Below are 447,271 nucleotides of genomic sequence, written 5' to 3' on the forward strand. Positions count from 1 at the left end.
AAGTATACGTTTTCATTTTAGACTTGGCTTCTAGTTCCCGGAATGAATTTTGCTTCGATTTTACGGATTATTGGGGGAATCTGATCAATCTGCTCCTGGCAGCCTATTTCTTGCCGTCTCCTAGTACAAGCCGCTCGCGTATTAAGCTAAAGGGGTCATTAACTCATGAGAGAAAGGGACTATTCATGGAATTTACAGCCTATCAGCCGGAGAATGTACGATGAGGATGAAGAAACATTGGTTTTATAAGACCTTGCTATCTTACCTGCCAATCTTTTTTATGCTGTCATCCGTTCTATTCCTCGTATTTTTCTTCGCATTAAGTGAATATATCAAAACCTCCACTATCAAATCGATCGAAATTATCGGTGAGCAGCTCGATCAATCCGTTGAGAACATCCTTCAACCGATCGACAAGGTCATCATCCGGGATATTTTGGTGGACGAGACCATTCGGCAATTTTTCGATGAGCAGGGAAAGGCGCCCTACACGATTTACCGGATGAACCAAAAGCTGAACAATCTGCTTCTCAATTTTTCAATTATTGATTCCTTGTATATTTACCGTTATTCGGATGGACAAGTTGTAACTGAAAGCGCTTTCTCCAATATTGACGATTTTGAAGACCGGGATTTCCTGCTTCAGCATATGGCAGGAAATTCATTAACCTCCTGGAGCGGTAAACGCGTCTATAAGGACAGCAAGCGTCCGGCATCGACGGAGGTAGTTACGCTGATAAGGAAAGCACCGTTCCAGACAGGCAGAGACGGTGTGATTGTCGTGAATATACGGGTGGATGTCCTTCGGGAGATGGTAGCGGATATGTCCAAGCTGGACATCAGTTTTGTACGTATGCTGGATGCGGATGGGGGATTGATCTTTACGACTTTGGAAGAAGGTGCGGATTCCGGTGAAGTCATCTCCCGCGTCCAATCCGACTATACGAATTGGGAAATTTCAACCGGCGTCCAGTCGAAATACCGGTTTGGCTTGCTTTCGTCGTTTCCTTACGTCTGGATTGGGATCGGATTTGTGTCGATCCTGCTGGGACTGGCCTCGATTGTTTACGTCACACGCCGAAATTATAAACCGATCGAGTCGATCTTCAATCGAATCAGCAGCATGGTGGGAGAGCGCGGCGGCGGTCAGGACGAAATTCGCATGATCGATATGGCTGTCGACAAGCTACTGGAGCAGTCGCGAATTTTTCAATCGCAATTTGAATATGATGCTCACCGTCTGCGCCATCATTTATTCATGGAGCTTCTGGAAGAGGGATTTTCGAAGCCCGTTGACGAGTGGAAGAAGGAAATGCAGCGGCTGAGCCTTCCCAGCCAATTTGATCATTTCGTGTTTGCCGTTATGGAAATTGACCGCTTTGCAGATTTTATGCGAGAGTATACAGACCGGGAGCAGGATCTTCTGAAGTATGTCATTTACAGTGCCGTTCAGGAGATGGCAGCTGAAAGCGGAGGATCGCTTTGGGCTGAATGGATCCATGCATCCCAGCTTGGAATTCTCTACTTCGCAAAAGAAGCGGAGGTCGGGACGGAAAGCGGCGATGGACCGATGATCGATTTAGGGGAGAGGGCAGCCCGCTGGTCCGAGCAAAATCTGAAGTTTACCGTTACGTTTGGTATAGGGGGGGACGCTGACAAAGCAAACGAGCTCCCACAATTGTATGCGCATACGCTGGATGCTTTGAACCACAAACCTTTCTTCGGGAACGGGGCAGTGATTCAATACCGGAACTTGCCGGATAGACCCGCAGGGGATCTGTATCGCTATATGGAATTGATCCGGGCGTTTGTTCACCATTACCGAATGGGCGGCGAAAACTGGCAGCAGCTGTTTTCCTCGTTCATGGATGAGCTTCAAAGCGGTCTCTCTACCCGTGAAGATATCTTGAGGGTGCTTAACTATCTGCTGTATCACCTCAATCAAAAGATGTCGGAGCATGGCGGACGAACCGGCATTTGGGAGGAGAAATGGATGCCGGAGCTGGCTGACAAACTAAGCCGCTTCGACACTCTGGAGGATTTTAGGATGGTGTCAACATCTATTCTGACCGGCATGCAATCCTATCTGCAGCAAATACGCGAGAAAAAAAGCTATAGTCAGTCGATTCGCCAGGTAAGAAAATGGATTGACGTTAATTACGCTAATCCGGAGCTGTCGCTTCTTCAGCTCAGTGAAGAGTTCAATCTGAGCACGCGCATTCTCAGCAAGCTGTTTAAAGAAGAATTCGGGGAAAAATTTATCGATTATTTGGTCCATGTCCGGATGGAAGCGGCCAAGCGCCTGCTGATGGAAACAACGGACTCCGTGCAGGTTATCGCGCTGAAGGTTGGTTATGTGCACTCTTTTTCATTTATCAGGGTTTTTAAGAAAGTGGTTGGAGTGACGCCGGGAGATTTCAGAAAGTGAGATAAACCCGTCATTGATTTATGTATTCTTGGCAGGAGCCTTCATCAAATGATTTTCACTACGCATTTGAAGGAGGTTTTTTGCGCTGCAAACCGTAAATGTCCGCGACCGAATGCCTCTATTCGCTCCCAGGGCCATGCACATATTTCGCAGCATGCACATAAAAGTCCGCTTACAGGAAGAATCAGCAGCCGAAATGCCTGATAATGGCTGGATTTTCCGGGTTTTATGATTAGGGACGAAGAACAATGTGCATACCGAGGAATCATGTTTATTGTCGAAACGGATGAATCCTGATTGAATAGGAGACAGCGGAAGACATCCGCATCCGGCCTGTTCGATCCACAGCGCTTGGATCATCAACATCCATGAATGCGGTTGCATTGGGGCTGATAGACCAGGTGGTGGAGCGTTCATAACAGATTCTAAGGGAAAGGAGGGACATCCATGGTTGAGTTGGAGAAGGGAATCGAAGCAATAGCCTCTCCCGCAGCAATTAGAGGGGAGAACAAGATCAGGGCAGTAATCAGGGACATCAAACGAACCAAGGTCCTGCTGTTGTTTTTATTGCCGGCGGTTGTCTGGTATGTAATCTTTTATTATATTCCGATGTACGGCGTGACGATTGCTTTTAAGGACTTCTCCGTCATGAAGGGCATTATCGGTAGTCCATGGATTGGATTTACTCATTTCGAGAGGATGTTCGATTCACCGGATTTCAGCCGGGTGCTGCGCAATACGTTGATCATCAGTTTTCTTAAGTTAATCTTCGTATACACATCCGGACTTGTGCTTGCTTTGCTGCTTAACGAGGTTTTCCATGGAAGGTTCAAAAAAATTATCCAGAGCATCACCTATTTGCCCCACTTTCTGTCGTGGGTCATCATCGGCAGCATCATGGTGGAGCTGCTCTCCCCTTCCGGGCTTGTCAATGAAATTATTGTCCTGCTTGGAGGGAAGCCTATTTTCTTCCTGGCAAGCGGAAAATGGTTCGTGCCGACCCTCATTGCTTCCGATGTCTGGCAAAGTGTGGGCTGGGGATCCATTATCTATCTGGCCGCGATTGCCGGCGTCGATCAGCAGATCTATGAAGCCGCTACCATCGACGGAGCCGGCCGGTTCAAGCGAATGTGGCATGTGACGCTGCCGTCGATTGCGAATGTGATTGTCATCATGATGATTTTTAATGTAGGAAATATCATGAATGCCGGCTTTGACCAAATCTTCAATTTGTATAACCCTGCTGTGTATGCAGTGGGAGATATTCTGGATACGTATGTATACCGGGTGGGGCTTGTGCAAATGAATTACAGCTTCTCGGCAGCGGTGGGCTTATTTAAAAATGTGATTGCATTGGGGCTTGTCCTGCTTGTCAATCGCTTGGCCCGAAAATATGGCGAAGCTGGACTATGGTAGGGGGTGTCAGCCATGTCAGGCAGGATTAAATTCACCTGGTTTGATGCTCTGAATTATACGGGCATGGTGCTGCTCTCGTTGTCGGTCCTTTATCCCATCTGGTACCTGTTTGTTCTCTCGGTCAGCACCAGAGAAGGGATGGCGGCGCTGGACAGCTCGATTGTTCTTTGGCCGCAGGGCTTTACTTGGGCAGCTTATGAAGGGTTTATCAACCAATCCTATATTTACACGGGCTATGCCTATACAATCGGCCGCACGGTGGTAGGGACGGCTGCAGCGGTTATATTGATGTGTCTGGCCGCTTATGCGCTCTCCAAAAAAATTCCATTCAAAAAGTCGTTCACCTTTCTCTTTATTTTCACGATGTTTTTTAGCGGCGGTCTCATCCCGACCTACATTCTGATTAAAAATTTGGGACTGCTCAATAATCCGCTGGTTTATATCCTGGCGCCGCCGTTTCTATTCAACACCTTCTACATGCTGATCCTGCGGAACTTCTTTATGACAATCCCGGAGAGCCTGGAGGAATCGGCGAAGATAGACGGGGCCGGCGATGTGCGTATTTTCTTTCAGATTATGGCTCCGCTGGCGGCTCCCGCGATTGCGACCATCAGCCTGTGGGTGTCGGTGAATCACTGGAACTCCTGGTTTGATTCGTTGATTTACGTTCAGTCGTCCGAGATGCAGGTCATACAGGTGCATATCCGAAAGCTGGTCATTGAGCAGAGCGCGAGTATGATGAGCAGCACGATGGATTATTTTGACAAATCTTTGATGCCGACGCCGGAAAGCATGAAAGCGGCCGGCATTCTGATCACCATGCTCCCCATATTATGCATCTATCCGTTTATTCAAAAGTATTTCGTGAAAGGTGTCGTAATGGGCGCAGTGAAAGGCTGATTGCTTGCAGCATGATGAACCAGATAAAAATATATCCATGGAGGGATCACCGAATGGGCAGGACAATGAAGCGTGCGTGGGCGTTAGCTCTGATTCTGTGCATGACAACCGCTTTGTTAGCGGGCTGCACCGGCAGCAGCGCGAAGAAAACAGAACCGTCGACGGTTGCCGGAGAAGCGGGAGGCGATACGACCGGATTGGACCCCTTGTCTGCGGAAGCGGCAGAGGTCATCTTCGAGAAAGTATTGGCAGAGACCGAAACGCCGGCCCAATTTGCCGAAACGCCAACTTATGAGTATACGTTCCAATTGGGGGACAGTCCGGAGGATAATGCGTTCGGCAAGCGGTACTTTGAGAAGAAATTCAACGTCAAGCTGAATTTCCTGAAGCTGGATGGCGGAAATCGCAAGGAGCAGCTGAACCTGGCGCTCGCAACGGGCTCCATTCCGGATTTGACGGTGGTGTCGCTGGGAGATGTTCCGGAGTACACGAAACAGGGGATTCTGGCGAAGCTTCCCGCAGATATGATTAAAACCAATATGCCGCATTATTACGGTCTTCTTGAGAAGAATGACCCTACGCTGCTGACCATTGCCCAGGTGGACGGTCAGAACATGGGGCTTCCGCGCCTTTATCCGAACGGCGGCGTTCCGCGTCCTGGCGCCATCCGCGCGGACTGGCTGCAAAAGGTGGGCGTCAATAAACTTCCCGAAACGCTTGACGAGCTGGAGCAGATCTTCATTAAATTCCGCAATGAAGACCCGGACGGCAACGGTAAGAAGGACACCTACGCGCTATCGAACGGCAGCGATTATCCAGGCGAGGTCTGGTTTCAGACCATCTTTGGCGCCTATGGCGGAAGTCCTTTTCAATGGCGTGATGTAGACGGCAAGCTGCAGTTTGGCCTCACCACCCAGGAAACCAAAGAAGCCTTGATTCGACTGAACAAGTGGTATGAAATGGAGCTCATTGACCCTGAGTTTATTACGGAGAAGGGGAAAAACACAGAGGTAGAGGATGTAGCCGGAAAGTTTGCGTCAGGCAAAATCGGTTATATGGACAACTTGAGCTTCGATGATTATCAGTATGACAATGACGGTCATGTCAATTTCAAATGGGTCGTCGCTAATCCGGAGTGGCAGGCCTGGTTCGAAGAGCGCAAGGACAATCCGGAAGAGTTCTACTCTCTGGCCGCGCAAAAGGATTTTAATGCTGAAATGCCGCAGCCGTATTACATTAATCTTCCTCCGGTGGCTGGACCGGATGGACATAAAGGCTATTATCGGGTTGGCTTGCAGGAGTCGGTTCTTGTATTCAGCCAGAAATTGGAGGAAGAGCAGGAGAAATATGACAAACTGCTGCAGATTCTGGATTACATTAATACAGACAAACCGACGAATGACATGCTGGAGTGGGGTCCGGATGGCGTTATGATGATCATGAACGACGCCGGCGAACGGATCTTTAATCCGCAGTGGGGAGAGCATGAATTGTTCGATCCCCAGATCACCAAGCTCGGAGCCGTATGGACAACCAACCCGATGAGATGGACAAATCCGGAATGGCTGGGCACCGTTGGGGGACCCCGTGAAACGCAGCGGTTCAAGCTTGGCGGCGATGTCTTGCGTGACTATCCATACTTCGAGAACGCGTTGAAGGTGACGCTCCCTTCCCAGGCGCAGAATATGGAAATTCTCGATACGCGCGTCAAAGAATACGTGATCAAGGCCGTCACGGGAGAGATAGACGTTGAAGCCACCTTCGACCAGATGGTGAAGGATTGGTATAAAACGGGCGGCGAGCAGCTAACCAAAGAAGCGAATGATTGGTACTCAACCCAGTCATAAATAAAGGAGCAAAGCCTGTTTGCAAGCGCTGACCGGTCAAGCTTTGACCGGTTGGCCTACTCATAAAATTGAATTGGATGGAGGCTCACTATGGAAGCAGCTGCAGAGACGATCCGCAAATCAACCAAAGCCATCATAGATTGCGATGTTCATCCGTATCCCAGGAGCATGGATGAGATCCGTTCTTATATGCCGGAGCCATGGAGAAGCCGGTACAAAGGAAGCGGCCGCGGCTTTTTCGACAATCCCGTGCATGGCATGCGCTTGGACGCTGTGCCGCCGGGCGGGGGAGGCATAGGAACCGACCCGGATTTTGTAAGGCAGCAGCTCTTCGAGCCGTTCGGCCATGAGCATGCCATTCTTATGCCGCGGGCGTTCTGCAATATGATCCCTGATCCGGATTTCGCTACGGCTATCGCGTCCGCTTATAACGAATGGTTGGCGGATACCTGGCTGGGGAAGCACAACGCAGACGGCATCTTCAAGGGCTCGATAACGATTGCCCACCAGGATCCGCAAGCCGCGGCGCGAGAGATTGAACGCTGGGCCGGCCACCCGCATTTTGTGCAGGTGATGACGGACTCCGGAGCGCGCGCTCCCTTCGGACAGCGCCAGTATTACCCGATCTATGAGGCTTGCGACAAGCACGGACTGCCTTTCGCGATTCATCCGGGCACGGACGGAATGGGCATTAATGTCCAGCCGTCGCCGGGCTATCCGACCCATTATATTGAATGGCATACCTGCCTCTCGCTTGCCTTCCAGGCGCATCTTGTAAGCTATCTGACAGAAGGTGTATTCGAGCGGTTTCCGGGATTCCGGGTTGTGCTGGTCGAAGGCGGGGTTTCATGGCTGCCGGCCTTGATGTGGCGTCTGGATCAGGAGTATAAAGCGCTGCGGTATGAGGTGCCCTGGCTGACAAAGAAGCCTAGTGAATATTTGCGCGATCATGTGCGCATTTCTTCGCAGCCGCTCGAGCGGCCGGATAACGACCAGCATCTGCTGCAAATGCTGGAGATGCTGGATGCGGAACACATCCTCATGTTTTCAAGCGACTATCCGCATTGGGACTTCGATTCGCCGAAGCAGGCATTCCCGAAGCTGCCGGATGCCTTGCGGAGCCGAATCTTCTACGAGAATGCGAAAGAGTTTTATAAACTGTAAACGGGCAAGGAGGCAGGATGCACTGTGGGAAGACATGTCATTGGGAATGTAGGCGATTTGCCGCAGGGCGCCAGAGTGGTCATGACCCTGGAAAATCGCAGTATCGGCATCTTTAATGTCGGCGGCAACTACTACGCGCTGAAGAACACCTGTCCGCATCAGGCAGCGCCGTTATGCGCGGGCCCGATTAAAGGAACAACTCTGCCGTCGGCCCCCGGCGAATACAAGTATGCCCGGGAAGGGGAAATTATCCGTTGTCCCTGGCATGGCTGGGAATTTGACCTGACGACAGGCAAATCGCTGTTCGATCCGCACAAATGCCTGGTGAAAACATACGAAGTCGCGGTGGAAGAGGAACAGGAGCTGCCTTCGGTAGAAACGTACCAGGTGCAGGTCGAAGCCAATAAGGTTGTTGTATATATTTGAGTCAACGGACATGGATAGTACGGGAATAATAATTTCTTAGCGGGGTGCTGAACTTGAAAATTACGGGTTTGGAAGCAATCATACTGCAGACGGAAGTCAAGAAGCCTGTTTTCGATGCGATGAATACGTTTGACGCTGGCGGATATGTGGTGACGAAGCTATTTACGGACGAAGGCATTACCGGCTATGCGACGACGCATGTCGGAAGGGTCAGGTCCATTTGCGATATCGTCAAGGTCATCCTGGAGAAGGAGATGCTGCCGCTCATGGTCGGCGAGGACCCTTTCTTCGCCCGGAAAATCCGGCAAAAGCTGTGGGCCTCTGCGGATTATCACGGTGTAGAAGGAATCGCGCAATTTGCGATCGCGGCCTTGGACACTTGCGTGTGGGATATTGTCGGAAAAGCGCTTGGCAAACCCTCCTGTCATGTTGTAGGAGCCAGCCGGGATCGGATTCCTGCCTACGCGATGGCAGGATGGTACTACGATACGGAGAAAGAGTACGTTCAAAAATGCGTGGATGCTGCGGAAGAGGGATTTCGCGCGGTCAAGCTGAAGGTCGGCAAGACCTCTCTGGAGGATGATCTCCACCGGATCCGCATCGTGCAGAAGGAATTGGGTTCTGATATCCGGATCATGATCGATGCCAATCAGGCGTTCGATGAAATGGAAGCTCTGCGCCGCGGGAAGGCTTACGAGGAATTGGGGGTTTATTGGTACGAGGAGCCGATGATTCCGCAGTATAAGGAGAGTCAGGCTCGTCTGGCGGCCAAGCTTACGATTCCGCTTGCCATCGGGGAAAACTATTACACGCGCTACCAGTTTTACGACGCGGTCAGAACGGGCGCAGGCAGCATCTATCAGCCCGACAACCGGAGAGCGGGCGGGCTCACGGAATGGCTGGAAATCGGAGCGATTACCGAGGCGGCCGGCTTGAAAATTGCCAGTCACGGAGGAGGGCCTGCGAATGTCAATGCCCTCTGCGCCATTCCGAATGCGATTTATCTCGAAAGCGGAAGCTTGAAGCAGCAGGATCATGGGATGCTGGTAACCAAGATGAAGATGGTGAACGGCGAAATCCTGCTGCCCGAAGTGCCTGGAATGGGGACGGAGGTATCGGAAGACTTCATTAAGAAGCATCGAGTATCGTAATCGTAATCTAAGCATGCATGCAAGATGCCATTTGACCGCTTCTCCAGCGTCATTGGCGTCTTGTGTTTTGTTAACGATCATACCCGGGGAGGCTGCGATGAGCATATTGGTCTATGGAAATTTAATTGGAAGGCAGTGGCGGGAGTCGAGTGATACATTCCCTGTCATTCATAAGTATTCTAACGAGATTCTGGCGGCAGTGTCCAAATCGTCCAGGGAGGATGTAGCGGAGGCCGTAAGCTGCGCCGCCGCCGCGTTTCGCGGGCATAAGCTGCCGGTCATGAAGCGTTACGGGATTTTAAGGAAAGCGGCGGAGTTGTTTGAAGCGCGAAAAGAGGAATTGGCGTTCACGATAGTGCGGGAATGCGGCAAAGCATTACGGGACGCCCGCGCGGAAGTGGAAAGGGGCATCCAGACGTTTATCGCTTCGGCGGAAGAGGCGAAGCGCATTGCAGGCAAGGAAGTCCCAATCCAGGGGCAGCCGGGACAAGAAGGGAAGATAGCATTCACGATTCGGGTTCCGGTAGGCGTTATTTGTGCCATTACGCCCTTCAACTTCCCGTTTAACCTGGTCGCGCATAAAGTAGCTCCGGCGCTGGCTGCCGGCAATACCATCGTGTTGAAGCCGTCCGAGCACGCCCCCATCAGTGCAATCAAAATGGCGGAAACCCTATTGGAGGCCGGTCTGCCTCCGGGGTTTTTGAATATCGTTAACGGTTCGGGCGAAGAGACAGGCCAGTACTTGCTTGAAGACGAGCGGATTGCCATGTATACCTTTACCGGCAGCCCGGGGGTAGGCAAGCATATCAAAAGCTCAACGGGAATTCGAAAGGTTTCCCTGGAGCTGGGCAACAACTCGCCCAATATCGTTCACAAAGACGCGCCTGATATCGAGAAAGCGATCCGTCTCTGTGTTACGAGAGGATTTGCGAACAATGGTCAGGCTTGCATATCTGTTCAGAGAATTTATGTTCACCGCGACATCTATCATGATTTTATTGAGGGGGCTGTGAGCATTGCGCGCCAGTTGAAAGTGGGCAACCCGGAGCTGGAGGATACGCTTGTCGGCCCGATGATTTCGGAGAAAGCCGCGATGCGTACGGAGGAATGGATTCAAGAGGCGGTGCAGCAGGGAGCCCGAGTGGCCTTTGGCGGAGTCCGTGAGGGAGCGCTATTGCATCCGACGATTCTTACGGAGGTTACCCCCGCTATGAAAGTGGTATGTCAGGAAGTGTTTGCTCCAGTCATATGCATCGTTCCTTATGATGAGGTGGAAGAGGCCATGGAAGCTGCAAATCATTCCAACTATGGCCTTCAAGCGGGTTTCTTCACATCCAGCCTGCAATTGGCCCTGAAAGCGGCTCAAAGGCTGGAGTTTGGCGGTGTCATCATCAACGATGCTTCCTCCTACCGGGCGGATATTATGCCTTATGGCGGGGTCAAGGACAGCGGGATCGGCAAAGAAGGCCCCTATTATGCGGTTCAGGAAATGACGGAAGAGAGAATCGTCGTTATCGATATGGGTTAGGTACCAAGGAGGCGGACATGAAGAACTATTGGGATTTTTATTTGACGGAAAGAATCGTATTCGGAAACGGTTCGATTATGAGGCTGGATGCGGTTTTGAAAAGGCTGAAGGCCCAAAATCTTTTGCTTATAACAGACCGGGGGATCACAAAGAGTGGCCTGACAACGAAGGTCACCGGCCTCCTGCAGGATTGGGGATATCAACTGATCGTTTATGATCAGGCGGTACCCGAGCCTCCGGTCGAGAAGGCGGTCGAATGCTACGAGTTTGCCAAAGCTCAGATGAAGATCGACGCGATTATCGGATTGGGCGGAGGGAGCAGTATTGATCTTGCCAAAATCGTTGCCTTGCTGCTGGCGCAAGGGGGGCATCCGAGGGATTATTTTGGGGAAAATGCAATCGATCATCCCATTGCTCCCCTGATCGCAATTCCCACAACCGCGGGGACCGGCTCGGAGGTAACCTCCGTTGCCGTTGTAACCGATACGGAGAATAACATCAAGGTGGGGATTTCGAACAATTATTTACGTCCATCCGTAGCTTTACTGGACCCTGAATTGACGCTTGAGCTGCCTCCATACGTGAGCGCATGCTCAGGAATCGACGCTCTGTCGCATGCGATAGAAGCCTATATGGCAAAGGACTTCAAGTATATTCAAGCAGAGGGCGAAATTTTATTTCAGGGCTCCAATCCCATCAGCGACACATTCGCTTTACAGGCGATCGAGCTGCTGTATCACAATCTGGTGACGGCTGTGCAGCAAGGAACAAATTTGGAAGCCAGATCAAACATGCTGTTAGGCAGTCTGTTTGCCGGGATCGCGTTCTCGAATGCGGGAACCGCTCTTGCTCATGCGCTGGCTTATCCAATAGGCGGAGCTGCCAAGTCGCCGCACGGGGAGATAACGGGATTGCTTCTTCCCTATGTAATGATGTTCAACGCCGAGGTGCAGGACAAGAAAATGTCGCTGATAGCTGAAGCCTTTCATTTGAACTGCAGCCGGCTTGAGTCCAGGCAGCAATCCTTGCTGGTTGTTGACAAGGTGCTCGAGCTATTGAAATCGATTGGTCTTCCCACGAAGCTTTCGTCAATCGGGGTGAAGAATGAGAGCCTGCCCGGCATTGCGGAGAAAGCGCTGCAGATCGACAGGTTGATTCGGAATAATCCGCGTGTGCCAACGAAAGAAGGATTGATTGCGCTGCTGGAGGATGCTTATTAAATGGAAATCCGAAAGAAGATTGTGATTACGAGGAAACTGCCGGACCCAATCATTCAGGAACTCGACGAGAGAAATTACCGCATTCATATGTGGCCGTCCGAGGACGACCCGATGCCCTACGACAAGATTGTGAAAGAAGCCGCTGAAGCGGATGCGCTCCTTACTAATGTTTCCGATCAAATTGACAAGCAGGTTCTGAACGCCGGCACAAAGCTTAAAATTGTCAGTACGATGGCGGTTGGATATAACAATATCGATATTCAGGAAGCTTCAAAACGAGGGATATATGTGGGACATACGCCGGATGTATTGACAGAAGCCGTTGCAGATCTGACATTTGCGCTTCTCCTGGCAGTCTCCAGAAGAATCGTGGAAGGGATGGCCTTTATTAAGGCGGATCGCTGGAATAGCTGGGGGCCGATGCTGCTGACAGGACAGGATGTCTGGGGTTCGACTTTGGGGATTATCGGTATGGGGCGTATCGGTGAGGCCGTTTCCCGAAGGGCAGCCGGTTTCGGCATGAATATCCTGTATTGCAATCGAAACCGGAAACCTCAAGCGGAGCAGCAGCTTGGCGTCGCTTATGCCGAGTTGGACGACCTGCTCACCAAATCGGATTTTGTTGTCATGCTGGCGCCTTCTACTCCGGCGACCCGCAGAATGTTGGGCGAAAGGGAATTCCATTTGATGAAGCCCAATGCCATTTTCATCAATACGAGCAGGGGGGAGAACGTTGACGAAGCGGCATTGTTTCATGCTTTGAAGAATAAACGGATATGGGGAGCGGGGCTGGATGTATTTGAACAGGAGCCCATTACATCCCGGCATCTTTTATTTGGTTTGGAGAACGTAACGCTGCTGCCTCATATCGGAAGCGCCACCATCGCAACCCGATTGAAAATGGCCGGCATTGCCGTACAAAACATTAAGGCAGTCCTGTCTGGCGGCAAGCCGGCACACTGCGTAAATGAATTTTAACGTATCAGTCTTGCAGCTAGCACCATGACAGGATGGCGGGGATTTTGGGTAAAGCTTCAACAACGGTGAAAGATCATGACGGCAAGCCGTCAAGCCGGCTATTCTTTCTCTGCGATAATTGCCTGTAAAATATAGGTTATTGCTTAAGTCTCCCATAGATTTTGGGAGATTTTTTTTTGACCTTATAGCGAGAGAAAGGTACGGTCTATACAATTGATTGGCGGTGCGATATGGTTTGTATAGAGGTGGTTGGTTTGAATATGTAATCGAATGATTTCATGTTCAGCATCCGCCGTATGAGGATCCAAGTCAACAAGCAGAAGCAGTCACACAACGATCCAGGATTGGAGTGGGAGCATGAACATATGGAACAGGATGACTTCATTGTCGATATACCCCAAGCTGGTGCTAACCTTTCTGGTCATACTCAGCCCGATGTATCTGATCAGCTGGCGGATGAATGACGCCGGTTCGGGCACAGTGGAGAAGGAAATTACCCAGTCGCTGCTGTCGCGGACTTCCTTGTACGTGAACATGCTGGAATTCGACCTGAGCCGGGTGATCTCGCTGCTGCAGGAGTATGTCAATGACGAGGATCTGCTCAAGCTATCCTCCTCCGCGGAGGTTATGTCCGAGATCGAGAAGATGCAGGCGCAGCTGGGCCTGAAGAAACGACTGGATATCCTCAAGCGCTCCAGCAAGTTTGTTGAAAATGCAAGCGCTTTTATTCCGTCGATGAACCGGACGGTATCGGCTAACGATAATATTTTCACCTCGTTTAATGAGGATCAATTTCAATCACTCGCGAAGTCGACCAATCGTTTTGAGTCTCCATTCCTCGTGTGGCAGGACCGGATATTCATCAGCTTGCCTTATCCGGACCCGGCTGTCTCCAGCGATCAGAAGCCGGTGTTCCTGCTGACAGTGGAGATTTCCCGGAAGGAGCTGGCCGATGTCCTCAAGGAGTTCACCAATGAAGGGGGCGGCGCTATTCTGGCCGGGGAGGGGATGTCCTGGACGGTCAGCGGAACACGCAATGAAGCCGATGCCGGCATGCTGGAGGAGGCGGGGATGAGTCATGCGTCAAGCGCCGCCCATGAAGCGGAGATCCGCGAGGTCACGCTGAACGATGACCCGTATATGGTGGTTTCGAAGTCCTCCACAAGACTTGGCATGACGCTGTTCATGTATATTCCAAGCAAAAGCGTGACCGCATCGCTTGATTCCTACCGGTCCTGGTTCTCTGCCCTGTCTATTGCCTCGATATTTATTGTGCTGCTGTTCTCCTACAGCATCTATCTGATTATCCACCAGCCGCTCAAGAAACTGGTGAGGTCCTTCAGGCGGATTGAGCAGGGTCATTTCAATCTGGAAATGAATTATCCGCTCAAGGATGAATTCGGTTATTTATACGGGCAATTCAACGGGATGGTCAAGCGTCTGGATGTGCTGGTGCATGAGGTGTACGAGCAGCAGTACCGGGCGCGTACAGCCGAGCTGCGCCATCTGCAATCGCAGATCAATCCGCATTTTCTATATAACAGCTATTTCATTCTGTACCGGATGGCCATGCTCAAGGACCATGACAACGTCATTTATTTTACCAAGCATCTCGGGGAGTATTTTGAATTCATTACACGCGACGGGGCGGACGAGGTTCCACTGGAGAACGAAATCAAGCATGCTCGCACCTATGCCGAAATTCAGTCGGTCCGCTTCGGGAGCCGAATTCAAGTGGAATTCGATGAACTGCCGGAAGAAGCGGGAGCCGCTGCGGTCCCCCGTCTTATCCTGCAGCCTCTGATTGAGAACTGCTACAATCACGGGCTGGAGCATAAGCGCAAAGGCGGATGGATTCGTGTCCGCATCATCTGCTTGCCGGATAAGATCGTCATCATCGTCGAGGATAATGGGGGGACAATCGACGAGGAGAAGCTGCGCGAGCTTCAGAGCAAGCTTCATCAGGACGATCAGGCACATGAGCATACGGGACTTCTGAACGTGCATCGCCGCATCCAGATCAGATACGGCGGCCTCGGAGGATTGACCCTCGAGACAGGTGAAGAGAAAGGCCTGAAAGTAACCATGACTCTGCCGAGGGAAGGGGAAATGCCGGGATGATCAGACTGTTGATCGTGGACGATGAGCCATACACTGTTGACGGCTTATATGAAATGCTGGAAAATACCGCAGATCTGGAGCTTGAGCTTTATCGCGCCTATGCGCCGGAAGAAGCGGTGGAGTGGCTGACACGGACGAAGATGGATATTGTTTTGAGCGATATCCGCATGCCGGGTATGACAGGTCTGGAGCTGCAGAAGTGGGTGGTCAGCCAGTGGCCCCGCTGCAAAATTATTTTCCTTACCGGTATCCGCGAGCTGCAAACCGCCCAGGAGGCGATTCGGACAGGATCGGTCGATTATATTTTGAAAACCGAAGGCGACGAAGCGATTCTCCGCAGCATCCGCAAGGCGATGGAGGATTTGAGGGAAGAGACGCGGAGCGACCAGTTCATGCTGCAGGCCAAGGAACAGATGCACAAAGCGCTCCCCCTGCTGCACAGGGAATGGTTCACCTCCCTGCTGGATCCTCATTTTAGCGGGAGCATGGTTCAGGCGAGAATGCAGGAGCTGGATATCCCGCTGTCTCTTGACCTGGAACTGATCCCTGTAATCGGGCGCATTGACCGCTCAGAGGAGAACGCCAATTCTCCGGATCAAATGCTGATTTTGTACGCTATTCAAAATATTGCGGCGGAGTTTTTTGAAACAGCCGTTTTTTTCTCCGTAAATCTGGATGCCAATCATCTCGTGCTGCTGATTCAGCCCTCCGGCCATGAAACGGATGAGGTCAAGGCATGCCATTCGGCGGCTCTCTGGAGGAAAACAGGCTCCTTCGTTCAGGGAACGCTGGAATCGGTCCAAGAGACCTGTCTTCGCCTGCTGGAACAGCCGGTGTCCTTCATCAGCCCTGCGTACCCTGTAACATGGACGGGACTGTCCCGGGCGTACGCCAATATGAGGCATAAGCTGGTTCTTGGAATTGGAACGGGAGTTGGCATGCTCATGAGCGTAGATCCGCTGGATGAGGGCGGCGGCAGCGATCCGCTTCCTCCGGTCAGAATGATGATGGATAAGCTGGAGCGGCTGATGAACGAGGGGCTGGAAGAACCGTTTATCGAATACCTGAAGGAAGTGCTGGGCCGGCCAACCAAATTCGCTGATTATGTGCAGGTCTATTATTCGGTAGCAGCCCTGCTGCTGGCCCAGCTGGAATGGTTGAATCCCGGAACCGACGGAAGCGATATCGACCTTGAAGGCTTATTCAATCTATCGACACACTCTACCAGCGAGCAGACCGCCCAAACCTTCCTCACGCTGTCCTCGTTGATTCTCGCCCGGCGCAGGGAGCTTCAGGATGAACGGACTTCACAGGTGATCAATAAGCTGCATCAGCATATCTGCCATCATCTGGATGGCGATCTGTCGCTGACGAAGCTTGCGGAGATCGTGTATTTGAATCCGACCTATCTGTCTGTTTTGTATAAACAATCGACAGGAAATAATCTCTCGGAGTATATTGCCCGGATCCGTCTGGAGAAAGCCAAGGAGCTCCTGGAGACGACGCCGCTGAAGATTCATGAAATTGCGGAGAAGGTCGGTTTCGAAACCGCAGGTTATTTTACGCGTTTTTTCAAGAAACGGCTGAATCTGACACCTCAGGAGTTCCGCGCCAAGACATGAACCAAACAGAAGATAACAAATCAGAACAGAGTGACATTTACGCATTTATGGCCTGCCCTTAAACTGGAAATATAGCAACCACACTAAATAGGGAGGTTCGAAAAAATGAGCAAGCCCACAAGATGGACGGCAATTCTGACGCTCGTATGTATTATGCTTTTTGTAACCGCTTGCAGCTCCGGCAACAATAAGGAAAGCTCCAATACAGCAGATGGAGGCAACCAGGCGACCGCAACAAATACGGAAACGAATAATACGGATGGAACCGGCAATGCCAGTGCCAGCGAGCCGGAACCATACCTTGGGAAGTTTGATCCCCCTATCGAGATTTCTACAGTTCGGATCGTCAACGACACCTATAAATATCCCGCAGGCGATTCCATAGAGAGCAATGTATGGACGAAAACGATTGAAGATAAGCTTGGCATCAAGGTTAAAAATCAATGGGTAGTCAGCGGTGACCAGGCGGGAGGACAGGGCGAGCAGAAAATGAATGTGTCCATCGCCTCGGGAGATCTCCCTGATTTTATCCCGGTAAGCTCCAAGCAGCTGCAGCAGCTGCAGGATGCGGGCGAATTGATGGATTTGACTGAAATCTATGAAAAATATGGTTCCCCTTTTCTCAAAGAAGTACTGAACCAGGACGGTCCTAACGCCCTGGCATCGGCTACATTTGACGGTAAACTGATGGCGATTCCAAGTACAGGCTCCTCGATGGACGGGGCGGCTATGGTATGGATCCGCAGCGATTGGCTGAAGGAGCTTAATCTGCCCGAGCCCAAAACGATGCAGGATATTCTGACCATCTCGGAAGCGTTCACCACGCAGGATCCGGATAAGAATGGGAAGGACGACACTTACGGCATTGCTCTAAACAAAGATTTGTACGGAGGCTTTGCCGATATCACCGGTTTTATGAACGCCTATCATGCTTACCCAAAAAGCTGGATTAAGGATGCGGAAGGCAGCATCGTATACGGCAGCATTCAGCTGGAGATGAAGACGGCGCTCGCCGCTTTGCAGGATCTATACAAAAAAGGCCAGATCGACAAGGAATTCGGGGTCAAAGACGGCGGGAAAGAAGCGGAGCTGACGGCATCCGGCAAGCTGGGAATCGAATTCGGAGGCATGTCGAATCCACTGTGGCCGCTCGTTGACACCAAGAAGAATGACCCCACTGCAGAGTGGCAGTCATACGCTGTTCCATCCGCCGACGACAAGCCTGTGACCCCTCAGGTCGGCTTCGCGGTCGGCAAATATTATGCAGTTAAAAAAGATGCGAAAAATCCTGAAGCGCTGTTGAAAATGATGAACCTGTTTGTGGAGACCGGATGGGGAGAAACGACGACACCGGAGAATTATGCCGCACATTTCACAAGCGATGGCTTCGAATATCATAAATTCCCGCCATTTGTTGCCTGGCCTGCACGTAAAAACCTGGATATTCATCTTCATGTATCGGCAGCGCTTGACAGCAAAGACACATCTGCTCTTAATCCGGAGGAAACGGACAATTACGGTAAAATCGTTGCTTTCCTGAATGGCTCCAACGAGGATCCGCTTGGTTGGGCATACGACAAGGTTTTCGGCAAAACAGGCTCTTTCGTCATCATTAATGACTATGTCAATTCCGACAGATTGAAAATGACTGAATTCTACGGGGCGCCTACACCGGCAATGGTACAGAAGGAATCCAACCTGCAAAAACGCGAGCTGGAGGTGTTTACCAAGATTATAATGGGAGATCCCATCGATAGTTTTGATAAATTTGTTGAAGATTGGAAAAAGCTTGGCGGTGACGAGATTACGGCCGAGGTGAATGAGTGGGCTAAAAACAAGTAATTGTTAGCCGGAATGAGGGGGAGAATACCGTCTTTCCCTCGTTCACGGCATCCGCCGAATCACTTTTGGTTTCTATTAAATAACGTTGAGGAGGTGCCGTATGTCGCTGAAAAAATGGAGCGGACAGCTCCCGCTGCATCTCATGATCCTGCCGGGACTTATCCTCATTCTCATTTATCATTATGGTCCCATGTTCGGATTCATTATTGCCTTCGAGAATTTCGTGCCGGCCAAGGGGATTTTTGGCTCCAAATGGTCTGGACTCGATAATTTCCGTTATGTCCTGGAAATGCCGGAGACGAAGCTGATCCTTCTGAACACCGTCTACATTGCCCTAATGAAGATCGTGGCAGGCCTTGTCGTACCGATTATTACTGCGCTTATGCTCAATGAGGTCAAGAAGGAGTTTGTCAAACGCGGTGTACAGACGCTGATCTATTTGCCTCATTTCCTTTCCTGGATTATTCTTGGCGGGATTCTGATTGATATCCTGTCCCCGTCCAATGGGATCGTCAATCAATTCCTTGGCTTGTTCGGCATAGAGCCGATCTATTTTCTGGGCGATAATTCATGGTTCCGTTATGTGCTGGTGGCATCCGATGCCTGGAAGGAATTCGGGTTTAACACGATCGTGTATTTGGCCGCCTTGACGAGTATTAATCCGGCTCTCTATGAGGCGGCGATTGTCGATGGAGCCAACCGCTGGAAGCAAACGCTCAATGTTACGCTTCCGGGCATGGCGCCGATCATTATCCTTCTGCTCACGCTAAGTTTGGGAAATGTGCTGAATGCCGGATTCGATCAGGTGTTCAATTTATATAGTCCTCAGGTGTACGAGACAGGGGACATTATCGATACCTTTGTTTACCGGATAGGCTTGATTGACGCCCAATATGGTGTGGCAACGGCGGTCGGCCTGTTCAAATCCATGGTGTCCATGGTCTTTATCTCACTCTCTTATTATATTGCGTACCGCTTTGCCAACTATCGCATCTTCTAGTTAAGGAAAGGAGCAGAAGCCATGGTAGAACATTATTCATTCAGCCGACGGATATTTATCGGCTTCAACTATCTGTTTCTCTGCCTGCTTTCTGTCATATGCCTGCTGCCGCTGATTCATGTGCTGGCTGTATCCTTCAGCTCCAGCGGTGCGGCACAGGCGGGGTTCGTCAAGTTCTGGCCGGTGGAATTCACACTCAGCTCTTACGAGTTCGTCTTGAAGAAACCGGCTTTTTTCAATTCTATCCTAGTGACCCTTCAGCGTGTCGGTATCGGTGTCGTCGTCAATATGGTGCTTACCATCATGGTTGCCTATCCGCTTGCCAAGGATAACAGGAAATTTCCGCTGCGCACGTTCTACGCCTGGGTGTTTGTAGTGACCATCCTGTTCAGCGGGGGCCTGATTCCGCTGTATATGACGATCAAGTACACCGGCATCATGGATACGATCTGGGCGCTGGTGCTGCCCTCGGCGGTGCCAGTCTTTAACGTCATCCTGCTGCTCAATTTCTTCCGCGGACTGCCGAAGGAGCTGGAGGAGGCGGCGTTTATTGACGGGGCGGGACACTGGACGACGTTATGGCGGATATTCGTGCCCTTATCCCTGCCGGCTCTGGCCACCATTACGCTGTTTGCCACGGTCAATCATTGGAATTCCTGGTTCGACGGGCTGATCTTCATGAATTCTCCCGACCATTATCCGCTCCAGAGCTATCTGCAGACCGTTGTAATCAATCGCGACCTGTCTTTGGTATCATCCGCCGACATGGCTTCACTTGCTGAAGTGAACGACCGGACAGCCAAGGCCGCCCAGATTTTCCTGGGTGCGCTGCCGATTCTCATTGTCTATCCGTTCCTGCAGCGTTTCTTTATGAAAGGCATTGTATTGGGAAGCGTAAAGGAATAAGGACGACATGCCGAGTTCGAGAGAAGTTCCACTGAACAATCCAACGATCACAACTGAGCGTTGATCTGCCGCAAATCGATCTTGCAAACAAGCAATAAAGCCAAAGAGGCAGGCTCGTTAACTGGAGCCGGCCTCTTTGACTGCTAATCTCTGACATCTGAAGCTATTCGTGAATTTGAACAAGCAGCTGGCCGAGTGTCTGCATGGCTTCCGCTTCCTGCTCGCCGTCAATCTCCAGGGTGACATCCTCCCCTGCGGCAATGCCCAGTGTCAGCATGCTGAGCGAGCTTTTGCCATTCACCTTCTTGCCTTTGTTGATGACCGTGATTTTGCAGGGAAAACCGCTTGCGGTCTGCACGAATGTCTTGGCCGGTCTTACATGGAAGCCGGTCGGATTCACGATGGTAAAGGTTTGAGTTTGCATCCTATTGTTTTCCTCCTTGCGTATTCGCCTGAACGAAATCCTTCACTTCCCGCTGGCTGCCCATGGAGAGCGCCTGCTCGGCCAGCTGGCTCCAGGTGCCGAACGGGAGTCCGGCAACAAGTTCCCTTGTCGCAAGTATCGAGCCGGCGCTCATGCTGAATTCATGCAGCCCGAGTCCGAGCAGCAGCGGGACGGCCGCCGCGTCGCCGGCCATTTCTCCGCACATCCCGACCCATTTTCCTTCGCGCTTCGCGGCGCGGATAATCATCGCCACCAGCCGGAGAATGGAAGGGTGATGGGGCTGGTACAGATAGGAGACCGTCTCGTTCATCCGGTCGGCCGCCATCGTATATTGAATCAGATCATTGGTGCCGATGCTGAAGAAATCAACCTCCTTGGCGAACAGATCTGCCGCAATCGCCGCAGCCGGCACCTCGATCATCATACCCACTTCCAATTGCAAGTTTACCGGAATGCCTTCCGCAAGCAGTTTTTCCCGCTCCTCGCGAAGCAGGCGTTTCGCTTCCAGCAGCTCCTCCGTCACGGATATCATCGGAAACATAATCTTGAGATTTCCGTATGAGCTTGCACGCAGCAGAGCGCGAAGCTGTGTACGGAACAGGCTTTCATTCGCCAGACAGAAGCGCAGCGCCCGAAGGCCAAGAAATGGGTTGCTTTCCATGGGCAGATTCAGGTAAGGAAGCTCCTTGTCCCCGCCGATGTCCAGCGTGCGGATAACAACGGGCTTGCCCTGCATTTTTTCAAGCACATATTTATAGCTGTTGAACTGCTCTTCTTCCGTAGGCAGAGAGCTGCGCCCCATATAAAGAAACTCGGTGCGAAACAATCCGATGGCCTCCGCTCCGTTGTCAATGGCTTTCTGCACATCCTGTATACTGCCGATATTGGCGGCAAGCTCGATATGATGCCCGTCGGAGGACACAGTCGGCTGATTCTTCAGTTTGCTCAGCTCAGCCGCTCTGGACTCGTACTCGGAACGTTTATCCTGATACCGCGTGAGCTCCTCCTCGCTTGGACCGATAATGGCTTCGCCCGCCAGGGCATCGATAATCATCTGCGTTCCGGTGGAGACCGCCATAATCTGCGCTCCCGCTCCGACAATAGCCGGAATATCGAGCGAGCGTGCCATGATGGCGGAGTGGGAAGTGCGGCTGCCGGCCTCCGTAATAAATCCTCTCACCATATCCGGATTAAGCTGGGCGGTATCCGAAGGGGTCAAGTCCCGGGCGATGAGGATGCAAGGCTCAGTAATGTCGGAGAGAGTCCGGGTGGAGCTGCCCCGCAGGATGTTGATGACCCGTCCGGTTACATCTTCAATATCGACTGCCCGGGCCTGCAGGAGCTCATCCTCCATCGCTTTGAGCGCCTGAATGAATGTCTGGGCGGTTTCATAAAGCGCATAAGGGGCGCTTGCGAGATCCGTCCGGATCTTGTCGATGGCGACATCGATCAAATCAGGATCCTCCAGCAGGAGCAGATGGCCCTCGAATATTTCGGCTTTCCCGCCTCCAAGCCGCTGCTCCGTCGATTCGCGAATCGCTTCAAGCTCTGTGCGCGCCTGCTGCAGGGCATGTTGGAAACGCTCTGTTTCCAGCTCTGCATCGGCAACTGTTTCAGGCTGCGGGATATGCGCATCCGATTGAAGTCTGAACGCAGGAGCAATGGCATAGCCGGGTGAAGCCGGGATGCCTGTTATTAATAAGCTCGGCATGTTGGCATACCCTCCTTTTTTAAGCTGGATCCTCTTGAAATATAAGAAAGATAAAATATCTCCATACTTGCTCATTGAGGAAGAAACTAACTTTACCGCTAAAAGACGGCTTCAGCCGTTTCTTCTATACTTATCGAATGGATAAGTTTCACTATTATCCATTAGAGAAGAAACTTACCTGCCCGTCAAAAGACGGCGGCGCCGCTTCTTCATTAATTCAACGCCTCATAGTGTCGCGCGATTTCCTGATGAACAAAGTGGGTCTCAGGAATTCCGGTATAAATAGTGATAGTCGGATGCAGGCCATACCGGGCAAGGGACTCCTGAAGCTGTACAGCCTCAGGATCTTCCTTATAATTGAACCTTAGGGCGGCAGCCGCAGCCCGCGCCAGATGGGCAACCTCCAGACCGAGCGCGTGGGCGGCCAGTGCCGGACGTATAAGCCGGTCATCCGGCGACAGCTTGCGGACCGGGGAACGTCCCACACGTACAACCTCATCCATCAGATATGGATTGATGAACCGCGCCATTATGCTGCTGATATAATCCATATGCTCCTGCTCGTCGAAGCCGTATTTTCGGATCAGCATGGCGCCAGTCTCCTGCAATGTATTCCGGACTTCGGACTGAACGGCCTCATCCTTCATCGCTTGCTGAATTGTGGCGTAACCACGCAGGTAACCGTGATAAGCGGCGCAGCAGTGGCCCGTGTTGACAGTAAACAGCTTGCGTTCGATATACGGCTCTAAATGCGAAACAAGATGCATGCCTTCGATAACAGGGAAGCCTTCCAGGAGGGAAGAGCCGTCAACGACCCATTCATGAAAAGGCTCAACCGTAACCATCAGCGGGTCGTCATGATGCTGAAGCGGGACGATCCGGTCGACAGCCGCATCGGGAAACCGGATAAAGCGGTCCGCAAGCTGCTGATATTCGGCTGACAGATGGCTGTACACATGGGCTTTGAGCTGCGTGCTCCCGCCTATGGCATTCTCGCAGGCAATGATATGCAGCGGGGCAGGAATGCTGCTCTGCAGGCGGAGCTCGATGCCTGAGGCTATCCCCGCGGCAATAGCTTTCAGAACCGGCAGCCCTACCGCCGTCGTCACCAAATCCGCCTCGGCTACGGCCCGCGTCACCTGATCGATGTCGTTTCCGTTAATGGCGGCAGCCTGCCGTACGATTGCAGCGTCCGAAGCGGCATTGGCAAGGATGACCTCATACTGCTTCCGCGCATTAAGCAGATTGACAAGGTTTTCGTTGACGTCGACGAAGCTTACGGCGAAGCCGGAACGGGACAGCAGCAGCCCGATAAAGCCTCTGCCGATATTGCCCGCGCCGAACTGGACCGCCTTCATGCTTCCATACCCTGCTCGAAGATGCGGAGCAGCTCATCCTTGTCAGCGGTATGGAGAATGGTCTCAAGCGTGTCGTCATCAGATACAAGCTCGGCCACATGAGTCAGAATCTCGAGATGATCGTCGCCGGCGGCGGCAATTCCGATAATCAGGTAAGCGGGTTCCCCTTCACCGAAATCAATGCCGTCCGGAACAATGGCAATGGACATGCCGGTGGAGCGGATCAGACTTCTGGCATCATTGGTGCCATGGGGGATAGCAAGTCCCCCTCCAAGATAGGTGGACAGACTGTCCTCCCGTTCAATCATTTTGCCGATATATTCGGATGGTACGTGGCCTGCATCAACCAGCATCTGGCCCACAACACGGATCGCCTCATATTTGTCCTTCACCTGAACATTTAATTTTACTTTGTCTCTCGATAAAATGCTCACAGGTCAATCACTCCATTCCATTTTGTTTTGCAGAAAAGCCTCGAGCTCATGGGAGAAAAATTGCTGTATGGACGCCTTGTCTCCCTGCTCCAGCAGATGAATCAGCTCGCTGGACAGGAGCATGCTGCTGATTTCACTCAGCACCTCCAGGCTGTCGGAGGACAGCTTCAAGGGCGCAAGCATGAGCAGAATCTGATGGACAGGCTTCTGATCATCAAGCAGCAGCGGCTGATCCAGCGTGAACAGGCAGAGCACAGGACGCGGAACAAATTCGCTTCTTGTATGGAATAAGGCCAGCTTCGTGTCGGGAATGATCTGGCTGCCATACGATTCCCTCTCCAGCAGCTGGTTTACAATCGGTTCAATACGGTCGATGGCATTTCTGCGCCGCAACCTGGCGCACAGACGGGATAAAATGCCCTTCAGATGAAATTCATCCGGAGGAATATCCTCGCGATAGCACTCGAATTGATCCAGAATGTACAGGATGATCGCCGAATACCGGCTCATCCGCCGCAGCCTCTCCAGTGCATCGCTGCTAAGAGAGCTCTCCTGTCTGACGGAGGGAAGACGGTTTAAGGTAATGGTCTGAATGTAGGTTCGCAGCTTAACCGCTTCCTCAGCCGTCAGCAGAGGGCTGATCTTGATATAACGGTCCGGTTCAACCGGCAGATCGACGGTTGAAATAATCAGATCATACTGATCCTCCGGATATCGCGAAGCCTCGAACCAGGAAGCGCGACCGATCAGATCAATCTGGGGAAGCTCTTTATTTATTCTCACTTCCAGCAGCTTGGATGAACCGATTCCGCTGGTGCATACGAGAAGGGCGCGGACATGCCGCGGAAACTGCTTCAATCTCTCCAGAGAAGCGCCGAAATGCATAACCAGAAAGCCGATTTCCTCATCGGGAACGGACGGTTCGGCAACGGTGTCTTTGACTGCCTGCCTGACAATGAGGAACAGCTTCTCGTAATCCTTCTTGATCTGGGCTACCAGCGGATTTCGGATTGCGATCCCTTCACGCAGACGCTGCAGGGCCGGTCCGGCATGACGGATCAGCCCGTCAAGCAGCGTGCGGTCCTGCATTAACTCTACTCCGAGCCTGTCTTCGACAATCCGGATCATCCGGACAATGGTGTCAGCCAGCTGCAAATTATCGGCCAGCAAAGGATTAATCACCTGCTGCTTATTCCAGTCAGCGAGCTGCTGCCCGATATAGGAGGCTTCTTCCGGGAGTGTGATGCCCATCATATCCACGAACATGCGAAGCCTGGCCTGCTCTCCGCTGTCCGCGCCTTCCATGCCCTGAGCTCCCGAAGCCTCAGCGGGGGAAATCGTTCTCCCCTTGCGGATCCGGGTCAAGCTGACCGACAGGGAGATAAGAAGCATCGTATAATCGGCTTCGGACAAGGTTGTCGGCCATTGATCCTCCAGCTGCCACAGGGCCTTCTCGACTTTGAAGAAACTATCCTCTCTTCCGATCATATTCAGCAGCTCGCCAGACAGCGGATCGGCAGGCTGCTCGTCGAACCGGCCGAATAATTCAGAATCGTCCAGCTGCTCCCTGGCGAGCCTTGCGATCGTTCCCCGGAGCGCAGCCTCCGGCCCGATGATTTGCACCCCGTATCCGCGCCGTCTGACCAGAGCGAGTCCCTGCTTGACGACCCAATCCTCGATTTCATCCAGATCGGCGGTGACGGTCGGAACGGCTACATGCAGATCATGGGCAAGCAGGAACAGCTTGACGGGTTCCGGGCTTTCCAGCAGCCAGCAAAGAATGAGCACCTTTCTTTCTCTTGCGGTGAAATGATCGGGATTCATCCTGGAGAGCTGCTGCTTGAAGGCTTCAAGTTTGTCCTGCTCCGCTTCAAGCTGGATGCCTGATCCGGATTTCTTAAGAAGAGAGATGCCGGCGTCCCTCAGGGCCTCCTCCACCTGAGCCAGCTCTCTGTGAATCGTCCGCGAGCTGACCTTGATGGCTTCGGCAATTTCGCCCGACGTCAGCTCGCCCTGCTTGTTAAGCAGCAATTCAATAATTTGTCGCTGTCTCTTGGATAGGTTCATCGGCATCAATCCTCGATCTATTAGGATACGCTCAGCCTGTTTACAAGCTCGTCATATTCAGGACTTTTCAAGAAATTGTCGATGGAAATATGCTCTGCTTCGGGAGACTTCTGTCTGGCGCGGTCCGTCAGCGACCTGTGGGTGATGACGATGTCCGCATCGGCCGGGATTTCACTGATGGCGGTATTGGTCACCGTTACCGGAATCTCTGCGGCCTTGATTTTCTTGCGCAGTATAGAGGCCCCCATCGCGCTTGAACCCATGCCGGCATCGCAGGCGAACACGATTTTGGAAACATCCGCTTTTGCTTTGACAGCAGCCCCTGGAACCGAAGCGGCATTTGCGACTGCGGCTGCAGCGGTCCCTTTGGCTTCACTTTTCATTTGCTGCATTTTCTGCTGCGCAAGCTCCAGATCGCCTTCTTCTTCCGCTTTGCGGCTTGTTTTGAGCAGCAGCGAGGCAACCAGAAAAGAGACAACCGCAGCGGTCAGTATACCGCTGAGTGCGGCGAGCAATCCACCCTTGGGCGCCATCGCAATGTAGGCGAATATACTGCCCGGGGATGGAGTGGCGACAAGCCCGGCATTGAAGATCGTGAAGGTGAAGCTGCCTGTAACCCCGCCTGCGATTACTGCAAGGATAAGCCGCGGGTTCATCAGAATATAAGGAAAATAAATTTCATGAATGCCGCCGAAGAAATGAATGATGGCCGCTCCCGGCGCAGACTGCTTCGTAAGGCCTTTTCCCACGAACCAGTAAGCAAGCAGAATGCCAAGACCGGGTCCCGGATTCGACTCCAGCATGAAAATGATCGATTTGCCCGTATTGGAAGCCTGCTCGAGCCCGATCGGCCCCAGCACGCCATGATTGATGGCATTGTTCAGAAACAGGATTTTGCCCGGCTCAATGAGAATATTGGCCAAGGGCAGCAGGCCTGCATTGATCAGGGCCTCCACGCCGGAAGCCAGCAATTGGCTCGCTTTCTCTACGACCGGACCAATGCCGGTGTAAGCTCCAAGAGCAAGCGCGCCTCCGATAATACCGGCGGAGAAGTTGTTGACCAGCATTTCGAAGCCCGAGCGGATTTTGCCCTCCACGGATCTGTCGAAGGCCCTGAGGATCCATGCGGACAAGGGACCGACAATCATCGCTCCGATGAACATCGGAATATCCGAGCCAATGATAACCCCCATCGTGGCGATGGCTCCAATAACGCCTCCGCGCGTGCCGTGGAGCATTTGACCGCCTGTATAACCGATAAGCAGGGGCAGCAGGTAGGTGATCATAGGATCAACAAGCTTGCCGAGATATTCGTTGGGTATCCAGCCCGTCGGGATAAATAAAGCCGTAATCAAGCCCCAGGCGATAAAAGCGCCGATATTCGGCATAACCATCCCGCTGAGAAAACGCCCGAAACGCTGCACGGAAACTTTGACCCCGCCTGTGGATGCTTGCCGGCCAGTAAGTTGTTCAGACATCCTGTTAACCTCCCATAAAAAATTCCCCTCTTGTATAGTCTTTGATTAAAGGGGTTGAAATAATCGTAGAATAGAACGCTTCCAAGATCAATCAAAGGAAAAGGAGGTTTCGTCATGAATGCTGTTGACATCATTTGAACTTTGCGTCGATAGAAATTGGGGACCCGATCAACGCGCAAAAAAAACCGCCCCCGCTGCAAAAGGGCGGGGGCGGCGTATACTTATTCCAGATTGGCATGATTGCCAAACATTGAGGATGAGTCGAGCTTCCGATGATCCATCAAACGCAGGATCAGAGCGTCGAACAGCAGGAGAATGCTCTGCTCAAACAACGAGCCCATGGGCTGTACGGTAACTACGCCCTCACCCGTCCGTTCCTTCGGGGAAGCGGGGATCGGAATCACGATATCCGCCAGCTTCCCGATGGAGGAAGCGGGGGAGATTGTCGCAAGGACGACCGTCGCCCCGATGCCTCCCGCCTTGCCGGCCATGGAGAGAAGGCTGCTCGTTTCGCCCGAGCCAGAGCCGATAATCAGCATGTCTTCTTTGGCGATGCCGGGCGTTATGGTTTCGCCAACTACATGAGCGTCAAGCCCGGCCTGCATCAGGCGCATGGCCAGCGCCTTCATCATCAGTCCGGACCGGCCGGCGCCGGCGACGAATATTTTCCTCGACGCGAGGATGCCTTCTGCCAGCTGTTCCACCGCATCCTCGGGAACGGCCCGGAGGCTGCGGGAGAGCTCTCCGATTATTTTGTCCGTGTACGAATTAATCCCCATTGGACTAACCTTGCTTGATTAATTGCCGCATTTGGGAAGCAGCCGTCTGGATATTGTCATGACCTGTAATACCGCCGCCTACTATGATCAAATCAGGCTTGGCCGCAATAACTTCCGGAAGCGTGGATAGTTTGATTCCTCCGGCTATGGCTGTTTTTGCGTTTTTGACGACGCGTTTGATCGCGGTCAGTTCCTCGAAGGAGTTTTTGCCCTCCGCCTGGGTATCGTAGCCGGAATGGACACAGATATAATCCACGCCGAGCGCGTCAAGCTCCTTTGCCCGCTCTTCGATATTTTTGACACTGATCATATCCACCAGTATCTTCCTGTTTGTTTTGGCCGCTTCCTCTACGGCGCCCCGGATCGTGGAATCCTCAGCTACGCCTAGCACGGTCACGATGTCCGCTCCCGCTTCGACGGCTTTCATGACCTCGTAACCGCCGGCATCCATAATTTTGAGATCGGCCAATACTTTCAGGTTGGGAAAAGCTTCCTTGATCGCTTTGACTGCATGCAAACCTTCATTAATAACGACAGGGGTTCCGATTTCTACAATGTCTATATAAGCTTCGACTTCTTTCACCAATGCTTTGGCTTCCGGGATATTAACCAGATCAAGCGCTAATTGCAATTCCAATTTGATCACTCCTATTCGATTTGTGTTGATATGTTCAGATCCAAGGCTTATTCTATAGCTATCGTTTCTATTTAAGAAGTACGCACTTGCAAGTGGTGTAGTCACCACCAGTATACTATTGGCGTTCCTGCAGGGTTTGAGAGGGTAAGAAGAAATGGGAAATGCAGACAGAAAGGGGCAGCCGGTGTGGCAAACGAGCTGAAGGAACGGATTAATCTCACAGAAATCAATTGCGAGAAGGAGCTGACGCTTGCAGTTATCGGCGGCAAATGGAAGCTGATTATTTTGTGGCATCTGGGTCTGGAAGGCACCAAGCGCTTCAGTGAGCTGAAACGGCTTATTCCCTCCATCACCCAGAAGATGCTGACCAACCAGCTGCGCGAGCTGGAGGACGATCAATTGGTGCACCGCAAGGTGTATGCCGAAGTTCCGCCGCGGGTCGAATATACATTGACCGATTATGGCGAGAGCCTGATGCCGATCCTGCGCATGATGTACAATTGGGGAAAAGATTACGGTGAAAAAGTAGTGTGGAAATAATCGGTACGACCAAGTTTGAGGTTCTTCGACTATCCGGACGTAAAGCGCTCTGTACAAAGCAGGGCGCTTTTTTTTCATAATCCTGTTTAAAGCATGAACGCATATGATTAAGTTGAAAATGGTACGGTTAACAATTATGATGAATAGTGATGACATCAAGATGACGATTTCACATAGCTTTGTAATGTGTGGAGCTGTACTCTGCCTTCAAAGGGGAATATGATGTGGGAATACTTCTTATGTTTGAAAACGCAGATGGGGAAAACGTACTCGAAACCTTTTTGGAAGAAATACTTCCCTATATGATTGTGGTAAAAAACGGGAAGATTATCACAATAAATTCCGATGCTTCACGTTTATTTGGCTATGACAGGAACAAGCTTATTGGCATGGAGCTCCTTGAACTGATTCATCCCCGCGACAGACGGACCTATCTGATCGAAGAGGAAGAGGTCAAGGGTAATAAGAATAAGAATAAGAATATTGTATGGCAGGCAAGGGGAATCAGACAGGACCATTCGATTTTTCCTCTGGAAATTCATGGGATGATGAAGCTGTTCCACGGGATTCATTTGTTTCTGATAACCGAAGTGGCGGATTTGACAGAGCGCCAGCAGATCGAGAAGGCCGACAAGCAGATTGAAGAACGGTTTCGGACTGTGTTCAATTATGCGGCCGCAGGCATCGCTCTGATTGATATTAATGGGCGCTTTCTGGAAGCGAATTATTCATTCTGCGATATATTGGGATATACGGAGTCCGAGCTTGCCGAGCTGCGGTTCCATGGCATCCTGCATCCGGATCATCTGGATGATCATCTTGACAACACGACACGGCTGCTGATTGCCGAAATCCCGTGGTATGAAATGGAGAGCCGGTTTATTCATAAATCGGGGCATGTGGTATGGGGCCTGTTGAATACGACAGTTGTCAGAGACGACCACAACAAGCCGCTTTATTATATTGTGCAATTTCAGGACATTACGACCAAGAAGGAAGCGGAGGAGCTCATACGCAAATCCGATAAGCTCATGGCTGTGGGTCAGCTGGCTGCGGGAGTTGCGCATGAGGTGCGCAATCCGCTTACCGTGCTGAAGGGCTTTACGCAGATGCTGCGGACTACGGATAAAAAAAACGAAAGCTACTATCAGCTGATGCTCTCGGAGGTGGATCGGATCGAATCCATTATCGGCGAGTTCCTGATGCTGGCCAAGCCGCAGGAAGTTGAATTCAAGATGAATGATATTGGCGTGATTTTGTCCAATATTATTATATTGATGGAAACAAACGCGGTTATAAGCAATGTTCAGATTATCTCCAATCTGGGTAATGAGCAAATGTATCTGGAATGCGACGAAAATCAGATCAAGCAGGCGCTTGCGAATATATTGCAAAATGCGATCGAGGCCATGCCCCAGGGCGGCCAGATCATCGTAACGGTCGAGCAGCTCGATGCGGATCATCTGATCATCGGCATCAGCGATCAGGGCTGCGGCATTTCCGAGGATCGGATTGCCCGGCTGGGGGAGCCTTTCTACTCCAGCAAAGAGAAGGGTACAGGTCTTGGCCTTATGATCAGCTATCAGATCATCGAGAAGCATAACGGACGCGTACGGGTGAACAGCAAGCTGAACGAAGGGACCACCTTCGAAATTATACTGCCGCTGCATCAGGATGCGGAGCCTCCGGCGCTTCCCGATCAGACTGGCCTGTGAAGTTCATGCCTTGGTATGACTGGACTATATGCAGCATGGCACAAACAAAGTAAAAACCCTGACCATCTTGGTCAGGGTTTTGCTTTGTTTGCTGTGGGTTTGCTATTTGGAAACCTGTGTAAGCCCTCATTCCCTCTACGGGGTGATTGTCTCAGGCTCCGGATAATCCACGCCTTTGGTATCGACGGTTACCTTTTTCATTTTAGGAGGAGTGACCGCGAGCTCGCTTCCATCGGTTGGGACGCTTACGATGGCGTCAACGGTCTCCAGACCTTTGGTCACTTTGCCGAAAGCGGCATAGGCGCCGTCCAGACCGGTGTTGGCATCCACCATAATGAAAAATTGCGAGCCTGCGGAATCCATATCCTGAGCCCGCGCCATGGAGATGACGCCGCGCTCATGAAGCAAACCGTTTTGTACGCCGTTCTGGCTGAATTCGCCCTTGATGGCGTAGCCGGGTCCGCCCGAGCCTCTGCCGTCCGGATCGCCGCCCTGGATCATGAACCCGGGAACGACGCGGTGGAAGGTCAGGCCGTCATAGAAACCCTTTTTGACGAGAGAGACAAAGTTGTTGACCGTATTCGGCGCAGCCTTGGGATAAAGCTCGATCTCAATCGTTTTGCCGTCTTCCATTTCAATCGTGACTATGGGATCATCCTCAGAAGCAAATGAGTCAGCTGCGCCTCCGCTGTTCGTATTGCCCGCAGCGTCACCCGTTTCCGCAGGAGGCGTATTGGTGTTTCCTGACGTGTTTCCTGACGTGTTTCCTGATGTGTTCCCCGAGGTATTGCCCGCCGCGTTTCCGCCGGTGTTGTCAGGCTTGGTTCCGCAGGCGGCTAACAACAGCGCCAGCGACATCAGCGAAATCACCAGGAGAGCTCTCAAAGATAGTTTCTTCCAGTGTGCCTGGGGGCCGGATTGATCATGGTGGAGCTCCGGCGTAAAGCCTGTCCGATTCATTGCATGTTCCCTCTTTTCACTTATTTTCTGTTTTTATTCCTTTCAAGCATCTGTGCTTTATTCGACAGGCGTATGTTGGAATCCTTTCCATTCCGGGCTCAAAATATGTGCATTTTATGGATTTTCCGCATGGCTGGTTTGTACACGGCTTTACATAGGCAGGACATAGCGGCAGCCCCTGAAGCATTAGCCTCAGGGGCTGCTATTCTAACGCATATGGCCTGATGCTCAGGAGCGCTTCGTTTTTCCTCGTTTGAAGAACGGCAGCGAGATGGAGAAGCGCTTGCAGTTTGCTTTCATTTTGCCGTGCTTATCGAAATGCAGCGAAGCGTTAATTTCACCTCCCAGCACGATGATGATGCTCGACAGATACAGCCAGGTAAGCAAGACTATAATTCCGCCGATACTTCCATAGGTCTTCGTATAATTGCCGAAATTATTGACATAAAAGGAGAAGCATAAGGAGGTTATGATCCAGCCGAAGGTGGCAAACAACGCGCCCGGCACCACTTCGCGAAAATGCAGCCGCAGGTTGGGAGCAAACAGGTACAGGGAGGCGAAGACGACAGACATCACCACGATGGGGATGACGTACTGGGCGAATCCCCATACGGTATCGATGCTGCCTGGAAGCTGCGTCCATTTGTACAGCATATCCCCGATCACTCTGCCGAAGATGAGCATGACCATGCTGAACAGGATGACAAGCGCCAAGACAATCGTAAAAACGAGCGAATGCGCTTTAACCTTCCAGAACGGGCGCGTTTCCTCCACATCGTAAGCTTTATTCAAGGCTTTCATGACGGCGCTTATGCCGTTGGATGCCGACCATAACGTAATAATCAACCCCACTGAAAGCAGAGACCCGTTGCTGGAAGCCTGAATCTCGGTGAAGGCGTCGCTGATGGTGTTCGTCGAGAGCTCGGGCATGATCAGCTGGATTTGCTCGATTACATCCTGCATGGTCAGATTGGCGAAGCTGAGAACGGCAATGATGAAGATCAGAAAAGGGAAGAACGAGAGAATCAGGTAGTATGTCAGCTGAGCTCCCAGCGCGGGAACCTCGTCATCCTGAAAGCGGCAGTACAGGTTCTGGGCAAAATCGATAAAGGATCTGCGTTTATACACGGTGCCGTCTGTTCGGGAATTGATCGCATTGTCGGGGTATTGGAGAACAACATTTGACTTGGTCTTGGTTGTATCCGGCCCCACAAGTTTAGCCATTCCAGTCCGCCTCCTTCTGTTGTTACATCTGTATTTACCCGTGGCTTTCCCCTGTTAACCCGTCCCACTTCTTATATTTATTCATGCACAAGGCCCGTCATCACGCATCGGTCAATCTTTTTTGACCTTATCGAATGGATAAGTTCTGCGCCTGTACATTTCTGTAAAGTTTGAGGGAACAAACTAACGCTATCGCCAAAGGACGGCGCCGCCGTTTCTTTTTGACGAATTTATACTTTCTTTAGACCTGGTTTACGAGCGGTTTAGGGTTGAGCGGTATTCTGTTTACAGGGAGCTTCGCTAAGAAGCACCAGGGAGCTTCGCTAAGAAGCACCAGGGAGCTTCACCGAAGAGGCTTTCAAGAACAGGAGGAAATAAAGATGAATAAGAAAAAGAAATGGTTGTCCTTTGGAATTCCGTTAACGGCAGGTGCGGTTCTGCTGGTCGCCAGCGGCTTCACCGCAAGCGCAGGCTCGGCAGGCTATGATGCTTACAAGGAAGCGCTGAAGACCAATACCAATGTGAAGAGCGTTACAGCCGATGTGTCGGTTACGGTCAGCGACAATGGCGCCGAGAAGCTGAATGCCAAGGCGAAGCTCAAGCTGGATAAAGACCAGGGCGGAGCCAGCGGCTCGCTGACATTGGGCGGAGAGGGCACGGAGCCCATCGCGGTGAATATGTATCATCAGAATGAGCAGATGATTGTCAAGAACGGCAAGGATGACATGTATTACGTCATCGATCCGCAGGGAGCGCCGGAACATGCGCAGCGCAAATTTGGAAACCATGAACCGGACGGGGACGGTTTTCCCAAGGAACTGGAAAATGTCATTGATACGCTGGTCGGCAATGTGAAGCAGCAGGTGGAGCTGGATGAGCAGGCGGATGGCGTCAAGCACATCTCCCTGGATTTAACGGGAAGCCAAATTCCTGCGGCCGTCAATGCCATTGGTTCCTTGTTGATCAAACATGCGGGCAGCGGCGCTCAAGGCGAACATAATAATGCGGCGGGACCTGCGGATTCCATTCACCAGCAGCTGCTTGGCGGAGAATGGCAGCCGCAGCTTCCGGAACTGGCGCAGGATGTCCGGATTGAAGCGGTCAGCCTGGATGCACTTATCGGCAAGGATAACCGCATCCAGCATCAAACTGTACAAATCAAGGCAGCAGGCAAAGATGAAGCAGGTGCCGATCACACCGTAACGGTAACGCTGGATGCCGGACTCTCGGCTTATAACAGCACGTCGCCCGAAGTAATCGATATGGATAACAAGCAAGTGGTAACGGTTGATCCGGCTGAAGAATGGGGCGGACAGCAATAATCATCAGGAAACAGCATCGGGCCGGACACAGCAATACCAGATGAACGTTGTCCGGCCGATTTTTCGCCAATTTTTCATAAAGGAGTGTGAATAATATGCGAACAGGCGCTTCTCCGGCTATTCTGGAGATCGATGGAGTAACGAAAATATATAAAAACGGCCGCGGCATACGCGATATCAGCTTCAAGCTGAATAAAGGCGACATTTTCGGCTTGTTCGGCCCCAACGGGGCGGGTAAAACGACCTTGCTGAAGATTTTGACGGGTCTTTGCGCTGCGGATTCGGGAAGCGTGACGCTGTTTGGCAGCAGAATTACAGACCGGTTCGAGCTGGCGATGACGGGCACGGGCTGCGTGATCGAGACGGCGGACGCTTACGAATATATGAGCGGTCACGCCAATCTGAAGCAGGCGGCAAGGTTCTATAAAGATCTGCCGGCAAAGCGGATTGATGAGGTGCTGGAAATGGTCGGTCTTACTCTCTACAAGGGAGAGAAGGTCAGCGGCTACTCGCTTGGCATGAAGCAGCGGCTGTCGCTTGCGGGAGCGCTGCTCTCCTCGCCGGGACTGGTCATTCTGGATGAACCGACGAATGGACTTGACGTAGAGGGCATTATAGACGTTCGCCGCATTATCAGACATCTGTCGGAAACGGAAGGGACCGCTTTTCTGATCTCCAGCCATATGATGAACGAGATGGAGATGACCGTAAACCGCATCGGCATTATGAATGGCGGCAGGCTTATTCACAAGGGCGAGGCGGATGAGCTGCAGCAGCAGGGCGTCACCATGGAAGAATACTATCTGGCTGCGGTCGTAAAGAGCAGGGAAGGGGTATCTCATGCATAGTCTGACTGCAGGTATAATCAATGAGCTGGAAAAATGGTGGCTGCAGCGCAAAACGAAGTGGTTTCTGCTGTTTCTCGTCCTGATCCCGGTCCTGGCCGCATGGCTGGTCGCCCGTGTTCAAGGGAATGCAGGCATTTCGGCCATTGTGGGCAATGATTTTCCGCTGATCATGCTGGGGATATTGACCACTGTACTGCTGCCGCTCTATTTGTTCATGTGCGCAGCCGATTCCTTCACGGCCGAGACCGCCATGCGGACGTTGAAAATCACACTGGTCCGGCCGATTACCCGGACAAAAGTATTCACAGCCAAGCTGCTGTCGCTGGCGCTTATTGTCGCGGCTGTGCTTGCCGGCGGCTGGGCGGCCTCCGCATTGTCCGGACTGTTTCTTCCGGATGGCGGCAGCACATGGGGAATAGCCAGGGGACTGGGCGCTTATTTCGCCGCTTTCTTCCCGATGGCGGTAATAGCCATATTCGCGGCACTCGTCGCTCAGTGGTTCAAAAGCAGCACAACGGCCATTGTCGTTTGTATCGCAGTTTATGCGGCATTGAAGGTGCTCCCGTTGTTCCTGCCTGAAGCTGCTGTTTGGTCCCCCTTCGCCTACACCGACTGGCATGAGCTGTGGCTGCAGCCAAGTGTACCGGTGCTGAGGCTCATGAATATATTCGTCTTTATCTCGGCGTACAGTATAATAGGATATACCGCCGGATTGTTCAGATTTACCGGCAAATCATTATAACAGGGGCGCTTGGCATGTCTATCCGCAAGAAATTACTGCTGTCTTATATCGCAATGGTCGTTGTGCCGATTATTGTCTTTGCCTTGACGGCTGTCATCCTGGTAACCCTGTTCTTGAATGATGCGCTGGGGATCAAACCGCTCAGCAGAATCATCGGGGATTTTGAGAATGTCAAGGAATTCCGCGAAGCGATGGACCAGAAAACGGAATGGACTTCGGGGCTTGCCTTCTTCGCCCGGCATGAGCCGGATCGTCTCGAAGACACCGCTTTTCTGGAGAAAACGGAGAAGGAGCTGGACCCTCTTGATATCCGGCTGATTATCGCGGCAGGGGATAAAGTCCGGTATAGTTCACCGGCAATTGAAGACAGCAGCGCTGCCGCCCTGCCCAGGCTTGGGGAGTTTGATTCAAGCGGCGCTGGCGGTTATCATAGCGATACATTCAAATTAGACGGCATTGACTATACGGTTTTAAAATACGCTTTTACGCTTGACGACGGAAGTCCCGGTGTCATGTATATTTTGGAGGAAGACCGGCTTGCCGATCTTGCCCGGTTATTTTTTGTAATCGTGCTGCTATTCGTGATCCTGATCGTCGGCTTGACCAACGGGCTGCTGACTTATCTGGTATCCCGCGGAATTCTGAGGCCGCTTAATGCGCTGAAGCATGCGGCGGAGCAGATCAAGGAAGGCAATCTGGATAATGAGCTGAAGGTAATCAGAAAAGACGAAATCGGCCAATTAAGCGCCACCTTCGAAGAGATGAGAAAACGGCTGAGAGCGTCGATTCATACGCAGCTGCAGGCTGAGGAGAACCGCAAGGAGCTGCTCTCCAACATCTCACATGATCTTAAAACACCGATCACGGCCATTTCCGCCTGCGCCGAGGGGATGCGGGACGGCATAGCCGATACGCCGCAGAAGCAGGCCAAATATATTGAAATGATTCATTCCAAGGCGGCGCATCTGGATCGTCTGATCGATGAGCTGTTCCTGTACTCCAAGCTGGATCTGAGACGGCTGCCGTTTCATTTTGAACAGACCGATATTAATGCTTACCTTCATGCCTTTGCGGATGAGCTTCATATGCATCCGCAGTACAGCGGGATCCGGATTATGTATGACCATACACAGGGCAAGCCGGTAATGGCTGTGGTGGACCGCGAGAAGCTGGGCAGAGTAATTGCCAATATTGCCGATAACAGCTTGAAGCATATGGACAAAAAGGAGAAAGAAATCCGTATTGAGCTGTTTGAGAACAAGCAGCTGCAGGAAATTACGGTAGCGATAAAGGATAACGGACGAGGCATCGAAGCCGCTGGTCTGCCCCATATTTTTGACCGCTTCTACCGTACGGATCTCTCCAGGAACAACGATACCGGGGGCAGCGGGCTGGGCCTTGCAATTGTGAAGCAGATCGTGGAGGAGCATGGGGGCCGGGTATGGGCGGAAAGCGTCCCGGGAGAGAGCACGACCATTTTGTTCACATTGACAACCCCGAAGGGGTATAAGGGAGAGCATGATGAAAAGGATCTTGATCATAGAGGATGATTCTGTAATCGCCGAAGTGCAAAAGGATTATTTGGTGGCGAGCGGCTTCACCGTGGACATTGCGGCAACCGGCGATGCAGGCCTGGAGCAGGCGATGAAGGAAAGTTTCGACATGATTATTCTGGATTTGATGCTCCCGGGTGTGAATGGGTTCGATATTTGCAAGGCCATTCGCCAGACGACCCATATTCCGATTCTGATGGTATCCGCCAAGCGTGAGGAAGTAGATAAAATCAGAGGCTTCGGTCTGGGGGCGGACGATTATATTGTGAAGCCGTTCAGCGTTGGCGAGCTGGTCGCGCGGGTGAAGGCGCATCTGTCCCGCTTTGAGCGGCTGACAGGCAGCACCGGAACAGGGAGCAGCCCCAAGGATCAGATCCGGATCCGCGGTTTGTTCATCGACAAGCTTCCGCGGAAGGTATTTGTGGAGGACCGCGAAGCCCTGCTGACGACCAAAGAATATGATTTGCTGCTTTATTTGGCTACAAACCCGAACCGGGTGTTCACCAAGGAGGAGCTGTTCGAACGGATCTGGGGACTCGACTCGATGGGGGATCTGCCTACCGTCACTGTCCATATCAGCAAGCTGAGAGAGAAAATCGAGCTGAACCCGTCCAAGCCCCAATATATCGAAACCGTATGGGGGGTAGGGTACCGCTTTAATTTGTAAGGCTATCGTACTCTTCTGTGTCTTGCGATAGCGCTCTTAAGCGCCTTAGTCGGTCCCCACCGTGTCATGGTTAACGGCAATAATACCGTATTTCTGCGGCGAACCGGCGGTAGCGCCGAACCACATCTCGCCATTGCCAACCATGACGCCCTGATCATTGACGAACAGGCTGTCGGTCTTTTGATTGGCCAATGCTTTCTTCACAGGTGCAGTCAGAATTGCGTCATATTTATTGATGAAATCCTCTTTGTTTTTGATGATTGTATTTGCTTTGGCCGTATTCAACCGCATGGGAAAAAGCACATAGTCCGCAACCTGATCTTTATCTCCTCCGGCAACCGCCGATTTGATCTGATCGAATATGGCCTCGAATGCTTCCGGATCATCGATCCCTGCAGCAGCGTAAGGATTATTGGCAGCGGCATTGGAACCGGCTTCCGGCTGATTGGCAGCGGGCGGTTCTGCTGTTGGCTGAGTCTGGTAATGGTCATTCTCCGGGGCAGCTGCGGAATCCGGAAGCCCGCTGCCGCTCATGGGGGAGTTGGCGCCGGAGCCGATATTGTAATTGGAACCGCAACCCGCCATCAGGAAGAGGCAGAGGGCGAGGGTGCCGGAAATGGCGGAGGAATACAGCCATGTGCGGAAGATTTGACGGGAATATGCTGTTCTGGTCATGGATATTCATCCTTTCCTGTAAGCTATAGTTTCTATCTTAACGCAAAATATGTCTGTAAGCATGAAGGGGGAGGACGGCATTGCTTGGATTTTCTTTGACAAGCCAGCTGCTTATGGCTACCATTAGTAATCATTTGACGCCTTTTGAAGGGGCGGTGAAGGAGCCGGATGCCATGCAGGCTATAACGTCTATTATGGTCCGTTCAACCGAAATTGATGTGAATGGACATGTGAATAATGCCAAATATCTGGAATATCTTGAATGGGGCAGAGAAGAATGGTATGAGCAGTCTGGGCTTCATTACGATGTTTTTCTGCAAATGGGCATTCAGACTGTAACGGTAAATATCAATATCAACTACCGGAAGGAATGCAGACAAGGCGACCAGCTGCGGATTATAACAGTGCCCGAAAGAGCCGGCCGAACCAGCTATGTGTTGAGCCAGCAAATCCTGAACGGGCAGGATGAGCTGTGCGCCGATGCGCTTATCACCTGCGTCGCCATGAATGCGGAGACCAGAAAAAGCCGGGAGCTTCCGGAAGAGCTTCGCCGTTTATTTCCGGATTGAGGCCTCCTGCCTGCCAAGAAGCTTCATAAGCGTGGAAGACCAGGCAGGCGTAAAGCCTGAGAGAGAGCATGATTGAAATCAAAGCCCGGAACAATAATCATACGAATGGAACCTGCAGGCGCGTGTGGCCGTGGAGGTTTTTTTATTTTGCCGGACAGGGCTGGCAGCTGATATAAAACACTTTCAAAAAAGCGCTTTCTATACTATAATGCTAGTAAACAAACCAAAACGAACATTATAGGAGGAAATAAGTAATGAAAACGGAAATGGATATTCGCCATGCCTCACACCCGGACGATGTTAAAAGGTATGATACGGAAGCGCTGAGGAAGCATTTCCTCATTGAGAACTTATTTGAAGCCGGACATATTCATATGACTTATACCCATTATGACCGTTTGGTTATCGGGGGCGCAGTTCCCACGGAGCAGCCGCTTGCTCTCGAGGCCCCGCAAACGCTCAAGACCGAGTATTTCTTTGAGCGCCGCGAAGCGGGCTTTGTTAATCTCGGCGGACCCGCTGTCATCACCGTCGACGGGGAGAAGCATTCCCTGGCCCGGCTAGACGCTCTTTATGTAGGAAAAGGGACGAAAGAAGTCCTGCTTGCAAGCGAGAATGCCGCTGAACCGGCCAAGCTGTATTTCTGCTCCGCCAATGCCCACCATCAGCTGCCGGCAAGCAAAATGGCCATCGACAAGGCCAATCCCAATCATCTGGGTTCACTGGAAACATCGAATGAGCGTACGATCTATCAATTTATTCATGAAGGCGGCCTGCAGAGCTGCCAGCTGATGCTGGGCATTACGATTCTCAAGCCGGGCAGCATCTGGAACACCATGCCTGCGCATCTGCATGACCGGAGAATGGAAGCCTATCTGTATTTTGACCTGAACGCGGATGCCCGTGTGTTCCACATGATGGGGCAGGCGGAAGAGACGCGTCACATTGTGGTTGCCAACGAGCAGGGGGTTATTTCTCCGCCCTGGTCGATTCATTCGGGCGCAGGCACATCGAACTATTCCTTCATCTGGGCGATGGCCGGGGAGAATTACACCTTTAAGGATATGGACATTGTGCAGATGAATACATTGAAGTAGGAGCCACTCGGAAGGAGCGTCAAATTCATGCTGGCCGCAACCAGACAACGAAAAATCATAGACGAGCTGCAGCAAAGCGGAGCGGTAAAAGTGGCCGAGCTCAGCGCATCGCTGCATGTCACGGAGAAGACGATCCGCGATGATCTGGAGAAGCTTGAAGCCAAAGGGCTGCTCAAGAGAACGCATGGAGGCGCCGTTCCGCTTGAGCCCAGCGAAGAGAACATCTATCCGCTGGTATATCCGAACAACAAGCTGGAGAAGGCCAAGGAATCCATTGCGGCTGCAGCGCTGAAGCAGATCGAGCCAGGCGACATCATCGCTCTGGATGGCGGCAGCACGACGCTGGCGATGGCCAGGCGGCTTGAGAACAAGCCGCTCACGGTCGTTACGAACGATGTCATGATTATCCGCGAGCTCGCGCTGCGCGACCAGATCAGGCTTGTCGTTCCAGGGGGATACCGGCAGCATAACCTGCTGCTGCATCCGGAATCGCTGGAGTGGGTGAGCAGGATGAATATTCATAAATTTTTCCTGTCCACGACTGGCATTCATGAGGAATACGGCTTCAGTGTGTTTACGCCGGAGCTATCACCGATCAAGCGGATGTTCATCGAGGCTTCCAGGCGGGTGATCTGCGTTGCCGACCACAGCAAATTCGACAAGGGGGCGCTGTTCACCTTTGCCGCCCTGACGGAAGTGGAACGGATTATTACGGATGATGGGCTGGATAGCTCCATAAAGGGCAAATATCAGGCTCTGCAGGTAAATATTGAGCAGGCAGACAGGAGTGGGAATGAGTGAGTACATTATTTGACTTGACCGGCAAATCCGCTATCGTCACCGGTGCATCCCGGGGAATTGGCAAAGCCATTGCACTGGCGCTGGCGGAAGCCGGGGCCGATGTGGCGCTTGTAACCAATCAGACCAATCCGGCCGATATTGTACAGGAAATTGCGGCATTGAACCGGAAATCCGTTGTCATCAAGGCGGATCTGTCCGACGAAAGCAGGCTGCCTGACGTTATAAACCAAACGATGGACGCCTTCGGCAAAATCGATATTCTGGTCAACAACTCCGGCATTATCCGGCGCACGCCGGCTGCCGATCATGCGGCTGCCGATTGGCATGATGTCATCAATGTGAATCTGAACGCGGTTTTCTTCCTCAGCCAGCTGGCCGGAAGGGAAATGATCCGGCAGGGTTCGGGAAAAATTATTAACATCGCCTCCATGCTCTCGTTCCAGGGAGGAATCAATGTACCGGGCTATACAGCCAGCAAGCACGCCGTCGCGGGTGTAACGAAGGCCTTAGCCAATGAATGGGCCTCCAAAGGGGTGCAGGTAAATGCCATTGCCCCTGGTTATATCGCCACGGACAACACGGAGCAGCTGCGCAAGGACCCTGACCGCAGCAGACAGATTCTGGAGCGTATCCCTGCGGGTCGATGGGGCCGCGCCGAGGATCTGAAGGGGCCGGTTGTGCTGCTTGCTTCTGCCGCATCGGACTATATGAACGGCCATGTGATGTGCGTGGACGGCGGCTGGATGAACCGCTGAGCCTCCGGCATACAGCTTAAGAGGCAGGAGAGCTGCGAGTCTCTCTCCCGCCGGTCAGACAAAAGGGTGTCCTCCGAAATGCCGGAGGACACCCTTTTGTCTTTGAGACAGCAGTTAAATTTCCGAAGACATTCATTCGAACCGGAATCGCCCAATAAGCGAAACGGCATGCAGGAGGGGCGGCTAATGCCCTTTTTTCCGCACCTGCTTGTCATGGTCCTCCGCCCACTCCTTCGCCTGCGCGGTGGCGATGGAAATCGCCCGGCCCTCTTCATAACCGTCCTTCAGCAGGGCATTGGCGATCTCGATCGCTTTCTCCCGCACGGGAGCCATGAAGTTTTTCAGGGAATCGGGGTAATCCTCTTTGGTCCAAGGCATAAGGGTTCCTCCTACCGGTTTAGGCTTGTCTCTTTATTTAGCCCTTTTTGCTCGGCGATAAACAGGCAAGTCCGGCAAAAATCGATTATCGGGCAGCTTTAATGTAAAATGATTATGGACATGTACAAATTAAAAAAGAAGGTGACGAGAATGGAATTCAGAACGGAAAAGGATTCGATGGGCGAGATTCAGGTTCCCGCGGACCGTTTATGGGGTGCGCAAACAGAGCGCAGCCTGAATAATTTCAAGATCGGTACGGAGAAAATGCCCGTTGAGCTGATAAGCGCTTTTGCCTATTTGAAGAAGGGAGCCGCACTCGTAAACAAGGAGCTTGGCAAGCTGGATGCAGCGAAGGCCTTGGCCATATCGGATGCCGCCGACGAAATTATTGCCGGCAAATGGACTGGGGAATTTCCTCTGGCGGTCTGGCAGACCGGCAGCGGCACACAGTCGAACATGAACGTCAATGAGGTGATAGCGCGCCGGGCCGGACAGCTCCTGGCACAGCAGGATGCCGCTGGCGATGTGAAGATTCATCCTAATGACGATGTGAACCGTTCTCAGAGCTCCAACGACACTTTTCCGACGGCCATGCATCTTGCGGCGCTGATTACGGTGGAAGATACCGTGCTGCCCGCCATCGCCCAGCTCAAGGCAACCCTCCAAGCCAAAAGCGAGGCATTCGCCGACGTGATCAAAATCGGGCGTACCCATCTGCAGGACGCGACGCCGCTGACGCTTGGCCAGGAAATAAGCGGTTGGGTGCGGATGCTGGAGAAGGGGGAGCGCAATGTCAGAACCAGCAGCGAGGAGCTTCGCGAGCTGGCGATTGGCGGAACTGCGGTTGGCACCGGCTTGAATGCGGACCCGCGGTTCGGGGAGCTTGCCGCTCTGGAACTCAGCCGTCTCACCGGCAAGAAATTCAAGAGCGCTCCGAATAAATTCCATGCCCTGACCAGCCATGACGAGCTGGTATTTGTGCATGGCGCATTCAAGGCGCTGGCCGGGGATCTGATGAAGATCGCCAATGACGTGCGCTGGCTCGCAAGCGGTCCCCGCTGCGGAATCGGCGAAATCAGCATTCCCGAGAATGAGCCGGGCAGCTCGATCATGCCGGGTAAAGTCAACCCTACCCAGGCCGAAGCCTTGACCATGGTGGTATGCCAGGTCATGGGCAATGACGCGGCGATCGGCTTTGCCGCCAGCCAGGGCAATTTCGAGCTCAATGTGTTCAAGCCTGTTATTATCCACAACTTCCTGCAGTCCGCAAGGCTGCTCGCAGACGCGATCCGTTCCTTCGATGAGCACTGCGCTGTGGGAATCGAGGCCAACCGCGACGCCATCGCAAACAATCTGAACAAATCGCTTATGTTGGTCACAGCCCTTAACCCGCATATCGGTTATGAGAATGCGGCGACCATCGCCAAGTCTGCGCACAAAGAAGGGCTTACCCTGCGGGAAGCCGCTGTCCGCAGCGGTCTGATCACCGCAGAGAAGTTTGACGAGGTCGTCCGCGCTGAAGATATGATTTGATCATGGACCGGTTGATTAATGAAGGTAGAGCGCTTCTTTGAGGCTCTGCCTTTTTTGTTTTTGCAGCTAGACAGGCAGCTTTCTCTAATAGAACAATTGCAGGCAGCGGCATCTGCAGGTTTCTTACATTCCTGCAAGCTTCGCGGCTTGATTGTAAGAAGAATCAATTCGCCGGATTTGCGCATCGTAGTATCATAGGTGCATGGCGAATAAAGCCGCTCCGATGCAAGGAGGTGAGCTACCATCCATTTCGCGCTGGACAATTATTTACTGCCTGTTCGATATGCGCTGATCAGCTTCCCTGTACTGGCATTCTTCTTTACACTGCCTTTTCTGATTGTGCAGTACAGGAGATACGGCTATATTAATAAAATCCGTCTGGTTGTCCTATATTTGCTGCTTTTGTACATGCTGACCGCGTTGTACCTGGTTATTTTGCCGCTTCCGGCCAACCGGCATATCTGCTCCGGAGCAGCAGGTCCGGCAGCGTCGTTCGTTCCTTTTCAGTTCATCCGGGACATGCTGAGGGAGACGCAGGCTGTAGCCGGCATGCCGCTGACCTATTTGAGGCTGGTTACGGAGCGGGCTTTTTTGGAGTCGGCTTTGAATATTGCGCTGCTTGTTCCATTTGGACTTTTTCTGCGTTATTATTTTCGCCGTTACGCTGCTGCTGCGCTGATTATTTCTTTTATGATGTCGCTTTTTTTCGAGATCACCCAGGTTACGGGCTTGTATGGCATCTATGATTGTCCTTACCGTCTGTTTGATGTGGATGACTTGATGCTGAATACGGCCGGCGGGATGCTCGGCTACAGCATTGCCCCGTTATTGACAAGATTTCTCCCGAATGTGTCCCGATTGGACGAAAATATCGATTTGGCGGCCAAGCAGGTGGGCTATATCCATCGATGGGTGGCGCTCCAGCTGGACGGGATTGTCTTGCTCCCGTTTCTGCTTGCATCTCTGCACAGCGGGAAGCCTGCGGTCACGATTTTGCTTCTGCTTGCTTATTATACAATGATGCCTTTCCTTACAGGAGGACGGACAATTGGCAAATGGATGGTCCGGATTCGGCTTCAAGGCAGAGGAGGCAGGCCGAGGCTGAGTGAATTGCTTGTCCGCTACGGTCTGCTGTACGCGCTGCTTGGCGGTATGAATGCGGTTATCATCAGCGGTGCCATAACGGACCGGGGATGGCTTCCGACGCTTCTGTATATAGGGGCAGCCGGTGTAGTTGATATTGCGCTGGCGATCCATGTCCTGCTGAAAATGTTCAGGGGCGACAAACAGCTTTTTTACGAGAAATGGAGCGGCACCCGCCATGTTATCATGACAAATGGCGACAGCGTTTCCCGCGAAAAGGAATCCTGACAGCCGGTTATTTTGGACAATTTGGCTTTGCGTTCATGATCATTTTCAAGTATCATGAATAGAAAAGACAAGCTACGCTAAAGGAGCCACATATGTATATGAATGCTAAAACAAATCATTGCAAAATCGTCGACTGTACCATTCGCGACGGCGGACTCGTTAATAACTGGGATTTCAGTGTCGAATTCGTTCAGCATCTGTATAACAGCTTGAATGAAGCGGGCGTTGATTATATGGAAGTTGGCTACAAAAACTCGCCCAAGCTGCTGAAAGGCGCGGAATCTGCGGGACCTTGGCGTTTTCTGGACGACGAATTCCTGCACAAGGTTATTCCTCAGAAGCTGAACACGAAGCTGTCGGCGCTTGTCGATATCGGCCGCGTGGACGAGAACGATATTTTGCCGCGCGAGCAAAGCATGCTTGATCTGATCCGCGTTGCCTGCTACATCCAGGATGTAGAAAAGGCGCTTGAACTGGTGAATGTGTTCCATGAACGCGGCTATGAGACAACGATTAACATTATGGCTCTCTCCAATGTTATGGAGAACCAGCTGCTCGAAGCTTTCGAGCTGATTGAAGCTAGCGTAGTAGACGTGGTTTACGTGGTTGATTCCTACGGCAGCCTGGATCCGAATGATTTCAGTTACCTGATTGAGAAATTCCAAAAGCATCTTCCAAGCAAACGCCTTGGCGTGCATACGCATAACAATATGCAGCTGGCCTTCGCGAACACGCTGATCTCCGCCGAGAAGGGCGTCGAGCTGCTTGACGCATCCGTCTACGGAATGGGCCGCGCGGCGGGCAACTGCCCGACAGAGCTGTTGGTTGCTCACTTGAAAAACGTTAAATACAATGTGCGTCCGGTACTGGATATGATCGAGAAATATATGATCCCGCTTCGCGAGAAGGAAGAGTGGGGTTATATTATTCCTTATATGATTACCGGCATGCTGGATGAGCATCCGCGCTCGGCAATGGCCCTGCGGGATTCGGCCGACAAAGACAACGCCGTGGATTTCTACGACAAGCTGACGACGCCGGAAGTTCTGCACAGCAAATAAGCAGATTCCCGACGTCCCGGAAGCATCAAGACCAGCGAGGGCTGTCCTGTCCGAATAGAGCGTATGTGGCAGCTCTGTTCGACGGGGCAGCCTTTTGCTGTAATGGGCGGTCTATAAATTGATGGACAGGGGGAGTAAAATGTCATTCGCCAAAATATCCACCCGCAAGATCTATGAGCAGATCGCCGATCAATTAAAGCAGTTTATTCTGGAGGGCGGATGGAAGAGCGGAGAGAAGCTCCCTTCCACGAAGGAGCTGTCGGAGCAATTCCAGGTGGGGCGCTCGACAATGCGGGAAGCGCTTAGCGCCCTCAGGGCGATGGGGCTCATTGATATCCGGCAGGGTGAGGGCTGTTATGTACGGACAGTGGAATCGGCCGATATCAAAATGCCAAGCTTTGATTCGCTGCTGCTGAGCAGGGAAGCGATCTTTGAGCTGATGGAGGCCCGTATTGCCCTGGAAGCGGCCAATGCGTCAATTGCCGCTAACCGCCGGACGGATGAGGATCTCGCCGCATTCCGGCAGCTGCTGCAATCGATGCAGGAGCATCTGGGGGACGAAGCCTTTGGGGAAGCCGCCGATATCGAATTTCACCGGCTGCTGGCCAAAGCAACGCATAATTCGATTATGATGCGGCTGCTGGATACGATATCCTCGCAGATGGAAGCGGCCATCCGCGAAGCGCGGCGGATTCAGATCTATGGCAGCAGACAGGTCTCCGTCCAGCTCTGGGAGGAGCATGAGGCCATCTACAAGGCCATGGAGGATCGCGATCCGGCAGGAGCGGAGAAAGGGATGCGCACGCATCTTACCCATGTCGAGCGAGTGCTCCGTGCCTATTTGGGAGAAGATACGGCAGAGGGTCAGGAATGAAGGCAATTGGGAAGCTCAAAGAGATTAACGGGCTTAATAATTTGCTCTTTATTTTTATCCACATGTCTGATAAGCTGATATTAGAAAATAAAACGCATACAACGAGAGGGGACTCGTCTACAGATGAAAGTATCCTTATTCATAACCTGTCTTGCCGATACGCTATACCCGGAAGTGGGGGAAAGCGTTGTTCGTGTGCTCAGCGATTACGGCTGCGAGGTTGATTTTCCCGAAGCCCAGCTGTGCTGCGGCCAGCCAGCCTTCAACAGCGGATATCAGGACGAAGCGCGCGAGGTCGCACGAGGATTGATCCGGGCATTCGAGCACAGCGACTACGTGGTTTCTCCGTCGGGCTCCTGCACCGGAATGGTGCATCATTATTATCCGTACCTGTTCGAGAACGAACCGGAGTGGAAGGAGAAGGCGGCTGCTCTCGTGGAGAAGACCTATGAATTCTCGCAGTTCCTTGTCAGCGTGCTGGGCGTAACCGATGTCGGCGCTTCGTTCCCGCATACGGTCACTTACCACCCGTCCTGTCATGCCATGCGATTGCTCGGCGTAAGCGAGGAACCGCTTCAGCTTATCGGCGCCGTTAAGGACATCGCCTTTACCGAGCTTCCGCGCAAGCAGGATTGCTGCGGGTTCGGCGGTACCTTCGCGGTCAAGATGGCCGACATGTCGGAGGCGATGGTGTGCGATAAAGCCGCCTGCGTATCCCAGACCGGCGCAGAGGTGCTGGTGGGTACGGATATGGGCTGCCTGATGAACATCGGAGGCCGGCTGAACAAGGAAGGCAAGCCTGTGCGGGTCATGCATCTGGCGCAGCTGCTGGACGAAGGGAGACGCGCATAATGAGTCGAACAACGGATCAATTGACTGAGGATCGGGAGAAGCCGCAATCACCTACCACCCCCGGCAAGGGGCATCATGAGCATGTGCTGTCGCCAATCGGCTCCGAGCTGAAGAAGCGGACACGCGCAGCGCTCAAGGATGATTTTTTGCGAAAGGCCGTGGCCTTCACAACCGATAAGCTCCGCAACGGACGGCTGGGCGCCGCTGATGTATTAGGAGATTGGGAAGCATGGAGGGAACGCGGACGCGCTATCCGCGAGCATACGATTTCGCACCTGGATTATTATCTGGGACAGTTCTCCGACAATGTCGTGAAGAACGGCGGCAACGTGTATTTCTGCAAGACAGGCGATGAGGCTGTCAGCACCTTCATGGATATTGCCAAGAGCCGTAATGCCAAGCTCGTTGCCAAAGGGAAATCGATGGTGTCGGAAGAAATGCATTTGAATCACGCTCTTGAGGATGAAGGTATCGAAGCGATTGAGACGGATCTTGGCGAATATATATTGCAGTTGGCGAAGGAAACGCCTTCCCATCTGATTATTCCCGCCATTCATAAGAACAAACAGCAGATCGCCAATCTGTTCGAGGCGGATTCCGGACGTCCCTTCGAGCCGGAAACGAAGATTTTGGCCCAATATGCCAAGAAGAAGCTGCGCAATTACTTCCTTGAGGCGGATATTGGCCTTACAGGCTGCAACTTCGGTGTAGCGGAGACAGGCTCGATCTCGCTCGTTTCCAATGAAGGGAACGGACGGATGGTTACGACGATCCCGAAAGTGCATGTCGTGGTGATGGGAATGGAGCGTCTGGTGCCGAACTTCGAGGATCTTGAGGTGGTGCTCAATCTGCTGGCGCGCAGTGCGACCGGGCAGAAGCTGACCGCATATACGTCGATTCTGACGGGCAAGAAAGGACCGCAGGACCTGGACGGCCCTGAGGAGCTGCATGTTATTATTCTGGACAATGGCCGCTCGGGCCAGCTGGGCGATCCCATCTTCCAGGATGTGCTGAACTGCATCCGCTGCGCAGCCTGCCTGAATGTATGCCCGGTCTACCGCAACGTCGGCGGACATACGTACGGGTCCGTTTACAGCGGCCCGATCGGCGCCGTGCTGACGCCGCTCCTGCAGCAGGATATGAAGGAAGCGGGTACTCTCGCCTATGCATCTAGCCTTTGCGGCGCTTGTTACGAAGCATGCCCGGTGAAGATTCCACTGCATGACATGCTGGTGCATCTCCGTCACCGCAAGGTGAAGATGAAGCTGACCGGTCTGCCGGAGCGTGTGGCCTTCAAAGCATACGAAACGATGTTCGGCAATGTCACGCTTTTCAAGCTGGCGACCAAAGCCGGCTATTATCTGCAGAAGCCGCTTGTCCGCAATGGCTTCATCAAGAGCGGGCCGCCGCCGTTGTCTGGCTGGACCCAGTCACGCTTCATGCCGATGCTGCCGAAGCAGAAGTTCCGCGACAAATGGGCCGCGCTGCAGGCTGAGCTTGCCGCCAAAGCCAAGGCTGACTCGCAAAGCGGCAAGGCGCCGGTGAAGGCGGATGCTGCAGGAGCCCAAGCAAGAGCTGAAGCGATTCAGCAGAAAAACCGCAAAGGAGGCGGTAGCCATGGCGCCAACTAATGGTATAATGCATGGTAAAGAAGAGTTTATGAAGCGGATCGCCAATAATCTCGGGCGCAAGAGCCCGATGAGTACGCCGCCTGCGAAGCCGATCCGCGGCGTGCCCGATCACTATCGGGCAGTCGAGCTGACGGCGGAAGAACGCCTGGATGCATTTATCGCCAACTGGACGGCGCTAAGCGGCAAGGTTCTGCTCGTAGACGAAACTGATGCGCCGCATACCATCGGCCAGTATTTGCTGCAGGTTTGCCAGGATCATGATATTACCCGCACCGTGCGCTGGAATCATGACGGCCTGAATGCCCTTGAACTGGATGAGACGCTGCGCGGAGGGGGCATTGAATCCCTGATCTGGCGCGAAGGCGGCGAAGCTGATGTGAAGCCGCGCGACCTGCCGACCGGGCCCGACGGCAACTGGGCAAGGCGCAGCGGGCTGCTGCAGGCAGCCGAGCAAAGCCGCCTCGGGATTGTCTGGCCGGACAGCGTGATCGCTAATACCGGCACGCTAGCCTTGTTCAGCGAAGGCGGCAAAGGCCGTTCGGTCAGCCTGCTGACAGAGGTTCTGTTCGCGGTCTTCCGGGCAGACCAGATCGTGACCCGCATGGGAGACACGTTCCAGCTCTTCCGTGCGCTTCATCCGGATGCGGCGGCGATGCCTTCTTCCCTGAATCTGATCACGGGACCAAGCCGGAGCGCCGATATCGAGAACGATTTGACCATTGGCATACACGGGCCGGGCAGCGTGTACGCGATTATCATTCAATAAAGAGGAGCGATTATTTATGTCCAATCATGAACAATTGAAGCGCATTACCGATCGTATTCAGTCGCGTCAGGAGCCGCAGAAGCTTTCCCCCGCATCGGTGTGGGACCCGGCGCTGAGCGCTGAGATCGAGAGCCTGAATTTCACCACCCCCACAGCCCATGCGGCCGTGGACAAGGCGATGATTGCGCTGAAGGCGGGCCTTCATTTGTGCAATGACAGTTTGGACGAGTCGCATTCCTATTCGCAGGAAATAGAAGATGACAGTACGGGCAGCTACTGGCATGGCATCATGCACCGGATGGAAGGCGATTATTCGAATGCCAACTACTGGTTTCACCGCGCCGGGGCACATTTGTCGCAGGCGAATATACAGGTCAGGGTAAGCGATTATTTGCGGACCGACGTTGATCTGGAGAAGCTGCCGCAAGGGGCTGTGCGTGAGGCATTGAAGGCAATCAGGGACGCGCAGGTCTGGCGGGCACAGGTGCTGACCGATGCCATCGCAGCCCAGGAGCGCGGCAGGGAGCAGGAAGAGACCCGAACGGTGCTGGAAATGATCCAGCGGATTGAGCTCTCGGAGCTGCTTGCTTTCACTGTGACAGCTGCAACCAAATAATAACCTCTCCTTAACCAGACGCAAAAGCCTTGGCTCACCCCCGCATAAAGGGTTGGAGCCAAGGCTTTTCTTAAACGATGTGTAAGAAGAAAGTATAAAATGTGCCTTGTCTTTTATTTTTGAGAAAGAAACTAACTTTGCCTCCATAGGACGGCGAAGTTAGCTTCTTCTTAAATATGAAATAAATCCGCTCTAGTTTGCTGCTTTTTCTGAGGGAAGAAAGCTTCTGCCCCCGCAGAGGGACTTGCGGCAGCCGTTTCTTCATTCCTGCAGGATTATTCCGTACGAACGCTGTGCGCTTTGGCTGCGTCTCCGGATACGGCCGGTGCGGATTCGCGGCGGCGTCTATTGAACGGCCACCAGTTGGCTTCGCCGACGAGATTGGCCAGAGCCGGCACCACAAGCCCCATGAAGACGGTGGAATAAAGCACCAGACCGATCACGATGCCTGCCCCGATCTGCAGCAGCGTATTCACGCCGGAGAGCATCAGCGCGGCGAAGGTGCCGCCCATAATGACCGCTGCGGAAATAATGACGCCCCCGGTCGTGGACATGGCCCAGGACACCGCGTAAGGTATTCCGCCGGGGCGGTATTCTTCCTTGAAGCGCGCCATCAGGAAGATGCTGTAATCGACTCCGAGCGCAACGATGATGAGGAAGATAAAGAACGAAGCGCTCCAGGACAAGCCCGTCTGCCCGAGCAGCCGGACAAAGATGAATTCAACGATGCCCATCGTGACGAAATAGTTGAAGCCCAGCGAGAGCAGCACATAAAGCGGCGCAAGGAACGAGCGGAGCTGAATCATCAGCAGGATGAAAATGCCGAGCAGGACAAGCGTTCCTGTACGCGTGAAATCATTTTGCGAAATGCCCTTCAGCTCCTCGATCTGCGCAGAGGTGCCGCTTACCCGTATTTGCGGTTCGGCGATGGCGCTTTTAGCCAGACTCTGCCGCAAGGTATCACGCAGACTATCCACGGTAACAAGCGCTTCCTCCGAGTAAGGATTAACCGAGAGGATCACGTCCACCTTCGTCGTCCTGCCGTCTTCGGACATGTAATATTCGAGCGCCTGCTGCAGCTCGGGACTGTCCAGCGCTTCCTTGGGCAAATTCCAGCCGGGAATCTGGCTGCCGCCGATCATCGTCTGGGCATCCTTGACCTGCGTCAATCCCGTTGAGATGTCGGAAAGTCCCTTGGCGCCGTCATTCAGACCGCTGGTTAGCTCGCTTAAGCCGCCCTTCAGCCTGGCGGCACCATCGGCCGCCTGCGATTGTCCCTCTGCCAGCTGCCCAAGTCCGCCGGAGACGCCTGCGACACCGGGGTTCAATTGGCTGAAGCCCTGCTGGATGGCTGAGGCTCCCTTGGTCAAATCCTTCAAGCCTCCGCTCAATCCCTGCTGCTTGCCGAGCAGCGCCTTCACATTGGCATCCTCTGCAAGCTCGGGATGCGCTTTAAGCAGCTTTTGAAGATCCCCGCTCATGGAATCGGCAAGCTTGGCGCTCTGCGATAACCCTCCAGCCACCTGATCGGAGCCCTTGGCTGTATCCCTCAAGCCGCCATAGATTTGGTCCAACCCTTCCTTGGCTTTGGTTGTCTGGGCCGCCATCGTGCGAAGTCCGCTCGCCAGCTTGCCGATATCGCCCTGACCGTTTGTAATGGAGCCGCTTGCGCTCGTTAAGCCATCCGCAATCTTATCGACCCCGTTCTTCATCTCATCCAGCGCTTCTGTAGCCTGGGTCAGCTGATTGGGTACGGTTAAGTCGGCGAGCTGCTCGCCGAGCGGCCGGATGGCGCTGCGCACCTCTTGAACACCCTCCAGCTGAGATAGGCTTGCGCTCGCGGTTTCAATCGCAGCCAGCGCTTCCGGCGTCCGCATGGAACCGGAAGAGGTAAGCGCGATCGACACCGGGAATACCTCTCCGGAGCCGAATGCGTGCTCAACCTGGCGAAAGCCCTGCACCGAGCTGTGGCTGGGGTCGATCTCGGTGATATCGTCGAAGGAGCGTTTGCCCTCGAACAACAGCGTAACCGGCGCAAGCACAATAACCGTGACGAGCAGTACGGCTACCGGCCTCCGCGCGGCAAGGGAAGCCATTGCGGTCCACAGCCTGGATTCGCCATGCCCCTGACCGCTCTTTACTTTCGATGGCCAGAACGTGGCGCTGCTGAAGATCATCAGCAGTGCGGGGGTCAAAGTGAGGCCCGCGATCAGGGTTACGGCTACCCCGATGGATACGCCCACTGCGGACTGATACAGTCCGAACTGTGCGAAGCCGATCAGGAAGAAGGCGACGAATACCGTGCTGGCGGAGAAAGCCACCGTTCTGCCAACGCTCTTCATGGTGCGCACCAGCGCTTCGACTTTTTCCCCGTCGCGGCTGAGCTCCTCGCGGAACCGCTGGATGAGAAGGATGCAATAATCCGTTCCGGCTCCAAAAAGCACAGCAATAAGGAAGGATTCCGTGAAAGAGGAGACAGGCATTCCGTAATCGGTTGCCAGTGCCACCAGGCCGCGTGTGATCACAAGCGACATGCCGATGGTCAGCAGCGGAATAAATGGGGTCACGGGCGAGCGGAAGACGATGAACAGGATAATGAGCACCAGTCCTACGGTAAGAAGCTCTGTCTTCTTCAAGCCTTCCTCCGAGCTTTTCTGAAAGTCCTTGGCGATAGGAGCGCTGCCTGTCAGAGAAACCTGGCTTCCGGCAGGCGCGCCCTGCACTTTCCCGTTCAGCTTGTCTACGGCTTCCTGGGTGATTGTATCGTTCTCGACCCGGTCGAAGCCGACGATAAACATCTCTGTGGTTCCGTCTTTGCTGCGGAATTTAGTGGCGAGCTCAGGGGTATCGTAAGCCGACTGAACCGACTTGAACCCTTCCTTCCCGCTTAATTCGCGAAGCTCGGCGGCTTTCTTCTCGAGCCAGGCCTGGTCGTCCTTGGTCAGGCCCGTTTCCCGTGAATAAACGACAATGGCGCTGGACTTCGTCGTAGATTCCGGATCAATCTGTTCCAGCATTTGTTTGGCCACTACCGATTCGGAGTCCGCCGGTATGAATTTCTGTTCGGTCTTGCGCACGATCGACTGCAGGTCTGGCAGTCCGAGCATGGCGACCACCGTTATGACCAGCCAAGCGATCAATACGATCCACTTCGCACGGGCCAGACCGCGGACAAAGCGTTCTGTCATGTTAGTTCCTCCCCATCTGTCTCACATTCATTCTTATTCACAAATTCACGATCCATATGAATAGTTATAGCCGATATTAAAAATAAAATCAATAATATTGTACTTACGGTCATAATTTTATTATGTGAAATTTCTTTGATAATAATAGGGTTTGTCTTTGTTTTTAATAATAGATATCAGGAAAAAAGATGAATAAATGAACCGAAGGTCATAAATGTTTACGCTATCAAGGCAAGTATGGTAAACTAAGGCTAGCATGTTGTTATCCAGAACACGAAGCGAGGAGAACCAGCTGACATGAATCGGGAACTAAAAAAGGAACAAACGCGAATACGGATACAGGATGCTGCATATTCGCTGTTTTCCGAGCAGGGCTACGAACATACGACCATAGAGCAGGTTGCCAGGCTCGCAGGTGTCGCCAAGGGTACGTTCTTCAATTATTTTGCCTCCAAGGAGGATCTTATACATGAGCTGCAGGGTGTATTCGTCATGACGGAAATCGCGAAGCTGAAAGCGAAGCCAGGTCCGCTTATACCGCGCCTGAGAATGCTGATCTTTCAGATGGTCCAGCAATTCCCCCTTAATAAATCGTTGACGAGGGCGATGTTTCAAGCGGATTTGGCGGGAGGAGCCGCGCTAGTCAAGCACAACTGCATGGTGGAGGAAATGCTTGAGGTCATTGTTCCTACGATTGTTCTCGGTCAGGAAAGCGGGGAGCTGCGCCAGGATATGCCTGCCGCAATGATGGGGCGGCTTGCGCTGCAGACGTATTTTGGAACACTGGTCATGTGGTCCATGTCCGACGACGATGAGCCGATTGACGAGCAGATGGCGCTCACCTTCGATTTGTTTTTCAAAGGAATTGCAGGATAATTTCCTCCGACAGCAAAAGCCCCGCCGGTTTAGGATTCATGCCGGCGGGGCCTTTGCTGCCAATATAGGCTTGCATCTTATTTTCTTCCGGGTGCTTATTATTCAAAGGATGAGGGAATGACGGTAAGAGGCACCTTTTCAAACAACGGACTGACCGATTCGCTCCGGTGAATACGGCCAATGGCTTCGCCAAACAGAGGCGCGACGGAGACAATTTTGATTTTGCTGGAGCAAGTCAGATTCGGATTCTCAACCGAGTCCGTTCCGATAACAAATTCGATCGGGCTTTCTTCCAGCTTGTGGACAGCCGCCTCGGTGAAGGCAAGATGGGAAAGACAGGCGACGATGCGGGTGGCTCCCTTGATTTTCAGCCATTTGGCGAGCTCAATTAAAGTGCCTCCCGACAAGGAGAAGTCGTCCACGATCAAAGCGGTCTTGCCTTGAACATCCCCGATAATCTCCATCATTTCGGCTGCTTCATTATGATCATGTCTCGTCTTGTCGCCGATTGCGATCGAAGTGCCAAGATTATTGGCAAATTTCCTGGCCTGCTTGGCAAAGCCGGCATCGGGAGAGACAACGACCATATCCTGCAGCTTCATCTGCTTCACAGCTTCGCACAGAACCGGCAGGGCAAACAGATGATCCACCGGCTTTTTGAAAAAGCCCTGAATCTGGTGGCTGTGCAGATCCATGGCCACCACCCGGTCGGCCCCCGCAAGCTCTATGGATTCCGCACATACTCTTGCTCTTATCGATACCCTCGGCTCATCCTTCTTGTCGCCCTTGGCATAGCTGAAATAGGGCATGATCACCGTCACAGAATTGGCGCTGGCGCGTTTGAACGCATCGATCCAGAACAAAATTTCCACAAATTCGTCATTGGGCTTTACGCCGATGGATTGCACCAGATATACATCCTTATCCCTGACGGTTTCACCAATTCGGACAAACGTGTTGCCATCGGAGAAGGTCAGCGCTTCGGAATGGCCAAGCTCCACCCCAATATAGCGGCACATTTTTTGGGCAAAGGCTTGTCCTGAGCTGCCGGCAAATATTTTTATTTCATTGTGATTCATAAGATTCCTCCGGGGTTTTAGGATATGAATGAAAAGGCTGTTGATGATGTAAGGGAAACAATCAGTTCAGGCGGCGGCGGCGCTGTCAAAAACCGGGAAGAACGCCGTCACCGCGAATGGCCGCCGCATGATGCTTCGTATTGGGATGAAGATATCCGACGGCCTCGAAGGCCCGCCCTCCCAGTGTGACGCCGCTTAAATCCACACGAATATCCTCACTCTGCTCAAATTCGCGCAGTAGAGAGGTTTGGGTTATGCCATCGAGATCAATATACCACAGCCGGAATCCGGCTTCCGTGACAATAACAAGCTGTGCGGAGGTAAATACGAGTCTGGTTGATGCGCCATTGCGCGCAATAGTAAGTTCCGCCAGCATATAAGTCTCCAAGATGCTGCCTCCTTAAACCCTTATGATTCATTTAGATGGCCTTTACCTTTTCTTTCAGAAGAAAGAGCAGGCCACATACTTGGCCTTTACCTTTTCTTTCAGAAGAAAGAGCAGGCCACATACTTGGCCTTTACCTTTTCTTTCAGAAGAAAAGTCAGGCCATCAACCTGGCCTTTACCTTTTCTTCTTATACTACAGGATAAATGTCGAAAAAAATACGTTTGTTTCGATATTTATACGCTCATTCCATAAATCATGGACTTAAAATTTTCACACTCCTGCGATCTTTGCAACAATTCCCAATCTGGAAACGTCGATTAGTTCAAAGCCATCCATAAATATACAGAGGTTGGTTTTCGAGGAAGTTTATCCAGTTGACAAGGGGGAAGTTGGGATGCCGAAGAAAACAGAGAATGCAGCTTTATCGGCAATGAGATTGCTGGGAGTAATTGGTCTCTTCATTGGCGTACTGGTGCTCGGTGCCGCCTGTTCGTCCAATGAGAACGACAGCAGCCGGAATGACAGTACGAACACGGCTGCATCAGCGGATCATTCGCAGGAGGGGAAGGAGGCTGCAGCCGGAGATGCGACAACGGACAGCATGTCCGAGCCGGCGGCGGGCGACCGCGCCGTGAGTTCTTCCGAGGAGCATTCAGACAGCAGCAGGCCGTTTGAAGAACCGGATCGGCGTCAGACACCGGAGCCCCAGGCGGGCATGCTGACCGCGGGCGAATGGAATGATCTTGACCGTTGGAGCGAGTGGGAGGAGCTTCTGGACACCTCTGAAGGCGCGGATAACCGCAGATACTGGTCTTTTTTTCAATTTGAACGATTGCAGGTAAAGGTAACCGGCGATGGCCGTCCGGTCCCGGATGCGGAAGTCGCCGTGATAGGTCAAAACGGGCAATCCGTCTGGGAAGCCCGGACCGATGCGAACGGCACAACGTCCGTATTTGCCGATTTATTCGAGCAGCAGGGAAACCGGGCCAATTATCTGGTTGAAGTGAAGGCAGGGGGCCAAACGAAGCGTTTTGAAAATGTGGATATTCCCCGGAGCCGGAACAGCGCCCTTGAGATCAAGCTGGATCAGGGTGTGCCGGTCTCGAATGCGCTTGATCTGATGCTCGTTGTGGATACAACCGGTTCAATGGGCGATGAGCTGAATTATTTGAAAACCGAGTTGAAGGATGTCGTTCAGCAGGTCGAGGACGATAACGGGCAGCAGCTCGGGATAAGGGTCAGCACGAACTTTTACCGTGATGAAGGCGATGATTATGTCGTGAAGCCCTACCCGTTCACCGAGGATGTCGAGAAAGCCGTAAAGCAAATTTCGGAGCAGCGGGCAAATGGCGGCGGGGATTTTCCGGAAGCGGTGGACCAGGCGCTGGACAGCGCCATTTATGACCATGAGTGGAGCGAAGAGGCGCGGGCAAGGCTGCTGTTTCTAGTACTGGATGCGCCTCCTCATCACGACAGTTCCATTGTGAAGCGAATGCAGAAATTGGCCCAGGAGGCGGCAAGCCAAGGCATCCGGATCATACCCATTGCCTCAAGCGGCGTTGACGTGAACACGGAATATTTGATGCGTTTCATGGCTGTATCCACAGGAGGGACGTATATTTTTCTTACAGACCACAGCGGAATCGGGGGCGATCATCTGGAGCCGGCAGTGGGGGAGTATGAAGTCAAGGCGCTGAATAATCTGTTGGTGGACGTGATTAACCGATATTGTGAGACTGGTCAAAACATCGGCAGCGAATGAAATAAGCATCCTCGATTGTAGTCGTTTGTCTCATGAAATGAGCAGCTGGAGGCGCATCGCCGATACAACGGACTGTGTAAACCTGTTCCTCTGTACTCACCTGGAGAATGACGTCAGGATCAAGCTTGCTGTATGCGTTATGATCAAGCTGCCCCTCCCAGACCGATAAGGGCAGGCCGCTGTGCCAGTCCCCGATTGAGCCGTAATAGCGGATCCGCCCATTATCCAGCCAGATCACCTGGTCTGCCCACGCCTCCCATTCATTAAGCTCATGCGTGGAGACGATAATCGTCTGGTTGCGGGCATGCGAGGCCATAAAGCGGATGAACCGCAGCCTTTCCAGAGAATCAAGCGCATTCAGCGGCTCATCCAGAAAAATATAGGCAGGTGATCCAATCCACGCTTGTGCAAGTGCAATCCGCTGCCGGATGCCTTGTGCAAGCGTTTTGATTTTTCGGGTCTTATAAGGCGCAATATGAAAAGCATTCATCAAATATTCCAGATGACGCTCGTCCGCGCCTCCCTTGAGCTCTGCCAGATAATGCAGCAGCCTGGCAGCTTTCATCTCCTCGTAAAGCTCAATCCCGGTAGGCACAAATCCGATCATGGACCTTATAACGGGCAAATCTCGTTCAGCGGTCAACCCGTCGTAGCGAATTTCACCGGCTGCAGGGAACTGGGCGGTAGCCAGCAGCTTCAGCAATGAGGATTTCCCTGCGCCGTTGCGGCCGACCAGCAGCGTAATGCCAGGCTTAACGGCCAATCTGGGAATCCGCAGCTGGAAATCCGTACCGGCCGCGCGCCAGATGACTTGCTGGAGCTCCAGCATCCTGATTCCTCCTTTGATAAAGTAGAGTTCTCTGGGCAAATGAGCAGCTTCCGGCCGTCAATTCGGGAGCAGCCTCGTGCCGAAGCTGCGGCGATATGCAAGCACCAGCAGCAGCAGACCGGCAGCAAGCACAATCGCATGAAGGGCAACAAAGTGGTGGCTGAGCGTCTGATCGATTATGGGCATTGCACGCTGCTGGGCGCCATTCCATCCTGCCCAGAGGATAAACGAGCATGCGAATGCGGCCTTGAATCCTTTCCACATCAGCACATAAGCGGCTGCACCGCTGAGCAGCAGAAGAAGCGACAGCCATTGCAGCATGAAGGGCAGCATTGGAAAAGATGCTACATGAATATTCATGTAGATGGATCCGGCAATTCCAAAAATCAGATTGAGGCCGATGACAATCATCGTTCTTACCACAAGCAGCAGTGCCGGCGGATAAGGCGTGATGCTCTCGATCATCCGCATTTCCTTATTCCAGGAGCGGAAGCTGTAGGCAAGAGAAGCCAGCAGAAGTGCGGGAAGAGCCAGTGTAAACATGCTTCCGGCCTTTTCCAGAGAGACATCATCATGAGTGGGCAGAAGCCACAGGAGCATTACGAATACGACGAAGCTTGAACCCCAGTAAACGCGGGAGTAGGAAGACAGCTGGGAACGCAGCAGCCGCAGCAGAGACGGTCGTTTGACAATGGGTTTCCCGCTGTGCGAGAAACGGGCATTCTCATAAGACTCCCGCAATTCATCGAAGGCGGGCTGCAGAGTCCGGATGAGCACGGCTGTATCATGGGACGAAATCGTGTTCGTCATGATTTGGGAAAGCGGCATCCGCATTTCTTCTTCCATCTGCTTTAATTCATCATCTTTTGGTGCGTTCATACCGTTGGCCTCCTTCATCGCTTTCTTCCCTGCCGGTCCGCCCTTGACCCAGCCGGGCCTTTAATTTCCGTAATCCGCTGTACAAATGAGTCTTGACTGAACCGAGCGGCAGACTGACAATATCGGCGATATCCTGCAGCTTCAAGTCTTGATAGAAACGCAGGGTGATAATCTCACGCTGCACCTCCGGGAGCGCCTGAAGCGAATGAAGCACTTCCTTTCTGGTCTCCTGGCGCTCCGCCAGTTCCACCACGGAAGGACTTGAATCACGCTGCTCAGGAGGATCGGCAAAGGGAAATTGATCGGTTTTGAATTGGGAGCTTTTCCAGTAATCGCGGCACATATTGAGAGCTACCCGGTAGAGCCAGGCCTGGACATTGTCCGGCGGGTTTTTAAGCTGAAGCTGCTTGATCAGCTTGAGAAAGGTTTCCTGTGCAAAGTCTTCCGCACGTTCCGCATCACGAAGCTGACGCTGCAAAAAACCGGATAACGGAGCATGATACCGATGCACAAGCGCTTCGAAGCTTGCCTGATTGCCAGTCAACATGCCCTGAAGCAATTCCTCATCCGTCATGACTCATTCACCTGCCTTTCTCTTCATTCCAGATACGAAGCCAGTCATTCCACGTGATAAGGGGATACCGGAAAGGATTCCTGTTTATATCACTGTTGTAATAAGGCAGGTTGAGGAAAAGGTCCCTCACCTGCAGTCCCTGATGCAGAAACCGCAGCAGCACGCGCTTCACGAGATCAGCCTCGCCGTTTGAGAAGGCATCGTTAATCATGGCAGCCATCAGCCGGGACGGGGGAGAATCACCCATGATCTGGATACTGAAGGTCGGATCCGTCCCGGAATAGGCTTCCTTCTGATCAAGGGATAGAATAGCCGAGCGGATCTCCTGCACAATCGAGTAGCTGCTCTCTGGATCGGGATAATCGTCCCAATTGTTTACATTCATATAGACCTCGGTATTATCGCCGAACAGGAGAGTGCTCATGATTTTCTCCAACCCGGAAGTTGTCAAGCTGCTGTATCGATTGGCTTGAATAAGGAACATATTGCCTTGAACAATACCGCTCGCATTAGCAAAGAAAGGAAACAGGCCGCCCATTGGAAAATATAAAACCTGCTTCAGATTGTCGAGCGGCATCCCTGACCAACTGGAATAATAGCTGCGCTTCTGATTCAACTGGCTCAGGAACAAGCGGCTGTCCTTTATGCTTCCCGGTGTTGTGATGACCTTTACAGGCTCACCCGGCATTCGCACCTCTGTGAAGTCGCCGCCAAATATAAATGGAGCTTCGGCGGATTTTTGGACGAAATGCCGGACGTCCGGATTGTCATCCGGCGCTTGTGCTATCGATGCATAAATGGGTCCGGCAAATCCATGAAGCTTGACGTCAAAATTCGTGCGCCAGCCAGTTATAACGTCCACACGGTCCGATATAAAGCTGCCATTTATCATTTTGAGCGTATCTCCGCCAGGAATCGGGAACCATCCCAGATGGGCGGGCAGCAGCACATTGCGGCCTTGCACAAAAGCAAACCGCGTTTCAGTGCCCCCGTCCGCCCTCCATTCATTCAGGATGCCTCCGTAAGCGATCTCGATGACATGATCATCCCTGCCGCGCTCCAGCAGATTTTTGCCGAATGAGATAAAATCGCCATCACGCCTCCATGGAGCCGGATTGCCATCCACCTTGAGGGATAGAACCTGAAGCAGCGGATCGAGCAGGAAGGAAATCTGTCCCTGATAATGAACAGCCACCTGCCTGGACTGACCCGACGCAGGAATAAGCTTGCCATCCCTGGTCGGAAGTGCAATTCGCGCCTTCATTTCAAGTGAATTATCAGAGTGACGGACTATATCCAAGGCCATGCTGCTGATTTGAAACTGGTAAGGGATATGCTGATTAATGTCGGCATCAGGCTTCGCGGCAGCAAGCATGATGCGCTGCTGGTCATACCGCTTGGACCAAAGCTGGCTATACGGAACATAAGCGGCAGCAGACAGGAGCAGACAAGCCATCATGATGATGAAGGGAGTTTTGGCCTTGTATACCGGCCTTTCCCGGGCAAAGAGCGCACCGGCAGCCGTCAGCATGAACAGGCTGAATGCCGCCCCAAAAATTCCAATCATCATGTATTCCCGGCTTATCAGCTCAAATGTCCAGATTTCATTGTTTGCATAACTGGAGATGCCCATGAGCTGGTTGAGACTGAAGACTTTCACAGGATACCAATGAAGGCCTTCCACCAGCAGGCTTGGTACGAACAGCGCACCGAACACCCACCCGCAGAACCCGATCGGCAGCGAGAAACGCAGAGGCATCAGTGCCCCCAGAAGAAGACCAAGCGCAGTCCCTGCTGCAAATGACATCTCGTAAAAAAGCGAATACCAGATTATCTCACGGAGAGCCGATGCCGAGGCGAGGTCATAATGCCAGGCTGCGGCCGCATAACTGGCTTGAATCAGCAGGGTGAATAAGCTCATATAAACAAAACCTGCTGTCCACTTGCTGGTAATAATGACGCGATTGGTGACCGGCAATCCAAGACTCCACTCAAAGGAGGCATGGAGCGTATCCCGCCGAATAAGCAGCACGCCAAGCAGGATCGGAACGAGTGTGACGAACATCATGATGGTGCCATGTGCTTCTGCGGCCTTGAGATTAAGATTTAAAAGCTGATTCTGCCGCGAATTAAAGCATTGGAGCAGCATCCATACACCTGCTGCTGGAGGAAGCAGCAGCGGCCAGCGCCGCTTGTACAACAGCTGCAGTTCCAGCCGGATTTGCAGAATCAGCGTCCTCATTGCCCATCCTCCGACGGCAAGCTTGATATCAGAGCCGTATAACCTTCCTCAACGGTTGGAGCAGCAGCAGAAGCGTACGGTGAAGGGGGCGTATCGCCAATCGCCCGGCAGTATATGCCGTCCTCTGTTTTCCGGGCGGTCATCAGCCATTCCAACGACATCGACCGCCATTCGTGCTCGGATGCTTCCCACTCCCACAGTTTGCCCTCGGCGAAACGGACGAGTCCGGCCAGCGGTCCTTCGTAATGCAGCTGGCCTTTACCCAGCACGATTACACTGCGGCAGCCCGCCGCCACATCATTGAGCACATGCGTGGAAAGCAGGACTGTGCTTCTGTGAGCGAGCTCTGCGAGTACATTACGCAGCCGGATACGCTCCTCAGGATCAAGGCCTGCTGTCGGCTCATCTACAATAACTGCCTGCGGGCTTCCGACGAGCGCCTGGGCAATGCCGAGGCGCTTCACCATTCCGCTGGAGTAGGTCCGGGCGGCACGGTCAGCCTGCTCTTCCAAATGCACGGCATGCAGCAGCCGGTCCACTTCAGCATCCTGCTCATGCCTGGTTCCGGTATTTTTCAGCCGGGCCACATGTCTCAGCAATTCCCGTGCGGTCAGCTGCGGGTACATTTGAAAGGTTTGCGGAACATAGCCGATAAGGCGTCTGGCGGATACACCGCTGCGGACTGACACTCCCCGGATGGTGGCGTCTCCGGTTGACGGGACGAGAAGGCCGGCCAGCAGGCGCATAAGCGTCGATTTTCCGGCCCCGTTAGGGCCGAGAAGTCCATACAGGCCTTTGGTAAACTCCATGGATAACGGTTCAAGCGCCCAGCTTTTTTTATATTTTTTCCCTAAATGGTCGGCCGTTAGCATCGAAGCTCCTCCTCCTGCCCAATCGACGAATGCATGGCGTAAAAAGTTTTGGGATTGTCAGCGGCGAAAGGTGCTGGACAAGATGAACCTTTATAGTACAAACTATTATGGAATGGTCTATCCTAAAAAGCAGGCATTTGCTCCATTATAACAGGACAAGTCAAGTTTAAGCCGGGGGAAGCCAAGCACGCCCACCTAAGAAGCTGCATATCCGTCTAACCCGGCAGGGATTGAAAAGGGGGGATAATTGTGTATTGATTTTCTATGGATCCGATACATATTGCAATATAAGAGAGCCGGCACTTTTTCCATGCTTTGCTTATATTTCAGCGCTTCCTGGCTTTTTTTATGAAAGGGGTCACCATGTCGATAAACCGGGCGGAAAAAATAACTTTAGGTACAGCTCTTGCTGCCGTTATCAGCTTTATTCTTATACAACTTGTTCATGGTGAGCTGTATTACCAGATTCCCGACCATCTGAATTTGCTTGTCCATTCCATCATGGAGTTTATCAACTTCGCGATCAGCTTCACGATCCTGGTATTAGGATGGCTGTTTTTCGTAAAATCATTATCGCGCCAGAGGTTGTTTACCGGAGCCCTGTTCAGTATCGTAGGCCTGTTCGATATGCTGCACGCTCTCACAATGGAAGGGATGCCTTTCTTTCATTATGTGGGAGATACGACATTGTCCCACATTTATGCGGCTTCGGCGCAGTTAATCGGATCGGTCGGCCTGTTTGTTATTTTCCGGCGCAATGATGCCCCTATACCGGCCCTGATCAGGCGTCCGGTCGTTTTGTTCGCGCTTGGCTTCGGCTTGCTCCTGGCCGTTCTTTTTTATTCTTTCACCAAGTGGACGGATATCGGCATGTTTTCCGGTACGTCGCTGGTTGTTGTGCAGGTCATTGTCGGGACGGTTGTTTTCGTCGCTTACAGCGCCAGTATCGGGATGATTCTCTACCGCAACCGCAACGAGCGGCCGCAAGCGCTTCTTACGATCATCCAGTCGCTTGTTTTCTTCCTGTTTGCCAACCTGCAGTTTTTCCTCAGCAAAAACCTGCATGACACCGATATGCTGGTGGGCCATATTTATAAGTTTGCCGGCTACTATTATCTTCTCAAGGGCATCTATTATGTAACCATTGAGGAGCCGTTCAAGGAACAGGAGCGTTCAGAGGCGCGTATCAATTATTTGGCTTATCATGACGAGCTGACAGGCTTGTCGAACCGGAGACTGCTGACGGAACGGTTAAATATCGAGATTGAGCGTGCGCAGCTCAGCAAGAATCAATTGGCGATACTGCTGCTGGACATTGACCGCTTCAAAACCATTAACGATGCGCTGGGCCATTCCTTTGGCGATCAGATGCTGCAGGCCGTGTCTGAGCGGCTGCGCGCGGCTGCGGCAATGCCGGAGCATGTGTTTCGGATGGGAGGAGATGAATTCGTCATCCTGCTGCCGGACCTGACTGAGAGTTGGGCGGCGGAGCAGCAGGCGCAAACGCTGATGGCGCTATTCAACCAGCCTTTCCTGCTGGATAAGGCTGAATATCATGTAACCATCAGTGTGGGCATTTCTTTTTATCCCCAGGATGGAAAAAGTGTGGATGTGCTGATGAAAAATGCCGACACGGCCATGTACAACGCCAAAATTCACCGCAATGAATTCTCCAGCTACATACCGGATATGAATATGAAGGCTCATGACCGGCTGCGCCTGGAAAGCGATCTGCGCCGGGCGCTGGAGCAGGAGCAGTTCACCCTTGCCTATCAGCCGCTTGTCAATTTGGCAACGAATAAGGTCGTCGGAGTGGAGGCTTTGGTCAGATGGCTTCATCCGCAGCGCGGTCTGCTGCCGCCAGGGGAATTCATTCCGCTGACGGAAGAGAACGGCCTTATTCTGCAGCTGGGCGAGTGGGTGCTGCGCTCCGCGTGTTTGCAAAATAAAGCTTGGCAGGACGCGGGAATGCCGCCAATGATGATGTCGGTCAATCTGTCCATGCGCCAATTCCGTCAGCATCAGCTGGCAGAGCGGATCAAATCGATTTTGGAGCAGACGGGTATGGCCTCCCAATATCTGGAGCTGGAGATTACGGAGAGCATGACCAGCGACGTGGAATTCGCTACCGAGACGCTCACCAGCCTGAAGAAGCTAGGCGTGCAGATCAGCATTGACGACTTTGGAACGGGATACAGCTCTTTGGTTTATCTGAAACGGTTTCCGATAGACAAGCTGAAAATCGACCGTTCGTTCGTTAGCGATCTGACCAATGGCGGCAGCGACGCTGCAATTGTAACGACGATTACGTCCATGGCCAAGAACCTGAAGCTGAGAGTGACTGCTGAAGGGGTGGAGAACGACGAGCAGATCCGTCTCCTGCGGGAACGCCAATGCGAGGAAGCGCAGGGCTATTACTTCACCAAGCCTATTCCCGCAAGCCTGTTCGAGAACTGGTATCGTCACCGCAGTCAGACGGCTTGACTCTGAAAATCAATCACGAATTTGAAATCCTATTTCCAAACGAACAGGGCTGCCTGGTTGACCGGTGATTTCTAAGGTCATTCCAGGACAGCCCTGTTTGGTTTGTGATATCCGCTAATCTGCTGTGAACCGGAGGATGCGCGCCTGCACTTAATCCCGTACGGAAACCAAACATAGGAACCTGCCATGAGGTGGACGTTCATTGGCTGCTCATTCTGCTGATGGTTCCGGCTGGCTTAGGACTCAAATTGGTGCCGCTGTTTGCTTTATTGATTCTATCTTTGGGCCGGTACGAAGAGAGGATATTTGAGAATTCGGTCCAGTTCGTATGCCGCGATAAAGATTCCGGTACAGGAACAATGGCTTTGGATCTAGCCGTTGAGACCGAGAATATGACTGCGAAAGAAAAGAGCAGGCATACCGATGTATAGACGCCGACGCGCTTCATCCAGTGGATCGCAGAGGTTCCATCATCCCGGTGAATCCGTCTTCTGCGGGCATTTTGCCGCCATATCAGCAGGGCGGCAGCAGCTGCAAGCGCTGCGATCAGGATCATCAGCTCATTTTGAAACTGAACGGGCAGCGGATATAAAATCATTGACGCATGGATGATGGCGCCCACCGTCAAGGTCTGGATCGGAACAACAAGCCGCGCCTGCGCCGCGCTGCGCCGTTTGGTCCGGTTGGCCGGGAGTTCCGGCTCATCCGCCTTCAGACGAATGATCTCCATCAGCTTGGGTCTGGAGTATATCGCACATGCCGTGAGCGGCATGGCTACCATCGGAACAAACAGCAGCGCTTTATCCCATACAAACCACCAGCTGTAGGTGGAGAAGAACAGGAATAAGGCGATCTGCCCGGAGGCGAGCAACGCCAGCAGGGCCAGCAGCCCCAGACTCAGCTTCGCGCTGCGCTGCATGTCGGCAATGGTATGGCGAAAAGCAATGCTGCCGGTTCCATAACCCGCCAGCAGAGCAACGAGCAGATATACGATGGCGAGTATCGCATTGATACCCAATATAGATTCAGACATCATGAATTCCCCCGTTCTATTCTCTGCTTTAATCTTACAGGGGATAGAAACAATTGTTATCGTCCCATGGACCAGACTGTTGCTGGACTTTAGTCGAGCATGCCAGTCAGACCGCGAGCTTACTCTTGAGAAGGTAGATAATAGATCTTAAACGATGAGGTTTAGCGCCGCCATGTATTCGCGTTACTGTTAGCTGAGCTGGCCGTCGAAACAACGGTTGAGCATAGTTAATGGTCCGGTCAGCATACTCTTGATTGTCTAGCTTGTCAATGTTTGGGTCTAGGCCCTCTGGTCCAGTCCGAGTTCGGCAATCATGTTGTGATTTTATGGATGATAAACCATATTAAAACCCCAAGCTTGTGTGAAGACGCTTGGGGTTGCTGTTTTATACCGTCATCACACTGGAAACTGACAGGCTTTCTACAGATCGCCCCAGTTGAGATTGGACGACTTGCTGTAATTCGTTACTTTCTGCTCGAAGAAGTCGGTTTTCATTCCGTTCATGTTGCTGAAGCTTTCCACCCATCGCATCGGATGCTCGACAACCTCAGGGTAGAGAACTTCGAGTCCAAGCTTGCGCAGACGTTCATTCGACAGGAAACGGATATATTGATCGATGATCTCGTTGGTGATACCGGCAATCTGATTATTAGTGATATACTGTCCCCACTCGATCTCATGCTCAACGGCAGTCTTCATCATCTGCCGCAGCTCTTCGATCAGCACAGGTGTGAACAACTCCGGATTTTCTCTGCGGACTTCGCGGAAAATCCCTTGAAATAATGCAAGATGGGTCAGCTCGTCACGCTGAATATATTTGATCTCGGATACGGTTCCGAGCATTTTTCCTTGTCGACCCAGGGCATAGAAGAAGCTGAAGCCGCTGTAGAAATAGATGCCCTCGAGTATATAGTTGGCCATAATGGTCTTGATCAGGTTCTGGGAGGACGGGTTGGAAATGAAATTCTCATACAGATCGGTAATGAACCGGTTGCGTTTGAGCAGATGCTTGTCCTCGCGCCACAGATTGTAGATCTGGTCGCGCGCTTCAGCCGAACAGACGCTGTCCAGAATATAGGAATAGGATTGACTGTGGACAGCTTCCTGGAAGGTATGGACGGTCAGGCACAGATTCACCTCAGGCGCCGTTACATACTCATTGACGTTAGGCAGGTTGGCTGTTTGCAGGGAGTCCAGGAAGATCAGGAAGCTGATAATTTTATCATAGCTGTTCCGCTCGGAAAGCGTTAAATTCTTATAGTCCTTGGCATCCTGGGCAAGGGGAATCTCCTCGGGAATCCAGAAGTTGTTCATCATGGTGCGGTACATCTTGGTCGCCCAGTCGTATTTCACATTATTCAATTCAATCAGGTTTGTGGTGTTGCCGCCGATCATGCGGCGCTTGCCCCAGTCACGGTCGCCATCTTCGTTAAACAGCTTCTTTTTCTGCAAATCCATTGGCTTGCTGCCTCCTTTATTACTAAGAAACCTTGCCCGGCAAAATCATTACTCAAGTCACCATTATTTGCCGGTTTTGGACAACTCAAGGGTTGTGGGCAGGAAAGCTGCAGCGCTTTACGCGCTGCAGCTTTCGCAATCCTCTACTTCAAGGCTTTTGTTGCGGCAATAGTAGACCGTTTTGAGACCATTCTCCCAAGCGGCCATGTATAGATCAAGGAATTCCTTCGCCGTGTATTCCGGCGTGATGTACAGATTGAACGATTGAGCCTGATCGATATGGCGCTGTCTGCGGCCCGCAGCCTTGATGCTCCAGTGCTGATCGATATGGTGCGCTTCCTTGTAGAACCAGAACGTCTCCTCATTGAGGTTAGGTGCTGTTTGCGGGATGACCGCGTTCTTCTTCTCCTCGACGAAGAATTTGCTGAATATCGGGTCAATACCAGCGGTTGAGCCGGCAATGAGCGATGTGGAGGCGGTTGGCGCAATGGCGAACATCCAGGCGTTGCGGACACCATGCTCGGCTATCTCTGCCCTTAGTTTCTGCCAGTCCGGGCTATCGTAACCGCGGCGGTCGAAAAATTCTCCCGTTTGCCATTCGCTGCCTTCAAATACTTTATATGCGCCTTTCTCCTTGGCGATCTCCATGGATGCCTTGATGGCGCAATAATTAATCCACTCATAGAGCTCATCGGCTTTCTCCAGATGCTCTTCGGATTCCCACGCGATTCCATTGAGCGCCAGCCACTGATGATAGCCGCTTGTCCCAAGTCCGACAGCGCGGTACTTCTGATTGGTAATTTCCGCCTGTGGGATCGGGTAGTGGTTAATGTCGATAACGTTGTCCATCATCCGCATCTGGCAGGTGACGACCTCTTCGATTTCTTCACGCGACCGGGTGCGGCCGAGATTCAGAGAGGAGAGGTTGCACACGACGTAATCTCCGCTCTTGACTCTGGTCGTGATCATGCCGTCTTCATGCGTCGATGATTCATATTCAGTAGGACTCATGTTCTGGCAAATTTCCGTACACAGGTTGGAACAGTAGATTACGCCTTTATGCTTGTTCGGATTGGCGCGGTTAACCGCATCGCGGAAAAAGACGAACGGCGTGCCGGTCTCAAACGAACTGGTCAAAATACGTTTCATGATGTCAATGGCAGGCACTTCATCACGGGAAAGATTCGGATTGCCCACACATTCCTCATAACGGCTCTCCCACTCTTCGCCCCATGAATCCTCAAGCGACCAGCCCATCATGGAACGGACCTCATGCGGATCGAACAGATAGAAATTCTCGCGGTCCTTCACCTTGCGCATAAACAGATCGGGAATGCATACGCCGGGGAAAATATCGTGCGCCTTCATCCGGTCGTCTCCGTTGTTTGTCTTGAGGTTGAGGAAGTCCAGAATGTCCTTGTGCCAGATATCCAGATAGACAGCTACTGCGCCGGAACGGACGCCCAGCTGGTCCACCGCAATTGCGGTATTGTTATAGTTCTTGATCCATGGCACAACTCCGCCGGCAACGCCCTTGAATCCCCGGATATTGGAGCCGCGGCTGCGCACCTTGCCGATGTAGATCCCCATGCCGCCGCCGAATTTGGATACCTGCGCGAAGCTGGAATCGACATTGTAAATTCCCCACAGATTGTCCGGCACCGTGTCGATGAAGCAGCTTGACAGCTGATGGAACGGTTTGCGGGCATTGGCAAGCGTCGGAGTGGCAACCGTCATTTGCAGACGGCTGAGCACATCGTAAAACTTGCGGGCCCAGGCGAGCTTGTCATCTTCTTTCATGGCCAGATGCATCGCGACTCCCATGAAGAGCTCCTGGGGAAGCTCAAGCACATCGCCGCTGAAGCTCTTGATCAGATAACGGTCGGCAAGCGTCTTGAGCCCGATATAATTGAACAAATAATCGCGCTCCGGCACGATGTAATTGCCCAATTCGCGGATTTCTTCGCGGGTGTAATGCTCAAGTATGTATTTGCCGTATAATCCTTTATCCGTCAGATAGGTAATCAGGGAGTAGAAATCCCCGTAGCCGAAGTAGCCATACTTGCGGTTGATTGCGGATTCTTTATAAAGATCGTACATCAGCAGCTTGGCTGCAACGTATTGCCAGTTCGGCTGTTCGATGCTTGTCTTCTCGACTGCCACCTGTGTAAGCGTACGTTGAATTTCCTTGGTGGTAATATTGTTGCGGAAATAGGGGAGCAGAGCGGTTTCGAGTTCCAGCGGATCACAGTCACTGTATCCGACGCATGAGAAATCGATGACCTTTTTAAGCTTGGAGAAAATCAGTTCTTCTTTCTGGCCGTTCCTTTTAATAATATCCACGAGCGCAAGTCACTCCTTGTCGAAGGGCTTTGGTTACAACCCCTATATACACAATATGTTGATAATATTAAACAAAATTACACCAATATATTGTGGTTTGTCAAGGAATATGATTCGACAATAAGGGTTCCGAAACCTCTCCGAAACCGGCCTGAAAATGGATGAAAACGTACGGCTGCGCGTTTTTTTGGGCTACAAATTGAAAGATTTGGAAATGCAAAATAGTTGGAGATTCTAAGCGGGCCAACATTTATCACCAAATGTTCAGATTTACAGATTGGTGTTCGGCGGAATCGTTTAGTAAACTGGAACTTAGAATATTTTGCTGCCCAGCGAGAGGACGTGAGGTTGCCGGCCATGACAGAAACAAGACGCTCGATTACCACAATATGCAAATCCTTCTTCACCCTCCTTACTGTTTTTATGATGATAGCGGTTATGCTCCTTGGCATACCGGGGAAAGCAGAAGCCCATGCGGAGCTCGAACGAGCTTCGCCGGAAGCCAATACCCGGCTGGATGGAACCCCTGAGGATGTGGAGCTTACCTTTAATGAATCGATTGAGTCCCAGGTAGGGTCGCTTGAGGTTCTGGATTCCAGGTCCAATTCCGTAACCTCCAATGAACCTGTAACCAGCCAGGACCGTAAATCACTCAAGCTTCAGCTGCCGAAGCTTGGCGAGGGTGTGTATACGGTTGCTTATCAAGTCATTTCCGCGGACGGGCATCCGATCAGCGGTTCCTATGTATTCATGATCGGTAACCCCCCGGAAGGCGTGGACGCTTCGGCTTTTGATCCGCATCAGGCTCTCGGGCACGAGGGACACAGCGCGTCCACGCAGCTGTCCACCGGGCAATTCATTCTTTACGCCGTCCGGATCGCTTATTATGCCGCCCTGCTATTTGCTGTCGGCATGGTATTTTGGTCAGTCCTGGTACGCAAGCGCAGCACTCTGATCGAGGAGAACATGAAGAAATGGGAGCAGCTGGCGATGCGTGCTTTGCTCGTCTCCGCTCTGCTTTATGTGTTTATTCACTCGCGAGAGATTCTTAAGGACTACCCGTCCAGTGAATACAGCCGCTTGTTCCTGTCCACTTCTATCGGGCATCTATGGATTGGATTGCTGGTGCTTGCTGTGATTGGATTTGCCGTATTGCGGTTCAGCCGTCCCCTCAAGGTCATTTGGGCGGCGGCCATTCTCGGTGTGGAGAGCTGGAGCGGGCATGCTGTGGTTTTCAAGCCGAAGCTGCTGACTGTGCTCCTTGACTTCATCCATCTGGCTGCAGGCGCTGTGTGGGCGGGGGGGCTTGTGCTGGTGCTTGCGCTCTGGTTCAGCGACCGCAAGGAGGCGGGGCGTTTCGCGCTGACCTTCTCCCGGGCCGCGCTTCTTTCCATTACTTTGCTCGTGCTCTCCGGCGTAGGAATGACACTGCTTTTCCTGCCATCATTAAAATATTTGTTTTATACGTCGTGGGGTACTCTGCTGCTTATCAAGACAGGGGTTGTGCTGCTTGTTCTCGTTACGGGGGGCATTCTTCATCTGCGAACGCGCAGAGGCAAGCTGCCCACCACCTCGCTGCTGCGGGTCGATGCCGGTCTGATGGCCGTCATTATCGCAGTCGCCGCACTATTTACGTATGTCAGTCCGCTTCCTGCAAATGAGCCGGTCTATTATCACAAGATGGGCGAGGATATGCATCTGACGCTGCAGATCAATCCCAACAAGCCCGGCGTTAACCAGTTAATCGCAAGAGTCTGGCTGCCGGATAAGGTGGGGGAGCCCAAGTCGGTGCTGCTGCGCCTGCGGTCAGCCGACCATGAAGAGCTGGGGCCGATCGATGTGCCTATACAGTCCTTTGTGGACAAGGAGCTGACTACCTTCGACGGCTATATCAAAACATCCTATAAGGCCGAAGGGCCCTTCATTCCTTTTGCGGGCCGCTGGATCGCCGAGGTCCGGGTCATGGACAAGGAAGATAATGAAATCGTCAGAACGTATGAGTTCCGCAATTATTAAAGCCGATCGGGCCGGAGCTGCAATGGGGGAAAAGGCGGAGGGGAGCGGAAAATGACCAAGGAGGATATAAAGGAATCGGGTATTGCGGAAAACAGCCAAACGGATACCGATGCCGGGAAGGCAAGCGGTCAACATGAAGCGGGCTTGCCTTACAAACGGATTAAATGGCTGATTCTCTGGATGCCAACCCTGACGATCGCGATGTGGGAATATTTCCGGCACACTCTCCTTCTTCCCTATCTGTCCATGGATTTGGGCAACTTACTGGCGCCGGTCATAGTTTTGACCGTTACGGCGACGCTCGGGCGCAAGCTGTTCCAGATGCTGGAGCAGACGAGCGATTCGCTGCAGAAGGAGAAAATGGCCAAAGCCGCATTCATGGAGCGTGAACAGCTGGCACGAGAGCTTCATGACGGCATTTCCCAGTCGCTTTTCCTGCTGTCGGTCAAGCTCGATAAGCTGGAGCACGCGCAGGATAATGAGCGCATCCAGGAAACCAAGGAGCAAATCAGGCAGACGGTGAGGCATGTCTATGAGGATGTTCGCCAGTCTATAGCAGGCTTGCGGAGCCAGCCGTCTATAACGGATGTCCAGTGGATGGAGTCCGTGTCCGCGATGGCGGAGGAGCTTCGGCTTGGAGGACTTGCCGTGAAGCTTGACTGGCAGGTGACCGAAAGTGCTTTGAGCAGCAAGGAAAAGGTAGAGCTGCTCGCAATCGTGCGCGAAGCGATGCTCAATGTCCGGAAGCATGCAGCTGCGACGCTGTTGATCGTACAGGCCAAGCCGACAGATGCGGCAGGGAAGACGGGCGGCTTTCACTGCACGGTGGAGGATAACGGTATTGGTGCCTCCGAGAGCCAGCTCTACGCCAAAGGAAGATACGGCATCCGCATGATGCAGGACCGCGCAGCGGCTATGGGCTGGACCTTCAGAGTCAGCAGCAGCTTTGCATCGGCGGATGTACAGCAGAACGGAACCCTGATCACTGTGGAGAAGGAATAGAGACGGTGAAGGAAGGAGGATACCGGATGCCGGAATCGAAAAAAATACGTGTGCTGCTTGCAGATGACCATCCGCATGGCCGGGAAGGAATCCGCGATATTGTGAGCGCTGACGATTCGTTCGAAATTATCGGGGAAGCAGTGAATGGCGAACAGGCCGTTTTGCTTGCCGCAGAGCTCGGGCCCGATCTTGTTCTGATGGATATCAATATGCCGGTCATGAACGGCATGGAGGCGACGCAGTCCATCAAAACAATCGATCCGCGGATCAAGATTGTGATGGTTACCGTCTCGGACGACATAGCCGATTTGTTCGAAGCGATCAAACGGGGCGCACAGGGCTATCTGCTCAAAAATCTCTCTCCCTCCGCTTGGATGGAATATTTGCGGGCGATCGTTATTGATGAAGTTCCTCTCTCCAAAGAGCTGGCATACAGACTGCTGCAGGAATTCAGCGGCGCTTCCACAACGGGCGGCCAAGAGCGGCCAAGATTGCCCGAAGACGCCAAAGGCATTGCAGGAGTCATGAAATCGAGAGCGGGAGCGGCAACAAACAACTCAGTACGAGGACGTCAGGCTGAAGAGCAGCAGCAGGTCATCGGGAAGCCGGACGGCAAAACGCCGCTGACTGTACGGGAGAGAGAAGTGCTCGAACGGGTTGCTTCCGGCAGCTCGAACCGCCAAATTGCCGAGGACTGCGGGATTTCTGAGAATACGGTGAAAAATCACCTCAAAAATATTTTGCAGAAGCTTCATCTTGATAATCGTGTACAGCTCACGCGCTATGCTATGGAGAAAGGGCTGCTGCCGCGCAGCGGCGATGTCATGGATTAATCACATTTGTATAGCCCTATCGAGTCATGCGTCTCCCCCGCCGTAACGATATAATAGGCAGGTATCAGGGGCCAATTGCCGCTGAAATACGAAACCGATGAACTTGCTGAAGACGGATTAGGGGGATTACGAGAAGATGAGTAAGAAGAAAAAATGGTCAACAGTTATTATGACAATGCTATCGCTGTTTTTGTTTGCCGGTATCGCCAGCGCCCATGTATCGGTACAGCCTGCTGAAACAACGCAGGGTACCTATGAAGTATTTACAGTTCGCGTTCCGAGCGAAGAGGAGAATGTGACGACCAAATCGGTTCAGGTCAAGGTGCCTGAGGGCGCGGCGGTAAGCCGTGTCCAACCCAAGCCGGGCTGGAAGGTCGAGCTTGAGAAAACGGCGGAGAATGCTATTACTTCTATTACATGGACGGCAGAGGGCGAAGGTCTGGCACAGACCGAGTTCGATGAATTCCGCATCCAGGGAAGAGTGGCCGACGATGCCAAGGAACTGGTATGGAAAGCTTACCAGACCTACAGCGATAACACCGTAGTGGAATGGGTCGGCGCTGATGGCTCCGATCACCCTGCTTCTGTCACGACGGTATTGGCAGGTACGGCTGAAGGGGATGCTCACGGCGCGGCCGCGGCTGTGTCCAGTGATAATGCAGCGGTTCCGTCTGATTCCGACAGCAGCACAGATGCGGTAACCTTGTGGCTGGCGATAGCCGCGCTTGCAGTTTCGGTCATTGCGTTGATTTTCGTCCTGGCCAGACGCAGAAAAGCTTAGGCTCAGAGCCCGAAGTTGAATTTCATTGGGGGACCAGGGGAGCGCGGCCTTGCGAAGAGGCCGCGCTTTGCTTATAATTAGTTGATCAGGTAAATGGATAGCTTTCTAAACGAAGCCATAAACATGATGCGATGATGGAGAAAAGTAAGCCGCGGTTCGCGCACAGGGAGAAGACGCCATGATTGAGAGCGTCTTTGCAGATCAAACGCCGCCCAAGTTCACTCCAGAGCAGACTGCTTGAACCGCGCACCTTTTGGTGTTGCAGTAGGGAAGTCCGGGCCCGGCCCGTTAAAGCCGGTATGAGGGATTGCCGTGCGTGATTAGATGAAGGGCAATCCGAATTAGGGTGGTAACACGGTTCTTTCGTCCCTTACGGGGAGAGAGGGCCTTTTTTTGTTTTTCTTAAAACGGATATATCGATCGACTATTGACTATTGTTGAAGGGAATGAGAGTAATGAAGGAAAGATTGGAAGCCTTGCGTACGGAGGCGCTGCAGGAACTGGGGCATGTCGCGAATCCACAGCAGTTGAACGACCTGCGGGTTAAATATTTGGGGAAAAAGGGTGCGTTAACCGAGATTTTACGGGGAATGGGCGGCCTGAGCGCTGAAGAGCGTCCCGTTATCGGACAGGTGGGCAATGATGTCCGCGCTGCGATCGAAGCTGTAATTGAGGAGAAGCAGGCTGTGTTCCAGCAGGCAGAAACCGAAAATCGCCTTCGCGCGGAGACGATTGATGTTACGCTTCCCGGCAAACGTCTTCCCGCCGGCGCGGTGCATCCCTTGAATAAGGTCGCGCAGGAAATTGAAGACGTCTTTATCGGGATGGGCTATACGATCGCGGAAGGCCCTGAGGTGGAGACGGACTTCTATAATTTTGAAGCCTTGAATCTGCCCAAGGATCACCCGGCAAGGGATATGCAGGATTCGTTCTACGTTACGGATGAAATTCTGATGCGTACCCATACTTCGCCGGTGCAGATCCGGACGATGAAGGCGATGAACGGCAAAACGCCCGTTAAAGTGATATGTCCGGGCAAGGTGTACCGCCGCGACGACGATGACGCGACGCATTCGTTCCAATTTATTCAGATTGAAGGGCTCGTGATCGGACCTAACATCCGCATGAGTGACTTGAAGGGGACACTGCTTCAGTTCGCACAGCAGATGTTCGGCATGCAGACGCAGATCCGTCTGCGTCCCAGCTTCTTCCCGTTCACGGAGCCAAGCGCCGAGGTCGATGTGACCTGCGCCCAATGCGGCGGCCGCGGCTGCCGGATGTGCAAGCACACCGGTTGGCTGGAAATACTCGGCTGTGGAATGGTTCATCCGCGCGTTCTGGAAATGGGCGGCTACGATCCGGATGAAGTGAGCGGCTTTGCATTCGGAATGGGCGTCGAGCGTATTGCATTGCTGAAATATGAAATCGATGATATTCGTCATTTCTACACGAACGATCTGCGCTTCTTAAGCCAGTTTGTGCGAATGTAACGGGGGGGTCAAACAGATGAACGTATCTTATAAATGGTTAAATGAATATATCGATCTGTCGGGCTTTGACGTGGAACAGCTGGCAGAGCTCATGACGCGCGGGGGCATCGAAATCGATGTTGTCGAGAAACGCAACAAAGGGATCACCGGCGTGGTGGTCGGTCATGTGCTGACCCGCGAGAAGCACCCGGATGCGGATAAGCTGAGCGTGTGTACGGTGGATGTCGGTCAAGGGGAACCGCTGCAGATTGTATGCGGCGCGAAGAATGTTGCAGCCGGGCAGCTTGTTCCCGTGGCTGTAGTTGGAGCGAAGCTTCCAGGCGACTTTGCCATCAAACGGGCCAAGCTGCGCGGCGTGGAATCGCAGGGCATGATCTGTTCGGCGAAGGAGCTTGGCCTGAATGAGAAGCTGCTCCCCAAGGATCAGCAGGAAGGGATCATGGTGCTGCCGGAAGGAACGGCAGTCGGAAAATCCATACTGGATGTGCTTGCCATTGAAGATGAAGTGCTGGAGCTTGACCTGACGCCTAACCGTTCTGATTGTCTGAGCATGCTGGGCGTGGCTTATGAGGTCGGAGCGCTGACAGGGAGACCGGTTCAGCTGCCGGACACGAAGGTCAGCGATGCGGCGGAGGAAGCTTCCTCCCATATCACGGTGAACATTGAGGCGGAGGAGCACTGTACGCATTATGCCGCCCGGTACATCAAGGGCGTGAAGATCGGTCCGTCGCCGCAGTGGATGCAAAATCGTCTGATAGCGGCCGGAGTCCGGCCAATCAATAATGTGGTCGATATAACCAATTTCGTGCTGCTGGAGTATGGACAGCCGCTGCATGCTTTCGATGCCGACAAGGTGGAAAGCGGCAGCATTGTCGTACGCCTTGCCCGCGAAGGGGAAACCATTGTCACGCTCGATGATCAGGAGCGCAAACTGGAGCCGCATATGCTGCTCATCACAGACGGGGAGCGGCCTCTTGCCCTTGCCGGCGTCATGGGAGGCGCATCCTCGGAGGTAACCGCCAGCACAGTCAATATTTTGCTCGAATCTGCCCGCTTCAACGGCGCAACCATCCGCAAAACCTCGCGTCAGGTAGGGCTTCGCTCGGAATCCAGCATCCGTTTCGAGAAGGGCGTGGATCCTGCACGTGTTATTCCCGCGCTCGACCGCGCTGCTTCACTCATGGCGAAATATGCGCAAGGACTTGTGCTTGAAGGGATTGTCGAAGAGCTAGCCGATTCGCCGGAGGAAGTGGTTGTCACGATGACGCTGGATAAGATCAACCGTTATCTGGGCACAGAACTTTCGAAGCTGGAGACCGAGATTATTTTCGGTCGCCTGCAGTTTCCGTTTGAGTTCGGGCCCAATGGCGTGTTCACGGTAAATGTGCCGTCCAGACGGGGAGATATTACCCGCGACGTGGATATTATTGAAGAAGTCGCGCGTCTGCACGGCTATGATGAAATCCCGACTACCGCGATCGAAGGCCCATCCACTCCCGGCGCGCTGACCAAGCCGCAGGCCATCCGCCGTGAGCTGCGCAGGCGACTGACCGATGCCGGATTGAATGAGGTTATGACCTATTCCTTCACGCATCCGGACCGGACGCGGCTGTTCCCTTCCCTCTCGGACAAGGGCGCTCAGCCGGTCAGATTGTCCTTGCCCATGAGTGAAGACCGGAGCGTGCTGCGGACCGCCCTGCTACCGCAAATGCTGGAGGTGGCGGCCTATAACCGCAACCGCAAGAACGACAATCTGGCGATCTTCGAAATCGGCAGCGTCTTCCATACCGATGAAGAGCTGCTGACACGCCTCCCGCATGAGAAGCACCGCTTGGCCGTTCTTCTTACCGGCAGCCGGAATGAGGCAGGCTGGAATCAGAAGCCGGCAGCCGTGGATTTCTACGATGTGAAGGGTGTAATGGAAACCGTCACTCATATACTTGGCATTGGCGGACTGATCCATTATGAGTCTGCACAGCCTGAGCATATGCACCCCGGTCGCACGGCAGCAGTCGTGCTGACAACCGAGCGTGGACCCGAGACGATCGGGTACATCGGCCAGCTTCATCCAACGCTGCAGCATGAACATGATCTGGCAGATGTTTATGTGCTGGAGGTTGAGCTTGGTCCGCTGTACGATGCGGCAGCATTCAAAATTGCATACAAGGTTCTCCCGCGCTTCCCTTCGATCGAGCGGGATATCGCCGTAGTGATCGACAGCGCGCTGCCGGCAGGCAGACTGCTTGAAGCTGCGCGCGATACCGCGGGCGAGCTGCTGGAGTCCGTGAATGTGTTCGATGTGTACACGGGCGAGAGGCTTGGAGCAGATAAGAAGAGCGTTGCCATCTCGCTGATTTACCGCCACGGCGAGCGAACGCTCACGGATGAAGAAGTAACGGATCTCCATCAGCGCGTTGTCACAAAATTAGAAGATTCTTTTGGGGCAGAATTGCGTAAATAGGCAGGAGATAAGCGAAGCCGCATCGAATTAGTTCATTGCGAACCGATATCGATGCGGCTTCGTCTGTTATTCGTTTGTTAAGCTTTGGTTAAGAAGAACGGCCAGCGGATGGATCGTGTCCGGGCAAACAGCGGGTTTTGGACGAAAGGCATCGTGTGCAGCTTGTAAGGCAATAGATCGAATTGGTTTAGCTTACGCTTTCGAAGATCAGATGCTTCGAGAACTTTTTAGGAGGACATGCCCTCATGGACGCTGCCGAACGCGCACGTGTAACAGTTGACATATATGGAAATCAATTTAAATTTACCGGTCATACCAACCCTGAATATATCAAGCGGATAGCCGCTCTGGTTGATGAGAATATGCATAAATTGGCGAAAGGGTATCCAAGGCTGGATTTGCCCAAAATTGCCGTTCTTGTTGCTGTGCATATGGCGGAAGACGTTTTCCGGCTCAGCCGAGAGAACGAGCGCATGCAGGAAATCGAGGCGCGGCGGGACGCGGCGGTTGCCGAGCTTGAGGAAAACAAGCTGCTGCTTGATTCCGTAAGGGAGAAAGCGGCTGCAGAGCTCGCTGAAGCCGAGGCCGAGCTTGCCATGGCCCAGGAAATCGCCCACGAGGAATTGGAGCGGATAAGCTCTGTTCTGCAGGGACGGCTGGAGCATGCCGCTCAGCAGGCCGATAAGGAGCTTGCCGCACAGCGCGACGCCCACCTGGAAGAGTTGAAGACGGAGAGGGAGATCGCCCGTCTGGAAGCGGAGCAGCTGCTCGCCTCGCATGACAGTGAGCTGACGAACATGCGGGAATCCGCACAGACGGAGCTTGAACGCCTGCAAGAGAATCATGCAATGGAAGCGGATCAACAGCGCGAGGCTGCGAATCTCGAGCTTAATCATGTGAAGGAGTCGCTCAGCTCGGAGCTTGCGCTGGAGCGGGAGGCGCATGCGCAAGCGGCAGCTTTGGCGGCTGCAGAACTGGAACAGGAGCGGACAGAGCTTGCACGTCAGCTGGAGAAAGCGCAGTCCGATGCCCGGGATGAGCTTGCGCTTGTCCATGCCATTCATGGCGAGGAGCTTGAGCGTGAGCGCGAAGCCGCGCGCAAGGAAGCACAACGAGCGGCTGCTGAATGGGGCGTGACGCTGGCGCGGCTGCACGCCGATCAGGCAGCGGCAGCGGAAGCGGCGCAAGCGGAGCTTGAGCTTGCCCGTGCTGTACATGACGAGCAGCTGGCGCAGCTGCGGGAGGAGCAGATAGCGGCAGGTGAAACAGCGCAGCTGGAATTTGCGCGGCTGCGCTCCGAGCTGCAGGCAGAGCTCGCGGAAGCCAAGGCAGCGGCTGAAGCCGAACTGGAGCGGGTGAGGCTTGCCTCGCGCGAACGCATTGAACGTTTGCGGGCGGATGCCGACCGCGCAGCAGCTGCGGCAGCCCTGGCTGCTGAGGAGCAGCTAAGGCAGGTCCGTGAAGCGGCCGCTGCCGAATTGGAGCAGGAGCGCGCGGCTTCAGCAGCGGCATTAAGCGAGGAACGCGAAATTGGGCAAGCCATGCTGGAAGAGGCGGAGCGGACAGCCGCCGCAGCGGCAGCGGCGGCCGCGGCTGGTCAGGCAAAGCTTGCGGAGGCGGAGCAGGCGTTTGCGGCTATGAAAGCGGAGCTGGAGGAGCAGTTGGCCGAGGCGAAGGAATCGTCCCGGTTGGAAGTTGAGCGTGAGCGGGCAGCCGCGGAGAAGGAGCTGCGGGAAGAACGCGAGCTCGCGCAGGCGATGATTGCGGAAGCGGAGCAAGCTGCTGCGGCTATGAAAGCGGAGCTGGAAAAGCAGCTTGAGCAAGTGCGGGAAGCGGCTCGTCTGGAGCTTGAGCGTGAGCGGTCAGCTGCCGTGGAAACCATTCGAGAAGAGCGCGAGTTCGCGCAGGCGATGGTGATGGAAGCAGAGCAGACAGCGTCTGCGGTGAAACAAGAGCTTGCGGAAGCGGAGCAGTCTGCTGCGGCGGCAAAAGCAGAGCTGGAGGAGCAGCTGGCGCAAGTGCGGGAAGGGGCTCGTCTGGAGCTTGAGTGTGAACGGTCAGCTGCCGAGGAAACCATTCGAGAAGAGCGCGGGTTGGCGCAAGCGATGGTTGCGGAAGCGGAGCAGGCAGAGTCTGCGGCGAGGCAAGAGCTTGCGGAAGCGGAGCGGGCTGCGGCGGCAGTGAGGGCGGAGCTCGAGAAGCAGTTGGCACAAGTGCGGGAAGCGGCTCGTCTGGAGCTTGAGCATGAGCGGTCAGCTGCCGAGGAATCCATTCGGGAAGAGCGCGAGTTGGCGCAAGCGATGGTGGAGGAAGCAGAGCAGGCAGCGTCTGCGGTGAAGCAGGAGCTTGCGGAAGCGGCTCAGGCCGCGGCGATGGTGAAGGCGGCGCTGGAGAAGCAGTTGGCCGAAGCTGCAGAATCGTCGCGCTTGGAGCTTGAGCGTGAGCGGTCAGCTGCCGAGGAAACCAATCGGGAAGAGCGCGAGTTGGCGCAAGCGATGATTGAGGAAGCGGAGCAGGCAGTGTCTGCGGTGAAGCAGGAGCTTACGGAAGCAGAGCAGGCTTCAGCGGCAGTGAAGGCGGAGCTGGAAAAACAGCTGGCACAAGTGCGGGAAGCTGCTCGTCTGGAGCTTGAGCGTGAGCATGCAGCTGCCGAGGAAACCAATCGGGAAGAGCGCGAATTGGCGCAAGCGATGATTGAGGAAGCGGAGCAGGCTGCGGCAGCAGTGAAGGCGGAGCTGGAGAAGCAGTTGGCCGAGGCGAGAGGATCGTCGCGACTGGAGCTTGAGCGTGAGCGTGCGGCGGCCGAGTCCGCGCTGCGGGATGAACGCGAGTTGGCGCAGGCGATGCTGGAGGAAGCAGAGCAGGCAGCTGCGGCAGCAAGAGCAGAGATGGAGGAGCAGCTGGTTCGATTCCGGGAAGCAGCCCAATTCAAGCTAGAACAAGAGCGGGCAGAGTCAGAGAAGACACTACGAGCGGCAAACGAGTCGGCGATGGCGAAGCTGGAAGAAGCGGAGCGAGCCGCTGCGGCCGCTCGTGCAGATCTCCTTGAGGAGCGTGAAACCTCTCAGGCAATGCTGGAGCAAGCAATTCGCGAAGGTGAAGAGCAAGCTGAGATGATCAGAGAGGAGCTTGTGTCCGAGCGTGAGAGGCTTGAACACAGGCTTACAGAGGAACTGGACCGTCTGGCGCTGGAGTGGCAGCAGGAACGTGAGCAGCTTACCGGCAAACTGGCGCAGGTACGTCGTGACAATAATGAAGCGCAAGCTGCATTATCCGAGCAGCATCAGGAAGTGGAACGCCTTGCAATGGAGGCTGCTGAACGCGAGGAATCGCAGCGTACGACTGTAGATATTCTCGAGCGGGATCTGCTGGAGCGCGAGATCGGCTATGAGGAGCTGCAGCGTCAATTCGCCGAACTGCAGCAGCAGGATATCCGCCGCTCCCAAGCCCTGCAGCAGCAGGAGATGCAGCTCGCGGAGCTGCGTGACCAGCTGACCATTGCGCAGCATACAGCAGATGAAGCGGATAACCGGCTAGCCCAGCTGACAGAGCAGCAGGAGCTTCTGAAGGAAGAGCTTGAGAAACATAGCGCTCAGGAACAGGATCTTCGCCAGAAACTGCAGACGGCAGAGGAACGTGCTGCCGATATGATGAATGAAGCCAGAATGCAGATGGCAGAGGCCGAGCGCATCGCCGAAGAAACAGCAGCGGAGGCAAAGGAAAGAGAACGCACCGCTGTCTCTGAGCTTGAGCGTGCGAAGCAGGAAGCTGCCGCGCATGCCGAAGCGGAAGCCGGTTTGTACGAGCAGCTGCTGCAAAGTGAAGAGGAGACCAGCGAAGCCAGACTCCGGATGCAGCAGCTGCTGGAAAGAATCACAGAGCTGGAGGCGCTGGCGTCGGAGACAAGCTTGTCCGGTATCGATTTGCAAGCCGAGCATGAGCGTCTGCAGATTGAACATGGGAAACTGAAGACAGAGTACTCCAAGCTGCAGACGGAATACAATGAATGGATTGAACTGATCGAGGAAAGTTAAAGCCAAAAATGCCGAAGGGACGATTACGTCCTTCCGGCATTTTTTCGGCTGAAACGGGTCTAACTATCGACAAAAAAAGCTCCACGCTCTATTGTGTCAACAAGAGCATGGAGCGATTTTTCAGTTCCAGGTTAATTCCGTTCATCTATTCGACTTTGATTTTGGCAACCATTTGGGTGTGGCCATTACCGCATGGAATGTTGCAGTGGAGCTCATACTCTCCTGCATCCGCAATCGTTACATCCTGCGATTTGCCATTGGTCAGCTTAACATTCAGAGCTGGAATTTCTATGCCGTGAACCCCGTCTGCATCCAGGGTGACGGTAGTGGCTTCACCTTTTTTGATGGTGTAGACCTCTTTGTCAAATTCCCAGTTGCTTGCCTTGATCACGACTTCATTCGCGGCGGCTGCGCTTGTCTCTGTTGCGGCGCCGTTCTCAGGTGCGTTGTTATTGGCACTGTTGTTCGAACCGCAAGCGGCCATGATCAGCACAAGAACGGTAACTGCGGACACCAGCAATAATTTTTTCATTTAAGTAAACTCCCTCCATTTATTCTATAGGCCAACCATGCATATTCCATTATAACTGGAATAGTTGGAAATTGCAGTGTCAAACATATGAATGGCTGATGAACAAATGATGAACATTTCAAATAAAATCACTGTAACCGTTAGTTATCGCAGTTAGCAGTAATCCATTTCTATCCGGACAGCAAAACCGGGTATAACGACGATCCGTCATACCCGGTCTTGTTGCCAGGAATTCCATAAACTTTAAGCGTGCTGTTTATCGCGGTCCCGTCCTGCATCATACGGTGTGGCCACCGGAATGAACAAGTCGATGATCCCGATTACAAGAGCGGCCAGAATGGCACCCAGCCAGGTGACATTCACCCCGCCTACGATAAACTGGGCAATCCAGATGACAACGACACTGGCGATAAAGCCGACAATGCCGCGGCCGAATGGGGTAACCCGTTTGCCGAAGATGCCTTCGATAATCCAGCCAAGAGCTGCGATGACGAGCGCCAGCAATAACGCGCTCCAAAATCCGCCGACACTGAACTGAGGCACGATGTAGCCAACAATCATCAGCACGATGGCTGAAACGACGAAACGAACGACATGACCCAGAAAATGCATGTGCAAACCTCCTCCGTGTTTTTAGCAACACTCCCGCACTCATCGATAATGAGTAATTTTCGGAAGTATAGTTTAACTTCATGGGATGCATCATTATTGTCTCCCGCTTTGCTGCTGTCATTCATGGCAGCATCCGTCATGGCATACGTTGTACGCATCGGCTATAATAAGAATCGAGGGGAGTTGTGCTCGTTTTGGACAATAAAATCTTACACACACTAGAATTTTCAAAAATAGTAAATAAATTATCGCAGCACGCGTCGACCTCGCTCGGTAAAGCGGTGGCCGATGCCATTCGTCCGAGCTCCGATCTGGAAGCGGTCAAACTGACGCTTCAGGCTACGGATGAGGCGTATAAAGCGGACCGTCTGAAGGGCAATGCTCCCTTCGGCGGAATCGTAAACATTCGTCCGGCCTTGCTGCGCTCCATTATAGGTGGAACGCTGAATCCTGCCGAGCTGCTGGAAATCGCAGAGACGATACGCGGCTCGCGGCGGGTAAAGCGTCATGTCCTTCAGCTACATGATGATGATCCGGTTCCCATGCTGGCCGATATGGCGCAGCAGCTGACCGAGCATAAGGTATTGGAAGATGCCATTCTCAATTGCATCGACGAACAGGCGGAGGTCATGGACAGCGCAAGTAATGAGCTTGCCGGCATCCGCAGAGAACTGCGGGGCGGGGAGGCGCGGGTCCGTGAAAAACTGGAGCAAATGGTCCGTTCTTCATCCGTGCAGAAGATGCTGCAGGACGCTATCGTAACTATTCGAAACGATCGGTACGTCATTCCCGTAAAACAAGAGTACCGTTCCCATTTTGGCGGTATCGTTCATGACCAGTCAGGATCGGGAGCGACATTGTTTATTGAACCGGAAGCGATCGTTGCCATGAACAACAAGCTTCGTGAGCTGCGGTTGTCCGAGACCCGCGAAATTGAGAAAATACTGCAAAAGCTGACCGCGCAAACAGCGGAATACGCAGAAGAGCTGCAGCTGGATCTGGAAGTGCTTGGCGAGCTTGATTTTGCTTTTGCCAAGGGAAGACTCGCCCACCAGATGGGGGCGACGCTGCCCCGCATGAACGACCGCGGTTATTTGAAGCTGCGCCGTGGCAGGCATCCGCTTATCGCCCGTGAGAATGTCGTCCCTACCGACGTGGAGCTCGGCAATTCGTATTCGACGATCATCGTCACAGGACCGAATACGGGAGGCAAGACCGTGTCGCTCAAGACAGTTGGGCTGCTCAGCCTGATGGCCATGTCCGGCATGTTCGTGCCCGCAGAAGACAACAGCCAGCTATGTGTATTTGACGCGATTTACGCCGATATCGGCGACGAGCAAAGCATTGAGCAAAATCTTAGCACGTTCTCCAGTCACCTGACCAACATCATTCGCATACTCGGCAATATGACGCCCAAGAGTCTGGTGCTGCTGGATGAGCTGGGTGCGGGAACCGATCCTGCAGAAGGCTCCGCTCTGGCGATTGCCATACTGGAGCATATGCACAAGCTGGGCTGCCGCATTATTGCGACCACGCACTACAGCGAGCTTAAGGCATATGCCTATAACCGCAAAGGTATCATCAATGCGAGCATGGAGTTTGATGTGCAGACGCTCAGCCCTACTTATCGTCTGTTGATCGGTGTGCCGGGACGAAGCAATGCGTTTGCTATCGCAGAGCGGTTGGGCCTTCAGCGGTCGATCATCGATGTGGCGCGCGGCGAGGTCAGTGAAGAGGATATGAGGGTCGAGAATATGATTGCCTCGCTTGAGGAGAACCGGCTGGCGGCCGAAGCCGAACGGAACTTGGCAGAGAGATTGCGCAAGGATCTGGAAGCTCAGCAGGTGAAGCATGAAGCGGAGCGCAGCAAATTTGACGAGCAGCGCGACAAGCTGCTTGCCAAAGCTCAAGAGGAAGCTCATGAGGCGATTGCCAAGGCAAGAAAGGAAGCCGAGCAAATTATCTCCGATTTGCGCAAGCTTGCCATGGAGGAAGGAGCGTCAGTCAAGGAGCATAAGCTGATTGACGCGCGCCGCAAGCTGGATGAAGCTGCTCCGGAGCTGAAAAAATCAAAATCCAACAAGCCAAAGAACGCTGAAAAGCCGCAGCGGATCGAACCCGGCGACGAGGTCATGGTTTACAGCCTGGGTCAGCGCGGCCATGTCATTGAGATCAACGGCAGCGATGCCCTGGTGCAGCTTGGCATTCTGAAGATGAAGGTGGCTACCGGCGATTTGGAGCTGGTGAAACGGGCTGAAACCGCCAAGACCCAGCAGCCTAAGCTTGCTGCAAGTCTCAAGCGGACCCGCGACGAGAATGTGCGTATGGAGCTTGACTTGCGCGGGGCAAATCTTGAAGAAGCGATTGTGGAGGTTGACCGTTTCCTGGATGAATCCTTCCTTGCCGGGCTTGGCCAGGTTTACATTATTCATGGCAAGGGAACGGGCGTTCTGCGAACGGGTATCAGTGAGTTTTTGCGCCGTCACAAGCATGTCAAGACTTATAGACTGGGCAATTACGGAGAGGGTGGAGTCGGCGTCACCGTCGCGGAAATGCGTTAATTCAGCTTCATGCCAACAAACAGTATGCGTTTCCTATTTTTTGGATAAAAGGGAGGCTCTTAATGGAAAACGAAATCGACACGCTGCTCAGCAATCCTTATGCGGCGTCACTTGCTTGCGTTTCAGTCGCCATTTTGGCACTGGTCGTTTTCCTTTATTTCTTTGAGTACGTAACCCGGTACAAATGCTGGCATGAAATTAAACAGGGGAACATGGCCGTCGCCATGGCAACGGGAGGCAAAATTTTCGGAATCTGCAATATATTCCGGTTCTCGATTCAAGCCAACGATACGGTGTATCTAAGTTTATTGTGGGGGACATTCGGCTTCCTGCTGCTTATCGTCGCTTATTTTCTGTTTGAATTCCTGACCCCCGTATTCCGGATCGATGACGAGATCAAGAAGGACAACCGGGCTGTCGGCTTTATTGCCATGATTATCTCGGTGTCCATCTCCTATATAATCGGCGCTACGCTTGCCTGATTGCCGATTGCGATCAGTACCAGACCAACAAACTTCGGAGAGGGCCTTAACGCTAATGAAATATTTATGGGGAACTTTATTTGCGCTTGCGTTGCTGTTTGTCGTGCTTGGCGTATTTTATTTAACGAAATAAAAGGGTGGAGGAGAAATGGATGGCGGAAGTTGAAAATACGGTTTGTCCGTGGTGCCAAACGGAAATCGTCTGGGATGAAGAAATAGGGCCGGAGCGGCATTGCCCGCATTGCGAGAATGAGCTGTCCGGATACCGGACGCTGCAGATCGGCCTGGACGGGATTGACGAAGACGAAGATGAAGAGGAGATTGGAGAAGAAGAAGACTGGGAGGAGCGCAATGATCGTGCGGAGGCGAGCGGAATAAGCCTGGCGCCTGATTTGTCGGAGCTTCGCCAATACAACAGGGACCAGCTGGTGCTCAAAGAAGCAATGGACCGGCTGCTCGACGATCAGCTTGAAGCACCGGAGTGTCCGTCCTGCCGGGAATTCATGCTTGAGGCAGGGACCCAAACCATAACGGAAGCGCAGTTCAAGCCGCGGACCCCGGCAACCATGACGGAGCCGCTTCTGACGCCGCCGTTCCAGATTGTGTTGTACGTTTGCCCTTCCTGCTTTCACACCGAGCAGCGTCTTGGGGTTCAGGAGCAGGAACGACTGATCCAGCTATTATCAAATGAGGTAGGGAACGGAAAATAATGGGAAGTTATTCAATCCGGCATGCATTGCAGCTTTTGAGGGTACCTTACGTCAGGTAAACGCTCAAAAAGCAAACATGCGGGAGGGATAGGTTTGGAGCACAGCAAGCATGCCGTCCGCTCAAGGGGGTCCGCTCCATCCGCCCCAGGCAAACTGCGGACAGAATCCTTCGCAGGAGACGGACGCTCCGGCAGTGGACCGGCTTTGGACAAGCAGGCTGTTCTGCTTCTTGCGGTACAGGGGCTTATTGCGATTGCCACAGCCTTGTCGGGTACTTTCCTGCCTATTTACCTGTGGAAGGCAAGCCAATCGTTAGCGCTGATCGGGTGGTTTCATTTCACCTTGTATACAGTTAGCGGACTTACGTTCTGGATTGCCGGCAAATGGGTCAAGGAGCATAACAAGATGAACAGCCTCCGGCTGGGGATTGTATTGTCGGGGGTATTTTATTTTGTTATCCTTCTGCTTGGTACCCGGGCGGTTACATATGCAATCCCGCTCGGTGTGCTTGGAGGACTTGGGCAAGGATTTTTCTGGCTGGCCTACAATGTGGTTTATTTTGAAATCACGGAGCCGGCCAACCGGGACCGCTTCAACGGCTGGACAGGGCTGATTGCCTCCGGTGCAGGTATTGTCGTTCCCTGGATATCGGGATTTATTATTACGGCTTCTACGGGTAACCAGGGCTACAGTATAATCTATACCGCATCGGCCATCATATTTGGCATTGCCACGATCCTCAGTTTTTGGCTCAAAAAGAGAGAGGCTGCCGGCCGCTATGAATGGCTGTATGGCTTCAGGCAGCTCAAAACTCCCGGTGACCCTTGGCGCCGCGTTGCGCTTGCGATTGTGGCGCAGGGCATACGCGACGGGGTATTTATGTTTCTTGTCGGGCTGCTGGTCTTTATGGCGACAAGAAATGAACAGAAGCTTGGCAGCTTCTCGCTGATCACTTCGCTGCTTGCTTTGATCAGCTTCTGGCTGATCGGCAGGCTGCTCAGGCCGCACTTGAGGAGCCGGGCGATGCTGTTTGGGGCTGCAGCGGTGACGGCGGCCATACTGCCGCTGTTTTGGCCGCAGCGCTATGAAACGCTGCTGATATTCGGGATCGGAACGGCGCTTTTTATGCCGCTTTTTATTATTCCCATGACATCGGTGGTCTTCGATTTGATCGGGCGCAATGAGGAAAGCGTCAAACGGCGGGAAGAATTCGTTGTCCTGCGGGAAACCTCCCTGACAATTGGACGCCTAGTTGGGATTGCCGCTTATTTGCTCGTACTGCCCCAGGCAAATTCCGCACCGCAGGCTATTCCTTGGCTTATGCTGATCATTGGCGCATTTCCGTTAGCATGCTGGTTCCTGGTACGGGGCTATGTGAACAAAAGTCCTGCCGGAAGGAAGGAACCGGTCTGATCCAAGCGGCTGGACAAATATTCGGGTGGTCCTTGCGTTGGATCAGACGATGCTTTATTGGAGAAATAAACAGAGCAAAAAGAGAAGCCCTGAAATAGCGGGGCTTCTCCTTTTATTTGTGTAAGATATATTTGTAGACTATACTTGCTTATCTTCCTCTTTATGATCGGCAACGAGATCCTTGGCTGATGATTTGAACTCATGAAGCGTGCGTCCTACTGCACGTCCGAGCTCCGGCAGCTTGGTAGGGCCGAAAACAATCAAAACGACAACGAGAATCATCATAAGTCCGGGCAGTCCGATATTTTGCAGCATATGATCACTCCTCTATTTTTAATCTTGATTGTAGCGCTTGGGATAGACGGCAACAGCTTCAATTTCAATAAGCCAATCAGCATTGACCAGGGCGGCGACTCCAAGTGTGGAGCGGGCAGGTTTAACGGGATTTTCCGGTGTGTTGAAAAATTGCGCATAGGCTTCGAACCAGCCGTCAAAATCAAATTTGCCTTCTTTCAGAGCATCCTGGGCGATGTATACGCGGAGATAAGCGACATCGGCAAGTGTCAGATCCTGCTCCTTCAACTGCTTTTCAATTTCCTTCAGAATGCCGATTCCCTGGGTCTTGGTATCGCCGTATCGTTCATATACGGTTTTCCCATCCTTGTTGAGCACAGGCGGTACAGTACCGCTTGTCGAAAAAGTGGCTGAACCTGCAGGGATGGCGACCGAGCTGGAGATGGAAGAAGTGGGGCTTCCGTAGTATTCCACTTCATTAATAGGCTCCTTCAAATATCTGTTCGGGGTCTCGGGATCCCCCTGTGCGGCAAATGCGCTCACACAAAGAAAGCTGGATATGACGGCTGTGCCCATCAATAATTTGACTTTTTTCGGCAGGCTCAATAATATTCCTCCTTATGGTCTATTAGTCTTTCAGCACGCGCTGATGGATGTCCGTTACAACCGAACGGGCGGATTCAATCGCCCCGGCCTGCCAAGCCGTGATGTAGCTGATATGCTCCCCGGCAAGGTAGATTCGTCCGTCCGGCTTGCAAAGAGTAGGATAGTAGGTCTTCCGGTCGTCTCCGGAATAAGATACCCAGCCTCCGAGATTGTATTTTATTTTTTTCCAGTCGATCGAGAAGGAGGTCTGGAACTCATCATAGAATTGCGGATGAATTTTGGCCCCCTGCATCATGGCATGCTTTTCGCGTTCCTGATAGGACATTTTGCCCAGCTTGTCGGCGTTGGAACCAAAGACATAGTAACCGAGCAGAATGCCTTTCTTGGAAAAATATTTCGTAGGCGGGTAGTACATTTGGGTGATATCCATATTGGTCATGGTATTGCCGCCGTAGATTTGCTCATCCTCTTCCCAGAAGCGGCGTTTGAACTGAAGCCCCATTTTCCCTGCGGAGGCATATCCGACGCTGGAAATCGCTTTGGCCATATTAGGCGAGAAGTCTGCCGGGATGCCCTTGAGGACAGATAAGGGGATTGTGCAGATGCAGAAATCGCCTGTTACTTCTCTGTCGACATTCTTCTGCAGATCCGTATAGACAATCCGCACTCCCGAGGAGGACTGACGGATTTCTTTAACCTCCGCCTTGTATTTGATCTGGTGTCCTACCCTTTTCTCAAAGGCTTTGGAGATCATATCCATGCCTCCGACAGGGTGGAACATCATCATTTGCATATCATAGCTGTATTCGCTGCTGAAGAAATTGCCGAAGCCGGAATTAATGATCGCTTTCATGTCAAAAGGGTCTCTCAGCACCCCGGCGTCCAGTCTGCTTCCCGGTTCGTCCTTATAGCCGCCGCGTTCAGAGCCCCGGTAAAATAAATCCTCTTCAAGATTCCCTTCCGCCTTGAGATAGTTGACCAGTTTAATTTTCTCGTCTGCCGTAATCGGGAGATCGAGCGCTTTCTGATTAACGGCTTTCGCCATCATCTCGGAAACATAACCTCTCATATCGGCTTTGGCAGCCCGTTTGCGGATCTTCTGGCCGGAAAGCGCGCCCACATTCTCGTTATAATAATAAGCGCTGTCATTCACGTTGTTGAAGGGCTCCATCTCCACACCAAACTCACGGCAGTAGTCCATGGTCACATGAAACTGCGGAATGCGCATTGGACCTGCGTTCAGGTACATGCCGTCATCGAACCGGGCGATCTGCTTGGAAGCGCCCACCTCAGCTTCTGTCGTGCCCTTCCTGACCGACCAGTTCCGTCCGCCCGCCCGTTCCCTGGCTTCAAGAATGGTAACGTCGTAGCCGGCTTTACCGAGCTCGTAGGCAGCTGTCATACCGCCGATACCAGCTCCGAGAATAATGACTTTCTTGCCATTGCGGTTGGTTGCCGTTAAATCGCCACTTCGGGGAGGCGTGAAATCTGCTGCTTTTACGGTTTCAGGCGAAAGCAGGCCGAGTGTTCCCATAACACTGAATACGGCCGCCGATCCTCCGACTTTTCCAACGGTCGTTAAGAACTGCCTGCGGGTAATTTCATTCGGTTTCTCTTTAGTCTCCACGGCGCGACATCTCCTTCTCAAAGTAGATTCAACCTTGCAAGGAAAATGTATCACACCGCTTGCCGTGGCGAATCAAAAAATGTTAGATTATCTAACATAAATTATTTTTATGCGCAGCCTGAATTTAATAAATATTTATAATAGGCTTGCAAAGATTTAAAGCGCTTGCTATAATCCGTCCCAACCCCCTTGATTAACGTCATGTTTCTTAACATTCAAGGTTATTTTACTTACTGAATTGATGTTGAAGCATTCAAACACCAAAGGAGGCTAAGCGTTATGGAAGAGAAAGTGATGTATATAGGGATGGTGTGTGAGCTTACAGGATTATCTGAAAGGCAGATTCGTTACTACGAGGAAAGAAAGCTGGTTTTTCCCGTTAGGACCAAAGGAGGAGTTCGAAAATATTCATTCGAGGACGTGGATAATATCCGTGAGATCAACCGGAATATAAAGGACGGTTTTCGGACGTTTGAGCTGAAAGGCATGCTGAACAAACGTCTGCACGGAAGAGGCCAGGCATAATTCAAATACGAAAGGGGAAACCGTGATGATTGAAGAAAAGAAGATGACCTTAATTGAACATCTTGCAGAGCTTCGAAAACGGATTATCGGGGTAATTGTCGTTCTATTTCTGACCATGATCGGGGGCTTGATCCTTTCGCCAAAAGTACTTCTCTATCTGAAAGGCATTCCGCCGGCTTCCGGAATTACATGGAATGTTTTCTCGCCTTGGGACGCGCTGCGTATCTATATGCAGGTTGCCTTTGTGATTTCGGCAGCCGTCACTCTCCCCTATATCCTGTACCAGCTCTGGAGCTTTATGAAAGTCGGGCTAAAGAAGGAGGAACAGGAGGCTACGCTGCGCTACATTCCCTACTCGGTCCTATGTTTCCTGATTGGAATTGGATTCGCGTATTTTGTCGTATTTCCGATGAGCTTCAGTTTCACTTCCCGGATATCCGACCAGCTGGATCTTACCCAGACGTACGGCATCGCCCAATACTTCGGTTTCATGCTCAGCATCGTAATACCCATGTCCCTGGCTTTTGAACTGCCGGTTGTTATTATGTTTTTGACAAAAATCGGTGTGCTTACGCCCAAGGTATTGAACAGCATGCGCCGTTATGCCTACCTGGGACTTGTCATTTTGGCCAGTCTGATCTCACCGCCTGAACTCATTTCACATTTGATGGTCTTTATCCCTCTGGTTGTTCTTTATGAAATCAGCGTCTGGCTGTCCCGTGTCGTCTATCGCAAGAAGACAAAAGTGCCCGCTATCGATGCAGCTGTAATGAACGGGTGATCCGGTGCGGATAACTCTGCTTCCTATCTATCCGGCAAATTGAGAGGATAGGCATGACGACCCGTATAACCTGTATATAATGAAGCAAAAAATAAGGGGCTGCCGCGGCGGTCCCTTTTTCATGCGTCCTTGCTTTACTCTGTATTGACGAAACGATATATATTCATTAGCTGCAGGGCGTTAGATCCATTATAATTGAGGGTGGAACAACAAGCGTACGCTGATCCGGCGAGCAGCAGGATTGGAAGCTAATGAAATGACGGAAGAGGATTGGGATCATGGCTAAAGTGAAGGACGGCATCATCGGTTTATGCGTTGGAGACGCTTTGGGCGTTCCTGTCGAATTTCGGTCGAGACAAGCATTGGAGCAGTCGCCGCTGATGGATATGACAGGCTTCGGCTCGCATAATCAGCCTGCCGGAACCTGGTCGGATGACAGCTCTCTTACCTTCTGCCTGATGGACAGCTTGGCGGAATGCGGAGAAATTGATTTGGTTGATCTGGCAGGCAAGTTCGGCGAATGGTGCTGGAGAGCCAAATGGACGCCGCATGACGAAGTATTTGATATCGGCATTGCCACCCGGGAGGCAATCATCAGACTGGAAGATGCGGCGCTGCCTCCGCAGCTTGCAGGCGGATCAGATGAATTCAGCAATGGCAACGGTTCTTTAATGAGGATTCTTCCGCTTGCCTATTACCTGGAGGGTCATTCCTTTGAAGAGCGCATACATGCCGTAACGCGGATATCTTCTCTTACCCATAGACATCCGATTTCGATTATTGCTTGTGTAATCTATGTGGAAACTGCTATTTCCCTGATAGAAGGGAAGCATTTAGAGGACAGTCTGGATCAGGCTAAGGAAGCTGTTGCCCGGCATTATGCCCTCAGTCCGGAGCTTTCGGCCTTCGATCGCGTTATGCAGGGGGATTTGAAGCGGCTGGGCAGGAATGAGATTCAGTCCTCCGGTTATGTGGTTCATACGCTGGAAGCCAGTCTGTGGTGTCTGATGAATTCCGGAAGCTATGAGGAAGCGGTATTGAAAGCAATCAATCTGGGCGAGGATACAGATACGACCGGAGCTGTTACAGGTGGATTGGCCGGTCTGATGTACGGACTTGACGGTATCCGCAAGAGCTGGATCATACATCTGGCAAGGCTTGAAGAGATTATGGGCTTATGCGATCGGTTCGAAGAGGCCATAGAGCAAAGAAAGTGAAATCAGGGAGGATATAATGGGGCGTATTGTAAACAGCATAACGGAGCTTATCGGAGATACACCCGCGGTTTGTCTGCAGCGATTGACGCAGCCGGAAGACGCGGAGGTGATTGTAAAGCTGGAGAGATTCAACCCCAGCGGCAGCGTGAAGGACCGCGCGGCGTCTTCCTTGATTCTGGATGCCGAGCGAAGAGGCAAGATTCAGCCGGGGGATACGATTATTGAACCAACAAGCGGGAATACCGGAATAGGTCTGGCGATGAATGCCGCAGCCAAAGGCTACAAGCTGATTCTGGTTATGCCCGACAATATGTCGCAGGAGAGAATCTCGCTGCTTAAGGCCTATGGTGCAAAAGTAGTTCTGACGCCGGCGGCGGAGCGGATGCCCGGCGCGATCCGCAAAGCAATGGAGCTGCAGGCTGAACGGCCAGGCAGCTATATTCCCAATCAATTCGAGAACCCTGCGAACCCCGATATTCACCGGGTAACAACGGCGCCGGAAATTATCGAACAAACGGAAGGCCGACTTGACGCTTTTATCGCCACTTCAGGAACAGGAGGCACAATAACCGGTACAGGCGAAGCCTTGAAGGCGGCCATTCCCGGTCTGCATATAGCTGTCGTCGAGCCATTGGGATCGCCAGTCCTGTCCGGCGGCCAGCCTGGGCCGCATAAGCTTGTGGGCACCAGTCCCGGCTTCGTCCCGGCTATACTCAACACCTCCGTATATGATGAAATTATCCGCGTGTCCGATGATGATGCCATCCGCACCATGCGCGATCTGGCCAGACTGGAAGGACTGCTTCTGGGCCCGTCCTCCGGGGCGGCTGTCTGGGCAGCCATGCAGGTTGCCTCCCGGATTGGAAAAGGCGGGCGTGTGCTCTGCATGGCCCCGGACAGCGGCGAGCGTTATTTAAGTATGGAGCTATATTGAAAGAAGAAGATGAGGACGCATGGCGGTTTAATTTTTCCAGCTGCTCAAGGCTTCCCTGACAATAAGCCGTCTTTCATTGATGTAGTTCTTGAATACCTCCGGCTCTTCCTGAAAAGTGTGGAAGGGCCACTTTCTCGTGAAATCGTCTCTGATCGCTGGCGTCAGCTCCCCGTGCAGCTTCATCAGGACGGGCTCCAGCCGCTGTATGGTAAATTTATCAGCCAACAGCTGGTTCAGAATACGGCGATAAGCCTGCCGGCAGGAACGGTAGGATAATATTTTGCGCGTCAGGATGTTGTACCCTTTTACCCGAACCAGATCGCTGCCGCATAATTTGCCATAGCAGTTTCTTCCCCAAGTGCCCTCATAATCCCAGGGGATAATCCGGTATTTGCCGCTTGTTGTATGCTCATAAAGGGCATAGTTCTGATCAAATCCGTCATAATTTCCGGTTAGCACGGCGCCGGCAAGCCACTTCAAGTAAAGTCCGATGTCGAGCCGCTTGACGAGATAGGAGCGGAGAGCGTCGCCGGCGGGGCGGTTAATCCGTCTAACGAAGCGGGTCAGGCGGACAGGTGTCTCCTTCGTCCCCTTCATCACGCGGTAACCGGAAAAAAGTGTAGATTTATGCTGATTCGTATCCGGGTCGATGAGACTGAAGTTGGCATTGTCATTAACCGCGTAGATGAGCGCCCTGGAGCCGATTTTCCGTTTTCTGAAGAAGGTCTGGTCCACGGCTTCGATATCCAGATAAACGCCGTGGGGCTGATCATTCCATTCCAGCCAGAAATGACGGGTTGAGGGTGCCGGTACCTGGATGGAGTTGAAAAAATAAAAGGAAAGGGCATTGCGCATCATCGACGGGTCGTCGAATTCAGCATTCCAATGCATGGTCTTATTATTACCATACCGCAGCTCGTAAGATTTTTTGGGATAATTGCGAGTATGGCCCCCGCGGAAGCGAAGCTGCGCCTCATAGGATTCTCCGTCCATTTCAAGTTTAACGGGAGCGAATTCATTGCTCCATACATCAGCCTGGAGCCTTGACAAATCGTCCTCATTGATCGTTATTTTGCGGGTCGGCAGTCCTTCCCCGGACATTGGACCATCTCCTTAACCAAAAGATAAAGCCTATCAGTAAAGACGATAGGCTTTTTTTATGATTCTTTACATTATGCAGGCATCAGCCTAATGGTCACTGCTGGTATGCCATGTTTGGCAAAGCTGAGTGGTTGAAGGTTATTCCTTAAGAGCGTTTTCCTCCGCCCCGGCTCTTGCTGCCGCGAGAACCTTGTGTACCCTGAGCGCCTTTGGAGCCCTGAGCACCTCTGGAGCCTTGAGCGCCTCTGGAGCCCTGAGCACCTCTGGAGCCTTGAGCGCCTCTGGAGCCTTGAGCGCCTCTGGAGCCTTGAGCGCCTCTGGAGCCCTGAGCACCTCTGGAGCCTTGAGCACCTCTGGAGCCTTGAGCACCTCTGGAGCCTTGAGCACCTCTGGAGCCCTGAGCGCCTCTGGAGCCCTGAGCGCCTCTGGAGCCCTGAGCACCTCTGGAGCCTTGATCGCCTTTGGAGCCCTGTGTGCCGCCAAGTCCACTGGAACGGTTCTCGCCTTGCGTGCCTTGAACATCGCCGGATCTGTGCTTGTTACCTTTTGTTACAGAATCCTCGCCGTCTGCGCACGGCATACCATTGGTATCTTCTTCCGTACTCTGCGCATCTTGCTTCTTTGGACTGCATTTCGCTCCTTTCCATGACTTCTTTGATGTTTTTTTGCTGCTTTTATAACCTTTGCCATTTGTACCGCTCATGAATAATTTCCTCCTTATATCATATTTATACAGGCTATGAAAATAATCTATCTGTCGCGCTAGGTTACAATCCAACTTGAATAAAATAGATATGAATCTACTTTATTGTGCTGGGTTGCAATCCAACTTGAATAAAAATAGATATGAATCTAGTACCGGATCATTGCGAGATACATATAGATATATTACAAATTGCTCAACATGATGGATTTCATGGAGGCAAGTATTGGAGGGATGAAAGACGAAACGAGTCGGTTGTACCGGATTGTCAGCAGCTGAAGTTTTTGAAGGTTGAACCCTGGAATTAGTCGCGAAGGAAAGAAAAGTGCTCTGGTGTCCATTATCCGCAATCTTTCGACTATGCGGCCTCGGATCTGATGATCGTCATTATTGCAGCTATTAGAAGAAAGAACTTGTCATCGATCAGCTTCCACCAGCTTCTCTTCTAATAGTTAGAAAGTATCAAACCGCTTATAATCTATTCATTCATGGAGGGATTCTTCAATGGAACATATTCAAAAAGCAAGCCATAACAAAAAAACAGTTAGCTTAAGCAGCAATGCCAGTCCTGGCAGCAAAGGACATAAAAGCTATACAAGTAATGCATCCGATGCGTCCCCTTCAATGGGCGGCGGCAGCCACTATGACAACTATCTGAACAGCCTGATCGGCAAGCAAATAAAAATTAACCGCGGCGGTCCTGAGTCTCTTGTCGGCAGATTGGTTGGGGTACAAAGCGATTATGTTGCCTTGTATGCTAAAGAAGGTACGGTTTATATCAATTCAAGTCACGTAAAAAGCATTACCGAGCTTGAAGGCAGCAAAAGCCAAGGAAGCTGGACGCCCAACTATATTGTCGCATCGGATTTTGTTGGCGTTTTACACAAAATGGTTAAATCCTTTGCTCAAGTAAACTGGGGCGGTCCTGAGAAAGTGGAAGGCTTCATAGCCGAAGTGGGAAATCAGTCGATGCTCCTTGTTGTCAACGGACAAGATTTGATGCGTATCCCGCTCTACCATATCAAAACCGTTAAATCTTCCGGCAAATATGCCAGCAGCGGAAGCAAGGGCAACAAATCGGGAAGCGGCAGCGGCAGCAAATCCGGAGAAACTCAAGGAAGCGGAAGCGGCAGCAAATCCGGTGGAACTCAAGGAAGCGGAAGCGGCAGCAGCAAATCCGGAGGAACTCAAGGAAGCGGAAGCGGAAGCGGCAGCGGAAAATCCGGAGGAACTCAGGGAAGCAGAACTGGGGGCAGCCAAGGCAATAAATCCGGAAGCAAAAGAAACAGTACGGGAGGAAGCGGGAAGGGCAAATCCCGCAGCAATCAAGGAAGCAGAAACAGCAGCAGCAAAAAATCAGGAAGAAAAGGATAATTACTGCACGAGCAGCATCAATCGCGCCAATTGTGACTGTGAGCCTTTCACAAGGATGGGAATCAGGGCTGAATTCATGCCGGTGCCGGCATATCAAGCCGGCGCTGGCAGCAGCTTTGCCAGCTGCTATTAAAATCTATCATTAACCGATTTATATCAAATGCGCCTCAATAATATCTGGATGCAAATCTCAGGATGAAAGGAGGTTGTTCTCATTGAAAAGTCGTCATCCTTTATTAGACCAGTATGTTGAGCTTGACGTTTCCGGCGCTTCTCTACCTATAAAAGGAAAACTGATCGATTTGGGCCAAGACATACTAGTCGTGCACAATGGGAGACAATTTTTGTATATACCATTTGTTCATCTGCAGCAGATGCGGTTAATCGTTAATGAGTATCAGGATATCGAAGTGCCGGAGCCGCATTTTGAGCAGCAAAATGATCTGATTTCATATCGAAAAGTATTGATGAACGCAAAAGGCATGTTTTCCGAACTGTATATTACCGGCCATCAGTCGATCCATGGCTATTTAACGAGTGTGATGAACGATTTCTTTGTTTTTTACTCGCCGGTCTATCATTCGGTCATGGTTTCCCTGAAGCATCTGAAATATTTGATACCATATAACCCCAATGTCACGCCGTATACCTTGACGCCGGAGCAGTTTCCGCTCAAGCCTTCTCCCATTACGCTTGCCCGTACGTTTGATCAGCAAATGAATAAACTGCTTGGTGAATTCGTCATCCTGGATCTCGGCGAGAACCCAAATAAAATCGGAGTCCTCAAAAGTATTGATCAGAGCATGATCGAACTGTCGAACGCGGATGGCAAATCCATTTATCTGCATTTTGACCATGTAAAAACAATCCATCTTCCTTAATCCGGAAAGATTGAATTCTTCCTGAAAAGGAGGAATTCGGATACATATAAATTTCAGGCGGAGGACATAATACGGAAGGTTCAATGAATTGGAAAAAAGGAGGGAGTTTTCACATGATGCAGCCTATCTCATCCAAGGAAATGGAATATATCGTCGATTCCATATCCAATGAGGATCTACTGATGAAGCAATGCGCTGCTGTAGCCGTTGCAGCGCAGACCCAGGGAATTAAACAGGTATGTTCGCAAATGATATCGATGCACCACCAGAACACGCAGACATTAATGAATTCACTTCAGCAGCATCAGCAGCTGGCACCAACCCAGCCGCAAAATTAGAGGAACGGGAGGAATCCGATATGTATCAGCAGCAAAATATGCAAAATGGACAAGTTCAAATGCTCATGCCGGAAGAGGATATGGCTTATACCGTCCTGGCCGATCTGAAACGTGTGGTTCGGGAGTACGCGACAGCGGCAACAGAATCAAGCTGTCCGGAAATCCGCGGGATGTTCACCCATTTGCTGAATAATACGCTTCATATGCAGGGAGAATTGTTCAACGCGATGAAGCAGGCCAATATGTACAGCGTCTCATCGCCTGCGCTCCGTCAGGATCTGACCAAGCAGCTCCAGCAAAATCAGCAAACCCTGGTCAAGACGGAACAGCATCTGCAAAAGCTTCAGCAAAGTCAGTCAAGCCAACAAATGCAGCAGCCTTCCGGGCAGCATCAGACTTATCAGCAGCAGCAGCAAATGCCGCAGCAAAACGGCCAGTATTATATGTAGCTTAAACAGCCCTTTGGGCCGTTTTTTTCGGAAGAGCCCCCTGATGGGGCTCTTTCCTGTTTGCAAGCCTTACATCTTTGCGCTTTGCAGGAAGCTTGGATTCGTTGTAATATATTCATTATAACTAATGACGCGAAGGCAGGACTGTCCACCATTGTAGTCGTTTGGAGGGCGGTACTGCCTGCGGTTGATTAATATTGCTTTGGGAGGGTATGACGATGAATGAGCGCAAGATGAAAATATTAGAGCTGCTAAAAGAAGATGCGCGCCGCAGTGCGGATCTGATCGCGACCATGCTGGATGAACCGGTGGCGGAAGTAAAGCAGGAGATCGCAGAAATGGAAGAAGACCATATCATCGTCAAATACGCCACTGTCGTCAACTGGAGCAAAGTGGAGGACGAGAAGGTAACGGCTTTGATTGAGGTGCAGATTACACCGGAACGCGGCCGGGGCTTCGAGGGCATCGCGGAGCGGATTTATCTATATCCCGAAGTGAAATCGGTCTATTTGATGTCAGGCGCTTATGACCTGCTGGTAGAGGTTCAAGGCAAGACGCTGAAAGACGTCGCATCCTTCGTTTCCAACAAGCTGTCACCCATTGACGCGGTTCTGTCCACCAAAACATTTTTTATTTTGAAGAAGTATAAACAGGATGGCATTATATTCGAAGAGCATGAAGACGATCACCGTCTTCTTATCTCACCGTAAAGGGTGACCGATCATGATAAAAGACGAAGAACTTCAGCAGAGCACCCTGACAAGCCGGACTTCCATGGCTGATTATCTCTCGCCGCAGGCACGGGTTATGAAGCCATCGGGAATCCGCCGATTTTTTGATTTGGCAAGCGGCCGCAAGGACATTATTACGCTTGGCGTGGGCGAGCCTGATTTTGTTACGCCATGGCATGTCCGTGAGGCCTGTGTGTACTCGCTGGAAATGGGCAAAACCCAGTATACCTCCAATGCCGGTACGCCGGAGCTGCGCGAGGAAATCGGTCATTATCTGAACCGTCAATTCGATGTTTCCTATGAACCCGGCAATGAAATACTGGTGACGGTAGGCGGAAGCGAAGCGATCGATCTGGCACTGCGTGCGCTTATTGCCCCAGGGGATGAGATTCTTGTTCCTGAGCCTTGTTATATTTCCTATTCGCCGATCACCTCCCTGAGCGGAGGCGTACCGGTCGGAATTGAAACCTATGCCAAGGATCAGTTCAAACTGACGGCCGAGTCGCTGCAGGCTGTCATCACACCACGGTCCAAAGTACTTATTTTATGCTATCCCAGCAATCCGACGGGCGGTATCATGACCCGTGAAGACTGGCTGCCGATTGCAAAAGTGGTCGAGGAAAATGACCTGATCGTCATTTCGGATGAAATTTACGCGGAGCTTACGTACGGCACCAAGCATGTCAGCTTTGCCTCGCTTCCGGGCATGAAGGACCGGACTATTCTGGTCAGCGGCTTCTCCAAGGCGTTCGCCATGACCGGCTGGCGGATTGGATATGCCTGCGGGCACCGCGATCTTATAGCGGCTATGTTGAAAATTCATCAGTATACCGTCATGTGCGCACCTGTAATGGCTCAGGTCGCAGCTCTGGAAGCTCTCAAAAACGGACTGGAGGAAAAAGACCGCATGGTGGAGGCTTATAACCAGCGCCGCCGTCTCGTGGTTCACGGGTTCCGCGAAATCGGCCTGGAATGCCATGAACCCCAAGGAGCGTTCTACGCCTTTCCTTCTATCCAGGCGACCGGACTCAGCTCCGAAGAGTTCGCCACCGCCCTACTGCTTGAGCAAAGTGTTGCCGCCGTGCCCGGAGATGTGTTCGGTCTTGGTGGAGAAGGCCATCTGCGCTGCTCCTATGCTACATCTGTCAGCCAACTGACTGAGGCGATTGAGCGGATAGGCAATTTTGTCCGCAAATATACGGCAGGATAAGTCCGTTTTGGCCGCAAAAAATGATATTCATAATTGTAATTGTTTGTTATAATTTAGTAAAACTGCAAGAAACCTAGGAACAACGAAGAAGAATAAATGAACCAATAACATCTTCCGTTGCTATATCCTTAAAGTATTGTGGGATAAATTCCACGAAACAACAGCATTAGATCGACGACAAGGAGGGATGGCAATGGCTTTTGCGGATTATGGCCTATCGTTCAATAATGAGCCGGGCACCGTGTCAGCTAGACAGTTGTCTTCCTCGATACAATCACTAGAAGCTGAGATTTATGCGCTCCGAACGAAGATGGAGCAATCCTATACGGAAGAAACGACATTTAATTCCGATATCGTGATTGATCTCAGCCGGAAGCTGGATTTGAAGATTAATGAGTATATGCATGTCATGAGAAAAAAGTCGAAATCATCATAATGCGGATTCTCTTACCCGGGAAGCCCCTACGAGGGCTTCTTTTATTTTTTTTATAGTCTTATTTATGCTATATTTGACGTAGATATTCGATGTGGAGGGATTATGTTGCTGCGTTTGCCGACAAGGTTTCGAGCTTTATTTGCAGGTTTTGCGTTACTGGTATTGTGTATGACTCTTTCGGGCTGCGGATCCAATGCCGATCTGACTGTATTTATTATGCCCAAGGAATATTTGCCGGATGGTGTGGCTGCCAAGGTCGAGGAGCAGCTCAAAGCCAAATTTGGCGAAGAGAAGACGATTGAAGTAAACGCTTCTCCAATGTACAACGACCAGAAGCTGATTGTGGAGATTGCTGCCGGAGGAAACGGAATTCTGATCCTCCCCAAGGATACCTTGATGAGCATGATTACTCAGGGCCCGGCGATTCAGCTGGACAAGTGGTTCGACGCTTCCGCCTATCCGGAAGGTGTGCTTGAGAGCGACCTCGGCGATTCGAAGAATCCGAAGCTCGTCAAGGGCTTGTTCGCGATTCCCGTCGAAAAGACGATATTCAAGGATGCGGGCTATAACGAACCCAATATGCTGATGATTATTCCGGCAAATGCGCCGGATCAGGATTTATCCATTGAAGTCATGAAGGAGCTCGTCAAGCCATGAGATTATATACCCGAACGGGAGACGATGGGCAAACGTCGGTAAAGGGCGGACGTGTCCGCAAGGATGATGAACGTGTTGAAGCTTACGGTACGATTGATGAGCTGAACTCATTCGTTGGCCAGGCGGCGGCTGTAGCAGCGGCAGCAGGCGGGCTGGATGAGCTGGTGGTGCAGCTGGCCCAGATCCAGCAGGAATTATTCGATTGCGGTTCTGATCTTGCTTTTGCTGATCCTAAGAGCCGTCAGATGAAAATGGATGCGGAGCCGGCGGTTAGACTTGAGGGGTGGATAGACGCTCATGTGGAGGCGGCTCCGGAAGTGACCCGCTTTATTCTGCCGGGAGGAAGTGAAGTGTCGGCCCTGCTGCATGTATGCCGGACTGTATGCCGCAGAGCGGAGCGCCGCGTCGTTACATTGTCGGCGGAGCTTCCCGTCAATCCCGAGGCACAGAAATATATCAACCGGCTCTCTGATTATTTCTTCGCAGCTGCCCGTTTTGCCAATGCCAGACTGGGTGTTCCCGATACGGAGTATGTGCGCAGCGCCGAAGTATTCCGCAAAAAGAAATGAGCGGCTTCTATTATGACCCGCTGGTGCTTGAGATATCCGCCGAAGATGAGGGCAGAATGGTACGGACGGTGCTTGAGAAGCGGCTGGGCGTCTCCCGCAAGCTGATGTCGCGGCTGAAGCTGACGGAGCAGGGACTGACCCTGAACGGGAAACGCGTGTTTACAAATGAACGGGTCAAGCAGGGCGATTGTCTGGCCGTGCGTATGGAACAGGAGCAATCCGATGATATATTGCCTGAGCCGATGCCCCTCGATATTGTATACGAAGACCGCGAGCTGCTGATTGTGAACAAGCTTCCTGGAATCATCGTTCATCCCACGCACGGACATTATACGGGTACGCTCGCCAACGGGGTTGTCCATCACTGGCTGGAGAGGGGAGAAACGGTCCGTTTCAGACCGATCCATCGGCTGGATGAGGAGACCTCAGGGCTTGTCGCAATCGCCAAAAATCCCTATATCCATCAGCAGTTGTCGGAGCAGATGCAGGCTGGCGAGATCGACAAGCGCTACCGCGCGTTTGTCTATAACTCTCCGGATCCGGCATCCGGAACGGTGGATGCCCCGATTGACCGCAATCCCGAAGAACCGCATCTGCGCGTGGTTATTCCAGGCGGGTATGCTTCGATCACCCATTACGAGACCGAAGCTGTTTATCGGAGCGGCGGCGCAGCGAAGATCAAGCTGAAGCTTGAGACTGGACGTACGCATCAAATTCGGGTACATATGAAGCATATCGGCTGTCCTCTTATCGGCGACAAGCTCTATGGTTATGCATCGGCCGGTAGAAGCAGCGGCGGTTCAGCCGAGCTGGAAGCAGCTGTGGAGCGTCAGGCGCTTCATGCCGCAACGCTCGGCTTTACCCATCCCATGACGCATAAATATATGGAATTTGAAGCAGCTCTTCCGCAGGATTTGCAGCAGCTGGAGAAGCTGCTTCTTGCCGGTCAGCGGGTATAGTGAAGATTTTGGCTTTATTTTGGCTGTAACGAAAGGAAGCTTCCATGAAGAAATTGACATTCTATGGTTATCCCAAATGCGGTACCTGCCGCAATGCCGTTAAATCGCTCGAAGACAAAGGCTATGAGCTGGACTCGCATAATCTGTTCGAACAGGCGCCATCCGCTGAAGTATTAACAGAGCTGATCGGGCTGAGCGGACTTGAGGTGAAGAAATTTTTTAATACCTCGGGAGAGGCTTATAAAGAATTGAATCTAAAAGATAAGCTCCCCACTTTATCAGATCAGGAAAAAATAGAGCTGCTGGCTTCCAATGGCAGATTAATCAAAAGGCCAGTCGTAACAGACGGCTTAAAGGTAACGGTAGGTTTCAAGGACGACGACTATGATCGTGTCTGGGGTAGTTGACAACGTTGGAGGGAACTGGCTGGTGACGAAGAAATGGCAGGCCGAGCGGCTGTCCATGCTGGGTTCTTCCATATTCGCAGAGGTGGGACAATGGAAGAGCAAGGCGCGCGAGCAGGGGCTTGATGTAATCGATTTAAGTATTGGCAGTCCGGACCTGCCTCCTTCGCAGCGGGTTCGGCAGGTATTAAGCGAGGCTGTGCTCAGAGACGGGGCCTATCAATATCCGGGATCGAGAGGAAGCGCAGCTTTTCTGGAGCAGGCGGCAGATTGGCTGGCATTCCGCTTCGGCATTTCGGTTGATCCCGAAACCGAGATGCTCTCTCTTATGGGCTCGCAGGACGGTCTTGGCCATCTGGCGCTCGCTCTGTGCAATCCCGGCGACATCGCGTTGGTGCCGGACCCGGGCTACCCCGTTTACGCTGCAGGGCTCGCCCTGGCTGGAGTAACACCATACCATATGCCGCTGCTTGCAGAGAACGGCTATCTTCCGGATCTGGCTTCAATACCGGCTGAGGTGCTGGCCAAAACCAAATTCATGCTGCTGAACTATCCCGGCAATCCGGTATCGGCTGTAGCCGATTCGTCCTTTTTTGCCGCGGCGGTCGCGTTCGCCAAGCGGCATCAGATTCTGATCGTTCATGATCTGGCCTATTCCGAAATGGCCTTCGACGGCTACAAGCCGCCCAGCATACTGCAGGTGGAGGGTGCCCGCGAGGTTGCGGTCGAATTTCATTCCTTATCCAAAAGCTTCAACATGGCAGGCTGCCGGATCGGTTTTCTGGCAGGAAACAGAGAAGCAGTGGGCGCTCTGGGAGCGCTTAAGGCGAATATCGACTATGGCGTGTTTCTGCCGGTGCAGGAGGCTGGAATTGCCGCTTTGCAGCAGGATATGGAGGGAGCAATCCCGTCGGTAGGCGCTGTCTATGAAGAGCGGCGGGATGCGTTTCTGGATGCTTTGCGCGAAGAAGGCTGGGAGGTAGCGAAGCCTAAAGCGACAATGTTCGTCTGGGCCCAGCTGCCTACGATGTGCTGGAATCTGGCTGATCCGTGGGACTCCCGGAGCATTTCCCGGGAAATGCTAAGCCGCTGCGGCGTGGCTGTTATTCCCGGCGACGCGTTTGGCGCGCAAGGGGAAGGATTTATTCGCATTGCGCTTGTGGAGAGCAGGCAGCGTCTTGTTGAAGCGGCGCGCCGAATAGGTCATTTTATTCGGGGAGAGTAAACGGGGCGGACGAAGGGAGCGGGTGGATGAATATGAGTGTTTACGATCAAATGGCAATGTTTGAGGACCTGGAGAGCCAGGAAATCAAGGAGAATAGTGAAAACAAGCTGCTGCTTGTCGATGGAATGGCTTTGCTGTTCCGCGCTTTTTTTGCCAACTCCTATGGAGGAACAGTAAGGCGAACGAGCAGCGGCGTTCCGGTTAACGCCATTTACGGGTTTGTGAAGTATTTTATGGACGCCGTGCAGCGCTTCAAGCCAACGCATGTCGTATGCTGTTGGGATATGGGCAGTCAAACCTTCCGTACCTCTCAATATGACGGCTACAAGGCCAACCGGCCCTCTGCGCCGGAAGATCTGATTCCCCAGTTCGATCTGGTGAAGGATGTTGTTGCAAGCTTTGGCGTTCCCAATGTCGGCATTGCCGGCTATGAAGCGGATGACTGCATCGGGACGCTGGCCAAACGCCACAGCGGCGATGCGCATGTCTATGTACTTTCAGGAGATCATGATTTGCTGCAGCTGGTGGATGAGCGGATCTCGGTTGTCATAATGAAAAAAGGCCAAGGCAACTATGCGGTATACACGCCGGAGTTCCTGCTGGAAGAACGGCAGCTTACATCGGAGCAGGTGATTTGTGTTAAAGGGCTGATGGGGGATACAAGTGATAATTATCCCGGGGTGCGCGGAATTGGGGAGAAAACAGCCCATAAGCTCATTCAGGAATATGGTTCCGTCGATGGCATACTGGAGAACCTGGACAGCCTTTCCAAGACGGTTCGCGCCAAGATCGAAGCCGATCTGGAGATGCTTCATCTCTCAAGGGAATTGGCCCGTATCCGCCTTGACGTACCGGTAGAGCTGGAATTTGATTTATGCGGCTGGGAAATTGACCGGCAGCGGCAGCGGGTCGTTGGCAAATTCGAAGAGCTTGAATTCAAAAGCCTGATGGCACTCATAAGCTAAACATTATTCATATAGCAGCGGACGATAGAGATTCCTTCACGTAAGGAATCTTTTTTTTTCTGCAAGGAATATCTAAGCAGATATTCATATTCGAAGTTCCTTGTCCGACAATTGTATAAGGTGATACCTATTAGGATGAGGAAGGGATTGGGGCAAGGTGCACAAAGGCAGAAAGCAGTATAAAAGAATGTACAGGCACAATTGGAGGACCGCCGGTCTTGGCGTCATGATGGTAGCGGCAGCTCTGGGAGGACCATTGACGGAAACGGCCGCAGCCATATCCGCCAATGGTTACAATCAATCAGGAATAAACCGGACAGCGTCGGTTATGGCGCAGGCTGCTGTGCCTGAACAGCCGCAGGGCAGAGTGACGCTCGCTTATCCGAAGGCTGCGGTTGAACTAGCGGCAGGCACCCGTCTGTTCCTTGGCACTAGGCTTACTGTTTCCAGAGAGGTTGCATTAACTTATCAAACAGGCAATCCGGCGGTAGCCAAGGTGAATACGGCAGGAGTAATTACAGCGGTTGGAACGGGCAGGACGACACTGACAATTAATGTGGTCTCCACAGGCTATAGCGGTCAGCTTAAGCTGCCGGTTCATGTCTCCACCGCGCAGCCGCTTAAGCTTGCATTCCAGCCTAAGCTGGGATCGCGCAAAGTATCGGCAGGAGGAAAATCATTCTCCATAAGCACGGTCACGATTCCGAAAGGTATGCCGGTGACAGCGGGTATTGCAAGCCGAAGCGTAGGCTCTGTCCAGCCGCTTGCGTCAATTGCCAAAACCTACAATGCCGATATCGCGATTAACGGGACTTTCTTTGATGCATACAGCGGCGTTCCCGATCCTTACGGCAACTTGATCCGTGATGGACTGCCGGAGCATATTGGCAATCTTGGGACGACGATCGGGTTCAAATGGGATGGAAGCGCGGTGATGGATTCGCTGCGGATCAAGATTTTCGGAGAGGTTGAGGGCAGCGGGCGCATGAGCGGCTGGTATGCTTATTTTATCAACCGCAAACCGACTTCCGGATCGGCAGCTACGTTATTCACGCCCGCACGCGGAGCCAGGCTAGGATTTGCTGCTGCAGTGGCTGTTATTGTACAGAATGGCAAAGTAAACCTGATTGCATACGGGGAAAATGCCGCGATACCCAAAGATGGATATATTCTTGTATTTATGGGCGCAGAGAAAGGGCAGGCTGCCAAATTTAAAGTGGGCGATAAGGTAACTTACAGAGTCGAGTATCAGGAGATGGACGGCAAGAAGCTGGACTGGAGCCAGGTGCAGACGGCTGTAGGTGCTGGACCGAGACTTGTGAAGGACGGGAAAGTATCTCTGAATGCCGCAGACGAAGGTTTCCGGGATCCGAAAATCATCAGCGGCGGCGGGGCAAGGAGCGGCATTGCCATCCGCAAAGACGGATCGGTCATAGTCGCTACCGTATCGGGCGCGACCATGAAGCAGTGGGCGCAGATCATGATTCAACTGGGCGCCCAGCAGGCCATGAATCTCGACGGCGGCGCCTCATCGGGTCTGTGGTACAAAGGCAGGACAGTGACTGCGCCGGGGCGCGAGCTCAGTAATGCTCTTTTGTTCGGAGAGCATCTTAAATGGTAGGTTAGCTGGCTTGAAATTTTATATGTCATGTGTTTCCAAAAAAAAGCCGGTACCCTTAAAGAGGGTCCCGGCTCTTCTATATGGTTCAGGGCTCGTCCTGAACATCCGGCACGGCAGGAGCGGCATCGTCGTCTCCGGGATACTCTCGATCCATACCGGCGTGCAGCTCGCGATTCTCGTAACTGAAACGGTTTGAGGGCCGCTGATCGATGCGCCACGGCGTGCTTTTGCCCAGTGACCGGGCGATCAGGTCAGAGCCGTAAGGCCCCTCGGGGAATTCTTCTGCTGTGAGGTCATTGCGCTGGGATTCAACCGTGGACAAATCCGCGCTCGGCTGACGATTTTCCTTCTCGAATCCACTGCTCATGGTGATTCCCTCCCGATGTAACACTTGTTTAATACCCCATTAGTGTGTCCGGATCAGTCGGTAAAATTCACACTTCCAACAACAAGCTCTAGAAATTGGCTGAGGTCGCCGGCTTCTTCTTCGGTAAGCTTGAATACGTGCTCCAGATAACCTTCCTGTTCCAGGTCATCCTGGCCCATAATTGCAGTGCGTCCGCTCTGCAGGTCCGTCACCAGTTTCTTGCCGTAGAAACGGCTTGTCGACATAATGGCAAGATCAAAACGTTTATAATTCGGTGTTATGAAAGTAACAAAACGCGTGGATGTATCTTCTGTCATATCAGACATAAAATCATAATCAGGCAGCAGCATTTAGAAAAACCTCCTTCACTTTAGGACCATTGCCGTTCAACTGGTGTCCTTTGTGTGCTCGCTATATCATAGCATCCGATGAGTCAGCGGGGCAATATGGAATGGAGACTGATATCCATGCCGGCTGAGTGTCCGCGGCGCAAGCTTGAGAGAACTGCCTATTGCAAGAAGACTCGCACATATGCTATGCTTTGAACAATCAAATCGTTGCAACGTGAGGAAGCACCTCTTCAGCCCTAACAGGCAGGAGAGGTGCTTTTTTTTGTGCCAGTACAGCGTTCGCGATTGATGATCAATCTGATGGAGGTCTGCCGTATGCAAATCGTTTTTTTAAACACTTTTGAGAAATTGGAAGAGAGCGGCCTGAGCTCGCAAGCCCAGCTGTCAATTTGTGAGCAGGAGGGGATATGGTCGGTTATGTGGGCAGATGACGAAGCAAAGGAGCCGGATGGTCCGGCTGTCTGGTTCGAGGGAGGTTCCTGGGAGGAAATGATGACGGCTTTTCGTCATGGGGTTGCTGTCCAGATGGGAAAAGGCTTCATACCACTCATTGACGGCTTGCTTGATGATCGTCAGGCTGCTCCAGGCAAGAGCAGTCTGATTGCGATGCTGCAGTGTTACGGGGAAATCAATGCCAACAGCGAATTGTTTGATCTGCTCCGCGAGTGGCGCCGGTCCAGGGCAATTGCCGATAAGAAATCGGCTTATTTGATCGCCACCAACCGGATGCTCTGGATGATCAGCGCATTCGTCCCTCATCAGCTGGACGAGCTGGCCCAAATTCCCGGTTGGGGAGAAAGCAAGCTGGCCGCGTTTGGCGAAGAGGTTATTGGGATCACGAGAACTTTTGAGCAAACGGCCGTTTTTCCATTGGAATGGGTTGCGGATTCATTGGATCAGAAGGTGTATACCCAATGGCTGTATAAGCAAAAGGAGAATAAATTCAAGATGCAAATGGACAGGCAAAATGAGAAGCATCTTCTGCTGAGAGGAATTGCGAAAGGAAAAACATTGGATCAGATGCAGGCTGAGCTTGAGCTGCCCCGCCGTGATTTAATGGAGCGGATCGAAAAGCTAGAAACGGAAGGCTATGATATTGAACCGTTGATTGAGCGCGAGCTGGAGCATGTGCCGCAATCCGAGCAGCAGCTGGTATGGGAGGCTCTGCTCAGTGAGGGCGACCGTTATTTGAAGCCGGTTTTATTCAAGGTTTATGGGGAAGATACGGTTAAAGGCAAGCCGGTGGATCTTCTCTATGACCGTTTACGCTTGATAAGGCTGCGCTACCGCCGTATTAAGGAAGAGGCAATATAAAAAGTTTCCGGAAGACTGACAGAGCAGATAATATGGAGCAGACTATACGGGATCATGTCTTGCCTGCCTGTGAATCCGGCCAGATTGGATCTGCGTGCAGGATAGAGGCGCCGCTGTCGCACGGAAGTCCCGTTTCGTAGGAGCGGCTTCCGATGAGAGCGGCAGTTTCTTCGCGCAGCGGACAGGACTGGAACAATCCGTCGTCATGTTGAGGCTGCTTCGTCATCCGCTGAACCTCCCGCAGCCATTGGATAACAGTGGCTGTAATCTGCTTGGCCTCCTCCATGGCATGATCCCACATATCCCATATGCTGTCTGTCTTCGTCCGATAGCCGTCGGTAGGATCCAGCCAGGGACGATGGGACTCGTTCAGGATATCAAGGGGAGGCAGATTTCGTTTATAGACAAGCGGTTCAATCTTGCGGAAGGTAAGAATGGTGCGGATTCCGGTGGGATCATAGAAGAGACGCTGCGCACGAATCATGTCCCGCATCGCAGAAGTCCAGTTATGACGTCTGATATGCGGTGCAAGCTCCGGATAATGGACGGCGGCTACTTGTTCGAAGGCATCTACGATGACATCGGGCAGTTGGCCTTCATTGTCGATTTCCCGCCAAACGGGGGTATTCCATGTTTCAATGCCGAGGAGCTTGCGGACAATGAGCGTGTCCATCATGATCTCAAATCGCTGATGGTCCCACTTGCGGAAGCCGGAACGGCTGAATACATAGGGATGCATATTGCAGTCGAGAATATGATGCAGCACGAATCCCAGTGCATAGACCAGAGCATCATCATACCCGGCATCCTCTGCCGATTCGGTGCTAACCGCATCAAGCAGATCCATGATAACCGGTCCGCAGTGGCGGTTATGCATTTCGTTGCCGAGCAGATTCATGAGTTTCTCCTGCTGCCAAGGGAGAAAATGATGGTAAAATAAGAAATCCGGTCCTTGGCAGCCCATATTGAACATCCGTTTCCGGGAAGGAGAGGCGATCAGCGCTTCTTCACCGATTGATTCCAATACTTTCTGCCCAAATATGAAATGTGTCCATACATTCGGCATAATATTCCTCCCTGGGACTATCGTTCGACAAAATATTACATAATTTATGAAAATGGGTATGGGAGTAGTATACTTGTCCTAATTAATTTAGTATAATACTAGATAAAGTAAGACAAATGAATCTAGTCGAAAAGGGGCGCTACTTCACGATGAAGGCTGAATATATTAATCCCTTCTTGGAATCCGCAATTATTGTCATCGAACAAGTTGCCCAGATCCGTCCTGCAGCCGGGCAACTGGGGATTAAGGACGTTAAGTTCGTTGAGAATTACATCTGGATTCAAATCGGCCTTAATGGTCAAATGACAGGCGATATTGTATTCGGCTTAAGTGAAGAGGTTGCCATGAAAATGATCTCGGCGATGATGGGCGGCTATGTAATATCGGAAATTGACGAGATGGGCAAAAGCGCAATATCTGAGCTGGGCAACATGATAAGCGGCAATGCGAGCACCATGCTGTATAACCAGGGTGTCCGGGTGGATATTACCCCTCCTAAAGTCTTGCATTCGGCGCAGGCGGCTGGATTCAAGGCCCAGAAAGCTCTCACAATCCCTCTTATTATGGAAGGAATTGGCGAACTGGACATACAGGTCCTAATTGCATCGTAACATGTTTTAAGCTCCTGCGGGAGCTTTTTTGTTGCATAAATATATCAAAAGATACAGATGCGACTTGATTTTTTTTGCCTAAATGCCCAGCTTGAAGTAAACTGAAGTTCGGGTGATGAACGTTGATTCGTAATAAGGTTGTTATAATAACCGGAGGAACAAGCGGTATAGGTGCTGAGACGGCTAAAAAGCTGGCTAAGCGCGGAGCGATTCCAGTTATAACCGGACGTCATGAAAGCCGGTTGAAGGAAACATCGGCGGCACTTGATGGCAGACATGGATGCTACCGGATGGATGTTACGGATAATAATGAGATTCAGCAGGTCATCCGGCGTATATATGAGGAGTTTGGCACCATTGATGTGCTTCTTAACAATGCAGGCTTCGGCCTGTTCGAGACTTTCGCCGAAGCGGAAGTGGAGCGCTTCGAAAGCATGATGGATACCAATTATATGGGTACGGTAAGATGCGCAAAAGCTGTACTGCCCTATATGCGTCATCAGGGCTTTGGCCATATTATCAATGTGGCCTCCATGGCTGGTAAAATAAGCACGCCAAAAGCTTCGGGGTATGCAGCCACGAAGCATGCTGTGCTGGGGCTGACGAATGCTATGCGGGCTGAGCTGGCACCAATGGGCATTACGGTATCGGCAGTTAATCCCGGTCCGATCGACACGCCTTTTTTGCAGGCTGCTGATCCGGGAGGGACTTATTTCAACAACGTACGGCGCTTTATGATGACACCGCAGCAGGTGGCAGACGCAATTGTAAAGATTATCGAGCGGAAGACGCTTGAAGTGGATATGCCATTATCCGCTGCGATCGGTATTCGTTTGTACGGTTTGTTTCCGCGTCTGGCGGATCGTGTTGCCGGGCGCTGGCTCAACCGGAAATAGAAGTGCTTATTATAGAAGGAATGAGGGACATGATGAACGGAACATGGGAATCTTTTGAGCTGAATCCGCTGCTTGTGGCAGCGCTCGCAGCGAATCATATTGAAACACCGACGGCCGTGCAGGAAGCAGCTATTCCGCTGCTGCTTGAAGGCCGCGATGTATCGGCGAAGTCGCAAACGGGGACGGGAAAGACGTTGGCCTATATGCTGCCTGCCCTGCAGCGGGTAGATACGGAAAATTCCGGCGTGCAGGTCATGGTGCTCGCGCCTACGCAGGAACTGGCCATGCAGATATTCCGGGTTGCAGAGCATTACGGGGAGCCGCTTGGTATTAAGACACAGCAGCTCATTGGAGGCGCTGCGATGCAGCGTCAAGTGGACAAGCTCAGGCTGCATCCGCATATTGTCGTGGGTACGCCGGGCCGGATTCATGAAATTATGGCTGCAGGCAAGCTGAAGCTTCATCATATTAAATTGGTCGTGATCGATGAAGCGGATCAGGTGTTTAATCTGGGATCGACCAGAGAGGTAGAGACCCTTCTGAAGGCGATGAAACGCGACCGGCAGATTGCGTTCTTCTCGGCAACGCGCCCGGTGGAGATGGAGAAGGTGGAAGCAAGATGGATGCGCGAGCCTGAGCGGGTTGATGCCACGGGGAACAGCCAGGCGCTTGAAAATGTAAACCATTATTTTCTCGTCTGCGACAAGAGGGATAAGGTAGACACGGCAAGACGTCTCATTCGCATGCTGGAGCCCAAAACAGCGCTTCTGTTTATCAATGAAACGGATGAAATTGCCAACTATGAGGCTAAATTCGGTTATGAAGGCTTCCAGATTGAAACGCTCTACGGAGATTCGGACAAGCAGCGGAGAGCCGGTACGCTACAGCGATTTCGCGAAGGCCGCATCCAGTTGATGCTGGCAACGGATATTGCGGCACGGGGACTTGATATTGTGGATTTGCCGCTCGTGGTCCATCTGGACCCTGCTCTTGATGCGGATCATTATGTTCACCGGTCCGGCCGGACAGGCCGGATGGGCAAGCCGGGAACTGTAGTATCCATCGTCACAACGCAGCAGCTGTTTATAATGGATAAGTTCCGCAAGCAGCTGGGCATTGATTTGCGGGAGAAGGTGATGTACCGCGGCAAGCTGGTCGACCTGGGAGACAATGGGGCGGTCCGCGGCAGCAAATCGTATGGCAGGCAGTTGGACGAAGCGGCTGCGGCCCAAAGGCGGGCAGGCCGAGAGACAATGAAGAAAACGTTCCAAAGGGCTGGAAGCTCTGCCGATACAACAAAGGATACCGCAAATGCACCGGAGAATGAGAGTCAGTCATCTGCGGACAAGCCGAAACAAGCTGTGAATGGGCATCATCAGGATCAGCTTGCTGCCACGGCGAGCTCCGGCACAGCAGCGGGAAGTCTGCCCCGGCTTGCATCAAGAAAGCCGCAGGCAGGTGGTGCAGAGCTGTCTCGCCGTGCAATAAGTTCATCTTCGGATGGAGCAGCCGAGCTAGCGCCAAGAACGGACAGGGCATCAGCAGGAGCAGGCGAGCGAAAGCCGCTTGGCAGGGCAGCCAAGTCCTTAACTTCGAAGAACGCTGCAACGAAGGGTAAAGGCGGCAAAAAGCAAGGCAAGGGAAAAGCGGAGAAAACCATTCAACCGGTCAAATCGAAGAAAGAAATCGAGCATGACCGCAAGAATAAAGGGGCTCCCAAGTGGCTGAAGGCGAAACGGGAAAACGGGCAAGCTTAAAATCAGAAAATAAGGGATGCAAAACTGAGCAGCGGACGGACCGCTGCTCTTTTTTTCTGTGGCCTACCGGGTGATCGAAATACATGAAATGATCATGTTGATTGCAATAATCAATCAGATCTAATGAGGTTGATTGCTGATTTACAGACGAAGCGTCTCAGGTCTTCACATAGTGGGTAATAGACCATATACCTGCTATTGCAGGTTCTTCTTATCACTCGAGAGGGGAAGTGGGCCTTATGATGGAGCAAGCGAAGAGGGTAGCTTTCTTATTGGCTAATGACTTTGAAGATTCCGAGATGAAAAACCCTTATGAAGCTATAGTTAAAAATGGCCATGAAGCGGTCATCATCAGTCTGGAAAAAGGTGCGGAGCTGACCGGTAAAAACGGAACGGTCACCTACACGTCGCATCTGTCAGCAGATGAAGCTGATGCGGCTCATTATGATGCAGTCATCATACCGGGAGGCAAATCACCTTCCCATCTGATCGACAGCGAGCCGGTCATCGAGTTTATCAAGCAAATGGACAAAAACCACAAGGTCATTGCGGCGATTTGTCATGGTCCGCAGCTGCTGGTAAGGGCGAAGCTTCTGGAGGGCAGGAATATTACCGCCTATCCGGAGCTGCATGAAGAAATAAATGATGCGGGCGGCCGTTTTATTGACAACGCGGTGGTAGTGGATGAGAATCTGATTACCTCGCGAACGCCGGAGGATGAACCGTATTTTATTGAAGAAACCATCAAGATGCTGGGCGTCGCCGCATATTAAGGGCGTCCCGGTTTTAAAGAAAGCGCTGATCTCTCCATCTGGGGAGGTCAGCGCTATTTTTGCGCAAGTGTGCTTCTGCTAAGGCTCGGGCTAGATCTGCTGCTCTCTATATACAGCGGGTGACATGCCAAACTGCCGGCGGAAAATACGATAAAAATAGGAATAGCTGCCGAATCCGCAGGTCTCGGCAATTTGTTCGAGCGGCATGGTGCTGAATTTCATCCGCTCCATCGCCATGGATAAGCGGACATCCTGGGTATACTGAATAATGGTAACGCCGAAGCATTCCTTGAATAAATGAACCGTGCGGGAAACGCTAAGCCCGACATGGCTGGCGACATCCTGAATAAGAAAAGGCCCACCGGCCTGTTCGTCGATGAAATTTTTCATGCGTGTGGCGATAAAGGATTTGCCGTGAAGCACGGACTGTGTGGCGACTGCGCGGTCCAGCCCCAGGCATAAGGAGCGCAGCAAATAATCGGCCATTTCCCGGTCTTCCTGCTCAAACCGCCGTTTCTCAAGGACAAGCGCCCTCCATATGGACAACAGCCGCTCATCGGAAACGATTTTCGTCTTCTGCGGGCGTTCCTTCCTGGCCCACCATTCGTCCAGCCACGGTCCGTTGCAAATGACGAAATAATCGCCGCTCGACGCCTGCGGTTTATCGGCTTCGGTTGTTTGGCTTCCGGCCACGATGTTAAGCTCATAGGGATCTCCGGGCTTGAACAGCAGCAGATCACCGGCCTCAATCCGCTCCATACGGCCATTTACCAGCGCCTCGCAGGAGCCTTCAGTCTGAAGGCGAAACAGATAGGTGGACAGGCCTTCGGAATATTCGACCTGGAACGGATGCGAATGATAGGAATAGCTGCAAAGCATCACATCGTTATACATAACGGCTAACCTCATTTAGTAGCATTATTGTTCATGTCATAAGTATATTCTACATCTCCTTGCGGAAGCTTTTCCACTATAATGATTGTCAGATCGGTAAACAGAAGAAGGAGGATGGCAAATATGAAAATCGGCTTGCAATTATATACGCTGCGCGACGTTATGGCTTCGGATTTTAACGGAACGCTGCGTCAGGTTGCCGAAATGGGATATGAAGGCGTAGAGTTCGCCGGTTATGGAGGCGCTTCCGCTGAAGAGATGCGCGATCTGCTGAAGGAGCTGGGCATTGAGGCTTTCGGAAGCCATGTCAGCCTGCAGCGTCTGACGGAGAATCTGGAAGAAGAAATAGCTTTTTTGAAAACAGTGGGGGCAAGCTATGTAATTTGTCCATACCTTTCGGCGGATCTGCTTAGCGGCGGCGAAGCGTTCTGGCAGGATCTTTTCAAGAAATTTGCCGCTATCGGCAAGCGTTTGAAAGAGGAAGGCCTGGAATTTGCCTATCATAATCATGATTTTGAATTCGCCAGCAAAATCGATGGCGAGTTCGTGTTCGATGCCATGTACAGCCATATTGATGCCGATCTGCTGAAGGTCGAGATGGATATCGGCTGGGTGCAGTATGCGAAGCAGGACCCGCTTGCTTATATCGCGAAGTATAAAGGCAGACTGCCGCTGCTGCACTTGAAGGATTTCCGCAAGAGTGAAGGCAAGTCGATTGACACCGTCGAGCTGGGACAAGGCGATCTGGCCCTTAACGACATCATCGCAGCAGCCAAGCAGGCTGATGTGGAATGGCTTATAGTCGAGCAGGACACTTGTGCGAACCCGCCGCTGGAATCGGTGCAAACCAGCATGAACTGGTTGAAGGAAAACGGTTATAAAGCGTAAGTCCAAAAAAACATTCACATTCATGAAAGAGGAGAGTTGTTCATATTATGAGTAAAATCAGAGTGGCAGTCGTTGGCTGCGGATCCATTGCCGAGAAAAGGCATATCATCGAATATGCGCCAAACCCGAATGTGGAGCTTGTTGCATTCTGTGATCCCGTAACGGAGCGTGCGCAGAAATATGCCGACCAATACGGCGCCAAAGCGTTTGCCAACTATGAGGACATGCTTGCCGAGATCAAACCGGATGCAGTCAGCGTCTGTACGCCCAACTACCTGCATGCCACAGTAGCGATTGCGGCGGCCAATGCCGGCGCTCACGTACTTGTTGAGAAGCCGATGGCTGTAACCGATGAGGAAGCCGCAGCGATGATTGATGCGGCCAGCCAAAATAACGTGTTTTTGATGGTGGGACACAACCAACGGTTGATGCCGCCACATGTAAAAGCGAAGGAACTGCTGGAGACTGCAGGACTCGGACGCGTTTTGACTTTCCGCACCTCGTTCGGACACCCTGGACCGGAATTCTGGAGCATCGACGGCCCCGGCAGCTGGTTCTTCCGCAAGGAAGAGGCTATTATGGGCGCGATGGGCGATCTTGGCGTGCACAAGTCCGACCTAATCCGCTATTTGCTGGACGACGAGGTCGCTCAGGTGACAGCGTTCATCGGAACCCTGGACAAGAAGAATACGAAAGTGGATGACAACGCCACGGTGCTGCTTCGTATGAAAAGCGGCGCAATCGGTACGCTGGTTGCCAGCTGGACGTACTATAAAGGCGAAGACAACAGCACGGTGCTGTGGTGCGAGAATGGCGTTATCAAGATCGGAACCGACCCGGAGGATCAAATTATTCTGGAGCTGCGGGACGGCACGGTTGAGCGTTATAAAGTCGGCGCGATCTCGACGAATGAAAAGCAGGAGACAAGCGGAGTTATCGAGGCTTTCGTTGAAAGCATCGTGACGAATACGCCGCCGGTAATCTCCGGGGAAGAAGGCCGCAAGTCGCTGGCTGTCATTTTGGCCGCTTTTGAGTCGCAGGCCAATGGTACGGTGGTCAGTTTGTAGGTTTTACTTTTTAAAAGCTTGATTTCAATTGCAAGGGATTAAGAATAAGGGACTTATGCGCAAAAAGCTAAGAGCAAAGCTAAGAGCAAAAGCTAAGAGCAAAGGCACGCTGCGCGTTCGGATCATTCTTACGATCGCTGTTGTCCCCGGATTTCCTGATTGTATAAAACACTCAGCTGTAGAAATCCGGAGACAAAGGCGACCACTATCGTTTCTCCAGAACGATTCCGCCCGCTCCGCGCTAAATACACTGCAAGTGCAAATACCAAGTGCCAAGTGCAAGTGCCAAGTGCAAGTGCCAAGTGCAAGTGCCAAGTGCAAGTGCAAGTGCAAGTGCAAGTGCAAGTGCAAGTGCAAGTGCAAGTGCCAAGTGCAAGTGCCAAGTGCAAGTGCCAAGTGCAAGTGCCAAGTGCAAGTGCAAATTCCAAATTCCAAGTGCCAATTGCAAAAGCATAAATCCTGCAACTTTTTTTGGGGTTGCAGATGAGCCAGGCTCCGGTTATTTATCGGAGCCTGGCTTTTTTTGACTTTTGAAGTTCTCACGCACTTCTTGTGGAGCAGAAGAAAGCCCCCGTATTTGGACGAGGGCCGGATTTTGCATGTGATTAGCTTAAGCGAGGGATTGGATATAGTTATCGAACCCCTTGAAGAAGAGAGAGCCTACTGTTGCTCCCGGGTCCTGGTGACCGATCGAGCGTTCGAGATAACGCCCTGCTCTGCCGTGCCGGGATTGCATGTCGATGGTCGCCTGCGTTCCCTTTGCGGCAGCTTCATAGGCTGAACTGATGGCTTCCTTCAGCGATTTTCCATCCCGCTGGGCCGACTCAATCGCTTCCACCGCTGGAAAGATCGAATCCAGAATGGTTTTATCGCCTACTTTGGCTTTGCCGCGCTCCATCAGGCCTTCCGCCATCGCCCGGGTCAGGGCTGAGAGATCCTCGACACTCAATTCCGTTTTGCCCTGGACGGCTTTGCCTCCGCGAATCAGCGCAGTGGCCATTAAGGTCCCCATCGTCGAGGCAACGGTTTCGCCCATGACCATGGCGCTTCTCATCAACAGCACACCTGCATTCTCCTCCTGGATACTGGGCAGATTATCAACGACCGCCCGGAAGCCTTTGGACATGGTAAGCCCGATATCCCCGTCTCCCAGCGCGCCGTCGAGTTTGCACAAGTATTCTTTGTTTTCGTCCATCAATTTGCCGATTTCCCGCAAAATATTGCGGATGTCTTCCAAATTCAGCGTGTTTTTCATGAGGTTTACCTCCTTGAATAGTAAAAGGACAGCGATTCGTTTAATTTTGAATACGGAACGGTGTGGTGAACGGGAATTTGAGCAGCTCGCGGAATTCATCATCGACACGCAAGATTGATATGGACATCCCGGCCATCTCCAGGGAGGTGGCATATTCGCCAATATAATGGCTGTAGATTGTAATATCTCTTTGCTTCAACAATTGATGAACGGCCCGGTAGACAATATACAATTCCTCCAGGGGAGTGGCGCCCAGACCATTGATGAGAACGGAAACACTGCCGCCTTTTTCAACCGGCATATCGTCCAGGATGGAGGCTACAAGGGTCTCCGCCACGGAATCGGCCGTTCTCATCTCACCGCGGTGAATGCCCGGCTCGCCGTGGATTCCCATACCGATTTCCATTTCTCCGTCCCCAATTTCAAAAGTGGGACGGCCTACCGCCGGCAGGATGCACGGCGTCATGGCAACGCCCATCGTTCGCACATTGTCGTTGGCCTTCTCGGCAATCCGTTTGACTTCCTCCAGGCTGCCGCCAAGCTCCGCTTTGGCTGCTGCCAGCTTGTACAGATAGAACATCCCGGCAACGCCGCGGCGCTGTTCTTCATGGCCCTTCGGCATCGACGCCACATCATCCGTAGCGACGACCCGCTCAACCTGAATGCCCTCAAGATCCGCCAATTCCATGGCCATATCGAAATTCATGACATCGCCGCCGTAGTTGCCGTAGATATAGAGAACGCCTTTTCCGCCGTTAATTGCACGGGTGACATCAAGCATCTGCTGCGAGCTCGGCGAGGCGAAAATATCGCCGACTGCAACGCCGTCCAGCATTCCTTTGCCGACGTAACCGAGAAACAGGGGCAAATGTCCGGAGCCGCCGCCTGTCGCAATCCCCACTTTGCCTTCGACCGGAGCTTCGGCCCGGACTAGAGCGCGGTTGTCGCTGCGGACACTCCTCAACTGGTCGGAATGGGCCAGCAGCAGCCCTTCCAGCATCTCCACCGCCACGTTCTCAGGGTCGTTGATCAATTTTTTCATGACAGCTTTTTGTTCGCTCATGAATATAACCTCCGTTTATTTAGTCAATGAAACGTTTCACTGGATTTATAAAAAAACTTCCGGAGCTCTCTTCATCAGGAGTGACTATGAGAACCGCAGGAAGTTCCAATGAACAGCCGGGGCGCTACGATAAACTCCTTCGGTTGGTTATAGCGCATTTTATTTTCGATTCGTTCAAAAAGAATTTCGGCAGCGATTTTTCCGACCTCGTAGAAGTCTTCCTTGGCTGCCGTTAAAGTCGGTCTGAGAATCCCGTAAGGATCAATATCGCCAAAGCCTGCGACTGCAACGTCCCCGGGCACTTTAATATCCATGCTCCATAAGGCTTGAATTGTACCGGCCAGCGACAGCCGATTCGTGGCATAGATTCCCTCCGGAAGACCGGAGCTCCCCAGATGACTGCTCACTGCGCCGGAAATAGATTTAATGTCCGTGCCTGCCTCAAGGAATATCTGCAATTCAGGGTCCAGACCCAGCTGCCCGATCGCTTGGCGGATGCCTTGGTGCCGCTCTTGTTCCACATGGTCCAGAAGCGGCCCATGGATGAACAGCAGACGGCGGCAGCCATGGATGTACAGATGCTGCACAAGCGAGAAGGAAGAATGGATATTCTCATGGACAACGGAATAAAACCGGTTGTACTTCACTTTCCGTTCCACGGTCATGATGGGAATGGAGCTTGGCAGCTGGAGCTCATCCAGTTCGGCTCCCGTGGGTATCGCGATGATGCCGTCGACCCTTTTTTCCTGAAGCCACTGGAACGCTTTCATCTCTTGATCAGAATCATTATTGTGGGAGCAAATAATAAGATTGTAGCTTTTATTTCTGGCCGCGTCCTCGATCGACTTCATCATCTTCGTGATGGAAGGATTGGAAATGTCGTCGACGATGAGACCCAGCAGATGCGTTTTGGACTGCTTCAGGCTTCTGGCGACGGCATTGGGCTGATAGTTGAGCAGAGTTATGGCAAGCAGAACCCGTTCTCTGATTTTGTCGCTCACATAACCCGACTTGTTAATCAGTTTGGATACGGTTCCGACAGAAACGCCCGCCGCCGCCGCTACATCTTTAATCGTTGCGGAAATAAGCCACCATTCCCTCTTCTCAAAACATTTATAAAGCAAGCCTAGAGGGATTTCTCCCGGTCAGAAATGTGTTAGAAACGTGCATAAGATCGCAGTCCGAAAAGCCGGGACCCGAAATTATCATAAAATGAAACGTTTCACTCGTTAAATATAATGGATGTAATGCGAGGGAGTCAACAGCAAATTGTTATCGGTTTCGACCTCCGCCTTGGAATGATGAAACGCATCGGCAGCATCGATTATCTGTTGAAATATAAGAAGGTGAAAGCTTAGCCCTGAAGCTTTCGCTTAACTGGAGCATCGGAACGGGTTTGGTTCACATGGATAACATGGAGGTAAGTAAGGCAACTTCTTTTCAGTTCTTGTAATCGCTTACCCGCTTTTCTATAATTAAAAATATGATTTGTTTATCCGTCAAGAAGAAACGGCTAACGCCGTCCTCTGGGGGCGCAACCAGTTTCTTTCCTCAGAAATAGAAGCAAATGGTGTTATACATTCTTATATTTTAAACAAAGGAGATGATGTTCTTGAAGTACAGGACGCTCGGAAAAACGGAGCTTAAGGTATCGGTCGTCGGTGTGGGAACATGGCAGTTCGGAGGTGCATGGGGCAAGGACTTTACCCAGGACGAGGTGGATGCCATTCTGGACAAAGCCCAGGAGGTCGGCATCAATCTGCTCGATACGGCGGAATGCTACGGGCATCATCTGTCGGAGAGCTTCATCGGCAATTACGTGGAACGCAGAGGCAGCCGCGATAAGTGGATTATCGCGACCAAGTTCGGGCACAGCGCTCTGGACAAAAATAATTCCTCCCACTGGGCGGCCGATGAAGTCCGCACTCAGCTGGAGGAATCCCTGAAGTCGCTGCGGACCGACTATATCGATCTGTACCAGTTCCACTCGGGACCGGATTCGGTGTTCGACAACGACGAGCTGTGGACGATGCTGGACAAGCAGGTGCAGGCAGGCAAAATACGCAACCTTGGCATCTCGATCGGCAGCAACGATAATTTGCACCAGACGGCCGCGGCCTCGAAGGTCAACGCAAAAGCCATCCAGGTGGTCTATAATCGTCTGGATACGACTCCGGAGAATCGTGTATTCCCTTCCTGTATCGAGCAAGATCTGGGCGTACTTGCGCGGGTTCCGCTCGCAAGCGGTTATCTGAGCGGAAAATACAAGCCGGGAGCCGTATTTGCAGCTAACGACGTGCGCTCGAACCATGACAAGGAGCTAACTGCGTCCAGGCTGCGCCGGGTGGAGGAAATAAGCAGGACAGAGGTTCCCGCAAACGTCAATATGGCGGAGTGGGCCTTGGCTTGGTGTCTGAAGCATCCGGCCGTGACATGCGTCATTCCCGGATGCAAAAGTCCGGAGCAGGTGGAAACCAACGCCAGAGCGGCAAGCCTTGATCTGGTCGCCGATAATCATCCGCAGAGCGTGAGCTAATGCGTTGACTGGTCTTAAACGAGAAAGCCCGACACCGATTATTCATCGGGGCCGGGCTTTTTACTCTTATAAATGCCGGTAAGGTCTGGATGAAAAAACCTGCTGTGCCGCCAGAGAACATCAGGTTTCCTCCCGAACTGTCAGAAAATGTGTCTTATCCTTTTCTGATAGTTTTTTGGAAAGAAACTAACTGTGCTGCCAAGATGGCTTCAGTCGTTTCTTCTTAACCTAATCTGACGGGATGTATAAGTTTCACTCCTGTAAATTTCTATGTTCCAAGGAAACTACTGCACCGGCAAGGGGACGACGACAGCACTTTCTTCTTGTTAGGGCAAAAGGAGAGGGATGACCTGGCGTGCCCAGCTCCCGCTGTTGTCTGCCCGGAGCGTCTGCCAGCCCATGGACGAGGCCAGCTGCAGGTTTTCCTGCTGATCATCGACATAAAGCGTCGGACTGCCGGGCGGCAGCAGAGAGGCGGCTTGCGCGAAGATGGCGGGACCCGGCTTGGAGGAGCCGAATTCGCTTGATATCGTCATGCTCGTCAGACAATGCCTGACATGTGACAGAACAGGCAGCAGCCATTCTGCCCGATGATTGCTGAGCAGATGAATATCGAAGAATTTACTCCAATACGGTATCAGCTGCAAGGCGGGCAAGGGCTGTAAATTCGCGATGAGGAGCTCACGCGCCCGATCCTCCCGCAGAGCGGGAAATTGAACCTGCAGCCAGTTCCAAAAAGAGGCTTCCTCAGCTTTTCCATTCCATAAATCCTCCCGTATGCACCGCATATAGCCCTCAACCAGCTGATCGTGAGAGACTGCTGCTTCAGCAGCCAGTTGCTGCCATAACAAGGGGGAAAGATTAGTAACAAGTACGCCTCCCGCATCCAGAATAAGCTGGGGTCCTGCCGGCATAGTCTGGCTCCTTTCTTTGTCCGTCGTGCCGCGAGGAGCGCTCGCCTGCGCATTACGGCGCAGTATTTAAGATGGTCGACTTTAATAGACCGTTGATGGTCTGGCTATGCATGCGCAGCCTGTTTAATTCACCAGGCTTTTAAATAATCGAAAGCCTGTATCTTTCCCCGGCTGTAATAGGCCGCATGTACGACAATATCCCGTAAGGAACAGGATCGTTTGAGCTTATCTCAAGCTATTCCTGTTCTTCTGCACAAGCCCTGGTCGATTCACGGACAATCAGTTCGGCAGGAAGCACGATTTTGCGCCGCTCCTGCATGGGATTGGCCATCACGGACAGCAGCAGCCGGGCTGCTTCCTGACCGATCAGCTTATCCTGCTGGATGACCACAGTAGGGGGAACAGACCACATATCGCCATACTCCACATCATCGAAGAAGGCCAGGGACAACTGCTCCGGTATTGCGATACCCAGTCTGGCGGCCGTTCTCATCACCTCATAGCCGGTCCCGGAGTTCTCGGCAAAGATGGCCGTCGTCTCCCGATGCGTATCCAGGAAAGCTTCGATCCCGGCCGCAGCCGCTCCTGTTAACCGGTGGCTGTGAGGGGAGGGGAGCCCGCTATCGAACAGGGCCTTCTCATATCCGTTCATCCGCTCCTCTACGCTCGTCGTCCCGCTTTTTCCGGTTGCGATATAAGCAACGCGGCGATGCCCCATACGAATAAGATGAGTGGTCGCTTCATATGCACCTCCGCTGTGGTCGGAGTATACGCAATTTGCGGCGATTCCCGGCATGTCCCGGTCGATCAGGACAAGGGGAAAACGCGACAAGGTCAGCTGAACCAGCTCCTCGTTATAATGCTCGCCGTCCACCGGGAAGACGATCAGGCCTTTTACGCCCAGCCGTACCGCCTGCCGAATCCGTTCTCTCTCTGTTTCCTGGGAATCATTCGTTTTGAAAAACAGCAGGTTGTAGCCCGCCTGCACGAGCACCTCCTCGATCCCGCCAAGGATATGGGCAGTAAAAGCGTTCTGCAAACGGGGCATCAGATAGGCGATCGTTTTTCGGGTACCGGCAGGTGCGTCAGCATCGCTGCCTTCGCCGGTATAAATCGGCTTTTCCCCGATACCAGGGGCGGACAGAAAGGTTCCCTTCCCTTGAATGCGGTAAATCAAGCCTTCCTTGACAAGCTGTTGGAGCGCATTTTTGACGGTAATACGGCTCACATTAAACGTGGCGGCCAACTCATGCTCGGTCGGCAGCCGGTCGTCCTTGTTCCAGACCCCCAGCCGGATCTGCTCCAGCACGAAGGAACGAAGCTGAATATATAAAGGGATGCGTTTTTCGGATTGGGTCAAGCGATTCATCTCCAGCCTGAATTTATATAACAAATATACAAGTATACACTGTCTTTGTAAATGTTTAAAAATCGGTCTCAAAGCTATACTGTGCAAGGAAAATAAAACGATTGACGGGGAAATAACAGAGTGATAAGTTAGATTAGAATCAATAGACCATTTATTATTTGTATATTTGTTATATAAAAGGAGAGTGTATATGTCTGATTCTGCTAAAACGGTTCATGTAATCTCCCATTCCCATTGGGACCGCGAATGGTATATGCCTTATGAGAAGCATCACGTGCGCTTGATCGAGCTGATGGATACGCTGCTGGGACTGATGGAGAGAGACCCCGAATTCCGCAGCTTTCATCTGGATGGGCAGACGATAATTCTTGAGGATTATTTGCAGGTCAGGCCGGAAATGAAGGACCGGCTGGAGCATTTTATCCGCAATGGTCAAATCCAGATTGGTCCTTGGTATATTCTTCAGGACGAATTCCTGACCAGCAGCGAGGCGAATATCCGTAATCTGCTGATTGGTCTTCAGGATGCCAGCCTGTATGACAAGGTATCCAAGGTCGGCTATTTTCCCGATTCGTTCGGCAATATGGGGCAGGCTCCGCAAATTCTTCGCCAGGCGGGAATTGATACCGCGATATTCGGCAGGGGCGTGAAGCCGACCGGCTTCAATAATGAATCCTCGGGCAGCTACTCCTCGACGTTCTCGGAAATGCACTGGGAATCGCCGGACGGTTCGAAGGTGCTCGGTATTTTATTCGCCAACTGGTATCATAACGGCATGGAAATCCCTACGGATCCCGAAGAAGCGGAGCTCTATTGGAAAAGAAAGCTGAACGACGCGGAGCGGTTCGCATCAACCCCGCATCTGCTGTTCATGAACGGCTGCGACCACCAGCCCGTACAGACGGACCTGTCTGCGGCACTGAATACGGCACGCGGAATCCGGCCTGATGTGAACTTCGTCCACTCCAACTTCGATGACTATATCGCCAGTGTCAAAGCTACGATTCCGGACGACCTGGCCGTTATTCATGGCGAGCTGCGGAGCCAGCAGACCGATGGCTGGTTTACGCTTGCGAATACCGCATCCGCCCGCGTTTATATCAAGCAGGAGAACCAGCGCGGCCAGACGATGCTGGAGAAGGTGGCGGAACCGCTGGCTGCGCTCGCCGCGCTGACCGGCAAGCCCTACCCGCACCATCTGTTCACTTATGCGTGGAAGACTTTGATGCAGAATCACCCGCATGACAGCATCTGCGGCTGCAGCGTCGATGAAGTGCACCGCGAGATGATGACCCGGTTCGCCAAGAGCTACCGGGTGGCGGAGGAAATCGCCGAGGAAAGCATGAAGACGATTATTTCCAGGATCAATACGGCGGATGCCTTTGGCGGGGACGCGGTTCCTTTTGTGCTGTTTAATACGACCGGCTGGCAGCGGAGCGGCGTCGTTCATGCCAAAGTCGATATTCAGCGGCTGCCAATGGGCTCGAAGGACAGAGAAGCTCTGATCGATGAATTGAAGCGGATTAATTTGAACGATTACAAGGTCGTTGATGATAAAGGACTTTCCATACCTGCCAGTATCGAGGATTTGGGCGTCACCTTCGGCTATGATTTGCCCAAGGATAAGTTCCGCCAGCCTTACATGGCCCGCTCGGTGCGGATTACGCTTCATGCAGATGCTGTGCCGGCGCTCGGATACCGTACCTATGCGCTCGCTTATGCGCCAGGCGGAGCAGGGTCCGCAGGTTCTTCCGCGGCTGCCGAAGCCGGAGCGGAAGACTCGCGCACGATGGAAAATGAATTTCTGGCCGTGAGCATTCAAGAAGACGGCACCCTTCATGTTGTCGACAAGCGCAATGGACGGGTGTATAAGGATTTGGGCGCTTTCGACAACACGGGAGATATCGGCAACGAATATATTTACAAGCAGCCCGAAGGCGAACAGACGCTGACTACCTTCGGCCATCCGGCCGTGATCTCGCTTCTTGAGAATACGGAATTTCACACCAGCTACGAAATTGTTCATGAATGGGAAATTCCGGCGGGAGCGGATGAGAGACTGGCTCAGGAAATGGCTGAATTCGTTCCTTTTCTGCAGCGCAAGGCACAGCGCTCTGACAAGACGGTTATCCTGCGATTGAGCACGCTGGTTACGCTGGAGCAGGGCAATCCTTTTGTCCGCTTCCATACGCGCTTTGACAATCAGGCTGCGGACCACCGTCTGCGTGTGTTGTTCCCTTCTGATGTTGATGCGTCCGTTCACCAGGTTGACTCCATCTTCGAAGTGGCTGTCCGCGAGCTTCAGCCGGCAGAGGAATGGCTCAATCCAAGCAATGCCCAGCATCAGCAGGCGTTCGTGAACGTAAGCGACGGGAATGGCGGCATAACCGTTGCCAATCTGGGTCTGAACGAATATGAAGTTCTGCGCGATGGACGCAATACGATCGCCGTTACCCTGCTGCGCGCCGTTGGCGAGCTGGGGGATTGGGGCGTGTTCCCGACGCCGGAAGCGCAGTGTATCGGCAAGCATTCCGCCGAGTATCTGTTCATCCCCCATGAAGGCGGAGAGGGACGAGAGAAATCCTATGCGATGGCCTATCAGGAGCAGGTGCCGTGGATGTCGGTTCAGACTGCAGTGCAGGAGGGAACATTGCCTGCGGAACACCAGTTTGTGGAATGGTCAGGGGCGAATATGGCGCTGTCGACGGTGAAGATTGCCAAAGCGACGGGCGATCTGATTTTGCGCTGGTTTAATACGACGAATCAGCCGACCGAACTCTCATGGAGCAGCAGCCAGGCTGCCCGCTGGTATAAAAGCAATGTGATTGAAGAGGTGGTAGAGCCTCTGCCGGAAAGCGGGAGCCCGCTGCCGGTCGGCAGGGCGGAAATCGTAACGGTAGGCGGATCATTGAACGGATAATAGACGCAGTATAGGCTGCAATAGAGGCTGTCGGGTGCGCATTCATAGAATGCGAGCCTGGCGGCCTCTTGGTTGTTGCTTGTTCTAATGTTACAATGCAAGGAGAATCGGCTGTCGCCGCGCTCGGCGGCGCAGGTAAAGGGAGAATGATCATGAAGGCTGTCTATGCAGGGAGCTTTGATCCTATTACGCTTGGGCATGTATCTGTCATTGAACGTGCGTTTAAATTATTCAAAACGATACATATCGTAGTCGCGAACAACCGCTCGAAGAGTCATTTGTTCTCCCTGGAGCAGCGGACGGAGCTCGTGCAAAGCTCCATTCCGGAGTCGTATGCGGCACGGACGGTCATTGCCCCTTATGAAGGGATTGTGGCCGATTATATCAATGCCCACGGAATCGGCGCGGTGATCAGGGGAATCCGCAACGCAACGGATCTGGAGTACGAGCTACAGCTGGAGCAGTATATCCGCAATACGACGGAAGCGGAAACGGTCTATTTATCCCCTTATACGCAGCATATGCAGACTAACAGCTCACTTGTCCGGATGTTTTTTCAATCGGGCAAGCATGAGCTCGCAAGCAACTATATGGCGCAGGATGCTTATAATCTCGCATTGCTTTATGAATTGGGAGGGAAAAGAAAATGAAAATAACGGTACTGGGACCTTGGGGCGCGTACCCCAAAGCCGGAGAAGCGACAGCCGGTTATTTGCTGGAACATGAGGGGTATTCCCTTCTGATTGACTGCGGCAGCGGCGTACTGGCGCAGGTGCAGCGTTATATCCCGCTGAACAGGCTGGATGCGGTTATGATCTCGCATAAGCATCACGATCATGTTGCCGATTTGGGCTGCCTGCAGTATGCCTGCCTGATCGATACCGATCTGGGCAACCGGAGCCAGCCGCTGCCTGTTTATTTTGCCGCAGAGGCGGATAAGGACCTGACTTATCCACCGATGATGGGCACGGAGATCCACCGGATCGAAGCTGGAGAGAAGCTAAGCTTGTTCGGACTTGATTTCACCTTCTTCAAAACCTTTCATGAGGCTTACTGTGTGGGCATGATTATCAATATTGGGGACCGCAAGCTGGTGTATACCGCGGATACCTATTATGATGAATCGTTGATCGCGCATTGTGCGGAGGCCGATGTGCTGATCGCGGAAACCTCCTTCCACAAGGAGATCGCAGACGCCCGTAAATACGGCCATATGAACAGCGGAGAGGTCGGAAGACTGGCCAATCAGGCGCGTGTCAAAAGCATTGTTCTGACCCATCTGCCGCATTTTGGGCCCATCGATCAGCTTGCCGCGGAGGTTGCCGAGAACTATAAAGGACCGATCGGGACAGCCTTCTGCGGCATGGAGATCCTATTGTAAAAATCATCGATTCGTTAAGCCAATGATCATAGAGAAGCCCCGGTCGCATCGCACCGGGGCTTCTCTGCTATTGCTTCTTTTATTCGAAAAACAGGAAGTTCGTCGGGAGCGCCCGCAGCGCCCCATCCGAAGGATGGTTCACTACTCTGCCGTTGAAGACCAGTGAGGAAGAACCGCCGCCGTCCAGATTGTATCCGTCAATGGCACCGAAACGGGACAGCAGAATTTGCATCTCCGCAAGCGTCGCACCCGAGCTGCCGTTCTCATTGCGGCCATCGACGACGAGGAAGAGCAGCTGATTATCCTTATAATTGGCGATGGCCGTGCGGGGAGCGCGCAGCGGACTGCTTTTCCATTTGTCCGGGATCGTCTGCGTAATCCCGTTCTTCAGCAGAACAGGCACGAAAGAGGCGCCGAACTTCGGCTTCTCCTTGTCGAGCTGCGATTTATCCGCGTATTTGCCGCCGATCAGCTCCATTTGGTCGTTCAGGCCAACGAAGAACAAGTCCTTGTAGGTCGGCTGGAATCCGCTCAGATACTCCCCGTTGATGACCGTTGTGCTGAGCGGATAGCGTTTGCCCCGGTCGTCCGCAAAGCCGCCTGCATTTACGCCGGCAACCGCCTTATAGCGCCTGACCGCAGACAAGGTGGTTTCGGCGCTGCCATATTTGTCCTGACCGAGCACCATCTTCATGCCTTTGTCCGTCTTGAGCTTCACCTTAAGCGCATAGCCGCTGAAATTCTGCGCATGCACGGCAAACAGCTGGGCCTGCAAATTATCGGATTGGATGGTTTGCATCGGAGTGCCGATTTTTCTCGTAATGCGTCTATCATATATTTTAGCCGGACGGCCCACCTGGGCGGATGCCGTCTTGGCGATGCTGTTCATGCTCGCATTGGTAGCTTGATAAAGCGCGATTGATTTTTTCAGCGTTTGGGCCGTCGCGGTGGCTGTCTTCTTGGCTAGATCCAGATCGCCCAGAAGCTGGCCGGTCTGCTTCGTAATTGCGGGAACGGCTGCGGCATCCTTGGGATAAGCGGTGCCGGGCAGCGAAATCGACATATTGGAATACAGCAGCCATATAAACAGGCCGATAAAAGGCGCGCATGTCAGCAGACAGAAACGGTTGAATTGTTTAATGGTCATGGTCATTTCAAGACATCCAGACTTTTTTTCAGCTCGTCCAGCTCTTTCTTGACCGCGCTCATTTGCGTATACAGCTTGTTGCTGTTATCCGTTTTGTTGCTGGCATTATCCTTGGTGAATTCCAGAAGCTCGTTAAGGGCGTCCACTTTGCCTTGAACCTTGGTTATTTGACCGGAGAAATCCGTCTGAAGCTGCTTGATCCGGTTCTGGTAATCGGTCTGCATGGCGGAGATCTGCCGGGCGGTCTGCTGGCTGATCTCCAGCGTCATCTGTTCTTTGATCTGGTCGGTATACCAGATGGCTCCGGTGACGCCGCCGGCTATCAGAATGATCCATACCGATACAAAAAGCAGAAATGTCGATCTTCTTTTGCGCGGTACCGACTGCTCTTGCCGGTTGTATGTAGTTGTCTGGATGTCGGTATTCATTACATCAATCTCCTCTTAATCTTCTTTCCATAGAATAGAGACGCTGGCAGGGCAGGGAAAAGTTGCATGTTTTTTTGAACGGCTGTAGCGGATTCTTCTTACGAATCTATATTTTAGCATAAAAAAGATAGCAGGGCAGGGAAGCGGGACCGTTTTTCGGATGATTTAACAAAAACGTCATAAAAGAGTAAGAGAAAGGGAGCTTTTATTTTCAATTATTTTTTCATAACACTCTTAATATATTAAATGTTTGAAGTTCATAGATAATATGCTATACTCAAAAAAAAGCTACAGGAGGTCAAATGATGCTGCAATTTGAAGTGGACAAAGAATACCCGAGGCCGCAGTTTTATCGTCAATCCTGGATGAGTCTGAACGGAGTTTGGGAGTTCCGTTTCGACGATGAATCTGAAGGGGAGCGTGCGGGCTGGCATAAGGATGTTCCCGGTGACCGCCGAATTATTGTTCCTTTTACGTATGAGACGAAGGCAAGCGGAATCGGCGAGGAGAAGTTTCATCCTGTCGTATGGTATGAACGCGATCTGGAGATTCCGGGGGAGTGGACCGGGAAGCGGATCAGACTGAACTTTCAGGCTTCCGACTATCTGACGAAGGTGTGGGTCAATGGCACGGCTGTGGGCCGGCATGAAGGCGGTTACACCGCTTTTTCCTTCGATATTACAGAAGCATTGAGAGAAGAAGGCACCAATAAGCTGACAGTCCGTGTCGAGGACAGCAACAGCTGCAATAATCCCCGCGGCAAGCAGCGGTGGGTACCGGAGAATTTTGGCTGCTGGTATGTGCAGACGACCGGAATTTGGCAGAGTGTCTGGCTGGAGGCCGTGGAGCCGCAGTATATCGATTCAGTGAAGATGACGCCGGATGCCGACAAAGGGACGATAAAATTTGAGTATGATGTGCGCGGCAGCGAGCTGGCGGAGGGGCTGAGCCTGAAAACAAGGGTCACCTTCAAGGGAGCCTTCATCCGCGAGCTGCAGCAGACGGTCGACCGTGCCCAGACGAGCGTGGAGATGGACCTGCTGAGCGAAAATGTCGGGGAATGGAAATCGGCGCATTTGTGGTCGCCCGAGCGTCCCAATCTGTATGAGGTCGAATTCACCCTGCTCCGAAACGGTGCACCGGTGGATCATGTGCAGTCATACTTCGGCGTCCGCAAAATATCGATTCAGAATGCCCAGGTGCTGCTCAACGGAACGCCGCTCTATCAGCGCCTGCTCCTGGACCAGGGCTATTGGAAGGATTCGCATCTGACGGCGCCTTCAGCCGACGCGCTGATCGAGGATATCGACAAAGCGATGGCCTTCGGCTACAATGGCGTGCGCAAGCACCAGAAGGTGGAGGATGCAAGGTTCCTTTACTGGTGTGACCGTAAAGGTCTGCTCGTCTGGTCGGAAATGCCGGCTGCTTATGAGTTCAACGACGATGCTGTGCAGCGTTTTACCCGGGAATGGATGGACGCGGTGCGCCAGAATTATAACCATCCAAGCATCGTCACCTGGGTGCCGTTCAACGAATCATGGGGCGTCGGCAGTATTGCCAGCGACTACAAACAGCAGCAGTTCACCGTGGCGATTTATCATCTGACCAAAGCATTCGACGCCATGCGCCCGGTTATCGTCAATGACGGATGGGAGCATACAGTATCGGATATTATCACCCTTCACGATTATGAGGAGCGGGGAGAAGCATTCGCGGCCTGGTACGCGGACAAGGACGCGATTTTTGACAAAGCGTTCAACCGAAGTAAATTCGCCATGGCCGGAGGCTATGCGTACAAAGGCCAGCCCATCCTGATCAGCGAATATGGCGGAATTGCCTTCAATTCGGAGGAAGGCTGGGGCTACGGCAACCAGGTGAAGACGGAGGAGCAGTTTATCGAGCGCTTCCGCAGCATTACAACGGCGATCAAGCAGCTGCCCTATGCATGCGGGTTCTGCTATACCCAGATCACCGACGTTCAGCAGGAGGTTAACGGCTTGATGAATATCGACCGCGAGCCAAAAATTGATCCGCAAATTATAAAAGCCATCAATCTTGCCTAAGAAATAACCGGATGCTTCTTGGCCAGTCCGCCGTCATAAACTTATGACGGCGGACTGGCTTTTTGAACGATCAGAATCTATAAAAATTCTTATCCTTTTTCAGATATTTTTATGAGCTGAAACTGACTTTACCGCCAAAGGGACGGTGTCAGCCTTTTTCTCTTAACTGGCAGTGTCATGGGCATTTCGCCTTAATTGCAGGTAGGGCGTTTCTTCTGCGGAGGGGTAAGTGTAAGAAAAGATACAGATGCAAAAGCTGGAAGGGGGATTTGTTATGGGTGGAGAGTTGACACTGGCGCAAGAGTTCGTCTTAATGGCTGTCCAGGTTCAGCCGAACAACAAAAGCCGTCTGTATCGTTCCTATTTGCAGATCTATTCCATCGGCGGAGCAATTATTGAAATGCTGCTGGACGGCCACATTACCTGGAATAAAAGGGAACAGCTGGTCGAGGAAACGCCCTGCGCCTGCCAGTGCAGCGGTAAATCCCAGATTCTGGAGTTGATCCGAAGTACCCGGAAGCTCAAGACGATGAGAGCCTGGATGAGCTATTTTGCTTACCGGACCAAAATCCGCGAGAATACGTTCGAGAAGCTTGTAGAGCCTCTATTGATAGACGGGCAGCTCCGTGAGGAGAAGATCAAAGTGATGCTGATCTTTACTTCCAGACGCTATATCGTCAGCTCGCCCGTCAAAGATGCGATTATCCGCCGGCTCAGATATGAGCTGCTGGAGAATGGAGAGGTCGATGAGCAGACCGCAGCCCTTGCCATGCTTCTGGATGTCAGCAAGCAGTTAAGGAGATTTTTCTCCGAATACGAGCAAATGGAGCTGAGCAGGAAGCTTGAGAACCTGCATACCGAGCAAAGCGGCAACTGGAGAGCCATTGAGCAGATAAAAAAAGCGATCCGGGACATGGAGGCAACCTCCGCGGCTATTATCACAACCACTTCTTCCGCCTGATGAAGACAGAGGGCTCTTGACTGGTTATCGTGAATGACTATAATGGGCATCCGGGCGGATCCCTGGCGGATTTCGCTTGGATGTTATTTTTCGGTATAATAGCTATTGAGGTGAGTAGTGATGGAACCGGTGTTGCACGTACAACATTTAACAGGCGGATATAGTCCGCGAAAGCCTGTGCTGCATGATCTTTCCTTTGAGGTGCGCCCCGGGGAAATGATTGGCCTGATTGGGCTCAATGGTGCTGGTAAAAGCACAGCTATCAAGCATATTCTGGGGCTGATGCAGCCGCATAAGGGCGAGGTCCGCATTCAGGGCCATACGCTTGCGGAGCAGCCGGAGCATTACCGCAGCGCGCTAGCTTTTGTCCCGGAGACGCCGCTGCTGTTTGACGAATTGACGGTGGAGGAGCATCTGCGTCTGACCGGAATGGCTTACGGGATGGAGGAATCCATCTATAAGGAACGTACGGAAAGCCTGCTGGATGATTTCTACATGACGGGCAAAAGGCGCGCATTCGCCGCGCATTTGTCCAAGGGAATGCGCCAGAAGGTCATGATTATGAATGCCTTGCTGGCCCGTCCGCCGCTCTATATCATCGATGAGCCCTTTCTGGGCCTGGATCCGCTCGGTATCCGTTCCCTGTTGGATCAGCTCGTCGAGGTCACCCGGCAGGGATCTTCTGTATTTATGAGCTCGCATATTTTGTCTACGGTCGAGAGCTACTGCCATCGGTTTATCGTCCTCCATCAAGGCAGAATTATCGCCCAGGGGACGCTTGAGGACGTTTGTGCGGCGGCAGGTCTGGCAAGGGGCGGCGAATCGCTGGAGGAAGCTTTCTACCGGCTTGTCGCGGATGGGGGATCCCATGGACCGGTCAGTTGAGACATTGTGGAGCACGCGTGCGCGCGCTTTTTGGAAAGAGTCGATGCCATACATAAGCTCTATGGTCCAGAGCGGCGTGCCGCTGGTGACCTCGTTTCTGCTCATTGCGGGCTTTGCCGGCTACACCACGCTGATTCACCAGGTGAGCCTATCTTTCCCTTTTGCGTGGGTCGGCGTGATTGTGCTGACGCCTGTTGTGTGCTGGAATCCTTTGCGGACGTGGCTGCGGGAAGCCGATACAGTGTTTCTCGTGCCCCGCGAAGCGCAGATGGGCCGATATCTCAGGCGATCTTTCCTTTATAACGGAATTACAGGGCTGATCGGGGCGGCCGCCGTTTGCCTGGTGTACAGCCTTCTTTATGTGAAAGGGCCGGGCCTGGTTGTCTGGCAGCTGCTGCTGCTTGCGGTTCTTGTCATGAAACTGCTGAATGCCAGAGCAGCCTGGAGAGAGCGGCAGCTTGCCTGGATTGGCTCGAGGCGCGGCATGCGGGTTCTGCGGTGGATTGTCACGGCGGTGGGTGTGGCCGTATTATTGAAGGCTGAGCCTTGGCTGGGAGCTGTCTATATGATCGCGGCTGTTGGTGTAATGGCTCTGATCTACCGCGGATTGCGAAGCTATCCGATGCCCTGGCTTACGCTGATCGCGGATGAGAATGCCACGCGGCGGCGGTTCAATACATTCTTCAGCGCTTTTGCGGATGTGCCGGCAGAGAACGCCCAGGTATCCGCGAGGAGGTACATGTCATGGCTCCCGGCGCGGCTGACTTTCAGCAAGAAGAACGCCTTCGCTTATTTATATGCGCATACACTCATTCGTACCGAGCTTGGTTCAATCGTGCTGAGGCTGACTGTTTTCGGTATCTTCGCCAGTTTTCTTGCCGCTAATTCGGCGCTATGGTCGGGCTGGGGTTCTGCCGGTGTGTGTCTCCTGCTGCTGTGGCTTGCGGGCATACAGCTCAGTTCGCTCGTGCAGTCGCACCGCCATTCCGTCTGGCGCCATCTTTATCCGCTGCCGGACGAATCGCGTTTGTCGGCGCTAATCAAGGTGGACCGCACCGGATTGCTGCTGTGCGGGGCGCTGATCTGGCTGCCGCAGGCGATACTTCTGCCCATTCGCGGATATCCGATTCCAGCCGCAGCTGCGGTTCTGCTCATTATCTTGTACGTGTTTGGCTTGCGGCCGGCCCGAACGAAGCGCAGCTTTTTGGGCGAATCTGATGATTGACCGCTCTTGCTTCTATAAAAAAAAAAGCAGGGCCGGTCTCCTGGTCCTGCTTGCAGATAGTGCTGTTTATTTGCTGGCTACGGCAATGTCCTGTACCGCTTTATAGATGGTATCGAACAGTTCCTCCAGGTCCGGCTGCTCAATGCAGGAGAAAGCAACGCGCAAATCCGTTTCTCCAAGCGCGATTGTACCCACGCCGTATTCGTCCAGCAGCCGGGTCCGCACTGACTCGGCGCTTATGCCGGTCAGCTTGAGGCACATGAAATATCCGGAATTAAACGGATAGTAAGACCACACATTGCCATAGCGTCCGCTGTCGAGCAGTTCCTTTACGCGGTTGGCACGGCCTTTCATGATGGCAGCCTTCTCGGCCTTCTGCACATCGAATTCCGGCGACTGCAGCGCACGCAGCACGAAGGTCTGCGATGGATGCGGGCCGCTTGAAATCGTCGCGCGGATGATTCCCAGCGTCTTTTGTTCCAAAGCCGCAAGCAGAGCTGCCGATTGGGATGCGTACGTAATGAACCCTACGCGGAAGCCCCATACATATTCTTCCTTCGTTGCCCCGTCCACTTTAACAGCCAGCACTCGCGGATGCAGATCGGATAATTGGCCGAACAGCGATTCGTGCATGGAGTCTTCGAAGAAGAGTCCGAAATAGGCATCATCCGTCACCACGACAACGTTAACTCCCGCCTCGGCGGCATCGCGGATCGCAGCGACAATTTCTGCGCCTTCCGCAGCGCCTGGCGTATAGCCGGTCGGATTGTTCGGGAAATTCAGGAGAACGATCGCTTTGCCTTTGTTCTTCTGATCCAGCAGCGCTTGCCTTAGCCCCTCGCTGTTGAACCGGTCCTGTTCATTATATAGAGGATATTCCACCATAACCGCACCGCGGCGGATACCGAAAGTCAATTCGTAGTTCTCCCAGTTTTTGTCAGGAATAATAACCGCGTCGCCGGGATCCGCGAACAGGTCAGCGACAATACTCAGGCCATGAGTAAGGGCGTTTGTCACGATTGGATTGCTGAAGGATTTGTTTGCAAGCGACGGATTCTCCACCACCATCTTGTTTCTCCATGCCGTGCGCAGCTCGGGCTTGCCTGCGGGGGGAGCATATTCATAAATGTCCTTCGGACTATACGCGGACAATGTGTCTTGGATCACCTTCAAATGCATCGGCTGTCCGCCTTCAATGGCGATGCCGATCGTTGCATTGAATTTCTTCGCCTTCGCTTTTGCTTCGGCCGACTGGCTCAAAATGCCTTCCTTTGGGAAATAGATCGCTTTGCCAAGTGAGGACAGCATTGCATAAATGTTAACATTTTCTCGCTCAATCGTCTCGTTCAACTGCTGGGCAAGTGGGTTCATGGAATTCATTCATCCTTCCAAAATAGATCATTCAACCGTTCATGGGGCAACGGAAGTCTTTTAGCTGATATTATATCACTTTTAAGCTGTGGTAGGCCATCATGAACAGGATTTTTTTGCGCCGGGTTGCGAAGCGTTTTTGCGCTGGTGTATGATGACAACGGTACGCCTTATTGCTGCTGTACTTGTTCGCCTAGGAGGAGTTTGTATGCTGCATTGTAATGCCTCGTCCTTCGTACTGCTGCCCTCATTTGCCAAGATCGTCTGCGAGCCCGGCTGGAAATGGCAGAAACGCGAGAGGCCTATTCCCAATTTTGATTTGTTCTATATATGGAGCGGCCAAGGGGAACTGGAATTGAACGGAAAAACCTATCCCATCTCCAAAGGCAGCTGTTTTCTGTTCCGCCCCGGAGATTATACGAGCGCAACGCATAACCCGCAAATGCCGCTCGTTCTGACCTATATTCATTTTGCCGTCAAGGAATCGATCGATATCATTCCGCAGTCTTACCGGGTGCTGAATGAAACGGTTGATTTTGAGCATATGCTTTCCCGTTATGTGAGGCTCTTCCTGGTCAAGACTTACGCAGCGGAGGAAGAAGCCCAGCTTATTCTCAAGCAGCTGATGATTCATCTGCTGCGCGAGGATCGCGAGGGACCGGTTGAGCGCAAAGCCAGTAACCAATTGACGGAAGCGATTCACGAGATCGCCAATTATGTCAGGCAAAATCCCGGGATTGCCCATCGCGTGGAGGACTTGGCGCAGCGCGCGCAGCTGTCCCCGCGGTATTTCTCCATCAAGTTCAAAGAAATGATCGGCTCCTCGGTGCAATCCTATATGATCCGGACCCGAATTGAGCGGGCCCAGCATCTGCTTATGCACGCGGGCATGAATGTGACGGAGGTGGCCGACGCGTTGGGGTACCGGGATATTTTCTTTTTCAGCCGTCAGTTCAAACAATATACCGGGAAAAATCCCTCCGAAATCCGGTAAGGTCGGCAATATGCGAAACAAACAAGGCTTCATCTGCAGTTATGCTGCGGGTGAAGCCTTGTTTGTTTGCGGATCAGCGTTAGAGTTAAGTCCCTCAGGCCGTTATAGGCGGCTAGTCCCCCGTATGATGAGGACAGTAGCGCCGCATCAGCTCGATCGTTTCGGCATCCGTCGGCAGCCCGCGTTTCTGCAGACCCTCCGTCAGCGCTTCGTGGTCTTTGGGTTTGAGGTTTTGGCCGAATTTGAATTTCCCTACCACCTTCGAGGCATCAATACGGACCAGGGAGACGCCCTTCAGGCGGGGGATATAATCGTTATCGCGGGCATCGATTGTTTTATACCCGCCCTCAGGCTGAAGCTTGCGCATTAGCGCCCCCAGCACCTCCGCTTTCTCCTGAAGATCGTTGACGACAACGGCTTGGCCGTCAATGCGGACGGATTTGAAATAGGAGGTTGCCGGACAGGCCATAAGCGGATCCGAGAAATAAGAAGGGATGATGGCAAATTCCTTGGCGACCGCGAAGGTAACGGATGCCTCCTTCTTCAGATTGCCCATCTTCTCGCCGGCCCGGCTGCCGTGAAAATACAGGCTCCCGTTGTGGTATACGTAATTTAGCGGTGTGACGCAGGGAGAGCCGTCCGGATCGACGGTACCCAGAAATCCGTAGCTCATTTCATGCAAAAAGCTGTCCAGCTCCTCCTGGTTAACCTGATCGTTCATTTCAAATTCCTGTCGACGCATGGGATACCCCTTTCGTTCTTCCTCATATGCTTGAAGTCCTGTTATCGCCTATGGCGGCGGCACTCGTTTCTTCCAGACCAGCGTACTGCACTTATTGACAATTAAAAAGATCCAATTTAGAGTGAATTTAATATACCACTTGGTTGGGAGCTGAAGAAGGTGGACCTGCGGATTGCGTATGACCGTTACTACAGGGAATTGGGAAAGAAAACGGAAGCCCTCTATCAGGCGCTTCGGGAAGCCATTATTTCCGGATCGCTGGCCGAGGGCTTGCGGCTGCCATCGAGCCGCAAGCTTGCGGAGTTGTATGGGTTGTCGCGGGGGGCAGTCAATCTGGCATACGATACGCTGCTTGCCGAGGGATATGTGCGGACTGAAGCCGGCAGCGGGACGTTCGCTGCCTATCGTTCTTCCTCTGCGCCGGATTTGTCCGGATCAGGCCATGTGCGGGGAGAGCAGGCCGCGAATATTCCGCTTTCGGAGTGGGCGCAGCGGCTTGTACGGGATGCGGCTGCCAGAGCCGAAAGGGAAGAGAAGCCCCGCAGGGAGAGAACCAATCCAAAGGGTCAGCAGAAGGCAATCGGACAAGCTGAGTCTGGAGAGTACATGCAGGCCAGTGAACGGGCAATGTTTCGGGGAGAGCCTGACCCTCCCATGATCGACTTTGGCATTGGTCAAGTGGACCCGGAGCTCTTCCCCGTTGCGGAATGGAGAGCTTCGTTATATGCGGAGGTCCGGGAGATGACGGGGAATTGGCCCAATCCTGCCGTGCCGGTAGAAGGCTATCTGCCGCTGCGCGAGGCCATTGTTCAGGAGCTGAGGAGGGAAAGGGGCATTCATGCATCTGTTTCGCAGGTGTTTCTGACCAGCGGCTCCGCTCAGGCGATCACCCTGCTGAGCATGCTGCTTGTTACACCGGGAACGCCGGTAGTCCTAGAGAATCCCGGTTATTCCGGGATGGCATTGGCTGTCCGTGCCGCCAGCGGCGTCATAATTCCCGCAGCGGTCGATGACCAGGGGATCCAGCCTGACGATTGGCCGGCCAAGCTGCTGTTCGTTACGCCGACGCGGCATTTTCCAAGCGGCGCCGTCCTGTCTGCTGAGCGGAGGAAGAAGCTGCTGGATTGGGCAGTGAAACAGCAGGCCGTCATTATTGAGGATGATTACGACAGCGAGCTTCGCTGGGGCGGACGTCCCACCGAACCGCTGAAGGCATTGGATCGGAAGGGGTGTGTGGTTTATGTCGGCACCTTCTCCAAGACGATGTTCAACGACCTGAGAATCGGTTATGTCGTGGTGCCGGAATCGCTTGCGGAACCGTTCCGTCTGGCAAAAGCATTAATCGAGCCGCGGCCTGCAGGACTTACGGAACAGCGGGCGCTCGCAAACTTTATGAACAGCGGCAGCTATGCCAGACATCTGCGAAGGATGAAGCGCGTATGCGGGAGAAGGCTGATCCGGCTGCGCGAGCAGATGAACGGACGGCTTGACTGCTGGTTCCGGATCGTTCCTGTCGATGCAGGGCTGCATCTGTACGCAGAGTGGCGGGGTGAAGGGCGTGACTATGAGCGGTTCAGAGAGGCCTGCGAAGACGCGGGGGTGCGTTTTACGGATGACAGCAGTCTATGGCTGAACGCGCCGCAGGGCCGGGCGGGAATGTTCGGCTTTGCCCATTTGCCGGAGGAACTGCTCGATATTGGAGTTTGGCGAATGGAGCAGGCCGCGAGTGTGCTGTAAGGCGCTTGAGCTTGGGACTTGCCGGATTGTAATGGGGTAGACGAGGAGCGTCCGGTACAGAGCGATACGGATGGAGCATAACATGGGTGACAGGGTAGCCGATTGAAAAAAAGCGTCATACGGGGTGGCAGCGATCATCGGAATGATTCTGTCAGGCGCAGGACGCTTTGTTAACTTATAAGAAATTAAATATGTTCTTCATAACCAGCTTATATTTTTGAGAAGCCAAAAGGGATCGACCCTAATTCGCTTACGCTACGGGCTGCTACTTTTCCAGCAGGATGCCAAGCTTTTCGCCTACTTTTACCATAAGGCCTGCCTGCAAATCGTCACGAGCTGAGAAGGTATCCTCTTCGGTCAGGAGAACGACGGTTGAGCCGAATTCGAAGTAAGCAAGCTCTTCCCCCTTCTCCACTTTATTGTGGAGAGGCTCCACATATTTAATGCTGCTGACATTCATGGCCCCCACTTTGACGACCGCTGTTTCAGCATGAGCATGGCGGATATATGTAATCAGCCGTTCGTTGCGGCTCAGTACCCTGCGCATATTGCGCAGGCCGAAGTCGTTGACGGGATATACTTTTCCGGGGACATGCTCCCTTTCAACAATGGTGCCCCCCACAGGGGTATGAATCCGATGATAGTCGGTAGGGCTCAAGTAAAGCACAATATAGTAGCCGTTCTTGTAATTCTCCACTCGGGGGGAACGGTTCAGCAGCTCTTCTACCGTGTAATCCTGGCCTTTGACATTGAGAATCGTGCCAGCCTTGATCGGCCCGCACCCCGTGATCAAAGCATCGACCGGACTGACAACGGCATCTGTGTCCGCATGGACTATACGCATACCGGGCTTTAATCTTCTGGTGAAAAATTCATTGAGCGTGCTGTATTCATCAAGCCTTTTCTCGGCTTCTTCTACGCGGATCCCATACATGCGGGCAAATCTGGGAATAAAGCGCCGGCTTGCGGGCGACTGGGCAAATCGACCGGTTAATCGCGAAATCCATTTGCGCGAGCTCAGCTCGGTCATCGATCGAAGCAGCCATTGGGTCATGCCGGGAATTCACGTCCTCTCTCACTTGCACTTACTATAAAATAGCAGAAAGGCTAAGCGTTTGCCTAGCCTTTTATGATCGTTCTTTCGGACTCTTCGGATATAAGTGTGACATATCGCCTCTTATTTATCAACAGCGGACGCTTGCAGGCAGGTTTAAGGCTTGCCATTGTTGCAAATGCTGGCTAATGAGGTGAAAGCTGATGGTGATTTTAATCCCGGTAGGTCTGATTATTGGAGGCTGCCTGCTGTACGGTTTGAGCGAGTGGAAGCGCGGGCTGGAAAAGACGATCGATGCGATCGCATTGGTGGCTTATATGGGATTCTTCTCTTTGACTGCGGCAAGCGCGGTACAGACGTATTTGGATGATACGGTATTCATGACGCAGGTACATGAGTTTCTGCAGGATCCGGTTTTTCACGCCTGCGGCGCTTATCTGGGACCCTACGGATTAAGTCTGCTTATTGAGAAGCTGCTGCGCCGATAGGCCGCTTCATCGGTCATGTCCCTAAATAGGACAATGCCGGGTTCACGGAAGGTACGAGAAACGTATGCTGAACTATCGGGAAACCAAAGTTGAGGCTTCTTAAGGGAGGAGCTGATTGTATGAGAAGCCCCAAAATCGCATTTGTAACTCCGGGTACATTTCCGCTGCCATCACCGAACAGCAGCTCGGTCGAACGCGTTGTCGAGAAGCTTGTGCCGCTGGTCGGAACGTCAGTGCAGGCACGAATATATGGTCGGAGCAGCCGGAACCTGCCTCGTCTGGGGAGTTTCAACGGCGTAATGTGCGAACGGTTCCCTGCGGTCAATAGAGGCCATTATGCACAGCGGGTCGGACAGTCGATCAGGCGGTTTAAGCCGGATATTACCGAGGTTGAGAACCGTCCGGGATTGGTGCTGAAGCTCAAGAAGCTCCGGCCATCCGGCCGGTATTGGCTCCATCTGCATTCGTCAACCTTTATCGGGCAGAAGACGATCCGGCCATCCGTGCTTTTTCGCAGCTTCCAGACGGTGGATAAGATTCTTGTGAACAGCGAATATTTGCGTGAGGTGGTGGCAGCCCGTGCGCCGGCTTACGCGCATAAGCTGAGAGTCATCTATCCAGGAGTGGACACGGAACGCTTCCAGTCCCAGTTCACTCTGAACGGTGCCTTTCACCGGAACCAGCTGCGCACCGCACGGGGATGGAACGGGCGCAGCGTGATTCTGTTCATGGGGCGGCTAATCCCAATGAAGGGTGTCCATCATCTGCTGCGGATGATGCCGGAACTCGTTCGGCAGCACCCTTCCGCATTGCTGGTCATTGTGGGCGGGGCTTTCTATGGGTCGACCAGGCAAACGTCTTACGTACGGGAACTTCATCGAATGGGCAAGCACCTGCGGGGGCATGTGCAGTTTATCCCTTATGTTCCTTACTCGGAGGTTCCGGACTGGTTTCTGAGTGCGGATGTAGCTGTTGTGCCTTCCGGCAACCGCGAGGCATTTGGTCTCGTGAATGTGGAGGCAATGTCCTGCGGCCTGCCGGTGGTGGCGACCAGGGCGGGAGGCATAAAGGAAATTATCGAGGATGGCGTCACTGGTTTTCTTGTGGAGCCGTCAGAGGTAGAGCAGCAGATGCGCGACAGACTGCTTATGCTGCTTCGCAACGACCATTTGAGAATGGCGATGGGGGTCAGGAGCAGGGATCGGGTCGAGCAGCACTTCACATGGCGCCATTCCGCGGCACGTTGGCTGGAATTGCTGAATGAGAGCGAATTCTGACGAATTTATACTTGTCAAATGCCGGGCATATCGGTATTATAGAAAATAATAAAGTGATCGGTGTATAGTATGCACGAGCAGGAAGCACCTGCTTGCAAGCTGTTTTTAAGCTTGCAGGCGGGTGCTTTTTTATTGTCTTTTTTTGACTCAGGGACAGGAAAAATGTCGTCGAATGATAGGGGAAGGTGGTAGAATGTGCTAAAGATTGGATTAAGTTGGATTGAAGAGAGACTGATGATCCAATGAAAGTCATAGGATACAAGAGGGAGAGATGTATATGAAAAAATTTGTAATTGCGTTGACTTGTCTTGCAGTGGTATTTTCCGGAATAAGTTTTTCTTCTTGGAAGGCTTTCGCTGCCTCCAAAAGCGCTGAAATTAGTTTCAAAAAGGACATGCCCATAAAAGTGCTTTTTAATGCGCGGCAGATTCCGCTGGACGGAGTAAAGGCTGAAATAAAAAACAATACGGTATTTATCCCGTTGAGGGCTGTTTCTGATGGACTTGGTGCAAATGTGAATGCTGTCAAAAAAAATATTTCGATTTCCAAGGGTACTGTTACGATCACTCTCACTATAGGATCGACAACGGCTGCGGTTGGTGGAAAAAAAGTGAGTTTTGGAACTGCGTCTTATATATCCAACAACCGTACGATGGTGCCAGTCCGCTTTATAAGTGAAACATTTAAAGAGACAGTACAGTGGGATAGCCTGTCTCAATTTGTTTGGATCGGGAGCATGGATATACCTAAAATTGAAGATGTTACTGAATTGGAGAATTCTGATAATTATAAGAAGTATTTTGGTGGGTATGAAGATGAATTAATAGGATATGACGGGAAACGCCGAGATATCCGAGTGTTATCAGGATCTGACTTACCCGTGATTATCGACGATGTAGCCTATTATAGAATGGATTTGGCTGAAAACCAGAAAAATGAGAAATACGTTGTGTGGCAATCTAGTTTCAGCCCCAATATAAGAAACTCATTTTACATGCTGTCTGATAAAGAAGTTGTAAGGAGCAGGTATGAGCAGTCTGTGTTTAGGGAGAGACTCGATAAAACTCATAAAAATTTATATATGCCAATTGTACAATCGTCTTATGATCAAAGGGCTGGTCATAAAAACCCTGAATCCTATTCTATTAAAACGCCAGCCTACATAGGTATTGCGAATGATGATTATTTAGCAGTCATAAAAAATCCATGGAGACAATAAATGAAATTCTTTAGACGATTAACTTCTGCAGTATTGATTTTATCTATTTTGTTGGGGCTTATCCTGATTGTTGCGTCAAACACATCCAATGCTGCTCTACCGACACCGACCAATTCCATTCAACCGGTCTATGATACAACTACGCATAAATGGTACGGTGTAGCTTTCTTTTCTTATGATATTTGGTCGGAGAATGATGGAACCTTTCCTGAAGGCAAAGGGTTAAAAGATTATGTGGATATAGGGTGGAATTATTCGTTCACATTTTCTGGAAGATCTGTAAGAGATGTTGATGTATATACCTTCGATATATCTAATTCAAAACATAAATTCTATTTTGACCAAACGAGACCCGGAGATTCTTATAATTTATACTCAAGAAATGTAAGTAAGGATATAACTAGTTCTAAAACGACAGCAAAAAAAGGTAACGGAACGAGTACAATTGATTTCAGAGTAGAAATAAACGCCAAACTAGATTCAGAAATTTTAATGGATCTACGTGCAGAGGACCCTACAAGTTGTGCTGGTTGCGGACCAAATGTACAAGGCTACAGGTTTTATTTCCCTGTACTCCTAGAATTCGAATTAGATGGCCAGTTGCTAGTCAACCACTTCAAAACGGATGGAACAAACCTTAGTTCGGTTTTCCCTCAAAAAACCTATCATATGCTATCTGGAGAGACCTACCCTAAAGTAGACCCTGAATCAAATGCGTCTTACAAGTACGTGGGATACAAAAAAAGTACAACGGGGGATGCGCCAACGGGGAGTATAATAAACGGGAAATTACCGCCGTTTACGTATGATGCCTTGTTTGATACCTACACTTTGAATTTATATTATGATGCAGATACTGTTCCCACAGATGGGAAAGCCATCATTAAACACTTCGATGAGAACGGAAATAGTTTGGATTCCGTCTTTAACGATCGGGAGCAACCTTTAGAAAAAACAAAGCCATATAGCTTTACGCATACGGATAAACCTGGATACACCTACAAAGGTTACAAGATAACGACAAGTGGGATACCGCCCTCATCTGGATTACCTACGACAGAAGAATATAATTTAGGTACATATGACGGAAGTTTTGGAACCTTATATCTTTATTATTACTACAAGGTTGATTCTTTAGCTGGGGAAGTAAAAGTAAGGCATATGGTGAAAACAAGCTCTTCGAGGTCATACAGCCAAGCAGGAGAAACAACCGTACCGATAGCGACGCTACCAAACAATTCCTCTCATAGCCCAGTCAGCAGCTATGGAGCGATAGTCGGCAGCAACGTGTCTTACGTAAGTTATTCCAATACAGTAACCCCAAAAACGGGATCAGCTCAAGTAAGTTTAACATCTAACCAAACCAAAGCGTATGTCTCATTTTTTTATCAAAAAAGTCAATCGATAACCGGCGATTTCGACGTCATCCCTACGACGATATCCTATCGGGACAGCTTTACGCTGCATCCTCGGGATTTCGAGCTGCATGGCTGCACATACATATCGCATTCTTTCAAAATCGAACGGGGCATAACGTGGATAGGGCCTGATGTGTATGGGCAAACCACGGACTCCGTCTATACGAATAGCAATTATCCCTCGATCATTGGGATAGGCACGCATAATGTCTCTATGAAAATTAAAACAAGCTGCGGCGAACAATGGGTGGGACCCAAAACATTGACGGTAACAGGACCATCCCTCAACAACCCGCCAGAATTCACGATTGCTTTTGTAGATCCGGCACGGCCTACTGTTCCCGTACATGAAGCTATCGAAGGTACGGTTCTAAACCTTGTGGTTATTCAGGATCCATCTGTTCCTACACCGACCGACCCGGATGGGGATAACCTGTACTTTGATGAGTTTTTCTTCGCGTCCAGCGATTCGCAATGGGTCCAATCATTGCCGGGAAAGTACACACCCGTCCCGTGGGGCATGTATAGCATCAAAATGGATACGAGCGGCGTTCATAATATCAGCGCTCAGATCCACGATGTTTGGGGATTGTCGGCCCAGGCATCCACCTATATTCAAGTTAGACCGGAAAATCCGATACCTGTAGCCAGATGTCCGGCAACCGTCATCGAGAATCACGCGGTTCCGGCTTCTGCCTTCGATGCGAGCGGCAGCTATAGCCCCGTATCGGGAAGATCGATCAATCATGGCCGGGATGAGTGGACCAACAAGCTCACTTCCTACACGAACGGCACGGACCATGATATTACCGTTCAAGTGTCCTTGCATGTGTACGATACCAAGGGACTCAAATCTTTAAACCAGTCCACCTGTACGATTATTGTTAAACCCGATCTGCCTCCGGTGGCTAAGCTCGATGTGCCGCCGCTTGGGATACGGAACGAGCCTACAGTCATTCTTAATAAGTCGTACAGTCCCGATGGCGATGAAATTGTCAAAGCAGAGTATCAGTACAAATACGATGCGAGAAACAACGGCTTTGCTGACGATAGCTGGCAGACGGTTATCGGACGCCTGGACAAGCTCACGATCAATCCGGACAAGGTGGGCAAGTATCTCTTTTACGTTAAGGTAACCGAGGAATTTGGCCGGTGGGGGGATACCCTGGGGACTGCACAGACATCACTGACGCTGGATATTGTCAATAATGCGCCGGAGGTTTCGTTTGAGGTTGAAGGGAAGAATCCTCAGCCGGATTTGAATCCTTCCACTACCATTCGTCCGGAAGTGATGATCAACTGGCCGGTCTATATCACCAACGATACAAAGGAGGTATACAACAAGAATTACTTATGGCAAGCGGTGGGCGGCAGCCTTGTGAGTGGAGAAGGCCGAAACTTTGGCAGCTCACGGACCTACACATACTCGGAGACCAGTAACTTCGACACCTTCCTGAAGACATTTGATATGAACAACAATGGATTCGGGAATAATCGTCTTTCACCTTGGCGAGCTGCAACCCGTTTTAATACCGGTATGACGGACCTTCTCATTAACAAAGACGGGACACATGTCCAGTTCGATCATGGGACATCCCAAATCAGGTCGAACAAAAAATATCTTTATTTTGATGAAAAGCAATACTTGAATGGAAAAGTCATAACGACACTCTATGCGTTGGACCCTAAAAAAGTATCTCCGCAAGAATCGTATATGGACAGCAGCAATTTTAATTTGCTCTACCGTTACACCAGTGGTTCCCCTTACGTTTTCACGAAGACCTTGCCGGGAACCTACTTAATAGACAAATGGGAATTGGCTGATCAGTATATTTACATCCAGAATAACGATGCATTTACCGTGCTGGATGCAAGAACAGGTGCAGAAGTGGCAACGAAGAATGCAGCCGATATGGGACTGAGTAATACGGCCAACGGAGTCAGCAACTGGACCGTAAGCCATGCCAACGGAAACAAAATTATGGTCCGCCGGGACAATAATAGTAATCAAAATACGACCTGGACTACCCAATGGAGAGAAGTTGGCCCGGATCTGTCGGTTGCTGAAAAACCGGACTGGCAGATACCGGCTTCGCGTTCTTCCATTCAGGGGCTAAACTTGGTGTACAAAGTATTATTGCCGATCTATACCGATCCTGCAGGAGCCGTATATACGTATCAAGGCTATGCCTCAGCAGGCCCCAGCAATACATATTTCCGCGACATGAGCGTCACAAAGTACAATGCGGATATGAGCTTAGCCTGGAGACAATACTTGACGGCTGCAGGAGAGCCCGGCTATACCGGCCAAGATATAAATGGAGGCGGCAGCAGTATCACGCGCTATAGCGGATTTGCCATGAACCCCTTCAATAATGAAATAACAGCGAGCAATTACGAATATCCCAATACGTACTTCACCGTCTTGAATGCAAGTGACGGCACACCAAAGAGTCGAATGGCTCAGAACGGCATGACAATACCGACCTACCGATTTGGAACGGATGGCGATACCCCCTACACCATGGATTGGAACAGGAACTATATAGCAGGTGCCAATAAATCCATGACTGCAGACGGGTTTACAACCGATTTTGAGATCGATAAAGGGATGGGTGATTGCGGAACCAGGCCAGTCAACATTTACGATCAAAACGGCGCACTGATTGTCCAAAACGGTTCAGGGTGTAACTGGGGTAATGGCGGTCAGATCATGGGGGAATATTTTGGAGATGGAGCGTTCTTCTATGTACAATATGAAGCCGCCAGGGATCAACCATCGTTAGGCGTAGCGATAGGCACGCCCACCACCACGCCGCTTGTTAAAAAGACGTTTACGAACGGTCAATATGTATCGGACCTTTCACTCAACGATGTGGAGATGAAGTTCAGCCTCCGAATGGAAGATATAGACTACGACCGGGAGATGGCCGGCTTCTCCTTCCGGATGCAGGACACACGAAACCGGTACGCGGTGGAAACCGATGGTCATGTGTTCAATCTGGTGAAATACGTGAACGGGTCACCAACAGTACTGAAAGCTGGCTCGTATCCGTTTGAATCAAACAAAAGCTATGCCCTGAGGATCAAGACGGTCGGCAGTCAGATCGATGTGTTCCTCAATAATATCCCGCTTCTGACCGCGGCGGATGGCAGCTATTCAGAAGGGCGTTTTGGCTATTTCAGCGACAAAGCCTATGTCGTGTTCAGCGCCTTTACGTACAAAGCGATCCAGAATAAAATTGAATGGTCGGACAGCTACGCGATATGGGATGCAGGGACAGCCACGGCGGAGGCCGCTTACCATAACATTCAGTTTCTGGATCCGGAGGGCGATCCCAAGGCGGGCTCCTACCAGTGGAGCATTCAGCATACGCCGCGTTTCATCAACAATCAGGGCGTGTCGGTCATGAACGGTCAAACATTCAGCTCCGAGCGGCTGACCTTCGATAAGGTAGGGGATTACATCGTTACACTGAGGGCGAAGGACGATCCTCACCCAAGCTATCTCTATTCGGATATGACCTTTGATGAATACCGTAAAAACTCGAATCCGTTTGCGAAAAGAGTTACCGTTCACCGCAGACCGGTCTCTCAGTTTATGGTCGTTCCTGCAGCTGACGGCAAATTGATCTGGACCGACAGCAGCTATGACCCGGACCGGTATGCCAGTCCTGACAATTACTCGACAGAAACGTCCACCATTGATTACCGGGCCACCCGGGGAATCCTGGAGAAGAAGTTCTACTATGCCACCCCATCCGGGAGCATTGTCTACGAAAAGCTTGTAACTCCGCAGGAACGGGGGTTATATGAAATTGGCATGGCTGTGAAGGACGAATATGGCGCATGGTCGGATTACACCGTCGTATCCCTGGATATCTCCACAATACCGACACCCAATACGCCGCCGGTTCCCGGATTCACGACGAGCTATGTGAATACTTTCCGCAACGTTCCGGTTGTTATGGATTCTAGGGCCTATGACGCCGAGGATGGCGGACGGGAGAACTTGCCGCATGAGTACTATATTCGCAATGTAACAACTGGCGATGGGGAATTATTGCAGAGCACGTCACGGACATTCTGGAGCAAGGTGTTCAACACCCTCGGCACCTTCAATATCCGGCAGGTCGTGCAGGATTCGGCAGGAGCCGAGGCGCAGTACAACGGGCAGGTCACGATATACAACCAGATACCGCAAGCCCGGATCATAGTGCCTGAAAGCACGGATCAGAATAATCCGGCGAAGCTAACGGAATTCCGGCCGGCATTTCAATGGAATTATGCGGATGCTGACGGAGATTTGCAAACCCGATACCAGCTTCAGATTTTCAAATATGGCGGAGAGCTGTATCGGGATACGGATATCAAGCCGGGCCGGGAACTCTCTTGGCGGCCAACTGTCGACCTGCCTGAGCATGTGTACATGTATGTCATAGTCCGTGTGTATGACGGCTATGACTGGAGCAATTGGAGCGATCCGAAATACTTCTATATCGAAACGAACCGGCCGCCTGCAGCCGATTTTGACTGGACCCCCAAACCGGTGTATGAAGGGGATTCGATCCGGATCAGCCATACCATTGACGATCCCGACCTGGATACCTTACAGGTTATCTATATTGTCAAGGATCCGGAGGGAGGCTCACAAACCTTCAACTCCTTTCTTAATAGTCCCTATGGTCACACCGGGCCAGGTTTCAGAGGAGACAAGGCAGGGATATATAAAGTCGAGCTTACGGTCCAGGACGGCCAAGCGCCGCCGGTAGTGGTGCGCAAAGACATACCGGTGCTGCCGCTTGACGTCAAGGGTCAGGTGATGCATACGGATTTGTGGGACCAGCGCCGCAGAGAATACAATATCAATCAAAACGGCGATGCAGACAGCCCGCGCGGTTATGAGGTCTTTTGGGCAGGAGAGAAGTTCGTGCTGCATGCCCAAACGACCGAAACGGTAACAACTACCCAAGCGGATACTGTTGAGGTGACGATGAACGGCTTCACGACTCATCTGGATGCCGCGAACGCGCGTCGGACCGGCTGGAGCGGTAGTATGTGGGATGAAAGCTTCGAGAAGCTGGAGGATGGGCCGCTGACGTTTACGTTCACCTCTACTTACAACAACGGGACCGTGAAGACAGACTACGTAACTGTCACGGTTGCAGGCAATGTGCAGCAGACGGTTGGCATTCATCGAAGAAATTGAACATTATAAGTTGACTGCGTGTGCGTTCACGCGATATAGTCGTACTAGGAAATCCACTAGGGGCGCCCGCATGGGCTGAGATAAAGCGCTGATCGCTTTGGTCCCTTTGAACCTGATCTGGGTTATGCCAGCGTAGGAAAGTGGGCTTGTCTGTGCGATTATGGGCTGGATCTATGCAATTGTCTTTTCGCATAGACAGGATGCCTCACTTATTCGGACAATGAAGCATAGTCTTCATATGCCGGATGGAAATTGCCGCATTCAAACCGCTCCCATGCCGGAGCGGTTTTTTTAACTTTATAGAATTTTATAAGCTTCACTCCTATAAATTTCTATACGGTCCAAGGGAAGAAATTTGCTCAGCCGCAAAGGACGGCAGATCGGATTCTTCCCGGTTCGCTCCAGCATGATAGTGTGTCAAGGAATGCTGTCGGTGAACGGGCTGAAGCCTGCTCATACCGGGAACTAATAGGTCAGGGAACTGCCTGCCCTTGGCTCGTTCCAATTTTTCCGCACCGTCTATGCTGCTGTCCTTGCGAGCCTCCTAGGGGATTCTCCAAATTACCTTGGGAGGTTTTTGATATGACGATCATGGCTGGAGCATTGCCGGGCAGTCGCAAAGTGTATGTGCAAGGAAGCCGTTCGGATGTGCGGGTGCCGATGCGGGAGATTGAACTGTCGCCGAGTATCAGTAGAAGCGGCGAGGTGCAGTTGAACGAACCGGTTCGGGTATATGATTCCAGCGGTCCGTACACGGATTCCGCTTATCGGGCCGATGTGCGCAAGGGTCTGTCGGCTCTTCGCCGGTCATGGATTGAAGATCGGGGAGATGTGGAGCGCTATGAAGGGCGTGTGATTCAGCCGCTTGATAACGGTTTCGACTCGGAGAAAGCGGCAGGCAGCCAAGGAGCAGAACCGTACCCGGCTTTAAACCACACACCGCTAAGAGCTGTCCGCGGGCGCAATGTGACCCAATTATTTTATGCCCGCAGGGGAATCATTACGCCGGAGATGGCGTTTATTGCTGTTCGTGAAGGGGTGGAGGCAGAGCTTGTGCGAAGCGAGGTAGCGGCAGGAAGAGCTATTATACCGGCGAATATCAATCATCCGGAGAGCGAGCCGATGATTATCGGGCGCCGCTTCCACGTCAAGATCAATGCCAACATCGGTAATTCAGCCGTTGCTTCGTCCATCGAGGAGGAAGTGGAGAAAATGACATGGGCTACCCACTGGGGCGCCGATACGGTCATGGATCTCTCCACGGGCAGGAACATTCATACAACCCGCGAATGGATCGTGCGAAACTCGCCGGTTCCGGTCGGCACAGTGCCTATCTACCAGGCGCTGGAAAAGGTGAACGGAAAGGCGGAGGATCTGAGCTGGGAGGTGTACCGCGATACTCTGATCGAGCAGGCTGAGCAAGGGGTAGATTATTTTACCATTCATGCGGGTGTTCTGCTGCGGTACATTCCGCTTACGGCCAAGCGGGTAACGGGGATTGTTTCGCGGGGCGGGTCGATTATGGCGGCATGGTGCCTGGCGCATCAACGCGAGAACTTTCTGTATACGCACTTTGAAGAAATTTGCGAAATTATGAAACAATATGATGTTTCATTCTCTCTCGGTGACGGGCTGCGTCCCGGCTCCATTGCAGATGCCAATGACGAGGCTCAATTCGGGGAGCTGGATACTCTTGGCGAGCTGGCTCAAGCTGCATGGAAGCATGATGTGCAGGTGATGATCGAAGGCCCCGGCCATGTTCCGATGCATCTGATCCAGGAGAATATGGAGCGTCAATTGAAGGTGTGCCGGGAGGCGCCATTCTATACACTGGGTCCGCTGACGACGGATATTGCTCCAGGCTACGACCACATCACTTCGGCTATCGGGGCGGCGATGATAGGCTGGCTCGGTACAGCGATGCTCTGTTATGTCACACCGAAGGAGCATTTGGGACTGCCCAATAAAGAGGATGTGAAGGAAGGCGTGATTGCGTACAAGATCGCGGCGCATGCCGCTGATCTGGCGAAGGGGCATGCGAACGCGCAAATGCGGGACCATGCGCTTTCCAAAGCGAGGTTCGATTTTCGCTGGCGCGATCAGTTTCATCTCTCGCTTGATCCGGAACGGGCGATGTCCTATCACGATGAGACGCTTCCTGCAGATGCGGCCAAATCGGCCCATTTTTGCTCGATGTGCGGTCCGAAATTTTGCAGCATGCGAATCACACAGGATATCCGCGAGCAGGCTGTGCGGGACTTGGAAGGAGAAGATAACGCAAAGCGGACAGGATTGGAAGCACAGCTTTAGTTGGTGGCGTTCCTTCTTTTTGCGATGCTGATTGACTTCGTCCAAAACGGCATGCAGACCGCCCCTGCCACCCCTGCCCTGCCGCCTTTAGGCGCGCCGGGCTGCTTCAGTTTAAGTCAAAACGACTGGTAAAATATTGAACGATAGCGTTATAATAATGAAAAATCGCCCTTGAGAAAGGATGCTGCTGCTCCATGCCCGTCACCTCACATCTTCTTCGCCAAGAGACTCCTGAACCTGTACGGATTGGCTATCAATTGTTTCTTCCTTCGGATTACGAGAGGAATACCGGGAAGAAATGGCCGCTCATCCTGTTCCTGCATGGCATCAAGAAGCGGGGCGATGATCTGGCTCTACTCCATCAGTATGGGGTTGCGCGTTTCGCTGAAGAAAGGAAGGACTTCGGATTTATCGTCGCAACGCCGCAATGTCCGGAGCATTCGGATTGGCCGCAGCAGCGGAATGCCCTGTCGGCTCTCTTGGACGAAATAGCCCGCAGCCACCGTGTTGACCCGGAGAGGGTATATCTGACCGGATTCAGCATGGGCGGGAACGGAACATGGGACCTGGCTGCGAATGTCCCCGGGCGCTTCGCAGCTATTGCTCCACTGGCCGGCTACTACCAGCCCGAAGATGCCAGCCTGCTGAAGGGTATACCGGTCTGGGCTTTCCATGGAGAGAAGGATGATGTAGTCATTCCCGGGAGAACAACCGAGATGGTTAACGCGATCAGGAGCCTGGGAGGGTCTGTCAGGTACACCGCCTACCCTGAACTTGATCATCAGATCTGGGAGGAGACGTACGGCAATCCCGAGCTGTATCAATGGTTTCTGGAGCATAAACGATAAGCAGGTCAGTGCCGCCGGAATCAGTTCCGGCGGTCTTTGTCTACCGGATTCCGTATATCTTTGACGTACAGACATTCACTCTACTGCAATAAGGACGGAGAAAGCCGTTTCTGGCGGGAAGGTTTATAAAGAGCAGTCAACCACAATAAGGATGGTGGAAAACCATGATTACACACTATGCGGGGCTGCAGCTGAACACGGTATCGATTCCAAGCGCAAGGCAGTATTATCATGAACGTCTGCTGCTGCCTATCGTGGAAGAATCCGAGAGCCGCATTGAATTCCGGATCACGGAGCACTGTACGATTGTATTTCAGGAGGCTTACGAGCCTGTTGCTCCGGCGCATCTGGCGTTTGAAGTTCCGTACTCGGAATTCGACGCTCTTGTCGCCTTCCTGAAGAGTCGGCAGGTCTTGATCGAGAAATGGCCGGACGGCAGAGAAGTGGATCATTTTGGAACGGGACAAAATATTTACTTTCGCGATGGGGATGGAAATTTGCTCGAACTGATTGCCCATCCTTATATCAAGGAGGATGTCGTAGCCCCCTCCGGCGCTCTTCGTGTTCTTTATATGCGCGAGGTCGGATTTCCCGTCGAACATGTGAAGGCATTCCGGGAGCGGCTGCAGGACATGTTTGATTTTAAGCTGGATAAAGTCTATGATAATTTCACTTTTGCCATCGGAGGAACGGCTCATTTCGTGCTGACCGCCAAGCAGCGGCGATGGATTCCGATCTCCATGCTTGCGCTGCCTCCCCGAATGCTAGTAACATTGGGAGTCTCGGACGAAAGTTACATCCAGGTGGTGCGCAGCCGTGTGAGGGAGGAAGAAATGGTTTCCGCCAATGATAGAGAGCTTCATATGATCATCAATGATTACCATCTGTGCCTGCGGGTTGCAACCGGCTTCGGGAAGAATCTGCCGGCGCTTCTTCATCTGCCGCTGTCTATAGAGGATTAACGATAAACGATAGAGGGACTGTCTATGATAACCAAAGAGGATTTTTTTACGCGCAAGGCAAAGGAAACGGGCGTCGAGCTGAATGAGATTCAGCGGCAGGCGGTCCTTCAAACTGAAGGCGCGCTGCTGCTGCTTGCTTCTCCCGGCTCCGGGAAAACGACTACCGTCATCATGAAAATTGGCTATCTGATCCAGCAGAAAGGGATCGCTCCGTCGCGCATCAAGGCGGTCACGTTCAGCAGGGCGTCGGCGCTGGATATGAAGGAGCGGTTCAAGCGGTTTTTCCCGGAGCTTGCGCCAGTCGATTTCTCTACCATTCACAGTCTCGCATTTGAGATTGTCCGGGAGCATTTTCAGCAGACCCGAACCGCTTATCTTATTATCGAGGGCAATCAAGGAGGCAGGAAACAGGTCGGAGAGGATTTTGATCCCCATCAGCTGCATAAGAAGTTGATCCTGCGCAATCTGTATCAGTCGATTGCCGGCAATACGATAACGGAGGATCAAATGGAAGAGCTGACTACCTATATCAGCTACATCAAAAATAAAATGATTCCCAGCGACAAATGGGCACAGGTGCCCTGTGAGGTGAAGCAGGCTGATCGTATTCTGATTGCCTACGAGGAGTTTAAGCGCTCCGGCTCCGGCAGGCTCCTGCTGGATTTTGACGATATGCTCACGACGGCAAACGAAGTGTTGAAAATGAACCGGGAGCTGCTGCATAAATATCAGCAAAGATACGATGTCCTGCTGACGGACGAAAGCCAGGACACCTCGCTTGTTCAGCATGCCATTATCGAGGAATTGGCAAGAGAGCATGGCAATATATGCGTGGTAGCCGACGACGACCAGTCGATTTACAGCTGGAGGGGCGCAGAGCCTTCCTATTTGCTGCATTTCAAAGACGTATATCCGAATGCCGTGATCCTGTACATGGAACAAAATTACCGGTCTTCACGGGATATTGTGGATATCGCAAGCGGCTTCATCAAACGGAACAAGAACCGCTATGACAAAAATATGTTTACGGACAATGAAGCGCATGAGCCGATCGCGATCCGCAATTTTACCGATTATAATCATCAATCCAAATATGTGGTGGAGCATATCCAGCAGCTTGCTGATCTTCGCGAGGTGGCGGTGCTTTACCGGAACAGCTCCTCCTCCATCATGCTGATGAATGAATGCGAACGGGCCGGAGTGCCCTTTTATATGAAGGATTCGGACAACCGGTTCTTCTCCCACTGGATCGTCAAGGACATGCTGAATATCATGCGGATGTCTTATACGGACAAGCGCTACGATCTTCTGGAACAGGTGTACACGAAGCTTAACGGCTATATTACGAAGCATCAGATGGGCGTGCTGCGGGAGATTCAGAATAATGAGTCGGTTTTCGACAATTTGCTGAGCTATGTGGATCTGCAGGAATATCAGCGCAAGCCGATTCTGGAATGCAAGGAAACGCTGCAGCAGATGAAGGGCATGCCGCCGCTCGAAGCAATCCGCGTGATCCGCACCAAGCTGGGTTACGATAAGGCGATTGACAAGATGGTGGAGCGGCTCGGCTTCAGGAAGGATTATTTGCTCGGCAATCTGAACACGCTGGAAGAGATCGCAAGCACGCTTGAGAGCATGGAGGACTTTGCCAAAAGGCTCAAGCATCTGGAGGCAGTGATGAAAGCTTCCAGCTTCAACAAGAATCAAAATGTCGTGACCTTTTCTACCTTTCACAGCGCCAAGGGACTGGAGTTCAAGGTTGTCTATATGATCGATCTGGTCACGGGGGTCATCCCCTCCGCCGAAGATATCAAGCAGCAAGCGGAAGGCAATACCGGGCCGATGGAAGAAGCCGTCCGGTTGTTCTATGTCGGCATGACGAGGGCCAAGCGGCATCTGGAGCTGATTACCTATAAGTACCGGGACGGGGTGAAGATGGACGAGTCGTTGTTCGTCTCCGAGGTTCGTACGCTTCAGAATCCGGCCAAGCTGACGGTGCGGACAGAGGAGCCGCAGTCTCCGGTGGACCCCAATGCGCTCAGAGAGCGGAAGGAGCTGGTGATCGGCAGGCTGGTCGAGCACCGGGTATTTGGCCGAGGAGAAATTATGAAGCTGACGGATGAGCGCGTCCATATTGAGTTCGGAACAGGCATCAAGGCATTATCGCTCCAGACCTGTCTGGATAAAGGAATCTTGACGCCGGCATTGTAGAAGATGCCTGGAGTTTTATGATGCCGGCGAAGTCGCTTCTTCAATTTTTGGCTCAAATAAAACAGGCACAGGTTGACACTGATAATCATTATCAACTAATATAGAGGTATTCCTTTACATATTAAAAAGAGGCAAGGAGCTGAAAGTATCCATGTTGCCCGATTCCTATATAAACAGGCAGCCTTTCCCGCTGCATTTCTCCTCGGTCAAGGTGCGCAGCGACCGGACCGTCGTAGCGGCATCGCCCGGGCAGGGGATTTACCTGAAACCCGCGAACGAAGATTGGCGCCTTCTCTCGGACGGCCTTCCGGAAGATACGACGGTTAACCGGCTGCAGATGTCTGCGGGCGTCACCTATGCCTGCACGAATAAAGGGTTATACCGGCTTAAGCTCAAGCAGTGGGAATACGAAGAAGTCGGTCATCCCTGCTATCAGTATAAAGAAGAATGGGGATACGGCTTCGCAGCTACCCAGTCCGGCCTTTATTATAAGTCGTCGGATAAGTGGAAAAAAACCGCCTACGGCCATTCAATTGTCTATGATTTTTTATTTACCCCGCAGTATTTATATATCGGGCTCGAGCATGGCATCAGCATGTATGACCGGATGACGGACCGCTGGGCCGATTTCGAGCTTGGCTTTGGAGTCACAGCGCTGGCTGCCAACCGGGATAATCTGTTTGGCGCAACCGAGAAGGGCGAGCTGGTTGTGAGCAATGGCCGCGGCGGATTCAGCACGGTTCAGTTTCCCGATATTTTTATTTTCTCGGTCATATCCAGGCAATCTTATGTTTATGTCTGCACGGACCGGGGGCTTTACCGTATTGGCCGTCTGGGAGAGCGATTAACGCTTTACTCGGTCAGACCGGGGGTGCCGGTTACCGATATTGACTGGCTGGGGACGGAGCTATATATGGCGACGCTCTCCAAAGGTGTTCAAATGATGCAAACGTAGGAGCCAGGTACCAGTACTGGCCGCCATAGAATAGGACACGGAAAATTTGGAATTTGTGAACGAGCGGCGCGCCTGAACCTGGGCGTTAGCCGCTTTTTTGTTTCACGGCGACAGCCGGTTCTTCCTGTTTTTGCGATTCTATAACCTGGTTCCTGCTGCTTTTGGCTGATAATGTCTCCAATCAAGTGACCTGCCTATGGGTGAATGCATATGATACCTATGACATTTCAGGTGGAAGAAGGAGAGGGCTATGGCTAAGAACAGCAAGGGAAAGAGTCCGAAGGGACGAAAACCGTTATTTTATGTTGATAATCCGAACACTTCGGAATTGAAATGGATCGAAAAATTGAGGAAAAACAAGCCGCGTACGCCGGAGGAGCCAGAGAAGAAAATTGTTAAGGTCAATGCTATGGCTGTGGAGGAACTGGAAGCCGGGACGGCAGAAGGTCCGGTACCGGCTGGAACAATTGAAATCGCAGCAGAGGAGCAGCGACCCGTCCTGGAGCCGGCTCCTGAACCGGGAATTGCCGTAGAGCAGGAGCAGCAGGCAGCCGATACAGGGATCCCGCCGGCACCGGCAGCGGTGGCGGATATCCCGGGACCGGCTCCCCAAGAGGCAGACAAAGCCAAAGACGCAGAGGTCACCGCGGCCGAGGAGGCTGAGCAGGCCAGCCTGGCCGGTATACTCAGCAAAGAGGAGCGGGTGGAAGAGAAGCGGCTTCCGGATTCCTCTACTCCCTTCATCTTTACCGACGATCTGGCCGATGAGGCAATCACCACGGATAAGCTTGCACCAGGAGCAGTTGAAGCAACCCGGATAAAATCGGGCGCTGTTCATACGCAATCAATTGCAGATTTTGCCGTGGAAAGCATTAAAATCGCCGATGGGGCGATTATAGGCTCCAAGATCGCTCCGGAATCCATCTTGAGCGATCATCTCACACGCAATGCCATATCCGGCTCCAAAATACGGGATCGTTCCATCACCGGTGAAAAATTACGTGACGGCAGCGTAACCTCTGTAAAACTGGGGGACCGGACAATCAGTGCCGACAAGCTGGCGGAAGGATCCATCGAGGCCAAGCATCTGAAGCCGTTCGTCATCACAACCGAGCTACTGGATGATCAATCCGTAACGTCAAGCAAGCTTAGAAGCGGAGCCATCCGGACGGAGAGCATAGCGAACGATGCCATTCATACATCCAAAATAGCCGATGGGTCCGTTACCAGATCCAAGCTTCGCGACCAGGCGGTTACGAGTGAGAAAATCGCGTTGGGCGCCGTTGAATCGGTGCATCTCAAGCCTGGTCTGCTGCTCGCTGAGCATGTAGCGGCAGGTGTACTGCTGGGAAAGCATCTGGCCCCGGGAGAAATCGACGCAAACCACATAGCCGAAGGCGCGGTGGAATCCAAACAACTGGGGCAAGGAGCCGTAACCGAGCAGGCAATCGCGCCAGGAGCGGTGGGACCGCTCCAGTTGCAGGAAGGCGCAGTAAGCGCCGTCCACATCGGGGATAATGAGGTCGGTTCACAGCATATTGCTGATTTGGCGGTAACGTCTCCGAAAATTGCCGATATGTCCATTTCCACTATAAAGCTGGTCGATCATGCGATAACTGCATCCAAGCTCGCCGATCAAAGCATTACAGCCCCCAAATTATCGGATGATGCCGTTCATAGCCGTCATCTCGGGCGCTCAAGTGTCAGCTCGGATAAAATCGCAACGGGCAGTATTGAGGAGCATCATCTGTCAGCCAATACGGTTGGAGGCAAGCAGCTTATTGAGGGAAGTGTGGCCTCGGCTCACTTGGCGGATGGCTCGGTAACGAAGCAGAAGCTGGCGGCCAAGGCCGTTCAGCATAGCCATATCAGCAATGAGGCGGTAAGCGGAGAGCATCTGGCTGCCGGCTCGGTAAGCGGGAGCAAGCTGGCCGCAGCCAGTGTCAGCGGCGGGAAAATTGCCGATCTGGCGGTGGATACCCGGCATCTGAACGATGAGTCGGTCAGCTTCGACAAGATCGCGCCGGAGGCTGTCCGCGCTCATCATATGTCGCAGAGCTCTGTATCGGAAGAAGCGATTTCGGCAGGGGCGGTTGGCTCGGCTCATCTGCAGCCCGGATTAATACGGGCGGAGCATATGTCGGAGCAATCGGTTGCCGCTGAAGCTCTGCGGGATGGCGCGGTCATTTCAACGAAGCTTGCCAGCGGATCGGTGTCGGGTAAGCATCTTGCCGCCGGGTCCGTATTCTCGCATCATCTGGCCGATCACGTGGTGAACGCGCTCAAGCTTTCTCCCGAGAGTGTTTCGACGGATAAACTGACGGATGGGGCAGTGACATCGGCGAAGCTCGGGGACAACAGCGTCACCGCAGCAAAGCTGGCGCCGCATGCATTGACCGGTGAGAAGATTACCCTGCAATCCATCGGCAGCGCCCATCTCGTCCCGGGGCTTATCGGAGCCGAGCATATCAGCACGGGGGCCGTGCAGGATTTTCATCTGGGAAAAGCCATTATTGCCAGCGATACGCTTGCTGAAGGCGCAGTAACCGGTAAAAAACTGGCTGCCGGGGCGGTTGAAAGCGATCATCTGTCCAACGAAGCGATAAGAAGCAGGCATTTGGCTGAGGAGTCCGTGCTTGGCGTTCATCTGGGCAACGAGAGTGTTCGTGAGCGTCATCTTGGCAAAGATGCGGTGACGGAGGAGAAGCTGGCCGCAGGTAGTATCGGTAGCCATCATTTGCAGGACGGCGTTGTCGGTTCACAGGCTTTGAAGGATGGGGCGGTGCTCAGCCGACATGTGGGGAAAGGCGCTATTGAATCCGTTCACCTGGCGGGTTCGCTTATCGGAAGCACGCATCTGAAGAAAGGCAGCATCAAGCAGCAGCATCTGGCTCCTCAAGCCGTAGGAATGGATCAGCTGGCTGATGGAGCGGTAAGCGCGGATAAACTGGCTCTTGTATCGGTCAATAGTGAGCATATCCAGTTGGAGAGCATTGCCGGCAAGCATTTGAAGGCAGAGTCCATTCAGGGCTATCATCTGCGGAAAGGGTCCATCACGCAAAGTCATCTGTCTACGGAGCTGTTATCCTTCGAAAAGGCGCCTGATGGCATTCTGCCAGGCAGTAAAATCAAGCTTGGGACGATCGGCTCCGCTCATCTGGAGAAGGACAGCATTGCAGCGGAGCATTTGACGGCTGAAGCTGTCGGCAGAGAAGCATTGAAAGACGGCGCGGTGACGGGAGTGAAGCTGGCAGCAGAAGCAGTGGGCACCGAAGCGCTGATAAATGGCGCGGTGACGGAAGCAAAGCTGGCAGCAGGAGCAGTGGGCACCGAAGCGCTGATAGATGGCGCAGTGACAGGAGCTAAGCTGGCAGCAGGAGCAGTAGGCACCGATACGCTGGTGGATGGCGCGGTGACGGAAGCAAAGCTGGCAGCAGGAGCAGTGAGCGCCGAAGCGCTGATTGATGGCGCGGTGACGGGAGTGAAGCTGGCAGCAGGAGCAGTAGGCACCGAAGCGCTGGTGGATGGTGCGGTGACCGAAGCGAAGCTGGCAGTGAAGGCAGTAGGCACCGAAGCGCTGATAGACGGTGCGGTGACGGGAGTGAAGCTGGCAGCAGGAGCAGTAGGCACCGAAGCGCTGATTGATGGCGCGGTGACGGGAGTGAAGCTGGCAGCAGGAGCAGTAAGCACCGAAGCGCTTGTGGATGGTGCGGTGACGGGAGTGAAGCTGGCAGCAGAAGCAGTGCGCACTGATACGCTGGTGGATGGTGCGGTGACCGAAGCGAAGCTGGCAGTGAAGGCAGTAGGCACCGAAGCGCTGATAGATGGCGCAGTGACAGGAGCTAAGCTGGCAGCAGGAGCAGTGGGCACTGATGCGCTGGTAGATGGTGCGGTGACCGAAGCGAAGCTGGCAGCAGAAGTAGTCGGTACCTATTCGCTGGTGGATGGTTCGGTGACGGGAGCAAAGCTGGCAGCAGAAGCAGTGGGTACCTATTCGCTGGTGGATGGTGCGGTGACCGAAGTGAAGCTGGCTGCAAAAGCAGTAGGCACCGAAGCGCTGATAGATGGCGCGGTGACGGGAGCAAAACTGGCAGCAGGAGCAATTGGCACCGAAGCGCTGACAGATGGTGCGGTGACGGGAGCGAAGCTGGCAGCAGGAGCAATTGGCACCGAAGCGCTGACAGATGGTGTGGTGACGGGAGCGAAGCTGGCCGCAAAGGCAGTGGGCATCGAAGCGCTGGTGGACGGTGCGGTGACTGAAGCGAAGCTGGCCGCGAAGGCAGTAGGCACCGACAAGCTGATAGACGGTGCGGTGACGGGAGCGAAGCTGGCCGCAAAGGCAGTGGGCTCCGATGCGCTGATAGACGGCGCGGTGACGGGAGCGAAGCTGGCCGCAAAGGCAGTGGGCTCCGACAAGCTGATAGACGGCGCAGTGACGGGCGTGAAGCTGGCGGCAAAGGCAGTGGGCACCGATGTTTTGAGAGACGGCGCGGTGACGGAAGGGAAGCTCGCGGAAGGCGCAGTTACCGCGACAAAGCTGGCAGCGGGATCGGTGACGAACGAGAAGCTGGCTCCCGAGGCTGTCATTACGGAAGCATTGGCAGCAGGAGCAGTCACAAACGCGAAGCTGGCGGCTGAAGCGGTTGGTCAGGAACAGCTGCAAGCAGGCGCGGTGACGGAAGCGAAGCTCGCGGAAGGCGCAGTTACGGCGACAAAGCTGGCAGCGGGGTCGGTGACGAACGAGAAGCTGGCTCCCGAGGCTGTCATTACGGAAGCACTGGCAGCAGGAGCAGTCACAAATGCGAAGCTGGCAGCTGAAGCGGTTGGTCAGGAACAGCTGCAAGCAGGCGCGGTGACGGAAGCGAAGCTCGCGGAAGGCGCAGTTACCGTGACAAAGCTGGCAGCGGGGTCAGTGACGAACAAGAAGCTAGCTCCCGAGGCTGTCATTACGGAAGCACTGGCAGCAGGAGCAGTCACAAATGCGAAGCTGGCGGTTGAAGCGGTCGGTCAGGAACAGCTGCAAGCAGGCGCGGTGACGGAAGCGAAGCTCGCGGAAGGCGCAGTTACCGCGACAAAGCTGGCAGAGGGATCGGTGACGAACGAGAAGCTGGCTCCCGAGGCTGTTATTACGGAAGCACTGGCAGCAGGAGCAGTTACAAGCGAGAAGCTGGCGGCTGAAGCGGTCGGTCAGGAGCAACTGCAAGCAGGCGCGGTGACGGAAGCGAAGCTCGCGGAAGGCGCAGTTACCGCGACAAAGCTGGCAGCGGGATCGGTGACGAACGAGAAGCTAGCTCCCGGGGCTGTCACTACGGAAGCACTGGCAGCAGGAGCAGTTACAAGCGAGAAGCTGGCGGCTGAAGCGGTCGGTCAGGAGCAGCTGCAAGCAGGAGCCGTAACACTGGGTAAAATCGCGCCTGGATCCATTACAACGGCAAATATTATTGCCGGCTCCATTGAAAGCGATCTGCTGTGCGACGAGGCCGTGACAGGGGATAAAATCGCGCCAGGCACGCTTACTGTGAAGCATTTCGCTCCGGATGTGTTGGCATCGCTGATCCCGGATGTGAATCCCTCAGCCTCCGAACAGCTTCCAGCCGAGCAGGTCAGTCCGGCAATCTGTCAGCAATTCGGATTGATTCCTTACGATTTTGCAGGGCATGGCGAGCAGCTGGAGCTGACCGTTACATTCGACCAACCGTTCGCAAGCGATGTCTACGTTCTTGTTGCTACGGCCGATCAGCTGTCCTGTTATGCGACAATAAAATCAAAAACGGCTGACAGCGCAGAACTGACTGTCGTGCGCACGCGAATCTCCCCCGAGCCCGTCGGATTCATCAATTGGATTGCCATAGGCAGCAAATAGTTCCAATATCCGATGCCAGGATCGCGGCTATCCGATTATGATGCTCCTTCTTACCGTGTCAAAGATATAAAATTTTCGATTAAAGAAGTCCGACACTTACAAATAAACGGGTGTCGGACTTTTCCATGCCGGCTGCGGTTGAGAACTTGTCCGGCTTTCTCCAAATCAGACCTGAAAGGCCGCTGTCTCACGTACAACAGCCGTGCCTCTTGACCTTACGTGTCCATACAATAAGTTGTAAAAGGACTGTCTTTGTCTTGCATACACGAGCAAAGCGCAATTGACGAAGAGGTGATCAGAATCAGGAATCCTTTTTGGGTTAGCAAAGACATGCAATACCGCGCAGCTGTGAATATCGGCAATCACCCTTCAGGGAAGAACCCGGGTTCCCGATTAATATCGCCGGCAATGGGTCTGCCCATGGAAATCGATACCGTTCAATCGAAGCGGGTCTACTTGCATTCCAGCCGCAATAGGAATGCAGGAACGCCGGCTTCCCGTCCCGCACGCAAGGTAAAGGTGAAGGTAAAGGCAAAGGTCGCGGGAAGGCGTCCCGCCACAGGCATTGCGCCAGCCAGGGGGAAGCAGCCGTCCGGGTCCGGCGCGGTCAGGATTGCCGCCAAGCGCAGAGCGTCAGGTTCCGCCGGAAGCGGTAAGATTCAGAGCAAGAGCAGGACAACGAAGTTTCGGCCGCGTCCCGCAGGATTGTCCAGACGCAGCCGAAGCTTGCAGCGCAGCCGGGCAGCCTTTAAGCCTGTGGATCGCCATCCGAAAAGTATAGAACCATTTACACAGATTGAAGGCAGCGCCCATCCAATTGTTACCCGCGCGGCTGCCGGGGCGGAGCCGGTCGTCTCCGTTATTATTCCGGTCATGAATGAACGCCGCTCAATTGCCCGTGTGATTCAGGAGGCAAAACGAACTCATCCCCAAGCAGAGATTATTGTGGTTGCGAATGGATCGACGGATGGTTCCGCCGCAATTGCCCGGCGTAATGGAGCCCATGTGATCGAATTTTCTGAACCGCTGGGCCATGATGTAGGACGCGGTGTAGGAGCATCTGCCGCTAAGGGGCGGGTGCTGCTCTTTATCGACGGGGATATGGTCATTAGCAGTGCGGCGCTCAAGCCGTACATTCACGCAGTTCTGGATGGAGGCGTTGACGTGGCGCTCAACGATTATTCCGGCCCAATCCGCAAACAGGTCGTCCACAGCGTTGTTCTTGCCAAACATGCGCTTAATTCCCTGCTGGGAAGACCGGAGCTGAGAGGAACCTCGATGACAGCGGTGCCTCATGCGATAAGCCGGCATGCTCTTGAAGTGATTGGTGCAGATGCGCTGTCAGTCCCCCCATTAGCGCATGCCAAAGCGGTGCAGCTTGGGCTTAACGTCCGCGCCGTACATCCTGTTAACGTGGGGAAACTGAATCTGCAACGTACGCGACGGGAAAGACTCAATCCGCTTGAGCATCTGATTGTCGGCGATCATCTGGAGGCTATTGATTGGCTGATGCGGCAGACGGACAGCCTTGGCGGCTTCACGCTTTGGCAGCAAAATCGGGAGAAGGCAAGGTGAGTATATGCGAAAGGCGAAACCGGCAGCAGCCGGAATCAAACGCAAGCCCTCCTTTCGGAAGATTCGTACCCGTTCATCCCCGGGAGGAAGGAGACGCACACGCGGCGCAAAGCCATTAAAACGATCCTCAGCCAATCAAGGAACCTCCTATAACGCTGGCTTGCGCGATGCTGCTTTGCTGCGGGAAGCAGGAGCCATCCCGCAATCCGATGAGCTGAGGCTAAGACTGAACGAGAGCTGGTCGCGCAGACACCGGCTGAATGGCAGCTTGAGCAAAAGCCTGCTGCTGCAGGGAAAAACGTATGCGGATGGATATCTGGATGGGCTCCGTTTAAACAGGCAGAACTGGCTGCCCGTACCGCTGCAGGGCTCAGCTGCTGCAGTCGTCCTTGCCGGAAGAGGGATGGCAGCCGAGCCTGCATCGCTGCAGGAGCTGATGCGTTTGCCGCTGCAGGAAATCATTGTTGTGCTTGAGGATGCGGCTGGAGGCGACTATCACACGCTCAGCCAAATGCCGGGCATCACCATTGTGCATGCAGGAACGATGCTCGAACGCGATATGGGGCGATCCATAGGCGCGAGGCTGCTGCGGACGGATTCCATCCTGTTCTGCGACGGCCATGTTCCGATACCGGCTGAGCGTCTGGCGCCTCTTCTTGCGGCAGTGGACAGCGGCGCCGATGTTGCGCTCAGCGATACATCCGATTCTCTGGGTTTATTCCGGGATTGGGATGAGCTGTCGCGCGTGAAGGCTTTCATCAACCTGTCATTGGGCCGTCCGGATTTGCTCGCCAATTCCAATCAGGAGCTGCCATGCGCCTGGTCGGCAAAAGCGCTGAGACTGGTTGGGGAGGCATCGCTCGCGCTGCCGCCGGTTGCCCAGCAAGCCGCAATCCATCACCGCCTGAATATTGCAGTCTGCCGCAATGTAAGCAAGGGCGGGGCCGGCAGCGGGAACAGACGCGCTGATGGTCTTCACGCAGCGAATAAACATGCCGCATACGCGCATCTTGCCGCATTGAAGGCGGCTATGGCTCTGAACGGGAACCGGCTGCTTCATCCCGACCGGTCCAGACGCCGCGGGGCGGTTGGAGGTGAAGGCTGATGAAGCTTACGAGCATTGTGATACCGACCTATAACGGACTTGAGCTGGTCCAGCAGGCGGTGGCGTCCATCCGTTCTTATACCAGCCAGCAGGATACTCCATATGAGATTATTGTCGTGGATAATGGTTCAACTGACGGTACAAGTGGGTGGTGTCTCCAGGAGCAGCTCGCCTTTATTTCTTTACCCCGCAATACCGGTTTCCCTGCGGCCTGCAATAAGGGGCTTCGTTTTGCGCGCGGCGATTGCTTGATGCTGCTGAACAATGACGTAACCGTTTCGCACGGCTGGCTGGCAGCTTTGCTGCAGGCGCTTAACAGCGACGGGAAGATCGGCATCGTTGGTCCCGTGACGAATTATGCCAGCGGGAAGCAGCAGGTGGATTACCCTTTTCACTCCATGAACGAGTTCCATCGCGTCGCCAAGGAAGTGCTGACCCAGTCAGGCGAGCAAGTGCAGCCTGTTCATCGGCTTGTGGGCTTTTGCATGCTGTTCGGGCGCACGCTTTACGAGCGTATCGGCGAGCTGGACGAGAGATTTTCGCCAGGCCATTACGAGGACGATGACTATTGCTTCCGGGCCCGGATGAGCGGGTACAGCTTATTGATGTGCCGGAATGTGTTTGTTCACCACCAGGGCAGCGCAAGCTTCAAGCGGGGCGACAGCATGGAGCTGCAGCGGCTTGTCGAACAAAATCGGCAGCGGTTCATCGACAAGTGGCAGGTCGATCCCGGCATATTTATCTAGCTTGTGAATGCTTGCGATGTCGGTTTTTCTTACGCTTACGAAGCAGCGTTTTCTTACAAAAACGCCAGTGAATGCTTACGATGTCGGTTTTTCTTACGAAAAACCTGAGGAGGTCATAATTTTGAGAGCTGTTATCTTGGCTGGCGGAACGGGAACGCGGCTTTTTCCGCTGACCAAACTGATGAATAAACATTTGCTGCCGGTTGGCAGGCTTCCGATGATATGCTACAGCCTGATCAAATTGAGAGAAGCGGGCATAACCGATATTCTGCTCGTCACAGGACGCGAGGCGGCGGGAATGTTTACAGATTTCCTGGGCAGCGGACGCGATTATGGGATATCCCTGACCTATCGCATTCAGGAGCAGGCGGGCGGGATTGCCCAGGCGCTGGAGCTTGCTCAGCCTTTTGTCGGCAGCGAAGACAAATTCCTGGTCCTGCTTGGCGACAATCTGTTCGAGGAGCCGCTGAAGCCCCATCTGGAGGCTTTCGCGAAGCAGTCAGAAGGCGCGATGGTGCTGCTCAAGCAGGTTCCGGATCCGGAGCGTTACGGTGTCCCTGTCTTTGATGCGAAAGGCAGGATTGAACGAATCGAAGAAAAGCCGGAACAGCCGCAAACCGACTTTTGCGTGACGGGCATTTACTTATTTGATGCATCCGTATTTACATTAATCCACGAGCAGGCGCCTTCTCAGCGGGGCGAGCTGGAAATCACGGATGTGAACAACGCTTATGCAAGCAAAGGCATGCTTCGGCATAGCCGGATGAACGGCTGGTGGACCGATGCCGGAACCTTCGAGTCGCTGCAGGAAGCGTCAATCAAGCTTATGGGAACTGTACCATGAGCGGTGGCGGCAGGGCAGGAAAGCCCCTCCTGAACAAGACAGCGGGTCCGGTCCGTCAGGATCGCCGGGTGCCGGTTTCGGCGGCTGAGAGCGTACATCGTCCGGTGAAAGCCCCAAGAACGGGAAAGCAGCCGGCTTCAGGCTCGGGAGCAGGCCGTCCCCGCATTCGCGGCAGGGCCATCAAGAAAAGCCCTGCATCCAGGAAGCGGACAAGATTGGGGATTCGTACCCGTTCCAAACGCCTGAATCGAAGAACGGCGGGATTACCCAGCCAGAAGGATCAATTCGGGAAGCATACGCCGGAGGACGTCCCGGAGACTGCCGAGCAGGCATATAACAGAGGATTTGAAAGCGGCCAGTATGATGGCGGAGAGAAGTGGCTGGAGAATGCAGTGCCGCAAAATATGCTCCTTCCGGATGTCACATTGCAGGAGGTCATAGCCTTGGGGGTCGAACAGCTGAAACCGCAGTGCCACCGGCTGATGGATGTGCATGAGGTATTCGAGCAGATGATGCAGGCTTTGGCGTCGAACTCGCCTTGTGCGGTTGTACGGCTTGGAGACGGAGAACTGCTGGCCCTGTCGCAGGACGTGGTTTACAACGCCAGGATTGTCAAGCAGGAAGGGGAATTTCTCCCCTACGCAGGCGTTCAGCCGCCCGATATAGGCGCGCGCGACCAGCTGGCCCAGGCTATCCGGCATGCGCAGATCGTCGGCGTCCCGTTATCGCGGCGAAAACATTTTCAGCCGCTGCTTTATCCGGTTATGCGCGGGCACGGTATTGATCCCGGCGCATTGCGGATGACCCATTCCACGATTAATTACGGCTTGTATCAGGCCGGACTGCTGACCCGTCTGCTGACAGGGCAAAGACTGCTTGTTATTGGCAACGCCGCACCCGAACTCGCGGAGACGCTGACCCGTCACGGACTGCTGGTTTCGGGCATGATCAGCCCGGTTAAAGGGTTTGCCGATATTGACCGGGTGATGGATGAGGCGCATCATGCCGTTTTTGATCTTGCTCTGGTTTCGGCAGGGATTCCGGCAGTTGTTCTATGTTGGCGAATTGCAGCGGAGCAGGGCAAGGTGGCGCTGGATTTTGGACACATGGCCGATGCCATCATCAAAGGGAAAGTGACGCTTTGAAAAACGGGAGTGACGTAGGCTGATGATTCGGAAGAGACGGCATACGCAGATGTACAGGCGGAGGGCGGGCAGAAGATCCGCCAAACGCAGTCTGCGCGGGTATCCGGAAGGTCACAAAGCCGGATACGAGCAAGGCTTGCGCTCGGGACTCGATAGCTTCAAATCGCTGTTCGAGGGAACAAGCATTATAATTCCCAGCTACAATCAAGTGGAGTATTTGAAGAAGTGCATCGAGAGTATTGGCGAGCACACCGATCTGCCTTATGAAATCATTGTGGTTGACAATGCATCGGACGACGGAACAGCGGAATTTCTGCGGAAAACGGACAGCGCGGTCCGTTACCGGGTTCTGGAGTCGAACCGGGGGTTCGCCGGCGCCGTTAATATCGGCATGATGATGGCGAAGGGGACAACGATGCTGCTCCTTAACAACGATACGATTGTTACCGAGCGCTGGTTGAGCAACATGCTCAAGTGTCTCGACAGCGATCCGAAAATCGGTATGGTCGGTCCGGTAACCAATTATATAAGCGGTGACCAGCGTATTGAGGTGCCTTATTTGCATGTTAACGACATGCCCCGTTTCGCACAGCATTATAACATTTCCGATCCTGGAAAATGGCAGTTCACAGACCGCTTGACCGGATTCTGCCTGCTGTTTCGCCGCGAGCTGTGGGAGCGGACCGGGTTTCTGGACGAAGGGTTTGAGATCGGAAATTTCGAGGACGACGACTACAATATCCGCGTTCGTCTGCAGGGGCAATCGCTTGCAATCGCCCGCGATACCTTCATTCATCATTACGGCAGTGTCAGCATGAAGGGGCTTGGGGAGAACTTGGCGAAAATCAATAATCACAATATGCAGTTCTATATGGAGAAGTGGGGAAATCCCCATGATCTTGTTCATCAAGTGAGAGAAATGCTTGATCCTCATAGGGAACGCACAGGATTGGCGGCACAGCAGCCAGTGGGTGAAACAGCCTTTTTCCCACAGCAGATCGTTGCCCGCGGAGTCAGCGAAAGGCTGTACTGGATCGAACGGGGAGTGCGCAGACCGATCGCGGGCGAACCTGCTGTGCCGATTACCCGGCTGTCCCAGGTGGATCTCCGTCGTTGGCCCATAGGCGAGGGAATTTCAGCGGAGGAGGTGGAGGCCCGCTGGCATGGCCATTTTGATGCAGGAGAGCAGTTCCCGGACGGCCAGACATTCAAGGCAGCGGACGGATTGATTTATGTGGTGGATGAGAGAGCCTTGCGCAGGGTGGTCAGTCTGGCAGCGGCGCAAGCATGGGGGCTGGCATTGAAGCCGCAGCAGCAGCTGCCGGCTGCCCATGAGCTTGAGCAGCTGACGAAGGGCTTGCCTGTCATTGCGCCGGCGAGGGTAGCTCCATATTTGTGACGATATACATTTTGAAGAGCGATATTCATGGCAGTATCATGCTTGAAATATGAGCATATGCTGTAGAGAGTGGAGGGACAGCGAAATATGCAGCATATTGTAACGGAAATGATTGAGCATATGTCCCGTTCCCACGAGCAGATGGCGCGCGTCATGGAGGCAGAGCGGCATGTGGCGGTGCGGATGGCACAGATCGTACACGCGCTGCCGGATCAGCATCCGAATTTCGGCGGAGTGAGCGAGCTGATGGAGCAATCCCAATCAGTGAGCAAGAACCTTGTTGCTTATTTAAACAGTATTGCCGAACTTCAGGAAACGATGGCTGCAACCTTGACAACCGTTATGAAGGAACTGGGCGGCGAGGATGAGGAATAGGGGCGGAGCCAAAGGAGAGTGCGGGCTTTGAGTCGTGAAACGGCGTATGCGCGAATGCTCGATGCCTCCGCCAAGATGCAGTGGAATGTGGCGATGATTCTTGAAGCAAAAGCGGTCGAAGCGGAGAAGGTGCGAAGCTGGCTGTGCAATCACGTCACGCCCGATGCATTTACGGAGCAGGAAGAGCAGTTGAAGGAAACCTTGCTTGTACATGAGCAGCTTATCGAAGTGATTGACGGTCTGACGAAGCTGAATCAAGGCATGGCTAATGTCTTGAAGGCCGCGCTGCGCCACGATCAGGATAGCGGCGGCGGTTTTGGCGGCGCATTTGGCGGGGGCTTCGATATTGGAGACAGGGACTGATGAGTCTCCTTCAAAAAGAATGGGAGGCCCGGCTTGAGCTGATCCGTTCCATTGCGAACAGTCAACAGGCAATTGCCCGTATATTGGACAGTGTTGCGGGTATTTCCGAGTATTCTCCCGGAATGGCGAAGTCCATTTCCGAAAATATGCGATCGCTTACCGCCATGCAGCTGTCCATTGCCGAGACTGTGGGCCTTGTCCGGCTGCGGCGGCCGAAGCAGGGGAAACCTGGCAGGCCTTGGCTGCGGGCAGGCCTGCTGCCAGGAGCAGCCGGCAATCCGGATCAAAGCTAGGCTGACATGAAACGGGAGGAGAAAGATGTGAGCATACCAGCACGCAAGAATAAGCTGAGGCAGGCTGCGGCAGGGCCCGGAATGCGGCGGGCTCCGCGTAAGGGTATGGCCGGCAAGCTCAAGAAACGGTCTGTTGCCCGAAGCGGAACAGCTATCAAACCAAAGAAAAAGTCTCTCAGGCAAACAGGAAAGACAATTAAGCGCAGAAGGACGCGCAGGAGGACTGCTCCTGCAGGTAAGACAGCGTTCAACGCATCTTACGACCAGTCCTATAACGCGGGCTATAGCGCCGGATTTGCCAAAGGATTCGAGGATGGACATCAGCTTGCCTACGAGCAGCAGCCATAGACTAAAGCACATGGCTTCCGATTCGCGGTTGAAGAAGAATGGCCCTGCACCTTGTTGAACAAGGGCAGGGCGATTTTGCGTGCCGGGGTATCGGGAAACAGGCTGTTGAAGGGATTAACAGGCTGAATTTTGCTATAATCAAATAGAGAACTCAGGAAAAGGGATAGAAGCCTTGATAGAATCAGAGGATTACAAGCGTTTTAAGAAGGCCATACAAGATCTTCCCCCGAAAAACAGCTACAGCCGAGAGGATTTGCTCATCGAAGGTTTATTGTTCGACCGGCATGGGGATATCGAGATCTATTATGCGCCCCATAATGAACTCATAAATCCATCGGCAGGCATTGTTATTGCAGGTATTACTCCCGGCTGGCGGCAGATGGAGATTGCCTACCGGACATTGAAGCAGGCGTTCGGGCAGGGATTGACGGAGGAAGAGGCGTTCAGTCATGCGAAGGCGGCCGCCAGATTCGCGGGCTCCATGCGCAGGAACCTGCTTCAAATGCTGAGAGACCTTGGACTTCACCATTATGTGGGGCTTCCCGATGTCGAATCGCTGTTTGCTCCGGGATGTCAGCTCCTCCATACCACCTCGGTGCTACGGTATCCTGTGTTCGTACAGGGCAGGAACTATACCGGGCATCAGCCTCCGCTCATGACGTCAGCATACCTGCGGCCGTATGCGCTCCAATTCATCGTGGAGGAAATCATGCAGCTCAATCGGCAGCGGCCCCTGTTTATTCCTTTGGGACGGACAGTCGAAGAACTGTTCCGCTCTCTCGTAAACAGCGGTCTGATTGAGGAAGGGCAATGCCTGTGGGGATTTCCCCACCCTTCGGGGGCGAATGGCCATCGGCATCAACAATTCCGGCAGGCCCATGAAGGCATTATGGGGATTATTTCCAGGTTCTTCGCAGCGCAATAGAGACATATGGAACAACATCGATTGACCCCATCCTCAAGGATTAGCGTTCAATCAGCTGTTCTCTGCGGGGGCCGACGGATATATAGCGGACCGGTACGCCAATCAAGCGCTCCAGGTAAAGAACGTAATTCTGCGCCTGCAGGGGGAGCCGGTCAAACTCGCGAATGGAGGAGATATCCGATTTCCAGCCAGGCAGCGTTTCAAGAACAGGCTTTGCCTGTTCAAGCCTTGCCGACACAGGGAAACGGGTTGTCTGCGTGCCCTCTATTTCGTATGCAGCGCATACCGGAATGTCATCGAGGAAACCGAGCACATCCAGATTGGTGAGCGCGGCTTCCGTTGCCCCTTGCAGCATGCAGCCATAACGGGTCGCTACCGCGTCGAACCATCCCATCCGTCTGGGCCGTCCGGTGTTGACTCCGTACTCTCCCGCGTCGCCGCCCCGCTGCCGCAGCTCATGGGCAATCGGACCGTCAATTTCCGCTGTGAAAGGACCTTCGCCTACGGAGCTGGAATAAGCTTTCGTGACGGCTGCGATCCGCGTTATCGCATGCGGCGGCAAACCGGCGCCTACTGAAGCATAGCCGGCTAACGTAGAGGATGATGTGGAGTAGGGATAAATGCCGTGGTCCGGATCGCGAAGTGCTCCGAGCTGGCCCTCTGCGACAATCGTCTCTCCTTGGAAAACTGCGCGCTGAAGCAGCTCTGTCGTGTCGCATACATAAGGACGGAGCTTTTCCCCCAGCTTGATTAAATCCTCCAGCATATCCGCCGCACTCAGCTGCGGTTCCCGATACAGATGCTCCAGAAGAACATTTTTGGGTATGAGTGCAGCTTCCAGTCTGTCCATCAGCCTGCCGCGATGAAATAAATCCGCCGTCTGGATGCCCAGCTTTGCCGCTTTATCCGCATAGAACGGCGCAATGCCGGACCGGGTGGACCCGAATTTACGGTCGCCCAGCCGCTGCTCTTCCAATTCGTCGAGTTGTTTATGGTAGGGAAGCACAATCTGCGCACGGTCGGAAATACGAAGGTTGGGCTCCGGAACGCCTCTTGCTGTCAATGCCTCCAGCTCCCGGAACAGATCGGAGATATTGAGCGCCGCACCCGGACCAATGACATTGGTGACCGTGTCATAAAACACGCCGGACGGGAGCATGCGCAGCGCGAATTTACCGTATTTGTTAATAATGGTATGTCCTGCATTGCTGCCCCCCTGATAGCGGACCACATAGCGCGCTTCTGCCGCAATCGCATCGGTCATTTTCCCCTTGCCTTCGTCTCCCCAATTGGCTCCGACCACCGCTGTAACACTCATATACCCACATCCTTCTATAGAGATTTGCTTTCTATCCCCATTGTAAATTGAGTTATACTATTAATAAAATTAATATTAATAATATATGATATAAGGATGGATAATGGGATGATACAAAATCTGGAATGGTATCGAGTGTTTTATTTCACGGCAAAGACAGGCAGCTTGTCCAAAGCGGCGGCAGAATTGTTCATCACCCAGCCGGCGGTTACCCAGACGATCAAACAGCTGGAAGCGCAGCTGGGCGGCCAGCTCTTCTTTCGGACCTCGAGGGGCGTTAAACTGACGGCTGAGGGAGAGGCATTGTACCAATATATCGCCCAGGCCTACAATTTCATCCAGAACGGCGAACGGAGAATTGCCGGTATGCATCAGCTTGCGGAAGGCGAAATCAAAATCGGGGCCGGAGATACGCTGTGCAAGCATGTTCTGCTGCCGCATCTGGCGGCTTTCCATGAAGCGTACCCGTCCATTAAAATTCAGGTCACCAACCGGACGACGGCTGAGACGATGACACTGTTGAAGCAGGGGGAAATCGATCTGGGCATTGTGAACATGCCGGCGTCGGACAAGGCGGTGGACGTCCGTGAATTGATGCGGATCGAGGACTGCTTTATAGCAGGAGAGGCGTTCAGGCATTTAGCGGCAAGACCGATGGCCTGGGAGGAGTTGATGGAGTACCCGCTCATGCTGCTGGAGAAGGGGAGCGCAACCAGGAGCTACCTGGATCACTTTGCGGAGCGGCAGGGGAGGCAGGTCAAGCCGGAGATTGAGCTTGGGAGCGTCGATTTGTTAGTGGAATTTGCCAGAAGGGGACTTGGAATCGCATATGTTGTCAAAACGTTCATCACCGGCGAGCTGCGCGCAGGCCAGCTTCATGAGATCCAGCTGAAAAAACCGATTCCTCCAAGAGGAATCGGCCTTGCGACCTTGAAGGATGTGCCGCTCACCGCTGCCGCCGTGACTTTCATCCAGCGCATTCAAATGGCTCAGCCGGTTGAGGAAGCCTGACATTCGCCATTACTGAAATCCTTTTTTTGCCCCATTGGAGAGGACGGGAAGCAACCTGATTTCACTGGTCATGGTGGAATTGCAGATGGGGCATGCCGGCTCTTCGCCGAATGAGAAATTATCTCTCATCCAACAGGAGCATTCTTCGCTTGTGCATGTCCATATCGACGTTTGTTCCTCGGGAATAGGCTCCACTATCTTCTTAGAGAAATGAATAATCGTACCCTCCTCTAGATTGAAAATTCCCTTATAATATGTGTTTCGCCTTCCATAATTATACTATGTTTGCAATCAGGTGTTATGAACGGTACTTGCCGCCGTCACAACGCCTTTTTCTGCTTGGAGTAATCATCTATCCGCTAACGTCTGGCAGGTCATACGCCAATTTTACAGCGGCGGAGGACAAGTGACCATGAGCCTTGCGGGTCAGCCGCATATATATGATGGTAGTTCCCACAGAAACAAGGCAGGAGCGTGCGTCATGTATACGAAGAAACAAGTCAAGTCCCGGCATGCCCATAAGGGTTACGCCGACGGCTACAGGCAGGGATTGAGGGATGGCGCCTGTGAGTCGCTTGCAAGCCATATTCAGCCGCCTTCCCCGATTAAGCATGATGTGCGAGTCCTCTATATACCGCAAGGCTTCGAATCCATCGACCAGGGAATTATCGAGGCGCTCAGCTTAACCGTCCGCGAGCTGCATGTATCCGAACCGGGGCGAATGGCGGAACAGGCCGCTCTGCTGAGGCCGGATTGGATGTTTGTGTTAAATGGCATGCACGTGTTTCCGGACGATCATCTGGAGCAGGTCGCTGCCGTCAGGGAGCTTGGGGTACGAACCTTGATCTGGTTCGCGGACGATCCTTACATGACGGCGGACACGGTTCTGATCGCTCCCCGATACGATGTTGTGCTGACCCATGAGCTCAGTACCGTCGAAATCTACCGGCAGCTGGGATGTCCCAGCGTCCATTATATGCCGCTGGCGGTGTATGCGGGGTGGTTCAAGCCGCAGCAGGTCGAGGATAAATACCGCAGCGACATCTGTTTTATCGGGCAGGCCTTCTGGAACCGGGTGGAGACCTTCGACGCCATCGCGCCTTTTTTGAGCAAACAGCGCGTGTTCATTGCGGGCGGGCTGTGGTCCCGGCTCAAGAACTACGACCGTTTGAAGCATGTTATTCGCATGGGCTGGCTGCCGGTAGAGGAGTCGATCCGTTACTACAACGGCGCCAAGATCGTCATCAACCTTCATCGCACGACCGTTTCAGGCTCCGACAACAAAAACTCGCTTAATCTGCCTGGGCGTTCCATTAACCCCCGCACCTATGAAATTTCTGCTTGCGGGACGCTGCAGCTGACAGATATGCGTGAGGATCTGCCGCGTTACTATAACCCCGGCAGCGAAATTGAGACATTTGCCAATCCGGAAGAGCTGCACACCAAGCTGGCCTATTATTTAACCCATGAAGACCAGCGGCGTGAAGTCGCGCTGCGGGGGCTGCGCAGGACTCTTGTGGAGCACACATTTGTTTCGCGCATTCAGCAGCTTGCGGCGACGCTGCAATGGTAAATACAACAAGCGCATATGCGTGGAGAGAGGAGTGAAGCAGGTGGCGGCTTCTTTTCGCAAAAGGAGAAACGACCGGAAAGGCTTGCTGATTCAAGATAAAGTCCGCAGGAGGAAAAACCTGCTGATTCAAGATAAAGCCCGCAGGGAGAGAGCCTTCAGGCAAGGCTTTGATCATGGCTATTGGTTCGGACAATGCGAGTCGGTATTAAAGCGGACGGAACGCGTAATCGGGGTAAGGCCTATTCATGTCCTGTTCGTCGCAACGGGCAAAGGCTTTCCGTACTCGCCGCTGGATGAAGCGATCGCGAATACTTTAAGATCCATGGTCGGCCAATTATCCGTTACCAATTCCACAGAACCGGTATCCGATATCGCCAAGCAGCTGAGACCTGATCTCGTTATTGTGCTGGATGGGCTGCAGTTCAATGTATACCATGCGGATGAGATGCGCCGTGCCGGCATCCGGACGGCAATCTGGTTCACGGATGATCCTTATTACACCGACATTACCGGACCCTTGTCCCTCCATTTCGATGAAGTATTTACATTGGAGCTGAACTGCGTGGAGATGTACCGCAATCTCGGCTGCCCACACGTGTATTATTTGCCGCTTGGGGCTTACCCGGCGGAATTCAGACCGCGCAATCCGAAGCTCACACAACGTCATGAGATTTGCTTCGTAGGTTCGGCTTATGTGAACCGGCTTGCTTTTTTTGATCAGATTACCCGGTATTTGGCCACCAAGGATACCTTGATCTCCGGCATTTGGTGGGAAAGATTGAAGGATTTTAAACTCATGTCCAAACATATCGAGCTTGGACGCTGGATGGGTCCCGGCGAAACAGCGGACACCTATAACGGAGCGAAGATCGTTATTAATATGCACCGCGCGCATGATGACGAGACATTCAATAACAACAGCGCTGCAGTGACAGCCGTTTCACCCAATCCGCGGACCTTCGAAATATCGGCCTGCGCTGCGCTGCAGCTTACCGATATCCGAAGCGATCTGGGTTCCTTCTATACGCCGGGGGTCGACATTGTGACCTATTCTTCCCCGCAGGAGATGGTGGACAAGATTGAATATTATTTGCACCACGAGGATGAACGCCGGGAAATCGCCATGCGCGGGATGTATCGGACAATGACTGAGCATACGTACGTGCATCGCCTCGATATGATGCTGGGGATCCTGTTCCCAGATCCTCCCCCGGTAATTGAAGGATTTGTCGGCGACCTGACAACATTGTAAGCTTCGCTAAGCCGTAACGGATGGCCGCTTGCTCATGAAGGACAAATTCGGATGGGGAAACGGTCATATTTGTGCGTATGGAATGGGTCTAAGTGTCGTGCCGATTGAAAGGCCCCCTAAATATATTGTAGAACCAAGGTTCGATGGGTTGAAGGAGGTGAACACGTATTCGTTCCGCGGAACGGGTACGGCAATCGCGCGTGAAACATACAAAACCAAAAATGCTGATCTTCTCGCATATTTGCAGCCAGCAATATGTGACCGGAGCAGAGAAGCTCCTCATATTCATGATACGCGAACTGCTTCCGAGCTACGCGTGCACGCTGGTTGTACCGGTAGACGGGGTCATTGCGCAGCAGGCCAGATCGCTTGGCATACCGGTGGTAGTCCAGGATGTTCCGCTGGTCGTTTCGCTCTATTTGGCCCTTCCTCATTTTCAGGGGGATATCCGGATGGAACAGCAGGGAGGGGCATGGCAGGAGCTGTTCAGCCTTATCAACCGCGAACGGCCTGATATCGTTCTGACCAATACATGTGTTCACGCCCTTCCTGCAATGGCCGCCAAATTCCTGGGAATTCCTGTGGTCTGGACGATTATGGAGGCGATGCGGCAGACGCCGGATACTCCTGCCGCCGCAGCCGTAATCGGGCAGTATTCCGATTGCATCGTCGGTATATCCGAGACCGCGCTCGCTCCGCTGCGTACGGCCGAGATGCTGCCAAAAACAAAACTCATCCCGCCTTCCTGGCAGCATTCCGAGCTTGCCGAGGATACCTGGCGGAGACATCGAATGAACCGCCGCAGGCAGCTTGGCATTGCAGATGATCAAAGGCTGGTCGGTTATATCTCGTCTTCCATCTTCTCGGCCAAAGGACTTGAGCACTTTGTGCTTATGGCGGTGGCGGTGGCGCAGCGTTTCGAAAAGGCGGTATTTCTGATTGTCGGCAATCCGGTGGACACCGATTATTTCGAGCAATGTCTGAACCTTGCCCGGGAACAAAATGTGATAGACCGCTTCAGATGGATCCGTTTCGAGGAGCAGATCGAAACGATTTATCCCGCAATGGATGTGCTTGTTGTGCCAAGCATGACTCCGGAAGGCTTCGGAATGACAGCTTTGGAAGGAATGGTGTTCGGCAAGCCGGTTGTGGTGTACGGCTCCGGCGGATTGGCTGAAATCGCCAATGCCACAGGCAATAGCCGCTATATTGTGGAGACCGGCAATGTGGACGGATTGTTCCAGAAGGTCAGCGGCCTGCTCGGCGACGAAATGGAGCGTGCGGTCGTCGGGGAGCGCAACGCCAGAATGGCGGTGTCGGCTTTTGGCATAGCCGCGTACAGGGAGCGGATCCGTAAGCTTATTGGCTTGCTCGCCGGGTTTTCACCGGTGAAGAAACAGGTTGTAAGGGGAACGGCGGGAACGGTTTATTTGCTTGAGGACGGCATCCTGCGGCCTTTTGCTTCGGAAGAGGCCTTCCTTCAGGAGGGTTACCGGTTTGAAGAGGTGAAAGAGGTGCCGGATGCCATGCTTGCGGCACTTCCGCATGGAATGTCCATCGGCCGCAGCAGCAAAAAGGCATCGATTCTCACCCGCAAAAGGAAAACCGGAAGGCGCAGGAGAGGGCGGCGAAGAAAGCTGCTCCCGGGAAGAAGAAGCTCTGCTGCAAAAAGGCGCAGGCATGCCGCCCGCAGAACGCGCACCGTGCGCCCGCAGCGCCGCCGAAAATCCGCTGCGGGCATAACAAGGTCGCGCAGGCGGCACTGAAGCGTTGGACAGGGGAAAGGGAAGGTGAATCACAGAATGCGCGTTGTAACGGTTTTGGGCACGCGCCCGGAAATTATACGTCTAAGCCTTATTATTCAAAAGCTGGACGCGCTGGCTGAGGAGCATGTGCTCGTGCATACGGGACAGAACTTCTCTCCCTCGCTCAGCGATATTTTCTTCGAAGAGCTTGGACTCAGGCAGCCGGACTACAGGCTGGGTCAAAGCATGCTCTCCTTGGGCAGGCAGCTCGCCGTCATGTTCGGGGAGATCGAAGGCATTCTGAATGCGCACCGGCCAGATGTGGTGCTGCTGCTTGGCGATACGAACAGCGCATTATGCGCCGTGATGGCCGAGCGGATGGGCATACCTGTTGTACACATGGAAGCGGGCAACCGCTGTTATGACTTGTCGGTACCGGAAGAGAAGAACCGGAGGATTATCGACGCCGTGTCCACGATCAATATGCCGTACACCTCATACAGCAAAGGCAATTTGCTGCGCGAAGGGTTCCCTGCCGGGCGGATCGTGCTGACAGGCAATCCGATTCACGAGGTAATCAGCCATTATATGCCGCAGATCGGGGCCAGCGATGTATTGGAGCGCCTTGGTCTTGCGCCGGGCGGCTATATGCTGGTAACGGCGCATCGTGCCGAGAACGTGGATTCCCCGGAGCGGCTAGCGGGCATTCTGGACGGCTTGAACCGTATCGCCAGGCGGTTCGACAAGCGGCTGATATGCAGCGTTCATCCGCGGACGCGCTCGCGTATTGACGAGGGAGAAAAACGAATGGCGATGGATGAGCGTGTCGAATTCTTTGAGCCATTCGGATTCTTCGATTTTGTTCAGCTGGAACGGCATGCGGCCTGTGCGATAACGGACAGCGGGACCGTGCAGGAGGAATGCTGTCTGTTCCATGTGCCGACGGTCACCATCCGTCAGACGACCGAGCGGCCGGAAACCGTTGATTGCGGCAGCAATGTGGTCTGCGGCCTGAAAGCTGCGCGAATGGAAGAAGCGGTGGTGGTTATGACCGCCCTGCCGCCAAAATGGCAGTGTCCGGATGGCTATCTGGCGGATGACGTGTCCGATAAAGTGGTCAAATTTGTACTTGGAGGGAAATGGGATGTTCACTAATCAGCGGATCCTGGTAACCGGGGGGACCGGGTCGTGGGGATACGAGCTGATCCGTCAGCTGCTTCTGCAAAAGCCAAAGCAAATTATCATTTTTTCCCGCAACGAATCAAGTCAGGTGGCGATGAGCCGCGCCTTCGACGATTCCAGATTAAGCTTCTGCATCGGTGATATTCGGGATAAAGAAGCCTTATCCCGCGCATGTGAAGAGGTGGATTATGTTTATCATCTGGCCGCGCTCAAGCATGTGCCCGTTTGTGAGGATCAGCCCTATGAAGCGCTCAAAACCAACGTGATCGGCACGCAAAATGTCATTGAAGCGGCGATCGCAAACAAGGTCAAGCGCGTCATTTATATTTCAACCGATAAAGCCGCCAATCCTTCCAATTTCTATGGAATGACCAAGGCAATCGGCGAGAAGCTGATCGTGTATGCCAATCTGCTCCGCTCGGATACGACATTCGTCTGCGTGCGCGGCGGCAATGTGCTCGGCACGAACGGCAGCGTGGTGCATCTGTTTATGAATCAAATCAAGACCGGCCATCAGGTCCGGATTACCGACAAGAGAATGACCCGTTTCTTTCTTACTCTGGAGGATGCTATCAAGCTGTTGTTCAAAGCTTCCGCGGAAAGTCTGGGGGGCGAAATATTCGTGATGACCATGCCGACATGCCGGATCGTCGATTTGGCAGCGGTGCTTATGGATGCGATCGGAATTGAGGCTGATATCATTGAAACCGGCATTCGCCCGGGCGAGAAAATTCACGAAATTCTGCTGACAGAGCACGAAAGCACGACGACGGTTACCTATGACACCGCCTATTTGGTCATACTCCCCACTATAGATATTCCGGGACTCAGGGAGCATTACAGCAAATATGTGCCGGTCAAATTCAACAGCTTCAGCTCCAGCCAATCGTTGATGAGCCTGGATGAAATCCGCACCATGCTGGTGCGTGGAGGTTTTCTGCCATGAAGCTGCTGATTGTCGGCGGGCATGGAATGGCCGGGCATATGCTGGTCCGATACTTCCGTATGGAGCGCGGGTTCGAGGTCGTCTATACGGCCCGTTCTCCAATCCATGGAGATGAAGGCATTTTCCTTGATGCTCAAGATGGCGAAGCCGTTGCTGCCGTCATCCGCAAGCAGCGTCCGGATGTCATTATCAACGCCGTCGGCATTCTCAACCAGGATGCGGAAGACCATCCCCTTACGGCTTATACCGTGAACGGCCTGCTGCCGCACTGGCTGGGACATCTGGCGGATGAAACGGATGCCCGGCTGATTCATATCAGCTCGGATTGTGTATTCAGCGGCAGAAGCGGCGGATACCGGGAATCGGACATAACGGACGGCACGAGCGTGTACGCCCGGAGCAAAGCTCTTGGCGAATTAGAGCACTCGCGGCATCTGACGATCCGTACTTCTATTATCGGACCGGAGATCAGAGCAAATGGAATTGGTCTGCTGCAGTGGTTTTTGCAGCAGGAAGGAACCGTCAGCGGCTACGCCCGCGTAATGTGGAACGGGGTTACCACACTGGAGCTGGCCAAGGCAATCAGCTACGCGATTGCCCGGCCGTCTATCGGCGGTCTCATCCATTTGACGGCTGGCGAGACGGTAAGCAAGCTGACCCTGCTGAAGCTGTTTCGCGAATACTTCAACCGGGAGCGTCTGACAATCCTGCCTGATGACGAGATTACGATCGACAGGACGCTTGTAAGCACAAGAGAGGATTGGCGGTACGAAGCGCCGCGTTTTGCTGTGATGATTGCGGAGCTGGCAGAATGGATGGCAGAGAATTGAGCCGCCCGCGTTTACTTATAACAGGCGCGGGCGGATTCTGCGGGGAGCACGCCTGCCGCTATTTTGCTTCCGCCGGCTGGGAGGTGACAGCGCTTGTCCGCCAGCTTCGTCTGGGCGGCGGCTCCCGCTGGCTTGATGATGTTGACAAGGTTCTGTCAGGCGATCTGTCGCTGCCCGAAGAGGCGAACGCTGCCTTGGCCGCGGCGCAGCCTCAATATGTCCTGCATATGGCTGGCAAGAATGCTGTAGGGCCTTCCTGGAGCGATCCCGGCGATACGCTTGCGAACAATGTGATGGGGACCGTCAATCTGCTGGAAGCGGTCAGGCGGATCGACAGGGGCAGCCTGAACTGCCGCGTTCTTGTGGTGGGATCGATGCTTCGCTTCCCGCTGCCTGCCGGCGGGGAAGCGCCAGAGCCTCCCCATCCGTACAGCTTGAGTAAAACGCTGCAGGTATTGACGGCGCGGAGCTGGTCGGCATTGTACGGAATGGATATCGTTGTCGCGGAGCCGTCGAATCTGATCGGACCGGGCAGGTCCGCAGGCTTATGCTCGCTGCTTGCCCGCTACACAGCGGCGGTCGAACGGGCTGCTGCCGGCAGCAGCGCCAGGCCGCAGCCGATGAGACTGTCATCGCGCAGCGAAACCCGCGACCTGCTGGATGTCCGCGATGCCATGAGCGCTTACGAGCTGCTGCTTCGCCATGGCGGCAAAGGCGGCATCTATCCTGTCGCCTCCGGAGTCATGCGGACGCTGGGGGAGCTTGCGGACATCTTCGCATCGCTAGCGTCATATCCGCTGGAATTCGCCGTCGGCGATTCGGCGGCGCAGTCGCCTCCGCCCGCAGACTGCAGCGCGATCCGGTCGCTTGGCTGGTTGCCTATAATTCCGCTTGAGCAATCGCTGGAGGATGCTCTTGAAGACGCACGGCGGGCAGCAGGCTAATAAGCAAGCAATCCTGAGCGGCGGTCAAATAACCCGTCGTTTCGTCTTGACTATCTATGAAATAAATAATACAAGGACAGACCGGATAACCGGACTTCAAGAAAAACGGAGGGGTTGAATTTGGAAATCAAACGGCCGAAAGTAACCATCGTGATTCCTTTTTATAACGATCCGTATGTGGGGGAAGCCATCGACAGCGCTCTGGCTCAGAGCTATGACAATCTGGAAATTATCGTGGTCGATGACGGCTCCACGCTGCACCAGGATAAGGTGGCCCCCTACCTGAACCGAATCTACTATCTGGGAAAAGCAAACGGAGGAACCGCCAGCGCGCTTAATCACGGCTTTCGTTATGCAACCGGTGAATATATCGCGTGGCTCAGCTCGGATGACCGGTTTCATTCCGGCAAAGTGGCGAAACAACTGGATGCGATGATCAGGAGCGGAGCCTTGATTGGCCATACGGGCTTCAACCAGATGGACGCTGCAGGCAGCTTGACGAGGACTTCAATCCTTCCGCCGGGATACGAGTCGGGAGAATTGTACCGCGCTTTGCGAAAAAGCAATCCCGTTAACGGCTCTACCGTCATGATGCATCAATCGTTATTCCGCCTGATCGGGAAGTTCGACGAATCGCTTCCGTATACCCATGATCTGGATTACTGGTTCCGGGTGCTGCTGACGGGTATTCCGCTGCATTTGACCCCTGAAGCGCTGATGGATTACCGCATGCATGAGGCCATGGGCACGGTGCGTCATAGCGCGGCTATCGCAAGAGAAGTGGAAGCTGCCTATGAGAAATACGGGAAACGCTGGGAACTGTATCTGACACAGCTTGGCTATGTAACATCCAATACCGATGTGCGCTCTGAGAGTAAGCGTTCCCGCAGAGTCAGCAGGTAATGAGGCTCCGAACAGAAAACATGAAAAAGCGCTAAAGATCATTATTGACATGGTGTGTGAGTATCCCCTATTATTGACCTATCTGATAGGTAGAAGGGTACGTGAAACACATGGCTGTCCAGAAAATTCAAAAGATTCTCGTGCACGAACAGGTGTCGCAGGAGATTCAAAACTATATTCACGACGAGAAGCTCAAGGAGGGAGATAAACTGCCTTCCGTCACGGAAATGACACAAATGTTCGGCGTAGGCAGATCTTCCATGCGCGAAGCGCTCCGCTACCTGGAGGCGATGGAAATTATCCGCGTCGAGAACGGCAAGGGAATATTCGTACTGGAAGTGGATACATTCCGGTTCTCGGGCAAGGTGAAGGTCGAGCGGGAGAAGCAGTCGCTGCTCGCCATTCTTGAAGTGCGGAAAGCTCTGGAGGGCAAAGCTGTCGAGCTTGCGTCGCAGCGGATTACAGCGGGCAGGGTGAAGGAAGTACGAAGATGTCTCGAGGAATACCGCAGGCTCAAGGAGAACGGGGAGGACACGTCGAAGGTGGATCTAACCTTTCACCGCCACATCATCAAGGCAGCCAATAATCCGATTCTGGAGACCGTGCTGAATTCCGTTTCCGAGCTGTATGAGAAATTTTTCAATGATCCGCTGGGCGACAAGCAGCTGTTCGACGCCACGTACGAATTTCACTTTACAATGTTTGATGCGATTGCCTCTCATGATACGGAGACTGCCATGGAAGAATTCAACAAGCTTATGAACGCCATCGAAATTATTATAAAACAATTTAAAAGCACGGAAGCATAAAGCAGGCATTCAGCACTATTCATTTTTTTGATTCGACAACATTCGATTCATTTTTACAAATTGTATAAATTTGATTGACAATTCAAAACAATCCCATTTATAATCAACCTATCAGACAGGATGACTGTATGATACATGTGTTGGGGAGGGGTCGTGTAGAATGAAGAAGACCAGAAAAGGCTTTGCATTGCTGATTGCTTTCATTCTTGTAGCCGGCGTGTTAAGCGCTTGCGGAAGCAAGAACGAGAACAGCGGGAATGGAAACGCAGGTGCCGCCGATGGCGGAGAAAAAGTCAAATTGCGCATGATCGAAAGCTTGACAAGTCCTAAACGTACCGAATTACTTAACGCCATGATCGGCAAGTTCGAGGATGCGAATCCTAACATTTCTGTTGAATTGATCTCTCCACCGCTTGACCAGGCTGACAACAAGATCAGAACGATGCTTGCAGCCAAAGAAGATATCGATATCCTTGAAGTGCGGGATCTCAATATTGCCGAGTATGTGAATAATGATTATATCGCTCCTTTGAACGAATATGCGGACGCGTGGTCGGATTATGCAACAGTCGGCGCCGTTCCAATATCGCTTGGCTCATTGGGAGACAAGCTGTACTTCGTACCGAACGGCTTGTATGAAAGACAGATGTACTACCGTGCAGACTGGTTTAAAGAAGCTGGACTGGAGGCTCCAAAAACCTGGCAGGAGCTGTATGAAACCAGCAAGAAGCTTACGGATGCTTCCAAGAACCGCTACGGCTTCTCCTTCCGTGGAGGCCCTGGTTCCAACGGAAACAGCGACGCCATGGTCCTTACTTACAATGCGGACAACGTGAATCTGGAGGATTCGATGTTCCTGAAAGACGGTTCATCCATCTTCTCCTCGCCTGCAGCCAAAGACGCGATGGACTTGTATGTGAAGCTGTATAAAGAAGCTTCTCCTCCGGATTCCATCAACTGGGGCTTCCAGGAGCAGGTTCAATCCTTTACTTCCGGTGTAACCGCTATCCTTCTTCAAGATCCGGACGTTATTCAGTCCCTGCAGGAAAAAATGGAGGAAGGCACCTGGGCAACTGCCCCAATGCCAACCGGCCCTGCCGGCAAAGCGTTGATCGCTGCAGGCGGAGCGGGCTGGGGGATTGCGTCCTTCTCCGAGCATAAGGAAGAAGCCTGGAAGCTGATTGCCTTCCTGTCGAATCCGGAGCAAAATACCGCTTTCTCCAAAGACTATGGTTTGATTCCGATTCACACAAGCGCAACGGAAGACGAGTTCTTCAAAACAGGACCGTACAAAACGCTGATCGACGCCAGCAACATGCCTGAAACCTTCGTGAACTACAAACCGGCGTTCCAATATCCGGGAACCGGCCAATGGTCTCAGGTCAGCATGGAAAGCCAGCAATCGCTGCTGCTTGGCCAGACTACTGTCGAAGATACGCTTAAGAAGTGGAATGACTTCTGGGTTGACCAGAAATCCAAGCTCAAATAAGAGACGCTTAACAGGTAAATAAATAATATACAAAAGGTAATGGGCGGCCGCACGCATAAGCCGTCCATTACGCTTTTATCCAAGGTGGTGCGCCTGTTGAAAAATCAGAAAATGTTCATCGGACTCAGTCTTCTGCCAGCGCTGGTGCTGGTCCTGGTATTTACGTATTACCCCTTTATCAAAGGGATTATTATGGCCTTCCAGGATTATAAACTCTTCGACCTTCGAAACATCCAATTCGTCGGGTTCGACAATTTTACCGCAGCTTTTAAAGACCCTAAATTTCTGACCGCTTTATCCAACAGCGCTTATTGGGTCGGATTCTCGCTGGTATTCCAGTTTCTGTTCGGATTGCTGCTGGCGATGGTGCTGCGCAAGCCGTTTCGCGGACGGGGAGTATATCAGGGATTCGTCTTCTACTCGTGGGCGCTTTCGGGATTTCTTATCGGGCTGATCTGGAAATGGATGTTCAACTCGCAGCTTGGCGTTATCAATGATATCCTGCTTCGTCTTGGCATCATTGATGTTCGCATCGGGTTTCTGTCGGATCCGAATTGGGCGCTGTTCTCGGTAATTGTCGTCAATATCTGGTATGGAATCGCCTTCTTTGCCATTATGCTGCTGGCTGCTCTGCAATCGGTGCCATCGGAGCTGTATGAAGCGGCGGATATGGACGGAGCCAATGCCTCGCGCAAATTTTTCAACGTGACGCTGCCTTATATTTTCCCGACGATCATTACCACGACGCTGCTCAGAGCAATCTGGATTTTCAATGATCCGGCCATTATTTATGGAATGACGAACGGGGGACCTGCGGGCTCGACGCATATTTTATCCTCGTTCATGCTGGACAAAATCATTTATGGCGGAGATTACGGGGCGGCATCGGCTGTCGGCGTCATCATGATTGTGCTCCTGCTCATGTATACGATATTTTATCTTTCCGTGACGAGGTCTGAGAAAGTGGGGGATTTTTGATGAAATCTCGTGTGCTTCTGATATCCAAAATCCTGTTCCTGGCGCTTAACTTTCTCGTCATGGTATTTCCGCTGTACTGGATCGTCATTACCTCTCTGAAGCCGCAAAAGGATATTTTCTCGTTCCCGCTGCGGTATTGGCCCAAGGAACTGACCTTTAGCAACTATGCGAATATTTTCAAAATCTCCAAATTTCACATTTACATGGGCAACAGCCTGCTGATTGCAGTGTCCGCCGCAGTCGTTGTTCTGATTATCGCGATTCTCAGCGCTTATGTCATGGCCCGCTTTCGCTTTCGCGGACACAAGCAGATCATGCTTGGCTTCTTCCTGACGCAAATGCTGCCGGGCTTTGTCGCGCTGGCGCCGTTGTATCTCCTGATGAGCCGGCTGGATCTGATCAACAACCGCATTTCGCTCGTGCTCATGTACACGGTATCCTTGATCCCGTTCTCCACCATTCTGCTGCGCGGGTTTTTCCAGCGGATTCCATCCAGCCTGGAGGAAGCGGCCATGATCGACGGCTGTTCAAGGCTCTCAGCATTATTCCGCATTATTATTCCTGTCATGCTGCCGGGAATCGCTTCAACGTTTATTTTCGCTTTTGTACAGAACTGGAATGAGCTGTTTATGGCGGTGATGTTTATTGACACCGATGCGCTCAAGACGCTTCCTGTGGCGATGAATTCCTTTGTATTGAAATATGATGTGGATTGGGGCTCCATGTCCGCGGGTACCGTTCTGTCGGTTATCCCCACAATCCTGCTGTTCGCTGTAGCTCAGCGGTTTATTGTAGAAGGCTTGACACAAGGAGCGGAAAAAGGGTGAGTCATTCAATGGGAGAATCAACTGCAGACACCGAAACAAAAAAGGTGAGCGAGTATACCCGGGTTGTTTATGATCCAATTGACACCAGACATTATGGCGCCATCCACACCCCGATCTACCAGAACAGCCTGTTTGCCTTTGAAAATTACGATCAGTTCGACCAGGCCTTCCAGGATCTGCAGGCCATTCCCGTCTACTCCCGCGGTCATAATCCGACGGTGCGGTATCTGGAGCATAAAATTGCCGATCTGGAAGAAGCGGAAGAGGCCAAGTGCTTCTCGTCGGGGATGGCAGCCATAACGGCGGCGATTCTGTCCACTGTCAGTCAAGGTGATCATATTATATGCGTGAATCAGGTGTACGGTCCGACGCGCGAATTTCTGGGCGGGTATCTGCAGAAGTTCGGCATTGAGACAACCTTCGTGGACGGAAGCCGTATCGAGGCGTGGGAAGAAGCGGTACGTCCCAATACGAGAATGTTTTATCTGGAAAGTCCGACGACGCAGCTGTTTCAGCTCCAGGACATCCGGGCATGCACGACACTGGCCAAGAGTATCGGTGCCTTGACAATCATTGACAATACATGGGCTACGCCGGTGTTCCAAAAGCCGCTTCAGCTCGGCGTGGACCTCTCGGTTCATTCGATATCGAAATATATCGGCGGGCACAGCGACTGTATCGGCGGTGTGGTGATCGGATCGGCAGCCATAATCAAGGCCTTGTTTAATAAAGAATACATGCTGTTCGGCGGCATCATGACGCCGCAAACGGCAGCGCTTGTATCCAAAGGGCTGCGGACCCTGCCGCTGCGTCTGAGGAGGCATGAAGCCAGCGCGCTGAAGGTAGCCGCTTTTATGCAAACCTTGCCCTTTGTGGTCAAAGTGAATCATCCGGGGCTGGAATCCCATCCCCAGCATCAGCTGGCTATGACCCAGATGTCCGGAAGCACAAGTCTCTTTTCGTTTGAATCCACAATGGAGCTCAGCCGGATTAAGGAATGGGCGAACCGCTTGAAATATTTCAAAATCGCGGTTAGCTGGGGCGGATTCGAAAGTCTTGTAACGGTGAACAAGCTGAATTCTGCTCCGGCGGACAGTCCGCGTGTCGTTGTCCGGATTTATATCGGACTGGAGGAGCCGGAGGACTTGATGGCGGATATCGAATCGGCCTGGAAGCAGGTCGAGGCGCTTGAATTGCCATAACCCGGTCATCGGGATCAAACGTTATGAAGCTTGCTGTACAGAGCAAAACAAAACACCCCGCATCGAGCTGCGGGGTGTTTTGCTTTTTTCCAGGACCATCGCTCCGTGCTGCCGCAAACTTCTGATTATTCTATCCCGGAAGCGATGCAACCAGGGCATTCATCCTGCCGGCGTAAAGCTGGCTGACATGGGTTGCTTCCTTGACTATGGTGTCAAAGTGCTTTACGGTGCCCATTTGCGGATGCTGCCGGTAGATCGTTAATCTTTCGTTGATGAAATGAAAGTCTATCCCCGATAATATGATTCTGATCCACAAATCGTAATCATGGGTGTAGGGAAGCGATTCATTAAACCAGCCGATGGATTGAATCAAATCCCTGGTCATCATGATCGTACAGCCGTTGACGGGGCAGCCATGGCGAAGCTCAGAGATAAAGGCCTTGGCAGAGGCGTATTTGGCTGATGCCGCCATCGCCGTGATAACCCCATTCTCGTTCATCAGATCGTAGTCCGTATGGCTGATCTGCGCGTTTGTCCGCTCCATGTAATCGACCTGCCTGGCTATCTTGTCAGGGCTGAAACGGTCATCCGAGCTGAGCCAGGCCACATATTTGCCGCTTGCCATTCTCATGCCGTAATTGAGCGCGCTCGCAGTCCCGCCATTTGCTTTGCCCAAATAATGTATGCGGGATTGGAAAGGGGCAAGCAGGTGCTGATGCAGGGTTGATCCGTCATCCACGACGATAATTTCGATATTGGGATAGGTCTGGTACAAGGCGCTCATCACGGCCTGATCAATATAAGGATCATTATAGAAAGGTATAATGATAGATACTTTCGGAGTCATTATCTCTCACCTCACATCCTTTTTTCTTCCCAGTATATGAGGACAGGGTATATGCAGGCACGGCAATTGGCGGCATGCATTCGACTATATTGCGTGTCATGCATGCATACGGTCTGGAGCGGCCTGGACATCGGGGCAGCCTCAGTTGTATGCGCGAAGTCCAAGTGCAACCAATATATTCACCATATCTGCGGCGTAACGGGCCAATGAGAAATGGCTGCGGATATGCTGCTGGGCCAGCTCGCGCATTTGCTCGGTATGGGCGCGGTTTTTCATCATCAGCCCGGCTTCCCTTACGCCCTCATCAACCGTTCGCGACATGAAAAATTTTCCTGTGCGGTTGTGCTCAATAAAAGTGCGGACGCCATCAGAATCAGTGGACAGCACGGGACAGCGGCAGCTCATGGCTTCCGCAACGGCATACCCGAAGCCCTCAATGAAGGAGGTGGAAATCACCATCCCTCCGGAATCCCCGATAGCGGATAAATAAAGAGGCATATGATCATGGGGAACATTGGACCGCACAACAAGGTTAGGCGCCAGATGAAGCTCATGTACCAGATTGTTGAAGGCATCCCGCTCTCCCGGTTCGAAAATAAAAGCATCCTCGAACATCCATATTTGGAGGAGCGGGTTTTTCATCTTGAGAGCTGCGGCAATAGAGAGGAAGAGCCGCCAGTTCTTGTTGGCTTCAAGCCGGCCAATCCAGCCCACGACAGGCGCCCCGGAAGGGTTCAGCCACTGCGCATTCTGGTACGTAAAGCGATCGGTATCTATCATATTTTGCAAATAGAATCTTGGAATGTCGGACAGATGGGATTGAAAAAGCTCCATAAGGTGTGAAGTGGGGGGGCTGATAGCGGCCTGTGCGTACAACCGGATGAAAAGGGAAGCAAAAGCAAGCGTACCGCTTGCTTGCTCACGGGTGCCAAGGCCCTGCGCTTCATACAGCAGCGCTCCCGTATAGCCAAGGCCCCTGATCCTCTGCAGCATCAAATGATCGCAGGTAACAACGATTGCGTTGTAATTCCCTGCTGCAAGAACGTTGCGGATTTCATTGTCGTCATTTGTAATGAAATGTGAGACCTCTGCCATGTTTTGCCGTCCGGCGCCATCCCACAAATAGAGGGCATGAGCCTCTATTCCAACCATCCGCAAAGCTCTGCAGCGAAGCCGGTTAAGAGTCTCAATTCCTCCGCTTGGCACATAATAGGTAAACAGCAGCTTCATCTCTCATTCCTCCTTCGTTATTCCATCCCGCAGCATCTATATGTTCCATAGTATGTCTGAAACAGCGCCTCTGGTATGGTTCCTTGTCCTGTCAGGGCAATTGACAGGACATGAATAACGATCGGGTGGGAAACAGCCGCTTACGGCAGGTAAGAATTACAGGCTCCATTCAAGAAGAACGGCCGCTTCGGTCAACCCGCCGCCAAAACCATAAAGCAGACAGAGATCTCCTTTATTTATACGACCGTCGCGGATGGCCAAATCAAGTGCAAGCGGTATGGATGCGGCGGAGGTGTTGCCGAACAGCTCCATGCTTGCCAAGGTTTTCTCAAGCGGTATGCCCGTTCGCTCGCAGACGGATTCCACGATGCGCATGTTGGCGCTGTGGGGAACGAACCAGTCTATCTCTTCCGTTGTCCGGCCGTTGTTCTCCAGCAAAGCGGTTATTCCTTTGGGCACCTGGGTTACCGCCCATTTGTACACCTCGCGTCCATCCTGAACAATTTTGCCAGTGGTCTGAATAGGATGCCCATCAATATCGGCAGAGAGGCTTGAGCGATATAAATGATGACCGCTCGCTCCGCTGGTCGCGGTATAGGAGCCAAGCAGCGTGCCATCCTCGGTCCATTCCAGCAGCGCAGCGCCGGCCCCGTCGCCAAACAGGATGCAGGTGGAACGGTCGGTGTAATCGGTCGCTTTGGATAAGGCATCCGCTCCGATAATGAGTATTTTACGGTGAACGCCTGTCAGCAGCAGTCCGTTGGCCAGCTGAAGCGCGGCGACGAAGCCGGCGCATGCGGCCTGAATATCCAGCGCACCGCATGAACGGATGCCGAATTTGGCCTGAACTCTGGCAGCCATGCTGGGGAAGAACGTATCCGGGGTGGAAGTTGCCACGATGATATAATCCACATCCGCAAGGTTCACCGCATAACGGGCTTGCATATTGGCGACAGCAGCGTAGCACAAGTCGCTGCAGTATTCATCATCGGCCGATATGCGCCGCTCCCTGATGCCGGTGCGTTGGACAATCCACTCGTCGCTTGTATCCACGAGCTTCTCCATATCGTTGTTCGTGAGTATCCGATCGGGTACATAAACGCCAAAAGCGGTAAGCTTGGTTTGTGATTTAAGGGCGGAAAGCGTCATTTTATCGACTCCTTGATATCAGGTATTAGTACCAGGTTCTAATTGATACTTTAACTTAAAAGCAATGGTGCTGTCAATGAAGGTAAGGTACACTATTTATACGACAAAATTCGTCAATTTACGAACCTGAAGGCATGAGAACGGAGGAAGTCGGGTGGGCAATGGAAAACCGGAGGTTCATTTGGTCATGGAGAAACAATTTGCGCTTTCCAAATCCCGCATATGGGAAATTCTCTCCAATACGAATCGTATCAACCGGGCAATCGGGCTCGATCCGGTCATTCGCGGGGAGCTGCGCGATCACCGTTCCATAAGCCGGGCAATGAAATCAACCGCGCTGCGTCTGCTGCCTATGGAATGGCAGGAATATCCATTTGAATGCGGCTTTCCGCAATTCATGAACGGTATAACTGCGAATGGTGCGGAATCGATTACGAGGCAATGTTCGACCGTTATGTTGAGCTCTGCTTCTCCGTACATCCGGAAATCCGGCGTTCCGCGCGGGCTGTCTATTGCATAGGGGCTCCGGCCTTCTCGCCCCATATCTGCACGCAGCGTCTGATAGGTTCCGGAGAACGTACGGACTTGGCGCCGCCTGAACAAGACATTGACTGGAGAATACGCATTCTGCGCAGCAATGAATGGATTCATTTGAAGCTTGATTCCGCTCCGCAAGAACAGCATGACAAGGATAGTCATCCAGTAACGGAGTTGACTATAAATGAACAGGGCTGGGCACAGGAGAGTGCCGCCGGTTATTGTGGCGGCGGCATCCGGATCGCAAATGAACGCGATCATGAGGTGATTGTCGTTATTGAACGCGAAGGCTGGGATGATCTCGTGGCGACAGCTCCACATGTGACCCTGCTGCCCGAATTTCGCAGCCTGTTCTCTTCGGATGTGCTTGCGCCCGGACAGCAAGCGGGAATTTCCAGCCTTACTGTGCTGTTTACCGATCTTTGCGGCTCCACGGCTTATTATGAGCAGGTTGGCGACGCCAGCGCGTATGGATATGTCAGGCAAATGTTCGACTTCTTGTCAGCGACGGTCGAGCTTCATGGAGGAGCGGTTGTCAAAACCATCGGGGATGCCGTGATGGCTGTATTTGACAGGGCGGAGGACGGCATGGCAGCTGCTCTGGATATCCAGCAGTCCCGGCAGGCAGAAGATGGATTGGACCTTCGCATAGGGCTCCATCACGGTCCGGCGGTGGCGGTCGGCATGAACGGGCGAAATGATTATTTTGGGCGGACAGTCAATATGGCGGCGCGGATTCAAGCCTTGGGCAATCCCGGGGAAATCGTGCTTGAAGCCAATTTGCACAACCAGCTTTTCCGGCGGATTGAGATAACAGCGGATTCCTACAGCTCACATTCCTTTGTTGCCGCACTGAAGGGAATGAAGGAGCCGGTTCAGCTGGTTCGCGTCCAGCCTCACAACATGAGGATATCCGGTTGATCTAAAAAAGTTACCAGCATAGAGCCTCCCCGTTCGGCGAACGCTATAAGCGGGCCGCAACATAAGTTACGAAACGGAGGATGGCATATGCAGCGCAAATGGATCATGCTCATGGCAGTGGCTGCAACAACAATGCTCGCCGGCTGTTCGGACAAGCACGGAGAGCTTGGAAACAAGAACATCCGGCAAAACAGCATTACCTACGACATGAATGGCAACCGTATCATGAATAAGCGCTTCGCCAACGATCAGATGAATGAAATGAATCGTATGGACGGCCGAAGGCTCAACAGCAATAATATCATTGGCGCCCATAAAAATTACCGCCTGGAAATGAGCAGCGACATCGCGGCCCGGATCGCTGCCATGGAAGAGGTGGACAAATCGTTTGTGATGCTGACGGATAACAATGCGTATGTTGCCGTAACCTTGAAGAATTCCTCAACTCATACGCAACACGGCACCGTAATGGAAAAAAATCTGCCCAAGGGCAGAACCGCCCAAAGCTATATGCGGCCTCTTGCGAATACCAGGCCGGAACATCACGGCAAGGAATTGGCGCATGGCTTGAAGCAGAAGGTAGCCCATAAAGTAAAACAGATAGCGCCTCAAATCGAGCATGTATATGTGTCGGCCTCGCCGGATTTCGTTCACCGTATGAGCTCCTATTCGGAAGATGTGAAATCCGGCCATCCCATTCAGGCCTTTATTACCGAATTCAACGCCATGGTTGACCGCGTGTTCCCAGTCCGGCCCAAACCATAAATTTCTCTGATTGTAACTGACAACAATCTCTGCCGGCAGCCTGCCGCATGGGTTGTTGTTTTTGTTTTACCGGTCGAAGGATATTCATGTTATTCCCTGATGATTGGAACAGCATTCCGTGAATCCATGAATCCAACTATTTTAATCCTCTTGTGCGTTGATGCTCTTAATCGGTTACCAATGAGGAACAAAACTGGCTGAGGCTGGTTCCCATTTTGTTTTTGAACATGCGTCCAAAAGTATGAACATCGGCATAACCGACGGCGCAGGCAATCTCGCTGATCGACATCTTGGTTTGCAGCGCAAGCTCCTTGGCGCGCTCAATCCGGACACGGCTTAAATACTCGAACGGCGTCACACCAAATGCGGAGCGAAACTTGAGAATGATGTAATTGCGGCTTAGACCGGACAGCTCCTCCAGCTCATGATGCGTAATCTCGCGGTTATAATGGGCAGCGATAAAATTGCGGATCAACACCATTTTGGTTTTGATTTTCTGCTGGCCTTCCGTCTTCGTCTCCCGGTCTTTTTTCCAATTGGACAAGTCCGAGAGAAGCTCCATAAGAAGCCCCTGACACTGCGAATGATGGGTAAGTCCGGGCTGATGATAGTGGGTGATAAGCTGCGTCAGCTTCTTCTCGATCGCTTGACCGTGGAAATTGCCGAACAGCCGATTCTCCCCGAGGAGCTGTTCGAGTGGGTACTCCGTATCGCCAAAATGAAACAGGATGGAAAGGCAAATATATGGCTCCCCGGGAAGCTTCCGCAGCTCATGCAGCTGATAGGGGGAATGATAAATCAAATCGCCGCGCCGGGTTATAATCGTATGGCCTTCAATTTCATATTCCGCCATTCCGTCCACGACATATTGAAACTGATAATTGCTAAGCCTGCGCGGCGGAATCCCCCAATCAGCCGGCGAATGAAACAGATGGGCAAGTGTAATATAAGGCGGGAAAAAATACATCCCGGCCGCATGCTCGGGCAGGGAATGCACGAAAACGGGAGCCGGTGCATCAGACATCATAATCCCTCCATCAGAATAATGGCAGCGCTGTCAACCTGATTGTCATTATAAAAGCTATTGTGTGATATCGGCAACCTTATTGTTACTTTAAGCTAAATACATCACCTGCCGCATCTCTTATACTACAGGTAAACCATTACCTGATGCCACAAAAGGAGAGAGCGAGCATGAACACGTCAAATATGGAAATGCCGATCGCGGATGCACAGCTTCAGGACAGCATTAATGAGGAACAGGCGAAGTTTTTCATGGATAACGGCTTCCTTGTTATTCGTCATGTTCTGGTAAATGAAGAGCTTAGGATCGTTCAATCCGAGATGGCCAAGCTGTATGACAAAGGGGTGGCCGGTGTCAGCGGGGATCCCGACTATATGTATGGTACGGGAGTGAAATCAGGCCAACCGATTCTCAAACGTGTTGAATATGTGATTGACAAGAGCGATCCCATGAAGGCGCTGCTGGGTCATCCTTTTATTCTCCGTTCCGTAGAGAAGCTGCAGGGGCCCAATTTCATTCCCACCTGGGATTCGATGGTGCTGAAGGCGCCGGATGAGGGTGTCATTGTTCCCTGGCACCGGGATGCGGCTGTTCCGGATGGGTGCGAGGACAAGCGGCCGATTTTTAATGTGGATTTTTATTTGGACGAAGCCGATTTGCAGACCTGTCTCTGGGTGATTCCCGGCAGCAGCAGCTGGTCTCCGGAAGCTTCGGATGAACGCTGCAGACGTCCGGGCTTTTCCACCGAGGATGCCATCCCCGTGCCGATGCAGCCTGGCGATGTGATTTTTCATAATATTCTTGTTTTGCATGGCTCTCCGGATGGGGACGGCAATCCGCTCCGGCGCACGGTTTATTATGAATTCCGTCCAGGCGAAATTGAGGCGGGCTTCGGTCCGCACACGCTGGAATACCTGGAGCTCAAGCAGAATGTGCTGTATGACTGCATCGAGCGCCGCAAGCATGCCGCTTATGCCGCCGGTGAGAAACCGTTTGAGTACAAGCCGACCGGCGGCTTTGCGATCAGGCAGAAAACCACGCCGCTGCGGTACCGCTACCCCCACGAAACGTACTGGCGGCGCTAGGCAGAGATGGGCTTGAGCGAACGATAATCCATAGAAAAAAAGGCTGCGAGCAACGTTCGCAGCCTTTTCCTTTTGCATACCGCCCAATTTTGGGAACGACCGCACCACTGCATGCGCCTCTTCATATTATAAGTTGACTGTATCCCTTAACCTTGTTAAACCATAAAAACCCGAGCAAGGAGGGGTGACAAAAATTGAAGAGTAAGTACACTTGTCTAAAAACCATTGATATATAAGGGATTTAGATCCGAAAAATAAATTGTGATGCAAATTTGATGCAAATCGAATATAATTGAGCTCATGATGCAAAATAGTGGGAGGGGTTAGCGTCATATGGCAAAGAAGAAACAGAATAGCAAAACTAAGGATATGATTTATTTTAATGAAAAGGTTAAGAACGGCAAGCCATACTGGTTTCAGGTCATGGTACACGGTGAGAGGCTTACACGCCGTGGATTCAGAACTACGACTGAAGCTAAGAATGCACGAGCAGCGCTATTGACTGAACTGAATCGTGGCGAGTATATCGATCAAAGCAAGATGACGTATAGAGCGTATTATACTGATTGGCTTGCGGGCCGGGATAATATAAAAGGCTCGACTCACAATTTATATCGATCTCATTATAAAAATCACATAGATGATTATTTGGGTGACATGCTTTTGTCCAAAATTACCCCTATGGATATAAAAAAATTTATTTCTCATTTAAGAAATAAAGAGCTGGATGATACAGGTAAAAAATTAGGCGATGAAGTAGTTAAGCGCGTTTATTCAATAGTCAGCACTTCACTCAATCACGCTATGATAATGGAAATTATATCGAGTAATCCCGCAGCCAAGATTCCTAAAGAAGAAAAGCCGAAAATTGAACGCAAGGAGCGTAAGATCTGGAGTAACGAATCAGTGAAAATTGTTCTTTCAAGCGCAAAGGGAAAAACAAGATACTGGATTGCTTTCTTCTTGGCCGTAATGACTGGTATGCGTCAAGGTGAAATCCTTGGTCTGAAATGGAGTGACATTGATTTCGAGCGCTCACTGTTGCGGGTTCGAAGGAGTTTGAGAAAGGATACAGTAACATTCGAAAGTGTAAAAAACGAAAGCAGCGTCAGAATTGTTGCTCTATCCCCATTAACCATTGCATTCTTGGAAGAGCATCGACTTATCATCGAAGAAGAGAAGGAATTCCTTGAAAGCAAGGGTAAAAAATACGAGGATAATGATTTAGTTGTCTGTTCCAATAAAGGGACGCCTGCCAGAGCTTCAAAGGTGCTGCAAACCTGGTATAACATTTGCGACAAATATAAACCTGAACATGAGCCCCGTATAACTTACCACGATATGCGTCATCAGAGCGCCAGCATAATGCTGAATGAAGGTGAGGATATTAGAGTTGTTTCAAAACGATTGGGTCATTCGACAATCACTACAACGCTTCAGGTCTATTCGCATTTACTTCCGGATGCACAAGCCAGCGCAGTTTTATCACTTGATCGTACAGTCGGGATTGTTCAAAAGGTTCCAGCCCTTTGAAAAAAGAAGCCTGCCGCTGGGATACCGGTTGACAAAACGACTTAAATAGTAGGTGGCGGTGGCCCGGGACGGTCACATGATCTGATATTCACGGTCGTCGTTTCCCGCTGCGACTGCGACTGCATTTGGGTTTGCCATTGTAATTGCTCTTGATGCAGAGCCTGAATCTGAGCTTGTAATTGAATTGTCGTCTGTAGTTGAGCCTGTGACTGCTCCTGGATCTGCGACTGCACTTGCGATTGAAATTGCAGTTGAGCTTGGGCTTGGGCTTGCAATTGGGATTGGACCTGCGCTTGGAATTGCAATTGGGCTTGGAATTGGGCTTGCAATTGGGCCTGCAATTGCTTGATCGATGCATTATTATTTACAATTTTGTGCGGTGACCTTTTTTTGCAATTCTTTATAGTTGACATCGTCATGAACACTCCGTTTCATAAGTGAATGAGTTACTACCCATCAGCATATGACAGAAGTCAAATATCGGACGAGACGAATAGCGCGGTATATTCGCACATTTTGAATTAATAGGCTCTAAAATCTTAACTAGCAATACTTTATAAGCAACCTTAGCCCAAAATGGTACCAATCCCCAGCGAAAACCGTCGAGGACTCGTTTACCATCATGGTTGATAACGACAGGGACAGTATGAGTCGGGATTCGGCTTGTACGCTTCAGCGTATGAAAAAGCGGCACATGCCATGGCCTTCATGTAATACGCACCCCAAGTCTCCTTGGAGTGTGATCAAATGGAAAACACGAACGCAGTTTATCCGTTGCTGTTTGGGGTGGGTTTTAACATACCGCCTGTATAAGAGAGGACAGCGCTGATGATCAACGATTCCTCCATGATAGGGTCCACATGACTGCTGGAAAGAGGCTGGTTTATTATTGGCCTTTATGGATGGTCATTGTAGTAATCGGAATTCTAGTCAGATGGTCCATAGGAAAGCGATAAGGGTCACCCCAAAGCAGAAAAGCAGGTGGCTTTTTTTGTACCCACAGTAATGACTAAAATAAACCAAATGGGAATGTTTGATGCTGGGGTGGTTAATATGTTGCGAATACTGGTCATTCTTTTGTTATGGATTGTTGCTTATTACAAAAGCGATTGGAGGGATTGGAAAAAGTACCAATCCACCATCAAAGTTCTGATTTGGGAGGGAATTTAATTAATGATTTTATTGTGACTCTTTTTGCATATCCACCAATTGTATTGACTTTCCTAACCAACTATTCACTCGGCAAAGGAATTATTAAAAAAATTATATACATATCCTTCTGGGTGCTATTTTGGACCTTAACAGAAGGATTTCTACATGTGTTTGGGTCTTACCACTATGATCACGGATGGACTTTATGGAAATCCATGTTGTTAGATTACGTGTTATTTCCGATGTTGGCTATACATTATACCAGGCCGCTGTTAGCATACGTTGTATTCCTTGTTGGAACTATATTGTTCGTAATTTTCTATGGGATCCCCGTGTCCTCGTTCAAATGAAAAGTTGAATTTGGTTTCTACTGGGACTTGGAAAGAATGCGGGCTCATCCAGTCTTCGATAAAACGCTATCAATGAAAGTCAATCAGGAATGGAGTGGCTATTTTGTTGTCCAACTAATTAGGAATATTTGAATAGGAGATGATGAAGAATATGCATAGGATAAAAATTATACAGCGAGGCTGAGTGAATGACGGAACGATGGATAGCAAGTGTTGTTAATGGTGGTATAGTTACATTGAACGTATGGATAATAATACGTGTGCTTAAGCGAATTAAGAAAGAACTGAAGAAGGGGCCACTCTAATGCGAGTGGCTTTTTTGTGATCCTAATGAAGTCTAAAAAGCCCCGAAATGGGAATGTTTGATACTGGGTGATTATTATGTTGCGTATAGCGATTATTCTTTTGTTCTGGATCGTTGCTTACTATAAAAGTGATTGGAGGAATTGGAAAAAGTACCAATCCACCATTTTGTTCTTAATTGTTGGAGATTTAATGATTGGTCTAATCACCTATAGATATACGTTGTGGGATCAAAGCTCTGAATTGGGAGGGGATTTAATTAATGATTTATTGATATGTATTTTCTTTTACCCGCCAAAGATATTAATTTATCTAACCAACTACCCAGCCGACAAAGGAATTATTAAAAAAGGTATATACATATCCTTCTGGGTGCTATTAATGACCTTAATAGAAGGATTTCTATATCTGTTTGGGGATTACCACTATGATCATGGGTGGACCTTATGGAAATCCATGCTATTTAATTGCGTGTTATTTTCGATGTTGGTTATACACTATACCAGACCGCTTTTAGCCTTCGTGCTACTTCTCATTGGAACGATCTTGTTTATAATTGTTAATGAAATCCCTTTGTCCACTTTGAAATGACATTTGGGTCCCTCTGGGACTTGGAAAGAGTGCGGGTGCGCGTGAGCCCGAAGATGGGGATTTTTTTGTTTATATATATAACAAATATTCCTACCAAAATAACTGACCTGCTCAATTGGACATACAACTAAAGAAGCAAAACAAGTGAGAGGTAATCAAGCTGCTTCATAAGAGAAATGGGAAAAAAGAGAGGGCCATAATGGTCCTCCCCTTGTTGAGCTATCGTGTCCCGTTAGTTTTACATGCAGCGCAAGCTCCTCACCACAGATTATGGAAGTGCATCTTTTGGGTCCTGGTTACTGAAGCTGAATAATCGAAACCGATCCATCAGGCAAATTGGCTGTCGCCAATCCATTATAGATAAAATCCATTGTAACAGCACCTAAGGTAGCGTTAACTAAGAACGTACCCGAGACGCTAACATTAGCATCTGCAGTTCCAGTTACCGCCTTACCTGAAAAATCACTCCCAAATGCTAGGTTAAGTCTTGGGGTGATCGTAATGTTTCCGTTGATAGAACTTGTCGCCCTGAACGTATACGAAACCATATATATGTGCCCTGTTGCTAGTAAAAAGGTTGAGCTTGTTGGATGCGAAATGTTAGACCCATTGATAAATGAGGTTGAATACGTAACGGCCACCCCATTTGCTGTAGTTATTGCGCTAACAATAAATAGTGCATTTTGTGTCGTGGCAACTGCTCCTGTGGCTCCTTGGGGCCCTGCGGGACCAACGGCACCAACTGCTCCCGCAGCACCTACCACTCCTGCTTCACCTACTGCTCCCGCAGCACCTACCACTCCTGCTTCACCTACCGCTCCCGCAGCACCTACTGCCCCTGCAACGCCTACCGAACCAGCAGCTCCGACGCTTCCCGCCGAACCTACCGAACCAACGCTGCCTGCTGGACCCACACTGCCTGCAGCACCAATAGTTCTAAATAAAGCCTCTTGAGGAATCCTAACATTAACAACTTGATTTTTGACGTCTATTTTCCCAAAACAAATTTTTTTCTTCAACCGTTTTTTATTTTTAGAAGGGCTACTCGTAATTGTCTTCTTTTTATTGGCTTTTTTTCGCGCATCCTGAGGACAACCCAATCCAAACACCTCCAAATGAATTTCTTATATACTACTCCATTTATCAATTGAAGGTATGGACGTATGTCTTTTAAATTAAGTGTAAGAACTTGGTAGAGGGGAGGTGGGCTATGTCATATTTTTATTGCCTTGTCTGAGAGGTAATACATACTGTTGACTATGCTGGAGAGATTTACAAAACAGGACACAAGACACGTTAGACCTTCTGGTCCTGACGGGGTATTTTTAAATAAACGAAATCCCACTGGCTTTGGCTGATGGTTTTTTGTGTTTACAAAGAACAAAAGTTGCTATATACAAGTATTCGTTGCAACGGCCAAAATAATAGCCTGACCGATCGGTTATACAACCTGGGCAGCAAAATAGGTGGAATGGGTAAATTTCACAAAGTTAATAGCACCCTAGAAGCCTAGGGTGCGAGGAAAGGGGGATATCTAATTGGGAACTTTTCTTGATCACCGCAGTTCAATGAATGCAAATGCTTCCGGCTCCATTAACGTTTCACAGCTGGTATTGCAGGCGCTAATACACGCTGCTTTACTGCACAAGACCTATTGGCTCCCGCCGCTGCTCAAACGACTTACTCTGCTTTTATAAGCAGTGTCGGGGTTGGTGTATCACGGATCGGCCCCGAAGTGTTCTGGGGACTTGCCTCATCGTCGGTCTAATTATTCAAAGAAGCTATACGGCTAAGCCCGTGTAGCTTCTTTTTTTTATGGACTGGAAAGGGCAGATAATGCGGCTGTTCTTCTTAACTTCGCCTGCTGCCCGATCTGAATGGCTTTTACATAACAGTAGATATCAAAGGGAAGAATATGGATTATTGATAATCTCATGAAAAATGAAAACGTTCATATGGAGTGTGGCAATGTTAAAGACCAGATCGTTTCGCTTGATTTTATGCATACTGCTTGTATGCATTTTATGTCCTTTATTGGCAGGATGTTGGGACCGTCTGGAAATTGAAGAACGGGCTGTTGTACTTGCGATTGCTGTTGATGCTGCAACTCCTAAAGGCGAAGAGGAGGAACCTGAGGTGGCGCATGTCCAGGATTCCATCCCGGAACCGGTGGGCATCGGTTACCATATTACTGCGCAAATCGCTGTTCCGGGGCGTATACCTCTGGGGCCGGGCAACGAAGGAGGCGGCGGTTCTGGAGCTTCACAGAAACCGGTCTGGATTTTGTCAGCTAATGGGCATACCATGGATGACGCCATGAGTGTACTGCAGCAGCAGTTGGCGGATAAGCTGTTCCTTGGACATCTTAGTGTCATTGTCGTTTCCGAGAAGGTCGCACGTAAGGGACTTGAGAATTTGAACGATTATTTTAGACGGAATCCAGAAGTGCGAAGACTCTCATGGCTCAGTGTATCCAAGGGGAGAGCGGAGAAGGTCATAAGGGCGGCTCCGCAGTTGGAGAGGGTACCTGCACTTTATTTGTCGGCAATGTTTAATCATGCTGTCGAGATGGGGAAGTACCCCAATGAATTTATAGGTATATTCTGGAGTAAGAGTTCGAGCAAAGGAATAGATCCGATCCTCCCCTTACTTGATATGAATAGGGAAGGAAGCATTGAAATCGCGGGTCTTGCTTATTTTCAAGGTGATAAAATGCTTGGAAGCACCAAGCCGCTTGAAATCGGGTTTTATATGGCGGTAACAGGCAAGATAAGAGGGGGGTACACTGCCTTTATTCCAAAACACCCGGGAGGTAAGGAAATGATTATGATCAGAATTATCCAGCGGAAAACAACGACGCAGGTGTCAGTGAAGAATGGAAAGCCGCAGGTGCAGTTGCATGTGCTGCTGGAAGAAGACATTGAAGAGGTTACGAACTCCAAAATCAGCAAGCATGAAAATCTGGAAACAATTTTCAAAAAATCTGCTGATATGGGAGTGAAGGCCTTTAATGAATTAATTAATAACTTGCAGCTCGCAGGGGCGGATATATTCGGATTTGGTGAACAGTTTCGGGCCAAGAAACCAGGTTACTGGAATCGTAACATTCGAACGGAAGAGAAATGGGATGAAGTATTCAAGACCCTTACAGTTGATGTGCATTGTCAAGTCCACATTCGGCGGGTTGGGATGAAGGCAAGCTGAAGAGGCATGTTTACAAAGATATCGAACGATGTCCAGTTGTATACTTTGTTATATGCATATCTCTTGGAATTCTGCACCGATCCCTGCAGCACGTCAGATCGGTGTCTGGTGTCTTTAAAACAAAATTATATCAGGTGTTAAAGACTCGGTAGCGCGATGAGATCGCATTCGATGTAGGCCCTATTTTTGCGCTCATCTTTAATGAATATGTATCCAGCATTTCAAGGGACCCGCCAATCTTTTGCTCCGTTATCGTTAATTCAATAATACTGCTTTCCACTTATTATCACCTTGTTTTTCTTACCTTCTTCTCTGAAACTCTGCCGTGTCCTCTTTTTTATCCCTGGTCGTCCGGCTTAGCACTCTCTGCATGACTTCGTCTGTTTTCTAACGAGAAGGAGAAGTGCAACTGCCATATACGGGCAAATTCGGTATTGAGCGGCAGTTTTCCTTTCGTAGTATGACATTCGTATCGAATGCGACAGGGCAGTTTTTCTATTTTCGCCGAGTTGCTTACCGAAGTGCACCACAATCCATGTTTCGGATGAGCCGGACTATTGTACATATGTTTAATCGTTCGATCTAAAATGCAAACAAGAGGGTTCACATTTCATTAAAACTAACTTAATTTTTTGATAACAACAGAAGCGTTTACGTTTGTTTGTGTGCCACCGGCCAAAGTCTGTAGGCCTACCGCAGCAGCTGAACTATGATTTCGCAGTGTAAGAAAATCGCCGGCCGCTAGAGCGATTATAATCTGCCCATTGCTTTGCTGAGTGCCGGCACCTGAACCATATACGGTTCCCATAACAAGGGCGCCATTTAAAAATAATGCGAATTGATTGGGTTCTACACACGTCACGGAAAAAGTAACCTCATACTTACCCGGATTGGTAACTGCAATCTGAGTGGTTCCGGGGTCATGTGTAATTCCAACTGAAAGAATACCGTTTGTATCAAAAATAACATCAGTCTCTATAGGAACAGTTTGAGCACTTACATTATAAATAACTCCGGAAACAATTGGAGGAGAGATAGGGTATATGATCGCCATTTATATTCACTTCCCTATTTATTTGTATGTTTTAGTAGATGTGTACAATACCAATATTCTCCAATTGAAGTTTAAATTAACGATGCCGAAAATCCAAAACAAAATGGATTTTCGGCACTTCGTCAATAAAGAAGATTAGTTTACAACAAACTCGATTACAATTGGAGTTGCAGGATCGAGTGCGTCACCGCCTGGAATGGTAACAGCAGTAGTAGTAGCTGTTGAAGTATCAGCTGTTTGAATCTGTGCATTAATGTAAAGATTATAATACGCAGGTGCAGCTGGAAAGGCTGTGGCAGCAACACCGGCGTCAGTGGTGGTGGCTGTTGCAAGAATATTATATGCGACGCCGACACCTGTTCCGTCTCCAGCTGTAGTAGTAAATCTACGGGCAGCCATAAAAGGTTTTGTAATTGGCATTTATATCACCTCCCTGCTTGAATCTATAACAGTAAATGCCAGAGATAGAATAAAGGGAAGGGCTAATCATGTGGTTAAATGCATATTTAAGAGGGTAATTTACACAAATTTGAATTATTTAGGAATAATTGGAGTGCCTGTTTTCTTCATAGAAGGAGAATAGCATTCCTGTAGAGCGTAAATTCCGCTTTGCAAAAAAAACGAGCGCCTCGGTACGATGGGAGTACACGCAACGGGTCATAGCCCTTTAAATCCCATCATACAGGAGACGCTCTTACTATGAAATGGTCGCACTTACTATCTTTCAACATTTATAGCAAGGGTGATGTTCTGCAAATAATCGAGCATTCGTAAGAGAACTAAATCGTACTAAGGGAGTTCAAGCTCTCTGGGGAAAATACAGGAACGATTTCGGACAATTAAGTCCAAACCCTCATTTTAGACCTTGCATATATAAAAGTAGGAGCCTTTTCTGCTATAAATATCAATTTTAATAAATAGATTATGGTAAATATAGACCCTAACATCTGATAAGGAGGGAATAATCTGAATGACCATTTTGTCTAGCGGACCAATTATAATAGTCCTGTCAGTGACGGACGGATTCTAGCTACCGATACTGCAAACCGGGTAAACAGTTGTACCGCAAACAAAAAAGAGAAATCCTGAGTTTTGAGGACCGGATTTCCCGAGTGTCATATTTCTATGGTACATTTTGTTGCCTTTAAGTTGTGTGAGGTAATTTATAATTGTGCTCAATTCGCCATTTTCAAATTAAATTGAAAAACATTAAAAATAAATGGCGTACCCGCTAATACAGTAGATTCACCCAATTCAATAACCAATGCGTTACTGCTTATGTGGTACAAACTTCTTTCCTGCTGTAGCCCATTTATATATAGATCCGTATAGGAGTTTATGCCCAATTCGGCGAGCTCTATTACAGTCTGGCCATCATTATCCGTAAACTGGTTAAAAGGGATTTGAACCGTACCCGTCAGATTAGATTCGGCAAAATGGAAATATCGATGCACTGTAGGCACAACCACGATCACATCCAAATTAAGCGACGGGCCAGGCTCTCCTTGCGGTCCTGCAACCCCTTGAATCCCTTGGACTCCGGCCACACCTTGCACACCCTGCGGACCTATAGCACCGCGCATTCCACCAAGTCCATCTTTACCATCATTCCCCTGTGCCCCAAGCGGCCTCTCTCTTAATCCTCTTCTTTTACTTAGTTTGTAAGTCCGCTTCTTCCCTCTCTTCTTGCAGCTCTGCCCCATATCCGAATGATGAATGGACGTAAGACGGCACGATCTGGAATTTTTATCTCTTTTTTTCTTTTTTTTAATTGTCACCTTTGTCAAGCGGCAAGTTTTACGCATAACTATGTTTCCCATTGATTACACCTCCATAAGATTAGTCTCAACATCTTATGAATTCTAAAAGGACTAGATTGTGCAGGTGCCCTTTTTACAGTTTTTTTTGGTAAATATCTCGTTTTGAACTTTATTGCTTATGTTATAGCCGTGGCATCTTTTATTTTTCCGGCATTTACTGAAAATATGACTGAACCCCTGAAATATTCACTTTTTCCCAATTCGAAAGGAGGAAAAAAATGCCAGTTATTAAACCTGTTTATATTGCCGTTGCTACCGCACCGGTCGCTAGCGGAGGCGTAGTCACCACCACTTTAGCTCCAGTTCTAACAAATTATTTTGCAACTGTAACTGATGGTGATATTGCTGGTGGGATTACCACGATTCTCGCCGCAAGTTTTGTAGACGATGCTGATGCTCCAGTCGTAGCTCTTCCCACACTAGCTGCAAATGATCTTTTTAGTGTATTCGTAAATGGTGTTTCGCAGCAGTCTTCCTTATCCACATTGACAGCCGCTAGTCTCATTTTGGCAACTGATGAAATTCCGGCAGGCGTACCTATTATCCTATCGATATCCAGCTTTGGTGATACAGTGTCAACCATTACGGCTCAACCAACCATTACAGCACCAACAATTACCATCATCACTTAAATATTTTTTAGAATAGAGGGGTTCGGACCTATTTTTATACACTAAACGTTATCCGAGAATTCGCATGCAGGTCTCAGAGATTGCGAATCTCAGGACTGCAACTAAGGAGGTCGATATATACTTATGCCAATTATTTATCCATTTCAAGGATCAAAGAAATTCGTGGCCAACATTATAGATGGCATCGGAACAGGAGTTTCCTTTTCAATTCCGGTTACAAGCTTTATTGATGATGCAGGTATGGATGCCACTTCATTTCCAATAAAGTATTCCTACTATCTACTCTATGTTAATGGTGTACTTCAATTAAATGAATCCTTCTCTGTTTCTGCAGCTTCGGTTACTATTCCCGATGGGGATACACTCGATTCGGGTGTGCCAGTTATGATCCAATTTCATTCTTAAGTAAGATTCTATTTACGGAAGGGAGATGTACCTTAATGAGTCCTACAATTCAACCCGTTTACAATTTATCAGGAGTTTCACCTACGCTTAACTCAATGACAGACAAGCTGCAAACCGCTGAAGCAAGCCCTCAATTCAATTATGCCCCAACTTATGGAATTTCTCAATTAAGGGACCTTATCACAAAAACTGGTGGGGGGACGGTAATAAACACAGGAGGAATGTATCAGCTTAGTACAACAGCACTTCCCAACGATCTGGCAGAGATCAGAACAGCGGAACGTGGACAGTTTCTGAACGGGTCAGCATTTGAATCTGGTATCAACATACAAGTTCCCGTTCCTCCCACAGGGACACAGCGGGCAGAATGGGGATATAGCGACAATTTTAATGGGGCCTATTTTGGACAAGACAGCAGCAGTGTATATGTGGCACTAAAGCAAAATGGAGTAGAGACGTTGAAAGTAAATCAATCCTCTTGGAATATTGATGTGATGGATGGGACTGGTCCGAGTCGGGTAAACCTTGACACGTCTGTAGGCTATCTTTATCAGGTTCGTTACAATTATACCTATGGACAAGTGGAGTTTCGTATTGTAGCGATCAACACTCAATTGTTTCAGCAAGCCGTTACGGTGCACCGCTTCTCTCCGACAGGTGAATCGCTTCTGAAGGACTCTAATCAGAATATTCGGGCAACCGCTCTAAACGGTATATCCGGGGGAGCTTTCACTATCAACGCAGGGGGAAGGTATTTTACGAACTTGGGGTCAATCTTTGAAACTTCCCGAATCACAACAGAAACCAGATTTAATGCCACAATATCAAGCTCTCTCTTCACTCCTACGGTGAGCTTCCGAAGAAAAACCTTTTTTCCGGACAGTAGTGCACAGATAAACTCCGTTAATGTCGGGTCTGCAAGCTTTGACATACTGGCGTCATCTGATTTCGTATGGGAAGTCCGTATTAATTCAGTTCTCACTGGTGCATCCTTCGGAGCAGTGAGCGGGACTCCTTCTTCTGAGAGCTGCCTGCAGTCGGACATCTTAGCAACGGCTATGGATCAATCCCAGGGGGTGCGGGTTCTGGGAGGCATGTCACTTGCAGGGAAGACAGAAAGCGCCACGAATATTAGTGTTAATTTTACCCTTCCGGGGAACGGGAATTTGACTCTGGCCATGCGTACATTAAATAATGTCAGCGGTAATGCGAGCGTGGCACTACGCCTGGAAGAGCTTTGGTAATCAAGCAGACCTGTTGCATGACCACATCCTGAATTAACCGGCTATTCGGTCTTTCTTAAACGGCACTGATTTTCTTGGTGTCGCTATCGTAACACTGCCGAGTTTTGAGGCTATGACCGCGAGCGCTACCGGGGCTGGCATTGCCGGTGAGATTGACAGCCCTTCTGTCGGGCTCTTCGGCCCGATGAGTTGAGCCCTTAACTGGCGGACAATCGACACGAACGCGGCGAAGCTGCTGGCCACTGTCTCACACGCCATTGATTTTCGAGGCAATTAGCAGACTTATGATATCGCGGCCGGGCAATACCTCATCGAGCTCGATAAGTTTAACTTTATCTATATCGTCGATGGTGTTGATTACATGGCCGCTAAGCGAGCCAATCTTGGATTATATAAGGAGCGTAACCAAATATGGAAACTGTAAAGAATACCGAACCAGTTGAAACAACCAAAACGACCGACGAGCGAGTGAAGCTCAGTCGGTCGTTTGTTTTTGAGGAACAGAATACACCCAAGTGACACTTGATTTAGAATCTCTCACTGAGGAAGACGTACTAGTAAAGAAAGCGTTGGAAGACTTGGAGAAAATCGAGCATCGAGCCAAAACGATGAACAACGTCCGGCTGACAGACGATATGGTTACGCCTTTGCGTACAGCTGTATCGCAGCTTGAGCATGAAATACGAGCAATCGGCCACTTGCCCGGTCCTTCCGGTTTGTTTGACCGTTTTCTTGATGATCTGAAGAAACGAGAAAGGCAGTCAAAGAGCTCTAACAAGATCTTCGACGAATCAACACGGTCCCCTTAACGGCCGATATCGTGTACCGGAAGGAATAGGGACAATTCATGACGGAATAGAGTGTAGTGGGGTGATGACGAATGTTTGAAGATGAGAAGATGCAACGAGAAACCCTTGAAGTTTCGGACATTAGAGATATCCTGGGATGCGGAATCAACCAAGCATATAAGCTGGTTAATTCCGGTGAGTTTCATGTTGTGAAGATCGGACGAAAAATAAAGATACCAAAAGAATCATTCTATAAGTGGTTCAACGGACAAGGGCGAGATTGATGCCCTTGTTTTTTTGTGAAATGATGCAAATTTGATGCAAATGAAGCAAGTTAACATGAGTTTAAATAGGTTTTGAAAAGTGAGGATAAGTGATAGAGATAATGGACAATCACCAGGAGACGAAGGTAATTAAGGGTATATAGAACTGCTACAGATTAATCCAAGTTAAAGCGCGAAACAACCATTGAAGGGCAGCGACCAGAAAAGCAAGTTTCTCCTAACTCATCGTGAACGAGAAGTTTTTGAATTATTGGTTCAGGACAAAACGACCAGAGATATCGCGCAGCAATTATTTATAAGTGAGAAGACTGTGCGGAATCATATTTCTAACGTTATGCAAAAATTGAACGTTAAAGGTCGTTCGCAAGCGGTTGTCGAGCTAATCAAGCTTGGGGAATTAATTATTTGACCTTTTCCTCGCTAACCTTGCAAAGCCTTCTCGTCTTAGCTTTCCTAGTTGGAAGCTAATGCGTGAAGGTTTTTTGACGGGAACAGGCTTCTTTATTTATAAATGGAGTAAAAATAGCTACCTGTTTTTCCGATATATGGATTAAGACGGAAAAAAAGGGGAGAAAATAATGGCTCGTCGTAAAAGCTGGATGATACTGCAGGAGATTACGTCAAGAGGGCTTATGGGGTTATTGGTAGCGGTAGCCTTCTTGCTGACGTACAGCACCACGAAATCAATTGTTTATGCTGCGGTCGCGGCTGGATTCATAGTGGTTTGTTTTATCATCGTACATATGTTTATTCGCAAGCGGAAGGAAGAGAACGCTGCCGGTATGGATATTTCGGATATTAGCATTATGGAGGGAAGTCAGTTTGAGCAGTATCTGGGCTATTTGTTCAAAGCCCAAGGCTACAGTGTCGAGGTTATTCAAGCTCCAAGCGATGAGGGCACGGTTCTGATTATCGCCAAGGGAGGCAGGAAAATCGTTGTACAGGCTAAACGCCACACCAGTAATATCGGGATTAAAACGATTCAGGAGGCGCAGGCGGCCATTGCTCATTATGGAGTTGCGGAGGCATGGGTGGTTACGGATAGCGGCTTCACGGAAGCGGCCGATACATTGGCCAAATCAAATGCAGTCAGGCTTATACCGCGCGAGCAGCTGATGGAGATGATCCTTGAGCTGAATCCCGAGGCAGCGATTCCTCCAAAATAAGCGGCATAGTCCCTACTGCGGATGCTGATATAAAAACAAAACAACCCCCGCGCTTGGCAAGGGGGCTACTGCTCGTGTTTATTCCTGATCAAGTCCGGATGCGGGGGCCGGACCCTCTTGTTCGTAAGCGATAAGGATGATGTCTTCGCCTGTGCTGCTGGAAAGCTCGTTTTCATATTGCTGCAGCTTCTTTACTGCCTCCGGCGTAAGCTGCGCTGTTTTGTAATCCATTTACTTCTTCCTCCCAAATATTCAATCTTCCCTCTAGTATGTCCGATTGACCACAATAAATAACTGCGGCCTCCAAGGCTTTCCCGTCAGGGCCGGATGGTCACTCGCGTTCGCAGCGGCACGATTTGCGCCAGGGAAACGACGTCCTCGTTGTACATCCGGATACAGCCTCGGGAAACCTCGCGTCCGATGGAGGAAGGATCATTATTCCCGTGAATGCCATAATGAGGCTTCGACAACCCCATCCAGTAAGCGCCGAACGGGCCGCCGGGATCGGGTTGTTTATTGATGATCGTATACTCTCCGGTTGGCGTTTTCGTCAGCATTTTGCCGATGCCTACCGGATATTCGTTCACTACGATATTGCCGTCAAGCAGATACAGCTTCCTGTCCGACAGATCGACAATGATGCGGTACAGAGGCATTTGTATTTCCTCCTTTGCCACCATCTTATGTGCTGCTCCGGCTGACGGCACAAGACAAAGGCCCAAGCTCCGCCATCTCGGCGGCACCGGGCCTTAGCGCAATAATCCTATTGGTGCTACCGCAGATAAGAAAAAGGTGCTTGATTGGCAAGCTGCTGCCGAAGCGCTCAGTAAGGCCCGGCCTCGCGCCCCTCCTGCTGCGACAGCTTGACGGCCTGATCCGGATCGGTTTGTCCGCTGGCAATTTTGCGGTCTCCGGCCTGTTTCAAGCCTTCGGAGACACGGCGGCCATATTCGATATCCGCTTCTGTCAAATTTCCGATCATCCGATCCCGGATATCGCTGTTGCATTTCAAGAACGCATCGACCAGATTGGCAATCAGCTCGTCCTGCTCCCAGGCTTCGAAGGAACGAAAGGTTTCGCCGGCCTGGCTGAAATTGTTCGTGCGTTCAATCGGCTGGCGCACCAGACTGGCCTCATAGCGCGGCTCATGATCCCGTCCGGGTTTCGCTGCTTCCTGCAGCCCGCCCATACCGGAAGGCTCATAGTTGACATGCGGATTTTGCCCCGGAGCCCGGTCCATATAAATTTGCATCTGGCCTCCGGATTGATTGGTGGCTACCTGCGCTTTTGGCGCGTTGACCGGCAGCTGCAAATAGTTGGTTCCCACCCGGTGGCGCTGGGTATCGGAATAGGAGAACGTCCTGCCCTGAAGCAGCTTGTCGTCCGAGAAGTCAAGGCCGTCAACCAATACCCCCGTGCCGAAGGCAGCCTGCTCCACCTCCATGAAATAATCCTTGGGATTGCGGTTGAGCGTCATTTTTCCTACCGGGAGAAATGGAAATTGATCGGTTGGCCACAGCTTGGTCGGGTCCAGAGGATCAAAATCGAGCTCGGGATGCTCGCCGTCGCTCATCATTTGCACGCATAGCTCCCACTCGGGATAGTCGCCGCGTTCAATCGCTTCATAGAGATCCAGTGTGGCATGGTTGAAATTAAGCGCCTGGATGGCGTTGGCCTCCTGCTGCAGCAGGTTTTTGATTCCCTGCTTCAGAGGTTCCCAGTGATATTTGACGAGCACAGCATCTCCGTTCTGGTTGACCCATTTGTATGTATTGACGCCAGAGCCCTGCATTTGCCGGTAATTAGCCGGAATTCCCCAGGGCGAGAAGAGGAAGGTAATCATATGCGTGGCTTCCGGACTGAGCGAGACAAAATCGAAGAAACGCTCCATATCCTGCACATTCGTAACGGGATCAGGCTTGAAGGCATGAACCATGTCGGGAAATTTAAGGGGATCGCGGATAAAGAAAATCTTCAGATTGTTGCCGACCAAATCCCAGTTCCCGTCCTCGGTATAAAATTTTACGGCAAATCCGCGCGGGTCGCGCAATGTTTCCGGCGAGTGGGTGCCGTGAATAACAGTAGAAAAACGCACAAAGACCGGGGTTTGTTTCCCCGCTTCCTGGAACAGCTTTGCCCTTGTGTAAGTGGAGACAGGCTCATCGCCCGCTTTGCCATAAGCCTCAAAAATGCCATGGGCTCCTGCGCCGCGCGCATGTACGACGCGTTCAGGTATGCGTTCCCGGTCAAAATGCGTTGTTTTTTCAAGAAAATGATAATTTTCAAGCGTGCTTGGTCCCCGGTTTCCCACCGTTCTTATATTCTGATTATCCGTCACGGGATGACCTTGCCGGGTCGTCAGTGTCGGAGGGGACGCTGATTCGTCATGATTGTTGCTGTTCTTATCCACATCCAAACCACCTTTCTGTCTTTGAAAGCATGCCTATTATTCCCTAAACAGGAAGGAGCATTCTTACAGGCATGAAGCCCGCAGGCAGAGAACCTTGCAGAAGCTGCGAAGCGGGTGCGGGCTTTGTTTGCAATGCTATTTTTTGAAATAAATATTGTGTATTAAAAAAGATATATGATACATTAATGATTGAATAAGATGTCTTATTCGATAGGGAGTGATTTTCATTACATTGTCTGAACGACAAATGGAGATTGTCAAATTAGTAAAACTGCATGCCCCGATCACGGGCGATCAACTCGCGGAAATGATGGGGACAGGCAAGCCCACGCTGCGTGCCGATCTGTCCCTCCTCGTCATGCTGCGGCTGCTGGAGGCGAAGCCGAAGGTGGGGTATTTCCTTGGCGATACGGGGGCAGGCAGGGAGCAGGCTCTTAAACGATGGGAAGGCGTGCTGGTCAAGGATGTGCAGGGGATGCCGGTTAATGTTTCGGAGACGGCTTCCGTGCATGATGCGGTGATCAGCCTGTTTATGGGCAATGCGGAGGCGCTGACCGTGGTCGATGACCAGCAGCGTTTTGTCGGTGTGGTCACGGCGCGGGATTTGCTCAAGATTACACTGGGAAACAGCAATCCGGCTGCAATTCCGGTCAGTATGGCTATGAACAGGCTGCCTGCCATTGCCGCATTGAAACCGGATCAGCCGCTGCTTGAGGCCGTGAACAAAATGCTGATCCATGAGCTTGACGGTCTTCCTGTTGTCACCGGGGAGGACAGCTATTCCCGCCGCGGAGAGGTAACCGGATGGATCAGCAAAACCAACATCCTTCGCTGGATGACGGAATAAACTTGCACTTGCAGCCAGGATTGGAGGACGCAGCAGTTGGATAATCTGGAGAACAAGCCCCATCGCATTTACATATGTTCGGATGCGGTAGGAGAGACCGCTGAAGCGGTCGTCAATGCGACTATGAGGCAATTTGCCAGCGAGCAGGTCAAATTAAAGCGGTTCAGCCATATCAAGACGGAGGATGAAATCGCCGAGATCGTGGAAGAAGCATCGATTGGCCAAGGCTTCATCGCCTATACGCTTGTCCAGCCGGAGCTGCGCGAAGCCATGAAGGAAGAGGCGCTGCGCAGAAGTGTCCGGGCCATCGATGTTCTGGGGCCGATGATGCAGGCATTCATAGATACGTTCAATGATTCGCCCAAACGCAAGCCCGGCCTTCTGCATACGCTTGATGACGATTATTTCCGCAGAATTGAAGCCATTGAGTTCGCAGTCAAGTACGATGACGGCAAAGACATGCGGGGTCTGCTGCTCGCTCAGGTTGTATTGATCGGGGTTTCCCGCACATCGAAGACGCCCTTGAGCATTTATTTGGCCCATAAAGGCGTCCGGGTTGCGAATTTGCCGCTGCTTCCGGAAGTCAAGGTGCCGCCTGAGCTGAAGGAAGGGAATAAGCTGATAGTCGGACTGACAATGAGTCCGGATCAGCTGAGCGGCATTCGAACGGAACGGCTCAAGGCGATGGGCCTGCCATTCTCGGCGCAGTATGCTTCCTTGGAGCGCATTCATGCAGAGCTGCGATATGCGGATATGATTATGCAGTCGCTTCGCTGTCCGGTCATTGACGTAACGGAGAAGGCCATTGAGGAAACGGCGGGAACGATTATCGGCTGGCTGCAGGAAATGGTCTGATAAATTAGAAGAGCGAGCTTGGGGAGAGGGGATAGAAGCATGGAACGCGAATTAGCGCTGGAGATTGTCAGAGTTACGGAGCTTGCCGCATTGGCGGCAGCCCCTTGGATGGGCCGGGGAGACAAGCATCATGCCGATGAAGCGGCCACCAATGCCATGCGCGGCATGCTGGATTCCGTTTCGATCCGTGGTACCGTGGTCATTGGCGAGGGCGAGATGGACGAGGCGCCGATGCTGTATATCGGCGAGTCGGTCGGCAGCCTGCATGGGCCAGAGGTTGATGTGGCTGTCGATCCATTGGAAGGAACGGAGCTTGTCGCCAAAGGACTGAATAACGCGCTCGCGGTTATCGCGGTGGCGCCGAAGGGACATCTGCTGCATGCTCCGGATATGTATATGGAGAAGCTCGCGGTCGGTCCTTCGCTGGCCGGGAAGCTGAGCATCGACGATCCGATCCGCACGACCGTAGAGAAAGCTGCCCTTGCGCTGAATAAGCAGGTTTCGGATTTGACGGTTATTCTGCTGGACCGTGAACGTCATGGTTCTTTAATCCAAACATTGAGGGAAGTGGGCGTCCGGATCAAATTATTGTCTGATGGCGATGTTGTAGGAGCCATTGCTCCTGCTTTTGCCGAGACCGGTATTGACCTGTACGTGGGTTCTGGAGGCGCTCCGGAAGGTGTGCTTGCCGCTGCCGCGCTCAAATGTCTGGGCGGGGAAATTCAAGGGAGATTGATGCCCGAGAATGAGGAGCAGGCCCAGCGCTGTATCGAAATGGGCTTATCCGATCCGCGCAAACTGCTGCGGATGGATGATATGATCGGCACGGGCGATGTTATTTTTGCCGCGACGGGCGTTACGCCCGGCGAATTCTTAAGCGGCGTGCGGATGCTGCCCGATCAGCGGGCGGAAACCCATTCCATCGTCATGCGCGCCAAGACACGGACGATCCGTTATATTAAATCGCTGCATTACCTGCCTAATAAGCCGCTTTTGGCAGATTTAAAGCATTAAATCAACTAAATTGGAGCAAGCCCGCTATTGAAGCTGTTAACCCAAGCGCAAGGAAGGTACTCCTTCGGCGCTTGGGTCTTTTGCATGGAGATGTCGACAACTATAGTAGGGCCGACGACAATTTCTATTACTGGTGGCAGGCCCACGTTATCGATGTGTTGGCAGACCAGACCGATTATAAAAACACCCCTGCCAATGCGCCTGCCGCGATTCTTGCCGCCCGCCTGTATGGAATGCTCCATGAAGAGGAATATTTAGAATGGGCAAAACGCATTTACGATTGGAATAAAGAAAATCTGGTTGATCCTGCCACCGGCTTTGTATGGGATGGAATGAACAGACGGGGCGACGGTCAAATCGACTATGATTGGGAATTTACTTACTGCCAAGGGATATTCCTGGGAGCCGGACTGGAGCTTTACCGCAGTACGGGTGACCGGGCCTATGCGATTGACGCGAAGCGGACAGCCGAAGCCTGCTTGAACCGCTTATGCGATCCGGATACGATGATGCTTCCAGATGAAGGCATTGACGATACCGGTCTGTTCAAAGGCATTCTGATCCGGTATTTGGTGCAGCTCTACCAGCAGTTCCCGGAGAACGCGCGGATTCAAGAGGTAATTCTGGTCAATGCCGGGCGGTTATGGGATGAAGGACTGGACAAGGAGCTCGATCTGTGCGGGCCGTCGTGGAAGAAGAAGCCGCAGCTGCCTGTTCAGCTGAGCGTCCAGCTCAGCGGCATAATGCTTCTGGAGGGGGCTGCCATCGTGCAGGGTATGAGGCGCTAAGACGTGAGTATGTTCAAATAACGCGAAGCCATTCAAGGAGGCGAGTTCTAATGTCCGAACACAATCATGCCGCTTTTAAAGACGGTGAAGTACGTGCCGAGATGATTCCTGACGTACTGAACCGGATCGACAAGGATGAAAAGGAGAAAATCCTCCAGGATTTCGATGAATTCCGTTCCTATCTGGCGAGCCGCATTCATATGGCGGAAGCGATGGGATTGAATGAAGAACAAATCGCAGTGGCGGCGCAGAAGATCGCAGACTACCTGGCCGGACACGAGCATCCGCACAATGCGGAGGAGCAGCTGCTGCAGGAGCTGTGGAAAGTCGGGCGTGAGGACGAGCGGCATATGCTGGCTCATATGCTTGTCCGCCTGGCTCATTCAGACGGGCATTTGCAATAGAGGCAGGTCCGCCCGCAGTTTATCGCGCAAGCAGATAACCGGCCGGCTCTGTCTGGACGCTTAAACAAAAACAGGCAAACAAAGAACACCCGGACCGCCTGAGCATTTCAGGAATCCGGGTGTTTGCGCTTAAAATATCGACCAATCGAAGGTCTCCGACATCGTCTCCAGCAAATGAACGCCGCCTGTGCTGTTCCCCTTTTCGCCCAAGGCAGGTCCAATAATCCCGATGCCGAGCTTGCCGGGAACAAGGGCGAGAATGCCCCCGGACACGCCGCTTTTGGCGGGAATTCCCGCACGGATGGCAAATTCGCCGGAGGCGTTGTACATCCCGCAGGTAATCATGAACGTCTTGGCAATCTGCACGTAACGGCGGGGGACCAGCTGGACGCCTGTCAGCGGATCTGTTCCTCCGCAGGCGAGCAGAAGCGCCATCCTCGCAAGCTGGGCGCACGTAATTTCAACAGCGCAGTGCTTGAAGTAAACATCAAGCACCTCTTCGACATCGGTCGCTTCGTCGAGCACCTCGTTATCCTTCAGGAAGTAGGCAAGCGAACGGTTGCGGTGGGCCGAGGCGGACTCCGACCGGTACACTGCCTCATTATATGCAATGTCGGCGCCTCCGGCCGCCTCGCGCAGAAACTGCATGATCCGCCCTGTCCTGGCTTCCGGCGTAGCCCCGTGGATAAGCGAGGTCACGGCGATAGCGCCTGCATTGATCAAGGGGTTGAAGGGCTTTCCCGGTTCTACCAGCTCAAGCTTCAGCATAGAGTTGAAATCATCGCCGGTCGGCTCCATGCCAACCTTGGCGAACACGCCTTCCTCGCCATTGTCCATGAAAGCGAGAAGAAGCGTAAATACCTTCGAGATGCTCTGCATGGTGAAGGGAAGGTCCGCGTCGCCAGCCGTCGCCGTTTCTCCATCCGGCCCCATGGCAACAATGCCGAGCGCGTCCCCCGGAGCTTTGGCCAGCTCGGGAATATAATGGGCTACTTGTCCCTTTTCCGCATAGATGCGGCTTGCTTCGATCCAGTCCGGAAGCTGTAGACGCAGCTGTTCCATCATTGCCGTCACTTTCCCCTCTGCTTATCGTTTCCACTCCAGTTTAAGTCCCGCGGCCAGCAAGAAGCAAGCCAGGAGCTTGAAGAAACGGGAAATTTGTGCTACCTCCTGCATAAACATTAGTGTACAATGATGGAAGAATTTCGAACCTATTTTTTGCAGGAGGAGCTATGTTCAAAATATTAGGCTTTATATTTCTGTGGCGGCTGCTCGGCAACCCGTTTCTCGCTCTTCTTGTGCTGCTCATTATCCTATATGCCCTGGACCGCCGGTATGTCGGCCTTTTTCCCAGCTTTGTAAAACCGCTGAAGCGGCGCGGAGCCATCAGGCGGCTGCGTCAGCAGGTGAATATGAATCCCAATGATGTGCCTGCCAAGCATGAGCTGGCCAGGCTGTTAATTGAAAGGAAACAGTATAAAGAAGCCAAGGAATGGCTGATGCCGCTGCAGGATGCGTTGGAGAATTCAGCGGAGTTCTGGGACGATCTGGGCACATGTCTGGCCCATCTTTCCGAACCGGAGGCGGCGGAGGCGGCGATCGGCAATGCTTTGTCAATCAATCCGAGGGTGAAGTACGGTACGCCCTACCTGACGCTTGCCGCTCTGCATGCCCGAACCAATCCGGAAGCGGCGATCCGTCATCTGGAGTCGTTCCGCGCGATCCAATCCTCCTCCTGCGAAGCCTATTATCGTTTGGCGCTGCTTTACGACGATCTGGGCCGCAAGGAAGAGGCAGCCAAAGCGCTGCAGGAATGCAAGACGATCTATCGCATGCTGCCGCGCTACAAGAAGCGTCAGGAGCGCAAATGGGTGCTGCGTGCTTCCTTCAAGAAAATCAAATAACCGTACTGGAAAATCGGGGAGTCGGATAAATGCGTCGAAACATCTGGTTATTGGCGATCCTCCTAATTGCTGTTCTTCTTGGCATCAACAACACGATTTATTATTTTACCAGCAAAAACACCCTGGAAGATCGCCTGCGCCATGAGCTGAACGAAGTTGCCCGGCAGATTCAGCTGTCCATCGAGCTCTCGCGCACGGGAGCGGAGAAGTACCAGGAGCAGATCGGGCGCGAGCTTCGCGCTGCATCAATCGCCACCCAGTTTGCTTTGAATCCGGATATTGACAAAGTAACCAATGCTCAGCTCGTCGAGCTCAAAAAAAGGCTGGATATGGCTGATATCACACTGCTTGAGCGTACCCGGGACAACATCGTGCTGTCCAGGTCCTCCAATCCCAATCAGATCGGCTACAAAACGAATACCTGGAAGCCATGGTATGAAGCGTTCAATCAATTATTTGATTACAAGCAGGTTACCGTGCCGTGGGGGCAATCCCTGACAAATTTCTGGACAGGCCCTTTTGAGTTTTCCACGACCGACACGAGCAATATCAATAAGTGGGGCTATTACTACGACGGGGCGACCAACTATATCATTGATCCCTTTATCAGCTACGAGAGCAGGCAGCGCGCTTATGATGAAGCTACCGGAGTCAATCAGCTTATCGCCCGCACGCTCAAGGGGAGCGGCTCCCTGCTTGAAATAGCGGTTATCAACACGCAGACCTTCTCATCCGGGGAAGTTACAACGGTGACCAATAACGGGGATACGCTCAGGCATATGACCCAGAATCCCATTATTAACGGTTCGTATGCCTTCCGGCACAGCGGGGATCAGCTTAATGTCAATCAGGCCAATGCATCCAGCCAAACGGTATGGTTCAATGGCATCATTAATGACAAGCATGTTATCAAAGCGTTCATTCCGGTAGATATTGATAAGGTGGCCAGCATGCTGGATGAGAACGGTCTGCCGATCAATCGTTATGTGCTGGCGCTTGTTGCCGATTATCAGCCCATTCAGGATTCGCTGGACAAGCAATTTTTCAATATTGGGCTAATTGTGAGCACGGTGACGCTGCTTAGCCTGGTCATTGCCTATCTGACGGTAACCGGGTACCGCAAATCTCAGGATAAGCTGGTCCGCCAAACCCAGGAAACGTACGTGGAGGATATTAATCAGCTGTTTCATTCAATCCGGGCGCAGCGGCATGATTTTATGAATCATGTCCAAATGATCCAATCGCTTGCCCAGTTGAACCGGATTGATGATCTCAGAAGCTATGCGGCTGATTTGACTGGCGAAATACATGAAATGAATGATATTCTAAATATCGGCAATCCGGCCATAGCCGCGCTGATCCGATCCAAAATATCGCAGGCGGAGCCGCTCAAAATTCGTTTGGAGACCGGTTTCAGCGACATCAGCAAGCTTCCGCTCGGAATAAAATCGCTGGATTTGACAAGAATGCTCGGAAATTTAATCGACAACGCCTTTGACGAGGCAGGCCGTTTCCCCGAGGATCAGCGGCTCGTGCGGATCATGATGTATGAGAAGGAAGGCTGTATGGAGTTTGCCGTCAGCAACCCATGCCGCGATGCCGGAAGCCTGCAGGCTAAACCCTTGTTCCAGCCCGGTTACAGCAATAAAGGCGCGGGCCATTCCGGTCTTGGTCTGGCAATTGTGAAGTCGATTGCAGAGCAATACAGCGGTCATGTCCGCATTTCCTTCGATGAGCCGGACATCGTAACGTTCATCATCAGAATCCCCTATTGATTTACACAATTTATATAAAATTTAAGGAGGCAGCAAAAATGCCGGATATGCTGGTTAAGCTGTATGAATTGCCTGAAGGGGAATCACCCGCCGAGTATACGGAGCGTACGGGCGTTACCATAAGGAGGGCGCTTGCGCCAGAGCTGCTGACCATCGCGGAATGGGTCGAGAAGCATTTCAGCAAGTCATGGAGAAGTGAGTGCATGGTGGCAATTTCGCAGGCGCCGGTAAGCTGTTATATTGCCGTCAAGGACGGGCAGCTGCTTGGCTTCGCTTGTTATGATGCTACCTGCAAAGGTTTTTTTGGTCCTACCGGCGTGGATGAGCAGGTGCGGGGTCTTGGCATCGGCAAGCAGCTGTTTCTGGAAACGCTGCGGGGCATGCGCGAAGCGGGCTATGGATACGGCGTTATCGGAGGAGCGGGTCCGGTCGATTTCTATGCGAAAGTAGTTGGCGCAACCGTCATCGAAGGCTCGGTGCCGGGAATTTATAAAGGCATGCTCAGGAATTAACGCCCGCTGGATAGAACGGAACTCATAAGCATTAATGGCTCTTTACCCGGACGGTTCCGTTCGTGTAAAGGGCTTTTTTGTCAAACGGACGAGCATTCGTGCAGAAAACATGCTTGACCGCAAGAAGATGGCGTCAGTTGTTTCTTGTTTGGATGTGGTATAATGAGTGGATGCGTAAAAAGCGAACGGAGGGACGCGGAATGAGCGGATTTTTTCAGCTTGACGAGCAAAGGCTGCATGCGTTTGAATCAAAGCTTGCCGACGTCATGCCTGTTCCCAATCTGGAGAAGGGCTGGGATTTCTACCGCCGTGAAAAGGTGCTCAACGTTCAGGTCATGGACGGCTCGGCGATATATGGAGCTGTACGCGACACGGATATTTATGCCGTAACCCTGGACGCCGACGACATTAGCTTTAGTACCTGTACCTGTTCCTACAAGGGGTACTGTCAACATATGGCTGCCGTTTATTACGCTTATTGCGAATTTGCCGGAGAGAGCGCCGAAGGGGCTCATAACCGGCTGCTATACGGAGGAGAACTGGTGTCTGTTGATCCTTCCAAGACAGAAAATACTCAAAAACCGGCAGATGCAACTGCTGTACGGCCGGAGGAATGGTTAGGGCAGATGGAGCGCCTGCACGGGGATGTATGGCGGCAGTGCCGGCATTCGCTTCATCCGCTGCAGGCTGTGCTGTCCTCCCTGAAGGGATTGTCCAAGACATGGGAGGAAGGGCTTCGCCGTCTTCACTGGATGCATGCGATCGTATTTGTCATTGAACTGGCGGAGAAAGCCTACTCCGCAACGGACAGCTATAACCGCTATTACTATGAGATGGCATTCGCCCGTATGACCGAGCCTTGGGTGAATCACTATCACGAACTGGCCGGGGAGCTTGAACCCGGAGCTATGACGGAAGAGGAGCAGGCTGCTCTGCAGAGCCTGCTCGGTATCTTTCACAAGCGTGACATGGACCGCGAGCAGCAGCTGCACCGGTGGGAAATGCTTTATTTTTCCTTATGGGCGAAGCTGGTTGCTTTTCCCGAATGGAGAAGCAGGGAACAGCAGTGGCTTGACGGCGGACGGGCCGGCGGCGATGGACGCCAGGGCACCTTTTATCCCATGGCGCTGGCTTTTCTGGCTTTTGCAGAGGACCGTGACGAGCAGGCTATCGCCCTGCTGGAAGATACCGCATTCAACCGGACGGCGCTGCTCGCTTGCGACTGCGCGCTGCAGCGTCTGGAAGACCATGATTGGCCGAAGCTTGAGGCGTGGCTGGGTTATTTGAACAAAGGGCTGCAAATTGAGCGCAAATCCAGAGCTTTTGGCCCCTTTCTGACCATGTGCCGCGTGGCTGACATCAATGAGCCGGGCAATCCGGTCTGGCAGCAGTATCTGATCGCATTTCTGCCTTATTCTTATTCTGCACTGACGGACCATTGGCTGGAGAAGCAGCAGTTTACGGATTGGGCGGATTTGCAGCTTCTTCTGGGCATTGAGCCGGATGAGATCGATGTGCAGGTCATGCGCGAGATTGCCAAGGCGGCGCCCGGCGCGCTTATTCCTCTATACCATCAGTCTATCGATACTTCCATACGTGCCCGCAACAGGCAGGGATATAAACAGGCTGTCAAAATGATGAAGAAGCTCGAGCGGCTCTACAAATCCGAGAAGAAGCAGGAAATGTGGAGCCGGTATGTCAACGGAATTGTTCACAAGCATCAACGGCTCCGTGCACTGCAGGAAGAGCTCTGGAGGGGAAAAATCATCACATGAGAGGCTACACGGGCGCGGAAACGATTAAAGTGGACGGGTTTTGGAAGGATGGCGAAGGAATAACGCTTGCTGCGGGCCATGCTGCGGGAATAACTTTGCGGTTGCGCCATCTGCTTTTTGCCTGGCATGAAGCATCCTGGTACGGCGCGGATATTGAAGAGCGCATCGATGAACGTTCAAAACAGACGGAGCTGCCGCTCACGCCGCTGATTGCGATGGATTATCTGTCTTCGCCTGAGCCTGTACGGCTGCTGCGGGTGGAGTGGACGCCAAGAGCCAGGACGCTGATGGAGCTTGCCGGGCTTCTGCGCCAGTCACTGTTGAAAGGCTGGTACGGGCCGGACTGGTCGCGCTGGACGACTGAGCTCAGATCGTGGAGGCTGGAGCTGCCTGCTTCAGAGGAAGCGGCAGCTGGACGGCTGGCAGTGCTCCGTCAGAAGCTGGAGGCACAAGGGGATTATGGCACAGACCGGCGCTGGCTGAGCCAGATTGTGGAAGAGCTGGTCGGAAGCCATGTGGATGTGGCTTCCAGCTGGAAGGAGACCGCTGCAGAAGCCGGGGAAAGCGCGCTCGTCATGAAAGCGGCCGACGAGGAAGATTGGCTCGTCTCCATCGGATTGAAGCAGGACAATATGCCGTTTCGGACGGCGCTTCAGCTGCTTGAGCCGGATGACACGGCGGGCTGGAGGCTTCGTCCTGCCGTTCAGGGCCGCTCTGAAGGCAGCAGCTGGATGACGCTGGAGCGAATCATGCCGGAAGAACGGCAGCAGGCAAGCAGTCATGAGGCGCAGGCTGTTGACGGATCGGACGGCTTGGACCGGCAGCCCCTGCGGTTTGCCCTTCCTGCCGAAGCCCCGGCAGAGTGGCGGATGTATATGGAGCAGCGGCTGCGCAAGGAAGAGGCGAAGTGGGCGTCAGCGCTGCCGGAATGGCTGGAATCTGCTGCTCCGGCTGGAGAAGGAGAGGCCGTTTCTCCCGGTAAGGTTGCCGAAACGGCTTCTGGCCGAAGTGAGTACGCTGTCGAAGGGTTCATCAAGACGGAGCTTAGCGACAATGAAGCGTGGCTGTTTCTGGAACAGGCCAGCGTCAAGCTGCTGGCAATAGGCTGCTCCGTGCTGCTTCCCGGCTGGTGGGAGGCGGTGCGCAGCCGCAAGCTGCGGCTGAAGGCGAAGGTGAAATCCTCGGTCGGTTCTTCGGAGCAGTCGATGTTCGGACTGCAGCAGATTGTTGATTTTGACTGGAAGCTTGCGGTCGGCAATGTCGATATGAGCGAAGCGGAATTCATGCAGCTTGCCCAGGATAACAGGCGGTTGATGCGCATTGGCGGGGAATGGGTACATCTGGATCCGGATGACGTGGAGCGGCTGCGCAAATGGCTGCGCAAAAGCGGAGGCAGAACCGATTTCACAATGCGCGATGTGCTGGAAATGCATTTGCGCGGCGGGACGGAACTTGAGCCGCAGCGTGAGGATGAGGATGCGCTGGAGGCAGAGGTTGAGCTGAATGAGCATTTGGCGGCATGGATCGGCAAGCTGAGCGAATCGTCAGAGCTTCCCCTGGTGGAGAAGCCTGCCGCTTTCCATGGCGAGCTGCGGCATTACCAGCTGCAGGGGGTTTCCTGGCTTGCTTTCCTGCGGAAATTCGGAATCGGCGGCTGTCTGGCGGATGATATGGGACTTGGCAAAACGATTCAGTTCACCGCATATCTGCAGCATGTGATGGAGCATGGGGGGCTTGGCCCCTCGCTTCTAATCTGTCCGACCTCCGTTATCGGCAACTGGGAGAAGGAGCTGGAACGGTTCGCTCCCTCGCTTCGCCTGCATGTTCATTACGGGCCAAGACGGTTAAGAGGCGAAGAATTCGCTGCGGCGGCGGCCGAATCCGATCTGGTTATCAGCTCCTATGCGCTGGCGCCCATAGACGAAGATGATCTGGGTGCGGTCAATTGGGATGTAGTCTGTCTGGACGAAGCGCAAAATATTAAAAATTATTACACCAAGCAATCTACCGCGATCCGGGGGCTGCGTGCGAACCACCGCATTGCGCTGACAGGCACGCCGATGGAAAACAGGCTGACGGAGCTCTGGTCGATCTATGACTTTACCAATCCCGGTTATCTGGGCAGTCTGGGAGAGTTCCGCAGGGCCGTCGTGCTGCCCATTGAACGGGAGCGGGATCCTGCGCTTATTGCCGAGCTGCAGCGCTGGGTCAATCCTTTCATGCTCCGCCGGGTCAAGAAGGACCCCGCCATACAGCTGGCGCTGCCAGAGAAGAACGAGATGCAAACCTATCTGCAGCTGACTGTGGAGCAGGGCGCGTTGTATGAGAATATCGTATCCGAGCTGCTTGGCAAACTGGAGTCCCTTGGCGCCATGCAGCGGCGCGGACTTATTCTCTCAACGCTGACCCGTCTGAAGCAGGTTTGCGATCATCCCAATCTGCTCATCAAGGAGGACGGGGCATTGTCCCCCGCGGCGTGGGATCCGGAACGGTCCAACAAGGTGCTGCGGCTGCTTGAAATGACGGAGGAAATCGCCGCCGAAGGGGAGCGCTGCCTCATATTCACGCAGTATGTGGAGATGGGGGCTATGCTGAAGCGGCTGCTTGAAGAACGGCTGGGGGTGCCGACTCCTTATCTTTATGGGGGAGTGCCCAAGGCCGGACGCGATGCGATGATTGCCGACTTCCAGGATGAGAAGACCCCGGGCTGCGCATTCGTATTGTCGCTGAAGGCGGGAGGGATCGGACTTAATCTGACCGCTGCCAATCATGTCTTCCATTTCGACCGCTGGTGGAATCCTGCGGTCGAGAATCAGGCGACCGACCGCGCATTCCGCATAGGCCAGACGCGCAATGTGCAGGTGCATAAGTTTGTCACGCTCGGTACGCTGGAAGAGCGGATTGACGATATGATTACACGCAAGCAGGTGCTCAACGACCAGGTCGTGGGGCAATCCGAGAACTGGATTACGGAGCTGTCCACCGACGAGCTGCGCGATCTGTTTTCCTTGAGGAAGCATAAATTGAAAGGCTAGTCCACAACTGAAAGCGGGGTGCGCGGAAGGCATGGCAGAACAACCAGACAATGGGAAGCAAGAGCTTCCTGGAGACGAACAAGCTACAGCTATGGAGAGATCGCTTGAAGATGAAGCCAAAAAGCGGCGGAGCCGCACCCCTGGATCGCTCCATGCCGGCGATGAGCCTGGCGAAGAGCCTCGGCAATCAGCGGATGAGGCGGAGGAGCAGATTGGGCCGTCTGAAGCATCGCCGCACTGGAAATCCTTCTACCGGTCAGTCAGCAGGGCCGTGGCAGACATGCGGCCGAAGCCTTAGAGGGCTCGGTCTATTGTATGTAGAGCTGTCATGGTTAATGGGAAATCAAATCACTAAGCGAGCAGCCTCTTAATTCCGGACGCTTCCAGCGGCGAAATAACAAGGCTGCTCGTGATTTCCGTTTATCATTCCGCTGACTATACCCGAGGGAACCAACTGAACTTAAAGTGCGTACTTTCTATTTAAAGCGTTATCATCTATCATTTAGAATGAATCTATTTGCGAGGGAGAGATGATATTCGTTATGAAGTACACGTATTTAGGACGATCGGGATTAAAGGTCAGCCGGCTTTGCCTTGGAACGATGAACTTTGGCGTGGAGACAGACGAGAAGGAATCGTTTCGCATAATGGACGCAGCGCTGGACGCTGGAATTAATTTTTTTGACACTGCCAACGGGTATGGCGGAAGCGGACATCAGGGCCGTACCGAGGAAATTATCGGGAAATGGTTCAGCCAGGGCGGAGGCCGCCGCGAGCATACCGTTCTCGCTACGAAAGTATATGGCAATATGGGCGACAAAAGCGATGGACCTAATGATGAACGGGGATTATCGGCTTACAAAATCCGCCGTCACCTGGAGGGTTCACTGCGCCGTCTGCAAACCGACCATGTTGAGTTATATCAAATGCACCATGTTGACCGCAATGTCAGCTGGGAAGAGCTGTGGGGCGCTTTTGAAACAGCCGTATCGCAAGGGAAAATCGGCTATGTCGGCTCCAGTAACTTTGCCGGTTGGGATATAGCCGTTGCTCAAGGCGAAGCCAAGGCGAGAGGGATTCTCGGTCTGGTATCCGAGCAGCATAAATATAACCTGCTGTGCCGTCTGCCGGAGCTTGAAGTGCTTCCGGCGTCGAAAAGCCTTGGGCTTGGCGTGATTCCATGGAGTCCGCTGGATGGCGGCTTGCTGGCGGGCAACGCACTGCGCGGCGGCGGCGGAAACCGGAGCGGCAATATGGAGCGCTTCGAGAAGTTCCGTCCCCAACTGGAAGCCTATAAGGGCTTCTGCGATGAGCTTGGCGAGCGCGAGGATGTCGTTTCCCTGGCCTGGCTGCTGGCAAATCCGGCAGTTGCCGCACCGATCACGGGTGTGCGCACGCTGGAGCAGTTCGAACGGACGCTCCGCGCAGTCGAGCTTGAGCTGGATGAATCGGCATTGAAGCGGATCGATGAGATATTCCCGGGACCTGGCGGCGATGCGCCGAAGGCCTACGCCTGGTAATTGAATAGTTAATCGAGCCCGGCCCGCAGGAGGTTGCCTCCTGCGGGCCGTTTTATGTTTGGAGAAGCAAAAGGTCAACTTTATAGATGAGTACCTATGACGCATGATATGTTGTACAATGATTTCAAAATTGCTCATCTAAATATGCCGGGAAAGACAGGTGCTTAACCGCCGGATCAGACGGAAAATGTCTCTGTCATTTTCACTGGTCCTTGTGCGGCAGCCGTTATACATATCTGGGGGAGGAGGTACCGGAAATGAAAAGGGGGTTTGCGGTTTATGCGGGCGCTGCCCTGTTAATCGTTCTTGTTCTGTCAGGCTGCGGCTCTGGCAAGGAAGCATCGAACGCCCAGGTTGAAGCCAATCCCTCGGTCAAGACAATCAAGCTTTCGCTGCGGCATACGCAAATCAAGGAGACAAGCAAGGTGCGGCTGAGGATCTTTCAGGATGTGGTCGCCAAGACCGAACGGGAGAATCCCGGGCTGCATTTTGAGCTGGAGGGCATTGACGAGGTCGTGAACCGGGACCAGAAGCTGAAGGGGGAAATGGCTGTCGGCAATCCACCGGACATATTCGAAGTGTTCGGGGGTGCTGATCTTCATCTTTATGTAAAAGCCAACCGGATGCTGGATTTGACTCCGATCATCAGGGAGCTGGGTATAGCCTCCAAATTCTCCAGCCTGGACGAATTCACGGTCGATGGCCGGGTCTACGGCCTGCCCTTCGGAGGCTACAGCGAAGGCATTTTTTATAACAAGAAGATCTTTGCTGATCTGGGCTTGTCGATTCCAACGACATGGAATGATTTGATTGCAACAGCCGATACATTAAAAGCAAAAGGCTTGACCCCGTTCGCACTGGCTGCGAAGGATCCCTGGGCGGCCGGGATGATGTGGAACACGATCATGGAGCGCAACGTCGGGATTGGCGGATTCGAAAAGCTGCTCACCGGTGAAGCCAGGTGGACCGATCCCGATTTTGTCCGGGGCTTTGAGGATTACGCGCAGCTAGTCAACAACGATTATTTCACCAACGGCTCGCTGGGGCTTCCTTACGCAGAGCAAAGCTCCAGATTCCTCAAAGGGGAAGCGGCTATGATATTTACGGGCACGTGGGATGTGAACCGTTTCACCGGAGCGGAAGCGGGCGGTTTGGACGGCAGCATCGGCTATTTTGCCTTTCCGGCGGTCGAAGGCGGCAAGGGGGATCAAACCTCTATTAATGCCAGCTACTCCAACGGCTTCGGGTTCTCGGCCAATCTGGGCAGCGGCCAGAAGGAGATGGTGAAGGCGTTTATCAAAAATTTCTACACCGAAGAGGTCCAGAAGCGCACGTTGCTCGAAGATAAGCTGCTGCCCTCCATGAAGCTTTCGGATTTGTCCGGTGTAGACCCGCTGATCTCGGAGGTGCTGAAGGCCATGGTGAATGCCAGCTCGTCCTGGAGCGCCTTCGACGCGATTTTACAGCCGGGCGTCAGCGCGGATATCGGGGTAGGCCTGCAGGAGCTGATCGGTCAAGTGAAAAGTCCGGAAGAGGTGGCCCAGCAGCTCCAGACCGCGCAGGACAAAGCCAATCACCCCTAATTTATCGAAAAGTGTCAAATATTGCCCGGGAAATCATGGAAGCGCCAGATAGAATCGGAATTAAAGGAGCCTGCCTGCGATGAATTTGCGGCCGAAGCTGCTGCTTGCTTTTATCGGATTGATTGTTGTTCCGCTGGTCGCTCTGGGAATTGCCTCCTTCGTCAATTCGGAGCGTCTCCTGGAGAAGAAATACAGCGAGCAGACGGAAATTACATTGAAGGCAGTCGGGGGCAATATCCGATATTTTTTCAAGGAGCTTGACCAATTGACGGATTCAAGCGTCACCAGCTCCTATGTGCAGGATGCGCTCCGGAGCTCGCTTGATCCAAGGGGAGATGCCAGCAGTCTTATTGCAATCGGCCAATATGAAAAATCGCTTGGGCGGATTTTGTTTCAGAATCCGGCACTCAGCATGATCATGCTGTATGGCAAGGACGGTTCGATTTTCAAATCCTCACGCAATGATCCGACAAATTTCCGCCCGATTTCCTATGAGCTGCTGCAGAGCCACCCCATCTACAAGGAAGTGATGGAGAAGAACGGCCTTCCTGTCTGGATCGGGCCATATGAGCAGCAGGAGCTGACGGGTAGTGATCTTTCTTTGTTCACTCAGATGCGGCTGGTCAAAGACTACGAAACCTTGAATGACCGGGGGATTATGATCACACAGGTCAAAACCAATGAAATAGACAGCATGCTTCAGGATTTCGCGCTGCCAAGCGAGGAGCAGACCAAGACGCGTTACCTGATTGTGAACCGGGACGGCCTGGTCATGCTGGACAGCCTTCATGCTCTGGAAGGCAAAGAGACGGATTCGCAGACGACTCTCAAGCTGCAGGGAACAGAGCGTTATGCCAGCCAGCGGTCATCCTTTGGCGATGAGGATTCTCTGGTATCGGCTTACAATCTGGACCGCAATGGTTGGGTTTTGGTATCCGTGAAATCATGGCAGTCCCTGACCAGCGAGAATGTCAGATTCGTGCAGTGGATCGGCGGCATTACCCTGCTGTGCCTGATCTCGGCGGTGCTGTTCAATATTTTCTTCGTCAGCCGCGTAGCCAAGGCTATTATTCGGGTTGTCCGCAAGATGCGGCTGGTGGAGCAGGGTATGCTCGATATCCGCGTGCCGGCCGCCGGCCGCGATGAAACGGTACTGCTGGCCCGCAGCTTCAACAGCATGGTGGAGACGATCAGCCGTTTGCTGCATGAGGTACGGACTGAGCAGGAGAGGAAACAGCGGGCGGAGATGATGCTGATGCAGGCACAGATCAAGCCGCATTTTCTGTTCAACACCCTGGAATCGATCAACGCAATGGCCGCTCAGAATGAAGGAGCCAAGATTATGCAGATGGTCCGCAGACTCAGCAATCTGCTTCGTACAAGCATGCATCAATCGGAGGTTATTACCGTCCGGCAGGAGGTTGAGCATGTGCGAAGCTATCTGGAAATTCAGACATACAGATTCGAGGAGATCTTCACCTATACCCTGGATGTAGAGGAGGAAGTGCTGGATTATGAGGTGCTCAAGCTGACTCTGCAGCCGTTGGTGGAAAACTGCATTCAGCATGGGTTCGAAGGGCTTGAAGGGGTCGGTTTAATTGCGATTGCCGTAAGGCTCAGGGAAGGAGCCGTGGAGTTCGAGATTAAGGATAACGGAATCGGCATGAATGAAGCGGCGCTCAGACGCTTGAGCGGCGAGGAGCAGGAGAATCCAGGACTGGCCGATGCTGCCGAGCTCGGCGAGCGGCGCGGACTTGGGCTGCGGAATGTAGCCGACCGTCTGCGAATTCATTACGGACCGGCATACGGGCTGCGTATATGCAGTCAGGGAGGGTACGGCACAGTTATCCGTATCCGGATACCGCGAAGCAGAGGTGATGAGATGTGAACGGAAAAGTTCTTCTGGTGGATGACGAGCGCCATATTACCCGCAACTTGGAGAAGGTTATCCCTTGGGAAACGCTGGGCCTGAAGATTGCCGGCACGGCGAGGAACGGAGTAGAAGCGCTTAAACAGCTGCAGGCGGAGCCTGTCGATCTCGTCCTGTGCGATATCCGCATGCCTGTTATGGACGGGCTTGAGCTGATCCGCCATATCAGGGAACAGGGGATAAACTGCGATATTATTATGCTGTCGGGTTATCAGGATTTTGCGTATACCCGTACCGCCATGCAGTTCGGGGTCAAGGATTATGTGCTGAAGCCGATCCCCTACGACGAGCTGACGGAAGTTATTGCCCGCGTTATGGCCGGACATCGCGGCAAACGGCTGCAGGTGAAGGAAGAAGAACAGGGGCAGGGCTCTGAGGCGGCGGATTCTTCCGTTAAGCGGAAGCAGACGCAGCGATTGATGATTGAGGCCCGCGCCTATATGGACCTGCATTTGTTCCGTGACCTGAGTGTCGAAGAGGCGGCTACCCATGCAGGACTTTCCTGTTCGCATTTCAGCCTGCTGTTCAAGCAGACCTATGGCGAAACCTTTATTGAATACGTGACGCGCCAGCGTATGGAGAAAGCCAAGTCGATGCTCGTGCATTCCCCCAAAAGCGTTGCCCAAATCGCCAAGGAAGTGGGTTATGCCGAGCGCCGTTATTTCACGAAGGTATTTATGAGATACACCGGGGAGAATCCGACGGAATTCCGTCTGAATCATCCGGAGGCTAGGGGTACGGACGAAGGATCATAATAAAATAAAAAGCCGGCTTCACAGGGAAGTCGGCTGATAGTCAGGTTTGAAATTTATTGTTAGGAATTTGGTGGATATTATTGATTGAAAAAGGCGTTTGTGATACAATATCGGTTATGGTATCATAATAAACTCATGTAGATTTATGATAGCACTTTATCAATTCTTTGTCAAGCGCGAAAAAGTGCTCGGAGCGGCCGCAAAATGGTTTCCATAGAGAGGGAGCTGGATTATGGAGAACGATTATCTAAAGCAATCAGATACGGATCTTACGCTTGAACAGACGAAGGAATTATTGATCGAGCAAGGCAAGAAGGGCTCTTCGCTCAGCGACAAGACAATTATTGAGAAGCTCGCTCCTTTTGACCAGGACACGCAGGATATCGATGATTTTTTTGAACAGCTGTCCGAGCTGGGAATTGAAGTGGAGCATGAAGCCATCGACGATGCGCCGAAGGAGCCGGGCGACCGGGATCTGGACGAGCTGAATTACGGCGATGACCTGACACTGCCTCCCGGCATCAAGATCAATGATTCCGTCCGCATGTATTTAAAGGAAATCGGTCGTGTTCCGCTGCTCTCGGCGCTTGATGAGGTCGACCTGGCGAAAAGAATCAACCTTGGAGATGAAGAAGCAAAGCGCAGACTGGCGGAAGCGAATTTGCGTCTTGTTGTCAGTATAGCGCGAAGATATGTAGGGCGTGGCATGCTGTTCCTTGATTTGATCCAGGAAGGCAATATGGGTCTGATCAAGGCAGTGGACAAGTTTGATTATACAAAAGGCTTCAAGTTCAGCACTTATGCCACATGGTGGATTAGACAGGCCATTACCCGCTCCATTGCGGATCAGGCCAGAACGATTCGGATTCCTGTTCATATGGTGGAGACAATCAACAAATATGTACGCATCTCCAGACAGCTGCTTCAGGAGCTCGGACGTGAGCCTTTCCCCGAAGAAATTGCCAAGGAAATGGAGCTGACACCGGAGAAGGTCCGCGATATCATGAAAATATCGCAGGAGCCGGTATCGCTTGAAACTCCTATTGGTGAAGAAAATGATTCCAATCTGGGCGACTTTATTGAGGATCAGGATGCGCCCGCCCCAGCGGATGCCGCTGCCTTTGAACTGCTGAAGGATCAGCTGAAGGATGTGCTCGACACGCTCTCGGAGCGCGAGGAAAACGTGCTTCGCCTGCGGTTCGGGATCGATGACGGGCGTACGCGGACCCTTGAAGAGGTAGGCAAAGTGTTCGGAGTGACCCGCGAGCGTATTCGTCAGATTGAAGCAAAGGCGCTGCGCAAGCTCAGACATCCGAGCCGGAGCAAGCGGCTGAAGGAATTTCTGGATTAGCATACAGGAGCGTGTTTTCTGATCCATCATTAGCCTGAGGGAGGGAATCGTATGGAAGCAGGTTTTGTCATACGTTGTCTGAATTGCGGCGAGGAATACAAAGTGACTCCCGGCAAGCGTGCATTCCGGAACGAGCGGATCGTGTTTGGCACCGATAATTACGGCGCTGACCAGATCTCCTGCGAATGCGGCAATGCTATTGAAGAGCACAGCAAATATGAAGGTGAATCCTTCGAAGGCGAGTTCCTGGTGGAGTGGCGGGATAACTCGAAGTAAGAAGGGTATTTTATAGTTTTGCGACTAAAAAGTTGTTCCGGGCCATTCTAATGGCTGGGGACAACTTTTTTTATTTTTGATGATGGACGGGGGCAGTGTCTTCCGTTATGATATAATCAAAGTATTGGATTAATTAAATTATGGCAGGGGGCTATAAGCGGCTATGGCAATCCCATCTTCACAGCGGCAGCTAAAGCGGATCAATGAATCCATTGTCCTGCACGCCATAAGGCAGCAGGCCCCCATCTCCAGGGCTGCGCTCGCGGATTATACCGGCCTAAGCCCACAGACACTTACCAATGTTGTCCGACGCTTTATGGAGGAGGGGCTGCTGAAGGAGACAGGTACGGCAGGGAACGGGGGGCGCGGGCGAAACCGGGTGCAGCTGGAGCTTCGCGCCGAAGGAGCTTATGCCATCGGGTTTTGCATGGAGCGTGACAGCTTGTCCAAGGCGCTGGTCGATCTCCGGGGTCATGTGATCCATTATGAATGCGAGCCGATTACTGCGCAGGAACCTCCCCTGCAAACGATGGACCGTATGACCGGTTATGCATCATCCATCCTGAAGGGGGCCGAATATGCTTCCATCCGCGACAAAATAGTCGGGGTAGGAATCGGCACGCCCGGTCCGATCGACTACGTCCGCGGAGAAGTGGTATCACCTCCTGATTATGAAGCCTGGTCCCGTATTCCGATCCGGGACCATCTGCACGGAGAGCTTGGCTGTCCGGTCGTGATCGACAACAGCTCCACGGTAGCGGCCATCGGCGAGCATTGGGCGGGAAGATGGGGGACGGATTCTTTTTTGTATGCGTATTGGGGGATGGGGATTGGCGGCGGTCTGGTAGCCGGCGATGAAATATATCGGGGGCAGAGCGGGAATGCCGTTGAGCTGGGCCATATTATCGTAGAGAGCAATGGGCGGCCATGCCTATGCGGCGGATATGGCTGTCTGGAGGCCTATGCTTCGATACCTGCTCTGCTGCGCGAAGCTTCGGCCTATGGTAATTTTCGCGATATACGCCAGCTTGTCCAAGCGGCAAAGCCAGGCACCGTGTTCATGGAAATCGTAAGCCGCGCTGCCGGATATATGGCACAGGCCATGGTCACAGCGGTCAATCTGCTTGATGTGGATTTGATCGTGCTGGGCGGGGATCATTTTCACCTGGCAGAGGAGATTTTTCTGCCGGTCTTGAGGGAGAGGGTGGAGGCGCAGCCGCTTCGCGCCAGAGTTGCTCAAGTGCGCATCGGTGTTTCTGCCCTGAAGCAGGAGGCCGGAGCGATTGGAGCAGCTTCGCTGGTGTTCCACGAGCTGCTGCTTTAGCCAACGAAAATAGAGAGGATGATTAAGGTAATGAGTCTTCTTGCCGGAATCGACATCGGAGGAACCAAATGTGCGGTCAGTCTGGGACAGGAGCACATGGGCGGAATTGATATCATCGCCAAGCAGCGTTTTGCAACTCCTCCAAGCCCCGAGCTTGCTCTTGCGCGCATCGAAGAAGCGTTGAGGCAGCTGCTGGCGGAACTGGCGGGAACCTATGAAGAAGGTCATAAAAGCGGGCCGCCTCTTGCAGGTATCGGAATCAGCTGCGGCGGGCCGCTGGACAGCAGGCGGGGGATAATATTGTCTCCCCCTAATTTGCCTGGATGGGATGGTATTGAGGTCGTGGACTATTTTTCCAGGCGGTTCCGTGTTCCTGCAGGATTGCAAAACGATGCCAATGCATGCGCCGTTGCGGAATGGAAATGGGGCGCGGGCAGGGGGCTCGAGAATGTTATTTTTCTAACCTTCGGGACAGGGATGGGCTCGGGTCTGATCCTGAACGGCAGGCTGTACTCGGGAACCAATGACATGGCTGGTGAAGTCGGGCATATGCGGATTGAAGACGAGGGGCCGGTCGGCTACGGAAAAACAGGCTCGTTCGAGGGCTTCTGCAGCGGAGGCGGCATTGCCCGGCTTGCCCAGGCGAAAGCCATCGAAGCCCACGCAAGGGGAGAACGTCCGGCATACTGTCCGCAAGCGTCGGATCTGGCCGGTGTAACAGCGGAGCGTGTCGGCCTGTCGGCGCGGCAGGGCGATCCGCTTGCGGTCGAGGTGTTCCGCCTGGTGGGCAGCAAGCTTGGAAAAGGCCTGTCTCTGCTGATTGATGTTTTGAATCCGCAGCAGATTGTCATAGGCAGCATCTATGCGCGCCAGCAGGCGCTGCTGGATGAGACGCTCTTCGAGGTGCTGAAGGCAGAGACGCTGCCGTATTCCCTGAATGTATGCCGCATCGTTCCGGCTGCGCTTGGCGAGCAGATCGGAGATTATGCCAGCTTGTCCGTAGCCGCTTATCAACTGGAACAACTAAGAGAGGGGTAAACCTAATGATAATTAAACCCGTATTTTCTGCTTTGACGTCAAAATATCCCGAGCTTGACAGCTGCCTGTCCGATATCGGGAAGGCTTATGAGCTGCTGGAAGGCTGCTACAGCATGGGCGGCCAGGTGCTTGTGTGCGGCAATGGCGGGAGTGCTTCCGACAGTGAGCATATAGTCGGGGAGCTGATGAAGGGGTTTATGCAGAAGCGGCCGGTTCCGGCGGCTTTTCGTGAGGAGGTCGGGGCTTTATTCCCGGGCGAGGAAGCGGAGATTTGCGATAATCTGCAGGGCGCGCTCCCTGCGATTTCGCTGGTCAGCCATACGGCGCTGATGACAGCGTTCATGAATGATGTTTCGGCGGATATGGTGTTTGCCCAGCAGGTTTACGGCTATGGCAGACCCGGTGACGCTCTGATTGGTCTGAGCACCTCCGGCAATTCCCGCAACGTGGTCCGCGCCTTTCAAGTAGCCAAAGCCAAAGGGATGAAGACGATCGGTCTGACGGGAAGAACGGGCGGAAGAATGAAAGAGCTGTGCGATGCGGTCATTTGTTTGCCATGGGACAGTACTCCCGATATTCAGGAGCGTCATCTGCCCATTTACCACGCCTTATGCATCGCACTGGAGGATCGTTTCTTCAGCCCGTACCCAGAATGAGCAAAAGGGCGTTAGCTCCTGTTGAAGCCCTTCTCATAAGCGGCGATAACGGTATCGGACCAATTATTCCATTCTTCATCGATGGTGCACTTTTCCGGACGCGCCTCAAACCATTCGACCGAGCGGCGGATACCTTCGGCAAACGACAGCTTGGCATTAAACTCCGGCACAAGGCGTTTGATTTTGCTGTTGTCGAAGACGCTGCTGACGGCTTTGTCGCCCAGCAGGCCGCCGATCAGGTCGGGGGAGTAGGTGCACAGAAAATCGGACGAGATATGGACGGCAGACAGCTCCGCTCCGGCAGCCGCGGCGATGGATACATACAGCTGATTCCAGCTGATGACTTCATCCGATGTAATATGGAAGGCTTCGCCAATGGCTTCGGGATGCCCCAGCAGTCCCAAGAAGCCTACGGCGAAGTCCGTGTTATGCGTCATGGTCCAGAGCGAGGTTCCGTCTCCGTGAATGATGATTTTTTTGCCTTGGCGCATACGGTCCACCAGGGACCATGGATGCTGCCAGCTGCTTATAGAAGCGGGGATCATCGTATTGCCATACGTAAAGGAAGGTCTGACAATCGTGTAAGGGAAGCCGCTTTCCATATGTTCAGCAGCCAGCAATTCCTCGCAGGCGATTTTATCCCGGGAATACTGCCAATACGGGTTGGAGAGCGGAGTTTCTTCCGTTATGATATAGTGCTCGGGCGGCTTCTGGTAAGCGGATGCCGAGCTGATATAGACATACTGGGCGGTTCTTCCCTTGAAAAGCTTGATGCTGGTCTGAACCTGGTCCGGGGTGTAGGAAATCCAGTCGACGACGCTGTCGAACTGATGCTCCGCAAGCAGCGATGCCGCCGCTTCCGGATCGCGGATATCGCCCTGAATGACCTTGGCTCCCTCGGGCACCAGCTCATCGCGCTTGCCGCGGTTGAACAAATACAGGTCATGACCCCGTTCAATAGCCAGTCTGGAGACTGCCTCGCTGATAATGCCCGTTCCACCGATAAACAATACCTTCATCTTCACATTCTCCTCTCTGTTATCCAGAAGGTATTCCCCATTTCTGCTCCCAAACCCTTCTTTTCCGATCAACTTTTGCTTCCCTTTTCATTCGTCAGCCGAGAGCTCGTCCAGCGTCTTGCTGAAGCTTGGCGCCATATGGGTCAGGAACCAGTCGATCTCCGGCATTCTCAGGAGGGCCAGAGACTGCTCGATCTGACCCTTGGCAACGGCAAACTCCCGGTTGCCGGAGGACAGCTCGGACAAGCATTTGATATAGGCATCGAGCAAATCGGCCGCCTTGAGGATCTTCAGCAGCTCGCGCTCCTGCCCGGCGTCCGGCCGGGGCGGCAAGCCGGCGGTGCTGTCAGCCTCTGCGCCTGCTTCTGCTGCGTCTGCCGCCATCGATGTCACATGCGCCGCTTTGCCGCTGACGAGCGGCGCATAAGCCGGCTGCAGCGCCTGGGGAACCATGCCGAGCAGCCTCTCGGCAGCCATGGCCTCAAGCTCGCGGAAATTCGCGAGCATCCTCGGATTGTGATGCTTGACCGGCGTAGGGATATCGCCGGTGAACACTTCCGTGGCATCGTGAAACAGCGCCATCGACGCCGCTCTGTCCGCATTCAGCTTGCGCCCGAATATGCGGTTGCCGATCTCGCACAGCATGTGGGCGAGCAGGGCTACATGGTACGAATGCTCGGCTACATTTTCACGCGTCGTATTGCGCATGAGGCTCCAGCGCTCGATATATTGCAGACGGTACATATAGGCGATGAAATGACTGTCCATAGCTTGGTTACACTCCTTGAGAAACGATATGCTGCCATAGGTTGTATATGTTATTATATAGCTAAAAAACTTACGCGACCAGTGAGAGGAGACAGCACTCATTTATGCATCAGTTCGAAGAAAGCGTCTATAAACTTGTTGTGGAAACCTCAACCAATCTTCCCGGAGATGTGCGCAAGGTCATTCAGGCGGCCCAGGAGGCCGAGGACCGCGCTACACGGGCCGGCTTATCCCTATCCACCATCGCAACCAATATCGAGATGGCCGAAGCCAATGTTTCGCCCATCTGCCAGGATACCGGCATGCCGACCTTTATCGTTCATACGCCTGTCGGAGCCAATCAAATCATCATGAAGCAGCAGATCAAAAACGCTATTGCCCGCGCCACCAAGGACGGCAAGCTGCGGACGAATTCCGTCGATTCCCTGACCGGCGCGAATACGGGAGATAATCTCGGTCCGGGCACGCCCGTTATCCATTTCGAGCAGTGGGAGAAGGACGATATCGATGTTCGTCTGATACTCAAGGGCGGCGGCTGCGAGAATAAAAACATTCAATACAGTCTGCCCACTGAGCTTGAAGGACTGGGCAAGGCGGGACGCGATCTGGACGGCATCCGCAAATGCGTCATGCATGCGGTGTATCAGGCACAGGGCCAAGGCTGCAGCGCCGGTTTCATCGGCGTCGGGATCGGCGGCGACCGCACAACGGGCTACGAGCTGGCCAAGCAGCAGCTGTTCCGCCACGTTGACGATATGAACCCCGATCCGGAGCTCCGCAAGCTGGAGCATTATGTGATGGAGAATGCCAACAAGCTGGGGATTGGCACAATGGGCTTTGGCGGCCAAGTGACATTGCTCGGCTGCAAAGCGGGCGTTATGAACCGGCTGCCAGCCAGCTTCTTCGTCTCCGTCGCTTACAACTGCTGGGCCTATCGCCGCCAGGGCGTGCTGCTGAATGCGGATTCCGGCGAAATCAAGGAATGGATCTATCCAAGCGGTTCGGATACCCCGATGGTATCGCAGGCGGCAGATGCCGCTGCCGAGGCGGTGACAGGGCAGGAGGAGCGCCGCGAGGTCGTTCTGAACACGCCTTTTACGGAAGAACAGATGCGCAGTCTGAAGGTCGGCGACATCGTCGTCATCAATGGCGAAATGCACACAGGCAGAGATGCGATGCATAAATATCTGATGGATCACGATGCACCGATTGATTTGAACGGTGCGGTTATTTATCACTGCGGTCCGGTTATGCTAAAGGATGAGGAAGGCTGGCATGTGAAGGCTGCCGGACCGACAACGAGCATCCGCGAAGAGCCGTATCAAGGTGATATTATCAAGAAATTCGGCATCCGCGCGGTCATCGGCAAGGGCGGTATGGGTCCCAGGACGCTCGCCGCTCTGCAGGAGCACGGAGCGGTTTACTTGAATGCCATCGGCGGAGCGGCTCAATATTACGCGGAATGCTTCAAGCAGGTGAACGGCGTTGATCATATGGAATTCGGCATACCGGAAGCGATGTGGCATTTGAAAACAGAGGGCTTCGCCGCTATCGTCACGATGGATGCGCACGGCAACAGCCTGCACGCGGATGTCGAGCAGGATTCCTTTGCCAAGCTGGCACAGTTTAAAGAACCGGTTTTTGTATAAAATATAAGCAATCATAATTCTCATGTTTAAACCGGATATTTACCTGATCCCTGGATGCAGATCCGAGGGATTTCTTTTTCCCCAAGCACAGGGCTTTGTGTTTATTTACAAAAGCTTAACAATAGAACACTTGGCATGGGAGCTTCTGTACAGGTACGATGAAGCTTGGAAGAAAAGCTTGGGGGTATAACGGGATGAATAGCTTTCGCACAAGGCTGACCATAATAATGATTACACTGATCGGCCTTTCGGTATTGGCTGCCGGTCTCTTTATGGGCAAAACCTTTAAGAATAACCATCTGGATGCGCTGCAGGATAATATGGTGCGAGAGATGAGAATTATTTTGGATCAAATGGAGTGGCGCGACGGGACGCCGGAGGAGCTGTATGGCTACTATACGCAGGAAGCTCAGCGGCTGAAGAAGATTACAGACTCGCGGGTTACCTTCATCAACGGCAGCGGCGTGGTGCTGGGCGATTCCGATCATGATCCCGAGACCATGGACAACCATCTGCAGCGGGCCGAGGTACAGGAAGCGGAGAAGTCCGGCGTCGGCAGATCGATACGCCGCAGCGATACGATTGATCAAAATCTGCTGTACGTGGCCATGCTTGTCGATCCGAAACGGCCGGAAGCGGGTATAATCCGTCTGTCGCTCAGCCTCAAGGAGGTCGATGAGAGCATCACGCGGATCTGGACCACGCTGCTCGTTGGTCTGCTTATTCTGTTCGTAGTGGCGGTATTTATCAGCTTCCGTGTGGCCAGAGGGCTTACAAGGCCGCTGGAGCAGATTACCCGCGTATCCAAACGGATCAAAAACCTGGATTACCGGGCAAGAGTATCCGTGAAGGGCCATGATGAAATCGGAGAGCTTGGTCTGGCTATCAATGCCATGGCGGATGGTCTGCAGGTACAGATGGAACGTATTCATCAGAACGAAAGCCAACTGGCAAGCGTGCTTGACAATATGATTGACGGCGTTATGATGATCGACCGGGATGGAAGCATTGTGCTGATGAACCGCTGCGCCGAGGAGATGCTGGGCATCTCCTCGAAGGAGCTGGTCGGGCGGCATTATCTGGAGGCGAAGCAGCAGTATGAGCTGCTGCAAATTATCCAGGACGGACTTGAACGCAAAGAGCATCTGCGCGAGGAAATTACATTTTATTTTCCCGAAGAGCGTTTGCTTGATCTCAATCTCGTTCCGATCTTTCAGGATGAAGAGTTCGGCGGCGTGCTGCTGGTGCTTCAGGATGTGTCGGCCATCCGGCGGCTGGAGCGGATGCGCAGCGAGTTTGTCGCCAATGTTTCGCATGAGCTGAAAACGCCGATTACGGCGGTGAAAGGCTTCGCCGAGACGCTTCTTGGCGGAGCGGTGGACGATCCGGAGACGGCGCGCTCCTTTCTGCAAATTATTTTTGACGAGAGCGACCGCCTGAACCGTTTGATCGGCGATATTCTGGAGCTCTCGAAGATTGAGTCGCGCCGTATTCCGCTGCAGTTCTCGCCTGTGGAGCTCTCGTCCTTTATCGACAAATCCATCAAGCTGATGTCCGCGGAGGCCGCCCGCAAGCATATCGTCGTTTCTCTGAAAGCGGAGCCTGGAATCTACGCGGAGGCCGACGAGGACAGGCTGCGGCAAATCATCATGAATTTGCTGGCCAATGGAATCAGCTATACGCCGGAAGGCGGGCATGTGACGATTGTCGTCAGACCGGTAGCGGGTACCAGATATGTATCCGACGGGGAAGACTACGATCATATCCGCATCTCTATTTCGGATTCGGGCATCGGTATTCCCAAGAAGGATCTGCCGCGCATCTTCGAGCGCTTCTACCGTGTGGACAAGGCAAGATCACGCGGATCGGGCGGAACAGGCCTTGGCTTGTCGATCGTCAAGCATCTGGTGGAGCTGCATAAAGGCTCCATAACCGTTGAAAGTACCGTTGGTGTCGGCTCGACCTTCACGATCGTACTGCCGGTGCTGCAGTGACCTCCAGTTAACAAGGCTGGACGATTCTTCTCCATGAATGATATGATTAAGATATATAAGAAAGTGGAATCGCGCGTGGAGTCATGCGCGAAGGCTGGGGGTCTACATGTCGCAAAGAGTGCTGGTCATTGAAGACGAACCGACACTGGCGAGATTGCTCTCCTACAATTTAACGCAGGAAGGGTATGACACGACAGTTATCGATCATGGTGCAGAGGGTTTGCAAGTCGCGCTGCAGCGTTCGTTTGAACTGATTATTCTGGATATTATGTTACCGGGGATGAATGGATTTGAGATCTTAACGAGGCTGCGTCAAAGCGGCAACCGGACACCTGTTATCGTGCTGACGGCACGCAACGCCGAGGAAGAGGTTGTTCAGGGGCTCAAGCATGGCGCTGATGATTATATGACCAAGCCGTTTGGCGTTGCGGAGCTTCTGGCGCGGGTCTCGGCCGTGCTTCGCCGGACAAGTCAGGAAGAAGGCAAGCCAAGCGAGACGACAGGCAAGGTCATTACGGCAGGCGATTTGTCCATTTATCCGGAGCGGTACGAGGTTGTGCTGGGCGGGGATTCCATCCCCCTGCGTCCGAAGGAGTTTGAAGTGCTGCTATATCTGGTGCAGCGGCCGGGCATGGTCATCACGCGCGATGATCTGATGAACGTCGTGTGGGGCTTTGATTATATCGGCGGCCAGCGTACAGTGGATGTGCATGTCAGCTCCCTGCGCAAGAAGCTGGAGCTTGGGCAGCAATCGGTTCAGATTGAATCCATCCGCGGCGTCGGCTACAAGCTTGTAATGCCAAAAAAGCTCGGATCATCGAAATAATCGGTGATCCGGGCTTTTTTCTGCCTTATAGCCTTATCGAGAATAATGTCCCAATGGAAGAAATCAACTTTGCCGCCTGAGGATGGCGAATGACGTTTCTTCCTTCCTGGCGTTTATCCACGGTTCCAGGCTAGCATCCGCTTCTGAAACTGCTTGGGCGAGCAGTCGTTGTATTTTTTGAACATTTTATAGAAATGGGCCATATTGGGCATCCCAATATGGTCGCCTACCTCGGATATGCTCAGATCCTTGGTCAGCAGTATCCGCTCGGCCCATTTGATCTTGCGGTAATTGACATACTCGGTAAAGGACAGGCCAATGGCCTTCTTGAAAAACTTCACGAAATAGTAGTAGCTCATATTGGCCATCTTGCTGACTTCTTCCACCTGGATGCGGTCCGTGAGGTGATCCTCAACAAAATCCAGCACGTTGCGAAGGCGCGCCCGGTCAAAATCCTCGCGTTCGGCGAGCATTTTTTTTGTGTCGCTGCGGATGAGCAGCAGCAGCAATTTCTTGATAATCATGCTGACGGCCAGTTCATAGCCGGTCTGCTTGAACGTGACTTCCTTAAGGATCGCCCGGATGCAGTCCGCGGCCTCCTTGTTGGCCTGCTCGTTCTCCTGGAAAATGTAATTCGCCCGGCTGAGCGGATTCTTCGTCTCGGAGAAAAAACGCATATAGGGCATTGTGCTGTGATCAAAAAATTGCTCAATGTCGAATTGGAGCACATTATAATTCAGCGGGACTCCCAGGCTGCGGTCGCGGTGCAGCTGGCTGGAGCCGATAATGGCCACATCGCCCGCTTCGAGGCGTACCAATTCTTCATCTATATAAACATCCAGAACACCCTCGTTGACAAGAAGCAATTCAATCTCCCGATGATAATGCCAGTTTATGGTGAAATCATGATTTCGCTGGGACTGATACACCCGAATCGACAAAAGAGGGTTTTCATAGTCTACTTTTTCGTTATAAACTTCCACGCTACCATCCCTTCGACGACAAAATCACATAAAAGCAGCGCCATTCCGAAGCTGGTTTTTTGTAGTCGGAATCGTCTATACTTATTCTAGTGTTTGTTGTGTCATGAAACAAGCAGCATGCAATAAAAAATATATGAAGTTCACATTATGGAGGTAGAATCAATGTCGAAGTTACGTATTGGCATCATCGGCTGCGGAGGTATCGCAAACGGTAAGCATTTGCCAAGTCTTGCAAAGGTACAGGATGCAGAAATTGTCGCATTCTGCGATATCGTAGTTGATCGTGCAGAAGACGCCAAAGAGAAATACGGCAGCTCTGAATCAAAAGTATACAGCAACTATCATGAATTGCTCAGCGATTCCTCGATTGATGCCGTTCATGTTTGTACGCCGAATGATTCCCATGCGGAAATTTCGATCGCCGCTATGGAAGCCGGCAAGCACGTATTGTGCGAGAAGCCAATGGCGAAGATAGCTGCTGACGCACGCCGCATGCTGGAAACCTCGCAGCGTACAGGCAAGAAGCTGAGCATTGGCTACAACAACCGTTTCCGTAGCGACAGCCGCTACCTGAAGCAGCTGTGTACGGAAGGCGAGCTTGGCGAGATTTATTATGCGCGTGCGCATGCTATTCGTCGTCGCGCCGTTCCAACATGGGGCGTTTTCCTGGACGAAGAGAAGCAAGGCGGAGGTCCGCTGATCGATATCGGTACGCATGCACTTGATCTGGTGCTGTGGATGATGGACAACTACAAGCCTAAGGCTGTTCTTGGACGTACTTATCACAAGCTGTCCCAAACCGAGAATGCGGCTAACGCTTGGGGATCTTGGGATCCGGCGAAGTTCACCGTTGAAGATTCGGCATTTGCCATGATTACAATGGAGAACGGTGCATCGATCGTAATCGAAGCCAGCTGGGCGCTTAACTCGCTTGATATCGATGAAGCGAAAGTTTCGCTCTCCGGTACCAAAGCAGGTGCGGACATGAAGAACGGTCTGCGCATCAACGGCGAGAAAAACAGCCGTCTGTATGTCAACGATATCGAGCTGAACAGCGGCGGCGTCGCTTTCTACGATGGCGCAAGCGAAGAGCCTTCCGTGCTGGAAATGCACACATGGGTAGACGCTATCCTGAACGATAAAGATGTACTGGTTAAACCGGAACAGGCTTTGGTCGTTTCCGAAGTTCTTGAAGCCATCTACGAGTCGGCACGTACCGGCAAAGCCGTTTATTTCGACTAAGTTTATTGCAGCAGCAACATGCCAGGAATCACAGGTTAGGCAGGCAAGCAGGGCTGTGAACCAGCCGGATTGTCCGGATTTGTGAAGTAAATCAAAAAGAGCTGAACCGTTATTTCTCAACGGCTCAGCTCTTTTTTCATATGTGACACCTTAATTGAAGGAGCTTCATTCTGGACTGATTTGATCAATGATAAAGGGCTGCATTCCTCGTTATGGACAAAGTCAGCGTTTCTTGCGCTTGGCGATTTCCCCGCTTACGACAAAACCAAGCTCTTCATTATCAAACACCATTAAAATATGAAGCAGGGCATCATCATCGATCACAGGGGCTTCTTCCTTCGGGAGGGACAAGGAGACGGCCTGGTTCAAAGCCTCGTTAGCCGCTTGATTCGGATAGGCGCGTATGTATAATTCCACAGGATCAAGATCATGATTGATGCACCATTGGGCGAAGGCGTCCACCATCATCTGTTCGTCCCGCTGATAGTTCGCTGCAACCCATTGTTCTATTTCTTTGCTGTTCATGAGCACACTCTCCTAGTGAAACAGATGATCCCATTATAACGAAAGCAGCGGCCAATCCACAATTGCTTTTGACCTTCCATAGAAACAGGACTCTATCCGCTGCCATGAGCTGGTATAGAGTCCTGTAAGGCTGCTATGCGAAAATCACTGGTCTGGTTGCTTCGGCTTTCTCCCGAACAGCCAGAAGATAAATACGATCGCGAAGGCAACAACAAGAAATGGGGCGACGAATATCAAAAAATCCTCCATATGATTCCCTCCTAAAGTTTTACGGAGTAAAACTGCATCGAAAGCATAGGCTAAGTTTTACACTATTTTTATTTTCCCCGTTTGCCCTGAACGTACTTGGCATCGAACAGGAACAGCCGCATGAGCAGGTATAGGGATGGAATCAGCAGCAGCAGTCCAAGAATAAATACGGCAATCAGAGCAAGGGCCATGGGCTCGCTTGTGAAATTATCGTAGATGGTTAAGTAAGGATATAATATATAAGGCAAATGTGCTGCTCCGTACCCGAAGAATGCGAACCCAAACTGCAGCATGACGAAGATAAAGGAAAGACCCAATCTTTTGCGTGTATATAACAGATAGACGGCAATCAGAAAGCAGGCGAATGACAGGACAAACATCCAGGCATAGGACTGCATCTGCCGGAAATGCTCCGGATTGTGATTGCGGATTGCGAAAAAAACAAGCAGGCTGCTTAATATGGTCGGTCCGCTCCAGGCGAGCGCATACTTGCGCACCACTTCAAAAGCATTGCGGTCATTCGCGCGATTGGCATAGTAGCTCAGGAACATTGCCGAGATATACAGCACACTTACGAGAGCCAGCAGTACGACAGTCCAGGAGTAGCTGCTGGTGAGCAGCCTGCTGAACAGGAAGCTGACCTTGCCATTGGCATCGACAGCGATGTAGCCGCCCTCGGAAATGGTCATCACGGTAGATAATGCCGCCGGTATAAGCAGGCCGCTTGCTCCGTAAAGCATGATATAGAAGCGGTTATTCTTCTTGGAGCCGTAAGCGCTGAAGGCATAATAAGCGCCGCGGACAGCCAGCAGCACAATCGCAACGCTCCCGGGAACCAGCAAGGCGGTTCCGTAATAATAGGCGGTATCCGGGAAGAAGCCGACGATGCCGACGAAGAAGAAGACGAGAAAGACGTTGGTTACTTCCCACACCGGCGACAAGTACCGTTCAATGATGTTTTGGATCAGATGGCGTTTCCCCGTAATCGTGCTGTAATAGCTGAAGAATCCGGCGCCGAAGTCGATGGAGGCCACAATGAGATAGCCGAACAGAAAGACCCAGAGTACGGATATGCCAAGCACTTCATAACTCATTGTCCATCGCCCTCCTCAATCCCTCTGGCTTTCATTTCATCCTCCACATGATTGCTTTTGAACATCTTGATCAGCACACGCACGGAGGTGAAGCCGAGCACAGCGTACAAGGCGGTGAACACGATCAGCATCGTATCCACATGATCCGAGGTTGTGGCGCCTTCGGAGGTCTTCATGATGCCATGCAGAATCCATGGCTGGCGTCCAACCTCTGCGAATATCCAGCCATGCTCGATCGTCAGCATCGAGACCGGGGCGGCAAGCACAATGGCGCGCAGCAGCCATTTGTTCGTGTAAGCAAGATGGCGTTTGCGCCACAGCACCAGCATGAATACAACCGAGATCAGAACCATCAAGGCGACAAAGCCCATTTTGATATCAAACAGATAATGGATCCACAGCGGCGGCTCCTCGTCATCGGGAATATCGTTAAGCCCCGTAACTTCCGCGTTAGGCAGTCCATGAGCCAATATACTGAGGGCATAGGGGATTTTCAGCCCGTATTTAATGTTATTATTCGCATCCAGGATACCGCCGAGCACAAGGGGGGCCTGCGAAGAGGTTTCAAAATGCCATTCCATGGCGGCCAGCTTCTCCGGCTGGTAGTTCGCCAGGTATTTACCGGATAAATCGCCAATGACTGCGCTGCCGATAAGGAAAACAAAGGCGGATACCATCGTCATCTTCAGCGCTTTTTTGTGATAGACGTGATTGCGGCCCTTCAGCAGCGAAAAAGCGGCAATGGCGGCAAGCGCGAAGGCGCATGTCGTGTAAGCAGTGATCAGGACATGCGAGACTTTGGTCGGCATAGCCGGGCTCAACATTGCCCCGAACGGTGAAATATCGGTAATCGCGCCATCTACGACCGTTACGCCGGCTGGCGCATTCATGAATGCATTGACGACTGTAATGAAGAACGCCGATGCGGATGATCCGATCACAACAGGCACGAGCAGCCAGAAGTGAACCATTTTATTCTTGAAGCGGTCCCAGGTGTACAGGTAGATTCCAAGAAAAATCGCTTCGAAGAAGAAAGCGAAGGTCTCCATAAACAGCGGCAGCGCGATGGATTGGCCGGCTACGCGCATGAAGCTGGGCCAGAGCAGACTGAGCTGCAGTCCGATAGCAGTTCCCGTCACAACGCCGACTGCCACGGTGATGACGAACCCGCGCGCCCAACGTCTGGCCAGGAGCAGGTAGTGAGCGTCATTGCGTCTGATACCGATCCACTCCGCAAGTGCGATCATAAGCGGCACCCCGACGCCGACCGTCGCATAAATAATGTGAAAAGCGAGGGTGAATGATGTTAGTATTCGGCTGTACATGACCGGATCGTATCCGCTAAGCAGCATGGTTGAATCCCTCCTGTTGATAATGAAATAAAATGAATAATTGCAGCCCCATATTCAATTTCGTTTTAAAATATGCGCCGGGATAAAGCGAGCAGCATTATGAACGCTACAGCGATGCATAATATGATTAAGCGTTTCTCCTGTTTTGCTATACGTTCGCCCGATTTATTCTGATCCTTGTCAACCATAGGTATCCCTTCTTCCTTAGTGATCCAATTGACTTATATTTATAGTATAAGCTGATTTGTGATTATTTTCACAATGAATTGTGACCAGTGGTTGACTAATTGTTGTCAAAGTGTTGAATGAAGGTTGTGTGGTGTCATAAGCGTCTGCTCCCGACTAGAAGTCGTAGGAGTGGCTGAAAGAACTCGCTAAGAGCTACCGTGTCAGTCCGGACTCGATCGTCGAAAATCGACTGCATAAACCATGAACCAAATATTATAGAGGTTGAGGGTCATCCGAGTCATGAAGAGAGTGACGGGTTCGATACAGTCTTTCGGAATAAAAGTTTATAATTTCAACTGACTTGTTTAGGAGATCCGGCAAATCTCACGTTATGCTGGCTATACGCTGAAATAGAAAAACGGTTGACATCATACGGGAAATATATTATCTTTAATTAAAGATATTTAAAATAAAGATTAAAGGAGGCGGATTTCGGGGCCAACACAATTGGATGAAAAACACGAAACATCACTTAAGCTATTCGTGCATGCAGGTATGGCACGAATGAAGACTTTTACCTTAGATGAAAGCACGAAACTACTGATACACTGAAGAGAATGGGTAAATGGGCCCAAAGCGGGCAGCAGAGTCGAACACCGCCATATATCTTAAAAATAAGATAATGAACATGAAAATAAATGATTTTAATCCGCAAACAAAAATTCGAATCATATAGGAGTGATTAATGATGTCGTTACAAACAACAGGAATTCACCATATTACGGCTTTTGCAAGAAATCCGCAGGAGAACGTCGATTTTTACGCAGGCATTCTTGGCCTTCGGCTTGTGAAGAAAACCATTAACTTCGACGCCCCGGAGGTGTATCATTTGTACTTCGGCAACAAGGCCGGCAGCCCTGGCACAATCATCACCTTCTTCCCGTGGCCCACTTCCAGGAAGGGACGGGTTGGCGGCGGACAAGTGGGGATTACCACATTTGTTGTTCCGGCAGGCGCACTCGGCTTCTGGGAAGATCGGCTTAAGCGCTTTGGCATCTCGGTGACGAAGGCTTTCAGATTCTCCGAGCAGTATCTTCAGTTCGCGGATAAGGAAGGGCTTCGGCTGGAAATCGTGGAACGGGCGGAAGGATCGAATAGCGAATGGTCATTCGGCGGGGTTCCCACCGATAAAGCGATCAAAGGATTTGGCGGAGCCGTCCTCTTTAGTATCGACCCGGCAAAAACAATGGACGCCCTGGAGCATATTCTTGGCATGAAGAAAGTCGGTGAGGATCAAGGTTATGCGCGTTTTCAAACGTCAGCTGATGTTGGAAACCTCATTGACGTGGCGGTAACCAATATGGAGTTGGGAGCCGGCGGCGCCGGTACAGTACACCATATTGCTTGGCGGGCCAAAGATTTTGACGAGCATGTAAAATGGCAAAACCATGTGCTTCAATCCGGTTACCAACCGACTGAAATTAAAGACCGTCAGTATTTCAATGCGATTTATTTCCGGGAAGCCGGAGGGATCCTGTTCGAGATCGCTACGGATCCACCGGGATTTTCCAGAGATGAGGATGCAGAATTTCTGGGAGAAAAATTGATGCTTCCATCCTGGTTCGAACCCCGCCGCGCGCAGCTCGAAGCGAAGCTGGATCCGATCCAAGTCCGTGAACTGAAGGAGGTCAGGCAATGAAGGGAATGAGAGGAGAATCTTATTTTCCGAACAAAGAGCTTTACGATTTTCTGAACCAGGGCAGCATATCCGTATATTGTGTTTATCAGGAGGAACGATATGATTTCTATAGATCCGGAAGTGCAAAGCGACAGGGATAATTATAAGCTTCTCATCGGCAGCGTCGTTCCGCGCCCGATTGCATTCGTTACCACGCTGTCGGAGCAAGGGATATTGAATGGCGCGCCATTCAGCTATTTTTCAATCGTTTCCAGCAGTCCTCCGCTTTTATCCTTATCGGTGCAGCGCAAGAATGGCGAGATGAAGGATACGGCACGAAACGCCATTACTACGGGCGAGCTTGTTGTTCACATCGTTGACGAGGCCAATGTCGAACATATTAATCAGACCGCAGCGACTTTGCCTCCTGACGAAAGTGAAGTGGTGCTTGCAGGGCTAACGCCGAGCGACAGTGAAGCGGTTAAGGTTCCGGGGATTGCAGAGTCAAAGTTTCGGATGGAATGTGTTCTTGAACATGCTATTGAACTTGGAGGGACGGAAGAAACACCGGGTTGTGACCTGTTGATCGCGCGCGTGGTCCGTTTTCGGATCTCGGAAGACATTCTGCAGGACGGGAGAATAGATGCGGCGAAGCTAGCGCCCGTCAGCCGTATGGCAGGAAATTTCTATGCGGCCTTGGGCAGAATATTTACCCTTGAACGGCCGGGATAACTGGCACGAAACGCTTTATGCGGGTCAAGTGCCCGTTATTCAGTGTTACAAACTCGCTTCGGCAACATGCCAGGGTCGATGCAACAAGTCCTCGATACTACGGGAGGACTCTGGTTCGGAGGATAAGCTTGCTAATAAAGTTGTGAATACCAAGACTCCGCTCAGCTGATGCAGAAATGGCCATATCTTCTGATCGGCTGATAGCGGATGTTTAAAAATCAAAAGGTTATTGGAGGAGAAACAAAGATGGCACTTGATTGGAGAACAAAGAAGGTCGGATTGATAGTAGGAAGTTTAAGAGAAAACTCGTTCAACCGCATGATTGCTGCTGCTATACCCGAGTTGGATGACTCGATCGTCTACGAGTCGATATCCATAGCGGATCTCCCCTTGTACAACGAAGATACAGATCATGGAGACGGCCCTGAGCCCGTCCAACGCTTCCGCGAAGCGATTAAGCGGGTCGACGGTATCATTATTGTTAGCCCTGAGTACAATTCGGGTATTCCCGGTGTCTTGAAAAACGCTCTGGACTGGGCTTCGACTCCGACCAAAACCGCCGCTCTGCGCAGAAAGCCGGTCGGGCTGGTAGGCGCAACTCCAGGGGTCAAAGGTACGATCCTGTCGCAGCAGCAGATCAGACAGACGTTGGAGGCGACTCAAGCACTTGTGCTTCCTTTTCAAAAGATGTACATTTCGCAAGTAATGGATAAGGTGGATCTGGAACGGCGCCTATTGACCGACGAAGCTACCCGCAAGTATCTGAAGCGCTACGTACAGCAATTCATCCTTTGGATCGATCAGGTTCCTTCTTTGGATTAAGGGAGAAGGACAAGTGGACGATGCATTGCAATATTATTCCTGCGAGTAACCGATTGGGCAACAGGGTAAATTACCAGAGATGAGCAAATACTGCTCAACAAATCGAACGCAGGAGGACCTTCAATTATGAACCTTCGTAAAGCCTTACTAGCCGTAACGCTCTCCAGTCTTGTACTCACATCCGGATTAGCCGCTCATGCTGACGCCCAAGAAGCGTCAGAGACGATGCGGCAAGCGAGCGCGGAAGATGCGGTAAGGGCGCTGAGGACGCTAAACAGCTTCTATAAGCCGGCGCTGAATGGTCGGTTCCCCGGCTCGGTGAACGGGCTGAAAATAGGGGTAAGCACCCGTCGGACCGTCATTGGCAAGATTGGCCAGCCGGACAAGCCGAGAACGAACGCGGATGCGTTCGACATGTATCATGCGGAGATGGGGCACCCTGGTTATGCCATCGCCTACAAGCTGAACAGGATTCGCGAAATGCGCTACTTCGGGACCAATATTGAACGGCAGACGAATATTGGAGGCATAACGAAACGATTGCTTTTCAGGCAGTGGGGCGCGCCTTCCTACTCGGTCATCATCCGGAACGGATCCTTGGTGCAGCAGAAAATCACCTATTACCGAGGCAAATACAAACTCGTGTTTATTTTCAACACCAGTACGAATCTCGATCATATCAACCTGCTTAAGCGCTGAACGGGGATCTGCACGCACACAATACAGACTCGTCGGCTGAAAAGACGAGTCTGTACCTGAAAAAACGGGCAAAAAAGGCTGTGTTAACCGGTTTGAATGCTGCAGCGTTGTCAACGAACCGGGGCCACTGATTACCGAGCACATTGCGAAAAAGTCTGAAGCAAAAAAAACCACTGTCAAGAAACAAGAATATCTATCTTAAGGGAGCCGCGTAAATCGCGGCTTTTTGTTTTAACGGCATAGATTCTAGTCTAAAGCGCAAAGCGCGCCTAATGATTTTTCCGGTACGCCTTCGGAGACATGCCGTAGGCTTTGGTAAACTGGCGGGTAAAATAGTTGCTGTCGTTAAATCCGCTATTATACGAGATTTCCGAAATGGGTAGGTTGGTCTTCTTAAGCAAAGTACAGGCGTGTTCTAAGCTGGGGTCAAACCGGAACGGCGCTCCAGGCATAATTTGAGACAGAAATTTCGATCCCAATAGAGGTGCAACGAGAGCAGAAGCAGCGGTTGCTGTCCACAGAGCGTTGGATATCAATCAAAGAGTGGATATTTCTTGAAGCGTCAGATCGCGAGAAAAAGCCGCATGGCTGCGGCTGTTTTCTTATTTTTCGATACCGGTTCGATGCGAAGGGTCTTCTGCGTGTTATGCCCGAACGCTTTGATCGAATTTTGCCCGCAAGCGGTTGGTATCTTCTCTAGGCGGAAACCCGAACATGCGGACATATTCGCGGCTAAACTGCGATGCGCTTTCATAGCCGAGCCGGAACGCCACGTCGGCTGCATCCGCGGACTCGGATAATAAGAGATGCCGCGCTTCCTGCAAGCGCAGCCGTTTTTGAAACTGGATGGGGCTCATAGCGGTCACCTCTTTGAAGTGCCGGTGAAACGTAGAGATACCCATGCCTGCAGTCTCTGCAAGCTCTTCAATTCGCAATGATTTATCGAAGTTGGCGATAATGAATTCGATTGCGTCCCTAATTCGATAGGTACTGCTTCCTTCCATCGCGATTTGGGCCAACGCCGCGCCATACTGCCCATGCAGCAGCTTGTACAGGATTTCCTTGGTGTAGATGGGAGCCAGGTACGGAATGTCGTGGGGCTGTTCCACCAACCGGACCAATCGCAGTAACGCATCCAAGATCGAGGATTCAATCTGGCCGACGAACATTGCTCGGGCTGCATTTTCTTTCTGGGCGAATTGAATGTCGGTGTCCTGCAACACCTCTAAAATTTGATTCTGCGTCATTTCCATTTTCAAACTCAAGTATGGGGCATCGGAAGAAGCTTGGATGATCTGGCCGACAACCGGCAATTTTATCGATGAAATTAAATAGTCGGAAGGACCATACTCGAATCGCTCTTGCGCCAGAAAGATCTCTTTCGAACCTTGGGCAATGAAACAGAAGGCGGGTTTGTAAACGCTGTGGATCGGCTCGGTCACGTTAGAACGGCGAATAATAAATAAAGAAGGGATCGCGGTTTCGAAAACCCCGTCCTGACCGGAATGCTTCTCGATTAATTTGGCGACCTCATTCCGCTGTCGTTCAGTTGGATTAGACATCAGATTCCTCCACCTTGGTTCTATTTTCGTTTAATTATAAGGCAACCTTCGTTCATGCGTAAGTAGCAACGAGAGAATAAGGCAATGATTTGCAACAAAAGGGATAACGGCCTCCTGTTCAATTGCTGCATAATAAAAAGGGGCCAATTTACAGATCATATTAAAAAATCGGAGGATTTTATATGCAAAAAGTAATTTTGAACAATGGTGTTGAGATGCCTGTACTCGGTTTTGGTGTTTTTCAGATTTCGGATCAAAATGAGTGCGACCAGAGCGTTTATGACGCTATTATGGCGGGCTATCGACTGATTGATACAGCCGCCTCTTATCTAAATGAAGAAGCAGTTGGCAGAGCGATCAAACGGAGTGGCGTGACAAGAGAGGAATTATTCATTACAACGAAACTCTGGGTTCAGGATACTGGTTATGAGCGCACCAAAAAAGCATTTGAAAAATCCCTGAGAAGATTGCAATTGGATTATTTGGATTTGTATTTAATCCATCAGCCGTATGGAGATCTGTTTGGCTCTTGGCGCGCTATGGAGGAGTTATATCGTGAAGGTAAGGTCCGTGCAATTGGCGTAAGTAATTTTCATGAGGATCGACTGATCGATTTGATTATCCATAATGAAGTTGTTCCTGCCGTAAACCAGGTTGAGACACACCCTTTTAACCAACAAATTGAAAATGCAAACTTCATGAAAGAGAATAATGTTCAGATCGAATCCTGGGCGCCTTTTGCTGAAGGGAAAAATAACTTGTTCCAGAATGAGCTATTGGTATCCATAGCTGAGAAGGTTAATAAATCCGTTGCTCAGGTAGTCTTACGTTGGTTGACACAAAGAGAAATCGTTGTGATTCCAAAGTCTGTTCGTAAGGAAAGAATGATCGAAAACTTCAATATCTTTGATTTTGAATTAAGCCAAGAGGATATGGAGTCCATTGCTGCGTTAGATACGAAACAGAGTTTGTTCTTTTCACATCGCGACCCTGAAATGGTGAAATGGCTCGGTACTCGTAAACTTGATATCTAATCTTCTATGTTCTAAGGGGACGAATGAAGTCAGAAAAACTTACAACTGATAGGAGAAGGGATTATCAAATGTCAAATTCACGAGAATTGACACGTGCACAAAAACTGCTCGGAAATTTTGCACCGAAAATGGCGCAACTTACCGATGACGTTTTGTTTGGTGACGTGTGGGCCCGCAAAGAACTTTCACCACGTGATCGAAGCCTGATTACGGTTGCATGTCTACTCACATCGGGGAATACGGTACAGCTAAAATCCCATTTGGATTTAGCCAGGCAAAACGGACTTTCAGAAGAAGAACTGGTTGAAGCGATGACTCATTTGGCGTTTTACGCCGGTTGGCCAAAAGCGATGTCTGCGATCATGGTTGCAAAAGAACTATTCAATCCATGATTGATAGAGTGCTTGGAGAGGAGTCAATCAAATGGAAATACGTTCGTTGGGACAAACGGGATTAAAAGTAACGAATCTATGTGTCGGCACGATGACATTCGGACAACAAGCGGACAAACGAACCTCCTACGGGATACTCGATAAGGCATTTACTGCCGGTGTGAATTTCATCGACACTGCAGATGTGTACCCATTGGGAGGCAATCGGTTGAATTAGCAGGTACAACCGAGTTAATTATCGGGGAATGGTTGCAAGGAAAACGAGACAAAATGGTTCTCGCAACCAAGTGTTTTGGTTTGATGGGCACTGGTCCTAATGATCAGGGGCTGAGTAGGAAGCACATCATGACTGCCGTTGAGGACAGTCTTCGTCGTCTGAAAACGGACTATCTCGACCTTTATCAAGCACACCAATTTGACCCAAACACACCAATAGATGAAACGCTGCGTGCGTTTGACGATCTCGTTGAACAAGGAAAAGTCCGGTACATCGGCGTATCCAACTGGCGCGCTTGGCAAGTGGCGAAGGCAAATGGAATTGCCGACAGAAAAAATTACACCCGTATAGCAAGCGTTCAGCCGCGCTACAATTTATTGTTTCGAATGATTGAGGATGACTTGATTCCGATGGCACTAGACGAAGGAATTGGCATCATATGCTACAACCCGCTGGCGGGCGGTATGTTAACGGGACGCTATAATAAAAGTTCTAACATCGAAGAGGGAACTCGTTTCGGACTCGGGAACAGCGCAGGTTCGTTTTATCAGCAGCGCTACTGGCAAGAGGCAACGTTCGGCGCTGTTGATTTGTACCAATCTTGGTGTCAGGAGCATAACTTTGATCCAGTTACAGCGGCTGTGCGCTGGGTTATACAACAGCAGGGAATAACATCCGCTATCATTGGTGCGAGTCGTCCAGAGCAATTGGACATGACTCTGCGTGCTGCAGATATGGATGCATTAAATGAAGAGGAATTGGCGTGGCTCGATGGGCTTTGGTTTTCATTGCCTCGTCGTCGTGAGTTTAGTTAAGCTCAGTTCCAGTTCCTGGGAAATATAATAACAAGGAAGAGTGAGCATTTCTCATGCTGTATCTTTTGTTATATTGAACAACCGAATGAAGCAGCCAGGAGGTCATTATGAAGATGCTTGACGGAATCGGCTGTACTGAGGACGAGGCATTATTTTCGAGTCACTCCATCAGAAGCGTTGTAGAAGAGGTGGTAGTCGATGGAGAAAAGTTGATTCGTATTCATACAGCTTGGCGGTTAGAGAATGGTTCAATCCTGGTCTACGAGTATTCGTCCAGAAACCATCCCACAAGCAGTGTTTGCTTATATGACACTCTGGATGAATATAACGAATTATGTGATGATCTTTACTGGGTTAAGAAGAATGAATGGAATGACGATTAATTAAAGAGAGACCTCTCGATCCTGCAGTGGGGTAGAAAACAGATTTGAACCTATCGTTTTTCGATTATTTTATTTGCTGGCTGTTAACTTGGAGTTAACTCCAAGCGGTAAACTTTGCATGTAACATATTAATAACCAGAGGAGTGTAATGCTTGATGGATTATGTAAAACTCGGAAATACCGGATTGGACGTATCGCGACTTTGTCTCGGGTGTATGGGCTTTGGCGATGCAGCGCGCTGGACTCACCCGTGGGTACAAAATGAGGAGCAAAGTCGTCAGGTTATTAAGAAGGCACTCGATCTTGGCATCAATTTTTTCGATACGGCAAACGTATATTCGGCTGGAACAAGCGAGGAATATGTTGGACGCGCTCTGAAGGATTGTGCGCATCGGGATGAAATTGTCATCGCGACAAAGGTGCATTTCCGCATGCACGAAGGTCCAAATGGAGCAGGGCTTTCCCGTAAGGCGATTATGAGTGAAATTGATAAGAGCTTGAAGCGACTGGGGACCGACTATGTGGATTTGTATCAAATTCACCGCTGGGATTATAGTACCCCAATCGAAGAAACGATGGAAGCGCTTCATGATGTCGTAAGAGCGGGAAAGGCCAGATATATCGGCGCTTCCGCCATGTTCGCGTGGCAGTTCCAAAAGGCACTGCATGTTGCTGAGAGCCACGGATGGACGCGGTTCGTGTCGATGCAGAATCATTATAACCTCATCTATCGGGAGGAGGAGCGCGAAATGATGCAGCTCTGCAAGGCGGAGGGAATCGGCGTTATTCCATATAGCCCGCTTGCATCCGGCCGCTTGACGCGCGATTGGTCGGAGACAACTCACCGTTCTGAAACCGATAAGGTGCAGAAGTCGAAATACGATGCATTTGCCGAGGCGGATCGTGCGATCGTGGAACAGGTTGCGGCGATTGCGGAGCAGCGCGGCGTCTCCCGTGTGCAAGTAGCGCTTGCCTGGCTGCTGCAAAAGGCACCAGTTACCGCACCTATCATTGGTGCCACAAAAGAATCACATCTCGAGAGCGCGGTCACTGCACTAAAGGTCAAGCTAACCCCGGACGAGATTGCGTCACTGGAGGAGCCGTATGTACCCCATGCCGTAGTAGGTGCGCTTTAAGGTTACTTATGTGTACATCCAGCGATCTCCTGATCCCCATGTTCGCTCATGATGTTGTTTTTCTTGCTCTTGTCATTACGTCTTTTGTTCGTTTGTTTGTTCTGCATGTCGTGTTTCTCATAGCCCAGATGTTCATACATCTTGGCCTCCGGCGTCACCTGCAGCGTTTCGGCAAACAGCGCTTTCAAAGCATTCTGTGCATCTGTGCCGGGACCAACTATTTTCTGTGATGAGCCGCCGGAGCTGCTGCTTCGTCCATAAGCTCATGTGTCGCCGAACTCTCTTATTTTTCCATTATTTTAATGGCTTTAGAAGTTTTCATACACTATTTTACAGATTCCGAAATTGAAGGGGAGTCCGCCCGTTCTCCCGCTTGAACAGCTCAATGAATTGAGATGTTGTGGAAAAGCCGCATTCCATACCGATCGCGCTAACGCTTGCAGTCGTATTCAGCAGCATGTGTCTCGCAGCCTCCAACCGTTTGGTCAGCACATAGCGGGCAGGCGATATACCGGTCTGCTCCTTGAACAGGTGGCGGAAGTGGTCGCTGCTGTATCCCGACAATTCCGCCAATGTCTGTATGTTGACAGGCTGGGTAAAGTTCTCGTCAAGGTACCGTCTCGCATAGAAGAGCTTTTCCGGCCGATTTTCAACGGCGTCCAGATTGGCGAACCGTCCAATCAGTAAAATCGTCTCGTTCAGGAGCAGATCGACCCGGAATCTAAAGTGACGTTTCTGTTCCAGAAGCTCTTCCTTCATGCCGAGCACGAGCCTCAGAATGTCGCACTGCTGTGAATCCTGGACGAGGCCGTTGCGGAGAGGTACGGGAAAGTCGTCATACAGATACCCAAAGAAGATGACGTCCGTCGCCTCCTCGTGCCGCTCGTCATGCATATAGTTGGGCCGGGTCACCGTCATGCTATTCGGCGTATACCGCAGCATCTCCCCGTTCAGATTCATCGTTCCTGTCCCCGTAATGTAGTATACGAGTTCATAGCAGTTATGCTTGTGGAAGTCCACATAGCTACCGGATTTTTCCGACTTGTAGTAGAAAAAATCAAGTTTCCCGTTCACCGCATTTATCACCCTTTCACCGAATTCTGATATTTTCTCCTCAGTTTATTATATCTGGAAAGCGTTGTCACCCTTATGATGAGGATGTAAGATCCATCGATCAAAGGGGAGTGAAGGATCATGCTTGACCAGAAGGATATCGGCTTAAGTGAGCAGGAAATAGCGCGCTATTGGGAAGACGGATACCTTGTTTTCGACGGTATCCTCACGAATGAGGAAGTGGAGGGGCTCCGCGCGGCATGCGAGCAGCCGCAAATTCTTGCTCTGCGCACCCAGAAAGAGTATGAAACCATGACGGTTCATGCGCTCGGCATTACTTCGCTGCACCCCGCGTTCCTGAAGCTGGCTAAACACCCGGCTATAATCGCCAAGATACAGCCGCTGCTCGGTCCTGATATTCAATTGCAGCACTCCAAGTTAGCAACCAAGCCGCCTATCAAGGGCATCGGCGAGTTCCCCTGGCATCAGGACTATGCATTCTACCCGCATACGAATACCGATCTATTGTCGGTCATGGTAATGCTGGACGATGCCACGCCGGATAACGGCTGCATGCAGATGGTCAAGGGAAGCAACAAGTTCGGCATCCTTAATCATGAGAAGAACGGCCGATTCGTGTCAGAGTGCCAGGAAAGCTCCTATTGGCAGGGGTCTTGCGAGGTGGTCTATATTACACCGAAAACGGGCGGGATCAGCATCCACCACAGCCTGACACTTCATGGCTCGGATGCGAACCTTTCGGGAAGACCGCGCAGAGGCCTTGTCTTCTCTTACCGGGCGGACGATTCGTACCAGCTCGCGGACGCGATCTTTGACGACACCGGCCTATTGATCAGCGGCAGCCGCCGGGGCGTCGTGCGCTGCGACGTCGGACTGGTCACTCTGCCTGACCGTGGGGGCGATTCGCCGTACGGAACGTCCTGGAACCAGATCGGCGGCTTCGCAAAAGAAGATAATAATCAAGAAGATAACAACCGGTAGAGGAGCAAGGAACCATGCTTTCAAATCCCGAACCTATAAAAGCGATGCCGTTTTGGAGAAAATAGCGCCGCAACATCACACGATTGCCGCGGACCAAGGAGAGTGGGGCCTAAATGACGCGAATTCCTATTATAATCGATACCGATATCGGCGACGATATCGACGACGCGCTTGCGATCGCCTTCGCGCTTGGCTGTCCTGAACTGGAGCTGCTGGGGGTGACGACAGTGCTTGGCAATACCGCGGCACGGGCCCGCATCGCCGCTCACCTGCTGCAGACAGCCGGCGCCGGATCCATACCGGTGCATGCCGGCTGCGGGGAACCGTTCAGGCAGACTGCGGATACGGTCAAAGTACCGTGTCAATATCTTCCGGGAGAGATGGACAGGTTGCCTGTCGCAGACCAGCATGCGGTTGATTTCATCATCGAGACGGCGCTTCGGTCGCCGGAACCGATCACGCTGCTAACGATCGGTCCGCTGACCAATGTTGCAGTTGCGCTGCTCCGCGAGCCGGGATTGCGGGAGAAGCTCCTGCGGATCGTGATGATGGGCGGAGCATATTATTTTCACTTTGTGGAATGGAATGTGTACTGTGATCCCGAGGCGGCGGACATCGTCTTTCGCTCCGGCACTCCCATTACAGCCGTGGGTCTCGACGTGACCAAGCGCTGTCTGATGAGCCATTCCCAGCTGGATCGACTGAGCCCCGGAGATACACCGGTAACCAGATTGCTGCTCGGGCTGATCGACAGGTGGCAGGCTGACACGGGTCGCAAGTGCCCGATTCTGCATGATGCGCTGGCCGTATATGGAGCCATTAACGGCGGGCTGCTCGGATTCGAACGCGAAGCGGTGAGCGTGGAATTGTCAGGAATCCGCACACGCGGCTTGACCTTCAACCTGACGGATCGCGACCGGGAAGAGCAGCTTGTGACGGCAGCGCTTGAGTTGGCTGGCCGTTCGGTGGTAGAGGTGGCGAAGCGCGTTGAAGCGGAGCAATTCGTGGAGCTGTTCCTGGACCGCGTTCTCTCCGTCCACTGAAGAAGACGCGGCACCGATAATGGCCGGCTGACGATGAACGACAACCGGGTAGGCAAGACGAAGCAAGCGCTGGAGCAGCAGAAGGCTGAAAGACAGGTCCGAATCTAACGGACTGCTTAGAAAATTTTTGAGCAATCTTTTCTCAGATCCATCCTGTTGGGCCTGCAAAATGGTCTTTGTCCTAAAAGGAGCGCCTCTGTTTGATGGGTTTGTCGACGGGTTAATACCCTACACCATCAAGAAGGCGCTTTTTCTGCGAAGTTTAAGCAGCCAGACGGACAAAATCAACGGATTGAACGAATGACAACTTCTAATTTTTCTCCTTGTCTTGTCGATTAGCCTTGGCATCAGTATACTGGAATCAATTTAGCAATGATGTTATTTACTGGCACCTCTAACAGTCGGGAGGAATTGCAAAGTGTATAAGCTGCTGATCGTGGATGACGAGAAAGAGATTCGCGAGGGATTGGCTTCGTGGACATGGGATCAGGTCGGAATCGAAGTGGAGGGATGCTGCTCGCATGGTTTGGAAGCGCTTCAATTTGTTGAGGAGCATCCAGTCGATATCGTCATTACGGATATCCGGATGCCGTTTATGGACGGCATCGAGCTGATGAGATCACTGAACGGGCAATATCCGTTCATTCGCGTTGTCATCCTATCCGGCTACAGTGATTTTGAATATGCCCAAAAGGCGCTGCAGTTTGGAGCGATTGATTATTTGCTCAAGCCGCTGCAGTTTCAGATGCTGCATGACACGTTCGCCAAAGCGGCCGAACGACTGCGCGAAGAGAAGCAGGCCGAATTCCGCATGTCCGTGCTAAAGCGCAAAGCGGAACTGCTTACGCAGGTGCTTCGAGCCGATTTTTTGCGCCGCCTGCTTCAGGAGCGCCTCTCCGAGATGGATTTGGAGCAAGGCTGCTCCGACGGCGAAGTGCTGCTCGAGGGCGCCCGTTACCAGGTCGCGGTTTTACGTTCGGACCGTCTGGCGTTTTCAGGAGCAGTCATGGGAGACAAGGAGAAGAAGCTGCTTGTTTTCTCGCTGGATAATATTTTGACGGATTTGTGGGATGGAAAAGAGATTGGCTACCACTGGGTGAACAGACAGACGGGCGAAGCTTACGTGCTATCCATGAAACCGGACGCCGAAACGCATTTCGCCGAGCTGCTGCCGCTCTGGCGAAAGTACAGAGGATTGTTTAAATCAACGTTCTCCGGCGGCATCGGCCATTCGGTCGGTTCGCCCGCCGATATCTATCTGTCAGCGCAGGCGGCGTCTGCGGCGCTGTCTGCGAACGCGGAAGAGGGAACGCTTGCGACTGTGCAGCCCGGGACCGCCCAGAACCTCCGGCCCGCACCGCTCATCCTCGCCAGCATGGAACATTCCGCCACCGCGGCCATCGCCGTAGGCAGCCGCGAAGCCGAAGCGGAACCGGTCAACATGCTGCTGGTGCAGGCGAAGCAGTACATCCGCGAACATTACGACCGCAGCCTGACCCTGAAGGAGGTCGCGGAGCAAGTGCATGTCTCCGGCAGCCATCTCTTCGCGTTGTTCAAAACCTCCGGTCAAACCTTCCTCAGCTTCTTGACTTCCATCCGGCTGCAGCGGGCCATGGATCTCCTCAGCGGAACGAATCTCAAGATCTATGAAATCGTCGAGCAGGTCGGCTACACCGATCCGGCGTATTTCACGGAGGTCTTCAAGAAATACACGGGCAGGACGCCGTACGAATACCGCAGCAAATTGCGGTAAAACCGGAGGGACACAGTATGATCAAACGGTTCGGTCCAACGCTCCGGCGGATCGTCATTCTCGCAGCGGCGCTTACCCTGGTTACGCAGCTTGCGCTTGCCTATATCGGTCTCACCTACATGGATGCCATCGACAAGTCGCTGCACGAGAAGCGAACGCAGGACATGCTCTATCAGTTTCAGCAGAACGTGCTCGTTCAGCTGAACAACATTGACAATTTGCTGCTGCTGCTGCAGACGCCGGAGTTCAGCGGTTACTATAAGAACCTGATGCGTCTGCGCAGCGACAACGTCGCGGCCCTCGGCATGTGGGAACTGCAGCAAAAGTTCAATACGCTCGATCTGTCGCCGGATTCCGTGCAGGCGGTTTACTTCCTGGGCCAGAGCTTCGTCCAGCGCTCCTTGGTTCAGAGGATCAGTTCCGCTTCCTTCGTGGACCTGCCCAGGGTGGATCAGGATCGACTGCATTATTCCAAGCTGGATAAGCTGATCCTGCCGGACCGCGAGCTGTTGACACGGTACACACAGTCCGACTTCGCGCAGGTATTCCGTACGAACAACCCGATGCTGGAGAAGGCGGACATCGATCAGCTGAAAGCGTTTATGGCGGAAATTCAGGACCGGCTCGTATTCTCGAACGGCAACGAGAATGGCGTGCTCACGATCATCATGCTGAGCGACCGCTTCTTCGAGCAGGCTATTCCCAAGAAGATGCCGGAGGGGACGTATTTCTCCGTCTTCGGCAAGGACAAGCGCCTGCTGTGGACGACCGCACCTTCGAACCCGCTGAGCTCGCCGGAGGGCGCCGGCACCGGCTCAACTAACCCGGCGAAGGAGGGACAGTCGGACGCCTCGTCCTATAACACAATCAAGCAGCTGAGCCCCTTTAATCTCAGCATCGTTTACACTGACAACGACGGCGGATCCTCGGTACTCCGCGGCGAACGCATCTACCAGATGGCGGGGCTTTCGCTGGTGACGCTGCTCATCACGATCCTGTTCGATTACTTGTATCTCAAGCAGGTGTTTAAGCCGTTCCGCATGATTTCGAAGCAAATCAAGAACTTCTCGCTCAGCAACGAGTGGCTGCTGCGGATGCTGCCGGATGATCTGATCAAGAAAGGCTTCCACGCCGTTTCCATGCGGAACAAAATCATTCTTGCCCTCATCGTCGCAGTCGGCGTTCCCGCCGTCTCGGACGGCGTGCTGTATGCGTGGCTGTCGCAGTACGACATTAAGCGGGAGATGCAGATGTCGTTCGACGTGACTGGCCGATTCTCCGCGGTCAGCATTCACAACCGGCTGAAGTTCACGGAAACGATCCTGAAAGAAATTTCCGCCAGCCGTCAGCTGCAGGATTACGTGACGAACAATTATACAACCCCACTGCTGATGGGCGGTCTCCCGACCAATCTGCTCATGTTTCCGGGCCTGAACGACATTTCGTATTTCGTCCTGCTGGACGAGAATGGCAACTGCATTTATTCATCCATTTTCTCGAACAACAAGAGTGCTTTCAATACCGATATGGAATATTTGACGGATCGCGACGATCCGTATTGGATCACGAATTACAACAACGTCTTCAATCCGCTGTCAATGGCGCTCCTGAAGCGGATAGATGGCCCCGGGGTGAATGGAGAAGCCACCTATTTGCTGATGGTACCGAAGCAGTCGATTTTCGAAAACATCGACTCGGGCTTGATCAATACGTCGTACGCTATCACCGATGCCAGGGGACATACGATCTATGAGACGCGCGCGAACGCTGCCGTCGACGATTCCGGCTGGCAATTCTCCACGAGCGGCATTCCGAACACGGACTGGAAGCTGACGATCGGCTTCTTCTTCAACGATGTGCTGGAGAAGAACCGGGAGTATCAGCAGCAGTTTCTGTTATTCACGTCGATCGTGCTGCTGCTGTCCATAGCCGTGGCGGTCGCAATCGCTATTCAGCTGGTCAAGCCGATCCATCGGTTGAAGGAGACGATGCTGCGGGTAGGTGAAGGAGACTTGTCTCTGCGGCTCGAGGATATCGACAATACGGAAATCGGCGGCATCGTGCGCAGCTACAACCGCATGATCGACCAACTGCACCGCGTGATAAACGAAGAGAACGAGCTGATCGCGATGAAGACGCGGGCCGAGATTGACATGCTGCAAGCACAGATCAATCCGCATTTTCTGTACAATACACTGGAGGTCATCAACATGCGCAGCATGAAGAGCGGCAATCTCGAGGTGAGCGCGATCGTCGGGGCGCTTGCGGATTTGTTCCGCTACAGCATCGCCAAGAGCTCGGATATCGTGGAGCTGGAGAAGGAATTGGCGCATGTGGCCAACTACGTCACCATCCAGCAGATCCGCTTCGGACACAGCTTCGAGATGGAATACGAGGTGCCAGACGAGCTGAAGGGCAGATCGATCGGGCGGTTCGTGCTGCAGCCGATCATCGAGAATGCGATCAAGCACGGCTTCAATGGCTGGGAGGATGGCGGACGCATCGTCATCTCGGCGTCCGCGGAGAACGGCAATCTCAAGGTGCGAATCGTCGATAACGGGATCGGCATGGACAAAGAAACGCTGGCGCACGTAAGAGTGGACATGGAGCGCGAATACGGGAAGGCGCTAAGCGATGAGAACGGCATCGGACTGCGCAACGTCTATCAGCGGCTCAAGCTGATTTACAAGGATAGCACGTCCATGACCATCGAAAGCGGCGAAATGAAGGGGACGGCCATCACCCTGACTGTGCCGCTGCAAACTCCGTAGGTACCACGAAGACTCCGCTACCTCCTGCGGGATCGAACGATTACAAAATCCCCAGCCGCTCGCTCTCGACCCGGTATCTCTACGGCAACGGCACAAGTGTCCAACACCATACGATTACCCCGTAATATTGGAGGATCATCTTATACAAGCGCTTACATTCCGCGTGCTATTCTTAGTTCAGCAAGGAAAATCATGATTTCTCAAAGGGGGATAAGCAATTGAGAAGATGGTCAATCATGCTGACGATAGTAATGGCTGTGGCTGTCGTGCTGTCGGGCTGCGGAAGCAGCAACAACGGGGGAGCCACCAATAACGGCGGGAATGCCTTGGCGACGAACGACGGCAGCAATGCTGGCGGTAAAGAGGCAACCGGCAATACCGGCGGCAGTGTGAAGAGCGGCGAAGTCGTCACAATTCGCACGAGCATTTCTGACGGCGAGCTGTCCAAGGAACAAATCGCGGAATTTGAGAAAGAGCATCCGAACATCAAGGTCGAGATTGAAACGGTCGACGCGACGAAATTGGCTGCGCAACTCGCGACTGGCGACGCACCTGACGTCATCCGTTTGTCGGGGGTGTTCGACCTTCCGAACTACGTTATCAAGGGCATCGCGCTCGACCTGACGGACCGGATGAACGTGAGCACTGTGCTCAAAGAGGACGATTTGCTGCCGATCACGAACGTGTACCGTTTCGATGGCAAAACGGTCGGCGCGGGCCCGATCTACGGCCTGCCGAAAGACTGGTCCAATGACTACGCCATCTTCTATAACAAGAAGGCATTCGAAGCCGCTGGAGTCGCGGTTCCGGATCCGACGACGTCGCTCACATGGCCGGAAGTCATGGACCTCGCCAAGAAGCTCACGATCAAGGACGGCGACAAAATCAAGCAATACGGCCTGGCGGCCAACGAGTGGGGCAAGACGGAACCGAACTTCAACAACCTGCTGCAATACCTGCTCAGCGCGGGCGTAGACATCAGTATGGATGACAACGGCTCCGTCGACTTCGACAAGCCGGAAGTGCGCGACTATATCAATATGTGGGTAGACGGGGTCAAGAACAACGTCGGCCCGAATTCGGTCAACAACGACCAAACGTCCGGCGGCGACCTGTTCTTCAAGGACCAGGCCGCGATGATCATCGACGGCTACTGGTACAGCGGAGCGATTCGCAGCAATGAAGGCGCCAAGACGCATCTGGCCGATTATGGCATGCTGCCGACGCCGATCGCGCCGAACGGCACGCGCGTTGCGCCTACGGGCGGAGCGACGGGCGCTATTATCAACAAAACGTCGAAGCATCCTGACGAAGCATGGACGTTCTTCGAATGGTTCTTCGGCGGCACCCCTGCCGACGACCGCGCCAAGGCCGGGTGGGGCCTTCCGATTTTCAAGAGCAAGATGGACCTCCTGCCGAAGGAAACGGACTTCGATAAACAAATCAACACGGTACTTCAGGACGAACTGAACTACACGAGCCAGTACCTGAAAGTGAACCCTTACCTCGCGGGCGGCGGCTGGTCGATCTTCGACAAGTACGTGCAACCGCTGTACTTCGGCAAATCGAATTTGGACGAAGCGATCAAAGGCATGACCAAAGACGCGAACGTCGCGATCCAGGAAGCGAAAGACGCAATCGACAGCCAGTAAAGTCTACCGGGGGAGAGTTCCCAGCTGAACTCTCCTTTCTTGCATAAAGGAGTGGAAAGCGTGAAGGAGAAGACGAAAAGGTCGATCGCATTTTATTCCATGATATCCCCGTGGTTCATCGTTTTTCTGTTTCTAAGTCTGTATCCGCTATTGTACGGATTGTACCTCAGCTTTACGAACTATTATGGGTTTAACATCAAGAATCTGAAATGGATGGGCTTTGATAACTACCATAAAGTATTTACGGACTCCGACGCGATGTACTCCCTTGGCAGAACGCTTTACGTTACGGCCTTCAACGTGCCGCTGAGCGTGGCCATCGGGCTTGGACTCGCGATGCTGCTGAACAGGCAGGTACGCGGCGTAGGCGTCTACCGGACGATTTTTTATTTGCCATCCATCGTGCCGGCGCTGGCCAGCGTTATTATGTGGAAATTCATTTTCTCCAGCAACAACGGCATTCTGAACGGAATACTTCACTCGCTCGGCTTGCCGGAAGTGAACTGGCTTGGATACGGCTATGCCACGACATCACTGATCATCATGCTCCTATGGGGTGCCGGTGGCGGCGTGTTAATCAATCTGGCGGGACTTAAGGGCATTCCGCGGGATTTATACGAGGCGGCTTCCATCGACGGGGCGACGGCTTTCAAGAGAACGATCTTTTTGACGCTGCCGCTCATGACGCCGGTTATTTTCTTCAACGTCATCATGGGCATCATCGGCTCCTTGCAAATTTACATGCAGCCGATCCTGCTGAACGGAACGGAGCTGCTCGCCCGTCCGATCCAGCCCAACTACCTGTACTTCGTCCACGCCTTCCAACAAGTATTCTCGTTCCAACGGTTCGCTTACGGCATGTCGCTGCTTTGGGTTTTATTCCTGGTCATTCTGGCATTGTCTGTTATCGTCTTTACGACAAGCAAGTATTGGGTTCATTATGAAACGGATCAGGAGGGGTGACCGTGTTAACTGCAGCGAACAAACAAAAAGGATCCATACCGTTATACACGGCGCTGATTATTTGTTCCGCCATCTTCATATTTCCGATGTATCTCGCGATCGTCAACGCGTTCAGCGCCTGGAACACGACGCCGGGTCTTTTGCCGAACGGCTTTCATCCGGAAAATTTCAAATATGCGACAACCATGATGGATTTCTGGCACTTTGGCAAAAACTCCATCATCATCTGCGGAATTACGCTCTGCACCTCGACGCTGACCAGCGGCCTGGTCGGATACGCCTTCGCGCGCATCGCCGCTCCAGGGCGAAGCTTCCTGTTCATGCTCGTTCTTTCGACGATGATGGTGCCGGGAATCGTGACGCAAATTCCGACTTACATTTTGTTTCATAATTACGGCCTGCTGGATACGTTCTGGCCTTGGCTGTTCTGGGGTATCGGCGGCAACGCATTCTATATCTTCCTGTACCGTCAATTCTTCTCCTCCGTTCCAAAAGAACTCGAGGAGGCAGCACGGATAGACGGCTGCTCGATCCTTCGAACCTATTGGAATATATTCCTGCCGATGTCGCTGCCGGTTGTGGCCACTGTCGCGATCATGACGTTTCAAGGGTCGTGGGGAGACTTCATAACGCCGTTCATGTTCTTGAAACAAGACCATTATCCGCTTGCCACCGCGCTCAGCACGATCAGCTATACGGCGAACGGCACGAAGTTGGTTCTGCAGTCCGTCGCGACCGCAGCGGCCATTCTATTGATGATTCCCGTTCTGTTGACGTTCTTTTTTGGACAACGATATATTGTCGAAGGCATCGTCACGACAGGCGTTAAAGGATAACAACGCTAGTGGTGACAGGCATTTCTATCATCAACATGCAAAGCGACGTGAATCCGCTTGCCAAGACAAGGATCCAAGCCCAGTTATATCAGGGATACGGCAACAATTGAACAAAAACTAACTGGCGATGAATTCCCCTTCCAAACTACATATCGGGGATGCAGTCGCCTTTTTACCTTGGCATGCAAACGAACGAAACAGCAGGACATGCCGCAGGTCCGCCATTCAACTGAAAGGGGGGATGCTATAAGGGGTTATAAGTATGACGGATTGCCGGAATTGGCGGCAAGACGAGATCCGCTATGCAACCACATCCTTGTAACTGCAGCGAAGCGGTCGCCACAGGCCTCAGGTAACGCTTCTGTTAAGGGAACTTAAGAGCCACAGAAAGGTATGGAAAAAGAGGAGAATCCATTGCTGAAGAATGGGAGGAACATAGATGGAACTGATACGCAGATTCAGGCGGATAAATCACTCCATGGCGTTTATATTGACGTTTGCCATGGTATTATCCAGCTTCTTGGGCATGAGCTTTCAAGTAAAAACGGCAAAGGCAGAGGAACCGCCGGTCAGCGAAAGCGACCGGATCACCTCGGTTATTTCGCCGGATTACCGCTCGGAAATCAATGACGATACCATTTCTGTTGAATTTTATAACAAAATCGGGACGTCGGCAGTGGTATATTCACAGAAGCAGCCTGATGATTTGAGCACTGACAGCAACGGCACGCGAGATGTGGTCGGCCAGGTTAATTTGGTTGACGGTCATGGAACGGTCGAATTCAAAGCCTCCGAATATCCATACGGTCCGATTTCTTTGCGGATCCAAGTCTTGAAAGACGGCGCAGAAATCGATAACTGTTACTTGCAGCTTTATAATAATGCAGGCGTCAATTGGAAAACCGGACTTGACAACGCGCCTGTAAATCCGGTAACGGCGGGAATGGATGTTGCCTATACGGATGATTTCAAGACCATGCCGACGATCAACAAAACCGGCATCGGCGCCCAATACGCTTCGGCCAAGGTCGACGAGGCACGCGGCGGCATGTTCGGCTGGGCGGCCTTTGAAGATTACGACGGCCCGAACAATCCGTTTTCGATCGTCGACAACGATTTGATGAAGCTGTCGACGGTTTACCATCCGAGCGGCTATGTCCGCAACGATTACTGGAAGCAGAAAGTCAGCACCGGCTACCTGTCTTCCATGAACCAAGCGGGCGGAGGCTTCCATACGGAAGGCGGCCGCAACCAATATTTCGAAGCGAAAATGTTCTTTGGCCCGAATCCGGGCATGTGGCCGGCGTTCTGGACGCTGACAGCGAACGGCTACGTGCAGAACCCGGACATGGCGAATCAGCCGAGCGACGAGCTGGATATACTTGAAGGCTACATGGGCACACCTTCCGGTTATCAGATCGCCTGGCATCCTTGGGGCTACGACAAGGTTCCTGATTCCGGCTACGATGCGAGCAAGCTTGGCGGCGGCTTCAATGCCAATCTGGATACGCCAGCGTTCAACAATATCAATCTGGCGATGGGCTTCCACACGCTGGGCGTCTACATCACGAAGGATTGGACGTACTACTACTGCGACAACGTGGAAGTGACCCGTCACCCGACATTGCCTTACAGCTGGCAATACGGCAATTATTTTATTATTAATGCCGCTGTATCCGATCACTACGGCATCTCTCCGAACAGCAGCGACCCATTCGAGAACTTCGACGTTCCGGGCGGATTCACGCGGTACGGCAACGAAAGCGACACTTACGTGGATTGGGTGCGCGTATATCAAGATGCTCCGGACACGGTGCGCTTCGAAAGCGTCTCTTCGGTCAAGGCGCTCTCCGGCGACATTATACGCGTCAAGGTAACCCGCAATGAAACGGCCGCGAACCTGACCGGAACGTATCAGGTTGAGGCGCCGGCAGGATGGAAAATTATGAACGGCGATCAATTCGTCGACATGAACGGGGTCTATGATGCGGCGTTCGCGGCAGGAGCAAGCAGCGACACGCTGACGTTCCTCGTGTCAAACGACTACACCGAGACGTCGAATATCCGCATCACGCCGGTGTCGAGCGCGAATACTTCCTACGCTCCGCTAGTCATCAGCGCGGAGGCAACCGGCGCGGAAGGCGATCTGATCCGCGTCGACAGCAGCACGTTCCCGTACCGCAACACGAGCGGGGGCGATGCCGGTTCTTGGGCAACGTACGATCCGAGCACGAATCTCAAAAACTACTTTAATTTCGTGGACGGCGGCTGGTGGCGCGACAGCTGGAGCTGGATGTATGTGCAAGAGTCGGCTTCAACCGTCATGCAGTTCAAGTTCAACGGCACCACCATCGCGCTGGATATGCTCGAATGCGGCGAATGCGGTCAGGCCGACATTTATTTGGACGGCCAGCTGCAGCAGCGCGTCGATTCCAACGCAATTGAGAATAAGCAGGTGCGGGCATTTGAGAAGAGCGGGCTCGAAGATGGCGACCATACGCTCGAAATCCGGGGCGTGGACAGCGCGGATAAGCGCTACATCCGGATCGCCGGCTTTGAATTCCGTCACTTTGAAGATCCGAACGCGGCCAAATTCTGGAGTGAGGATACGTTCTTCAAGGCGGGACCCGGGGATGAGGTTGCGATTACAATCAATCGTAACGGAGCGGGCGGTACCCGATTCGGTACCTACAACATGACCTTCCCGTCCGACGGCTGGCTGGTGAAGCAGGGCGAAGAATGGCAAGCCGTGACGAGCCAGTCATTCTCGACCAACCATTACACAGATACGATTCAGCTTAAGGTTCCTGCCGGATACACGGGCAAGAACGGCAAGATTACCATTACGCTTACGATCAGCGACGGTTCTTACGATCCGATTCAAGTCATCGTGCAGGCGCCGGACGATCCGGAAGCCCCTGCGATTACGGGCAGCGGCGAGCTGCGTTCCGTTGATCCGAGCAGCTATCCTTACGTATCCGGAGCAGGCGCGACGAGCGGCAGCTGGAGCCAGTTCAACCACAGCTCGCAGCCGAACGATTACTTCACGTTCAACGGCGGCTGGTGGAACGACAGCTTTAGCTGGATGTATACGTCGGCAAGTCCAGGGCAAACGCTGACGTTTACGTTCGAAGGGGACGCGGCTGCGCTTTACGCCCGTTACATCGACGGAGGCAGCTCGTTCGACGTTTATCTGGACGACGTGAAGCAGGCCTCTATCAATACAAACGGCAGCAGCGGCAAGAGAAGAGTATTCAGCAAGAGCGGCCTGCCGGCCGGACAGCACGTACTCAAGCTGCAAGTGACGGGAGCAGGCGGGTCGGTGGCACTCGAAGGCTTCGAGTACGATTATATCAAGTCGGCGCAAGCCCAGACGATTCGCGTCGATTCCGCGACCTATCCGTACGTCAGCACCTCCGGCGGCACGGGCGGCAACTGGGCGAATTTCGACAAAACGACCCAGGGCAAAACCTACTTCGCCACGACAGGCGGCTGGTGGAGCGATTCCTGGGGCTGGATGTACGATAATGCCGGCAACAACGGCGATATTACCGCATTCACGTTCGACGGGACGGCCGTATCGGTCTTCATGCGCACTTATAACAAGGGCGGACTGCTTGACGTCTATCTCGACGGAACATACCAGACGACGATCGATTCCAGAAGCGATACGGAAGTATCGAACGTGAAAGCGTTCGAGAAGACCGGACTGCTCGGCGGCCAGCATAAGCTGGAGCTGAAGGTCAAAAGCGAAAGCGGCCGAGAATCCATAATCATCAGCGGATTCGAGTATGTCCACGATCCAAATGCGGCGGTAGCGAGCTTCACTGCCCCGGCGCAGATGAATGTCGTACAAGGGGATAATGCGAGCATCGTCATCAACCGCGACGAAGCGGCGCAGGAGCTGTCCGGCACGTATGACATCACGTTCCCCGGCAGCGACTGGTCGGTCGTATCCGGCGCAAGCTTCGCTGCCGGCAGCGCGAGCGACACGATCGTCGTGAGCGTACCGGATACCTATGCACTGCAAAACGGCAAAATCGTCATCGCACCGACGGTCGACGGAAACAAGCTTCCGGCGATGACGGTCTCCGTCGTAGCTCCGAAGAAGGCGCTGAACGATCTGGTTACGCTGCTTTCTCCTTCGTATCGCGCCGAGCTTGACGGGACGACGACGCTCGACTTTATCGCGCCGGGCGGCTACGCGAAGGCGGCAGGCTACACGCTGCACCAGCCGGACGTCCAGCATCCGGATGTATCCGGATACATCGTCAAGCTTGCCGAGATCGACTTGGACAGCGACGGAAAGGGCACGATTTCGTTCGATGCCGATGAGTACCCGCACGGCCCGGTTGCCGTGAAGGTGAAGGCCTGGAAGACGGACGGCACTACGAGCATCGAGGATTACTTCCAGTTCTACAATACGGGCGGAACCGACTGGAATATCGGTCTTGACAGTGCGCCGATGCCGACTCAACTGGATGGCAAAGGCATGCAGGTCACGTTCGAGGATGATTTCAAAACGATGCCTACGATTTCGAAAACGGGCATCGACGCCCAAGGCACCCGCACGACTTATATTTCACATAAGCCGGATTACAAGGACTACGGCGACGCGTTGTTTGCCAATTACGGCAGCGCCTACGATCCGTTCAAGGTCGTCGAGGATTATATGAAAATCAAGACGACGTATTATGAAGATCCGCTTCCGGCGAGCGTTGACGGTTATCAGCGGCATTTTACGACCGGCTTCCTCAGTTCCGTCGGCGACGACGGGACCGGCTTCCGCACGAAGGGCTATACGGAGCAATACCTCGAAGCCCGCTTCTTCGTCGGAGCCAATCCGCGCCAGTGGCCGGCGTTCTGGACGCTGACAGGCGTGGACAGCGCCGCGACCGACGAACTGGACATTATCGAAGCGTACCCGCCAAATGTATCGGGCTATTCGATCGCGACCCATCCATGGGGCTATGAGAACAGCAACGGCGGCGGCAAAAGCGTTAATACGGTCGAGCTGCTCGGCGGCGATGCCGGCAATATATCGATGGGCTTCCATACGTACGGCGTACTGATCACGGAAGAGTACACCTACTATTACTTCGACAATATCGAAGTGTATAAGCAGAAGACGCTTCCGCTGTCATGGCGCGAAGGCAATTATTTCATCATCAACAACGCCATGACCCAGAGCGATGCGTTCCCGCAAGGTTATGGCTTCGAGCGGTACGGCAATGAATCCGATATGTACATCGACTGGGTGCGCGTATATGAGCAGCCTCAACAAACATCGGATGTCATCTTCGATACGGCCGCTTTCAGTCCGGTGAACGTTACGCCAGGCAGCGATCTGAGCCTGGACATCAACCGGGTTACGGACGGCGCGAAGGCGCTGAGCGGAACGTACGATATCGACATGCCGGCAGGCTGGTCCATCGTCTCCGGCGGCTCATTCAGCGCGGGATCTGCGAAGGACACGCTGGTGCTGCATGTGCCGGATAATTACGCGAAGTATACCTACGACCTGAAAATCACGCCGGTAGCCGCGGCCGGGACCAGGTACAAGACGCTGACCGTGCAAACGAAAAACACGGACGACTCGCTCGGCGTCGAGGCGTATCCGGTTCTGAACGCGGCAGGCGACGGATGGGACGTCAAGGTGGCGCTCATCAACAAGCGTACGACGGGCACGCTCGCTGGCGGCTCGGTACAAATTGAAGAACCCGCCGCGCTTGCCGGCAGTTATGCATTCGGCGACATCGCGGCAGACTCTCGGCAGTTCGTCACGATCCCGGCCTCAATGCTTTCCGCCGCAAGCCGGACCAAGTTCACGTTCCATATTACGAACGGAGACGGCTACGACCGAACGATCGAGAAAGACATCAGCAGCTTGACGGCGACGCGGGTGAACGAAGACCATCCGATCGTCGTGGACGGCACTATCGTTCCCGGTCAATGGGCCGGCTCGCCAGTCATCCATCTGGGTGAAAGCCAGTCGACGTCCACCGACGGCAAGCCGTACAGTGAAAGCGACCGGTCGGCCGATCAATACGTCAAATGGGATGACAATCACCTGTATCTTGCCGTCTCGGTAAACGACGACGCGCATAGCATGGATGCGGCCGACGTGTACGGCTCCTGGGGCTCGGACAGCCTGCAGGTGTCGTTCGATCCCGAGCGTCCCGGCAGAACGGTGTCGGATGACAGCCATCCGCGTTTTATCGCATCGCTGAATGCGAATACGGGCGTTTCCGCGCTGGGCGTCGAGACGTGGGGGCCGGTCACGACCGGCAATCTGAACGATATCCAGTACAAATTCACCCGGGACGAGGTCAATCACAAAACGAACTACGTGATCGCCTTCCCGTGGAGCAGCCTTCTGACCGATGCGCGCAAGCCGGCGGCGGCGGATCTGACGGATCTCGGCATCGCCGTGCTGGTCAACGATAATGACGGGGGCGGCCGCGAAGGCTGGCTCGAATATATGAGCGGCATTGGAACCGGCAAGGATCCGACGAAGTTTGGCGATCTGATTCTGTCATCCAGCTCGTCGCTGCAGCCGCAGGAGCCTGCGGATTCCATGCATGCGACGATTGCCGGCCCGGCGGCGGCTTATGTCGGGCAGCCGGTCGATCTTAATGTCGGCGTCGCAGGCGTGGCGGATCGCTTCACGATTGCCGATCTGACCGTGAATTACGATCCGAACAAGCTGGAATTCGATACAGCGGCCGATGAGAGCGGCAAGCTCAGTCTGGCCGAAAGCGCCATCGCTTCGCTGAAAAGCGGGTTCGTCGTGCTTGGCACGGCGGTCAAACCGGAGCTTGGGCAAATCCGTATACTGATGGCCAGCGAAGGCGCCAATAACGGCGTGCAAACGGACGGCGATCTGCTGGTGCTGCACGGCAGGATCCAAACGGGCGCCGCGATCGGAACAACCGCAGTTGCGCTGTCGAACTTTACGGTCGGCGACGAAGGCGTGACCGCGGCAGTCGATACAACCGGCTCATCCGCCGGCATCGAAATCGGCAATGTCGACAAGAACGCGCTGAGCATGGCGATTGAAAGCGCACAAAGCTTGCATGACGCCGCTGTGGAAGGCACGCAGGCCGGCATGTATGCGATCGGCTCCAAAGCCGTGCTGCAGACGGCGATCGACATCGCGGCTGCCGTCAGAGACAATGTCTCGGCAACCCAACCGGACGTGAATGCGGCAGCTGCGGCGCTTGCGGGCGCGGTAGCTGAATTTAACGGCAAAATCGTTGTCGTCAACGTCGATAAGGCTGCGCTGAATGCGGCGATTGCCGACGCGCAAAGCTTGCATGACGCCGCTGTGGAAGGCACGCAGGCCGGCATGTATGTTATCGGCTCCAAAGCCGTACTGCAGACAGCGATCGACATCGCGGCCGCCGTCAGAGACAACGTCTCGGCAACCCAATCGGACGTGGATGCGGCAGCTGCAGCGCTTGCGGGCGCGGTAGCTGAATTTAACGGAAAAATTGTTGGCGTCAGCGCCGATAAGGCTGAGCTCATCACGGCGATTGCCGGCGTGCAAAGCAAGTACAATGCCGCGTTGGAAGGAACGAAGCTCGGCATGTATGCGGTCGGCTCGAAGGCCACCCTGCAAGCGGCGATCAGCAGCGCGATCGCGGTAAGGGATAGTGCCTCGGCGACCCAAAGCCAGGTGAACCAGTCCGTATCTGAATTGAACGCTGCGTTGCAAACGTTCCTGACCAAGCTGATTACGCTTGTTCCGGGCGAGACCAGCATTACGATCAAGGATCTGTCGCTCGTCGTGAAATACTTCGGCAAGAAATCAACGGATGAGGGCTGGGATTCCATTGCCGTAGCCGACTTGTTCGACAACGGCGAAATTACGATCCAGACACTTGCCGGCGTTGCCCGCATGATTCTCGACGACTGGCTTGCGCAGTAACCGGCGAATTGGCGAACCGGAGGAAGGCTTTCGAGCCTTCCTTTTGTCGAAATCCAAGCATGAACAGGCTTCGCCCTATAACCACGCTTTAATGTATTTTCCGGAATGAAACGCGCCCCGCCGTCTAAGGACAGCGATAGCCGTTTCACCTTGGTGAAACAGATAAGGAAAGGAAGTGCATTCTCAATGCCTCGCAAACTGTTTTTTGGTTTTCTCATTAGCCTGCTGCTCGGCGCTCAGGGGCTTGCGCATGCACGGGCGGCGGCGGCTCCGGTCTATGCCCTGGCGGCGAGTCCGACAGCTTCGGCCGTCGGCCAAGTCGTCCGGATTGCTCTGCAGGGGCGGGAGCTTGCCGACGTCTATGCTTTCGACGTTACGCTTAGCTACGATCCCGCCAAGCTGCGCTTCAAGGAGGCTTCAAGCAGTATCCCGGGGATGTCGACCGACCCGATTCTGAGTGCCGGCCAGGTTCGCTTCGCACATACGAAGATCGGCAAGACGGCAGGAGTTGGCGGCAGCGCGACATTGGCAACGCTTTCGTTCGAGGCGGTCGGAACAGGCGAGGCTAACGTCGCCATCAAGGAACTGAAGCTGGTCGATTCGAAGCTGAACATGACCACCCTGCAACCGGATGCCCGGTCGACGTTGAGCATCGGCGCGGCGACCGCTTTCGTCGATGTCGGAGCCAACTGGTCCTGGGCCGCGGAGGCGATCGGTTATTTAGCTGCCAAGGGCATCGTAAGCGGAACGGGCAACGGCAAGTACGAGCCCGCCCGTCCGGTGAAGCGCGGCGATCTGATGCTGATGCTCGTGCGGGCATTCGGCCTCAAGCCGCAGGCGGACGGGGGCAACTTTGCCGATGTCCCGAAAGGCAAATACTACTATGAAGCGATTGCTGCAGCCAAAGCGCTCGGCATCGCCACAGGAGATGGAGCAGGTTTCAAGCCCGAGGCGGCGGTGTCGCGGCAGGACATGATGGTGCTTATCGACCGCACGCTGCGGGCGCTCGGAAGGGAGCTTCCGCAGCCGGCCGGGTCGGATCTGGACGGCTTTGCCGATAAAGACCGTATCGCCGACTATGCCAAACTGTCCGTTGCCGCACTGGTGAAGGCGGGTATCGTGAAGGGCGGTTCCCTGGGCATCGAGCCGACTAAAGTCACGAACCGCGCCGAAACGGCGGTCATTCTTTATCGAATTCTGCTGCAGCAACCATAAATTCGGACTCCAACAGGGCCGCTCATGTCCAACCGGGACAGGGGCGGCCCTTACGGTATTCAGGCTGTTTTTGATGAAATTGCGGTATATTTCACGAAATTTCAATGTCGGACATCTGCGGCGAGTTTTGCTTCTATAGATGCCAATATGAAGTCAGAACAACAGTCATTTTGTTTAACCTGCACAAGCAGACCCTTTTCGTAAGCGTAGTTAGTCAATGGTGTTTTTCGTTGCCTTATAAATATTTTCTGCGTATTCGTCGATTTCATCTCGTGACATGCGCAACCGGTCCACTGAAGTCCCATATCCAATTTCCTGTTTCCCCTCTTCTAATCCTTTGAAAATTCCATCCGCGAAGGCATCTAAAGGTTCTCCGTGCGTATGCAGCCCCGTTCCGCCTAAATTCGTATTCACTGCCGGGGGAGCAACTTCGATAATTTCTACAGACGTATCGGAAAGTTGAAGTCTTAGACTCATGGTAAAGGAATGAAGCGCCGCTTTCGTCGCTGAATAGATCGGGGCGATCGCAAACGGCGTAAAAGCTAGCCCGGATGTGACGTTAAGGATAGTCCCCGCTTCTTTTGCTGCAAAAAATGGAGCGAACAGCATAGATAGATGGAAAGGTGCTTCAATGTTAGTTGTGATCTCTTTGCTGAAATAATTCCAATTGTTCTTCGCATCTGTTTTTAACACATTAAAGCGTTGTTGGATCCCTGCATTGTTAACTAACACATTCACTTCTGGATAATTCGCTGTTACCCAATCAAACAACGCGACACGCTCGGATTCAATATCCAAATCACTTACACGAGTAATAAGGCTAGGGAACTTTTCTTTCGCAGTTTGTAGTACATTTTCACGTCGTCCAGAGACAATGACTTTATTTCCGGCTTTTATAAAGCGCTCTGCAAAAGCTAATCCTATTCCAGAACTTCCGCCTGTAATAAGTATTGTATTTCCTGAGAGTTTCATTATAGTTCCTCTTCTCCATTATTTTCTTCACTTCATAACTAAGCGCTGTAAACCAACGATTTTGACCTGTTTCTGTGAAATAACAACGTAGGGAAATTGGGTCGAGGAGGGATGCCTACACAGAGAGGGGCTAAATTCAACCTAACTTATTGTAACGATCTAAGGAGGAAAATAACAGTGGAATCCATATTTGAATTGGAAAATAAGCTAGATGCATTATCCCAATGGGACAATGGACCGAATTGGAGGGCAGATTGCAGCGTATGGAAAATATTGATCTTGGCATTATTAATCTTGAAGATTTGGCGTACCAAATACGCATCGCCACAAAGAGTCCTTCTCAGGGTTCTTTGTGGCGATGCGTATTGATGCGTATTGGAGTACAAAGTTTCGTATCCGATGCCGATTCCTGTTAGCGTTTCGGTATGAAGGAACTACGGGTGTCGACCCCGCCGTGCCAAATTACCTTTGAGATGTGGACTGGCTGAGCCAATCCTCGAAACGCGTCGCGGTGATGCGCGGGTTTTCGCCCGGGACCAGAGATTGATCGTTCAGCGCTGCACCGAAGTATCGCGCGTTGTCGTCTGCGACCACCTGACGTGTGTCCTGCGTTGCGCTCAGGAATTGACGGACGAGTTCGTCGAGACGCATCCGTTCTGGACCAGCGACCTCAACAATGCCGTTCACTGGCGCCCCGAGTGTGAAGTCGACCAGCGCGGCAGCAACGTCATCCGAAACGATGGGCTGCACAAATACAGACGGCAAGCGAACGCTTTGCCCTTCGGTGGCTGTATAGGCGATGCTGTTGACGAACTCGAAGAACTGTGTCGCACGAACGATTGTATAGGGAATCTTTGAAGCCTTGATCAAATCTTCCTGGGCCATCTTCGCGCGGAAATAACCGCTCTGGAGAAGTCGGTCGGTGCCGACGACCGAGAGCGCAACGTGATGTCTCACTCCAGCGGCCGCTTCAGCAGCAAAGAGGTTTCGACCTGACATCTCGAAGAACTCCATAACTGCCTTGTCCTCGAACGAAGGCGAATTCGCCACGTCGACGACAACCTGGGCACCGCTAAGCGCTTCAGCCAGCCCCTCGCCAGTGATGGTGTTGACGCCCAGGGAAGGCGATGCCGCCACTACCTCATGGCCAAGGCCATGAAGGTTGTTTACGAGCTTTGTTCCAATAAGCCCACTTCCGCCAATAACCACAATTTTCATGTTGATCCTCCTAGTTAGCAGCCCGGAAGCCGGAGCTCGTGATGTTTAAATTTGTTATTGCAAGAGATTAGCTCAGTCCTGCTTTAGTTAATCCAAATGCCGCGTCAGCCGAACCCGGCACGTTCTTGAAGGCGATGTTTATGCGGTTCCAGGCATTGATCGCCATGACCGAGAAGGTCAGGTCGGAGATTTCTTTTTCAGACAACTGCTCGCGAACGCGGTTATAGACATCGTCAGGCACACCGTGCTCGGGCAGTTTGGTCAGGATCTCGGTCCATGCCAGTGCGGCCCGTTCGCGGGGAATAAAAAGAGTCGATTCCCGCCAAATCGGGAGGTGATAGAGACGAAGCTCGGTCTCGCCATGGATCTTGGCCTGTTTGACATGCATGTCCAGGCAGAATCCGCACCCATTGATTTGCGAAGCCCTGATATGAACGAGATCGAGAATCTTCTCTTCAATTGCGCTATTGTTTTCGGCGTTGCTGAATTCCATCAGCTTTTTAAAAAGCTCCGGCGATTGCTGCATATAGTTTAGACGTTGTGTCATTGAATGTACCTCTCTTTACTGTTTTAGTTTTCGTGATAAGACCAGTCTTCTTCGTGTTCTTAGCTCGTGCCAGCAGAAGTAATGAAACAATCATAGAGCCGCTGTTACATTCATGGTGCTGTCACCTCCACCCGCGTTTTTGCCATCGTACATATAACGACGCTGCGATTGATTCTGTGACAATGGAGCAGACGCTGCCAATTTGAAACCGGTCAGATTATGTTGATGCTTTACGGCGCTGCCGCAAACTGCCGATCATCCATAAAATCAAGGGAATGACAATGTAGACGAAGGGGTAAAAGTACCCGATCAGAAAAAAATTCTTAAGCGTATACGACATCCGGATATGGTGCGTGCTGTAGATCACGAACATCAGCCAGATAAAAGTTGTCAGGCAGGCGATAAGCTTCCAATTCTTGAAGCCGGTCCATTCGGATAACCCGTAGCTAAGGATGAACAAGCACACCGATAATTTAATAAAGGCGCCAAACAGCCAAAGCGGGATGAAAAAAGCATCGATATTCTGAACGAAATTGAGGATGGATACATACTTCGTGAGAGAATATACAGGAGTCACCAATTGAGCGGCCATGTTTGGCCCGACTACGAACAGAAGCACCAGTGTGGTTAGTACGCCCCATACCATAGCAACCGCCGTTCCCCACAGAATCGCACGCGAGGCGGTTTTCTTGTTCTCGGCGAAAAAGAACAGCATGAGAATGATCGAAGGATCTATCATATAGTTGAACGAATATAAAGTGCCCTTAAGAATGTGAAACCAGCCCGAGTCTGCGTAGATAGGCAAAATTCTCTTCATATCCATATCATGGGGATTCAGGAACAGCTGCGCGAATAACATAAAGACGAAAATGGGGCCAATGATCTCGGCGCAGCGGCTAATAGCCGTTATCCCCCCTCTATATACGGCATAAGTAACGAGAAACAATAAACACAGCAGGATGAGGATCATCGGTGTGTTATGGAGCATAACCAAATTTTGAAATTCTACTGTTCCTTTTGCGATGATGTTCATCTGCATGAACCAAAGGAAGAAATAAACCACGACGATTATCTTACCGAGCACGGTACCTAAGAGGTCTTTCACGAAATTTATTAACGTTTTGTCCTTATTTTGCATGCATACCCGGAGTATGATCCAGGTGGCGGCCATCATGATCAAGCCCCCAAGCAGAATGGAAATCCAGCAGTCCTGTCGGGATTCCTCCGCGGCTAACCGGATGGGAAGGTAGGAAAACACGATCATGGACGAGATACTGATCAGCCAGAACATCTGATATCCGCTTACTTTCATCCTTCGTGGCCACTCCCTGCCCTTATTCATTTTAGCGGCGCGCCGCTCACTCCGATTGAGCGTAGCTGAATATCCGCCCTGATGGTAACGTCGATTCTCTTGAAATTTTCGTCCCAGTCGTCTTTTTGCGAATTCCACCAGTAAGGGGATTTGCGATGGAGGTGCTCGCCGATGCCGAATACATCAGAACCCCATTGTTTGACTTTATCCATCGTAAGCTGGAATTCCTTTTGGAGCTGCTCGTTAACGTGCTTCTGGACCGCAATCATATTATTTACCTCGGACATGTCAAGCGGGGTCGTGTTTTCAAGAAGATAAGCTTGCGCCTTAACGGTTAATATAATGCGTGTGGGACCATTGCCGCGAACGGATTGAATCCGGCGTTTAAGATGAGTTAATCGAAATGACAAGACGCCCCTGCCGTCCTTCCATGGAATGGTTGCCCCTTGGGAAGTTCCTTTCCCCGTCATCCAGGCGGCTCCGGAGCCTTCGGCATCGTCCAGTAATCCTGTGACTTTCAGCTTCTTGTTCAAGACGGCGAAACCGGACAGCACGGCGATCGGACCCGGTTCTTTTGTACCCGTCTTGATATTTTCGATTTGGAGGATTGGCACAAGGGGCCTGATCCCTTCAGAAAGGCTGTCGATGATGAACTGCCTCGAAGAGTAGCTGTTCATCCCGTTGATCTGCAGTTCTTTTCCGGCTGCAATACTGGAGAGATGCTCCATAGGGGGCTTAAGCATAAGGAAATCCCTGGCGTGGCCTCCTTTAATCAGAATGGTAATATCTCTTAGATTGTTCGCGGGGTCCCTGTTCAATTTATCGAATAACTCGCTTACGTCGTGCTTGTTGAAATACTCTTCGCTTATTGCAATCAGGATACGATGTGTCGTCATTATTCTGCGGGATAGTTTTCTCTGGATTTTCTGAAAGGCTTCGAAAACATCCTTGCCTGTGGCCGATACGACGATGAAGTTATCCGAGCTGCCGGAGCTTCCTCCCTGGAACGGGCCGCTCTTCTGAGAGGGGATTACGATCTGATGACTGACTTCGATCCCTCCGTCGTCTGTATGATCGATCGCGGTCCCCATGACGAAAGCCAATTGATTCGGTTCGATAATATCCGTGCAGCCAGAGGACGACAATAGGAAGATGAGAGAGACGCACAACAGGAAAACGAATCGGTTCATCTCTGACGCCCTTTCTTATTCCGGCCGTTTTTGATCCAGAAGGGATAGCGGATAACCAGATCTTTAATCCGTTTGCCGTCGAAAGGGGCTACAGGGCTCAAATACGGCGTACAAAAGGATTCAAGCATGACCAGATTGATCAGCAGGAAGATAATGCCGAACGCAAAGCCGACGAAGCCGAGCAAACCGGTAATGAACAATATGAGGTAGCGGATAATGCGAAAGGGAAGGGTGGCGCTGTATCTCGGAATCGTGTAAGACGCGATACCCGTCAAGGAAATGACGATAATGATCGGCGTCGATATGATGCCGGCTTCGACTGCGGCTTGTCCAATGACCAGTGCTCCGATAATGCTGACAACCGGCCCGAGCTGATTGGGCAGATGGACGCCGGCTTCCTGCAGGGCATCGAAAATGAACATCATGATGAAAACCTCGATGAAGGTCGGAAACGGCGAGCTTTCCCTGGCTGTCGCGATACCGATCATGAGATCGCTTGGAATCATTTCCGGATGAAAGGTCGAAAGCGCGACATAGACAGCGGGCAAGGCAAATGAAATGAAGGTCATGACGTAGCGGATCAGCCGGGTCAGAATGACGAATACGAACCTCTCGAAATAGTCGTCTGCCGATTGAAGCCCTGACCAGAGGGTGACGGGAAGAATGAGGGCAAAGGGGGTTCCGTTCGTGATGAGAGCCACCTTCCCCTCCAATAATGATGCGGTCACGATATCCGGCCGCTCCGTATTCTGGATTTGCGGGAAGATGGAGAAGGAGCTGTTCTCAAGCCATTCTTCGATATAGGCGGAATCGATTACGCCATCCAACTCGATTTTCCCAAGCTTTTCTCTTACTTCCGACAATACTTTCTCATCCGCAAGTCCTTTTATGTAGGTAAGAACAACTTCGGTTTGTGTGTATTTGCCAATGGTCTGCGATTCCATTTTCAGATGAGGGTGAATAATTCTGCGCCTGATCAACGACGTGTTCGTCTGGATATTCTCGACGAAGCCTTCCTTGGAGCCGCGCAAGGTCGATTCCTTCTTCGGCTCTTCAATGCTTCGTGTCTCATAGTCTTGAATCTGAGCGATGAGCGCGGATGCTTCGCCCTCCACCAGTATCCCCAGGCTGCCCTGCAGGATATGATTAACCAGATCCTCTAGGGAATCGTCCGTTTTTACATTGGATAATGGAAGCCATTCGCGTCGGAACATCTCGGAGAGCGTCTGCAGCCGATCGATACCTTGAGGCAAACCGTTGAAAATAAGGGGCTTCAGAACGTTATCCTCTATGCTTTGCATCCGAGTCATTCCATCCAGATAAACAAGTAGAAGTACAGTTTCATCTTAACGCAGTACAATGTCATAACAATGATTGAATTGCTCTCTGAGATAGGCTTCATTCATTTCGAGACTACTGTTTATGGTGCTCATGGATGATCCTCCCAGTGGATAAATATAACTTGTTGAAAATTATGGACAAAGCGGAACGCACGTATGCAGGCTGCGGTTCACTCCTTAATCCTTCACAAGGGATACATATTAACAATAAATAGGGAAATGTTATGTTTAGCATGCTTCCGGAGGCAAAACTATCTAGCCTGCAGTTGTCACAAACTAGTCTCTTATCTCGTTTAATTATTAGGGTGAACTATGCGAAAAATTAAAGTGAGTTATAAGTCTGGTTAATAATAGGCGGAGCAGGCGGAAATAGTCTGTAGAAGCGTAAGCGTTCGCCTTCGTACCGCGAATTTAACAGCTAAAGGGTTCCAAAATCAAAAAATTCAGTGGTACAACAGCGATCGGAAGACGTTTCCGCATGCGCAGCCAGATATTTTCACAGGACTTAAGAGATGGGGAAGGAAGTGGATGGATGCAGGAGCTGTATAAGCAGTATAAAGGGCTGTTGTTTAAGCTCGCCTATCAACTGACCGGATCGGTTTCCGATGCGGAGGATGTTGTTCAGGACGTTTTTCTAAAAGCATATGATGTACCGCCGGAGAGGCTGGCTGAACCGAAAGCTTATCTTTGCAAAATGGTCACGAATCGCTGTCGGGATCTATATAAATCGGCACGAAAGAAACGGGAGGAATATTTTGGAGAGTGGCTTCCGGAGCCTTTTCTTAGTTCGGATGATGATTTTATGGAATCGGTCGTCCGCGACGATCTCTTGTCTTATGCCATGCTTGTTATGCTGGAGCGGCTCACGCCATCGGAGCGGGTAGTGTTTGTCCTCCGTGAGGCGCTTGGCTTTGATTATCACGAGATTGCCGAGCTTATTGAAAAAAGCGATGCAAATTGCCGCAAGCTGTTCAGCCGTGCGAGTGCCAAGATGGGGATTATTTCCGAAGAGCCCGTCCATCCCGAAGCGGCAACCGAGGAATGGGTTCACGGCTTCCTGGCAGCACTCAAACAGGGCAACATGAATCAAGTCTTATCTATGCTTGATCCGGACGTTGTATTTGTTTCCGATGGAGGAGGCAAAGTGCACGCCGCTGTCGATCCGATTGAAAAGCGGGATCCTGTTGCGGCTTTTCTTCTCGGTCCGGTACGCCAGGCTTCTATTATTGGAGGCGAAGCGGTTATGGATATGGGGCAAATTAATGGACAACCCGCCATTATTATTCGTTCAAGTGATGGCATTCATACGGTAGGGATGCTTCACGTCGAGGGGAATTTGATTCGCAATATATACTTTGTCCGAAATCCCGATAAACTGAAGCATGTAGGAAAATGAAGATATCTGCAATATTGCAGCTGATTCGAACAAGGTTGAAACTGGCAGCGGCAGACTGGGACTATTTCGTCCTGATCTGCCGCTGTTTTCATGTAAACGCCGCGGGCCGGCCCTTCGCTTTCATTGGTAATTGACGATGAGAACCATTATCAATTACTATGAATAGTGTAATATTCGCATAGGGATCGTTATTGGGGCGGAAAGTTGGTGGTCCCGGACGGCAGGAATAGACAGGAGCAGTGAATTTCTTATGAAGGAGACAGAACTTGACCAAGCGGTCGCCAGTTCTCTTGATAGCATATGGTTAAAGCTGAGAGGGATTGAACGGATTACCGAAAAAGCGAAGAAGATCGGGGCCGGGTCCAAACAAAACGACAATTATCTGTTTATTGCCTCAAGAGGCAGCCGCGGCGGCATCGTAATTGACGGCTGCTATTGCTCGCTGCGGCCAGGCTCGGTGTTTATTTGCTCGCCCGGGCAACGGGTGGAATGGATCGATAAAGAGCCGGATGACGGCATTTATGTGCTGCATTTTATGATGGGACAAATCCGTGAACCGTTAAAGGAAACGACGACAGGCGAAGCGAGTGTCTGCCAGGCGCTGCCGATCCGGGGCGAGTATAATATCGTGCCGGCAGCCTCCGTCCTCGATAAGTGCCAAATCATCGAGCGCGGCTGGAGCAGCGGGAGTGTGCCGGATCGTCTATACAGCGATGCCGCATTTTTTGAGCTGCTGGGCATGACCTTGAACAGTATGCTTCAGAAGGAGGTTGAAGGGCTGGGACGTGCGAGACTGGAGTTGGAAACACGTTTTACCGAAACCATTCCTGTTAATCAATTGGCTGAGCTGGCGGGGATGAGCCGTTATCATTTTATGCGTTCATTCAAAGAAAAGTATGGAAAAAGCGTCGTTGATTACGCCACCGAGCTGCGTATGAACGAGGCGAAGCGATTAATGGCAGAGAAGAACAAACTTTCGCTTCGCGCCATAGCAGATCGGGCAGGCTATCATAACGCCACCTATTTCAGCCGCCTGTTCAAGAAACAGGTGGGCCTTGCACCTGTTGTTTATTTGCGGAACCGGGCCTGGAAAGTCGCCGCTTACAGCTGGGCCAATATCGGTCAATTGCTTCCCCTGCAAATTATTCCGCACGCGGCGCCGATTGACCAGTACTGGAATGATTATTACCGGAAAAAATATCAAGCCGATGTCACGGTTCTTCTAAGCCACGATTACGAATTCAACCGGGAGGCGCTGCGCCGCTCCCCCCCGGACTGCATTGTTGCACTGGACTACAATATGCCGGCAGGGGAGAGGAAGAAGCTCGAGGAAATTGCCCCTGTACTGCTTATTCCCTGGGAAGGGACGGATTGGCGCGGGCATTTGCGGGTTGCTGCGGATTTTACGAACAAAGCGAGCGAAGCAGAGAGCTGGATTTCCCAATACGATGAGAGGGCAGAAAGGGCCAGACAGGCGATACCCGCTGTCTTAAGGGAGCGGGATACCCTTGTTCTGAAGGTGTCGGGCAGTCAATTATTGATCGTAGGCCGCCGCGCCGGGACCGTCCTTTATGATGATCTGCATTTCAGGGTTCCCCTGCCGCTAAAAAAAGGCAACAGCTGGCTGCGCGCGATTACGGTAATAGAATTGGGAGCGTATGCGCCGGCGAATATAGTGATTAGTGTAAACGGCGATGCGGTATCGCAGGCTACGTGGATGGATTTGCGGCAGACAGATGTGTGGCGCTGTCTGCCAGCCGTAAGCGGGAATGCGGTGTTCCATCTGCCAGGCTTTCCGTGGTTTGAGTTTCCGTGGGGGGAATATTCCGCGTTTAGCCACGGGCGAATGCTGGCGGAAATGGCATCCGGCGCTTTGAGGGAAATAATGGGGTGAGCAAAAGCTTAAAGCTTGATGCTTGAAGCTTGAAGAAGCCAATTGGACGTATGGGACGAAGCTGCTGCTGGACTGACCGGCAGTTGCACAATTGTGCGATTTGGGATGACAAAGTAAGCACGGGCGTTTATTCACAAACAGGTGAAGATGATCTATACTTTATTTGATAATGATTATCAATATCAAATAAAGGGGATTATTGAATTGAGAACAGGAAACCGCCAGAGCAACATCAAGATATGGAATAGTCGGTGGAAGGCTGCATACGGTTCAATTCTGCTGCTCATGCTTGCTGTTATGCTGGCCGCTTGCGGAAGCGGCAATACCAATCAAACATCAGGCGGACAGCCCTCTTCCGGGACAAGCGGGGCTCAGGAGCAGACAGGCAGCGCTGCGCCAGCGGAATCCGCTGCGGCAGTGGACAAGCCTGCAGAGAGTGCGCTCAAGACGGTTCAGCATGTTTACGGGGAGTCGGAAATTCCGTCACACCCTGAACGCATTGTAAGCATCGGACTGGAGGACATGCTGCTGTCGCTGGAGGTGCCCTTGGTGCAGGCGAATGGCATGGAAGGGTATTATTTATCCGAGCAGCTGCAAAAGCAGAACATTCCGGTTATTTATGCTGGCGGAGCGCTTAATTACGAAGCCATATTGGCTGCTCAGCCGGATTTGATTATCGCTGCCAATGGTTTTGCCGATCAGGCCGCATACGAGAAGCTTTCCCAAATCGCGCCTACAATTGCCTATGACCGCGATCAATGGAAAATCTCTATCGTGGAAATTGACAAAGCGCTTGACCGGGATGACAAAGCGAAAGCGGTCATTCAAGCGTATGATGACAAATTAAAGCAGGCGCGGGAAACGATTGTACAAGCCGTCGGAGCGGACAAGACGGTTGCGCTGGTTCGGCCTTCGGAGAAGGAGGCACAGCTGTTCTTTCCGGATTTTGCATACGGAAGCGTGCTGTATAATGACATGGGCTTGGATCCGGCGTCCAGCGTCGTGGACCTTCAGAAAACAACGAAGGATACATGGGGCATCTCATTGTCGCTGGAGAAGCTGCCCGAGTTGACGGCCGATTATTTATTCATCACCGCAGGAGGGTCTTTGTCTTTGGCGGACGACTTTCAAAAGGCGATGGATACCATAACGGAAGTGGAGAATCTGCAGGTCTGGAAAGCGATTCCTGCCGTGAAGCAAAACCATGTGTACAAATTATCCGCGAGATACTGGATGCTCAGCGGTCCTATCGCCGACAGCATGAAAATCGACGATGTGACAGCCGCGATCAGGGGCAAGCAATAACGGGACACTTGCATCTTTTAACAAGAAGGCCAAGGCCGAGAATATACTGTCGGATAGGTCCGTTCATATGGACGAGCTGCCATGCTGTTTGCTGATCCATTATTGTCATCATAGGAGAGTAGGAAAAAAACCATGAACCTGAATCGCAAATTCATCTCAACGATAGCATTGACTCTACTGCTAACCATGCTGCTGGCCGCTTGCGGCGCGAATTCGACCGAAGAATCATCCGGCTCAAGCCCGGAGTCGGCCTCCACCTCCGAGGGCAGCGGACAGGCATCAACGACTGACGCTTCGCCGTCGGCAGAGACGCAAACCCGGGTGTTCCGGGATTATGAAGGACGTGAAGTCACGATCCCGACGCACCCGCAGCGGATTCTTGTCAATCAGTTTATGGGGCATCTGCTGGCTGTAGGAGTTAAGCCGATAGGGGCGACCTCCAATCAATTGAGTCAATTCGAGGATTCGTCGTTCCTGAAACCGCTGGGGTTGTCCGCTGGAGTGGAAGACTTGGGCAACACGCTATCCTTGGAGAGAGCGCTCAGCCTGAATCCGGATCTGATCATTCTGCAGCAAAACGCCGTTGATGAACTTAAAAATTACGATGAATACTCCAAAATTGCTCCTACCGTCGTATTAAGCTATGGCTCCAAAACGATGTTCGAGCAATTGAGGGAAATTGCCGATATCGCCGGAGTGCCGGAAAAAGCGGAAGAGTGGATCGCACTGTACGAGGAGAAAGCCGCGCAATACCGTGAACAGTTGGCCGGCGTGATCGGTCCGGATGTGACATTTACGGTGATGGAGGCGTGGCCGAAGTCGGAAATTATGATTTTTGGAAACCTCTTTGGCCGGGGGACCTTCAGCCTCTATAATTCGCTGCAGTTGAAAGCACCGGCGAAGGTGCATGAGGCGGTTATGGACAAGGAGCCGTCCTATCTGAAAGTGTCGCTTGAAACGCTGCCTGAATATATTGGCGATTATGTCTTTTTGTCCGTGTACGATTGGCAGGATGGCGATAACGCCGGGCTTGAAGCTGATTTCAAAAATGCGCCGGTTTGGCGAAGCTTGTCTGCCGTCACCGAAGACCGGATCATCCAGGTCAATGTCAATGACTTTCTTCCCGGCGATCCCCTGTCTATCGAGAAACAAATGGAAGCGCAGGTTCAACTGCTCCTGAAAAAATTCCAGAAAAAGAAATGAGAGGCAGGCCTGATTAAACATGATTACATCAAAAGTCGCGGAAATCGCGGCTTTTTTTAACCTTATAGAATGATAGGGTTCACATTTATCCATTTCTATAAGGTCTGAGAGAAGAAACTTGCTGAGCCGCCAAAGGACGGGGGCAGACGTTTCTTCTTGATTATTGTAATAAGCTTCTGGTTGTCGGGCGATCAAGAACCTGACGCCCCTGCTTCGTCGGCAATCATAATGTCCACCTTCGTTCCGCCCGGTGTTCCGCTGAAGAAGCGTACTCGCACTCGAGATCCGTATACCAGAACCAGCCTGCGGTATACATTATAGATCCCGGTGTGCTGTTTAAAGTAAGGAGAGGCTCCGTCGACACCCTGTTCGAGTAATTGTCTGATCATCTCCAGCACTTTGGGGTCAATGCCGATCCCCGTATTGAGAATCAGGAACCGGATGGCAGATCCCATCCGCTCAATGGTGATCTTCAGTTTGAACTCCCCCTCGGACAAGGCCGGGCTCCAGCCGTATTTTAACGCATTTTCCACGAACGGTTGAATGCTGAGCCGCATGATTGGCAGATCCAGCAGCGAGGGATCTATATCCCATTCCGTCTCGATCGAAAGCCCGTTGCGGTGGCGGTGAATGTTAAGGAAATCCCGGATAAAGGCCATTTCTTCGCTCAAAGGTGCCCAGCCCGCGTCGTTGCGGACATTGTAGCGCATCATTCTCGACACGCTCTGAACCATGTCGCTCACGGCGTTTCCATTGTTAAGGATGGCGTACGACTCGATGGTCTCCAGCATGTTGAAGAAAAAATGCGGGTTGGTCTGCGCCTGCAGCTGAAGCACCTCTTTCTCCCTTTCCTTCAGCTGCGCCTGATAAACCTCGCGCTCCATCTGTTCCAATTCAACCAGCATCTGATTGTAGGTTTTAACGAGAAAGCTGATTTCATCTTTGCCTGCGGGCTGGGCCACCGGCTCATATTTGCCCCGGGATAAATTGCGCATGCCGCCAACCAGCCTGTCCATCGGTTTCAGGACAATACGCATGGTCGGGAAAGCGATTAGGCAGCAGAGCAGGAGCGCGGAAACCGCGATGAGCAGAGTCCATTGAAGCGACTGCCTTACGCCGCTTGAGATCGCATCCAGCGGCGTGACCCAAATCAGCTTCCAATCGCCGAAGTCCAGATCCTCCAGAACGGCCTGATAAGATACATGCTGTGAAGTTAGCGTAAATTCCGGTCCGCCGGATTGTTACGCGCAACGGCTCCGCGTAGATGCTTCAGCAGTTTATCATCCATCTTCTGGTTGGTTACGGTCGCTCCGCTGAGCGGATGGTAAAGCAGAATCTGCCCGTCTTTGTCGGGAGAGGCGCCTTTCATCAATTGCCGGAAATAGTCTGCGCGTATGTCTGCAATCAACCAGGCGTAGATTTGTCCATTCGATAAGTCGATAACCGGACGGATAATCGAAAGGCTCTCTTCTTGCTGGCCCAGCACATAGCGGGTCGTATGGGCGGTACTCAGCACAGTTTTGCGAACCTCGGAAATGTGTGCGAAAAAAGGATCGTTTTCAAAAGGATAGATATAATTCATACTTCTCTGATAAGATTGGTAGAGTATCTTTCCGTGCAAATCCATATAGAGAACACCGAGCAGCTCTTTATGTGATTGCATGAAGCTTTGCAGGAGGGGCCTGAACTCAAGGGCATAGCGGGCTTGCGAAACCATGTCGGCTTTGGGCGTTTTTATAAATTTCTGAAAATTAAGATCGATCAGCAAAGGATCGAGCGCCTGGCTGATGTCGCCGGTATATTGGGAAATGTTTTCTGCCACCAGCTGTGTGTACTGGGAGGTAATGTCGGCGGAATGATTCATGCTTGAGCGTATCATCGTCTCATACCACCCGAAGCTGGCCAGAAGAATCGGCAAAATCGAGATGGGAATGAGCACGCCGAGCAGCTTGAATTTTAGGGAAAGGCGGAATTTATTTTTATGAAGCTTCAGAATTGGATGCATAGCTTTCTTAACCTCCGACTAAAACGATTGTATTACTCTGGATAATGTAATTGTACATGAATTTTTCAGCGAAAGAAGGGTCTTTCATGAGAATTTGCGTGGTTGATGACGAGAAACAGGTGCGGGAAGGCATTATTCATAAGCTTCGGGATTGCCATCCTTATGCAGAGGTGTTCGATGTCGGATTTGGACAAAGCGCGCTGGACAAGATATTCGCCGTGCAGCCTGATCTTCTGTTTGTCGATATCCGTATGCCGGAGCTGGATGGACTGGCGATCTTGCAGGCGGTGAAACGCTTCAGACCACGAACGGAAGTCATTGTGCTGACAGGGTACGGGGATTTCGAATATGCGCGGGCCGCGCTCCAGGGGGGCGCTCTCGATTATATGCTCAAACCGGCTGACCGGGGGCAGATGAGGCGGCTGGCCAGTCAGGTATACGAAAGTATGTTTGGACGATTTGCGGAGCAGCTTGGCCGGCTGCTGAGGCATTCTGCGGTCTCTCCTGTTTTTCATGGCGGCAATCTGTCGCTCTGGTTCGATGAGCGTGTCGGCAAAACCATACAATTCCGCGAGTCGGCGGGAGGCGGGGAAGCTGTTGGTCCAAGCGGGGGAGAATCCCCTATCGGGACGATTGCCTTCGAGTTTGGCGAGGCGGTTATCGTTCCTTCGGCATCTAATCCGTCAGGAGCTGTCTTCTTTCGGGCGGAGGAATTCCCGGAGATATGGTCGGCTGAATATTCCAGCTGGGAGACGAAGATTTTCTTTGGCGTACAGCCGGATCTGGCCGTAAATCCTGTGAAGGAGGTGTCACCGGAAGCAAACCAGGCCCGTCGGCAGATTCTGTATGCGGTGAAGGAAGCGAACAAGGAGCAGCTGGAGCGATCGGCCGACTTATGGCTGAATGCCCTGGAGGGTCTTCGAGTCGAGCTGTTAAGGCGGGAATGCGCGAAGCTGCTGTCTTTGCTGGACGAAGGCCTGCTGGGAGAAGCGGCGGAAACGCCTTATGCGATACCGGTCCGGGACCGGGCGGCTGACATAGCGCTCAAGCGTGCCTGGCCGGAGCTGCGTGCCTGGCTGCGCGAAACGCTGCTGGAATATCTGCCCCCGGGCAAGTCGGAGAGCGGATCACGAGCTGCCACGTGGGAGGAGATCATTCAGCTGTTGGAGGACGGGGAAAGCCCGGGCTTGTCGCTTGAGGAAGCGGCTGCCCGCGCAGGCATTCATCCCGTTACGTTCAGCAGACTGTTCAAGCAGCGCATCGGCGTCAATTTTGTCCGCTATATGGTGGACCAGCGGATGAACAGGGCCAGATTCCTGCTGCTGAACCGGAACGATTCCGTGGCGGCAGTAGCTGCGGCTGTCGGATATGCGGATTTGCGGCATTTCAGCCATTTGTTCAAACGGGCTTTTGGCATGACGCCGGGAGAATACCGCAAGCATCATGGCAGTTCCGGCAAGCCCCGCTAAAAAATTCACCTGCAGCGCTAAATAATTCCCGATGTTATCAGCCCTCGCATGCATCTATAATCATAGGAGGAAGATCAAGCGGAAGACGTAGACCCGTACGGCTGCTAAACCAAGTTAATTGATCAGAAAAGTAAGCTATCGCTTGGCGACTGGACTACCGGAGAAGCGGAAGACGAATACAAATTTCCAGCAAGGGAGAATATCATCATGAAGAAAACCGCCTTCGTTATCCTGGCATCGGTTGCCGCCATTATTCTGCTTCTGACGGGCTGTGCTTCCAATAATACCGGGCAGTCCGGGTCCGGTGCATCCGCCGTGAACGACCCGGGAGCGAAAGACCCTGTCACGATTACCTATTGGAGCCGCTGGCCCGAATCCAAGCAGGCGATTGAACAGACGATCGCTGAATTTGAGAAGGATTATCCCAATATTCACGTGGATTTTCCCGATATCGTCTCATCACAGTATACAACTCAACTGCAGGCTGCGATTTCCAGCAACAGTCTGCCCGATATATTTGCCAATTCCACATCTGTGCCTATTGATCAATTAAACCGTCTCGGACTCATCCACAATCTCGATGATGTGCTTACGGAGGAACGGAAGCAGCAGTTCTATGAGGGGACCTGGACGGAAGGCTATACGACGCTGGATGGCGGCGTCTACGCTCTGCCGCACTTCACCCCGCGCCGATACTCGCACATGCTCTACTATAACAAAGACGTATTGACACAAGCGGGACTGACAGAGAACGACGTTCCGAAATCATGGGAGGATCTGGAGAAGGTCGGCGAGAGGATCAAGCAGGCCGGGAGCGATGTTTACCCGCTGATTCTCGGAATCAAGACGGATTGGCTTGTCACTGGATATGTCGGCCAGATGGCGACTGCGATCAAGCCGGAGGTTGTACCGAACGACGGCTTCAATCTGCAGACGGGACAATATGAATTTGACTCTCCGGGCTATGTGGAGTCGATCGAATTCCTCAAGAAGCTGCAGGATGAGAAGCTCCTTCACCCGAACAGCCTGGTCATCGATTACCGCGAAGCCTCCAGCTTGTTCGCCGCAGGCAAAGCCGCATTCATCATCGACGGCACGTTCTTGTCCTCGGAGCTTCAGCAGAACAACAAATTTAACGATTTTGGCGTAGCTCCACTGCCGACGAAAGACGGCAAACCCTCCTATTATGCATTCCAGGGAGAGACGAAGGCTACGCTGCATGTCAGCAAAAGTACGAAGCACTATGAGGAAGCCAAGCTGTTTCTGAATTACTATATGGACCATTTCTATGTAAACCAGCTGAAGCTTGGTGTGGAGGGTTCGCCGATTATCGAACAGAACAAGACGACCCAGCTCGACAATCCGCAGTTCCTCCAGGCACAGGACATTCAAGACAAGGCGTTTATCTTGTCGCCCCATCCTTATACGCGCAATAAAGCGGCCGTGCAGGTCAATACGGAACTGAACGGAAAGAAGCCAAAAGAGAATGTCGGCAAAATTGTCGAAGGTTATCTGACAGGCCAGATTACGGATGTGAAGAGCCAGCTTGCGCAGCTTAGCGCGGGTTATAACCAGTCTTTGAAGGAATCGATCCAGAAAGTGAGTCAATCCGGGCAGAAGATCGGTGAACAGGACTATCAATTCCCGAATTGGACGCCATTCACACCGTATACAAGCGATCAATACAGCAATCTGCCCAAGTAAGCGAAACTTGCCGGCAGCCGAAGAAGCTTAGTGAAAGAGGAGGCTGGCGGATCCGGCTTACTTTGAGGGAAGAAGATACGTACTTTGCCGCCAGAAGCGGTGAAGGCGTTTCTTCTAATCCTCCGTGCAATAATAACGCTATTACGCCGTAACAAAGGGGTTGTAAAGCCATATGTCCACAACGGCTGATGCGAATATTTCAAGAGCCGAGGCCGCTCCGAATCGTTCCTTCTCCTCGATTCCACGCCGGAAAAGGGTACGGTATTTATGGGCGTATCTGTTTATATTACCGCAGCTGGTGTTCTTTGCAGCATTTACGATTTATCCCATCGTGATGAGCTATGTGTATTCTTTTTACGAGTGGAGCGGTATCGGCCCTCTGGAGAATTTGTCGCATGGGATAATTTTGCGAAGCTGCTCCGGGATTCCTCATTCTGGAATGCTTTCCGGAACAGCCTGATTTATATTGGCGCGACAGCGGCGATTTTGCTGCCGGCATCGCTGCTGCTGGCTCTGGCCCTCAATAAAGCTGTGTTCCGGGGCAAGGTATTTTACCGTACGATCTACTTCCTTCCTGTCGTCACCGCGGCATCCACAGTCGGCATTATCATGAAATTTATTTTTGGCAATGAGAATGCGCTGGTCAATGAGCTGCTGCTGCGGCTTGGGCTTCTATCGGAGCCTGTCCCCTGGCTGGGTCAAGCCGGAACGGCGATGGGCGTGCTTATTCTTGTCGGTTCATGGAAATTTTTCGGCATGGTGATGGTCTACTGGCTGGCTGGCCTGCAGTCGCTGCCCGGCGAGGTGTTCGAGGCGGCAAAGATCGACGGGGCCAGGAGCGATCAAGTGCTGCGTTATATCACACTGCCTCTGCTGAAGCCGGTAGCCGCCGTCGTGCTGCTGCTTACTGTCGTGAACAGCATGCATGTGTTCGACCTGGTAAAGACGCTGACCGCAGGGGGGCCATTCTACGCAACAGAGACGGTGGATCTGTATATCTACGACTATGCCTTCAATACGAGCGGCTTTCCCCAGATCGGGTATGCTTCTTCGGCAGGCATCGTATTCGGATTGATGATCTTCCTGCTGACCCTGCTGCTCGGCTGGCTGGCTAACGCGGCCAGGGACCGCAGCGACAAGCTGCTCAGCGGACCGGAAGGAGACGGATGATGAGACGAACTGCATTCAAGCACGGACCGAATCTGCTGCTGCATCTGCTGCTGCTTGCGCTGGGCGTCTTATGGGTCTATCCTTTTGTATGGATGATCTTCTCCTCATTGAAGACGAATACCGAATATATCGCCTCAGGCATCAAGCTGCTGCCGGAGGCGGCACAGTGGGACAATTTTGCCCGCGCCTGGCGGGTCGGCCATTTCTCCACTTATTTTACCAATTCGGCAGTTATTACGGCCTCAACGGTTATTATTGTCGTCGTGCTGTCGGCACTGACCGGATATGCGCTCGGACGGGTTCGTTTCCCAGGCAGCCGGTTCCTGATACTGGCTTTCACGGTAACGATGTTCATTCCGAAGGGCTACACGATTATTCCGATCTATCAGATCATCAAGCATCTCGGCTTGCTGAATACGATGCCCGGCGTCGTTCTGGCCGAGTCGTCCGGCGCCCATGTGCTCTTCATTCTGCTGTATGCGGCACATTTCCGGACGCTTCCCAAGGAGCTGGAGGAATCGGCGGAGATCGATGGGAGCGGGTTCTTCCGGACCTTCCGGCAGATCATGCTTCCCCTCTCCAAGCCGATCATCTCCACGACGGTAATCATGCAGTTTATCTGGACGTGGAACTCCTTCTTCGTCCCGCTGATATTCACGTTGAACAAGCCGGAGCTGCGGACGCTGGCCGTCGGCATGTTCTCCTTCACGGGAGAAAATACCGTCGATTGGACAGGAATGGCTGCAGGGGCTGCGATCTCGCTGATACCGGTTATCCTCGTGTTCATTGTATTCCAGCGTTATTTCATCAACGGCATTGCCGGTTCGGTCAAAGGTTGAACCGGATCAGGGCCAAGCGACCCCAAAATCCTATAAATCCGAGGAGGAAACGAATATGCCTGCAAAACCGCATATTGTCATCTTCAATCCCGATCAATGGCGGGCCGATGTCATGGGCCATCTTGGCAACATAGCCGCGGTCACGCCGAATCTGGACCGGCTGGTTCAGACCGATGCGGTGTCCTTCCGCAACGCTTTCTGCCAGAATCCCGTTTGCACGCCAAGCAGATGCTCGTTCATGAGCGGCTGGTATCCTCATGTCGGCGGACACCGCACCATGTTCCATATGATGCAGGAAGACGAGCCGGTACTGCTGAAGAGTCTTAAGGACGAGGGCTATACCGTGTGGTGGGGCGGCAAAAATGATCTTGTTCCGGCCGAGAACGGGTTCGAAGCTTACTGCGACATCAAGTATCAGCCGGAGAAGAAGCCGCGGCCGGAGACAAATCTGCATTTCTCCGACGGGTGGCGCGGCGATCCCGAGAGTGATAATTACTACTCGTTTTATGCCGGTAAGCTGGAGAAGGCGCCGGACGAGGAGGCTTATTACGATGGCGATTGGGCGAATGTACTCGGGGCCATCGACTTTATCCGAAATGCCCCGCAGGATAAGCCGCTCTGCATTTATTTGCCGCTGCTGTATCCGCACCCGCCTTATGGCGTCGAAGAGCCCTGGTTCAGTCTGATCGACCGCGACAAGCTGCCGAAGCGGACGCCAGCGCCGGATTGGGAGAAGAAGCCCAGTCTGCTAAAGGGTATCTTCGAGCGGCAGAAGCTGCAGGGGTGGACAGAGGATCGCTGGCAGGAGCTGCGCGCCACTTATTACGGTATGTGCGCGCGGGTGGATCATCAATTCGGAATGCTGCTTGATACGCTCAAGGAGACGGGGATCTACGATGATACGGCGGTGTTCTTCTTCTCCGACCATGGGGATTTTACGGGAGATTACGGACTGGTTGAAAAAACGCAGAACACGTTCGAGGATTGCCTCACCAATGTCCCCTTTGTCATTAAGCCGCCTAAAGGAGTGGAGATCCAGCCCCGCGTCAGCGAGGCGCTGGTCGAGTTGATCGATTTCCCCGCAACGGTTGAAGCACTGGCCGGATTAACGCCCAAGCACACCCATTTCGGACGTTCGCTGCTGCCGGTGCTGGCAGGAGAGAAGGACGAGCACCGCGATGCGGTGTTCACCGAAGGGGGGCGGCTGTTTGGCGAGACGCAGGCGATGGAGCTGGAGAGCACATCGATGGGAACGTCTTCCGGACTGTATTGGCCTCGTGTCGGACTGCAGCAGCTTGAAGGTCCCGAGCATACGAAAGCGGTGATGTGCAGGACGCGCGACTATAAATATGTGAGACGCCATTATGAACGCGATGAGTTGTATGATCTGAAGCGCGATCCCATGGAGACGGACAACCGGATTGACGATCCCGAGTTACAGGAGACAGCAGCCTTCCTCAAGGAGAGGCTGCTCACATTCTATCTGGAAACGGCCGATGTCGTTCCGCTAAAGACCAATAAGCGGAGCTGAGAATTTTCCAAATTACAGATAAATTTACACGCCGCCCATGGCTTGTCTGCATTTTCCGCCAGGAGATGTAACGATGGACTGCAAAAATAACCGCAATGATCATGTCCAGGTTATATTCTTACGCGAAGCAGCACTAAAATATTGCCAAAAAAGCCGGCAGACAGACACTCTGTTTAAGTGTCTTCTGCCGGCCTCTTTTCATTCCTCCTGTTATTCCTGCACTTTGCCCGGTTGATTTATACGCCGCATTACTTGTTGGCGTGCCGGAAGTCCTCATCCCATTTGTACTTCTCATTATAAATGCTCATAACCTCTTCATATAAAGGACTGGGACTCGCGAGCGGGCTGCTCTGGATGATCAGGTAAAGCCGCAGAAAACGGTCCCTGGGGAGCTTGCGCGCATAGCGCTGCACCAAATACGGATAAAGCGTTATGTACCGCTTCATTCTGACCGCGGCGCCGGCAACGCCGGTGAGGATGCTCTCGCCATGCTCCATCTTAAGAATCTGGGCCTCATGCAGTAAAATATACCTGAACGTATTTTCTTTCAGGAGGTCCCGCCTGATTTTCGCGAGCTCGCCAATATATTCGACAAGATCGGGGTTAAAATGGTCCATCAAGAGCGGGTCCAGCATAAGGTCCATATCCTTGCGCAGCACGAACGATTGAAGCAGCAATATTTGCTCGGCCCGCAGCTGGTCGGTGTGAACGAGCGCCCCGATTTCACGCAGCATTTCATAAGCAAGCGGTTTATCGCCGCTGTGAAACACCTTGATGGCCGACTCCCGGTCATGAACAAGGCCGGCAAAGAGGCTATAAGCCTCTTTATGAAATAATTGTTCCAGCTGCCAGAGCAGAAGGGCAGGGGCCGACCGTCTCTGGATTGTCCAGAGTACAGCGAGCAGCAGCAGCCCTCCTGCAGCGAGCAGACCGCTCTGCATCATGGATTCGCTCATCGTCAAGCCGGCGAGCATGATGATCAGTATAATGATTCGCACGCTCCAGATCGAGCGCTGCAGCATCGCGGCAGCTCTCTTCTCGACGCTTTGCAGGGCCGTTTTGCCGCATGCCGGGCATTCTGCGTCTCCCAGAACGGTAAAATAATTGCAGCGGCGGCATATTTTAAGCTTAGAATAAGGATAGCGTGTTTTAATATAAGGGTTAAGTCGTACCGGAAGCTTCTTCATCATTCGCGGTCACGCTGCCCGCTGCTTCTCAGGATGGAAAAGACAAGCTTGCTCAGCTGCTCGGGAGACGGGGCTTTTCTCACGCGCGAACGGTAGATAAGGGCTTTGATAACGACAAAAAGAAACAAAAGTCCAAGGCAGGCGTATGTAACCATGTGTTGTTCCTCTCATACAGTAAAAGTGATTTCCTGGAATCTATCAGGTATACTTATTTTGATAGTATATCATTATACTGGGAGCAGATACTAACCGTTACTATTGAACTAGATTGCGAGACCTATTCGCGCTAACGCAAAGGAGTACATTTATATGAGTCCACTCAAACGTTTTTCACGCCGACTTATTATGGTCTCGGCTGTTCTGCTGATGCTGCCGCTGGGCAGCCTGTCCACGGTCCATGCGGCGCAGGGCGCTTCTCAAATCGACGCGGTGCTGGTGCTCGATGTAAGCAATTCGATGAGCGCGAGCGATCCGGGCAAAATCGGCAACGAAGCGATGAAGATGTTCATTGACATGCTGTCGGCGCAGGGCGATCAGGTTGGAATCGTTGCCTATACCGACAAGATCCAGCGCGAGAAAGCTTTACTGGAAATTCAATCGTCAGAAGATAAAGAGAGCTTGAAGGGCTTTATCGACCAACTGGACCGCGGCGCCTATACGGACGTATCCGTCGGAGTCAAGGAAGCCATGCAAATTCTGGATGACGGAGCCGATCCCGGTCATGAGCCGATGATTATATTGCTTGCTGACGGCAATAACGATTTTGATGATAATTCCGGCCGAACGCAGGCCCAGTCCGATGCGGATATGCAGAAAGCCGTCAAAGAAGCGAACGACAGCGGCGTACCGGTTTATACGATCGGATTGAACGCCGACGGGAAATTAAACAAGGAAGCGTTGGCGAAGATAGCGGATCAAACCGGCGGCAAGTCGTTCTCAACCGATTCGGCGGATGATCTGCCGCAAATATTAAGCGAAATTTTCGCCAGCCATCTCGACTTGAATGTCGTTCCGGTCGATTCGTTTACCGCTGACGGGAGCTACCAGAACGTGAAAATTTCCGTTCCCAACGCGAATGTGCTGGAAGCGAACATATCCATTATGTCCGCCCAGCCGGTTGAGGCGAAGCTGGTCGACCCGTCCGGCAAAGCCATCGCGATTCCTTCGGATAATGTCCTGTTGTCAAAGTCAAAAAGCTATTCCTTAATCAAGCTGCTGAAGCCGTCCGAAGGCGACTGGACGCTGCAGGTTAAGGGGGTTAATCGCGATAAAATCGACATTAATCTTATCTTCAACTATGATTTGAGCCTGGCGATGGACCCGCTTGCTTCGACCGCCTATTCAAAGGGCGATGAAGTGTCATTCAACTCTTACCTGGTCAGCGGCGGACAAAAACTGGAGGATCAGGCACAATATAGCAACATGAAGGCAGTTTTACTCGTTAAAGACGTAGACACCGGCAAGTCCGAGGAAATCCCGATGGACAATGCGGGCGATCATTTCGAAGGCACCTACAAAATCGCCGACGAGCATGACTATGAAATCAAGGTAAGGGCCGAGGAGGAAAGCTTCTTCCGGGAGACCGATGCGGTTGCCATTACGGCCAAAGAGGGGGCAGCGGGACAAACGAATCCGGCCAAGACGGCAGATGAGGCAGGCAAGCCATTCCCCATGGTGCCTGTCATAGCAGGTGTCATCGGATTGGCTGTTTTGCTTGCGGCAGCTTATTACGTGCTGCGGCTCTTGAAGCAGGCGAACCGCGGCTTTGTCGGACAGCTCGTCATTGAAATCCGGGATGAGAATACAGGCGACAAAACGTCGCCGCAGTACAAGAAGCTGTCAGCCTTCAAGGGCAAGCTGCTGCTCCACCAGCTGCTGCAGCTGGCGCCTGAATTGAAGGAAACCGAAAAGGTGGTTTTCAAACCGGGCAGCAATGACCGCATCGTGCTGCATAACGCCTCCTCCTGCACGATTGAGAAATCGGGACGCGCCGTCGATGCGGACCGCGCATTGGAAATGAAGAGCGGCGACCGCATTACGGTGACGCTGACGCAGGTGGACAAAACGATATTCATCGAATATCTCGTATAAATAGAGCCCAGGAGGTAGTAAAGAATGAAACCAATCGTAAGAGAGCATATACAGCAGCTTGACGTTTCGCTCGGCGGGGGCATTGTCAGCGAGAAAATTCGGGTAGACACGATCGACAACCCGATTTTGATTATTGGACTAGGCGGTACCGGCATTGATGCGCTGATGCGCCTGAAATATCAGATTAACCGCCGCTTCAAGCTGCCGGAGGATCCGGTTTCCAAGCGAAAACGCGATAAGCCCGACAATGTGGAATTTCTTGCCTTCGAAACGAATGAACAGGACCGCAATAAAAAGTATAAAGGGATCGGACTGGATCCCATTAACGAATTCGTGCTGCTCTCCAACGCGGAAGTTGGAGGACTGCTGCAAAACCGCAGTATACTGGAGCCGTACATTACCGACTGGCTGTCGCAGGAGCTGAGCATTACCGACGGGATGAACGGCGCGGCGGGCGTACGCCAGGCAGGACGTCTGCTGCTGTTTACGAAGATCAACCAGGTCGTGCAGAGCATCGACAAGAAAATCAAGACGCTGTCCGTCGGCACGAACAAGAAGCTGATGGTCTTTCTGCTTACAGGCTTGTCCGGCGGAACGGGCAGCGGCTGCTTCCTTGATATTTCATATATCGTCAGAGGAATTATTGAGCGCGACCACGGAGCTGCAGGCATTGACCGGGTCAACACACTTGGTTATTTGTTTACGCCGGACATTAATCTTGCCAATAAAAGCCTGAGCGACCATACGCGCGAGTACATCAAGAAGAACGGTTATGCCGCGTTGAAGGAATTGGACTACTGGATGAATGTGGACAGCCGCGGAGAACGGTTCAAGCAGCAGTACGGCAATATTCTGACCGTCAATTCGCCTCTCCCGCCCTTTAATCTATGCCATCTCATCTCTGCCACCAACGCGGAGGGCAAGCTGCTGGAGAATGCCTACGATTACTGCATGAACGTGACGGCGGAGAATATTACGAACTTTATCTCCAGCGAGGAAAAGCAGTCCGGCGAAGAATTCGCCATTCATGACTATATCAGCAACATCCGGACGAACATCGCCCAAATGAACAAGATGTACCCTGCTAATTACGATTACAACATCATCGGAGCTTCATCGGCGGTGCTGCCAATCGAGGAAATGACGACCTATTTGGCCTACAGGCTCTTCAACAAAATGGACAAAATGTTCGAGAAGGCGCCAAGCCAGGATGACGTGGAGAAATTTGCCCGCAAGCTTGGAATCGATCTGGATACGATGATGAAGACATTCGATTCGCGTGTGCCGGAGCCGCTGCCGGGATTCGAGAACAGCGAGCGTCTAAGCTACAACAACGTGATCAAAATGCAAGCCGTGAACATGGATACCGAGCTGGAGCAGAACTTCCTGGCCCGTGCGCGCGAGGAATACATCAAAGCCAAGAAACAGCTTCCAGGCGAAATCGTCGGGCAATTTACCGATCAAATCCGCCGTACCTTCCTTCATCCGGAGCAGGGGCCGTTCTACGTATCCCGTCTTCTGCACACCGAGAAAGGCTTTTGCCTGCTGAAGATGCTGCTTTCCTATATTGAGACGCTTCGCGAAGGGCTGTCGCGGCTTCCACGGGAGATTGAAGCGGCCAGAGATCAGGCCGAGGAGCGCATGGGCGATGCGAAGAGTGCGTTCGTGTCCAAGGACAAGAAGAAGAACAATTATATTGAAGCGAAAATCAACGAGTACTGGCTGCATGCCGATGTCGAGCGCATGGAGCAGCTGATTGAATTCTATGAGGATCTGCACCAGCTGTTGAATAACGAGAACAACCGGATTTACAACGTGTTTACGGAAATTTTAAATGTGCTTAATTCGATCTTTGCCAAGAACGGCGACATTCTCACCAACGGGGAAGAGCAGGCCGACCATAAAGGGAATAAAACCTATTATTGGAATATCGTCGGCGTACCGGACATTTCCGATGTGATCAGCCGCTTGATGGACAAGAAGGACGGGGACGACCTGATCCGCGACTTTACGCAGGAGCTGCTGGATCATTCGAATCTCTGGGTGAAGGAGCAGGAAATCGATATCGTCAGTTCGATCTCGGAGTTTCTGACCGATAAATTTGGCGACCTCATTACAAAATCGATGGAAGAATTCCTCGTCATGAAATATGGAAACGATGAATCGATCGAGAAATTCGTCGAGCGCCATATCGCGAGCAAGCTGGATGAGGAAGCTGTGCCGGTATTCCACTTAAGCAACAGCTCGGGCAATCTGCATGTGCCGTCATGGGGCTTCGTGTCGGTGCCGCTGCAGGCGCCGAGCATTTTGCGGGGGATCCGGAACTATCAGAACAACTCCATCGGCAAATCGCACTTCACGATCAAGGAAAGCGAAGTCAAAAACCGGATTTTCTGGCTGAATACGAGAAATGGCGTGCCGTTGTTCGTTTATACGCCGCTTAAGGTATATGAGGAAAGCTATGAACGGACCATTCTGGACAAGGAAGGCATCGGACGCCATCTGGTGCAAACCGACCGGGTCAACTGGACGTATCTGCCGTCGCCGATTCCCGAGAAATCCTGGGGGGATACGTACGTCAATTCACGCGTGAGAAGCTATAATGCAAGGGTGCGGGCCGAGTTTGCCAAAGCGGAGGGCTACCGCATCATTGAGGAGAAGGGCATCGACAACAACACAAGCAGCCGATACTCCGTCCGGTTCACGAAGCCTTTTCAGCTGGCGGATGCGTTGAAACCATTTAATATGCTGCTGGATGCGGCAAAGCCGAATCTGGGTGAGGTCAAACGCGCGCTGAACGAGCTGAACCGGCTGCTGTCCGAGGGGCTGGAGCCCGAAGCGGCGAAGGATATATTCGGAAGCTTCACGGAGGAGCTTGCGCAGGAAAATCTGATCCGTTCACCGGAGCTGCTGGGACGGGTGCGCGAGGAATTGGCGAAGTACGAGTCCATTTCGGTTAAGGCGAAGGAGCTTGAGCAGCTGCTTCATCAGCATCAGGATGAGGAAAAATGGCTCGATCAGTTTATCGAGGCGCTGTATACGGAGACGATCATCAGGAAGGGCGCGCTTTATGTATACGACCGCGAGCCCGAGGAAGAAGCCTGGGCGCCTTTCGCTAATTTAATGAAGAGCAGCAGCTATGTCGAGCATGAGGTGTTCGAAAGCTTCCGTCAGCTTGATGAGAAGAACCGCAGCACGCTTATGCGCAAGGCGGCGCGCCGTGTAACGGAACTCACGGCAACGGAGGATACTTCAAAGCTGCTGGCCAAGCTGGAGGAGCTGCTGGGCATATTCCTTGACGCGCGCGAGCGTCTCGAATACGAGAAGGTGGAGCTTGCGAACGGCGAGGAGATGCACCGGTTTTATAAAGAAATGACGACAAAGCTTAATGAAATCCGCAGAAAGCTGAAATAGCGATGAGAGCCCTGCTGGATCGATTCGCAGCCGACTATTCGGCCGCCGAGCAGCAGCTCAGCGGCCTTGAGGATGATCAGAGCAGCATTTACTATCCCACCGTATTTCTATATATCGGCGATGAGGCGGGGCATGCGATTGAACCGATGATCTGCTCGAATAAGCTGAAATGGGATAACAATGCCGGCGTTATTTACTTCCATGTTTCATCAAGCGGGACGAATGACAGCATAGGGGCGGGGAATGAGGCAAACCCCGCATCCGCATACCGTGAAGCTGATCATGGCCGATCCGACCCCAAGGTTATGCGGGTTGCCTTATCCGGAGTAGCGGCGGGTGAGCGGGATAACCGGACCAAGCGCAAGGATATCGGAGCCGCTTTCCATGAGGCTGGGCGTCACTTGGACGATCTCAACCGGGCGCTGCGGCAGGTTAGCGATACGATTGCGGATTACGGCCGCTTGTACGCCTCCTTCGACCGCCTTCATCTTGCCGTTATTACCAGAGTGGAGGATCCGTTAAACGTGCTTGTTCCGGAAATATCGCTGCTTGCGCAGTCGATTTTTCTGCAGCTGTTCAAATCGGTGCAAATGGATTTGTACGCATTGATTAGCGAGCGGGAGCAGTCGGAGACGTTCGGCTATGCCAGCGCGGCGGGAATCAGCTTCCTGCGGGAGCTCGAAGGGATGCAGCGGCCGGATTACGCATACTCCGCGCGGCTGCAGGTGACCGGCGACGGCTTGACAATCCCGGTAATTCACAAGCCGTCTCCGCTGTTTGATCTTGTTTATGTGTTATCCGACCGCAACGAGCGGGGCATTTCGACCTTTAATGGAATGCAGGATAACTATGAGATCATCTGCCATATGCTGCTGCTGAAAAACAGAAAAAGAAGGGATGCGCAGGTCCAGTCTCATGACGCAAGCTACAATAATTCGTCCTTCAGGAACAGCCTGATGGCCGAATCGGGGAGACAGGGCTTCGTCTCGGCGGGACTGGCCAAGGTCAAGCGTCCCAATTATTCGATTGCCTTAAATGTGCTGTACCACTTTCTCAAGCAAATCGTGTTGCGGCTGCAGAGCGCGCCTGAACCAGGAATGAAGGAGAAGCTGGCATTGTTCGGACTGGATGCGGCTGCGATAGAGATTCGATTGGCCGACCTCGTTCCAGACGAGGATCAGCTCGCCGATATGACGGGACTCCTGACGAGCGGCATCCGGTACGATCAGCTGCGGCGCATGTCGCTGCGCGAGGCCGAGGAGGCTTTGTTCGGGGACGGCTGCGCGGACTTCTTCCGCAAGCATTTCACCCGGCCGGCCGAGGAGCGCATCGGGTTAATAAAGGCCGGGGAAGAGCTGCGGCGCGCCGTTAGCCGCAATATGCAGGAGCATCCGCAGTTCAGCTTCTTTCAGGTGTCCGAATGGACCGACGAGAAGAATGAGACCGGCAGTGTGCTTGAAGCGGTTCGCGCCCGGCAGCGCGATTTGGTCCGGGAAATCGATCTCGCCCGGGAGGAGCTTGACCGCACCCGCGAAATACGTGCCCAGGATTTGAAATTTCAACGGCTTCCATTCATGGACAAACATAATTTACGTGCCTTTATACATGGTTTTTTCGATACGGTCTACCGTTTGCGGTGGCAGCTGCTGCGGCTGGAGACAGAGCTGGCCTTGTACCGGAAGTTATCAGGCGAGCTGGAGCGTCTGCACGAGGAATACCGCAGCCGTGTTGTTCGAATGGCCGCACTGGAAGCAGAGTTTAATGCGGCGGCGCAGCAAAGCATCCAATTGGCGGATGATTATATCGGGCAAAATATTTTCGATTATTACGAGCGGGTAACCGGCAGCGTCATGCAGGATATCGAAGAGAAGCGCGGCGCAGGGGCATTCTTCGAGGAGCGGCTCGTGGGACGTGTAATGGAGCTTCTGGATCAGGGAGAACACGCGTTTATAGAGCGCTTGACCGGTATATGCCGCAGGCACATCCTGACCGCCGAGCCCTTTGCCCAGACCTTCGAGGAGGAGCTGCTGCAGCGGGCGAACGTATCTGTTGCCTATCATAATCAGCAGGCTGTATCGAGGGATGAGCTGTTCCACCGGCTGTACCGGACGCTGGAGGATAACGCGGCAATTCATATCCGTCTGCTTGATTATACGCATGAGCATCGTTATGAGGAGAAATATTTGTTCGGAGACCGGGAGAGCGAATTTATCCGTTATGCTCTTAGCGTGGATGAAACGTCAAGGATCTACAAGCTGGGCTGTGTGCACGAGAAGCGCAGCAGCGGGGTGGAAAAATTGAATATTATGGGCGGCTTTCATTTGGAAGATTTGATGTATTATCGAAACGGCAAGGTGTATTATGAAGCCTATTTGCAGAATGGGTATGAATTTCACACGCTTGATCCGTCTCTTCTGCCTGAGCTCCGCTGACCGGTATATATCGATAATCGCAGTCCACTAGCAATTGAAAGGGTGCTGTCATCATGCAACGAAAAATAAATATGCTTCTCCTGTTGTTCAGCATAATCGGCGGCGCAATCGGATTCGCGTTCGGTGAAGTGATACTGGGGGCGCTGCTGGAGAGCTGGCCGCGCTTTATCGTCATTGGCCTCTACTTTGGCGTTCTGGCCTTGTGCATCGGCCTGGCCTGCCTGCTTGCGGAAATGATCGCGCCCCGGTTGAACGGGTCTTCCTGGCGGCAGCGCTATACCGACTTATCCTGGAAGCTGCTCGTCCCGGCTACCCTTATTCTGCTGTTTGCTGTCGGCGGCCTGCTTCAGCTGCTTTACGGGCTGCAATTCGGCGGCGCGAAGCAGGTGAAGGATATTGTGCTGGTCGTCGACAATTCGGGAAGCATGCTGGAGACCGATCCGGACAACGAGCGGTATGCGGCAGCGAAGCAGCTGATCAACAATATGGACAGCGATAACCGGGTGGCTGTAGTCGCCTTCAGCAATACCGCTGAGTTGATCCAGCCCTTTGTCAGTCTAGGCACACAGGACGAGAAGAATTCGGTGAATGCCGTAATCGATTCGCTCAAGCCTACTGACGGAGGAACGGATTTCAGCCTTGCGCTGACGGAGGCAATGAAGACAATCGAGGGCAAGGAAAATGCCAAACGCGGCACGTTGGTCATTCTGCTGTCGGACGGCTTCAGCGAATCCAATATCGACCAGCAGCTTGCGGCCTATCAAGAGCAGCAGATTGCCGTCAATACGGTGGGTCTCAGCGTTGTTGATGCCAGAGGCTCAGCTTTGCTGCAGCAAATAGCCGACTCCACCGGCGGCAGCTATTACGATGTATCGGAAGCAAGCGGACTCGCTCTTGTTTTTCAAAATATATACGATAAAATCGACAACCGGACGCTGCTGACAGAACGGACCGATACGATGGCGGATAATACGTTCTACACGCTGCTGCGTATTTTGTCGCTGGGCATTGTTGGAGCAGCCGTAGGAATCTCGCTGGGTTTGCTGTTCGACAACCGCTTTCTGGCGGTAAGCTTCGGCAGCGGGGGGCTCGCCGGCGGCCTGCTGGCTGGCTTTATTCTGGATAACGGCTTGTCCGGGCAGGCGTTCACGGACGGTTTCTGGCGGTTCATCGCTGCGCTTGTGCTGGCGGCCATCATCGGTTTATTTACACTCGTTGTTCCGGTGAGCGAGAATAACGGCACCAAGCCGCGGGGCGGCGGACGAAAAGGCAGCAGCCGCGACATTCCCGCCGCGGGCATGGGCGGACGGACGAAGGACAGCCGCAGCCATGGATTTTAATTGATGCGGGAGGCGGAATAGATGCAGTTTACCGATGCGAAGGAAGGTTCTCCGGTCATCAGCGGCTTGACCCGCACAGTCGAGGAGGAGCGCTTCACGCTGCGCTGGATTTGGCCGCGGGACATCGATGCGGTTTACATCCGGAAGACCCCTGCCGAGCAGGCGGAATCCGCAGCCGGGAATACAGGAAACGTAAAACTGTACACGAGGGCGGAATATAAAGCGAACAACGGCTATCACAGCCGCCTGGAAGGCATCGGGCGTTATGTCCTTACGGTATTTGCCTGCCGGGAAGGGAGCGGCGGCCCGCAGCTTATCCGGCAGGCTGACGGCGGGAACAGTATCGAAATCAGTGCCGGCAAGGCTAAAATTTATTATTCGCTCTTGGATAAAGGCGGTTTTTTGAGAAAATTCAAAACGATTCAAATTCAGGTGACGACAGAAGTTCCGATTGCGAAGGACGTGCTCTGCTACGTCAAGAAGCAAGGCGGTTACCCCGCAAATAAAGAGGATGGGCTGCTGTATCCTTTTGTCGCGCCGTTCCCGGCGGGAAAAACCATCCTGCCTCCCGTTGAGGTGGGCAAACAGGATTTTATCCGGTTGTTTTTCACCGATGGCCGGACCTACGGGCAAATGTACGAATTGATTTCAGTGTAAAGGAGGAAAAAGCGCATGGGTATTTTCGATCTTTTCAAAAAAAAGCCGGAGGCGAAGGCGCGGCCGTTGTTCTATGATATCGTCTGTCCCTACTGCTTCAGCAAATTCACGCCGGAGGAGGTCGTATTCCGCGCTGCCCATTCCCGTGAGGACGATGAAGATTATGCCCTTGGAGAAGACGAGGAGCTGAACAAATACCGCGAGCGCTTTGGTCTTGATTCCGTACATGACATGGAAGCGGTGCTTCGTCCGCAGGACGTGCCTGAAGAGCATCGGATTTACTCCAATCACGTGCTTACCGGAATCAATGACCGTTACGGCGAGCTCACGCGCAGAAGGCTTTGCCCGAGATGCCATAATGAGCTTCCGGTGACCGCCGGCAAAGCGCCGAGCAATATTATTTCCATTATAGGCGCTTCCCAGGTGGGGAAATCGGTGTATATGACCGCCTTGATCCATACACTGCAGAATACGACGGCGGACCACTTCAACGCGGCCTGCATGCCGCTCAACGCGGAGATCAGCCGCAAGTTCCGCACCTATTACGAGGAGCCGTTATTCGAGCGCGGCGATCTGCTTGCATCCACCCAGAAGGAGAAGATGCAGGAGCCGTTTATCTTCCAGTTCGTCTTCAAGGACGACGAGAAGCCGCCGCTTACGCTCGTATTTTTTGATGTGGCGGGCGAGGGGATGGTCGAACAGGATTACCTCGGTCTCCACGGTCAGCATATCAAGAACTCGGCAGGCATCCTGCTGATGGTCGATCCGCTGCAAATCCGTTCGATCCGCGAGAAGATCAGAATGAATCTGGGCGATAAGCCCGGAGAATGGGTTTCCCAATACGATGAGCCGCGCGACGTCGTGCTGACCATGTTCGGCGATTTTATAGCTTATCAGGAAAACAACAAAACGGATATTCCGACAGCCGTCGTGCTGACGAAGAGCGACATGCTTCATTCCCTTAAGGATGAGGATGGCGAATATATTAAATCGAACAGCAATGTTTTTAATAATATGGTGCACCGCAATTATTTCAATCTGACTGAATTCGAGAATATTGACGGCGAAATCCGCCGCTTCATTGAGAAGGTCGACCGTCCGTTCAAGGGCACGATGGACGTTTATTTCAAGGATACGGCTTATTATGCGGTATCCGCTCTGGGCAGCAATCCCGTGGACCAGAAGCTGCAAACCGTCGTGAGTCCCATCCGGGTCGACGAGCCCTTCATTTGGCTGCTTTATAAGCTGAACTATATTGAGGGGAGAAGAGAATAGTGCGCGATTCTACGCCCGGCAGGATGATCCAGCAGCAGATGTATGCAAGGGAAAGACGCGGTATTTTCAGATCCACGGAAGGCTATGACACAATTGCCAAATCGGACGGTCTGGACCCTTCATTTATCAAAAAAGTGCTCCATCCCCTCTGCGTATACGATGCGCCTACCGAGCTGGCAGCGCGCGGCGAGAAGGACGATGCCGCATATCCCGAGACGGTGCATCTGCTGCATCTGGAGAATGGCGACGTTCTGCTTGGGCGAAGTGTCTACAGGGCAGCGGATTTCACCGGACTTCGCAGCGCGTTCTTTACGCATAACTACGTCATACCAAAGGGTCATGGCGCGGACTCGGCTGGTGAATATGAGGACTGGCTGCAAGCATCCTTCGCCGATCATTATGATATCGATAGCGGTACGGAGATTGCGGAGCTGGCCAGACTGCCGGTTCAGGCGCCGGCTGCGGGCAGAACGTCCTATCGTTCCCTATTGGCGCGGCTGAATATTGGAGAGACGCCATTCAAGCAGCTGCTGTATGCGGTAATGGCCGCGGTCGGCGGCAAGAAGAAGGTGTATGTTGCGCTTGATGTGCCGATCAAGCAGCTGCCGGACCTGGCCAAGCAGCTTCTTGGGCTGCTTTATGCGAGCTTGCCTTATGCCTACCGCAGGCAGCTTGGTTTTATCACCTATGCGAAAGAGCCGCAAAGCCGGAAATCGGTGCATCTTACGTTTGTGGAGAAGGGAAGCCTGCGCCTGGGGGACCGGAGCATCGAGAAGGATTATATATTGGATTTCGCCAGCGGCAGGCTGATGAATGTCGATCTGGATGGAAAGGATCAGCCGTACCTGGACTTCGCCTGGGACAATTTGGATCGCCTTGAGCGCGCGGACAGCTTCTATCAATTTGCCGAGCGGATGCTCGAAGACATGGAACCGGAACGCCAAACCGCAGCGGTCAGCTATCATGAGCTGTGCATCATTTATCAAATTGAGGAAGGCAGCAAATCGCTTTATGAAACGCATAAAGCAGCGGTGCTGCACGGCTTGCTCGATTATCTGCAGCCAACCGGCTCGCTGGATTCCAAGATGCGGCTGAATGATTTGTTCCTGTCCTGCTTTGACTATGAATTTGACCGGGTACGGCAAGGACAGGTTCCGGAGCCTTTCATAATGGATGTCTTTAAGGATTACTATCGGATCGACGGCAAGCATATCGAAAGCAAGCTGGTCTCTTTCATCATCCTGGCACTCAACAATGCGAATATGCAGAACGAACAGGAAGCAGCCGCCTCCTTCTATGCGGCCGTGGAAAGCCATTCTGCCTTAAGCAGGGCGTTCTTCGCGAAGCTGCTGACTGATGCGAGATTAGCGGGCAGCCTGTTCATTCCTTTTCTGGAGATAAAGCTTCAGGCTGCGGCTGGAGCAAAAAGCGTGCTTGAGCTGGTTGGGCAGTGGGGAAGCGTTCATCCGGGACTTTTTGGCTATGAGCCGTTCCATGCGCTGGTCCGCCAGCAGTTGACCGACAGGCTGGCCGAAGAGGGTCATTCGATACCGGCGGCAAACAGGACGTTCGGGCAGCTGCGCGGGCTGACTGGGGAAGAATGGTCAGGAACCGGGAAGCAGCCGTCTTCACAGGAAGGCGTTGGCCTGGTTCAGGAGCTGGAGCTTGCCGTCTATCGCGCGATGCTCAGTGAGCTTGACTTGGACAAGCTCACCGAAGATCAGCTTGCGTCAGCAGAATTCCTTGAGTTCCAGGGTCAGCTGCAGCGCTGGAACGGACAGCTGCAGGATCCCCGGCAGAAATCCGCAGCCGCTGGACTGCTCGCGGTTTATGAATGGTTCACACGACCGGAGCCGACAGCGGCATTATTCGACCGGCTGTCTCCGGCTGAGATCGACCGTGTGCAGCAGGCAGGACGCCGGCTGTTGGCAGCTCATCTGGGACCGGCTGAGTTTCCGCGTCTTGTGCTGGCATTTCTGCGCAGTCCGGACATGGAAACGGTGGATTATGCGGGGCTGATCGATTATTTGCAGCGGAACGCCCCGAACAGGGAGCTGGTATACCGTTTCTTCCAATGGTCGGAGAATCATCCGGATTTCATGAGATCCAGAGGCTTTGTGCCTTCCTACTCGAGTGCTATCGTCGGTTACTTTACGAAGGTTGACCGGAATGCTTTCAAAAAGCGGGCGAATCGGAAGCAGCTTTTCGACATGGCGGGAGCATCTCTCACTGCCGTGTATAAACAGGCTGAGCGGGGGCTTGCCTCGCCTCTTGGCAAATTTTTTCGCCGGAGCCGGAAAACGACGATGATTACAAGCATTCTGGCTTTAGGTATTATTCTGGTTGCCGCCGGCTTCATCCTTTCATTCTCCGGCAAGGGCGATTCAAACCAGGAGGCTGCGGATTTGCCTGAGGCGCAGCCTCCGGATGAGACGGACATCGTCAAGCCGGATACGCTTGTATACGCAGAACAAACGGCTGCATCCGAGGGGCAGGCAGCATCGACCTCCCTTGTGTTCTTGTTCAAGGACGCAGCAGCCTGCACCCAATTTAAGCCGGGTTCATTAACCATACAGTCGGCGGGTGTTGAAGCGGTTGAATATACGGAGCTTGCCATTACTCCTGCTTGCGGCACAGATGCCGCGAATGATGGTACGGGCGATAGTCAAGATGGCACGGAGGCTAATCAAGCCGATGATCCGGCAGTGACGGAATCCACGAATCCAGATGCGGATCTGCCTGTGGAATCTCCGGATTCAGATGCCGGTACTGAGGATAACGCGGGCAGTAACGACAAGACTGACACTCCAGCTGATGGTGCTGCTGGATCGGAGGTCAACGCAGAAGCCGGCTCTCAGCCAAAGAACGGCAGCAATGCCACGACTGGGCAAGAAGGCTATCCCAATTGGGTGGTTGTTCGCCTTGGCAAGCAAGCTGATATTCCGGTTGACAGCATGATTCGGGTGGGAGAAGTGGAATACGAGCTTTCCGTGCTGAATGATACTAATGAATAATACACACCTATTTTCAGATGGAACTTGCGAGTGCTGCACAGTTAGGCCAGGCAGGCTGTACGGGTTGCCTGGCCCTATTTTTTGAAAGTACAAAATATATGTTTGACATTAATCAAACGATCGTTTAATATAGACCCATAAGACATGAGTATAAATTAATATGAGCTGAGACGCTAGAGACGCTATAAGAGCAAAATAACATTTTATTAATTAATCAAACAATCAATAATTATATAAAAGGAAGGATGTATTTCATGAAAACGACAAGCCTTGAGGAAGTTCACAGAATTTTTAATGTCCAAAAAGCCAAATATTCACCTTCCAATCCCCCCAGCTACGAGGAAAGAATGGACCGTCTGAAACGGGCCGACAAGCTGATCCGCGATCACTGGCCCGAATTCATCCAAACGCTGCAGGAGGATTTCGGCAGCCGCGATTCCGATCAAATATTCGGCGCGGATATTCTTTCACCGCTTTTTCACGGCAAGCATGTCCGGGATCATCTGGCAAAATGGATGAAGCCGGAACGCAAATCCTCCGGGCTGCTGGGACTGGTGGGGCAGAAAACGTATATTCTGAACGAGCCTCTTGGCGTGATCGGCATTGTGACGCCTTTTAACGCCCCTGTCTGCCTTGCTTTTGACCCGGCGATTGAAGCATTGGCCGCAGGGAACAGCGTAATGATCAAAGTGACGGAAAGCACGCCGAGGACGGCCGATTTCATGCAGAAGCTGGTGGCAAAATACTTCAAGGAAGAAGAGATGGCGGTCGTGACGGGAGAAGCGGATGTATCGGCCTGCTTCGCTGCACTCCCCTGGGATAAAATGGTTTTCACCGGGGGCTCGGAAATCGGTAAAAAAATTCTTGCGGCTGCAGCGCCGAACTTGACTCCCGTTGTCCTGGAGCTTGGCGGCAAATGTCCGGCTGTTGTCCTTCTGGATGCCGATACCCGTGCGGCGGCTCCCCGAATTTCGCTTGGACGTACTGGCAATGCGGGTCAAGTTTGCCTTGCCGTCGATTACGCGCTCGTACCGGAGACTAAGCTGGAGGCATTAATCCAGCAAATTGTGGAGGTCGATCAGAAAGCCTTCCCGACTATGATAAACAACCCCAAGGTATCCTCGATAATCAATCAGGCCGGCTATAATCGCATTGTCGGTTATATTGAGGAGGCAAAGGCAGCGGGCTGCCGGATCATTCAAGTGAATCCGGCCAACGAGAAGCTCCCCGATCCCGAAACCCGCAAAATTCCGCTCACCATTGTGGTAAACCCGGGCGAAAATCTGCAGATCTCCAAATATGAAATATTCGGTCCTGTGCTCTCGATCTATTCCTACAAACATCTGGATGAGGCGATCGCATTCATTAACAAGCATGAGAAGCCGCTCGGCTTATATATTTTCGGCAAAAACAAAAACGATATCCGCAAAGTCGTCTCCAGTACATCAAGCGGAGGTGTTACGGTGAACGACTTAGCCCTGCATGCGGGCTCCAATACAATGGGCTTTGGCGGCGTAGGCTATAGCGGCATGGGCAGATACAAGGGCGGCATCCCCGGCTACAAGGCCTTTTGCAATGAGAAGGCGGTGTACGAGCAGGGGCTCATGGGCAGATTCACGGCCTCATTCCTTGTCCCATTCGCCACTGACAGACCGCGCAGCATGATGCGCAGAATGGTTGGCATCAAATCTCAGCCTCGCTGAAGAAAATCCGTTTCCGGTTGAAGCTATCAACCCGCCGGCAGCCTGCTATAAGCAGACTGGTGCAGATGATATCGGGGGAGAAGGCAGTATTAAGAGAATACCAGCCAACCGGCGGCGCGGAATTGGACTTTTCCACTTCAAGGTCAAATACACAATCATGACGGATAATCCCCACATACAATGTAGAGCATTCAACAGGAAAGAGGGCCTCACAAGTTGTCATTGGAAGGTTGCCAATGCAAACGTGTAGGGAGATTCACCGGCATTGGCGTAATCCTGGTTCTCTTTATATTGCTGGTTATTTTCATAAACAATATGAAAAAACTGCGGCGATTGCTCCCGGAATCCAGCCGGCGAACGATCGTCGCAATTTTATTTTGAAAATATAGGGAGGGTTAAACGGCGAAGACCGTTTCCTCTTGTACTAAAACAAAAAAGCCTCACATCAGGGAATCAATGCAAGGCTCTGATGCTTTATTATCGATTTCTGCTGCGTTTCTTGACCTGTTTATGGTATTGAGCCGCAGCTGCACGTGGCCGGTGCTGGGATTTTCCTTTCCCGGTACCGGTATTTTTTTGAGTGCGGTTCGATATCGTGGCTGTCGGTCCCATGAAGGAGTTGAACATTTTAAACATCGGTCCTATCTGCGAGAAAAAACCAAACATCTGTTGAAATTTCCCCATCATGGACATGATCCCGTCAAGACCGCCCGCTCGATTCTGGGCTTGAGCGGCAAATACCGGAGCAGATGGGGATTGTGGCGCAGCCGACTGATCGAGGGCATTCGAAGGTCCGCCCTGGGTCGGCAGAAAAGCTTTGGTTTTGGCTTTTTTGCTTCTTTGCACTTCAATCACTTCCTTTTAACATGATTAGTTATACTTTCGTTAATCCCTTAATAAGGACGATCATGACAAGATATGCCGGGAGCCGGCAATCGGTATGGTTGATTAACTACCTGGGCTTAAATATGGTCCATCGCCATGATATGTTCGCCGGTTGTTTTGACGGCCCGCTATATGGGGGAACCAACGGGAGCGGTTGGCATAAGGTGTGTCGATTCGCCCTTGCGGCGCATAATATATAGCAAAAACGAATACTTGCGAGGGATTGGAATGAATTTTAATCCGAATCAACTTTTCGATTGGAGCAAGTTCCTCCAGTCCTTTACTGGAGAAGAATCTATATTTTCCGCCTCGAATAACAACGATAAGGTCGAAGCCTATATGGAGCAGGTCGGGGAAAAAATCCAGTCAATGGTAACCAAGTCGTTTCCCATGAGCGCGCAGCCGGCACAGAAGGCCAAAGTATTCGAGACCCATAAATCCGTTTTCGTCCGCTGGAAGGTTCCCAGGAAAGTCGATCCCTTCAAAATCCGGATTCATGTCAACAACCAGCGGGTTCGTTTATCGAATATAGCCAATCACAAAAATTTTTCTATTCAGCTTCCATCACAGGTGACAACAAGAGGCTGCCATGCCAAAATTCATAAAGGCATTCTTGAAATCCGCTTGCCAAAATCCTTAAAGCGATTAAAGGAAAAAGAGATCTTTATTTACGATTTGTAGGCTGAAATCCCTTATGAACCTTCCTACCATCCAAACATACAAATCTAGCAATATACAATCCTTCCTATCAGGGCTTGCATAAAGTAGATGATAGACAGGAAGACGAGCTGCAGGCATCAATCAAGCTGCGCTTCTTATCCTGGACTAACGTCTTCATAAGGGAGGATTTACAGATGGCAGTGAGCAGAGAGCAGGCCAGGAAGCTTTGCGGAAAACAGGTCTACGCCTTGAAAAAGGACGGTTCGATGGTTTCCGGCAAGCTGGTTCAGATCAAGGGAAACCGCTTGATTATTGCACAGGAAAAAGGAAAAAACGTAAAAACAAAAGCGTTTCTTCCACTAGTGCTGTTTGATTTACTGGCAATTGGCACGGAACCCTTTGGTTTTGGGGGCGGATTTGGCTTTGGTCCGTTTGGCGGATTCGGGGACCCTTTCTTTTTCTAAAAAAATGGCGGCTGTTCTCTCGGGCAGTATGAGGTGCGGGAGGCGGCTGCCGCTTCTTTTCGGCAAATAAGAAAGTACTTCAAGGCCCAAGATGAGACTCGCCGCGAACTGGTATAATCAACATACATAATTCTAATAATGCTTGAATGGCTTCTTATTCCATATTGCAGATCAGGGGGAACATTCGACTCAATGGCTACATATCAATTTAATCCGGCTCCTCAGCCGGAATCCCCGCCCAGGCTGCATCTTCTATTCTGGGGCAAGGAGGATTGTCTGCCGGGGCATGCAGTGGGACCGGGAACACGGGATATCTACAAAATCCATTTTGTTCATAAGGGCAAAGGAATCGTACGCCGGGGAGCCAATACGTTTGAGCTTGCGGCCGGGCAGGCTTTTCTCATTTATCCCCATGTCGTCTATTATTATGAAGCGGATGCCGATGATCCCTGGACGTATTCCTGGATTGGTTTTCAGGGAACGGACGTTCCAGGGCTGCTGGACAGGACGCAGCTCTCCGATCTGCAGCCGGTATTTGTCATGGATAACAAGATCATGCCCGTGCTGTACGATCAACTAACAGCAGCAGACTCTGCAAGTCCCGCCTTCGATTTGAGACTGATGTCTGTATTCTATGAGTTCCTGGCTGCCTTGCTGGAATCCAGCGGGACTGAAGGCGCGCTCTCCACCCTCTCAGGCAGACAGGAGGAGTACGTTCAGCAGACGCTGGAGTTTCTGCACAGCCATTACAGCGAGGACATTTCGCTCGCCAGCCATGCGGACAGGCTGGGGCTCAACCGCAAATATTTGAGCGCGATATTCAAGAAGGCGCTGGACATACCGCCACGTGAATATCTGCTGCATTACAGGATGGAAAGAGCCTGCGAGATGCTTCTTGCCGGCAAACTGACGGTTGGCGAGGTTTCCCGGTCTGTAGGGTATCAGGATCCGCTGCTGTTCTCCCGCATGTTCAGGAAAGTGAAGGGAATCCCGCCGAGGAGATACCGGGAAGAATATAAGACAATCGGACATTAATCCATATAAGGCTTCCATTGCGTTATAGGCCAAGCCTCCTCTAATCCTTACAATATAGTAGACAATACAAAAGGAGTGATTCATGTGGTTTATCAGGCGGATGCCAAGCGTTATGAAAAAATGACATATCGGAGAAGCGGAAGGAGCGGTCTTAAGCTCCCTGCCATCTCACTTGGGCTTTGGCATAATTTCGGAGGAATTGACAAGATAGAGAATGGAAGGCAAATGGTAAGAAGAGCTTTTGATCTGGGTATTACTCATTTCGATCTTGCGAATAATTACGGTCCTCCCGCCGGCTCTGCCGAGGAAAGCTTCGGGAAGATTCTGAAGGATGATCTCAAACCCTACCGGGATGAAATCATCATCTCTACCAAAGCGGGCTATTACATGTGGCCCGGACCCTATGGAGAGTGGGGCTCCAAGAAAAATCTGGTCGCCAGTCTCGATCAGAGCCTGACCAGGATGGGACTTGATTATGTGGATATTTATTACCATCACCGTCCAGATCCCGATACGCCGCTTGAGGAGACGATGTCGGCGCTTGATTTGATTGTCCGTCAGGGCAAAGCGCTTTATGTCGGCCTTTCCAACTATTCACCGGAAATGACGCTTGCCGCCTCCCGAATTCTGAAAGGGCTCGGCACACCCTGCCTGATCCATCAGCCGCAGTATTCCATGCTGGCCAGAAATCCGGAGCATGGGCTGCTTGATGTTCTGGAAGCGGAGGGTATCGGCTCAATCGCCTTCTCCCCGCTCAGCAAAGGGATATTGACGGACCGGTATTTGAACGGGATTGCTGCAGATTCCAGAGCTGCCGGGCCGAGTGTGTTCATGAGTCCGAACGATCTGACTGAAGCTGTACTGGGGAAAGTGGCCAGGTTGAACGAGCTTGCTGCCGGGCGCGGCCAGAAGCTTTCCCAGATGGCCTTGGCCTGGACGCTCCGCGGCGGCAAAGTCACCTCCGCTTTAATTGGAGCGAGCAAGGTGAGTCAAATCGAGGATGCCGTGGGGACTGTGGGCAATCTATCCTTCACCGATGAGGAGCTTGCGCGGATCGAGCAAATTTTGGCCGAATAGTCCGGTTCCTTTGAAGCTTCCTTTCTCATGTTTTTCGGCGGGCAAGGTTTAAACCGTCCATCCATCGGTGAAGCTGTTAAAAGCTGAAGCAGAACGGGAAGCGAGTGACACCGATGATGGAACCCAACGAAACCCAAGACGCGAATGAGAAGCTGAGCGACCTTCTTGAACAAAATTTGTTAAACATTAAACGTGAAATTGGAAACAGCTTTGATATCAAGACCCGAACTTTTCAAAAGCGGCTGTCGGACGGCTCCATGCTTCACGCCGGCGTTGTTTATACGGAAGGGATATCGGCCCTGCAATCAAAGATCAGCGATTTGTTCAGCGAAACCGAAACTGCAGGGAGTCTCTGTCTGCAGCCTTCTGAGTGCATGGATGCCATGAAGCAAAGCATACTCACTGACGCCAATATTATCGATATTTTCAGCCTCGGGGAGCTCTTTCATTATCTCCTGGCGGGTTACTGCATCGTGATGCTGGACGGGACGCACAGAGCGCTCGCCGTCGACACGGTTGATGTTAAAGCCCGTCCGGTAGAGGAGCCGAGCGTTCAATCGGTCGTCCGAGGACCGCGCGAAGGCTTTAGCGAAGTGCTTAGCTGGAATACGGCCATGCTGCGCAGAAAAATCAAAAGCCGCAATCTATGGATGGAATCCCGTGTAGTCGGGCGGGAAACGCAAACGACTATTGTGGTTGCCTATGTGAAAGGGATCGTCAATGACGATGTGCTTGAAAAAGTAAGGAAGAGGCTCGACCGTATCGATATCGACGCCATTCTGGAAAGCAATTATATCGAGGAATTCATACAGGACAAGCAGTTAACTTCTTTTCCGACCGTATTCAACTCGGAGCGGCCGGACGTCGTTGCGGCTCAGCTGCTGGAGGGGAAGGTGGCCATTCTGGTGGATGGCACCCCTTTTGCGCTGGTCGTGCCGGCGCTGTTTGTCCAGTTCTTTCAATCGCCGGAGGATTATTATCAAAGGGCGGATTTTGCCACCTTGATCCGGATTCTCCGGTTTATTTCGTTCCATCTGACCATGCTGACACCTTCCATCTACATCGCGCTTACAACCTTCCAGCAAGAGCTGCTGCCTACGACACTGATTTTTAATTTGGCAAGCCAGCGTGAGGGCGTGCCCTTCCCCGCTTTTCTGGAAGCTCTCATTATGGAGGTTACCTTCGAAATATTGCGGGAAGCGAGCGTCCGGATGCCCAAAACAGTCGGACAATCCATATCGATCGTCGGAACGTTAGTCATCGGCCAGGCTGCTGTAGATGCCGGACTGGTTACGGCAGGGATGGTTATCGTCGTGTCGATCACCGCCATTTCCAACTTTGTAATGCCTGCGTTTAATATGGGGATAGCGGCGCGGATTCTGCGTTTTGGCCTGATGGCGCTCGGAGCCACGTTCGGACTATTCGGCGTGTTTCTCGGGATTATTCTCATTACGGTGCGATTATGCAATCTCAAGTCATTCGGCGTGCCCTACATGTCACCGATGGCCCCCATTCATTTTAAAGATCAGAAGGACAGCCTGTTCCGGGTGCCCCTTCCCTGGATGCAACTGCGCCCCGGAAGCATGAAGACGAAGAATCGTGTGCGGCAAAAGCATTATGCTGACGGGCCGGAGAGCGAGTCATGACGCTGCGGCATGTGTGGAAGCTGACGGCGGTTTCATGTCTGGTGCTTGTGCTTTCAGGCTGCTGGAGCCGCCATGAGCTCAATGAGCTGGCGATTGTTGTCGGGATCGGGATAGACAAGGAGGGCGAGGATTACAAAGTATCTGTTCAGGTTGTTAATCCAGGCCAGGTGTCAACGCGCTACGGGATGTCAAACATCCTGAAGCCTGTTGTTACTTATGCCAATACGGGCCAAACGGTGCCGGAAGCGATTCGTAAAATATCGCTGCTGTCTTCCAAGCGCTTGTACTTTTCCCACTTGCGGATGGTTGTGTTCGGGGAGACATTGGCTCGTCAAGGCATCAATAAGTCTATCGATTATATTTCCCGCAATCCCGAGATGCGCAATGATTTTTTCATCGTAGTGGCTAAAGACTCGAAACCCGAAGAGATACTGAGCACCTTCAGCTCCATGGATCCGATACCGGCAAACAATATGTACATGAAGCTGAGCAATTCCGATAATCTATGGGCGGCAACGGGCCAACTTTCACTTGACCGCCTGTTGATGGACTTGATGACAACCGGCAAGAATCCGACTATGACCGCTATTCAAATCGCTGGCGATAAAGAAGTGGGGTTCAGACAGATGAACAATAACAGCATCAAGCCTGCGGCCATTCTGGAATACGAGGGAATGGCCGCTTTTAAGGGGGAACGGATGGTAGGCTGGCTGGATGAAGACCAGACAAAGGCGCTCAACTATTTGCAGGATTCCGTCCGACAGACGCTTGGTGTTGTTCAATGCCCGGATGGCGGATATGCTTCGCTTGATATAACGCATTCCAAGACGACAATCAAAGTGGGACGCGAAGGTCAGCTGCCTGTCATTGATGCAACGGTCCGGCTTCAGCAGGACATATCCGATGTGGAATGCCAATTGGATATGAACAAAGTGGAGACGATTGATATATTCCGCAAGGCGGGAGAAAAGAAAGTCATTGAGCTGCTGGAAAAGGGAGTTGAGCATGCCCAGAAGAAGCTTCGCTCGGATATATTCGGTTTTGGCCAGGAGGTTCACCGCCAGCAGCCTGCCATGTGGCACCGGATCAAAGATTGGAACACTGTATTTCCTGACGTTAAAGTACATATCCATTCCATTGTTGATATGAGGAAGATCGGAAGCACCGCTCAACCCGTTCAAGAGGAAAAGAGGAAGTAAAAATGGCAGCGGGTAGCATATTTGGTATTTTGCTGGCGGCATGCGTGATTTCTATTTTTGAAATCAGGCTTATCCGGAAGAAGGGAGGCAAGCTGGAAGTAACGGTTTTCATCGTGCTTTTGTCTGCCGCCTGCGGCTTGTTCATTGCCCAGAAGCTCCATGTGCCGATTCCTAATCCATTGGTTGGGATTGAAGCCTTGTTCAAGTGGGCGGGGCATTGAAATGAAAGCAATCGGATCGAGGGAGGGGTACCATGATTGGAAGCGAGCGTATAAGCATTCGGGCTTTTACGATATTAACGTTCTTTTTCATGATCGGCACTTCGATTCTGATTGCGCCTAACGGGCTGGCTCTCGCCGCCAAGCAGGATGCGTGGCTGGCTGCCATTGCCGGGATTGCCATCAATCTGGTCCTTGTCTGGCTGTATGCTGTTCTGGGAGAACGCCACTCCGGCCAAACATTGGTCGAGTACAGCCAGACACTGCTCGGTAAATGGGCCGGGAAGCTGGTCGGGCTGCTGTTCACGCTGTTCTGCTACCTGCTTGCCGCATTAATGCTCGGAGATATGGGGTACTTCATGACCTCGCAGATTATGACCGAAACGCCGATCGAAGCGCTGCAGATATTGTTTGTGGTTTGCATTGTGCTGGTCGTGCGCCAGGGCTTTACCGGATATTCGCGCGCATCCGAGATTCTGTTTATATGGGTTGTCCTGCTGCTGGTATTATTTACCGCTCCGCTTTTGCCCATATTCGACTCTGGCCGCCTGAGGCCGGTACTGGAATTTGGCCTGATGCCCATTCTTGACGGAGGGAGCCATTTTTTTGCGTTTCAGGAGATGGCGGTGCTGCTCATGGTTTATCCGTTTGTCGTTTCGGGCAAGGGACGGAAAAATGCGTTTGCGATTGGCACGGCGCTGGGCGGATTTGTCTTGATCCTTACTACCCTTGGCAGCATAGGCGTGCTTGGAGACGCCTTAACGGCGAACAACCTCTATCCGGTCTATACGCTGGCCAAGAACATCAAGTTCGGCCGGTTTATCGAGCGTATCGAGGGCTTGATGATTTTTATTTGGGTCTGCTCAATTTTTTTGAAAATTACGCTTGTTTTCCATTCCAGCATAATCGGCTTCTCCCAGGTGACCGGCATCGGAGACAGAAGGGTATTTTTGTGGCCGCTGGCGATCGGGATGATTGTGCTGTCGCTCGCCTGTTATACGAACATCATCTATGTGGAATACTTTCTAATCACTTATTGGTCCGCTTTCGCTACATTGTTTCTGGTCGCTGTACCCGCCCTGCTGCTGCTGGTCTCCCTGATCCGGAAGAAGAAGGCATCGTAGGTGCTTGCCAGCGGTTGTTCCTGTGGTAATATGGGTATATGCCATCGGGAAAATCTAAGGAGGCGCAAGCATGAAGATCAAAATGAGTGACCTGCCGGGCATCGGCAAACGAATTTCCATGACGACAGCGAATGACGATCAGGTTGTCCTGATTGTTCACCATACCGGTTTGCGGGAGCTTTATTTTTTTGACGAGGACGAAGAGGAATGCAGGACGGGCTTCTCCTTGACAGCGGATGAAACAAGAGAGCTCGGGGCTCAATTGCTTGGGGCGACTTATCAGCCGGTGGATCTAGACCAAATGAGAATGTTCAAAAATAAAATCATGATCGAGTGGGTGGAGGTTGGTCCGAACTCCGCGCTTGCCGGCAAACCGATCAGGGAATCCAAGATCCGTACCAAAACCGGTGCTTCTATAACCGGGGTTGTGCGCGGTGATGAGGTAGTCGCCGTGCCGGATGCGGATTTCGTCATACAAGCCGGAGACACGCTTATGATGCTGGGAAGCAATGAACAGATCGCAAAGCTGGCGCAGGTATGCAAAGGTCTGGGGGGACTCTAGCCGATGGAGCATTTGCCGCAGCTTCTGGGAGCGGGTATCCTTCTCCTCTCCTTATACCTGGCTGCAATTTCCGGAGCCCGATTCCGGGTTCCGGGTATTATTCTTTATATCCTGGTCGGGATATTGGCCGGAGTCTGGCTGCGCGATTCCCATCTGCTTCATTCGGCGGGTGAGTTTGGCATCGTCCTGCTGTTTTTTCTGCTGGGTCTGGAATTTTCCTATGGCCGGTTGAAATCGATTGCGGGGAAGGTCTGGCCGGCCGGAACGCTTGATGCTGCCCTTAATCTGCTTGTTACCATTGGCATCTGCTTTGCTTTCGGATTGGAGCTTGTACCTTCCCTGCTGATCGGCGGCGTGGTATTTGCTACCAGTTCAACGGTAACAGCCAAGCTGATGCAGAGCACCAAGCGGATGGCGAACGCAGAGTCGGAATTTATGCTCGCCCTGCTCATATTCGAGGATCTGGTTGCGCCTCTTTTTGTCGCGCTGCTCATCGGAATTGTGGAGGGACAGGATCTATCGCCGGCTTTTTTCCTGCTGGTGCTTGGCAAAGTCGCGCTGCTTGCGGCAGGAGCCATTCTTATCGGAAGATTTGTGTTCTCCAGGCTGCATGATTTCTTCGACCGGATATTCTCGGAGGATTATTATATCGTTCTGACGGTCGGATTGGCTTTGACTTACGGCGGTCTTGCCGTTTATTTGGGTCTGTCTGAAGTGCTTGGAGCTTTCCTGGCGGGGATGATGCTGTCCGGCGTTAGGAAAACGGAAGATATCGAAACCAAGATACTGCCGGTGCGCGACCTGCTGCTGCCCTTGTTTTTTGTATACTTCGGCACAACGGTGTCGCTCGGCGAGCAAATTCCATACATAGGTTTGTTTATTACACTGCTTTTATGGTCGACGGCGGCCAAAATCATCACGGGTTATTACGGAGGAAAGTGGTATGGCCTTTCGAAGAAAGCCTCTCTGCGGGCCGGGCTGTCTATGACCACCCGGGGAGAATTCTCGGTCGTAATCGCAAGTCTCGCGGCCGGCTCCATCAAGCTGCTGTCCGGCTTGTTCGTTCTGGGCTCAGTTATCCTGGGGATTGCTTTGTTCCAGCTCGCCCCGTGGCTTACCCGGAAGCTGCTTGGCAAACCTGCCGGATCGAAGATGCGCGCAGGGACAAAATAATGTTAGGGTCTGCTGGCAAAGGGAGGCTGGACTCCAGCACGCAATCGCTACGCTGAATATCGACAGAATCGACGACTGGATGCAGTTGAAGATATCATCGATGCAGGAGCTGCTGAAGGTTCATCCCGAATTCGCAGCAGGCAAGCCCGCACAGCTGCTGCCCTTGTTGAAAATCCTGGATGAAAGCGATAATCAGGTCAGCGGCTTTAATCTGATTGATCTCAAAGGCAATGCCATCGGCGTCGACAATGTCTCGATCAGCGTTGCCGACAGGGAATATTTCAAGAAGGTGCTGGAAACGAAGGAGCCGGTCATTTCGGATATGATCGTGAGTAAAAAACAGGCGCTTATGTGCTTCCGATTGCCGTTCCGATCCTGGATGACTCGGGGAATGTGACCGGAATGCTCTCGGCCTCAGTGTCCCCCGAGACGATTACAGCCTTGACGGATAGCATCAAAATAGGGGAAACGGGTACCGGTTATATCATTTTGGAGCTTGGTGAGTATTATACAAATGCCGACACAACGCGGATCGGCAAAAAGATTACCGAGTTCGAGACAAGCCCAAGCGCGCTGAAGGCGCTCGCAGCCGTTCAGGGAAACAGCAGCGGGAGCATCACATACAAGGATAACAATGGAAAAGAAATGTTAACCTATTATGACAGTATCCCCAATACCTCCTGGAAGCTGATCGTCTCTGCGCCGACAAGCGAGCTGTACGCAGCGGCGGCCAAAGCGCAGACGATCGCGATCATTGCGGTGGCGGCGGTTCTGCTTTTGATCGTGCTGGTCTCGATTTATATTACCAGAATCATTGTCAGGCCGCTGCTGAACATATCGGCTACGATGAAGAAAGTGGCGGAAGGCAATCTGAACGAGAGGGTTGACACCCGCTCCAAGGACGAAATTGGCGACATGAGTAGAAATATCAACGCCATGATCGATACGCTTGCGGGGATCGTCATGAAAATCAATCATACAATCAATCAGGTGACATTGGTTTCGGAGGAGCTTCTGGAATCGGCCGAGCAGTCCTCCAAGGCAGCCGCCTATATCGCCGCATCCATCCAGGAGGTGGCAAGCGGGGCTCAGACGCAGCTGGAAGGCGCAGAGCAATCCTCTATCGCCATGGAGGAAATGGCAGTGGGCATTCAGCGTATTGCCGAATCATCGGGAAACATTTCCGAGCAGACCGGCAATGTGACGGATGAGGTGGAGAAGGGGTATGATCAGATCGACTCCGCCATCCATCAAATGAATGTAATCGGCACGGCAGCCGATCAGGCCGCCTCTGTAATCACCCAGTTCAACAAGCATTCCGAGGAAATCGGCAACATCATAGATGTGATATCGGATATTTCCAACCAGACGGCCTTGCTTTCATTGAATGCATCTATTGAAGCCGCAAGGGCGGGAGAACAAGGCAGAGGCTTTGCTGTCGTGGCGAACGAAGTCAAGAAGCTGGCCGAACAGACGAAGGATTCGGTATCCAGCATAGTGACACTGATTGAGCCCATTCAGCAATCCTCCACCCAGGCGGTGGATTCCATGGAGAAGAACGTGACGGAAATCAGCGACGGGATAACGAAGATGCAGCATGTTGGCGAGGCTTTTGCCACAATCCGTTCCTCTGTCCGCCAGGGTCGGAGCAAATGCAGGAGGTTTCCGCGACGACAGAGCAAATTTCTGCGGGAACGGAGCAAATTACCGCCTCCATAGACGGTATGGTTAGCATATCCAAAGTCGCAACGGATAATTCCCAGACCGTGGCCAGCTCGTCGGAGAAGCAGTCAGCGATTATGGACAGCATTACCTCATCGGCCCAATTGCTTAACCGGATGATGCGGGAGCTTAAGGAGCTGGTCAAGGTATTTCAAACATAGATCAATTTAACCTGCAGCAACCATCCCCCCCGGAGCTTAAATGAATGCCTGCCAGGGCATTTCATTTCGGTTTCCGGGTTTTTTAATAGGATGAAAGGTTAAAACCCGCCATATTTAGCTCCCTTTCTGAGGGAAGATAACCAACTGCTCCGCCAGCGGACGGCGACAGCCGTTTCTTCTTGCTCTAGCGGAATCGCATCCGGAACTCCTTGGGCTTGAACCCGGTATAGCGGCTGAAGCAGCGGATAAAGTAAGGGAAGGAGCCGAAACCCGTCTCCTCGGCGATTTTGCCAATGGCATGATTGCTGTGGATGAGCATGTGTTTGGCCTGTTCGATTCTGTGGCGGGTTACATATTCCAGCGGTGTGCAGCCAAGAGCCTTCTTCATGCAGACGGCGATATAATTAGCGTGAAAATGAAGCTCCTCCGACATCCGCTTGTAGCCGAGCGGCTCCTTGTAATGCCGCCTGAGGAATGCTGCCGCCTCGTCGGCAATGGCCAGATAAGGGCTGGCGGCGGACATGCCGCTCTCCTCCTGAAGCTGCAGAAGAAGCTCCTGAAACAGCTGCTGTTGAGTCCACCTTGCAGAGACAGACGGCTGGATCTGATGCAGCTGGAGCTGCCTGATCCGGTCGGTCATCGCTTCGGGATCAAGCAGCTTTCCGAACCTCGGGAGATAGAAGGCGAACGATTCCGTCTGCATATCTGAATAGTCCTGCTGCGGGGGAGTGAATGGCTGCGGCTCCTTCTCCCCGCTCCATGAACCGAATGTCTGAAAGTGAAGCCAATAGAAGCGGGTTTGTTCCTCACAAGGAGTTGTCGTCCGGTGGGCTCGATCCGGGCGGAGAAGGACGAAATGCCCTGCTGAAATGGAATAGACGTCTCCCGCTTCTTCCAGATGAAGGCATCCTCCGGTCACGACCAGCAGGTCGAATACGCCAATACCGGATCGGCTCGGGTGCCTGCCTCCGATCGGATAGGTATCTTCGCCGCAGACGATAAAATGCGGCATGGGTGGAGAGATGAATTGGAGCATGACAAGCATCTCCTTCTTAAATGAGCTTCCTCTATAATAAGCTCTTCCCGCTGTTCACGCAAAAGAAAGGCACTTCTCATGATGTTGTGATTGGATAAAAACCGGTTGTATTCGGATATCTGAATTTCATGCCATACATGTTATATTCGAGCAGGAATGCATAAGCGGGAAGGGGAGATGGCAATGAACCTGAGGACGGCTTTTGAAGCGCTGCCGCTTGGACGTATCAAACCTGCCGGTTGGCTGCGGAATCAGCTGCGGATACAAGCGGACGGCTTTACGGGACATCTGGATGAGCAGTGGGCCGATGTCGGTGCGGACAACGGCTGGCTCGGCGGCAAGGGCGAGAGCTGGGAACGGGGACCTTATTACGTTGATGGGCTGCTGCCCTTGGCTTACCTCCTGGAGGATGAACAATTGATCGCCAAGGCGAACCGCTGGGTAGAGTGGTCGCTTGCCAGCCAGAAGGAAGACGGCTCATTCGGGCCGGAACGCATTGAAACGGTCAATAATGATGTGAACAAGAGACAGGACTGGTGGCATTACTTGATCATGCTGAAGGTCATGACCCAGCATGCCGAAGCTGTCGGCGACACGAGGATCATACCGTTCCTCACGTCTTTCTTCAAATATGTTCACTCGACGATCACAGAGAACCCGCTTCAGGGATGGGCTGAGGCCCGCGGTGCGGAAATGCTGCTCAGTATTCAATGGCTGTACAAAAGAACAAACGACGCTTTCCTGCTTGAGCTGGCCCGGCAGGTAGCGGGGCAGACCATAGACTGGACGGAGGTATTCCACGATTTTCCGTTCTGGCGCAAGGTGGAGGAATGGGATTGGAAAACCCATGTCGTCAACGTGGCGATGGGGATCAAAACACCCGGGGTATTGTACGAACTCAGCGGTGAGCCTCTGGAGCGGGAGGCCGTGCACCGCGGTATTGACAGCCTGATGACCTATCATGGACAAGCGCATGGCATGTTCTCCGGCGATGAATGGCTCTCCGGCACCCACCCGAGTCAGGGCGTGGAGCTTTGCGCCGTTGTGGAGTACATGTTCTCGATGGAGCAGTTGACACGCATATTCGGTGAAGGAAGATTCGGTGACATTCTGGAGAAGGTCGCATTTAATGCATTGCCTGCGGCGATTTCCGGAGACTGGACTTCACATCAATATGATCAGCAGGTGAACCAGATAGTCTGCAATATCGCACCGCGCAGCTGGAGCAACGGACCCGATGCCAACCTGTTTGGTCTGACTCCGCATTTCGGCTGCTGCACGGCCAATATGCATCAGGGCTGGCCCAAGCTGGCATCCCATTTATGGATGCTGGACGGCAAAGGCGGATTGGCTGCTGTATCCTACGCGCCTTGTACAATCAGCACGCAGGTAGGGGCAGGGGTTGAAGCGAAGCTGGAAGTCAGCGGGGATTATCCATTCCGGGATGAGGTCGCCATCATGATCTCCCTTGCGCGGCCGGAGCGCTTTGCGATTTCATTTCGCATACCGGAATGGTGCACGTCGCCTGTCCTGACAGTGAACGGTGAACCTGTGGTCCTTCAGTCTGTGAATGGGTATGCGAGAGTAGAGCGCGAGTGGGGAGATTGTGACAGGCTTCTTCTTCTTCTCCCCATGGAGGTCAAGACCGTATCGCGTAATTTATACGCGTTCAGTGTGGAACGCGGACCACTGGTGTATGCACTTCCGATCCAGGAGAACTGGCAGCTGCTCACCAGACGCGAGATGTTTCACGATTGGGAGATTTACCCGGGTTCGGCATGGAAATACGGTCTTCTCTCCGATACGGATTATGAAGTAAGCTTGGCGGATATTCCTTACCAGCCTTTCGACGCGGCGAACGCGCCCGTTCGGTTGAAGGCAAGCGGCCAGCTTGTCCGCGAATGGAAGATGGAGGGCAACAGCGCCGGAACGCCGCCTCTTCATCCCGATACGGAGGGACAGCCTGTAATGGAGCTTGCTCTTGTTCCATACGGCAGCGCAAAGCTGCGGATCGGGGAGTTTCCCCTTATCGGCAAGCGAAAGCCAGGAACGCGCTAACAGGATTTTATGGGAAAAAATGAACGCAGCCGCCAGTGGACGGCAAGAGCCGTTTATTCTTGACTATTTCCGTTTAATATATGAAAATAAAGTCCATTCAGAAGAAAAAAGGCGCACTTATGGCCAAAGGTTTGGTATAATAAGAGAGTAAGACGAATGGATGACAAGAAGGAGGCTGGCCCATATGGCACGATATTTGTTCGCTTTTGAAGTGAAATCGTCCGGTAAAAAAGGTGAATTCAGCTGGTCTGCTGAAACAGAAGAGGAAGCGCGCGCGAAAGTGCTGCTCAAAATCGCCGATTTCGAATTTTCGGAGGTTGAGGATATCCAGCTTGGCGACTTGCTTGAAGTACGGACAACGACCGGAGATCAATATTATGAATGCGAAGGCTGCAGCGCTTAAATATAAACGCTGCCTTCCTTCCATTAGTTGATAGGATGGGAACATATCCGCATTACCTGAGACACGCAAAATAAAACCGGCCCCATGTCCAACGACACGGGGCCGGTTTTATTTTGCAGGTTAGCCCAGGGATCGGCAAGAGGATCAGATCATCCGGCTCCACTGCCGGTATTTGCCCGGCGGCAGACCGGTATGCTCTTTGAACCATTTGGTAAACGCATGAATGGAGGCGGCACTGAGCCGGTCGGCAAGCCGGGCGAGAGGTTCATCGGAATGAATGAGCGCATGCTTGGCAAGCGCAAGCTTCTCCTTCATAAAATAATCATAAGGCGCAAGGCCCGTCTCCCTGCGGAAAACCCTGCTGATATAATCGGGATGGTAGGAGGTCCATGTTTCGAGCCAGCCCCTGTCATATTTATCCTCGGCATGCCGATGCAGTTTCTCGGCAACGAGACGGACGATTGGACTGCCGGTGGCACGGCCCAGATGGGGAAGCTGCTCCCCCTGCTTGATGGAAATGATCAGCTCCAGAAACAATGATCTCAGCAGGAGGGGGATATAATCATAATCCATCCGGTAAAGCTCCACGATTCTGGCAAACCGCGGTTCAATACGATCCAGATGAAGCGACTGCTTATCCCCGAGCATCAGGGAATCCTCTTCCTTGACGCTTTTAATCATCATGGTATTTGGTATTGGCGCAGGGGATTCATCTGAGTCCACTTCAATGACCGATATCGCTTTGACGCCCCCGCGGGCAGGCAGCGGAGCATGCCAGGAGAAATGGATGCCGTACAGAATGAACGGGTCCTGCGGGTCGGCTGTAAAGGTATGGACAACATGGGGCCCATAATAAAATAAATCCCCTGGCTTCGCCTCGTACGCTGCGGATTGAATGACGGCTTGCCCCTTCCCGGAAACGACCAGAATAAACTGATAATCCGCAATATACCGCGGACCGAATGCGCCTCCTGGATCGCCTGTATACAGATTGGCATATGAAACGACAGGCGTCAGCTCGTTCCACTGCAGGCATGCGGCCTTCAATCCCACATCGAATACCCCCTTCGATATAAAAGTCGGCAAACGTTAAAAATCCGTCTGAGCAAAACAAATACAACCCCATGCAACTAGCATATAGTGTAAGTAAGAAATCGGCAATGAACAATTATCTGTTCGAAAGGGGTACCTCTATGAGCGACAGCAACCCGCTTCAGGACACGGCTTTGATGCCGGCAACCCGTAAATTTGAGGATGCGACGCCCCTTCTGGAGCAGCCCGTGAAGCTGCTGGAGAAGGCGAATGAGAAAGGATATCTGTTTTTCAAAGGTTTTTTTGCCAGAGAGAGCATTCTGAATGTCCGCAGAGCCATTCTGCAGATTCTTAAGGAGCAGGGACTGCTGGATCCCGGCCATCCGCTGATGAGCGGTTATGCCGACCTGGACGCGCTTGACCGGTTGAGCGAGGAGGATGCGAACTGGAACGGCGTCGGCGTGCCGTACGAGGTTTATCTTGCCGTGCAGAAGCTGGAGACCTTCCATGCCCTGACCCATGAGCCGAAGCTGCTCTCCCTGTACGAGGTATTGTTCGGCGCCAGAGTGATTCCGCATCCGCGCAATATCGCAAGGGTTATGCTGCCGCACCGGTTTGCGCATGCAACGCCGCCTCATCAGGATTTTCTGCATATCCAGGGCGATTATGACACCTGGACGTGCTGGATCCCGCTGGGCGACGTGCCAAGGGAGCTCGGCGGCTTGTCCATTCTCGAAGGCAGCCACAAGGCCGGCCTGCTCGGAGTGACCGGCAATCCAGGGGCGGGAGGCCTGGAGTCGATTCTTTGCGGCATGGGCTGTGAATGGGCAGAGGGCGATTATGAAACCGGCGACTTCATTACCTTCCACAGCCTGACGGTTCATAAGGCGCTGCCCAATAAGCAGCCCGGCCGCGTAAGGCTGTCCTGCGATTTCCGGTTTCAGTCCGTCGAGAATCCGATTGAGCATGCCTCGCTCCTGCCCCATGGTCCCTTCAGCTGGGATGAGCTGTATGAGGGCTGGGAACGCAAGGAGCTGCAGTATTACTGGAAGCAGGAGCAGTTCGAGTATACTTCGTTCGACGAGTCGATACGCTGGCAGAAGGATAAGATTTGTTAGCGCTGCCTTAAGGTGAACGCCGCTTCTGTGATTGAATCGCGGGGCGGTGTTTTGCTTGTGTTGGTTTCTGATTGCCAAATCGTGGATCAGGTAAATTTAGTTCCTGCGAACCTTGGGTCTTAAAGTTTAAAATTGGTATAGTATGGTTAATTTGTTTTTGTGCTGCGTATTTATGACGGGGCTGCGGGCATGAGGATTTTCTTATTACATACAGTTGAGAAGGGATGATGGCTGGTGAACAAGAAACGTTTGATGAATAACACAGCTCGTCTGGCGCTTGCGGTTAGCCTTGTTTTTGGAGCCTCGCTCGTGACCAAGGCGGAAACGACCCATGCCGACGATATGGGCTGCTACGGCTGGTTCGATTTCGTCTACAAATCGACGGGAGATTTGAATTTTGCCAATTATCATTTTATGGTCTGCCGCGGCGAAGCCGTCGCTCCGAAGCTGCATAAGGCCGGCGAGCTGATACCGGTCAATCCGATTATCCCAGGTCCGGGCGTGTCATTTGAACCGCTCAATCCAGCCGGCCCGCTTGTGCCGATTGCGCCAATCGGCGGCCCTGTATCGCCCATTCGCGGCGGATTCACACCCAGAGTCGCACCTTGATCAACGTTCTATAAAAGAAAGGAGTGGAGGACCGGCATCAAGCCAGTCCCCACTCCTTTTTAGCTTCCGCCATCGTTTTGACCGGCGCTTCCAAAGCGGTCTCATGCGCCGTGGGCTTTTTGCCGATCCAGCGTCCGTCGACCGGCTCGCTGGCCAGCTGGTACCTTGTATCGCAGCTGATGCGGATCCGGTCGGTCACATTGACGGTGGAGCTGTGCATCGTGAACATGCCGAAGAAAATTGCATCCCCCGCTTCAAAATGACTTGTTGCCCAGCGTCCGCCATATTTCTCGATAAGCTCCAGCGGATCCCGGGAGAACGAGCCCTCTGTCCTGTCGCGGTCGACATCCATCTGCCCATAGGTGCTGCGGACATGCTCCCAGCGGTGCGAGCCGAGCAGAATCGCAAGCGTGCCCATCTCGATCGGGGTATCGCCGACAGGAGTCCACAGCGTATACAGATTAGGCGTTCCCCTGCCCATATAGACGATATCGTAATGAGCGTCGGTTGAGCCGCCGGTTGCGATGGCGCGGAGCCATTTGTAATCATAGGTGGACGCCGCTCCGCCAAGATAATTTGTGAAAAAATTCATCACCCGGGGTGAATTGACCAGTTCCAGGAAGGCCGGCTTGTCCGTATTGGTGCCCCCCAGGAAAGCACTTTTGTTGTCGGGGCTGACAAGTCCAGCCTCCGGATCGGCATCGGGCGCCAGCCTGCCGCTCTGATGAAGCTGATTCAGAATTTCGGCACGGGCCTGCTGCACCTGATTGCGGTCATGAAAACCCCGAATAAATATATATCCGTCCTCTTCCATCCTGGCCTGCAAAGCCGCCGCATCCTCGCGGATATCGTTGGATTCGCGCAGCGCCGTCAAATACGGGCCTTCCATTTCCAGTTGATGCACTCCCATGCTTACCTTCATTTGCTCATCTCCTTTGTCTTCAAGATATCAAAACAGGCCGCTCCTTTCCCATGTCTGAATGTTGGATCTATTTGTATATTTGTGTTATAAGAGGGATAGCTGATTACGAGCAAGAAGTCCGAACGGAGTGTGAATATGGCGCTGCCCAACATCGATCGTTATATGGTCCCCAAGCATATGAGCGACTTGTATATGAGCTATTACGGGAGCCAGTCCTGTCCCCCGGGATGGCTCTATGGGCCGGCAATGCGGGATCATTATTTATATGTCCTGGTCATGAGCGGGCGGGGGCAGTACCGGGTAAGAGACAGGGATTATCCGATTGCGGCGGGTCAGGCCTTTGTGATGTTCCCGGGGGAGCTTGCGATGTACCGGGCGGATGACCTGGAGCCGTGGGAATATACATGGTTCGGGTTTAACGGGGAGCTGGTGAATGTCTTCCTGACGCAGGCTGGGATCGATGTTGATCATCCGGTGATCACGCATCTGCAGCCCGACCGGCTTCATCGCCTGTTTGGAGAGCTGTTCGGTTATGAGGGCGGGGATGAGCGGAGGGATGAGCTTTTCTATACCGGATGCCTGAGCAGCATGTTGGCGGAAATTTGCCGGGGCGAGAATCGGGACGGCAGATCGGGGGAGAGAGGACAGGGTGAGCAGTATATCCTGCAGGCCCGGAGCTTCATTCAGCAGCATTATGACAAAAACATCCAGATTCAGGATGTCGCCTCCTACGTAGGACTGGATCGCAGCTATTTGTCCAAGCTGTTCAAGACCAGAACCGGCATTTCGCCTTACGAATATGTGATGGGCCTGCGATTGTCCAAAGGCAAGCAGCTTCTGCAGGAGACGGATCTGCCGATCGAGCATATTGCCCTTCTGCTGGGCTTCAAGGATACCTTCCATTTCTCCAGCTTCTTCAAACGAAAAGCCGGGCAAGCCCCCCTGCATTACCGCCAGAGACAGTGGAGCAAGGAATAGCCGATCGATAAGAAAGCTCAAGTGACAGCTGACGGAGGTCTCCGGCCGTCTGGCAGGGTGCTTGACCGGGTTCGGAGCGGAAGCCGCAACAATTGCGGCGGTGAGCTGTCCTCCTTGGCTGTCTGTTCAGCCGTTTCCAGCAGAATCTGAACGCGGTTGAAGGGCATTCAAACGCCGATATTCACTGGGAGTGAAGCCTGTTTTCTTTTTGAAAATGATCAAAAAATATTTCATGTCCTGGTAGCCGACCTGCTGGATGATTTCCTGGATGCTTTGTCTGGTATGGGCCAGCAGACTGCAGCTTTTCTCGATCCTTTTATTCTGGACATAGCTCGTGAAGGTGCAGCCCAGCTGGATTTTGAACAGCCGGTGAAAATGCCTTTCGCTCATTCTGCAGGCCTCTGCCAGCTGACGGGCGGTGAGAGGTTCTGCAAAATGAAGATCCATATACTGTACGGCCATATCCAGTGAATCGTTCATCCCCCTGGCGAGGTCAGCCGAATGGCCTTTTCCCTGAAGATGACGCTCCAGCATGACGGCCAGCTCAAGAAACAGGCTGTACAGCCTGGCGATATATCCCGGTCTGCGCTGCATATATTCGCGATAAGCCATCTGGAACCAGGCTCCAATCTGCCCGTCATGATCCTGGAGCCGATGCCATATTGAGCCGCCGCCGGGCTGAATCCGCAGCAGCTGCATGGCACCAGCCAGCGAACCGATACCGGGAAAAGAAGCCAGCTCCTCCGCCAGTCGCTCCGGCTTGAATATGCAGTTGTACACGATAAGCGGGTGGTTCGGCTGCGGGCTTGTGGGGCGGAACACATGCGAAACTCCAATAGGGAGGATGAACAGATCGTTCTTGGCTACCTGCATGACATCTTCCTCCACATAATGAAAGCCCGAGCCTTCATCGATGTATGCCAGTTCCATAAAGTCATGCTGATGCAGCTGCAGCCGGAACGACTCGTTCACGCGGTTGAAGAAGAAGGGCAGGGCATCCTCCTCAAATAAGGTCCACGGCGTCAAATCAATCGGGGTTTGCACCATATGCGAGTCACTCCTCATGGGAAGTAATAGATAAGCTCGGCCTGTTCTCAAGCTCTCATGTCATTATACCCCCGTGAATATGGCAGGAACAACCGTATTTATTCTGATTAAATCGCTTACAATGGACGAGAGGAATGACGAGCTTCCGTAAAGACCGGAGATGGATATCGCCGGAGCGGGAGGAAGATGGTTTTCGTAAGAGCGGTCAGAATTTCTGATCGGGATTCTTGGCAGCTTGCATAGGAAAGGTTGGGAGAAGGATGAGCAAGGAATGGTCTGCCCAGTGGATATGGGGAGGGGAGGAGGAGAGCCCGCGCAATGAATGGCGCTGCTTCCGCCGCAATTTCGAGGTCCCGGAAAATCCCGGTGAGACGGAGCTGCGCATCAGCGCCGATTCCCGGTATGTGCTGTATATTAACGGTACCCAGGTTGGCCGCGGACCTGTCCGCTCATGGCCCAAGGAACAGTTTTATGACACTTATGAGGTCGGTCATCTGCTCAAAGCCGGCAGGTCCAATACGATTGCCGTGCTCGTTATGCATTTTGGCGTAGCCAATTTTTATTATATCAGAGGGCGCGGCGGCTTGATTGCCGAGCTCGGGAGCAGGCAGACAGACGGTGCAGGCGGATTGATCGTGGCGACGGATGACTCATGGAAGACCTCGCGGCTGGAGGCGCAGGATCCCCGCTCTCCCCGGATGGCATGCCAGCAGGGGTTTGCCGATATTTACGATGCCCGCAAATGGGATGAGAGCTGGAACCAGAACGGCTTCGACGATACGGACTGGGCCTCTGTCTATTCCATCGGCGCGGTCGGCAGCGGTCCGTGGAAATCGCTTGTGCCGCGGGATATTCCGTTTCTAACGGAAGAGAAGATGAAGCCTTCCCGGATCGAATCGTTCCAATGGGTGAAGACGCCCGCGTGGACAGGCGCGTTTGATCTGAGGGCCGCATTTATGCCCGGCACGGTGGATCATGCCGACAATTCGGCATACAGCGGCTATCTGGCGACGCTTCTGACCCTGGAGCGAAGCGCCAAGGTCACGCTTGGCTTTGCCGGCGGTCTGCGCACGGAGAATGTTTTTGTGGACGGCATCCGCTGCGGAGACTGGTATGGCGTACTGCCCGAGAGATTCAGCGATTTGCAGCTGGATGCGGGCGAGCATCTGCTGCTGATCGATATCTCCGCAAGCGATCATGGCGGAAGCTATCACATCGCGGTGGACAGCGCCGAATTCTTCGAGCTCCGCTCGCCGATCAGCGGAGGGAGCGCCGGGGAGACTCCTTTTGCCATGATCGGTCCATTCGACACGGTCGTCAATGTGACGTATAAGGGCATCCGCCGTCTGGATCTGGGGCAGCCTCAGTATCAGGCTGCCGCCGGAATCAGGAATAAGAAGGATATGGATGCCTTCCGGGATTGGATCAGGCCGCTGCCTGCCGCCTATTACAACGAGCAGGATGTGCTGGGAGCCAATATGTGGCGGACAGACGTCATCCGCGGCAATGTGACGGCTCAGCTGGAGCAGGGCATTATCGCTTCGCCGGAGCCGGGACTGGTTCCTGTATCCGCAGATGGATACGACAGCGAGCTTGTGATCGATTTCGGCAAGGAATGGTCAGGCTTTATCGGCTTTGAGGTGGAGGCGGAGGAAGGCGCCGTCATCGATCTCTACGGACTGGAATATATGAACGGCGATTACCGTCAGCATACCTATGGACTGGATAACACGATCCGGTATATTTGCCGGGAAGGCCGCCAGCAGTATTTGTCGCCGGTACGCCGGGGCTTCCGGTATATGATTCTAACCGTGAGGGGAGCCGCCAAGCCGGTTAAGCTGTATGATGTATATGTCAATCAGAGCAACTATCCGGTAACGGAAGCGGGCGCATTCCAAAGCTCCGATCCGCTGCTGAACCAGATTTGGGAAATCAGCCGCCATACGACACGGCTGTGCATGGAAGACACCTTCGTGGATTGTCCCGCATATGAGCAGGTATTCTGGGTGGGAGACAGCCGCAATGAAGCTCTGGTCAATTTCTATGTCTACGGAAGCCTGGATATCGTCAAGCGCTGCCTGAATCTGGTGCCCGGCTCAGCCGACATTACGCCGCTTTATCTCGATCAGGTGCCAAGCGCATGGAACAGCGTTATCCCGAACTGGACCTTCTTCTGGGCGATCGCCTGCGCGGAGTATGTCGAGCATACGGGAGACCGTGCATACGCAGCTGAGATTTGGCCGGCTGTGCGCCATACGCTGGAGCATTATTTGACCCACATCGACGATTCGGGATTGCTGAATATCAAGGGCTGGAACCTGCTGGACTGGGCTCCTATGGATCAACCGGATGAAGGCATTGTCACCCATCAGAATATGTTTCTCTATAAGACACTGCGCAAAGCGGACGGGCTTGCGGCAGCGGCGGGTGAAGCAGGCTCCGCATTCCCGGGTGCGGCGGGTTCGCTTCTTGCGGCGATTAACGAACAGCTGTGGGATGAGGGGCAGCAGGCCTATCTGGATTGTATTCATACGGACGGAAGACGCTCGGATATCTTCAGCATGCAGACCCAGGTCGTCGCCTCTCTGTGCAGCATCGCCGAAGGGGAGCGGAAGGAACGGGTCGCAGCTTATCTCGTGCAGCCGCCGAAGTCTTTCGTTCAGATCGGCAGTCCGTTCATGTCCTTCTTCTATTACGAAGCGCTGGCGCAGGCGGGGCATTACGGGCTGATGCTGGAGGATATCCGCGCCAACTATGGCCAAATGATCGAGCATGGCGCTACGACCTGCTGGGAGATGTATCCGAACTTTGCCGAGAACCGCGCTTCAGCCGATATGCTGACACGCAGCCACTGCCATGCCTGGTCGGCGGCTCCCGGTTACTTCCTCGGCGAAAGCATCCTCGGCGTGAAGCGGGTGGAGGACGGCTGGCGCCGCGCGGCAATCGCGCCCCAGCCATGCGGCTTAAGCTGGGCCAAAGGCAAGGTCCCTCTGCCGCAGGGCGGACGGATTGAAGTTGAATGGCATGTGGAAGGAAATCTCATGAAGCTGAGCGTTTCCGCGCCGGAGGATGTCGAACTGGATATCTTGATTCCCGAAGGACTCACCGGCGAGATTCAAATCGTCAAAACCCCGGAGAAGGGTTCTCTGACTCTCATATAAAATTCATATGGTCTGACCACAGTCATTCCCCCCTTAAGACGCGCGCCTGAAGGGGCGTGCGTTATCCTTTACGTTTTCAGCATATTAAACTCCGGCCTCTGTTCCTGCGGCCGGAGTTTTTGCCGTTCCGGGGCGGAACAGAGGATGCAAACTTATAAAGAAACACATGCGTACAACTTTGTACCGTGCATAAATCGGAAGATCGTCTCCCGCATAGTCAGCCAAACGTTTCTCGCCGGACTTCCGAATATAGACGACCCCGGCCAAATAAAAGGGGACGCCCAGCTTATTTTGCGCTATTTTTGTTTAATTTGGGATAGAGGGCAAATGCTATCATTACCTATTTACTGCCGGGCCGAAGGCGGGAAGGACGATTTCGCTTATGGAGATTTTTCTGCTTGTCTTGTTTTTGCTGGGTCTGATCGCTTTATCCAATATGATTAACCGCTTGGTCTTCTTCATCCCGGTTCCATTAATTCAGATCGCGCTTGGCATGATAGTTGCGGTCATCCCTTTCGGATTCGAGATACCGCTGAGCCCTGACCTGTTCTTCGTGCTGTTTGTCGCACCGCTCTTATTCAATGACGGCAAACGGATACCGCGCGATGAACTGTGGAATATGCGGGCTCCCATCCTGCTGCTTGCGCTGGGGCTCGTGTTTGCCACCATGCTGGTAGGGGGGCATGTCATTCACTGGCTGATCCCGTCCATTCCGATGCCGGCGGCCTATGCGCTTGCAGCGATTTTGTCTCCGACGGATGCGGTATCCGTCAGCGCGATTTCCGGGCGGATCAAACTGCCCAAAAGTATTATGCGGCTGCTTGAGGGAGAGGCGCTGATGAATGACGCTTCAGGGCTGGTTGCCTTCAAATTCGCCATTGCCGCCATGGTTACGGGCTCGTTCTCCCTGGGGGAAGCCGCCGCAAGCTTCCTGCTGATTGCGCTTGGGGGACTGCTGTGCGGCGCTGCGGCGGCTTTTCTCATTATCCGTTTTCGGGTATTTCTGCGCCGTTACGGGATTGAAGATATCACCATGCATATGCTCCTCCAGATCCTGACCCCTTTCGCGATCTATCTGATTGCCGAAGAAATTCATGTGTCGGGAGTGCTGGCGGTTGTGGCGGGGGGAATTGTCCACGCGATTGAGAGGGACCGCTCGGAGTCGTTGACGATGAAGCTGCAGTTCGTATCGGCCAGCACCTGGTCGGTTATTCTGTTTATCCTGAACGGGCTGGTTTTTGTTATTCTGGGTCTGCAAATACCAAGCGTGCTCGCTGCGATTTTCAAGGATAAAGCCTTTAATAATGTTCAGGTTATGGGCTATATTGTCGTCATTTCCCTTACCTTGATCGTGCTTCGTTTTCTGTGGGTTTATCTGTTCAGTGCACTGGTTAACCGCGAGCAGAATGGCCGTAGGTTCAAGGCTGCTTTGTTAACCTCCTTGTCCGGCGTCCGCGGCGCGATTACGCTTGCAGGCGCATTCTCGATCCCGCTGTTTCTCGACGATGGAACGCTGTTTCCCGAGCGGTCGCTCATTATTTTCCTAAGCGCAGGCGTTATCTTGTTCACGCTGATTGTCGCGAGCTTCATACTGCCGCTGATCCCTATGGAGAAGACGCCGCAGCAGAAGGGGCAGCAGAGCCAGGAAGAGCGGTTGAAGCAGGCCAAAATTCAAATTATGAACGCGGCTGTCAGCGCCATCAAGGAATCCATGCAGGAGGATAATAAGGCGGCGGCGATGACCGTTATTACGGATTACCGCAGACAGCTTCTGCATATCCGCTCGGAAGGGTCGAGCACCAAAGAAGGGGCTGAGGTCCGCGCATTGACCAAGCGTCTCCATCTTTATGCGCTTGCGGCGGAGCGGCAAACCGTGAAGCGGCTTTTCGAACAGGGGGAAATCCATCCGGGAGCCGTGCGGCGTGTTCAATTCATGCTTAACCAAACGGAGCTGATGCTTACCAACCGGGTTAAATATGCGGCAGTGCTGACGGTTGTCGTCGCAAGAAAACTGATCGTAAAGCTCATGGGCCATCCAAAAGAAGCGCTCACGGACGAGGATATCCGGACATTGACAGAAGTCAAAAAGCAGGCTGCCGAAGCCGCTATCGCCGCTGTTGAAGAAATGACGGATAAAAATAATAAGTCAGCTGCGCTTGCGGTCATCTCCCACTATCATGAGATGATTGAGCGTTTGAACAGCGGCATGCATGGTCGGAAGAAAACGCATCAGGCGGCTCTGGATGTGAAGGGGATTCACATCATGGCGATTCAGACCGAACGCGATGAAATTCAGAGTCTATACGAGAAAGGGGAGATCACGCACGGCATGGCCAATAAATTGCGGATGTTCAGCAACTTCCGCGAAGCCTCCTTCTTCGAGGAAGAGGAGTTCGCCTGATGATCAGATACCCGGACCAGCCGCCGCGTAATAAGAGAAACCAGGATTGTGAATAATAGGATGGCTTGCCCCTTTATGCCGATTCAGCATCCAAAAGGAGAATCCTATGAAAAGCAATCTCGCCTGGTTCATTTCGGAGTGGAAATCCGTTCTCAGATCGCCCATGCTGTGTGTATCGCTTATCGGCGTCATGTTCATTCCCGTGCTGTACAGCGGGATGTATTTGTGGGCGTTCTGGGACCCTTACGCCCATATTGAGAAAATTCCGGTTGCCGTCGTCAATGAAGACCATCCCGTCAATTATGAAGGCAAAACCTATGCGATCGGCAATGATTTGACCGATGAGCTGAAGAAGGATCATGCTTTCGACTGGGCATTCATCAGCCGGGAGCAGGCCGAGCAGGGGCTGCGCAGCAATGATTATTATTTCAGTATTATGATCCCGGAGGATTTCTCGAAGCGGGCCACGACGCTGACGGCCAATCAGCCCACTCCCCTCGAGCTCACAGTGGTAAGCAATGAAGGGCTTAATTATTCCGTATTCAAAATCGGCCAGTCCGGCGTGGAGAAAATTCGCCTCGAGCTGTCGAATCAGCTGAGCGAAAACTATGCTGCAACGATATTTCAGCAGCTTGAGCAGCTGAAGAACGGGCTGCAGCAGGCGAGCGGAGGAGCAGCCGATCTTGGCGACGGCCTGAAGCAGCTGTCTGCCGGCACCTCGCAGCTGCTCGGCAGTGTCAAGGGACAGCAGGATGCGGTCAGCAAGCTGGATGAAGGCGGAGCCAGCCTGAAGAAGGCAGCTTCGAAGCTCGCAGCAGCCTCCCGGCAGCTGCAGACAGGAGCAGCGGAAATTGCCAGGGGCATGGCTCCCTTCGGCAAGGGCTTGTCCACGGCCGCGGCAGGGGGCAAGAAGCTGGAACAAGCCGCGGGCCAGCTTGCTTCGGGGATGCAGGGGATCAATACGCTGCTGAAGCAGTTCATCAGCGGGCATCCTGATCTGGCCACTGATGAGAACATGGTCAAGCTGTCCGCAGCAGCAGCGAAAACATCGGCTGGGCTTGATCCGCTGGTGAAAGGCTTGAAGAGCCTGAATACGGGTGTTGCGGAGCTAAGCAGCAAAGAGGGGCAGCTGGCAGCGGGAGCCGCTCAAATCAGCGGAAAGCTCAGGGAGCTTTCCAAAGGGGCGTCTGATTTGAGCAAGGGAGCGCAATCTGTATCGGCAGGCATTCATGAGATCCGGGAAGGGTGGGACGGACTGATTGGCGGACTTGAGAAGCTCTCTGAAGGAGAAGCCAAACTGATAGAGGGCAGCAGCCAGCTCGGCTCTTCCTTAAGCGAAGGCGCGGATCAATTAAGCCGGCTTCATGCCTCGCAGCCGCTGTATGAAATGATGGCGAATCCCGTCAGGCTGAAGGAGGAATCAATTAACAAGCTGCCCAATTACGGGACAGGCATGGCGCCTTTTTTTCTCTCCATCAGCCTTTATGTGGGAGCGCTGCTGCTCAGTACGGTTTTTCCTCTGCGGACGCCGGCTTCTCCTGCGCCTTCGGGATTTATCTGGGGCTTGACCAAATACAGCTTTCTCGCGGTTGTTTCTATCGTTCAGGTACTGCTGATGAGCCTGATTATCATCCATGCAGTCGGACTGCACCCGCTGAACCAGCCGTACTTTGTGCTTTTCGGGCTGCTGGCGAGCTTCGTGTTTATGGCATTGATTCAGCTGCTGGTGACCGCGGGTGATAATGTAGGGAGATTCGTGGCCGTCATTCTGCTCGTGCTCCAGCTGACGGCTACCTCGGGAACGTTTCCTGTCGAGCTGGGACCGCAAATCCTGCAGCGCATTCATGCTTTTCTGCCGGTATCGTACACGGTTGACGGATTCCGCAATATCATATCAACCGGCGATTACGGACTGGTGAGGATGGACTCGGTGATTTTATTATGCTTCGGGGCGGGAGCTCTGGTGATTACGATTATTCTGCTCTCTCTGTACAGCAGGGGAACACCCGTTGAAGGGAAATAATCTGCTGCCCGTTCATTCCCGATAGAAAAGATTTACGGGTCATGCTATCTTAATAAAGCGGGATTCTCGAATTTCCGACAATATCTCCGGGAGGTAAGTCCATCCATGCCTTTGTCATTTCCAATGCTTACGAATGAAGAGCGGGTTCGCCGTCTGGAACCGCCCAAGCGGACAGTAAGAGCTGTCCTCGATACGGATACGTATAATGAAATCGATGATCAGTTCGCGGTTGTTTATGCGTTGTTGTCTCCGGAACGTCTGAAAATGGAAGCGTTTTACGCAGCGCCCTTCCACAATGAGCTGTCCGATGGCCCGAAGGACGGCATGGAGAAAAGCTACAAGGAATTAACGAAAATTCTGGGCTTGATGAACAGCGGGATCCCGGCTTATCCCGGATCGGATCGTTACTTATCCGGACCGGATACGCCGGTGGAGAGCGAGGCCGCCCGCAATCTCGTAGAGCGCGCCATGGCTTCATCGGAGGACGATCCCCTCTATGTGCTTTCGATCGGCGCAATTACCAACGTCGCCTCAGCCATCCTGATGGAGCCGGAGATCATCCGCAAAATCGTTGTGGTATGGCTGGGAGGGCATTCTTTTCAGTGGAACGATACCAGGGAATTTAATTTATTTCAGGATATTCATGCTTCACGGACGATTATGGACTGCGGCGTGCCGCTGGTGTTGATTCCGTGCATGGGCGTAACAACCCATCTGCTTACCACTCTCTCGGAAATACGGGATTATGTGAAGGACCAAGGTGAAATCGGCCATTATTTATATGAAGTCTATCGGGATTGCATAACGGATCATAAAGGCTCGTCAAGGGTCATCTGGGATATTTCCACCGTGGCCTTCATGAATAATGAGAACTGGACGCCAAGCTCGCTTGTTCCAAGTCCCCATATTTCGGAAGATTTCCGGTGGGGCATGGATTCGTCAAGGCATCTCATCCGTTATGTGAACCATATTCATCGCGATCCGGTTTTCAAGGATTTATTCGCCAAGCTCCAGACAAGAGGACAATAATTCATCCGCGAGAGCGGCTGGCTGCTTGGCAGCTCTTCCATCAGTAAGAACCACTATTATGGATTGAAAATCACCTCCCGGCCGTTTCACAGGTCGGGAGGCTGCTGTTTTTCGGGAATGTTAATGGTACAATACATCTAAATGTTGTTAAATTGTCATTCCCGGAGGAGAAAATGAATTTATTATTCGAGCCTGTTTCACTGAATGGCATGTCTTTGATGTGGGGTCATAAATCCTACTCGGACAGCAATTTTCGCGGGTTTTATCATTGGCATCAATGCTGTGAAATGCTGTTTGTCCATGAAGGCCAGGGAACCGTAATCGTGGAACAACAGACCTATGAAGTCAAGCGGGGCATGCTGTTTTTCTTCCAGCCCTTTCAGCTTCACAAGGTGTATGCGAACGTGAGCGCAGAGCGTCCTTATGTCCGCTCGATTATGCATTTTGATCCGGTTCGGATATCGGCGGGGCTGCAGGCATTCCCCGAACGCCAAAGCCTGTTCAATCTGTTGTGGCAGGGGCAGACGAACCGCCAGGCGTATGATTTGACCGGGAATTTTGAATATATGAGCGGTATTTGCGATTTTTACGAGAGAGCGCACAGGAGCGGGAAGGGGGAGAATGAGGAAGAGATCACGCTGCTGATGCTGCAGCTGCTGTCCTGCATTCAGGCGGCCGGCAGCGGCAGTCCGGATGAAGCATTCATGAACATCGCACCAAGGCCGCTCAAATATTCAGAAGCGGTAATGCAGCGGCTGGAGAACAGCTATGCGGAGGAATTCGATCTGGAGCAGTTGGCCGGGCAGCTGCATCTCTCCAAGTATTACGTTTCCCGTGTGTTCAGACAGGAGACCGGCAGCAACATAACGGATTATTTGACCGCCAGAAGAATCAAGCAGGCCTGCCGTTTGCTGCAAACCACGTCACTGCCCATCGACCGGATCGGCAGCGAGGTTGGCTTGCCGAACGTCTCCTATTTCATCCAGCTGTTCAAGAAAGTCGTCGGCGTCACACCGCTAAAATTCAGGAAGAAGAGCTGAGTTGATAGTCATATATTTGTATTCAAAGGCTGGGACCCTTGTTTGGATATCGTTATTGCGATAGAATAACGATATATCAAACCGTTCAGGAGTGATCTATTATGCCAACCATCAGACCAAGTTCAGATCTGAGAAATAAGTACAATGAGATTTCTGATTTCTGTCATAAATATTCCGAACCTGTCTATATCACTAAAAATGGCCAAGGCGATTTAGCTGTTATGAGCATAGAGACTTTTGAGAAGCTCGTGGGCAAATTTGAGCTTTATAAGCTTCTTGATGAGGGACTGGATGCAATGAAAGAAAATAAAACAAGATCATTTCGAGACGCTTTACATGACATTAAGAAAGGGCTTCCGGAGTGACTGTCTATAAAATTGTAATCACCGAGCCAGCTGAAGATGATTTGAAAAGGTGTATTGATTATATTGCAAAAGAACTCAGAGAACCTGCAGCTGCTCGACATTTATTGGCAAAAATAAGCGGGACTATCGATGAACTGGAGCAAATGCCTCTGCGTAATGCTTTGATTGGTGATGAGAAATTAGCAGCTCAAGGTATACGGAAGTTATTAGTGGATAACTATATGATCTTCTACGTGGCTTCTGAAGAAGCGGGGACTGTGACCATCGTAAGAATCCTTTTTGGTAAGCGTGATTGGATCAACCTGTTATAAGGATAGCGTCATGAATTTACATTTATAGTGATCGGTAAGAATATTTCCACCAACCATTGGAGATTAAAAATTTGATAAAAAAAGCGTAGACAGGATGTAAATCCATCAACGCTTTTTTTATGCACAAACATATGGATGCTTATAGTTAATAAGCTGCTTCAATCCCCAGGAATCCGCCGATGCCGTGGGACGTAAGTGAATTGCCAAAATGTCCTTCTTCCGCTAGGATAAGAAACAGAGATGGATTCATAGGCTGACAGATTCCAAATACATACAGATCGGATGAGTGATGATGAAAAAAATCAAGCTTTTGCAGCAGGTAGCGCAAGAAGGTGTCGTCGCCGTACTCAGAGGCGAATCCCCTGACGAAGTCATCGAAATGGCGAATCAATGCATTGCCGGCGGCATCAAGGTCATTGAAATCACGATGACAGTTCCGTTCGCGCTGCGGGCGATTGAGAAACTGGCAATGTCGTATTCCAGCGATACGAAGGACCCGTCGAAATTCGCGATTATCGGGGTGGGCACGGCGCTTGACCCGGAAACCGCAAGGGCTGCCATTCTGAGCGGCGCCGAATTTGTGGTAGGGCCATCGCTGAATCCGGCTACGGTTACCTTATGCAACCGGTACCGTGTACCGGTTATGCCCGGCTGCATGACCATCAAGGAGATCCAGGAGGCACTGGAGCTGGGCGTGGATATCGTCAAGCTGTTCCCAGGCAACCTCTACTCGCCGGCCATGATCAAGGCGATCAAAGGTCCGGTGCCGCAAGCGAATATCATGCCGACTGGCGGCGTATCGCTTGACAATCTGGGCGACTGGATCAAAGCAGGCGCGGTAGCCGTCGGAATCGGCTCGGATCTCACAAGCGAAGCGGTGAAAAGCGGTAATTATGATCTGATCGCAAGCCGCGCAGGCCAATACATCGAAGCCTACCGCAGTGCGAAGAACGCGGGATAATTCTTTTTTTAAATATCAGTCAGAAAGTATAAAATGCGGCTTCTGCTTTTCTGATATTTTTGAGGAAGAAACTAACTTTGCCCCCAAAGTCGGCGAAGCCGCTTCTTCTTGCTTGCTCTTGCTTCAAACCTGAAACTTCTTGTTTAAATAAGGGAGCGGCGGATTCGATCTGCTGCTCCCTTATTTTGTTCGCCTTTAGAGCATTCACAGGGTTCACAGCTAATAAGGGAGGAAACCAACTTTACCCTAAAGACGGCTTCAGCCATTTCTTCCGGCTTGGCGCGTGCGTCAGGAAGAGCCAACATTGGAATAAGGCTGCTTTTATTGTAAACTAAAAAAGATTAGCGACGGCAGAGGTGGAGTAGACGCGGATGTTCATATATACACATTTATATACAATAATTACCATGCTTAATATACCTCTTGCCATTACGGTCATATTTCTGGAACGCCGCAATATCGGGGTGACCTGGGCGTGGCTGATGGTCCTGCTGTTCTTGCCGGTGGTCGGTTTCGCCGTCTATTTATTGTTCGGCCAGAACCTCAGCAAGCAGAAGCTTTACAATATCAACAGGCGCAGCCGTATCATGATGGCGGCTCTGATTGAGAACCAGCGCAAGGATTTCCGGGAAAATCATATCACATTCACCGATCCCGCCATGGCGGATTACCGGGGTATGATCTTCATGAACCTGTCCAGCGGCTATGCGCTGTATTCGCAGAACAACAGCGTGGATATCTTCACGAACGGAACCGATAAATTCGAGTGCCTGTTCAAAGAAATCGAACAAGCCCGCGAGAGCATCCATATGATGTATTACATCGTACAGAACGACGCTCTTGCCAGGCGCATGGCGGAAGCCCTCACCCGCAAAGCCAAAGAGGGCGTTCAGGTCCGTTTCTTGTATGACGATATCGGAAGCTACCATCTCCCGCGGCATTTCTTCGACGGGCTGAAGCAGGCGGGGGGCCAGGTCTCGGCGTTTTTCCCGTCCAAGATCCCTTATTTGAACTTCCGGGTGAATTACCGCAATCACCGGAAGCTTGTAATCATTGACGGCGTCATCGGGTACATCGGGGGATTCAATATTGGCGACGAATATTTGGGTATTGACCAGCGCTTCGGCTTCTGGCGGGATACTCATCTGCGGTTGATAGGCAATTCCGTTCAGCAGATGCAGTCGCAATTTTTGCTGGACTGGAATCTGGCTTCCCCCTATATCGTCACCGGATCCGAGCCCGGTATGTTTAAAGAGGCGGAGGCATGCGGAACCGTCGGCATCCAGATTGTATCGAGCGGCCCCAACCAGACGTTGGAGCAGATCAAGAACGCGTATATCAAGATGATCAATTCCGCGAGGAAAAGCATTTATATCCAAACGCCGTATTTCATTCCCGATGAAAGCCTGCTGGACGCACTCAAAATGGCGGTTCTGTCAGGCATTGACGTCCGGATGATGATTCCCAGCAAGCCTGATCACAAAATGGTCTATCTGGCCTCCTTCTCTTACCTTGGCGATTTGATGGAGCAGGGGATGAAATGTTATCTTTATGAGAAGGGATTTATGCATGCCAAGACGATTGTCGTGGACGGCAATATAGCCTCGGTCGGCACGGCGAATGTGGATATCCGCAGCTTCAAGCTCAATTTTGAAGTCAACGCCGTTATCTATGATACGGGCACGGCAACCCGGTTGAAGGAGATTTTCGAAGCAGATATGCTCGACAGCAGGGAACTGACCTACGAGGAGTACAAGAAAAGGCCGTTGTTTCAACGGTTTAAGGAATCCTGCACACGATTGCTGTCGCCTATATTATAAAAAAGAAACAGGAAGCAGACAGGAGCTTGATCATCATGATGGAGAAGAAAATGGTAATGGAATGGGCAAGGCTGCTCATGAATTATAAATTCGCCTTGGACGAAGTGGAAACCAAGCTGACGATATTGAATGAGGAACTGCAATTTGTGCAGCATTATAACCCGATCGAGCATTTGAAAACCCGGATCAAAACGCCAGAGAGCATCTCCGAGAAGCTGCTCCGCAAGGGTCTGGAAGTGACGACAGCGAATGCGATTGCCCATATCCGGGATATCGCCGGGGTCAGAGTGACCTGTTCCTTCTCGGCCGATGTCTACCATGTGTATGAAATGATCAGCAGGCAAAGCGACGTTCAGGTTCTGGAGGTCAAGGATTATATCCAGAACCCCAAGCCCAACGGCTATCAGAGTCTGCATGTTATTATCCAGATCCCGGTATTTTTGTCCGACCGCATCGAGCATGTGAATGTGGAAATCCAGCTCCGTACGGTGGCCATGGATTTTTGGGCCAGTCTGGAGCATAAAATTTATTATCAATTCCATGAGGATATGCCGGAGTCGATCCGTGAACAGCTGAAGGATACCGCTCATATGATTGCCAGTCTGGACCAGCGGATGATGGGGCTGAACGAGGAAGTCAAGCGGCTGGCGAATCCTTTATCCGGATTGCTCCGGTCGTAAACCGTGCTTTTTGCGGAATTCTGAGGGCGTACACCTCATGGTTTGACGGAAGACCTTGATGAAGTAGCTGAGATTGTCAAAGCCGACATCCATCGCAATGGCGGAGATCTTCTTATCTGAAGCGGACAAGTATTCCCCGGCCTTCCTGATCCGGTAGGCATTCAAATACTCAATCGGCGTCGAGCGCGTCATGGACTTGAAGAAGCGGTTGAACTGGCCTTCGCTCATCGGGATCTGGTCAGCCAGCTCGCGCAGGCGGATTGAACGATGGTAGTGATTATGCATGTAGACGATAACAGTCTTCAGACGGTCGACACGGGTGGCATCGGAATGGAGGGCCTCGCTGCGGTCGCATGCCCGGCCTTCAACCCCGGACAGCTCGCCGAGCATGAGCATCAGCAGCGCCTTGATCCGGATTTCAAATCCGGGCTGCCTTTTGTGATAAGCGTCGATAATCGTATGAAGATGGACAAGCAGACCTTTCTCCCAACCGGATGCAGGAAGAATCCGGCGGGGGAAGGTTTTTTTGCGTTCCAGCAGCGGGGAAATATAATCCTTCTGAACGGCATCGAAGCTGCCGCTTTCCAGCCACCCGGCGTCAAAAACAATGGCGGTCATCCGGCATGGCGTATCGCCGAGTACGTCCAATGCGGCATGAATGTCTCCGCCATCGATAAACACGGCCTCGCCGGCCTTCACCGTAAAATACTCGGTGTCCACCTGGAACAGCACCTCGCCCTCCAGCACCAGGAGAAACTCCGTTTCTTCATGCCAATGGCAGTCAAAGCCTTTTCCGCCGGGCATGTACTGGTTCTCATATACACCCAGAGGCAGCATCGTATCGCCGTGCAGCCGGTTCTCCTTAAGCAGAGGCCGTATGATTTGATCCATAGCAAACAGCTCCTTGACGGAAAATGGGATCTTTGGATTAGTTTTGAGTCTATATGCGCATGATAATGTCGTAATTGTGTTATAAAAAGTCGTGATTCTATTAGTTTTGTCTATTTAATATCAGTATAATGCGACTATGCAGGATTTTAAAGTGTAAATTCAATGACCCTTGAAAGGAATGAGACTTAAGGTGAAATTTACAGACGGCAATTGGATGATTCGCGAGGGGTACCAGGTGCTTGGCGCTGTGCAAGCGCATGCAATCGACCAGGAGGATAACAGACTGACCGCTTATGTGTCCCCGCGGCCGATCGTGAACCGTTCCAGCATGCTCGATACGATGCTGCTGACGGTACGTTTTCATTCCCCGCTTCCGGGGGTAGTCGGAGTCAAGCTGATCCATCATGAGGGAGTTGTGGCCCGCGGTCCGGTATTCGAGCTGTCGGAGCAGACCGGCGCGCATGTGACGATCGAGGAGAACGACGAGGCCGTGCTGCTGAAGAGCGGCGGACTTACGGTACGGATCAGCAAGGGCCCCGAATGGGGTGTGGATTTCTATAGAGGCTCGCAGCGCATTACAGGGACCAGGCAGAAGTCGATGGCCTATATTACGGATCCGGCGAAGCAGCCGTTCATGCGCGAGGAGCTGGATTTGGGCGTAGGGGAATATGTATACGGACTTGGCGAGCGCTTCACGCCGTTTGTGAAAAACGGTCAAATCGTCGACATCTGGAACAAGGACGGCGGTACCAGCTCGGAGCAATCCTATAAGAACATTCCTTTCTATGTGTCGAGCAAAGGCTATGGAGTGTTCGTCAATCATCCGGAGCTGGTCTCTTTCGAGGTCGCGTCCGAGAAGGTCAAGAAGGTACAGTTCAGCGTGACCGGCGAGTCGCTGGAGTATTTCGTAATTGACGGGCCAACGATCAAGGACGTTCTTGGCAAATACACCGATTTGACCGGAAAACCGGCGCTTCCTCCGGCCTGGACGTTCGGCCTGTGGCTGACGACCTCCTTCACGACGAACTATGACGAAGCGACGGTGAACAGCTTTGTCGAGGGAATGGCCGAACGCGATCTGCCGCTTCATGTCTTCCACTTCGATTGCTTCTGGATGCGCGAATTCCACTGGACGGATTTCAAATGGGATGAGCGGGTATTCCCCGATCCGGTGGGGATGCTGAAGCGGCTGAGAGAGAAAGGACTTAAAATATGCGTATGGATCAATCCCTATATCGCCCAGCGTTCCCGGCTCTTTGAAGAAGGCAGGCAGAACGGCTACCTGGTGAAAAAAGCAAATGGCGACGTGTGGCAGTGGGATATGTGGCAGCCGGGCATGGCTCTTGTCGACTTTACAAACCCTGCAGCCTGCAAATGGTATGCCGGTTATCTGGAAGAGCTGGTCGATATGGGCGTAGACAGCTTCAAGACTGACTTCGGCGAAAGAATCCCGACAGACGTCGTGTACCATGACGGCTCGGATCCCGTTAAGATGCATAATTACTATACCTACCTGTACAATAAAGTGGTCTTCGAGGTGCTGGAGAACAAGCTCGGCAAACAGGAAGCGGCGGTATTCGCCCGTTCGGCAACGGTTGGCGGACAGAAATTCCCTGTTCACTGGGGAGGGGACTGCTATGCGGATTATGAATCCATGGCAGAAAGTCTGCGCGGCGGCCTGTCGCTCGGAATGTCGGGCTTCGGCTTTTGGAGCCATGATATCGGCGGCTTCGAGAATACGGCGCCGCATCATATCTTCAAGCGCTGGCTGGCCTTCGGCTTATTGTCAAGCCACAGCCGCTTGCATGGCAGCAAATCGTACCGGGTGCCTTGGGCCTATGATGAAGAGGCAGTCGATGTGACGCGTTTCTTCACGAAGCTGAAATGCCGCCTGATGCCTTATCTGTTCAACACGGCAGGACAAGCGGCGGAGCTGGGCCTCCCCTCCATGCGGGCGATGGTGCTTGAGTTTCCGGAGGATCCGGCAACGGAAACGCTGGACCGCCAGTATATGCTCGGCGATTCCATTCTGGTCGCGCCGGTGTTCCATGAACAAGGCGATGTTTCCTATTATCTGCCGCAAGGCACCTGGACCCATCTGCTTACCGGAGAGACCGTACTAGGCGGCTCTTGGCGGAAGGAAAACTACAATTTCTTCAGCCTGCCGCTGTTTGTGCGCCAGAATTCCATCGTTGCGCTGGGGGCCAATGACCGGCGTCCGGACTATGATTTTGCGGACGGGGTCGAGCTTTCCTTGTATAATCTGGAGGATGGGCATACGGCAAGCACCGTGGTCCGCAGCATCAAAGGCGAGCCGGAGCTTGGCGTAAGCGCAGGCCGACAGGGAACAACCATACAGGTTGATGTCGAAGGCAGCGGCAAACCGTTCCGCTTCTCCCTGCAAGGGGGAGCAGCCATCGTTTCGGCTGAGGGGCATTCGGGAATTTCGATCGACGGAAACACCGTATCCATTCCTGCCGGATCGCCGAAGGTGAGCTTCAAACTTACGATTCAATAAGCCAGTGGCGCCAGCTGTAAACGGTAGATACCCCCTTATCTCACATGGAAGCTGTCTGTGAGGTGAGGGGGTTCTTTGCGCGGGCAGGGAAAATGTCTAATTATGAACTGAAAAAATGGAAAATTTTTAATGGTTTTTATCAAACTCCACTCGTTTAAAATGAAGAAAGCGTTTATTGCTAAAGCGCTTCCACAAGAAGGCCGGTGATAAAGTGGCGAAAGCACGCGGAAACACATCATGTACAGCTACCAAAGAAGAAAGGAGCCAGGCCAGTGTTTCGGATCATCATCCGCGGAATTAACGATTTAAAGCTGAGAACTAAGCTGATCCTCTCCTTCATTGTTGTGGTATTCATCCCCGTCATGATTGTCGGGTTGTTCCTGACCAATGAGCTGCGGCATCAGGCGCTGGATAATGCGCTGGAGCAAACAGCTGTGAATGTGGACCGGGTCAAGAAGCGAACCTCGGAGGTGATTAACGCCGCTTATGATATTTCTTACCGTCTTTCCAATGACAGCCGGTTGGCCCGTCTGGCCGCTACGGAATATGAGACGGTCTATGATGTGGTCAAGGCCTATAAGGATTATCCCGATATCAAGGAATATATCAGCCTGTACAAGGAAATTTCCAACATCCGCATCTATCTGGACAATCCTACGCTGCTGGATAATTGGGAGTTTATTCAACCCAGCGAGTCCATTATTAATTCCGGCTGGTATCAATCCGCCATGAGCAGCAGCGGCCTGATTGGCTGGAATTATATCGAGGATGAACGGGACGGCAAGAAATATTTGAGCCTGATCCGCAAGATTGATTTCCGCGATGAGATGAGCAGCGCCGTGCTGGTCATCAACGTCAACTCCCGGATGCTCGATGCGATTCTGAACCAGGAAACCTTCGAGACCATGATTGTTGATGAGAACAACAATATTATTTCGTCCAACCGGCCGGGCCGGGTAGGCAAGGGTCTGTCGGAGATCGATTTTGACCCGAGTATCGTGAACAAGCAAAGCGGCACTTATAATGCAGTGGTCAATGAACAATCGTCCAAAATCCGGATTGAGACGCTTATTCCCCTTTCCAGCTTGAATGGTATCCGGATTTTGTCGGTATTTTCGGTCAAAACCATCGTGAAGGATGCCAACCAGATTATCATTCTGGCGACCATTGTTATTTTCATCAGCCTGATTGTTGCCATTGTCCTGATCTATGGCTTCTCCAATCTTCTCTCCAAGCGCATGCTGCGTTTAAGCAAGCATATTACGAAGGTGGCTACGGGAAATCTCGATGTGACGCTTGCGATCGACGGCAAGGATGAGATCGGCCAGTTGTCCAGGCAGTTCAATGCGATGGTCGGGAGTATTAACGTCCTGCTCGCCGAGGTTCAGGAATCCAATCTGCAGAAGACCCAGCTTGTTACCAGGCAGAATGAAATCAAATTCAAAATGCTGGCGAGCCAGATTAATCCGCATTTTCTCTTCAACGCCCTGGAGTCGATCCGGATGAAAGCCCATATCAAGGGTGAGAAGGAGATAGCCAAGGTCGTCAGGCTGCTCGGGAGGATGATGAGGAAGAATCTGGAGGCGGGAAGCAAAGAAGTGACTTTGCGAAGCGAAATCGAGGTCGTCCGCTGCTATCTGGATATTCAGAAATTCCGCTACGAGAGCCGGCTGGGCTATGAGCTTGTAATCGATCCTCTGACAGAGCAGCTGCATATTCTCCCGCTCATTATCCAGCCGCTTGTTGAGAACGCTGTCATCCATGGACTGGAAAACAAGCAGGAGGGCGGATATGTGCGGATCAAGGCTGAGATGATGGATAAATGGATGCGTATCGAAGTGTCGGATAACGGGGAGGGAATGGATAAGGAGAGGCTTGATTTCGTGCTGCGCTCCCTTGAGGAGCAGGAGGACGAAGCGAATAACCGGATCGGTCTGCGGAATGTGCATATGAGACTGCAGCTCTCTTACGGGAGGGAGAATGGACTTGTGATCGCAAGCAGCCCGGATAGCGGGACGAAGATTAGTTTTACAATTCCGACAGGAGGCGGTAAACATGTACAAAGTGCTGATAGCTGACGATGAGCCTACGATTCGTGAAGGGCTGCGGACGCTTATTGAATGGGAGCTGTACGGTTATGAGGTCGTGGATACCGCTGCAAACGGCCAAGAGGCGCTCCGGAAGGCTGCCCATCATTCGCCTGATCTGATTATTGCCGATATCCGGATGCCGGGGATGAGCGGTCTGGAGTTGGTTGAGGCGCTCCGGAAGAACGGCTCCACCCTTCATGTCCTTATTCTAAGCGGCTACGCCGACTTCGATTATGCCAAGAAAGCCATCTCCCTGCAGATTGATGGTTACATGTTAAAGCCTGTCGATGAGGATGAGCTGATCGAGTATTTGGAGGTGCTCCGGACGACGCTCGAACGGGAAAAACAAGACAAACAGAAGACGGCCGCGTTCAGCGGCTTGTCCAGAGAATTAATCGTGCAATCCCTGCTTGCGCCGGAAGGCTCGCCGGTTAACGCTTATAGCGAGGAAGAGATTCTGGCTGCGGGCTTGCTGTGGGCTTGCTATGAGATTATATTGATCAAGTTTCAAGCAGTGGAGCAGGAGACTGAACCAGGGGCTTCCGCGCTTCTGAAAAGCCGGTTATGCGAATTGTACGAACAATCGGGCAGAGGCGTCGTTTTTTCCATGGAGCCGTATGTGGGTCTGCTGCTGAATGGTGATCTGCATAATGAGGATACACGTCATCAAATTCAAACTGAAATCGCTGCAGTCGCGGCGCGGCAGAGTATGGAATTTACCGCTGCCTCTGGCGGCTGCGTAAGGAGTCTGACGGACATTGGCGCCTCCTGCGGGGAGGTTATGCGGCTCATGAACCAGCGCTTTTATTACGCTGAGGATTGGATTGCAGCTCCCGGAGATATCCCGGCCAGCCTCCCGGCATCAGGCGGTTCCGATCACGAGCCGATGCCTGACTATTCCGCTGTCGCCGATAAAATCTATTTCGCGATCGATGTCGGCAACCGTATGTCCGTAGCCCAGCTGGTTTCGGAAGCAGCAGACCGAATGCTTGCCGCCGGATGCCCGGAGCCCAAGATCAAATCCGGCTTTGTCCAAATCATTACGGAGACGCTTGCCAAACTCGCACGGAATCATTCCGCCAATCCGTCCGTGAGTCAGGACCATTCCGCTGGTATTCTCGATATCTACCGGCAGATGACCTGCAGCTCGCTTGTGCGGCATGTAACCGGTTATCTGCAAACGCTCATTAACGAGCAGCCAGGCGGAGGGATTGACAAGCAGATGAGGAAAATGATCGACCTGATCCAGCGGAATTACCATGAGAACCTGAAGCTCGAAACGCTCGCTGAGGTATTCAATTATAACAGTGCTTACCTGGGCAAGCTGTTCAAAAATGTGACCGGCGAATACTTTAATACCTACCTCGACAAAGTCAGGATCGAGAAGGCCAAAGAGTTTCTTGACAGCGGCTTGAAGGTCTATCAGGTGGCAGAGAAGGTCGGCTACACGAACGTCGATTATTTTCACAGCAAATTCCGCAAGTACGAAGGTTCTTCGCCTTCCGCTTACCGGAAGAAATAGAGTCCGGTGATGAACAGGCGAAGCAGGTGGAAATAGTCTGTAGAAGCGTAAGCGTTCGCCTTTGTACCTCGAATTTATCAGATAAAGGGTTCCAAAATATAAAATTCAGAGGTACAACAGCGATCTCGACAAGTGATAAGCGATAGACATGCTTGTAGCACTTGCGAGTATCGAAAGACGTTTCCGCATGCGCAGCCAGTCTTTTTCTAAATAAAAGAACGTATAAAATTTCTCCTATTTCTGTGGGAAGAAACTTACTGTGCCGCCAAAAGGACGGCCTCAGCCGTTTCTTCTTGACGGACGTTCAAAGCGCTGATTTTTATATGATTTTCGCTCGAATTGGTCGGGTATTGCGGGCATCGCATTTCCATTATCATAAGGACATACAGCAAGGAGGGAAATACATGGCAGCGGTTACAACCGAAATGAAAGCCCCTGCGAAGCATGGCAGAAAACGATTCTGGAGCGTTTTTTTCCAGCAGCGGTATCTGTACCTCATGTCGCTTCCTTTTATCGCATGGGTATTCGTGTTCAGCTATCTGCCCCTGTGGGGCTGGACGATGGCTTTCCAGAAATTCAAGCCGGGGCGAAGCTTCTTCGATCAGGAGTGGGTGGGACTCCAGTACTTCAAGGAACTATTTCACGATCCCCAGTTTTACCAGGTGCTCCGCAACACGCTGGCCATGAGTACGATGGGACTGGTCGCCGGCTTCACGGTACCGATCATCTTCGCGATCGTGCTGAACGAAGTGAAAGCGATGGCCGTCAAGCGTTTTGTGCAAACGGTTTCGTACCTTCCGCATTTCGTGTCCTGGGTCGTCGTCGCAGGTATCGTAACGAAGATGCTGGCAACCGACGGCGCCGTTAACGGGCTGCTTATGAGCCTGAACATCATCGATCAGCCGATCCAGTATATGGCGAAGGGCAATTTGTTCTGGTATATCGTAACCGGCTCGGATGTCTGGAAAGAGATGGGCTGGAACACGATCATCTATCTGGCCGCCATTGCCGGCATTGGGCCCGAGCTGTATGAAGCGGCGAAGGTAGACGGTGCGAACCGGATCCAGCAGATATGGAATATTACGCTTCCGGGCATCCGCTCTACGATCATCATTCTGCTGATCATCTCCATCGGGCACCTGGTCAGCATCGGCTTCGAGAAGCAATTCCTGCTCGGCAATCCGCTTGTCAGCGACTATTCGCAGGTGCTTGACCTCTACGCGCTGAACTACGGGCTTGGCATGGGACGGTTCTCCTTCGGTACAGCGATCAATATTTTCAACTCACTGATCAGCATCATCCTGCTGCTTGTCGCAAACGGCATATTCAAAAAAGTAACCAAAGAAAGTATTTTCTAGGAGGAGGATGCCGCATGGCTTCGCGCAAATGGTCCTCCGGGGCATCCTGGCCGGACAGAACCTTTGACCTGCTTGTCTATCTCATTCTGGCGGTCGTTACGATTGTAACGCTGTATCCGTTCCTGAATGTGCTGGCGATATCGCTTAACGATTCAACCGATAGCGTGCGCGGCGGACTCACCATTTATCCCCGGGTGTTTACGCTGAAGAACTACGAGACGATTTTTGCCTTTGGCGGGCTGATTACCGGGCTGAAAATCTCCATTCTCCGAACGGTTATCGGGACGATTCTGGGGCTTGTGAGCGCTTCGATGCTGGCCTTCACGATCAGCCGCATTGATTTTCAGGGACGCAGATTCGTCTCGGCTTTCCTCGCCATGACGATGTATATATCTGGCGGGCTGATTCCGTTCTACATTCTGATTCGCGACCTGCATATGATCGGCACCTTCGCCGTCTACGTGCTTCCCGGACTTGTGAGCGCATTCAACGTTTTCATCATCCGTTCCTTCATCGATGGCATTCCTTATGCGCTGCAGGAGTCGGCGAAGCTGGACGGGGCGAATGACTGGACGATCTTCTGGCGTGTCATCCTGCCGCTGACCAAGCCGGCGCTGGCGACGATCGCGCTGTTCCTGGCGGTGGGACAATGGAACTCCTGGTTCGATACCTATCTGTTCAACGGCTCGAAGGAACACTTGACCACCCTGCAGTTTGAACTGATGAAGGTGCTGCAGAGCACGACGACCAACGCCGATTCCTTCCGCGGCCGCAACATGACCGAGGTCATGCGCCAAATCTCGCCTGAATCGGTGAAGATGGCCATTACGATCGTCGTGACCGTTCCCATTCTGGTCGTCTATCCGTTCCTGCAGAAGTACTTTGTAAAAGGCATGACGCTCGGCGCAGTCAAGAGCTGAGTGCAGCTGATAAACCGGTATAGACAGATAATCTGTTCATTACGATATTTCTTTACTACAAATTGGGAGGGTTTTTACGCATGATGAACACAAGATCCAAAGCGGCGGCGCTGCTCATGACATTCGCGCTCTCCGTCGGCTTGCTGGCCGGCTGCTCCAGCAACAATAATGGCGAGAACAGCAAAGCTGCGAACAACACCGGCACGGCGAATACGAGCACGAACGCCGGTGCGGAAACAGAAGAATTGTCCCCGGTCACATTCAGCTTTTTCGCCGAGGATCCGAATCCTAACTGGAACAACATGCAGGATGAAGTGTCCAAGGAAATTACGAAGAAAACAGGCGTTACCCTCGATGCGGAATTTGCCGTAGGCGATCCGGCGCAGAAGGTTGCGCTCATGGCGGCAAGTGGTCAATATCCGGACATCATTTCGGCCAAAGGCGATATCGGCAAGCTCGTCGATGCCGGCGGCGTCATCGATCTGACCGACTTGATCAACAAATATGCGCCCAATATCAAGAGAGTGCTAGGTCCTTACCTCAGCCGGGCCAAATATACGACTGAGGACCAGTCCATCTACGCCATTCCGACTTGGGCAGCCGTTGATGAACAGCGATTCGTGGCCGGTGGAGGCTTCGAGCTTCAGCATCGCGTCGTGAAGGAAGCGGGTTACCCGCAGATTCGTACCGTACAGGATTATGAGAAGGCGATCAAGGATTATCTGGCCAAGCATCCGACGGACGAGAATGGCAACAAGAACATCGGAGTATCGCTGAATGCGGATGACTGGCATATACAAATCTCCGTTACCAACCCGGCCGTTGCCACAACCGGCGGATCCGATGACGGCGAATACTGGGTCGATCAGGACACATTTGAAGCCACGTACCACTTCCGCCGTCCGGAAGAAAAGGAATATTTCCGCTGGCTGAACCATATGAACGCCGAAGGGCTGCTTGACCCGGAAAGCTTTGTGCAAAAGTATGACCAGTACAAAGCCAAGGTCGCTTCTGGCCGCGTACTCGGCTTGATCGACCAGGACTGGGATTACAACGACGGCCAGCAGGCTCTGAAGTCAGCCGGCAAGTTGGACCAGACATACGGTCATTATCCGGTGACCCTGAGCGAGGATTTCAAGGAAACATCCTTCTGGCCAACCGGTTTCATGGGCGGCTACGGGATCTCGATTTCAAGTACGGCGAAGGATCCGGTGCGCATCATCAAGTTCCTGGATTTCCTCGCATCCGATGAAGGCCAGATTCTCAACAACTGGGGAATTGAAGGCAAGCATTATGTCATGGAGGACGGCAAGCGCGTCGTGCCGCAGGAAGTGCAGGACCGCATCAATAACGACAACACGGCATTCACGAAGGAAACCGGTATCGGCTTCTATTGGAACATGATGGTGCACTATGGCGACGGCGCGAAGGATGCAACCGGCAACTACTACACCAAGAACAATCCGGAGATGATCCCGACCGGCTACAGCGATGTGGAGAAAGAAACGCTCAAAGCGTATGATGCTACAATTTGGAAGGATCTATTCCCCAAAGAAGACGAGTTCAAGGTGAAGGCGTACGGTGCAGCCTGGAATATCCAGATCCCGGGCGAAGATGAAGTAGCCGTTCTCGGCAACAAGATGAAGGACATCACCTGGAAGCGCGTTCCGGAGGCGATCCTGGCGAAGCCGGAGAACTTCGATAAAGTCTGGGAGGCGTACCAGCAGGATCTGATCAAAGCGGGCGTTGAGAAAATGGAAAAAGGATATACGAAATACGTGCAGGACCGCGTTGCATTGTGGAGTGCCGATTCCGGCCAATAAACGATGTCATTCGAGAAGCCGCCCTCGTCATAGTCGGGGGCGGCTTTTCTTATATATGCCATAACCCGATTCAACCTGAATGAAAACAGGTATGGATCGGGTTATTTTTGTTTATGCGTACGCCGGTATTCTCTTGGCGTGACGCCGGTATGCTTGCGGAACATTTTATTGAAGAAGCTGACATCGTTGAAGCCGGTTTCGAGCGCAATATCCAGCACCTTGGTGTCCGTATCGAGCAGAAGCGCGGAGGCGTGGCGGATCTGCACCTCGTGCTTGTAATCCATGAGACTCTGTCCGGTGGCTTCCTTGAATTTGGCAGTGAATGAGGAGACGCTCATCCCGCAAATCCGGCTCAGCTGGATAAGGGTCAGGGGCTGACGGTAATTCAGCTCGACAAAATTGCGGATCGACAGAATCCGCTCCCGGTCGCTGAGTGTATGGCGCTCTGTGCTCCGGTTCTCTTGATGATACCGGCTGAGCCAGACCAGGCATTCGATCCAGCGTGTCTTGATAATGAGCTGGGAGCCGTCGCGCTCCTGCTCATACTCCTCGTAGATGGTTTGCAGATGGCCCTGGAACTGCAGCTTCTGCGCAGCCTGCAGCGGATGGTAGGGGATGAACGACTGGCTTTTCCGCAGGAAGGGCATCAGATAGAAAAAATCGATAAAGGCGGGAATTTCCTGAAGCGCCTCCAGCTCCTTTTGCAGGAAAGCCGTATCAAACAACACATTATAGACAAGGGTATCCTCATCGGCCGACCCCAGATAGCTGTGGTATACATTCGGCTCCAGAATGAACACATCCCCCGTGGCCAGCCGGTATTGATGACCGGACATTTCGTGAAAGGCGCTGCCTTCCACCACAAACACAAGTTCGACGAAATCATGCGTATGGGAAGGAATCGGCTCATTCCTGCGAATAACGGCGCGGTCGATATAGAACGGAAAACGGCTGTCCTTGAAATAATTGCTGCCTGTATAGGTTGTCATGTCCGCTTGTCCCCTTTTTGGCAGATCGACCTGGTTTTGTCGCTCATCCTCCAAGATTATGGTTCTATAATAGCTTAAATTAAGAGTAAGACAAATAACTTTCGTAGCAAAGGGAGACGAGCGCATGTTAAAAAAGAAAATCAGGCTGACGGAGGATCAAATCAAATTTTACCGGGACAATGGTTTCGTTCAGGTTGACAATATGCTGTCCCGTAAAGAGTTGAATGAGCTGCGCGAGCACCTGAACGAGGCGATGGGCCAAAAGACGGGAAATTCGGTGCAGACGGCTCAGAAGGAGGGGGCTTATTTCAAAGTCTTGAATCAGCGTGTGAACACCTGGCGCGATCATGGCGGCATGGCCCGGTTTGTACTCTCGGAGCGTTTTGCCGACGCTGCCAAGCAGCTTACAGGCGCAAGCGGCATTCGGCTGTTCCATGATCATGCCCTGTTCAAAATGCCTCAGGATTCCAAACCGACTCCATGGCATCAGGATGCCCCATACTGGCCTATGAATGAGCAGACCGGCTTGTCGATATGGATTGCGCTTGACGATGTGGATGAAAATAACGGCTGTATGATGTTCGTTCCGAAGTCGCAAAAGATCAAAAACCTCAAGCATGTGGATCTGGTTTCGCCGCATGATATTTTTGAAGACTCCGGCGCATCGGAAGTGGACCGAAACACGGCGGCCATCGTCCGGATGAAAGCAGGCAGCTGCACCTTTCATAACGGCCTCACCTTCCATTATGCCCATGCGAATCAAACGGATCAGCCGCGCCGCGCTCTGGCCATTATCTATATGGAAGATGGAACAACCTACAGCGGGGCCCGCCATGTCTGCACGGACGGACAATCGCTTGCGCCGGGAGACCCGCTTCGGGGAGGATTATTTCCGAAGCTAGCGTAAGCGCTCTCTTTCTCCGAAAATATAAATGCCCTGTTCGTTCCAAGGAACGATAACGGGCTTTTTTTCGTTGATAATGCTGTAGATTTAAGACCTTTCCCGGTTGTTCGTGACGAGAATGAAAGCGCTAATCTTATATATTCAGAAGTAGTTTTATATTTCCACGCCGGAGGAATTGGTCTATACTAGGGGCAAATCCATTAAGGCAGGTGTAAACGTATACATGACTACAAAAAAACTTAGATGGGGTATTCTTGGAACAGCCGGAATCGCGAAACGTTCGGTCATTCCCGGGATCCAGCAATCGCAGACCGGCGAAGCGGCGGCTATTGCCAGCCGCAACCTGGAGAAATCCCGGGAAACAGCAGCGCAGCTTAATATTCCGACCGCCTATGGCAGCTATGAAGATCTATTATCGGATGGCAGCATTGACGCCATTTATATACCGCTTCCGAATCATCTCCATATGGAATGGTCCATTCGGGCGATGGAAGCAGGCAAGCATGTACTCTGCGAGAAACCGATTGCGTTGAATGCCGAAGAAGCGCAGAGAATGGCAGACAAAGCAAGCCGGACAGGCGTGCATCTGGCCGAAGCCTTCATGTATCGCCATCATCCGCGTTATGAACGGCTCAAAGCAATTATCGACTCCGGAGAAATAGGCGACGTCCGCGGCATTCATGCTGCATTTACCTTCAATAATGCTGGGGATAAGGGCAATGTCCGCTACCGCAGGGAATGGGGAGGCGGATCGCTTTACGATATCGGCTGCTATCCCATCAGCGTGGCACGTCTGATTCTGGGGGCGGAACCGGAAGCCGCAACTGTGCATGCCTTGATTTCACCCGAGCACGATGAAGTCGATATGATGGCTTCCGGTCTCCTGGAGTTCCCCGGCAGTGTAGCGCTGACGTTTAGCAGCGGCATGTGGGCCGCTTTCCGGAATCCTCTTGAAATTCTGGGATCAGACGGCTGGATTGAAGTGCCGGGGGCCTTTGTGGGGGACCAGCACTTCATCGTTCATACAAAGAACGGTATGCGCGAAGAGAAGCCGCAGGAGCTGAATGCGTTCGCGCTGGAAATCGACGATTTTGCCCGCACCGTATGGGGCGAGCAGACGGCCCGGTTCACGCCGGATGATGCGGTTGCCAATATGAAAGTGCTGGATGCTTGCCTGAAATCGGCCTATTCGCGCGAGCGCGTGCTAATTTAATATTAATTCATCTTAATAAATTTTAATAAATCATGTATAATAGAGGAGGATGTTTACCAGATGAAAAAAATCGACCTGCCCGGACTTAAGCAAGGCGTGACCCAGTTGATCATGGGATCGGATTATTTTGCACCGGATGTTTATGAGCTTGTCAGCACGAATCTTGATGCGTTTACTGCAATTGGCGGCAACACGATTGACACGGCTTATGGCTACTCCGGAGGCAAGAGCGAGCAGGCTATAGGCATGTGGGTGGAGGAACGCGGCAACCGCGACCAGATCAATATCTGGACGAAGGGCGCGCATCCGAACAAGGATGGCCCGCGGGTGAACAAAGCGGCGATTCATGAAGAGCTGATGATCAGCCTGGAGCGTCTGCGCACGGATTATGTCGACCTGTATGCGCTTCACCGCGATGATCCGAACATTCCTGTCGGGCACATTATTGAGGCGTTGAACGAGCATGTGGAAGCGGGACGGATCCTGGCGTTCGGCGGGTCCAACTGGACGACGGCCAGACTGGATGAAGCGAACCGTTATGCGGCTGAACACGGCCTGCGGGGCTTCGAATTCAGCAGTCCGAACCTCAGTCTGGCCAAAGCGCAGGAGGCGTATTGGAAGGATTGCATCAGCGTTGACGAAGAAATGCTGGCCTGGCATGAACGCGGCGGAATGCCGCTGTTCTCCTGGTCCTCGCAAGCCAGAGGCTTCTTCACGGGCCGATTTACGCCGGAGGATCGTTCTGATGCCGACCTGGTGCGCGTATTTTATAATGATGACAACTGGAAACGTTACTACCGTGCCGAAGAGCTTGGAAGGAAGAAAGGCTTCTCTACGATTCAAATCGCGCTTGCCTACGTGCTGAATCAATCATTCGCGACGGGCGCCATCGTGGGTCCGCGAAATGAAGCAGAGCTGAAATCCTGTTTGGAGGCAACGACTATCTCTCTGACACTGGAGGAAGTGAAGTGGCTGGATCTGAGAACGAATTAATCGAGCTTTGGCCCGGAGGCGCTCCACGCGCCGAGGGTAGTACGGAAGAAGACCGTCCGGCGCTTACCACCTATCTGGTGGAAGGCAAGGGAAGCGGCGCAGTCATTGTGGTTCCGGGCGGCGGATATGGCATGCGCGCCAATCATGAAGGTGAACCGATCGCTTTGTGGCTTAACTCCATTGGCATTTCGGCTTTCGTTCTGCGTTACCGCGTAGCGCCATACCGTTACCCAAGCGCACTCACGGATATACAGCGCGCTGTCCGTTATGTCAGGCATCGTGCTTCCGAATGGGGAATTGATACGGGCAAGATCGGCGTACTCGGTTTCTCGGCCGGGGGACATCTCACAGCAACGGCCGGAACCCTGTTCGACCGGGGAGAAGCCGATGCGGATGATCCGGTGGATCGGCAGTCCAGCAGACCGGATCTGCTCGTCCTGTGTTATCCGGTTATCACGATGCAGCCGCCGTATTCAAACGAAGGTTCGAAGAAAAATTTGCTCGGTTCCGAGCCGGAAGAGCATCTGGTCCAATTGATGAGCATGGAGCAGCAAGTGACGGAGGATACGCCGCCAACCTTCCTGTGGCATACCTCCGATGACGCCGGTGTTCCCGTGGAAAACTCGCTGATGTTCGCTTCGGCTCTCAGCCGCGCCGGTGTACCGTTTGATCTGCATGTGTATGAGCATGGACGGCATGGTTTGGGACTTGCCGAGGAAGATAAGCACGTCGCCTCATGGGCCTCCGTGTGCGAGCTGTGGCTCAAGCGGTACGAATTTCATAAATAAAGCTAGCATCCCCTTTCCTTAAAGCCAACCGGATGAATACATCCGGAAGCTTTCAGGATGGGGATTTTCTGCCTGCATGCAAAAAGACAAATGGGTTTTTCAGCTTGACTAGAGAGCGCTCTACAGCGCAAGCATTAAACGTTTTATTCGGCATTCAGTATGGTTAATTGGAATGTACGTCTTTTCGGGGGTGTGATTTTCTTTTGAAGCCGCAACGGTTGCTGTTTAACTATATTCGGACGAATTGGGGTTTGTATGCAATTGCCGTCGCCTCTATCATGACAGGAAACATTATTCAGTCGTTTTATCCCAAAATCATCGGAAATTTCACGGATCAGCTGAAGCTTGGAGATATTACCCGTACTGCTATTATCGATTACAGCTTGCTGCTGCTGGGTGTGGGGTTAAGCTTTGGCCTGCTGGCGGGCATTGGACAATATATGATTATGCGGCTTGGGCGCCGCTTTGAATTCTATACCCGGAACCGCTTGTTCGTTCATTTCATGACGCTCAGCGAAAGCTATTATTCCAAGCACGGAGTTGGCAAATGGCTGAGCTACGTCATCAACGATGTGACGGCCGTTCGGGAATCGATCTCCATGGGGATCAATCAGACAACGAATGCGACGATGCTCATTATTTCGGCCATTTTTATGATGCTGATCAGTGACATTCCGTATTATCTGATTCTCGCCTGTGTGCTTCCCCTGCTCATTATTCCCTGGATTGTAACCCGTTTCGGTCCCGTCATCCGGGGCCGCTCGCTCAAGGTTCAGGAGTCCCTGGGCAAAATGACCGAGTCGGCGGAGGAGCAGTTCGGCGGGATCCGAGTGACGAAGAAATTTGCGGTCGAGCCGATTATGATCGCCCGTTTCGCTCAAACGGTAGACAATATCCGCGATAATCAGCTGCATCTTGTACGGGTATCCTCGCTGTTCCAGGCGCTTATTCCGTTTCTGGGCGCGTTGTCGTTTATTGTGACGATCATGTACGGCGGGTACTTGACGATTAACAACACGATTTCATTGGGGAGCTTCGTCGCATTGACGCTGTACATCCGGATGATGGTGAACCCGCTGCAGCAAATCGGCAACGTGATCAACACGATGCAGCGCTCGAGGGCATCCTTGACGCGCATCAACGATCTGCTTTCCGTAGAATCGGAAATCCAGGATGCGATCGATGCGAAGTCAGCGGATTTGAGGCATACGGGAGTCGCAATCCGGCATCTCTCCTACACTTATCCGGGGGCATCCAAAGAAACGCTGCATGATATCGACCTTAAGGTGGAGCCGGGCAAGACGCTGGGCATTATCGGGAAGACGGGGAGCGGCAAGACGACCCTGATGAAGCTGCTTCTGCGGGTCTACGATTCGCCGGAGGGTACGATTCTCTTTGACGACATGGATATTCACGAACTGACGATTGAGAGCCTGCGCAGCCAGATTGCTTATGTACCGCAGGACGGGTTCCTGTTCAGTACGACCATTCGCGATAATATCGCGTTCTTCCGCCGGGAATCCGGATTTGAGCATGTCGAGAAGGCAGCCAAGCAAGCCCAGATCTATGACAGCATCGCAGCGTTTCCCGACAAGTTTGAGACCAAGCTGGGGGAACGGGGCATCACACTGTCCGGGGGTCAACGGCAGCGCACGAGCCTGGCCAGGGGAATTATCAAAAATGCGCCGCTGCTCATACTGGACGACAGCGTAAGCGCGGTGGATGCGGTGACGGAGACGAGTATTGTAAACTCCATCCGCAAGGAACGCAAAAGCAAAACAACGATCCTGATTGCGCACCGGATCAGTGCGATCAAACATGCGGATGAAATCGTCGTGCTGAGCGAAGGACGGATTGTCCAGCGGGGTACGCACCAGGAATTATTGAAGCAGCAGGGCCTGTACGCTGAGCTGTATACCATTCAGGAGGAGGGAAGCCGGCATGTCGACCATATCCGTTAAACAGGAGCGGCAGAAAGCATCCCCCCGGGATGAAGCTAAAAATGAGCAAATAGGAAAAACGGGCTTCCGCGCCTTGTATGCCTATGTGAAACCGCATCGCCTTGCTTTTTCCCTGATGTTTATATGCACGCTGCTGGCGATTGCGGCTGATCTGTTTCAGCCTTATTTAATGAAGATTGCCATTGATGATCATTTGATGGTCGGCAAAACCGATTACGGGACCTTGGTCATGATCGGCGGCATTTATTTTGCCCTGTCGATCGGCGGCCTGGTATTCACTTATTTGCAGAATAATCTGCTGCAGTTTGCCGGCCAAAGCATCGTCGCCCGCATTCGCAAGGAGCTGTTCGAGCATATTTCCAGACTGTCCATCCCGTTCTTCGACCGTACACCGGCGGGGAGCCTGATCACCCATGTGTCGAGCGACACGGAAACCTTGAATCAATTCTTCACCCAGGTCGTGCTGAGCGTCTTCCGCGATGGCCTGACCTTGATCTTCATACTGGTGCTGATGTACCAGCTGGATGTCGAGCTTACGCTGTACTGTATGATTTTGCTGCCGATTATCGCTTTCATCGCCATAGCGTTCCGCTCTTATATGCGCAAGACATACCAGCTGTCCAGAACACAGCTCTCCAGGCTGGTTGCTTTTGTGGCGGAGAATCTGGCCGGTATGGGCATCATCCAGGCATTTCACCAGGAGAAGGAGCAGGGCAAACAGTTTACCGGCCGCAACGAGTCGTACCTGAAAGCGAATTTGCGGGAAATCCGCACCAATGTTCTGTTTAACCGGTCCTTCGATATTTTGGGCAATATCTCGATTGCCTTCGTAACGTGGCTCGGCGGGATGGCTGTTTTTGATCATAAAATCGAGTTCGGCGTGCTGTATGCGTTTATTACGTATATCCGCCAGTTCTTTCAACCGATCAATGCAATAACGCAGCAGTGGAATACGCTGCAATCCACATCGGTTGCCGTCAACCGGATCTGGACGATTTTCTCCATTTCCCCTGAAGTCAAAGACAGCAAAAGAGTAACCGACGTAAGCTTGGCGGATGTCAAAGGCCGCATCGATTTCAACCGGATCACCTTCGGCTACAAGCAGGACACACCTGTTATCCGCGACCTGGATCTTCATATCACGCCAGGCGAAATGATCGGAATCGTCGGAACGACGGGTGCCGGTAAAAGTACGCTGATCAGCCTGCTCTGCCGGTTCTATGACACGCAAGAGGGTAGTGTGCTGATCGACGGAACGGATATCCGGGACATTCCGCAGGAGAAGCTTCACCGGATCGTCGGACTTGTCCAGCAGGAGCCGTATCTGTATTCCGGAAGCATCGTCGACAATGTGCGCATGTTTGACGAATCGATTTCCCGGGAAGAGGTTATCGAGGCCTGTAAGTTTGTTGGTGCGGAGCAGCTGATTTCCGAGAAAAAAGAAGGCTACGACACGCGGCTGTCGGAGCGGGGAAGCGGGCTTTCCGCAGGGGAGCGGCAGCTGATCTCGTTCGCGCGCATCATTGTGTTCAAGCCGAAGGTGCTGATTCTGGATGAAGCGACGGCGAATCTGGATTCGCAAACCGAGCAGCTGATCCAATCCGCTCTGGAGGCTGTGTCCGAGGGACGCACCACGCTGGTTATCGCGCATCGGCTCTCCACCATCATGCATGCGGACCGGATTCTGGTTATGCGCGATGGCGAGGTTGTGGAGGAAGGCACCCACGAGCAGCTGCTCAGCCGTAAAGGATATTACGAGGAGCTGTACCTGCATTCGCAGGGGAAACAGATTACGGCATAGCGGGCGGATTAACCGCGCCGCCAAAAGAATGGCGACAGCCGGTTCTTCTTGCGGTACTGGGGAACCACAAAAGGCAGCCTTCTCCACAGGCTGCCTTTATGGTACTCTTATTGATATATAATGAAGTAATAATTGCCTGGCATTCATTATTCATATTAAAGGAGCGATTAATTACACATGAGCGAAGCAGCTGCATACAAGGGTGAATATCAAGGCGAAAAAGCAGTATGGCTGAAGAGCGGAAGCTATGAAGCGGCAATCCTGCCGGAAATCGGCGGGAATCTGATTGCTTTTCGCGATACAGCAAACGGTTACAACTTCCTTCACGAGCCTGCAGAGGACGAGATGGAATCGTTTAAGGCAAGGCCGATTATCCATGGCATTCCGGTGCTGTTTCCGCCGAACAGGTTCGAAGACGGCAAGTTCCCTTGGAATGGCAAGACCTATACCTTCCCTGTGAATGAAGAGAAGACCGGCAATCATCTGCATGGCTTCGTACATAGCGAGACCTGGGATGTGGAGGAGTTTGGGCAAACCGGAGAAGAGAGCTTCGTCACCGTAGCGCTTAAGGTAGATGAGCAGCATGCGGTGTACAAATTCCTGCCTCATCTGTTTACCATCAAGCTCAAGTATACGCTAAGCTCTGCCGGTTTATCGCAGCATATCCTGATCCGCAATGACGGAGCGGATGTGATGCCATGCCTGTTCGCCTTCCATACGGCAGTGAACGCTCCATTCGCGCCTGGAAGCTCGGCGGCCGATTACCGGGTGAAGCTGACGATCGGAAGCCGCTGGGAAATGAGCGAGCGGATGCTGCCTACGGGTGAATTTCTACCGCTGACTGCGGAGGAAGAGCAGCTCAAGGGCGAAGGCGTTTATCCATTCTTCACGGAATTGGACAATCACTACACGGCGGTGCCGCAGAACGGGCGCAACCGGATGGAGCTCACCGATTCGAAGCTTGGCCGCACCTTGGTCTATGATGTGGGAACCTCTTATAAGCAGTGGATGATCTGGAACAATTTCGCGACCGAAGGATTCTTCTGTCCGGAGCCGCAGATTAATCTGGTCAATGCTCCGAATGTCGATCTTCCTGCGGACGAAATCGGTTTGTTCAGTCTGGCTCCGGGCGAGATCTGGGAGGAAACCGGAAGACTATATCTGAAGTAGTTGTATGAAATGTGGAGAAACCGCTTATTCAGCAGGCAAACGGGCATCAAGCCGCCGTTGGTCCCCGCTGCGATAAGCGGTTTTTTTGATATATAAGAAAGTATAAAATTCCACCATACTTTGCTTCTATTTCTGTGGGAAGAAACTTGCCGCGCCGCCAAAGGACGGCGACAGCCGTTTCTTCTTGATATATCGGCAAGTATAAGAATTCCTCCCTGCTTTGTTTCTATTCTTTAGCGAAGAAACTTACTTGCCCGTCAAAGGACGGCGAAGCCGTTTCTTCTTCAATAAATCCTGTTTATTAACTATTGACCTCCGGTTAAGCAAGGTGTATGATTCTAAAAATTAACTAAAAATAGATGAGGAGTGGGAAGAGAGTGGCTTTCTATTATACTGAACCGTCCCGGACGTTCAATGAGTTCTTGTTAATCCCCAATTTGACGACAAAGGACTGCACGCCGGCCAATGTCGAGCTCAAGACGCCAATCACCAAATTCAATAAAGGCGAACAACCTGATATTTCTCTCAACATACCGTTCTCATCCGCGGTCATGCAGTCGGTTTCGGACCATAATATGGCGATTGCATTGGCGCGCTGCGGCGGTATTTCCTTTATCTTTGGTTCCCAATCCGTTGAAGATCAGGCAGCCATGGTACGAAAAGTCAAGGAATACAAAGCGGGCTTCGTCGTCAGCCGTTCCAACCTGACACCCGAGCATACGCTCAAGGATGTGCTGGAACTAAAGGAAAAAACCGGTCATTCGACCGTAGCGATCACCGGCGACGGTACGCCAAACGGAAAGCTGCTTGGCATCGTGACCAGCAGAGATTACCGGATAAGCCGCGATACATTGGACAAGCGCATCCAGGATTTCATGACACCCTTCTCGTCGCTTATTTACGGCAAGTCCAGCTTGACCTTGCCTGAAGCCAATGATTTGATCTGGGAGCATAAACTGAACTGTCTGCCCATCGTGGATGAGCAGCAGAATCTGCGTTACCTCGTGTTCCGCAAGGATTACGATGCGCATAAAGGCAATCCGCTGGAGCTGCTCGATGGCAACAAAAGCTATATCGTCGGGGCGGGCATCAATTCGAAGGATTATGAAGAAAGAGTGCCGGCACTGGTCGCTGCTGGAGTCGATATTCTCGTTATTGACGCTTCGGACGGGTACAGCGAATGGCAGCGCGACACGCTGCAATACGTCAAATCGAACTTCAATGTCAAGATTGGCGCAGGGAATGTCGTTGACCGTGAAGGCTTCCTCTATCTGGTGGAATCCGGCGCGGACTTTGTGAAAGTCGGAATCGGCGGCGGCGCCATCTGCATTACCCGCGAACAAAAAGGGATCGGCCGCGGTCAGGCATCGGCGCTGATCGAGGTCGCGGAAGCAAGAGAAGAGTACTATAAGGAAACGGGCATCTACGTGCCGATCTGTTCCGACGGCGGGATTGTACACGATTATCACATCACGCTTGCGCTGGCCATGGGCGCCGATTTTGTCATGATGGGCAGATACTTTGCTCGGTTTGACGAGAGCCCGACCAAGAAGCTTATGATCGGTAACAACTTTGTTAAAGAGTTTTGGGGAGAAGGCTCCAATCGGGCGCGGAACTGGCAGCGGTACGATACCGGAGGCAAGCAGGGCCTTGTTTTCGAAGAAGGCGTTGATTCCTACGTGCCATACGCCGGGGGGCTGCAGGAAAACCTGGACAAGACGATCAGCAAGATCAAATCGACCATGTCCAACTGCGGTACGAAGTCGATCGCAGAGATGCAGCAAAATGCCAGAATCACGCTCGTATCGGCAACCAGTCTGGTCGAGGGCGGCGCGCACGATGTTATTATGAAGGAAAGCAGCTTGTCGGGGGAATAAGGAATAAGAAGCAATAGCAAATTCGGAATAAGAGCCGGTTTCTTCTGCATTGGGCAGGGGGAACCGGCTTTATTGCGTCTGTCAGCTCATGTGCTTGGGTCAGCTGCGGGAGAGCAGGGTTGTGGTGCTGGCGCTGTGAAGAGCGGCCCTTTTTTTCCGGATATCGGAGGGGGTGCCGTCCTTGAACTTCCTGAACACGCGGCCGAAATAGGTCATGTTCGAGAAACCGACCCTGTCGGCAATTTCAGTTATGGAAGCATCAGTCTCCAGCAGCAGACGCTCGGCCTCCTGGATCCGCAGCAGATGAATATATTCAATAAGCGTCTTGCCCGTCATTTGCTTGAAAACATTGCAAAAGTAATTCGGGCTGAGGTTGACCATCCGGGCGGCTTCCTGGACAGTTATCGGTTCATGGTAGCGCTCGCGCAGCGTCTGGAGCAGCCCGGAGAAGTCCGGCGTATTCGGAAGGCGCGGAGATTTTAACGTCTCAAACTGCTGCGCATAACGAAAATACTGCCCGAAAATCCGCAGCAGCTCGGCTTTGACCAGGAGCTCGTAGCCGGGCTGCTTGCCTTTGAATTCGCCCACCAATCTGGAGAAAGACTCATTGATGCCCTCCATAAGCGGTTCCGTTCTGCGGATAATTCCCGGCCACTTCAGATGCTGGTTCAAATAGGGCTGAAAATAATGATGCTCGGTAATATCCAGACCGCTCCCCCGCACCAAAGCCTCATTAAAAACAATGCAGATCAGCTCGGTATCCGGATCCAGAACAACAGCGCTGTGCAGCTGCCTGGAGTTGACGAATGCCAGCTCCCCCTGCTGGAGCGTTTCGAAGTCGGCATCGATCTGGATGCGGGCTTTGCCTTCCTTGACAAAAATCCACTCGATATGGTCATGCCAATGCAGACCGATTCCTCTCACGAAAAAAACATTGATGGGAAACGTCTGATCGGGAATCCAGGTATGTTCCTTGTGAGGGCTGACGGTCATAAACGCGGTCTCTCCTCTGTGGGATGAAAAGTAGGTTCATACAATTTTCTTATTATAATCGCTATTTATGAAAATGTCGACGCTGTCATTTCCATAAATATCGTAAGATCGTATGATTGAAACGCAATTTCATTCATAGCTTGCTCTCCGCTCATTAGGTAAGATAAGGGAAGATCATATTTGTAAAACCTTAGGAGGGTACAATGAAACAAATTCGAATCGGTACACTTGTCGGCGGTGGCGACGCGGTGCGCGTTCTGCCCCAAATTATTCCCCATGGCTTTGAATCCTTCTCGCTGACCTTCTGGCAATCCACCAAGGATGCGGATCTGATGGAGCTGTCGAAGCGCGTTAAAGAAATAACGGCGGAGCATGATATCGTCATCTCAAGCTTGGGCATATTCGGGAATCCGCTCACCGGAGCGGGCGATAATGCAGATACATTAGCGAGCTGGGAGAGACTGATCGATCATGCCGATGCGTTCGGCACCAATCTGGTCGCCGGCTTTACCGGGCGGATGCCGGGCTCGATCGATGAATCGCTGCCGCGCTTCGGCGAGGTGTTCGGCGAATTATCGCGCCGTGCCGAGGCCAAGGGCGTGAAGCTTGCTTTTGAAAATTGCGATATGGGCGGGACGTGGAAAAATGGCGACTGGAATATTGCGCATAATCCAACGGCCTGGGAGATGATGTTCAATGCCGTGCCGGCAGCCAACATAGGCCTGCAGTGGGAGCCAACCCACCAGATGGTCAGCCTGATCGATCCCATTCCGCAGGTGCGCAAATGGGTGGATAAAATCTTCAACGTGCATGGCAAGGATGCCACCATTGCCTGGGATGTCGTCCGCGAATACGGCATTCATGGACCGAAGGAATTCGTCTGGCACCGCACGCCCGGCTTTGGCGATACGAACTGGTCGGATATTATTACGATTTTGCGCCAGGCGGGCTATGAGGGAAGCATCGATATCGAAGGCTGGCATGATCCGGTTTACCGGGGCGAGCTGGAGATGACGGGGCAGGTGCATGGCCTTAATTATTTGAAAAAATGCCGCGGCGGAGATTTTATTCCTAATCCTGAGTAACCTGCACGCTTTCGCGGATCGACTGTGCGCAAGGGAGCCAGCCTATTTGCGAAATGGGAAATGATCATACTTTTACAATGAGAGGGTGCTTCGATTGGCACAACATAAAATTGTCGTTGCAGGCTGCGGCGGCATGTCCAATACATGGCTGGATTACGCAGCGCAGCGGGAGAACGCCGAGATTGTCGGTCTGGTGGATATCTTCGAGGAGAGCGCCAGGAAAATGGCGGAGAAACGCGGTCTTAACGTTCCGACCTTCACCGATCTGTCCCAGGCGCTGGCGGCTACGGGAGCCAATCTCGTCTTTGATGTGACCATCCCGGCCAGCCATAAACAGATTGTCACAACCGCGATGGAAGCGGGCTGCAATGTGCTTGGCGAGAAGCCGATGGCGGAATCGTATGCCGATGCGGAAGAAATTGTCCGCATCAGCGGGCAAACCGGCAAACGCTATGCGGTCATGCAGAACCGCCGCTACCTGAAGCAAATCCGCTCGTTCCGCGATTTGGTAGGGTCGGGGGATATTGGACAAGTGGGCTCGATTCATGCCGATTTCTTCCTGGGGCCGCATTTCGGAGGCTTCCGCGACGCGATGGACAGTCCGCTTGTTATTGATATGGCGATCCATACCTTCGATCAGGCCCGCTTCATCATCGGCGCCGACCCGGTATCGGTCTACTGCCATGAATATAACCCTCCGGGCTCTTGGTACACAGGGAACGCTTCGGCGATTTGCATTTTCGAGATGAGCGACGGTTCCGTATTCAGCTATCGCGGTTCATGGTGCGCCCAGGGCCTCGGCACCTCCTGGGAATCGGAGTGGAGAGTAACCGGCAGCAGCGGTACAGCGAAATGGGATGGCGCTAGTTTGCCGGTTGCAGAGGCTGTCGACACCAGTAAAGGGCCGGAATTTTTCCTGCCGATGAAGCAGATCGAAGCGGCTGTCACCTATGAAGGACGCGAAGGACACTGGGGCTGCCTGGACGAAATGTTTAATGCCCTGGAGCAGGGCCGTCCGGCGGAGACCGATTGCCTGGATAACATCAAGAGCGTGGCGATGGTATTCGGCGCGGTTGAGAGTGCAAGGACGGGGAAGAAGGTACGGCTGTAGGCTGGATGGACAGGATTTATTTGCTGGAAGGGGCTGCCCGATTGCCATGTGAATGGCGGGGCGGCTCTTTTTTCTATGGCAGCCGGCGATCTCGACAGTTAATAAGTATCACCGTACTACCGGCACTGGCATATCCCATCCAGAGAATGTTATGATATTGAGGATTAGGTAAACAGGCAGATACATAGACACAGCAAAAATTATGATCGTTAAAGATGAGCTTATGACGTATTCAAAAGGAGTGAATGGAGTGTTCCGTTATTATTGTATAGCTGTCGGTGTTATTATCGTGGACCATGTGGTCAAATGGCTTGTATCCATGTATATGACAATCGGACAACAAATACCTGTTATACCCGGAGTTTTTGGACTCGCCTCGATACGAAACAAGGGAGCTGCATTCAGCATACTGGAAGGCCAATTGGGATTTTTCATAGCCGTAACCTCCTTGGTTATTATCGGAATCATGATCTATTTGCACAGGGTATACCGGGAGAATCAGTTTCTATCTTATGGATTAGCCCTCGTTCTAGGCGGTGCGTTGGGTAATTATATCGATCGTGTCTTTAAGGGAGAAGTCGTGGATATGCTTCAGGTTCATTTTTTTAATTTCCCTATTTTTAATGTTGCTGATTCCTTGCTGTGCATAGGAGTCGCTATGATTGCGATTGATTCTTTGAGAGCCTCGCGAAAGGATAGAACGGGTATAGTTACTTCGGAATCTTAAGCGAATTGCTGAAGTTGGGTAATCCACAGATTATCGTGATGTAAACGAAGCTGGGTAATCCAGATTAAAATTGAAATGCAAAAGAAAAGGGGCTTCCGGATAAAATCCGGGAGCCCCTTTTTTAGTATGAAAAATGAAACCGACCGCTGTTATCGCAGATTCGGGATTTCGACCTCAGGCGAAACATCCGCTTCGTAATCAACCCCGTCCGCTTGAAAGCCGAACAGCTGGAAGAACTCCTTCCGGTATCCTTCGAGATCCGACAGCTCATAAATATTATCGGTAGTCAGCTCTTCCCAGATCCTCGCGACCTCCGCTTGCACATCATCGCGCATTTCCCAGTCGTCGATGCGAATGCGCCCAACCTCATCCAGTTCCATTCCGTTCGACGTATAAAGTCTGTCCGCGAACAAGCGGTAGGTCTGCTCAATCGTGCCTTCGTGCAGCCCTTTTTCCTTCATTACCTTGTACAAGGCAGAGATATACAGAGGAACTACAGGTATGGCCGAGCTGGATTGGGTAACCAGTGCCTTGCATACGGATACGTAGGCATGTCCGCCACGTTCGCCGAGCTGCTTGTTGAGGCGGTGACCCGTTGCTTCCAGATCGTCCTTGGCCCGGCCGATGGTGCCTTCCCGGTAGACTGCCTGCGTCAGTTCAGGGCCGATGTAGGAATAAGCAACCGTCGTTGCGCCATCGGCAAGAGCGCCCGCATCCAGCAGCGCATCAATCCAGAGCTGCCAATCTTCGCCGCCCATAACCGCAACGGTGTTGTCGATATCTTCGTCGGTTGCAGGATCAATGGTGATGGAGCTTACCGTGCCATTGTGGAAATTAACCGTTTTGTTCGTGTAGGGCTTGCCGATCGGTTTCAAGGTGGAATTGAACACCTCACCGGTTTTCGGATGAATCCGTCTGGCTGATGCTACGCTGTAGACCACCAGGTCCACTTGACCCAGCTCTGTGCGGATCACATCGATGGTTTTAGCCTTGGTCTCATCGGCAAAGGCGTCGCCAGTGACGCTGAAGGACTTGAGGCCGGCTTCCTGCGCGGCCTTCTCGAAGGCTGCCGAGTTGTACCAGCCGGCAGTAGCCGTGCGGTTGTCGGTTGCTGCGCCTTGACGGTAGACGCCGACCGTATTGGCTCCACCGCCAAAAGCGGCGACTATGCGGGAGGACAAGCCGTATCCGGTCGAGGCGCCAATAACCAGCACATTCTTGAAGCCGCTCACCGCAGGCTGGGCTTTGACATAATCAATCTGCTGCCTCACCTGGCTCGCACAGCCCTCCGGATGAGCCGTTGTACAAATAAATCCCCGTGTTCTCGGTTTAATAATCATTATGTATATTCCTTTCTTCGATCAGAGTGGATAGTGCATGGGGCGTTAAAAGATGTAAGAGATCATCTTTTATATTTTAATGATTTTTTGGGGAAATGGGAAGCGGGGAATGGGGGGATACCGATGGAGCAGTATTACACTTTAGGTTTCATAGCTACTCGAGGAGGTAAAATAGAACGTTTCGATTTGATTTATAATAAAACAACCGAGTTCGACAAAAAAAGATACATTGGACATTATTTTCACCAAAAGAATTTCTATTTGAAATCTAGACAGATAACGTTATAGCCATTTTCTCCGTTTTATCCTATGAATGTTTATTTAACTAAACAGACGAAGAAGGGAAGAATCTAATAATCTTTCATTATAACCAAGGCTAGATGGTACTTCTGCAATTAACATTGGGCAAAATCATAACATGTTTGATGATGAGTTTATAATCGATGCATAATTATCTTCAGTATGAGGAAGATGTACCGTTGATGAAAGGTTATAGTACATTACATCTTCAGAATTATTCCTAAAGGGTAGGAGGAATCGACAAATGTTTAATTTTAAGACTAGTAAGAAGTCTCTTCAGTTCTGCAATGAAATTGTTGAATGTATGGCAAGCCAATTTGGAATATCTATAGAGGAAGCTGTTGGTAGAATAAATCGGATATGGGGTGGACTTGAACTCACTTCAGAATACGATATGATCTATCATGAGACTGTTGAATTTTGGGCAATCGATATTTATTACGGTCACGATTCTAGATGGTGGGCAAGAGAAAATGATCCTTCTCTTCGACCACGACCATTCCCTTAATTATAAAGCAAGTTGAAACGAAATAGAAAAATTTCACAAAACCGAATGGAACAAAAAATATTCCACATGTTGATACTAAGAATGCGGCTCATACTGGATTTGATTTCGTACTCTTGGACGCTAAATGAATCGGTATAAAGGCATCAAATTACTTAAGATTACCATTGTTAAAGCGATAACTAATGGGAAAGGAATTATTGTATCTGATTAAGATACCTGAATCCTCTTATCAATAAATAATAATAGACCAGGGGGAAACAACCGACTGCTGGAAAAGCCGATCAACAAAAAAGCCCCAAGAACCATCCTCAATGGTTCTTGGGGCTTCCCCATTCCCGCTCCTAATCATTGCTGTCCATCACCAGAACCCCCGGCTTCGCGGTCGAGTCCCTAATGACCAGCTTCGGCGGGAAGAACAGCTTCTGGGTATGCTGCTCGGGATTCTCCATGACGGAGATGAGCAGCTTGGCGGCCTCCTGGCCGAGCACATTTTCTTCCTGGCTGATGAAGGTCGGCCTGACGCTGTGGAATTCGGAGAGCTCGAAGTCATCGAAGAAAATAAGGGATAAGTCCTGCGGAATGCGGATGCCCATCTCGGAAGCAAGCTTGATGACCTGCAGGCCAATACCCGGATTGATCGCGAAAATGGCCGTTATTTCGGGATTCCGGTCCAGGAATGACCTGATTTTCTTGATAATCGGTATAGGCTCTCCGAGCTCGATGTCGACATACCGGTAACGGTGGTCGATGGGGATATTATGCTCCGCCAGCGCTCTCTCGTAGCCGGTCAAGCGGTCCTCGACGCTGCTCGTGCCGGCAATGGTTGTGGATAGAAAGCCGATATTGCGGTGGCCAAGACAGATCAGATGGTTGACGCCGTCCTGGGCCCCCTTGATATTATCCGGGCACACGCAGTTCGTGTCGATTCCCCGCAAATATCGATCCATGACGACAAGCGGGAACGAATCCAGGGTAAGCTGCAAAATTTCCCGATTATATGACTCGCCGTCGACAGGATACACGATCATGCCGGCTACATCGCGTTCAACCATCTCCCGGATGATGCGTTCTTCCTTCTCGACGGAATTCTCCGTATTGCAAAGCAGCAGGGAATATCCCGCCCGCGAGAGGATATGCTCGGCACCATTCAGTAACAGCGCGTTATGCTGGTTGTTGATGAAAGGAAGCAGCAGCGCCACTGATCTCTTCTCCGAAAAGCGAACAGGCACCATGTCCGCAGCGGCTTCTGCGTCCGGCTCGGATACGAACGTACCCTTCCCCTGCACCCGGTAAATGACACCCTGCTCGACCAAATCGGACATCGCCTTCTTAACGGTGATCCGGCTTACGGAGAACTGCTTGGTCAGTTCATTCTCCGACGGAAGCCTGTCATGGGTCTTCCAATGCCCCTCCTGAATCTCCGATAACAGATGCTGCTTGATCTGCTCGTAGAGCGATAAATGTTGAACGGTTTTCTCCATTTTGTAACCTCATGTCATATTTTGCTTGTTATATATCATCTTATAGTTTGATATATAATTTGTAAAGGTTGCCAGAGCACTAGGTGATTAGACTGCAAAATAGTTAGAAAATTGAGAAAATGATACGAAATGGAACATAAAGGGCGATATTGCATCGATTTCAAGCAATAATGGACCCTAAACCATCATTTACAACGAGTTACTTGTAATGATATTATCCATACCAAGATCATGAATAACCGCCATATAACATGACAACATGATTCAATCATACCAAGTAGCCAATCCGAAACTTACGCCTCAGTCTTATCCTCACAGATAGCAGTCTTCAACCTTTTGTAAGCGTACCCATACTCAGATTTTCACATCCCCCGACAATGAAAAGGGGCACTATTAACAGCAATTTTGTAAGCGCATTCTTAAAGCCGTTGAAAATTCCCAACCCGGGAGATTTCATAAATTAAACCGGTTTCGAACAACAGGGGGGCTGCCGCGTTTGTTAACCAAACCTATCGAAGGAGGACGAACATGAATCGGGAGATGACGGAAAAGAAACGATTGCAGAAGGTTGGGTTGTTGGCTCTGGTAACGGTCATGCTGCTTGGTCTGATCGTTGGCTGCACACAGAATAATAATTCCGGACCGCCAGCCGGGGGAAATACGAATGGGGCTGCAGCTGAAGACAACGGCGATAACGGGGGCAGCAGCAGCGATACGGAACCGCTTAAATTCTCTTATTCAAGACCGACATGGGGGCCGGCTACCTATACCAAGGGCGGCGCTTATGAGAAGGAATTATTCAAGCAGGGCAATGTAGACATTGATGTTAGAATCATTCCCGTCGTGGACTACGATGCGACGATCAAGACAACCGCAGCAGGCGGCAATATGCCTGACGTCATCTGGGGTAAGGGGCCGGTCGATCCGTTCTGGAAGGATATGCAGGATCAGGGCGGCTTCCTGAAAATCAATGAATATCTGGATCAGTTCCCCGCCGTCAAGGATGCCGTGCCGGCAGGCATCTGGGATAAAATGGCGGATGACAAAGGCGATATTTATTTTATCCCGAATCTGATCTATCCGATTGTCCCGTTCTTTATTAACTATCGTGCGGATATATTCGAGGAGCTTGGAATAGCAGAACCGACCTCCGTTGCCGAGCTCGAAGCGGCACTGGAGAAAATCAAGGCGAGCGGCAAAGGGATTGTGCCCATGACGCATGGGAATACGATTCCATTCTGGGCAGCCAAGGATCTGGGCACATCATTCGGCACAACCTCCGGGTGGGCGCCTTCCAAAGAGGATCCGAACAAGATCGTCCCTCCGGAAATGCAGGAGGAGAATCTGGATTTCAAATTCTGGCTGCAGGATTTGAAGAAACGCGGTTTGTTCGACGAGGAAGCCGGCGTCAATCCTGATGCTTCCTTCGGGGAGACGAAATTTAAAGCCGGGCGTGCAGCAGTCATTCTTGGCGGAAATCTTCAATCGCTTTATATCGATCTGAAGAAGAATGAGCCGAATGCAGACATCAAGATCATGCCTCCTCTGACCGGACCGGATGGCCAGCAGGGCGGAACGCGAGTCGTGTTTCCGCAGGACAGAGGGTTCTACGTCAATGTGAAGGCGAAGGATAAGGCAGCGAAATTTTTTGAATTCCTGAATTGGTCCTTAACTACAGGGTCCGACTTCAGAAGATACGGTATTGAAGGCAAGACCTATACGGTAGATCCGGAAGGAAGAAAAGTGCCGATTCCCGATGAAGAGCGGGAAGCCGACTATAAAGCCGCCCAGATCGAACCGCTGAAGTTCCTCGACCCGATGAGCGAGAAGCTGGACTGGGAAGCGCAGGAGCTGAACTTCATCGGAGCAGGCATTCAGGATAAGTTCGAATATTTCAAGAGCATGTTCGAGAAATATGCGGCGACGCCTTATAACGACTTCAAGGATCCAACAGTAATGTCACCGACCAATGCGGAAATCGGCCCTCAGATCTGGGAGGACTATATGGCCAAGGTGGACGGGAGTATTTTGACCGATATGAATCTTACCAAGGAAGCGTACAAGGAAGCCCGCCAGAAATGGCTGGATGCGGGCCAGCAGAAAATCATCGATGAGTTCAATGAACTGCAAACGAATAAGTCGGAACCGAATTATGTAGATTAATGGGCCAGAACTTCTGGAATAGGCTTCAGCTGCGGGCCTGTTCCAGAATATTTCCGGCATGTCCGCAAGAAGGAAAGGAATGATTTCATGAGGGCGAAATCCGTCTATGCTCCTAATAGGCTGGGTACACGGATTTGGAAGTCGCGATTTATATACCTTCTGATTCTGCCGACCATTGTTTATTTTGCCATCTTTACTTACGCGCCCTTCTACGGCATTACGATTGCGTTCAAGGATTTTAAAATCATTGCGGGCATCATGGACAGCCCGTGGGTAGGCTTTAAACATTTTGAAGCGATGTTCACATCGGATAAATTTCCGGAGCTGCTCAAGAATACGGTCATTATCAGCTTGTACCGCCTTCTATTCGGCTTTCCGGTTCCGATCCTGTTCGCTTTGCTGCTGAATGAAGTGAGAAGCTTCTGGTTCAAGCGCTCCATCCAGACGATCACCTATTTCCCGCATTTTCTCTCTTGGGTTGTGTTCGCCGGGGTCATCTACAATTTCATTGGACCAAGCGGCATCATCAATCTCGTGCTGACGAATATGGGGCTGGAGAAGTTCAATTTCACCACCAATCCTGACGTGTTCCGCACGATTATAGTCATTACGGCCATTCTGAAAGAATTCGGATGGGGCGCGATCATTTATTTGGCAGCCCTGGCAGGCATCGACTCGCAGCAGTATGAAGCGGCCAAGATCGACGGCGCCGGCAAACTGAGGCAGATCTGGCATGTGACCCTGCCGGGAATCAGGCCGATTATCGCCCTGCTCTTCTGCCTGCAGCTGGCAGGCATACTGGATGCCGGTTTCGATCAGATCTTCATGTTCCTCAATCCTGCCCTATACGACGTCGGAGATATCATTGATACGTATGTGTACCGGTTGGGCATTCTGCAGGCCCAATTCGAGCTCGCGACTGCAGTCGGTTTATTCAAAGGCATCATCGGCATGATCCTCATCATTACGGCCAATACGATCATTCGCAGGATGGGGGAGAAATCGTTATGGTAGATCAAACCGCCGAATCAGCGCAGCCCATCAAGGAGCTGGACTTAAACGGGAGAAGCAGAAGCCTGGACGCGAATCCGTGGTGGGCGCAAGGTCTCATCTATCTCATCCTTATCGCATCGGGCCTGATTACCTTGATGCCGATGGTTAACGTGTGGGCGATTTCCTTCAGCGAAGCGCATGAAATCTACAAAAATCCGATGATGCTGTGGCCCAAATCATTCACGCTGGAATCGTACAAATATATTTTCAACACGGAGGTTCTGTTAAAGGCTTTCAGCATCACGGTGTTCGTTACCGTGGTGGGGACCTTCCTTAATCTCGTGTTCACTGCAACCGGTGCGTACGGACTGTCGAAGACGCATATTCCGGGCTACCGGATACTGCTGTGGATCGTGATTATTCCGATGCTGTTCGGGGCTGGCCTGATCCCGATGTACATTTTGCTCAAAAATATCGGGCTGCTCAACAGCATCTGGGTGCTTATAATCCCGCAGCTGGTCGCTCCCTTCAACCTGATACTGATGCGCAACTTCTTCTGGAGCATCCCGGAAAGTCTGGAGGAATCCGCCCGGATCGACGGGGCCTCAGATCTGCGCGTATTATGGAGCATCATTCTGCCCCTGTCCAAGCCGGTCATAGCGACGGTAGGTCTGTTCTACGCGGTGGCGCACTGGAATGATTTCTTCTCGGGTCTGTTCTTCATCAGCGATAACAGCAAATGGCCGCTTCAGATGGTGCTGCGCTCGATCATTATCGATTTCAATATGCTGAATATGGGAGCACAGGATACAAGCACGCTGAATGATTCGAGCCGGCTGATCGTCCAGCCGGAGAATATCAAGGCGGCAACCATTATATTCGCGATCGTTCCGATTCTGATCGTGTATCCCTTCCTGCAGAAGTACTTTGTCAAAGGCATCATGCTCGGTTCCGTCAAAGGTTAATCCATCATTCCCACATTTGAATCTCAACATATGAAAGAGAGGTTAGTGAATTATGACTGTAACCGCCTATCAAACGACAAAAGAGGAAATTCTGGCGCATTACAAGGAGAATGGCTTCGCCGTCATCCCGAATGCTTTGTCACAGGAGGAGCTTGACTACTTGAACGGGATGGTCGAGGCTTCGCTCAAGGAATCGCCTGAACTGTGGCATAAGCCGATGGAAGGCGCTGTCGGCACGGGCAGCTTTCTCGGGAAGCATCCGCTGGAGATGGATAAGTTTATCCGTCACCCGAAGATTTTTCCTTTGATTCAGGAGGTGCTGCTCGGCGAGGCCCGCTTCGCCCAATTCGACTTCCGGGATGTATCGGTTGACCGGGCGAGCAGCAGCGAGATGAAATTCCACCGCGATATCAGCTATTACGGCACGATGGGAGGGATGATCTACGATCCCGAAAATCCCTATATCAGCACGTTCACCTGCGTCATTTATTATTTGTCGGATGTCCATGAATGCTGCCCGGCCTTCTGCCTGGTCCCGAACAGCCATATGTACAGCTCTCTGGATGAAGCGAAGGAGAAGCAGGGAAGTGAATATCAGGAGGTTCCGATCCGGGGCAAAGCGGGAACTGCGGTGCTGTATAATATTACAACCTATCACACCCGCAAAGGGGGAAGGGACGACTGCACGCATGGCCGGCGGACGATGCATAATTATCATTCCCGCGCATCGAGCTACCCTCTGACGAACTGGGCGACGGTGCCGGAGGTGCTGGCGATGAGCGAGGACCACGATACCCGTCTGTTCTATTCGCAGTGGACGCCCAATCAAATCAAGTTCGCGCGCGACACCTATACGCAGCCGGTGCCGCCTTATTATCCGGTAGATAAGCTCAAGTAGCGGTAACTTTGAGAGGATGGGTGAGATGACGAAGATCAAACGGATCCGGCTGATCCGGACGCGTCACGATGCAAGCTGGTCGATCGTGAAGGTCGAGACGGATCAGGATGGACTGTATGGAATCGGATCGGCGAATGATTATTTCAATCCGGGCGCCGTAGCTGCGGTTATCGAGGAGCTGCTGGCGCCGACGCTGATCGGCCGCGATGCCGGGGCGATCGAGGATATTTGGCAGTCCATGTACCAAAGCGGTTATTGGCGCAACGGTTCGGCACTTATGACTGCCATTGGCGCCATCGATATGGCGCTGTGGGATATTAAAGGCAAGGAAGCGGGCATGCCGGTGTACCGGCTGCTCGGCGGTCCATGCCGTCCGGCGGTTCCCTGTTACGCGCATGCAAGCGGAAGGGATATCTCCGAGCTGACGGAGAGCATCACCCGCTACAGGGAGGAGGGCTATTCGGTGGTCCGCTGCCAGCTCGGCAGCTATGGCGGGGGAGGCTTCATCCCCGCCGATCAGGCGAAGCGGCCGACGAATGCCTGGCCGGCCAAGGTTATTTTCGATGAAGAGGCTTATCTGGAAGCGATTCCCAATATGTTTGAGCAGCTCCGCGGACATTTTGGTCCGGATGCCAAATTCACGCATGATGTGCATGAGCATCTCAGCCCTCAGGGGGCGGTCATGCTGTCCAAGCGGCTGGAGCCTTACCGCTTGTTCTTCCTGGAGGATGTGCTGCCGCCCGAGCAGATCGCCTGGTACCGTTCGATCCGGCAGCAGAGCACGACGCCGCAGGCGATGGGAGAGCTGTTCACAAGCCCCCATGAATGGATACCGCTTATCCAGGAGCGGCTGATCGATTATATCCGGGTCCGCGTGTCCAAAGGCGGCGGCATATCGGCCTGCCGCAAGCTCGCGGCTTTCGCGGAAGCGCACGGCGTCCGCACGGCCTGGCAGGAAGGCGGGGATAACGATCCGGTGAACCAGGCGGCGGCCATGCATCTGGATATGGCGGTCTGGAACTTCGGTATCCAGGAAGATAATGCGTTCAGAGCAGAGGAGCTTGATGCGTTTCCCGGTCATGCAGTGCTTAAGGGTGGCCACCTCTACGCCAATGAACGCCCTGGGCTGGGCGTCGATATCGATGAAGAGAAGGCGGCGAAGCTCGTAAATCCCGAGCTGCAAACCCGCATGTACCATAAGCCGTACCCGATAGACCGCAAGGCGGACGGCACCATTGTCAGGCCTTAATCGCAATCAGCTGCCCAAACGTAAATAACCGTTAACCGTACAGAGCGCTTGGAGTTCCCTTAATAAGGAGCTTCTGGCGCTCTTTTTTCCTGCCTATCCAACCTATTCCCGCTCTGCCGATCCCCTAACATCTGTAATTGACGACCCTATATCCATATGAGAGAATGAGGTGCTCAAATCAGAAAAAGGAATGGTGAACCATGTACCGCTTGCTAATTACAGATGATGAGCCGATTATCGCGGACGGATTATTCGAGATGTTCGGCGAGCACATGGAAACCGTCGAGCTTGAATTGTACCGTGCTTACTCGGGCGAAGAAGCGTTGCAGCGGCTTAACAATACCCAGATCGATATTCTGCTGACGGATATTCATATGCCGGAAATTTCCGGTCTTGAGGTGCTGAAGCATGCCAAAGCGACCTGGCCGCACTGCAAGGTCATTATGCTCACGGGCTATAATGAATTCAAATATATTCAAGAGGCCGTTCGCGGAGGAAGCATCGATTATGTGCTCAAGACCGAAGGCGATGCCAAGATCCTGCAGGCGGTGCAGCGAGCCTGCCGGGAGCTGGACGAGGAATGGAAGCTGAATGATCTGATTCTCAAGGCAAAAGGCAGCATGAGCGTCGCCCTCCCCATGCTGAGGAAGGTGTATCTGACCGGCCTGCTGGAAGGGGCGCGGACCGCTGCCGATGTGACCCCGCGCAATCTGGAGCAGCTGGAGATTCCCCTGTTGACAGACCGTCCCGTTCTGCTTGTGACCGGCAAGGTTGACAAGTGGCAGCCGGAGCTTTCCTTATCCGACAAGGAGCTGCTGCTGTTTGCGATCAACAATATTGCCGAGGAATATCTGGCGCCGAAATTTCTTATTGTGCAGGTGAAGTATGAAAGCGATCAATGGGTGTGGATGCTGCAATCCAGAGAACCGCAGGACGCTGACGGCCTGCGCCGCTTGATCCGCGGGATTCTGGAAATGACGCAAAAGCAGAGCTATCAGCTGCTAAAAGTAAGCGCTTCCTTCTTGATCGGGGAGCGGGAGACCCAGTGGGATCAGCTGACCGGGGCTTATTTTCGCATGAAATGGCAGATTAATTACGGCATCGGCATGGGCCGCGAGATGATGCTCTCCCAGTACTGCGAACCGCTTCATAGCGAAGGAGCTCCGGGCAAAAATCAATTTTACGCCCCTGCGCTCAAGCAGCTGGAGGCTTATCTTGAGAGCGGCCAGCAGGAGAAATTCCGCGAAGCGATGGCGGCTTTTCTGACCGGGCTGACCGAGAATACGGACGGGAATACGTACACGATGCAGGAGATTTTTCTCGCGCTTTCCTCCACCTTCATGACATGCATCAACCGCTCCGGCTTGAGCCGGGATATTGGCAGGCAGATCGATCTGGGCCGCTGCGTGGAGTACAAATCCTTTCCGGACTGGAAGAGCGTGGCGGATTATTTTCTGCAGCTGGCTGCGCATTATTTTGAGCTGCGCAATCAATCCGAATTCTCACCGTACCGCGATGTGGTGCAGACGATTGAGGATTATGTGCATCGGCATATCGCTGAGGACTTGTCGCTGACCCGTATGGCGGAGATTGTTTATTTGAACCCCTATTACCTGTCCCGGCTGTACAAGAAGCTGACCGGCGTTTCCCTGACCGATTATGTGATTCATGTGAGAATCGAGCGGGCCAAGGAACTGCTCAGAGGAACCAACCGCAAGGTGCATGATATTGCCCTGGCCGTCGGCTTTGAATCCTCCGCCTATTTCACCCGTTTCTTCAAGCGGCTGACCCGGATGACGCCCATCGAATACCGGGAGAAATCCGTCTGAGAGGCATTCAAAAAGCCCGGTGAAAAGGACATGCTGCGCATACGGAAACGTCTTCCGATACTCGCAAGTGCTACAAGCATGTCTATCGCTTGTCACTTGTCGAGATCGCTGTTGTACCCCAGAATTTTTGAATTTGAATACCTTTGGTGCAAAGCGATCCACAATAAACAACGTGAATCGCTTTGTCACCTTTTATCGGTTAAATTCGGGGTACAAAGGTCGTAAGTGGATGCTTACGAAGCAGCTTTCTAGCGAAAGCTTTCAGCTTACGCTTCTCCAGACTATTTCCGCCTGCTCCGCCTGTTATTCACCGGACTTCTAAAAGCCGCTTTTTGAAAGCTATTTTGATATGTGGAGGGGCTGTATGTTACTTGTCAAACGCCGATTCAAGCTGACCATCTATCCGAAGATCGTCTTCGTCTTCCTGCTGGTCATCGTCCCGCTTTGCACCCTCAGCTTGTTTATTAACCAGAAGGGAAAGGAGAGCGTGCGCGAGGAGCTGTCCAAACAGATGGAAGCCAGCGTTCAGAAATTCATGGACTCGTTCAGCACGGAGATCGACCGGATGAGCAAGCATCAGCGGGAGTTTATTGACGACAAGGATTTGCAAAGCATCAGCTTCGGCGGTTCCGTGCTGGACAGCTACGAGATGACCCAGCGTATTCTGAAAATCCAGGAAAAGCTGTCGATGATCCAGATTTCCAGCGCCCTGATCAGTAAAGTAAGCGCCTATATTCCAACCATTAACCGGGTGATTTCCTCGCAAAATATAATAGCCGATCTGCCGGCGGACGAATACGGCATGGTGGTTAAGGCTTCCGCTACAGGGGGAGCTGCTATTGTGGAATGGCAGAGCCGTCTGTTTATTGTCTTATCCTATCCCTATTACGGCTTCTATGACAAAGAACCGTCCTACGCGCTCAGCATCGAGCTGAACGTCGATACGATCAGGCATGAGCTGTCGCAGTTCTCCACCTACGGGAACGGGGGAGCGATTCTCTGGAACCGCAACCAGAACTGGTCGCTGGCCAGCGGCACGGACGATACTCTGAATGAAGCGATCCAGGCCTCCTATGAACCTCCGGAAAGCAAGCTTGGCGTCTATCCCTACCATTACGACAATGACCGCTATCTGATTTCCTACCGGACCGGAGCGGAGAAGGATCTGTCGCTTGCGGTCTATGTGCCGGAGGAAGAGGTGCTGGGCAAGCTGTCCGCTTACGGCAGCTGGTTCTGGATGCTTTCCATTATTTCGATCGTTGTTATTTTTATATTCTCGGCCTGGATTTATCGGGTGATTCACCGTCCGATGAGCCATCTCGTCCATTCCCTGCGCAAGGTGGAGAAAGGGGTCCTGGAGAAAATGCCGGTCACCCGGAGAGGCGACGAGTTCTCCTATCTCTATACGCAGTTCAATTCCATGGTCGATCAACTCAAGGTGCTGATTCATGAGGTCTACGAACAGAAGATCCGCTCGCAGAGCTCGGAGCTCAAGCAGCTCCAGTCCCAGATTAACCCCCATTTCCTGTACAACACGTATTTTACGCTTTACCGGCTTGCCAAGATGCATGATATCGACAAGGTAATCCTGTTCTGCGAGCATTTGGGCGAGTATTTTCAATATATTACCCGCGGAGCGGCCGAGCAGGTTCCGATGACGATGGAGCTCAGGCATGCCAAGTCCTATACGGACATTCAGGGCATCCGGTTCTCCAGCCGCATCGGGGTGGAATTCGACCCGCTGCCGGAGGACGTGGCTGACCTGCCGGTGCCGCGGCTGTTCCTGCAGCCGGTTCTGGAGAATGCGTATAACCATGGGCTCGAGCATGTTGTTCGCAACGGAAAGATCGCGGTATCCTTCGAGGCGGATGAGGCAAGCTTTATCATTCGCGTTGAGGACAGCGGCAGGTCGCCGGATGATGCCGGCATGGAGGAACTCCGGCGCAAGCTTCGCGTTCGCGACGATCAGATGGAAACGACGGGTCTGATTAATGTGCACCGCCGCATTCAGCTTGTCTTCGACCAGGAGAGCGGCATTACCCTGGAGCGAAGCGCTCTCGGAGGACTGAAGGTGACCATATTGATTATGCGCGGCCCCAAGAAGTCATAAGAAGTCAACATATGTGCAATTGTGAATCTGTCCGTTTGCCGCCGTATTCCGCATAATGGGAGATGTAGAACAATACGGGATCCGACAGGGGGATTAACATTGAAAAGCGCAAAGAGGTTCAAGGGAACGCTTGCAGTCCTGCTCGCTTGTATGATGGTATTGATAGCGGCTTGTTCGAACAACGGCACAAACAATCAAGAGGAAGCAGCTGCCCCGCCAAGCGGGGAAGAGAATACCGGCAATGCTGCAGCGACTCCTCCGACAGATCCCATGGCCAAATACGACCCGCCCATTGAATTGACAACGGTTGCATTCCAGATGGAAAACCCGGTCTATCCCCAAGGGGACGATATTGACCACAATGTATGGAGAAGGGAATACGAGGCCCAGCTCGGCATTAAAGTGAAGAACCTGTGGGTGGCCAGCAGCTCCCCCGAGGTCAGAGACCAGAAGATGAGCGTGGCGATTGCCTCGGGCAATCTGCCGGACATCATGGACGTGTCGGCGCGCGAGCTGCAGATGATGATCGACGCCGATATGGTCGAGGATCTGACCGACGTATTCGATCAATATGCTTCGGATGCCGTGAAGGCCAACCTGAATTCCAATAACGGCATTATGATGCAGGCAGCCTCCAGCAATGGCAAATTGATGGCCCTTCCCAATACGACCTCGGGTGGAGGCACCGATGGAGCGCAGCTGGTGTGGGTCAGGACGGATTGGCTGGAGAAGTTGAATCTTGAACCGCCGAAAACGATGGAGGATGTCATCAACATCGCGCGCGCTTTTACGAATGACGATCCCGACGGCAACAACAAGATGGACACGTTCGGACTTGCGATCGGCAAGAATGTATATGACGGATTTGCAGGCGTAGAAGGCTTCTTCGCCGCCTATCATGCTTACCCGTACAGCACGGATGTGACGATGTGGCAGAAGGATGAAGCGACGGGCCAGCTGGTTTACAGCAGCATCCAGCCGCAGGTCAAGGAAGGGCTGATCGCCCTGAACAGCATGTTCAAGGAAGGCTTGATCGATCCGGAATTCGCCGTCAAGGATGGTACGAAGGTTGCGGAATCCGAAACCTCTGGCAAGATTGGCCTGCATTTCGGTCAATTCTGGAACGCTTCCTGGCCGCTCAACGATCTGAAGCAGCGCGACAAGAATGCCGAATGGATGCCGTATCCGCTTGTATCGGTTGACGACCAGCCGGCCAAGGCGTATATTCCACAGCCGGTACCGGCCCATTTCTATGTTGTCAAGAAAGGCACGGAGCATAAGGAAGCGATCGTCAAGATGCTGAATTTCTACTACGAGAAGATTTACGGTGAAAATGCCGAATCCTCCAAATATCATACGATTACGGAAGGCGACAAGAAAATTCCGGTATTCGGCGGCGCAGTGATCCAGACGTTCACGATGGATACCAACATCAACGCGCATGAGCTGGTGACCGAGGCTTTGAAAACCGGCGACACCTCCAAGCTGAACGAGGAGTTCAAAGGCTACTATGACCAGATGAAGGAAGCCACGGCAGGCACGAATTTTACGGGCTGGTATTTGAACCCGATCTTCGGCGAGAACGGCGCGTATGCCATACTCAAAACCTACAACGAGAACGACCGGGTCGTATCCAATGCCTTTTACGGGACGCCTACGCCAACGATGGTCGAGAAGGGCTCCTTCCTTAAACAGCAGGAATTCGAAACCTTCATCAAAATCATCATGGGAGCCGCCTCGCCGGATGCGTTCGATAAATTCGTCGCGGACTGGAAGCAGCTTGGCGGGGATCAAATCACCAAAGAAGTCAATGAGTGGTATGCAGCAAGCAATGCCAAATAAGATCAGGCTGCACGAAGGGGAGGGTCATCCCTCTCCTTATTGCTTTGGACAGGAGGACCGAATATGAAAATTCCGCAGTGGAGAAAAGAGCTGCCGCTTCATCTCATGGTTTGGCCGGCTCTCGCACTAGTGCTCGTATACAGCTACGGCCCCATGCTGGGCATCATTATCGCTTTCCAGAAATATTATCCGACGCTCGGCTTCCTGAAATCGGAGTGGGTCGGTTGGGACAACTTCGAGTACCTGTTCCATCTGCCTAATATCTGGAGCGTTGTGGGCAATACCCTGTATATTTCCGCGATGAAAATTATTGCCGGACAGGTTGTTCCGATTGCGGCGGCGCTTGCGCTCAACGAAATCCGCGTACGCAAGTTCAAGCGTTCCGTACAGACGCTCGTTTATTTGCCCCACTTCCTGTCCTGGGTCATTCTGGGCGGAATCATGATTGATCTGCTGTCCCCGTCAACAGGGATCATCAATCAGGTCATGGGAATGTTCGGTCTTAAGCCGGTCTTCTTCCTGGCCGACAACAACTGGTTTCCGTTCGTCCTTGTGATCTCGGACGTATGGAAGGAATTCGGCTTCAGCACCATCGTCTACCTGGCTGCCTTGACCGGCATTAATCCCGCTCTCTATGAAGCGGCTGTCATGGACGGCGCCAACCGGAGAAGACAAACCTGGCATATTACGCTGCCTGGAATGATGCCTGTCGTCATTCTGCTCGCTACGCTGAGCATGGGCAATGTGCTCAATGCCGGCTTCGATCAGGTATTCAATCTGTACAGCACGGTCGTATACGAATCCGGAGATATTATCGATACCTTCGTTTACCGGCTGGGGCTGCTGGACTATCAATACAGCGTCGCGACAGCCGTGGGACTGTTTAAATCCATTGTTTCCCTTATTTTCATAGCGGGGTCTTACTTTCTCGCTTTCCGGTTCGCCAACTATCGTATTTTCTAGCAGCAAAGGGAGGGGTGCGACTTGGTTGAGAACAAGACGCTCAGTCAAAGAATTTTTACAATCGGCAACTATACCGCACTAAGCCTGCTGGCGCTGCTTTGCATATTTCCGCTGGTCCATATTCTGGCCATCTCATTCAGCTCCAGCAGTGCAGCCACGGCGGGCCAGGTCGGCCTGTGGCCGGTCGATTTTACGGTCAAATCCTATTCGTTCGTCGTCAATGAGCCGGCTTTCCTCAAATCCTTCATTGTGACGCTGAAGCGGGTGGCGCTGGGCGTATCCTTGAATATGCTGCTGGGCGTATTGGTCGCCTATGCCTTGTCCAAGGAGGTCCGGGATTTCCGCTTCCGCACCGTCTATGTATGGACCTTCGTCATTACGATGCTGTTCAATGGCGGACTTATTCCAACCTACGTGATTGTGCAGAAGACGGGTCTGATCGACTCGATCTGGGCCTTGGTTATCCCGAGCGCAGTCAATGTGTTCAACATTATTCTCATTCTGAATTTTTTCCGCGGACTGCCGAAGGAGCTGCTGGAGGCTTCCTTCATCGATGGAGCGGGCCACTGGAAAACGCTGCTCAAGGTCGTCATTCCCGTATCGATGCCGGTGCTGGCTACCGTGACGCTGTTCTCCGTTGTTTTTCAGTGGAACGAGTGGTTTACGGGGCTGATTTATATGAATTCTCCGGATAATTATCCGCTGCAAAGCTATTTGCAGACCGTTATCGTGACCAAGGATTTCAGCCGTCTGACAGTCACTGATCTGACCCTGCTGGGCCAGGTGTCGAACCGGACGGTCAAAGCGGCGCAAATCTTCCTCGGAACGCTGCCGATACTTCTGGTTTACCCGTTTCTGCAGCGGTTTTTCATCAGCGGCATTGTGATGGGAAGCGTGAAGGAGTAGCGCAGCCTGCCGGACAAGAGGACTCGAAGCAAGCGGGTTGCCTGGAGCGTGGTGCTGCCTGGCAGCCCCTTTTGCTTTGAAATAGGGCAAGTCCGGCAAATTGGATGGCACCGTGATACTTTAAAAGCGATAGCTAAAGTCCGGTGATTGACGGGCTGAGCAGGCGGGAGCCAGATTATTTCACTCGCATTATACAAGGGAGATGATTGGTTAGAATGGAAGAAAACCGCAAATGGCAGGCCAAATGGATCTGGCCGCAGGCTTCCTCTCAGGAGAATGCCGCCGGGAATAATGAACCGCAGATTGCCTGTTTTCGCCGCAGCTTTCATGTTTCCGATAATAATAATGCCCGATTGACCGTGAGTGTTTCGGCCGACAGCCGCTATCGCTTATGGATGAACGGAGAAGCGGTTTCAAGCGGGCCGTGCAAAGGCGACATGAATATTCATTATTATGAAGTCGTTGATGTGACAGATAAACTGCTGGACGGCCGGAACGTATGGGCCGCTCAGGTGATTCATTATGGGGGGCATTCCGGCCCGGCATCCGTATGGCGGTCGGATATGGGCAGTTTCCTGCTGGATGGTTGCCTTGAGAATAACGATGGGAATCGGCTTGAAGATGTCAGTACGGATGGACGCTGGCAGGCGCTGTGTCTGGAAACGGGCGCTTTCGCCTTTGAGAAGGAAACGTTCACGCTGTTTATCGGCGGAGGGGAACGCGTCGACGGAGCCAAGCTGCCGATTGGCTTCGAGAACAAGGATTTCCCGGACGGACATTGGCCCGCAGCCGTGGTGGTCAGCGATGTGCTGGACCCCATGTACGGACAGCTGACCCGCTGGCAGCTGACGGAGCGGACGATTCCGCCCATGCGGGAAACCGTAAGGGCATTCACCCGGATTATGCAGGGCAAGTGCGGGGAACGAAGCTGGGTTGAGGGGGAAGCGCCCGAGAGCCTGGCGGGTTTGGTGCTGCCGGCAGGAGGACGGCTCACGGTGGAGCTGGATACCTCGCGGATGACGAGCGGATTTCCGCGTGTGGCTTTTTATGGCGGGAAGGGGGCCAGGGCTTCCATTCTGTATGCCGAGTGCTACGAGCTTCCGCCGGGCGCGGACGGTTCAAGGCGCAAGGGGATCCGGGATCAAATGGAAGGAAAAGCGCTCTACGGGTTCGAGGATCACTATACGCTGGCTGGAAGCGGCAACGAGCCGCTGTCCTCCGCTGAGGTGTATGAGCCGCTTCACCGGCGCGGTTTCCGCTTCATCCGTCTGACCCTTCAGGCAGCGGATGAGCCGGTTGTTTTGGCGGGAGTCGATTATCGTCAGAGCGGCTATCCGCTGCAGGAGCTTGCCAGCTTCGACAGCTCCGATGCCACGCTTCGTCCTCTGTGGGAGATCAGCCTGAATACGCTGCGGGGCTGCATGCACGAAACCTACGAGGATACGCCTTATTATGAGCAGATGCAGTATGAGCTCGACAGCCGTCTTCAGGCTTTGTTCACGTATTCCGTCAGTGGGGATGACCGTCTGGCACGTAAAACGATCCGCGACTTTCACAGTTCACTGCTTCCCGGCGGCATGCTGCAGAGCCGGTATCCTTCTGTTTCGAGGCAGGTTATCCCGGGATTCGCTTTGTTTTGGCTCATGATGGTTTATGACCATTACAGCCACTTCGGAGATCCTGCGCTGGTGAAGCGGTACCGTCCGGGTATGGATGCCGTTCTTGGCTGGTTCGAGGACCGCCGAGACGAGAGCGGGCTTGTCGGACAGATTCCGGAGGGCTACTGGTCGTTCGTCGATTGGACGATGGAGTGGAAGGATAATGCCGGTGCGCCGCAGGCTGGAAGGTCGGGTCCTATGACGGTATACAGCCTGATGTATGCGGATGCGCTTGTCAAAGCGGCGGAGCTGAATGAATGGACCGGGAGAAAGGATACCGGAGCGGAATACCGGGTCCGGGCGGAAACCATCCGCGAAGCGGTCCGCCGGCACTGCTGGTCAGGGGAGCGGAAGCTTTTCCGCGACGGCCCTTCCGTTGAAGCCTACAGCCAGCATGCCCAGCTGTGGGCGGTTCTCTCCGGTACGGTCGAAGGGGCGGATGCCCGGGAATTAACGGAGCGCATGCTTGACCGTAATACGGCAGCAATGGCGAAGGTATCCAGCGCCATGTCCTACTACTTGTTTCGCACGCTTGCCAAGACGGGTCTGTACGAGAAGACTTTTGAGCTGTGGGATACCTGGCGGGAGCAGGTGGATCTGCATTTGACGGCCTGGGTGGAGGATCCCGTGTCGGAGCGCAGCGATTGCCACGCATGGGGGGCTCTGCCCTTGTATGAATTCCCAGCGGAAATTCTAGGCGTCAAGCCGCTGAAGCCGGGTTTTGCGGCAATCGAAATTTCGCCTGTTGTGGGACCTCTGCGCTGGGCAAAAGGAAGCGCCTCGACTCCCCATGGGCTTGTGGAGGTGGAGTGGAGACTCGAAGCGGATCAGTTTGCTATCCGGATCAACGCGCCAGCGGGCATCCCTGCAACGATCCGTATGCCTGGCGGCGAGATCCGGCATGTGGAAGATGCACGATCGCTGGAATTGGTGTGCACATATAAACGAGCAGACCTTGACAGAAATGGAGCGGACGAACAATGAATGTGGGAATTGCATACTATCCGGAGCATCATGGCAGGGAGCAGTGGGCGGTCGATTACCGCAAGCTGGTTGATGCCGGGATCACATCGATCCGGATCGCAGAATTTGCCTGGTCCAGCCTGGAGCCGCAGAACGGGCAGTTTGACTGGAAATGGCTGGACGACGCTATCGATTTGGCCGCCGAATCCGGCATCGGGGTAGTGCTCTGCACGCCGACGGCTTGTCCGCCGATCTGGCTGGCAGAGAAGCATCCGGACATTCTGCCTGTCCACAAGGATGGCCGGACAGTCGGCTTCGGCGCCCGCCAGCACCGCTCATATTTTTCGGATCAATATGTGAAATATTCGCTGCGCATCGTGAATTTGATGGCCCAGCGTTACGGCAGTCATCCGAACGTCGTTGCCTGGCAGCTTGATAATGAATTTGGCGGCGAAACCAAATACGATTACGGAGCATGCGCGAAACAGGCTTTTCATGCGTATTTGGCCGAAAAGTATGGAACGATCGAAGCACTGAACGACAGCTGGGGGACGGCATTCTGGTCCCAGCATTATCACAGCTTCGGCCAGATTCCGCTGCCGGGGCCTGTGAGCTCCGATGTGATGATGTGGCATCATCCCAGTCTGGAGCTGGAGTTTGCCCGGTTTTCTTCGGACGGCATGGTTCAATTCGCGAGGCTGCAGGCCCGGGCCTTAAGGCCGTATATCGGCGCGCGACCGATTACGACCAATGCCTTTATGTTCAGCTGGGGCGATAACGTCAATTGGGCGGAGATGTTTGCCGAGCTTGATGTGGCAGGCATCGATATCTATAGCAGCAAGCCGTATGAGATTGCCTTTTACTGCGATGCGAGCAGAGGCGTCCTGTCGAAGCCGTTCTGGATCATGGAGTTTGGAGCAAGCTCGCCGGAGCTGGAAGCGAAGCTTACGCTCGTTCAGGGGAGAGGCTGCGAGAGCTTCTTCCTGTTCAAGATGAAGCCTTTTCCATGGGGACAGGAGCAGTCCAGGGGCGGTCCCGAGCTGCTGACGATAACCGGGGAGCCGGGCCCGAATTACGAGGCGGTGCAGCAGTATATCAAGCAGCATGGCGCAGACACAGAGCTGAGTGTAGCAAGCGGTGCAGCCCCGGCGAGGATAGGGCTGTATTACCATTTTGACAGCTCCTGGTGCTACCAGCTTTCGGTCGGAGACCGGCTGAATTACACGGATTATACGGTCAATACCGTGTACAAGACGTTATATGAGGCTCACACCGGACTGATCGATATTTTCTATTCAGCCGATCAAATCGGTCAGCATGAGCTGATCGCCGTGCCGCTTCATACGATTTATGACCCGCTGCTGGAGCAGCGCCTGATTGCCTATGTGCACGCGGGCGGCAAGCTGATTGTGACAGCCGATCTGTTCCGTAAGGATGACAGGAATGTCTATTTGACAGAGGTTCCGAGACTGTTCGGGGAGCTGCTCGATTGGCATGAGAACAACTTTGTCACCGATGGCATCCCGGAGCGGCGGCCTGTATATTTGACACACAAGAGCGGACAAGGGCAGACCTGGCTGCTGGCCAGAGACGCATCGCAGGAAGAATGGCTGGAAGTAATAGAGACAGCACTGGAAGCTTAATATACAGGAGGAACAGACATGCAGCGCACAGCTATTGAACTGCCCGGGTGGCAGTTTCAGATTGACCAGAATGATAGAGGCGAGAGACAGGAATGGTTCCAGCAAGCCTATGACAAGTCAGGCTGGATGTCCGTTCAGGTTCCCGGGCCATGGGATTTCTATCAGGAGGCCTTCTGAGGGTACGAGGGAATCGGCTGGTATGCGGCAGAAATACCGGGGGAGCTGGCAGAGCCCCATTCTCTGCAGCGGATTGTTTTTAACAGCGTCAGCGGTCATGCTCGGGTCTGGTTGAACGGCATCTATCTGGGCGAGCACCTCGGACCTTATTTGCCCTTTGAATTTGTTGTTTCGCCTTATCTGCGGACGGACGGCAGCAATCAGATTGTCATCAAAGTGGACAATGTCCATCGCGAGGAATGGCTTCCCGGCGGCCGGGTTGTGGAATGGATTCAGTACGGGGGGATTCTGCAGAAGGCTGCTCTGGAGACAACATCTACGGTTTATGTGGCATCTCTTGGTATCCGCACCTCTCTCACGGAGACCGGAGCCGCTCTTGTGCACTGCAATGCGGAAGTGGTGAACGGTTCAAATGATGCGTTCGAGGGTGAACTGACCATTCAGATCAAGGGTGCTGGACTTGACTCCAATCGGCCTGTACATGTCAGCTGCCTTCCCAATAAAGCGGTCATCGTATCATGGGAATGCGGGCTGGCAGATCCGCAACTATGGGAGCTTCACAGCCCGCATCTGTACAGTCTGCAGGCGATGCTGTCGGCGGACGGAACTTCCCTGGATGAATTGGAGGCACGCTTTGGCATCCGAACGGTTGAAACGGCGGGAAGCACCATTCTGCTTAACGGCAAGCCGCTGATCATCAAAGGCGTCAACCGCTATGACGAGTATGACGGCTATGGCCCAAGCGTCCCGGAGGAGCTGATCCGCGGGGACTTGCTGAAAATCAAGGCCATGGGTGCGAATCTGGTGCGCGTCCATTATCCGCAGGCCCCTGTTCATCTGGACATTATGGATGAGATCGGTCTGCTGTATATGGCGGAAATCCCGCTGAACTGGTGGCTGTCCGAATGGGATGACCGCCCGTATATTCCAGAGGTTATCGACAAAGCGCAGGCCGCTCTGGATGAGATGGTCAAGCGCGACGGCAATCATCCTTGTATTATGGCCTGGAGCATGTGCAACGAGTCCGGCACGAACAGGGAGGTCGGCATCGCGGCGATGCGGAGGCTGATCCGCAGAACGAGGGAGCTGGATACAACGCGGCTGGTGACGTTTGCGACGACGGGCTCGGGCGGGCATCATGCCTTCGAGGAAGCCGATCTGGTCTGTGTCAATTTGTATTACGGCGTGTTCTTCCACCGCAGGCTTGCTTTTGATATTTCCGAATTCGACGAGGTTGTGAGAATCCCGACCGAGGAGCATTTGCGGGAAACGGCCAGCCAGTATCCGGATAAGCCCGTGTTGATGTCGGAATTCGGCACGCATGGCATTCTGGGACTGCGGGGTAATGAGCGTTTCTCCGAAACGTACCAGGCCGCTTATCTGGAGAGCGTGTGGCGGGCCATCGGGAACGCCGGAATTCAGGGCGGGATCGTATGGAGCTGGGCGGATTATTATCACCGAAGGGATTTCTACGATTCGGATGGCAGCCTGAAATGGAGCGCTCCATATGGCCCCTTTGGCGTAGTCACGATTGACCGCAAGGAGAAGGAAGGGTACCGGACCTTATCGCGATTATTTCATGAGGAATAGATGCGGCGGATTGATGAAAGATTGAATTAGCTCAAAGACGTACAATTCAATTTGAAAGGCGTATAATTTTAGTTTGAAATATGAAGCTGGAGGCTGCCGGAGCTTGCAAGAGTGAGGCGGCTTTTTCTATGTTTGGGAACTATGCTCCTAAGAGGGATGGCTAGCTCGTACAGGCGGAGATAACCGAACGATAGAAGGACAAGAGCCGGTAGTTTGGTTTCCATTAATATTTCGGTTGTCTGCATTTTCAGGCACCATCCTGCTTTTTAGACAAATAATTGACTTGAAGATTGGCCTGAATCGCGATATATTAAGGTAAGGAGTTTATTATATAGAAATTGGTTTATTATAATAAACCTACAGGTGAGAGGCGATCAGGTGACAGAGGAACGAAAGTATTGGGTGCCCGCTCTGGAGAAAGCGGACCGCGTATTGTCCGTCGTATCGCTTGAGCCCGGGAAATACAAGCTGATTGACCTGTCCAGGCAGCTCGCCATCAACAAAAGCTCCATGTTCTCGCTGCTGCACACGCTGGAGACATTGAATTGGGTGAAGAAGGGTGCCGACGACACCTATTCGCTCGGCGAAGCCATCGCGGTGCTGGGGTCCTCCTTGGTCAAGCAGTTCGACCTGAATGACCGGTTTCAGAGCGAGGCTGCGGGAGCGAGGGACCGGCTGCAGGAGACGATCCAGTTAGCCCGGCGGATTGAGGATCACATTCTGTATTTGGGCAAGGTAGAGGCGCTTACGCCGGTGCGGCTGCAATCCGAGCCCGGCATGCGCCTGCCCGCTCATACGACGGCTTTGGGCAAAGTCATGCTCGCCCAGCTGCCCGAAGCGGAATGGAAACGGCTTTATCCCGAGAGAGCGCTTACCATGCAGACGCCGAACACCATCGGAGACCGCGAGAAGCTGTTCCAGCAGCTCAGGCAGATTCGCCAGCAGGGCTTTGCGCTTGATGATCAGGAATCCGTTGTAGGGTTTCGCTGTGTGGCAGCCCCGATCTATAACATTGTCGGCGATATAATCGCCAGCGTCAGCTGCTCCATGCCGCTTCATCAGTGGGAGTACAAGGCGGCAGACACCAAGCGTGAGATCGTGGATTTGGCAAAGCGGCTCTCGGGCCTGAATTAGCAGGGCACGGGAGTTGCTCCCGGAATTGAAGTGCTACATTTCTGCGGGTATCCGCAGACACTAGGAGGTATTCCACATGAGACTGCAAGACAAAGTCATCCTCATCACCGGTTCGGGTTCGGGTATTGGCAGAAGCACAGCGCTGCTTTTTGGTCGTGAGGGCGCCAAGGTTATTGTCAACGATCTGAACGCCGGGCACGGCAAGGAAACGGTTCAGGGAATTGAAGAAGCCGGCGGCGAAGCGATTTTCATCCAGGCCGATGTGACCAATCCCGGCGAAGTATCGGCCATGGTGGGGCAGATTATTGCCAAGTTTGGCCGCATTGATGTGCTGTTCAATAATGCCGGCATCAGCGGCGTTGGATTGCTCCATGAGATCGAGCCGGAGGCTTGGGACAAAGTCATGAACGTCAACATCCGCGGCGTGTTCATCCCCAGCAAGTATGTCATCCCGCATATGATGGAGCAGCGCAGCGGTTCTATTATCAACATGTCTTCATGCATCGCCGAGGTCGGACTTGCCCGCCGGGCATCCTATGCGACGACCAAAGGAGCGGTCCTTGCCCTGACCAAGTCGATGCAGGTGGATTATGCCCCTTATAATATCCGTGTGAATGCCCTGCTTCCGGGTACGATTATGACGCCATTTGTTGAAGATTATTTGAAAAAATCGTACGATGATCCAGCCGAGGCGATCGCGGGACTGAAGAAACGCCAGCTCAGCGAAGAGCTTGGCCGTCCGGAGGATGTGGCCCAGGCCGCGCTGTTCCTTGCCTCTGACGAATCCAAGTTTGTCATGGGGTCGCCTCTCTATGTTGACGGAGGAGTCGTATTCGGCAAAAACGCTTAAGAGGAAGTTCAAAAAGCCCCCGATTGATCACGAAGCAGACTCGGGGAGCATAGTCGACATCGAATCTTGCGTTCGCCTTCGAAGTGCGGTGCTCATGTAGGTTTGGCCTACACTGCGCTCCTCCTTCTTCAGGCTCACCCAACCTTCTCGATGCTGAATCGTTGACTTTTTGAACCCGTTTGATCATGAAATCGTATTCAAAGGAACTTATACTATAATGAAAGAGGTTGAGAGACAATGAAGCTAGTGACGATTGCAAACAATGGACGCAGCACGCTTGGTGTAAAGACGGATGCCGGTATTATCGATGTGGAGCAGGCCTTTAAGCAAGTTCCCGCAGCCGCCGGCACACCGACGAACGTTATGCAGGTTATCGAAGGGGGAGATCAGGCGGTCGCAGCGCTGCAAAAATACATAAGCGAGCTGCCGGCAGCCAATGCTTTCTATCTGCTCAACGAGGATGATATCGAGTGGGGTCCTTGCGTGACCGAGCCGAACAAAATCATCTGCATCGGCTTGAACTACCGCAAGCATGCGGAAGAAACCAACGCCAAAATTCCTGAATTTCCTATCCTGTTCAATAAATTCAACAACACGCTGACCGGTCATGGGCGGGACATCGCCGTTCCGAAAGTCACGCAAAAGCTGGATTATGAAGCCGAGCTGGTCATCGTGATCGGGAAGAAAGCAAAGTATGTCTCGAAGGAAGATGCGCTCAGCCATGTATTCGGGTACTGCAATGTCAATGACCTGTCTGCACGCGACCTACAGCTGCGCACCCAGCAATGGCTGCTCGGCAAGAGCTGCGACGATTTCAGCCCGCTTGGTCCTTATCTGGTAACCGCGGATGAAATCGGCGATCCCAACAACCTGAATATCAAAACCACGGTGAACGGAGAAGTGCGGCAGTCATCCAACACTTCGGATATGATATTCCACTGCGATGAAATTGTCAGCTATGTTTCGCAGCATATGACTCTGGTGCCCGGGGACATTATTCTGACAGGGACTCCTGCAGGCGTCGTAATGGGATATCCGGAGGAAAAACAGGTGTATCTGAAGCCTGGCGATGTGGTGACGATTGAAGTCGAAAAGCTCGGAGCGCTGACCAACCGTTTTGTCGAAGAGACGGTTTAAGTTTTACTAAACGAAGCAAAAGGCAAGAGCATACGGATACAACAAACAAGGGAAAGCAGCTGCCCGTGAGGGGCGGCTGCTTTCCCTTGTTTAATCTCAGTGAAGCTATCATCTTGAAGCGGCCTGACGGTATTCGGCAGGAGCAGAGCCTGTCAATCGTTTGAACATCCGGTGAAAATGGGGCAGGCTGTCGAAGCCGCACTCAAGGGCGATGGCAGCGACTTTCAGGTCGGTTGCGACCAGCAGTTCTTTGGCATGAACCATTTTCTTGGTATTGATATAGGTTTTGAAGGTCATGCCAATCAGCTGCTTGAATAAGCGGCTGAAATGCTCCGGCGATACCGAGTACAGCGCGGCAAGCTCGGTCAAATTGGAGGAGCCGGCCACATCGCGGTCGATATGCGCAAGCGCATCGGCGAACCATTCCGGTCTGGCCGCAAGCTGTTCATTGGAGGATGGCTGATGTAGGGCAGGCATCAGGCGGCTGATTCCGAGAAGCGCCAGCTGCAGCCTGGCAGCGATCAGATGCCGGTAGCCGTGCTCCCGCCGTTCGGATTCCAGCTTCAATTCGTCAATCATGGCGCTGAAATTCGCGGCTGCGGACGGGGGCAGCGCCAGCTTGTAGCTGATACCGCCAGAAGGCCGGAACAGCTGATGGAACGAGAAGGTCTCCCCATAGGTTACCGTCGGAAGAATGGAAGAGTTGAAGAAGAGCGCAGTCGAGGTAACAGGCTCCGCTTTGTCAGGGAAAGCCCGGTGAATGGTATTCCCCGGAATCAGAAACAAGTCCCCCTGGGACATTTCGTAAAAGGTATGATTGATGAAGATCGTGCCTTTGCCGCTGTAAACATAAACGATCTCATGCCATTCGTGGATATGATCGGGTAGCTCGTTCTGAGGCGGCTTCGTATCCTTATAGACGATGCTGAGCGGGAATGGATGGTCATCGGGAAAAGGTTTGACAATCGGTTTCAAGGGAAACCTCTCCTTCAGTGTCGAATTAACGCCAGTATATCAAAAAAAGATATGTTTGTATCTGTTTAGGCACTTATAATTCAAATTATTGATGTTATGATAAGATGAGCAAACAAAAAAGTTGATAGAAAAGGCAGGAGAATCATGATGCTAAAAGGGATTTCAAAGCTGATTTCACCGGAATTATTGAAAATATTAATGGAGATGGGACACTCCGATGAAATTATACTGGCGGACGGAAATTTTCCCGCTGCAAGCCATGCCCGGCGCCTGGTCCGCTGCGATGGACATTCCATTCCCGAGCTGCTGGAAGCGATTATGAAGCTGTTCCCGCTTGATGCTTATGTCGAGCGTCCGGCAGCGCTCATGCAGGTCGTGCCTGGCGATACCGTGGAGACGCCAATTTGGAAGCGGTATCACGAAATAATCGCGCCTCATGTGAATGTAGACAATCCTTTCGAGGAAGTAGAGCGCTTCGCTTTCTATGAGCGGGCCAAGCAGGCTTATGCGGTTATCGCCACAGGCGAAAGCGCACTGTACGCTAATTTGATCCTCAAGAAAGGTGTTATCACCGATGACCAGAATTGATGCCCATCAGCATTACTGGAATCTGGAGCGGATCGATTACGGCTGGCTGACGGAAAAAAGCTCACCGATTCTCTATCGGAATTACTCGCCGTCAGACCTCGAGCCGGAGCTGGAAGCTGCCGGAATGGACCGGACTATTCTGGTTCAGGCGGCGACCCATCATGAAGAGACGTATTATATGCTGGAGCTGAGCGAGCAGCATGAATCAATCGCCGGTGTTGTCGGCTGGCTGGACCTGAACGATCCGGACTGGGCAGCTGTTCTGGAGTCTTTCCGCTGTCATCCCAAGTTTCTCGGCTTCAGGCTGATGATTCAGGACATGCCGGAGCCAAGCGAAATTCTTCGTCCGAATGTGATTGAAGCGCTGCGCGAAATAGCGAAGATGGACCTGCCGGTCGATCTGGTGGCGATGTGGCACCAGCTTCCGGTTGTCCTTGAGCTGCTTAGGAATGTGCCTGGACTCCGCGTCGTGGTCGATCATCTGGCCAAACCTCAAATCAAAGCAGGCATCTTCGAGCCATGGGCCACCCAAATGCGCGAGATCGCAAGCTATCCCAAGATCTATTGCAAGCTCTCCGGACTTGTGACGGAAGCGGATCATGAGGCCTGGAAGCCGGAGGATTTCACGGCTTACGTCGCGCATATCGTGGATATTTTCGGTACAGACCGGATTATGTACGGCAGCGACTGGCCTGTGTGCCTGCTTGCCGGCAGTTATACGCAGGTTCATCAGCTGCTGGGCAAGGTGCTGCCGGATTCGCTGACAGAAGCTGAGCTTGAAGCGCTGTATGGGGGCAATGCCGCAGCATTTTATAGGCTCTAAATCATAAAATGACAGGTGAATTCCGCTTCCGCATTGTACAGCCGGTTTTTCATCGGACCTACTAGAATAAAAGCTCAAAGCAATGCGTTGCATTTCTGAACTTAGTGAAGGAGGCTTTCGTTTATGACAGGAACCAGACAGGGCAGTGAGGTCAAGGCGCTGGACAGAAGCGCGCTTGGCGCCGGGGAGAGAGCAGGATTCGATGCCATGAAGCAAAGCCCAGTGCGCATTGTTCAGATTGGTGAAGGTAATTTTCTGCGCGGCTTCGTCGATTGGATGGTGCATGAAATGCGCAAGCAGGGCAACTATGACGGAGCCATCGCAGTCTCGCAGCCGCGTCCATCGGGGAAGCCGAAGCTTGATCAGCTTGCGGCGCAGGATGGACTCTACACGCTTGTTGTCCGGGGGATCGAACAAGGCGCTCCGGTTGAACGGGTTGAGAGAATCGCCGTTTTCGGTGAATTTATCGACCCCTATACCCAGTGGGAGGCTTTCCTCGCATTGGCTGAGCAGCCGGAGCTTGAGGTGCTGGTGTCCAATACAACTGAAGCGGGATTAACCTATCAATTTACGGAAAGTTCGCTGGATAAGCCTGCCGTATCTTATCCGGCGAAGGTTACCGCTTTGCTCTACCGCCGTTTCGTTGCTTTTAACGGAGACCCCGATAAAGGCCTCTTGCTGCTGCCCTGCGAGCTTATTGAAGGCAACGGGGACGAACTGAAACGCTGTGTCCTGCAGCACAGCGCCGACTGGGAGCTCCCGGAGCCGTTCGTCGCCTGGGTTAGCGAGCATAACCGGTTCCTCAATTCCCTGGTTGATCGGATTGTCACCGGGTATCCAGGCGAAGAAGCCGAGCAGTGGCGTGAGCGGCTTGGGTATGAGGATAAGCTGCTCAGCTCTGCAGAGCCCTATTATTTGTGGGCGATTGAAGGCGAGGCGGAGCTGGAGAGCAAGCTTCCCCTGCAGGCATCCGGTCTTGGCGTGGTCTGGACCGATGACTTGAGGCCCTACCAGCTGCGCAAGGTGCGCATTCTGAACGGAGCGCATACGCTGATGACGCCGATCTCTCTGCTGCACGGTATTTCAGAGGTCAGGCCTGCGCTTGAGGATGCGGAGCTGGGTGCGTTTGTACGGGATGCCGTTAAGCTGGAAATTATTCCTTCACTGGCTTCCAAGATGGAGCCTTCGGTGACGATGGCCTACGCGGCAGATGTGTTCGAGCGGTTCGAGAATCCATATAACCGCCACAGGCTGCATGATATTGCCATGAACAGCATCAGCAAGTTCCGGGCAAGGCTGCTGCCTTCGCTTGAGGGCTATATTTCCGCTCATGACGGGAAGCTGCCTGAGCGCATTGTGAAAGCGCTGGCTCATCTGCTTCGATTGTATAAGGTGCAGCTGGTGGAGGAGCAGTTCGTGGGCAGACGCTTTGACGGTTCATCATATACGGTCCGCGATGACCGCGCGGCTCTGGACCTTCTGGCTGATGCGTGGGGCCGTTATGAGACGGGAGCGCTCGACCGCAAGCAGCTGGTGGAGGAACTGCTGGGATCCGCCCTGCTGTGGAATAAACCGTTAAATGAAATACCGGGACTGACGGATGCGATTGTCGGTCAATTGAATGAAATGAAGGAGGAATCCGCATGAGTGACTATATCAAACTGAGCCCAAGCGATCATGTCATGATTGCGCTGCGCGATCTGCAGCAGGGGGAAACGGTGCAGGCGGGTCAAAGCGGAGGAGCGGCTGTCACCGTTCTGGATCCTGTACCCAAAGGGCATAAGCTGCTCGTAAAACCCGTGTCCCAGGGAGACGATGTGCTCAAATTCGGTTATTCCATCGGCAAAGCGAAAGAAGCCATCGAGGCGGGGCACTGGGTGCATACGCATAATCTGGAGACGGGGCTGCGGGGGAAGCTGGAGTATGTTTATTCACCGGCAGCAACGGCAGCAGCGAGTGAGAATGAGCCGCCCGCTCCCGGGGAGCTGACATTCCAGGGATATGTGCGGGATAACGGCGAGGTCGGAATCCGCAATGAAATCTGGATTTTGAATACGGTCGGCTGCATCAACAAGACTTGCGAGGTTCTTGCAAAAATGGCCTCGGCCGAGCACGGCGAGCGCGTCGATGGCGTGTTTCATTTCGCGCATCCTTACGGCTGCTCGCAGCTGGGTGACGATCTCAAATATACCCAGCAGCTGCTTGCTTCCCTGGCTAATCACGGCAACGCCGGCGGCGTTCTCGTAGTTGGTCTTGGCTGTGAGAACAATCAGATTGATCTGTTCAAAGAAGTGCTCGGCGAATACGATCCGAACCGGGTCAAATTTATGCGTTCCCAGGATGTATCGGATGAGCTGGAGACGGGGATGGAGCTGATCGGCGAGCTTGTCGAGTATGCGTCCAAATTCGAGCGGCAGCCGGTTCCGGTATCCAAGCTGAAAATCGGGCTCAAATGCGGCGGCTCCGACGGCCTCTCCGGCATTACGGCCAATCCGCTTGTAGGTGCGCTCTCCGACCGCGTGATCGCCCAGGGCGGGACGGCCATTCTTACGGAGGTGCCGGAGATGTTCGGCGCGGAGACGATCCTTATGAACCGTGCCAGCGATGAAGGCGTATTTCATAAAATCGTGGATCTGGTCAACGATTTCAAGCAATATTTTATCAATCACGGCCAGGATATTTATGAGAATCCGTCGCCGGGCAACAAGGCTGGCGGGATCTCGACGCTGGAGGAGAAATCGCTGGGCTGTACGCAGAAGGGCGGACACGCAACGGTTATGGACGTAGTGCCTTATGGCAAACGGATCACATCGCATGGTCTGAATCTGCTGGAGGCGCCGGGTAATGATCTGGTGTCCGTTACGGCTTTGTCGGCTGGAGGCGCGCATATCGTCCTCTTCACGACAGGAAGGGGAACGCCGTTCGGCGGTCCTGTGCCAACGGTCAAAATCTCCACCAATTCCGAGCTCGCCGCGCATAAGCGCAACTGGATTGATTTTAATGCGGGGCAGCTCCTGGAAGGCAAGAATATGGAGGGCTTATCGGGCGAGCTGCTTGATTACTTGCTGCAGGTGGCATCCGGCGACCAGCAAACGCGGAACGAACGCAACGGCTACCGGGAAATCGCGATTTTCAAGGACGGCGTTATTCTATAGGAATTCATGGGGGGCTTGAACAGGATGCAGTACCGAAAACTTGGCTCAACGGGTCTTGATGTCTCGATTCTCAGCTTTGGTGCCTCCTCGCTGGGCTCCGTATTTCGCGATATTAATGAAGAGGAAGGTATTCGTACGGTGCATGCGGCCGTCGATGCCGGCATCAACTATATTGATGTTTCCCCTTACTATGGGCTGACCAAGGCGGAAACCGTCCTTGGCAAAGCGATCAGGCAGCTGCCGCGCGACCGTTTTCTGCTCTCCACCAAAGCGGGACGCTACGGGGTCGATACCTTCGATTTCTCAGCGAAGCGGATCCGTGAAAGCCTGGAAGAGAGCCTGCAGCGGCTGAACACGGATTATGTGGATATGCTGTTCCTGCATGATATGGAGTTCGAGTCGCTTGATATTATTGTGGAGGAAGGCATTCCCGAGCTTAACCGGTTGAAGGAGCAGGGAAAAATCCGTTATGCGGGGATTTCCGGTCTACCGCTGGATATCTTCCCGATGACGATCGACCGGGCCGGGGTGGATGTCATTCTTTCGTACTGCCACTATTCGCTGAATGATACGACGCTGCTTGGCCAGCTCCCCTATCTGGAGCAGCACTCGGTCGGTGTGGTCAATGCGTCACCGCTCTCAATGGGACTGCTCAGCAGCAGAGGGGTACCGGATTGGCATCTGGCCAGCCGGGAAATGAAGGATGTCTGCCGGCAGGCTGCGCTTTATTGTCAGGAGCAGGGCGTCGATATTGCCAAGCTTGCCGTTCAATTCTCTGTCAGCGAGGAGCGTATTCCGACGACGCTGATCAGCTCGGCTAATCCTGTCAACATCACGAACAATGTCCGCTGGGCGGAGGAGAAGCCCGATCCTGCGGTTTTGCAGGCGGTGCTGGAGATTCTCTCCCCGATTCAAGGCAAGACCTGGCCAAGCGGCAGGCCGGAATATAACCGTTCCATTAAAGTCTGATGGTCAGATAGCGGCGTTGCCCTAGTTGATGGATGGCAATAAGAGAGAGGTGCATACTACAATGAAAACCATTATTTGCGAGCGGCCGGACAGCCTGTACATGACGGAAACGGAAGCTCCAGCGTTTGTGCCGGGTGAGGCGCTGGTCCGGATCCGGAGAATCGGCATTTGCGGCACAGATATGCATGCTTACAGGGGCAATCAGCCCTTTTTCGAATACCCGCGTATTCTGGGACATGAATTGTCCGGCGTTGTGGAGCAGGTGGGAGATAATGCCAATGGACTGAAGGCAGGCGATCAGGTTGCCATCATTCCTTATCTGGCCTGCGGAAGCTGTATTGCCTGCCGGGGCGGAAAAACGAACTGCTGCATGAGCATGCAGGTGCTTGGCGTTCATCGGGACGGGGGAATGCGTGAGCTGATTTCAGTACCGACGACGCATCTGATCCGCACGGAAGGACTTACCCTCGATCAATCGGCGGTTGTGGAGCCGCTTGCTATTGGCGCCCATGCCGTGAGGCGGTCCGAGCTGAAGAGAGGTGAATTCGCCCTTGTGATCGGCGCCGGTCCGATCGGACTTGGCGTGATGGCTTTTGCCCGGGACCGGGGAGCAAGAGTGATCGCGATGGATGTGCATAACGACCGGCTCGATTTCTGCCGCAGCTGGGCCGGGGCCGAGTATACGATCAATGCGCTGGAGCAGCCGCTCGAGAAGCTGGCTGAAATCACGGGCGGCGAATTTCCAACGGTGGTGTTCGATGCTACGGGCAATGTCCGTTCGATGACCGATGCCTTCGGATATGTGGCGCATGGCGGCAAGCTTATCTTTGTCGGTTTGGTACGGGCGGATATAGCGTTTAACGATCCCGAGTTCCATAAACGTGAAATGACGTTGATGGGAAGCCGCAATGCGACGCCTGAGGATTTTGATACCGTGCTGGCTTCGGTTCGGAGCGGTGCAGTTGATGTGGAACGGTATATCACGCACCGGGCGCCTTTCGACCAGATGCTGGAGCATTTCCAGACCTGGCTGAAGCCTGAAAGCAGAGTAATCAAAGCCCTGGTTGAGCTTTAATGAAATACGGGTACTGATTCGAATGACGATTCCTGCAGTTTACCGCCTATATGCGGCTGGCTGCAGGAATTTTTATATGTTACATTTGCAGGACGAGAAGCTGGACTCCTTTTCCCGTCAGAGAATATCCGCTTTGAAGTTCAAGCAGCCCGGCCATCGTCATATCAGACCCTGCTATCCGCGGTGTGAAAGTGTAATTTTTCCTTTGGTTAGGCAGGAGGAACGGCTATCGAAGTGGAAGAAGGTTAAAGCCCCCTATATAATGAGGGGTAAATTGATTTTCAAAAAAATCGAGGTGGAAGACAATCCAATGGAACTCAGAAATTTGACGTTTGACGATTTTGATGCCAGTGTGGATTTATCCCAGTATGCTTTTCAATATTCCGTGACTGCCGAACAGCGGGAGGAGCGGCGCAGCCGGTTCAAGCCTGAGCAGGTTTGGGGGATTTTTGACCATGACAAGCTGGAGGCGCAGCTGACAGTGATACCCTTGCAATTGTACATACAGGGCAGGGTGTTCGAAATGGGCGGCATCGCTGGCGTTTCCTCGTGGCCGGAGCACAGGCGGCGCGGGAATGTCGCTTTACTGATCCGGCATGCGCTTCTTCAGATGAGAGAGAAGGGGACGAGTATCTCCTGTCTGGCTCCATTCTCGTTTGGCTTCTACAGGAAATATGGCTGGGAGACGTATACCGATTATAAAAAATACACCATTGAGACTGCGCTTTTTCCGCAGCGTGTTCAGGTGGAGGGAAGAGTGAGTCTGGAGGACGCGGATATCCCGCTGCTATCCCGTTTGTACGAGGCCTATGCGTCCCGTTATAACGGAACCTTGCAGCGCAGCGAACGGTGGTGGAAGGACTCTGTACTCAGCCGCAAGAAAGGGTATACTGCGGTCTATTACCGTGCGGATGGTGAAGCGGCAGGCTATCTGCTTTACGAGATCGAACAGCGCGTGCTGACCATTCATGAAATGGTTTATGAGAATGAACAGGCCCGTCAGGCACTTTGGACCTATCTCGCCAGTCACGATTCCATGGTGGAAAAGGCGGTTCTGAACGCGCCGATGGATGATGCGCTGCCCTTCCTGCTGTCCAATCCGAGGATTGGGCAGGAAATCGTTCCGTATTTTATGGCGCGCATTGTCGATACGGCTGCGTTTGTGAAGCAGTACGCTTTTGGCGCGTCGGGCAGCGATACAACGCTGACGCTGCAGTTGAATGATCAGCACGCCCCCTGGAACGAAGGGCTATGGAGCCTGTCGGTATCTGCGGAAGGCAGCGGGACGATGGAGCTGCTCTCATCCGATGATGGCGCCGCTGCCGACCTGGCATGCGATATCAGCACATGGTCAGCCTTGATGATGGGCTACCGCAGCCCCGTTGAGCTGCATCGGCACGGGAGGCTCACCGGTTCACAGGAAGCGGCCAGGCAGCTGGAAGCCATTATTCAAGCGCGCCAAACCTATTTAATGGATTTTTTCTGATACGTGCGGGGGTTTAACATGTCACCGAAATAGTAGAGACAAAAATCCAATTCAACCGGCTATAACGAGCCATCCGGACGAGCTCGAAATTTTCGAATAAATTATCGTTTCATGAGATGGCGATCAATTATGCAGCTTCCTGTTTTGACAGGAGGCTGTTTTTTTGAAAATATAAGAATGTATATCATTCCCTCATACTATTGCAACTAATTTTGAAGGAATAAATTAGCTTAGCTGCAAGGACGGTAGACAGCCCCTCTCCTTGTCTTAAAGAGGTTGATAAAGTTTCACGTCTATCTATTTCTATAAGGTCTCAGGGAAGAATCTAACTGGGTCACCAAAAGGTAGCGTCAGCAGGTCTTCTATTGTGTATGCTGCCAGAGCGGAATGCTTGTCTGCCATGGGGGTCACAGGGACCTAATCTTTTCGTTCAGCAGATCCTTATTTACTATATAGCCATGTATTCGTTTTGTACCTTTATACGCCGGGTTTAGGGTATGCTTGGTCACCATGCTCCGCAGGATCGATCGGGCTTTATCCTGCTGGATATTCAAATAATGGCATACATCCTTGGTTTGTAAAGCAGAAGATGTTCGCAGAGCCAATTTTAGAACAGCGGATTCAAGCAAATCGGCCATATTTGATTGATTTGGGCGGTCACTGCCGTTAAACCATGTACCCATAAACTGCTGCAAGCAGCTGTTCACACATTCGAGGCTTCTCGTTTACATCGTCGTATGAAAAGCGTAGGATGCGCCAACCGTCGATTATCAGAAAGTTCTGACGCATTAACGAATCGGAAAACTGCCATCGGCTTGTTTTGCTTGAATGTGGGCCGTATCCATCGATTTCGATTGCCAGCCGCAGGGGAAACCGGATAAAAGCAAAATCCAGAAAGCGCGACCCATCGCGAAAATCAGAAACCTCATATTCGGGATGCAGGTTCTCAAACTCGCCAAAGGCAGGGTACCATACCTTCTCCAGAAACAGCTTTTCAGCGTGGCCATGACCTTCAGCTAACCTTTGCTCCCGTTCCCCGCTTCTACAATTCAAGTGTTTTTCCATCCATGAACGATAAACTGGTAAAAAAGCCACACCCATCACCCTCCCGGAAATAAAAAAACCGCTAATCAACGACGCAGGACGTCGTTCCAATTAGCGGTGTGTGCTTCACAACCTATGAACCAAATATATTAGAATTTTACTACAAATGCAGGCTGATAATCAATTTATTTTCCTTCTTTATTGCAGAAAGTGTCGCAGGAGCGATCGAATGGTGACGCAGCAAGGTTTTTCCGGTTTAGAGCGGGGGAAATTGAGGTTTAGGATGCTGGAAGCCGGATATTCCTCACTAGAGCGACAGAACTTCCTCACTAGACTGGCAGAGCTTCATTGCGACCTGAACAAATAGGCAGCAAGGTTTTCCAGGCTAACCTCCTTTGGTTGAGGGGCCAGAGGCCCAGGGCGAGTGAACAGTGGCGATGACAAAAGGCCGGATATAAAGCGAGGTTCCGGGCTCTGAAGGAACCCAGTCCTGATCCGCCGCGACCAGCTGCTGCAGGGCGTCAAGCGCAGCCTCCTCGTCAAGCGGCGGAATCCCCAGACGCCCGGCGGAGCCGACGTAATAAGAATATCGTACACGCCGTATAAAAGCTTACTAGGCGTATGCGGCCAAACAGCGTTTGCGACACGAAACGCCATAAGCAGCTGCATCACAATTAGATGAAATATTCAGAAAACATGCCACATTTTAACAATATCTTCATGTTAGCTTGATAATCACTTTACATTGGGACTTTATAATCAGTTTGTACATAAGAATAGTGTTCTGGGAGGATGAGAGACCCGGCGAGCGACGGAGGCTGGGGTGGTCGGCAATTTTAAAAATTAGACAACATACAAAAAAACGTGATCCAGAAAGGTGATACGAGCCCAAATGTCAATGAAAAAAACGCTTGTTATTACTGCAATTGCAGCAGCTGTTTCCACCTCCGCAGTCGGTGTCGTTTCGGCAGCCCAAGCTCAACAAATCGTGGCTACTCAGCAATCCCTGATTTCCATCAATGATAATTCAGTAAACGTACGTTCGGTTATGCTGAATGGCCAGACGTTATTATCGCTGCGTGATCTTGGTACGGCAGCAGGCATTTATTTTGAAGAGAACGGAAGAGGAATCACCGCCATTTACAGTGAGCATATGGCTACGCTGAGCGGTTCTTCAAAAGAAGTTTCAGTGGACGGATCCGTAATCCAGCTGCAGAACGCAATAGAGAACGTCAACAACTCCTACTACATCACGCTTGAGGATTTCGCAAGCGCATTTGGCGCGGAAACGACAGTTGACAGCGCTGGACAAGTATCGATCAGCACGGTTCAACTGGTGAAGGATATCAACCGTACGGTCTGGATCGACTCCTCCCGCTTGTTGGCTTCACAGATCACTGACGATGGCAGAACAGATTATGTCGTTGACGCGGCAACTGGCGCCTACACGGAATTGTTGAAATCGACGGACGCTTCTGATCTGGTTGTAGCTCCAAACGGACAAAAAGCGGCTTATACGCTTGAAACCGGAGAAGTTTACACGGTTGATCTGAGCACCAAACAGGCAAGCGTGGTTTCTTCCGACCAATCGATCAAGCCTGAACTGGTATGGGCAGCCGACAGCTCGGCTATCTATTTCCTGCAAGGGGACAAGGGCAGCATCATCTCCAAATTGAATCTTGCAGATGGCGCGATCACGAATCTCCTGGACGACAAGGTTGATTATAAAGCCAACCTGAATGTATCCGCGGATGGCAAACAATTCTATTACACCGTTACGAAGCCCGGCGCTGTTACAGCTGATGCCAACAAGCCGGTTGAAGAGGATGACGTAGCCATTGATATGACGGGTACGGAGCCGCAAATCTTCACGTACGATTCTTCGGTTAAAGACAGCAAGCCAGTGGGCCTGACGACAGCGGCAGATGATAAAATCTTTGTCGGTACTGCAGCAGACGGCAGCAAGGCTTTCTATGTAAGCATTGAAGAAGGCAAACCGTCTTCATTGGTTTCCATCGCCAAGGATAAAACAGCGGCCAAGCTGGTTGATGACAAGGATGTTCTCCAAGCCGTCATGGCGGGCAGCAAAATCTATGCCGTTGTAGATAACAACGACAGTGAGCTTGTTTATGAAATCGATACTGCAACGGGTGCGAAAACAGAGCTTTACACGATTCCAAGCAGCGTAACGGATCTGCTGGCTGCATCCGGTACTTCGGTAGCTGTAGTTGCGGATGGTCAAGTGTCGGTTAATCAAAACGGTCAATGGAAGAAAGTAACCCAATAATGAATACGGGCCCTGTGTCCGAGAGGAGATTGCATTTAATATGAAAACGAAATTGTTCAAAAATATCGCGTTTACCGCGATTGCCCTGACTGTAGCCTTTGGTTCGGTATCCGTAGCAAGCGCAGCCAGCAAACTTAGCGGCAAAATTGTTATCAACGGTTCATCCGCCCTTCTTCCCCTTACGCTTCAAGCAGCCAATGAATTCAAGAAATTGAATCCAAAGGTAAAAATCGCGGCTTCCGCTGCCGGCTCCGTAACAGGCCCGCAATCGGTCCGCAAAGGCATCGCCGATATCGGCGCTGTTGACTGGGACGCTTCCACAGACGTACCGGGCTTCAAAAAATTCGATGGCCAAGTACCGAACAAGGTTGCCGTTATTCCTTTCGCGGCTGTTACGAACAGCGGCGTGAAAGTACCTGACCTGACAACAAAACAACTGCAGGATATCTTCTCGGGTAAAGTAACGAACTGGAAAGACGTTGGCGGTGCTGATTCCAAAATCGTCGTCGTTAACCGTGCATTCGGATCGGGAACTCGAGTTAACTTCCAAATTAAAGCACTGAACGGTACTGATTTCATGACCAAAGGCGACAACTACAAAGAAGTAAAATCAAGCGGCGATATGAAAACGGCCATCGAAACAACACCGGGCGCAATCGGCTACATCGACCTTGTTTATGTAACAAGCAAAATGACGGCTGTTAAAATCAACGGTACTGCACCAACAGAAGCAAACGTCATTAATGGTTCTTACAAAGTGTGGGGCTATGGCTACTACATGACTAAAGGCCAACCGACAGGCGCTACTAAAGCATTCATCGATTACGTACAAAGCAAAACGTTCCAAAACGGTTCGCTGAAGAAGCTTAAATTCATTCCGCTCGCAGCCATGAAAAACGTAAAATAAACGTACAATCGGGATAGAACGGCGAAAAGAAGCCAGCATCCGGCGCTACTTGCGGCGAGGCTGGCTTCTCTTCATGAAAAATGACGAAAGGATGACCCTGATATGCTTGAAGCGCCTTCTTCCAGCCAGGCTTTCACCGGCGCCGATTTGGGAAAAAGTCTCAAATCCAGTTCTGCCGGCGCATTCGACCGCAAGACCAGACTATCGTTTTACAACAAAACCTTCAAACTCATCTGCATCGCATGCGCAGTCTTCGTTTGCCTGATCCTCTTTACAATCCTGTTCTTCATGGGACGAACCGGCATTCTGACTTTTCAAACCGTGTCGCCGCTCACCTTCTTCTTCTCCTCGGAATGGGTACCGGAGAATGAGCAGTACGGAGCGTTTATTTTCATCTTCGGGACGCTTGCTTTAACCTTTCTGACAATGCTGATCTCCGTTCCGATCTCGGTTATTATTGCGATCTTCCTTGCGGAATTGACGCCTGCCTGGCTGAAAACCGGTCTGCGCCCCATTATGGATCTGCTCGTCGGCATTCCCTCTGTCGTATACGGCTTTCTGGGTTTAACGATACTTATCCCTATGCTTCGCAGCTTGACAGGCACCAGCTTGGGAGACGGATTGCTCGCCGCTGCCATCGTGCTGACGATTATGGTGCTCCCGACCATCAGCCGGATTACCGATGATTCCATCGTGTCCGTACCCAAGAAATACCGCGATGCTTCCTACGCGCTAGGAGCAACCCGTTTCCAGACAATCTTCAAGGTTGTGCTGCCTGCAGCAAAAAGCGGGATTATGTACGCGGTCATTCTGGGAATGGCGCGGGCGATCGGCGAGACGATGGCAGTGGTGATGGTTATCGGAAACACGCCTCAGCTGGCTAACGCCTTGTTCAAGCCGACAGCCGTTCTCACCAGCAATATCGTCATGCAGATTTCCAATGTGCCGTTCGATTCCACCTGGAACTATGCGCTTTATATGATGGGTTTTCTGCTGCTTATCATTTCGCTGATTATGATCATTCTCGTTCGTGTCATTCAGCGTAAAGGAGCGAAGTCATAATGAAACCGGAAATCAAGCCGGCAGGCAATCCATTCGCTTCGCGTAAAAGCATGAATCACATCAACAACCGCATTTTTACGCTGGTCGTATGGTGCGTAGGAATCGTCACCGTCCTGTTTATTCTGGGCCTGTTGTTCCTCATTCTACAGAAGGGCATACCCAAACTGGATTGGGGCTTTCTCGTAGGCCTTCCCAGTGAGATCGACGAAGGCGGGGGAATCGGTCCGACCTTGTTCAATTCCTTCTATGTTCTGATCATCTCGCTGATTATCTCTATTCCGCTGGGGATGGCAGCCGGTATTTATCTTTCGGAATTCGCCCCGGATAATAAATTTATCGCCTTTGTCCGTATTTGCGTTGAAGGTCTGGCATCTGTTCCTTCTATTATATTCGGTTTGTTCGGGATCGCGGTTTTCGTAGAAGCTTTTCAAATCGGTTTGACGATAATCGGCGGCGCGGTCAGTCTGGCTTTTTTGAATTTGCCTGTTCTGACCCGTGTCACCGAGGAAGCGATCAGAGCGGTTCCGCAGGAAATGAAGACGGCATCCTTCGCCCTTGGCGGCACGCATCTGCAGACAATCCGCCGTGTTCTTGTGCCTGTTGCGCTGAACGGCATTATCACCGGGATTTGTCTGGTGGCTGGCAGAGCATTTGGTGAAAGCGCGGTAATCATTCTGACAGCAGGCGTCTCGACTTCAGGCGAAATGTGGGATTTCAGTTTATTTTCTCCCGGTGAAACACTTGCCGTGCATTTGTGGTATGTCCAGTCGGAGGCGATTGTTCCGGATGCGACGGAAATTGCGGAGAAGGCAGCGGCGGTGCTTGTGTTTGTCGTGCTTCTGATCAATTTGTTCTTCCGTGTTCCGCTATGGATAAATTCCCGCAAAATGCGATAGCTCCCAAGTTTATTTTTAGAAACAAAACGTATCTGGAAGGCAAGCTTATCGTATGAAATGCATACTGTAAAACGGAAAAGCTGTCCTGCAGGGCGGCTTATTTCCGTATGTATTTGGAAAATACCAGCTTGGTTCTGAAGAAGGTCATCTGTGCTCGTCACCATTGAATGGGTCTAAAGACTCATAATAACTTCAATTTCTTGATTTATTCGACATAAATCGGGATAAAACCGTTGTTATTTGACATAGACTTTACATTTCAATGCATCAACGATAATCCTTTCTTCCTATAGTATAGCTATAGAATGATTCATGAGGAGGAGCACGTGATGTCAACGACATACATGGAAGCTTTGGAAGAACCGTCAGTTGTGACCGGCCAGCCTATGCAGCGGAATCAGGAATGGCTGGAATTCATTAGAACAGCTCCGGTTGTATATGCCTCTCATACCTGCCAGGAGGTCATTCAGCAGTTTGGTTCGCAGCCGGATTGCGACTGCGTGATTGTATGCGACGATGCCCGCAAGCCAAGGGGACTTGTGATGAAACGGAATTTAACCGTCATACAGACCCACCGTTTCGGCAGAGAATTATATTACAACCGCTCCATTGTGAAGCTTATGGATGCCCATCCACTCATCATAGACATACATACCTCGCCCCAGAAGCTGCTGGACCTTGCGCTTGGACGGGACGAGAAAACCTTATACGATTGTGTTATTGTTACGGATCAGGAGCATCTGACAGGCATTTTGTCGGTTGCTGATCTGCTTCATCTATCCCGTTTGATGCAGCGGCTGAGCATCGAATCGCAAATTCGTACCGTTCATGGAGCAGAATCCATGATCAAGGAGATTGACCAATCAGTCGTTCGTGTGCTGAGTGCCTCGGAGCAAGGGGAAAAAATGTCCGAGACTATGGTGGACCTGACCTTGAAGGGCAAGAAAGAGCTGGACAAAGTAACGGCTGCCTTCCGCAGCTTGAATGACAACACGACCAGGCAGGAAGGCCAGATTGGCGAGCTTCAGGAGCGTGCAAGCTCGATCAGTTCGGTGTCCAAGCTTATCCGGGATCTTGCCGACCAATGCAATTTGCTTGCCGTGAACGCCACGATCGAAGCGGCGCGTGCGGGCGAGCATGGAAGAGGATTTGCCGTGGTTGCCAATGAAGTCCGCCAGCTGGCGACGCAGACCAAGCAATCCGCGGATCAAATCAATTCGCTGATCCGGTCGATTCTGGAATCTGTGAAGCAATCGGTGGAGCTGGTTGGAGCGGGGCGGGCAAATGCCTTGTCGAGCCAGTCCAATGTGGAGGCAGCTTTTGAAGTATTTGACCAGCTGTTTCAAGCAGCGGCGAACAACAGCAGGAGCGCCAAGGACATAGGAGCGCTGTCCAATCAGGCTTACAACCAGTCCGAAAGTGTCATCCGGGAAATGCAGCAGCTCAAGAACGAAATGCAGCTGGGACAATAAATTTAATATGGCGTTAACAAAACCATCAAACAACTTTTACAAATTGCCTATACAATACTACTATTGATGTGGACGTGTGTCCACGACACGGAGGAGTCCGCCATGCAAGCATTAATCGATATTCAAAAATTGAATTTGTATTACGGAACCTTCCATGCGCTCAAAGATGTATCAATGGACATCCCGGAGAAGGCCATCACTGCTTTCATCGGGCCTTCCGGCTGCGGGAAGTCTACGCTTCTGCGCACGTTAAACCGGATGAACGACATGATTGCAGGAACACGCATTGAAGGCCGCATCTCGGTTGGCGGCGCCGACATCTATTCCAATGAAGTTGATGTCGAGACGCTTCGCAAAAAGGTCGGTATGGTGTTCCAGCAGCCCAATCCGTTTCCCAAGTCGATTTATGACAATGTGGCTTACGGACCCCGCCTGCACGGCATCCGCAATAAACAGAAGCTGGACGAAATCGTCGAGACAAGCCTTCGTTCGGCAGTCCTTTGGGAAGAAGTGAAGGATTATCTGAAGCGTTCGGCGCTGAGTCTGTCCGGCGGACAGCAGCAGCGGCTGTGCATTGCAAGAGCGCTTGCGGTTAACCCCGACATTCTGCTTATGGATGAGGCGACATCTGCCCTTGACCCCATCTCTACCCTGAAAATTGAAGAGCTGGCCCAGGAGCTTAAAGACAGATACACCATTGTAATGGTCACGCACAACATGCATCAGGCGGCTCGTGTTTCGAATCAGACCGTTTTCTTTTTGAATGGCGAGGTCGTAGAATTCTCGGATACGGAGAAGCTGTTCTCCAATCCTCGCGACCAAAGAACGGAAGATTATATAAGCGGACGGTTCGGCTAAGATAAAGGAGAGCATGCCATTATGATGACCCAAAGAAAAGAATTTGATTTAGGACTTGATGAACTAAAATCGCATATCGTTGAAATGGGTAAACGTGTAGAAAAGGCAATCGGCGATTCCATGCAGGCGCTGGAGAATGTGGACGTTACGGAAGCCAAGCGTCTGATTGCCGAGGATAAGGAATTGAATAAGATCGAGGATAAAATATCCGAGCTCGGCGCCAAGCTGATCGCTACGCAGCAGCCCGTGGCCAAGGATCTGAGACGAATTCTCGTTGCCTTCAAAATCGCCAGCGACCTGGAGCGGATGGGCGATCTGTCCGTCGATGTCGCGAAAGCGGTTGTGCGTCTGGAAGGTCAGGTTCTTATTAAGCCTCTGATCGATTTGCCCCGCATGGCGGAAATCGTGCAGATGATGACGCGGGAATCGATTCAGGCTTTTATACAGGAAAATACAGATTTGGCTTATAAAATGGCCAAAGACGACGATCTGGTGGATGCTTTATATTCCCAAATTATTCGCGAGCTGTTCACCATCATGATGGAAAATCCGAAAACCATCTCGCAAGCGAACCTGCTCAGCTTTGTCGGACGCTACATCGAGCGTTTTGCGGATCATGCGACGAACATCGGAGAATGCGTGGTTTATCTGGTTACCGGATCGCGTCCGGACCTGAACTCTTAATTCCGCTTCCTTCGACGGCTTTAACGTGGACACATTAGAAGATATAAAGGCTATCCTAAAGTCATTTGACCTGACAGGATAGTCTTTTTTTAATATGAATAGGCAAGCTCTACACATCCGCTTCGGGCAGAGACATGCTCATGCGCAGTTTATCGATCAAATAAGGCATGAGCTGCGGACGGGGAAAATCAGTGCGCCACGCGGCATACAGCTTCCAGGAAGGCAGCTTGCCGGGAAGTCTTATGAATGGAACACCGCCCTGCGCCTGCCGGTTGACCCTCGAAGGCAGGATGCACAGGCAGCCTCCGGAGCGGACCGCATCCAGAGCAAAATCGACGCGATCGGTCAGTTGTTCAATCTGCAGCGTGACCTGTTCGTCTTTTTCCCATTGTCTTACAATTTTCATTAATGAAGGTTCCTCCAGCAGGGTGAATGGATGACCGCTCAGCCGGTATGAGCCCGGCCCGGAATAGCGCGTTAATGGATGATCGCGCGGGATCATCAGGGCCAGCTCGTCTTCGGCTACGGGCTCGCACGACAAGCTTGCGTTATCGACCCATTGACCGCTTAATACCAGGTCCACGCTTCCGTCTTCCAGCAGGGCATGAAGCTCACTCTCTCCTCCGGTTCTGATGGACAGCAGCAGGTCGCCGGGCACCTGAGAGAGCCGGAAACCACCTGATTGGAGCACGAGGGAAGCGGCGAGATCCGTGCAGCCGATAATAAACTGGTTTTTGCCCGTCTGGCGGAGTGTTTGCAGTCGGGCCTGAGCCTCCCCGTAGATATGATCAATTTGCTGCGCGTAGTGATGAAGCGTCTTGCCGGCTTCGGTCAGCAGCACCTTGCCGGTCTTCATCTCGAACAGCGGAATTCCCCATTCTTCCTCCATCTTCTTCATATGAAAGCTTACTGTCGGCTGTTTGAGATCCAGCTCATCGGCAACCGCAGTGACTTTTTTAAGCCTGTCCAGCAGCACAATAATCTTCATCCTTAATATACTCATGACGATGAAGCCCCTTCATTTTAAATTTATAGATTAAATATATAATATGCCTCACCATTATACAATAATTCTATTCATTTTTAGCATAGCGTTAACACTTAGAAAATATCAGATTAACACCAGCGACCTATAATGAGTTTGTAAATCAAATAACCGTGCGAAACGGAAGGAGAAAACCAAAGAGATGAAAAAGTTAGGGTTACTTGTAACGGTGGTCTTGTTATCAATCAGTCTGGCAGCTTGTGGGGCTAAAAACAACGAAACCAACACCGGCAATGCTGCAAATGCTGGAACCAATACAGAGGCAGGTGGAAATACCACCGGAAACACAGCAACAAACGCAGGTGGCAATGCAGCAGCAGAAACGCCAATTACCGGATCGATTCTGGCAACTGGTTCATCCGCGCTTCAACCGCTTGTCGACCAAGTATCGAAAAAATTTATGGATGATGAAAAATACAGCGGCATTACCGTTCAAGTACAAGGCGGAGGCAGCGGTACAGGTCTTACGCAAGTTCAAGCCGGACAAGCGGATATCGGCAACTCGGATATTTTCGCAGAAGAGAAATTTGTCGATGCTGACGCAGACAAAGCCAAAGAGCTTGTTGATCACCAAGTAGCGGTTGTTGCTATGGCGACTGTTGTCAACAAAAGCGTAACTGTCGACAATCTGACCAAACAACAATTGGTTGATATTTTCACAGGTAAAGTGAAAAACTGGAAAGATGTTGGCGGCCAAGATGAAGCCATCACAATCGTTAACCGTCCATCCAGCTCCGGTACACGCGCAACTTTCGAGAAATACGCACTGGGCATGAAATCGGAAGACCTTCCGGGCTCCATTCAAGAGGATGCTTCCGGTACAGTTAAGAAACTGGTTACAGATACTTCGGGCGCAATCGGATACCTGGCATTCTCGTACATCGACGACACCATCAAAACCCTGAAATACGAAGGCGTAGATCCAAAAGAAGAAAATGTAGTAACTGGCGACTATCCAGTATGGGCATATGAGCACATGTACACCAAAGGCGAGCCTAATGAAGCTGCCAAAGCATTCCTGGATTACATGCTGAGCCCGGAAGTTCAAGACAATGACGTAGTTGAGCTTGGCTACACGCCGATCAGCAAAATGCAGATTAAACGCGACGTTGCCGGCACTGTAACGAAGTAATGAAATACGCTGCGCCTTCCTCTGGCTTGCGCAGCAAGCTTCTTCATTTGCAGGAAATACTGCTTTAAAAAAAATAATCAATAAACAGTCAAAGAGGTGGAGACATCCGCCTCTTCTTGGCCATTAAGGAGAGGTACTATGGAGCGGCAGGCCGCGGGCGGGCAACCTGTTCAACAACGATCGAATCATAAACAAATCAAACCGCACATAATGGAAGAATGGGTCGGCAAGGTATATACGACCCTCTGCATCATTGTACTTATCGTCACAATAGTAGCGATCGTTTATTTTGTAGCTTCCCGCGGATTGAGCACGTTTTTTGTGAGCGGCGTAAACGTAGGTGAACTGCTGACGGGATTGAAATGGTCTCCAGAGGGTGATATCCCGTCGTTTGGCGCATTGCCGTTCATATTCGGCTCATTCAGCACCTCGCTTCTGGCAGCTTGCATTGCCGCTCCGCTCGGATGCTGTGCAGCCATATTTATGACCCAAATCCTGCCTGGCGCCGGTCGCCGCGTGCTTCAGCCCGTCATTGAGCTGCTTGCAGGCATCCCGTCTGTCGTTTACGGTTTTGTAGGACTCAGCATTGTTGTGCCTTTCCTGCGCTCGGTTTTCCCTGGGCAGGGGATCGGGATTGCCGCAGGCTCCATCGTGCTGTCGATTATGATTCTGCCAACGATCACAACAATTGCAACGGATGCGCTGGCAGGCCTGCCGTTTGGTCTGAAAGAAGGCTCCTATGCACTGGGAGCTACACGCTGGCAGACGATCTACCGCATTGTCATTCCAACCACATTGCCTTCGCTTCTGACCGGCGTTGTGCTTGGCATGTCCCGTGCGTTCGGTGAAGCGCTGGCAGTTCAGATGGTTATCGGAAATGCGCCGCATATCCCCCATTCCTTATTCGAGTCAGCGTCTACCTTAACCAGCGTCATCACCTTGAGCATGGGCAATACAGTTACCGGATCCGCGCATAACAACGCGCTGTGGTCGCTGGCTCTGATCCTGCTCGCCATGACGTTTGTGTTCGTATTCGTGGTTCGTTTCCTGGAAAGGAGAAATAAACAATGAGCGCCAAAGTCGCAGACAAGATTGCTACAGCCGTTATCTATATCGTATCCGCATTAATTGTCCTTATTCTCGCAGGGCTTCTCGGCTACATTATTATCCGCGGCCTTGGACATATCAGCTTTCATTTTCTGACATCAGAGCCGCAGACGATCAAGGCGGGCGGAGGAATCGGGCCGCAGCTGTTCAACTCGATATTCCTGCTGGTACTGACTTTAATTATTACGATTCCGCTTGGCATCGGCGCCGGAATCTACATGAGCGAATATTCCAAGCCGGGCCGTCTGACGGATTCCATCCGTCTCGTGGTTGAGGTTCTGTCCTCCTTCCCGTCGATTGTCATCGGATTATTCGGCCTGCTGGTCATTGTCAACCTGTTCGGCTTTGGCTTCTCCTTATTCTCCGGTGCGCTTGCTCTGACGGTATTCAATCTGCCGCTCATGGTGCGGATTACGGAGCAATCGCTGCGCGGTGTGCCGCGTGAGCAGAAGGAAGCGAGTCTGGCTCTTGGCCTTTCCCGCTGGAAGACGATTACCTCGGTAATGATGCCAATCGCCATGCCGACGATCGTAACCGGTACAATTCTGGCTTCGGGCCGTGTATTCGGTGAAGCAGCCGCGCTGCTGTTTACGGCAGGAATGAGTTCGCCAAGGCTGGATTTCACCAATTGGAATCCGCTCAGCCCGTTCTCCCCGCTCAATCCGTTCCGGCCGGCCGAAACCTTGGCCGTTCATATTTGGAAAATCAACAGCGAAGGCCTTGCTCCGGATGCAGGTGAAATCGCCGCCGGCGCATCAGCTGTGCTGCTGATCATGGTCCTGCTGTTTAACTTTGCGGCCAGATGGTTCGGAAGAAGACTGCATCGTAAATTCACGGCCACCAAATAGTAACCAGCATAGGAGAGGGGAGGCATTTTTCATGAATGTTAAGGAAAAAGAATTGTCAGCCAAGCAGCTGAGTGTATTTTATGGCGAGAAGGAAGCGATCAAGGGCGTGTCGCTGGATTTTGAGGCACGCGAGGTTACGGCCCTGATCGGTCCGTCGGGATGCGGGAAGTCCACCTTCCTGCGCAGCCTCAACCGGATGAACGATACCATTGGCGGTGTCCGTACCACGGGAGAGATATGGCTGGACGGAATCAATATCAATGACACTGGTGTCGATGTGGTGCTGCTGCGCCAGCGTATCGGCATGGTGTGGCAGCGTCCGAATCCGTTCCACAAATCCATTTATGAGAATATTGCGTTTGGTCCCCGGTACCACGGCATCAAGAACAAGAAAGTGCTGGATGAAATTGTGGAGGATTGCCTGCGCAAGGCGGCGCTGTGGGAGGAAACGAAGGACCGTCTTCACCAATCCGCGCTCGCCCTGTCCGGCGGACAGCAGCAGCGGCTGTGCATTGCCAGGTCGATTGCGGTTAAACCGAAGGTGATTCTGATGGATGAGCCTGCTTCGGCACTTGATCCGGTGTCCACATCCAAGGTCGAGGAGCTGATCGCCGAGCTCAAACGCGATTACTGTATTGTGATCGTGACCCATAATATGCATCAGGCCGCGCGCGTATCGGACAAAACCGCCTTTTTCTATATGGGTAAAGTGGTTGAATTCGATGAGACTCATAAAATATTCACCAATCCTGCTGAGAAGCAGACGGACGATTACATCTCCGGGCGCTTTGGCTAAAAAGATGCTGGGGAATAAGCGCGATTGCAGCCATACGATTCAACCATAGGCTTGTATTTCACACGCATAACCGGAGCTCAGAGGATGAGAGCCGGTTATTTTGCTTTTTTTACATAACGTTAACAAAGCGGCTATATTTATTTCACAAACGACTGGTACAATTGAACTATTAGAGCAGTCAAAATGTCCAACCAAAGAGGGATACTTGTGGACGATATCGGATATGGTCTGTTGGACCGCACGATGATTCACCGTATTACGGAGCGCTGGCATCATGGGGGAATCGGAGTTATTATCATGCACCTGCCGGTGAGCGGAGCAGCAGTGCTTGAAGCGCTCCAGACATGGGTGACGGAGCAGAAGCGCCTGATCTGGCGTTACCGGATGGAGAGCGATTTCTTCTTCTTTTTTCAGCGCAACAAGTCGGATGAGAGACTCGATCTGCTTCTGGAGAATGCGGTCAATACCCTTCGTCAGCAGATGATGAAAGTGGTTTCCGCAGCCCCGGTGGGCAGGGGCCGGCAGCGTATGGCCATCGGCAGCGCTTCGGTACTGCCATCGGGCCTCGGCCGCTCTGCAGAGGCGATGGTCTACCATGCCATTAAAGAAGCTCTTGTCTCGGTTATGCGGTACCGGCTGCGGGACGAAAGCGCAGCTGCCCGCGAGGTGTCTTATCAGGAAGCCGAAGCCAGGCCGTATCCGCGCGTCGAGAATGGTCTGGACGTTAATGACGGCGATATGTCCTACTCCATTGGCGCCCTCGCCAAAACGATCCCGACCTTCCGCACAAGCGCGCGGGTATCGGAGGTAGCCCGGATGTTTGAGGAAAATCAGTATCTTCAGGGTGCGATTGTCGTCAATCAGGAACGGCCTGTCGGACTTGTGATGAAAGAGAAAATGCATCAGATGCTGGCAGGACAGTTTGGTCTTCCGCTGTATTGGAACCGTTCCATCGAGAAGATGATGGACGACGATGCGCTTGTGGTGGATGCCGACCTGCCTGTGGAACAGGTCGCTCAGATGGCCATGGGCCGGGATATCTCCCGGCTGTATGATGTGGTGACCATCACGCGGGACGGCAAGCTGCTTGGCGCGGCATCCATCCGGTCCATTTTGGAGTGCATGACGAATTTGCGCACCGAGGAAGCGCGGACTGCGAACCCGCTCACCGGGCTGCCCGGCAATGGAGCCATCCAGCGGGAGATCAAAAGACGCATTGATGGGGGCAAGCCTTTCTCCATGATCTACGCCGATCTGGACTATTTCAAATGGTTCAATGACTGTTTCGGCTTCAGTCAGGGCGACGAGCTCATCCGGTTCCTTGCTGAAGTGCTGCAGGAAATACCGGGCCGGGGGAACGGCGGAAAAGGCGACTTCGTCGGTCATATCGGCGGCGATGATTTTATCGTGCTCTCGGATCATCCGCAGCCGGAGAAGCTGTGCATACAGATTCTGGAGCGGTTCGACGGAGGCGTCAAGTTCCATTACGGCGGCTCCGACGTATCGATGGTGATCGACCGGAGCGGCAACAAGGTGGAGCAAGAAGGCGTCAGCCTGTCGTTATCACTGCTCCTCTGGGATGCAGACTGCCCCATTACGCCGGGGATTGTTTCTCAAGCCGCAGCACGACTCAAAAAACAGGCGAAGGCGATTAAAGGCAGCGCTTATATCTCAGGGGACGTTATTGAAAAGCAACCGGGAGAGGAACGATTGTAGACGTGAGACAACATAACAGCTTTGAAGCACCAGACAGTTTACGTCCCGAAGAAAGTGCAGCGACAGGAATAATATACTTGGCATGGCATGGCAAGGCAAAGGATCGTACTGATATCCGGCAGGTCATCGACAGCAGCTGGAGAGCTTTTGCCGAGCATGCCATCGCTCAGCATAACAGGACCAATCTGCTTGCGATCAGCTCTGTTTGGATGCGCGATGATTTATACATATGGCTGCCTCTTCCGGAAGCCCGCGAGGAATTGCTGGAGGAGCAGCTGCTGGAGCTCGGGAGCAGGTTCAAGCGGGAGTGGGGCAGGCGCTTCATGGATCACTCATTCGATGGCGATGTTCAGGAGCTGAAGCTGCACGCCGGTGTTTCCATTATGGGCAAGCGGGATGAGCAGGGGGATCAATGGTATGAAGGGATCAAGCAGGCGATTGTGCACGGACAGCGGGCTTCGGCTACCGAGCGGAGTCTTCAGCGCCGCGCATTCGAACAGCTCCTCCACAGCCGTGACATCTTTCCGGTGTATCAGCCCATCTATTCTCTGCGCAGCGGGGATGTGTACGGTTATGAAGCGCTCTCCCGTTTTCCCGACAAGCGTTGGTTTGAAGGACCCCAGCAGTTATTTGCTTATGCGGCAGAGGAGGGAATGATTTATGGATTGGACAGGCTGGCCCGCGAGCGGGCTATTGAAGGCAGCGCAGGGCTGGCCAGCGGTCAAAAGCTGTTTATTAACATGACGGCGCAAATTATGAACGACCCTTCATTCACTCCCGGACAAACCCTGTATCTGCTTGAGCGCTTCGGCTTGTCGCCCCATAATGTAGTATTTGAAATTACCGAGCGCAGCTCCTTCGAGGATTTTGGGGCGGCCAAGAAAATGTTCGATCATTACCGCAACCAGGGCTATCAAATCGCCATTGACGATGCGGGGGCGGGATATTCCTCGCTGCAGTCGATCGTGGAGCTGCAGCCTGATTTCATCAAAATCGACCGCTCGCTTATTCACGGCATCCATCTGAACGCCATGAAGGAGCAAATCGTGCATACTTTCACTGAATTTGCCGCCAAAATGGGCATTTCCATTGTTGCCGAGGGAATTGAGGAGCAGGAAGAACTGCAGCATATGCGTGATATGGGCGTGGATTATGCGCAGGGTTATCTGCTCGGCAGGCCGCAGCCGGCTATCGGTTAGCGATAATATTAACGATTTAACGCGTACGCCGCCCACAATTATGGAAGCGGATACCTAAATTATCCTGATTGTTGCGGGTAATATAAAAAATTGGAAACAGCCCGGTTGCGCGGCTGTTTTTCATATTTTCAGACTGCGGATTTGCCTGTGGGAGCAAGGGAAACTGTAATATGTGGAATGTTCGTGTTTGAGCATAGACTTGATGGGAAAGCTTGCCCGCTTTATGCTATGATAGATCATAGGAAAACCAAGGTGAGGTGTGCCTTTCGTATGGATAAATGGATATTGATTGATGGAAATAGCATTGTCTTTCGGGCGTTTTATGCCATGCCTCCATTAACGAATTCAGCAGGGCTTAATACGAATGCGGTGTACGGCTTCACCACCATGCTGCTGAGGCTGCTGGAGGAAGAGAAGCCAACGCATATGCTTGTTGCTTTCGATGCGGGGAAGGTAACTTTCCGCCATGAGGGATATGAGGAATATAAAGGCGGACGGGCCAAGACGCCGCCGGAGCTGTCCGAGCAGTTTCCGGTGCTCAAGGATCTGCTGCGTTCCTTCGGAATTGCCCAATTTGAGCTGCCTGGATATGAAGCCGATGACATTATCGGGACCTTGACGCGGATGGCGGATGAGCAGAAGGTCGAGACCCTGATTGTCTCCGGGGACAAGGACATGCTGCAGCTGGCTTCCGATTATGTGACAATTGCCCTGACGCGTAAGGGCGTCAGCGAGGTCGAGCGGTATAATCCGCAGGAAATTAAGGATAAATACGGCCTGACGCCGCTGCAAATTATCGATCTTAAAGGGCTGATGGGCGATGCCTCGGATAATATTCCCGGAATTCCTGGCGTGGGCGAGAAGACGGCGCTCAAGATGCTCCATGAGTATGGCACCGTAGAGGAAGTGCTGGCCCATGCCGGCGAGCTCAAGGGTAAAATGAAGGAGAAGGTCGCGGCGCATCAAGAGGACGCGCGAATGAGCAAGAAGCTGGCCACCATATTCCGCGAGGTTCCCCTGGACAATGCGGAGGGTGTGGAGGCCTATAACGGCTACGACAAGGCGCAGCTGGCGGATGCTTTCCGCAAGCTTGAATTCAGGTCCCTCATGGAGCGGCTCGATCTGCCGGAGCTTGGGGCGGATAGCGCTGTGGCTGCGGAGGCGAATTACGATATCGTGGCCTTGAATGAACTGAGCCCATCTGAGCTGAGCGGACTGCTGGACGGAGCGGAGAATGTATATATCGAGGCAGTGGGCGATAATCCGCATCATGCAGTGCTGCTTGGGCTGGCGATCCCGGTTGAGGAGCGGGTTCTGGTGCTTACCTCGGAAGAACTGCTGGCTGAGGCGGGCGAGCCCGTGCGTCTATGGCTGGGCAATCCGGAAGCAAGGAAATTCGGCTACGATCTGCACAAAGCGGATCTGACGCTGCATTGGAATGGCATTGACCTTTGCGGTACGGATTTTGACGTGCTGCTTGCCGCTTATCTGCTGGATCCGACGGAGTCTAACCAGACGCTCGTTTATTTGATGCAGCGCTATGAGCTTCCCGCCATCCAGTCGGATGAGTCGGTCTATGGCAAGGGAGCCAAGTTCCGCATTCCCGAGCGGGAGATATTGGCCCGTCATTTGGCGGCCAAGGCGGACGCGGTCCGCAGGCTTGTGCCGTTGCAGCAGAAGGCGCTGGAGGAAGGCGCCATGAGCAAGCTGTATTATGAGCTGGAGCAGCCGCTCGCCATTGTGCTTGCAGGGATGGAGAAGCAGGGCATCCGGGTCAATGCGGGCACGCTGGAGGAACTGGGCAAGGAACTGGAGCAGGGAATCGCCCGCTGTAAAAGCGATATCTATAAGCATGCGGGGATGGAATTCAATATCGGTTCACCGAAACAGCTGGGCGAAGTTTTGTTCGAGAAGCTCGGCCTTCCGGCAATGAAAAAGACGAAGACCGGCTATTCCACCGATGCCGATGTCCTGGAGAAGCTGGAGCCGTACCACGGGATTATACCGCTCATCCTGCAATACCGGACGCTGGCGAAGCTGCAGTCCACTTATATTGAAGGACTGCTGAAGGAAATCCGCCGCGACAGCAGCATGGTGCATACGTATTACCGGCAGACGATTGCCGCAACGGGCCGCTTGTCGAGCCAGTTTCCGAACCTGCAGAACATTCCGATCCGGCTGGAGGAAGGACGCCGCATCCGCAAAGCGTTTGTTCCGTCGGAGCCGGGCTGGACCATTCTGGCAGCGGATTACTCGCAGATCGAGCTGCGCGTGCTCGCGCATATCTCCAACGATGAGAAGCTCAAGGAAGCCTTTATCGAGGATATGGACATCCATACCAAGACCGCGATGGATGTGTTCGGCGTGCGCGCCGAAGAGGTGGACAGCAACATGCGCCGTCAGGCGAAAGCGGTTAATTTTGGCATTGTGTACGGGATCAGCGATTTTGGGCTGTCCAATAACCTGAATATTACACGCAAGGATGCGGCCCGGTTTATTGAACAGTATTTTGAAGCCTTCCCCGGTGTGCGGGGCTATATGGACAATATTGTGGTACAAGCCCGTCAGGACGGGTATGTGACAACGCTTCTGGAGCGCCGCAGATACTTGCCGGATATCAAAGCCTCCAACTTCAACCTACGCTCCTTCGCGGAGAGAACGGCGATGAATACGCCGATTCAAGGCACGGCAGCTGATATTATCAAGCTTGCTATGGTGCGGATGGACGAGAAGCTGCAAGAGCGCAAGCTTCGCAGCCGCATGCTGCTGCAGGTGCATGATGAGCTGGTGTTCGAGGTGCCGGAGGATGAGCTCGAGCTGATGAAGACGCTCGTGCCGGAAGTTATGGAAAGCGCATTGGAGCTGGATGTGCCTCTCAAAGCCGACGTCAATTACGGAGTGAATTGGTACGAAGCGAAATAAGGCGGTTTGGGTCAAGAATCGGTTATACTAGAATACCAACCGGGGGCTTCGGGCATAGATTTCTATGCTGCTTAGGCCTAAGGGTTGTGTCGGAGGTGAAGGAAATGCCGGAATTGCCGGAGGTGGAAACCGTTCGGCGGACACTGAACCAGCTTGTGGCGGGAAAGCGGATAGAGCGGGTGACCGTTTCGCTGCCGCGGATTATACAGCGGCCCAAAGCGCCGGATGAATTTGCAGCCCTGCTTGTTGGCCGGACGATCCAGTCGGTCGAACGTAGAGGGAAATTTCTGCGGATTATGCTTGATGGCCTGGTGCTCGTTTCCCATCTGCGTATGGAAGGGCGCTATGGTGTCTATGATCGTAAGGAGCCATCCGAGCTGCATACGCATGTGGTCTTTCATTTTAGCGACGATACGGAGCTGCGTTATAAGGATGTCCGCCAGTTCGGGACGATGCACCTGTTTGATTGGGGCGAGGAGCTCACGCTGCCGCCGCTTAACAAACTCGGCATGGAGCCGCTTGATGATGCTTTTACACTGCAGGCTTTCAAGAAGAAGCTGGCTAAACGGACGACCAAAATCAAGCCGCTGCTGCTGAATCAGGAATATGTCGTGGGGCTTGGCAATATATATGTAGATGAGGCGCTGTTCACGGCGGGTATTCATCCCGAGCGGACAGCGGATTCCATCAAACCGGCTGAATGGGCGCGCTTGCATCAAGCAATCATCGCCACCTTGGGGCGGGCGGTCGAAGCGGGCGGCTCCTCCATCAAGTCTTATGTGAACGGACAAGGCGAGATGGGAATGTTTCAGCATGAGCTGCTCGTATACGGCCGGAAGAATGAACCCTGCAGCCGCTGCGGACAGTTTATCGAAAAGCTTGTGGTAGGGGGCAGAGGCACCCATATCTGTACGAGCTGCCAGCCTGTACCCAGGCTGTCCAAAGCGGGCAAGCTCTCGCGCAAATAAGGAACGACTGAGGAGAAACCGCATATGATGTACCGTTCATGTTAATGGGCGAATGCACAGCTTACCTGCTTCCAAGCCGATGGATTGGCGGTCAGGGGCAAGCTTAAAGCAGTCGCCGTTATGGGAGGGACATCGGTTGCTGGCACATGTCGTTTCATTATTGCTGCTTGCTTTTGCCGTCAGTCTGGACGGTTTCGGCGTTGGTGTAACGTACGGATTACGACGGATTCGGATACCGGTCGTATCCATTGTCATCATTTCTCTCTGTTCGGGTTTTGTTGTCTGGCTGTCCATGCAGATCGGCTCCATGCTGACCGGCCATCTGTCGCCGCTGACGGCGAAGTGGATCGGCGCAAGTTTGTTGATGGTCATCGGCTGCTGGGCTCTGTTTCAATTATGGCGAAGACGCAGGGAAACCAAGGAAAGCGTTCCGGAAGAGCCTGAGCCATCCGGTTCAGCAGCGGAAATGAATGGACTTACGCCGGCTGTGCCTGTGCTGCTGCTGGAATGGAAGCGCCTGGGGATCGTGATTCAAATTTTGCGGACGCCGCAAATTGCGGATGTGGACCGCTCCGGTATTATTTCGGCGTCAGAGGCTGTGCTGCTTGGCTTCGCCCTCTCGATCGACAGCTTCGGAGCGGGACTTGGCGCAGCCATGGTCGGCTTGTCGCCGCTGTTGACGGCATTTATCATTTCAACCACCAGCGGACTGTTCCTGCTTGCCGGGATGCGGCTGGGGTTTCGTTTTGCAGCTTGGCAGGGAATGCGCGCACTATCGGTATTACCGGGGATTATGCTGATTATGATGGGGATTTTGCGGTTGTTATAAAAGGGGCATTATGAGGTGAAGGTATGATAGTTGGATTAACAGGCGGTATCGCTTGCGGCAAAAGCACGGTATCCGCCATGCTGTCCGCACGGGGAGCGAAAATTGTCGATGCCGACCAGGTTGCCCGGGAAGTTGTGCTTCCCGGCGAGCCTGCGCTGGCGCAAATTACGGCTGTATTCGGGCAGGCCGTATTGAATGCGGATGGAACGATGAACAGGGGAGAGCTTGGGAAGATCGTCTTCGGCAATCGAGAGAAGCTGGACGAGCTTGAGGGTATTCTGCATCCGGCGATCCGGGCGACCATGTGGTCGCGAATGAATGCCTTTGAGCTGGAGAACCCAAGCGGACTGATTGTGGCGGATATTCCGCTTTTGTATGAGACGGGACAAGCTTCCCTGTACAGGGGAATCATTGTCGTATATATACCGCGCCACCTGCAGATGGAGAGGCTGATGGCACGCAACTCCATGACAGCTGAGCAAGCGGAGCAACGCATTGGGCTGCAGATGGATATTGAAGAGAAGAGAAAGCTTGCAGATTTCGTAATAGACAATAGCGGTTCTCTTGAAAACACAGAGGCGCAAATTGAACAATTTTGGCGTGAGCAAGGACTTTCGTGATGGTGAGGAAGATATTTAAAAAACGTGTACTGCTGCTTCTGATTATTGCGGTGCTGGTACTGCTGTATCTGAAATCCGACTGGATGAACCGCTGGATGTATCCGATCCATTACCAATCCGACATTAAGATCAGTTCCGTCAACTATGGGCTGGACCCGCATCTGGTGGCTGCTATTATAAGGGTGGAGACGAATTTCAGCAATAATAAGGTATCGAAGAAAGGTGCCATCGGTATGATGCAGCTGATGCCGGATACGGCCAACTGGATTGTGGAAAAGGGCAAATTCTCCAATGTGACCCAAGATGCAATTGCCAGCCGCGCTGACATCAGCATTGAAATTGGCTCCTGGTATCTGAACTCGCTTCTGCAGCAGTTCAAGGGCAACACGTATGCCGTTGTTGCGGCTTACAATGCGGGACCGGGGACAGTAAACCGATGGATGTCGGAGGGAACATGGGATGGCAAGCTGGAGACGGTGGACAAGCTTCCATATGGGGAAACCCGCCACTATGTACAGCGCGTCATTTATTATTATAATAAATACAAGAAGCTTTACCCTGAATTTGCGGCAAAATAATAAGGAAGCCTTGGCAATCCGCCCATGAGGGCGGCTGCCAAAGCTTCCATTATAAATCCTGTGAACCTTATTTAAACTGACCTGCGATGGATTGCTCGGCGATTTGTACCAGTTTACGAGTGATGTAACCCCCAAGGGAGCCAGCGTCACGCGTAGCCATGTTACCATAGTAACCGTCTTGTGGGATCGTAATACCCAGCTCTTGCGCGACTTCATATTTCATTTGGTCGAGCGCTGCATTGGCTTGTGGTACAACCAGTTGGTTGCTGCTGCGGTTTGAACTCATTGTCTTTCACCTCCTTGCGGTTGGTACAAGTATTATGTGCGATTGCACGAGTTTCATTACAGGAAACGTATGGAAATTTTTTTTCAAAGATGGGGGTCAACAAATCCGATGAAATGTCCGTATTGCGATTACGCGGGAACCAAAGTATTGGATTCCAGACCTGCGAACGACAACAAGTCGATCCGCCGCCGCCGCGAATGCGAGAAATGCACCCGAAGATTCACAACGTTCGAGATGATTGAAGAAACCCCGCTGATTGTCGTCAAAAAAGACGGCAGCCGAGAAGAGTTCAACCGCGACAAGATTTTGCGCGGTCTTATCCGGGCCTGCGAGAAGCGTCCCGTGCCGGTTGAGAAGCTTGAAGTGATTGTATCCGAGGCCGAGAAAGAGCTGCGTACAACAGCGCAGGCCGAAGTGCAAAGCCGCGAAATCGGCGAGCTGGTGATGATGCAGCTGTATCCCGTGGACGAGGTTGCTTATGTGCGTTTCGCCTCGGTATACCGGCAGTTCAAAGATATCGACATGTTCATGAAAGAACTAAACAGTTTGCTCTCCAATGGCAGCAAGAAAAACGATTGACAGGTACAACTTTCCTGTGCTATGATCTTACTTGTCGCCATGATTCACGGGGCCTTAGCTCAGCTGGGAGAGCGCATCGCTGGCAGCGATGAGGTCAGGGGTTCGATCCCCCTAGGCTCCATACAACCTATCTTGATGAAACCCTTGCGTAGCAAGGGTTTTTTAGTTATCCATGAAATGATTCATGAATCTTTTGGTCAAGTTGAAATTGTTTTGGGGACGATAATGGGGACGGAACCAAAGCAAACAAAAAAACAACTACAAAAGAAAAAACAAATTTCTGGACGTAGCCTCATGTGCCATGAAATGATAGGATATTTTGGCATGAAATATGGAGGAGATTACCAAATGGAAATGGGGTACGGGCGGGTTTCTGCAAAAGATCAGAATCCCGAGCGGCAGCTGATTAAATTCCGGGAACTTGGGGTTGACGAGCGTTATATATTTGTAGACAAATTAAGTGGCAAGGATTTTAATCGGCCGCGGTATCAGGCCATGCGATTGATGATTCGAGAAGGCGACTTAATTTATATCGACGCGCTCGACCGGCTGGGTCGTGATTATGACGGGATTATAGCCGAATGGAAGTACATTACGCGGGAAGTGAACGCAGATATTGTCTGCTTGGATAATCAAACGTTGTTTGATTCACGGAAGTTTCGGACGATGGGCGACTTTGGGAAAGTGATGGAGGATCAATTTTTAAGCTTACTTGCCTATGTGGCCGAGCAGGAGCGTAAAAAGAATCGGCAGCGGCAAGCCGAAGGGATAGAAGTTGCCAAGGCGGATGGAGTAAAGTTTGGTAGACCGAAGCAGGAAATCGATTCTAACTTTGTTCAAGTATATAAGGAATGGAAGGGTGGGGGGATAATGGCTGTCTCGGCAATGAAGACCTTAGATATGAAACATCGGACATTTTACCGGCGTGTGAAGGAATATGAGTCTTCACAACTATAACGTGAATAGTTACATATCCATTATTAAGCTAATTGACAAGCTCGTACAAAATGATCGATTAAAACTCCCATTTAATGCAAACCTACATGAAATAGTTCTAAGGAGTGGTTATTTGATGAATTTAACTGAATTTTGGAGGCTGTATGAAGCAGATAAACGAATCCAGGGATTTAGTCCATCTCTGGACTGATGACTTCCGGGTAGAGAAACATAAATAGTCACGGGTATAATTTCTATATTTCAACCGCGAGGATATATTAAAACATATTATGCAGGAATAGAGGTCAATTCCGATGGCGAAATGGGATAACATGCTGTCCATGCTTTGGATGCTGCGATCCGGAAGGAAGCACACCGCCGCGCAGATCGCGGACAGCTTGGAGATTAGCATCCGTACCGTGTACCGGTATATCGACGCCTTATGCGCAAGCGGAGTGCCGGTCGTCGCAGAATCGGGACATGACGGCGGCATTCGCATTCTGGAAACCTTCAAGGAGACGCCATTGTTCTTCACCCACGTAGAGCTGAAGGCGCTTGCGGACGCGTTTAAATTTTCGCAAGGCGCCGGCTATCCTTATACGGAGGAGCTTGGAAGCGTGTTGAAGAAGGTGGAAAACGGGCTGCACGAAGAGCAGCGCCACGATTTGCCCCGTCACACGAGCGGCTTGGATGTAATTTCTCCGGCACGACCGCCTTCCATTGTTCTGTTGTTACGGGACCTGGAGCAGGCGGCGATGGACGGACAAACATTGCGCATGACCTATCGCAAAGTAAATGCAGAGCAAGCGAACGAGCGTGAAGTTGATCCGTACGGGTTGGCTTACGACCATAACGAGTGGTACGCTGTCGCGTTCTGCCATCGGTCGAAGGCGGTACGGACTTTCCGTGTGGACCGTATCGAACGACTGGAGCCGACTCGATTGGGATTCGAAAAGCCGGAGCATTTCTCTGCCGCCGTCTATTTCCGCGACCAGTCCGAACGGGTACGGGAGGCGGACGGACCTCTGACGGTCATCTGTATCGAGGGAGATCCCGACACGATGAAGGCGGTTTGTGGTCACTGGCATTTGCGCCACTATTTGACGGAGAGGACCGATCGAGAAGCGCGGTTTCTGCTCGATATCCCGACGATGAACAAGTATCTTCCGAAGTATCTGGTGACATTCGGAACGACCATTCGCATTCGGGAGCCGATGGAGCTGAGGCGTCGAATTCAGGAAATGGCATATGGAATAGCAAAACATTATGAAGACGTTCCCGATTGAACTCCCCTGACAACAGTTGTCAGCAAATCTGGTATACCATAGAGACAAGGTTGCGGCAGCCACACAACCTCCAAACAAAGGAAGGTGATTTCATCCATGACTCAAAACCCGCAAAATTTGTACGAGTATCATGTGTGGGCAAATAATCAGTTCTTCACCTGCTTGGAGCAGCTTCCTGTGCATGTGTTCCATGCGGAAGTGACGAGCGTGTTCCCGTCCGTATCGCAAACGTTCGGGCATATGTACTTGTTCGAACAGATCTACCTGTCTGTGCTCGCGAAAGTTCCGAACGAGGACATTTTTCCGAAGATCCAGGGTTGGACGGAGGAAGCGAAGGATAAATCTGTGGACGAGATGCGGCAGCTTTTTGCCTGCCTCGCTGAACAATTTCGAGAGTTGCTGCGGCGTACGTCCGATCCAGACATGGCGATGACGATCGTGCATCCGCAGTACGGCCGAATCGATACGCATTTCTCTGAGATCCTGCGTCATGTAGTCAACCACGGGACGTATCACCGGGGCAATGTGACAGCGATGCTGAGGCAGCAAGGGTATGGCGGGACTCCAACTGATTATATGTATTATTTGATGAAACGACAGGAATGCCCGCGGTAAGCTGTTCCGAATTCTGTCAACTTCCTACTAAGGAGGAAACCCCGATGTCTTCTTTTAAAATGGAGCATAAAAATCCGGAGGGTATATTCAAATCAACAGCATTTAGTCAAGTGATTACTGTAAGCGGAAAGGCAAAAACAATATATATTGGCGGCCAAAATGCAATTAATTCAACAGGCGATCTGATTGGAGTCGGCGATTTGAAATTGCAGACAAAACAGGCGCTTAATAATATCAAAACGATTTTAGCTTCTGAAAATGCAAGTTTCGCCAATCTGGTCAAGCTCAATATCTATTTAGTTAGCGGAAGCGACCCCAGGATTGGTTACGAAGCGTTTCAGGAGACGGCCGGTATGTTAGATCACCCACCTTTGGTCACCGTTTTATTTGTTTCAGAATTCTCGCGTCCGTCTTGTCTTCTTGAAATAGATGGAATTGCAGTCATTGAAGACATAAGCTAATAGCGACAAAAGAGAGGTAATTATGGTCTATACTGCTTTGCTTCGCGGAATCAATGTTGGTGGAAATAACAAAGTAGATATGAAAATACTTAAAAAATCATTCGAGCAAGCCGGTATGAAAAACGCTGTTACTTATATCAATACGGGCAATATCATTTTTACAACTGCCTGCAGCGCCAAAAAGGATATAGCGCAAATTCTCGAAAAAGCTATTCTGGAAACTTTCGGACTGCAAATCAAGGTACTGGTCCTTAGCTTGGAAGACATGAGGGAAGTGATATCCTCGATTCCTGAAGCATGGATAAACAATGACAAAATGAGATGCGACGTCCTGTTCCTATGGGAAGATATCAATGAGGAATCCGTACTCGATCAACTGGCCATAAAACCGGAGATCGAAACAGTGAAGTACGCTCCGGGCGCGATCCTATGGGCGATAGAAAAAATAAACGTGAATAAAATAAGTATGACAAAATTGGTTGGTACAAAATTGTATCAACAAATGACGATCAGGAATTTAAATACAACACGAAAAATATATCAGCATATGCTGGCAGCAATCGAGGAAGAAGGGTTTTAGGCGAGGCATCACTTTGTTGAACTAACTGGGTACGATAGTGCAAAGACCAGGAACAGATCGCCGCGGTAGGCAACTGTTCCTTTTTCGTTGAAGTAACGGGCAAAATAGTTCCAATATGTGGTAGTATATGGATAATCCTTTGGGCAATAGGGGGTGTATATCTATGTCTTCGCCTGAGCTTATCTATAACAGCCCGTTCGAACATGAAAAATGGGTATGGAGCATAACTGATTCTGGAGAACTGGATTACTACTACGATTACATCATTATTGATGTTTTGGATGAAGAAAATAATGAGATTGTATCACTAAAGAAATATTCTGATGAAGAAGACATCATCTATCTTTCTAATCCACATACTGCTTTTGGTAAGAACTTAGCTGGATTTAATAAATACATGACAGGAAAGTTTAATGTTGACTCATTTAAGTACTTCTCTAATAATCCAAATGAAACCTATGAATATCTGTAAAATCATCACAAGCTAATGGGGTACGTTACTGAGATTTAATAGGGGTGGTGTAAGATGAGTCCTCCTCTAGTTCCTTTAAGGATTCCAGCGGGATGGATAGTTTCATATAATCAGTTTACTGAAACTAGCCCGGACTTGTTTAAAGATAATGATTATAGGTACAAATGGGAATTTAGTGAGGATATATTTCAATTCGAACATTCGGATAGAAAACGATTACTGGACCTAAGTTGGCGCCCAGAATTTAGCCCTAATGGTGAGTATATACTTGTCTTGTTGGATGCACGTGATGATGACTTAGCGGATTGGGAGCAACCAATATGCGAATTTCGTACAAGAGATATTGAGAAGATTATTGAAAAGACAGAGTATTTATTATCAGAAGTCTCTAAGGGTAAGCTTTAGTCATTACGCTAACTGGGCACGATAGCATAATTCAGAGCAGAATGAGGCAGCCGGCCAGAACGATCGGCTGCCTTTGCTCAACTACCCCGAAAATTAATATTAGCTCAGACCTAAAAATGGCAGCACGAAACTAAACCCAGCTTTTATGGTTTTTAAAAACTGTGCTTCTTCGCAATCTATGAGACATTGAAA

General features: G+C 52.2%; 382 protein-coding genes, 1 tRNA gene, 4 pseudogenes and 1 riboswitch. Of the genes and pseudogenes, 291 read left to right on the forward strand and 96 right to left on the reverse strand.

Going from position 1 to position 447,271, the window contains the following annotated elements:
- Window positions 1-220 precede the first annotated feature (220 nt).
- From AC0YNV_RS16665 to AC0YNV_RS16735, 15 genes are all read left to right on the forward strand, one after another.
- Window positions 221-2,428 (forward strand): helix-turn-helix domain-containing protein, encoded by a 2,208-nt coding sequence (locus AC0YNV_RS16665; RefSeq protein ID WP_475769059.1) that lies wholly within the window; start codon window positions 221-223, stop codon window positions 2,426-2,428.
- Between the two features lie 447 nt (window positions 2,429-2,875).
- Window positions 2,876-3,844, forward strand: a complete 969-nt coding sequence (locus tag AC0YNV_RS16670; protein ID WP_210045519.1) for an ABC transporter permease — start codon at window positions 2,876-2,878, stop codon at window positions 3,842-3,844.
- Window positions 3,845-3,856: 12 nt separating this feature from the next.
- Entirely contained in the window at window positions 3,857-4,744 is an 888-nt protein-coding gene (locus AC0YNV_RS16675; RefSeq protein WP_210045520.1) for a carbohydrate ABC transporter permease, read from the forward strand.
- A gap of 53 nt (window positions 4,745-4,797) precedes the next feature.
- Window positions 4,798-6,591, forward strand: a complete 1,794-nt coding sequence (locus AC0YNV_RS16680; protein WP_475769060.1) for an extracellular solute-binding protein — start codon at window positions 4,798-4,800, stop codon at window positions 6,589-6,591.
- A 90-nt stretch (window positions 6,592-6,681) separates the two neighbouring features.
- A complete protein-coding gene (locus AC0YNV_RS16685) occupies window positions 6,682-7,755 on the forward strand; it encodes an amidohydrolase family protein (protein ID WP_475769061.1) in 1,074 nt (357 codons plus the stop codon).
- Between the two features lie 24 nt (window positions 7,756-7,779).
- The gene (locus AC0YNV_RS16690; RefSeq protein ID WP_475769062.1) at window positions 7,780-8,181 is read left to right on the forward strand and encodes a Rieske (2Fe-2S) protein; all 402 of its coding nucleotides are present in this window, start codon (window positions 7,780-7,782) and stop codon (window positions 8,179-8,181) included.
- A 53-nt stretch (window positions 8,182-8,234) separates the two neighbouring features.
- Window positions 8,235-9,332: a mandelate racemase/muconate lactonizing enzyme family protein gene (locus tag AC0YNV_RS16695; protein WP_210045524.1), complete on the forward strand. Its 1,098-nt coding sequence runs from the start codon at window positions 8,235-8,237 to the stop codon at window positions 9,330-9,332.
- Between the two features lie 97 nt (window positions 9,333-9,429).
- Window positions 9,430-10,860 (forward strand): aldehyde dehydrogenase family protein, encoded by a 1,431-nt coding sequence (locus AC0YNV_RS16700; protein ID WP_475769063.1) that lies wholly within the window; start codon window positions 9,430-9,432, stop codon window positions 10,858-10,860.
- A gap of 17 nt (window positions 10,861-10,877) precedes the next feature.
- Window positions 10,878-12,080, forward strand: coding sequence for a hydroxyacid-oxoacid transhydrogenase (locus AC0YNV_RS16705; protein ID WP_475769064.1), 1,203 nt, complete (start codon window positions 10,878-10,880; stop codon window positions 12,078-12,080).
- On the forward strand, window positions 12,081-13,058 hold the full coding sequence (locus tag AC0YNV_RS16710) for a 2-hydroxyacid dehydrogenase (RefSeq protein ID WP_475769065.1): 978 nt from the start codon (window positions 12,081-12,083) through the stop codon (window positions 13,056-13,058). It begins immediately after the preceding gene.
- Window positions 13,059-13,415: 357 nt separating this feature from the next.
- Window positions 13,416-15,179 (forward strand): sensor histidine kinase, encoded by a 1,764-nt coding sequence (locus AC0YNV_RS16715; RefSeq protein ID WP_475769066.1) that lies wholly within the window; start codon window positions 13,416-13,418, stop codon window positions 15,177-15,179.
- A complete protein-coding gene (locus tag AC0YNV_RS16720) occupies window positions 15,176-16,801 on the forward strand; it encodes a response regulator transcription factor (RefSeq protein ID WP_475769067.1) in 1,626 nt (541 codons plus the stop codon). The genes AC0YNV_RS16715 and AC0YNV_RS16720 overlap by 4 nt, the downstream gene beginning before the upstream one ends.
- A 105-nt stretch (window positions 16,802-16,906) precedes the next feature.
- Window positions 16,907-18,643 carry an extracellular solute-binding protein gene (locus AC0YNV_RS16725; RefSeq protein WP_475769068.1) on the forward strand — a complete coding sequence of 579 codons (1,737 nt, stop codon included), beginning with the start codon at window positions 16,907-16,909 and terminating at the stop codon, window positions 18,641-18,643.
- A 100-nt stretch (window positions 18,644-18,743) separates the two neighbouring features.
- Entirely contained in the window at window positions 18,744-19,643 is a 900-nt protein-coding gene (locus tag AC0YNV_RS16730) for an ABC transporter permease (RefSeq protein ID WP_475769069.1), read from the forward strand.
- Between the two features lie 21 nt (window positions 19,644-19,664).
- Window positions 19,665-20,549: a carbohydrate ABC transporter permease gene (locus AC0YNV_RS16735; protein ID WP_475769070.1), complete on the forward strand. Its 885-nt coding sequence runs from the start codon at window positions 19,665-19,667 to the stop codon at window positions 20,547-20,549.
- A gap of 163 nt (window positions 20,550-20,712) precedes the next feature.
- Here the strand turns inward: AC0YNV_RS16735 and AC0YNV_RS16740 are convergent, their stop codons facing one another.
- The 8 genes from AC0YNV_RS16740 to hxlA form a co-directional block, all read right to left on the reverse strand.
- Window positions 20,713-20,973 carry an HPr family phosphocarrier protein gene (locus tag AC0YNV_RS16740; protein ID WP_210045533.1) on the reverse strand — a complete coding sequence of 87 codons (261 nt, stop codon included), beginning with the start codon at window positions 20,971-20,973 and terminating at the stop codon, window positions 20,713-20,715.
- A gap of 1 nt (window position 20,974) precedes the next feature.
- Window positions 20,975-22,705, reverse strand: a complete 1,731-nt coding sequence (ptsP, locus tag AC0YNV_RS16745; RefSeq protein WP_475769071.1) for a phosphoenolpyruvate--protein phosphotransferase — start codon at window positions 22,703-22,705, stop codon at window positions 20,975-20,977.
- 212 nt (window positions 22,706-22,917) lie between these two features.
- Window positions 22,918-24,063: a mannitol-1-phosphate 5-dehydrogenase gene (locus tag AC0YNV_RS16750; protein ID WP_475769072.1), complete on the reverse strand. Its 1,146-nt coding sequence runs from the start codon at window positions 24,061-24,063 to the stop codon at window positions 22,918-22,920.
- A complete protein-coding gene (locus AC0YNV_RS16755; protein ID WP_475769073.1) occupies window positions 24,060-24,497 on the reverse strand; it encodes a PTS mannitol transporter subunit IIA in 438 nt (145 codons plus the stop codon). Before AC0YNV_RS16755 ends, AC0YNV_RS16750 begins: the two co-directional genes overlap by 4 nt.
- A 3-nt stretch (window positions 24,498-24,500) precedes the next feature.
- Entirely contained in the window at window positions 24,501-26,564 is a 2,064-nt protein-coding gene (locus AC0YNV_RS16760) for a BglG family transcription antiterminator (RefSeq protein ID WP_475769074.1), read from the reverse strand.
- Window positions 26,565-26,584: 20 nt separating this feature from the next.
- Window positions 26,585-28,042 carry a PTS mannitol transporter subunit IIBC gene (locus AC0YNV_RS16765; RefSeq protein WP_475769075.1) on the reverse strand — a complete coding sequence of 486 codons (1,458 nt, stop codon included), beginning with the start codon at window positions 28,040-28,042 and terminating at the stop codon, window positions 26,585-26,587.
- Window positions 28,043-28,263: 221 nt separating this feature from the next.
- Window positions 28,264-28,821 carry a 6-phospho-3-hexuloisomerase gene (gene hxlB, locus AC0YNV_RS16770; RefSeq protein ID WP_475769076.1) on the reverse strand — a complete coding sequence of 186 codons (558 nt, stop codon included), beginning with the start codon at window positions 28,819-28,821 and terminating at the stop codon, window positions 28,264-28,266.
- Between the two features lie 4 nt (window positions 28,822-28,825).
- On the reverse strand, window positions 28,826-29,458 hold the full coding sequence (hxlA, locus tag AC0YNV_RS16775) for a 3-hexulose-6-phosphate synthase (protein ID WP_210045540.1): 633 nt from the start codon (window positions 29,456-29,458) through the stop codon (window positions 28,826-28,828).
- A gap of 186 nt (window positions 29,459-29,644) precedes the next feature.
- On the opposite strand from hxlA, the gene AC0YNV_RS16780 reads away from it, so the two are divergent.
- Window positions 29,645-29,998, forward strand: coding sequence for a winged helix-turn-helix transcriptional regulator (locus tag AC0YNV_RS16780; RefSeq protein WP_210045541.1), 354 nt, complete (start codon window positions 29,645-29,647; stop codon window positions 29,996-29,998).
- A 224-nt stretch (window positions 29,999-30,222) separates the two neighbouring features.
- Complete coding sequence (locus AC0YNV_RS16785) at window positions 30,223-31,713, forward strand: PAS domain S-box protein (RefSeq protein ID WP_475769077.1); 1,491 nt, start codon at window positions 30,223-30,225, stop codon at window positions 31,711-31,713.
- 135 nt (window positions 31,714-31,848) lie between these two features.
- Here AC0YNV_RS16785 and AC0YNV_RS16790 read toward each other — a convergent pair whose 3' ends face one another.
- Entirely contained in the window at window positions 31,849-32,673 is an 825-nt protein-coding gene (locus AC0YNV_RS16790; RefSeq protein ID WP_475769078.1) for a peptidylprolyl isomerase, read from the reverse strand.
- A 228-nt stretch (window positions 32,674-32,901) separates the two neighbouring features.
- Complete coding sequence (locus tag AC0YNV_RS16795) at window positions 32,902-33,897, reverse strand: YihY/virulence factor BrkB family protein (RefSeq protein WP_475769079.1); 996 nt, start codon at window positions 33,895-33,897, stop codon at window positions 32,902-32,904.
- Window positions 33,898-34,277: 380 nt separating this feature from the next.
- Here AC0YNV_RS16795 and AC0YNV_RS16800 point away from each other — a divergent pair, with 380 nt between their 5' ends.
- The 5 genes from AC0YNV_RS16800 (at window position 34,278) to AC0YNV_RS16820 (ending at window position 39,029) form a co-directional block, all read left to right on the forward strand.
- Window positions 34,278-35,219: a hypothetical protein gene (locus tag AC0YNV_RS16800; RefSeq protein ID WP_475769080.1), complete on the forward strand. Its 942-nt coding sequence runs from the start codon at window positions 34,278-34,280 to the stop codon at window positions 35,217-35,219.
- Between the two features lie 95 nt (window positions 35,220-35,314).
- The gene (locus AC0YNV_RS16805) at window positions 35,315-36,067 is read left to right on the forward strand and encodes an ABC transporter ATP-binding protein (protein WP_475769081.1); all 753 of its coding nucleotides are present in this window, start codon (window positions 35,315-35,317) and stop codon (window positions 36,065-36,067) included.
- Complete coding sequence (locus AC0YNV_RS16810) at window positions 36,060-36,809, forward strand: ABC transporter permease (protein ID WP_210045547.1); 750 nt, start codon at window positions 36,060-36,062, stop codon at window positions 36,807-36,809. Before AC0YNV_RS16805 ends, AC0YNV_RS16810 begins: the two co-directional genes overlap by 8 nt.
- 14 nt (window positions 36,810-36,823) lie before the next feature.
- Window positions 36,824-38,359, forward strand: coding sequence for a sensor histidine kinase (locus AC0YNV_RS16815; protein WP_475769082.1), 1,536 nt, complete (start codon window positions 36,824-36,826; stop codon window positions 38,357-38,359).
- Window positions 38,331-39,029, forward strand: coding sequence for a response regulator transcription factor (locus tag AC0YNV_RS16820; protein ID WP_475769360.1), 699 nt, complete (start codon window positions 38,331-38,333; stop codon window positions 39,027-39,029). Before AC0YNV_RS16815 ends, AC0YNV_RS16820 begins: the two co-directional genes overlap by 29 nt.
- Window positions 39,030-39,074: 45 nt before the next feature.
- Here AC0YNV_RS16820 and AC0YNV_RS16825 read toward each other — a convergent pair whose 3' ends face one another.
- Window positions 39,075-39,704: a hypothetical protein gene (locus AC0YNV_RS16825; protein ID WP_475769083.1), complete on the reverse strand. Its 630-nt coding sequence runs from the start codon at window positions 39,702-39,704 to the stop codon at window positions 39,075-39,077.
- A gap of 173 nt (window positions 39,705-39,877) precedes the next feature.
- On the opposite strand from AC0YNV_RS16825, the gene AC0YNV_RS16830 reads away from it, so the two are divergent.
- From AC0YNV_RS16830 to kduD, 4 genes are all read left to right on the forward strand, one after another.
- Window positions 39,878-40,273 (forward strand): acyl-CoA thioesterase, encoded by a 396-nt coding sequence (locus AC0YNV_RS16830; protein WP_475769361.1) that lies wholly within the window; start codon window positions 39,878-39,880, stop codon window positions 40,271-40,273.
- 266 nt (window positions 40,274-40,539) lie between these two features.
- Window positions 40,540-41,370, forward strand: a complete 831-nt coding sequence (gene kduI / locus AC0YNV_RS16835; RefSeq protein ID WP_210045600.1) for a 5-dehydro-4-deoxy-D-glucuronate isomerase — start codon at window positions 40,540-40,542, stop codon at window positions 41,368-41,370.
- Window positions 41,371-41,397: 27 nt separating this feature from the next.
- Window positions 41,398-42,171 carry a DeoR/GlpR family DNA-binding transcription regulator gene (locus AC0YNV_RS16840; RefSeq protein ID WP_475769084.1) on the forward strand — a complete coding sequence of 258 codons (774 nt, stop codon included), beginning with the start codon at window positions 41,398-41,400 and terminating at the stop codon, window positions 42,169-42,171.
- Window positions 42,168-42,926 (forward strand): 2-dehydro-3-deoxy-D-gluconate 5-dehydrogenase KduD, encoded by a 759-nt coding sequence (kduD, locus tag AC0YNV_RS16845; protein WP_475769085.1) that lies wholly within the window; start codon window positions 42,168-42,170, stop codon window positions 42,924-42,926. The genes AC0YNV_RS16840 and kduD overlap by 4 nt, the downstream gene beginning before the upstream one ends.
- Before the next feature lie 183 nt (window positions 42,927-43,109).
- On the opposite strand, the gene AC0YNV_RS16850 is transcribed toward kduD, so the two are convergent.
- A complete protein-coding gene (locus tag AC0YNV_RS16850; RefSeq protein ID WP_210045552.1) occupies window positions 43,110-43,304 on the reverse strand; it encodes a DUF2188 domain-containing protein in 195 nt (64 codons plus the stop codon).
- A 150-nt stretch (window positions 43,305-43,454) separates the two neighbouring features.
- Between AC0YNV_RS16850 and fumC the strand changes: the two genes are divergently transcribed.
- The 8 genes from fumC (at window position 43,455) to AC0YNV_RS16890 (ending at window position 52,008) form a co-directional block, all read left to right on the forward strand.
- On the forward strand, window positions 43,455-44,837 hold the full coding sequence (gene fumC / locus AC0YNV_RS16855) for a class II fumarate hydratase (RefSeq protein ID WP_475769086.1): 1,383 nt from the start codon (window positions 43,455-43,457) through the stop codon (window positions 44,835-44,837).
- Between the two features lie 393 nt (window positions 44,838-45,230).
- Entirely contained in the window at window positions 45,231-46,208 is a 978-nt protein-coding gene (locus tag AC0YNV_RS16860; RefSeq protein ID WP_475769087.1) for a VanZ family protein, read from the forward strand.
- 98 nt (window positions 46,209-46,306) lie between these two features.
- The gene (locus tag AC0YNV_RS16865; RefSeq protein ID WP_475769088.1) at window positions 46,307-47,269 is read left to right on the forward strand and encodes an aldolase catalytic domain-containing protein; all 963 of its coding nucleotides are present in this window, start codon (window positions 46,307-46,309) and stop codon (window positions 47,267-47,269) included.
- Window positions 47,270-47,408: 139 nt separating this feature from the next.
- Window positions 47,409-48,143: a FadR/GntR family transcriptional regulator gene (locus AC0YNV_RS16870; protein WP_475769089.1), complete on the forward strand. Its 735-nt coding sequence runs from the start codon at window positions 47,409-47,411 to the stop codon at window positions 48,141-48,143.
- A 123-nt stretch (window positions 48,144-48,266) separates the two neighbouring features.
- A complete protein-coding gene (locus AC0YNV_RS16875; protein ID WP_475769090.1) occupies window positions 48,267-48,995 on the forward strand; it encodes a (Fe-S)-binding protein in 729 nt (242 codons plus the stop codon).
- On the forward strand, window positions 48,995-50,626 hold the full coding sequence (locus AC0YNV_RS16880) for a LutB/LldF family L-lactate oxidation iron-sulfur protein (RefSeq protein WP_475769091.1): 1,632 nt from the start codon (window positions 48,995-48,997) through the stop codon (window positions 50,624-50,626). The genes AC0YNV_RS16875 and AC0YNV_RS16880 overlap by 1 nt, the downstream gene beginning before the upstream one ends.
- Window positions 50,613-51,392: a LutC/YkgG family protein gene (locus AC0YNV_RS16885; protein WP_475769092.1), complete on the forward strand. Its 780-nt coding sequence runs from the start codon at window positions 50,613-50,615 to the stop codon at window positions 51,390-51,392. The genes AC0YNV_RS16880 and AC0YNV_RS16885 overlap by 14 nt, the downstream gene beginning before the upstream one ends.
- A gap of 16 nt (window positions 51,393-51,408) precedes the next feature.
- The gene (locus AC0YNV_RS16890; RefSeq protein ID WP_475769093.1) at window positions 51,409-52,008 is read left to right on the forward strand and encodes a hypothetical protein; all 600 of its coding nucleotides are present in this window, start codon (window positions 51,409-51,411) and stop codon (window positions 52,006-52,008) included.
- A gap of 275 nt (window positions 52,009-52,283) precedes the next feature.
- Here the strand turns inward: AC0YNV_RS16890 and AC0YNV_RS16895 are convergent, their stop codons facing one another.
- Complete coding sequence (locus tag AC0YNV_RS16895; RefSeq protein ID WP_475769094.1) at window positions 52,284-55,196, reverse strand: MMPL family transporter; 2,913 nt, start codon at window positions 55,194-55,196, stop codon at window positions 52,284-52,286.
- A gap of 297 nt (window positions 55,197-55,493) precedes the next feature.
- On the opposite strand from AC0YNV_RS16895, the gene AC0YNV_RS16900 reads away from it, so the two are divergent.
- A complete protein-coding gene (locus AC0YNV_RS16900) occupies window positions 55,494-56,072 on the forward strand; it encodes a TetR/AcrR family transcriptional regulator (RefSeq protein ID WP_210045560.1) in 579 nt (192 codons plus the stop codon).
- A 98-nt stretch (window positions 56,073-56,170) separates the two neighbouring features.
- Here AC0YNV_RS16900 and AC0YNV_RS16905 read toward each other — a convergent pair whose 3' ends face one another.
- The gene (locus AC0YNV_RS16905) at window positions 56,171-57,151 is read right to left on the reverse strand and encodes a ribose-phosphate diphosphokinase (protein WP_475769095.1); all 981 of its coding nucleotides are present in this window, start codon (window positions 57,149-57,151) and stop codon (window positions 56,171-56,173) included.
- 85 nt (window positions 57,152-57,236) lie between these two features.
- Entirely contained in the window at window positions 57,237-57,539 is a 303-nt protein-coding gene (locus AC0YNV_RS16910) for a hypothetical protein (protein WP_475769096.1), read from the reverse strand.
- A gap of 394 nt (window positions 57,540-57,933) precedes the next feature.
- On the opposite strand from AC0YNV_RS16910, the gene AC0YNV_RS16915 reads away from it, so the two are divergent.
- Window positions 57,934-59,301 (forward strand): VWA domain-containing protein, encoded by a 1,368-nt coding sequence (locus AC0YNV_RS16915; RefSeq protein ID WP_475769097.1) that lies wholly within the window; start codon window positions 57,934-57,936, stop codon window positions 59,299-59,301.
- On the opposite strand, the gene AC0YNV_RS16920 is transcribed toward AC0YNV_RS16915, so the two are convergent.
- The 5 genes from AC0YNV_RS16920 to AC0YNV_RS16940 are packed head-to-tail and all read right to left on the reverse strand — an operon-like array spanning window position 59,258 to window position 64,697.
- Window positions 59,258-60,130: an ATP-binding cassette domain-containing protein gene (locus AC0YNV_RS16920; protein ID WP_475769098.1), complete on the reverse strand. Its 873-nt coding sequence runs from the start codon at window positions 60,128-60,130 to the stop codon at window positions 59,258-59,260. The two genes, AC0YNV_RS16915 and AC0YNV_RS16920, sit on opposite strands and share 44 nt — an antisense overlap.
- 57 nt (window positions 60,131-60,187) lie before the next feature.
- Window positions 60,188-61,009, reverse strand: a complete 822-nt coding sequence (locus AC0YNV_RS16925) for a hypothetical protein (RefSeq protein WP_475769099.1) — start codon at window positions 61,007-61,009, stop codon at window positions 60,188-60,190.
- Window positions 60,990-61,583 carry an RNA polymerase sigma factor gene (locus AC0YNV_RS16930; protein ID WP_475769100.1) on the reverse strand — a complete coding sequence of 198 codons (594 nt, stop codon included), beginning with the start codon at window positions 61,581-61,583 and terminating at the stop codon, window positions 60,990-60,992. The genes AC0YNV_RS16925 and AC0YNV_RS16930 overlap by 20 nt, the downstream gene beginning before the upstream one ends.
- 7 nt (window positions 61,584-61,590) lie before the next feature.
- Window positions 61,591-63,825 carry a M1 aminopeptidase family protein gene (locus AC0YNV_RS16935; RefSeq protein WP_475769101.1) on the reverse strand — a complete coding sequence of 745 codons (2,235 nt, stop codon included), beginning with the start codon at window positions 63,823-63,825 and terminating at the stop codon, window positions 61,591-61,593.
- Window positions 63,822-64,697: an ATP-binding cassette domain-containing protein gene (locus AC0YNV_RS16940; RefSeq protein WP_475769102.1), complete on the reverse strand. Its 876-nt coding sequence runs from the start codon at window positions 64,695-64,697 to the stop codon at window positions 63,822-63,824. The genes AC0YNV_RS16935 and AC0YNV_RS16940 overlap by 4 nt, the downstream gene beginning before the upstream one ends.
- Before the next feature lie 363 nt (window positions 64,698-65,060).
- Here AC0YNV_RS16940 and AC0YNV_RS16945 point away from each other — a divergent pair, with 363 nt between their 5' ends.
- Window positions 65,061-67,181 (forward strand): putative bifunctional diguanylate cyclase/phosphodiesterase, encoded by a 2,121-nt coding sequence (locus AC0YNV_RS16945; protein WP_475769103.1) that lies wholly within the window; start codon window positions 65,061-65,063, stop codon window positions 67,179-67,181.
- 199 nt (window positions 67,182-67,380) lie between these two features.
- On the opposite strand, the gene AC0YNV_RS16950 is transcribed toward AC0YNV_RS16945, so the two are convergent.
- The 3 genes from AC0YNV_RS16950 to AC0YNV_RS16960 all read right to left on the reverse strand — a co-directional run bounded on the left by AC0YNV_RS16950 (window position 67,381) and on the right by AC0YNV_RS16960 (window position 72,015).
- On the reverse strand, window positions 67,381-68,217 hold the full coding sequence (locus tag AC0YNV_RS16950; protein ID WP_475769104.1) for a hypothetical protein: 837 nt from the start codon (window positions 68,215-68,217) through the stop codon (window positions 67,381-67,383).
- A gap of 417 nt (window positions 68,218-68,634) precedes the next feature.
- A complete protein-coding gene (locus AC0YNV_RS16955) occupies window positions 68,635-69,672 on the reverse strand; it encodes a ribonucleotide-diphosphate reductase subunit beta (protein ID WP_210045571.1) in 1,038 nt (345 codons plus the stop codon).
- Between the two features lie 117 nt (window positions 69,673-69,789).
- Window positions 69,790-72,015: a ribonucleoside-diphosphate reductase subunit alpha gene (locus AC0YNV_RS16960; RefSeq protein WP_210045572.1), complete on the reverse strand. Its 2,226-nt coding sequence runs from the start codon at window positions 72,013-72,015 to the stop codon at window positions 69,790-69,792.
- A 357-nt stretch (window positions 72,016-72,372) separates the two neighbouring features.
- Here AC0YNV_RS16960 and AC0YNV_RS16965 point away from each other — a divergent pair, with 357 nt between their 5' ends.
- From AC0YNV_RS16965 to AC0YNV_RS16995, 7 genes are all read left to right on the forward strand, one after another.
- Window positions 72,373-74,031, forward strand: coding sequence for a copper resistance CopC/CopD family protein (locus AC0YNV_RS16965; protein WP_475769105.1), 1,659 nt, complete (start codon window positions 72,373-72,375; stop codon window positions 74,029-74,031).
- Window positions 74,032-74,082: 51 nt separating this feature from the next.
- The gene (locus AC0YNV_RS16970) at window positions 74,083-75,033 is read left to right on the forward strand and encodes a sensor histidine kinase (RefSeq protein WP_475769106.1); all 951 of its coding nucleotides are present in this window, start codon (window positions 74,083-74,085) and stop codon (window positions 75,031-75,033) included.
- Window positions 75,034-75,059: 26 nt separating this feature from the next.
- Window positions 75,060-75,866: a response regulator gene (locus AC0YNV_RS16975; RefSeq protein WP_475769107.1), complete on the forward strand. Its 807-nt coding sequence runs from the start codon at window positions 75,060-75,062 to the stop codon at window positions 75,864-75,866.
- Window positions 75,867-76,002: 136 nt separating this feature from the next.
- The gene (locus AC0YNV_RS16980; RefSeq protein WP_475769108.1) at window positions 76,003-76,647 is read left to right on the forward strand and encodes a YcnI family copper-binding membrane protein; all 645 of its coding nucleotides are present in this window, start codon (window positions 76,003-76,005) and stop codon (window positions 76,645-76,647) included.
- Between the two features lie 455 nt (window positions 76,648-77,102).
- On the forward strand, window positions 77,103-78,137 hold the full coding sequence (pheS, locus tag AC0YNV_RS16985; protein ID WP_210045576.1) for a phenylalanine--tRNA ligase subunit alpha: 1,035 nt from the start codon (window positions 77,103-77,105) through the stop codon (window positions 78,135-78,137).
- 16 nt (window positions 78,138-78,153) lie between these two features.
- On the forward strand, window positions 78,154-80,598 hold the full coding sequence (gene pheT / locus AC0YNV_RS16990) for a phenylalanine--tRNA ligase subunit beta (RefSeq protein ID WP_475769109.1): 2,445 nt from the start codon (window positions 78,154-78,156) through the stop codon (window positions 80,596-80,598).
- A gap of 245 nt (window positions 80,599-80,843) precedes the next feature.
- Window positions 80,844-84,632 carry a hypothetical protein gene (locus AC0YNV_RS16995; RefSeq protein ID WP_475769110.1) on the forward strand — a complete coding sequence of 1,263 codons (3,789 nt, stop codon included), beginning with the start codon at window positions 80,844-80,846 and terminating at the stop codon, window positions 84,630-84,632.
- A 145-nt stretch (window positions 84,633-84,777) separates the two neighbouring features.
- On the opposite strand, the gene AC0YNV_RS17000 is transcribed toward AC0YNV_RS16995, so the two are convergent.
- On the reverse strand, window positions 84,778-85,164 hold the full coding sequence (locus AC0YNV_RS17000) for a cupredoxin domain-containing protein (RefSeq protein ID WP_475769111.1): 387 nt from the start codon (window positions 85,162-85,164) through the stop codon (window positions 84,778-84,780).
- A gap of 243 nt (window positions 85,165-85,407) precedes the next feature.
- On the reverse strand, window positions 85,408-85,776 hold the full coding sequence (locus AC0YNV_RS17005; protein ID WP_210045580.1) for a phage holin family protein: 369 nt from the start codon (window positions 85,774-85,776) through the stop codon (window positions 85,408-85,410).
- A gap of 194 nt (window positions 85,777-85,970) precedes the next feature.
- Here AC0YNV_RS17005 and AC0YNV_RS17010 point away from each other — a divergent pair, with 194 nt between their 5' ends.
- From AC0YNV_RS17010 to AC0YNV_RS17025, 4 genes are all read left to right on the forward strand, one after another.
- A complete protein-coding gene (locus AC0YNV_RS17010) occupies window positions 85,971-88,337 on the forward strand; it encodes an endonuclease MutS2 (RefSeq protein WP_475769112.1) in 2,367 nt (788 codons plus the stop codon).
- A 62-nt stretch (window positions 88,338-88,399) separates the two neighbouring features.
- Window positions 88,400-88,819 carry a DUF350 domain-containing protein gene (locus tag AC0YNV_RS17015; RefSeq protein WP_475769113.1) on the forward strand — a complete coding sequence of 140 codons (420 nt, stop codon included), beginning with the start codon at window positions 88,400-88,402 and terminating at the stop codon, window positions 88,817-88,819.
- Between the two features lie 152 nt (window positions 88,820-88,971).
- The gene (locus AC0YNV_RS17020; RefSeq protein WP_475769114.1) at window positions 88,972-89,529 is read left to right on the forward strand and encodes a hypothetical protein; all 558 of its coding nucleotides are present in this window, start codon (window positions 88,972-88,974) and stop codon (window positions 89,527-89,529) included.
- 93 nt (window positions 89,530-89,622) lie between these two features.
- Window positions 89,623-90,942 (forward strand): MFS transporter, encoded by a 1,320-nt coding sequence (locus AC0YNV_RS17025; protein ID WP_475769115.1) that lies wholly within the window; start codon window positions 89,623-89,625, stop codon window positions 90,940-90,942.
- Between the two features lie 138 nt (window positions 90,943-91,080).
- Here the strand turns inward: AC0YNV_RS17025 and AC0YNV_RS17030 are convergent, their stop codons facing one another.
- The 3 genes from AC0YNV_RS17030 to AC0YNV_RS17040 are packed head-to-tail and all read right to left on the reverse strand — an operon-like array spanning window position 91,081 to window position 93,469.
- Complete coding sequence (locus tag AC0YNV_RS17030) at window positions 91,081-91,257, reverse strand: twin-arginine translocase TatA/TatE family subunit (protein WP_210045585.1); 177 nt, start codon at window positions 91,255-91,257, stop codon at window positions 91,081-91,083.
- Window positions 91,258-91,275: 18 nt separating this feature from the next.
- Window positions 91,276-91,842 carry a RidA family protein gene (locus AC0YNV_RS17035; RefSeq protein WP_475769116.1) on the reverse strand — a complete coding sequence of 189 codons (567 nt, stop codon included), beginning with the start codon at window positions 91,840-91,842 and terminating at the stop codon, window positions 91,276-91,278.
- A 22-nt stretch (window positions 91,843-91,864) separates the two neighbouring features.
- On the reverse strand, window positions 91,865-93,469 hold the full coding sequence (locus tag AC0YNV_RS17040) for a flavin monoamine oxidase family protein (RefSeq protein ID WP_210045586.1): 1,605 nt from the start codon (window positions 93,467-93,469) through the stop codon (window positions 91,865-91,867).
- A gap of 279 nt (window positions 93,470-93,748) precedes the next feature.
- Between AC0YNV_RS17040 and AC0YNV_RS17045 the strand changes: the two genes are divergently transcribed.
- The 4 genes from AC0YNV_RS17045 (at window position 93,749) to cysK (ending at window position 96,926) form a co-directional block, all read left to right on the forward strand.
- Window positions 93,749-93,994 (forward strand): MerR family transcriptional regulator, encoded by a 246-nt coding sequence (locus AC0YNV_RS17045; RefSeq protein ID WP_210045587.1) that lies wholly within the window; start codon window positions 93,749-93,751, stop codon window positions 93,992-93,994.
- A 25-nt stretch (window positions 93,995-94,019) separates the two neighbouring features.
- The gene (gene tatC / locus AC0YNV_RS17050; protein WP_475769117.1) at window positions 94,020-94,775 is read left to right on the forward strand and encodes a twin-arginine translocase subunit TatC; all 756 of its coding nucleotides are present in this window, start codon (window positions 94,020-94,022) and stop codon (window positions 94,773-94,775) included.
- 278 nt (window positions 94,776-95,053) lie between these two features.
- Window positions 95,054-95,992 carry an ADP-ribosylglycohydrolase family protein gene (locus tag AC0YNV_RS17055; protein WP_475769118.1) on the forward strand — a complete coding sequence of 313 codons (939 nt, stop codon included), beginning with the start codon at window positions 95,054-95,056 and terminating at the stop codon, window positions 95,990-95,992.
- A 16-nt stretch (window positions 95,993-96,008) separates the two neighbouring features.
- Window positions 96,009-96,926, forward strand: a complete 918-nt coding sequence (gene cysK / locus AC0YNV_RS17060; RefSeq protein ID WP_475769119.1) for a cysteine synthase A — start codon at window positions 96,009-96,011, stop codon at window positions 96,924-96,926.
- A 27-nt stretch (window positions 96,927-96,953) separates the two neighbouring features.
- Here the strand turns inward: cysK and AC0YNV_RS17065 are convergent, their stop codons facing one another.
- Together AC0YNV_RS17065 and AC0YNV_RS17070 are read right to left on the reverse strand one after the other, a co-directional pair.
- Window positions 96,954-98,027, reverse strand: a complete 1,074-nt coding sequence (locus AC0YNV_RS17065; RefSeq protein ID WP_475769120.1) for a CotH kinase family protein — start codon at window positions 98,025-98,027, stop codon at window positions 96,954-96,956.
- Window positions 98,028-98,172: 145 nt separating this feature from the next.
- Window positions 98,173-98,730 (reverse strand): hypothetical protein, encoded by a 558-nt coding sequence (locus AC0YNV_RS17070; protein WP_475769121.1) that lies wholly within the window; start codon window positions 98,728-98,730, stop codon window positions 98,173-98,175.
- Between the two features lie 504 nt (window positions 98,731-99,234).
- Between AC0YNV_RS17070 and AC0YNV_RS17075 the strand changes: the two genes are divergently transcribed.
- From AC0YNV_RS17075 to AC0YNV_RS17140, 14 genes are all read left to right on the forward strand, one after another.
- Window positions 99,235-100,104 carry a hypothetical protein gene (locus AC0YNV_RS17075; RefSeq protein WP_475769122.1) on the forward strand — a complete coding sequence of 290 codons (870 nt, stop codon included), beginning with the start codon at window positions 99,235-99,237 and terminating at the stop codon, window positions 100,102-100,104.
- A 215-nt stretch (window positions 100,105-100,319) separates the two neighbouring features.
- Window positions 100,320-100,985 (forward strand): DUF2642 domain-containing protein, encoded by a 666-nt coding sequence (locus tag AC0YNV_RS17080; RefSeq protein WP_475769123.1) that lies wholly within the window; start codon window positions 100,320-100,322, stop codon window positions 100,983-100,985.
- A 113-nt stretch (window positions 100,986-101,098) separates the two neighbouring features.
- Window positions 101,099-101,323: a hypothetical protein gene (locus tag AC0YNV_RS17085; RefSeq protein ID WP_210037168.1), complete on the forward strand. Its 225-nt coding sequence runs from the start codon at window positions 101,099-101,101 to the stop codon at window positions 101,321-101,323.
- Between the two features lie 20 nt (window positions 101,324-101,343).
- Window positions 101,344-101,772 carry a spore coat protein gene (locus AC0YNV_RS17090; RefSeq protein ID WP_475769124.1) on the forward strand — a complete coding sequence of 143 codons (429 nt, stop codon included), beginning with the start codon at window positions 101,344-101,346 and terminating at the stop codon, window positions 101,770-101,772.
- A 218-nt stretch (window positions 101,773-101,990) separates the two neighbouring features.
- Window positions 101,991-102,482, forward strand: coding sequence for an Lrp/AsnC family transcriptional regulator (locus tag AC0YNV_RS17095; protein WP_210037170.1), 492 nt, complete (start codon window positions 101,991-101,993; stop codon window positions 102,480-102,482).
- A 13-nt stretch (window positions 102,483-102,495) separates the two neighbouring features.
- Window positions 102,496-103,713 carry an aminotransferase class I/II-fold pyridoxal phosphate-dependent enzyme gene (locus AC0YNV_RS17100; RefSeq protein WP_475769125.1) on the forward strand — a complete coding sequence of 406 codons (1,218 nt, stop codon included), beginning with the start codon at window positions 102,496-102,498 and terminating at the stop codon, window positions 103,711-103,713.
- 193 nt (window positions 103,714-103,906) lie between these two features.
- Entirely contained in the window at window positions 103,907-104,149 is a 243-nt protein-coding gene (locus tag AC0YNV_RS17105) for a Spo0E family sporulation regulatory protein-aspartic acid phosphatase (RefSeq protein ID WP_475769126.1), read from the forward strand.
- A 102-nt stretch (window positions 104,150-104,251) separates the two neighbouring features.
- Window positions 104,252-104,806, forward strand: coding sequence for a hypothetical protein (locus AC0YNV_RS17110; protein WP_210037175.1), 555 nt, complete (start codon window positions 104,252-104,254; stop codon window positions 104,804-104,806).
- Complete coding sequence (locus tag AC0YNV_RS17115) at window positions 104,803-105,375, forward strand: cob(I)yrinic acid a,c-diamide adenosyltransferase (protein ID WP_475769127.1); 573 nt, start codon at window positions 104,803-104,805, stop codon at window positions 105,373-105,375. The genes AC0YNV_RS17110 and AC0YNV_RS17115 overlap by 4 nt, the downstream gene beginning before the upstream one ends.
- Window positions 105,372-106,334, forward strand: coding sequence for an RluA family pseudouridine synthase (locus AC0YNV_RS17120; protein ID WP_475769128.1), 963 nt, complete (start codon window positions 105,372-105,374; stop codon window positions 106,332-106,334). Before AC0YNV_RS17115 ends, AC0YNV_RS17120 begins: the two co-directional genes overlap by 4 nt.
- A gap of 44 nt (window positions 106,335-106,378) precedes the next feature.
- Window positions 106,379-106,741 carry an arsenate reductase family protein gene (locus tag AC0YNV_RS17125; RefSeq protein WP_475769129.1) on the forward strand — a complete coding sequence of 121 codons (363 nt, stop codon included), beginning with the start codon at window positions 106,379-106,381 and terminating at the stop codon, window positions 106,739-106,741.
- Entirely contained in the window at window positions 106,719-107,963 is a 1,245-nt protein-coding gene (locus AC0YNV_RS17130; protein WP_475769130.1) for an aminotransferase class I/II-fold pyridoxal phosphate-dependent enzyme, read from the forward strand. The genes AC0YNV_RS17125 and AC0YNV_RS17130 overlap by 23 nt, the downstream gene beginning before the upstream one ends.
- 56 nt (window positions 107,964-108,019) lie before the next feature.
- Complete coding sequence (locus AC0YNV_RS17135) at window positions 108,020-108,928, forward strand: 5'-3' exonuclease (RefSeq protein WP_210037621.1); 909 nt, start codon at window positions 108,020-108,022, stop codon at window positions 108,926-108,928.
- 187 nt (window positions 108,929-109,115) lie between these two features.
- Complete coding sequence (locus AC0YNV_RS17140; protein ID WP_475769131.1) at window positions 109,116-110,549, forward strand: phosphodiester glycosidase family protein; 1,434 nt, start codon at window positions 109,116-109,118, stop codon at window positions 110,547-110,549.
- Window positions 110,550-110,634: 85 nt separating this feature from the next.
- Here the strand turns inward: AC0YNV_RS17140 and AC0YNV_RS17145 are convergent, their stop codons facing one another.
- Window positions 110,635-110,916: a hypothetical protein gene (locus AC0YNV_RS17145; RefSeq protein ID WP_475769362.1), complete on the reverse strand. Its 282-nt coding sequence runs from the start codon at window positions 110,914-110,916 to the stop codon at window positions 110,635-110,637.
- A 53-nt stretch (window positions 110,917-110,969) separates the two neighbouring features.
- Complete coding sequence (locus AC0YNV_RS17150; protein WP_210037183.1) at window positions 110,970-111,266, reverse strand: DUF3055 domain-containing protein; 297 nt, start codon at window positions 111,264-111,266, stop codon at window positions 110,970-110,972.
- 315 nt (window positions 111,267-111,581) lie between these two features.
- On the opposite strand from AC0YNV_RS17150, the gene AC0YNV_RS17155 reads away from it, so the two are divergent.
- Complete coding sequence (locus AC0YNV_RS17155; protein ID WP_475769132.1) at window positions 111,582-112,580, forward strand: HRDC domain-containing protein; 999 nt, start codon at window positions 111,582-111,584, stop codon at window positions 112,578-112,580.
- Window positions 112,581-112,632: 52 nt separating this feature from the next.
- On the opposite strand, the gene AC0YNV_RS17160 is transcribed toward AC0YNV_RS17155, so the two are convergent.
- Window positions 112,633-113,646, reverse strand: a complete 1,014-nt coding sequence (locus AC0YNV_RS17160) for a zinc dependent phospholipase C family protein (protein ID WP_475769133.1) — start codon at window positions 113,644-113,646, stop codon at window positions 112,633-112,635.
- Window positions 113,647-113,795: 149 nt separating this feature from the next.
- Here AC0YNV_RS17160 and AC0YNV_RS17165 point away from each other — a divergent pair, with 149 nt between their 5' ends.
- The 4 genes from AC0YNV_RS17165 to AC0YNV_RS17180 all read left to right on the forward strand — a co-directional run bounded on the left by AC0YNV_RS17165 (window position 113,796) and on the right by AC0YNV_RS17180 (window position 117,683).
- Window positions 113,796-114,257, forward strand: a complete 462-nt coding sequence (locus tag AC0YNV_RS17165) for a chemotaxis protein CheX (protein WP_210037186.1) — start codon at window positions 113,796-113,798, stop codon at window positions 114,255-114,257.
- Window positions 114,258-114,379: 122 nt separating this feature from the next.
- Window positions 114,380-115,153 carry an SDR family NAD(P)-dependent oxidoreductase gene (locus AC0YNV_RS17170; protein ID WP_475769134.1) on the forward strand — a complete coding sequence of 258 codons (774 nt, stop codon included), beginning with the start codon at window positions 114,380-114,382 and terminating at the stop codon, window positions 115,151-115,153.
- Between the two features lie 29 nt (window positions 115,154-115,182).
- Window positions 115,183-116,910, forward strand: a complete 1,728-nt coding sequence (locus tag AC0YNV_RS17175; protein WP_475769135.1) for a DEAD/DEAH box helicase — start codon at window positions 115,183-115,185, stop codon at window positions 116,908-116,910.
- 239 nt (window positions 116,911-117,149) lie between these two features.
- Window positions 117,150-117,683: a type 1 glutamine amidotransferase domain-containing protein gene (locus AC0YNV_RS17180; protein WP_475769136.1), complete on the forward strand. Its 534-nt coding sequence runs from the start codon at window positions 117,150-117,152 to the stop codon at window positions 117,681-117,683.
- Window positions 117,684-117,773: 90 nt separating this feature from the next.
- On the opposite strand, the gene AC0YNV_RS17185 is transcribed toward AC0YNV_RS17180, so the two are convergent.
- Entirely contained in the window at window positions 117,774-118,577 is an 804-nt protein-coding gene (locus AC0YNV_RS17185) for an AraC family transcriptional regulator (protein ID WP_210037189.1), read from the reverse strand.
- 114 nt (window positions 118,578-118,691) lie between these two features.
- On the opposite strand from AC0YNV_RS17185, the gene AC0YNV_RS17190 reads away from it, so the two are divergent.
- Entirely contained in the window at window positions 118,692-119,465 is a 774-nt protein-coding gene (locus AC0YNV_RS17190; RefSeq protein WP_475769137.1) for a sugar phosphate isomerase/epimerase family protein, read from the forward strand.
- Between the two features lie 47 nt (window positions 119,466-119,512).
- On the forward strand, window positions 119,513-120,532 hold the full coding sequence (locus AC0YNV_RS17195; RefSeq protein ID WP_210037191.1) for a Gfo/Idh/MocA family protein: 1,020 nt from the start codon (window positions 119,513-119,515) through the stop codon (window positions 120,530-120,532).
- Between the two features lie 610 nt (window positions 120,533-121,142).
- Here the strand turns inward: AC0YNV_RS17195 and dhaL are convergent.
- From dhaL to AC0YNV_RS17210, 3 genes are all read right to left on the reverse strand, one after another.
- Complete coding sequence (gene dhaL / locus AC0YNV_RS17200; protein ID WP_475769138.1) at window positions 121,143-121,787, reverse strand: dihydroxyacetone kinase subunit DhaL; 645 nt, start codon at window positions 121,785-121,787, stop codon at window positions 121,143-121,145.
- A gap of 40 nt (window positions 121,788-121,827) precedes the next feature.
- Window positions 121,828-122,829 carry a dihydroxyacetone kinase subunit DhaK gene (locus tag AC0YNV_RS17205; protein ID WP_210037623.1) on the reverse strand — a complete coding sequence of 334 codons (1,002 nt, stop codon included), beginning with the start codon at window positions 122,827-122,829 and terminating at the stop codon, window positions 121,828-121,830.
- 95 nt (window positions 122,830-122,924) lie between these two features.
- Entirely contained in the window at window positions 122,925-123,974 is a 1,050-nt protein-coding gene (locus AC0YNV_RS17210; protein WP_475769139.1) for a LacI family DNA-binding transcriptional regulator, read from the reverse strand.
- Between the two features lie 488 nt (window positions 123,975-124,462).
- Here AC0YNV_RS17210 and AC0YNV_RS17215 point away from each other — a divergent pair, with 488 nt between their 5' ends.
- A complete protein-coding gene (locus AC0YNV_RS17215; protein WP_475769140.1) occupies window positions 124,463-125,386 on the forward strand; it encodes an aldo/keto reductase in 924 nt (307 codons plus the stop codon).
- A 326-nt stretch (window positions 125,387-125,712) separates the two neighbouring features.
- On the opposite strand, the gene AC0YNV_RS17220 is transcribed toward AC0YNV_RS17215, so the two are convergent.
- Window positions 125,713-126,300, reverse strand: a complete 588-nt coding sequence (locus tag AC0YNV_RS17220) for an HAD family hydrolase (protein ID WP_475769141.1) — start codon at window positions 126,298-126,300, stop codon at window positions 125,713-125,715.
- 235 nt (window positions 126,301-126,535) lie between these two features.
- Complete coding sequence (locus AC0YNV_RS17225; RefSeq protein WP_475769142.1) at window positions 126,536-127,660, reverse strand: GntR family transcriptional regulator; 1,125 nt, start codon at window positions 127,658-127,660, stop codon at window positions 126,536-126,538.
- A gap of 199 nt (window positions 127,661-127,859) precedes the next feature.
- Here AC0YNV_RS17225 and AC0YNV_RS17230 point away from each other — a divergent pair, with 199 nt between their 5' ends.
- From AC0YNV_RS17230 to AC0YNV_RS17240, 3 genes are all read left to right on the forward strand, one after another.
- A complete protein-coding gene (locus AC0YNV_RS17230; protein ID WP_475769143.1) occupies window positions 127,860-130,589 on the forward strand; it encodes an alpha-mannosidase in 2,730 nt (909 codons plus the stop codon).
- A 152-nt stretch (window positions 130,590-130,741) separates the two neighbouring features.
- The gene (gene coaD, locus AC0YNV_RS17235; protein ID WP_210037198.1) at window positions 130,742-131,239 is read left to right on the forward strand and encodes a pantetheine-phosphate adenylyltransferase; all 498 of its coding nucleotides are present in this window, start codon (window positions 130,742-130,744) and stop codon (window positions 131,237-131,239) included.
- Entirely contained in the window at window positions 131,236-131,970 is a 735-nt protein-coding gene (locus AC0YNV_RS17240) for an MBL fold metallo-hydrolase (RefSeq protein WP_475769144.1), read from the forward strand. The genes coaD and AC0YNV_RS17240 overlap by 4 nt, the downstream gene beginning before the upstream one ends.
- Before the next feature lie 79 nt (window positions 131,971-132,049).
- On the opposite strand, the gene AC0YNV_RS17245 is transcribed toward AC0YNV_RS17240, so the two are convergent.
- Together AC0YNV_RS17245 and AC0YNV_RS17250 are read right to left on the reverse strand one after the other, a co-directional pair.
- A complete protein-coding gene (locus AC0YNV_RS17245; RefSeq protein WP_210037200.1) occupies window positions 132,050-133,123 on the reverse strand; it encodes a phosphodiester glycosidase family protein in 1,074 nt (357 codons plus the stop codon).
- Window positions 133,120-133,545: a hypothetical protein gene (locus AC0YNV_RS17250; RefSeq protein ID WP_475769145.1), complete on the reverse strand. Its 426-nt coding sequence runs from the start codon at window positions 133,543-133,545 to the stop codon at window positions 133,120-133,122. Before AC0YNV_RS17250 ends, AC0YNV_RS17245 begins: the two co-directional genes overlap by 4 nt.
- Window positions 133,546-133,850: 305 nt before the next feature.
- On the opposite strand from AC0YNV_RS17250, the gene AC0YNV_RS17255 reads away from it, so the two are divergent.
- The 4 genes from AC0YNV_RS17255 (at window position 133,851) to AC0YNV_RS17270 (ending at window position 138,679) form a co-directional block, all read left to right on the forward strand.
- The gene (locus AC0YNV_RS17255) at window positions 133,851-135,608 is read left to right on the forward strand and encodes a glycoside hydrolase family 2 protein (protein WP_475769363.1); all 1,758 of its coding nucleotides are present in this window, start codon (window positions 133,851-133,853) and stop codon (window positions 135,606-135,608) included.
- 274 nt (window positions 135,609-135,882) lie between these two features.
- Window positions 135,883-136,569: a GOLPH3/VPS74 family protein gene (locus AC0YNV_RS17260; RefSeq protein WP_210037202.1), complete on the forward strand. Its 687-nt coding sequence runs from the start codon at window positions 135,883-135,885 to the stop codon at window positions 136,567-136,569.
- A gap of 120 nt (window positions 136,570-136,689) precedes the next feature.
- A complete protein-coding gene (locus tag AC0YNV_RS17265) occupies window positions 136,690-137,454 on the forward strand; it encodes an ABC transporter ATP-binding protein (protein ID WP_475769146.1) in 765 nt (254 codons plus the stop codon).
- Window positions 137,438-138,679 (forward strand): ABC transporter permease, encoded by a 1,242-nt coding sequence (locus AC0YNV_RS17270; RefSeq protein WP_475769147.1) that lies wholly within the window; start codon window positions 137,438-137,440, stop codon window positions 138,677-138,679. The genes AC0YNV_RS17265 and AC0YNV_RS17270 overlap by 17 nt, the downstream gene beginning before the upstream one ends.
- 66 nt (window positions 138,680-138,745) lie before the next feature.
- On the opposite strand, the gene AC0YNV_RS17275 is transcribed toward AC0YNV_RS17270, so the two are convergent.
- The gene (locus AC0YNV_RS17275) at window positions 138,746-140,050 is read right to left on the reverse strand and encodes an aminotransferase class I/II-fold pyridoxal phosphate-dependent enzyme (RefSeq protein ID WP_475769148.1); all 1,305 of its coding nucleotides are present in this window, start codon (window positions 140,048-140,050) and stop codon (window positions 138,746-138,748) included.
- 208 nt (window positions 140,051-140,258) lie between these two features.
- Here AC0YNV_RS17275 and AC0YNV_RS17280 point away from each other — a divergent pair, with 208 nt between their 5' ends.
- Complete coding sequence (locus AC0YNV_RS17280) at window positions 140,259-141,044, forward strand: helix-turn-helix domain-containing protein (protein WP_210037206.1); 786 nt, start codon at window positions 140,259-140,261, stop codon at window positions 141,042-141,044.
- 112 nt (window positions 141,045-141,156) lie between these two features.
- Here AC0YNV_RS17280 and AC0YNV_RS17285 read toward each other — a convergent pair whose 3' ends face one another.
- Window positions 141,157-141,786, reverse strand: coding sequence for a pyridoxamine 5'-phosphate oxidase family protein (locus AC0YNV_RS17285; RefSeq protein ID WP_475769149.1), 630 nt, complete (start codon window positions 141,784-141,786; stop codon window positions 141,157-141,159).
- Window positions 141,787-141,945: 159 nt separating this feature from the next.
- Here AC0YNV_RS17285 and pdxR point away from each other — a divergent pair, with 159 nt between their 5' ends.
- The gene (pdxR, locus tag AC0YNV_RS17290; protein WP_475769150.1) at window positions 141,946-143,523 is read left to right on the forward strand and encodes a MocR-like pyridoxine biosynthesis transcription factor PdxR; all 1,578 of its coding nucleotides are present in this window, start codon (window positions 141,946-141,948) and stop codon (window positions 143,521-143,523) included.
- 265 nt (window positions 143,524-143,788) lie between these two features.
- On the opposite strand, the gene asd is transcribed toward pdxR, so the two are convergent.
- Window positions 143,789-144,577, reverse strand: a complete 789-nt coding sequence (asd, locus tag AC0YNV_RS17295) for an archaetidylserine decarboxylase (protein WP_475769151.1) — start codon at window positions 144,575-144,577, stop codon at window positions 143,789-143,791.
- Between the two features lie 203 nt (window positions 144,578-144,780).
- On the opposite strand from asd, the gene AC0YNV_RS17300 reads away from it, so the two are divergent.
- The 21 genes from AC0YNV_RS17300 (at window position 144,781) to AC0YNV_RS17400 (ending at window position 176,455) form a co-directional block, all read left to right on the forward strand.
- On the forward strand, window positions 144,781-145,065 hold the full coding sequence (locus AC0YNV_RS17300) for a hypothetical protein (protein WP_475769152.1): 285 nt from the start codon (window positions 144,781-144,783) through the stop codon (window positions 145,063-145,065).
- 119 nt (window positions 145,066-145,184) lie between these two features.
- Window positions 145,185-146,342, forward strand: a complete 1,158-nt coding sequence (locus AC0YNV_RS17305) for a glycosyltransferase family 4 protein (RefSeq protein WP_475769153.1) — start codon at window positions 145,185-145,187, stop codon at window positions 146,340-146,342.
- Between the two features lie 277 nt (window positions 146,343-146,619).
- Entirely contained in the window at window positions 146,620-147,561 is a 942-nt protein-coding gene (locus tag AC0YNV_RS17310; protein WP_475769154.1) for a copper amine oxidase N-terminal domain-containing protein, read from the forward strand.
- A gap of 1,632 nt (window positions 147,562-149,193) precedes the next feature.
- Window positions 149,194-154,188, forward strand: a complete 4,995-nt coding sequence (locus tag AC0YNV_RS17315; protein ID WP_475769155.1) for a glycoside hydrolase family 78 protein — start codon at window positions 149,194-149,196, stop codon at window positions 154,186-154,188.
- Between the two features lie 48 nt (window positions 154,189-154,236).
- A riboswitch (TPP riboswitch) is annotated at window positions 154,237-154,344 on the forward strand.
- Window positions 154,345-154,770: 426 nt separating this feature from the next.
- A complete protein-coding gene (thiC, locus tag AC0YNV_RS17320) occupies window positions 154,771-156,498 on the forward strand; it encodes a phosphomethylpyrimidine synthase ThiC (protein WP_475769156.1) in 1,728 nt (575 codons plus the stop codon).
- A 194-nt stretch (window positions 156,499-156,692) separates the two neighbouring features.
- Entirely contained in the window at window positions 156,693-157,346 is a 654-nt protein-coding gene (locus AC0YNV_RS17325) for a carboxylesterase family protein (protein WP_475769157.1), read from the forward strand.
- Window positions 157,347-157,510: 164 nt separating this feature from the next.
- Complete coding sequence (locus AC0YNV_RS17330) at window positions 157,511-158,308, forward strand: VOC family protein (protein ID WP_475769158.1); 798 nt, start codon at window positions 157,511-157,513, stop codon at window positions 158,306-158,308.
- Window positions 158,309-158,332: 24 nt separating this feature from the next.
- On the forward strand, window positions 158,333-160,519 hold the full coding sequence (locus AC0YNV_RS17335) for an ATP-dependent helicase (RefSeq protein ID WP_475769159.1): 2,187 nt from the start codon (window positions 158,333-158,335) through the stop codon (window positions 160,517-160,519).
- A 151-nt stretch (window positions 160,520-160,670) separates the two neighbouring features.
- A complete protein-coding gene (locus tag AC0YNV_RS17340) occupies window positions 160,671-161,474 on the forward strand; it encodes a hypothetical protein (protein WP_475769160.1) in 804 nt (267 codons plus the stop codon).
- A 250-nt stretch (window positions 161,475-161,724) separates the two neighbouring features.
- Window positions 161,725-167,337 (forward strand): WIAG-tail domain, encoded by a 5,613-nt coding sequence (locus tag AC0YNV_RS17345; RefSeq protein WP_475769161.1) that lies wholly within the window; start codon window positions 161,725-161,727, stop codon window positions 167,335-167,337.
- Window positions 167,338-167,667: 330 nt separating this feature from the next.
- Window positions 167,668-168,912 (forward strand): glycosyltransferase family 2 protein, encoded by a 1,245-nt coding sequence (locus AC0YNV_RS17350; RefSeq protein WP_475769162.1) that lies wholly within the window; start codon window positions 167,668-167,670, stop codon window positions 168,910-168,912.
- A gap of 4 nt (window positions 168,913-168,916) precedes the next feature.
- Window positions 168,917-170,017 carry a hypothetical protein gene (locus AC0YNV_RS17355; protein WP_475769163.1) on the forward strand — a complete coding sequence of 367 codons (1,101 nt, stop codon included), beginning with the start codon at window positions 168,917-168,919 and terminating at the stop codon, window positions 170,015-170,017.
- Complete coding sequence (locus AC0YNV_RS17360; protein ID WP_475769164.1) at window positions 170,017-170,763, forward strand: glycosyltransferase family 2 protein; 747 nt, start codon at window positions 170,017-170,019, stop codon at window positions 170,761-170,763. Before AC0YNV_RS17355 ends, AC0YNV_RS17360 begins: the two co-directional genes overlap by 1 nt.
- Before the next feature lie 121 nt (window positions 170,764-170,884).
- Window positions 170,885-171,607, forward strand: coding sequence for a sugar phosphate nucleotidyltransferase (locus AC0YNV_RS17365; protein ID WP_210037222.1), 723 nt, complete (start codon window positions 170,885-170,887; stop codon window positions 171,605-171,607).
- Window positions 171,604-172,752 (forward strand): GT-D fold domain-containing protein, encoded by a 1,149-nt coding sequence (locus tag AC0YNV_RS17370; protein WP_475769165.1) that lies wholly within the window; start codon window positions 171,604-171,606, stop codon window positions 172,750-172,752. The genes AC0YNV_RS17365 and AC0YNV_RS17370 overlap by 4 nt, the downstream gene beginning before the upstream one ends.
- Window positions 172,753-172,774: 22 nt before the next feature.
- Window positions 172,775-174,151, forward strand: a complete 1,377-nt coding sequence (locus AC0YNV_RS17375) for a glycosyltransferase family 2 protein (protein ID WP_475769166.1) — start codon at window positions 172,775-172,777, stop codon at window positions 174,149-174,151.
- Window positions 174,152-174,238: 87 nt separating this feature from the next.
- Complete coding sequence (locus AC0YNV_RS17380; protein ID WP_210037225.1) at window positions 174,239-174,526, forward strand: nucleoside-diphosphate sugar epimerase; 288 nt, start codon at window positions 174,239-174,241, stop codon at window positions 174,524-174,526.
- 27 nt (window positions 174,527-174,553) lie between these two features.
- A complete protein-coding gene (locus tag AC0YNV_RS17385; RefSeq protein WP_210037226.1) occupies window positions 174,554-174,889 on the forward strand; it encodes an alpha-helical endospore appendage domain-containing protein in 336 nt (111 codons plus the stop codon).
- Window positions 174,889-175,182 (forward strand): hypothetical protein, encoded by a 294-nt coding sequence (locus AC0YNV_RS17390; RefSeq protein ID WP_475769167.1) that lies wholly within the window; start codon window positions 174,889-174,891, stop codon window positions 175,180-175,182. The genes AC0YNV_RS17385 and AC0YNV_RS17390 overlap by 1 nt, the downstream gene beginning before the upstream one ends.
- 27 nt (window positions 175,183-175,209) lie before the next feature.
- A complete protein-coding gene (locus AC0YNV_RS17395) occupies window positions 175,210-175,530 on the forward strand; it encodes a hypothetical protein (protein WP_475769168.1) in 321 nt (106 codons plus the stop codon).
- 172 nt (window positions 175,531-175,702) lie between these two features.
- Window positions 175,703-176,455, forward strand: coding sequence for a hypothetical protein (locus AC0YNV_RS17400; protein ID WP_475769169.1), 753 nt, complete (start codon window positions 175,703-175,705; stop codon window positions 176,453-176,455).
- 40 nt (window positions 176,456-176,495) lie between these two features.
- Here the strand turns inward: AC0YNV_RS17400 and AC0YNV_RS17405 are convergent, their stop codons facing one another.
- The gene (locus tag AC0YNV_RS17405; protein ID WP_475769170.1) at window positions 176,496-177,773 is read right to left on the reverse strand and encodes an adenylosuccinate synthase; all 1,278 of its coding nucleotides are present in this window, start codon (window positions 177,771-177,773) and stop codon (window positions 176,496-176,498) included.
- 108 nt (window positions 177,774-177,881) lie between these two features.
- Between AC0YNV_RS17405 and AC0YNV_RS17410 the strand changes: the two genes are divergently transcribed.
- Entirely contained in the window at window positions 177,882-178,784 is a 903-nt protein-coding gene (locus tag AC0YNV_RS17410; protein WP_475769171.1) for a LysR family transcriptional regulator, read from the forward strand.
- 9 nt (window positions 178,785-178,793) lie between these two features.
- Here the strand turns inward: AC0YNV_RS17410 and AC0YNV_RS17415 are convergent, their stop codons facing one another.
- Complete coding sequence (locus AC0YNV_RS17415; protein ID WP_475769364.1) at window positions 178,794-179,027, reverse strand: cold-shock protein; 234 nt, start codon at window positions 179,025-179,027, stop codon at window positions 178,794-178,796.
- A gap of 238 nt (window positions 179,028-179,265) precedes the next feature.
- Here AC0YNV_RS17415 and AC0YNV_RS17420 point away from each other — a divergent pair, with 238 nt between their 5' ends.
- The 13 genes from AC0YNV_RS17420 (at window position 179,266) to AC0YNV_RS17480 (ending at window position 193,464) form a co-directional block, all read left to right on the forward strand.
- Window positions 179,266-180,357 (forward strand): CgeB family protein, encoded by a 1,092-nt coding sequence (locus tag AC0YNV_RS17420; RefSeq protein WP_475769172.1) that lies wholly within the window; start codon window positions 179,266-179,268, stop codon window positions 180,355-180,357.
- 40 nt (window positions 180,358-180,397) lie between these two features.
- Complete coding sequence (locus AC0YNV_RS17425) at window positions 180,398-181,609, forward strand: CgeB family protein (protein WP_475769173.1); 1,212 nt, start codon at window positions 180,398-180,400, stop codon at window positions 181,607-181,609.
- Window positions 181,610-181,809: 200 nt separating this feature from the next.
- Window positions 181,810-183,375, forward strand: a complete 1,566-nt coding sequence (locus AC0YNV_RS17430; RefSeq protein WP_475769174.1) for a glycosyltransferase family 4 protein — start codon at window positions 181,810-181,812, stop codon at window positions 183,373-183,375.
- A 36-nt stretch (window positions 183,376-183,411) separates the two neighbouring features.
- A complete protein-coding gene (wecB, locus tag AC0YNV_RS17435; RefSeq protein WP_475769365.1) occupies window positions 183,412-184,509 on the forward strand; it encodes a non-hydrolyzing UDP-N-acetylglucosamine 2-epimerase in 1,098 nt (365 codons plus the stop codon).
- Entirely contained in the window at window positions 184,499-185,482 is a 984-nt protein-coding gene (locus AC0YNV_RS17440; RefSeq protein WP_475769175.1) for a polysaccharide biosynthesis protein, read from the forward strand. The genes wecB and AC0YNV_RS17440 overlap by 11 nt, the downstream gene beginning before the upstream one ends.
- A complete protein-coding gene (locus AC0YNV_RS17445) occupies window positions 185,479-186,312 on the forward strand; it encodes a dTDP-4-dehydrorhamnose reductase family protein (protein ID WP_475769176.1) in 834 nt (277 codons plus the stop codon). The genes AC0YNV_RS17440 and AC0YNV_RS17445 overlap by 4 nt, the downstream gene beginning before the upstream one ends.
- Window positions 186,294-187,256: an NAD-dependent epimerase/dehydratase family protein gene (locus AC0YNV_RS17450; protein ID WP_475769177.1), complete on the forward strand. Its 963-nt coding sequence runs from the start codon at window positions 186,294-186,296 to the stop codon at window positions 187,254-187,256. Before AC0YNV_RS17445 ends, AC0YNV_RS17450 begins: the two co-directional genes overlap by 19 nt.
- Before the next feature lie 120 nt (window positions 187,257-187,376).
- On the forward strand, window positions 187,377-188,159 hold the full coding sequence (locus tag AC0YNV_RS17455; protein ID WP_475769178.1) for a glycosyltransferase: 783 nt from the start codon (window positions 187,377-187,379) through the stop codon (window positions 188,157-188,159).
- Between the two features lie 110 nt (window positions 188,160-188,269).
- Window positions 188,270-188,968 (forward strand): FadR/GntR family transcriptional regulator, encoded by a 699-nt coding sequence (locus AC0YNV_RS17460; RefSeq protein ID WP_475769179.1) that lies wholly within the window; start codon window positions 188,270-188,272, stop codon window positions 188,966-188,968.
- 160 nt (window positions 188,969-189,128) lie between these two features.
- A complete protein-coding gene (locus AC0YNV_RS17465; RefSeq protein ID WP_475769180.1) occupies window positions 189,129-190,457 on the forward strand; it encodes an ABC transporter substrate-binding protein in 1,329 nt (442 codons plus the stop codon).
- Between the two features lie 87 nt (window positions 190,458-190,544).
- Window positions 190,545-191,435, forward strand: a complete 891-nt coding sequence (locus tag AC0YNV_RS17470; RefSeq protein WP_379112982.1) for a carbohydrate ABC transporter permease — start codon at window positions 190,545-190,547, stop codon at window positions 191,433-191,435.
- Window positions 191,435-192,262 (forward strand): carbohydrate ABC transporter permease, encoded by an 828-nt coding sequence (locus AC0YNV_RS17475; RefSeq protein WP_210037241.1) that lies wholly within the window; start codon window positions 191,435-191,437, stop codon window positions 192,260-192,262. The genes AC0YNV_RS17470 and AC0YNV_RS17475 overlap by 1 nt, the downstream gene beginning before the upstream one ends.
- On the forward strand, window positions 192,259-193,464 hold the full coding sequence (locus tag AC0YNV_RS17480) for a trans-sulfuration enzyme family protein (RefSeq protein WP_475769181.1): 1,206 nt from the start codon (window positions 192,259-192,261) through the stop codon (window positions 193,462-193,464). The genes AC0YNV_RS17475 and AC0YNV_RS17480 overlap by 4 nt, the downstream gene beginning before the upstream one ends.
- A 130-nt stretch (window positions 193,465-193,594) precedes the next feature.
- Here AC0YNV_RS17480 and AC0YNV_RS17485 read toward each other — a convergent pair whose 3' ends face one another.
- From AC0YNV_RS17485 to AC0YNV_RS17495, 3 genes are all read right to left on the reverse strand, one after another.
- Window positions 193,595-194,311 carry a glycosyltransferase family 2 protein gene (locus AC0YNV_RS17485; RefSeq protein WP_210037242.1) on the reverse strand — a complete coding sequence of 239 codons (717 nt, stop codon included), beginning with the start codon at window positions 194,309-194,311 and terminating at the stop codon, window positions 193,595-193,597.
- 141 nt (window positions 194,312-194,452) lie between these two features.
- Window positions 194,453-195,541 (reverse strand): glycosyltransferase family 4 protein, encoded by a 1,089-nt coding sequence (locus tag AC0YNV_RS17490; protein ID WP_475769182.1) that lies wholly within the window; start codon window positions 195,539-195,541, stop codon window positions 194,453-194,455.
- A 156-nt stretch (window positions 195,542-195,697) separates the two neighbouring features.
- Entirely contained in the window at window positions 195,698-196,690 is a 993-nt protein-coding gene (locus AC0YNV_RS17495; RefSeq protein WP_210037244.1) for a ketoacyl-ACP synthase III, read from the reverse strand.
- Between the two features lie 154 nt (window positions 196,691-196,844).
- On the opposite strand from AC0YNV_RS17495, the gene AC0YNV_RS17500 reads away from it, so the two are divergent.
- From AC0YNV_RS17500 to AC0YNV_RS17510, 3 genes are all read left to right on the forward strand, one after another.
- Window positions 196,845-197,210 (forward strand): hypothetical protein, encoded by a 366-nt coding sequence (locus tag AC0YNV_RS17500; protein WP_475769183.1) that lies wholly within the window; start codon window positions 196,845-196,847, stop codon window positions 197,208-197,210.
- A complete protein-coding gene (locus AC0YNV_RS17505) occupies window positions 197,132-198,148 on the forward strand; it encodes an adenylate/guanylate cyclase domain-containing protein (protein WP_475769184.1) in 1,017 nt (338 codons plus the stop codon). The genes AC0YNV_RS17500 and AC0YNV_RS17505 overlap by 79 nt, the downstream gene beginning before the upstream one ends.
- Window positions 198,149-198,235: 87 nt before the next feature.
- On the forward strand, window positions 198,236-198,913 hold the full coding sequence (locus AC0YNV_RS17510) for a YhcN/YlaJ family sporulation lipoprotein (RefSeq protein ID WP_210037246.1): 678 nt from the start codon (window positions 198,236-198,238) through the stop codon (window positions 198,911-198,913).
- Between the two features lie 166 nt (window positions 198,914-199,079).
- Here AC0YNV_RS17510 and AC0YNV_RS17515 read toward each other — a convergent pair whose 3' ends face one another.
- A complete protein-coding gene (locus AC0YNV_RS17515) occupies window positions 199,080-199,940 on the reverse strand; it encodes a helix-turn-helix transcriptional regulator (protein WP_475769185.1) in 861 nt (286 codons plus the stop codon).
- A 167-nt stretch (window positions 199,941-200,107) separates the two neighbouring features.
- Between AC0YNV_RS17515 and AC0YNV_RS17520 the strand changes: the two genes are divergently transcribed.
- Complete coding sequence (locus AC0YNV_RS17520) at window positions 200,108-201,022, forward strand: phytanoyl-CoA dioxygenase family protein (protein WP_475769186.1); 915 nt, start codon at window positions 200,108-200,110, stop codon at window positions 201,020-201,022.
- A gap of 333 nt (window positions 201,023-201,355) precedes the next feature.
- Complete coding sequence (locus AC0YNV_RS17525; RefSeq protein ID WP_475769187.1) at window positions 201,356-202,555, forward strand: tyrosine-type recombinase/integrase; 1,200 nt, start codon at window positions 201,356-201,358, stop codon at window positions 202,553-202,555.
- 41 nt (window positions 202,556-202,596) lie between these two features.
- Here the strand turns inward: AC0YNV_RS17525 and AC0YNV_RS17530 are convergent, their stop codons facing one another.
- Entirely contained in the window at window positions 202,597-202,968 is a 372-nt protein-coding gene (locus AC0YNV_RS17530; protein WP_475769188.1) for a hypothetical protein, read from the reverse strand.
- Window positions 202,969-204,438: 1,470 nt separating this feature from the next.
- On the opposite strand from AC0YNV_RS17530, the gene AC0YNV_RS17535 reads away from it, so the two are divergent.
- Window positions 204,439-204,951 (forward strand): CBO0543 family protein, encoded by a 513-nt coding sequence (locus tag AC0YNV_RS17535; RefSeq protein WP_475769189.1) that lies wholly within the window; start codon window positions 204,439-204,441, stop codon window positions 204,949-204,951.
- Between the two features lie 296 nt (window positions 204,952-205,247).
- Here AC0YNV_RS17535 and AC0YNV_RS17540 read toward each other — a convergent pair whose 3' ends face one another.
- Complete coding sequence (locus AC0YNV_RS17540) at window positions 205,248-206,051, reverse strand: hypothetical protein (RefSeq protein WP_475769190.1); 804 nt, start codon at window positions 206,049-206,051, stop codon at window positions 205,248-205,250.
- Between the two features lie 868 nt (window positions 206,052-206,919).
- On the opposite strand from AC0YNV_RS17540, the gene AC0YNV_RS17545 reads away from it, so the two are divergent.
- Window positions 206,920-208,155, forward strand: coding sequence for a Ger(x)C family spore germination protein (locus tag AC0YNV_RS17545; RefSeq protein ID WP_475769191.1), 1,236 nt, complete (start codon window positions 206,920-206,922; stop codon window positions 208,153-208,155).
- Window positions 208,156-208,774: 619 nt separating this feature from the next.
- Here AC0YNV_RS17545 and AC0YNV_RS17550 read toward each other — a convergent pair.
- From AC0YNV_RS17550 to AC0YNV_RS17560, 3 genes are all read right to left on the reverse strand, one after another.
- Window positions 208,775-209,209, reverse strand: coding sequence for a BclA C-terminal domain-containing protein (locus AC0YNV_RS17550; protein WP_475769192.1), 435 nt, complete (start codon window positions 209,207-209,209; stop codon window positions 208,775-208,777).
- A gap of 135 nt (window positions 209,210-209,344) precedes the next feature.
- On the reverse strand, window positions 209,345-209,629 hold the full coding sequence (locus AC0YNV_RS17555; protein ID WP_475769193.1) for a DUF4183 domain-containing protein: 285 nt from the start codon (window positions 209,627-209,629) through the stop codon (window positions 209,345-209,347).
- 755 nt (window positions 209,630-210,384) lie between these two features.
- On the reverse strand, window positions 210,385-211,029 hold the full coding sequence (locus AC0YNV_RS17560) for a DUF4183 domain-containing protein (protein ID WP_475769194.1): 645 nt from the start codon (window positions 211,027-211,029) through the stop codon (window positions 210,385-210,387).
- A gap of 218 nt (window positions 211,030-211,247) precedes the next feature.
- Here AC0YNV_RS17560 and AC0YNV_RS17565 point away from each other — a divergent pair, with 218 nt between their 5' ends.
- From AC0YNV_RS17565 to AC0YNV_RS17600, 8 genes are all read left to right on the forward strand, one after another.
- Window positions 211,248-211,661 (forward strand): DUF4183 domain-containing protein, encoded by a 414-nt coding sequence (locus AC0YNV_RS17565; RefSeq protein ID WP_475769195.1) that lies wholly within the window; start codon window positions 211,248-211,250, stop codon window positions 211,659-211,661.
- A gap of 123 nt (window positions 211,662-211,784) precedes the next feature.
- On the forward strand, window positions 211,785-212,066 hold the full coding sequence (locus AC0YNV_RS17570; RefSeq protein ID WP_475769196.1) for a DUF4183 domain-containing protein: 282 nt from the start codon (window positions 211,785-211,787) through the stop codon (window positions 212,064-212,066).
- A gap of 35 nt (window positions 212,067-212,101) precedes the next feature.
- Window positions 212,102-213,310 (forward strand): hypothetical protein, encoded by a 1,209-nt coding sequence (locus tag AC0YNV_RS17575; RefSeq protein WP_475769197.1) that lies wholly within the window; start codon window positions 212,102-212,104, stop codon window positions 213,308-213,310.
- Window positions 213,311-213,353: 43 nt separating this feature from the next.
- A complete protein-coding gene (locus AC0YNV_RS17580; protein WP_475769366.1) occupies window positions 213,354-213,503 on the forward strand; it encodes a phage major tail tube protein in 150 nt (49 codons plus the stop codon).
- Between the two features lie 117 nt (window positions 213,504-213,620).
- Complete coding sequence (locus tag AC0YNV_RS17585; RefSeq protein WP_475769367.1) at window positions 213,621-213,734, forward strand: phage major tail tube protein; 114 nt, start codon at window positions 213,621-213,623, stop codon at window positions 213,732-213,734.
- 456 nt (window positions 213,735-214,190) lie between these two features.
- Window positions 214,191-214,382: a helix-turn-helix domain-containing protein gene (locus AC0YNV_RS17590; protein ID WP_475769198.1), complete on the forward strand. Its 192-nt coding sequence runs from the start codon at window positions 214,191-214,193 to the stop codon at window positions 214,380-214,382.
- A 184-nt stretch (window positions 214,383-214,566) separates the two neighbouring features.
- Complete coding sequence (locus tag AC0YNV_RS17595) at window positions 214,567-214,791, forward strand: helix-turn-helix domain-containing protein (protein WP_210037248.1); 225 nt, start codon at window positions 214,567-214,569, stop codon at window positions 214,789-214,791.
- A 169-nt stretch (window positions 214,792-214,960) separates the two neighbouring features.
- Window positions 214,961-215,548 carry a restriction endonuclease gene (locus AC0YNV_RS17600; protein ID WP_475769199.1) on the forward strand — a complete coding sequence of 196 codons (588 nt, stop codon included), beginning with the start codon at window positions 214,961-214,963 and terminating at the stop codon, window positions 215,546-215,548.
- 78 nt (window positions 215,549-215,626) lie between these two features.
- Here AC0YNV_RS17600 and AC0YNV_RS17605 read toward each other — a convergent pair whose 3' ends face one another.
- From AC0YNV_RS17605 to AC0YNV_RS17615, 3 genes are all read right to left on the reverse strand, one after another.
- Window positions 215,627-215,779 (reverse strand): hypothetical protein, encoded by a 153-nt coding sequence (locus tag AC0YNV_RS17605; RefSeq protein WP_475769200.1) that lies wholly within the window; start codon window positions 215,777-215,779, stop codon window positions 215,627-215,629.
- A gap of 86 nt (window positions 215,780-215,865) precedes the next feature.
- Window positions 215,866-216,204, reverse strand: a complete 339-nt coding sequence (locus AC0YNV_RS17610) for a L,D-transpeptidase (protein ID WP_475769201.1) — start codon at window positions 216,202-216,204, stop codon at window positions 215,866-215,868.
- 167 nt (window positions 216,205-216,371) lie between these two features.
- Window positions 216,372-217,964, reverse strand: coding sequence for a catalase (locus AC0YNV_RS17615; RefSeq protein WP_475769202.1), 1,593 nt, complete (start codon window positions 217,962-217,964; stop codon window positions 216,372-216,374).
- Between the two features lie 226 nt (window positions 217,965-218,190).
- Here AC0YNV_RS17615 and AC0YNV_RS17620 point away from each other — a divergent pair, with 226 nt between their 5' ends.
- The 5 genes from AC0YNV_RS17620 to AC0YNV_RS17640 all read left to right on the forward strand — a co-directional run bounded on the left by AC0YNV_RS17620 (window position 218,191) and on the right by AC0YNV_RS17640 (window position 221,866).
- Window positions 218,191-218,805: a CBS domain-containing protein gene (locus tag AC0YNV_RS17620; RefSeq protein ID WP_475769203.1), complete on the forward strand. Its 615-nt coding sequence runs from the start codon at window positions 218,191-218,193 to the stop codon at window positions 218,803-218,805.
- A 45-nt stretch (window positions 218,806-218,850) separates the two neighbouring features.
- Window positions 218,851-219,660 (forward strand): pyruvate, water dikinase regulatory protein, encoded by an 810-nt coding sequence (locus tag AC0YNV_RS17625; RefSeq protein WP_379112979.1) that lies wholly within the window; start codon window positions 218,851-218,853, stop codon window positions 219,658-219,660.
- 39 nt (window positions 219,661-219,699) lie between these two features.
- Complete coding sequence (glpX, locus tag AC0YNV_RS17630; RefSeq protein ID WP_475769204.1) at window positions 219,700-220,674, forward strand: class II fructose-bisphosphatase; 975 nt, start codon at window positions 219,700-219,702, stop codon at window positions 220,672-220,674.
- A 71-nt stretch (window positions 220,675-220,745) separates the two neighbouring features.
- Window positions 220,746-221,462, forward strand: coding sequence for a glycoside hydrolase family 76 protein (locus tag AC0YNV_RS17635; RefSeq protein WP_475769205.1), 717 nt, complete (start codon window positions 220,746-220,748; stop codon window positions 221,460-221,462).
- A gap of 50 nt (window positions 221,463-221,512) precedes the next feature.
- Window positions 221,513-221,866: a DUF3243 family protein gene (locus tag AC0YNV_RS17640; protein WP_475769206.1), complete on the forward strand. Its 354-nt coding sequence runs from the start codon at window positions 221,513-221,515 to the stop codon at window positions 221,864-221,866.
- A 129-nt stretch (window positions 221,867-221,995) separates the two neighbouring features.
- Here AC0YNV_RS17640 and glsA read toward each other — a convergent pair whose 3' ends face one another.
- Complete coding sequence (gene glsA / locus AC0YNV_RS17645) at window positions 221,996-222,931, reverse strand: glutaminase A (RefSeq protein ID WP_475769207.1); 936 nt, start codon at window positions 222,929-222,931, stop codon at window positions 221,996-221,998.
- A 167-nt stretch (window positions 222,932-223,098) separates the two neighbouring features.
- On the opposite strand from glsA, the gene AC0YNV_RS17650 reads away from it, so the two are divergent.
- The 15 genes from AC0YNV_RS17650 (at window position 223,099) to AC0YNV_RS17720 (ending at window position 241,300) form a co-directional block, all read left to right on the forward strand.
- Window positions 223,099-223,770, forward strand: a complete 672-nt coding sequence (locus AC0YNV_RS17650) for a tetratricopeptide repeat protein (RefSeq protein WP_475769208.1) — start codon at window positions 223,099-223,101, stop codon at window positions 223,768-223,770.
- Between the two features lie 29 nt (window positions 223,771-223,799).
- Window positions 223,800-225,545 carry a sensor histidine kinase gene (locus AC0YNV_RS17655; RefSeq protein WP_475769209.1) on the forward strand — a complete coding sequence of 582 codons (1,746 nt, stop codon included), beginning with the start codon at window positions 223,800-223,802 and terminating at the stop codon, window positions 225,543-225,545.
- A gap of 38 nt (window positions 225,546-225,583) precedes the next feature.
- The gene (locus tag AC0YNV_RS17660; protein WP_210037265.1) at window positions 225,584-226,057 is read left to right on the forward strand and encodes a GNAT family N-acetyltransferase; all 474 of its coding nucleotides are present in this window, start codon (window positions 225,584-225,586) and stop codon (window positions 226,055-226,057) included.
- Between the two features lie 200 nt (window positions 226,058-226,257).
- Window positions 226,258-227,832: an SWIM zinc finger family protein gene (locus AC0YNV_RS17665; RefSeq protein WP_475769210.1), complete on the forward strand. Its 1,575-nt coding sequence runs from the start codon at window positions 226,258-226,260 to the stop codon at window positions 227,830-227,832.
- Window positions 227,829-230,867, forward strand: a complete 3,039-nt coding sequence (locus AC0YNV_RS17670) for a DEAD/DEAH box helicase (protein ID WP_475769211.1) — start codon at window positions 227,829-227,831, stop codon at window positions 230,865-230,867. The genes AC0YNV_RS17665 and AC0YNV_RS17670 overlap by 4 nt, the downstream gene beginning before the upstream one ends.
- A gap of 31 nt (window positions 230,868-230,898) precedes the next feature.
- Complete coding sequence (locus AC0YNV_RS17675) at window positions 230,899-231,165, forward strand: hypothetical protein (protein ID WP_475769212.1); 267 nt, start codon at window positions 230,899-230,901, stop codon at window positions 231,163-231,165.
- A 244-nt stretch (window positions 231,166-231,409) separates the two neighbouring features.
- Window positions 231,410-232,387, forward strand: coding sequence for an aldo/keto reductase (locus AC0YNV_RS17680; RefSeq protein WP_210037269.1), 978 nt, complete (start codon window positions 231,410-231,412; stop codon window positions 232,385-232,387).
- Between the two features lie 257 nt (window positions 232,388-232,644).
- Complete coding sequence (locus tag AC0YNV_RS17685; protein WP_475769213.1) at window positions 232,645-233,970, forward strand: ABC transporter substrate-binding protein; 1,326 nt, start codon at window positions 232,645-232,647, stop codon at window positions 233,968-233,970.
- Between the two features lie 79 nt (window positions 233,971-234,049).
- Window positions 234,050-235,858, forward strand: coding sequence for a sensor histidine kinase (locus tag AC0YNV_RS17690; RefSeq protein WP_475769214.1), 1,809 nt, complete (start codon window positions 234,050-234,052; stop codon window positions 235,856-235,858).
- Window positions 235,855-236,655, forward strand: a complete 801-nt coding sequence (locus AC0YNV_RS17695) for a response regulator transcription factor (RefSeq protein ID WP_475769215.1) — start codon at window positions 235,855-235,857, stop codon at window positions 236,653-236,655. Before AC0YNV_RS17690 ends, AC0YNV_RS17695 begins: the two co-directional genes overlap by 4 nt.
- A gap of 232 nt (window positions 236,656-236,887) precedes the next feature.
- Window positions 236,888-238,006 (forward strand): RNA polymerase sigma factor RpoD, encoded by a 1,119-nt coding sequence (rpoD, locus tag AC0YNV_RS17700; protein ID WP_210037273.1) that lies wholly within the window; start codon window positions 236,888-236,890, stop codon window positions 238,004-238,006.
- Window positions 238,007-238,057: 51 nt separating this feature from the next.
- Window positions 238,058-238,282: a hypothetical protein gene (locus AC0YNV_RS17705; protein ID WP_475769216.1), complete on the forward strand. Its 225-nt coding sequence runs from the start codon at window positions 238,058-238,060 to the stop codon at window positions 238,280-238,282.
- Window positions 238,283-238,445: 163 nt separating this feature from the next.
- Window positions 238,446-239,606: an ROK family transcriptional regulator gene (locus AC0YNV_RS17710; RefSeq protein ID WP_475769217.1), complete on the forward strand. Its 1,161-nt coding sequence runs from the start codon at window positions 238,446-238,448 to the stop codon at window positions 239,604-239,606.
- Window positions 239,607-239,636: 30 nt separating this feature from the next.
- Window positions 239,637-240,644, forward strand: coding sequence for an ROK family protein (locus AC0YNV_RS17715; RefSeq protein WP_475769218.1), 1,008 nt, complete (start codon window positions 239,637-239,639; stop codon window positions 240,642-240,644).
- Between the two features lie 5 nt (window positions 240,645-240,649).
- A complete protein-coding gene (locus AC0YNV_RS17720) occupies window positions 240,650-241,300 on the forward strand; it encodes a D-sedoheptulose-7-phosphate isomerase (RefSeq protein ID WP_475769219.1) in 651 nt (216 codons plus the stop codon).
- Between the two features lie 11 nt (window positions 241,301-241,311).
- Here the strand turns inward: AC0YNV_RS17720 and AC0YNV_RS17725 are convergent, their stop codons facing one another.
- A complete protein-coding gene (locus AC0YNV_RS17725) occupies window positions 241,312-242,319 on the reverse strand; it encodes an SDR family oxidoreductase (protein ID WP_475769220.1) in 1,008 nt (335 codons plus the stop codon).
- Window positions 242,320-242,406: 87 nt separating this feature from the next.
- Complete coding sequence (yfbR, locus tag AC0YNV_RS17730; RefSeq protein WP_475769221.1) at window positions 242,407-243,087, reverse strand: 5'-deoxynucleotidase; 681 nt, start codon at window positions 243,085-243,087, stop codon at window positions 242,407-242,409.
- A gap of 104 nt (window positions 243,088-243,191) precedes the next feature.
- On the opposite strand from yfbR, the gene AC0YNV_RS17735 reads away from it, so the two are divergent.
- The 3 genes from AC0YNV_RS17735 (at window position 243,192) to AC0YNV_RS17745 (ending at window position 247,556) form a co-directional block, all read left to right on the forward strand.
- Window positions 243,192-244,736 (forward strand): fumarate hydratase, encoded by a 1,545-nt coding sequence (locus AC0YNV_RS17735; RefSeq protein ID WP_475769222.1) that lies wholly within the window; start codon window positions 243,192-243,194, stop codon window positions 244,734-244,736.
- Window positions 244,737-244,930: 194 nt separating this feature from the next.
- A complete protein-coding gene (pnpS, locus tag AC0YNV_RS17740) occupies window positions 244,931-246,730 on the forward strand; it encodes a two-component system histidine kinase PnpS (protein WP_475769223.1) in 1,800 nt (599 codons plus the stop codon).
- Between the two features lie 106 nt (window positions 246,731-246,836).
- Window positions 246,837-247,556: a response regulator transcription factor gene (locus tag AC0YNV_RS17745; protein ID WP_210037282.1), complete on the forward strand. Its 720-nt coding sequence runs from the start codon at window positions 246,837-246,839 to the stop codon at window positions 247,554-247,556.
- Between the two features lie 113 nt (window positions 247,557-247,669).
- Here AC0YNV_RS17745 and AC0YNV_RS17750 read toward each other — a convergent pair whose 3' ends face one another.
- Window positions 247,670-248,539, reverse strand: coding sequence for an AraC family transcriptional regulator (locus AC0YNV_RS17750; protein ID WP_210037283.1), 870 nt, complete (start codon window positions 248,537-248,539; stop codon window positions 247,670-247,672).
- Between the two features lie 162 nt (window positions 248,540-248,701).
- Between AC0YNV_RS17750 and AC0YNV_RS17755 the strand changes: the two genes are divergently transcribed.
- Window positions 248,702-249,781, forward strand: coding sequence for a Gfo/Idh/MocA family protein (locus tag AC0YNV_RS17755; protein WP_210037284.1), 1,080 nt, complete (start codon window positions 248,702-248,704; stop codon window positions 249,779-249,781).
- A gap of 222 nt (window positions 249,782-250,003) precedes the next feature.
- On the opposite strand, the gene AC0YNV_RS17760 is transcribed toward AC0YNV_RS17755, so the two are convergent.
- From AC0YNV_RS17760 to AC0YNV_RS17775, 4 genes are all read right to left on the reverse strand, one after another.
- On the reverse strand, window positions 250,004-250,306 hold the full coding sequence (locus AC0YNV_RS17760; protein WP_475769224.1) for a hypothetical protein: 303 nt from the start codon (window positions 250,304-250,306) through the stop codon (window positions 250,004-250,006).
- Between the two features lie 144 nt (window positions 250,307-250,450).
- Window positions 250,451-250,555 carry a cytochrome bd oxidase small subunit CydS family protein gene (gene cydS, locus AC0YNV_RS17765; RefSeq protein WP_475769225.1) on the reverse strand — a complete coding sequence of 35 codons (105 nt, stop codon included), beginning with the start codon at window positions 250,553-250,555 and terminating at the stop codon, window positions 250,451-250,453.
- 68 nt (window positions 250,556-250,623) lie between these two features.
- Entirely contained in the window at window positions 250,624-251,649 is a 1,026-nt protein-coding gene (locus AC0YNV_RS17770; RefSeq protein WP_475769226.1) for a cytochrome d ubiquinol oxidase subunit II, read from the reverse strand.
- Complete coding sequence (locus AC0YNV_RS17775; RefSeq protein WP_475769227.1) at window positions 251,646-253,001, reverse strand: cytochrome ubiquinol oxidase subunit I; 1,356 nt, start codon at window positions 252,999-253,001, stop codon at window positions 251,646-251,648. Before AC0YNV_RS17775 ends, AC0YNV_RS17770 begins: the two co-directional genes overlap by 4 nt.
- 916 nt (window positions 253,002-253,917) lie before the next feature.
- Here AC0YNV_RS17775 and AC0YNV_RS17780 point away from each other — a divergent pair.
- The 5 genes and pseudogenes from AC0YNV_RS17780 to AC0YNV_RS17800 all read left to right on the forward strand — a co-directional run bounded on the left by AC0YNV_RS17780 (window position 253,918) and on the right by AC0YNV_RS17800 (window position 257,100).
- A complete protein-coding gene (locus AC0YNV_RS17780; protein ID WP_475769368.1) occupies window positions 253,918-254,868 on the forward strand; it encodes a ring-cleaving dioxygenase in 951 nt (316 codons plus the stop codon).
- A gap of 99 nt (window positions 254,869-254,967) precedes the next feature.
- Window positions 254,968-255,579, forward strand: a complete 612-nt coding sequence (locus AC0YNV_RS17785) for a flavin reductase family protein (RefSeq protein WP_475769228.1) — start codon at window positions 254,968-254,970, stop codon at window positions 255,577-255,579.
- A gap of 45 nt (window positions 255,580-255,624) precedes the next feature.
- Window positions 255,625-255,736: pseudogene (locus tag AC0YNV_RS17790) on the forward strand (NAD(P)H:quinone oxidoreductase, type IV); the annotation flags it as partial.
- 89 nt (window positions 255,737-255,825) lie between these two features.
- Window positions 255,826-256,401 carry an NADPH-dependent FMN reductase gene (locus AC0YNV_RS17795; protein WP_475769229.1) on the forward strand — a complete coding sequence of 192 codons (576 nt, stop codon included), beginning with the start codon at window positions 255,826-255,828 and terminating at the stop codon, window positions 256,399-256,401.
- Between the two features lie 126 nt (window positions 256,402-256,527).
- Window positions 256,528-257,100, forward strand: coding sequence for a YjgB family protein (locus AC0YNV_RS17800; RefSeq protein WP_475769230.1), 573 nt, complete (start codon window positions 256,528-256,530; stop codon window positions 257,098-257,100).
- Between the two features lie 269 nt (window positions 257,101-257,369).
- On the opposite strand, the pseudogene AC0YNV_RS17805 reads toward AC0YNV_RS17800, so the two are convergent.
- Window positions 257,370-257,519: pseudogene (locus AC0YNV_RS17805) on the reverse strand (helix-turn-helix domain-containing protein); the annotation flags it as partial.
- Window positions 257,520-257,744: 225 nt separating this feature from the next.
- Window positions 257,745-258,662: an AraC family transcriptional regulator gene (locus AC0YNV_RS17810; RefSeq protein ID WP_475769231.1), complete on the reverse strand. Its 918-nt coding sequence runs from the start codon at window positions 258,660-258,662 to the stop codon at window positions 257,745-257,747.
- A 182-nt stretch (window positions 258,663-258,844) separates the two neighbouring features.
- Between AC0YNV_RS17810 and AC0YNV_RS17815 the strand changes: the two genes are divergently transcribed.
- The 6 genes from AC0YNV_RS17815 (at window position 258,845) to AC0YNV_RS17840 (ending at window position 262,639) form a co-directional block, all read left to right on the forward strand.
- Window positions 258,845-259,696 carry an aldo/keto reductase gene (locus AC0YNV_RS17815; protein WP_475769232.1) on the forward strand — a complete coding sequence of 284 codons (852 nt, stop codon included), beginning with the start codon at window positions 258,845-258,847 and terminating at the stop codon, window positions 259,694-259,696.
- Window positions 259,697-259,764: 68 nt separating this feature from the next.
- Window positions 259,765-260,088, forward strand: a complete 324-nt coding sequence (locus tag AC0YNV_RS17820; protein ID WP_475769233.1) for a carboxymuconolactone decarboxylase family protein — start codon at window positions 259,765-259,767, stop codon at window positions 260,086-260,088.
- Window positions 260,089-260,119: 31 nt separating this feature from the next.
- Window positions 260,120-260,305 (forward strand): aldo/keto reductase, encoded by a 186-nt coding sequence (locus AC0YNV_RS17825; RefSeq protein WP_475769234.1) that lies wholly within the window; start codon window positions 260,120-260,122, stop codon window positions 260,303-260,305.
- The gene (locus AC0YNV_RS17830; RefSeq protein ID WP_475769369.1) at window positions 260,281-261,120 is read left to right on the forward strand and encodes an aldo/keto reductase; all 840 of its coding nucleotides are present in this window, start codon (window positions 260,281-260,283) and stop codon (window positions 261,118-261,120) included. The genes AC0YNV_RS17825 and AC0YNV_RS17830 overlap by 25 nt, the downstream gene beginning before the upstream one ends.
- A 107-nt stretch (window positions 261,121-261,227) precedes the next feature.
- Entirely contained in the window at window positions 261,228-261,503 is a 276-nt protein-coding gene (locus AC0YNV_RS17835; RefSeq protein ID WP_475769235.1) for a hypothetical protein, read from the forward strand.
- A 155-nt stretch (window positions 261,504-261,658) separates the two neighbouring features.
- Window positions 261,659-262,639, forward strand: coding sequence for an aldo/keto reductase (locus tag AC0YNV_RS17840; protein WP_210037295.1), 981 nt, complete (start codon window positions 261,659-261,661; stop codon window positions 262,637-262,639).
- 2 nt (window positions 262,640-262,641) lie between these two features.
- Here AC0YNV_RS17840 and AC0YNV_RS17845 read toward each other — a convergent pair whose 3' ends face one another.
- Both AC0YNV_RS17845 and AC0YNV_RS17850 read right to left on the reverse strand, forming a co-directional pair.
- Complete coding sequence (locus tag AC0YNV_RS17845; protein ID WP_475769236.1) at window positions 262,642-262,827, reverse strand: hypothetical protein; 186 nt, start codon at window positions 262,825-262,827, stop codon at window positions 262,642-262,644.
- 142 nt (window positions 262,828-262,969) lie between these two features.
- Complete coding sequence (locus AC0YNV_RS17850; protein WP_475769237.1) at window positions 262,970-263,713, reverse strand: helix-turn-helix domain-containing protein; 744 nt, start codon at window positions 263,711-263,713, stop codon at window positions 262,970-262,972.
- A gap of 120 nt (window positions 263,714-263,833) precedes the next feature.
- Here AC0YNV_RS17850 and AC0YNV_RS17855 point away from each other — a divergent pair, with 120 nt between their 5' ends.
- The 9 genes from AC0YNV_RS17855 to AC0YNV_RS17895 all read left to right on the forward strand — a co-directional run bounded on the left by AC0YNV_RS17855 (window position 263,834) and on the right by AC0YNV_RS17895 (window position 282,857).
- Window positions 263,834-264,694 carry a phytanoyl-CoA dioxygenase family protein gene (locus AC0YNV_RS17855; RefSeq protein WP_475769238.1) on the forward strand — a complete coding sequence of 287 codons (861 nt, stop codon included), beginning with the start codon at window positions 263,834-263,836 and terminating at the stop codon, window positions 264,692-264,694.
- A 113-nt stretch (window positions 264,695-264,807) separates the two neighbouring features.
- A complete protein-coding gene (locus AC0YNV_RS17860; RefSeq protein ID WP_210037299.1) occupies window positions 264,808-265,737 on the forward strand; it encodes a nucleoside hydrolase in 930 nt (309 codons plus the stop codon).
- 418 nt (window positions 265,738-266,155) lie between these two features.
- Complete coding sequence (locus AC0YNV_RS17865; RefSeq protein WP_475769239.1) at window positions 266,156-267,490, forward strand: response regulator transcription factor; 1,335 nt, start codon at window positions 266,156-266,158, stop codon at window positions 267,488-267,490.
- 17 nt (window positions 267,491-267,507) lie between these two features.
- Entirely contained in the window at window positions 267,508-270,261 is a 2,754-nt protein-coding gene (locus AC0YNV_RS17870; RefSeq protein ID WP_475769240.1) for a sensor histidine kinase, read from the forward strand.
- Window positions 270,262-270,497: 236 nt separating this feature from the next.
- On the forward strand, window positions 270,498-271,913 hold the full coding sequence (locus AC0YNV_RS17875; RefSeq protein WP_475769241.1) for an ABC transporter substrate-binding protein: 1,416 nt from the start codon (window positions 270,498-270,500) through the stop codon (window positions 271,911-271,913).
- A 60-nt stretch (window positions 271,914-271,973) separates the two neighbouring features.
- Complete coding sequence (locus tag AC0YNV_RS17880; RefSeq protein WP_210037303.1) at window positions 271,974-272,876, forward strand: carbohydrate ABC transporter permease; 903 nt, start codon at window positions 271,974-271,976, stop codon at window positions 272,874-272,876.
- A 2-nt stretch (window positions 272,877-272,878) separates the two neighbouring features.
- Complete coding sequence (locus AC0YNV_RS17885; protein WP_210037304.1) at window positions 272,879-273,712, forward strand: carbohydrate ABC transporter permease; 834 nt, start codon at window positions 272,879-272,881, stop codon at window positions 273,710-273,712.
- 439 nt (window positions 273,713-274,151) lie between these two features.
- Window positions 274,152-281,642, forward strand: a complete 7,491-nt coding sequence (locus AC0YNV_RS17890) for a sugar-binding protein (RefSeq protein ID WP_475769242.1) — start codon at window positions 274,152-274,154, stop codon at window positions 281,640-281,642.
- Window positions 281,643-281,828: 186 nt separating this feature from the next.
- On the forward strand, window positions 281,829-282,857 hold the full coding sequence (locus AC0YNV_RS17895) for an S-layer homology domain-containing protein (RefSeq protein ID WP_475769243.1): 1,029 nt from the start codon (window positions 281,829-281,831) through the stop codon (window positions 282,855-282,857).
- 210 nt (window positions 282,858-283,067) lie between these two features.
- On the opposite strand, the gene AC0YNV_RS17900 is transcribed toward AC0YNV_RS17895, so the two are convergent.
- The 6 genes and pseudogenes from AC0YNV_RS17900 to AC0YNV_RS17925 form a co-directional block, all read right to left on the reverse strand.
- Entirely contained in the window at window positions 283,068-283,829 is a 762-nt protein-coding gene (locus AC0YNV_RS17900) for an SDR family oxidoreductase (protein WP_475769244.1), read from the reverse strand.
- Window positions 283,830-284,291: 462 nt separating this feature from the next.
- Entirely contained in the window at window positions 284,292-285,047 is a 756-nt protein-coding gene (locus AC0YNV_RS17905) for an SDR family oxidoreductase (protein WP_475769245.1), read from the reverse strand.
- Between the two features lie 67 nt (window positions 285,048-285,114).
- Entirely contained in the window at window positions 285,115-285,594 is a 480-nt protein-coding gene (locus AC0YNV_RS17910) for a carboxymuconolactone decarboxylase family protein (RefSeq protein WP_475769246.1), read from the reverse strand.
- A gap of 217 nt (window positions 285,595-285,811) precedes the next feature.
- A complete protein-coding gene (locus tag AC0YNV_RS17915; protein WP_475769247.1) occupies window positions 285,812-286,906 on the reverse strand; it encodes a GerAB/ArcD/ProY family transporter in 1,095 nt (364 codons plus the stop codon).
- A gap of 26 nt (window positions 286,907-286,932) precedes the next feature.
- Window positions 286,933-288,096: a Ger(x)C family spore germination protein gene (locus AC0YNV_RS17920; RefSeq protein ID WP_475769248.1), complete on the reverse strand. Its 1,164-nt coding sequence runs from the start codon at window positions 288,094-288,096 to the stop codon at window positions 286,933-286,935.
- A pseudogene (locus AC0YNV_RS17925) lies at window positions 288,093-289,418 on the reverse strand (spore germination protein); the annotation flags it as partial. The pseudogene AC0YNV_RS17925 and the gene AC0YNV_RS17920, both read right to left, overlap by 4 nt.
- A gap of 550 nt (window positions 289,419-289,968) precedes the next feature.
- On the opposite strand from AC0YNV_RS17925, the gene sigJ reads away from it, so the two are divergent.
- The 4 genes from sigJ (at window position 289,969) to AC0YNV_RS17945 (ending at window position 295,234) form a co-directional block, all read left to right on the forward strand.
- Window positions 289,969-290,832: an RNA polymerase sigma factor SigJ gene (gene sigJ, locus AC0YNV_RS17930; RefSeq protein ID WP_475769249.1), complete on the forward strand. Its 864-nt coding sequence runs from the start codon at window positions 289,969-289,971 to the stop codon at window positions 290,830-290,832.
- Between the two features lie 250 nt (window positions 290,833-291,082).
- Window positions 291,083-292,726 carry an AraC family transcriptional regulator gene (locus tag AC0YNV_RS17935; RefSeq protein ID WP_475769250.1) on the forward strand — a complete coding sequence of 548 codons (1,644 nt, stop codon included), beginning with the start codon at window positions 291,083-291,085 and terminating at the stop codon, window positions 292,724-292,726.
- Between the two features lie 204 nt (window positions 292,727-292,930).
- Window positions 292,931-294,031 (forward strand): ABC transporter substrate-binding protein, encoded by a 1,101-nt coding sequence (locus tag AC0YNV_RS17940; protein WP_475769251.1) that lies wholly within the window; start codon window positions 292,931-292,933, stop codon window positions 294,029-294,031.
- Window positions 294,032-294,163: 132 nt separating this feature from the next.
- Entirely contained in the window at window positions 294,164-295,234 is a 1,071-nt protein-coding gene (locus tag AC0YNV_RS17945) for an ABC transporter substrate-binding protein (RefSeq protein ID WP_475769252.1), read from the forward strand.
- Between the two features lie 191 nt (window positions 295,235-295,425).
- Here the strand turns inward: AC0YNV_RS17945 and AC0YNV_RS17950 are convergent, their stop codons facing one another.
- Window positions 295,426-296,271, reverse strand: a complete 846-nt coding sequence (locus tag AC0YNV_RS17950) for a sensor histidine kinase (protein WP_475769253.1) — start codon at window positions 296,269-296,271, stop codon at window positions 295,426-295,428.
- Between the two features lie 176 nt (window positions 296,272-296,447).
- The gene (locus AC0YNV_RS17955; protein ID WP_475769254.1) at window positions 296,448-297,239 is read right to left on the reverse strand and encodes a cache domain-containing protein; all 792 of its coding nucleotides are present in this window, start codon (window positions 297,237-297,239) and stop codon (window positions 296,448-296,450) included.
- 86 nt (window positions 297,240-297,325) lie between these two features.
- On the opposite strand from AC0YNV_RS17955, the gene AC0YNV_RS17960 reads away from it, so the two are divergent.
- The 5 genes from AC0YNV_RS17960 to AC0YNV_RS17980 all read left to right on the forward strand — a co-directional run bounded on the left by AC0YNV_RS17960 (window position 297,326) and on the right by AC0YNV_RS17980 (window position 303,952).
- Complete coding sequence (locus tag AC0YNV_RS17960) at window positions 297,326-298,708, forward strand: response regulator transcription factor (protein WP_475769255.1); 1,383 nt, start codon at window positions 297,326-297,328, stop codon at window positions 298,706-298,708.
- Window positions 298,709-298,915: 207 nt separating this feature from the next.
- The gene (locus AC0YNV_RS17965; RefSeq protein WP_475769256.1) at window positions 298,916-300,412 is read left to right on the forward strand and encodes an ABC transporter substrate-binding protein; all 1,497 of its coding nucleotides are present in this window, start codon (window positions 298,916-298,918) and stop codon (window positions 300,410-300,412) included.
- 267 nt (window positions 300,413-300,679) lie between these two features.
- Complete coding sequence (locus tag AC0YNV_RS17970; protein WP_475769257.1) at window positions 300,680-301,582, forward strand: carbohydrate ABC transporter permease; 903 nt, start codon at window positions 300,680-300,682, stop codon at window positions 301,580-301,582.
- Window positions 301,579-302,421: a carbohydrate ABC transporter permease gene (locus AC0YNV_RS17975; protein WP_475769258.1), complete on the forward strand. Its 843-nt coding sequence runs from the start codon at window positions 301,579-301,581 to the stop codon at window positions 302,419-302,421. The genes AC0YNV_RS17970 and AC0YNV_RS17975 overlap by 4 nt, the downstream gene beginning before the upstream one ends.
- A gap of 55 nt (window positions 302,422-302,476) precedes the next feature.
- Entirely contained in the window at window positions 302,477-303,952 is a 1,476-nt protein-coding gene (locus AC0YNV_RS17980) for a sulfatase family protein (protein ID WP_475769259.1), read from the forward strand.
- 248 nt (window positions 303,953-304,200) lie between these two features.
- Here AC0YNV_RS17980 and AC0YNV_RS17985 read toward each other — a convergent pair whose 3' ends face one another.
- Entirely contained in the window at window positions 304,201-305,142 is a 942-nt protein-coding gene (locus tag AC0YNV_RS17985) for a hypothetical protein (RefSeq protein WP_475769260.1), read from the reverse strand.
- Complete coding sequence (locus AC0YNV_RS17990) at window positions 305,139-305,294, reverse strand: hypothetical protein (protein WP_475769261.1); 156 nt, start codon at window positions 305,292-305,294, stop codon at window positions 305,139-305,141. The genes AC0YNV_RS17985 and AC0YNV_RS17990 overlap by 4 nt, the downstream gene beginning before the upstream one ends.
- 154 nt (window positions 305,295-305,448) lie before the next feature.
- On the opposite strand from AC0YNV_RS17990, the gene AC0YNV_RS17995 reads away from it, so the two are divergent.
- The 8 genes from AC0YNV_RS17995 (at window position 305,449) to AC0YNV_RS18030 (ending at window position 321,065) form a co-directional block, all read left to right on the forward strand.
- Complete coding sequence (locus AC0YNV_RS17995) at window positions 305,449-307,230, forward strand: vWA domain-containing protein (protein ID WP_475769262.1); 1,782 nt, start codon at window positions 305,449-305,451, stop codon at window positions 307,228-307,230.
- A 24-nt stretch (window positions 307,231-307,254) separates the two neighbouring features.
- Complete coding sequence (locus tag AC0YNV_RS18000; RefSeq protein ID WP_475769263.1) at window positions 307,255-310,644, forward strand: tubulin-like doman-containing protein; 3,390 nt, start codon at window positions 307,255-307,257, stop codon at window positions 310,642-310,644.
- A 2-nt stretch (window positions 310,645-310,646) separates the two neighbouring features.
- Entirely contained in the window at window positions 310,647-313,076 is a 2,430-nt protein-coding gene (locus tag AC0YNV_RS18005; protein WP_475769264.1) for a transcription initiation factor TFIID, read from the forward strand.
- Between the two features lie 53 nt (window positions 313,077-313,129).
- Window positions 313,130-314,416 carry a vWA domain-containing protein gene (locus AC0YNV_RS18010; RefSeq protein ID WP_475769265.1) on the forward strand — a complete coding sequence of 429 codons (1,287 nt, stop codon included), beginning with the start codon at window positions 313,130-313,132 and terminating at the stop codon, window positions 314,414-314,416.
- Window positions 314,417-314,437: 21 nt separating this feature from the next.
- Window positions 314,438-315,073 carry a beta-mannanase gene (locus AC0YNV_RS18015; RefSeq protein ID WP_475769266.1) on the forward strand — a complete coding sequence of 212 codons (636 nt, stop codon included), beginning with the start codon at window positions 314,438-314,440 and terminating at the stop codon, window positions 315,071-315,073.
- A 15-nt stretch (window positions 315,074-315,088) separates the two neighbouring features.
- Window positions 315,089-316,348 carry a TRAFAC clade GTPase domain-containing protein gene (locus tag AC0YNV_RS18020; RefSeq protein ID WP_475769267.1) on the forward strand — a complete coding sequence of 420 codons (1,260 nt, stop codon included), beginning with the start codon at window positions 315,089-315,091 and terminating at the stop codon, window positions 316,346-316,348.
- Window positions 316,348-319,362: a GAP1-N2 domain-containing protein gene (locus AC0YNV_RS18025; RefSeq protein ID WP_475769268.1), complete on the forward strand. Its 3,015-nt coding sequence runs from the start codon at window positions 316,348-316,350 to the stop codon at window positions 319,360-319,362. Before AC0YNV_RS18020 ends, AC0YNV_RS18025 begins: the two co-directional genes overlap by 1 nt.
- Window positions 319,363-319,616: 254 nt before the next feature.
- Window positions 319,617-321,065: an aldehyde dehydrogenase family protein gene (locus tag AC0YNV_RS18030; protein WP_475769269.1), complete on the forward strand. Its 1,449-nt coding sequence runs from the start codon at window positions 319,617-319,619 to the stop codon at window positions 321,063-321,065.
- 477 nt (window positions 321,066-321,542) lie between these two features.
- On the opposite strand, the gene AC0YNV_RS18035 is transcribed toward AC0YNV_RS18030, so the two are convergent.
- Window positions 321,543-321,911 carry a hypothetical protein gene (locus AC0YNV_RS18035; RefSeq protein WP_475769270.1) on the reverse strand — a complete coding sequence of 123 codons (369 nt, stop codon included), beginning with the start codon at window positions 321,909-321,911 and terminating at the stop codon, window positions 321,543-321,545.
- A gap of 267 nt (window positions 321,912-322,178) precedes the next feature.
- On the opposite strand from AC0YNV_RS18035, the gene AC0YNV_RS18040 reads away from it, so the two are divergent.
- The 13 genes from AC0YNV_RS18040 to AC0YNV_RS18100 all read left to right on the forward strand — a co-directional run bounded on the left by AC0YNV_RS18040 (window position 322,179) and on the right by AC0YNV_RS18100 (window position 332,991).
- The gene (locus AC0YNV_RS18040; protein ID WP_475769271.1) at window positions 322,179-322,631 is read left to right on the forward strand and encodes an Hsp20/alpha crystallin family protein; all 453 of its coding nucleotides are present in this window, start codon (window positions 322,179-322,181) and stop codon (window positions 322,629-322,631) included.
- Between the two features lie 173 nt (window positions 322,632-322,804).
- Complete coding sequence (locus AC0YNV_RS18045; RefSeq protein WP_210037334.1) at window positions 322,805-323,074, forward strand: 50S ribosomal protein L33; 270 nt, start codon at window positions 322,805-322,807, stop codon at window positions 323,072-323,074.
- Window positions 323,075-323,266: 192 nt separating this feature from the next.
- On the forward strand, window positions 323,267-324,109 hold the full coding sequence (locus AC0YNV_RS18050) for an AraC family ligand binding domain-containing protein (RefSeq protein WP_475769272.1): 843 nt from the start codon (window positions 323,267-323,269) through the stop codon (window positions 324,107-324,109).
- Window positions 324,110-324,229: 120 nt separating this feature from the next.
- The gene (locus AC0YNV_RS18055) at window positions 324,230-325,186 is read left to right on the forward strand and encodes an aldo/keto reductase (protein WP_475769370.1); all 957 of its coding nucleotides are present in this window, start codon (window positions 324,230-324,232) and stop codon (window positions 325,184-325,186) included.
- Between the two features lie 113 nt (window positions 325,187-325,299).
- Window positions 325,300-326,832 (forward strand): spore germination protein, encoded by a 1,533-nt coding sequence (locus AC0YNV_RS18060; RefSeq protein WP_475769273.1) that lies wholly within the window; start codon window positions 325,300-325,302, stop codon window positions 326,830-326,832.
- Window positions 326,829-328,031, forward strand: coding sequence for a Ger(x)C family spore germination protein (locus AC0YNV_RS18065; protein WP_475769274.1), 1,203 nt, complete (start codon window positions 326,829-326,831; stop codon window positions 328,029-328,031). The genes AC0YNV_RS18060 and AC0YNV_RS18065 overlap by 4 nt, the downstream gene beginning before the upstream one ends.
- A 2-nt stretch (window positions 328,032-328,033) precedes the next feature.
- Window positions 328,034-328,252, forward strand: coding sequence for a hypothetical protein (locus tag AC0YNV_RS18070; RefSeq protein ID WP_210037339.1), 219 nt, complete (start codon window positions 328,034-328,036; stop codon window positions 328,250-328,252).
- Window positions 328,253-328,284: 32 nt separating this feature from the next.
- Window positions 328,285-329,373: a GerAB/ArcD/ProY family transporter gene (locus AC0YNV_RS18075; protein ID WP_475769275.1), complete on the forward strand. Its 1,089-nt coding sequence runs from the start codon at window positions 328,285-328,287 to the stop codon at window positions 329,371-329,373.
- 70 nt (window positions 329,374-329,443) lie between these two features.
- Window positions 329,444-329,935: a cation:proton antiporter regulatory subunit gene (locus AC0YNV_RS18080; RefSeq protein ID WP_475769276.1), complete on the forward strand. Its 492-nt coding sequence runs from the start codon at window positions 329,444-329,446 to the stop codon at window positions 329,933-329,935.
- Between the two features lie 3 nt (window positions 329,936-329,938).
- Complete coding sequence (locus AC0YNV_RS18085) at window positions 329,939-331,108, forward strand: cation:proton antiporter (RefSeq protein ID WP_475769277.1); 1,170 nt, start codon at window positions 329,939-329,941, stop codon at window positions 331,106-331,108.
- Window positions 331,109-331,187: 79 nt separating this feature from the next.
- Window positions 331,188-331,505 (forward strand): PDC sensor domain-containing protein, encoded by a 318-nt coding sequence (locus tag AC0YNV_RS18090; protein ID WP_475769278.1) that lies wholly within the window; start codon window positions 331,188-331,190, stop codon window positions 331,503-331,505.
- On the forward strand, window positions 331,460-332,827 hold the full coding sequence (locus AC0YNV_RS18095; protein ID WP_475769279.1) for a methyl-accepting chemotaxis protein: 1,368 nt from the start codon (window positions 331,460-331,462) through the stop codon (window positions 332,825-332,827). Before AC0YNV_RS18090 ends, AC0YNV_RS18095 begins: the two co-directional genes overlap by 46 nt.
- Entirely contained in the window at window positions 332,761-332,991 is a 231-nt protein-coding gene (locus AC0YNV_RS18100) for a hypothetical protein (protein ID WP_475769280.1), read from the forward strand. Before AC0YNV_RS18095 ends, AC0YNV_RS18100 begins: the two co-directional genes overlap by 67 nt.
- Before the next feature lie 184 nt (window positions 332,992-333,175).
- Here the strand turns inward: AC0YNV_RS18100 and AC0YNV_RS18105 are convergent, their stop codons facing one another.
- The gene (locus AC0YNV_RS18105) at window positions 333,176-334,027 is read right to left on the reverse strand and encodes a helix-turn-helix transcriptional regulator (RefSeq protein ID WP_475769281.1); all 852 of its coding nucleotides are present in this window, start codon (window positions 334,025-334,027) and stop codon (window positions 333,176-333,178) included.
- Between the two features lie 183 nt (window positions 334,028-334,210).
- Between AC0YNV_RS18105 and AC0YNV_RS18110 the strand changes: the two genes are divergently transcribed.
- Complete coding sequence (locus AC0YNV_RS18110; RefSeq protein ID WP_475769282.1) at window positions 334,211-336,085, forward strand: beta-L-arabinofuranosidase domain-containing protein; 1,875 nt, start codon at window positions 334,211-334,213, stop codon at window positions 336,083-336,085.
- Between the two features lie 184 nt (window positions 336,086-336,269).
- Entirely contained in the window at window positions 336,270-336,488 is a 219-nt protein-coding gene (locus AC0YNV_RS18115; protein WP_210037345.1) for a hypothetical protein, read from the forward strand.
- Window positions 336,489-336,632: 144 nt separating this feature from the next.
- On the opposite strand, the gene AC0YNV_RS18120 is transcribed toward AC0YNV_RS18115, so the two are convergent.
- Window positions 336,633-337,541: an AraC family transcriptional regulator gene (locus AC0YNV_RS18120; protein ID WP_475769283.1), complete on the reverse strand. Its 909-nt coding sequence runs from the start codon at window positions 337,539-337,541 to the stop codon at window positions 336,633-336,635.
- Window positions 337,542-337,681: 140 nt separating this feature from the next.
- Between AC0YNV_RS18120 and AC0YNV_RS18125 the strand changes: the two genes are divergently transcribed.
- Both AC0YNV_RS18125 and AC0YNV_RS18130 read left to right on the forward strand, forming a co-directional pair.
- Window positions 337,682-338,638, forward strand: coding sequence for a phytanoyl-CoA dioxygenase family protein (locus AC0YNV_RS18125; protein WP_475769284.1), 957 nt, complete (start codon window positions 337,682-337,684; stop codon window positions 338,636-338,638).
- 234 nt (window positions 338,639-338,872) lie between these two features.
- The gene (locus AC0YNV_RS18130) at window positions 338,873-339,247 is read left to right on the forward strand and encodes a hypothetical protein (protein WP_475769285.1); all 375 of its coding nucleotides are present in this window, start codon (window positions 338,873-338,875) and stop codon (window positions 339,245-339,247) included.
- Window positions 339,248-339,284: 37 nt separating this feature from the next.
- Here the strand turns inward: AC0YNV_RS18130 and AC0YNV_RS18135 are convergent, their stop codons facing one another.
- Window positions 339,285-340,169: a phytanoyl-CoA dioxygenase family protein gene (locus AC0YNV_RS18135; protein WP_475769286.1), complete on the reverse strand. Its 885-nt coding sequence runs from the start codon at window positions 340,167-340,169 to the stop codon at window positions 339,285-339,287.
- Window positions 340,170-340,304: 135 nt separating this feature from the next.
- On the opposite strand from AC0YNV_RS18135, the gene AC0YNV_RS18140 reads away from it, so the two are divergent.
- Window positions 340,305-341,147 carry an AraC family transcriptional regulator gene (locus AC0YNV_RS18140; RefSeq protein WP_475769287.1) on the forward strand — a complete coding sequence of 281 codons (843 nt, stop codon included), beginning with the start codon at window positions 340,305-340,307 and terminating at the stop codon, window positions 341,145-341,147.
- Between the two features lie 126 nt (window positions 341,148-341,273).
- Here AC0YNV_RS18140 and AC0YNV_RS18145 read toward each other — a convergent pair whose 3' ends face one another.
- The gene (locus AC0YNV_RS18145; protein ID WP_475769288.1) at window positions 341,274-342,194 is read right to left on the reverse strand and encodes a helix-turn-helix domain-containing protein; all 921 of its coding nucleotides are present in this window, start codon (window positions 342,192-342,194) and stop codon (window positions 341,274-341,276) included.
- Window positions 342,195-342,454: 260 nt separating this feature from the next.
- Here AC0YNV_RS18145 and AC0YNV_RS18150 point away from each other — a divergent pair, with 260 nt between their 5' ends.
- The 8 genes from AC0YNV_RS18150 (at window position 342,455) to AC0YNV_RS18185 (ending at window position 353,485) form a co-directional block, all read left to right on the forward strand.
- Window positions 342,455-345,355: a family 78 glycoside hydrolase catalytic domain gene (locus tag AC0YNV_RS18150; protein WP_475769289.1), complete on the forward strand. Its 2,901-nt coding sequence runs from the start codon at window positions 342,455-342,457 to the stop codon at window positions 345,353-345,355.
- Window positions 345,356-345,737: 382 nt separating this feature from the next.
- Window positions 345,738-347,756: a Na+/H+ antiporter gene (locus tag AC0YNV_RS18155; RefSeq protein ID WP_475769290.1), complete on the forward strand. Its 2,019-nt coding sequence runs from the start codon at window positions 345,738-345,740 to the stop codon at window positions 347,754-347,756.
- 106 nt (window positions 347,757-347,862) lie between these two features.
- Window positions 347,863-349,779, forward strand: a complete 1,917-nt coding sequence (locus AC0YNV_RS18160) for a YhgE/Pip family protein (RefSeq protein ID WP_475769291.1) — start codon at window positions 347,863-347,865, stop codon at window positions 349,777-349,779.
- Window positions 349,780-349,884: 105 nt separating this feature from the next.
- Window positions 349,885-350,808 (forward strand): nucleoside hydrolase, encoded by a 924-nt coding sequence (locus AC0YNV_RS18165; protein ID WP_475769292.1) that lies wholly within the window; start codon window positions 349,885-349,887, stop codon window positions 350,806-350,808.
- A gap of 173 nt (window positions 350,809-350,981) precedes the next feature.
- Window positions 350,982-351,848, forward strand: a complete 867-nt coding sequence (locus AC0YNV_RS18170) for a helix-turn-helix domain-containing protein (protein WP_475769293.1) — start codon at window positions 350,982-350,984, stop codon at window positions 351,846-351,848.
- A 101-nt stretch (window positions 351,849-351,949) separates the two neighbouring features.
- Window positions 351,950-352,213 carry a type II toxin-antitoxin system Phd/YefM family antitoxin gene (locus tag AC0YNV_RS18175; RefSeq protein WP_475769294.1) on the forward strand — a complete coding sequence of 88 codons (264 nt, stop codon included), beginning with the start codon at window positions 351,950-351,952 and terminating at the stop codon, window positions 352,211-352,213.
- The gene (locus AC0YNV_RS18180; protein WP_475769295.1) at window positions 352,210-352,524 is read left to right on the forward strand and encodes a type II toxin-antitoxin system RelE/ParE family toxin; all 315 of its coding nucleotides are present in this window, start codon (window positions 352,210-352,212) and stop codon (window positions 352,522-352,524) included. Before AC0YNV_RS18175 ends, AC0YNV_RS18180 begins: the two co-directional genes overlap by 4 nt.
- Before the next feature lie 292 nt (window positions 352,525-352,816).
- The gene (locus AC0YNV_RS18185) at window positions 352,817-353,485 is read left to right on the forward strand and encodes a bifunctional 2-keto-4-hydroxyglutarate aldolase/2-keto-3-deoxy-6-phosphogluconate aldolase (protein WP_475769371.1); all 669 of its coding nucleotides are present in this window, start codon (window positions 352,817-352,819) and stop codon (window positions 353,483-353,485) included.
- 19 nt (window positions 353,486-353,504) lie between these two features.
- Here the strand turns inward: AC0YNV_RS18185 and AC0YNV_RS18190 are convergent, their stop codons facing one another.
- Window positions 353,505-353,693: a hypothetical protein gene (locus tag AC0YNV_RS18190; protein ID WP_475769296.1), complete on the reverse strand. Its 189-nt coding sequence runs from the start codon at window positions 353,691-353,693 to the stop codon at window positions 353,505-353,507.
- A gap of 163 nt (window positions 353,694-353,856) precedes the next feature.
- On the opposite strand from AC0YNV_RS18190, the gene cls reads away from it, so the two are divergent.
- Window positions 353,857-355,305: a cardiolipin synthase gene (cls, locus tag AC0YNV_RS18195; protein WP_475769297.1), complete on the forward strand. Its 1,449-nt coding sequence runs from the start codon at window positions 353,857-353,859 to the stop codon at window positions 355,303-355,305.
- A 35-nt stretch (window positions 355,306-355,340) separates the two neighbouring features.
- Window positions 355,341-355,985 carry a GTP pyrophosphokinase gene (locus tag AC0YNV_RS18200; protein WP_379112840.1) on the forward strand — a complete coding sequence of 215 codons (645 nt, stop codon included), beginning with the start codon at window positions 355,341-355,343 and terminating at the stop codon, window positions 355,983-355,985.
- Here AC0YNV_RS18200 and AC0YNV_RS18205 read toward each other — a convergent pair.
- Window positions 355,962-356,876 carry an AraC family transcriptional regulator gene (locus tag AC0YNV_RS18205; RefSeq protein WP_475769298.1) on the reverse strand — a complete coding sequence of 305 codons (915 nt, stop codon included), beginning with the start codon at window positions 356,874-356,876 and terminating at the stop codon, window positions 355,962-355,964. The two genes, AC0YNV_RS18200 and AC0YNV_RS18205, sit on opposite strands and share 24 nt — an antisense overlap.
- Before the next feature lie 190 nt (window positions 356,877-357,066).
- On the opposite strand from AC0YNV_RS18205, the gene yicI reads away from it, so the two are divergent.
- The 6 genes from yicI to AC0YNV_RS18235 all read left to right on the forward strand — a co-directional run bounded on the left by yicI (window position 357,067) and on the right by AC0YNV_RS18235 (window position 367,107).
- Entirely contained in the window at window positions 357,067-359,394 is a 2,328-nt protein-coding gene (gene yicI / locus AC0YNV_RS18210) for an alpha-xylosidase (protein ID WP_475769299.1), read from the forward strand.
- Between the two features lie 272 nt (window positions 359,395-359,666).
- Window positions 359,667-361,472, forward strand: coding sequence for a sensor histidine kinase (locus AC0YNV_RS18215; protein ID WP_475769300.1), 1,806 nt, complete (start codon window positions 359,667-359,669; stop codon window positions 361,470-361,472).
- Window positions 361,450-363,006, forward strand: coding sequence for a response regulator transcription factor (locus AC0YNV_RS18220; protein ID WP_475769301.1), 1,557 nt, complete (start codon window positions 361,450-361,452; stop codon window positions 363,004-363,006). The genes AC0YNV_RS18215 and AC0YNV_RS18220 overlap by 23 nt, the downstream gene beginning before the upstream one ends.
- Before the next feature lie 404 nt (window positions 363,007-363,410).
- A complete protein-coding gene (locus tag AC0YNV_RS18225) occupies window positions 363,411-364,364 on the forward strand; it encodes an ABC transporter permease (protein WP_210037363.1) in 954 nt (317 codons plus the stop codon).
- 14 nt (window positions 364,365-364,378) lie between these two features.
- Window positions 364,379-365,284 (forward strand): carbohydrate ABC transporter permease, encoded by a 906-nt coding sequence (locus tag AC0YNV_RS18230; RefSeq protein WP_210037364.1) that lies wholly within the window; start codon window positions 364,379-364,381, stop codon window positions 365,282-365,284.
- Between the two features lie 83 nt (window positions 365,285-365,367).
- The gene (locus AC0YNV_RS18235) at window positions 365,368-367,107 is read left to right on the forward strand and encodes an ABC transporter substrate-binding protein (RefSeq protein WP_475769372.1); all 1,740 of its coding nucleotides are present in this window, start codon (window positions 365,368-365,370) and stop codon (window positions 367,105-367,107) included.
- A gap of 101 nt (window positions 367,108-367,208) precedes the next feature.
- Here AC0YNV_RS18235 and AC0YNV_RS18240 read toward each other — a convergent pair whose 3' ends face one another.
- Window positions 367,209-368,096 (reverse strand): AraC family transcriptional regulator, encoded by an 888-nt coding sequence (locus AC0YNV_RS18240; RefSeq protein ID WP_210037365.1) that lies wholly within the window; start codon window positions 368,094-368,096, stop codon window positions 367,209-367,211.
- Between the two features lie 124 nt (window positions 368,097-368,220).
- Between AC0YNV_RS18240 and AC0YNV_RS18245 the strand changes: the two genes are divergently transcribed.
- The 8 genes from AC0YNV_RS18245 (at window position 368,221) to AC0YNV_RS18280 (ending at window position 378,803) form a co-directional block, all read left to right on the forward strand.
- Window positions 368,221-369,003: a phytanoyl-CoA dioxygenase family protein gene (locus tag AC0YNV_RS18245; RefSeq protein ID WP_210037366.1), complete on the forward strand. Its 783-nt coding sequence runs from the start codon at window positions 368,221-368,223 to the stop codon at window positions 369,001-369,003.
- Window positions 369,004-369,223: 220 nt separating this feature from the next.
- Entirely contained in the window at window positions 369,224-370,213 is a 990-nt protein-coding gene (locus tag AC0YNV_RS18250) for a Gfo/Idh/MocA family protein (RefSeq protein WP_475769302.1), read from the forward strand.
- 60 nt (window positions 370,214-370,273) lie between these two features.
- The gene (locus AC0YNV_RS18255; protein WP_475769303.1) at window positions 370,274-371,206 is read left to right on the forward strand and encodes an aldo/keto reductase; all 933 of its coding nucleotides are present in this window, start codon (window positions 370,274-370,276) and stop codon (window positions 371,204-371,206) included.
- Window positions 371,182-371,994 (forward strand): alpha/beta hydrolase, encoded by an 813-nt coding sequence (locus tag AC0YNV_RS18260; protein ID WP_475769304.1) that lies wholly within the window; start codon window positions 371,182-371,184, stop codon window positions 371,992-371,994. The genes AC0YNV_RS18255 and AC0YNV_RS18260 overlap by 25 nt, the downstream gene beginning before the upstream one ends.
- 203 nt (window positions 371,995-372,197) lie before the next feature.
- Entirely contained in the window at window positions 372,198-373,955 is a 1,758-nt protein-coding gene (locus tag AC0YNV_RS18265; protein ID WP_475769305.1) for an ABC transporter ATP-binding protein, read from the forward strand.
- The gene (locus AC0YNV_RS18270) at window positions 373,936-375,756 is read left to right on the forward strand and encodes an ABC transporter ATP-binding protein (protein WP_475769306.1); all 1,821 of its coding nucleotides are present in this window, start codon (window positions 373,936-373,938) and stop codon (window positions 375,754-375,756) included. Before AC0YNV_RS18265 ends, AC0YNV_RS18270 begins: the two co-directional genes overlap by 20 nt.
- Window positions 375,757-375,933: 177 nt before the next feature.
- The gene (locus AC0YNV_RS18275) at window positions 375,934-376,926 is read left to right on the forward strand and encodes an aldose epimerase family protein (protein ID WP_475769307.1); all 993 of its coding nucleotides are present in this window, start codon (window positions 375,934-375,936) and stop codon (window positions 376,924-376,926) included.
- 377 nt (window positions 376,927-377,303) lie between these two features.
- On the forward strand, window positions 377,304-378,803 hold the full coding sequence (locus AC0YNV_RS18280) for an IMP dehydrogenase (protein ID WP_210037372.1): 1,500 nt from the start codon (window positions 377,304-377,306) through the stop codon (window positions 378,801-378,803).
- Window positions 378,804-378,902: 99 nt separating this feature from the next.
- Here AC0YNV_RS18280 and AC0YNV_RS18285 read toward each other — a convergent pair whose 3' ends face one another.
- Window positions 378,903-379,796 carry an AraC family transcriptional regulator gene (locus tag AC0YNV_RS18285; RefSeq protein WP_475769308.1) on the reverse strand — a complete coding sequence of 298 codons (894 nt, stop codon included), beginning with the start codon at window positions 379,794-379,796 and terminating at the stop codon, window positions 378,903-378,905.
- Between the two features lie 203 nt (window positions 379,797-379,999).
- Between AC0YNV_RS18285 and AC0YNV_RS18290 the strand changes: the two genes are divergently transcribed.
- From AC0YNV_RS18290 to lspA, 3 genes are all read left to right on the forward strand, one after another.
- Entirely contained in the window at window positions 380,000-380,881 is an 882-nt protein-coding gene (locus tag AC0YNV_RS18290) for a sugar phosphate isomerase/epimerase family protein (protein WP_475769309.1), read from the forward strand.
- Window positions 380,882-380,975: 94 nt separating this feature from the next.
- The gene (locus tag AC0YNV_RS18295) at window positions 380,976-381,992 is read left to right on the forward strand and encodes a Gfo/Idh/MocA family protein (RefSeq protein ID WP_475769310.1); all 1,017 of its coding nucleotides are present in this window, start codon (window positions 380,976-380,978) and stop codon (window positions 381,990-381,992) included.
- 250 nt (window positions 381,993-382,242) lie between these two features.
- The gene (lspA, locus tag AC0YNV_RS18300) at window positions 382,243-382,719 is read left to right on the forward strand and encodes a signal peptidase II (RefSeq protein ID WP_475769311.1); all 477 of its coding nucleotides are present in this window, start codon (window positions 382,243-382,245) and stop codon (window positions 382,717-382,719) included.
- 149 nt (window positions 382,720-382,868) lie between these two features.
- Here the strand turns inward: lspA and fabV are convergent, their stop codons facing one another.
- On the reverse strand, window positions 382,869-384,059 hold the full coding sequence (gene fabV, locus AC0YNV_RS18305; protein ID WP_475769312.1) for an enoyl-ACP reductase FabV: 1,191 nt from the start codon (window positions 384,057-384,059) through the stop codon (window positions 382,869-382,871).
- A gap of 544 nt (window positions 384,060-384,603) precedes the next feature.
- Here fabV and AC0YNV_RS18310 point away from each other — a divergent pair.
- On the forward strand, window positions 384,604-384,867 hold the full coding sequence (locus AC0YNV_RS18310; RefSeq protein ID WP_475769313.1) for a hypothetical protein: 264 nt from the start codon (window positions 384,604-384,606) through the stop codon (window positions 384,865-384,867).
- Between the two features lie 341 nt (window positions 384,868-385,208).
- Here the strand turns inward: AC0YNV_RS18310 and AC0YNV_RS18315 are convergent, their stop codons facing one another.
- Window positions 385,209-386,348, reverse strand: a complete 1,140-nt coding sequence (locus AC0YNV_RS18315) for a GntR family transcriptional regulator (protein ID WP_475769314.1) — start codon at window positions 386,346-386,348, stop codon at window positions 385,209-385,211.
- Between the two features lie 528 nt (window positions 386,349-386,876).
- Here AC0YNV_RS18315 and AC0YNV_RS18320 point away from each other — a divergent pair.
- The 17 genes from AC0YNV_RS18320 to AC0YNV_RS18400 all read left to right on the forward strand — a co-directional run bounded on the left by AC0YNV_RS18320 (window position 386,877) and on the right by AC0YNV_RS18400 (window position 409,418).
- Window positions 386,877-388,511, forward strand: a complete 1,635-nt coding sequence (locus AC0YNV_RS18320) for a type 2 periplasmic-binding domain-containing protein (protein WP_475769315.1) — start codon at window positions 386,877-386,879, stop codon at window positions 388,509-388,511.
- Between the two features lie 87 nt (window positions 388,512-388,598).
- Entirely contained in the window at window positions 388,599-389,525 is a 927-nt protein-coding gene (locus AC0YNV_RS18325) for an ABC transporter permease (RefSeq protein WP_210037384.1), read from the forward strand.
- Window positions 389,519-390,469, forward strand: coding sequence for a carbohydrate ABC transporter permease (locus tag AC0YNV_RS18330; protein WP_475769316.1), 951 nt, complete (start codon window positions 389,519-389,521; stop codon window positions 390,467-390,469). Before AC0YNV_RS18325 ends, AC0YNV_RS18330 begins: the two co-directional genes overlap by 7 nt.
- Before the next feature lie 52 nt (window positions 390,470-390,521).
- Window positions 390,522-391,367 (forward strand): phytanoyl-CoA dioxygenase family protein, encoded by an 846-nt coding sequence (locus tag AC0YNV_RS18335; RefSeq protein WP_475769317.1) that lies wholly within the window; start codon window positions 390,522-390,524, stop codon window positions 391,365-391,367.
- A 25-nt stretch (window positions 391,368-391,392) separates the two neighbouring features.
- The gene (locus AC0YNV_RS18340; RefSeq protein ID WP_475769318.1) at window positions 391,393-392,616 is read left to right on the forward strand and encodes an enolase C-terminal domain-like protein; all 1,224 of its coding nucleotides are present in this window, start codon (window positions 391,393-391,395) and stop codon (window positions 392,614-392,616) included.
- Window positions 392,617-392,816: 200 nt separating this feature from the next.
- A complete protein-coding gene (locus AC0YNV_RS18345) occupies window positions 392,817-394,445 on the forward strand; it encodes a response regulator transcription factor (protein WP_475769319.1) in 1,629 nt (542 codons plus the stop codon).
- 364 nt (window positions 394,446-394,809) lie between these two features.
- A complete protein-coding gene (locus tag AC0YNV_RS18350; RefSeq protein ID WP_475769320.1) occupies window positions 394,810-396,555 on the forward strand; it encodes a sensor histidine kinase in 1,746 nt (581 codons plus the stop codon).
- Window positions 396,556-396,654: 99 nt separating this feature from the next.
- A complete protein-coding gene (locus tag AC0YNV_RS18355; protein ID WP_475769321.1) occupies window positions 396,655-398,397 on the forward strand; it encodes an extracellular solute-binding protein in 1,743 nt (580 codons plus the stop codon).
- A gap of 63 nt (window positions 398,398-398,460) precedes the next feature.
- Entirely contained in the window at window positions 398,461-399,360 is a 900-nt protein-coding gene (locus AC0YNV_RS18360; protein ID WP_475769322.1) for an ABC transporter permease, read from the forward strand.
- A 21-nt stretch (window positions 399,361-399,381) separates the two neighbouring features.
- The gene (locus AC0YNV_RS18365; RefSeq protein ID WP_475769323.1) at window positions 399,382-400,266 is read left to right on the forward strand and encodes a carbohydrate ABC transporter permease; all 885 of its coding nucleotides are present in this window, start codon (window positions 399,382-399,384) and stop codon (window positions 400,264-400,266) included.
- 215 nt (window positions 400,267-400,481) lie between these two features.
- Window positions 400,482-402,908, forward strand: a complete 2,427-nt coding sequence (locus AC0YNV_RS18370) for an alpha-L-rhamnosidase-related protein (RefSeq protein WP_475769324.1) — start codon at window positions 400,482-400,484, stop codon at window positions 402,906-402,908.
- Complete coding sequence (locus AC0YNV_RS18375) at window positions 402,905-404,530, forward strand: beta-galactosidase (RefSeq protein WP_475769325.1); 1,626 nt, start codon at window positions 402,905-402,907, stop codon at window positions 404,528-404,530. Before AC0YNV_RS18370 ends, AC0YNV_RS18375 begins: the two co-directional genes overlap by 4 nt.
- Window positions 404,531-404,548: 18 nt before the next feature.
- Window positions 404,549-404,707, forward strand: coding sequence for a hypothetical protein (locus AC0YNV_RS18380; protein ID WP_475769326.1), 159 nt, complete (start codon window positions 404,549-404,551; stop codon window positions 404,705-404,707).
- 12 nt (window positions 404,708-404,719) lie between these two features.
- Window positions 404,720-406,297: a glycoside hydrolase family 2 protein gene (locus tag AC0YNV_RS18385; RefSeq protein ID WP_475769373.1), complete on the forward strand. Its 1,578-nt coding sequence runs from the start codon at window positions 404,720-404,722 to the stop codon at window positions 406,295-406,297.
- 378 nt (window positions 406,298-406,675) lie between these two features.
- The gene (locus tag AC0YNV_RS18390; RefSeq protein ID WP_475769327.1) at window positions 406,676-407,431 is read left to right on the forward strand and encodes an IclR family transcriptional regulator; all 756 of its coding nucleotides are present in this window, start codon (window positions 406,676-406,678) and stop codon (window positions 407,429-407,431) included.
- 76 nt (window positions 407,432-407,507) lie between these two features.
- Window positions 407,508-408,281 (forward strand): SDR family NAD(P)-dependent oxidoreductase, encoded by a 774-nt coding sequence (locus AC0YNV_RS18395; protein ID WP_475769328.1) that lies wholly within the window; start codon window positions 407,508-407,510, stop codon window positions 408,279-408,281.
- 237 nt (window positions 408,282-408,518) lie between these two features.
- A complete protein-coding gene (locus AC0YNV_RS18400; protein WP_475769329.1) occupies window positions 408,519-409,418 on the forward strand; it encodes a fumarylacetoacetate hydrolase family protein in 900 nt (299 codons plus the stop codon).
- Window positions 409,419-409,526: 108 nt separating this feature from the next.
- Here the strand turns inward: AC0YNV_RS18400 and AC0YNV_RS18405 are convergent, their stop codons facing one another.
- Complete coding sequence (locus tag AC0YNV_RS18405) at window positions 409,527-410,393, reverse strand: AraC family transcriptional regulator (RefSeq protein WP_475769330.1); 867 nt, start codon at window positions 410,391-410,393, stop codon at window positions 409,527-409,529.
- Window positions 410,394-410,540: 147 nt separating this feature from the next.
- Between AC0YNV_RS18405 and fucU the strand changes: the two genes are divergently transcribed.
- From fucU to AC0YNV_RS18440, 7 genes are all read left to right on the forward strand, one after another.
- Entirely contained in the window at window positions 410,541-410,981 is a 441-nt protein-coding gene (gene fucU / locus AC0YNV_RS18410) for an L-fucose mutarotase (RefSeq protein WP_475769374.1), read from the forward strand.
- Entirely contained in the window at window positions 410,968-411,804 is an 837-nt protein-coding gene (locus AC0YNV_RS18415) for an amidohydrolase family protein (protein WP_475769331.1), read from the forward strand. The genes fucU and AC0YNV_RS18415 overlap by 14 nt, the downstream gene beginning before the upstream one ends.
- A gap of 123 nt (window positions 411,805-411,927) precedes the next feature.
- Window positions 411,928-413,451, forward strand: coding sequence for a tagaturonate reductase (locus AC0YNV_RS18420; RefSeq protein ID WP_475769332.1), 1,524 nt, complete (start codon window positions 411,928-411,930; stop codon window positions 413,449-413,451).
- Window positions 413,448-414,959 carry a UxaA family hydrolase gene (locus tag AC0YNV_RS18425; protein WP_475769333.1) on the forward strand — a complete coding sequence of 504 codons (1,512 nt, stop codon included), beginning with the start codon at window positions 413,448-413,450 and terminating at the stop codon, window positions 414,957-414,959. Before AC0YNV_RS18420 ends, AC0YNV_RS18425 begins: the two co-directional genes overlap by 4 nt.
- Window positions 414,960-414,983: 24 nt before the next feature.
- Window positions 414,984-415,928 carry an aldo/keto reductase gene (locus AC0YNV_RS18430; protein ID WP_475769334.1) on the forward strand — a complete coding sequence of 315 codons (945 nt, stop codon included), beginning with the start codon at window positions 414,984-414,986 and terminating at the stop codon, window positions 415,926-415,928.
- Window positions 415,929-415,989: 61 nt separating this feature from the next.
- A complete protein-coding gene (locus AC0YNV_RS18435) occupies window positions 415,990-417,003 on the forward strand; it encodes a zinc-binding alcohol dehydrogenase family protein (RefSeq protein WP_475769335.1) in 1,014 nt (337 codons plus the stop codon).
- Between the two features lie 310 nt (window positions 417,004-417,313).
- Entirely contained in the window at window positions 417,314-418,489 is a 1,176-nt protein-coding gene (locus tag AC0YNV_RS18440) for a GNAT family N-acetyltransferase (protein ID WP_475769336.1), read from the forward strand.
- Window positions 418,490-419,155: 666 nt separating this feature from the next.
- Here the strand turns inward: AC0YNV_RS18440 and AC0YNV_RS18445 are convergent.
- Together AC0YNV_RS18445 and AC0YNV_RS18450 are read right to left on the reverse strand one after the other, a co-directional pair.
- Complete coding sequence (locus tag AC0YNV_RS18445) at window positions 419,156-419,584, reverse strand: hypothetical protein (RefSeq protein WP_475769337.1); 429 nt, start codon at window positions 419,582-419,584, stop codon at window positions 419,156-419,158.
- 379 nt (window positions 419,585-419,963) lie between these two features.
- Window positions 419,964-420,089, reverse strand: a pseudogene (locus AC0YNV_RS18450) (branched-chain amino acid aminotransferase); the annotation flags it as partial.
- Between the two features lie 336 nt (window positions 420,090-420,425).
- Here AC0YNV_RS18450 and AC0YNV_RS18455 point away from each other — a divergent pair.
- The 7 genes from AC0YNV_RS18455 (at window position 420,426) to phoU (ending at window position 427,699) form a co-directional block, all read left to right on the forward strand.
- Window positions 420,426-421,820, forward strand: a complete 1,395-nt coding sequence (locus tag AC0YNV_RS18455; protein ID WP_475769338.1) for a stalk domain-containing protein — start codon at window positions 420,426-420,428, stop codon at window positions 421,818-421,820.
- Window positions 421,821-421,860: 40 nt separating this feature from the next.
- Window positions 421,861-422,727: a phosphate ABC transporter substrate-binding protein gene (locus AC0YNV_RS18460; protein ID WP_210037409.1), complete on the forward strand. Its 867-nt coding sequence runs from the start codon at window positions 421,861-421,863 to the stop codon at window positions 422,725-422,727.
- Window positions 422,728-422,829: 102 nt separating this feature from the next.
- Window positions 422,830-423,789, forward strand: a complete 960-nt coding sequence (gene pstC, locus AC0YNV_RS18465) for a phosphate ABC transporter permease subunit PstC (protein WP_475769339.1) — start codon at window positions 422,830-422,832, stop codon at window positions 423,787-423,789.
- Window positions 423,789-424,685, forward strand: coding sequence for a phosphate ABC transporter permease PstA (gene pstA, locus AC0YNV_RS18470; RefSeq protein ID WP_475769340.1), 897 nt, complete (start codon window positions 423,789-423,791; stop codon window positions 424,683-424,685). Before pstC (AC0YNV_RS18465) ends, pstA (AC0YNV_RS18470) begins: the two co-directional genes overlap by 1 nt.
- A 329-nt stretch (window positions 424,686-425,014) precedes the next feature.
- Window positions 425,015-426,157 (forward strand): methyl-accepting chemotaxis protein, encoded by a 1,143-nt coding sequence (locus AC0YNV_RS18475; RefSeq protein ID WP_475769341.1) that lies wholly within the window; start codon window positions 425,015-425,017, stop codon window positions 426,155-426,157.
- Between the two features lie 102 nt (window positions 426,158-426,259).
- Window positions 426,260-427,015: a phosphate ABC transporter ATP-binding protein PstB gene (pstB, locus tag AC0YNV_RS18480; protein WP_379112820.1), complete on the forward strand. Its 756-nt coding sequence runs from the start codon at window positions 426,260-426,262 to the stop codon at window positions 427,013-427,015.
- A 24-nt stretch (window positions 427,016-427,039) separates the two neighbouring features.
- On the forward strand, window positions 427,040-427,699 hold the full coding sequence (gene phoU / locus AC0YNV_RS18485) for a phosphate signaling complex protein PhoU (RefSeq protein WP_475769375.1): 660 nt from the start codon (window positions 427,040-427,042) through the stop codon (window positions 427,697-427,699).
- Between the two features lie 109 nt (window positions 427,700-427,808).
- Here the strand turns inward: phoU and AC0YNV_RS18490 are convergent, their stop codons facing one another.
- Window positions 427,809-428,702, reverse strand: coding sequence for a LysR family transcriptional regulator (locus tag AC0YNV_RS18490; RefSeq protein ID WP_475769342.1), 894 nt, complete (start codon window positions 428,700-428,702; stop codon window positions 427,809-427,811).
- A 184-nt stretch (window positions 428,703-428,886) separates the two neighbouring features.
- Here AC0YNV_RS18490 and AC0YNV_RS18495 point away from each other — a divergent pair, with 184 nt between their 5' ends.
- From AC0YNV_RS18495 to AC0YNV_RS18545, 11 genes are all read left to right on the forward strand, one after another.
- Entirely contained in the window at window positions 428,887-429,876 is a 990-nt protein-coding gene (locus tag AC0YNV_RS18495) for a phosphate ABC transporter substrate-binding protein (RefSeq protein WP_475769343.1), read from the forward strand.
- Window positions 429,877-430,086: 210 nt separating this feature from the next.
- A complete protein-coding gene (pstC, locus tag AC0YNV_RS18500) occupies window positions 430,087-430,947 on the forward strand; it encodes a phosphate ABC transporter permease subunit PstC (protein WP_475769376.1) in 861 nt (286 codons plus the stop codon).
- Entirely contained in the window at window positions 430,944-431,831 is an 888-nt protein-coding gene (pstA, locus tag AC0YNV_RS18505) for a phosphate ABC transporter permease PstA (RefSeq protein WP_210037417.1), read from the forward strand. Before pstC (AC0YNV_RS18500) ends, pstA (AC0YNV_RS18505) begins: the two co-directional genes overlap by 4 nt.
- 31 nt (window positions 431,832-431,862) lie before the next feature.
- Window positions 431,863-432,627, forward strand: a complete 765-nt coding sequence (gene pstB / locus AC0YNV_RS18510; RefSeq protein ID WP_210037418.1) for a phosphate ABC transporter ATP-binding protein PstB — start codon at window positions 431,863-431,865, stop codon at window positions 432,625-432,627.
- Window positions 432,628-432,810: 183 nt separating this feature from the next.
- The gene (locus AC0YNV_RS18515) at window positions 432,811-434,343 is read left to right on the forward strand and encodes a GGDEF domain-containing protein (RefSeq protein WP_475769344.1); all 1,533 of its coding nucleotides are present in this window, start codon (window positions 432,811-432,813) and stop codon (window positions 434,341-434,343) included.
- Between the two features lie 77 nt (window positions 434,344-434,420).
- Window positions 434,421-435,542 (forward strand): EAL domain-containing protein, encoded by a 1,122-nt coding sequence (locus AC0YNV_RS18520; protein WP_475769345.1) that lies wholly within the window; start codon window positions 434,421-434,423, stop codon window positions 435,540-435,542.
- Window positions 435,543-435,812: 270 nt separating this feature from the next.
- On the forward strand, window positions 435,813-438,464 hold the full coding sequence (polA, locus tag AC0YNV_RS18525) for a DNA polymerase I (RefSeq protein WP_475769346.1): 2,652 nt from the start codon (window positions 435,813-435,815) through the stop codon (window positions 438,462-438,464).
- A 104-nt stretch (window positions 438,465-438,568) separates the two neighbouring features.
- Window positions 438,569-439,432 carry a DNA-formamidopyrimidine glycosylase gene (gene mutM, locus AC0YNV_RS18530; RefSeq protein ID WP_475769347.1) on the forward strand — a complete coding sequence of 288 codons (864 nt, stop codon included), beginning with the start codon at window positions 438,569-438,571 and terminating at the stop codon, window positions 439,430-439,432.
- Between the two features lie 136 nt (window positions 439,433-439,568).
- The gene (ytaF, locus tag AC0YNV_RS18535; protein WP_475769348.1) at window positions 439,569-440,261 is read left to right on the forward strand and encodes a sporulation membrane protein YtaF; all 693 of its coding nucleotides are present in this window, start codon (window positions 439,569-439,571) and stop codon (window positions 440,259-440,261) included.
- A 23-nt stretch (window positions 440,262-440,284) separates the two neighbouring features.
- Window positions 440,285-440,881: a dephospho-CoA kinase gene (coaE, locus tag AC0YNV_RS18540; RefSeq protein ID WP_475769349.1), complete on the forward strand. Its 597-nt coding sequence runs from the start codon at window positions 440,285-440,287 to the stop codon at window positions 440,879-440,881.
- Window positions 440,881-441,459: a lytic transglycosylase domain-containing protein gene (locus AC0YNV_RS18545; protein ID WP_475769350.1), complete on the forward strand. Its 579-nt coding sequence runs from the start codon at window positions 440,881-440,883 to the stop codon at window positions 441,457-441,459. Before coaE ends, AC0YNV_RS18545 begins: the two co-directional genes overlap by 1 nt.
- A 67-nt stretch (window positions 441,460-441,526) precedes the next feature.
- Here AC0YNV_RS18545 and AC0YNV_RS18550 read toward each other — a convergent pair whose 3' ends face one another.
- Window positions 441,527-441,745: an alpha/beta-type small acid-soluble spore protein gene (locus AC0YNV_RS18550; RefSeq protein WP_210037425.1), complete on the reverse strand. Its 219-nt coding sequence runs from the start codon at window positions 441,743-441,745 to the stop codon at window positions 441,527-441,529.
- Window positions 441,746-441,853: 108 nt separating this feature from the next.
- On the opposite strand from AC0YNV_RS18550, the gene nrdR reads away from it, so the two are divergent.
- From nrdR to AC0YNV_RS18595, 9 genes are all read left to right on the forward strand, one after another.
- Complete coding sequence (gene nrdR, locus AC0YNV_RS18555) at window positions 441,854-442,324, forward strand: transcriptional regulator NrdR (protein ID WP_210037426.1); 471 nt, start codon at window positions 441,854-441,856, stop codon at window positions 442,322-442,324.
- A 48-nt stretch (window positions 442,325-442,372) separates the two neighbouring features.
- Window positions 442,373-442,445, forward strand: a tRNA-Ala gene (locus tag AC0YNV_RS18560).
- A gap of 227 nt (window positions 442,446-442,672) precedes the next feature.
- On the forward strand, window positions 442,673-443,281 hold the full coding sequence (locus AC0YNV_RS18565; RefSeq protein WP_475769377.1) for a recombinase family protein: 609 nt from the start codon (window positions 442,673-442,675) through the stop codon (window positions 443,279-443,281).
- Window positions 443,282-443,574: 293 nt separating this feature from the next.
- Window positions 443,575-444,546 carry a helix-turn-helix transcriptional regulator gene (locus AC0YNV_RS18570; protein ID WP_475769351.1) on the forward strand — a complete coding sequence of 324 codons (972 nt, stop codon included), beginning with the start codon at window positions 443,575-443,577 and terminating at the stop codon, window positions 444,544-444,546.
- A 96-nt stretch (window positions 444,547-444,642) separates the two neighbouring features.
- Window positions 444,643-445,161 carry a DinB family protein gene (locus tag AC0YNV_RS18575; RefSeq protein WP_475769352.1) on the forward strand — a complete coding sequence of 173 codons (519 nt, stop codon included), beginning with the start codon at window positions 444,643-444,645 and terminating at the stop codon, window positions 445,159-445,161.
- Between the two features lie 44 nt (window positions 445,162-445,205).
- On the forward strand, window positions 445,206-445,622 hold the full coding sequence (locus AC0YNV_RS18580) for a RidA family protein (RefSeq protein ID WP_475769353.1): 417 nt from the start codon (window positions 445,206-445,208) through the stop codon (window positions 445,620-445,622).
- 22 nt (window positions 445,623-445,644) lie between these two features.
- Window positions 445,645-446,202: a DUF1697 domain-containing protein gene (locus tag AC0YNV_RS18585; RefSeq protein WP_475769354.1), complete on the forward strand. Its 558-nt coding sequence runs from the start codon at window positions 445,645-445,647 to the stop codon at window positions 446,200-446,202.
- A gap of 163 nt (window positions 446,203-446,365) precedes the next feature.
- Window positions 446,366-446,674 carry a hypothetical protein gene (locus AC0YNV_RS18590; protein ID WP_475769355.1) on the forward strand — a complete coding sequence of 103 codons (309 nt, stop codon included), beginning with the start codon at window positions 446,366-446,368 and terminating at the stop codon, window positions 446,672-446,674.
- A 54-nt stretch (window positions 446,675-446,728) separates the two neighbouring features.
- Complete coding sequence (locus AC0YNV_RS18595; RefSeq protein WP_475769356.1) at window positions 446,729-447,079, forward strand: hypothetical protein; 351 nt, start codon at window positions 446,729-446,731, stop codon at window positions 447,077-447,079.
- The last annotated feature ends 192 nt before the right edge of the window (window positions 447,080-447,271 follow it).

Source organism: Paenibacillus sp. JT31N11 (genome assembly GCF_056269285.1).

What these genes read in the sequence shown, in the direction of transcription:
- AC0YNV_RS16665 (WP_475769059.1), top strand. Translation starts at nt 221, where the DNA reads ATGAGGATGAAGAAACATTGGTTTTATAAGACCTTGCTATCTTACCTG.
- AC0YNV_RS16670 (WP_210045519.1), top strand. Translation starts at nt 2,876, where the DNA reads ATGGTTGAGTTGGAGAAGGGAATCGAAGCAATAGCCTCTCCCGCAGCA.
- AC0YNV_RS16675 (WP_210045520.1), top strand. Translation starts at nt 3,857, where the DNA reads ATGTCAGGCAGGATTAAATTCACCTGGTTTGATGCTCTGAATTATACG.
- AC0YNV_RS16680 (WP_475769060.1), top strand. Translation starts at nt 4,798, where the DNA reads ATGGGCAGGACAATGAAGCGTGCGTGGGCGTTAGCTCTGATTCTGTGC.
- AC0YNV_RS16685 (WP_475769061.1), top strand. Translation starts at nt 6,682, where the DNA reads ATGGAAGCAGCTGCAGAGACGATCCGCAAATCAACCAAAGCCATCATA.
- AC0YNV_RS16700 (WP_475769063.1), top strand. Translation starts at nt 9,430, where the DNA reads ATGAGCATATTGGTCTATGGAAATTTAATTGGAAGGCAGTGGCGGGAG.
- AC0YNV_RS16705 (WP_475769064.1), top strand. Translation starts at nt 10,878, where the DNA reads ATGAAGAACTATTGGGATTTTTATTTGACGGAAAGAATCGTATTCGGA.
- AC0YNV_RS16710 (WP_475769065.1), top strand. Translation starts at nt 12,081, where the DNA reads ATGGAAATCCGAAAGAAGATTGTGATTACGAGGAAACTGCCGGACCCA.
- AC0YNV_RS16715 (WP_475769066.1), top strand. Translation starts at nt 13,416, where the DNA reads ATGAACATATGGAACAGGATGACTTCATTGTCGATATACCCCAAGCTG.
- AC0YNV_RS16720 (WP_475769067.1), top strand. Translation starts at nt 15,176, where the DNA reads ATGATCAGACTGTTGATCGTGGACGATGAGCCATACACTGTTGACGGC.
- AC0YNV_RS16725 (WP_475769068.1), top strand. Translation starts at nt 16,907, where the DNA reads ATGAGCAAGCCCACAAGATGGACGGCAATTCTGACGCTCGTATGTATT.
- AC0YNV_RS16730 (WP_475769069.1), top strand. Translation starts at nt 18,744, where the DNA reads ATGTCGCTGAAAAAATGGAGCGGACAGCTCCCGCTGCATCTCATGATC.
- AC0YNV_RS16735 (WP_475769070.1), top strand. Translation starts at nt 19,665, where the DNA reads ATGGTAGAACATTATTCATTCAGCCGACGGATATTTATCGGCTTCAAC.
- AC0YNV_RS16740 (WP_210045533.1), bottom strand. Translation starts at nt 20,973, where the DNA reads ATGCAAACTCAAACCTTTACCATCGTGAATCCGACCGGCTTCCATGTA.
- ptsP (WP_475769071.1), bottom strand. Translation starts at nt 22,705, where the DNA reads ATGCCGAGCTTATTAATAACAGGCATCCCGGCTTCACCCGGCTATGCC.
- AC0YNV_RS16750 (WP_475769072.1), bottom strand. Translation starts at nt 24,063, where the DNA reads ATGAAGGCGGTCCAGTTCGGCGCGGGCAATATCGGCAGAGGCTTTATC.
- AC0YNV_RS16760 (WP_475769074.1), bottom strand. Translation starts at nt 26,564, where the DNA reads ATGAACCTATCCAAGAGACAGCGACAAATTATTGAATTGCTGCTTAAC.
- AC0YNV_RS16765 (WP_475769075.1), bottom strand. Translation starts at nt 28,042, where the DNA reads ATGTCTGAACAACTTACTGGCCGGCAAGCATCCACAGGCGGGGTCAAA.
- hxlB (WP_475769076.1), bottom strand. Translation starts at nt 28,821, where the DNA reads ATGGGGATTAATTCGTACACGGACAAAATAATCGGAGAGCTCTCCCGC.
- AC0YNV_RS16790 (WP_475769078.1), bottom strand. Translation starts at nt 32,673, where the DNA reads ATGAATCGGACAGGCTTTACGCCGGAGCTCCACCATGATCAATCCGGC.
- AC0YNV_RS16795 (WP_475769079.1), bottom strand. Translation starts at nt 33,897, where the DNA reads ATGGCTAAACTTGTGGGGCCGGATACAACCAAGACCAAGTCAAATGTT.
- AC0YNV_RS16800 (WP_475769080.1), top strand. Translation starts at nt 34,278, where the DNA reads ATGAATAAGAAAAAGAAATGGTTGTCCTTTGGAATTCCGTTAACGGCA.
- AC0YNV_RS16805 (WP_475769081.1), top strand. Translation starts at nt 35,315, where the DNA reads ATGCGAACAGGCGCTTCTCCGGCTATTCTGGAGATCGATGGAGTAACG.
- AC0YNV_RS16810 (WP_210045547.1), top strand. Translation starts at nt 36,060, where the DNA reads ATGCATAGTCTGACTGCAGGTATAATCAATGAGCTGGAAAAATGGTGG.
- AC0YNV_RS16815 (WP_475769082.1), top strand. Translation starts at nt 36,824, where the DNA reads ATGTCTATCCGCAAGAAATTACTGCTGTCTTATATCGCAATGGTCGTT.
- AC0YNV_RS16820 (WP_475769360.1), top strand. Translation starts at nt 38,331, where the DNA reads ATGAAAAGGATCTTGATCATAGAGGATGATTCTGTAATCGCCGAAGTG.
- AC0YNV_RS16825 (WP_475769083.1), bottom strand. Translation starts at nt 39,704, where the DNA reads ATGACCAGAACAGCATATTCCCGTCAAATCTTCCGCACATGGCTGTAT.
- AC0YNV_RS16830 (WP_475769361.1), top strand. Translation starts at nt 39,878, where the DNA reads ATGCAGGCTATAACGTCTATTATGGTCCGTTCAACCGAAATTGATGTG.
- kduI (WP_210045600.1), top strand. Translation starts at nt 40,540, where the DNA reads ATGGATATTCGCCATGCCTCACACCCGGACGATGTTAAAAGGTATGAT.
- AC0YNV_RS16840 (WP_475769084.1), top strand. Translation starts at nt 41,398, where the DNA reads ATGCTGGCCGCAACCAGACAACGAAAAATCATAGACGAGCTGCAGCAA.
- AC0YNV_RS16850 (WP_210045552.1), bottom strand. Translation starts at nt 43,304, where the DNA reads ATGCCTTGGACCAAAGAGGATTACCCCGATTCCCTGAAAAACTTCATG.
- fumC (WP_475769086.1), top strand. Translation starts at nt 43,455, where the DNA reads ATGGAATTCAGAACGGAAAAGGATTCGATGGGCGAGATTCAGGTTCCC.
- AC0YNV_RS16865 (WP_475769088.1), top strand. Translation starts at nt 46,307, where the DNA reads ATGAATGCTAAAACAAATCATTGCAAAATCGTCGACTGTACCATTCGC.
- AC0YNV_RS16870 (WP_475769089.1), top strand. Translation starts at nt 47,409, where the DNA reads ATGTCATTCGCCAAAATATCCACCCGCAAGATCTATGAGCAGATCGCC.
- AC0YNV_RS16875 (WP_475769090.1), top strand. Translation starts at nt 48,267, where the DNA reads ATGAAAGTATCCTTATTCATAACCTGTCTTGCCGATACGCTATACCCG.
- AC0YNV_RS16880 (WP_475769091.1), top strand. Translation starts at nt 48,995, where the DNA reads ATGAGTCGAACAACGGATCAATTGACTGAGGATCGGGAGAAGCCGCAA.
- AC0YNV_RS16885 (WP_475769092.1), top strand. Translation starts at nt 50,613, where the DNA reads ATGGCGCCAACTAATGGTATAATGCATGGTAAAGAAGAGTTTATGAAG.
- AC0YNV_RS16890 (WP_475769093.1), top strand. Translation starts at nt 51,409, where the DNA reads ATGTCCAATCATGAACAATTGAAGCGCATTACCGATCGTATTCAGTCG.
- AC0YNV_RS16895 (WP_475769094.1), bottom strand. Translation starts at nt 55,196, where the DNA reads ATGACAGAACGCTTTGTCCGCGGTCTGGCCCGTGCGAAGTGGATCGTA.
- AC0YNV_RS16900 (WP_210045560.1), top strand. Translation starts at nt 55,494, where the DNA reads ATGAATCGGGAACTAAAAAAGGAACAAACGCGAATACGGATACAGGAT.
- AC0YNV_RS16905 (WP_475769095.1), bottom strand. Translation starts at nt 57,151, where the DNA reads ATGAATCACAATGAAATAAAAATATTTGCCGGCAGCTCAGGACAAGCC.
- AC0YNV_RS16915 (WP_475769097.1), top strand. Translation starts at nt 57,934, where the DNA reads ATGCCGAAGAAAACAGAGAATGCAGCTTTATCGGCAATGAGATTGCTG.
- AC0YNV_RS16920 (WP_475769098.1), bottom strand. Translation starts at nt 60,130, where the DNA reads ATGCTGGAGCTCCAGCAAGTCATCTGGCGCGCGGCCGGTACGGATTTC.
- AC0YNV_RS16925 (WP_475769099.1), bottom strand. Translation starts at nt 61,009, where the DNA reads ATGAACGCACCAAAAGATGATGAATTAAAGCAGATGGAAGAAGAAATG.
- AC0YNV_RS16930 (WP_475769100.1), bottom strand. Translation starts at nt 61,583, where the DNA reads ATGACGGATGAGGAATTGCTTCAGGGCATGTTGACTGGCAATCAGGCA.
- AC0YNV_RS16935 (WP_475769101.1), bottom strand. Translation starts at nt 63,825, where the DNA reads ATGAGGACGCTGATTCTGCAAATCCGGCTGGAACTGCAGCTGTTGTAC.
- AC0YNV_RS16940 (WP_475769102.1), bottom strand. Translation starts at nt 64,697, where the DNA reads ATGCTAACGGCCGACCATTTAGGGAAAAAATATAAAAAAAGCTGGGCG.
- AC0YNV_RS16945 (WP_475769103.1), top strand. Translation starts at nt 65,061, where the DNA reads ATGTCGATAAACCGGGCGGAAAAAATAACTTTAGGTACAGCTCTTGCT.
- AC0YNV_RS16950 (WP_475769104.1), bottom strand. Translation starts at nt 68,217, where the DNA reads ATGATGTCTGAATCTATATTGGGTATCAATGCGATACTCGCCATCGTA.
- AC0YNV_RS16955 (WP_210045571.1), bottom strand. Translation starts at nt 69,672, where the DNA reads ATGGATTTGCAGAAAAAGAAGCTGTTTAACGAAGATGGCGACCGTGAC.
- AC0YNV_RS16965 (WP_475769105.1), top strand. Translation starts at nt 72,373, where the DNA reads ATGACAGAAACAAGACGCTCGATTACCACAATATGCAAATCCTTCTTC.
- AC0YNV_RS16970 (WP_475769106.1), top strand. Translation starts at nt 74,083, where the DNA reads ATGACCAAGGAGGATATAAAGGAATCGGGTATTGCGGAAAACAGCCAA.
- AC0YNV_RS16975 (WP_475769107.1), top strand. Translation starts at nt 75,060, where the DNA reads ATGCCGGAATCGAAAAAAATACGTGTGCTGCTTGCAGATGACCATCCG.
- AC0YNV_RS16980 (WP_475769108.1), top strand. Translation starts at nt 76,003, where the DNA reads ATGAGTAAGAAGAAAAAATGGTCAACAGTTATTATGACAATGCTATCG.
- pheS (WP_210045576.1), top strand. Translation starts at nt 77,103, where the DNA reads ATGAAGGAAAGATTGGAAGCCTTGCGTACGGAGGCGCTGCAGGAACTG.
- pheT (WP_475769109.1), top strand. Translation starts at nt 78,154, where the DNA reads ATGAACGTATCTTATAAATGGTTAAATGAATATATCGATCTGTCGGGC.
- AC0YNV_RS16995 (WP_475769110.1), top strand. Translation starts at nt 80,844, where the DNA reads ATGGACGCTGCCGAACGCGCACGTGTAACAGTTGACATATATGGAAAT.
- AC0YNV_RS17000 (WP_475769111.1), bottom strand. Translation starts at nt 85,164, where the DNA reads ATGAAAAAATTATTGCTGGTGTCCGCAGTTACCGTTCTTGTGCTGATC.
- AC0YNV_RS17005 (WP_210045580.1), bottom strand. Translation starts at nt 85,776, where the DNA reads ATGCATTTTCTGGGTCATGTCGTTCGTTTCGTCGTTTCAGCCATCGTG.
- AC0YNV_RS17015 (WP_475769113.1), top strand. Translation starts at nt 88,400, where the DNA reads ATGGAAAACGAAATCGACACGCTGCTCAGCAATCCTTATGCGGCGTCA.
- AC0YNV_RS17020 (WP_475769114.1), top strand. Translation starts at nt 88,972, where the DNA reads ATGGCGGAAGTTGAAAATACGGTTTGTCCGTGGTGCCAAACGGAAATC.
- AC0YNV_RS17030 (WP_210045585.1), bottom strand. Translation starts at nt 91,257, where the DNA reads ATGCTGCAAAATATCGGACTGCCCGGACTTATGATGATTCTCGTTGTC.
- AC0YNV_RS17045 (WP_210045587.1), top strand. Translation starts at nt 93,749, where the DNA reads ATGGAAGAGAAAGTGATGTATATAGGGATGGTGTGTGAGCTTACAGGA.
- tatC (WP_475769117.1), top strand. Translation starts at nt 94,020, where the DNA reads ATGATTGAAGAAAAGAAGATGACCTTAATTGAACATCTTGCAGAGCTT.
- AC0YNV_RS17055 (WP_475769118.1), top strand. Translation starts at nt 95,054, where the DNA reads ATGGCTAAAGTGAAGGACGGCATCATCGGTTTATGCGTTGGAGACGCT.
- cysK (WP_475769119.1), top strand. Translation starts at nt 96,009, where the DNA reads ATGGGGCGTATTGTAAACAGCATAACGGAGCTTATCGGAGATACACCC.
- AC0YNV_RS17065 (WP_475769120.1), bottom strand. Translation starts at nt 98,027, where the DNA reads ATGTCCGGGGAAGGACTGCCGACCCGCAAAATAACGATCAATGAGGAC.
- AC0YNV_RS17070 (WP_475769121.1), bottom strand. Translation starts at nt 98,730, where the DNA reads ATGAGCGGTACAAATGGCAAAGGTTATAAAAGCAGCAAAAAAACATCA.
- AC0YNV_RS17075 (WP_475769122.1), top strand. Translation starts at nt 99,235, where the DNA reads ATGGAACATATTCAAAAAGCAAGCCATAACAAAAAAACAGTTAGCTTA.
- AC0YNV_RS17085 (WP_210037168.1), top strand. Translation starts at nt 101,099, where the DNA reads ATGATGCAGCCTATCTCATCCAAGGAAATGGAATATATCGTCGATTCC.
- AC0YNV_RS17090 (WP_475769124.1), top strand. Translation starts at nt 101,344, where the DNA reads ATGTATCAGCAGCAAAATATGCAAAATGGACAAGTTCAAATGCTCATG.
- AC0YNV_RS17095 (WP_210037170.1), top strand. Translation starts at nt 101,991, where the DNA reads ATGAATGAGCGCAAGATGAAAATATTAGAGCTGCTAAAAGAAGATGCG.
- AC0YNV_RS17100 (WP_475769125.1), top strand. Translation starts at nt 102,496, where the DNA reads ATGATAAAAGACGAAGAACTTCAGCAGAGCACCCTGACAAGCCGGACT.
- AC0YNV_RS17105 (WP_475769126.1), top strand. Translation starts at nt 103,907, where the DNA reads ATGGCTTTTGCGGATTATGGCCTATCGTTCAATAATGAGCCGGGCACC.
- AC0YNV_RS17110 (WP_210037175.1), top strand. Translation starts at nt 104,252, where the DNA reads ATGTTGCTGCGTTTGCCGACAAGGTTTCGAGCTTTATTTGCAGGTTTT.
- AC0YNV_RS17115 (WP_475769127.1), top strand. Translation starts at nt 104,803, where the DNA reads ATGAGATTATATACCCGAACGGGAGACGATGGGCAAACGTCGGTAAAG.
- AC0YNV_RS17120 (WP_475769128.1), top strand. Translation starts at nt 105,372, where the DNA reads ATGAGCGGCTTCTATTATGACCCGCTGGTGCTTGAGATATCCGCCGAA.
- AC0YNV_RS17125 (WP_475769129.1), top strand. Translation starts at nt 106,379, where the DNA reads ATGAAGAAATTGACATTCTATGGTTATCCCAAATGCGGTACCTGCCGC.
- AC0YNV_RS17130 (WP_475769130.1), top strand. Translation starts at nt 106,719, where the DNA reads ATGATCGTGTCTGGGGTAGTTGACAACGTTGGAGGGAACTGGCTGGTG.
- AC0YNV_RS17135 (WP_210037621.1), top strand. Translation starts at nt 108,020, where the DNA reads ATGTTTGAGGACCTGGAGAGCCAGGAAATCAAGGAGAATAGTGAAAAC.
- AC0YNV_RS17140 (WP_475769131.1), top strand. Translation starts at nt 109,116, where the DNA reads ATGTACAGGCACAATTGGAGGACCGCCGGTCTTGGCGTCATGATGGTA.
- AC0YNV_RS17145 (WP_475769362.1), bottom strand. Translation starts at nt 110,916, where the DNA reads ATGAGCAGTGGATTCGAGAAGGAAAATCGTCAGCCGAGCGCGGATTTG.
- AC0YNV_RS17150 (WP_210037183.1), bottom strand. Translation starts at nt 111,266, where the DNA reads ATGCTGCTGCCTGATTATGATTTTATGTCTGATATGACAGAAGATACA.
- AC0YNV_RS17155 (WP_475769132.1), top strand. Translation starts at nt 111,582, where the DNA reads ATGCAAATCGTTTTTTTAAACACTTTTGAGAAATTGGAAGAGAGCGGC.
- AC0YNV_RS17160 (WP_475769133.1), bottom strand. Translation starts at nt 113,646, where the DNA reads ATGCCGAATGTATGGACACATTTCATATTTGGGCAGAAAGTATTGGAA.
- AC0YNV_RS17165 (WP_210037186.1), top strand. Translation starts at nt 113,796, where the DNA reads ATGAAGGCTGAATATATTAATCCCTTCTTGGAATCCGCAATTATTGTC.
- AC0YNV_RS17175 (WP_475769135.1), top strand. Translation starts at nt 115,183, where the DNA reads ATGATGAACGGAACATGGGAATCTTTTGAGCTGAATCCGCTGCTTGTG.
- AC0YNV_RS17180 (WP_475769136.1), top strand. Translation starts at nt 117,150, where the DNA reads ATGATGGAGCAAGCGAAGAGGGTAGCTTTCTTATTGGCTAATGACTTT.
- AC0YNV_RS17185 (WP_210037189.1), bottom strand. Translation starts at nt 118,577, where the DNA reads ATGTATAACGATGTGATGCTTTGCAGCTATTCCTATCATTCGCATCCG.
- AC0YNV_RS17190 (WP_475769137.1), top strand. Translation starts at nt 118,692, where the DNA reads ATGGCAAATATGAAAATCGGCTTGCAATTATATACGCTGCGCGACGTT.
- AC0YNV_RS17195 (WP_210037191.1), top strand. Translation starts at nt 119,513, where the DNA reads ATGAGTAAAATCAGAGTGGCAGTCGTTGGCTGCGGATCCATTGCCGAG.
- dhaL (WP_475769138.1), bottom strand. Translation starts at nt 121,787, where the DNA reads ATGAAAAACACGCTGAATTTGGAAGACATCCGCAATATTTTGCGGGAA.
- AC0YNV_RS17205 (WP_210037623.1), bottom strand. Translation starts at nt 122,829, where the DNA reads ATGAAAAAATTGATCAACGACCCTGAGAACGTGGCGGTGGAGATGCTG.
- AC0YNV_RS17220 (WP_475769141.1), bottom strand. Translation starts at nt 126,300, where the DNA reads ATGCCGGCAGGACCCCAGCTTATTCTGGATGCGGGAGGCGTACTTGTT.
- AC0YNV_RS17230 (WP_475769143.1), top strand. Translation starts at nt 127,860, where the DNA reads ATGTCTGATTCTGCTAAAACGGTTCATGTAATCTCCCATTCCCATTGG.
- coaD (WP_210037198.1), top strand. Translation starts at nt 130,742, where the DNA reads ATGAAGGCTGTCTATGCAGGGAGCTTTGATCCTATTACGCTTGGGCAT.
- AC0YNV_RS17240 (WP_475769144.1), top strand. Translation starts at nt 131,236, where the DNA reads ATGAAAATAACGGTACTGGGACCTTGGGGCGCGTACCCCAAAGCCGGA.
- AC0YNV_RS17245 (WP_210037200.1), bottom strand. Translation starts at nt 133,123, where the DNA reads ATGACCATGACCATTAAACAATTCAACCGTTTCTGTCTGCTGACATGC.
- AC0YNV_RS17250 (WP_475769145.1), bottom strand. Translation starts at nt 133,545, where the DNA reads ATGAATACCGACATCCAGACAACTACATACAACCGGCAAGAGCAGTCG.
- AC0YNV_RS17255 (WP_475769363.1), top strand. Translation starts at nt 133,851, where the DNA reads ATGCTGCAATTTGAAGTGGACAAAGAATACCCGAGGCCGCAGTTTTAT.
- AC0YNV_RS17260 (WP_210037202.1), top strand. Translation starts at nt 135,883, where the DNA reads ATGGGTGGAGAGTTGACACTGGCGCAAGAGTTCGTCTTAATGGCTGTC.
- AC0YNV_RS17265 (WP_475769146.1), top strand. Translation starts at nt 136,690, where the DNA reads ATGGAACCGGTGTTGCACGTACAACATTTAACAGGCGGATATAGTCCG.
- AC0YNV_RS17270 (WP_475769147.1), top strand. Translation starts at nt 137,438, where the DNA reads ATGGACCGGTCAGTTGAGACATTGTGGAGCACGCGTGCGCGCGCTTTT.
- AC0YNV_RS17275 (WP_475769148.1), bottom strand. Translation starts at nt 140,050, where the DNA reads ATGAACCCACTTGCCCAGCAGTTGAACGAGACGATTGAGCGAGAAAAT.
- AC0YNV_RS17280 (WP_210037206.1), top strand. Translation starts at nt 140,259, where the DNA reads ATGCTGCATTGTAATGCCTCGTCCTTCGTACTGCTGCCCTCATTTGCC.
- AC0YNV_RS17285 (WP_475769149.1), bottom strand. Translation starts at nt 141,786, where the DNA reads ATGCGTCGACAGGAATTTGAAATGAACGATCAGGTTAACCAGGAGGAG.
- asd (WP_475769151.1), bottom strand. Translation starts at nt 144,577, where the DNA reads ATGACCCAATGGCTGCTTCGATCGATGACCGAGCTGAGCTCGCGCAAA.
- AC0YNV_RS17300 (WP_475769152.1), top strand. Translation starts at nt 144,781, where the DNA reads ATGGTGATTTTAATCCCGGTAGGTCTGATTATTGGAGGCTGCCTGCTG.
- AC0YNV_RS17305 (WP_475769153.1), top strand. Translation starts at nt 145,185, where the DNA reads ATGAGAAGCCCCAAAATCGCATTTGTAACTCCGGGTACATTTCCGCTG.
- AC0YNV_RS17310 (WP_475769154.1), top strand. Translation starts at nt 146,620, where the DNA reads ATGAAAAAATTTGTAATTGCGTTGACTTGTCTTGCAGTGGTATTTTCC.
- AC0YNV_RS17315 (WP_475769155.1), top strand. Translation starts at nt 149,194, where the DNA reads ATGAAAATTAAAACAAGCTGCGGCGAACAATGGGTGGGACCCAAAACA.
- thiC (WP_475769156.1), top strand. Translation starts at nt 154,771, where the DNA reads ATGACGATCATGGCTGGAGCATTGCCGGGCAGTCGCAAAGTGTATGTG.
- AC0YNV_RS17325 (WP_475769157.1), top strand. Translation starts at nt 156,693, where the DNA reads ATGCCCGTCACCTCACATCTTCTTCGCCAAGAGACTCCTGAACCTGTA.
- AC0YNV_RS17330 (WP_475769158.1), top strand. Translation starts at nt 157,511, where the DNA reads ATGATTACACACTATGCGGGGCTGCAGCTGAACACGGTATCGATTCCA.
- AC0YNV_RS17335 (WP_475769159.1), top strand. Translation starts at nt 158,333, where the DNA reads ATGATAACCAAAGAGGATTTTTTTACGCGCAAGGCAAAGGAAACGGGC.
- AC0YNV_RS17340 (WP_475769160.1), top strand. Translation starts at nt 160,671, where the DNA reads ATGTTGCCCGATTCCTATATAAACAGGCAGCCTTTCCCGCTGCATTTC.
- AC0YNV_RS17345 (WP_475769161.1), top strand. Translation starts at nt 161,725, where the DNA reads ATGGCTAAGAACAGCAAGGGAAAGAGTCCGAAGGGACGAAAACCGTTA.
- AC0YNV_RS17350 (WP_475769162.1), top strand. Translation starts at nt 167,668, where the DNA reads ATGCAATACCGCGCAGCTGTGAATATCGGCAATCACCCTTCAGGGAAG.
- AC0YNV_RS17355 (WP_475769163.1), top strand. Translation starts at nt 168,917, where the DNA reads ATGCGAAAGGCGAAACCGGCAGCAGCCGGAATCAAACGCAAGCCCTCC.
- AC0YNV_RS17360 (WP_475769164.1), top strand. Translation starts at nt 170,017, where the DNA reads ATGAAGCTTACGAGCATTGTGATACCGACCTATAACGGACTTGAGCTG.
- AC0YNV_RS17370 (WP_475769165.1), top strand. Translation starts at nt 171,604, where the DNA reads ATGAGCGGTGGCGGCAGGGCAGGAAAGCCCCTCCTGAACAAGACAGCG.
- AC0YNV_RS17375 (WP_475769166.1), top strand. Translation starts at nt 172,775, where the DNA reads ATGATTCGGAAGAGACGGCATACGCAGATGTACAGGCGGAGGGCGGGC.
- AC0YNV_RS17380 (WP_210037225.1), top strand. Translation starts at nt 174,239, where the DNA reads ATGCAGCATATTGTAACGGAAATGATTGAGCATATGTCCCGTTCCCAC.
- AC0YNV_RS17390 (WP_475769167.1), top strand. Translation starts at nt 174,889, where the DNA reads ATGAGTCTCCTTCAAAAAGAATGGGAGGCCCGGCTTGAGCTGATCCGT.
- AC0YNV_RS17405 (WP_475769170.1), bottom strand. Translation starts at nt 177,773, where the DNA reads ATGAGTGTTACAGCGGTGGTCGGAGCCAATTGGGGAGACGAAGGCAAG.
- AC0YNV_RS17410 (WP_475769171.1), top strand. Translation starts at nt 177,882, where the DNA reads ATGATACAAAATCTGGAATGGTATCGAGTGTTTTATTTCACGGCAAAG.
- AC0YNV_RS17420 (WP_475769172.1), top strand. Translation starts at nt 179,266, where the DNA reads ATGTATACGAAGAAACAAGTCAAGTCCCGGCATGCCCATAAGGGTTAC.
- wecB (WP_475769365.1), top strand. Translation starts at nt 183,412, where the DNA reads ATGCGCGTTGTAACGGTTTTGGGCACGCGCCCGGAAATTATACGTCTA.
- AC0YNV_RS17440 (WP_475769175.1), top strand. Translation starts at nt 184,499, where the DNA reads ATGTTCACTAATCAGCGGATCCTGGTAACCGGGGGGACCGGGTCGTGG.
- AC0YNV_RS17445 (WP_475769176.1), top strand. Translation starts at nt 185,479, where the DNA reads ATGAAGCTGCTGATTGTCGGCGGGCATGGAATGGCCGGGCATATGCTG.
- AC0YNV_RS17450 (WP_475769177.1), top strand. Translation starts at nt 186,294, where the DNA reads ATGGATGGCAGAGAATTGAGCCGCCCGCGTTTACTTATAACAGGCGCG.
- AC0YNV_RS17460 (WP_475769179.1), top strand. Translation starts at nt 188,270, where the DNA reads ATGGCTGTCCAGAAAATTCAAAAGATTCTCGTGCACGAACAGGTGTCG.
- AC0YNV_RS17465 (WP_475769180.1), top strand. Translation starts at nt 189,129, where the DNA reads ATGAAGAAGACCAGAAAAGGCTTTGCATTGCTGATTGCTTTCATTCTT.
- AC0YNV_RS17475 (WP_210037241.1), top strand. Translation starts at nt 191,435, where the DNA reads ATGAAATCTCGTGTGCTTCTGATATCCAAAATCCTGTTCCTGGCGCTT.
- AC0YNV_RS17485 (WP_210037242.1), bottom strand. Translation starts at nt 194,311, where the DNA reads ATGACTCCGAAAGTATCTATCATTATACCTTTCTATAATGATCCTTAT.
- AC0YNV_RS17490 (WP_475769182.1), bottom strand. Translation starts at nt 195,541, where the DNA reads ATGAAGCTGCTGTTTACCTATTATGTGCCAAGCGGAGGAATTGAGACT.
- AC0YNV_RS17495 (WP_210037244.1), bottom strand. Translation starts at nt 196,690, where the DNA reads ATGACGCTTTCCGCCCTTAAATCACAAACCAAGCTTACCGCTTTTGGC.
- AC0YNV_RS17505 (WP_475769184.1), top strand. Translation starts at nt 197,132, where the DNA reads ATGTTCGACCGTTATGTTGAGCTCTGCTTCTCCGTACATCCGGAAATC.
- AC0YNV_RS17510 (WP_210037246.1), top strand. Translation starts at nt 198,236, where the DNA reads ATGCAGCGCAAATGGATCATGCTCATGGCAGTGGCTGCAACAACAATG.
- AC0YNV_RS17515 (WP_475769185.1), bottom strand. Translation starts at nt 199,940, where the DNA reads ATGATGTCTGATGCACCGGCTCCCGTTTTCGTGCATTCCCTGCCCGAG.
- AC0YNV_RS17520 (WP_475769186.1), top strand. Translation starts at nt 200,108, where the DNA reads ATGAACACGTCAAATATGGAAATGCCGATCGCGGATGCACAGCTTCAG.
- AC0YNV_RS17525 (WP_475769187.1), top strand. Translation starts at nt 201,356, where the DNA reads ATGGCAAAGAAGAAACAGAATAGCAAAACTAAGGATATGATTTATTTT.
- AC0YNV_RS17530 (WP_475769188.1), bottom strand. Translation starts at nt 202,968, where the DNA reads ATGTCAACTATAAAGAATTGCAAAAAAAGGTCACCGCACAAAATTGTA.
- AC0YNV_RS17535 (WP_475769189.1), top strand. Translation starts at nt 204,439, where the DNA reads ATGTTGCGTATAGCGATTATTCTTTTGTTCTGGATCGTTGCTTACTAT.
- AC0YNV_RS17545 (WP_475769191.1), top strand. Translation starts at nt 206,920, where the DNA reads ATGTTAAAGACCAGATCGTTTCGCTTGATTTTATGCATACTGCTTGTA.
- AC0YNV_RS17550 (WP_475769192.1), bottom strand. Translation starts at nt 209,209, where the DNA reads ATGGCGATCATATACCCTATCTCTCCTCCAATTGTTTCCGGAGTTATT.
- AC0YNV_RS17555 (WP_475769193.1), bottom strand. Translation starts at nt 209,629, where the DNA reads ATGCCAATTACAAAACCTTTTATGGCTGCCCGTAGATTTACTACTACA.
- AC0YNV_RS17560 (WP_475769194.1), bottom strand. Translation starts at nt 211,029, where the DNA reads ATGGGAAACATAGTTATGCGTAAAACTTGCCGCTTGACAAAGGTGACA.
- AC0YNV_RS17565 (WP_475769195.1), top strand. Translation starts at nt 211,248, where the DNA reads ATGCCAGTTATTAAACCTGTTTATATTGCCGTTGCTACCGCACCGGTC.
- AC0YNV_RS17570 (WP_475769196.1), top strand. Translation starts at nt 211,785, where the DNA reads ATGCCAATTATTTATCCATTTCAAGGATCAAAGAAATTCGTGGCCAAC.
- AC0YNV_RS17575 (WP_475769197.1), top strand. Translation starts at nt 212,102, where the DNA reads ATGAGTCCTACAATTCAACCCGTTTACAATTTATCAGGAGTTTCACCT.
- AC0YNV_RS17590 (WP_475769198.1), top strand. Translation starts at nt 214,191, where the DNA reads ATGTTTGAAGATGAGAAGATGCAACGAGAAACCCTTGAAGTTTCGGAC.
- AC0YNV_RS17600 (WP_475769199.1), top strand. Translation starts at nt 214,961, where the DNA reads ATGGCTCGTCGTAAAAGCTGGATGATACTGCAGGAGATTACGTCAAGA.
- AC0YNV_RS17605 (WP_475769200.1), bottom strand. Translation starts at nt 215,779, where the DNA reads ATGGATTACAAAACAGCGCAGCTTACGCCGGAGGCAGTAAAGAAGCTG.
- AC0YNV_RS17610 (WP_475769201.1), bottom strand. Translation starts at nt 216,204, where the DNA reads ATGCCTCTGTACCGCATCATTGTCGATCTGTCGGACAGGAAGCTGTAT.
- glpX (WP_475769204.1), top strand. Translation starts at nt 219,700, where the DNA reads ATGGAACGCGAATTAGCGCTGGAGATTGTCAGAGTTACGGAGCTTGCC.
- AC0YNV_RS17640 (WP_475769206.1), top strand. Translation starts at nt 221,513, where the DNA reads ATGTCCGAACACAATCATGCCGCTTTTAAAGACGGTGAAGTACGTGCC.
- glsA (WP_475769207.1), bottom strand. Translation starts at nt 222,931, where the DNA reads ATGATGGAACAGCTGCGTCTACAGCTTCCGGACTGGATCGAAGCAAGC.
- AC0YNV_RS17650 (WP_475769208.1), top strand. Translation starts at nt 223,099, where the DNA reads ATGTTCAAAATATTAGGCTTTATATTTCTGTGGCGGCTGCTCGGCAAC.
- AC0YNV_RS17655 (WP_475769209.1), top strand. Translation starts at nt 223,800, where the DNA reads ATGCGTCGAAACATCTGGTTATTGGCGATCCTCCTAATTGCTGTTCTT.
- AC0YNV_RS17660 (WP_210037265.1), top strand. Translation starts at nt 225,584, where the DNA reads ATGCCGGATATGCTGGTTAAGCTGTATGAATTGCCTGAAGGGGAATCA.
- AC0YNV_RS17665 (WP_475769210.1), top strand. Translation starts at nt 226,258, where the DNA reads ATGAGCGGATTTTTTCAGCTTGACGAGCAAAGGCTGCATGCGTTTGAA.
- AC0YNV_RS17670 (WP_475769211.1), top strand. Translation starts at nt 227,829, where the DNA reads ATGAGAGGCTACACGGGCGCGGAAACGATTAAAGTGGACGGGTTTTGG.
- AC0YNV_RS17675 (WP_475769212.1), top strand. Translation starts at nt 230,899, where the DNA reads ATGGCAGAACAACCAGACAATGGGAAGCAAGAGCTTCCTGGAGACGAA.
- AC0YNV_RS17680 (WP_210037269.1), top strand. Translation starts at nt 231,410, where the DNA reads ATGAAGTACACGTATTTAGGACGATCGGGATTAAAGGTCAGCCGGCTT.
- AC0YNV_RS17685 (WP_475769213.1), top strand. Translation starts at nt 232,645, where the DNA reads ATGAAAAGGGGGTTTGCGGTTTATGCGGGCGCTGCCCTGTTAATCGTT.
- AC0YNV_RS17690 (WP_475769214.1), top strand. Translation starts at nt 234,050, where the DNA reads ATGAATTTGCGGCCGAAGCTGCTGCTTGCTTTTATCGGATTGATTGTT.
- rpoD (WP_210037273.1), top strand. Translation starts at nt 236,888, where the DNA reads ATGGAGAACGATTATCTAAAGCAATCAGATACGGATCTTACGCTTGAA.
- AC0YNV_RS17705 (WP_475769216.1), top strand. Translation starts at nt 238,058, where the DNA reads ATGGAAGCAGGTTTTGTCATACGTTGTCTGAATTGCGGCGAGGAATAC.
- AC0YNV_RS17710 (WP_475769217.1), top strand. Translation starts at nt 238,446, where the DNA reads ATGGCAATCCCATCTTCACAGCGGCAGCTAAAGCGGATCAATGAATCC.
- AC0YNV_RS17715 (WP_475769218.1), top strand. Translation starts at nt 239,637, where the DNA reads ATGAGTCTTCTTGCCGGAATCGACATCGGAGGAACCAAATGTGCGGTC.
- AC0YNV_RS17720 (WP_475769219.1), top strand. Translation starts at nt 240,650, where the DNA reads ATGATAATTAAACCCGTATTTTCTGCTTTGACGTCAAAATATCCCGAG.
- AC0YNV_RS17725 (WP_475769220.1), bottom strand. Translation starts at nt 242,319, where the DNA reads ATGAAGGTATTGTTTATCGGTGGAACGGGCATTATCAGCGAGGCAGTC.
- yfbR (WP_475769221.1), bottom strand. Translation starts at nt 243,087, where the DNA reads ATGGACAGTCATTTCATCGCCTATATGTACCGTCTGCAATATATCGAG.
- AC0YNV_RS17735 (WP_475769222.1), top strand. Translation starts at nt 243,192, where the DNA reads ATGCATCAGTTCGAAGAAAGCGTCTATAAACTTGTTGTGGAAACCTCA.
- pnpS (WP_475769223.1), top strand. Translation starts at nt 244,931, where the DNA reads ATGAATAGCTTTCGCACAAGGCTGACCATAATAATGATTACACTGATC.
- AC0YNV_RS17745 (WP_210037282.1), top strand. Translation starts at nt 246,837, where the DNA reads ATGTCGCAAAGAGTGCTGGTCATTGAAGACGAACCGACACTGGCGAGA.
- AC0YNV_RS17755 (WP_210037284.1), top strand. Translation starts at nt 248,702, where the DNA reads ATGTCGAAGTTACGTATTGGCATCATCGGCTGCGGAGGTATCGCAAAC.
- AC0YNV_RS17760 (WP_475769224.1), bottom strand. Translation starts at nt 250,306, where the DNA reads ATGAACAGCAAAGAAATAGAACAATGGGTTGCAGCGAACTATCAGCGG.
- cydS (WP_475769225.1), bottom strand. Translation starts at nt 250,555, where the DNA reads ATGGAGGATTTTTTGATATTCGTCGCCCCATTTCTTGTTGTTGCCTTC.
- AC0YNV_RS17770 (WP_475769226.1), bottom strand. Translation starts at nt 251,649, where the DNA reads ATGAGTTATGAAGTGCTTGGCATATCCGTACTCTGGGTCTTTCTGTTC.
- AC0YNV_RS17775 (WP_475769227.1), bottom strand. Translation starts at nt 253,001, where the DNA reads ATGCTGCTTAGCGGATACGATCCGGTCATGTACAGCCGAATACTAACA.
- AC0YNV_RS17780 (WP_475769368.1), top strand. Translation starts at nt 253,918, where the DNA reads ATGTCGTTACAAACAACAGGAATTCACCATATTACGGCTTTTGCAAGA.
- AC0YNV_RS17785 (WP_475769228.1), top strand. Translation starts at nt 254,968, where the DNA reads ATGATTTCTATAGATCCGGAAGTGCAAAGCGACAGGGATAATTATAAG.
- AC0YNV_RS17795 (WP_475769229.1), top strand. Translation starts at nt 255,826, where the DNA reads ATGGCACTTGATTGGAGAACAAAGAAGGTCGGATTGATAGTAGGAAGT.
- AC0YNV_RS17800 (WP_475769230.1), top strand. Translation starts at nt 256,528, where the DNA reads ATGAACCTTCGTAAAGCCTTACTAGCCGTAACGCTCTCCAGTCTTGTA.
- AC0YNV_RS17810 (WP_475769231.1), bottom strand. Translation starts at nt 258,662, where the DNA reads ATGTCTAATCCAACTGAACGACAGCGGAATGAGGTCGCCAAATTAATC.
- AC0YNV_RS17815 (WP_475769232.1), top strand. Translation starts at nt 258,845, where the DNA reads ATGCAAAAAGTAATTTTGAACAATGGTGTTGAGATGCCTGTACTCGGT.
- AC0YNV_RS17820 (WP_475769233.1), top strand. Translation starts at nt 259,765, where the DNA reads ATGTCAAATTCACGAGAATTGACACGTGCACAAAAACTGCTCGGAAAT.
- AC0YNV_RS17825 (WP_475769234.1), top strand. Translation starts at nt 260,120, where the DNA reads ATGGAAATACGTTCGTTGGGACAAACGGGATTAAAAGTAACGAATCTA.
- AC0YNV_RS17835 (WP_475769235.1), top strand. Translation starts at nt 261,228, where the DNA reads ATGAAGATGCTTGACGGAATCGGCTGTACTGAGGACGAGGCATTATTT.
- AC0YNV_RS17840 (WP_210037295.1), top strand. Translation starts at nt 261,659, where the DNA reads ATGGATTATGTAAAACTCGGAAATACCGGATTGGACGTATCGCGACTT.
- AC0YNV_RS17855 (WP_475769238.1), top strand. Translation starts at nt 263,834, where the DNA reads ATGCTTGACCAGAAGGATATCGGCTTAAGTGAGCAGGAAATAGCGCGC.
- AC0YNV_RS17860 (WP_210037299.1), top strand. Translation starts at nt 264,808, where the DNA reads ATGACGCGAATTCCTATTATAATCGATACCGATATCGGCGACGATATC.
- AC0YNV_RS17870 (WP_475769240.1), top strand. Translation starts at nt 267,508, where the DNA reads ATGATCAAACGGTTCGGTCCAACGCTCCGGCGGATCGTCATTCTCGCA.
- AC0YNV_RS17875 (WP_475769241.1), top strand. Translation starts at nt 270,498, where the DNA reads ATGCTGACGATAGTAATGGCTGTGGCTGTCGTGCTGTCGGGCTGCGGA.
- AC0YNV_RS17890 (WP_475769242.1), top strand. Translation starts at nt 274,152, where the DNA reads ATGGAACTGATACGCAGATTCAGGCGGATAAATCACTCCATGGCGTTT.
- AC0YNV_RS17895 (WP_475769243.1), top strand. Translation starts at nt 281,829, where the DNA reads ATGCCTCGCAAACTGTTTTTTGGTTTTCTCATTAGCCTGCTGCTCGGC.
- AC0YNV_RS17900 (WP_475769244.1), bottom strand. Translation starts at nt 283,829, where the DNA reads ATGAAACTCTCAGGAAATACAATACTTATTACAGGCGGAAGTTCTGGA.
- AC0YNV_RS17905 (WP_475769245.1), bottom strand. Translation starts at nt 285,047, where the DNA reads ATGAAAATTGTGGTTATTGGCGGAAGTGGGCTTATTGGAACAAAGCTC.
- AC0YNV_RS17910 (WP_475769246.1), bottom strand. Translation starts at nt 285,594, where the DNA reads ATGACACAACGTCTAAACTATATGCAGCAATCGCCGGAGCTTTTTAAA.
- AC0YNV_RS17915 (WP_475769247.1), bottom strand. Translation starts at nt 286,906, where the DNA reads ATGAAAGTAAGCGGATATCAGATGTTCTGGCTGATCAGTATCTCGTCC.
- AC0YNV_RS17920 (WP_475769248.1), bottom strand. Translation starts at nt 288,096, where the DNA reads ATGAACCGATTCGTTTTCCTGTTGTGCGTCTCTCTCATCTTCCTATTG.
- sigJ (WP_475769249.1), top strand. Translation starts at nt 289,969, where the DNA reads ATGCAGGAGCTGTATAAGCAGTATAAAGGGCTGTTGTTTAAGCTCGCC.
- AC0YNV_RS17935 (WP_475769250.1), top strand. Translation starts at nt 291,083, where the DNA reads ATGAAGGAGACAGAACTTGACCAAGCGGTCGCCAGTTCTCTTGATAGC.
- AC0YNV_RS17945 (WP_475769252.1), top strand. Translation starts at nt 294,164, where the DNA reads ATGAACCTGAATCGCAAATTCATCTCAACGATAGCATTGACTCTACTG.
- AC0YNV_RS17950 (WP_475769253.1), bottom strand. Translation starts at nt 296,271, where the DNA reads ATGCGTATTGTCCTGAAACCGATGGACAGGCTGGTTGGCGGCATGCGC.
- AC0YNV_RS17955 (WP_475769254.1), bottom strand. Translation starts at nt 297,239, where the DNA reads ATGCATCCAATTCTGAAGCTTCATAAAAATAAATTCCGCCTTTCCCTA.
- AC0YNV_RS17960 (WP_475769255.1), top strand. Translation starts at nt 297,326, where the DNA reads ATGAGAATTTGCGTGGTTGATGACGAGAAACAGGTGCGGGAAGGCATT.
- AC0YNV_RS17965 (WP_475769256.1), top strand. Translation starts at nt 298,916, where the DNA reads ATGAAGAAAACCGCCTTCGTTATCCTGGCATCGGTTGCCGCCATTATT.
- AC0YNV_RS17970 (WP_475769257.1), top strand. Translation starts at nt 300,680, where the DNA reads ATGGGCGTATCTGTTTATATTACCGCAGCTGGTGTTCTTTGCAGCATT.
- AC0YNV_RS17975 (WP_475769258.1), top strand. Translation starts at nt 301,579, where the DNA reads ATGATGAGACGAACTGCATTCAAGCACGGACCGAATCTGCTGCTGCAT.
- AC0YNV_RS17980 (WP_475769259.1), top strand. Translation starts at nt 302,477, where the DNA reads ATGCCTGCAAAACCGCATATTGTCATCTTCAATCCCGATCAATGGCGG.
- AC0YNV_RS17985 (WP_475769260.1), bottom strand. Translation starts at nt 305,142, where the DNA reads ATGATGAAGAAGCTTCCGGTACGACTTAACCCTTATATTAAAACACGC.
- AC0YNV_RS17990 (WP_475769261.1), bottom strand. Translation starts at nt 305,294, where the DNA reads ATGGTTACATACGCCTGCCTTGGACTTTTGTTTCTTTTTGTCGTTATC.
- AC0YNV_RS17995 (WP_475769262.1), top strand. Translation starts at nt 305,449, where the DNA reads ATGAGTCCACTCAAACGTTTTTCACGCCGACTTATTATGGTCTCGGCT.
- AC0YNV_RS18000 (WP_475769263.1), top strand. Translation starts at nt 307,255, where the DNA reads ATGAAACCAATCGTAAGAGAGCATATACAGCAGCTTGACGTTTCGCTC.
- AC0YNV_RS18005 (WP_475769264.1), top strand. Translation starts at nt 310,647, where the DNA reads ATGAGAGCCCTGCTGGATCGATTCGCAGCCGACTATTCGGCCGCCGAG.
- AC0YNV_RS18010 (WP_475769265.1), top strand. Translation starts at nt 313,130, where the DNA reads ATGCAACGAAAAATAAATATGCTTCTCCTGTTGTTCAGCATAATCGGC.
- AC0YNV_RS18015 (WP_475769266.1), top strand. Translation starts at nt 314,438, where the DNA reads ATGCAGTTTACCGATGCGAAGGAAGGTTCTCCGGTCATCAGCGGCTTG.
- AC0YNV_RS18020 (WP_475769267.1), top strand. Translation starts at nt 315,089, where the DNA reads ATGGGTATTTTCGATCTTTTCAAAAAAAAGCCGGAGGCGAAGGCGCGG.
- AC0YNV_RS18030 (WP_475769269.1), top strand. Translation starts at nt 319,617, where the DNA reads ATGAAAACGACAAGCCTTGAGGAAGTTCACAGAATTTTTAATGTCCAA.
- AC0YNV_RS18040 (WP_475769271.1), top strand. Translation starts at nt 322,179, where the DNA reads ATGAATTTTAATCCGAATCAACTTTTCGATTGGAGCAAGTTCCTCCAG.
- AC0YNV_RS18045 (WP_210037334.1), top strand. Translation starts at nt 322,805, where the DNA reads ATGGCAGTGAGCAGAGAGCAGGCCAGGAAGCTTTGCGGAAAACAGGTC.
- AC0YNV_RS18050 (WP_475769272.1), top strand. Translation starts at nt 323,267, where the DNA reads ATGGCTACATATCAATTTAATCCGGCTCCTCAGCCGGAATCCCCGCCC.
- AC0YNV_RS18055 (WP_475769370.1), top strand. Translation starts at nt 324,230, where the DNA reads ATGACATATCGGAGAAGCGGAAGGAGCGGTCTTAAGCTCCCTGCCATC.
- AC0YNV_RS18060 (WP_475769273.1), top strand. Translation starts at nt 325,300, where the DNA reads ATGATGGAACCCAACGAAACCCAAGACGCGAATGAGAAGCTGAGCGAC.
- AC0YNV_RS18065 (WP_475769274.1), top strand. Translation starts at nt 326,829, where the DNA reads ATGACGCTGCGGCATGTGTGGAAGCTGACGGCGGTTTCATGTCTGGTG.
- AC0YNV_RS18070 (WP_210037339.1), top strand. Translation starts at nt 328,034, where the DNA reads ATGGCAGCGGGTAGCATATTTGGTATTTTGCTGGCGGCATGCGTGATT.
- AC0YNV_RS18075 (WP_475769275.1), top strand. Translation starts at nt 328,285, where the DNA reads ATGATTGGAAGCGAGCGTATAAGCATTCGGGCTTTTACGATATTAACG.
- AC0YNV_RS18080 (WP_475769276.1), top strand. Translation starts at nt 329,444, where the DNA reads ATGAAGATCAAAATGAGTGACCTGCCGGGCATCGGCAAACGAATTTCC.
- AC0YNV_RS18085 (WP_475769277.1), top strand. Translation starts at nt 329,939, where the DNA reads ATGGAGCATTTGCCGCAGCTTCTGGGAGCGGGTATCCTTCTCCTCTCC.
- AC0YNV_RS18090 (WP_475769278.1), top strand. Translation starts at nt 331,188, where the DNA reads ATGCAGTTGAAGATATCATCGATGCAGGAGCTGCTGAAGGTTCATCCC.
- AC0YNV_RS18100 (WP_475769280.1), top strand. Translation starts at nt 332,761, where the DNA reads ATGCAGGAGGTTTCCGCGACGACAGAGCAAATTTCTGCGGGAACGGAG.
- AC0YNV_RS18105 (WP_475769281.1), bottom strand. Translation starts at nt 334,027, where the DNA reads ATGCTCCAATTCATCTCTCCACCCATGCCGCATTTTATCGTCTGCGGC.
- AC0YNV_RS18110 (WP_475769282.1), top strand. Translation starts at nt 334,211, where the DNA reads ATGAACCTGAGGACGGCTTTTGAAGCGCTGCCGCTTGGACGTATCAAA.
- AC0YNV_RS18115 (WP_210037345.1), top strand. Translation starts at nt 336,270, where the DNA reads ATGGCACGATATTTGTTCGCTTTTGAAGTGAAATCGTCCGGTAAAAAA.
- AC0YNV_RS18125 (WP_475769284.1), top strand. Translation starts at nt 337,682, where the DNA reads ATGAGCGACAGCAACCCGCTTCAGGACACGGCTTTGATGCCGGCAACC.
- AC0YNV_RS18135 (WP_475769286.1), bottom strand. Translation starts at nt 340,169, where the DNA reads ATGAAGGTAAGCATGGGAGTGCATCAACTGGAAATGGAAGGCCCGTAT.
- AC0YNV_RS18140 (WP_475769287.1), top strand. Translation starts at nt 340,305, where the DNA reads ATGGCGCTGCCCAACATCGATCGTTATATGGTCCCCAAGCATATGAGC.
- AC0YNV_RS18145 (WP_475769288.1), bottom strand. Translation starts at nt 342,194, where the DNA reads ATGGTGCAAACCCCGATTGATTTGACGCCGTGGACCTTATTTGAGGAG.
- AC0YNV_RS18150 (WP_475769289.1), top strand. Translation starts at nt 342,455, where the DNA reads ATGAGCAAGGAATGGTCTGCCCAGTGGATATGGGGAGGGGAGGAGGAG.
- AC0YNV_RS18155 (WP_475769290.1), top strand. Translation starts at nt 345,738, where the DNA reads ATGGAGATTTTTCTGCTTGTCTTGTTTTTGCTGGGTCTGATCGCTTTA.
- AC0YNV_RS18160 (WP_475769291.1), top strand. Translation starts at nt 347,863, where the DNA reads ATGAAAAGCAATCTCGCCTGGTTCATTTCGGAGTGGAAATCCGTTCTC.
- AC0YNV_RS18165 (WP_475769292.1), top strand. Translation starts at nt 349,885, where the DNA reads ATGCCTTTGTCATTTCCAATGCTTACGAATGAAGAGCGGGTTCGCCGT.
- AC0YNV_RS18170 (WP_475769293.1), top strand. Translation starts at nt 350,982, where the DNA reads ATGAATTTATTATTCGAGCCTGTTTCACTGAATGGCATGTCTTTGATG.
- AC0YNV_RS18175 (WP_475769294.1), top strand. Translation starts at nt 351,950, where the DNA reads ATGCCAACCATCAGACCAAGTTCAGATCTGAGAAATAAGTACAATGAG.
- AC0YNV_RS18185 (WP_475769371.1), top strand. Translation starts at nt 352,817, where the DNA reads ATGAAAAAAATCAAGCTTTTGCAGCAGGTAGCGCAAGAAGGTGTCGTC.
- cls (WP_475769297.1), top strand. Translation starts at nt 353,857, where the DNA reads ATGTTCATATATACACATTTATATACAATAATTACCATGCTTAATATA.
- AC0YNV_RS18200 (WP_379112840.1), top strand. Translation starts at nt 355,341, where the DNA reads ATGATGGAGAAGAAAATGGTAATGGAATGGGCAAGGCTGCTCATGAAT.
- AC0YNV_RS18205 (WP_475769298.1), bottom strand. Translation starts at nt 356,876, where the DNA reads ATGGATCAAATCATACGGCCTCTGCTTAAGGAGAACCGGCTGCACGGC.
- AC0YNV_RS18220 (WP_475769301.1), top strand. Translation starts at nt 361,450, where the DNA reads ATGTACAAAGTGCTGATAGCTGACGATGAGCCTACGATTCGTGAAGGG.
- AC0YNV_RS18225 (WP_210037363.1), top strand. Translation starts at nt 363,411, where the DNA reads ATGGCAGCGGTTACAACCGAAATGAAAGCCCCTGCGAAGCATGGCAGA.
- AC0YNV_RS18230 (WP_210037364.1), top strand. Translation starts at nt 364,379, where the DNA reads ATGGCTTCGCGCAAATGGTCCTCCGGGGCATCCTGGCCGGACAGAACC.
- AC0YNV_RS18235 (WP_475769372.1), top strand. Translation starts at nt 365,368, where the DNA reads ATGAACACAAGATCCAAAGCGGCGGCGCTGCTCATGACATTCGCGCTC.
- AC0YNV_RS18240 (WP_210037365.1), bottom strand. Translation starts at nt 368,096, where the DNA reads ATGACAACCTATACAGGCAGCAATTATTTCAAGGACAGCCGTTTTCCG.
- AC0YNV_RS18245 (WP_210037366.1), top strand. Translation starts at nt 368,221, where the DNA reads ATGTTAAAAAAGAAAATCAGGCTGACGGAGGATCAAATCAAATTTTAC.
- AC0YNV_RS18250 (WP_475769302.1), top strand. Translation starts at nt 369,224, where the DNA reads ATGACTACAAAAAAACTTAGATGGGGTATTCTTGGAACAGCCGGAATC.
- AC0YNV_RS18255 (WP_475769303.1), top strand. Translation starts at nt 370,274, where the DNA reads ATGAAAAAAATCGACCTGCCCGGACTTAAGCAAGGCGTGACCCAGTTG.
- AC0YNV_RS18270 (WP_475769306.1), top strand. Translation starts at nt 373,936, where the DNA reads ATGTCGACCATATCCGTTAAACAGGAGCGGCAGAAAGCATCCCCCCGG.
- AC0YNV_RS18275 (WP_475769307.1), top strand. Translation starts at nt 375,934, where the DNA reads ATGAGCGAAGCAGCTGCATACAAGGGTGAATATCAAGGCGAAAAAGCA.
- AC0YNV_RS18285 (WP_475769308.1), bottom strand. Translation starts at nt 379,796, where the DNA reads ATGACCGTCAGCCCTCACAAGGAACATACCTGGATTCCCGATCAGACG.
- AC0YNV_RS18290 (WP_475769309.1), top strand. Translation starts at nt 380,000, where the DNA reads ATGAAACAAATTCGAATCGGTACACTTGTCGGCGGTGGCGACGCGGTG.
- fabV (WP_475769312.1), bottom strand. Translation starts at nt 384,059, where the DNA reads ATGATTATTAAACCGAGAACACGGGGATTTATTTGTACAACGGCTCAT.
- AC0YNV_RS18310 (WP_475769313.1), top strand. Translation starts at nt 384,604, where the DNA reads ATGTTTAATTTTAAGACTAGTAAGAAGTCTCTTCAGTTCTGCAATGAA.
- AC0YNV_RS18315 (WP_475769314.1), bottom strand. Translation starts at nt 386,348, where the DNA reads ATGGAGAAAACCGTTCAACATTTATCGCTCTACGAGCAGATCAAGCAG.
- AC0YNV_RS18320 (WP_475769315.1), top strand. Translation starts at nt 386,877, where the DNA reads ATGAATCGGGAGATGACGGAAAAGAAACGATTGCAGAAGGTTGGGTTG.
- AC0YNV_RS18325 (WP_210037384.1), top strand. Translation starts at nt 388,599, where the DNA reads ATGAGGGCGAAATCCGTCTATGCTCCTAATAGGCTGGGTACACGGATT.
- AC0YNV_RS18330 (WP_475769316.1), top strand. Translation starts at nt 389,519, where the DNA reads ATGGTAGATCAAACCGCCGAATCAGCGCAGCCCATCAAGGAGCTGGAC.
- AC0YNV_RS18335 (WP_475769317.1), top strand. Translation starts at nt 390,522, where the DNA reads ATGACTGTAACCGCCTATCAAACGACAAAAGAGGAAATTCTGGCGCAT.
- AC0YNV_RS18340 (WP_475769318.1), top strand. Translation starts at nt 391,393, where the DNA reads ATGACGAAGATCAAACGGATCCGGCTGATCCGGACGCGTCACGATGCA.
- AC0YNV_RS18345 (WP_475769319.1), top strand. Translation starts at nt 392,817, where the DNA reads ATGTACCGCTTGCTAATTACAGATGATGAGCCGATTATCGCGGACGGA.
- AC0YNV_RS18350 (WP_475769320.1), top strand. Translation starts at nt 394,810, where the DNA reads ATGTTACTTGTCAAACGCCGATTCAAGCTGACCATCTATCCGAAGATC.
- AC0YNV_RS18360 (WP_475769322.1), top strand. Translation starts at nt 398,461, where the DNA reads ATGAAAATTCCGCAGTGGAGAAAAGAGCTGCCGCTTCATCTCATGGTT.
- AC0YNV_RS18370 (WP_475769324.1), top strand. Translation starts at nt 400,482, where the DNA reads ATGGAAGAAAACCGCAAATGGCAGGCCAAATGGATCTGGCCGCAGGCT.
- AC0YNV_RS18375 (WP_475769325.1), top strand. Translation starts at nt 402,905, where the DNA reads ATGAATGTGGGAATTGCATACTATCCGGAGCATCATGGCAGGGAGCAG.
- AC0YNV_RS18380 (WP_475769326.1), top strand. Translation starts at nt 404,549, where the DNA reads ATGCAGCGCACAGCTATTGAACTGCCCGGGTGGCAGTTTCAGATTGAC.
- AC0YNV_RS18395 (WP_475769328.1), top strand. Translation starts at nt 407,508, where the DNA reads ATGAGACTGCAAGACAAAGTCATCCTCATCACCGGTTCGGGTTCGGGT.
- AC0YNV_RS18400 (WP_475769329.1), top strand. Translation starts at nt 408,519, where the DNA reads ATGAAGCTAGTGACGATTGCAAACAATGGACGCAGCACGCTTGGTGTA.
- fucU (WP_475769374.1), top strand. Translation starts at nt 410,541, where the DNA reads ATGCTAAAAGGGATTTCAAAGCTGATTTCACCGGAATTATTGAAAATA.
- AC0YNV_RS18415 (WP_475769331.1), top strand. Translation starts at nt 410,968, where the DNA reads ATGACCAGAATTGATGCCCATCAGCATTACTGGAATCTGGAGCGGATC.
- AC0YNV_RS18420 (WP_475769332.1), top strand. Translation starts at nt 411,928, where the DNA reads ATGACAGGAACCAGACAGGGCAGTGAGGTCAAGGCGCTGGACAGAAGC.
- AC0YNV_RS18425 (WP_475769333.1), top strand. Translation starts at nt 413,448, where the DNA reads ATGAGTGACTATATCAAACTGAGCCCAAGCGATCATGTCATGATTGCG.
- AC0YNV_RS18430 (WP_475769334.1), top strand. Translation starts at nt 414,984, where the DNA reads ATGCAGTACCGAAAACTTGGCTCAACGGGTCTTGATGTCTCGATTCTC.
- AC0YNV_RS18435 (WP_475769335.1), top strand. Translation starts at nt 415,990, where the DNA reads ATGAAAACCATTATTTGCGAGCGGCCGGACAGCCTGTACATGACGGAA.
- AC0YNV_RS18440 (WP_475769336.1), top strand. Translation starts at nt 417,314, where the DNA reads ATGGAACTCAGAAATTTGACGTTTGACGATTTTGATGCCAGTGTGGAT.
- AC0YNV_RS18455 (WP_475769338.1), top strand. Translation starts at nt 420,426, where the DNA reads ATGTCAATGAAAAAAACGCTTGTTATTACTGCAATTGCAGCAGCTGTT.
- AC0YNV_RS18460 (WP_210037409.1), top strand. Translation starts at nt 421,861, where the DNA reads ATGAAAACGAAATTGTTCAAAAATATCGCGTTTACCGCGATTGCCCTG.
- pstC (WP_475769339.1), top strand. Translation starts at nt 422,830, where the DNA reads ATGCTTGAAGCGCCTTCTTCCAGCCAGGCTTTCACCGGCGCCGATTTG.
- pstA (WP_475769340.1), top strand. Translation starts at nt 423,789, where the DNA reads ATGAAACCGGAAATCAAGCCGGCAGGCAATCCATTCGCTTCGCGTAAA.
- AC0YNV_RS18475 (WP_475769341.1), top strand. Translation starts at nt 425,015, where the DNA reads ATGTCAACGACATACATGGAAGCTTTGGAAGAACCGTCAGTTGTGACC.
- pstB (WP_379112820.1), top strand. Translation starts at nt 426,260, where the DNA reads ATGCAAGCATTAATCGATATTCAAAAATTGAATTTGTATTACGGAACC.
- phoU (WP_475769375.1), top strand. Translation starts at nt 427,040, where the DNA reads ATGACCCAAAGAAAAGAATTTGATTTAGGACTTGATGAACTAAAATCG.
- AC0YNV_RS18490 (WP_475769342.1), bottom strand. Translation starts at nt 428,702, where the DNA reads ATGAGTATATTAAGGATGAAGATTATTGTGCTGCTGGACAGGCTTAAA.
- AC0YNV_RS18495 (WP_475769343.1), top strand. Translation starts at nt 428,887, where the DNA reads ATGAAAAAGTTAGGGTTACTTGTAACGGTGGTCTTGTTATCAATCAGT.
- pstC (WP_475769376.1), top strand. Translation starts at nt 430,087, where the DNA reads ATGGAAGAATGGGTCGGCAAGGTATATACGACCCTCTGCATCATTGTA.
- pstA (WP_210037417.1), top strand. Translation starts at nt 430,944, where the DNA reads ATGAGCGCCAAAGTCGCAGACAAGATTGCTACAGCCGTTATCTATATC.
- pstB (WP_210037418.1), top strand. Translation starts at nt 431,863, where the DNA reads ATGAATGTTAAGGAAAAAGAATTGTCAGCCAAGCAGCTGAGTGTATTT.
- AC0YNV_RS18515 (WP_475769344.1), top strand. Translation starts at nt 432,811, where the DNA reads ATGTCCAACCAAAGAGGGATACTTGTGGACGATATCGGATATGGTCTG.
- polA (WP_475769346.1), top strand. Translation starts at nt 435,813, where the DNA reads ATGGATAAATGGATATTGATTGATGGAAATAGCATTGTCTTTCGGGCG.
- mutM (WP_475769347.1), top strand. Translation starts at nt 438,569, where the DNA reads ATGCCGGAATTGCCGGAGGTGGAAACCGTTCGGCGGACACTGAACCAG.
- coaE (WP_475769349.1), top strand. Translation starts at nt 440,285, where the DNA reads ATGATAGTTGGATTAACAGGCGGTATCGCTTGCGGCAAAAGCACGGTA.
- AC0YNV_RS18545 (WP_475769350.1), top strand. Translation starts at nt 440,881, where the DNA reads ATGGTGAGGAAGATATTTAAAAAACGTGTACTGCTGCTTCTGATTATT.
- AC0YNV_RS18550 (WP_210037425.1), bottom strand. Translation starts at nt 441,745, where the DNA reads ATGAGTTCAAACCGCAGCAGCAACCAACTGGTTGTACCACAAGCCAAT.
- nrdR (WP_210037426.1), top strand. Translation starts at nt 441,854, where the DNA reads ATGAAATGTCCGTATTGCGATTACGCGGGAACCAAAGTATTGGATTCC.
- AC0YNV_RS18565 (WP_475769377.1), top strand. Translation starts at nt 442,673, where the DNA reads ATGGAAATGGGGTACGGGCGGGTTTCTGCAAAAGATCAGAATCCCGAG.
- AC0YNV_RS18570 (WP_475769351.1), top strand. Translation starts at nt 443,575, where the DNA reads ATGGCGAAATGGGATAACATGCTGTCCATGCTTTGGATGCTGCGATCC.
- AC0YNV_RS18575 (WP_475769352.1), top strand. Translation starts at nt 444,643, where the DNA reads ATGACTCAAAACCCGCAAAATTTGTACGAGTATCATGTGTGGGCAAAT.
- AC0YNV_RS18580 (WP_475769353.1), top strand. Translation starts at nt 445,206, where the DNA reads ATGTCTTCTTTTAAAATGGAGCATAAAAATCCGGAGGGTATATTCAAA.
- AC0YNV_RS18585 (WP_475769354.1), top strand. Translation starts at nt 445,645, where the DNA reads ATGGTCTATACTGCTTTGCTTCGCGGAATCAATGTTGGTGGAAATAAC.
- AC0YNV_RS18590 (WP_475769355.1), top strand. Translation starts at nt 446,366, where the DNA reads ATGTCTTCGCCTGAGCTTATCTATAACAGCCCGTTCGAACATGAAAAA.
- AC0YNV_RS18595 (WP_475769356.1), top strand. Translation starts at nt 446,729, where the DNA reads ATGAGTCCTCCTCTAGTTCCTTTAAGGATTCCAGCGGGATGGATAGTT.